The 459,054-nt window shown below is 66.3% G+C and carries 405 protein-coding genes, 8 tRNA genes, 1 pseudogene and 1 riboswitch (2 of these 415 running past the window's edge); of the genes and pseudogenes, 194 read left to right on the top strand and 220 right to left on the bottom strand.

The window, feature by feature from the left end; translation table 11 throughout:
• From SRU_RS05810 to SRU_RS05785, 6 genes are all read left to right on the top strand, one after another.
• On the top strand, positions 1–512 hold the 3' portion of the coding sequence (locus tag SRU_RS05810; protein ID WP_164923559.1) for a hypothetical protein. Its footprint begins 145 nt before the window's first position; only the last 512 of its 657 coding nucleotides appear in the window; its start codon lies off the left edge, out of view; its stop codon occupies positions 510–512.
• A 30-nt stretch (positions 513–542) separates the two neighbouring features.
• A complete protein-coding gene (locus SRU_RS05805) occupies positions 543–875 on the top strand; it encodes a hypothetical protein (protein WP_164923558.1) in 333 nt (110 codons plus the stop codon).
• A gap of 131 nt (positions 876–1,006) precedes the next feature.
• The gene (locus SRU_RS05800; RefSeq protein WP_011403853.1) at positions 1,007–1,582 is read left to right on the top strand and encodes an antirestriction protein ArdA; all 576 of its coding nucleotides are present in this window, start codon (positions 1,007–1,009) and stop codon (positions 1,580–1,582) included.
• 62 nt (positions 1,583–1,644) lie between these two features.
• Complete coding sequence (locus tag SRU_RS05795) at positions 1,645–2,055, top strand: hypothetical protein (protein WP_011403852.1); 411 nt, start codon at positions 1,645–1,647, stop codon at positions 2,053–2,055.
• Positions 2,056–2,179: 124 nt separating this feature from the next.
• A complete protein-coding gene (locus SRU_RS05790; protein ID WP_011403851.1) occupies positions 2,180–2,890 on the top strand; it encodes a hypothetical protein in 711 nt (236 codons plus the stop codon).
• A gap of 76 nt (positions 2,891–2,966) precedes the next feature.
• Positions 2,967–3,302 carry a hypothetical protein gene (locus tag SRU_RS05785; RefSeq protein WP_011403850.1) on the top strand — a complete coding sequence of 112 codons (336 nt, stop codon included), beginning with the start codon at positions 2,967–2,969 and terminating at the stop codon, positions 3,300–3,302.
• Positions 3,303–3,542: 240 nt separating this feature from the next.
• Here the strand turns inward: SRU_RS05785 and SRU_RS05780 are convergent, their stop codons facing one another.
• Positions 3,543–4,118, bottom strand: coding sequence for a transposase (locus SRU_RS05780; RefSeq protein WP_164923557.1), 576 nt, complete (start codon positions 4,116–4,118; stop codon positions 3,543–3,545).
• A gap of 501 nt (positions 4,119–4,619) precedes the next feature.
• Here SRU_RS05780 and SRU_RS05775 point away from each other — a divergent pair.
• Entirely contained in the window at positions 4,620–5,378 is a 759-nt protein-coding gene (locus SRU_RS05775) for a hypothetical protein (RefSeq protein WP_011403848.1), read from the top strand.
• A gap of 111 nt (positions 5,379–5,489) precedes the next feature.
• Complete coding sequence (locus tag SRU_RS15475) at positions 5,490–5,696, top strand: hypothetical protein (RefSeq protein ID WP_237701988.1); 207 nt, start codon at positions 5,490–5,492, stop codon at positions 5,694–5,696.
• Here SRU_RS15475 and SRU_RS05770 read toward each other — a convergent pair.
• Positions 5,651–6,055: a zinc ribbon domain-containing protein gene (locus tag SRU_RS05770; protein ID WP_164923556.1), complete on the bottom strand. Its 405-nt coding sequence runs from the start codon at positions 6,053–6,055 to the stop codon at positions 5,651–5,653. The two genes, SRU_RS15475 and SRU_RS05770, sit on opposite strands and share 46 nt — an antisense overlap.
• A 168-nt stretch (positions 6,056–6,223) precedes the next feature.
• The gene (locus SRU_RS05765; RefSeq protein WP_164923555.1) at positions 6,224–6,982 is read right to left on the bottom strand and encodes a hypothetical protein; all 759 of its coding nucleotides are present in this window, start codon (positions 6,980–6,982) and stop codon (positions 6,224–6,226) included.
• A 341-nt stretch (positions 6,983–7,323) separates the two neighbouring features.
• Here SRU_RS05765 and SRU_RS05760 point away from each other — a divergent pair, with 341 nt between their 5' ends.
• Positions 7,324–7,686 (top strand): DUF2513 domain-containing protein, encoded by a 363-nt coding sequence (locus SRU_RS05760; RefSeq protein WP_164923554.1) that lies wholly within the window; start codon positions 7,324–7,326, stop codon positions 7,684–7,686.
• Positions 7,687–7,741: 55 nt separating this feature from the next.
• Here SRU_RS05760 and SRU_RS05755 read toward each other — a convergent pair whose 3' ends face one another.
• From SRU_RS05755 to SRU_RS05730, 6 genes are all read right to left on the bottom strand, one after another.
• A complete protein-coding gene (locus tag SRU_RS05755) occupies positions 7,742–8,794 on the bottom strand; it encodes a hypothetical protein (RefSeq protein WP_164923553.1) in 1,053 nt (350 codons plus the stop codon).
• A 561-nt stretch (positions 8,795–9,355) separates the two neighbouring features.
• Positions 9,356–9,865, bottom strand: a complete 510-nt coding sequence (locus tag SRU_RS05750) for a zinc ribbon domain-containing protein (RefSeq protein WP_164923552.1) — start codon at positions 9,863–9,865, stop codon at positions 9,356–9,358.
• Positions 9,866–9,898: 33 nt separating this feature from the next.
• Entirely contained in the window at positions 9,899–10,492 is a 594-nt protein-coding gene (locus SRU_RS05745; protein ID WP_164923551.1) for a zinc ribbon domain-containing protein, read from the bottom strand.
• A 307-nt stretch (positions 10,493–10,799) separates the two neighbouring features.
• Positions 10,800–11,162, bottom strand: a complete 363-nt coding sequence (locus SRU_RS05740; RefSeq protein ID WP_164923550.1) for a hypothetical protein — start codon at positions 11,160–11,162, stop codon at positions 10,800–10,802.
• A gap of 788 nt (positions 11,163–11,950) precedes the next feature.
• Positions 11,951–13,126 carry a hypothetical protein gene (locus SRU_RS05735; protein WP_237701987.1) on the bottom strand — a complete coding sequence of 392 codons (1,176 nt, stop codon included), beginning with the start codon at positions 13,124–13,126 and terminating at the stop codon, positions 11,951–11,953.
• 923 nt (positions 13,127–14,049) lie between these two features.
• Positions 14,050–15,297 (bottom strand): site-specific integrase, encoded by a 1,248-nt coding sequence (locus SRU_RS05730; RefSeq protein ID WP_011403845.1) that lies wholly within the window; start codon positions 15,295–15,297, stop codon positions 14,050–14,052.
• 830 nt (positions 15,298–16,127) lie between these two features.
• Here SRU_RS05730 and SRU_RS15470 point away from each other — a divergent pair.
• Positions 16,128–16,643 (top strand): cupin domain-containing protein, encoded by a 516-nt coding sequence (locus SRU_RS15470; RefSeq protein ID WP_237701985.1) that lies wholly within the window; start codon positions 16,128–16,130, stop codon positions 16,641–16,643.
• Positions 16,644–17,341: 698 nt separating this feature from the next.
• Here SRU_RS15470 and SRU_RS05720 read toward each other — a convergent pair.
• On the bottom strand, positions 17,342–17,767 hold the full coding sequence (locus SRU_RS05720) for a hypothetical protein (protein WP_112903689.1): 426 nt from the start codon (positions 17,765–17,767) through the stop codon (positions 17,342–17,344).
• 100 nt (positions 17,768–17,867) lie between these two features.
• Positions 17,868–19,127: a PIN-like domain-containing protein gene (locus SRU_RS05715; protein WP_112903687.1), complete on the bottom strand. Its 1,260-nt coding sequence runs from the start codon at positions 19,125–19,127 to the stop codon at positions 17,868–17,870.
• Positions 19,128–19,380: 253 nt separating this feature from the next.
• Here SRU_RS05715 and SRU_RS05710 point away from each other — a divergent pair, with 253 nt between their 5' ends.
• Both SRU_RS05710 and SRU_RS05705 read left to right on the top strand, forming a co-directional pair.
• Positions 19,381–20,016 (top strand): hypothetical protein, encoded by a 636-nt coding sequence (locus SRU_RS05710; protein ID WP_162713376.1) that lies wholly within the window; start codon positions 19,381–19,383, stop codon positions 20,014–20,016.
• Between the two features lie 2,424 nt (positions 20,017–22,440).
• A complete protein-coding gene (locus tag SRU_RS05705) occupies positions 22,441–22,707 on the top strand; it encodes a hypothetical protein (RefSeq protein ID WP_043552152.1) in 267 nt (88 codons plus the stop codon).
• A 697-nt stretch (positions 22,708–23,404) separates the two neighbouring features.
• Here SRU_RS05705 and SRU_RS05700 read toward each other — a convergent pair.
• Together SRU_RS05700 and SRU_RS05695 are read right to left on the bottom strand one after the other, a co-directional pair.
• Complete coding sequence (locus tag SRU_RS05700) at positions 23,405–24,796, bottom strand: cryptochrome/photolyase family protein (RefSeq protein WP_011403840.1); 1,392 nt, start codon at positions 24,794–24,796, stop codon at positions 23,405–23,407.
• A 154-nt stretch (positions 24,797–24,950) separates the two neighbouring features.
• Positions 24,951–25,023: transfer RNA gene (locus tag SRU_RS05695), tRNA-Ala, on the bottom strand.
• A gap of 235 nt (positions 25,024–25,258) precedes the next feature.
• Between SRU_RS05695 and dapB the strand changes: the two genes are divergently transcribed.
• Both dapB and dapA read left to right on the top strand, forming a co-directional pair.
• Positions 25,259–25,999 (top strand): 4-hydroxy-tetrahydrodipicolinate reductase, encoded by a 741-nt coding sequence (gene dapB / locus SRU_RS05690; RefSeq protein ID WP_112903679.1) that lies wholly within the window; start codon positions 25,259–25,261, stop codon positions 25,997–25,999.
• Positions 26,000–26,055: 56 nt separating this feature from the next.
• Positions 26,056–26,964: a 4-hydroxy-tetrahydrodipicolinate synthase gene (gene dapA / locus SRU_RS05685; protein WP_011403838.1), complete on the top strand. Its 909-nt coding sequence runs from the start codon at positions 26,056–26,058 to the stop codon at positions 26,962–26,964.
• 42 nt (positions 26,965–27,006) lie between these two features.
• On the opposite strand, the gene mreD is transcribed toward dapA, so the two are convergent.
• Together mreD and dacB are read right to left on the bottom strand one after the other, a co-directional pair.
• Positions 27,007–27,474, bottom strand: a complete 468-nt coding sequence (mreD, locus tag SRU_RS05680; protein ID WP_011403837.1) for a rod shape-determining protein MreD — start codon at positions 27,472–27,474, stop codon at positions 27,007–27,009.
• 46 nt (positions 27,475–27,520) lie between these two features.
• Positions 27,521–28,954 (bottom strand): D-alanyl-D-alanine carboxypeptidase/D-alanyl-D-alanine endopeptidase, encoded by a 1,434-nt coding sequence (gene dacB / locus SRU_RS05675; protein WP_011403836.1) that lies wholly within the window; start codon positions 28,952–28,954, stop codon positions 27,521–27,523.
• A gap of 164 nt (positions 28,955–29,118) precedes the next feature.
• Between dacB and SRU_RS05670 the strand changes: the two genes are divergently transcribed.
• The gene (locus tag SRU_RS05670) at positions 29,119–29,364 is read left to right on the top strand and encodes a DUF3098 domain-containing protein (RefSeq protein ID WP_231847406.1); all 246 of its coding nucleotides are present in this window, start codon (positions 29,119–29,121) and stop codon (positions 29,362–29,364) included.
• On the opposite strand, the gene SRU_RS05665 is transcribed toward SRU_RS05670, so the two are convergent.
• Positions 29,365–30,615, bottom strand: a complete 1,251-nt coding sequence (locus SRU_RS05665; RefSeq protein WP_011403834.1) for an exo-beta-N-acetylmuramidase NamZ family protein — start codon at positions 30,613–30,615, stop codon at positions 29,365–29,367.
• 65 nt (positions 30,616–30,680) lie between these two features.
• On the bottom strand, positions 30,681–31,109 hold the full coding sequence (gene ndk / locus SRU_RS05660) for a nucleoside-diphosphate kinase (protein ID WP_011403833.1): 429 nt from the start codon (positions 31,107–31,109) through the stop codon (positions 30,681–30,683).
• Between the two features lie 271 nt (positions 31,110–31,380).
• Here ndk and msrA point away from each other — a divergent pair, with 271 nt between their 5' ends.
• Positions 31,381–31,941 carry a peptide-methionine (S)-S-oxide reductase MsrA gene (gene msrA, locus SRU_RS05655; protein ID WP_043552146.1) on the top strand — a complete coding sequence of 187 codons (561 nt, stop codon included), beginning with the start codon at positions 31,381–31,383 and terminating at the stop codon, positions 31,939–31,941.
• Positions 31,942–31,997: 56 nt separating this feature from the next.
• On the opposite strand, the gene SRU_RS05650 is transcribed toward msrA, so the two are convergent.
• Positions 31,998–32,675, bottom strand: coding sequence for a ComF family protein (locus tag SRU_RS05650; RefSeq protein WP_237701983.1), 678 nt, complete (start codon positions 32,673–32,675; stop codon positions 31,998–32,000).
• A gap of 206 nt (positions 32,676–32,881) precedes the next feature.
• Between SRU_RS05650 and SRU_RS05645 the strand changes: the two genes are divergently transcribed.
• Both SRU_RS05645 and SRU_RS05640 read left to right on the top strand, forming a co-directional pair.
• Positions 32,882–33,118, top strand: a complete 237-nt coding sequence (locus SRU_RS05645; protein WP_237701982.1) for a hypothetical protein — start codon at positions 32,882–32,884, stop codon at positions 33,116–33,118.
• 44 nt (positions 33,119–33,162) lie between these two features.
• Positions 33,163–34,314 carry a tRNA-queuosine alpha-mannosyltransferase domain-containing protein gene (locus tag SRU_RS05640; protein WP_011403829.1) on the top strand — a complete coding sequence of 384 codons (1,152 nt, stop codon included), beginning with the start codon at positions 33,163–33,165 and terminating at the stop codon, positions 34,312–34,314.
• Positions 34,315–34,377: 63 nt separating this feature from the next.
• Here SRU_RS05640 and SRU_RS05635 read toward each other — a convergent pair.
• The 4 genes from SRU_RS05635 to SRU_RS05620 all read right to left on the bottom strand — a co-directional run bounded on the left by SRU_RS05635 (position 34,378) and on the right by SRU_RS05620 (position 36,062).
• Positions 34,378–34,455 (bottom strand) — tRNA-Glu (locus SRU_RS05635).
• A 39-nt stretch (positions 34,456–34,494) separates the two neighbouring features.
• Positions 34,495–34,568 (bottom strand) — tRNA-His (locus SRU_RS05630).
• Between the two features lie 142 nt (positions 34,569–34,710).
• Positions 34,711–35,181 carry a 6,7-dimethyl-8-ribityllumazine synthase gene (ribH, locus tag SRU_RS05625; RefSeq protein ID WP_011403828.1) on the bottom strand — a complete coding sequence of 157 codons (471 nt, stop codon included), beginning with the start codon at positions 35,179–35,181 and terminating at the stop codon, positions 34,711–34,713.
• A gap of 47 nt (positions 35,182–35,228) precedes the next feature.
• Positions 35,229–36,062, bottom strand: a complete 834-nt coding sequence (locus tag SRU_RS05620; RefSeq protein ID WP_011403827.1) for a PHP domain-containing protein — start codon at positions 36,060–36,062, stop codon at positions 35,229–35,231.
• A gap of 163 nt (positions 36,063–36,225) precedes the next feature.
• On the opposite strand from SRU_RS05620, the gene SRU_RS05615 reads away from it, so the two are divergent.
• Together SRU_RS05615 and SRU_RS05610 are read left to right on the top strand one after the other, a co-directional pair.
• On the top strand, positions 36,226–36,765 hold the full coding sequence (locus SRU_RS05615; protein WP_011403826.1) for an HIT family protein: 540 nt from the start codon (positions 36,226–36,228) through the stop codon (positions 36,763–36,765).
• 25 nt (positions 36,766–36,790) lie between these two features.
• A complete protein-coding gene (locus SRU_RS05610) occupies positions 36,791–37,831 on the top strand; it encodes a DUF72 domain-containing protein (RefSeq protein WP_011403825.1) in 1,041 nt (346 codons plus the stop codon).
• 18 nt (positions 37,832–37,849) lie between these two features.
• On the opposite strand, the gene ruvX is transcribed toward SRU_RS05610, so the two are convergent.
• The 42 genes from ruvX to SRU_RS05400 form a co-directional block, all read right to left on the bottom strand.
• Positions 37,850–38,281, bottom strand: a complete 432-nt coding sequence (gene ruvX / locus SRU_RS05605) for a Holliday junction resolvase RuvX (protein WP_011403824.1) — start codon at positions 38,279–38,281, stop codon at positions 37,850–37,852.
• Between the two features lie 71 nt (positions 38,282–38,352).
• Entirely contained in the window at positions 38,353–38,733 is a 381-nt protein-coding gene (locus SRU_RS05600) for an HU family DNA-binding protein (protein ID WP_011403823.1), read from the bottom strand.
• A gap of 39 nt (positions 38,734–38,772) precedes the next feature.
• The gene (locus SRU_RS05595) at positions 38,773–41,013 is read right to left on the bottom strand and encodes a RelA/SpoT family protein (protein ID WP_011403822.1); all 2,241 of its coding nucleotides are present in this window, start codon (positions 41,011–41,013) and stop codon (positions 38,773–38,775) included.
• A 195-nt stretch (positions 41,014–41,208) separates the two neighbouring features.
• The gene (gene rplQ / locus SRU_RS05590) at positions 41,209–41,802 is read right to left on the bottom strand and encodes a 50S ribosomal protein L17 (RefSeq protein WP_011403821.1); all 594 of its coding nucleotides are present in this window, start codon (positions 41,800–41,802) and stop codon (positions 41,209–41,211) included.
• An 86-nt stretch (positions 41,803–41,888) separates the two neighbouring features.
• A complete protein-coding gene (locus SRU_RS05585) occupies positions 41,889–42,875 on the bottom strand; it encodes a DNA-directed RNA polymerase subunit alpha (protein ID WP_013061621.1) in 987 nt (328 codons plus the stop codon).
• Positions 42,876–42,971: 96 nt separating this feature from the next.
• The gene (gene rpsD / locus SRU_RS05580) at positions 42,972–43,574 is read right to left on the bottom strand and encodes a 30S ribosomal protein S4 (protein ID WP_011403819.1); all 603 of its coding nucleotides are present in this window, start codon (positions 43,572–43,574) and stop codon (positions 42,972–42,974) included.
• Positions 43,575–43,683: 109 nt separating this feature from the next.
• Positions 43,684–44,088: a 30S ribosomal protein S11 gene (gene rpsK / locus SRU_RS05575; RefSeq protein ID WP_164923548.1), complete on the bottom strand. Its 405-nt coding sequence runs from the start codon at positions 44,086–44,088 to the stop codon at positions 43,684–43,686.
• 87 nt (positions 44,089–44,175) lie between these two features.
• Positions 44,176–44,559, bottom strand: a complete 384-nt coding sequence (rpsM, locus tag SRU_RS05570) for a 30S ribosomal protein S13 (protein ID WP_011403817.1) — start codon at positions 44,557–44,559, stop codon at positions 44,176–44,178.
• 88 nt (positions 44,560–44,647) lie between these two features.
• Positions 44,648–44,869 (bottom strand): translation initiation factor IF-1, encoded by a 222-nt coding sequence (infA, locus tag SRU_RS05565; RefSeq protein WP_011403816.1) that lies wholly within the window; start codon positions 44,867–44,869, stop codon positions 44,648–44,650.
• On the bottom strand, positions 44,869–45,693 hold the full coding sequence (map, locus tag SRU_RS05560) for a type I methionyl aminopeptidase (RefSeq protein ID WP_011403815.1): 825 nt from the start codon (positions 45,691–45,693) through the stop codon (positions 44,869–44,871). The genes infA and map overlap by 1 nt, the downstream gene beginning before the upstream one ends.
• Before the next feature lie 72 nt (positions 45,694–45,765).
• Positions 45,766–47,097, bottom strand: coding sequence for a preprotein translocase subunit SecY (secY, locus tag SRU_RS05555; RefSeq protein WP_011403814.1), 1,332 nt, complete (start codon positions 47,095–47,097; stop codon positions 45,766–45,768).
• A 56-nt stretch (positions 47,098–47,153) separates the two neighbouring features.
• On the bottom strand, positions 47,154–47,624 hold the full coding sequence (gene rplO / locus SRU_RS05550) for a 50S ribosomal protein L15 (RefSeq protein ID WP_013061618.1): 471 nt from the start codon (positions 47,622–47,624) through the stop codon (positions 47,154–47,156).
• 129 nt (positions 47,625–47,753) lie between these two features.
• Positions 47,754–48,281, bottom strand: coding sequence for a 30S ribosomal protein S5 (gene rpsE, locus SRU_RS05545; protein WP_011403812.1), 528 nt, complete (start codon positions 48,279–48,281; stop codon positions 47,754–47,756).
• Positions 48,282–48,331: 50 nt separating this feature from the next.
• On the bottom strand, positions 48,332–48,691 hold the full coding sequence (rplR, locus tag SRU_RS05540) for a 50S ribosomal protein L18 (RefSeq protein ID WP_011403811.1): 360 nt from the start codon (positions 48,689–48,691) through the stop codon (positions 48,332–48,334).
• A 75-nt stretch (positions 48,692–48,766) separates the two neighbouring features.
• Positions 48,767–49,321 carry a 50S ribosomal protein L6 gene (gene rplF / locus SRU_RS05535; RefSeq protein WP_011403810.1) on the bottom strand — a complete coding sequence of 185 codons (555 nt, stop codon included), beginning with the start codon at positions 49,319–49,321 and terminating at the stop codon, positions 48,767–48,769.
• 67 nt (positions 49,322–49,388) lie between these two features.
• A complete protein-coding gene (gene rpsH / locus SRU_RS05530) occupies positions 49,389–49,790 on the bottom strand; it encodes a 30S ribosomal protein S8 (protein WP_011403809.1) in 402 nt (133 codons plus the stop codon).
• A 93-nt stretch (positions 49,791–49,883) separates the two neighbouring features.
• Positions 49,884–50,153, bottom strand: coding sequence for a 30S ribosomal protein S14 (gene rpsN / locus SRU_RS05525; protein ID WP_011403808.1), 270 nt, complete (start codon positions 50,151–50,153; stop codon positions 49,884–49,886).
• Positions 50,154–50,227: 74 nt separating this feature from the next.
• Positions 50,228–50,803: a 50S ribosomal protein L5 gene (gene rplE, locus SRU_RS05520; RefSeq protein WP_011403807.1), complete on the bottom strand. Its 576-nt coding sequence runs from the start codon at positions 50,801–50,803 to the stop codon at positions 50,228–50,230.
• 133 nt (positions 50,804–50,936) lie between these two features.
• A complete protein-coding gene (gene rplX, locus SRU_RS05515) occupies positions 50,937–51,308 on the bottom strand; it encodes a 50S ribosomal protein L24 (protein WP_013061616.1) in 372 nt (123 codons plus the stop codon).
• 53 nt (positions 51,309–51,361) lie between these two features.
• Positions 51,362–51,730, bottom strand: a complete 369-nt coding sequence (rplN, locus tag SRU_RS05510) for a 50S ribosomal protein L14 (protein WP_011403805.1) — start codon at positions 51,728–51,730, stop codon at positions 51,362–51,364.
• 84 nt (positions 51,731–51,814) lie between these two features.
• Positions 51,815–52,123: a 30S ribosomal protein S17 gene (gene rpsQ, locus SRU_RS05505; protein ID WP_011403804.1), complete on the bottom strand. Its 309-nt coding sequence runs from the start codon at positions 52,121–52,123 to the stop codon at positions 51,815–51,817.
• Between the two features lie 60 nt (positions 52,124–52,183).
• Positions 52,184–52,393, bottom strand: coding sequence for a 50S ribosomal protein L29 (gene rpmC / locus SRU_RS05500; protein WP_043552137.1), 210 nt, complete (start codon positions 52,391–52,393; stop codon positions 52,184–52,186).
• Between the two features lie 47 nt (positions 52,394–52,440).
• Positions 52,441–52,878, bottom strand: coding sequence for a 50S ribosomal protein L16 (gene rplP / locus SRU_RS05495; protein WP_011403802.1), 438 nt, complete (start codon positions 52,876–52,878; stop codon positions 52,441–52,443).
• A 60-nt stretch (positions 52,879–52,938) separates the two neighbouring features.
• Positions 52,939–53,649: a 30S ribosomal protein S3 gene (rpsC, locus tag SRU_RS05490; RefSeq protein WP_011403801.1), complete on the bottom strand. Its 711-nt coding sequence runs from the start codon at positions 53,647–53,649 to the stop codon at positions 52,939–52,941.
• 61 nt (positions 53,650–53,710) lie between these two features.
• Positions 53,711–54,076 carry a 50S ribosomal protein L22 gene (gene rplV / locus SRU_RS05485; RefSeq protein ID WP_011403800.1) on the bottom strand — a complete coding sequence of 122 codons (366 nt, stop codon included), beginning with the start codon at positions 54,074–54,076 and terminating at the stop codon, positions 53,711–53,713.
• An 88-nt stretch (positions 54,077–54,164) separates the two neighbouring features.
• Positions 54,165–54,458 (bottom strand): 30S ribosomal protein S19, encoded by a 294-nt coding sequence (rpsS, locus tag SRU_RS05480; protein ID WP_011403799.1) that lies wholly within the window; start codon positions 54,456–54,458, stop codon positions 54,165–54,167.
• 75 nt (positions 54,459–54,533) lie between these two features.
• Positions 54,534–55,385 carry a 50S ribosomal protein L2 gene (gene rplB, locus SRU_RS05475; RefSeq protein ID WP_011403798.1) on the bottom strand — a complete coding sequence of 284 codons (852 nt, stop codon included), beginning with the start codon at positions 55,383–55,385 and terminating at the stop codon, positions 54,534–54,536.
• A gap of 52 nt (positions 55,386–55,437) precedes the next feature.
• Positions 55,438–55,737, bottom strand: coding sequence for a 50S ribosomal protein L23 (gene rplW, locus SRU_RS05470; protein WP_011403797.1), 300 nt, complete (start codon positions 55,735–55,737; stop codon positions 55,438–55,440).
• 56 nt (positions 55,738–55,793) lie between these two features.
• A complete protein-coding gene (gene rplD, locus SRU_RS05465; protein ID WP_011403796.1) occupies positions 55,794–56,441 on the bottom strand; it encodes a 50S ribosomal protein L4 in 648 nt (215 codons plus the stop codon).
• 73 nt (positions 56,442–56,514) lie between these two features.
• Positions 56,515–57,141 carry a 50S ribosomal protein L3 gene (gene rplC / locus SRU_RS05460; protein WP_011403795.1) on the bottom strand — a complete coding sequence of 209 codons (627 nt, stop codon included), beginning with the start codon at positions 57,139–57,141 and terminating at the stop codon, positions 56,515–56,517.
• A gap of 532 nt (positions 57,142–57,673) precedes the next feature.
• Positions 57,674–57,985: a 30S ribosomal protein S10 gene (gene rpsJ / locus SRU_RS05455; RefSeq protein WP_011403794.1), complete on the bottom strand. Its 312-nt coding sequence runs from the start codon at positions 57,983–57,985 to the stop codon at positions 57,674–57,676.
• A gap of 82 nt (positions 57,986–58,067) precedes the next feature.
• Positions 58,068–59,258 (bottom strand): elongation factor Tu, encoded by a 1,191-nt coding sequence (gene tuf, locus SRU_RS05450; protein ID WP_011403793.1) that lies wholly within the window; start codon positions 59,256–59,258, stop codon positions 58,068–58,070.
• 87 nt (positions 59,259–59,345) lie between these two features.
• Positions 59,346–61,466, bottom strand: a complete 2,121-nt coding sequence (gene fusA, locus SRU_RS05445) for an elongation factor G (RefSeq protein ID WP_011403792.1) — start codon at positions 61,464–61,466, stop codon at positions 59,346–59,348.
• Between the two features lie 73 nt (positions 61,467–61,539).
• Positions 61,540–62,013, bottom strand: a complete 474-nt coding sequence (gene rpsG / locus SRU_RS05440) for a 30S ribosomal protein S7 (RefSeq protein WP_011403791.1) — start codon at positions 62,011–62,013, stop codon at positions 61,540–61,542.
• Between the two features lie 47 nt (positions 62,014–62,060).
• A complete protein-coding gene (rpsL, locus tag SRU_RS05435) occupies positions 62,061–62,435 on the bottom strand; it encodes a 30S ribosomal protein S12 (RefSeq protein ID WP_011403790.1) in 375 nt (124 codons plus the stop codon).
• A gap of 393 nt (positions 62,436–62,828) precedes the next feature.
• Entirely contained in the window at positions 62,829–64,856 is a 2,028-nt protein-coding gene (ftsH, locus tag SRU_RS05430; RefSeq protein ID WP_279303248.1) for an ATP-dependent zinc metalloprotease FtsH, read from the bottom strand.
• Between the two features lie 69 nt (positions 64,857–64,925).
• Entirely contained in the window at positions 64,926–67,898 is a 2,973-nt protein-coding gene (locus SRU_RS05425) for a tetratricopeptide repeat protein (protein ID WP_011403788.1), read from the bottom strand.
• Positions 67,899–68,023: 125 nt separating this feature from the next.
• Positions 68,024–69,454, bottom strand: coding sequence for a pyruvate kinase (gene pyk, locus SRU_RS05420; protein ID WP_011403787.1), 1,431 nt, complete (start codon positions 69,452–69,454; stop codon positions 68,024–68,026).
• Positions 69,455–69,599: 145 nt separating this feature from the next.
• Positions 69,600–70,775 (bottom strand): site-2 protease family protein, encoded by a 1,176-nt coding sequence (locus SRU_RS05415; protein WP_011403786.1) that lies wholly within the window; start codon positions 70,773–70,775, stop codon positions 69,600–69,602.
• A gap of 184 nt (positions 70,776–70,959) precedes the next feature.
• The gene (locus SRU_RS05410) at positions 70,960–71,889 is read right to left on the bottom strand and encodes a hypothetical protein (RefSeq protein WP_011403785.1); all 930 of its coding nucleotides are present in this window, start codon (positions 71,887–71,889) and stop codon (positions 70,960–70,962) included.
• Positions 71,890–71,958: 69 nt separating this feature from the next.
• The gene (locus SRU_RS05405) at positions 71,959–72,384 is read right to left on the bottom strand and encodes a hypothetical protein (RefSeq protein WP_231847403.1); all 426 of its coding nucleotides are present in this window, start codon (positions 72,382–72,384) and stop codon (positions 71,959–71,961) included.
• A 302-nt stretch (positions 72,385–72,686) separates the two neighbouring features.
• Positions 72,687–72,890, bottom strand: a complete 204-nt coding sequence (locus tag SRU_RS05400) for a hypothetical protein (RefSeq protein ID WP_043552131.1) — start codon at positions 72,888–72,890, stop codon at positions 72,687–72,689.
• Between the two features lie 237 nt (positions 72,891–73,127).
• On the opposite strand from SRU_RS05400, the gene SRU_RS05395 reads away from it, so the two are divergent.
• A complete protein-coding gene (locus SRU_RS05395) occupies positions 73,128–74,657 on the top strand; it encodes an SDR family oxidoreductase (protein ID WP_011403783.1) in 1,530 nt (509 codons plus the stop codon).
• Between the two features lie 20 nt (positions 74,658–74,677).
• Here the strand turns inward: SRU_RS05395 and SRU_RS05390 are convergent, their stop codons facing one another.
• Positions 74,678–75,172 (bottom strand): TspO/MBR family protein, encoded by a 495-nt coding sequence (locus tag SRU_RS05390; protein ID WP_011403782.1) that lies wholly within the window; start codon positions 75,170–75,172, stop codon positions 74,678–74,680.
• 265 nt (positions 75,173–75,437) lie between these two features.
• Here SRU_RS05390 and SRU_RS05385 point away from each other — a divergent pair, with 265 nt between their 5' ends.
• From SRU_RS05385 to SRU_RS05375, 3 genes are all read left to right on the top strand, one after another.
• Positions 75,438–76,799: an APC family permease gene (locus SRU_RS05385; RefSeq protein ID WP_011403781.1), complete on the top strand. Its 1,362-nt coding sequence runs from the start codon at positions 75,438–75,440 to the stop codon at positions 76,797–76,799.
• Positions 76,800–76,849: 50 nt separating this feature from the next.
• Positions 76,850–77,470 (top strand): SAM-dependent methyltransferase, encoded by a 621-nt coding sequence (locus SRU_RS05380; protein WP_112903665.1) that lies wholly within the window; start codon positions 76,850–76,852, stop codon positions 77,468–77,470.
• Positions 77,471–77,682: 212 nt separating this feature from the next.
• Positions 77,683–79,119, top strand: coding sequence for a sodium/proline symporter (locus tag SRU_RS05375; protein WP_011403779.1), 1,437 nt, complete (start codon positions 77,683–77,685; stop codon positions 79,117–79,119).
• Between the two features lie 2 nt (positions 79,120–79,121).
• Here SRU_RS05375 and hisI read toward each other — a convergent pair whose 3' ends face one another.
• Positions 79,122–79,505 (bottom strand): phosphoribosyl-AMP cyclohydrolase, encoded by a 384-nt coding sequence (gene hisI / locus SRU_RS05370; RefSeq protein ID WP_011403778.1) that lies wholly within the window; start codon positions 79,503–79,505, stop codon positions 79,122–79,124.
• Between the two features lie 86 nt (positions 79,506–79,591).
• On the opposite strand from hisI, the gene yidD reads away from it, so the two are divergent.
• The 6 genes from yidD to SRU_RS05340 all read left to right on the top strand — a co-directional run bounded on the left by yidD (position 79,592) and on the right by SRU_RS05340 (position 84,533).
• Positions 79,592–79,912: a membrane protein insertion efficiency factor YidD gene (gene yidD / locus SRU_RS05365; protein WP_013061596.1), complete on the top strand. Its 321-nt coding sequence runs from the start codon at positions 79,592–79,594 to the stop codon at positions 79,910–79,912.
• A 162-nt stretch (positions 79,913–80,074) separates the two neighbouring features.
• The gene (locus SRU_RS05360; RefSeq protein ID WP_231847402.1) at positions 80,075–80,746 is read left to right on the top strand and encodes a hypothetical protein; all 672 of its coding nucleotides are present in this window, start codon (positions 80,075–80,077) and stop codon (positions 80,744–80,746) included.
• Positions 80,739–81,095, top strand: a complete 357-nt coding sequence (locus SRU_RS05355; protein WP_011403775.1) for a transcriptional regulator — start codon at positions 80,739–80,741, stop codon at positions 81,093–81,095. The genes SRU_RS05360 and SRU_RS05355 overlap by 8 nt, the downstream gene beginning before the upstream one ends.
• A gap of 159 nt (positions 81,096–81,254) precedes the next feature.
• A complete protein-coding gene (gene cysS / locus SRU_RS05350) occupies positions 81,255–82,805 on the top strand; it encodes a cysteine--tRNA ligase (protein WP_237701980.1) in 1,551 nt (516 codons plus the stop codon).
• 92 nt (positions 82,806–82,897) lie between these two features.
• Entirely contained in the window at positions 82,898–83,920 is a 1,023-nt protein-coding gene (gene hemB, locus SRU_RS05345) for a porphobilinogen synthase (protein WP_011403773.1), read from the top strand.
• 94 nt (positions 83,921–84,014) lie between these two features.
• Entirely contained in the window at positions 84,015–84,533 is a 519-nt protein-coding gene (locus SRU_RS05340; RefSeq protein WP_011403772.1) for a hypothetical protein, read from the top strand.
• Positions 84,534–84,873: 340 nt separating this feature from the next.
• Here SRU_RS05340 and SRU_RS05335 read toward each other — a convergent pair whose 3' ends face one another.
• Together SRU_RS05335 and SRU_RS05330 are read right to left on the bottom strand one after the other, a co-directional pair.
• Positions 84,874–86,430 carry a S8 family serine peptidase gene (locus SRU_RS05335; protein ID WP_112903663.1) on the bottom strand — a complete coding sequence of 519 codons (1,557 nt, stop codon included), beginning with the start codon at positions 86,428–86,430 and terminating at the stop codon, positions 84,874–84,876.
• A gap of 63 nt (positions 86,431–86,493) precedes the next feature.
• Complete coding sequence (locus SRU_RS05330; RefSeq protein ID WP_013061592.1) at positions 86,494–86,871, bottom strand: hypothetical protein; 378 nt, start codon at positions 86,869–86,871, stop codon at positions 86,494–86,496.
• 655 nt (positions 86,872–87,526) lie between these two features.
• Here SRU_RS05330 and SRU_RS05325 point away from each other — a divergent pair.
• The gene (locus tag SRU_RS05325; RefSeq protein WP_237701978.1) at positions 87,527–88,006 is read left to right on the top strand and encodes a hypothetical protein; all 480 of its coding nucleotides are present in this window, start codon (positions 87,527–87,529) and stop codon (positions 88,004–88,006) included.
• A gap of 62 nt (positions 88,007–88,068) precedes the next feature.
• On the opposite strand, the gene SRU_RS05320 is transcribed toward SRU_RS05325, so the two are convergent.
• The 4 genes from SRU_RS05320 to SRU_RS05305 all read right to left on the bottom strand — a co-directional run bounded on the left by SRU_RS05320 (position 88,069) and on the right by SRU_RS05305 (position 92,388).
• Entirely contained in the window at positions 88,069–89,058 is a 990-nt protein-coding gene (locus SRU_RS05320; RefSeq protein ID WP_013061589.1) for a hypothetical protein, read from the bottom strand.
• A gap of 144 nt (positions 89,059–89,202) precedes the next feature.
• Positions 89,203–89,886, bottom strand: a complete 684-nt coding sequence (locus SRU_RS05315) for a cell division ATP-binding protein FtsE (protein ID WP_043553123.1) — start codon at positions 89,884–89,886, stop codon at positions 89,203–89,205.
• A 150-nt stretch (positions 89,887–90,036) separates the two neighbouring features.
• Entirely contained in the window at positions 90,037–91,107 is a 1,071-nt protein-coding gene (pdxA, locus tag SRU_RS05310; protein ID WP_231847399.1) for a 4-hydroxythreonine-4-phosphate dehydrogenase PdxA, read from the bottom strand.
• Positions 91,108–91,314: 207 nt separating this feature from the next.
• Positions 91,315–92,388 (bottom strand): DHH family phosphoesterase, encoded by a 1,074-nt coding sequence (locus tag SRU_RS05305; RefSeq protein ID WP_011403765.1) that lies wholly within the window; start codon positions 92,386–92,388, stop codon positions 91,315–91,317.
• An 893-nt stretch (positions 92,389–93,281) separates the two neighbouring features.
• Between SRU_RS05305 and SRU_RS05300 the strand changes: the two genes are divergently transcribed.
• A complete protein-coding gene (locus SRU_RS05300) occupies positions 93,282–94,274 on the top strand; it encodes a sulfotransferase family protein (protein WP_011403764.1) in 993 nt (330 codons plus the stop codon).
• A gap of 40 nt (positions 94,275–94,314) precedes the next feature.
• Positions 94,315–95,277 carry a sulfotransferase family protein gene (locus SRU_RS05295; RefSeq protein ID WP_011403763.1) on the top strand — a complete coding sequence of 321 codons (963 nt, stop codon included), beginning with the start codon at positions 94,315–94,317 and terminating at the stop codon, positions 95,275–95,277.
• On the opposite strand, the gene SRU_RS05290 is transcribed toward SRU_RS05295, so the two are convergent.
• The gene (locus SRU_RS05290) at positions 95,274–96,455 is read right to left on the bottom strand and encodes a glycosyltransferase (RefSeq protein WP_112903659.1); all 1,182 of its coding nucleotides are present in this window, start codon (positions 96,453–96,455) and stop codon (positions 95,274–95,276) included. The two genes, SRU_RS05295 and SRU_RS05290, sit on opposite strands and share 4 nt — an antisense overlap.
• Positions 96,456–96,665: 210 nt before the next feature.
• Between SRU_RS05290 and SRU_RS05285 the strand changes: the two genes are divergently transcribed.
• Positions 96,666–97,556, top strand: a complete 891-nt coding sequence (locus SRU_RS05285; protein ID WP_112903657.1) for a glycosyltransferase — start codon at positions 96,666–96,668, stop codon at positions 97,554–97,556.
• Positions 97,557–97,621: 65 nt separating this feature from the next.
• On the opposite strand, the gene SRU_RS05280 is transcribed toward SRU_RS05285, so the two are convergent.
• From SRU_RS05280 to SRU_RS05265, 4 genes are all read right to left on the bottom strand, one after another.
• On the bottom strand, positions 97,622–98,461 hold the full coding sequence (locus SRU_RS05280; protein ID WP_011403760.1) for a sulfotransferase family protein: 840 nt from the start codon (positions 98,459–98,461) through the stop codon (positions 97,622–97,624).
• Between the two features lie 45 nt (positions 98,462–98,506).
• Positions 98,507–100,309, bottom strand: coding sequence for an ABC transporter ATP-binding protein (locus SRU_RS05275; RefSeq protein ID WP_112903653.1), 1,803 nt, complete (start codon positions 100,307–100,309; stop codon positions 98,507–98,509).
• Positions 100,310–100,464: 155 nt separating this feature from the next.
• On the bottom strand, positions 100,465–101,781 hold the full coding sequence (locus SRU_RS05270) for a glycosyltransferase (protein ID WP_237701976.1): 1,317 nt from the start codon (positions 101,779–101,781) through the stop codon (positions 100,465–100,467).
• A gap of 44 nt (positions 101,782–101,825) precedes the next feature.
• Positions 101,826–104,378, bottom strand: coding sequence for a YfhO family protein (locus SRU_RS05265; protein WP_162713374.1), 2,553 nt, complete (start codon positions 104,376–104,378; stop codon positions 101,826–101,828).
• Positions 104,379–104,570: 192 nt separating this feature from the next.
• Between SRU_RS05265 and SRU_RS05260 the strand changes: the two genes are divergently transcribed.
• Positions 104,571–105,464, top strand: coding sequence for a class I SAM-dependent methyltransferase (locus SRU_RS05260; RefSeq protein ID WP_011403756.1), 894 nt, complete (start codon positions 104,571–104,573; stop codon positions 105,462–105,464).
• On the top strand, positions 105,461–106,312 hold the full coding sequence (locus tag SRU_RS05255) for a sulfotransferase family protein (protein WP_013061578.1): 852 nt from the start codon (positions 105,461–105,463) through the stop codon (positions 106,310–106,312). The genes SRU_RS05260 and SRU_RS05255 overlap by 4 nt, the downstream gene beginning before the upstream one ends.
• Here the strand turns inward: SRU_RS05255 and SRU_RS05250 are convergent.
• Together SRU_RS05250 and SRU_RS05245 are read right to left on the bottom strand one after the other, a co-directional pair.
• Positions 106,309–106,953, bottom strand: coding sequence for an SDR family oxidoreductase (locus SRU_RS05250; RefSeq protein WP_011403754.1), 645 nt, complete (start codon positions 106,951–106,953; stop codon positions 106,309–106,311). The two genes, SRU_RS05255 and SRU_RS05250, sit on opposite strands and share 4 nt — an antisense overlap.
• 268 nt (positions 106,954–107,221) lie before the next feature.
• Entirely contained in the window at positions 107,222–108,091 is an 870-nt protein-coding gene (locus SRU_RS05245) for a hypothetical protein (protein WP_013061577.1), read from the bottom strand.
• A 775-nt stretch (positions 108,092–108,866) separates the two neighbouring features.
• Between SRU_RS05245 and SRU_RS05240 the strand changes: the two genes are divergently transcribed.
• Positions 108,867–110,414 (top strand): hypothetical protein, encoded by a 1,548-nt coding sequence (locus SRU_RS05240; protein WP_237701975.1) that lies wholly within the window; start codon positions 108,867–108,869, stop codon positions 110,412–110,414.
• Positions 110,415–110,432: 18 nt separating this feature from the next.
• On the opposite strand, the gene SRU_RS05235 is transcribed toward SRU_RS05240, so the two are convergent.
• The 5 genes from SRU_RS05235 to SRU_RS05215 form a co-directional block, all read right to left on the bottom strand.
• Positions 110,433–111,779, bottom strand: coding sequence for a TRAP transporter large permease (locus SRU_RS05235; protein WP_011403751.1), 1,347 nt, complete (start codon positions 111,777–111,779; stop codon positions 110,433–110,435).
• Between the two features lie 186 nt (positions 111,780–111,965).
• Entirely contained in the window at positions 111,966–112,529 is a 564-nt protein-coding gene (locus tag SRU_RS05230) for a TRAP transporter small permease subunit (protein WP_011403750.1), read from the bottom strand.
• Positions 112,530–112,712: 183 nt separating this feature from the next.
• Positions 112,713–113,573 carry a sulfurtransferase gene (locus SRU_RS05225; protein WP_013061576.1) on the bottom strand — a complete coding sequence of 287 codons (861 nt, stop codon included), beginning with the start codon at positions 113,571–113,573 and terminating at the stop codon, positions 112,713–112,715.
• Positions 113,574–114,122: 549 nt separating this feature from the next.
• Positions 114,123–115,493 carry an AAA family ATPase gene (locus tag SRU_RS05220; RefSeq protein ID WP_011403748.1) on the bottom strand — a complete coding sequence of 457 codons (1,371 nt, stop codon included), beginning with the start codon at positions 115,491–115,493 and terminating at the stop codon, positions 114,123–114,125.
• An 84-nt stretch (positions 115,494–115,577) separates the two neighbouring features.
• Entirely contained in the window at positions 115,578–115,898 is a 321-nt protein-coding gene (locus tag SRU_RS05215) for a cupin domain-containing protein (RefSeq protein ID WP_011403747.1), read from the bottom strand.
• Positions 115,899–116,597: 699 nt separating this feature from the next.
• Here SRU_RS05215 and argS point away from each other — a divergent pair.
• On the top strand, positions 116,598–118,286 hold the full coding sequence (gene argS / locus SRU_RS05210) for an arginine--tRNA ligase (protein ID WP_011403746.1): 1,689 nt from the start codon (positions 116,598–116,600) through the stop codon (positions 118,284–118,286).
• Positions 118,287–118,345: 59 nt separating this feature from the next.
• On the opposite strand, the gene SRU_RS05205 is transcribed toward argS, so the two are convergent.
• Complete coding sequence (locus tag SRU_RS05205) at positions 118,346–118,693, bottom strand: citrate synthase (RefSeq protein WP_112905180.1); 348 nt, start codon at positions 118,691–118,693, stop codon at positions 118,346–118,348.
• A 172-nt stretch (positions 118,694–118,865) separates the two neighbouring features.
• On the opposite strand from SRU_RS05205, the gene lgt reads away from it, so the two are divergent.
• Positions 118,866–119,693 (top strand): prolipoprotein diacylglyceryl transferase, encoded by an 828-nt coding sequence (lgt, locus tag SRU_RS05200; RefSeq protein WP_011403744.1) that lies wholly within the window; start codon positions 118,866–118,868, stop codon positions 119,691–119,693.
• A 3-nt stretch (positions 119,694–119,696) separates the two neighbouring features.
• Here the strand turns inward: lgt and SRU_RS05195 are convergent, their stop codons facing one another.
• The gene (locus tag SRU_RS05195) at positions 119,697–121,727 is read right to left on the bottom strand and encodes a tetratricopeptide repeat protein (RefSeq protein ID WP_221231565.1); all 2,031 of its coding nucleotides are present in this window, start codon (positions 121,725–121,727) and stop codon (positions 119,697–119,699) included.
• Between the two features lie 466 nt (positions 121,728–122,193).
• Here SRU_RS05195 and SRU_RS05190 point away from each other — a divergent pair, with 466 nt between their 5' ends.
• The 4 genes from SRU_RS05190 (at position 122,194) to dnaE (ending at position 129,920) form a co-directional block, all read left to right on the top strand.
• Complete coding sequence (locus SRU_RS05190) at positions 122,194–123,390, top strand: DUF819 domain-containing protein (protein ID WP_162892274.1); 1,197 nt, start codon at positions 122,194–122,196, stop codon at positions 123,388–123,390.
• A gap of 110 nt (positions 123,391–123,500) precedes the next feature.
• Positions 123,501–125,003 carry a xylulokinase gene (locus tag SRU_RS05185; protein ID WP_231847394.1) on the top strand — a complete coding sequence of 501 codons (1,503 nt, stop codon included), beginning with the start codon at positions 123,501–123,503 and terminating at the stop codon, positions 125,001–125,003.
• A 2-nt stretch (positions 125,004–125,005) separates the two neighbouring features.
• On the top strand, positions 125,006–126,148 hold the full coding sequence (locus SRU_RS05180; protein ID WP_011403740.1) for a TIM barrel protein: 1,143 nt from the start codon (positions 125,006–125,008) through the stop codon (positions 126,146–126,148).
• Positions 126,149–126,419: 271 nt separating this feature from the next.
• Entirely contained in the window at positions 126,420–129,920 is a 3,501-nt protein-coding gene (gene dnaE, locus SRU_RS05175; protein ID WP_011403739.1) for a DNA polymerase III subunit alpha, read from the top strand.
• Positions 129,921–130,197: 277 nt separating this feature from the next.
• On the opposite strand, the gene SRU_RS05170 is transcribed toward dnaE, so the two are convergent.
• The 3 genes from SRU_RS05170 to SRU_RS05160 all read right to left on the bottom strand — a co-directional run bounded on the left by SRU_RS05170 (position 130,198) and on the right by SRU_RS05160 (position 133,710).
• A complete protein-coding gene (locus SRU_RS05170; protein WP_221231566.1) occupies positions 130,198–130,509 on the bottom strand; it encodes a hypothetical protein in 312 nt (103 codons plus the stop codon).
• Positions 130,510–130,633: 124 nt separating this feature from the next.
• A complete protein-coding gene (locus SRU_RS05165) occupies positions 130,634–132,154 on the bottom strand; it encodes a hypothetical protein (protein WP_237701973.1) in 1,521 nt (506 codons plus the stop codon).
• Positions 132,155–132,312: 158 nt separating this feature from the next.
• Positions 132,313–133,710, bottom strand: coding sequence for a BamA/TamA family outer membrane protein (locus SRU_RS05160; RefSeq protein WP_118828825.1), 1,398 nt, complete (start codon positions 133,708–133,710; stop codon positions 132,313–132,315).
• Between the two features lie 350 nt (positions 133,711–134,060).
• On the opposite strand from SRU_RS05160, the gene SRU_RS05155 reads away from it, so the two are divergent.
• The 5 genes from SRU_RS05155 (at position 134,061) to SRU_RS05135 (ending at position 138,753) form a co-directional block, all read left to right on the top strand.
• Positions 134,061–134,798, top strand: a complete 738-nt coding sequence (locus SRU_RS05155; protein WP_011403735.1) for a type 1 glutamine amidotransferase — start codon at positions 134,061–134,063, stop codon at positions 134,796–134,798.
• A gap of 22 nt (positions 134,799–134,820) precedes the next feature.
• Positions 134,821–135,282 (top strand): SWIM zinc finger family protein, encoded by a 462-nt coding sequence (locus SRU_RS05150; RefSeq protein WP_011403734.1) that lies wholly within the window; start codon positions 134,821–134,823, stop codon positions 135,280–135,282.
• A gap of 454 nt (positions 135,283–135,736) precedes the next feature.
• On the top strand, positions 135,737–136,066 hold the full coding sequence (locus SRU_RS05145) for a Smr/MutS family protein (RefSeq protein ID WP_162892273.1): 330 nt from the start codon (positions 135,737–135,739) through the stop codon (positions 136,064–136,066).
• A gap of 101 nt (positions 136,067–136,167) precedes the next feature.
• A complete protein-coding gene (locus SRU_RS05140) occupies positions 136,168–136,866 on the top strand; it encodes a gamma-glutamyl-gamma-aminobutyrate hydrolase (protein WP_011403732.1) in 699 nt (232 codons plus the stop codon).
• Positions 136,867–136,911: 45 nt separating this feature from the next.
• Complete coding sequence (locus tag SRU_RS05135) at positions 136,912–138,753, top strand: hypothetical protein (protein ID WP_011403731.1); 1,842 nt, start codon at positions 136,912–136,914, stop codon at positions 138,751–138,753.
• Positions 138,754–138,786: 33 nt separating this feature from the next.
• Here SRU_RS05135 and dnaG read toward each other — a convergent pair whose 3' ends face one another.
• Both dnaG and SRU_RS05125 read right to left on the bottom strand, forming a co-directional pair.
• Positions 138,787–140,754: a DNA primase gene (gene dnaG, locus SRU_RS05130; RefSeq protein WP_011403730.1), complete on the bottom strand. Its 1,968-nt coding sequence runs from the start codon at positions 140,752–140,754 to the stop codon at positions 138,787–138,789.
• 68 nt (positions 140,755–140,822) lie between these two features.
• The gene (locus SRU_RS05125) at positions 140,823–140,981 is read right to left on the bottom strand and encodes a hypothetical protein (protein WP_162890602.1); all 159 of its coding nucleotides are present in this window, start codon (positions 140,979–140,981) and stop codon (positions 140,823–140,825) included.
• Positions 140,982–141,170: 189 nt separating this feature from the next.
• Between SRU_RS05125 and SRU_RS05120 the strand changes: the two genes are divergently transcribed.
• Positions 141,171–142,013 carry a 2,3,4,5-tetrahydropyridine-2,6-dicarboxylate N-succinyltransferase gene (locus tag SRU_RS05120; RefSeq protein ID WP_011403729.1) on the top strand — a complete coding sequence of 281 codons (843 nt, stop codon included), beginning with the start codon at positions 141,171–141,173 and terminating at the stop codon, positions 142,011–142,013.
• Between the two features lie 151 nt (positions 142,014–142,164).
• Here the strand turns inward: SRU_RS05120 and SRU_RS05115 are convergent, their stop codons facing one another.
• Positions 142,165–142,365 carry a hypothetical protein gene (locus SRU_RS05115; RefSeq protein ID WP_011403728.1) on the bottom strand — a complete coding sequence of 67 codons (201 nt, stop codon included), beginning with the start codon at positions 142,363–142,365 and terminating at the stop codon, positions 142,165–142,167.
• Between the two features lie 189 nt (positions 142,366–142,554).
• Here SRU_RS05115 and SRU_RS05110 point away from each other — a divergent pair, with 189 nt between their 5' ends.
• The gene (locus tag SRU_RS05110) at positions 142,555–142,767 is read left to right on the top strand and encodes a hypothetical protein (protein ID WP_011403727.1); all 213 of its coding nucleotides are present in this window, start codon (positions 142,555–142,557) and stop codon (positions 142,765–142,767) included.
• A gap of 515 nt (positions 142,768–143,282) precedes the next feature.
• Here the strand turns inward: SRU_RS05110 and SRU_RS05105 are convergent.
• Positions 143,283–143,492, bottom strand: a complete 210-nt coding sequence (locus SRU_RS05105; RefSeq protein ID WP_011403726.1) for a cold-shock protein — start codon at positions 143,490–143,492, stop codon at positions 143,283–143,285.
• A gap of 283 nt (positions 143,493–143,775) precedes the next feature.
• On the opposite strand from SRU_RS05105, the gene SRU_RS05100 reads away from it, so the two are divergent.
• Positions 143,776–144,978 carry a PD40 domain-containing protein gene (locus SRU_RS05100; RefSeq protein ID WP_118828824.1) on the top strand — a complete coding sequence of 401 codons (1,203 nt, stop codon included), beginning with the start codon at positions 143,776–143,778 and terminating at the stop codon, positions 144,976–144,978.
• Positions 144,979–144,994: 16 nt separating this feature from the next.
• Here the strand turns inward: SRU_RS05100 and SRU_RS05095 are convergent, their stop codons facing one another.
• From SRU_RS05095 to carA, 7 genes are all read right to left on the bottom strand, one after another.
• A complete protein-coding gene (locus SRU_RS05095; RefSeq protein WP_013061555.1) occupies positions 144,995–145,333 on the bottom strand; it encodes an ATP-dependent Clp protease adaptor ClpS in 339 nt (112 codons plus the stop codon).
• Between the two features lie 83 nt (positions 145,334–145,416).
• Complete coding sequence (gene purS / locus SRU_RS05090) at positions 145,417–145,695, bottom strand: phosphoribosylformylglycinamidine synthase subunit PurS (protein WP_011403723.1); 279 nt, start codon at positions 145,693–145,695, stop codon at positions 145,417–145,419.
• Between the two features lie 55 nt (positions 145,696–145,750).
• Positions 145,751–146,626, bottom strand: coding sequence for a CDP-diacylglycerol--serine O-phosphatidyltransferase (pssA, locus tag SRU_RS05085; RefSeq protein WP_112903617.1), 876 nt, complete (start codon positions 146,624–146,626; stop codon positions 145,751–145,753).
• Between the two features lie 16 nt (positions 146,627–146,642).
• Complete coding sequence (locus SRU_RS05080; protein ID WP_118829498.1) at positions 146,643–147,380, bottom strand: phosphatidylserine decarboxylase family protein; 738 nt, start codon at positions 147,378–147,380, stop codon at positions 146,643–146,645.
• 135 nt (positions 147,381–147,515) lie between these two features.
• Positions 147,516–148,361, bottom strand: coding sequence for a hypothetical protein (locus tag SRU_RS05075; protein WP_164923547.1), 846 nt, complete (start codon positions 148,359–148,361; stop codon positions 147,516–147,518).
• Between the two features lie 218 nt (positions 148,362–148,579).
• Positions 148,580–151,408 (bottom strand): carbamoyl-phosphate synthase large subunit, encoded by a 2,829-nt coding sequence (gene carB / locus SRU_RS05070; protein WP_011403720.1) that lies wholly within the window; start codon positions 151,406–151,408, stop codon positions 148,580–148,582.
• 120 nt (positions 151,409–151,528) lie between these two features.
• Positions 151,529–152,689, bottom strand: coding sequence for a glutamine-hydrolyzing carbamoyl-phosphate synthase small subunit (carA, locus tag SRU_RS05065; RefSeq protein WP_011403719.1), 1,161 nt, complete (start codon positions 152,687–152,689; stop codon positions 151,529–151,531).
• 359 nt (positions 152,690–153,048) lie between these two features.
• On the opposite strand from carA, the gene SRU_RS05060 reads away from it, so the two are divergent.
• Positions 153,049–153,732: an energy transducer TonB gene (locus SRU_RS05060; RefSeq protein WP_237701972.1), complete on the top strand. Its 684-nt coding sequence runs from the start codon at positions 153,049–153,051 to the stop codon at positions 153,730–153,732.
• A 13-nt stretch (positions 153,733–153,745) separates the two neighbouring features.
• Here the strand turns inward: SRU_RS05060 and SRU_RS05055 are convergent, their stop codons facing one another.
• The 3 genes from SRU_RS05055 to folK form a co-directional block, all read right to left on the bottom strand.
• Positions 153,746–154,051: a hypothetical protein gene (locus SRU_RS05055; RefSeq protein WP_013061548.1), complete on the bottom strand. Its 306-nt coding sequence runs from the start codon at positions 154,049–154,051 to the stop codon at positions 153,746–153,748.
• Positions 154,052–154,060: 9 nt separating this feature from the next.
• Positions 154,061–154,714 (bottom strand): deoxynucleoside kinase, encoded by a 654-nt coding sequence (locus SRU_RS05050; RefSeq protein ID WP_103016590.1) that lies wholly within the window; start codon positions 154,712–154,714, stop codon positions 154,061–154,063.
• Between the two features lie 85 nt (positions 154,715–154,799).
• Positions 154,800–155,354: a 2-amino-4-hydroxy-6-hydroxymethyldihydropteridine diphosphokinase gene (gene folK / locus SRU_RS05045; protein ID WP_011403715.1), complete on the bottom strand. Its 555-nt coding sequence runs from the start codon at positions 155,352–155,354 to the stop codon at positions 154,800–154,802.
• Between the two features lie 125 nt (positions 155,355–155,479).
• Between folK and SRU_RS05040 the strand changes: the two genes are divergently transcribed.
• From SRU_RS05040 to SRU_RS05030, 3 genes are read left to right on the top strand one after another with little or no spacing between them, the layout of a single operon-like run.
• A complete protein-coding gene (locus SRU_RS05040; RefSeq protein ID WP_162892271.1) occupies positions 155,480–156,682 on the top strand; it encodes an endonuclease/exonuclease/phosphatase family protein in 1,203 nt (400 codons plus the stop codon).
• Between the two features lie 48 nt (positions 156,683–156,730).
• The gene (locus tag SRU_RS05035; protein WP_011403713.1) at positions 156,731–157,570 is read left to right on the top strand and encodes a ParA family protein; all 840 of its coding nucleotides are present in this window, start codon (positions 156,731–156,733) and stop codon (positions 157,568–157,570) included.
• A gap of 24 nt (positions 157,571–157,594) precedes the next feature.
• The gene (locus SRU_RS05030; protein WP_011403712.1) at positions 157,595–158,065 is read left to right on the top strand and encodes a hypothetical protein; all 471 of its coding nucleotides are present in this window, start codon (positions 157,595–157,597) and stop codon (positions 158,063–158,065) included.
• 86 nt (positions 158,066–158,151) lie between these two features.
• On the opposite strand, the gene SRU_RS05025 is transcribed toward SRU_RS05030, so the two are convergent.
• Entirely contained in the window at positions 158,152–159,537 is a 1,386-nt protein-coding gene (locus SRU_RS05025; RefSeq protein WP_162892270.1) for a serine hydrolase domain-containing protein, read from the bottom strand.
• 223 nt (positions 159,538–159,760) lie between these two features.
• Between SRU_RS05025 and SRU_RS05020 the strand changes: the two genes are divergently transcribed.
• On the top strand, positions 159,761–160,510 hold the full coding sequence (locus tag SRU_RS05020) for a 3'-5' exonuclease (protein WP_011403710.1): 750 nt from the start codon (positions 159,761–159,763) through the stop codon (positions 160,508–160,510).
• Between the two features lie 62 nt (positions 160,511–160,572).
• Here the strand turns inward: SRU_RS05020 and SRU_RS05015 are convergent, their stop codons facing one another.
• Together SRU_RS05015 and SRU_RS05010 are read right to left on the bottom strand one after the other, a co-directional pair.
• Positions 160,573–160,773, bottom strand: a complete 201-nt coding sequence (locus SRU_RS05015; protein ID WP_043552113.1) for a hypothetical protein — start codon at positions 160,771–160,773, stop codon at positions 160,573–160,575.
• 31 nt (positions 160,774–160,804) lie between these two features.
• Positions 160,805–160,877 (bottom strand) — tRNA-Arg (locus tag SRU_RS05010).
• Positions 160,878–161,004: 127 nt separating this feature from the next.
• Between SRU_RS05010 and SRU_RS05005 the strand changes: the two genes are divergently transcribed.
• Positions 161,005–162,009 carry an alpha/beta fold hydrolase gene (locus SRU_RS05005; protein WP_011403709.1) on the top strand — a complete coding sequence of 335 codons (1,005 nt, stop codon included), beginning with the start codon at positions 161,005–161,007 and terminating at the stop codon, positions 162,007–162,009.
• A 253-nt stretch (positions 162,010–162,262) separates the two neighbouring features.
• Here SRU_RS05005 and SRU_RS05000 read toward each other — a convergent pair whose 3' ends face one another.
• Complete coding sequence (locus SRU_RS05000; protein WP_011403708.1) at positions 162,263–163,066, bottom strand: SDR family oxidoreductase; 804 nt, start codon at positions 163,064–163,066, stop codon at positions 162,263–162,265.
• A 75-nt stretch (positions 163,067–163,141) separates the two neighbouring features.
• Entirely contained in the window at positions 163,142–163,918 is a 777-nt protein-coding gene (locus SRU_RS04995; protein ID WP_011403707.1) for an alpha/beta fold hydrolase, read from the bottom strand.
• A gap of 122 nt (positions 163,919–164,040) precedes the next feature.
• Here SRU_RS04995 and SRU_RS04990 point away from each other — a divergent pair, with 122 nt between their 5' ends.
• The 3 genes from SRU_RS04990 to SRU_RS04980 all read left to right on the top strand — a co-directional run bounded on the left by SRU_RS04990 (position 164,041) and on the right by SRU_RS04980 (position 168,262).
• Positions 164,041–164,718, top strand: coding sequence for an acyloxyacyl hydrolase (locus tag SRU_RS04990; protein WP_164923546.1), 678 nt, complete (start codon positions 164,041–164,043; stop codon positions 164,716–164,718).
• A complete protein-coding gene (locus SRU_RS04985; protein WP_164923545.1) occupies positions 164,678–167,374 on the top strand; it encodes a S9 family peptidase in 2,697 nt (898 codons plus the stop codon). Before SRU_RS04990 ends, SRU_RS04985 begins: the two co-directional genes overlap by 41 nt.
• A gap of 90 nt (positions 167,375–167,464) precedes the next feature.
• A complete protein-coding gene (locus SRU_RS04980; protein WP_011403704.1) occupies positions 167,465–168,262 on the top strand; it encodes a CPBP family intramembrane glutamic endopeptidase in 798 nt (265 codons plus the stop codon).
• A 33-nt stretch (positions 168,263–168,295) separates the two neighbouring features.
• On the opposite strand, the gene SRU_RS04975 is transcribed toward SRU_RS04980, so the two are convergent.
• From SRU_RS04975 to leuS, 10 genes are all read right to left on the bottom strand, one after another.
• Positions 168,296–169,363, bottom strand: a complete 1,068-nt coding sequence (locus SRU_RS04975) for a PorV/PorQ family protein (protein ID WP_237701970.1) — start codon at positions 169,361–169,363, stop codon at positions 168,296–168,298.
• 47 nt (positions 169,364–169,410) lie between these two features.
• On the bottom strand, positions 169,411–171,027 hold the full coding sequence (locus tag SRU_RS04970) for a FlgD immunoglobulin-like domain containing protein (RefSeq protein WP_164923544.1): 1,617 nt from the start codon (positions 171,025–171,027) through the stop codon (positions 169,411–169,413).
• The gene (locus SRU_RS04965; RefSeq protein WP_164923543.1) at positions 171,024–171,560 is read right to left on the bottom strand and encodes a hypothetical protein; all 537 of its coding nucleotides are present in this window, start codon (positions 171,558–171,560) and stop codon (positions 171,024–171,026) included. Before SRU_RS04965 ends, SRU_RS04970 begins: the two co-directional genes overlap by 4 nt.
• A gap of 83 nt (positions 171,561–171,643) precedes the next feature.
• Positions 171,644–172,891, bottom strand: coding sequence for a site-2 protease family protein (locus SRU_RS04960; RefSeq protein ID WP_011403700.1), 1,248 nt, complete (start codon positions 172,889–172,891; stop codon positions 171,644–171,646).
• Between the two features lie 63 nt (positions 172,892–172,954).
• Entirely contained in the window at positions 172,955–174,169 is a 1,215-nt protein-coding gene (locus SRU_RS04955) for a pyridoxal phosphate-dependent aminotransferase (RefSeq protein WP_011403699.1), read from the bottom strand.
• Positions 174,170–174,307: 138 nt separating this feature from the next.
• Entirely contained in the window at positions 174,308–175,675 is a 1,368-nt protein-coding gene (gene accC, locus SRU_RS04950) for an acetyl-CoA carboxylase biotin carboxylase subunit (RefSeq protein ID WP_164923542.1), read from the bottom strand.
• 264 nt (positions 175,676–175,939) lie between these two features.
• Complete coding sequence (gene accB, locus SRU_RS04945) at positions 175,940–176,569, bottom strand: acetyl-CoA carboxylase biotin carboxyl carrier protein (protein ID WP_011403697.1); 630 nt, start codon at positions 176,567–176,569, stop codon at positions 175,940–175,942.
• A 45-nt stretch (positions 176,570–176,614) separates the two neighbouring features.
• The gene (gene efp / locus SRU_RS04940; RefSeq protein WP_011403696.1) at positions 176,615–177,193 is read right to left on the bottom strand and encodes an elongation factor P; all 579 of its coding nucleotides are present in this window, start codon (positions 177,191–177,193) and stop codon (positions 176,615–176,617) included.
• A gap of 172 nt (positions 177,194–177,365) precedes the next feature.
• Entirely contained in the window at positions 177,366–178,124 is a 759-nt protein-coding gene (bshB1, locus tag SRU_RS04935; RefSeq protein ID WP_011403695.1) for a bacillithiol biosynthesis deacetylase BshB1, read from the bottom strand.
• 121 nt (positions 178,125–178,245) lie between these two features.
• Positions 178,246–180,837: a leucine--tRNA ligase gene (gene leuS / locus SRU_RS04930; RefSeq protein ID WP_011403694.1), complete on the bottom strand. Its 2,592-nt coding sequence runs from the start codon at positions 180,835–180,837 to the stop codon at positions 178,246–178,248.
• 187 nt (positions 180,838–181,024) lie between these two features.
• Between leuS and SRU_RS04925 the strand changes: the two genes are divergently transcribed.
• The 10 genes from SRU_RS04925 to SRU_RS04880 all read left to right on the top strand — a co-directional run bounded on the left by SRU_RS04925 (position 181,025) and on the right by SRU_RS04880 (position 196,524).
• Complete coding sequence (locus tag SRU_RS04925; protein ID WP_011403693.1) at positions 181,025–181,456, top strand: CoA-binding protein; 432 nt, start codon at positions 181,025–181,027, stop codon at positions 181,454–181,456.
• Between the two features lie 489 nt (positions 181,457–181,945).
• Positions 181,946–183,250: a rhodanese-like domain-containing protein gene (locus tag SRU_RS04920; protein WP_164923541.1), complete on the top strand. Its 1,305-nt coding sequence runs from the start codon at positions 181,946–181,948 to the stop codon at positions 183,248–183,250.
• Positions 183,251–183,429: 179 nt separating this feature from the next.
• Positions 183,430–184,068, top strand: a complete 639-nt coding sequence (locus tag SRU_RS04915; RefSeq protein ID WP_164923540.1) for a hypothetical protein — start codon at positions 183,430–183,432, stop codon at positions 184,066–184,068.
• Between the two features lie 155 nt (positions 184,069–184,223).
• The gene (locus tag SRU_RS04910; protein ID WP_103016681.1) at positions 184,224–185,567 is read left to right on the top strand and encodes an ABC1 kinase family protein; all 1,344 of its coding nucleotides are present in this window, start codon (positions 184,224–184,226) and stop codon (positions 185,565–185,567) included.
• A gap of 254 nt (positions 185,568–185,821) precedes the next feature.
• Entirely contained in the window at positions 185,822–186,523 is a 702-nt protein-coding gene (locus SRU_RS04905; protein ID WP_011403689.1) for a TetR/AcrR family transcriptional regulator, read from the top strand.
• A 37-nt stretch (positions 186,524–186,560) separates the two neighbouring features.
• Positions 186,561–188,243, top strand: a complete 1,683-nt coding sequence (locus SRU_RS04900) for a TolC family protein (RefSeq protein WP_164923539.1) — start codon at positions 186,561–186,563, stop codon at positions 188,241–188,243.
• A 104-nt stretch (positions 188,244–188,347) separates the two neighbouring features.
• The gene (locus SRU_RS04895) at positions 188,348–189,502 is read left to right on the top strand and encodes an efflux RND transporter periplasmic adaptor subunit (protein ID WP_237701968.1); all 1,155 of its coding nucleotides are present in this window, start codon (positions 188,348–188,350) and stop codon (positions 189,500–189,502) included.
• A gap of 85 nt (positions 189,503–189,587) precedes the next feature.
• Positions 189,588–193,514 (top strand): efflux RND transporter permease subunit, encoded by a 3,927-nt coding sequence (locus SRU_RS04890; RefSeq protein ID WP_011403686.1) that lies wholly within the window; start codon positions 189,588–189,590, stop codon positions 193,512–193,514.
• Between the two features lie 315 nt (positions 193,515–193,829).
• A complete protein-coding gene (locus tag SRU_RS04885) occupies positions 193,830–195,017 on the top strand; it encodes a CNNM domain-containing protein (RefSeq protein ID WP_011403685.1) in 1,188 nt (395 codons plus the stop codon).
• A 31-nt stretch (positions 195,018–195,048) separates the two neighbouring features.
• A complete protein-coding gene (locus tag SRU_RS04880) occupies positions 195,049–196,524 on the top strand; it encodes a UDP-N-acetylmuramate--L-alanine ligase (RefSeq protein WP_011403684.1) in 1,476 nt (491 codons plus the stop codon).
• A 1-nt stretch (position 196,525) separates the two neighbouring features.
• On the opposite strand, the gene SRU_RS04875 is transcribed toward SRU_RS04880, so the two are convergent.
• On the bottom strand, positions 196,526–197,596 hold the full coding sequence (locus SRU_RS04875) for a cobalamin-independent methionine synthase II family protein (RefSeq protein WP_011403683.1): 1,071 nt from the start codon (positions 197,594–197,596) through the stop codon (positions 196,526–196,528).
• 135 nt (positions 197,597–197,731) lie between these two features.
• Here SRU_RS04875 and SRU_RS04870 point away from each other — a divergent pair, with 135 nt between their 5' ends.
• Both SRU_RS04870 and SRU_RS04865 read left to right on the top strand, forming a co-directional pair.
• Positions 197,732–198,538 (top strand): helical backbone metal receptor, encoded by an 807-nt coding sequence (locus tag SRU_RS04870; RefSeq protein ID WP_011403682.1) that lies wholly within the window; start codon positions 197,732–197,734, stop codon positions 198,536–198,538.
• A 65-nt stretch (positions 198,539–198,603) separates the two neighbouring features.
• Entirely contained in the window at positions 198,604–199,824 is a 1,221-nt protein-coding gene (locus SRU_RS04865) for a dipeptidase (RefSeq protein WP_011403681.1), read from the top strand.
• 37 nt (positions 199,825–199,861) lie between these two features.
• Here the strand turns inward: SRU_RS04865 and SRU_RS04860 are convergent, their stop codons facing one another.
• The 13 genes from SRU_RS04860 to SRU_RS04800 all read right to left on the bottom strand — a co-directional run bounded on the left by SRU_RS04860 (position 199,862) and on the right by SRU_RS04800 (position 211,141).
• Positions 199,862–201,127, bottom strand: a complete 1,266-nt coding sequence (locus SRU_RS04860) for an ATP-dependent DNA helicase (protein ID WP_011403680.1) — start codon at positions 201,125–201,127, stop codon at positions 199,862–199,864.
• A 64-nt stretch (positions 201,128–201,191) separates the two neighbouring features.
• A complete protein-coding gene (locus tag SRU_RS04855) occupies positions 201,192–202,658 on the bottom strand; it encodes an NAD(P)H-binding protein (RefSeq protein ID WP_011403679.1) in 1,467 nt (488 codons plus the stop codon).
• A 108-nt stretch (positions 202,659–202,766) separates the two neighbouring features.
• Positions 202,767–202,856, bottom strand: a tRNA-Ser gene (locus SRU_RS04850).
• A 91-nt stretch (positions 202,857–202,947) separates the two neighbouring features.
• Positions 202,948–203,874, bottom strand: coding sequence for an ATP synthase F1 subunit gamma (atpG, locus tag SRU_RS04845; RefSeq protein ID WP_011403678.1), 927 nt, complete (start codon positions 203,872–203,874; stop codon positions 202,948–202,950).
• Positions 203,875–204,026: 152 nt separating this feature from the next.
• Positions 204,027–205,682 carry a F0F1 ATP synthase subunit alpha gene (gene atpA / locus SRU_RS04840; protein WP_011403677.1) on the bottom strand — a complete coding sequence of 552 codons (1,656 nt, stop codon included), beginning with the start codon at positions 205,680–205,682 and terminating at the stop codon, positions 204,027–204,029.
• 59 nt (positions 205,683–205,741) lie between these two features.
• Positions 205,742–206,314, bottom strand: a complete 573-nt coding sequence (gene atpH, locus SRU_RS04835) for an ATP synthase F1 subunit delta (RefSeq protein ID WP_011403676.1) — start codon at positions 206,312–206,314, stop codon at positions 205,742–205,744.
• A 57-nt stretch (positions 206,315–206,371) separates the two neighbouring features.
• The gene (gene atpF, locus SRU_RS04830; RefSeq protein WP_043552096.1) at positions 206,372–206,881 is read right to left on the bottom strand and encodes a F0F1 ATP synthase subunit B; all 510 of its coding nucleotides are present in this window, start codon (positions 206,879–206,881) and stop codon (positions 206,372–206,374) included.
• 305 nt (positions 206,882–207,186) lie between these two features.
• Positions 207,187–207,417, bottom strand: a complete 231-nt coding sequence (atpE, locus tag SRU_RS04825) for an ATP synthase F0 subunit C (protein ID WP_011403674.1) — start codon at positions 207,415–207,417, stop codon at positions 207,187–207,189.
• Positions 207,418–207,516: 99 nt separating this feature from the next.
• Positions 207,517–208,704, bottom strand: a complete 1,188-nt coding sequence (atpB, locus tag SRU_RS04820) for a F0F1 ATP synthase subunit A (protein ID WP_237701963.1) — start codon at positions 208,702–208,704, stop codon at positions 207,517–207,519.
• 102 nt (positions 208,705–208,806) lie between these two features.
• Positions 208,807–209,121: a hypothetical protein gene (locus SRU_RS04815; RefSeq protein WP_013061508.1), complete on the bottom strand. Its 315-nt coding sequence runs from the start codon at positions 209,119–209,121 to the stop codon at positions 208,807–208,809.
• Positions 209,122–209,330: 209 nt separating this feature from the next.
• Positions 209,331–209,642 carry an AtpZ/AtpI family protein gene (locus SRU_RS04810; protein WP_013061507.1) on the bottom strand — a complete coding sequence of 104 codons (312 nt, stop codon included), beginning with the start codon at positions 209,640–209,642 and terminating at the stop codon, positions 209,331–209,333.
• A 51-nt stretch (positions 209,643–209,693) separates the two neighbouring features.
• Complete coding sequence (locus tag SRU_RS04805) at positions 209,694–210,149, bottom strand: bactofilin family protein (protein ID WP_231847387.1); 456 nt, start codon at positions 210,147–210,149, stop codon at positions 209,694–209,696.
• Positions 210,150–210,244: 95 nt separating this feature from the next.
• Entirely contained in the window at positions 210,245–211,141 is an 897-nt protein-coding gene (locus tag SRU_RS04800; protein WP_112903563.1) for a M23 family metallopeptidase, read from the bottom strand.
• Between the two features lie 295 nt (positions 211,142–211,436).
• On the opposite strand from SRU_RS04800, the gene rpsT reads away from it, so the two are divergent.
• A complete protein-coding gene (gene rpsT, locus SRU_RS04795; RefSeq protein WP_013061505.1) occupies positions 211,437–211,691 on the top strand; it encodes a 30S ribosomal protein S20 in 255 nt (84 codons plus the stop codon).
• A gap of 327 nt (positions 211,692–212,018) precedes the next feature.
• Positions 212,019–212,993 (top strand): PKD domain-containing protein, encoded by a 975-nt coding sequence (locus SRU_RS04790; RefSeq protein WP_112903561.1) that lies wholly within the window; start codon positions 212,019–212,021, stop codon positions 212,991–212,993.
• A gap of 281 nt (positions 212,994–213,274) precedes the next feature.
• Here SRU_RS04790 and lysS read toward each other — a convergent pair whose 3' ends face one another.
• The 3 genes from lysS to SRU_RS04775 all read right to left on the bottom strand — a co-directional run bounded on the left by lysS (position 213,275) and on the right by SRU_RS04775 (position 216,684).
• A complete protein-coding gene (gene lysS, locus SRU_RS04785; RefSeq protein WP_011403667.1) occupies positions 213,275–214,819 on the bottom strand; it encodes a lysine--tRNA ligase in 1,545 nt (514 codons plus the stop codon).
• 135 nt (positions 214,820–214,954) lie between these two features.
• Complete coding sequence (locus SRU_RS04780; RefSeq protein WP_231847385.1) at positions 214,955–215,572, bottom strand: hypothetical protein; 618 nt, start codon at positions 215,570–215,572, stop codon at positions 214,955–214,957.
• A 191-nt stretch (positions 215,573–215,763) separates the two neighbouring features.
• On the bottom strand, positions 215,764–216,684 hold the full coding sequence (locus tag SRU_RS04775) for a Rossmann-like and DUF2520 domain-containing protein (protein ID WP_011403665.1): 921 nt from the start codon (positions 216,682–216,684) through the stop codon (positions 215,764–215,766).
• Between the two features lie 259 nt (positions 216,685–216,943).
• Here SRU_RS04775 and SRU_RS04770 point away from each other — a divergent pair, with 259 nt between their 5' ends.
• From SRU_RS04770 to purF, 6 genes are all read left to right on the top strand, one after another.
• Positions 216,944–218,167 (top strand): alanine dehydrogenase, encoded by a 1,224-nt coding sequence (locus SRU_RS04770; protein WP_011403664.1) that lies wholly within the window; start codon positions 216,944–216,946, stop codon positions 218,165–218,167.
• Positions 218,168–218,180: 13 nt separating this feature from the next.
• Positions 218,181–218,429 (top strand): hypothetical protein, encoded by a 249-nt coding sequence (locus SRU_RS04765; RefSeq protein ID WP_011403663.1) that lies wholly within the window; start codon positions 218,181–218,183, stop codon positions 218,427–218,429.
• Between the two features lie 189 nt (positions 218,430–218,618).
• On the top strand, positions 218,619–220,001 hold the full coding sequence (locus SRU_RS04760) for a sodium-dependent transporter (protein ID WP_164923537.1): 1,383 nt from the start codon (positions 218,619–218,621) through the stop codon (positions 219,999–220,001).
• Between the two features lie 159 nt (positions 220,002–220,160).
• Positions 220,161–221,531, top strand: a complete 1,371-nt coding sequence (locus tag SRU_RS04755; RefSeq protein WP_118838466.1) for a sodium-dependent transporter — start codon at positions 220,161–220,163, stop codon at positions 221,529–221,531.
• A gap of 198 nt (positions 221,532–221,729) precedes the next feature.
• Positions 221,730–222,026, top strand: a complete 297-nt coding sequence (locus tag SRU_RS04750) for a hypothetical protein (protein WP_011403660.1) — start codon at positions 221,730–221,732, stop codon at positions 222,024–222,026.
• A gap of 252 nt (positions 222,027–222,278) precedes the next feature.
• Positions 222,279–223,811 carry an amidophosphoribosyltransferase gene (gene purF / locus SRU_RS04745; RefSeq protein ID WP_103017824.1) on the top strand — a complete coding sequence of 511 codons (1,533 nt, stop codon included), beginning with the start codon at positions 222,279–222,281 and terminating at the stop codon, positions 223,809–223,811.
• Between the two features lie 53 nt (positions 223,812–223,864).
• Here the strand turns inward: purF and SRU_RS04740 are convergent, their stop codons facing one another.
• Together SRU_RS04740 and ggt are read right to left on the bottom strand one after the other, a co-directional pair.
• Positions 223,865–224,287 carry a hypothetical protein gene (locus tag SRU_RS04740; RefSeq protein WP_164923536.1) on the bottom strand — a complete coding sequence of 141 codons (423 nt, stop codon included), beginning with the start codon at positions 224,285–224,287 and terminating at the stop codon, positions 223,865–223,867.
• Positions 224,288–224,392: 105 nt separating this feature from the next.
• The gene (ggt, locus tag SRU_RS04735; protein ID WP_237701961.1) at positions 224,393–226,186 is read right to left on the bottom strand and encodes a gamma-glutamyltransferase; all 1,794 of its coding nucleotides are present in this window, start codon (positions 226,184–226,186) and stop codon (positions 224,393–224,395) included.
• A 483-nt stretch (positions 226,187–226,669) separates the two neighbouring features.
• Here ggt and SRU_RS04730 point away from each other — a divergent pair, with 483 nt between their 5' ends.
• Positions 226,670–227,818 carry a serine hydrolase domain-containing protein gene (locus SRU_RS04730; protein WP_011403656.1) on the top strand — a complete coding sequence of 383 codons (1,149 nt, stop codon included), beginning with the start codon at positions 226,670–226,672 and terminating at the stop codon, positions 227,816–227,818.
• A 33-nt stretch (positions 227,819–227,851) separates the two neighbouring features.
• Here the strand turns inward: SRU_RS04730 and SRU_RS04725 are convergent, their stop codons facing one another.
• Positions 227,852–230,842, bottom strand: coding sequence for an AsmA family protein (locus tag SRU_RS04725; protein ID WP_164923534.1), 2,991 nt, complete (start codon positions 230,840–230,842; stop codon positions 227,852–227,854).
• Positions 230,843–231,311: 469 nt separating this feature from the next.
• On the opposite strand from SRU_RS04725, the gene SRU_RS04720 reads away from it, so the two are divergent.
• Positions 231,312–233,030: a methyl-accepting chemotaxis protein gene (locus tag SRU_RS04720; protein WP_260156939.1), complete on the top strand. Its 1,719-nt coding sequence runs from the start codon at positions 231,312–231,314 to the stop codon at positions 233,028–233,030.
• Positions 233,031–233,160: 130 nt separating this feature from the next.
• On the opposite strand, the gene SRU_RS04715 is transcribed toward SRU_RS04720, so the two are convergent.
• From SRU_RS04715 to SRU_RS04705, 3 genes are all read right to left on the bottom strand, one after another.
• Positions 233,161–234,276 carry a mechanosensitive ion channel family protein gene (locus SRU_RS04715; protein ID WP_011403653.1) on the bottom strand — a complete coding sequence of 372 codons (1,116 nt, stop codon included), beginning with the start codon at positions 234,274–234,276 and terminating at the stop codon, positions 233,161–233,163.
• Between the two features lie 54 nt (positions 234,277–234,330).
• A complete protein-coding gene (smc, locus tag SRU_RS04710) occupies positions 234,331–237,891 on the bottom strand; it encodes a chromosome segregation protein SMC (RefSeq protein ID WP_011403652.1) in 3,561 nt (1,186 codons plus the stop codon).
• Between the two features lie 287 nt (positions 237,892–238,178).
• On the bottom strand, positions 238,179–238,820 hold the full coding sequence (locus SRU_RS04705; RefSeq protein ID WP_118840911.1) for an outer membrane beta-barrel protein: 642 nt from the start codon (positions 238,818–238,820) through the stop codon (positions 238,179–238,181).
• A gap of 458 nt (positions 238,821–239,278) precedes the next feature.
• Here SRU_RS04705 and ligA point away from each other — a divergent pair, with 458 nt between their 5' ends.
• Positions 239,279–241,351, top strand: coding sequence for an NAD-dependent DNA ligase LigA (gene ligA / locus SRU_RS04700; protein ID WP_011403650.1), 2,073 nt, complete (start codon positions 239,279–239,281; stop codon positions 241,349–241,351).
• Positions 241,352–241,473: 122 nt separating this feature from the next.
• On the opposite strand, the gene SRU_RS15240 is transcribed toward ligA, so the two are convergent.
• The gene (locus SRU_RS15240) at positions 241,474–242,139 is read right to left on the bottom strand and encodes a tyrosine-type recombinase/integrase (RefSeq protein ID WP_237701960.1); all 666 of its coding nucleotides are present in this window, start codon (positions 242,137–242,139) and stop codon (positions 241,474–241,476) included.
• Positions 242,140–242,147: 8 nt separating this feature from the next.
• Positions 242,148–242,405 carry a site-specific integrase gene (locus SRU_RS15750; protein ID WP_164923422.1) on the bottom strand — a complete coding sequence of 86 codons (258 nt, stop codon included), beginning with the start codon at positions 242,403–242,405 and terminating at the stop codon, positions 242,148–242,150.
• A 258-nt stretch (positions 242,406–242,663) separates the two neighbouring features.
• Between SRU_RS15750 and SRU_RS04685 the strand changes: the two genes are divergently transcribed.
• The 3 genes from SRU_RS04685 (at position 242,664) to SRU_RS04675 (ending at position 245,403) form a co-directional block, all read left to right on the top strand.
• Positions 242,664–243,086 (top strand): hypothetical protein, encoded by a 423-nt coding sequence (locus SRU_RS04685; protein WP_162892268.1) that lies wholly within the window; start codon positions 242,664–242,666, stop codon positions 243,084–243,086.
• Between the two features lie 908 nt (positions 243,087–243,994).
• Entirely contained in the window at positions 243,995–244,372 is a 378-nt protein-coding gene (locus SRU_RS04680) for a hypothetical protein (RefSeq protein ID WP_148278379.1), read from the top strand.
• A gap of 467 nt (positions 244,373–244,839) precedes the next feature.
• Positions 244,840–245,403 carry a DUF421 domain-containing protein gene (locus SRU_RS04675; protein ID WP_011403648.1) on the top strand — a complete coding sequence of 188 codons (564 nt, stop codon included), beginning with the start codon at positions 244,840–244,842 and terminating at the stop codon, positions 245,401–245,403.
• Positions 245,404–245,478: 75 nt separating this feature from the next.
• On the opposite strand, the gene SRU_RS04670 is transcribed toward SRU_RS04675, so the two are convergent.
• From SRU_RS04670 to SRU_RS04660, 3 genes are all read right to left on the bottom strand, one after another.
• A complete protein-coding gene (locus tag SRU_RS04670; protein ID WP_164923533.1) occupies positions 245,479–246,672 on the bottom strand; it encodes a PorV/PorQ family protein in 1,194 nt (397 codons plus the stop codon).
• A 44-nt stretch (positions 246,673–246,716) separates the two neighbouring features.
• Positions 246,717–248,063: a 16S rRNA (cytosine(967)-C(5))-methyltransferase RsmB gene (gene rsmB, locus SRU_RS04665; RefSeq protein WP_164923532.1), complete on the bottom strand. Its 1,347-nt coding sequence runs from the start codon at positions 248,061–248,063 to the stop codon at positions 246,717–246,719.
• 77 nt (positions 248,064–248,140) lie between these two features.
• The gene (locus SRU_RS04660; RefSeq protein WP_118826255.1) at positions 248,141–248,347 is read right to left on the bottom strand and encodes a hypothetical protein; all 207 of its coding nucleotides are present in this window, start codon (positions 248,345–248,347) and stop codon (positions 248,141–248,143) included.
• A gap of 335 nt (positions 248,348–248,682) precedes the next feature.
• Here SRU_RS04660 and SRU_RS15465 point away from each other — a divergent pair, with 335 nt between their 5' ends.
• Both SRU_RS15465 and SRU_RS04655 read left to right on the top strand, forming a co-directional pair.
• Positions 248,683–249,174, top strand: coding sequence for a hypothetical protein (locus tag SRU_RS15465; RefSeq protein WP_237701959.1), 492 nt, complete (start codon positions 248,683–248,685; stop codon positions 249,172–249,174).
• Positions 249,175–249,278: 104 nt separating this feature from the next.
• Positions 249,279–250,901: a hypothetical protein gene (locus tag SRU_RS04655; RefSeq protein WP_237701957.1), complete on the top strand. Its 1,623-nt coding sequence runs from the start codon at positions 249,279–249,281 to the stop codon at positions 250,899–250,901.
• A gap of 33 nt (positions 250,902–250,934) precedes the next feature.
• Here the strand turns inward: SRU_RS04655 and SRU_RS04650 are convergent, their stop codons facing one another.
• Complete coding sequence (locus SRU_RS04650; RefSeq protein WP_118826254.1) at positions 250,935–251,711, bottom strand: TrmH family RNA methyltransferase; 777 nt, start codon at positions 251,709–251,711, stop codon at positions 250,935–250,937.
• Between the two features lie 125 nt (positions 251,712–251,836).
• On the opposite strand from SRU_RS04650, the gene SRU_RS04645 reads away from it, so the two are divergent.
• The 8 genes from SRU_RS04645 (at position 251,837) to SRU_RS04610 (ending at position 259,363) form a co-directional block, all read left to right on the top strand.
• Positions 251,837–252,631, top strand: coding sequence for a hypothetical protein (locus SRU_RS04645; RefSeq protein WP_011403643.1), 795 nt, complete (start codon positions 251,837–251,839; stop codon positions 252,629–252,631).
• A gap of 209 nt (positions 252,632–252,840) precedes the next feature.
• Positions 252,841–253,566, top strand: a complete 726-nt coding sequence (locus SRU_RS04640; protein ID WP_011403642.1) for an SDR family oxidoreductase — start codon at positions 252,841–252,843, stop codon at positions 253,564–253,566.
• 196 nt (positions 253,567–253,762) lie between these two features.
• On the top strand, positions 253,763–254,899 hold the full coding sequence (locus tag SRU_RS04635; protein ID WP_011403641.1) for a TRAP transporter substrate-binding protein: 1,137 nt from the start codon (positions 253,763–253,765) through the stop codon (positions 254,897–254,899).
• A 110-nt stretch (positions 254,900–255,009) separates the two neighbouring features.
• The gene (locus SRU_RS04630) at positions 255,010–255,657 is read left to right on the top strand and encodes a uracil-DNA glycosylase (protein WP_164923531.1); all 648 of its coding nucleotides are present in this window, start codon (positions 255,010–255,012) and stop codon (positions 255,655–255,657) included.
• 165 nt (positions 255,658–255,822) lie between these two features.
• On the top strand, positions 255,823–256,524 hold the full coding sequence (locus SRU_RS04625; RefSeq protein ID WP_011403639.1) for a DUF2461 domain-containing protein: 702 nt from the start codon (positions 255,823–255,825) through the stop codon (positions 256,522–256,524).
• A gap of 239 nt (positions 256,525–256,763) precedes the next feature.
• Entirely contained in the window at positions 256,764–257,447 is a 684-nt protein-coding gene (locus SRU_RS04620; protein ID WP_221231568.1) for a hypothetical protein, read from the top strand.
• Between the two features lie 77 nt (positions 257,448–257,524).
• Positions 257,525–258,484 (top strand): helix-turn-helix transcriptional regulator, encoded by a 960-nt coding sequence (locus SRU_RS04615; RefSeq protein WP_011403637.1) that lies wholly within the window; start codon positions 257,525–257,527, stop codon positions 258,482–258,484.
• 30 nt (positions 258,485–258,514) lie between these two features.
• Positions 258,515–259,363, top strand: a complete 849-nt coding sequence (locus SRU_RS04610) for an alpha/beta fold hydrolase (RefSeq protein ID WP_011403636.1) — start codon at positions 258,515–258,517, stop codon at positions 259,361–259,363.
• Positions 259,364–259,390: 27 nt separating this feature from the next.
• On the opposite strand, the gene SRU_RS04605 is transcribed toward SRU_RS04610, so the two are convergent.
• The gene (locus SRU_RS04605; RefSeq protein WP_237701955.1) at positions 259,391–261,346 is read right to left on the bottom strand and encodes a sensor histidine kinase; all 1,956 of its coding nucleotides are present in this window, start codon (positions 261,344–261,346) and stop codon (positions 259,391–259,393) included.
• Positions 261,347–261,556: 210 nt separating this feature from the next.
• Here SRU_RS04605 and SRU_RS04600 point away from each other — a divergent pair, with 210 nt between their 5' ends.
• From SRU_RS04600 to SRU_RS04555, 10 genes are all read left to right on the top strand, one after another.
• On the top strand, positions 261,557–261,952 hold the full coding sequence (locus tag SRU_RS04600; protein ID WP_011403634.1) for a hypothetical protein: 396 nt from the start codon (positions 261,557–261,559) through the stop codon (positions 261,950–261,952).
• A gap of 98 nt (positions 261,953–262,050) precedes the next feature.
• Positions 262,051–262,401, top strand: a riboswitch (cobalamin riboswitch).
• 217 nt (positions 262,402–262,618) lie between these two features.
• Complete coding sequence (locus SRU_RS04595) at positions 262,619–264,595, top strand: TonB-dependent receptor plug domain-containing protein (protein WP_011403633.1); 1,977 nt, start codon at positions 262,619–262,621, stop codon at positions 264,593–264,595.
• A gap of 12 nt (positions 264,596–264,607) precedes the next feature.
• Entirely contained in the window at positions 264,608–265,804 is a 1,197-nt protein-coding gene (locus tag SRU_RS04590; RefSeq protein WP_011403632.1) for a YncE family protein, read from the top strand.
• Between the two features lie 55 nt (positions 265,805–265,859).
• A complete protein-coding gene (locus tag SRU_RS04585; RefSeq protein WP_011403631.1) occupies positions 265,860–266,402 on the top strand; it encodes a DUF6580 family putative transport protein in 543 nt (180 codons plus the stop codon).
• A 21-nt stretch (positions 266,403–266,423) separates the two neighbouring features.
• Positions 266,424–267,368, top strand: a complete 945-nt coding sequence (locus tag SRU_RS04580; RefSeq protein WP_011403630.1) for a cobalamin-binding protein — start codon at positions 266,424–266,426, stop codon at positions 267,366–267,368.
• Positions 267,369–267,395: 27 nt separating this feature from the next.
• Entirely contained in the window at positions 267,396–267,608 is a 213-nt protein-coding gene (locus SRU_RS04575; RefSeq protein ID WP_011403629.1) for a (2Fe-2S)-binding protein, read from the top strand.
• A gap of 107 nt (positions 267,609–267,715) precedes the next feature.
• Positions 267,716–268,462, top strand: coding sequence for a PIG-L deacetylase family protein (locus SRU_RS04570; protein WP_011403628.1), 747 nt, complete (start codon positions 267,716–267,718; stop codon positions 268,460–268,462).
• A 128-nt stretch (positions 268,463–268,590) separates the two neighbouring features.
• Positions 268,591–269,649: a sensor histidine kinase gene (locus SRU_RS04565; RefSeq protein WP_013061460.1), complete on the top strand. Its 1,059-nt coding sequence runs from the start codon at positions 268,591–268,593 to the stop codon at positions 269,647–269,649.
• Between the two features lie 96 nt (positions 269,650–269,745).
• Positions 269,746–270,495, top strand: coding sequence for a 6-phosphogluconolactonase (pgl, locus tag SRU_RS04560; protein WP_237701953.1), 750 nt, complete (start codon positions 269,746–269,748; stop codon positions 270,493–270,495).
• 459 nt (positions 270,496–270,954) lie between these two features.
• On the top strand, positions 270,955–271,371 hold the full coding sequence (locus SRU_RS04555) for a co-chaperone GroES (protein ID WP_103017888.1): 417 nt from the start codon (positions 270,955–270,957) through the stop codon (positions 271,369–271,371).
• A 30-nt stretch (positions 271,372–271,401) separates the two neighbouring features.
• On the opposite strand, the gene SRU_RS04550 is transcribed toward SRU_RS04555, so the two are convergent.
• The 5 genes from SRU_RS04550 to SRU_RS04530 form a co-directional block, all read right to left on the bottom strand.
• The gene (locus SRU_RS04550) at positions 271,402–273,231 is read right to left on the bottom strand and encodes a hypothetical protein (RefSeq protein WP_011403623.1); all 1,830 of its coding nucleotides are present in this window, start codon (positions 273,229–273,231) and stop codon (positions 271,402–271,404) included.
• A 17-nt stretch (positions 273,232–273,248) separates the two neighbouring features.
• Complete coding sequence (locus SRU_RS04545) at positions 273,249–274,052, bottom strand: protein phosphatase 2C domain-containing protein (protein ID WP_011403622.1); 804 nt, start codon at positions 274,050–274,052, stop codon at positions 273,249–273,251.
• Between the two features lie 45 nt (positions 274,053–274,097).
• Positions 274,098–274,964: a vWA domain-containing protein gene (locus SRU_RS04540; RefSeq protein WP_103016583.1), complete on the bottom strand. Its 867-nt coding sequence runs from the start codon at positions 274,962–274,964 to the stop codon at positions 274,098–274,100.
• 113 nt (positions 274,965–275,077) lie between these two features.
• A complete protein-coding gene (locus SRU_RS04535) occupies positions 275,078–275,899 on the bottom strand; it encodes a tetratricopeptide repeat protein (RefSeq protein ID WP_164923526.1) in 822 nt (273 codons plus the stop codon).
• Between the two features lie 61 nt (positions 275,900–275,960).
• On the bottom strand, positions 275,961–277,148 hold the full coding sequence (locus SRU_RS04530; RefSeq protein WP_011403619.1) for an ATP-binding protein: 1,188 nt from the start codon (positions 277,146–277,148) through the stop codon (positions 275,961–275,963).
• Positions 277,149–277,331: 183 nt separating this feature from the next.
• Between SRU_RS04530 and SRU_RS04525 the strand changes: the two genes are divergently transcribed.
• The 4 genes from SRU_RS04525 (at position 277,332) to SRU_RS04510 (ending at position 280,012) form a co-directional block, all read left to right on the top strand.
• Positions 277,332–277,550, top strand: a complete 219-nt coding sequence (locus tag SRU_RS04525; protein WP_043552080.1) for a hypothetical protein — start codon at positions 277,332–277,334, stop codon at positions 277,548–277,550.
• A gap of 87 nt (positions 277,551–277,637) precedes the next feature.
• A tRNA-Met gene (locus SRU_RS04520) sits at positions 277,638–277,711 on the top strand.
• 513 nt (positions 277,712–278,224) lie between these two features.
• Complete coding sequence (locus tag SRU_RS04515; RefSeq protein ID WP_011403618.1) at positions 278,225–278,902, top strand: potassium channel family protein; 678 nt, start codon at positions 278,225–278,227, stop codon at positions 278,900–278,902.
• A 726-nt stretch (positions 278,903–279,628) separates the two neighbouring features.
• The gene (locus SRU_RS04510; RefSeq protein ID WP_237701952.1) at positions 279,629–280,012 is read left to right on the top strand and encodes a response regulator; all 384 of its coding nucleotides are present in this window, start codon (positions 279,629–279,631) and stop codon (positions 280,010–280,012) included.
• Positions 280,013–280,139: 127 nt separating this feature from the next.
• On the opposite strand, the gene SRU_RS04505 is transcribed toward SRU_RS04510, so the two are convergent.
• From SRU_RS04505 to glgX, 5 genes and pseudogenes are all read right to left on the bottom strand, one after another.
• Positions 280,140–281,033: an IS982 family transposase gene (locus tag SRU_RS04505; protein WP_011403403.1), complete on the bottom strand. Its 894-nt coding sequence runs from the start codon at positions 281,031–281,033 to the stop codon at positions 280,140–280,142.
• The gene (locus SRU_RS04500; RefSeq protein ID WP_237701950.1) at positions 280,942–283,707 is read right to left on the bottom strand and encodes a M14 family zinc carboxypeptidase; all 2,766 of its coding nucleotides are present in this window, start codon (positions 283,705–283,707) and stop codon (positions 280,942–280,944) included. The genes SRU_RS04505 and SRU_RS04500 overlap by 92 nt, the downstream gene beginning before the upstream one ends.
• Positions 283,708–283,868: 161 nt before the next feature.
• On the bottom strand, positions 283,869–285,734 hold the full coding sequence (locus SRU_RS04495; RefSeq protein ID WP_237701949.1) for a carboxypeptidase-like regulatory domain-containing protein: 1,866 nt from the start codon (positions 285,732–285,734) through the stop codon (positions 283,869–283,871).
• Between the two features lie 363 nt (positions 285,735–286,097).
• Positions 286,098–287,196, bottom strand: a pseudogene (locus SRU_RS04490) (Gfo/Idh/MocA family protein).
• Between the two features lie 139 nt (positions 287,197–287,335).
• Positions 287,336–289,630, bottom strand: a complete 2,295-nt coding sequence (glgX, locus tag SRU_RS04485) for a glycogen debranching protein GlgX (protein ID WP_011403613.1) — start codon at positions 289,628–289,630, stop codon at positions 287,336–287,338.
• Between the two features lie 158 nt (positions 289,631–289,788).
• Here glgX and SRU_RS04480 point away from each other — a divergent pair, with 158 nt between their 5' ends.
• From SRU_RS04480 to SRU_RS04445, 8 genes are all read left to right on the top strand, one after another.
• Entirely contained in the window at positions 289,789–291,780 is a 1,992-nt protein-coding gene (locus SRU_RS04480; RefSeq protein WP_011403612.1) for an alpha-1,4-glucan--maltose-1-phosphate maltosyltransferase, read from the top strand.
• A gap of 91 nt (positions 291,781–291,871) precedes the next feature.
• Entirely contained in the window at positions 291,872–295,252 is a 3,381-nt protein-coding gene (gene treS, locus SRU_RS04475) for a maltose alpha-D-glucosyltransferase (protein ID WP_164923524.1), read from the top strand.
• 45 nt (positions 295,253–295,297) lie between these two features.
• Entirely contained in the window at positions 295,298–297,166 is a 1,869-nt protein-coding gene (gene glgB, locus SRU_RS04470; protein ID WP_011403610.1) for a 1,4-alpha-glucan branching protein GlgB, read from the top strand.
• A gap of 202 nt (positions 297,167–297,368) precedes the next feature.
• Entirely contained in the window at positions 297,369–297,578 is a 210-nt protein-coding gene (locus SRU_RS04465) for a hypothetical protein (protein WP_237701948.1), read from the top strand.
• A gap of 49 nt (positions 297,579–297,627) precedes the next feature.
• Complete coding sequence (locus SRU_RS04460; protein WP_011403608.1) at positions 297,628–300,189, top strand: TonB-dependent receptor; 2,562 nt, start codon at positions 297,628–297,630, stop codon at positions 300,187–300,189.
• Positions 300,190–300,285: 96 nt separating this feature from the next.
• The gene (locus tag SRU_RS04455; protein ID WP_164923523.1) at positions 300,286–301,527 is read left to right on the top strand and encodes a hypothetical protein; all 1,242 of its coding nucleotides are present in this window, start codon (positions 300,286–300,288) and stop codon (positions 301,525–301,527) included.
• A 120-nt stretch (positions 301,528–301,647) separates the two neighbouring features.
• Positions 301,648–303,162: a hypothetical protein gene (locus SRU_RS04450; RefSeq protein WP_237701946.1), complete on the top strand. Its 1,515-nt coding sequence runs from the start codon at positions 301,648–301,650 to the stop codon at positions 303,160–303,162.
• Positions 303,146–304,510 (top strand): protoporphyrinogen/coproporphyrinogen oxidase, encoded by a 1,365-nt coding sequence (locus SRU_RS04445; protein WP_011403605.1) that lies wholly within the window; start codon positions 303,146–303,148, stop codon positions 304,508–304,510. The genes SRU_RS04450 and SRU_RS04445 overlap by 17 nt, the downstream gene beginning before the upstream one ends.
• 16 nt (positions 304,511–304,526) lie before the next feature.
• On the opposite strand, the gene SRU_RS04440 is transcribed toward SRU_RS04445, so the two are convergent.
• The 4 genes from SRU_RS04440 to SRU_RS04425 all read right to left on the bottom strand — a co-directional run bounded on the left by SRU_RS04440 (position 304,527) and on the right by SRU_RS04425 (position 308,163).
• Positions 304,527–304,955: a secondary thiamine-phosphate synthase enzyme YjbQ gene (locus tag SRU_RS04440; RefSeq protein ID WP_164923522.1), complete on the bottom strand. Its 429-nt coding sequence runs from the start codon at positions 304,953–304,955 to the stop codon at positions 304,527–304,529.
• A gap of 53 nt (positions 304,956–305,008) precedes the next feature.
• Positions 305,009–306,139, bottom strand: coding sequence for an endonuclease/exonuclease/phosphatase family protein (locus SRU_RS04435; protein WP_237701944.1), 1,131 nt, complete (start codon positions 306,137–306,139; stop codon positions 305,009–305,011).
• A gap of 160 nt (positions 306,140–306,299) precedes the next feature.
• On the bottom strand, positions 306,300–307,607 hold the full coding sequence (hisS, locus tag SRU_RS04430) for a histidine--tRNA ligase (RefSeq protein WP_011403603.1): 1,308 nt from the start codon (positions 307,605–307,607) through the stop codon (positions 306,300–306,302).
• Between the two features lie 70 nt (positions 307,608–307,677).
• The gene (locus tag SRU_RS04425) at positions 307,678–308,163 is read right to left on the bottom strand and encodes a PTS sugar transporter subunit IIA (RefSeq protein WP_011403602.1); all 486 of its coding nucleotides are present in this window, start codon (positions 308,161–308,163) and stop codon (positions 307,678–307,680) included.
• Between the two features lie 285 nt (positions 308,164–308,448).
• Here SRU_RS04425 and SRU_RS04420 point away from each other — a divergent pair, with 285 nt between their 5' ends.
• Positions 308,449–310,923, top strand: a complete 2,475-nt coding sequence (locus SRU_RS04420) for a pyridoxal phosphate-dependent decarboxylase family protein (protein WP_164923519.1) — start codon at positions 308,449–308,451, stop codon at positions 310,921–310,923.
• Positions 310,924–311,014: 91 nt separating this feature from the next.
• On the opposite strand, the gene SRU_RS04415 is transcribed toward SRU_RS04420, so the two are convergent.
• Together SRU_RS04415 and SRU_RS04410 are read right to left on the bottom strand one after the other, a co-directional pair.
• Entirely contained in the window at positions 311,015–313,105 is a 2,091-nt protein-coding gene (locus tag SRU_RS04415) for an HDOD domain-containing protein (protein WP_011403600.1), read from the bottom strand.
• Positions 313,106–313,380: 275 nt separating this feature from the next.
• On the bottom strand, positions 313,381–316,206 hold the full coding sequence (locus SRU_RS04410) for a sensor histidine kinase (protein ID WP_237701942.1): 2,826 nt from the start codon (positions 316,204–316,206) through the stop codon (positions 313,381–313,383).
• Positions 316,207–317,310: 1,104 nt separating this feature from the next.
• Here SRU_RS04410 and SRU_RS04405 point away from each other — a divergent pair.
• Both SRU_RS04405 and SRU_RS04400 read left to right on the top strand, forming a co-directional pair.
• On the top strand, positions 317,311–320,469 hold the full coding sequence (locus tag SRU_RS04405) for a PAS domain S-box protein (RefSeq protein WP_164923518.1): 3,159 nt from the start codon (positions 317,311–317,313) through the stop codon (positions 320,467–320,469).
• 369 nt (positions 320,470–320,838) lie between these two features.
• On the top strand, positions 320,839–322,932 hold the full coding sequence (locus tag SRU_RS04400; protein WP_011403597.1) for a methyl-accepting chemotaxis protein: 2,094 nt from the start codon (positions 320,839–320,841) through the stop codon (positions 322,930–322,932).
• A 128-nt stretch (positions 322,933–323,060) separates the two neighbouring features.
• On the opposite strand, the gene SRU_RS04395 is transcribed toward SRU_RS04400, so the two are convergent.
• Positions 323,061–323,714 (bottom strand): class I SAM-dependent methyltransferase, encoded by a 654-nt coding sequence (locus SRU_RS04395; protein ID WP_011403596.1) that lies wholly within the window; start codon positions 323,712–323,714, stop codon positions 323,061–323,063.
• A 59-nt stretch (positions 323,715–323,773) separates the two neighbouring features.
• On the bottom strand, positions 323,774–324,199 hold the full coding sequence (locus tag SRU_RS04390) for a DUF4864 domain-containing protein (RefSeq protein WP_231847370.1): 426 nt from the start codon (positions 324,197–324,199) through the stop codon (positions 323,774–323,776).
• Between the two features lie 573 nt (positions 324,200–324,772).
• Between SRU_RS04390 and SRU_RS04385 the strand changes: the two genes are divergently transcribed.
• Complete coding sequence (locus SRU_RS04385; protein WP_011403594.1) at positions 324,773–325,024, top strand: hypothetical protein; 252 nt, start codon at positions 324,773–324,775, stop codon at positions 325,022–325,024.
• A gap of 123 nt (positions 325,025–325,147) precedes the next feature.
• The gene (locus SRU_RS04380) at positions 325,148–325,378 is read left to right on the top strand and encodes a hypothetical protein (RefSeq protein WP_118840879.1); all 231 of its coding nucleotides are present in this window, start codon (positions 325,148–325,150) and stop codon (positions 325,376–325,378) included.
• Between the two features lie 70 nt (positions 325,379–325,448).
• On the opposite strand, the gene SRU_RS04375 is transcribed toward SRU_RS04380, so the two are convergent.
• Both SRU_RS04375 and SRU_RS04370 read right to left on the bottom strand, forming a co-directional pair.
• Complete coding sequence (locus SRU_RS04375; protein ID WP_103017237.1) at positions 325,449–326,453, bottom strand: SDR family oxidoreductase; 1,005 nt, start codon at positions 326,451–326,453, stop codon at positions 325,449–325,451.
• A gap of 26 nt (positions 326,454–326,479) precedes the next feature.
• A complete protein-coding gene (locus SRU_RS04370) occupies positions 326,480–326,995 on the bottom strand; it encodes a biotin/lipoyl-containing protein (RefSeq protein WP_237701939.1) in 516 nt (171 codons plus the stop codon).
• Positions 326,996–327,131: 136 nt separating this feature from the next.
• On the opposite strand from SRU_RS04370, the gene aat reads away from it, so the two are divergent.
• The 8 genes from aat (at position 327,132) to SRU_RS04330 (ending at position 334,564) form a co-directional block, all read left to right on the top strand.
• Positions 327,132–327,812: a leucyl/phenylalanyl-tRNA--protein transferase gene (aat, locus tag SRU_RS04365; protein ID WP_011403591.1), complete on the top strand. Its 681-nt coding sequence runs from the start codon at positions 327,132–327,134 to the stop codon at positions 327,810–327,812.
• A 37-nt stretch (positions 327,813–327,849) separates the two neighbouring features.
• Positions 327,850–328,815: a DUF1460 domain-containing protein gene (locus SRU_RS04360; RefSeq protein WP_011403590.1), complete on the top strand. Its 966-nt coding sequence runs from the start codon at positions 327,850–327,852 to the stop codon at positions 328,813–328,815.
• A 70-nt stretch (positions 328,816–328,885) separates the two neighbouring features.
• On the top strand, positions 328,886–329,860 hold the full coding sequence (gene pfkA, locus SRU_RS04355; RefSeq protein WP_043553081.1) for a 6-phosphofructokinase: 975 nt from the start codon (positions 328,886–328,888) through the stop codon (positions 329,858–329,860).
• 309 nt (positions 329,861–330,169) lie between these two features.
• Entirely contained in the window at positions 330,170–330,904 is a 735-nt protein-coding gene (ubiE, locus tag SRU_RS04350) for a bifunctional demethylmenaquinone methyltransferase/2-methoxy-6-polyprenyl-1,4-benzoquinol methylase UbiE (protein WP_011403588.1), read from the top strand.
• 25 nt (positions 330,905–330,929) lie between these two features.
• Positions 330,930–331,772, top strand: a complete 843-nt coding sequence (gene prmA, locus SRU_RS04345) for a 50S ribosomal protein L11 methyltransferase (protein ID WP_011403587.1) — start codon at positions 330,930–330,932, stop codon at positions 331,770–331,772.
• Between the two features lie 5 nt (positions 331,773–331,777).
• Positions 331,778–332,740 (top strand): exopolyphosphatase, encoded by a 963-nt coding sequence (locus tag SRU_RS04340; protein ID WP_237701937.1) that lies wholly within the window; start codon positions 331,778–331,780, stop codon positions 332,738–332,740.
• A gap of 248 nt (positions 332,741–332,988) precedes the next feature.
• On the top strand, positions 332,989–334,113 hold the full coding sequence (locus tag SRU_RS04335; protein WP_011403585.1) for an Mrp/NBP35 family ATP-binding protein: 1,125 nt from the start codon (positions 332,989–332,991) through the stop codon (positions 334,111–334,113).
• Between the two features lie 145 nt (positions 334,114–334,258).
• Positions 334,259–334,564 (top strand): NifU family protein, encoded by a 306-nt coding sequence (locus tag SRU_RS04330; RefSeq protein WP_011403584.1) that lies wholly within the window; start codon positions 334,259–334,261, stop codon positions 334,562–334,564.
• Between the two features lie 70 nt (positions 334,565–334,634).
• Here the strand turns inward: SRU_RS04330 and SRU_RS04325 are convergent, their stop codons facing one another.
• Both SRU_RS04325 and SRU_RS04320 read right to left on the bottom strand, forming a co-directional pair.
• Complete coding sequence (locus SRU_RS04325) at positions 334,635–335,258, bottom strand: outer membrane beta-barrel protein (protein ID WP_011403583.1); 624 nt, start codon at positions 335,256–335,258, stop codon at positions 334,635–334,637.
• 171 nt (positions 335,259–335,429) lie between these two features.
• Positions 335,430–336,851, bottom strand: a complete 1,422-nt coding sequence (locus tag SRU_RS04320) for a tetratricopeptide repeat protein (RefSeq protein WP_164923515.1) — start codon at positions 336,849–336,851, stop codon at positions 335,430–335,432.
• A gap of 160 nt (positions 336,852–337,011) precedes the next feature.
• Here SRU_RS04320 and SRU_RS04315 point away from each other — a divergent pair, with 160 nt between their 5' ends.
• The 5 genes from SRU_RS04315 (at position 337,012) to pth (ending at position 341,097) form a co-directional block, all read left to right on the top strand.
• Complete coding sequence (locus SRU_RS04315; RefSeq protein ID WP_118830351.1) at positions 337,012–338,295, top strand: NUDIX domain-containing protein; 1,284 nt, start codon at positions 337,012–337,014, stop codon at positions 338,293–338,295.
• Between the two features lie 148 nt (positions 338,296–338,443).
• A tRNA-Gln gene (locus SRU_RS04310) sits at positions 338,444–338,517 on the top strand.
• Between the two features lie 46 nt (positions 338,518–338,563).
• On the top strand, positions 338,564–339,511 hold the full coding sequence (locus SRU_RS04305; protein ID WP_043553077.1) for a ribose-phosphate diphosphokinase: 948 nt from the start codon (positions 338,564–338,566) through the stop codon (positions 339,509–339,511).
• 223 nt (positions 339,512–339,734) lie between these two features.
• Complete coding sequence (locus SRU_RS04300; RefSeq protein ID WP_043552063.1) at positions 339,735–340,430, top strand: 50S ribosomal protein L25; 696 nt, start codon at positions 339,735–339,737, stop codon at positions 340,428–340,430.
• A 100-nt stretch (positions 340,431–340,530) separates the two neighbouring features.
• Complete coding sequence (gene pth, locus SRU_RS04295) at positions 340,531–341,097, top strand: aminoacyl-tRNA hydrolase (protein ID WP_011403578.1); 567 nt, start codon at positions 340,531–340,533, stop codon at positions 341,095–341,097.
• Positions 341,098–341,186: 89 nt separating this feature from the next.
• Here the strand turns inward: pth and SRU_RS04290 are convergent, their stop codons facing one another.
• The gene (locus tag SRU_RS04290) at positions 341,187–343,586 is read right to left on the bottom strand and encodes a sodium-translocating pyrophosphatase (protein WP_011403577.1); all 2,400 of its coding nucleotides are present in this window, start codon (positions 343,584–343,586) and stop codon (positions 341,187–341,189) included.
• 82 nt (positions 343,587–343,668) lie between these two features.
• On the opposite strand from SRU_RS04290, the gene sucB reads away from it, so the two are divergent.
• Positions 343,669–345,495 (top strand): 2-oxoglutarate dehydrogenase, E2 component, dihydrolipoamide succinyltransferase, encoded by a 1,827-nt coding sequence (gene sucB / locus SRU_RS04285; RefSeq protein WP_118830348.1) that lies wholly within the window; start codon positions 343,669–343,671, stop codon positions 345,493–345,495.
• Between the two features lie 203 nt (positions 345,496–345,698).
• On the opposite strand, the gene SRU_RS04280 is transcribed toward sucB, so the two are convergent.
• Positions 345,699–347,483: an SLC13 family permease gene (locus SRU_RS04280; protein WP_164923727.1), complete on the bottom strand. Its 1,785-nt coding sequence runs from the start codon at positions 347,481–347,483 to the stop codon at positions 345,699–345,701.
• Between the two features lie 360 nt (positions 347,484–347,843).
• Between SRU_RS04280 and SRU_RS04275 the strand changes: the two genes are divergently transcribed.
• The 3 genes from SRU_RS04275 to SRU_RS04265 are packed head-to-tail and all read left to right on the top strand — an operon-like array spanning position 347,844 to position 350,424.
• Complete coding sequence (locus tag SRU_RS04275) at positions 347,844–348,704, top strand: hypothetical protein (RefSeq protein ID WP_164923514.1); 861 nt, start codon at positions 347,844–347,846, stop codon at positions 348,702–348,704.
• 40 nt (positions 348,705–348,744) lie between these two features.
• A complete protein-coding gene (locus tag SRU_RS04270; RefSeq protein ID WP_011403573.1) occupies positions 348,745–349,623 on the top strand; it encodes a mechanosensitive ion channel family protein in 879 nt (292 codons plus the stop codon).
• A gap of 60 nt (positions 349,624–349,683) precedes the next feature.
• The gene (locus SRU_RS04265; RefSeq protein WP_011403572.1) at positions 349,684–350,424 is read left to right on the top strand and encodes a transporter; all 741 of its coding nucleotides are present in this window, start codon (positions 349,684–349,686) and stop codon (positions 350,422–350,424) included.
• Positions 350,425–350,518: 94 nt separating this feature from the next.
• Here SRU_RS04265 and SRU_RS04260 read toward each other — a convergent pair whose 3' ends face one another.
• The 4 genes from SRU_RS04260 to SRU_RS04245 all read right to left on the bottom strand — a co-directional run bounded on the left by SRU_RS04260 (position 350,519) and on the right by SRU_RS04245 (position 353,783).
• Positions 350,519–351,565, bottom strand: coding sequence for a porin (locus SRU_RS04260; RefSeq protein WP_011403571.1), 1,047 nt, complete (start codon positions 351,563–351,565; stop codon positions 350,519–350,521).
• A 179-nt stretch (positions 351,566–351,744) separates the two neighbouring features.
• Positions 351,745–352,317: a hypothetical protein gene (locus tag SRU_RS04255; RefSeq protein WP_011403570.1), complete on the bottom strand. Its 573-nt coding sequence runs from the start codon at positions 352,315–352,317 to the stop codon at positions 351,745–351,747.
• Between the two features lie 117 nt (positions 352,318–352,434).
• A complete protein-coding gene (gene corA / locus SRU_RS04250) occupies positions 352,435–353,517 on the bottom strand; it encodes a magnesium/cobalt transporter CorA (protein ID WP_164923513.1) in 1,083 nt (360 codons plus the stop codon).
• An 83-nt stretch (positions 353,518–353,600) separates the two neighbouring features.
• Positions 353,601–353,783, bottom strand: a complete 183-nt coding sequence (locus SRU_RS04245; RefSeq protein WP_193345380.1) for a hypothetical protein — start codon at positions 353,781–353,783, stop codon at positions 353,601–353,603.
• Between the two features lie 297 nt (positions 353,784–354,080).
• Here SRU_RS04245 and SRU_RS04240 point away from each other — a divergent pair, with 297 nt between their 5' ends.
• Positions 354,081–355,028: a tyrosine-type recombinase/integrase gene (locus tag SRU_RS04240; RefSeq protein WP_013061396.1), complete on the top strand. Its 948-nt coding sequence runs from the start codon at positions 354,081–354,083 to the stop codon at positions 355,026–355,028.
• Positions 355,029–355,102: 74 nt separating this feature from the next.
• On the opposite strand, the gene SRU_RS04235 is transcribed toward SRU_RS04240, so the two are convergent.
• A complete protein-coding gene (locus tag SRU_RS04235) occupies positions 355,103–356,005 on the bottom strand; it encodes a universal stress protein (RefSeq protein ID WP_237701932.1) in 903 nt (300 codons plus the stop codon).
• Positions 356,006–356,355: 350 nt separating this feature from the next.
• On the opposite strand from SRU_RS04235, the gene secA reads away from it, so the two are divergent.
• Complete coding sequence (gene secA / locus SRU_RS04230) at positions 356,356–359,838, top strand: preprotein translocase subunit SecA (RefSeq protein WP_011403566.1); 3,483 nt, start codon at positions 356,356–356,358, stop codon at positions 359,836–359,838.
• A gap of 139 nt (positions 359,839–359,977) precedes the next feature.
• Positions 359,978–361,696, top strand: a complete 1,719-nt coding sequence (gene recN / locus SRU_RS04225) for a DNA repair protein RecN (protein ID WP_011403565.1) — start codon at positions 359,978–359,980, stop codon at positions 361,694–361,696.
• A 70-nt stretch (positions 361,697–361,766) separates the two neighbouring features.
• On the opposite strand, the gene lat is transcribed toward recN, so the two are convergent.
• Together lat and SRU_RS04215 are read right to left on the bottom strand one after the other, a co-directional pair.
• Positions 361,767–363,155: an L-lysine 6-transaminase gene (gene lat / locus SRU_RS04220; RefSeq protein WP_011403564.1), complete on the bottom strand. Its 1,389-nt coding sequence runs from the start codon at positions 363,153–363,155 to the stop codon at positions 361,767–361,769.
• An 82-nt stretch (positions 363,156–363,237) separates the two neighbouring features.
• Complete coding sequence (locus tag SRU_RS04215; protein WP_011403563.1) at positions 363,238–364,953, bottom strand: amidohydrolase; 1,716 nt, start codon at positions 364,951–364,953, stop codon at positions 363,238–363,240.
• Between the two features lie 252 nt (positions 364,954–365,205).
• On the opposite strand from SRU_RS04215, the gene SRU_RS04210 reads away from it, so the two are divergent.
• From SRU_RS04210 to SRU_RS04195, 4 genes are all read left to right on the top strand, one after another.
• Positions 365,206–365,760: a GNAT family N-acetyltransferase gene (locus SRU_RS04210; protein WP_164923511.1), complete on the top strand. Its 555-nt coding sequence runs from the start codon at positions 365,206–365,208 to the stop codon at positions 365,758–365,760.
• 233 nt (positions 365,761–365,993) lie between these two features.
• Positions 365,994–366,992, top strand: a complete 999-nt coding sequence (gene lipA, locus SRU_RS04205) for a lipoyl synthase (protein WP_011403561.1) — start codon at positions 365,994–365,996, stop codon at positions 366,990–366,992.
• A 340-nt stretch (positions 366,993–367,332) separates the two neighbouring features.
• On the top strand, positions 367,333–368,307 hold the full coding sequence (locus SRU_RS04200) for a DUF4097 family beta strand repeat-containing protein (protein ID WP_237701931.1): 975 nt from the start codon (positions 367,333–367,335) through the stop codon (positions 368,305–368,307).
• A 99-nt stretch (positions 368,308–368,406) separates the two neighbouring features.
• Entirely contained in the window at positions 368,407–369,267 is an 861-nt protein-coding gene (locus tag SRU_RS04195; RefSeq protein WP_011403559.1) for a DUF4097 family beta strand repeat-containing protein, read from the top strand.
• Here the strand turns inward: SRU_RS04195 and SRU_RS04190 are convergent.
• Positions 369,264–369,638, bottom strand: coding sequence for a hypothetical protein (locus SRU_RS04190; RefSeq protein ID WP_011403558.1), 375 nt, complete (start codon positions 369,636–369,638; stop codon positions 369,264–369,266). The genes SRU_RS04195 and SRU_RS04190 overlap by 4 nt on opposite strands.
• Before the next feature lie 69 nt (positions 369,639–369,707).
• A complete protein-coding gene (locus SRU_RS04185; protein ID WP_043552054.1) occupies positions 369,708–370,334 on the bottom strand; it encodes an ABC transporter ATP-binding protein in 627 nt (208 codons plus the stop codon).
• 1,023 nt (positions 370,335–371,357) lie between these two features.
• On the opposite strand from SRU_RS04185, the gene SRU_RS04180 reads away from it, so the two are divergent.
• The 9 genes from SRU_RS04180 (at position 371,358) to SRU_RS04140 (ending at position 383,717) form a co-directional block, all read left to right on the top strand.
• Complete coding sequence (locus SRU_RS04180) at positions 371,358–372,143, top strand: glycogen/starch synthase (RefSeq protein ID WP_231847363.1); 786 nt, start codon at positions 371,358–371,360, stop codon at positions 372,141–372,143.
• A 204-nt stretch (positions 372,144–372,347) separates the two neighbouring features.
• Positions 372,348–373,730: a hypothetical protein gene (locus SRU_RS04175; RefSeq protein WP_237701929.1), complete on the top strand. Its 1,383-nt coding sequence runs from the start codon at positions 372,348–372,350 to the stop codon at positions 373,728–373,730.
• A 54-nt stretch (positions 373,731–373,784) separates the two neighbouring features.
• Positions 373,785–375,119, top strand: a complete 1,335-nt coding sequence (locus SRU_RS04170) for an outer membrane protein transport protein (protein WP_237701927.1) — start codon at positions 373,785–373,787, stop codon at positions 375,117–375,119.
• 133 nt (positions 375,120–375,252) lie between these two features.
• A complete protein-coding gene (locus tag SRU_RS04165) occupies positions 375,253–376,608 on the top strand; it encodes a tetratricopeptide repeat protein (protein ID WP_164923506.1) in 1,356 nt (451 codons plus the stop codon).
• 260 nt (positions 376,609–376,868) lie between these two features.
• Positions 376,869–378,158: a phosphopyruvate hydratase gene (eno, locus tag SRU_RS04160; RefSeq protein ID WP_011403552.1), complete on the top strand. Its 1,290-nt coding sequence runs from the start codon at positions 376,869–376,871 to the stop codon at positions 378,156–378,158.
• A 15-nt stretch (positions 378,159–378,173) separates the two neighbouring features.
• On the top strand, positions 378,174–378,470 hold the full coding sequence (locus SRU_RS04155; protein ID WP_011403551.1) for an FtsB family cell division protein: 297 nt from the start codon (positions 378,174–378,176) through the stop codon (positions 378,468–378,470).
• 84 nt (positions 378,471–378,554) lie between these two features.
• Entirely contained in the window at positions 378,555–379,538 is a 984-nt protein-coding gene (locus SRU_RS04150) for an ROK family protein (RefSeq protein WP_011403550.1), read from the top strand.
• A gap of 88 nt (positions 379,539–379,626) precedes the next feature.
• On the top strand, positions 379,627–382,515 hold the full coding sequence (locus SRU_RS04145; RefSeq protein ID WP_164923505.1) for a putative LPS assembly protein LptD: 2,889 nt from the start codon (positions 379,627–379,629) through the stop codon (positions 382,513–382,515).
• Between the two features lie 299 nt (positions 382,516–382,814).
• Positions 382,815–383,717, top strand: a complete 903-nt coding sequence (locus SRU_RS04140) for a universal stress protein (RefSeq protein ID WP_164923504.1) — start codon at positions 382,815–382,817, stop codon at positions 383,715–383,717.
• Between the two features lie 144 nt (positions 383,718–383,861).
• On the opposite strand, the gene SRU_RS04135 is transcribed toward SRU_RS04140, so the two are convergent.
• The 10 genes from SRU_RS04135 to SRU_RS04095 form a co-directional block, all read right to left on the bottom strand.
• Positions 383,862–383,936 (bottom strand) — tRNA-Arg (locus tag SRU_RS04135).
• A 149-nt stretch (positions 383,937–384,085) separates the two neighbouring features.
• Positions 384,086–384,523, bottom strand: a complete 438-nt coding sequence (locus tag SRU_RS04130) for an NUDIX domain-containing protein (protein ID WP_011403547.1) — start codon at positions 384,521–384,523, stop codon at positions 384,086–384,088.
• An 87-nt stretch (positions 384,524–384,610) separates the two neighbouring features.
• On the bottom strand, positions 384,611–385,222 hold the full coding sequence (locus tag SRU_RS04125; RefSeq protein WP_011403546.1) for a class I SAM-dependent methyltransferase: 612 nt from the start codon (positions 385,220–385,222) through the stop codon (positions 384,611–384,613).
• Between the two features lie 130 nt (positions 385,223–385,352).
• On the bottom strand, positions 385,353–385,544 hold the full coding sequence (locus SRU_RS15460; RefSeq protein ID WP_237701926.1) for a hypothetical protein: 192 nt from the start codon (positions 385,542–385,544) through the stop codon (positions 385,353–385,355).
• Between the two features lie 58 nt (positions 385,545–385,602).
• Positions 385,603–387,258: a S41 family peptidase gene (locus SRU_RS04120; protein WP_011403544.1), complete on the bottom strand. Its 1,656-nt coding sequence runs from the start codon at positions 387,256–387,258 to the stop codon at positions 385,603–385,605.
• A 39-nt stretch (positions 387,259–387,297) separates the two neighbouring features.
• A complete protein-coding gene (gene tatC / locus SRU_RS04115) occupies positions 387,298–388,158 on the bottom strand; it encodes a twin-arginine translocase subunit TatC (protein WP_013061374.1) in 861 nt (286 codons plus the stop codon).
• Positions 388,159–388,215: 57 nt separating this feature from the next.
• Positions 388,216–388,824 (bottom strand): orotate phosphoribosyltransferase, encoded by a 609-nt coding sequence (locus SRU_RS04110; protein ID WP_013061373.1) that lies wholly within the window; start codon positions 388,822–388,824, stop codon positions 388,216–388,218.
• A 98-nt stretch (positions 388,825–388,922) separates the two neighbouring features.
• Positions 388,923–390,221: a serine hydroxymethyltransferase gene (glyA, locus tag SRU_RS04105; protein ID WP_011403541.1), complete on the bottom strand. Its 1,299-nt coding sequence runs from the start codon at positions 390,219–390,221 to the stop codon at positions 388,923–388,925.
• Between the two features lie 162 nt (positions 390,222–390,383).
• Positions 390,384–390,710: a hypothetical protein gene (locus SRU_RS04100; protein WP_011403540.1), complete on the bottom strand. Its 327-nt coding sequence runs from the start codon at positions 390,708–390,710 to the stop codon at positions 390,384–390,386.
• 46 nt (positions 390,711–390,756) lie between these two features.
• Positions 390,757–391,458 carry a DUF4159 domain-containing protein gene (locus SRU_RS04095; RefSeq protein ID WP_011403539.1) on the bottom strand — a complete coding sequence of 234 codons (702 nt, stop codon included), beginning with the start codon at positions 391,456–391,458 and terminating at the stop codon, positions 390,757–390,759.
• Between the two features lie 134 nt (positions 391,459–391,592).
• Between SRU_RS04095 and SRU_RS04090 the strand changes: the two genes are divergently transcribed.
• The 6 genes from SRU_RS04090 to SRU_RS04065 all read left to right on the top strand — a co-directional run bounded on the left by SRU_RS04090 (position 391,593) and on the right by SRU_RS04065 (position 395,335).
• Entirely contained in the window at positions 391,593–391,781 is a 189-nt protein-coding gene (locus SRU_RS04090; protein ID WP_011403538.1) for a hypothetical protein, read from the top strand.
• Positions 391,782–391,822: 41 nt separating this feature from the next.
• Positions 391,823–392,011 carry a hypothetical protein gene (locus tag SRU_RS04085; protein ID WP_011403537.1) on the top strand — a complete coding sequence of 63 codons (189 nt, stop codon included), beginning with the start codon at positions 391,823–391,825 and terminating at the stop codon, positions 392,009–392,011.
• A gap of 164 nt (positions 392,012–392,175) precedes the next feature.
• Positions 392,176–393,360 carry a cupin domain-containing protein gene (locus tag SRU_RS04080; protein ID WP_011403536.1) on the top strand — a complete coding sequence of 395 codons (1,185 nt, stop codon included), beginning with the start codon at positions 392,176–392,178 and terminating at the stop codon, positions 393,358–393,360.
• A gap of 38 nt (positions 393,361–393,398) precedes the next feature.
• Entirely contained in the window at positions 393,399–393,959 is a 561-nt protein-coding gene (locus SRU_RS04075) for a DinB family protein (RefSeq protein ID WP_118826190.1), read from the top strand.
• A gap of 109 nt (positions 393,960–394,068) precedes the next feature.
• Positions 394,069–394,632 (top strand): TIGR00730 family Rossman fold protein, encoded by a 564-nt coding sequence (locus SRU_RS04070; protein WP_043553062.1) that lies wholly within the window; start codon positions 394,069–394,071, stop codon positions 394,630–394,632.
• 46 nt (positions 394,633–394,678) lie between these two features.
• Positions 394,679–395,335, top strand: a complete 657-nt coding sequence (locus SRU_RS04065) for an alpha/beta hydrolase (protein WP_011403534.1) — start codon at positions 394,679–394,681, stop codon at positions 395,333–395,335.
• 28 nt (positions 395,336–395,363) lie between these two features.
• Here the strand turns inward: SRU_RS04065 and SRU_RS04060 are convergent, their stop codons facing one another.
• Positions 395,364–396,554, bottom strand: a complete 1,191-nt coding sequence (locus tag SRU_RS04060) for a M20 metallopeptidase family protein (protein ID WP_011403533.1) — start codon at positions 396,552–396,554, stop codon at positions 395,364–395,366.
• 197 nt (positions 396,555–396,751) lie between these two features.
• Here SRU_RS04060 and SRU_RS04055 point away from each other — a divergent pair, with 197 nt between their 5' ends.
• On the top strand, positions 396,752–398,209 hold the full coding sequence (locus SRU_RS04055) for a sodium-dependent transporter (protein WP_011403532.1): 1,458 nt from the start codon (positions 396,752–396,754) through the stop codon (positions 398,207–398,209).
• Positions 398,210–398,261: 52 nt separating this feature from the next.
• Complete coding sequence (locus SRU_RS04050) at positions 398,262–398,588, top strand: hypothetical protein (RefSeq protein WP_011403531.1); 327 nt, start codon at positions 398,262–398,264, stop codon at positions 398,586–398,588.
• Positions 398,589–398,667: 79 nt separating this feature from the next.
• Here the strand turns inward: SRU_RS04050 and SRU_RS04045 are convergent, their stop codons facing one another.
• On the bottom strand, positions 398,668–399,525 hold the full coding sequence (locus SRU_RS04045; RefSeq protein WP_011403530.1) for a ParA family protein: 858 nt from the start codon (positions 399,523–399,525) through the stop codon (positions 398,668–398,670).
• A gap of 85 nt (positions 399,526–399,610) precedes the next feature.
• Here SRU_RS04045 and SRU_RS04040 point away from each other — a divergent pair, with 85 nt between their 5' ends.
• The gene (locus SRU_RS04040; protein WP_011403529.1) at positions 399,611–400,327 is read left to right on the top strand and encodes a Maf family protein; all 717 of its coding nucleotides are present in this window, start codon (positions 399,611–399,613) and stop codon (positions 400,325–400,327) included.
• A gap of 111 nt (positions 400,328–400,438) precedes the next feature.
• Entirely contained in the window at positions 400,439–401,293 is an 855-nt protein-coding gene (locus SRU_RS04035) for a type 1 glutamine amidotransferase (RefSeq protein ID WP_011403528.1), read from the top strand.
• Between the two features lie 7 nt (positions 401,294–401,300).
• Here SRU_RS04035 and folB read toward each other — a convergent pair whose 3' ends face one another.
• The 4 genes from folB to SRU_RS04015 all read right to left on the bottom strand — a co-directional run bounded on the left by folB (position 401,301) and on the right by SRU_RS04015 (position 405,837).
• Positions 401,301–401,729: a dihydroneopterin aldolase gene (gene folB, locus SRU_RS04030; RefSeq protein WP_011403527.1), complete on the bottom strand. Its 429-nt coding sequence runs from the start codon at positions 401,727–401,729 to the stop codon at positions 401,301–401,303.
• A gap of 59 nt (positions 401,730–401,788) precedes the next feature.
• A complete protein-coding gene (locus tag SRU_RS04025; protein ID WP_011403526.1) occupies positions 401,789–402,727 on the bottom strand; it encodes a PfkB family carbohydrate kinase in 939 nt (312 codons plus the stop codon).
• 208 nt (positions 402,728–402,935) lie between these two features.
• Positions 402,936–405,209: a sensor histidine kinase gene (locus SRU_RS04020; RefSeq protein WP_011403525.1), complete on the bottom strand. Its 2,274-nt coding sequence runs from the start codon at positions 405,207–405,209 to the stop codon at positions 402,936–402,938.
• Positions 405,210–405,438: 229 nt separating this feature from the next.
• On the bottom strand, positions 405,439–405,837 hold the full coding sequence (locus SRU_RS04015) for a hypothetical protein (RefSeq protein WP_231847358.1): 399 nt from the start codon (positions 405,835–405,837) through the stop codon (positions 405,439–405,441).
• 300 nt (positions 405,838–406,137) lie between these two features.
• Here SRU_RS04015 and SRU_RS04010 point away from each other — a divergent pair, with 300 nt between their 5' ends.
• Positions 406,138–406,797 carry a DUF3267 domain-containing protein gene (locus SRU_RS04010; RefSeq protein WP_162713365.1) on the top strand — a complete coding sequence of 220 codons (660 nt, stop codon included), beginning with the start codon at positions 406,138–406,140 and terminating at the stop codon, positions 406,795–406,797.
• A gap of 349 nt (positions 406,798–407,146) precedes the next feature.
• Complete coding sequence (gene bioB, locus SRU_RS04005; RefSeq protein ID WP_011403522.1) at positions 407,147–408,226, top strand: biotin synthase BioB; 1,080 nt, start codon at positions 407,147–407,149, stop codon at positions 408,224–408,226.
• Between the two features lie 70 nt (positions 408,227–408,296).
• Here bioB and SRU_RS04000 read toward each other — a convergent pair whose 3' ends face one another.
• Positions 408,297–408,605: a hypothetical protein gene (locus SRU_RS04000; protein ID WP_112903403.1), complete on the bottom strand. Its 309-nt coding sequence runs from the start codon at positions 408,603–408,605 to the stop codon at positions 408,297–408,299.
• Between the two features lie 276 nt (positions 408,606–408,881).
• Here SRU_RS04000 and SRU_RS03995 point away from each other — a divergent pair, with 276 nt between their 5' ends.
• The 7 genes from SRU_RS03995 (at position 408,882) to SRU_RS03965 (ending at position 416,263) form a co-directional block, all read left to right on the top strand.
• Positions 408,882–409,070 carry a hypothetical protein gene (locus tag SRU_RS03995; RefSeq protein WP_011403521.1) on the top strand — a complete coding sequence of 63 codons (189 nt, stop codon included), beginning with the start codon at positions 408,882–408,884 and terminating at the stop codon, positions 409,068–409,070.
• Positions 409,071–409,293: 223 nt separating this feature from the next.
• On the top strand, positions 409,294–411,504 hold the full coding sequence (locus SRU_RS03990) for a TonB-dependent receptor (protein ID WP_011403520.1): 2,211 nt from the start codon (positions 409,294–409,296) through the stop codon (positions 411,502–411,504).
• Between the two features lie 87 nt (positions 411,505–411,591).
• Complete coding sequence (locus SRU_RS03985) at positions 411,592–412,428, top strand: tetratricopeptide repeat protein (protein ID WP_221231616.1); 837 nt, start codon at positions 411,592–411,594, stop codon at positions 412,426–412,428.
• Between the two features lie 39 nt (positions 412,429–412,467).
• Entirely contained in the window at positions 412,468–413,436 is a 969-nt protein-coding gene (locus tag SRU_RS03980) for an ABC transporter ATP-binding protein (RefSeq protein ID WP_011403518.1), read from the top strand.
• Between the two features lie 117 nt (positions 413,437–413,553).
• Entirely contained in the window at positions 413,554–414,291 is a 738-nt protein-coding gene (locus SRU_RS03975) for an ABC transporter permease (protein WP_183956757.1), read from the top strand.
• Positions 414,292–414,334: 43 nt separating this feature from the next.
• Entirely contained in the window at positions 414,335–415,474 is a 1,140-nt protein-coding gene (locus SRU_RS03970) for a sensor histidine kinase (RefSeq protein ID WP_011403516.1), read from the top strand.
• A gap of 42 nt (positions 415,475–415,516) precedes the next feature.
• Complete coding sequence (locus SRU_RS03965) at positions 415,517–416,263, top strand: LytR/AlgR family response regulator transcription factor (protein WP_011403515.1); 747 nt, start codon at positions 415,517–415,519, stop codon at positions 416,261–416,263.
• Positions 416,264–416,294: 31 nt separating this feature from the next.
• On the opposite strand, the gene SRU_RS03960 is transcribed toward SRU_RS03965, so the two are convergent.
• The 4 genes from SRU_RS03960 to SRU_RS03945 all read right to left on the bottom strand — a co-directional run bounded on the left by SRU_RS03960 (position 416,295) and on the right by SRU_RS03945 (position 420,579).
• Complete coding sequence (locus SRU_RS03960) at positions 416,295–416,783, bottom strand: RrF2 family transcriptional regulator (RefSeq protein WP_164923502.1); 489 nt, start codon at positions 416,781–416,783, stop codon at positions 416,295–416,297.
• A 118-nt stretch (positions 416,784–416,901) separates the two neighbouring features.
• Complete coding sequence (locus tag SRU_RS03955; protein WP_011403513.1) at positions 416,902–418,395, bottom strand: nitronate monooxygenase; 1,494 nt, start codon at positions 418,393–418,395, stop codon at positions 416,902–416,904.
• 48 nt (positions 418,396–418,443) lie between these two features.
• Positions 418,444–419,826, bottom strand: a complete 1,383-nt coding sequence (gene hemN, locus SRU_RS03950; protein WP_011403512.1) for an oxygen-independent coproporphyrinogen III oxidase — start codon at positions 419,824–419,826, stop codon at positions 418,444–418,446.
• 48 nt (positions 419,827–419,874) lie between these two features.
• Entirely contained in the window at positions 419,875–420,579 is a 705-nt protein-coding gene (locus tag SRU_RS03945; RefSeq protein WP_118828702.1) for a hemerythrin domain-containing protein, read from the bottom strand.
• A 228-nt stretch (positions 420,580–420,807) separates the two neighbouring features.
• Here SRU_RS03945 and SRU_RS03940 point away from each other — a divergent pair, with 228 nt between their 5' ends.
• The 4 genes from SRU_RS03940 to SRU_RS03925 are packed head-to-tail and all read left to right on the top strand — an operon-like array spanning position 420,808 to position 424,004.
• On the top strand, positions 420,808–422,283 hold the full coding sequence (locus SRU_RS03940) for a phytoene desaturase family protein (RefSeq protein WP_011403510.1): 1,476 nt from the start codon (positions 420,808–420,810) through the stop codon (positions 422,281–422,283).
• A gap of 38 nt (positions 422,284–422,321) precedes the next feature.
• On the top strand, positions 422,322–423,371 hold the full coding sequence (locus tag SRU_RS03935; RefSeq protein WP_202795396.1) for a Brp/Blh family beta-carotene 15,15'-dioxygenase: 1,050 nt from the start codon (positions 422,322–422,324) through the stop codon (positions 423,369–423,371).
• Positions 423,372–423,427: 56 nt separating this feature from the next.
• Entirely contained in the window at positions 423,428–423,652 is a 225-nt protein-coding gene (locus SRU_RS03930; RefSeq protein ID WP_013061341.1) for a hypothetical protein, read from the top strand.
• A gap of 40 nt (positions 423,653–423,692) precedes the next feature.
• Complete coding sequence (locus SRU_RS03925; RefSeq protein WP_013061340.1) at positions 423,693–424,004, top strand: 2Fe-2S iron-sulfur cluster-binding protein; 312 nt, start codon at positions 423,693–423,695, stop codon at positions 424,002–424,004.
• Positions 424,005–424,024: 20 nt separating this feature from the next.
• Here the strand turns inward: SRU_RS03925 and SRU_RS03920 are convergent, their stop codons facing one another.
• Positions 424,025–424,897 (bottom strand): fructosamine kinase family protein, encoded by an 873-nt coding sequence (locus SRU_RS03920; protein WP_112903381.1) that lies wholly within the window; start codon positions 424,895–424,897, stop codon positions 424,025–424,027.
• 76 nt (positions 424,898–424,973) lie between these two features.
• Positions 424,974–425,513 (bottom strand): low molecular weight protein-tyrosine-phosphatase, encoded by a 540-nt coding sequence (locus tag SRU_RS03915; RefSeq protein ID WP_011403506.1) that lies wholly within the window; start codon positions 425,511–425,513, stop codon positions 424,974–424,976.
• Positions 425,514–425,754: 241 nt separating this feature from the next.
• Here SRU_RS03915 and xseA point away from each other — a divergent pair, with 241 nt between their 5' ends.
• Positions 425,755–426,984 (top strand): exodeoxyribonuclease VII large subunit, encoded by a 1,230-nt coding sequence (xseA, locus tag SRU_RS03910; RefSeq protein ID WP_164923501.1) that lies wholly within the window; start codon positions 425,755–425,757, stop codon positions 426,982–426,984.
• Between the two features lie 289 nt (positions 426,985–427,273).
• Entirely contained in the window at positions 427,274–428,350 is a 1,077-nt protein-coding gene (locus SRU_RS03905; RefSeq protein ID WP_237701923.1) for a hypothetical protein, read from the top strand.
• A gap of 9 nt (positions 428,351–428,359) precedes the next feature.
• Here the strand turns inward: SRU_RS03905 and SRU_RS03900 are convergent, their stop codons facing one another.
• Complete coding sequence (locus tag SRU_RS03900) at positions 428,360–429,133, bottom strand: SDR family NAD(P)-dependent oxidoreductase (protein WP_011403503.1); 774 nt, start codon at positions 429,131–429,133, stop codon at positions 428,360–428,362.
• A gap of 177 nt (positions 429,134–429,310) precedes the next feature.
• Here SRU_RS03900 and xseB point away from each other — a divergent pair, with 177 nt between their 5' ends.
• Positions 429,311–429,514, top strand: coding sequence for an exodeoxyribonuclease VII small subunit (gene xseB / locus SRU_RS03895; RefSeq protein ID WP_103015747.1), 204 nt, complete (start codon positions 429,311–429,313; stop codon positions 429,512–429,514).
• A gap of 104 nt (positions 429,515–429,618) precedes the next feature.
• Here the strand turns inward: xseB and SRU_RS03890 are convergent, their stop codons facing one another.
• Together SRU_RS03890 and SRU_RS15455 are read right to left on the bottom strand one after the other, a co-directional pair.
• Positions 429,619–430,065 (bottom strand): PEGA domain-containing protein, encoded by a 447-nt coding sequence (locus SRU_RS03890; protein ID WP_011403501.1) that lies wholly within the window; start codon positions 430,063–430,065, stop codon positions 429,619–429,621.
• A gap of 121 nt (positions 430,066–430,186) precedes the next feature.
• The gene (locus SRU_RS15455) at positions 430,187–430,549 is read right to left on the bottom strand and encodes a DsrE family protein (RefSeq protein WP_237701922.1); all 363 of its coding nucleotides are present in this window, start codon (positions 430,547–430,549) and stop codon (positions 430,187–430,189) included.
• A gap of 800 nt (positions 430,550–431,349) precedes the next feature.
• Between SRU_RS15455 and SRU_RS03880 the strand changes: the two genes are divergently transcribed.
• Both SRU_RS03880 and SRU_RS03875 read left to right on the top strand, forming a co-directional pair.
• A protein-coding gene (locus SRU_RS03880) for an IS1-like element ISSru3 family transposase (RefSeq protein ID WP_076611408.1) occupies positions 431,350–432,068 on the top strand; the annotation gives its coding sequence in 2 pieces (ribosomal slippage) (positions 431,350–431,598 and positions 431,601–432,068; 717 coding nt in all).
• Between the two features lie 209 nt (positions 432,069–432,277).
• Entirely contained in the window at positions 432,278–432,472 is a 195-nt protein-coding gene (locus SRU_RS03875; RefSeq protein WP_011403499.1) for a type II toxin-antitoxin system Phd/YefM family antitoxin, read from the top strand.
• 49 nt (positions 432,473–432,521) lie between these two features.
• Here SRU_RS03875 and SRU_RS03870 read toward each other — a convergent pair whose 3' ends face one another.
• The gene (locus SRU_RS03870) at positions 432,522–433,121 is read right to left on the bottom strand and encodes a biotin transporter BioY (protein WP_011403498.1); all 600 of its coding nucleotides are present in this window, start codon (positions 433,119–433,121) and stop codon (positions 432,522–432,524) included.
• Positions 433,122–433,399: 278 nt separating this feature from the next.
• On the opposite strand from SRU_RS03870, the gene SRU_RS03865 reads away from it, so the two are divergent.
• Together SRU_RS03865 and hisG are read left to right on the top strand one after the other, a co-directional pair.
• Entirely contained in the window at positions 433,400–433,663 is a 264-nt protein-coding gene (locus SRU_RS03865; protein WP_011403497.1) for a phosphoribosyl-ATP diphosphatase, read from the top strand.
• A gap of 124 nt (positions 433,664–433,787) precedes the next feature.
• Entirely contained in the window at positions 433,788–434,639 is an 852-nt protein-coding gene (gene hisG / locus SRU_RS03860) for an ATP phosphoribosyltransferase (RefSeq protein WP_011403496.1), read from the top strand.
• Between the two features lie 37 nt (positions 434,640–434,676).
• On the opposite strand, the gene SRU_RS03855 is transcribed toward hisG, so the two are convergent.
• From SRU_RS03855 to SRU_RS03845, 3 genes are all read right to left on the bottom strand, one after another.
• A complete protein-coding gene (locus tag SRU_RS03855) occupies positions 434,677–436,020 on the bottom strand; it encodes a TolC family protein (protein WP_221231675.1) in 1,344 nt (447 codons plus the stop codon).
• A gap of 127 nt (positions 436,021–436,147) precedes the next feature.
• Positions 436,148–439,294, bottom strand: coding sequence for an efflux RND transporter permease subunit (locus tag SRU_RS03850; RefSeq protein ID WP_164923499.1), 3,147 nt, complete (start codon positions 439,292–439,294; stop codon positions 436,148–436,150).
• Positions 439,295–439,440: 146 nt separating this feature from the next.
• Positions 439,441–440,553 carry an efflux RND transporter periplasmic adaptor subunit gene (locus SRU_RS03845; protein WP_011403493.1) on the bottom strand — a complete coding sequence of 371 codons (1,113 nt, stop codon included), beginning with the start codon at positions 440,551–440,553 and terminating at the stop codon, positions 439,441–439,443.
• 294 nt (positions 440,554–440,847) lie between these two features.
• Here SRU_RS03845 and SRU_RS03840 point away from each other — a divergent pair, with 294 nt between their 5' ends.
• Positions 440,848–442,230, top strand: coding sequence for a TIGR01777 family oxidoreductase (locus tag SRU_RS03840; protein WP_011403492.1), 1,383 nt, complete (start codon positions 440,848–440,850; stop codon positions 442,228–442,230).
• Positions 442,231–442,368: 138 nt separating this feature from the next.
• Here the strand turns inward: SRU_RS03840 and hutH are convergent, their stop codons facing one another.
• A complete protein-coding gene (gene hutH / locus SRU_RS03835) occupies positions 442,369–443,889 on the bottom strand; it encodes a histidine ammonia-lyase (protein ID WP_164923498.1) in 1,521 nt (506 codons plus the stop codon).
• A 137-nt stretch (positions 443,890–444,026) separates the two neighbouring features.
• On the opposite strand from hutH, the gene SRU_RS03830 reads away from it, so the two are divergent.
• From SRU_RS03830 to SRU_RS03815, 4 genes are all read left to right on the top strand, one after another.
• Entirely contained in the window at positions 444,027–445,280 is a 1,254-nt protein-coding gene (locus tag SRU_RS03830; protein WP_011403490.1) for a protoporphyrinogen/coproporphyrinogen oxidase, read from the top strand.
• A gap of 10 nt (positions 445,281–445,290) precedes the next feature.
• Positions 445,291–445,725 carry a hypothetical protein gene (locus SRU_RS03825; protein WP_011403489.1) on the top strand — a complete coding sequence of 145 codons (435 nt, stop codon included), beginning with the start codon at positions 445,291–445,293 and terminating at the stop codon, positions 445,723–445,725.
• Between the two features lie 265 nt (positions 445,726–445,990).
• The gene (locus tag SRU_RS03820) at positions 445,991–446,746 is read left to right on the top strand and encodes a hypothetical protein (protein ID WP_164923497.1); all 756 of its coding nucleotides are present in this window, start codon (positions 445,991–445,993) and stop codon (positions 446,744–446,746) included.
• Between the two features lie 80 nt (positions 446,747–446,826).
• A complete protein-coding gene (locus SRU_RS03815) occupies positions 446,827–447,345 on the top strand; it encodes a hypothetical protein (protein ID WP_011403488.1) in 519 nt (172 codons plus the stop codon).
• 160 nt (positions 447,346–447,505) lie between these two features.
• On the opposite strand, the gene SRU_RS03810 is transcribed toward SRU_RS03815, so the two are convergent.
• From SRU_RS03810 to SRU_RS03785, 6 genes are all read right to left on the bottom strand, one after another.
• On the bottom strand, positions 447,506–450,073 hold the full coding sequence (locus SRU_RS03810; protein WP_011403487.1) for an ATP-dependent helicase: 2,568 nt from the start codon (positions 450,071–450,073) through the stop codon (positions 447,506–447,508).
• A 64-nt stretch (positions 450,074–450,137) separates the two neighbouring features.
• The gene (locus tag SRU_RS03805; RefSeq protein ID WP_011403486.1) at positions 450,138–451,691 is read right to left on the bottom strand and encodes an HAL/PAL/TAL family ammonia-lyase; all 1,554 of its coding nucleotides are present in this window, start codon (positions 451,689–451,691) and stop codon (positions 450,138–450,140) included.
• 180 nt (positions 451,692–451,871) lie between these two features.
• A complete protein-coding gene (locus tag SRU_RS03800) occupies positions 451,872–452,384 on the bottom strand; it encodes a single-stranded DNA-binding protein (RefSeq protein WP_011403485.1) in 513 nt (170 codons plus the stop codon).
• Positions 452,385–452,548: 164 nt separating this feature from the next.
• Positions 452,549–453,067: a 3'-5' exonuclease gene (locus SRU_RS03795; protein WP_164923495.1), complete on the bottom strand. Its 519-nt coding sequence runs from the start codon at positions 453,065–453,067 to the stop codon at positions 452,549–452,551.
• 247 nt (positions 453,068–453,314) lie between these two features.
• Positions 453,315–454,136 (bottom strand): uS10/mL48 family ribosomal protein, encoded by an 822-nt coding sequence (locus tag SRU_RS03790; RefSeq protein WP_103017379.1) that lies wholly within the window; start codon positions 454,134–454,136, stop codon positions 453,315–453,317.
• A 25-nt stretch (positions 454,137–454,161) separates the two neighbouring features.
• Positions 454,162–454,880, bottom strand: a protein-coding gene (locus SRU_RS03785; protein WP_076611408.1) for an IS1-like element ISSru3 family transposase whose coding sequence is annotated in 2 segments (ribosomal slippage) — positions 454,162–454,629 and positions 454,632–454,880 — 717 coding nt in all. Because the reading frame shifts where the segments join, the coding sequence is not laid out codon by codon here.
• 471 nt (positions 454,881–455,351) lie between these two features.
• On the opposite strand from SRU_RS03785, the gene SRU_RS03780 reads away from it, so the two are divergent.
• Together SRU_RS03780 and SRU_RS03775 are read left to right on the top strand one after the other, a co-directional pair.
• Positions 455,352–455,825, top strand: coding sequence for an STAS/SEC14 domain-containing protein (locus tag SRU_RS03780; protein WP_011403482.1), 474 nt, complete (start codon positions 455,352–455,354; stop codon positions 455,823–455,825).
• Between the two features lie 166 nt (positions 455,826–455,991).
• Positions 455,992–457,059, top strand: coding sequence for a zinc-dependent alcohol dehydrogenase family protein (locus tag SRU_RS03775; RefSeq protein ID WP_011403481.1), 1,068 nt, complete (start codon positions 455,992–455,994; stop codon positions 457,057–457,059).
• A 40-nt stretch (positions 457,060–457,099) separates the two neighbouring features.
• Here SRU_RS03775 and SRU_RS03770 read toward each other — a convergent pair whose 3' ends face one another.
• Positions 457,100–458,140, bottom strand: coding sequence for a zinc-dependent alcohol dehydrogenase family protein (locus tag SRU_RS03770; protein WP_043552013.1), 1,041 nt, complete (start codon positions 458,138–458,140; stop codon positions 457,100–457,102).
• A gap of 577 nt (positions 458,141–458,717) precedes the next feature.
• Here SRU_RS03770 and SRU_RS03765 point away from each other — a divergent pair.
• Positions 458,718–458,966, top strand: a complete 249-nt coding sequence (locus SRU_RS03765; RefSeq protein ID WP_164923494.1) for a hypothetical protein — start codon at positions 458,718–458,720, stop codon at positions 458,964–458,966.
• Positions 458,967–458,983: 17 nt separating this feature from the next.
• Here the strand turns inward: SRU_RS03765 and SRU_RS03760 are convergent, their stop codons facing one another.
• Positions 458,984–459,054, bottom strand: partial view of a hypothetical protein gene (locus tag SRU_RS03760; protein WP_103017375.1) — the final stretch only. It continues 313 nt past the right edge of the window; the window shows 71 of its 384 coding nt (coding positions 314–384); the start codon falls outside the window, past its right edge — the gene reads right to left on this strand; it ends in the stop codon at positions 458,984–458,986.

Genomic DNA, 459,054 nt, shown 5'->3' with positions numbered 1-459,054 from the left:
CGCTTTCGCGGCTCATCACGGGACCGAATAGTTCCTGTAGTGCCCTCTACCTGTGGCGGTCCGAATATAGCCGTTCCTACGTCATCATCGCCCGATGCCAGCAAGCCGGACTGGATTGGCTTGCCGACCTGGGCGTGATGGACGGCCATCGGGTGCCTCCTGAAGACGAGAAAGAAGAGATGGCCGAATACGGCCATGTCCGCGACGCTATCCGCCTCGGAAACGCCAGCGAACCGTTCCGCCTGGACTATTGCCGCATCCGACGGGCGTATCTCTCGGATGTCGATTGCTTTCGAGAGCGACTCATGTTCGGCCATGACGGATGGATGCACGTATGGGAAAACAATCCGCACAATGGCAAAGCGCCGTACCGAGACGTGATTCTAAAGCTTGGAGAACGCTTTCAGGTTGAAGAGTCGTGGTCGCCCCAGGGCATGGGCCACCTCAGCGATGAGCGCCTTCAGGAGCTTGCTGAGCGGCGCGTGTGGCATCTTGTCGATAACCACTGCTAACGTCTTCACTTTCATGATCATCTTCCTTCCATGATTACCCCTTCTTCCCCCATGATTATCCCTCCTGAAGACGAGGAAGAACAACGACGGCTCTTTGCGTGGAGCGCACGGCAAGGCTTTGGGCCAAACAAATCAGGCATCCGTGAAGACATTTACGAAGCCTATCATCAGCGCGCGATCGAATCCATAAGCGTTCTCGCAGGGATCAGAGACCCCTCCTCCGGCTGGAACGGAAGCAGGCGCGAAGTTCGCGTCCGTGATGGCACGGTTCAGGCGAGCAGGCCCGGAAAGGGCAATCCCTGGCTTGATGTCATCGGCGCTCGCCTGTTTGCCCGCCATGGCCGCCGCGCAATCTACTACTGACTAGCTGCGGTACTGACATACTGCGGAAGACGCCTCCATTCTGAATTCCCTGTTGCCGCCACTCCTGCCAAAACGGAGGGCGGGTTTTTCTATGCCTGATCGCATTAACACGACTAAACAGCGTAACTCCTATGTCTGATTTCCCTGAGCCGAAGATCTACGTCGCGGACTTGGCGGCCTACAACGCCGGCCACCTGCGAGGCGAGTGGCTTTGCCTGAGCAGCTACCAAAACGCCGAACACCTTCGCCATGCTATATCGTCCCTCCTCGAAACCTGGGATGAGGAGCCCCTAAGCGGCGTCTGTGGACCGATAGAGGAGTTTCGAATCGACGACTACGAGGGCATTCCCTCTGCCCTCATTCCCCGTCACGGCGGAATTGACACCGAGAACGTCATGGCATACGTCCGGCTCCGTGACCTGGAAGATACAGGCGCGGCGAAGGCTTTCATCGAAGCCGAGTTCCACTGCGAAACGCCACCAGAAGAGTGGCCCCGTGCATTCCAGGAACGCTACCTCGGGACGTTCTCCAGCCTGGAAGAGTGGGCTCGTCGCTACCTCGAATCGACAGGTTTCTTCTCGGGTGTGCCTGAGGCGATGGCCAGGTATTTTGACTTCGAGGCCTACGCCCAAGACGCACGCCTCGGCGGCGACGTGGTCTTGGTCGACTCCGGCGTCGACACGAAGCACGTCTTCCTCGGCCACTAAATCGCGCCTTCAGTCTCAACAGACTTACCCATCCGAACCTCTCACGAAAGCACCTTTCCAGTATGATTCCCTACGAGTTCAACAAGCCGTCGGGCGAACGGAGGGACTGGCATTCGGTCTCTCCGGGGAAGCGCCCGCATACGCCAATCATCGACCTCCATCGGCTTTTGCACCGCGAGTTGGGAAAAAGGAACTGGCGGGCCGACGCCAGTGAGATTCTTTCCCGCACAGCGAAGTCGCGCCTCGTAAGGGCGCTCTGGCCCGGCGGCCCGGTCTACAGGCGGTCAGGATGGGCCTTCGACTTCCAACCAGCCTTCCGGCGGTTTGTCGTCCTGGCCGGCCCGGGAGGCGTTCATCTCGTCTACGCCCCGGATCCGCGCTCCATCAAAAAGCACTACTACCTCCACACGATCGAGAAGGTGCACCAGATCACAAACGAGGTGGCCGAGGAGTATCGGGCCGTCCGTGCCTGAGTGACCACGCCTGTATCTCCTCTACCCGAAAAGTGAGGTCGCACTGCCTCACGATTTTCTCCGCCTGGCTGCATGTCGGCAGCGAGGCCTCTCTCGCTCTACTCCGGTTAAACACACCCCAACTATGTCTACGCGACAGAAAACTTCCAATGAGCGTCTCTCCAGCGAAGAGCTTTCCGGCGAAGACCTGATCGCCAGCTACCCTCTTGCTGGTTTCGAGCCGCACGTGCATCAGACCTGGCTCTTCGGCTTCTGGGGCACGGAGGGACTTTTCGACCCGATGCCGTCTCTCGGAGATCGGTATGGCGATGACTTCGACCCGGATCGCTTCGACTTCCAGGCCCACGAACAGGCCGTTGCCAACGCCTGTCTGGAGGTGTCCCGCCGCCGATTGGAGACCGCTTTCCGGGAGGCTGCTCCCGAGGTGCGCCTCGAAGGGGTTGGCGGAAAACGTCGGGACGGCCTTTACATCCAGGTCGAGGTGACCCGGACCTTCTGCCGCTTCCTCCGGCGGCATATCTGCCGGGACGCTGGCTTCGAGCGGCAGGGCCAACACCTGCGGGACTTTGCCTCCTGGCTGGAAGACCGCTACACGAGCTACCCGGGCTTTCACCCGTGGCATTCCACAGGCCCAGAGGATTGGATCGAGGAGACCGCCGGCTTCACCGACTTCCGTCCGTGCCGGCAGGGCCACAAGCTCGGCGCCCTCCTCAAGTTCGTGACTACTCACTACGAGCGCCACTACGGCGAGGAGTGGTCGGAGATCGACATCTACTACGCCGCCAATGAGACCGGGCCGATCTCTCCGGAAATCTACTGCGAGGAATCCGGCTGAAGTAGCGGCGCAGCCTCCGTGATGGTTCTCCGCTTTCGATCACTTCCTAATAGATCTAATAGATCAGCCTGATATCATGCCCGATCCCAATGATTCTGAACCAGAGGGCTACGCGTACTTCCTCGATTATGACAAGGACACCGGCGCGGCAAACGTGTTCGCCGCCGTCACAAACCGAGGTCTATTCGGTGACAATACCGAGCGGTATACTGGCGCGCCCGACGAGGTCTTTCTCGACGACCGGCCCGTGGGCACCGCCGAACTGGAAGGCTTCGGCGCGGTGTTCTCCCGTGATAATAGCGGCATTTGCTGGACCGGAGCGGACCTAAACTGTCTCGGCCCGAGGACTCCGGAGGCCGTCGCCCGGCAGATTCATCCCCGGCTCTTTGAGCGGATCGAGCTTGGCCGGTAGTTCTAATAGACGAGAGCACTCCAGATCAGGGGCCTGCCGCAGAGTGGCGGGTTCCTTTTTTCAAAAGCTATGTTTTCGCGGATCTGATACAGAAATATTAGGGCGGCATGACCGAAGCTGGGAGATCGAGGCTAAGTGGAAAGTTACATCAGACGATGGACATCCGCACGCGGGCGTGTGACGTGAGAGGTTTCGAGCGGATTTTCAGTATAATGAATGCTCCAGTTGCTTCCTGACTTCCTATTGAACCCGATTGGATTCCCCTAATCGGCTCTCTCGATCAAGTCCCATTTTTTGTGTAAAGGTGCGCTGCATGAGGTTAGGTAGCCATCGCTGGTTGTCGTTCGGTTGACTCGTCGGGTTCAGATTCGGGCCTTTTGGCTTGCTCCTTCCAACTGCGGAACTCAGCCATATCGAGGTGCTTCCGGCCCGCTCGGGCCACTCCTCGTGTTTCTCAGCCAGCACGGCTCCGATCAGCCGCCAGGTCGAGTCGATGTTGGGGAAGATGCGGATGACTTTCTCCCGACGACGAACTTCCTCGGTCAGGCGCTGGGTCACACTTGTCGTCCGTAGTCGGCGACGGTACTTGCCGGGCAGCGCAAGGACTGCGGTGGCGTCTTCAAGGTTCTCTTTGAGGTTAGCCAAGGCAGGGAAGGCAGGGGCCGCCTCCTCCCGAAGCTTCCGATAGGCATCGATCTCTTCAGGTTGACCGTCCTTATCTGCAACGGTTACCATCTGTCGGCACTCCCCTCCGAGAATCTCCTCGAAGATCCGCCACGCCTCCGGCTGACTGGAAGCTTGAAGAACCTCATCCATCAGGTCCTTCGTCGAGTCTCGCCACTCGTTAGGCGACACGCTTGGGCACGTTCCGGCGAAGGTGTACACCGAGGGATTCCTCGGTATGGCAAGGCGCCTGGATCACGCCGGGTAGCTGCTGGCAGATTGCCTCCTTGAGACTACGATCTCGGTCGCTGGTGACGTGCTCTACGCCCGCAAGGCCCCTTCCGTCTCGCTAAGTGCCGTGTGCTACGACATCGAGAACGCCATTGGGCGGAGCTGTGTTAGGTGGTCGCTGACGACGGAAGGTGCTATTCGCTTTCTCCGAGAGCGGAAACCAGACCACTTCGTCGTCGCCCGTGAAGGAAAACCACTCTTCACGAGTCAGGAGTTTCTGGAAGAGTACGGCAGGAACGGACACGACGCCTGAACGACACGGACGCAGAGGAGTGAGCAGCGCAGCGTCGGCTTTCAAGCGGGTGTCTTGGACCGTAGGTTGGGCGCACACAACATTTACAAGTACGTCCGACGACGGATGAGATGGCTGGGTGGCTGAACCGCAAGTTATTCAAGGGCTGGTTTTGGAGGAAAATCGGAAGCAACTTACAGGAGTGGTTGAAGGACGCTCCTGTTGTCGTCAGAGCCGTTCTGGGGATTACGGTTTTGCTCTGCGGTTGGCTTTATCTCGTCGGGTATTTTCCGAAGCCGAAGCCCGTGGTTCGGGGCACCGGCGTCTTCCTCCAGCTCTTCGGTTTCATTTTTGCCGCCTACGGATTGGAACGGACGTTGGAGAAGTTTGAGCAGACGCCCTCCACCAGTCGCATTTTGCCTTGGATCTGCGAGTTTCCCAGCGTCTTTGATACGACGATCAGAGGTTCAGCGGAGATTGAGGACGAAGCCGAGGCGATAGATGCATTCGGCGGCACCTTAAAGAAGGAGCTCAAGTTGCCCAAGACCCTGTCGGAACGTGTTCGGGAGCTTGAGCAATCAATCGCAGACCTGAGAAATGAGGTGGAGGCTAATCGCCGTCACGTTGACAAGGAGATTGAATTTCTGGAGGGCAAGATTGGGGAAGAGATTGAGACGGTTCAAGAGAGAGTTCAAGGTGTGCAGGAGAAGGTCAAAGAGGTAAATGCTGGCGAGGGAGCACGGTGGTTGGAGTGGAGTGGCGTTTCCTTCTTCGTCTACGGTGTCCCGCTTGCCGGTTTTCCTTCTTCTTTCCTCCCAGCGTATCGGGTTCTCATCATTCCTGTCGTTGCTGGAACGCTTCTTGGCTCACTCCACTGGTATGCTGACTAGTTCGCTGTTAGCGGAAATCTCACTTCTGTTTCCTGACCACTCCCCGGCAGATTGCACGCAGCCCCCACACTCCGAAAAGAAAATCGGTCAATCAACCCTCCCCCGTCCTCAATGCCCGACGAGAAGCAGCCGAACAGCGAAGAGAAGCGAAAGGAGCCCAGCGGTCGCCCGCTCACCGAAGAGGAGTGGATCGAGCTGATGAACAAGCACGACCGTCTGAGCCAGTATGCGAAGAAGCGTCGGGAGAAGAGTGATGACGGCGAGCAAAAAGGTCAGGACACTGGAACTTCCTCAGCACAGTCCTCGCAAGCCCAATAGGGCGACTGGGCGTGGTTTTCCTCCGCCACGTCACCACAAAGGTGGCAGTATCTCTCATCAACTTCGTCTGACAGGGAGCGCCCAAGAAACTGCCTCCTCTCCTTTTCCACAGCGTTCTCTACCTCTTTCTCGGAGAACTCGTGTCCGCAGTGCTTACATCGTCGGGCTTCCAACTTGATATACTCAGCACACATCGGGCACTTCTTCTCGTGTTCGTCTGGGTCAAACTTCCGTGCCGTCGAGGTTTGTCTCTCAACTCGCTCGGAGCGTTGGGCTTCTTGGGGCTCTCCTTTTTTGAGCTCTGCTGACTCGACGACCAGTGCCGCAACGAAGCCGAATATACCGAAGAGGAAGCCCAAAGTGCTCCATTTAGTAGGGTCAAGGTTTTGTTGCTAGCAACGATGCCTGAGAGGACGGCGAACGCTACAGCTTGAAAGAGGAGAATACCGACTATCATCGGGCGTGAGAGGCTTCGTTAGAGAGAAATCGAGGCAGGTTGCAGGAAAGGTGGCGACGAGAGCGAAAGTTTAGCTCCGATGCTTCGAGAGCACGTTCAGGAAGTCATCAACCACATCGACAGGCTCGTTGTAGCACCGTTCAGCCGTGGCGTGCTCCACACATAGAATGCCAGCCTCCTTGAACCAAGTAGCCTTTTCGGCATCCTTCTCGTAGCGGTCGGGGTGATACGCCACCTCCAAGATTCCCCACGCCCCGTCCTGACACACAAGGAAATCAGGTTCACGGCGGTCTTTCCAGCGGTCGCCCGTTTCTGCTCGCACTCCCAACGGAAGCGGAAAGAATAGGAGGTCACGAACTTCCAACTCTTGAGCGATTCGGATTTCCGACTTCGACCCGAAGGTCATCTCGTTATAGGTGTGAGTATCTCTGCCCTCCCGCTTCGCTACCTTCTCTGAAATTGCGCCCTGATTTGAGCCCTTCGTCTCTGAGATAAGCCGACGCATCTCCTCCTGCCAGTCCTCGTCGACTTCAAGTAGTTTCATTCTCACCTCTATGTGCGGGTCCCTTTCCCCAATGCCGTCCTGATTGTATACATTACCCGCACACACGTCGTGAAGATAGTTCACCAAGTCGTTTCTGACATCCTCGCTCCCCTTCACGATTCCGTGGGCCGATGGAGGAAGTCCTAACACAATCGATTCGACTCCCCATTCACCCTCAGAAATCTCAACTTCCGATTCCACGGCAATCGAAGCGAGTTCTTGGTTTCCCCGTTCGAGTAGGAGTTCAGTCCACGTTCGATGCAGCTTTTCCTCTCTTTCTGTCATCGGGTTCTGGGTAGAGATTGGGGGAATAGGAGAACACTTTAAGACAGGCGAGCGCAGGGAAGGCTCCAACCGACCGAGCCCCCAATGGTAGCAGCCGGGAAAAGGTTTGAGAGGACACCCGTTTTTCCGAACTGAACGGGTGATATAAGCCCAAAATCGGGGTGGGTAGCAAGGTCTTTTACTACCGCACTTCTCCAGATCTGCCTCTCACGCCGTCTGAGTGGGATTTACGGAGGCGGGACAACGGATGAGTGGTCCGTTGGGTATTCATCCCGGTGGGCTCTCACTTTATGTAATTCGCAGCCTGAAAAGAGGGAAACAAACCAGCTATGGAGCGAGATATGGAATTGGTTAAGGAAATTCTCGCCCAGCTCAGAGATGGCAACTACCACGTGGAGGAAGAAATCGACGGACACTCCGAAGAGAAGATTATCTATCACCTCAAAATCATGGAGGAGAACGACCTCGTAGATGTCAATCTGAGTGAAGTAATAAACACCCGAACAGGAAAAGAGAAGGAGTGGATGGTTGGAGCCGTCGGTGGTTTGACGTGGAAGGGACACGAGTTTCTCGACGCCGCCGAACACTCCTCGGCGTGGCAGCAGGCGAAGGACTTCGTTCGGGAGCAGGGAAGCAATGTCCCGTTCGCTGTTCTACAGAAAATGATGATGGCTTACATCAAACAGGAAGCAGGACTCTCATAATTTTTCCCTTCAGAGCACTTAGAATGGCGATTATCAGCCCGAACGACTGGTGTTCTTATCGGTCGCTCAGCAACTCGTCTTCTGGCACGTCGAGATCGTCAGGAATTGGGACGCCTGTTGTATCGTCTGGAAATGCCGTTCGGTAGATGAGCTTTTCCCATTCCAGCTCTTCTCCCTCTTTCGCCAAGCCAATAGACGACTCCCATATCCTTCTAACTGTGGAGAGAGTGCGCTCATTTAGGGCATATCCCTTGTTCACCACGCCCCCGAGATTGTCGTTGCTGAGGTTGACCTCCTTCACTTCTCCACCCCCAACGGTCGTCTTCACCATCCAGTAGTATTGCTCTTCTTCGTCCCCGACTGACCGACTCGCCCGTGCGACGAGATAGTAGGGAACGCCGCCTTCCACAGTCAACTCGTAGTTTCCATCGGAGCCAGTTTCTGAAGAGGAGCTGGGAGAGGGCATATCACGATAGTAGTAGCTCCGAGAGACACACCTTTCTATCCTTCGAAATATATTTCCAAAGCTCTTTTCTATTTCCTTTATTTTCTCTTTTTTCTCTTCCACACCCTTTCTTCTCTCTTTAATTTCATTATAATCCGAAATACTTATTATTCTGTCTCTTTTAACCTGACCCTTATACTCACCGAAATTTATCTCGTAAAAACCGTATTCTAACTTCGATATTAATATTCCAGTCGTATTACTTGTGAGTTTTCTGTCTCTGCCTAAATCTATTTCTCCTATTGGCATCGCCACAACTCGATCTCCGACATCTGCGCTTCCCTGTGGTGTATCCAGCGTATATGCCTCATACGAAGGAACCAATAGACTATTTTTGGAAAGTTTGGCAAGGGAGTCGAGTAGCGTTTCAACTTCCGAAGCTCTGGCTTTCACTTCCTGTTGTGCCCGACCGTAACGCCCTTGAAGATAGTTTTTTACTGAGTCAGCCCTGATAGCCTTAACATCAACCAGTCCCATTTCAATGTTCTCTCGTCCCTCCGTCACGATGAACACCTCCCCAGTCAGCTTTCCTTCACTCTGGCACGCTCCCAGAACGAAGAAGACAGCGACTAACGGGAGGAGAAAAAACCTGTCTCTGAACATAGTGAAGCTTAAGATTCAAGAGATCTGCTCGGTGCAACGGTGGGAGAATCTCGTTGTGAGGCGGACACCCCACAAGCAAAAGAAGGTAAACGGCTGGCACGCAAAGGCGCAAGAAGAGGACAGAGATCGGAAGCCGAGGATTTGCCGCCAATGAAACGAGAGAGGGTGGGATTTTGCTCTAACCTGTCGGTCTTCAGTCTCAATACATTCTCCCCAATCCTGTATCCTGACAGTGGCTCCCTTCAACGGTGGATGGTGTGAGAGCTTGGAAAATTGAAATTCCAAAATTCAAAATTTCAAACTGGGAATCCACGGAAGGCTCACTACCATTGAGGAAGAGGCGGTAAAGCCCCCTCCTCTCAACTACCTCCCGATGCCCGACAAAGAGCAGTCAGAAAAGCGAAACGAGCACAGCGCACACCGGAGGGGAGCCCACTTGCGGAAAAGGAGTGGATTGAGCTGATGAACAAATATGACCGCCTGAACCGGTATGCGAAGAAGCGGCGAGGCAAGGAAAAAGGGTGACAGTTTTCCCTAAGCAATCAGCCAATAGGAAGTATCTCAGATAACCGCATTTGCGGAGCGACCACACTCAGGGCACAGGTCGTGCTCACTGCCATTCACTGACCCACATCGACATTCCCATCCACTTTTCTTCTCTACTGCCTTCCCCTTTGCCTCTTCAATCTGCTGTTCAACCTCCTCGTCGGAAAACTCGTGCCCACAGTAGCGGCACACCTGAGCTTCAAGCTTGATGTATTCAGCACAGTCGGGGCATTTCTTCTCGTGTTCGTCGGGGTCAAAACCCTGAGCACTCGATTGCTGGTTGTCTTCTTCGCTGGAGGGTTGCTTCTTTTCGGAGGAGCTGGATTTCTGCCGGGAAGACTGCCTTCCGGGCGACCGTATATCGCTTTCCGCTTCACCGACAGCGATTGCCGCAATAAAGCCAAAGATTCCGAATAGTAAACCGATTATTCCCCACCCAGCGGGGTCTCGGTTCTTGTTGCTGGCAACGATGCCTGAGAGAACGGCGAACGTCACCGCTTGAATCAGAAGGATGCCTGTAATCACAATAGGTGAGGGCGTCTATTCAACTCTGACGGATTAGCGCTCTGAGTAGCGGCATTTGTATTGATGTTTGACGACATACGACTTTGATACGCCACACTTTTCACATTCGTCGCTGTCCTCGCCGAAATCGTGAGTGTTCAGAATATATCTCATCCCTTTTGACAAGTCCTCAGTATCAATTCCCTTCGTTTCGCTGTCCTCCTCGGTCTGTTTTCCATCTTGTAGCTCGCTTTCCGTCTCTTCAATCTGCCGCTCTAGCTCCTCATCGGAGAACCTGTGCCCGCAGTGCTTACACACCTGAGCCTCCAGCTTTATGTATTCAGCGCAGTCAGGACACTTTTTCTCGTGATTGTCGGGGTCAAAGCCCTGAGCGGCTGATCGCTTCTCTTTGCTGCCTGGTGTCTGCTTCTTTTCTGAGGAATTGGGCTTCTGCTGGGAAGACTGCCTGCGAGATGAACGTGTGTCGTCTTCAGCTTCGCCGACAGCGATTGTTGCTATGAAGCCGAAGAGCCCAAATAGGAAACCAAGAGCCCCCCACCCACCAGCACTTCGGTTTTTGTTTGAGGCAATGATGGCAGAGAGGACGCCGAATGTGACAGCCTGAAGGAAGAGGATGCCGAAGACCACGGCAGACGATGAAGGCTATTCAGGGTAGGAGGTGAGCCACAGGGCTTTCCGTAGCGGTAGATTACGGGAGGCGACGGACGGTTTCAATCTTGATTTCCGAACGCTCGCAAGTCGCAGCAAGGACTCCCGGTTTTCGGCGTTGAACGGGTGATACACCCCCAAAATCGGGGGAGGAAGTCGGGCTCATTACTACCGCAGTTCTGAAAATCGGTATTTCAAGCGGTCTGACGGAGGTTTTCGGAGATGGAGAAACGGACGGCATACCCCTATAAGCCACGTGTCAACAGATAAGTGAAGAGAGCTACCTCTAACTTCTAACCACAGGATGCTTCCCGTTATCTACTGGTTTACGGCAGGCAGGACAGGTCTCGTAATCCGCAGGAAGGCGGACACCGTTTTTCTTCACGCACTTTCGCTTTTTGCCACCAGATCTGTTCGAGCCGTCGTCTGGCTTCTCCCAAGCCTTCGTTTTTCCTCTTCCGCTACTCCGTGTCTTACCCCCCTTCTCAGGGGTAGCATCACCAGCGGCGATCAGTGCCAGAAATCCGATTATAGGACTGAAGAGCATTGAGATGAACGCCCAGCCCAAGGGATTTCTATTTCGTTCACTGGCTACATATCCGACCAGCCCGGCGAGGGCGAGCCAGAATAAAAAACCGAGGACGTACATGGAAGAGATGATCTAAGAGGTGGGTGACCAGTCTAGCTTGAATTAGTACACCCCCAAGAAATATGCCTTTGGTCGGAGAGTAAACCTACCGTACCTCTCACTTTTCGGGCGCACATCATTTGGGTCTATCTCAGGTATTTAGCCGAAAACGTTCCAGCTCAACTCCAACAGCTGTCCACGCTGGGACAGAGTGCCCCCTTCTTTCACTGGTTCATTTTTTTATATGGTTCAGCTTTAGCACTTGCATTTGCAGTTCTAGCGGTGTTGGCCTCGAAAAACGTCCTCTGTCGCCGCTGAGGGGTAGATCCTACAGTCTCGAATGCGGATATTGTCGCAAGCCCCTGCCGGGCAGCTATCGATCAGAAACACGTCCTCACGAGCCGCAGCCCTGTGGACACGACTAAGCCAATCGAAGAGCGACTCCCGAAGCGGCTGGGTTCAATGCAGGCGCCAGTTGTACTGGCTCCAGCTAAGCCCATCGGTCAGGTAGCGCTGCTCGATGAGCATCGACTGAGCGGCTCGGAAGTTGCCGCCCAAAAAGCGGGCCGCCGTCAGGACGATGGTGATAATCTCTGCGTCGACGAGACTACGCCGGGAGCTTTCTTTTGGGAGCTTTCTTGATGCCGGCGGGCCTGGAGCCAATCATCCATAAGGCAGCACATTCCAATGATTGCGGTGTCCATGGTCGATCCGTTTGGGAGAAGGAAATGTGATGGTCAACTTCTCCAAGATCGGGCATGGGCACCGCTTTTTCTCGCTGCCCCAACATACCCCACAACTTGGGTTAGCTAATAGGTAAAGGCATCCACGTACCGTTTACACCGTTCCACCATCAGGCGTCCTAGATTTTCTTTGTCGCTTCCGGGATTTCCACGCCTACTCTGTTTGGGATAGAGGCTCCCCAGCGTCCTTTCCACTGTCCGGTACGTTTCTGCTGTTTCGTCGTCGCAAATAGTGGCAGCCTTCCTCGTAATTTCTCGCCGTCCCCATCCCATATCTGAGTCTTTGGACGCCCGCACCACAGCCCCCGCCACCTCTAATTTGCCTTCATTTACAAATTTGCGAATATCTTCTTCTACACGGCCAAAAAGTTCAAATCGGTAGAGCACGTTGTCGAGAACGGAGAGGCGAAAGTCAGCCATGTCTCTGGCTCGCCAAGCTGCCGTTCGCTGTTCCTTGAGAACTTCGTGGGTATCAATCAACTCAGTGAGGGTGCCCCCCCACGTTGCGTCTTCCCCATACTCCGGATCGAGTGGAAGTCGGCTGGGAATTAAGTCTTCGCGAGAAGTCTTTTCATACTTTACTCCCTGTCCAAGCGCAACGCGGGTACTGCGGAGATTCTTTGGCTCGATGCCTTCATCTCGAATCTCTTCATCAGAAATGATGATCTGAGGGGGATACAGCCTACTTTCTCCTGCGAACAGATCTGCGAGGATCCTCTCCTCGATCACTTCTTCGAAAACGTCCTCGACTGTTTTTTCGGTGAGACTCCATGCCCGTATGTCTTTCGGTTCAAACTCGGCGGCTCTCAATGCGAGATTCCACCTCGGTTTTGCTTCAACTTCTTCGACCAAATCGGTGACGAGCCTTTCAAAAACAAGTGCAACGTAATCAATCCGGTCTTCCGTGATGGCAATCCGTTCGGTAAGGGTCTCTAGCCGTAATTGAAGCTCCTCACGGAGTCGAGCCAGCCTCCGGTAGCCGGTCGCGGTTCCTTCCTTTCTGTTTTCCCCGTGGAGCAGATCAACAAACTGCGTCCAGTGCCGCTGAACGAACTGCCGCATGTCACCAATACCAGTGACGGACTCATCTTGGCTTTCCTTGGGGGAAAGGGCTTCGCGGCGTAGATCAGCTGGTAACGTGTTCTCTCCCACATCTTGGGGTGAGTCAAGGTACCAGACCCACATAGGCGGCTCCATTGGCCGCATCTCAGATTGCACATTCGCTGCGTCGTATACTCCCATAGCTCTAACGGTGATTATGTAGTGATCATTTTTGGAGTGCCAACGACGGAAATTAAGACTAAAATTGCACGTTGTAGGGTCTCAGATCCGAAAAGAGGAATGTACGCGAAAAGACAACCGTCCAGTGTTTTTTAGCACGGGCCGTGTTTTCTAAGGTGGGCTTGAACTCAAAGCTCAAAAATCTCGAGATCTGCTATGATGAGCACAAGCCGAATTGAATTGACCAGAGGCCAAGACCGGAGGCGAATCGAGGAGATTGTGGAAGAAACAGTGGAGCGCCTCAGCCGAGACCTCAATCCCAAGTTCGAGAAGTTGAAAATGGTTCTCAGGATTCGGGGCGGCAAATGTTACAAGTCTGACCTCGCGTGGCTCTTAGGACAGAGCGAGCGCACAATTGAGGCGTGGGGTATTGAACCGATGGAATCAAGTCCGGGAAGGAGGAATGTGTATGATTTGGAGGACGTATTTTCTCAGCTCGGTGGGTAATGAGTTCCTCTATCCGGGCAGAGCACTATTCGCCCCAAGCTTCCGAGAGACATGATATCGCCCCTCGATCGAGAATTGTACTGACCTTGAAGTTTCTGTACTGCTATGCCAAAAGACCCAATCTACCGACTGAGCGAATCCGAGTTGCAGCGCTTCGGAGAACGGTGTGCAAATCTAGGAGCGAAGCAAGCCGTCAGGGATCTAGGAAAGAAGATTGACAGTCTGAAAGGCCATTTGAAAACGCTCGCGGTTACACAGGACCTCGTTCCGGAGCACGTACTTCTTTCCTGGCTCGACGTGAGTCGGAAAACGTTGAAGCGGTGGAACGTACCCGTTGACTCAACTTGTGGGCAGACCCGCTTCTACCATATGCCAACGGTGATCGAACACCTGCGAGACGGCGAGAATGAGCAGCAGGAAGCACTGGAGTCTGCGACCTAAAAGACGTTCTCGTACTCTTCATCCATCTCGGTGTCCGGAAACCCGCGTAAGTATTCCTCCGTCACCTCGACGCGACTGTGGCCGAGGATGCGCTTCACCTTGTAGATGTCGCCCATCTCCCTGTACAGCTTCCACGCTGCAGAGTGACGCGACAGATGGAAAGTGAGATTCGTCTCGATCTCGGCCTTTTTCCGGACCTTCTTCAGTTGGCGATTTACATACGCATTTCGGCTCTCAATCGCCCGTTGCACGTCTTCCATTTCATCCAGATCGTACCCATCCAGAATCGGAAAAACTCGGGACTCGGGCTCTTGAGGTCGATTGTCATAGCGATCAAGGATAGCCTCGGCCTTGTCGACAATGGGCACCCCCGCCCCTTCCGAGGTCTTTTTCATTTTGTACTGAATCCGCCCCCCCTCCAGGTGCTTATGTTTTAGCGTGGCGACATCGCTGAACCGCATTCCACCTCCGTAGAGAGCGAATAAAAAGTAGTCAAGTGCCCGACGCTCACTACCTTCCTCCGGCAGATCGACCTCTTCAAGCGCCTCGATCTCCTCGAAGTCGAGCTTTTCTTTCTGGGACGGTGCCGAGTCGATTGTGATTTTCGGCCAAGGGTCGCGGTCTGCATGTCCTTCCTTCACTGCTGCATTCCACATCGTCTTGATCTGGGTCAGCGTCTTGCCAACAGTGTTTGGCGCATTTCCTCTCACCTCGTACATATGATTCCGAAATTCACGGATAAGCTGGACTGTTAGAGCATCGAACGAAAGGGTGATGTCCTCCTGGCTTTGTCCGCTTTCATCTTCGAGAAAACCCAGGAATTTGCGGATCCCGGTCCTGTAGTGTCGGAATGTTGTCATTTGGTCGCGCCGTCGATACGCCTCAACCTCATCCCACGCGAAAGCGATGAAATCGTCGTAGCCACTTTCTTCCTCTTCACCGAAGAGCTCTTCTTTGACCACCTGTTGGATGCGACTGGCCGTGATGACCTCTCCGGCTGACTGGAGACGCGAGACGGCTCGTTGCGCCACGGACTCGACCTCACTCAGTCGAGCGTTGATGCGAGAACTGTCGGGATGCGACCGAGTGACCCGCTGGCGATCGTCGTTCCACTTCGACGCGAGAACGTCAAGGTCCAGAGAGACGAACTTGCGCTTGCCAGAATGCGAAATGCGAAGCCGGACCGGAGCGTATCCGTTGCTCTCGGTGCGCTCCGTTCGGCACTGTATCGTGAGGGAGGCCATGGGCCTGAGGGCGTTTAAATGAAGTCGATTGGGTGCACTTATGGGTGCACTAAACGTCGGTCAACGCTCGGACAGAATCAATCCAAATCTGGACTCAGCGTCTATAGAGCCTTTTTTTGCCATTTTGGGCGGTAGTGTCCGTATGGTGATCAGGACCACATGGAACCGGCATCTCCACAACGTACGCCCCTGAATCGCCCCCATGGCGGCTCAGGGGCTTTCCTTTTGCCCTTTCGCGATGGCGTGCTGGGCGTGTGTCACCGTCATTCATGTGAGTGCCCGAACCTTCACCGGGGACTGGCTGACTCAGGTTCCCGCCGCCCCAATGAACCGCACAGGCTGTATGACAACGGCGGCGGCACCGCGTGCAGAGGCCTTCGGTAGCGGCCCGGCCGACGCCCGCACGGGTTCAATGCGGCCCCGGCTCACACCTCGGCGGGAGCATTCCGGGAGGCCAATTTCCCGTGGCGGTGGCGTTCCGACACCTCATTTCTCGAGGCCACGGCCGGAGGTGGGGCTTCCCTTGGGCCCCATCCAGAAAGAGACCGCTCTACCGATCAATCGGCGGTCACGCGCGGCGGCAGGACGATGCGGGGGATCGTGTCCGGGGCCAAAAGGGCCGCAACGGGTACCGGCGCAATCCCCAGGCCCCCATCGGCAACGAGGTGAAGAGGGACTGCTGTGAACCTTTCTGCTTCCGGCCCCTTTCCTTCTTGCCTCCGAGGTTGTCTCGCGGGGGACCCACTCCCTCCAGCCGAGGCACAGCGCGCTTCGGTGACCAACCGGCTCTGCCGGCCCCTGTCTATCCCCCTCCACGTTCCTCTCTCCTCATGGCCCGCAAACGCCGCCCTCTCTCCCCCGACGAAAAGCAGCGCCTCGACGCCCTGCTCGACGCGGTCATGGACACGACTGTACACCATTACGGCGCCGAGCCGCGGTCGGCCGTCCGCTACGACAAGCGGGAGGAAATGTACGGCGGCTCCGGCACCACGTACCTATTGCAGATGTTCGAGGACGGGGAGCTCGTCAACAACCGAATCGGGGCCTACATGGTGCTCCCCACCCGTGGAGACAGCGCCGGCTTCCATACGCACGGCGACCGCAACGAACAGGAGCTCTACGTCGTGATGCGGGGCGAGGGGACCTACCTCGAAAAGGATCACGCCGAGGCCGAGGCGCGCAGCGTTCCCATTGAGGAAGGCACGATCACGACAGTGCGCGGAAACGCGCTCCACGCGGTCCGCAACACGGGTCCCGAGCCCCTGATCATCTTCGTGATCACTACCTTCGAGCCAGGGAAGCCCCACAGTCGGGACCAAGAGCAGCACGGCCCCGGACAATCATGAGACGCCGCGGCCGTTGACGTGGTCGATGCGCGCCTCATTTCGGCGTCTCAGGACTCAGTCCTCCCCTCCTACTACACATCCAGGACCCAGAACGCCAAGGGCTCGACGAAAATCTCGGGACGGCACCGGCCTCACCCTGCGTGCTGCGATTCCGTCCACTCTCCAAAGGAGTGCATGCCTACGCCCCAAAGAACCGCCGTGCACGTTCTTTGGAAAAGCCCCCATCCCTCAAACCCAGGAACGACCACCGCGAGCAGAGGAGCAATCGGGAGGGACGCCAGAAAGAAGGCACCGGCAAGAAGCCCAATCCGCTCAAGGGCGGATGCGGTGGCCAGACGAGAGCGGAATCTGGAACGGAGGTCGAAGAAAGCCTCAATCATCGCGGGCCGGACGGGGTGCGGAAGGGCGAGAGATTCCAAAATATTGCTGCGGCGATCTACGGAAGACGGGTAGGACCCGTTCCGTCACTCATGAGAGGCCATGCGGCCGTCCAGCGTCGTCCGGCACGGGACGCTGCGGTTCCAGACGGGGCGTGTCGGGACTGACCTCACCCCTCGCGCAGGTCAAGCTTCGGGAGCGAGGCCCCGCAGCGGGAGTGTGGACTTCTCACCTCGGCCTGTCTCTGGGGGCCGCCCAGCACGTCCGCCCGCATGGGTCCGCGGACCACGCCGCCTGGGCAGGGCACCTCCGGTGGGTGTTCAGGACGTTGCGAAGCCAATGTCCCCGTCTCCGCCGCTGTCGTCCCTGAGCCGGTCGAGGAGCTGGTGCCCCTTCATGGTGAGGACATGGATATCGTGGCTGTCGGGGCTCTCAAGGGCCGGCAGGCCCCCGTAAAAGTCCTCCTGGGGGGTCAAACATTCGGCGTGGACCAGCAGTCCAACGTGGTGATAGACTGTCTGGAGCTCACGTTGTCGCACTTCTTCCGCTGCGGGCTGGTCCGAATCGGACTCGTCCACGCGTTCTTTCGCAATCCGGTCGGCGGGCCTCAGCTGCCCCGACGCGACGGGCGCGTCGCTGTCGTCGACAAGGACGCCGGGCGCCGCCGGAAAATCGGGAGCGTCGTGGGGGGCGAACTCCTCATAGGATTCGAGGAGGTCGGCGAGTAGGTCCAAGTCAACGTCCATGAGTTGGGGGCTTGTGGGGTGGGTTGTATCGCGTTTTGGAGTCGTCTTCGGGGTGTACCTGTGCCCGGCCCTACCGGGCGCCGTGCACGAGGGAGCGCTGCTACTCCGCCGGTCCTCCGCCGGCGGGGTCTTCTTCCGAGGCCTTGTTCTGCTGCCGCTCAAAGGCCCGGGCGACCCGGCCGTCGGCGTTGCGGGTCACGTCCAGATCGGCGTCGCGGGCGAGCTGCGCAACCGCGTCCGCCTCGTCCTCCCGCACCTGCAGACTGGTCGCCCGCCGGGTCCCGAGGCGCCCGTCCCCAGTCGACCGGGCATCGTGTGCGCCGGTGGCCACGGTGGCGACGGTCCGGACCCGCTCGGCCGGCCCCACGACCTCGATGGTTTCGGTCGACGGCGCCTCGCCGACCGCCTCCCGCACCCGCTGTACGTGGGTCGCCTCGACGTCCATCGTTTGGAGCAGGCCCGGCAGGGTCAGCAGGCCAAAGGATCGCCCCCCGGTCTGCTGGTCAAACTCGTGAATCAACTCCGTCCGGGGATAGAGGGCGGTGCCTTTGCCGCCTTGATGCCACCAGTCGGACTTCCGGTCCTGCGTCACCAGCACCGCGTCCCGGTCGCGGCGGGCGGCGACCGCCAGAAGGGTGTTCCAGATCAGCAGGTCCCCGGCGGCGTTCTGGTCCTTGCCGCTGTCGAGGTAGCCGGGGGGGCGGCTGATGTCATCCCGACGCTGGACCTCCGCCGTGACATCCCGGACAGTCGCATCCAGATCCTGAACGGCCTCGCCCTCGAAGAGCGCACTGTAGGCCTCACTGATAAAGTCGTCCCCCGCCCAGGCTTCGAGTTCCCCCATGAGCATTCGGGCTTCATGCTGGTATGCTTCCGTCAGCGCAGCGATCTGTTGACGGAGCTCATTGAGGCGGTCCGCATGCCCAAGGCTCTCGACGAGCGCCCGATTCGAGAACGCCCCCGCCCGCTTCGGGAGGGCCGGCGGCCCCACCTGCCGGGATAGGTCGTCGTACAGATCCGTGATCTTGTGGGAGCGCACAACGGCGTACTCCCGGGCTGCGTGCCCGGGCACGATCAGCCGAGTGTCCTCCCGCAGTCGACCGAACGCATTGAGGGCCGCCCGGGCCGCCGCCTCGGTCGCGTCGTACAGAAGAAGGAGCGCCGAGGTATCCAAGAACACCAGGGTCGAGGACGCCGCCGCGTCGGGCGGACTCAGGTCAAGCCCAAATGCAGACTGGGCGTCGGGAAAGCGCTCCTCGTACGCGAAGGATCGGGGGGACGTCGTGCCCTCGGCCTCGTGGTCTTCCGTACCCTCTTCGGTCGGACCGGACGGAGACGCTTCGGGAGAGGACTTCTGCACGAGAGCCTTGGGGGGAATGGGACATGCGTCGAGCGAGTCCTTCGAACAGAGTCGCAGAAAGCGAGATTCGGGCGACTTGTGTAAATCTAGTACCACACGGCTGGGCCGCGTCGCCCCCGGCCGGCAGTAGCAGGTGGGCGTTGTCCTCATCGGCCGCTGTCACCACTCCGACCACGCCCGGGGCGGGTGCTCCTGGAGTGCAAGCCCGCGGCGATCCGGGGCGCGGGTGCCGTACACTGCGAAGGTGTCCGGCGTGGTTTCAAATGACCCCTCTTCGGAGGTCGACCCGGAGACGACCCGTGCGCTTCAATCCGTGGTGGTCTCGATAGCGGATCAGGTCATGGAGTCGCAGAGCTTTCTCGTCGCCTCCTCCCTTCTGCTGGCGGGACTGCTCAGTCTCACGGTGTGGCGGCTTTTCCGGACCCGATTCGATCGGGGGGCGCAGGCGGTGGCCTTTTCAGTGGTCACGGTGGCCCACGCGGTGTTCTTGACAACGGCCCTCCGGTGCCTGTACGTACCCGCCGCCTACGCGGGCAGTGGGAAGGCGGTGGCGCCCCCGTCCCTCCTCGTTTACGGGACGACCGCCACATACACCAGCATTGCCGTGTCTCAGGCGCTCGGGGGCGGGCTGAAAGCCGCCGCGAAGGGGCTTTTGGCCCTCTTCTGGGCGGCCTCGGAGACCGGACTGCTTCTGGGAATAGCGATCGGGGCCTACTTCTTCTGTCGGGCCAGAACCCAAGTCTCAGAAGGCTCCTCAATCGAGAACCCAACGGTGTCGTTTGAAGCCAACGGCACGACCCTGGAGCTTGGGGCACTCGGTGCCTTGGGGACTCTGTTGCTCCCATTCCTGGTTTACGCCGGGATTGAAGCGTATTACCGCCTCCGATAGTCTCGCCTCATTCTGAGGAGGCTGCCCCCAAGTCTCAACGCGTCATCCGGTTCGATCGGCTGTACTCGCTGTTCCGACCGTCCGTTGCTCCTTCTCCTTTCTCATCGTTTTTCGTGCGGCCCGCACCCGCACCTTTCGTCCCACCAGGCCCGGCCCGGCGGATTGACTTTCTTTCGTTTTGTTTGTGTAGATTCAAACCGAAAAGCCCCCGCGCGGCAGGCCAGTGCCGGGCACCGGGTGCGTATGCGGCACAGGCGCGTCGACGGGAGAAAGCGGCCTGCGGTCTCCCTGCCCCACGACTGTCGGAGCGAATCGCTGCTGAGAGAGCCCGCGTGCACGTGCTGATGACATCCGTGAAGTCTGTTAGGGCTCCGTCGGTCGTTCTGTTCGTTGCCCTCGTCGTCCTGCCCCTGCAGCAACAAGAGGGCGTTCCCCTCACGGCCCCATTCCAACCGCCGCAGGGCGGCACGGAGCCCGCTGACGAGCCCCCCTTCGGAACGGCGGCGGCCTCCCCTCCGGAGATTAAGGTCGTCACGTTTAACCAGGGCAGGTTCGACCCGCGCATCCTTGAGCCGGTCCGCTTTTGGCCCCGGGGGCATACGGCCGTGATCATCGACGGGGCGGTGCACAGCTTCGAGACCGACTGGCAATGCGGCGAAACGGAGGCGGAATACAAGCGGGCAAATGAGTGGCGGGGCGCGTGGGTACAGGTTCTCGATCTCCCCGCATCAGACGCGAAACAGATCCGGAAGGACTTTGCCCGATCGTGCGGGACCGGGGCATTTTTGCTGACGGGAGTTTGTACGAGCAGCGCGGGCCGGCTTCTCCAAAACGCACTACCCGACCTAACGGTCACCTGGGCGCCGATGCGCCTCCGAGCGCAGTTGGGCAGACGAGGCTACGTGGACCGCACGTATCGGTGGCACCGCGAGGTCTGGGCGGATCATTTTGTCCGGTGCCTGCGGGGGGAGAACGGGGCTCAGCCCCCTCTCAAAGGCCCCCATCTATCGAGAGGAATGGCCAGGAAGGCGCATGGCAAATGCCTAAAACAACTGGGGCTACGCACAGAGGACGTTTCCCTTCCAGTCGAATCCTCCGCAGACCCGGCCAGGTCGTCTCCGCCGAAGCCCTCCCTCCACAATCGGGGCACGCCCAATCAATCCAGACACGCGGCCCCCACGAAGTCGAGCGCATCCCCCAAGCGATCACGCGCCAACGGAAGGGGGACCCACAGTCGAAGCCTGGATGGCGCGCAGGGACCGCCCCGGAAGCGCGAGCGGGAGACAAAACCGGGCCACCGGCCCCACTCTGTGAACACGGAGACGTCGGGCCCCGGCCGACGAGCGCTTTCAGTGCGGTCGGTGCACGTGCACAACCACGAACCTGCAGGGCAACGAGAACCGGGACCGGTCTCGATCTTCACCGTACCGGTCCCCCCTGTGGGCCTTCCGTCCGCGAGTATTTTTCGACACTCGGGAGACGCCACGGCCCGAGTTGTTGATTCCGTTACGGATGTCCCTTGACGATTCAGGGGGCAACGTTGTTAGATTGGTGTTGCTCCACCAGTTAAAAACACATGCCGCTTTGAAATTTTAATTTTTAAAAATTGTTTGGTGTAGGAGACGCCGAGTTTGCCCCGGCATCGAACAGGGCGCAGTGCCCCGCCAGCCCGATATCCCCACCGCCAGTTTTTCACGACCATGCCTGATGTTTCTTACCCTTCCACGTACGAGTGCTCCGGCTGTACCGATGGATTAACCGTGACTCGGGAAGATGCCCGCGGCCTCTATCCCGATCCCGATTCGCCGAACGCCCCGGAGGTTGTTCTTCAGGAACGGGGCTGGTTCAAGGGCCCAAACGGTGAGCTCTACTGTCCGGACTGCGGAAAGTCGGCAGGCCGCTAAAGGTCCACACGGGGGCGGATGGGTTCTCAAAAAGGGGACCCACGGGGTGTGCACGGACACAAATCACGTACATCCAGCGCCTGCAGGTGGCAGTCAGGCCTCCACGCTGGGGGCGTGGTATGCCCCCAGCCCCCAGTGGCCATTGATCCGCGGTGGTACAGTCCACGGGAGAAACCTCCGACGCACGATCTGCAGGGAGCATCCGGGCTCACTTGGAGGCGTGCACAGCCCTCATGCAGACCAAAACGCGGGTCGCCTCCGCGGACGACGCATATCTTAACGGGATTTCAGGGGCGGGCGACAACCGGACGATCGTGGGGCTCGATGCGACCTCGTGCACGTACTGAGTCATGGGGACTATCCCGGGGTTCTGCTCTTGCCCCCATTCACGCAGAACACGTCACTGTCCAGTGTGGGTAGGGAGGCGGCTTTTCCCGACACCGAACGGACTGTTTTCCGCAATCGTAAGTGCCTTCAGCATTTGTCTCTTGACGGGCCGCCCACAAACACATCATCCCCAATGCTCAACTACCTCTTCAACCTCCGCACCAAGCCCCCACTTCAGAAGGGGGCCGTACGCGCCGGGATCTTTTTCGTGCTTCTGCTTCCGATCACTGCGCTTTTCAACTACCTTGCGGGGACTCCTGCCGCGTGGTCGGTCGGAACGTTTGTTGAGATCAGTGTCGCATCGGTCCTCTATGCCCTATTCGTCCACTACTTCTGGGACGAGAAGGACTCCTCGGACCGCCAGGACCAGCCGCCCCCCACGACCCGGTCGCCCCGATGACCTCGCGCGGTCCAGCCGGTCGTCGTGCCCCTTGATGTGGCCTTTCGGGGGTCTCCGTCCCGCCCCCCACGAAGAATCCCAGCGCGGCGCCGGGAACGGAGGCCCCGTGTGGCCTCGTGCTTCAGCGTACCCCCCTAGATGGGTTGCGGACGGCGGGCAGCCCCCTCGTTGCCCCAAACAAAAAAAGCCTGCATCGACAGCTGGGCGGGGGAGGGCGCTGTCGAGCAGGCTTTAAGCGGCGTTCCGCAGAACGCGTAGCCGGACCGGTCGACCCGAAGGTCGACGGTCAGCTAGTTGTCATGCGCAACGCACAACCACACGATACGATGGCCCGGGCGAGGGTGCAAGGGCCTTCGACAAAGACTTCGCATAAGGAGCAAGGAGATTCAGCGGAGAGAGCACAGCCCGGGGCGGAGCAGCGTGGACGGCGAAGGCCCGCGCTGCAACAGCCCCCTCGCGGCAGAGGGCCCCGAACCAGCACTGGGCCCCTTCTCCGCTTCCGGAGCCCCCGCTCCGGGCACGCCTCGGGCCCTGCCCGGCCGGCAAGGAAGGACGTCTGGGGGCGCAAAGCAGGCCGCGTGCGCAGTGGAAGGGGACGGTGCGTTTGACGGGTGACCGTTCATCACTGGCCCTGCACTCATCGCTGGCCCTGCAAATGTCTCCTGCCACACGATGTGGCTAGCATTGGGACGCGGCCTCACTGGGCCTCTTCCAGTGCGCGACCGGCCTCCCGAAACGCGTCTTTTGCACGATGGTAGGCGTCGTTTCGGTCCACGATCGGAGCCGGATAGCCGGGGGCCGCGTCCGAGAAGTCCTCTTGCGTTCCGGAGGCGAGCCGGTCGGCATCGACGTCCCGCACCTCCGGCACCCAGCGCTTGATGTACTCGGCCTCCGGATCGTGCTTCTCGGCCTGGGAGTAGGGGTTGTAGATGCGGAGCCGGTAGTCGGTGCCCACCGAGGCGGCCCACTGCCAGTTGCCGGCGTTCACGGCGGGGTCGTAGTCGGTGAGCGTCCGCGCAAAATGCTGTGCGCCCCAGCGCCAGTCCACGAGCAGGTCTTTCGTGAGAAAGCTGGCGACGACCATTCGCACCCGGTTGTGCATGTAGCCGGTTTCGCGGAGCTCGCGCATGCCGGCATCGACGAAGGGCACGCCTGTGGCCCCCTCGTGCCACCGGTCGAACTCGCCCCGCTCGTTGCGCCAAGGGATGTGCCGGCCGATCGGGCGCAGTGAGGTGGTCAACTGCTCGGGGCGATGGAAGAGGAGGTGGGTATAGAAGTCCCGCCAGTAGAACTGGCTGATCAGCTTGTGGTAGTCCTCGAACGCCTTCTTCACCACGTACAGGGACTCCCGGATCGAAATGGTGCCAAACTTGTGGTGCGCCGAGAGGGCCGTCAGTGACTCTTTCGCCGGCTGGTGGCGGGCGTCCCGGTAGGCCCCCAGCGTCTCGATCTCCTCGAGGAACTCAATTCCCTCCGCCCGTCCGCCCTTCGCCCGAAGGTCGTCGGTGGGGTAGCGGTCGTACGTCTCCAACGGAGTCGTCTCGACTGAGAGTGCGCGGTCGCAGAACGGCCCCTCCACCTTGCCCCTCGGAGGGGGCGTGGATACGGATTGGGCGCGCCGCCGAAACGGGGTGAAGGTGTGGTAGGCGCCTCCCCCACTGGGCTGGACCTCCTCGGGCTCGGTCAGGAGAAGCGCGTTTGACGACTGAAACCGAGCCCCTTCCTCGCGGCACACCGAGCGCAGCTGGTCGTCCCGGCGCCGGGCAAACGGCGTGTAGTCCCTGTTGACGTGGACCGCCGAGATGTCCCCTGCGGAGACGAGCTCGGAAAGAATGGCGGCCGGGTCGCCCTCGAAGACGAAAAGCCGCCCCCCTCGCTCCCGCAAACGCCGCCGGAGTTCTTTCAGCGAGCGGACCAGAAAGGCGAACGCGTGCTCGCTGAAGAAGGCGTTGTTGTCGGGGTCGCACTGTCGGGGGTCAAAGATGAACGCCGGAACGACCTCGTCCGACGCCCGGCACGCCCGGGCCAGCCCTGTATTATCGGCCAGTCGAAGGTCCCGGCGGAAAAGGAAAAGACTGCGGTCTGGCACTGTACCGGGCCGGGCGTCTGAGGGCGTGCGACGACGAAGGCAGAACTCGGGGAGCAGTAGCCGGGCGGCCCCCAAAACGATGCGATTGGACAAAAAAATAGGTGCCCCAGAGCCGCGGGGCGGGGGGAGGGTCACGGCTCAGGGCACCCAAAAGTGGAGCCACGGGGATTCGAACCCCGGACCTCTTGCATGCCATGCAAGCGCTCTACCGACTGAGCTATGGCCCCGAAAGTAGGACGTCTGTTGTGGCGATGTCGGGCGTAGTGGCGTCACCGTCATTTGCGATTATGCCCTACTTTGAGCTTTTTCTCGCGTTCCGGAGCGGCGGAGTTTGGACGTTGTTTCATCGAATTTGCTCCGACCGACCACGGAGGCATCACGGGTGGGGTGGGGTGAGTAACAAGACGACTGAGCGGCACGTATGAATGCCGTCATACACTCGTTCACCATTCCTTTCTCTCTATGAAGCTTGCGCTCGTTGGCACCGGACAGATGGGAGGCGCCGTGGCGAGGGAGGCCGAAGCCGACTCCCACGAGGTTGTCGCCCGCTTTCATTCCGACCGGCCTTTCCTGGAGGCGTCCCGCTCGGCCGTGGGGGAGGCCGACATGGCCGTCGACTTTTCCCTCCCCGAGCTGGCCGTCCCGCATCTCCGGCGCTGTTGCGAGTGGCAGGTGCCCGTGGTCATGGGCACAACCGGGTGGTACGACGCGCTCGATGACGTCCGGACGCTCGTCCAGGAGCACGACGCCAGCGTGCTGTACGCCCCGAACTTTTCGATTGGGGTCGCGGTCCTGTCCCGGGCCCTCGGCCACGTCACCACGCTCATGGACGCGCTCGACGACTACGACGCGTTCGTCCAGGAGCTGCACCACACGAAGAAGGCGGACAGCCCCAGCGGAACGGCCCAGATGCTCGCCGAGCAGGTCGTAGATGGGCTCAGCCGCAAGGACCACGTCGAGCCGGAGACGCAACACCAACGGATCGATCCCTCGGCCGTGCACGTCAGTTCCACCCGTGCCGGCACGGCGTTCGGCGAGCACACGGTTGCGTTCGATAGTCCCTTCGACCGCGTCGCGCTCCGCCACCGCGCCAAGAACCGACGCGGGTTTGCCGCGGGCGTTCTGCGGGCCGCCGAGTGGCTCCGCGGGCGTCGCGGCCTTTTCACGCTGGACGACGTGCTGGACGACTGGCTTAACGCCTGACCCCACTTTGTCGACCGCACCCTCTCCTCCCACCGATCAACCCAATTCCTTCCCCCATGGCACACGACATGCTCTTCCGCGGCGTCGCCCCCGCCCTGGTCACCCCCTTCACGTCCGACGACGACATTGACGAGGCCGCGTTTCGGCGCCTGATCGACGCCCAAATCGAGGGTGGGGTCTCTGCCCTCGTCGTGCTGGGCACCACCGGCGAGAATCCGACGATTACCGAGGACGAACGCCGCCGCATCGTCGACGCCGCCCTGGACGCGGCGGACGGGCGGGTGCCCGTTATCGTCGGCACCGGGACGAACAACACCGACGAGAGCGTCGCCTTCTCCAAGGCAGCGGTGGACGCCGGGGCCGATGGCCTGCTCGTGGTGGGCCCCTATTACAACAAGCCCTCCCAGGCCGGCTTCGCGGCCCACGTCGAGACCATCGCGGCGGCCGCCGAGGCGCCGATTATTCTCTATAATGTGCCCGGCCGCACGAGCTTCAACATCGCCCCCGAAACCGCGCTGCACCTGGCCGAGGAGGTCCCCCATGTGGCCGGCATCAAGGAGGCCTCCGGCGACATCGAACAGATCGACGACCTGTTGGCCCACCGGCCGGACGGCTTCGGGGTCTACTCGGGCGACGACGAGATGACGCTCCCCCTGCTCGCCATGGGCGGGGACGGGGCGGTTTCCGTCATCAGCAACGCCCTGCCGGGGCCCTTCTGCGAACTCGTGGCGGCCGGGCTCGACGACGACCTGGCGACGGCCCGCGACCGGCACGCCGAGTTGCTCCCGGCCATGCGGGCCTGCTTCCTGGAGACGAACCCGGTGCCCATCAAGGACGTCTGCGCCGCGCTCGGCTGGATGGAGCCGCACGTGCGCCTGCCCCTCACGCCGATGGACGAGCGCTCCCCCGTCCGCCAGCGCGTGCTGTCGGCGTTCGACGACCTGATTGACGTCACGGTCGCCTGACGTGGCCCGGCCGCGCCCCACCGCCGCACGCCCGAGAGGCCCCTACCGGGCGAACAGTGCCACAATGCCGCCGACGGCGGCCGTGTAGCCGGCCGAGCCCAGCCACAGGCCGTACAGCAAAAAGCCCGTCGTGGCCTGGGTCTGCAGCGCGACGAGCGCAACGAACAGTCCGTTGTGCAACAGGGCCACCACGAGACTTCCGAGGAGGGCCTGCTGCGGCCGGATAATGAGGGGCGTGTGCTCCTCCACCGCAAACCGGCCCACCAGAAACCCAATCAGGGCCTTCACGAACATGTGGATCCCCCACGTGCCGTAGGCCACGTCCAGGGCCAGGCCCAGCCCCGCCCCCGCCAGCGTGCCGCGCCGGCGCCCCTCCCGCAGCGCGTACCACCCGAGGAAGAGGAGCACGGCGTCGGGGTAGGCGCCGTAGATCCGCAGGCGGCCCACGATGAGCCACTGCAGCCCAAACACCCCAACCGCGGCGAGAAGTCGACGGGCAGAACGCGACATACAGGAAGAGGGACGACAGACGCAACGTGCGGGGCCTGCAGGTCCGTTAGGATGGAGGGGCGGTGAGCAACCGGACGATGTCGTCCATGGTGTGGGTGATCTGATAGGACGGCCCGGTGTAGTTGTTGGCGAACAGGGCGAAGGCCACACGCCCTCCGTCCGGACGCTCGGCGTACCCGCTCAGTCCCCGCACGAAGGCGAGGGACCCGGTCTTGGCCCGCACCTGCGTGCGGCCCAGACGCGTGCGGAGGGTCGTGTTGCGCTCGCCCCCGCGCGGAATCGACGCCCGAAAGACATCGCCAGCCGCGTGGTCGTTCATGTGGGCGAGAAGCGCCTGGAGGGCCCGGGGCGTGACGAGGTTTTTGCGGGACAGCCCCGACCCGTCGTTGAGGGAGAGCGGCCGCGTGTTGATGCCGGCCCGCCGCAGAAACGACTCCGTGCGCTGAATGCCCCCCCGTGTGGAGCCCCCCCATCCATACGTCCGAAGGACCTGCTCCGCATAAAAGTTGTTGCTGCGCTTGTTAATCTCGGTGACGATCTCGGACAACAGGGGCGAGACGTACACGAACAGGGGCTTGCCCCCCCCGGACGGGGCATCGACCGCCTCCGCATTGACGAGCTCCAGATCCGTCTCGATGCCGGCATCCTGAAGACGCTCCCGGAAGATGCGGAGCGTAAAGGCCGTCGGGTCGCTGACCGGCACGTTGCGCACCCCACCGTAGGACCGCGCCACCGATCCGGTCAGCACGATCCTGTTCGTCGAAAAGGTGCGGTTGATGAGCAGCGTGCTCCCCCGCCACCGCTCGCTCGTGACGGCCTCGTTTTTCACCGAGAGCACCCCCTCGGGTTGAATGCGCACCTCGGGCGGCGTTCCCGGCGTCGTCGCCCGAACCGTGACGGGCACCGTGTTGTCCCGGTAGCTGAGTCCTCCGGCGCGGACGCCCATCTGCTGGCCCTTCTGCCGGGTCAGGTAGCTCACGCTCCAGCCGTCCGGATAGAACCCATTCAGGAACGCCTGGTCGTCCCCAATGAGGCGCCCCTCAATCCGACGGACCCCCATCTCGGCCAATCGCTCCGCCCAGTTGCGGAGGGGGTCCGTGCGCTCCAGGGCGGTGCTTCCGAACGTCGGGTCCCCGGATCCGACGAGCCGCAAATCGCCCCGCATCACCGAGTCCCGCGTCGTTCCGTCAAAAGAAAGCGTCGTCTCGTACCGGTGCTCTGGTCCCAGCAGATCGAGCGCCGCGGCCGTGGTGAACAGCTTCTGGTTGGACGCCGGTAGAAAGCCGCGGTCCCCGTTCCGCTCGTACAGGAGGCTGTCGCCCTCGAGGTCGTAAATACTGACCCCCCAGAACGCATGGGCGGCACGACGCTCCTGAAGCAGCGAATCGATGCGGGCCGGGAGGGGCTGCGCCAGGGCTTCTGTCGGTAGGGACACCACGGCGAGCAGGATTCCCGCGACGAGAACGCACCGGCGGTACATGGAGGAGAGGCACTTAAGGCTGCGAGAATGGACGACGGCTGGAACCTTCCTCAGTGATCCATGGTTTCTTGTGCTCGACGAAAAGCGCTCTTCCCCATCCCCTGGACGATCCTGCTTTCGTCACCGCCTCGGCGTGTCGCCTTGCATCTAGGCCCTTTCGCTTCATGCCCCAGTCCTCTCGGCGCCAGAATCGATCCGGGACGCTTGTCTTCGCGAACTGGAACTACGTCCTTCTTCTGATCGGCGTAGCGCTCATCGTGGTGGGCTTTACGGCCATGTACCTTGAGGGGCAGTACCTGGGCTTCATTTCCCTCTACGTCTCCCCGGTCCTCATCATCGGCGGATACGCCGAAATCATCTACGCGCTTCTGTGGGCTCCCGATGAGCAGTCCGCGGCGGAGGAGCAGTAGCTAGCGGGGTTCCGTCTCGGCCTCGTAGAGCAAAGCGGAGGCCCGGCGGTCACGGAAATCTTTCACGCCCTTCGCCCAGGACGCGATGATGGCCTCCGGGGACGCGCCGGCCCGGAGCTGCGTCACAAGCCGATCAGTGCCCGCCAGTCGCGTGAGGTGCTCGGGCCGACTCACAAACGCCGTATCTCCTCGCACCTGCGCGCGCTCATGCATGGCATGGAGGGCGTGAAGACCGACCTTGACCGGCTCCACGGCACGGCGGTCTGTCACCCGCACCTCGAAGCCGTACAGCTGTTCGCCTTCGAACCGAGGCGCCGGCGCCCCCGGCATGGAGCGAGGCGTGAAGGCCGCCGTGTCCACGGCCACGCCGGCTAGATCTCGGGCACGAAGCGTGTCGACCACCCGCTGGGCCGCTGCCGGCGGCCACGGCGCGCCGATCTGACGGAACGGCCGCTCCGTTCCCCGCCCCTCACCCACCCGGACGCCCTCGAAGAAGCACATTCCTGGGTACAACAACGCGGTCTCCCAGGTCGGCAGGTTGGGGCTCGGCGGCCTCCAGTCGCGCCCTGTGTCCGGCCACTGCGTATCGCGCGACCAGTTTTTCATTTCCACCACGGACAGATCCAGTGCCCCGACGCCCGCGAGCAGCTGCTCGGACTGAATGTAGCGGGCCAGCTCCCCAATCGTCAGGCCGTGGGTGATTGGGATCGGGTAGCGCCCCACGAACGAGGCGTGGGGGGGCTCCAGAACAAAGCCGTCGGTGTACGTCCCCCCCAGTGGATTTGGGCGGTCGAGCACCACGAACGGCAGGTCGGCCTCGGCGGCGGCCTGCATCGACAGGCCCATCGTGGTGATGTACGTGTAGAACCGCGCGCCCACGTCCTGCACGTCGAACACCAGAACGTCGAGCCCCTCGAGCATCTCCGGCGTCGGCCGCCGCGTGTCGCCGTAGAGGCTGTAGACCGGCGCCCCCGTGCGGGGATCGCGGGCGTTACCCACCTTCTCCCCCGCGCCGGCCGTCCCCCGAAAGCCGTGCTCCGGCGAAAAGAGGGCCCCGAGCTCCACCGTGGGGGCCGCGGCGAGGCGATCTGCCAGGTGCGAGGTGTCCACCCGCGTCGTGTGATTGGCAATCAGTCCGACCCGCTGGCCGGACAGGGACGCAAAGTCATTCTCGGCGAGCACCTCGGCCCCCACCCGTACCGGTGCGGACTCTTCTTCGTCCGGCGCACACCCCATCAGTCCCGCAGCCATGACTCCCAAGAGCAACAGCCCGCAGTAGGCCCTGCGCCGCGATCCAAAAAGGCCTGGGAGAACACTCACGTGTTGGCGACGATTTCGTGCTCGGGAAAGAAGTAGCCGGCCTCCTTTTGCCCGTTCGACGGGGAGTCGGAGCCGTGAACGATGTTTTCCTGGATGGACCCGGCAAAATCACTCCGGATGGTTCCCTCCGCCGCCTCGTCGGGGTCGGTCGCCCCAATCAGCTCACGGAAGTCCGCGATGGCGTTCTCTTTTTCCAAAACGACGGGCACGCACGGCCCGCTCGACATGAAGTCGGTCAGGTCGTCGAAGAACGGCTTGTCCTCGTGGACCGCATAGAAGCCTTCGGCCTCGGCCTTCGACATCGTAATCATTTTCATCGCGCAGAGTTGAAACCCGGCGTCTTGAATGCGGCGAAGGACCTCGCCGACCTTTTCCTTGCGGACACAGTCGGGCTTGAGAATGGCGAGGGTGCGTTCGGTGGCCATGGCTGCAGAAGAGGGAAAGAATGAGAGATGATGAGACGGCTCCGACTGTGGGCTCGCGGCGTTGACACGAGTTGCGGCCCACGCGTCGACATCCTCAAGGTATGGGATGCACGTCTCTTTGCAGTCCCCCTGGTGTTAGTCATCCGTGAATCCCAAAAGCCCGCTCGTAACGAGTGTGCCATCCACACTGCTCTGTGCGTCTTCGGGGCAACAGGGCTTCCCCGCGTGCATTGGAAAACCGCTGTCCTTCTCACAAGTCCCTACTCGACCCGTGTCGACCCTCAACCACGCAACCCTCGGTGGCGGCTGCTTCTGGTGCCTGGAAGCGGTGTACGAAGAAGTGGACGGCGTCACGGAGATTGTCTCCGGCTACGCCGGCGGCCACGTCCAAGCCCCTTCGTACCGGCAGGTCTGCAGCGGCACCACCGGCCACGCCGAGGTGGTACAGCTGACCTACGATCCGTCCGTGATCGCGTACCGTGACCTGCTGGAGATTTTCTTCACGATCCACAACCCGACCACCAAGGACCAGGAGGGCGCCGACGTGGGCCCGCAGTACCGATCCATCATTCTCCACCACGACGATGAGCAGCGGGAGATTGCCGAGGGCCTCATCGAGCGCCTGGAGGCCAACGGGGTCTTCGGGGACCCGATTGTGACCGAGGTGGAGCCCCTGGACACCTTTTACGAGGCCGAGGACAAGCACCAGGACTACTACGAGCGCAACCCGGCCCAGCCCTACTGCCAGTCCGTCATCTCTCCGAAGGTCGCCAAGCTCCGGAAGAAGCACGCCGACAAGCTGCAGGGGCAGAGCCCCCGTCCGACCTCCTGACGACGCAGGGATGAACTCGTGTCTCTTCGCCGATGCCCCCGAGCCTGGCCGCTGCATTACTGTCGGGCGAGGCCGAGGGTCATGAGATTGAGGGCGTCGGCGCCGGCCCCCGCCAGCGTCTGCCCGGCGGCCACGGCCGTAGCCCCTGTGGTGAGCACATCGTCCACCAGGAGCCAGTGCCCGTCGGCCGCTGCCGGATCGGCCGAGAAGGAGTCGCGCACGTTGCGCCAGCGCTCCTCCCGGGACAGTCCGGTCTGTGAACGGGTGGGATGCGGCCGCGCCAAGAGGTCAGGGCGACCGGGACAGCTCAACGCCTCCGCCACGCCTTCCGCGAGCACGGCGCTCTGGTTATACCCCCGCTCCAGTTGCCGCGTCCGGTGGAGCGGCACCGGCACTACGCCGTCGGGGGTCGGATGCCGCTCCGCGAAGGCCTCGCCCATGAGGCGCCCTAGCGGCACGCCGTACCGCGGGCGGTTCTGGTACTTGAGCGCATGCTGGACGGCCTGCAGGGTCCCCCCTTTGTCGAAGACCCACAGGGCCAGCGCCTCGTCGAAGATGCTCGTCCCGATCGGCAGCCGATCGAGCCGGGCGGTCACCTCCACCTCGGGCGCCCGCTCCAGCGACCGCACACACGTCGGGCACAGCGGGAGCTGTGGCGACTCGGCCCGCCCGCCGCACCCGAGACACCGCGGCGGGTAAGCGACGTCGAGCAGGCCCCGTGCACAATCGCGCACGAACCGGACGATGCTCGATGAAACGGACGGTCGATCGGACACTCTTTGGTCCCCCCCTCTCCGACCAGCGCTCCGGCCGACAGGACTGATTTTCAATAAAATGCCGTCGTCGGGATGCAACCCTACTCGGCAGTGTATAGGTTGCACGGTGTGGAGTCAACATGAAGAGGCACGGGCCTCCATCCCTCACGACCACATCGGGGCCAATGTCCGACCGGATTCGACGCGGCATGCTAATTAAGAACAACGGGTCCGAGGCCGTGGAGGTGTCTCTGTCGTCCCGCCAGCTTCGCCTCGCCCCCGACGAAGAGGCGTTTATCACCCCGGAGGAGGGGCGGAGCTCCCCCCTTCGGCGGGCGCTTCAGGAGCGGTCGATCGCAATCGTTCGTCCCGCGACCCCTGCCGAGGACGAGGCCCTAAGTGAGCGCCTTGACGCCCAGTAGTCGCTCCCCGCCGCTGGTCTTTTGTATCACCGCCCGCCTCCCCGATGAACGTTCTTGCCCTGGAGCCCTGGCACAGCGGGTCTCGGCGCCGCTTTCTGGATGGGCTTGCCGAGCACAGCACCCATGACATTCGCTCGGTCACCATGCCGGGGCGGTTCTGGCAGTGGCGGATGGAGGGCGGTGGGGTGACCCTGGCCCAGAAAGTACGATCGGTCGTGGACGACGGCTTCCGGCCCGACCTGCTCTTTGCCACGGACATGGTCAATCTGCCGGCCGTGCTGTCTCTCGCCCGCCCCCATCTCGACGACGTGCCGGCCGTCGTGTACTTCCACGAAAACCAACTCACCTATCCGGTGCCGCCCGACGAGGAGCGGGAGCGGGCCTACGCCATCACGAATTACCTCTCGGCCCTGGCCGCCGACCGGGTCGTCTTCAACACCCAGTCACACTTCGACGAGTTCACCGAGGCACTTCCCCAGCTCCTCCGCGACTTCCCCGACTTCACCAACATGCACACCGTGCGCGACATCCGCGACAAGAGCACGGTGCTGCACCCGGGCATCGACCTCGCGGCCCACGACGAGTACCGAAGCGCCGACACGGGCCGGACGCCGCGCGGCACCGCCCCGCCCGTCGTGCTCTGGAACCAGCGGTGGGAGTACGACAAGAACCCGTCGGGTTTTTTTCGGATGATGAACCGGCTCGACGACGCCGAGGTGCCGTTTCGTCTCATCCTGGCGGGAAAACACTTCCACGAGCAGCCGGAGGCGTTTGAGCGGGCCTTCGAACGCTACGCCGGGCGCATCCTCCACTACGGCTACGCGGAGGACTTCGACCAGTACAGCCGGCTGTTGCACCGGGCGGACGTGGTCGTGTCCACGGCCCGGCACGAGTTCTTCGGGGGGGCCATCCAGGAGGCCATCTACTGCGGCTGCCACCCGGTGCTGCCCAACCGCCTCAGCTATCCGGAGCTGATCCCCGAGACGCACCACCGCCCCCTCCTCCACGCCCCGATCTTCTACGACGACGCGGACCACCTTTTTGCGGTGCTCCGCTCCATTCTGCAACGGGAGGAGCGGCCCCTGCCGCCCGACACCCTGCGTCAGATGCCCGCCCCCCTCGACTGGGGCGCCCACGCGGCGGACTACGACGATTTGTTCAAAACCGTTGTGGAGCAGCCCCTCACCCCGGCGTAGGCCGCTGTGTCCAAACAGAAAAAGCCCCGGAAGCATACGTCCGGGGCCCTAGGACAAGCAGAATGGTACCGCGTACGGGATTTGAACCCGTGTTACCGGCGTGAAAAGCCGGCGTCCTAGACCAGGCTAGACGAACGCGGCATCAGCAGCGACGACCCCAGTTTTCAGGATCGCAGGCGGGGTGAGTGGTGGGATTTGAACCCACGGCCTCTAGGACCACAACCTAGCGCTCTAACCGACTGAGCTACACCCACCATCTTAAGCGGCAGGACTCGCCACTTTTTGTGTCCCTTGGGACGCATATTTGCGCCGATACGTTTCGTCCGAGGCCGGGCACGCCCCCGGTCCCGCCGTGAACTTTCCGTGACCCCTTCCGACTCGCTGGGACGCGCTCCGTTAGCCTTCGAGCTTGGGCATGAGCGTCGCCATCTCGATGGCGGCCTCGGCGGCCTCGCGCCCCTTGTTGCCGGCCTTCGATCCCGCCCGGGCGATCGCCTGGTCGACCGTGTCGGTCGTCAGAATTCCAAACAGCACCGGCACCTCCGTATCGAGCGACGTCTGCATCGTCCCGCTCGTGGCCCCCGAGCAGACATAGTCGAAGTGGGGCGTCTCGCCCCGAACGACGGCGCCGAGGCAGATCACCGCGTCGTAGTCGCCGGTGCGGGCGCACTTCTGGGCCGCGACGGGAATCTCCCACGAGCCCGGCACGTGGACCACCGTGACCTCGTCCAGATCGGCCCCGTGGCGCTCCAGTGTGTCCAGGGCGCCGCCGAGCAGGTCCTCGGTGACGTGCTCGTTGAAGCGCCCCACGACGAGGGCAAACCGGTGGCCGTCAACGACGAGATCGCCTTCGAGATGCGTGGGCATTGAGTAGGCGGGTGAAAGACAAAGGGTGGTGGATTCGAGCGACGCTGTTACAGGGCGGCGTCCCGGAATCGTTCCCACTGGCCCCGCGTGAGGCCCACGGTGCCGGGGGCATCGCCCTCCGCCTCCGGCCCACCGTGGTAGTCGGAGCCCCCAGTTATCAGTAGATCGTGGGCCCGGCAGATCTTCCGGTAGTAGTCGACGAGGTACGCGGGGTGGCTCGCGGCATGGCATTCGATGCCGTCCAGTCCCTGTTCACGAAGGGCCCGGCGCACAGGGCTCGGCGTCCACTGGCCGGGATGCGCCAGCACCGCGACGCCCCCCGCGGCGTGCACCGCATCGATGGCGTCCCCCGCAGGCCGTGTCGGCGCCGGCACGTACGCCGGTCGGTCCGTGCCTAAGTACTGCTCAAACGCCTCGCGGTAGTTCTCAACATGCCCCTCCGCCGCCAGGGCCCGGGCCAAATGGGGACGGCCCGGCGCTGCGCTCGTCCCGACGTGCTGTTCGACCGTATTGCTGGAGACATCGACGCCGCGGTCCGCGAGCCGCCGAACCATCTGCCGGAGACGTTCTCGGCGGCGCGAGGTGAAGGCCGTCAGGTAATCGGTGAGGGCCGAATGCTCCGGATCAAACCCGTAGCCGAGAAGGTGTACCCCCCGACCGTCCACCGCCGTGCTGAGCTCGACGCCGGGCACGAGCCGCAAGCCATGGGCCGCTGCCGCCTCACGGGCCGCCGGAAGGCCCGCTACAGTGTCGTGGTCCGTCACGGCGAACGCCTGAAGGCCCTGCTCGGCCGCCCGCGCTACGAGTGCCTCCGGCGCGAGATGCCCATCGGAGCACTGGGTGTGGGCGTGGAGGTCGGCGTAGACTGGTGCGTCGGGCATCGGGGCTGGGCGGGGGCTGCTGCACGCGCTGAAAGGGGCCGTTCGGCGGGGCTGCTCCGGAAAAAGCGGACAACTCTTCGGCGCCTATCGAACCGAACCCGTCCGGACGGGTTCGTAAAACCGATGGCATCTCGTCCTGCTTTTCACCCACCCGCTGTGGCTGATGGATCGCATGTGGAGCCCCTGGCGCTCGGCCTACGTGTCGGAGGCCAACGACCGCGAGCCCACCGACGACGAGTCGATTTTCACGGCCCTTCTGCGGGAGGAGCGGGACGAGGAAAACCTCATCCTCTGGCGGGGAGAGCACGTGTTCGTCATCATGAACCGGCATCCCTACAACAGCGGCCACCTCCTCATTCTCCCCTACCGCGAGGTGACGCAGTACGACGCCCTCAACGCCCCCGAGCAACAGGCCCTGACGGCCGCCCTGGACCGGTGCATGGGGTGGCTCCGGGAGGCGGTCTCCCCCGACGGCTTCAACGTCGGGATGAACCTGGGCCGCGCGGCCGGGGCCGGCATTCCGGACCATCTCCACGCCCACGTCGTGCCCCGCTGGGACGGGGACACCAACTTCATGGCCACGACCGCGAACACGAAGGTGCTCCCCGAGGACCTGCAAACCACCTACGGCAAGCTCCGCGCGGCCATGGCCCCCGACGCCCGCGACACGACGAAGCCCGCCGCACAGAAGCCCTCCGAGTGACCCACACGTTTCCCCACCCTGCTCCATGAGCACGGCTTCGATCGACGACCGCCGCACCACAGTCGACGCGTACGACTTTCGGGGCATACACCCGCACGTCCGCTTCGGCACGGCCAGCAACCGATACGGCGGCTGGATCGGCCAGATCTACCCCCCCGAGCGGTACGCCGATCAGGTGTCAACCCGGTCCCGCAAGATGGGCGGCGAGACCTTTACGGAACGACGCGTGCCCATCGAGTCGGTGCGCGACTACTTCGAGCACTTTGAGGTGCTCGAGCTCGACTTCACCTTTTACCGTCCGCTGCTGGAGGAAAACGACGAGCGAGGCTCCAACTACCACGTCCTCTCGAACTACGCCGAGCACGCCCCCGCCGACGCCTCGTTCCTGGTCAAGGCCCCCCAGAAGTTCTTTGCCCGTACCCTCCGCCGGGACGGACAGTTCGTCGACAATCCCAGCTTTCTCGACGCTGAGGGATACGTGAGCACCTTCCACGAGCCGGCCCTCGACATCCTGGGCGATCGGCTGGACGGAATCATTTTCCAGCAGGAATACCAGCGCGTGGCCGACAGTCCTCGCCCCGACGAGAACGTCCGCCAGCTCGACGACTTCTTTGCGGCCCTCCCCGATGCCCCGCAGCCCCACATCGAGCTGCGCTCGGAGCACCTCCTGCGCGGCCCCTACTTCGACTGGCTCGCCGAGCGCGGGCTGGGGCACGTCTTTAGCCACTGGACCTGGCTGCCGCCCCTGCGCCGGCAGTGGTCCATGAGCGGCGAGCGGCTGACCGCGGCCGACGGGCAGGTCGTGACCCGTCTGCTTACCCCGCGCGATACGAAATACGCGGAAGCCTACGCGACGGCCCATCCCTTCGAAGAGCCCGTCGCCGAGCTCAGCGAGACCGAGCAGGCCCACGACATGGTCCTCGACGTGACGGCGCTGGCGTTCCGGGCCAAGGCCCAAAACGCGACGCTCAACGTGATCGCGAACAACCGGGCCTGGGGCAACGCCCCCGATCTCAACCGGACCGTAGCGCACCGCATCCTGGACCACGTAGAGGGCAGCGAATGAAGCAGTTGGGTCTTTCTCCTACCCCGTGCGGTTCAGGAACCCCTGCAGAATGACCGCCGCGGCGGCCGCGTCGACGCGGCCCTTGTCGTACCGCCCCGGCTGGCTTACCCCCGCTTCTCGGAGGAGATCTTTCGCAATCTCGGAGGTGTAGCGCTCATCTTCCCGGGCGACCTCCACGGTGCCCAGGGCCTCGCGGATGCGCTCCACGTACGCCTCCACCATCTCCGTGGCCTCCTCTGCGGTGCCCTCTTCGGTGAGCGGCCAGCCCACGACAATGCGGGCGATGCCGTCCGCGTCCCGCAGCGCCTGGAGCACATCGAGGGCCTCGTCCGGCGCGTAGGTGCCGTGGGGCTGGGCGAAGAGGCGCAGGGGATCGGCCACGGCCACGCCGACGCGCTTCGTGCCGACGTCGATCCCTACGACGCGGGCCTCTGATGAGAGTGTGCTCACGATAGACGGGTGCTCACAATAGACTGGCGGGCACGGTGTATTGGAGAAACTGACGTTCTCGGGGGCGGATGCTACTCGTCGTCCGCCTCGCCGTCGTCTCGTTCCGCACTCCCCTCCGGCACCTCGTAGCCCAGCTCGCGGAGCGGCGTTTTCAGCACCTCCTCCACCCGCTTGCCGGGCCGAAACAGGGTCTTGCGCCGGCTGGGCACGAACATCGGCTCGTTGGTCTTGGGATTGCGGGCCGTCGGCTTGGCCTTCGTCTTCTTCACCTCAAACACCCCGAAGTTCCGAAGCTCAATCCGCCGCTCCGGGTCCGCCTCAATCATGAGATCGCCCAGGGCCGTGAGGACGGACCGGACCTGCTCTTTGGCTTCGTAGAGGGGACACTCCTGGATGTTGGCGACGCGGCGGGCCACGTCTTCCTTCGTTGCCGTATCGACTTGGTCTGCCATCGAGGGAGGAACGTGTGTCAGAGTGCAAGCGGGGCTCAGCTACTCTTTGAACCGGTACACCCCCTGAATGCCGTCGATGCGCTTGAGGCGCTCAATGAGGCGCTGCAGGTGCTCCAGGTCCGAGACGTGGAGCATGATCGTTCCTGAGAAAATGCCGTCCTCGGTGTCGATCGTGATGGACCGGATGTTCGTCTTCAGGTTTTTGGAGATGACCGTCGTAATGTCGTTTACCATCCCCACCCGGTCCTCGCCCATGAGGCGCAGCGCCGCGACAAACTGGACGTCCTTCTGGTGGCTCCAGTCGACGTCTAGGATGCGATCGGCCTTGTTGACGAGCAGGTCCGACGCGTTGCGGCAATTGGAGCGGTGAATGTTCACCGTGCCCGTCTTGCTGACGAAGCCGAACACCTCGTCTCCGGGGATCGGGTTGCAACAGGAGGCGTAGTTGACCGCCAGGTCTTTCTGCACCTCCCCGTCGATAACGAGGGCCTGTTTCTCGGTCTCCTGCGCCGCGTCGAGAAACTGCTCGTACTGCTCCCGGAGCGACTCTTCGTCGAACTCCTCGACGGTCTTCTCTTCCGTCTGGGTGTTGCCCTTTATGTAATCGACGAGCTCATCCGGGTCGTAAAGCCCCTTCCCAATCTCGTAAAACAACTGCTGGAGGTCGGGGAATTTGAGCTCGTGGGCCACCTCCTGCAGGTCCTGGTCGCTGATCTCGAGGTCCGCCTGGTCCTTCGTCTTGCCCCAGATCTCCTTGCCCAGCTCCACGGCCTTGCGCCGCTCCTCGTTCGTCCACTTCCGAATGCGGCTCCGTGCCTTGTGGGTCACGACGAAGTTGATCCAGTCCGGGCTGGGGTTCTGCTTCTCGGACGTGATCACCTCGACCTGGTCCCCACTCTCCAGTTCCTGCGAGAGCGGCACCATCTTCCCGTTCACCTTCGCGCCGAGGCACTGCATCCCCACCTCCGTGTGCACCTTGAACGCAAAGTCGACCGGCGTGGCCCCCTGCGGAAGCGTGAGCAGGTCGCCCTGCGGCGTAAAGACGTAAATCTCCTCGTCGTAGAGGTTGAGCCGAAACTCCTTGACAAACTCCGTGGCCTCTTCCGGCTCCGGGTTCTCGAGGAGGTCACGCACCCACTCCAGGAAGCGCTCCATCTCCTCGTCCACGTTTTCCGTCCCCTCCTTGTACTTCCAGTGCGCGGCCACCCCCCGCTCGGCCACCTCGTGCATCTCCTGCGTCCGAACCTGGACCTCCACCCGGCGCCCCCCCGGCCCGAAAACGGTCGTATGCAGGCTCTGGTATCCGTTCGACTTCGGCACCGAGATGAAGTCGCGGAAGCGTTCGGGGAGCGGCTTGTACAGGTCGGTCACCAGCGAGTAGACGCGCCAGCAATCCTCCTTTCCCTTCCGGCCGCCGCTCTGCAGGATCACCCGGATCGCGAAGATGTCATAGATCTCATCGATCGGCTTATTCTTCCGCTCCATCTTGCGGTGAATGGAGTAGACGTTCTTGACCCGCCCCTTGATGTCGAACTCAAACCCTTCCTCCTCCAGGTGCTCCGCGAGCGGTTCAATAAACCCGGCGATGTAGGCCTCCCGCTGCTCGGCCATCTCTTCGAGCCGGTCCACGATGTGGGTATACGCCTCGGGGTCCAGGACCTTAAAGCTGAGATCCTCCAGCTCGCTTTTGATCTTGAACAGCCCGAACCGGTGGGCGAGGGGCGCGAACAGCTCCTGCGTCTCACTGGCCTTTTGGAGCTGCTTCTTCTTCGGGAGCGCCTCGATGGTGCGCATGTTGTGGAGCCGGTCCGCAAACTTGACCAGGATGACGCGGAGGTCCGACGCCATCGAGAGCATCAGCTTGCGGACGTTTTCGGCCTGGCCGAGCTTCTGGCTGCTGAAGACGCCCTCGATCTTCGTGAGCCCGTCGATGATGGTCGCCATGGTGTCCCCAAACTCATCCCGAATGAGGTCCAGGGAGAGCTCGGTGTCCTCCACCACGTCGTGAAGCAGCGCGGCCGCCACGCTGGTGTCGTCGAGCCCAATGTCCCGGGCCACGATGGTTGCCACCCGAAGCGGATGGCTGACGTACTTCTCCCCCGACTCGCGCCAGTCGTTGCGGTGGGCCCAGTAGCTCAGCCGGAAGGCCCGGCGAATCATGTTTTCGTCGACGGTGGGAAGATGGGTCCGGCAGCACAACAGCAGCTCCTCGAGACGCTCCTCATACTTCGGATCGATCTCGATCTCGCTCTTCTGCGGGACGGCCGACGCCTGAATCATAGGCAGGGTGGAGAGGACATCTTGAGGATTATGCTCATGCTGCCTTTAAATTCCAGGGGGACCGTAGGTTTCCCTCATGCCCCGGTCGGGCCGCGGGTGCATCCGCCCCCCAACGCCCGCCCCACATGGCAAAAGGCGCCGTGATCGACTCACGACGCCCTGCGTTGTCCAGAAAAATGGGAGGCCGTCCAGTAGCTAGGTGTTGTCCTCTTCGGATTCCTCCTCTTCCTCGGCCTCACCCTGCTCGGCGTCGGCGGACGCCTCCTCCGCGGTGGCCTCGTCCTCCTCCACGGACTCCGATTCTTCATCGGACGAATCGCCCGACGAGGAGGCGTCGGCCTGCTCCTCCTCGGTTGACGTACGACGCCCCTTTCCACTTCCTCGGCGCGTCCCTCCGGATCCGCCCTGTCCGGTATCGGCCGGGGGAACGTCGTTGTAGTCGACGAGCTCGATCAGGGCGAGCTCGGCGCCGTCGCCGGAGCGCTGCCCGAGCTTGATGATTCGCGTGTACCCGCCGGGCCGGTCGCCCACGCGCTCGGACACCTCACCGAAGAGTTCGTCAATCGCGTCGTTGCTCTGGAGGTGCCGGAAGACCTCTCGGCGGTTGTGCTGCGTGTCCTCCTTGGCCCGCGTGATCAGCGGTTCCACGAACGGGCGCAGGGCCTTCGCCTTCGCCACGGTCGTGGTGATGCTCTTGTTCTCGATCAGCGCATTGGAGAGGGACTGCAGGGTGCGCTTGCGGTGGGACGCCGTGCGCCCGATCTTTTTTCCTTTCTTGCGGTGTCGCATTGGTAGTCTCTAACGGGTGACGAATCGCGATGCAGTGCGGACGGAACCGTCCGAGGGTAAAGCCCCGAGAACCTTCTCGGCGGACGCTAGGACGCTTTCTTCTCTTCGAGGTACTCCTCCACGTCCATGCCAAACTGAAGCCCGCGCTCATCGAGGACCTCCACGAGCTCCTGAAGGGACTTGCGCCCGAAGTTGCGGAACTTGAGCATCTCGTCCTCCTCGCGACGCACAAGGTCCCCGATGGTCTTGATGTTGGCTGCCTTGAGGCAGTTGTGCGAGCGCACCGACAGGTCGAGCTCGTCGACCGGCTGCGCGAGCAGCTCGCGGATGCGCTTGACCTCCTCGTCGACCTCCTGCTCCTCCACGACCGGCTCGGGCTCCTCCTCCAGCTGAATGAAGAAGCTAACGTGGTCCCGGAGGATCGAGGCCCCCTGTGTGATCGCCTCCTCCGGCGTAAGGGACCCGTCGGTCTCCACGTCCAGGAGCAGCTCCTCGTAGTCGATCTTCTGCCCCACACGGGTCGGCTTGACCTCGTAGTTGACGTTCTTGATCGGGGTAAAGATCGAGTCGATCGCAATGACGCCGATCGGGTCGTCCTCCCGCTTGTTCTCCTCGGACGGAACGTATCCACGGCCGTATCCGACCCGGAGATCCACGTTGACGACGGCGTCTTCGGCGAGGGTTGCGACGTGCTGATCGGGATTCAAAACATCATACTCCGCGGTGGCCTCGTCGATGTCGGCGGCCGTCCAATTGCCGGGCCCTTCGAGGTTCAGGTGGAGATGTCCCTCCTGCATCTCATCCGCCTTGAACCGCACTTCTTTCAGGTTCAAGATCAGGTCGGCCACGTCTTCGGTGACGCCCGGAATGGTCGAAAACTCGTGCTGGACGCCGTCGATCTTGACGGCCGTGATGGCGAGGCCGCGCAGGGACGACAGCAACACGCGACGGAGGGCGTTTCCGATGGTCACGCCGTAGCCGCGTTCGAGCGGCCCCATGACGAATTGACCTTCGGAATCGGAGACCTCCTCAACGTGGACGCCTTCCGGCATCTGAAGCCCGTGGTTACTCATACGCTCGGATCAGCAAGTTGTAAGGAATAATGTCGTGGTTTGGATCGAGCGCGTCGTGGTGCGCTCGGCGCGGTGGGCGCGGGACGCCGCCCGACTCTACTTCGAGTAGAGCTCGACGATGAGCTGCTCGTCGATGTTTTCGGGAATCTCTTCCCGGTTCGGATAGTCGATGAACTTCCCCTTCATCTCCTGACGGTCCATCTCCAGCCAGGAGAAGGTCCGTTGCCGATGCTCCACGTTCGTCTGGATCACCTCGAGGTCCTGACTGCTCGGCTTCACGGACACGACGTCGTCCGGGGACATCTCGTAGGACGGGATGTCCACGACCTCGTCGTTGACCATGATGTGGCGGTGCGCCACAAACTGGCGGGCCTGGCGACGCGTCCGGGCAATGCCCATCCGGAAGACCGTATTATCGAGGCGGGCCTCCAGCAGGATCAGAAGCTTTTCGCCCGTCACGCCCTGCATGCGGGACGCCTTGTCGAACAGGTTCTTGAATTGACGCTCAAGCAGCCCGTAGGTGTATTTCGTCTTCTGCTTCTCCTTCAGCTGCACGGCGTATTCGCTCTCCCGTCGCCGGCGCGACTGGCCGTGCTGCCCGGGCGGGTATGGCTTTCGCTCCAACGCCTTGGAGGGCCCAAAGATGGGCTCCTTGAAGCGTCGGGCGATTTTTTGCTTCGGACCTCTGTAGCGAGCCATAATATTCGGTGTCGGGTGTCAGGTGTTGTGTGCAAACAGGGCGAGGGGTGCGGAGCGGGGTTCGGGGCGTGTCGCCCCGCGGGGCCCGCGCGCCTCTCGCAGAGTCGGTTCAGACGCGGCGGCGCTTCGGAGGGCGGCAGCCGTTGTGGGGAAGCGGCGTCACGTCGCGGATGCTCGCCACTTCCAGCCCGGACTCGGACATGGCCCGGATTGCCCCCTCTCGTCCCGACCCCGGTCCTTTCACGTACACGTCCACGCGCCGGAGGCCCAGTTCGTAGGCTTCGTTGGCCGCAGACTCCCCGGCCTTCTGGGCGGCGTAGGGCGTGTTTTTGCGGCTTCCCTTGAAGCCCATCTTGCCGGCACTCGCCCACGAGATGGTGTTCCCGTACTGGTCGGTCAACGTCACGATGACGTTGTTGAACGTGGCCTTCACGTACGCCCGACCGTTGGATTCAACGACAACATTTTTCTTTTGGGGCGTGCGCTTGCCCCCTCGATCGTCTCCGTCAGCCATGAAACTATTCGGTGTTTGTCTTGGGAGAGAACCCGGCGTGCAGCATTGGCCCGTGCCGGGATGGAAATGCAAAGTGCCGAGGCCGACCTACTTCTTCTGGGTCGATTGGCTGCGGCCCGCCACAGTCTTCCGCTTGCCCTTCCGGGTCCGGGCGTTGGTCCGCGTGCGCTGGCCGTTGACGGGCAGCCCCTCGCGGTGCCGCTTGCCGCGGTAGCACCCGATTTCTTTCAGCCGTTTGATGTTCATCTGCACCTCAGTGCGGAGCTGGCCTTCGACGGTGTAATCTTCCTCAATAATGCGCCGCACACGCTTGGTCTCGCTCTCGGTCCACTCACGGGGGCGCTTGTCTACGCTAACCTCTGCTTTCTCCAGGATCTCACTGGCCCGCGACTGGCCCACCCCGTAGATGTCGGTGAGCGCGATTTCTCCACGCTTGTCGTCCGGCACGTCAACTCCTTCAATTCTCGGCATGACTTGTCAGTTGGGTTCGTTCTAGAGTCCGAGCAGCCACTACGCACGCTCCCCACCCCACAGCTTCTCCCGCCTTCCGGGGAGACAGCTAGTTCTTGTAGCGATACACAATCCGCCCCTTGGAAAGATCATACGGGGACATCTCGACCTTGACCCGATCCCCCGGCAAAATCTTGATATAGTTCATCCGCATCTTTCCGGAGAGAAGCCCGAGGATCTCGTGGCCGTTCTCCAGTCGAACGCGAAACTGCGCGTTGGGAAGTGCTTCGATGACTTCCCCGTCTTTCTCGATGGCTTCTTCTTTTGCCATTAGCGAGTGGTGGTTTCTGTAAGAGCGTCAGCTTCGTAAGGGGGGTCGATCACGTCTTCAATGTATCCGTAGTCGGAGAGAACCTCCGGCTCTCCGTCCCGCACGACCACCATGTGTTCGTAGTGGGCGGAGGGAAGCCCGTCGGCGGCGCGCACGGTCCATCCGTCGTCGTCGGTGACGACCCGGGCCGTGCCCCGGTTAATCATCGGTTCGATGCAAATTGAGAGGCCGGGCTTCAGCGAACGGCCGCGCCCCGGGTCCCCAAAGTTTGGCACCTGCGGATCTTCGTGCAGGTCCTGACCGACGCCGTGCCCCACAAGGTCGCGCACCACGCTAAACCCCTGGGACTCGCAATGCGACTGCACGGCGTGGCTGATGTCGCCCACCCGTTGGTCGGCAACCGCCTGCTCAATCCCCCTCAAAAGAGCCCGATGGGTTGCGCGACAGAGCGCGGCGTCCTCCTCTGCAATGTCCCCAATGGCAAACGTATATGCCCAGTCGCCGTAATAGCCGTTCAATTTTGCCCCACAGTCGATGGACAGTAGGTCGCCATCCTGAAGCGCATAATCGTCCGGGATGCCGTGTACGACCGCATCGTTGACGGACGTGCACAGCGTATTGGGAAAAACGTTGTCCCCCACCTGATAGCCCTTGAATGCAGGCTCCCCTCCCTGTGTTCGGATGTACTCCTCCGCGACGGCGTCGAGCTCCCGCAGCGTCGCGCCCACCTCAATGTGGCGGGCCACCTCGGCGAGCGTCTGCCCGACGAGATTGGCACTCTCGCGCAGGCAGTCAATTTCGCGTTGGCTTTTCAGATGCACCATAGAAGCTCCGAAGGTTCGGTTCCAGAGGCGGGATAACCACCGCATGAAAAAGCTCGTTCAGTCGCAAAGGGCCTAGAGGCCCCCGCCCTGCCGGGGGCTGCGCATCTTGCCACTCTTCATAAAGCCGTCGTAGTGGCGCATGAGCAGATGGCTTTCGATCTGTTGCAGGGTATCGAGGGTCACCTGCACGAGAATGAGCAAACTCGTTCCCCCGTAGAACATCGCGAATCCTTGCGATACCCCCGCCTGCATCGCAAAGGCCGGGAAAATGGCCACGAGGCCAAGGAATATAGAGCCCGGCAACGTGATCCGCGTCAGAACGGTGTCGATAAACTCACTGGTCTGCTTGCCGGGCCGGATGCCCGGAATAAACCCGCCCTGCCGCTTCATGGTGTCGGCCATCTCCTGCGGGTTCACCGTGATCGCGGTGTAGAAGTACGTGAAGAACACGACCACCACGAAGAAAACCGCCGAGTAGCTCATGCTGCTAATGTCCGAGAACCAGCCGCCGACCCGCTGCATCGTCGCATTGTTCGGGAAGAACGACGCGATCGTTGACGGGATGAACATGATCGACTGCGCGAAGATGATCGGCATCACGCCCGCCGCATTCACCCGGAGGGGAAGGTACTGGGTCGTTCCGCCCTGCACCTTCTTCCCCACCACGCGCTTGGCATACTGCACCGGTATCCGGCGCATGCCCTGAGACACCAGGACCACCGCCCCCGCCACGAGCACCCAGACCCCGATCTCAACGAGCAGGATGAAGAAGTTGTCGCCGATCAGGCCGATTTCGTTGTAGAGAGCCTGAGGCAGGAACGCGATGATGCCAATCGTGATGATCAACGAGATGCCGTTCCCGATGCCGTCCTCGCTGATGCGCTCCCCGAGCCACATCACGAACGCCGTCCCACTGGTCAACACCACGACCGTCGTGATGGTGAACAGGGTCGAGTTGATCACAACGGCCCGCCCGGTGGCCCCCGCCAAGAGGTTGATCGAGTATCCGATCGACTGCAATGCCGTGATGCCGATCGTCCCGTATCGGGTGAGCTGCGTAATCCGTCGTCGTCCCTCTTCGCCCTCCCGCTGTAGCTTTTGGAAGTACGGGACGACGGCCCCCATCAACTGAATGATGATGGACGCCGTGATGTAGGGCATGATGCCCAACGCAAAAATGCCAGCCTGCTTGAACGCGCCCCCGACGAACATATCGAGGAAGCCGAAGAGGCCCCCGCCTCCTTCCTGGGCCCGCACCTGCGCGAGGGCGGCCGCATCCACCCCGGGGAGGGTCACATGCGTGCCCAGCCGGTAGATGAGGAGGATGCCGAGCGTGTACAGAATGCGCTCCCGGAGCTCCTGTACACTCCAGATGTTGCGGATGCTTTCGGCAAAGCCAGCCATGAGTCAGCCTCGTTGATGCGTAAGCCACGGGGAAGAGGGGCCCGACGCCAACCAGCTCACTGGTCGACAACCGTTACTGAACCGCCCGCCTGCTTGATCTTTTGTCGGGCCGATTCGCTGAAGGCGTGCGCCTTGACCTCAAGCGCGTCGAACAGATCGCCGTCGCCCAGAATCTTGACCCGGTTGGCGGTTCGGACCACTCCAAGGTCCGCGAGCACCTCCGGCGTGACGGGCTCGTCCTCGTCCAGGACCTCCTCGTCCAACAGCCGTTGCAGGCGCTTGACGTTCGCAATGGCGTAGTCGGTGCGAAAAGGGGCGTTGTTGAACCCGTGCTTCGGAACCCGCTGAAAGAGCGGCGTCTGTCCCCCCTCAAACCAGATCGGGCGCGTCCCTGACCCCGATCGGCTGCTCTGTCCCTTCGTTCCGCGGGTCGAGCTGTGGCCGCCCCGCCCGGAGCCCTCGCCTCGTCCGAGGCGCTGTCCCGCTTGGGTCGCCCCTTCTGCCGGCTTCAGATTACTCAAATCCATGTCGATCCGTCCGTCCTTGTGGTAACTCAAATGACGTGCGCGTGCGGTACTCGTCTTCGGGCGCCGGGCCCACCGCGGTGCAAGTTAAGGCCGGCCGCCATCCCGAGGGTCGCTTCGGGCCCTCACCCACTACCCGTTGAACACCTTCTCGAGGGGGATGTCCCGGCGTCGGGCCACCTCCAGGGCATCCTCGGTCTCCGCGAGGGCGTTGATCGTCGCCTTGACCTGGTTGTGCGGGTTGGACGTGCCGAGCGATTTCGTAAGCACGTTTCGGTACCCGGCACACTCAAGCACGGCCCGGACGCCTCCGCCCGCGATCACTCCGGTTCCCGGCGAGGCCGGCTTCAGGAGGACCTTGCCGGCGTCCTGCTTCCCCACCACCTTGTGGGGAATCGTGCCGTCGCGCATCGGGACGCGGATGACATTTTTCTTTGCGTCGTCCGCCCCCTTCGAAATGGCACTTGAGACCTCGTTGGCCTTGCCCAGGCCCGTGCCGACGAGGCCGTCCTCGTTGCCGACGACCACGACGGTGTTGAAGGAAAATCGACGCCCGCCCTTCACGACCTTCGAGACCCGGTTGACCGACACGAGTCGGTCCACCCAGTTTTCCTGCCGCTTCTCGGCGTTGACGCGCTTCTGTTCTTTTCGATCCGCCATGTCTGTACGTGGTGCTCCGTGCGAGGATAGTTGCTACGATCGTCGGGGGACTACAGCTGAAGGCCGCCGTCACGGGCGCCCTCCGCCAAGGCCCGAACGCGTCCCTGATACTTGTACCCCCCTCGGTCGAAGACCGCCTTGTCGATGCCTGCATCTTCGGCCCGCTCGGCGAGCAGTTCGCCCACCGACCGGCTTTCCTCCGTCGGGGTCTCCCCCTCTACGTCGTCCGCCAGGGTCGACGCGGAGGTGAGCGTATGCCCCTCCATGTCGTCAACCAGCTGGGCGTAGATGTGCTCATTGGACCGGTATACCGACAGGCGGGGACGCACCGAGGTCCCAAACATGGACTCCCGAATGCTGTCGTGAATTCGCTGTCGGCGTTCGACCTTTTCTTTTTTACCCTTTGGCATAACCGCTGTGTCGTCGTGGTCGTTCGATGGAAGCAGGCCGGCCCCACAATGCGGGGCACGACCGAAGAGAAGGGACTAGCGAGCCGCCGTCTTGCCGGCCTTGAGGGGCACGTGCTCGTCCACGTACCGCACCCCTTTTCCTTTGTACGGCTCCGGGGGACGGAGGCTGCGAATTTTCGCCGCAACCTGTCCCACCAACTCCTTGTCGATGCCCTCCACGATGATGATGTCGTCCTGGCCCCGATCCGAATCCACCGACACCGCGACATCACTCGGCGGCAGGAAGTAGATCGGGTGCGAATAGCCGAGGGCGATCTCGAGGGTCTCGTCGGACATCTGGGCCCGGTAGCCAACCCCAATAATCTTCAGCTCTTTCTTGTAGCCCTCCGTAACCCCCTCGACCATGTTTACGATGAGGGACCGGCTGAGGCCGTGCAGCGAGCGGTGCCGCTTCTGGTTGGTCGGGCGCCGGACGACCACGTGGTCGTCGGCAATGTCTAGGGTCATCTCCGGGTCAATCTGCTCCGTGAGGGTCCCCTTCGGCCCTTCGATCGTCACTACGTTGTGATCGTCGACCGACACGGTGACCTCGTCACCGAACGGGATCGGGTTGTCTCCTATTCGAGCCATGGATTCAATCGTTCGTCTCGTGCAACGGAGTTGGCGGGCAGGCACGCCCGTGAGTACAGGGTCGTGGTTAAAAGACCTTGGCCAGCACTTCGCCGCCCACCCCAAACCGGCGGGCTTCCTTGTCGCTCATCACGCCCCGGGACGTCGACAAAATGACAATGCCGAGGCCGTTTTTCACTTCCGGCAGGTTGTCCGAGTCCGCATATTCACGGCGTCCCGGACGCGAGACCCGCTCCAGCATCCGGATGGCCGGCTGGTCGTACTCGTCGTACTTCAGGTAGACCCGGAGGAGGCCCTGCTTCTCATCGTCGATGTTGACGAAGTTCTTGATGTACCCCTTTTCGAGGAGAATCTGGGTCATGGCCCGCTTCAGCTTAGAGGCGGGGATGTCCACATAGGTCTGCTCCGCCTCCTGCGCATTGCGGAGTTGAGCCATGTAGTTCGAGACGGGGTCGGAAATACCACTCATTTCGGGCGTCGAATCGTCGGTTCGGAAGGGGACTCGGGGACCAAGAGGGCGAGGGCCGCTCTGGCTGTGCTCGCAACCGTCGGGGCGCAGCGGCTACCAGCTGGCTTTCCGGATGCCCGGAATCTTGCCTTCAAGGGCAAGCTCGCGGAAGCAGATTCGGCAGACGCCAAACTTGCGGAGATACCCGCGCTGCCGGCCGCACAGCTCGCACCGGTTGTTCTGGCGAACGGGACTGGAGTCTCGGGGAAGCTTCTGCAGCTCGACCCACTTTTCCTCCTCTTTGAGCCGCCGCCGCTCCTCCTTGTGTTTCTCGTAGAGTCGCTCCCGCTTCTCTTCACGGGCAATCCAGCTTTTCTTGGCCATATCGTCGGTGTGTAGAATCTGTCCTATATAGATCTAAGCGCGCACGGGAGGCGTCGCCAGAACGCCGGTCGCCACTACGCCTCGGCTGGCTCTTCGTCTCCACGCCGGACGAACGGCATGCCCAGCCCCTTGAGGAGGGCGTAGGACTCCTCGTCGGTTTCCGCGTCGGTCACAAACGTGATGTCCATGCCGTCAATGCGGTCGACGTTGTCCACGTCGATCTCGGGGAAGATGATCTGCTCGTCGATGCCGAGCGTGTAGTTGCCGCGGCCGTCGAAGCTGCGGTCGGGCACGCCCCTGAAGTCTCGAATGTTGGGCAGGGCGAGCGTGACGAGCCGGTCGAAAAACTCGTACATCCGGGCCTCCCGGAGGGTCACCTTCACGCCGACGGGCATGCCCTCCCGCACGTCGAAGCTCGCGATGCTTCGCTTCGCGCGCCGAATGGTCGGGTGCTGGCCCGTGATTTTCCGCATCTCCTCCACGGCCTGGTCGAGGGCCTTCTGGTTCTCCGACACCTCCCCGACCCCTCGGTTGACGCAGATTTTCTCGAGACGGGGCACCTCCATCGGGTTCTCGTACCCAAACTGGTCCGTCAGCGAGGGACGAACCTCGTCCTGGTATTGCTTCTGAAGTCGCGGAACGTCGGCCATAGCTCAAAGGGTCAAAGCTCGGAAGTTGCGCCGCGGCGTCCAGAGTAACTCGACGGCCGCAGACGTTGAAAATCGATGATGCACGAGCGGGGTTCCTGCTGCACGGGCGATTCATGCCGCGCGTTGCCTCGAACTAGTCGTCGAGTTCCTCCCCGGTCGTCTTGGCGTACCGCACCCAGCGGGATCGGCCGGTGTCCGGATCCTCCACCTTCTTTCGCCCAATCCGCGTGGACTCGCCGTTGCTGTCAATCGGGTTGACGTTGGAAACGTGAATGGGCGCCTCCCGCTCGGTTCGTCCCCCCTCCCGGTTGGAGCGGCTCGGCTTCTCGTGGAAGACGCGCACGTTAACGCCCTCCACAATCACGCGCTGCTCGTCGGGAAACACCTTCAAGACCTTTCCCACATACCCGGCCTCTCGGTCCTCGCCGGCGGATTTGGCGGACGTAATGGTCTTGTTGAGCATAACCATGTCGCCCTGCTTAACGTGTAACTTGTTCTGAGCCATGGGCTTCGCGGTAGATGTTGGTTCGCAAGTGCAACCGGGATGACCCGACGGAGCTACAGCACCTCGGGGGCAAGGGATACGATGCGCATGAACTGCTTCTCGCGGACCTCCCGCGCCACAGGCCCAAAGACGCGTGTCCCGACCGGCTCCTCCTCCTGGTTGATGAGCACGGCCGCATTCTCGTCGAAGCGGATGTAGGTGCCGTCCTCGCGGCGCGTCTCCTTGGCGGTCCGTACCACGACGGCCCGGCTCACGTCGCCCTTGTTGATCTCTCCGCTCGGAATGGCCGACTTGACGGAAACCACAATCTGATCCCCGATGCCGGCGTAGCGGCGTCCACTACTGCCGAGCACACGGATGCATTGGGCTTCCTTGGCCCCGCTGTTGTCGGCCACATTGAGTCGCGTCTCTTGTTGAATCATGGGTGTCGTCCAGGTTCAGTGTTCGAAGTGAAAAGGCCACATGGGGGCCGGAAGGGTCCGGGCCGCCGCTGAAGGATGCGTCCGTTACTTGGCCCGCTCAATGATCTCAACAAGTCGCCATCGCTTGTTCTTGCTAATGGGGCGCGTCTCCATAATCCGGACCGTGTCCCCTTCGTTGGCCTCGTCGCCTTCGTCGTGGGCCATGAACGTGGAGGACCGTTCCAGGTACTTCCCGTACATCGGATGCTTCATCTGGCGACGGACGGACACGGTAATGGTCTTGTCCATCTTGGCCGACTCGACGACCCCAATGCGTTCCTTGCGGTCGTTGCGGTCGACGGCTTCGTCCTGCTCGTCCGTGTGCGTGTCGGTATGCTCTTCAGTCTGCTCCATAATACCCTATCGGCAATGTGATCGTCTGAGTGGGTGCATCGGCGGGCGCGGCGGAAACGGCTACGCGGGCTCCTCCTCGACGGCCTGCTTCTCGTTGCGAATCGTTTTCAGGCGGGCGATGAGACGACGCTTGGTCCGAAGGAGCATCGGGTTCTCTAGGCGTCCCCGAATGGCGTGCTGGAATTGAAGCTCTTCCAGCTCTTCCTCCTCCTCGTCAATCCGCGTCTCAATTTCCGCGATGCTGAGGTCTCGAATCTGGTCGGCATCCATCAGTCTAAATGGCTTGGGTGAACGGTCCCGAACACGCACGCACGAACCTACTCCTCGGCCCGTGAGCCTGGACGGACCACAAATTTTGTTTTGAGCGGCAGCTTGTGCTTGCCCAGGCGCAGGGCCTCTCGTGCCGACTCCTCGTCGGCACCGCCGCCCACCTCAAAGATGACGTTGCCCGGCTGCACCGGCGCGACGAAGTGCTCGGGCTCCCCCTTGCCCTTCCCCATCCGCGTCTCTGCCGGGGTCTTGGTCTTGGGCTTGTCCGGAAACACGCGGATCCACACCTTTCCGTCCCGCTTCAGGTAGCGGTTGATCGCCACCCGGGCCGCCTCAAGTTGACGGCTGTTGACCTCGCCCTCCTCGAGGGACTTCAGGCCGTAGTCGCCAAAGCTGAGACGGGTGCCTTTCACGGCGTACTTGTTCCGCTTCAGGCCCTGATTGCGCTGGACCTTGCGGTGTTTTGTGTCTTTGGGCTCAAGCATGGGTCGTAAAAGCAGGTGCGTGTGATCGGTTCAAAGAGGGTGGGCCGCCGATGCAGGGGATCAGCCCCCGCGGCGCTGGCGACGCTGCTGGGGCGACTCCTTCATCTTGCGCTGTTGCGCCTGCACGTTCGGGCTCAGGTCCGGCTTGCCGAGGATCTCACCGCGGTGGATCCAGACCTTGACGCCGATTGTGCCGTAGATTGTAAGGGCGGTCTCCTGGGCGAAGTCAATGTCCGCACGAATCGTGTGGAGCGGCACCCGGCCCTCCATGTACTCCTCGGTGCGCCCCATCTCGGCCCCGCCCAGACGCCCGGCGGCACGGATGCGCACCCCTTCGGCCCCCATGCGCATGGCGGCCTGCATGGCCTGCTTCATGGCCCGCCGGAAGGAGATTCGTCCCTCCAGCTGCTGCACGATGTTTTTCGCCACGAGCGTGGCGTCGAGCTCCGGACGCTTGATCTCGCTGATGTTGATCTGAATGTCCTTGCCCGTAAGGGTCTCGAGCTCCCCCTTCAGCTTCTCAACCTCGGACCCGCCCCGGCCAATCACAACGCCCGGACGGCTCGTGTGGAGGGTCAGGATGACCCGTTCCGGCGTGCGCTCAATCACGGCCCGGCTCAGGCCGGCGCGCTTGAGGCGCGTGTGCAGGTAGCGGCGCAGTTCCTCGTCCTCGACGAGTTTGTCCTGGAAGTTGGTCTCGGAGTACCAGTTGGAGTCCCAACCACGGATGGCGCCGAGGCGAAAGCCTATGGGGTGTGTTTTCTGGCCCACGGGTGTGTACCTCGTGTATTAGTTCAGAGAGCAACGTGTGATGTCGAAAACGGCGTGCAGGCTACGCGGCCGCCTCTTCGGGGGCCTCCTCCTCGACCGCCACGACCACCTTCAGGTGGGTCGTGCGCTTGCGAATGGGCGCCGCACGGCCTCGGGCACGCGCCTGATGGCGCTGGAACGTCGGGCCCTCGTCGGCCCGAATCTCCTTCAGCTTCAAGGCCCCTTCGTCGAAGCGCTCGTCGTGCTGGTCCATCAGGTTGTAGACGGCGGAGCGGATCGTCTTCTCCACGACGCCGGTCACCTTCTGCGGCATGTAGTCCAGAATCGCAACGGCCTCGGGCACACTCCGATCGCGCACCAGATTGATGACGCGACGCATCTTGAGGGGAGAGCTCCGAATGTGCCTGCGGACGGCTCGTGCTTGCATGTCTCGTCGTGCGGTTTGCGGGGAAAATCAGGGTCGCGGAGCAGGGATGGGCGCTCACTGGGGTCCAGCCAGCGCCGTCAACCGGGCGCTACTGGCCCGGCTTGCGGATCCGTTGGTCCACCTTTGCCTGCGAGTGCTCCGTGAATGTGCGCGTCGGGGCGAACTCGCCGAGCTTGTGCCCCACCATGTTCTCCGTCACGTACACCGGGATGAACTGGTGTCCGTTGTGAACGGCAAACGTGTGGCCGACGAAGTCCGGCGTAATAATCGAGTCGCGGCTCCAGGTCTTGATGACCTTCTTTTCGTCGGACTCGTTGAGCGCGTCGACCTTGCGCTGCAGCTTGTAGTATACGTACGGGCCTTTGCGTAGAGAGCGAGGCATGTCGTCGGGGAAGTTTGAATCCGAAAGTGTAGGCGGCTCGCGGGTGGGGTCGAGGGCCCCAGCTGATCGGGACGATTACTGGCCCCCGGTTCCTTGTTTCGACTCCGTGCGGCGCCGGATGATGTACTTGTTTGATTCCTTGTTGCGCTTGCGGGTCTTGTACCCCTTCGCCGGCACGCCCTCTCGGGACCGGGGATGGCCGCCGGACTTCAGGCCCTCACCGCCGCCCATGGGGTGGTCGATCGGGTTCATCGCCACGCCGCGGGTGCGGGGCCGGCGACCGAGCCATCGCTTCCGTCCGGCCTTGCCGAGCACCACGTTCTCGTGCTCGACGTTGCTGGTCGTGCCGACGGTCGCCCGGCACTTCGAGGGCACGAGGCGCGTCTCTCCGCTCGGAAGTTCAAGCGTCGCGTAGTCGCCTTCGCGGGCGGTAAGCTGAGCGTGCGTGCCCGCGGCGCGGACCATCTGGGCCCCCTTCTCCGGCGTCATCTCGACGCAGTGAACCTTCGTTCCCAGCGGAATGCTGGTCAGCGGAAGGCAATTGCCCACCTCGGCCTGTGCCTGAGGGCCGTTCATCACCGTATCCCCCACCTCCAGCCCGTCGGGGGTGATGATGTACCGCTTCTCCCCGTCGGCGTAGGCGAGCAGCGAAATGCGGGCCGAACGGTTCGGGTCGTACTCAATCGTCTTCACCGTGGCCGGGATGCCGTCTTTGTCGCGCCGCTTGAAGTCAATCTTGCGGTAGCGGCGCTTGTGGCCGCCCCCCCGGTAGCGCATCGTCATGCGGCCCTGGTTGTTGCGGCCCCCACTGTTCGGGAGGGGCTCCAGCAGACTGCGCTCCGGATCGGTGGTGGTGATGTCCTCCTTGTCGTCCACCGAGTACTGGCGCTGGCTGTTTATGGTCGGCTTTCGCTTTTTAATCGACATGGCGCTGGGTTGTCAGCGGTTCAAAGGGTCGTATAGGCTCAGGAAAGGGCACCTAAATGCCCTCGAAGAAGTCAATCTGTTCTCCGTCCGGGTCCAGGTCCACGATGGCCTTCTTGAAGCCGGAGGTCCGGCCCTCAATCATGTTTCCGTCACGGAACTGGCGACGACGCTTCCCCGGGACGACCTGGGTCCGGACGTCCTCGACCTCAACGCCATCGTAGCGGTGTTCCACCGCCCTCCGAATTTCGGTCTTCGTGGCGTCGAGCCCGCACATGAAGGAGTACTTGCCCTCCTGCATCTGCTGGGTGGTCTTTTCGGTCACGTAGGGGCGAATCAGTACGCGTTTGCTCATGGGTCAACGGTGCTCGTTGGGGAGTGCAACAGGCAGATCGGAGCCGGGGACGGGCGCTACGCCGGCACGGCCTCGTCGGTTGAAAGGACGTCCGTGAGCCAGTCGAGCGCGCCCTCCTGGAGCAGAACGACGTCGGCGTCCAGGATGTCGACCGTGTTGATGCTTTGGACCTCCTGCACGTTCACGTCCGGGAGGTTCTGAGAGCTCAGGTAGACCTCACGCTCCACCTCGGCGGTTGCGAGCAGGATGTCCTGCCCCTCCACGCCCAGGAGCTCGAAGAGGTCCGTGAGCCCTCGGGTGTCGGGCCGGTCCAGCGAGAAGTTCTCGATCACCTGGATGTTGTCGTTCGCGGCCTTGTACGAAAGGGCGGATCGCCGGGCCAGGCGCTTCTCCTTCTGGTTGAGGTCGTGGGCGTAGTCGCGAGGCCGCGCCCCATGGGCCCGTCCTCCGCCCCGACGGATGGGCGACTGGGCGTCGCCGACCCGAGCGTTTCCGGTTCCCTTCTGGCGATAGAGCTTCCGGCCAGACCCCCGCACCTCGCCGCGCTCCTTGGTCTTGCTCGTGCCCTGTCGCTGATGGGCCTGAATGCGCTTCACGTCCAGCCAAATGATGTGGTCGTTCGGCTCAATGTCGAAGACCGTCGGGTCGAGCGCGGCGGTTTCCCCCGACTCTACCCCGTCTTCTTGGTAGATCTCAACGTCCATGGGTTCGTGGCCTCAACAGTTTGCAGTGCATCGATGCGGAAGCTGGGCGGACGCCCAGGCTTTCCCGGCTCCTCTATTTCTTGTGCAGCTCTACGTATTCGCTCTTCGGCCCCGGCACGGAGCCGTGGATAAGAATGGCGTTCTGATCCGCAAGGATTCGGACCACGCGGAGGTTCTGAATCTTGGTGCGCTCGCCGCCGGTCTGGCCCGCCATGCGGACGCCCTTGAAGACGCGCGACGGGTCCGCCGACGCGCCAATCGATCCGGGGTGCCGCTGGCGATCGGACTGGCCGTGGGTCATCATGCCGACGCCACTGAAGCCGTGGCGCTTCACCACGCCCTGAAAGCCTTTTCCTTTCGACACGCCGACCACGTCGATTCGCTCGTCCTCCTGGAAGAGGTCCTGAACGCGCACGACATCGCCGAGGTCTACATCGTCGCCGAAGTCGCGGAACTCGGAGAGCATGCGCTTGGGCGGGCACCCGGCCTTCTCGAAGTGGCCCAGCATGGCCTGCGTCACGTTTTTCTCCTTCACGTTGTCGAAGCCAAGCTGCACCGCGCTGTAGCCGTCACGGCCCTCCGACTTCACCTGCGTCACGACGTTGGGCCCCGCCTCCACGACCGTGCAGGCCACGTTGTTGCCCTCGTCGTCGAAGACGCTGGTCATTCCGACTTTCTTTCCAATCAGTCCGCTACTCATAAATCTGGTCTCCGTGCAATGGTATGTCCATCGTTGGCGAGCCCCCGCCAGTTCTATCTGTCAACAGGCGCAAGCCTCAATTTCATGTTTGGGCTGGAGGTCCCTTCCGAAGTCAAAGCATTTAGGAATGCAAGAGAACCTGACCGTACGGCAAGCAGTGCTTGGCTTCCCTGAAATTTGTAGTTCCAGATCACGACCCGGCGGAAGCCCGATGCCATTTGCAACTCATTACTGCGCGTCAATACAACGGCGCCCTCAATCGGAAGCTCTGCCGAACCGGAGGGAGGCGGCCCTGAGATTCGGTACCGTGGCCCGTTGTCATCTCGCCGGAACGCTAGCCGGACGCTGTCGAGCCGGGTCGGAGCAATCAGTGCCCCTTCCACGCGCTCAATTTTCCATTTTCCGGTCAGGCGCTCATAGAGCGAGGCCCGCTTGGAGCCCGCCCCGTCACAGCCGACGAGCAGGAGTCCTCCGGCGCAGAGCAGCGCTCCGGCCACTCCCAGAAACACTGGGCGAAAGAGGTCCACTGGCGTCACACCTTGATTTCTACGTCCACGCCGCTGGGCAGCTCAAGCTGCATGAGCGAGTCGACCGTGTCGCTGCTCGACGAAAGGATGTCGATGAGGCGCTTGTGGTGGCGCCGCTCGAACTGCTCGCGGCTCTTCTTGTCCACGTGCGGGCCTCGCAGAACGGTGTAGATTTTCTTCTCGGTTGGCAGCGGCACTGGGCCACTCACAACCGCACCGGTCGACTTGACCGTGCGGATGATCTTCTCCGCACTCTTGTCGATCAGCGTGTGGTCGTACGACTTGAGCTTGATCCGTATGTCCTGCTGCGCAGCCATGTATCCGTATCGGGTTTCGAATGCAGAGTGTTGGCGAACAGGAGGCGGCTGTCCTTGCCAGCCTCCTGAAGCCGCAAAAGTCCTAGTCCAGGATGTCGGTCACCACCCCGGCGCCGACCGTGTGCCCCCCCTCCCGAATCGCAAACCGCAAGCCCTCCTCCAGCGCCACCGGCTCAATCAAGCTCCCCTCAAACGTCGCGTTGTCCCCCGGCATCACCATCTCTACCCCCTCGGGCAGCTCAATCGACCCGGTCACATCGGTCGTCCGAAAGTAAAACTGCGGCTGGTACCCGTCGAAAAACGGCGTGTGACGACCCCCCTCCTCCTTGCTGAGCACGTACACCTCACACTCAAACTCCTTGTGCGGCGTCACCGTCCCCGGCTCCGCCAATACCATCCCCCGCTTGACCTCCTCCTTCTCAATCCCCCGAAGGAGAATCCCCGCGTTGTCCCCTGCCTCCCCCTCCTCCAAGGTCTTGTTGAACATCTCAATGCCGGTGACCACCGAGTCCATCTTCTCCTCCTGCATCCCGACAATCTCAATCTCGTCCTGCAGCTGCACCCGGCCCCGCTCAATCCGACCGGTCACCACCGTCCCCCGGCCCGTGATCGAAAAGATATCCTCCACCGGCATCAAAAACGGCTTCTCCACGTCCCGCTCCGGCGTCGGAATGTACTCGTCGACCGCCTCCATCAGCTCCATGATCTTCTCCTCGTGCTCCTCGCTGGACTCGAGGGCCTGCAGCGCCGACCCCCGCACCACCGGCACCTCGTCGCCCGGGAACTCGTACTCGGTCAAAAGCTCCCGGACCTCCATCTCCACCAGCTCCAACAGCTCCGCGTCGTCGACCAGGTCGGTCTTGTTCATGAACACCACCAGGTAGGGCACCCCCACCTGACGGGCCAAAAGAATGTGCTCTCGGGTCTGCGGCATCGGGCCGTCGTCCGACCCCACAACGAGAATGGCCCCGTCCATCTGCGCCGCCCCCGTCACCATGTTCTTGACGTAGTCCGCGTGCCCCGGGCAGTCGACGTGGGCGTAGTGACGGTTCTCCGTCTCGTACTCGACGTGGCTCGTCGCGATCGTAATGCCGCGCTCCCGCTCCTCCGGCGCGTTGTCGATCGCCTCAAAGGTCTGCTCCGCCGCCCCGCCGACGCGCTCGGCCAGTACCTTCGTGATCGCCGCCGTCAAGGTCGTCTTCCCGTGGTCGACGTGTCCGATCGTTCCTACGTTCACATGCGGCTTCTCCCGCGCAAACTCTTCCTTGGCCATGGTGATGTGTGGTCGGTGTGTGCGTGTGGATTCGAATATGGCTGAACGGAGGCAGACGCGAGACCTGTGTCCCGCGGCGCCGACGGGCTACGCCGTCGCGCTCATGGTCTGCTCGTCCATGATTTCGGAGGCGACCTCCTCGGGGACCGGCTCGTAGCTCCCGAACTGCATCGTGTAGATGGCCCGTCCCTGAGACAGGGAGCGAAGGTCCGTCGAGTAGCCGAACATCTCGGACAGCGGCACCTCGGCGTTGATGACCTGCGCGTCGTTCCGCTGCCCCATCTGGCCGATTTGGCCGCGCCGTCCGTTGAGGTCGCCGATGATGTCCCCCATGTAATCGTCCGGGGTCACCACCTCTACCTCCATCACCGGCTCCATTAGAACCGGGTTGGCGTGGCGGGCGGCCTCGCGGAAGCCAAGCCGACCGGCAATCTCAAAGGCGTTCTGGTCGGAGTCGACCTCGTGGTGGTCCCCGTCGTAGAGGCGCACCCACACCCCCTCGATTGGGTATCCGGCCAGTGGCCCGTCCTCCATGGCGCTCTCGATGCCGCGCTCAACGGACGGAATGAACTCCTTCGGGATGACCCCACCCTTAATCTCGTTCTCGAATACCAGGCCGCTCTCTTCTTCCTCCTCCTCCGGAATTGGGCCGACGTCCATGTAGACCTCGGCAAACTGGCCGCGCCCTCCAGACTGCTTCTTCAGAACGTAGTGCTCGTCGATCATGTCGGTGAGCGCCTCCCGGTAGGCGACCTGGGGCTGGCCGACGTTGGCCTCCACCTTGAACTCCTGCTTGAGCCGGTCGATAATAATCTCGAGGTGAAGCTCTCCCATTCCCGCAATGATCGTCTGCCCCGTTTCCTCGTCGGTACGGACGTTGAACGTCGGGTCCTCCTCGGCGAGCTTCGTAAGGCCGTTGGTCAGCTTGTCCCGGTCGGCCTTGGTTCTGGGCTCGACCGCAATCCGAATGACCGGCTCCGGGAAGTCCATGGACTCGAGCACGACCGGATGGTCCGGGTCACAGATCGTGTCTCCGGTCTTGAGGTTCTTCGGACCGACCACGGCGGCGATGTCCCCGGCGCGGATCACGTCCACGTCCTCCCGGCTATCGGCATGCATGAACATCATGCGCCCGATGCGCTCGTCCTCGTCCCGGGTGGGGCTGTAAACGCGGGACCCAGACTCCAGCGTGCCGCTGTAGACGCGGACGAACGTCAGCTTCCCGACGTACGGGTCCGTCGTGATCTTGAACGCGACCGCGCTGAAGGGCTCGTCCTCCCGCGGATGGCGGGTGATGTCCTCCTCCTTGTCCTGCGGGTGGTGGCCCGTAATGGCGGGCACGTCGTTCGGGCTCGGAAGGTAGTTCGTAACCCCGTCGAGCACGCGCTGCACGCCCGTGTTCTTGAGGGCAGAGCCACAGAACATCGGCGTCATGTCGCGGTTGAGCGTCGCCTTCCGGATCACCGTGTGCAGCTCCTCGGGCTCCACCTCCTGGTCCTCATCGAGGTACTTCATGAGCAGCTCGTCGTCGTACTCCGCGACGCTCTCCAGAAGGTTAATGCGCCAGTGCTCGGCCTTCGACTCCAGGTCGTCCGGAATCTCCCTAACGTCCCACTGCATGCCCTGGGACTCGTCGTCGTAGATAATGGCCTTGCCTTCAATGAGGTCGATGACCCCTCGAAACATGTCGCCCGCCCCGATGGGATACTGCACCGGAACCGGATTGGCGCTGAGGCGGTCCTCCATCATCTCGAGGACGTTTTCGAAGTCCGCCCCGGTTCGGTCCATCTTGTTCACGAACCCGATCCGCGGCACGTCGTACTTCTCGGCCTGGCGCCAGACCGTCTCCGACTGCGGCTCCACGCCCCCAACCGCACAGAACAGGGCAATCGCCCCGTCCAGCACGCGGAGGGACCGCTCCACCTCGACCGTAAAGTCGACGTGGCCCGGCGTGTCGATGATGTTGACCCGGTGGTCATCCCAGTAGCAGGTGGTGGCCGCCGAGGTGATGGTGATGCCCCGCTCCTTCTCCTGCTCCATGAAGTCCATGGTCGCGGCCCCCTCGTGCACCTCCCCCATCCGGTGCAACCGCCCGGTGTAAAAGAGAATGCGCTCCGTGAGGGTGGTCTTCCCGGCATCAATGTGGGCCATGATGCCGATATTTCGGGTCTTCTCCAGCGGGAAGCTCTCGTTTGTCTGCGTAGCCATGGGTATAAAGCTCAAAGTTGGGTACTTGAACGCTCAGCACAGACCGGGTGGCGGCCCGATCCGTCCAGCAAATCTAGAACTGGAAGTGAGCGAAGGCCTTGTTGGACTCGGCCATGCGGTGCGTGTCGTCCTTCTTCTTTACGGCACCGCCTTCGCCGCGAGCGGCATCGACCAGCTCACTCGCAAGGCGATTCACCATGCTTTTCTCGTTCCGGGCCCGGGCGTACTGAATGATCCAGCGGAAGGCCAGTGTGATGCGCCGTTCGGGGCGCACCTCAGTGGGCACCTGGTAGGTGGCCCCGCCCACGCGGCGGCTCCGCACCTCTACGAGAGGAGCGGCGTTGTTCACGGCCTTCTTGAAGACCTCCAGCCCTTCTTCCTCTCCCGTGCGCTCCTCAATCACGTCAAACGTGTCGTACACGATGCGCCGGGCGAGGCTCTTCTTTCCGTCCCGCATGATGGCGTTGACGAACCGGGAGACCATGTCGTCCCGGTAGACGGGATCCGGCTGGGTGGTGCGCTGCTCAGGGGCCTCGTTTCGTGACATAGGGAAAACTGGCTGTCGTCAAGAACAGGGTTCAGTGGAGCGGCGTGCTACTCACGCGGCTTCTTCGTGCCGTACTTCGAGCGGCCCTGCCGACGCTCTTCCACGCCGGCGGTATCGAGGGCGCCCCGCACGATGTGGTACTTCACGCCCGGCAGGTCCTTCACGCGCCCACCGCGAACGAGCACAATGGAGTGCTCCTGCAAGTTGTGCCCCTCGCCCGGGATGTACGCGGTGACCTCGTTGCCGTTGGTGAGCCGCACACGCGCCACCTTTCGGAGCGCCGAGTTCGGCTTCTTCGGGGTGGTCGTGTATACCCGCGTGCATACCCCGCGTCGCTGCGGGCTGCCTTCCAGCGCGGGGGCGTCGCTCGTTTCCTCTTCGGTCTTTCGCCCTTTTCGAATCAACTGCTGCGTCGTCGGCACGTCGGTGTTGGTCGTTTGTCGGGACGATGTCGGAGGGACGTCACGGGTGCGTACTTGACCGTTCTCAAGTATGCACACTTTCTAACTACCGTCCGTCCGGCAGTTAGGGTCCTAAATGCGGGGCAAAGAAGAAATGAAAACAACTCTTCCGGCCCGGGCCGCCGGCACAGGGGCCCGAAAGTCCGCCTATTTTGGTATACCGCTCTGTATCGGTTGACCAATCTTTTCTGCGAACCGAGGGCTAAGAAAAAGGCAAGCCGCAACTGTGCTTGCCTAACTGTTCCAAGGCGTACCCAAGCCGGGTGTCTTCTCTGCAGAAGGGGTCTACGAAACCATGATCGACGGGGTTTCCACGCGCCACGACACTTCGTCGGATTCAGACGAACTTCCATCTTATCCCTGTGAGGAGGGAGATGCCCCCTCTGCGGAGGCGGAGTTCCGAGAGGTCCCATCGCCCTCTTTGAGCCATGCGTACTCCCCATGCGGAGGGGAGCCGAGGAGCGCCACGAGCGCCTCGACCCCGAGCACCTCCTCCCGAAGAAGTCTCTCGGCCATCTCGTCCAGCAGCGGGCGCTTTTCTCGGAGAAGGTCGTTCGCCCGGGCCCGCGCCTCCCCGACAATGTCGGCCACCTCCTCGTCAATGGCCGCGGCCATGGCATCCGAGTAGGGCTTCTCGAACAGGGGGCCGTCGGCGCGGCGCTCGGCCCGGTTGTAGCTGAGGGGCCCGATGCGGTCGCTCATCCCGTAATCCACGACCATCGCGTAGGCCGTCTCCGTGACCCGTTCGAGGTCGTCTTTTGCCCCGGTCGTCGCCCGCCCAAAGACGATCTCTTCGGCCCCCCGTCCCCCAAGGGCCATCGTCATCCGGTCCATCAGCGCCTCCCTCGAATAGAGGTCTCGTTCCTTGGGGAGGTGCTGGGCGTGGCCGAGCGCGGACAGGCCCCGAGGCACGACCGAGACCTTCACGACCGGATCGGTGTGCTCGAGGAACCACCCGACGATGGCGTGTCCCGACTCGTGGTGGGCGATGACGCGCCGCTCCTCCGGTGAGATCAGCTTGTTGCTTCGCTCCAGTCCCGCCATGACGCGGTCGAGGGCCTGGTCGAAGTCGTCCATCTGCACCGCGTTTCTGCCCCGCCGCGCCGCCAGGAGGGCCGCCTCGTTGCAGACGTTCGCAATTTCGGCACCGGCGAAGCCGGGCGTCTGACGCGCCAGTGCCTCGGGATCGACCGACGCGTCCAGGCGAAGGTCCGCGACGTGGACCCGAAAGATGTCGGCCCGCTCAAGTCGATCGGGCTTGTGGATGGAAATCTGTCGGTCGAACCGCCCCGGACGCAGGAGGGCGGCGTCGAGCACGTCGGGCCGGTTGGTGGCCGCCATGATGACCACCCCCTCGTCGGAGTCAAACCCGTCCATCTCGACGAGCAGCTGATTCAGGGTGTTGTCCCGCTCCCCGGTGCCTGCACCTCCCGGTCCGCCCCGCGTCCGCCCGATGGCGTCCACCTCGTCGATGAAGATGATGCAGGGGGCCCGCTCTTTCGCCTGGTCGAAGAGGTCCCGAACCCGACTCGCCCCCACGCCCACGAACATCTCCATGAAGTCCGACCCGGAAATGGATGCGAAGGGCACTCCCGCCTCGCCGGCCACGGCCTTCGCCAGGAGGGTCTTTCCGGTGCCAGGCGGCCCCACCAGCAGGACGCCGGTGGGGAGGGCGCCCCCCAACCGCGTAAACTTCTGGGGGCGTCGTAGGAACTCAACGACCTCCGCCACCTCTTCCTTCGGCTCGGCGAGTCCGGCCACGTCGTCGAAGGTTACGCGCCGCCCGCCCGCCTCTTCGAAGAGCGCCGCCGTGTCACTCCCAATCTGCTCTTCACGTCCCCCCGTCGCCATCCGTCGCATAAAGAAGAGCCAGATGCCCACGATGAGCCCCAGGGGCAGCCCCCACAAGAGAAGGGTCCCGACCCAGTCGCTTTCCTGCGTGGCCGCAAACGTGACCGGGGCCGTGCCCGTCCCCGTCGCGGCCTCGTTGTGGCGTCGCAGGAACGCCGTCAACTCGTGGGCGGTGGGCTTGTGGGTGGCGAAGGCACGCCGCGAGCGGTCGACGACGGCCCCCATTGGGGCGGCCGGGGGCGGGCGGGTCTCGACCCGGTCGTTCTGTACCGCCGCGGCCGTGTAGGTCCCGTTAATGCGCTTGCCGTTGACGATCTCGACCCGCTCGACGTATCCCGACTCCACGTGCTCGAGAAACGTGCTGTACTCGATACGCACGGGGGCGCTCGCCTGCTGCCACTTGATCCCGAGATGAACGAGAAGAGCCAGGAGGATGGCGCCCCCGATCCAGAACACATATGGGGAGCGCAGGGTCGTCCACACCGGCTGCAGGCCGGGGCCGCTCGACGGTGAATCAGCATTGGAGTGCATGGCCTCGGGCGACGACACGATGCAGAAACACAAACCTAGGCGAGAGAGGTCGTTCGGATTATCCCTGGCTCAGGTCGGGGGGCGGCGCGACGCGTTCGCCTGCAGGGAAGAAGCACTCCGGGTCGGCGTTGCGGACGAATCACGACGCTGGGAGGGCGTGGCCCTCTCTCGTCCAGATTGGGACGGAGTGGTGGGCGCGGGCCGACGACGGGCAGCAGGGCCTGCTGCCTCGTCGGGGGGCCGCGGGCGGTCCTTGGTGGTGTCTACCTCCGGAGCAACGGTCCCCGATTCCCGGTTCGCTCCGGGGCCGTCCGGCGCTCCCGCACCGGTCGAATCCCGCGTGGTGCCCCCTTGTCCAGTGCGCCGCTCGCGCAGCTGGTCGAGAAGGGCCTGTGCTCGCTCCGCCTCGGCCGTTTCGGGATAGCGGGCCACAAGGTGGGACAGGAGAATCTCAAACGGATCGGCCGGCTCTCTCCGCGATTGGGGGGCAGCACTCGTGGAATCCGACCTCGCCGTCTCCCTCGCTACGGCGGACGTGGTCGTATCCGGTGGCTCGGATCGCCCCGAAGGACCCGTTGCTGTGTCCCGGACGACAGAAGGCGACGCCACCGCACTGTCCGACGGCGTGCCCGACGCCCCCTGGTTCGCTACGGCCGTTGAGTCAATCATCCGGCGCGGCGGCCCTTCGGGGGCACTGGCGTCCGTCGTGTCGGCGGGAGCCGGCCGCGCCGGGGCCGCGGCGTCCGACGAGGGGGGCGCGGGGGCTGTCGCGTCCGGGGACGAGCTGCCTGTCGGGTCGGGGCCGGGATCAGGGGCATCGGCCTGCGCCAGTGAATCCGCGTAGCGCGTGAAACGGGCCCGCCCCTGCCCACTCGAATCGTGGCGGGCGGTTCGATGGTACACGACCCCGGCGGCCAGCAGCGCACGCGGCGCCACGCTCGTTTCGCGATACGCGTCGGCCACCTTTAAGAACGCCCTGAGGGCCGCATCGTGGCGCCCGCTTCGCCACGCCTCGTAGGCCCTGGCGTACGCCGAATCCGCCCGGCTCACCGTCCGCTCCGGGTCCTCGTCGGTCGTCGCCAATCCCAGCTGTTCACGGGCCCGCTTCGCGATGGGCGTGTCGGGGTGCTCGTCGATGAGGCGCCGGTACACTTCGTCCCCGGCGGCCGTATCGCCCTGCGCCCGGTGCGCCTGGGCCAACCCGTAGAGGGCCTGGGGCGCCACCGGGTGATCCGGCGTCTCGTCGAGCACCCGACGAAACCAGGTCTGCGCCGAGTCGGGACGGCCTGCCGCCCGAAAGAGCGCGTTGGCCAACTCGTACTGCGCAACGGCCCGCTGGTCTTTCATCTCCGCCCGACTGATCGAGTCCCGCGGCACGGCCGACACGTCCACGACACTGGCCGTGGTGGACGCGCCCGCGGACGACTGCGGGCGGGCCTGGTCTTCGGTCTGGTCGGCACGCGGGCGGGCGTCCGGACGCCCCCGGATCGCCTCTGCACGGCGCCAGTCGTCCATGAGGGGCCGGTCGCCCCACGTCTGCTCGAACTGGCGGCGTCCCTGCTGCACGAGGGTCGGATCGCGGTGAAACAGGAAGCCGGCGTCGGCCCCCTGCGTCTGGACGGCGGGCTGTTCGGACGGGGCCGGGGAGGCGTCTCCCGCCGCCGGACGTCTCCCGCCCCGGAACTGCGGCTGCCGACGTGTGCGCTGGGCTCGCGCCTCCTGCTCTTCCAGTCGCCGCTGGCGAATCTTCTCCACGACGGCCCGGAACTCCGCGGGGGCCATGCGGCCGAGGCGCAGAAGGGAATCCATCCGGGCGACGGCCTGGGAGCGATCCGCCAGTTTTCGGAAGCGGTTTGCCTGGGCCCTCGCGTCCGATGGCGCCCGCGGAAGGACCTGGGCCGCCTCCTCCGCCCCCGTCCCCTCATCCGGGCCGGACGAGAGGGTCGCCGAGGCCGTGTCGAAATGCGCCGCGGCCCGGGTGAAGTCCTCGTACGCATCCCGGTACAGCGTCGCCAGCTCATAGTGAGTTTGCCCCTTCCCGCTCCCCCGTGGCGCCTGGTCGCCCCGCAGGACGGCCGTGAGCACCTGCTGGGCCCGGTCGGGCCGTCCCTGCGCGCGGTGCAGCCGGGCACGAACCCGGGCAATCTCCGCCCGCATCTCACGGGTGTTGTCGTCCCGTTCCAGCTCTGCCAGCCGCTCTAGGGCCCGCCCAGGGGTGCCGGTCTCCCCGCCCAGTTCGATGGCCGCCAGCTTGGCGGCGAACGCCAACGGGTACGGCGGGTCGTACCCCGATACCCGTCGGTAGGCCGCCCGGGCCCCCTCGGGATCGTCGAGCGTTTCGCGCACCTGCCCCAACAGAAAGGCAGCCCGGGCGCCCGTCTCGTCCGGCAGGTTGTCGTTCAGGCCCTGGGCCAGGGCCTGATCGGCCGCCTCCCAGTTCTCCTGCCGCACGAAGAGCTCTCCCTGTACCACTCGCATTCGGGCCGTCCAGCTGCCGTACTCCTCCCCCGAGTCGAGTCCCGTCCGGAGGGCGTCTGCGGCCTCCCGGTACCGGCCGGCCACCACCAGCGTCTGGGCAAGCCGGAAGCGGGCCTCTCCTTCCCGCTCCGCGTCGAGGGCAATCGCCTCCCGAAATTTCTGGACCGCCCCCACGTAGTTCTGCTGGTAGTACCGGGACCGTCCGATGAGGAGCAGCGCATCGTCGACCCACTCCGAGTTGGGGTGCTCGCGCAACACGGCTGCGCTCTTTTGAATCGCTTCCCCAAAGGACGACTGGCCGGCCCCTCCCTGGGGCGGCGGAAATACGGAGAGATAACGGGTCCGGTCGATGTCTCCCCCCGACTCGTTCACCGATTCGAGGCCGGCCTCGAAGGCTTGCGTGGCGTTGTGGAAGGTATTGTAGTAGGCCGTGAGGTCGTCGTACTGGCGGCCGATGAACGAGCCCCGCCCACAGCTCATCAGCAGTCCGGCCCCGACGAGGAGAAAGAGGAGGCCGCACACCGTACGGACCTGTGTCCGCCCCCGAGGAGAAAAGCGACCCATGTCGACACGCCAGTCGCGTCGGGAAAGAGGAAAAACCACATGCGGCTTCTACAATGGGAGCGCGCCGCCACGGGATCCGTCTGGGACGGCTCCACGCCCCAAATCCCTCCTACTGCGACTCCTTCCTACTGCACGGTGCTGACGTGGACGGTGTTGGTGCGCCCGCGGGCCGGCAGCGGCATTCCGACGGTCAGCACCACGTGGCCGCCCGACCTCACCAGGTCGTAGTCGTGCAGGACGCCGTGCACACGCGCAATGCCCTGGTCGGTGTCTTGCTGGAAGGGGATGTAGAAGGCCTCGGTGCCCCAGAGGCTTCCAAGCTGGGCCACCACCCGTTTGTTGTCGGTGAAGGCGTAGATGGGCATGCTGGGCCGGTGTCGGGCGATGGAGCGAGCGGTCGACCCCGAGTTGGTCAGGCAGCAGATGGCCTCCGCCCCCACCTGCTCGGCGAGGCGACAGGCCGTGAAGCTAACACTATTCGTTACGTTCGCCCCTTGCTCAAAGTGATCGGGCGTCATGGTAAGGGCCCGTCGTTCCTCGTGCCAGTAGGACTCGGCCTGACGGATGATCTGGTTCATCGCCTCCACGACCCGAACCGGATGATCCCCAACCGCCGTCTCGGCAGAAAGCATCACCGCGTCGCTGCCGTCGAGGACCGCGTTGGCCACGTCACTCGCCTCGGCGCGGGTCGGGCGCGGGTCCTCCACCATGCTCTCGAGCATCTGCGTGGCCGTGATGACGGGCTTGGCGGCCTCCATGCTCTTGCGGATGAGCCGCTTCTGGGTGCCGGGCACCTCTTCCATCGGCATCTCGATGCCGAGGTCGCCCCGCGCCACCATGATGCCGTCCACGACCTCCAGAATCTCGTCGATGTTGTGGACGGCCTGGGGCTTCTCGATCTTGGCCACGACGCTGGTCTTCTTCCCGGTCTCCTCGATGCGGTGGACCAGCGCCTCCACGTCGGACCGTTCCTGCACGAACGAGAGGGCTACGACGTCGACCTCCAATTCGAGCCCGAGCTCGAGGTCCTTCAGGTCCTTCTCCGTCATCGGGGGCGTGGAGGCCTGCAGGTCGGGCAGATTTACCCCCTTTCGAGACCGCAGCGGCCCCCCTTCCACAACCGTCGCCCGGAGCTGCGAGCCGTTCGTCTCGATGACCCGGAGTTCCAGCAGGCCATCGTCGATCAGAATGCGCTCCCCCTCTCGGGCGTCCCGGGCGAGGGCCTCGTAGTCGATGAAGATGTGCTCGTTCGTGCTCTCCCGCGGGGTGTCGGTGCTCACCCTCACTTCGTCGCCCTCCGCCAGCATGACCGAGTCGTTCTGTACCGCCCCCACTCGAATTTTGGGGCCCTGAAGGTCCTGCAACACCGTTATGCCCTTCCCTTCCGCCTCGGCCACCTCCCGAACGGTTTCCACGCGCTCCCGGTGCTCCTCGTGGGTGCCGTGTGAGAAGTTCATTCGGGCAACGTCCATTCCGGCCGCGACCAGACGACGGAGTGTTTCCGGGTCCGTCGTGGCCGGGCCCAGCGTGCAAACGATTTTTGTTCGGCGGTCCATGCTTTCGAAGCGGGTGGGGAGACAGTACGCGCAGGGAGGGGCCTGCGCTTCGAGGTGCGCTGCGGCGCAAGCCGCCCCAAATCTAGAAGAGCCCACGTGGAAATGCACGACGAGAGCCGCGTCCGCCGGATTTCCCCAGAAGTCTTCACGGGACGGGCGGCGCCCCGGAGGAGGCCGCCCCGTCCGGGCGCTCCCGCAGTGGCGCCTCGGAGAGCTGGTCGCGCGGGACCCGCGAGTGCGACCGCGTCTCCAGGGCACTCGACACCATGATGAGCTCCCCCACGTTCTCGAGGGTTAGAAGGCCGACGAGCTGCCCTCCGTCCACGACCGGCACGGTCGAACAACTCCGCGCGTTCATCTGCTGGAAGACCTCGTCGAGCGGGGCGCTCGGGGCCGTGGTGAAGCAGTCCGCGTCGGCCACCTCCGCGACCGGGGTGTCGCGGCCGTGCTCGGACAGGGCCTGGATGAGTTGCTTGCGCCGCAGCAGGCCCACGACGGTGCCCGCCTCCAGGACCGGAAAGTCGTGGTCGGTACCGGCCAGGAGCGCATCCACGGCGTCGTCGAGGGTGTCGTCGACCGTCAGGGTCGCGAACCGCGTCACCATCGCCTCCCGCACCGGCGTCCCCTCGGTGAAGGCGCGGTACATGGCCTGCTTCGACTCCTGCTGGGCCCCGACGTACACGAACAGGGCGATAAACAGGAGCACTGGATTCCACGTCATGATCCCGATCAGCCCGAACAGGACCGCCATGCCCTGCCCCACGTTGGCGGCCGTCTGGGTGGCCTGGGCATAGTCCCAGCGGAGCGCCAGAAGCGCCCGCAGCACGCGCCCCCCGTCCATCGGAAAGGCGGGCAGCATGTTGAAGACCGCCAGCACGGCGTTAATCCACATCAGGGACGCCAGGGCGTGGCTGCCCGGCGCCTCCAGCGCCACCGGGGCGAGGGTGCCCCCGGTTACCAGCAGCACGAGGGCGAGCGCGAAGGCAATCACCACGTTCACCGCCGGCCCGCCGATGGCAATCCAGAACTCCTTCATCGGCTCGGACGGGATGCGCTCCAGCCGCGCCAGTCCCCCGATCGGATAGAGCGTGATGCTCCGCGTGGGCACCCCGAAGCGACGAGCGGTTAGGGCGTGGCCCAGCTCGTGGAGAATTACGCACACGAACACCCCAAGGATGAGCCCCATCCCCGAAAGGGCCGCGCCCAGGCTCTGGCTCTGGACGTAATAGTAGGCGAAGATGGCCGCAACGAGCAGCAGGAAGGTCCAGTGCAGGAAAATTCCAATCCCCGCTACGGACCCGACACGGAGTGAACGCTTCATGCAGCTGTGTGAATTGCTCCTTGAGTTTGGCCTGTGCCAACGGCGACGCGCTGGGCCATGGTTCCCCCGGCCTCGACCGCTGACGAGGGGTGCCCGCCCCCGTTCGGCCGTCAGACGCAGGACCGGGGATGCAGACTAACCCCACCAACGGCCTCCCGCACGGTTCAGACGAACGGCCGACGCCTCAGGGACGGTCGTCGATGCGGTCCAGCTTCGGCCACAGGTTCTCCCGCCAATACGGGGTGCGGAGGTGCTCGACGAGCGTCATCTGGTATCGTCCGCCCTCCGCCTCCATCCGAACGAGACGCCGCTCCGCCCCGGTCCCGCGCCAATAGGTCTCGGTCGTATCGCTGGTCTCCCCGATCGGGGAGGGCACTGGCGTCTCGTAGTGGACGACAATGCGCTCGCTGTCGTGGGCGCCCGCCTCGGTCTCCACCGTCTCCGTTCCCGTACGAACCGCCCGGGCCGAGACGTACGCACTGCTGTCCGCGACGGGAACAGAAAAGGAAAGCGTGTCGGCCGCCCCGAAGTCCAATGCCCGAATCAACAAAGGAAGTTGAGCGGGCGGGTACGCCTTCGAGCGGTGGGCAAAGGAGGCGCGGCGGTTGCCGTAGTCGTCGCTCCGCATCCGCACCTCCACCGGCCCGTCCGGCGGAAAGGCCACTTCGCGGTAGCGATTCGAACACCAGTCGAAGCTGGTAAACGATTGCTTGAAGGGCCGGAGGTCGTTCTGCCGTGCGTTGACGACCCAGTTGCGTTTGTACTGGTACGAGCCGCTCTCAAGCTCGTAGAATGCGGCGTACTTGAACGACGAGACGCCCGTGCCGTCCGTCACTTTCGTCATGTCGGCCGGGCTGAACCGGTGCTTCACGAGGTACGTCCCCATGATAAACGCCTGCTCCTTCGCCCGGCCGTACTGGTCGCGGGTCCGCTCGACCCGATAGAACACCACCTCCGCCTGGCCGTCGTTCCAGACATCCGCCGTGAGGTACTGGCGGTCCGTAATGGGGTCTGCGTCGGGCTCCGACGAGGTGGGAGCGCGACTGCACCCGAGGGCGAGCCCGAAGAGAAGAAGGGAGCCCATTGAACAGAGCGCGAGGGCACGGGGCCACATGAGTTGGGACGGGTCGGTGGGCGATCACAGCGGGTGGTGTTGCCTTTCGTCGGCGCCCCGGGGCCTTCGTTACGTGTCCCCGCGCCGGAACAGCCACCATCCCAGCCCAGCGACCAGGCCAATCACGACGGCCGCCGTAAGGACGGGCCGGCGGCGCAGAACTGCCCGCAAGGGCTGCGTGGGGCGCACCTCAATGCCGTCGAGGTTCAGCAGGCGCCCGATCGTACCGGGCTGCGCCTCAGCCCCAAGGCGGGCCACAGGGTCGCCTCGAAGCCGCACCTCCACGGTGAGCCCCGCAATGTCGAGGGCTTCGTGAACGCGACCGGTCGTCCGCGCTCGTTGGGCCGACGCAAACGGCCCCGAGGCGAGAAGACGGCGCCCGGCCCGAAGGCTCGAGAGGTCCACGACAATTCGGTCTCCCGTCCCCCGAATGTCGATGTCCTCTCCGTCAACGGCCAACTGGAGATCAGCGAGAACTTCGAGGGGAAGGGCCATGTCGGTCGCGGGGGGGGTTGTCAGCACCTGCTCTCCAGGGACCGGATCAACTACCGGGTGAGACACAGGCTGGAGATGAAAAAGTGGAGGGCGCTTTTCGTGGGGGGCGCTACGGTTCAGCGTGCCCCCGGCGGTCCAGCCCCGTCGGACGTCGGGGCCCGCCGCGTCTTTCGGAACGACCACAAAGATGCCAGAGCGTCGACGTGCAAAGGTCGGCACCGGCGGGGGCTGATGACATCAGCAGAGGCGCATGCACGCCCCCGCCGCGCCGACACGGAAGTGGAAGCGCGTTGGGAACTGGTTTACGATTCGTTGTCTTTCGTCCGAATCTTTAGGGTCCCGTCCATATTCCAGTGAGCATGCCGGGCGTCGCCACCAACCTTGCTGGGCACCTGAAGGTCGAAGTCCTCAAACTCGTAGGTGATCTGGGCGCCTCGACCCGTGAGCTTGTCGTACAGACCGATGGCGAGCTCCGGCCATGTTTTGGTGTCATCTACTTCAGCCATAACTGCGTGCGGGTTCGTTTTTGGATGTGTATGGGAGAAACTGACCTCGGGGCTCGCACCTGTTCGAGGTTCACCCACATGGAAGTCCACAAGGGATCTCTGGTTTCCGTCTCGAGGTGAAACATTCTCGTAATGGGAAATCCGTTGTGACAATCCGGCCTCGCACGCATTCGCAATCTATTTTCCTCCTCGTCCGTGTACGGAGCCGCGCCACGGACCCCATACTTTGCTTCCTCCATGTCCCCCTCCTCCTCGACCGTACTTGTGACCGGCGCCACCGGATACGTGGGCGGCCGTCTCGTTCCCTGCCTGCTCCGTGAAGGATACGCGGTGCGGTGCTTCGTGCGAAGTGCCGAACGGCTTCAGGCCCAGCCCTGGAGCGACGACGTGGAGGTGGCGGTGGGCGACGCCCTGAAGGCCGACACCGTGCCCCCCGCCATGGAAGACGTGGACGCCGTGTACTATCTCATCCACTCGCTCGGGGCCGGTGAGGATGCGTTCGAAGACAAGGACCGACGCGCCGCCACCAACATCCGGCGTGCCGCCGAGGCGGCCGGCGTGCAACGGATCGTCTACCTCGGCGGCATGCGGCCGAAAGGGGAGCGACAGTCGAAGCACCTCCAGAGCCGCATCGAGACGGGCAAGGTGCTGCGGGACGGAGCGGTGCCCGTCACGGAGTTCCGGGCCGCCCAGATTGTCGGGTCGGGAAGCCTGTCGTTTGAGCTGGTGCGGTACCTGACCGAGCGGGTGCCCCTCATGATCTGCCCCCGGTGGGTGCACACCCCAACCCAGCCCATCGCCATCCGGAACGTGTTGCAGTATCTGGTGGCGGCGCTTCAGCAGCCGGACAGTGCGGGGGAGATCGTCGAGATTGGGGGCTCCGACGTGTTTACCTACGCCGAGATGTTCCAGATCTACGCCGAGGTGCGCGGCCTCAACCGGTGGGTCGTCAACGTGCCGTTCTTGACCCCTCGGCTTTCTTCGCACTGGATCGGGTTCGTCACCCCGGTTTCGAACAGCATTGCCCGTCCGCTCATCGAAGGCCTCGATAACGAGGTGGTCGTGGAGGACCCCGAAAAGGCGCACTCCCTCTTCCCGGACGTCGAGCCCATCTCGTTCGAGGCGGCGTTGCGGCTTGCCCTGCGGCGGGCGGAAACGGGGACCATCCCGACCGTCTGGAACAGCGCCGTCTCCTCGGTGCCCGACGAGGCGCCCTCGACCCGCCTGGAACTCAGCGAGGGCCTGTACCGCGAGGAGCGCGCCGTGGACGTGGACGCCCCGCCCGCCCTCGTCTTCGACACCATCGAACAACTGGGCGGCGACACCGGGTGGCTCTACGGGGACGCCCTCTGGCGCCTGCGTGGCTGGATCGATCAACTCGTCGGCGGGGTCGGCTTCCGCTACGGACGGCGAGACCCCGATACCCTCCGCGTCGGCGACACGGTCGACTTTTGGCGGGTCGAGACCCGCGAGGACAATCAGCTGCTCCGCCTGCGGGCCGAGATGCGGCTCCCGGGCCGTGCCTGGCTGCAGTTCAAGGTCTCCCCCCACGAGGACGCCGACGCCCGCAGCCGCATTACACAGACCCTTTTCTTCGAACCCAAGGGGCTAACCGGGACGCTGTACTGGTCCCTCGCCCGCTGGGTACACGGCCCCCTGTTTGCCGGCCAGCTTCGCGCCCTGGCCAACTGGGCCGAGGAGCGCACCGCTGACGGGGACGATTCGCCCCAGGCATCGACGGCACGGAGCGTGCCCACTTCTGCGTAGACGCCCTCGCCCCGTTCCCGTCAGTTCAGGCCCCAGATGGCCGCGTTGAGCGCAAGGGCGTACGTCACCCACGCGAGGTACGGCACGAGCAGCCACCCCGCCACCGGCCGGACGCGGAAGAACCGGTCCATCGTCCAGGCCAGCAGCCCCCACAGCCCCAGAATCACGACGAGCCCGAGGGCGGGCGACCGGGCCCCGAAGAAGGCGAACGACCATCCGGCGTTGGCGGCAAGCTGGAGCCCAAATGCCGTGAGGGCCGTCCGGACCCGGGTCCGATCCGGGCCGCAACGCCACACCAGAAACGCGGCGACGCCCATGAGGGCGTAGAGCGTCGTCCAGGCCGGGGCAAACACCCAGTTGGGCGGGGTAAAGCTCGGCTTGGTGAGGGTCGGGTACCAGGTCGTAACGGAGGTCTGGGTGACCCACGCGGCCAAAAGCCCCACCGCCTCACAGAACAGAATTGCCCCGAGGGCCTTTCCCGAAAGTGCAAGTACGCGGCGCCAGTCGTTAAACATCGTTCGGCTGGACAAGACAGGAGACTACTGGTGTGCAAGGTAAGCCCCCACGGACTTTTTCACCGCCGGCCGTCCGTTTGGAGCCCTCCCAAACCGAGACGCTCCTCACGGCGAACGTCCCTTGGCCGTATCCGTGTAGGGATCGCGAATTTTGCCCCAAGGCTCCCCAAGCCTCAAGGCCTTCGCTCCCGACCGGGCTCTACCACTCTTCATACGTTGCCCCGGGGCACAGCGGTTCTCTCAATTCCCATTCGGGCCTTTCCACATGAACGACCCCTCTCAGGCGCGACTGGCTTCTAGCCTCTCGACTGTGGACGTCGTGGCCCTGACCGTCGGGGTGGTCATTGGGGCCAGCGTCTTCGAGACCCCCGCTCTCGTGGCCGGAAATACCGGCAGCGGCTGGGCCGCCCTGCTTGCCTGGACGTTGGGCGGCGGCGTGTCGATTGTGGGGGCGCTCTGCTACGCTGAACTGACTACGGCGTACCCCCATGCTGGCGGGGACTATTTCTACTTCCAGCGCGCCTTCGGGGACTGGCTGGCGTTCCTGTTTGCGTGGGCCCGCCTCGTGGTGATCCAGACCGGCTCCATCGCCCTGCTGGCGTTCGTGTTTGGCGACTACGCCACGGAGCTGTGGCCGATCGGGGCGCAGTACTCGCCGTCCATTTACGCCGCCCTGGCCGTCGCCGGGCTCACCCTGCTCAACGCGCTTGGGGTGCGGCAGGGAAAACACGTGCAGCGGGGCCTTACCGTCGCCACGATCGTGGGCCTGCTCGTCCTCATCGGGGCGGGCCTCTTCCTCGTGCCCGAGTCGGCCGGGCAGGCTGCCGCCACGGGGGCCTCAGATGGCGGGGCCTCAGATGGCGGGGGCGGGAGCTTCGGCATGGCCATGGTCTTCGTGCTCCTCACATACGGCGGGTGGAACGAGGCAGCCTACCTCTCCGCCGAGGTGCGTGACCTCCCCCGCAACATGACGCGGGGGCTGCTCGGGAGCCTCGGCCTGATCGCCGGGCTCTACCTGCTGGTAAACTGGGCCTACCTGCAGGGGCTCGGCCTCGCCGGCATGGCGGGCTCGGAGGTCGTCGCGGCGGACCTGATGCGCGCGGCCTCTGGCGCTCCGGGGGCCAAGCTCATCAGCCTGCTGGTCGTGGCGGCGGCCCTCAGCTCCACAAATGCGACCATTTTCACCGGGGCCCGGACCAGCTTCGCACTCGGCCGGGACGTTCGCTTTTTTCGCTTCCTGGGCCGCTGGGACGCCGACACCGAGACCCCCGCCAACGCCCTCCTCGTCCAGGGGGCCGTCGCGCTCGGGCTGGTGGGCGTGGGCGCCTGGACTCGGCAGGGGTTCGAGGCAATGGTGGACTACACGGCGCCGGTGTTCTGGCTGTTTTTCGGGCTGGCCGGCGCGGCCCTCTTCGTTCTCCGCCGGATCGAGCCCGAGACGGATCGGCCCTTCCGGGTTCCACTGTACCCGGCCGTTCCGCTTCTCTTCTGCGCGGCCTGTCTGTATATGCTTTGGTCCAGCGTGGCCTACGCCGGCGCCGGCGCCCTGCTGGGCGTCGGGGTGCTGCTGGCCGGCATTCCCCTGCTGGCCCTGCGGACCGCCCGCTCCCAGGAGGCCTCCTCCTGACCGCCTCCACCCTCGTTCGCTTCCTGCTCCCCATTCACACTCGACGTCCCATGTCCCGTCTCCGATTCCTCTCGGTCGTTTTGCTCGCCCTCGGCCTCCTGCTGGGCCACGGGCCTCGGTCCGGATACGCCCAGCAGACGGACACCACCGCAGAGACAACGATTCCGGGCCTGAAGATGCCGCCCGAGCAGGAGTCGGACGTGCCCTACGTACCGACCCCCAAGCCGGTCGTCGACCGCATGCTGGAGCTGGCCGACGTGGACGAGACGGATGTCCTCTACGACCTCGGAAGCGGAGACGGGCGCATCGTGATCCGCGCGGCGCGGACGCATGGGGCGCGGGGCGTCGGCATTGAGATCGACCCCGATCTCGTGAAGAAGGCCCGCAAGAACGCCAAGGAGGCCGGCGTGGCCGATCTCGTCGAGTTCCGGCAGGGGGACCTCTTCGAGGCCGACATCAGCGAGGCGACGGTGGTGACGCTGTACCTGCTCCCCTCGGTCAACCAGAAACTTCGCCCCATTCTGTTTGAGCAGCTGTCCCCCGGCACGCCGGTGGTGTCCCACGACTTCGACATGGGACGGTGGGCCCCGGACCGGACGGTCGATCTGGAGGGGGATACCGTGTACCGCTGGACCATTCCGGAAGAGATCCCCGAAGACCTGGACGAGTAGCCCCTTTCGGACCTGCACGGCCCCTCTCACTCACGTCCCTGACGACCGCTCGTCGCATGACCCTGTTCGGCCTTCCACTGGGCACGGCCGCAGCCCTCGCGGTCGTTGGGACCCTTCCCCTTCTCGCCTACGCCCTATGCCGCGTCGATGCAAAGCGGGGGGATGGATACGTGACGATCCTTGGTCATCGCTCCTCAGCGTCCTAGCGTCCCATGTCAATCGGCCTCTCACTGACGTTCGGGCTCTACCTCCTCGTCCTCGTCGGGATCGGGGTCTACTTCTTCCTCCGCACCGAGACCCGGCGCCTCACCGACTACATGCTCGCGGGCCGTGACGTGGGCACCTGGCCCCTGGCCCTCTCGGAGGTGGCCTCGGTGGCGAGCGGCTGGACGTTTTTCGCGTGGGTCGGGGTCGGGTTCACCACGGGCCTCCACGGGCTCTGGTTCTCGATGGCGATGCTCGTGGTCGTTCTCTTCTTGTACCGCTACGTGGCCCCCACCTTTCGGCGACAGTCGGAGGCGCTCGACAGCCAGACGGTGGTCGACCACCTGGCGCTCGTCTTCCGCGACTCCCCCTGGGGCCCACGGATCCGGTGGACGGCCACGCTCGCGGTGGTGGTGTTCATGGCGTCGTACATCGGCGCGCAGATCATCGCGGTAGGGGAGGCCATGGAGACGGGCCTCGGCCTCAATTACGCGGTGTCGGTGGGGGCCGGGGGCCTGGCCGTCGCCCTCTACACGACGCTCGGCGGCTTCGACGCGTCGGTCTGGACCGACTTCGTGCAGGGGCTGCTCGTGATTCTGGCGGCGCTCGCGCTCCCGCTCGTCGCCATCGCAGAGATTGGCGGCTGGGGCGCGTTCGTGACGGCGGTGCGGGCCGCGGACCCGACGCTCCTGTCGATGACGGCGGGGCAGACCGGCACGGCCCTCGCGCTCTCGGTTGGCTCCTGGCTCGCGTTTGCCCTCGGCGCCCTCGGCCAGCCGCACGGACTCATGCGGTTCCAGGCCATCCGGTCCGAGCGCCTGCTGAGCCGCGCCTCGGTCATCGCACTGGCCTTTCAGGCCCTCCGCCTCACGGTCCCGCTCTTCATCGGAATGGCGGGCCGGGTGCTCTACGGCTCAATGAACGACCCCGAGTCGGCGGCGATGGAGATGATGGTACAACTCTTCCCCGACTGGTTCGCGGGCTTGCTGCTGGCCGGCATCATCGGGGCCGTCCTGTCCACCTCCGACTCGATGATGCTCGTCACCTCGGCGGACCTGACCCGCCTCTACGAGACGCAACTCGCCGGCGGCGTGCTCCCGGCCCGCATGATCCGTCTCGGACGTGGAATCGTGGGCGTGATGGCCCTGCTCGGGGTCGGCCTGGCCTACTGGCGGCCCGGGACGATCTTCGACATCATTGAGTTCGCCTTCGTGGGCCTCGGGGCGACGCTGGGGCTGCCCCTCGCCTTTCTGGTCCTGTGGCCCCGCACGACGGGGGCCGGCGTGTTCGCGGCCGTGGCGGCGGGCCTGGGGAGCGCCGTCGGGAACCTGTACCTCTCGCCCGCCACGTTTCCCATCCTGGTGTGGCCCATCACCCTGACGGCCTTTCTGGGCGCGAGCTACGCCACCGCCCCCTCGTCGCCCGTGACGGCTTCGTCGTCGTAGGCCTACTCGTACACCGCGTCCGGATCGAACACCTTCTCGCCGTCGGTCGTCCACCCGTCGTCGGCGGCGCGGCGGTGGAAGCACGAACGGAAGCCGGTGTGGCAGGCCCCGCCCTCCTGGTGCACCCGAAAAAGCAACGTGTCGCCGTCGCAGTCGAGACGGGCCTCTTCAACCGTCTGGGTGTGACCACTCGTCTGCCCCTTCACCCATCGCTCCTGTCGCGAGCGGCTCCAGTACACCATCCGGCCGGTGTCGAGGGTCTCCTGGAGGGTCTCCGCCGTCATGTACGCCATCATGAGCACCTGGTCGGTCTCGGCGTCCTGCACGATCGCGGGGATCAGGCCGTCGTCGGTGAAGTCGGCAGCGTCAAGAAGCGGGTCGCTCATTGCGAGAGACAGCAGGTTCGAGGCAGGAAAGAAGCATGGGGTTGATTGTTCGAACCTGTCTCCAGGCCTGCTGTTTTACCCGTGGCATGAACAACCTTTCTTTCTCAATGCGCCGCGCCCTTTCCCTTCTGGCCCGCCTCCCGCGCCTGCTCTTGATTGGGCTCGTGCGCCTGTACCAGCTCGTGCTCTCCCCGCACCTGGGGCGCACCTGCCGCTTTCACCCAACGTGCTCGGCCTATGCAATCCAGGCGTTTCGGGAGTACGGCGCACTCAAGGGCCTCGTGCTCACGGTCCACCGCCTGCTCCGCTGCCATCCGTGGGGCGGGCACGGCTACGACCCCCCGCGGTGGTTTGACGAAGAGCACCCGGCCGCGGACGGCCGACCACAGGCCGCAGAAGAGCAGTAATGAGGCTGCTCGCGTCTCTCATCCGGTCGGCCCCGCGGTGACCGTGCTGGGTTTGCGACGCAAACAGGTTTGCTCGGCACATCAACCGGCCCGAGCAAATTTCCCCAGCGATTGTTTGCAGTGCAAACAAGTCGGCGTTCCCAACAGGCCTCTCCTCGTCCGATGTCTTCCGCAAGAGCACGCGCGTCGGGCCCGCCTCGCTCTCCGGACCAGGTCCGGTTCTTTACTCAGTTCTATCACCAACTGAAGGGGCTCTGCTACGCGCCTGCAGGGGGGCTGCTTCTTCTCGGCGTGCTCGGAGGTCTGCTCGTGCGTCCACAGATGCTGATTCATGGGGCGCCCCTCGGAGCGCTTGCCCTCCTCGTTCTCACGTCCCCGTGGATATGGTACATGCACCGACGCTACGAGAGCGCGTACGGGCGGGTCCGAGGCCGCGAAGGACACGGAAGTTCCCTCGGGGATGTGTTGTCGGCATGGACTTTCGTCCCCCTCTTGACGGGAGCCCTCTGCTGGATTGCACTCGTCACGTTTTACATTCCGCAGCACACCCCCCTCGGCGACAACCATTTTCTCGTGTTTTTCCCGGGGTGGATGCTAATTGTTGCGAGCCTACTGGCGCCGCTCCCTGGCCTCCGCTGGACGTACGCGGCAACGGGCATTCTTCTCTTCCTGGTAACCCTCCTCCCTCTGGTGACACCCAATATGGTCCTGGTGCAGGCCGTGAACTACGGGCTTCTCGGAGCCGTCATCCTCGGGGTCGGGCTCTACAATCATCGCCTCCTCGTCGGCACCCTCGGCCCGATGGACGACACGGAGGTGAGCGCCGATGCGTGACCCGGACTCCGACGTGCCGTTTGAGCGTCTCGCCGAACTGGATAAGCTCATCCACGAGCCCGCGCGGCTGTCAATTCTCACGGCCCTCTCGTCGTGCGGACAGGCCGACTTCACGTTCCTACAGCGCCTGACGGGCCTCACGCGGGGCAACCTCTCGAGCCACCTGTCGCGGCTTGAAGAGGCGGAGCTGGTAGACGTGGACAAGTCGTTTGCGGACAAGACGCCCGTGACGACCGTGTCGCTGAGCGAGAATGGCCGTCGCACGATCGCCCGCTACTGGGACGACCTGCAGGCGCTCCGCGACGCAGCTGATCGGTGGGACGCCGACGATGTAGATGCCACGGAGTAATTGGAACGACCCTGTCCCCTCGTCCCACTCCCATACGTTCCCGTCCGGCTCGTCTTCGGTCCACGTGGAAGTCACGGCACAATCCACGAGGCACGAGGTACAGCCGAACGGTCTGCCCAGTCACAACCTCTTCTCACCCCGCCGCCCGTCCACTCGCACATGCCGTCGCCCACGTTCCGCCTCTACAACACGCTGACGCACGAGACCGAGCCGGTCGAGCCAATCGAGGAGGAGCACCTCCGCTTCTACAGTTGTGGGCCCACGGTGTACATGTACGCCCACATCGGCAACTTCCGGTCGTTTCTGACGGCCGACCTCATCCGGCGCACCGCCGAGGCGATCGGGTGGGACGTGACCAACGTGAGCAACATCACGGACGTCGGGCACCTCACGCAGGACGACCTCGTGGACCCGGGGGGCGAGGACAAGATGCAACGGGCCCTGGAGCGGGAGGGCGAGCGCTTCGCCAACATCTACGACCTGGCGCGCCACTACACGGAGGCGTTTCTGGAGGACTGGGGCGCACTGAACCTGCGCGAGCCGGAGGTGCGCCCCCGCGCCACCGAGCACGTCACGGACCAGTTGGAGGCCGTCATCGAGCTCGTCGAGAAGGAGCACGCCTACACGACCGACCAGGGCGTCTACTTTTCCGTCGAGAGCGTCGAGGACTACGGCCATCTCAGCGGCAACACGGAGGCCCAACAGCTACAGGCCACCGAGCGCGACGTGGTAGAGGACCCTGACAAGCGCGACCCGCGCGACTTTGCCCTGTGGAAGCATGACCCCCAGCACCTCATGCACTGGCACAGCCCCTGGGGCTGGGGCTACCCCGGTTGGCACATCGAGTGCTCGGTGATGGGCATGCAGTACCTCGGCGACCGCTTCGACCTCCACACCGGCGGCGAGGACCTGATCTTTCCGCACCACGAGTGTGAGATTGCCCAGAACCAATCCCTCGCCGGGCACCAGGTCGTCAACTACTGGGTGCACACCCGCTTCCTGCAGGTAGAGGGCGAGAAGATGTCGAAGTCGAAGGGCAATTTCTACACCGTTCGCGACCTCATCGCCCCCGGCCCGGACGACGACCACGTTCCGGATTCGGTTCGGGAGCAGGGGGGCGTCGACCCACTGGCCCTCCGCTACGCCCTGATGCAGGGCCAGTACCGCAAGCCGTTCAACTTCACGCTCGATACCCTCCACACGGCGGCCCGTCACGTTCGCCGGTACCAGGACGCAGCGGAGCGCGTCGACGCGGCCCTGGCGGCGGACGCCGACGGCCCCGACGAATTGGGCGGCCGGCTCCGCCCCATCTACGACCGCACCCTCGAGGCGATGTGCGACGACCTCAACACCCCCGCCGCCACGGCCGCCGCCCTGGATGGCGTGAAGGCCATCGAGCAGACGGACCGCCTAAATGGGGCGACGGCCCGGAGCGCCCGCAACTGGCTCGACCGCACGAATGCGCTCCTCGGCGTCGTCGAGCCCGAGCACGAGGCGGACCAGCGCACCGACGCGGGCTCCGAGAACGGATTGGCCCCCGCTCACCTCTCCGACTCCATCGATACCCTTCTGGAGGACCGGGAGGCCGCACGCGCCGACGGGGAATACGCCCGCGCCGACGCCATCCGCGACACGCTAGAGGCGCTGGGCATCGAGGTCATGGATACCCCCGACGGCACCGAATGGGAGCGGCGGGAGCAGGTGGGGTGAATGGTGCGTAATTCGTGACACACGGCGGGATGTCGTGGGCGTCCCCACCCGCATCAGATTTTCCGATTGTCAATCCATCCACTGAGGTCTCTATGGCTTCTTCCGACTACGACCTTCCCCTCCGCCCCCGTCGACTGCGCAAGACCCGCAACATCCGACGCATGGCGCGGGAGACACGGCTGTCGACGGACGACCTCATTGCGCCCCTGTTCGTGATGGCGGGGGACAATCAGCGGGAAGAAGTCCCGTCGATGCCGGACACGTACCGTCACACGATCGACCGGCTCGTCGACCACGCAGAGACGCTGCATGCCCTTGGCATTCCGGCGGTGGCCCTGTTCCCGGCCCTCCCCGATCACCTGAAGACGCCGGACGCCGAGCACGCCCTCGACCCTGATCACCTCTACCCAAACGCGATCCGGGTCCTCAAGGACGCCGTGCCGGAACTGATGATCATCACCGACACGGCCCTCGATCCCTACAACAGCGACGGGCACGACGGAATCGTGCGCGACGGCCGCATCGACAACGACGCGACCATTCAGGTGATGTGCGAAATGGCGGTGCTCCACGCCGAGGCCGGGGCCGACATCATCGCCCCATCCGACATGATGGACGGGCGCGTGGGCGCCCTCCGCGCTGCCCTCGACGACGCCGGGCACACCGACGCCGCAATCCTGTCTTACACCGCCAAGTACTCGTCAAACTACTACGGCCCGTTCCGCGACGCCCTCGACTCGGCGCCCGAGGACAAGGCGGAGGCCCCTGAGAAGGACATCCCCGCGAACAAGGACACCTACCAGATGGACCCGGCCAACGGCGAGGAGGCCATCCGCGAGCTCATGCTCGACCTGGACGAGGGCGCCGACATGGCAATGGTGAAGCCGGCGCTTCCCTACCTCGATGTCATCCACCGCGTGCAGCAGCACAGCGACGTGCCCGTCGCCGCGTACAACGTGAGCGGCGAGTACGCCATGATCAAGGCCGCCGCCCAAAACGGCTGGCTCGACGAGAAGGCCTGTGCACTGGAGGCCCTCACCGGCATTCGCCGCGCCGGGGCCGACGTCATTCTGACCTACTTCGCGGAGGACGCGGCCCGCTGGCTGGAAGAATGACGAATTTCAGGGGACACGCTTCGAATTCGCCGTTCCCCTGTGTACGTTCCCCCTACACCCGCATTCCCCCATCCTCGACCCCTACACCCTGAAAATGGCAGTTGAGATTACCCACATCGACTACAGCGACCTCTCCGGCGGCCTCGTCCGCATGATGGACCGGTTTAAGGAGAAAGGCACCCTCACCGGCGAGATCGAGGACGACGACCGTCTGCGCGACGACCCGAACGCCGCCCTCCTCGGCCTGCTCTACGACCAGCGCGTCCGCGCCGAGTCGGCCTTTACCGGCCCGCTCCGCCTCAAAGACCGCCTCGGCCACCTCGACATGGCGACGATCGCCGAGATGGACTTCGAGCCGTTCCAGGAGCACTTTTCCGAATCCCCCGCCGTCCACCGGTTCGTCAACAAGATGGCGGAGAACACCCAGAAGGTGGCCGCGCACATCGCGGACGAGTACGACGGCAACGCGGCAAACCTGTGGAGCGACGGCGCCGACCTGGACACAATCGAGAAGCGCCTGCAGGACCTGCCCGGCTTTGGCCCGGCGAAGGCGTCGAAGATCAAGTACGTCCTGCACTACTTCGGGCACCGCGACTTCTCGGACGAGGCGTAGGGAGCACCGTTCGAGACGAGTCCCCCACACTCGTACGGGAGAACGGCCCCCAATTTCTCCGCGGACGTGGATTCCCTCCTGCCTCCGGTATGCCGACACGCCGTCGGCCAGTCGGAAACCGAGCGTAGAAGCGCGGGAAGCGAGGGGCAGACACGCCGGAGGGGGGCCCTTGCCCACACAGGCAACGCAGCCAACCGACCGTTCTGGTCCTTACTTCCGTCGGTTGGCTGCCCGTTGTGCGGCACGGGCCCCCTCGGCCGGTACAGATGCACTGCGAGCAGCGGAGGCACGGAATCGGCCCCCACACTCGGCAGTGCCGGTGTCGAGCGGCGGCGGACCGCTACGACCGCGAACGGAGGGTCTGCATCATGTCCTCCACAAACTCCCCGTCAATTTCCGGAACGGCGTCTTCCTCGATGAGCCGTTCGCGCCGCTCCGGGGTCGCCTCGAAGAAGCGGGCCATCGTGTCGCCCATGGACACCACCCAGGCCCACTTGGCGTCCACCATGCCCGCGCCGGTTGCCGCGTCGTCGCCCGGCCCCGCCGAGTCGCCCATTGCGCTCTGGCCCTTGGTCACGTCCTTGGCGGCCTGGTTGACGAGTTTCTTCTTCACGTCGGAGGGGCTGAGGGAGTTGTTCTTCTCCAGCATCAGGGCCACCACCCCCGCCACCTGCGGGGCCGCGGCCGACGTTCCGCTGAAGAGGCCCCAACTGTCGTCTGCGGCCCCGGTCGACGAGGTGTCGAGCCGGCTTCCCGGCGGCACAGGAAGCATGAGGAGCGGGGCGGGCAGAGACGATACGTCGTCCCCGACCATCCCGCAGAGGTCCGGCACCTGCCGCCCCGAGTACAAACTGCTGTCGAAGCTGGCGGCGTAGCTGGAGGCCTCAAGGTCCAGGTCCGGGTAGTTCACGTGGACGCCCCCCACAGCAATAACGTCGGGGTGGCTCGCCGGAAACCCGTACCCACCTGGGCCATTTCCCGCGGAGAAGCACACGACAATGCCGTTGTTTACGGCGTTGGCGATCGCGGCCTCCATCGCCTTCAGCGTGTTGTACAGGGAACGGCTGCGGTTGCGGATGTCGCTCCACGACGTGCCTGGGCTGTCAACGGACCAGCCCCAACTGTTCGTGATGATGTCTGGACTCTGATTGCAGGCCTTGTTGAACGCCCCGACCGCGTCGTTCCCCATCTTTACCGGGATGAGCTGGGCGTCTGGGGCGGCCGCGAAGATGTTGGCCGCCTCTCCGGTGCCGTGCCCGTAGTTGTCCTGCGACGGGTTGCTGGCGCCGGGCCCGAGTATCGTCGAGCGCGTGCGGTAGCCCCGCCGCTCGTAAAATTCGTGCTCGTAGAATCCGGTGTCCGGCATCGCGACCTCCACCTTCGACCCGGTGATGCCGTTGCGGTGCACCCGCGTGGCGCGGAGAATCGTGGCAACCTCGTCGGGCACCGTGAAGTAGTGGTACGCGTCCGAGTGCGGTTCCGCGATGGGCGAGAGGGGACTCTCCGTGTGGAACTCGGGGGGAACGACCGGAGTGACGCCCTCCGCCCAGTCTCCCAGCGCCCCGGCCATTTCTTCGCCATCCTCCTCGACATCGAAGTACTCCGCTTCTTCTCCGTCAAACACTTCCTTTTTTTTGCCTTCGAGGGCCACCCCAAAAATATCCTGGAACTGCTCGGCCGAGCCCCCGACCGAGATGGTTGCTGGGCCCACGTCCAAAATGCGAAATCCCAATTCTCGGAGTTCACGCTCGGCCTCCTCCGTAACGTCCGGATCCGAGTTGTACTCGTCAACATTCGCTCCCGTGACGGGCTCTTCGGTTTCGAAAAGAGAACGTCCTCCCTTAGATGTGGTTGAGATGATGGTGACGATTTCCTGGTCTGCTTCGGCGTCAGACATGATCTTTCTGGTGTGTGATGAAAGAGCTCATCGAGGGTGAACGTCGGGTGTGCATCGAGCGAGCTAGTGAAACTCAGGGGGAACGGGGAAGGTGATCTCGTCCACGAAGGCCACAAGCGCGTCCGGCACCTGAACCGGCTCCGTTGCCTCGTACGCTTGGCGATCGCCCGGCTCCGCGTCGGCGGACTTGGAGCGCGCCTTCAGCGTGGTGTCAAACACCTCTTCGAATCGGTCCTTGTCCCCCGAGATGGAAAGCCCCACCTCACTGGCCTGAACAACGTCAAACCCGAGGCCGCGGAGCGCCTCCTTCGCGCCCTCAATCGCATTCGTTCCGGCCCGGTAGTCGTCTACATTGTCCGACGTGATGGGCTCGTCGGCGTCCAACACAGACGACCCCTCGGCGGACCGGAGACTCACTTGGGCAACCACGCGGTCGGACATGCCTCTGCTCTACCGATTCGATAGCCAACGCAGGGGGCGCGGACAAGCGGATCATGGGACACTGCGACCTCCGGATCGGGGACGACACGCGTCTTCCCCCGACAGATCGAGACGAGGGCCCCAACAGCCGTTGGACTGCGCTGCGGTGCCCCCAAGCCCTTCCCAGTCTCCGTTTTGAGGACATCGCCTTCCTGGCGGCCCCACCGTTGAATGAACTTAGCATGTTCTAAAATTAGAGGCGAGCGTGTGTTTGTCAACACTTCTCCTTAATTTAACATTTATTTAACAAACCTCCGTTCGTTTTTGGACCCGTCCGCCTGGTGGTCGCCCTCGTACCGCCGTCCACATGTGCACTCGCCTCTTGCACATCGGAGTAGCCCACCCCGCCTCCCCCTGGCCTGTTGTCTCAACGCCCACCGCAACACGCTTTGGCGGCCCTCGCCGAGTCAGCCCCCTTGTGGAATAGTCCTTGTGAGGGATTTGACCACATTCTAAACGGAAATTGAGGTTCTCGGCGCATCTGTTGTTCGTCTTTTTCTGGGTTCAGACGACAATCTGCGCGTGGCACGCTCGTCCCGAGCCGAGAGGGGACGAGTGGACGGGGGCTCCCGAACGCCGCGCGTTCTTCCAACGAACCGACCCGACACGCACCGACATGGAAACCTCCAAGACGCCGACGGCGCAGGACTGGCTGCGCGGTTGGACACTCACCTACATCCCAAACGAAAAGGAGGCGGAACGCCTGGCGCAACGCCTTCACACCCACCTGAAAACGAATGGGCTTCACGACCTTCAGCTGTCGGAGGAGGTGCGAGCGGAATTGGAGGCATTGATGGGCACGGCACAGGACCAGAACGCCCGCTCCCCGGCGACAGTGGTGCAGGAGATTTTATCCGATCATCTGCCCTCCGAGACCGCCACGGCGGCCGCGGCCCCGCTCGCCTTTCGCACCCTAAACCAAGGAGAGCGGACCCTCGAAGTCGATGTTGAGCAGAAGATGCCGCCTGCACTGGCCACAATGATCGAGAAAATTCTCCGTGCCAACATCACAGACGACGGCGTGGCCCGGATCCAGACGATGTACGACGAGCTGGGACCCGAAGGGCTTCGGCAATGGATGCTGAGTGCCAATTAGCGGACATCGGCCGCCCGTGCGGTCAAGACCTTGATCCTCCGAGCGAGTGGCACGACGGCCCCCTACACGCCCGGCGTGGATTCGGGCTCGGCGGGGTCCGCCGCGACGGGCTGGTCCTCGGTGTCGGCCGGGCTCGTCGGCGACGTGTCGTCGAAGGACGTCTGCTCTTGGTTGCGTTGGGCCGAGGCCTGCGCCGCCGGGGTCACGTAGTAGTAGGCCGCCGCAACCCCCAGGTTGAAGAGGGCCGCGCCCACGCCCAGTGCCGCCCCCAGGTAGCGGGGCCCCGACAGGGCGAGGCGAATCATGACCGTCGCCGCGGCGAATCCGGAATTGCGAAACACCACGTGGTACGTCACGCTGTGGCGCAGCGACATCAGGACAATGAGAATGTCGCTGAAGATAAGCACCGTGTAGAAGGTGTTGAAGAAGGGAATGGCCGCTCCGCCGAGGAGCGGGGCCGCCACGGCATACACCGAGAGGCCAGCCAGGATGAGGAGCAGCCCATTCGCCACCAGCTTCTTCTGTCGGACGAAGAATTCCTGCTCCCCCTCCGACTCGGTAATCGGCTGGTGCACCTGCACCTTGTAGAAGACGCCGAGGATGACGAAGATGGCCAGGGCCGCCGTGGCGTCCACGACGAGGTACTGCACCGCCTCCCGCCCCGCCTCCATGCTCCACCGAATGGGCTCCTGCTCGAACTTCACGAGCTCCTTGAAGGAGCGGCGGAGCAGAATGAGCGAAAACACCTCAAACTGCTTCCCCGCCGTGTCGGCCACGCTCGTGGCGAGGCCGACGACGAGCCCCACGAGCTCGACCACGAGGAAAAGGGTGAACGCAACGTCGATGGCCCTGAAGTGATTGGTGGACACCGAACGCCCCACCGAGTCGGGCAACAGGCCCATCCGGCTCAGCTCAATCGCCACCAGGGAGAGCAAAAACCCCCCGACGAGCACCCGGGCCACCACGCGGCGGGCCCCTTCGCCCTCCCACCACTCCTCGAAAGCATCAAAGACACGGCTGTTGAAGCGAAGAAGTGCAGAGACGACACTCATGGGAACGCACGCAACACCGTAAGGGGGAGCATCGGGTTGGATACACCATGCGCACGCCGGATCGGGAGTTGTGCGGCGCAGATGGGTACTGCAACGCCATTGCCTGTTCGTCGTTCTGACGCTCCGGTCCGTGCCTGGGACGAATTAGAGCGTCTCCGGGTCAATCTCCACCACCTGGCGGTTCATCATCGCGAGGGTTCGGGCCGAGTAGGACTTCACGAGCCGGTGGTCGTGGGTGGCCACGAAGAGGGTCATTCCCTGCTTGTGGAGGTCCAGCAACAGCTCGTGAATCTCGTCGGCCACGGACGGGTCCAAGTTTCCGGTCGGCTCGTCGGCCAAGAGGACCCACGGGTCATTGGCGATCGCCCGCGCGATGACGACGCGCTGCTGCTCGCCCCCCGACAGCTCGTGGGGATAGCTGCGGTGCTTGTGACTGAGGCCCACCCGCCCCAGCACCTTCGTTACCCGGCTCTGCACTTCTGAGGCGGACGTGCCGGTGGCGTGGAGGGCAAAGGCGACGTTCTCGTACGCCGTTCGGTCCGGGAGGAGTTGGAAGTCCTGAAAGACCACCCCGAGCGAGCGCCGGAGGTACGGAATGTCGTCCCGTTCAATCTGGTCGGACCGGTAGTCCCCGATCTGGACCACCCCGGAATCGGGAAACAGGTCCATATAGAGCAGGCGCAGAATTGTGCTCTTGCCGCTGCCCGTGGGGCCCACCAGGTAGGTCTTCTGCGACTGATCGATGTGGAAGGAGACCTCGTCTAGAACCGAACGTTGATCGCCGTTCGGGAGGGAGAACGAGATGGATACGTCGCGGAAGTCAATCACGGACAGGGAAATCAGGCCGGGCAGAGGAGCCAACAGGATCGGGGTCCAGGCGGGAAGGGTCAACCCCCTTCCTGTCCTGTCAGGCGGAGACGCCCCCGACGGACAGGACCCTCGGCGCACCACCGCAAGGGAGCCCCCACAGGCCTGGGGCTATGTCGCGGGCGTGGCCTGCTGGTGACGATGACGGGCAATGGCCACGGCCAACTCCATGGCGTTTCGCATGCTGCCCGGCAGGGCCATTCCCTTGCCCGCGATGCCGTAGGCCGTTCCGTGATCCGGGGAGGTTCGCACGATGGGCAGCCCCGCCGTGTAGTTGACGCCGTGATCGAACGCAAGGGCTTTGAATGGCACGAGGCCCTGGTCGTGGTACATCGCCAGCGCCGCGTCGTGGTCGGCGTCGAGCTGCGTCCCAAAGAACCCGTCCGCCGCCATGGGCCCCTCGACCCGAAACCCTTCCTGCCGCGCGGCCCGCAGGGCGGGGGCAATGACCTCTTCCTCTTCTTGACCGAAGGCGCCGGCCTCTCCCGCATGCGGATTCAGCCCGAAGACCGCAATCTTGGGCTGCTCGATCGCAAAGTCGTCGCGCAGGGACGCGTCGATGACGCGCAGCTTTTCGAGGATGGCCTCCTCGGTAACGGCCGACGGCACCTCCGACAGGGCAGTGTGACTCGTCACGAGCCCCACCCGTAGCCCCCCGGCCACCATCATCATCGTCGGCTGCGGGCTGTTCGTCTTGTCCGCCAAAAACTCGGTGTGGCCCGGCACGTCGTACCCGCCCTGTCGCACTGCGTCCTTAGAGATGGGCGCGGTCACCATCGCGTCGACGGTGCCGGCCTGGCAGGCCTCCACGGCCCGTTCCACCGCCCGCATCGCCAGGCGCCCCCCCTCCGCCGTGATGGACCCGAACATGACGGGGGGCTCCGGGTCCTCGGCCACGTCGAGCACCGCCACGTCCCCGTGGGGCACCTCCTCCGGCACCTCGTCCACGATGTGAATGTCGAGGTCCGAGAAGCCGAGCACGTCGGCGTGCACCCGCAGCACGTGCGCCGACCCAATCAGGACCGGGGTCATGGACGGCATCAGGCTGGGGTCGTGCAGGCTCTTCAGCACCACCTCGGGCCCGATTCCGTTCGGGTCGCCCAGGGTGATGGCGAGGCGCGTGGGGGCGCCGTTCGGCGCTGGCGGTTCGGGGCGTTGAAAGGTGGGGCGCTGAATGTGCATCGGGGCGTCGGGTCGGTTCGTAAGGACACGTTGAAGACAGCAGCGAACGGAGGCCGAGCCGGAGCGGGTGGGCCCGCGGTCTCGGTCTTGTCGGCGCCGGGCCATGCGGCGGCCGTCCGCCAACACGTTAATCGCCACGCACGGCCAACGTCAACCGTCAGGGCACAGGGGTCCGGTGCGATTCACAGCGCCAACGGCCCCGACGCGTCACGGCGAGTCGGAGGGGTCGTCCAGGAGGGTTTCCAGATAGGACTGATCCTCCGGGGAGAGGTCGTCGTCTGGGGCATGGCGGGCGTCGAAGGCAATGTAGTCCGACGCCGCGTCGATGACGGTCTCAATGGTTTTCTCGAAGGTCGGGCGTTTGACGTACGCCCCGGCCGCGTTGCGGTGGCCGCCCCCGCCGAAGTGACGGGCCCACTGGTCGACACGCACGTCGGCTTCCGATCGGAAGCTAATCTTGGCCCCGTCGTCCGTTTCCGAGAAGAGCAGTGCGGTTTTCACGTCCTCGATCGACAGGACGTAGTTGACGAAGCCCTGCTTGTCGTCCCAGCTCGCCCCCGTGTCCTCGACCATTCGCTGCGTGACTACCGAGTAGCCAAGCTGGCCGTTGTAGCGGAGGCGGATGCGGTTCAGCATGCGCCCGAGCAGACGAAGGCCCGGCATCGATTTTCGGTCGTAGATGGTTTCGTGGATCGGCGCAGGGCCGATGCCCCCCCGCTCCAGAATGTCCGCCACGCTCCGGTGCAGCGCCGGCGTCACGCTGCTGTAGCGGAAGGAGCCGGTGTCCGTCATGATGGCCGTGTAGAGGGCCGTGGCAATCCCCTCGTCGATCAGGTCCGGCGCGAGGCCGTCGATGATCTCGTAGACCAGTTCGCCGGTGGCAGCGGCCTCCTCCCGAACGAAGAACACGTCGAACCAGTGCTCCGGCTCCAGGTGATGGTCGACGAGGACCGTCGTCGCGGTGGCGTCCCGCACGAGGGACCCCACCTTGCCGATGCGCTCTTCGTCGTTGGTATCGAGCACGAAGGCCACCTCCGCCTCTGCCAGCGCCTCGTGCTGCCCCAGCGATCCATCGAAGACGGCGATGTCCCCGGCGCCGGGCATCCAGTCGAGGTTGTAGTCCACCTCGTCGGCATTGACCATCGCGACGGACTTCCCCATTTTCTCCAGAAAGCGCCCGAGGGCCAGCTGGGATCCAACGGCGTCCCCGTCCGGACCAAGATGAGTGGTGATGAAAAACCGATCGTGCTCTCGGATTAGCGCAAGTACGTCGTCGAGCATGCGGCGCCTCCAGGGCTCCCGTGGGCGAGATGGCGTAAATAGCCTACACCTAACGGAGGGCCCCCACGAAGGGTTCAGGCCACATGGGGACGTTCTCGTTTGCGTCCGCGACGAGGAGCACGGCGCAAACCACATTCCGGGGCAAACTCCATTCCGGGGAGGGCCCACACAGTCGGTTCACGTCGTCCCGGCGGTCCCTGCGCCCCTCTCGCCGTGCGGCGTGGGACGGGGTTGACCAGTCCCATTGGGCCCGGGACAACAGTGTGAAGTTGTTTGCTCGAATGAGCCTCACGTGATAGAACTTCAGAGAGTCCCCGATGGTCGCCCCCTGGCCTTCAGAAAATGACCGCCTGGAGACCCAGGTTCGCGGAACGCCCGAAATGTATCATGCCCGCGCCCTGAGCGAAGCGAGGAAGTAGTCTTGGGCTGAGCCGGACGAATGGAAGGGAAGTTCGATAAATTTCAGGGGCCTGAAGGGTCATCCCGCGCGGTGGAGCGAACGTGGGTCTCAGGTCATCTTCTGCCAGCCAGGCCTTTTTTACTTCGTGAGTCGCTTCGCTCGTCGCGTCCATTTTGGGGCCACCAAAATGGACATACGCCGGCGCAGAAGGCCTCCGCCCCCTGAGCATGACCTTGCCGCCGCGTCGAAGTAGGAGAAAGTCGACGGCACCTGTGACGGACAGCGTCTTCTGCAAGAACAACTTCACACCATTGGGCCCAGGAATGGTTGAGCAGGCGGCCGCCAAGAGGACGAAACCTCGTTCTGGAGGAACTCTGTAGGACAAAAGCGGTGGTCCACAGCTGTTCCCATCCTCTGGCTCCGCCCGTCGCGACGCAAGCGGCCAGCCGTCCCCTCAAACTACTCCCTCCTTCTGAAGCATCCCGCCTCCGGAATGCTCGACCCCGCCACTCGGACGCCTCCCTCCTTGCCGGACTTCATCATCGGAGGGGCTATGAAAAGCGCCACCTCTTCCCTGCACCATCTCTTGTCCAATCACGAGCAGGTATATCTCCCGGACGGGGAAACGCATTTCTTCTGCATGGACGACCCCGTCCAGCACTCGGGCTTCTTCTTCCCCGCTCGGGCTCCGTCTCAACGAGCGCCCGACTACGACCGACACGGCGAGACGAATCTCGACTGGTACAGGCAACTCTTTGAACCGGCCCATCCCGACCAGTGCGTCGGGGACTACTCGTCCACCTATCTGCCGGCCCCCGACGCTCCCCTCCGCATCAAGCGCCTGCTCCCGGACGTCAAGCTCCTCTTCATGCTACGAAATCCGGTGGACCGAACGTACTCGCACTACTGGCACCGTGTGAAGACGGGCCGGGCCGTTCACGGCTTCGAATACGAGCTTCAGCACGGCCCCAGCACCCTTCTCCTTCGTAGCTTTTACAAGCCCCAACTGGAACGCTACTTTGACTTTTTCCCTGAAGATCAAGTAAAAGTCATTCTCTTTGAGCGCTTCGTGGATCACACACAGGCCGTCGTCGACGAGGTCTGCTCGTTTCTCGGACTGGAAACCGCTGTGGACGTGGCAGGCGTGGACGCCCACCAAAATCGATCGCCCGTGCCCCGGTGGCCGGGCCTCCAACTCCTGCTCAACTACTGCACCACCGGGATCGAGACGCGCTCCGAAGGCCAGCTTCCGTATCCGGCACAACCCCAGTCGAGCTACGCCCTGCAAGGCCTCGTCCACCACCTTCGACAACTCAACCTGACGCCCCGTCGTCCGCCCCCGATGAACGACTCGGTCCGGGCGTGCCTGGAACAGATCTTCGCCCGCAAAAATCAAGACCTGGGCACCCTCCTCGGCGTCGATCTCACGAGCTATTGGCCCTTCCTCCGCAAACAGCACGACGAGCCTGCTGAAACAGCGGCCTGACGAAAGATCTCCTCGGCCCTGGTCTGCACACTACTTCCCCATGTCCCCGTCTGAACCGCCGGTCTTCATCGTTGGGTGCAGCCGCTCCGGCACCACGCTGCTCCGACTCATGCTCACGCAGCATCCCCATATGCACATTCCTCCCGAGTCGGAATTTCTGCTCTCACTTCATGAGAACACCGACCGCTACGGCGACTTCAGCGAACCTCATGAGCGGTGGTTCTTTATCCGCGACCTCCAGACGACAGAGGTCTCCATGGGCGCCTACGCATTTCCCATCTTCGACCTCAGCATCCACGAGGCCGAGACCGCTCTGTCCGACCGTGCGCCCACCGATTTCGCGGGCGCTGCGGACGCACTCTTTCACGCTTCTGCCCACAAGCACGGCAAGCAGCGATGGGGCGACAAAACGCCTCACTACGTGCGGCACATCGAGTGGCTGTCCGAGGCGTTCCCGGAGTCCCAATTCGTGCATATGATCCGTGACGGGCGGGATGTCGCCCGAAGCCGCGTCGAGGCTGGATTTACAGTGAGCATGCGACGATCGGCTCGGCACTGGAAAAAAGAGGTGCACACAGGACGCCAGGCCGGACGCCCTCTCCCCGCCCGTCGCTACCGGGAGCTCTTCTACGAAAACCTGGTTCGCAATCCCGAATCTGTCCTACGGGATCTGTGCGACTGGCTGGATCTGGAGTTCACCGAGGCCCTCTTCGCCTTCGACGAGAGCGGCGACGCGTCCGTCCCCGACGAGCACGCCCATCTCCACGAAAAGCTGAATGCTCCGGTCGATCCTTCTCGCGCCCAGGTCTGGAAACACTCCCTCAGTTCCCGCGAGACTGCCGATGTCGAAGAGGAAGCCGGCTCTCTGCTGCAGGCCCTTGGCTACGAGTTGACGGGGGCACGCGTCCCCCTCTGGCTTCGGGGCCTCCGCGGGCTTCACCGCAACACCCTCTCGTACACCAAATCGCTCGTCGAGACGCTCCGTCGGCTTGGGATCGCCTAGGAAGCAGTGGCGTGCTCCCGATCGTGGACCGCGCGCTCGTAGATCTTCCGCAATGCCCCTGCCTCCGACGACAGGCTAAACGAGGTCTCAATTATTTCCCGTCCGGCCGCCGACACCCCACGCAGCTCTTCGTCCGAGCACGCCCGCAGCCGTCGGAGGCGCTCCGCAATGGCGTCCACCTCCCCCTCCGGAGCCAAGAGCGAATGATTGGACTCCGGAAGCATCTCCGGAATGCCCGCATGGGTGGTCGACACACACGGAAGCCCCACCGCCTGGGCCTCGATCAGCACGGTCGGGGTGCCCTCCCGGTCTCCGCTCGCGGCCGTCTTGCTGCAGAGCAAAAAGGCATCGGCCTTCTGAAGGTGCCGCGCGACCTCTGCGTTCGGAACGGAGCCGAGAAGCTCAACGGACGACTGCAGGTTATGGGCCTGAATGTACTGCTCCAGGTCGTCCCGCTGCGGCCCGTCGCCCACGATGTACAGTTGCAGATCATCCCCCGCCTCAATTCGCTTCTGCACCGCCCGGATGGCGTCGAAGTGGCCCTTTTTCCCGGTAAGGCGCCCCACGCTAATGAACTCCGACACCGGAGCGCTCGGGGGACGGTAAGGAAAGTCGTCGAGGTCCCGCGCGAGATGGACGACCTGTACGGCGTCGGGGGGCGCCCCGAGACGGACGGCCGCTTCTTTCATCTCCTCCGAGAGCACAACGACCGCCTGGGCCGTACGCCAAATGGACTCGTAGGCCTCTCGCCAGCGTCGTTCACGCGGCAGCTTCGAAATGTCGTACCCGTAGAAGGTGACGACGAACGGTAGATCCAGTTGCCTAGCAATCGGCACGGCCTTGACCCCGGGCCGGCCGAAATGAGCATGCAACACGTCAGGAGCGACCCGCTCGATCGCCTCTTCAGCCCCCGGCCATAATTCTCGCCACGATGAATCGAGCGCCCCGTCGAGTCCCAGCTCCTCGAGAAGACGATGTCCCATCCGTCGTGGGTTCCAGAGTGCGGGCCAGGGCACGACGGTCACGTTCTCAAAGGGCCGCTCGTCGGGATTCACGCGCTCGTTGGCCACCACATGGTTGTCCACCCCCTGCCGCTCCAGCTCCGTCACGTAGTCGTAGATGAAGGTCTCCGACCGCTTCGAGAAGTCTTTGCAAAGGTGCGCGACGCGAATGCTCACGATAAGATGGGTGTTTTGGGCAGCGTGCCGGCCTATGGAGTGGGTCCCTAGAACTGTGCCTCACTCGAAACGAGAGGTCCAGGGCTGTGCCCCCGTCTTCTCTTCAGGATCTCGGGGGGCGTCCAACGTCAAAACGCACGACGGAGCAACCTTCCTATGCAGCCATTCCTTTTTTCGGATTCCTCCGCTTGCCTCCACGTCTCCCCCGCGATGAAGATATCCGTCATCATTCCCGTCTACAACGACCCGTCCGGCATCGACGCGACCCTTCGGTCCGTCATGGAGCAGGACCATTCGGACTACGAAGTGATTCCGGTCGACAACAACTCGACGGACAGGACCCCAGCGGTGATACGGGAGTGGGCCCACCAGTATCCGAACCGCATCCGTCCGGCATCCGAACACGATACTCAGTCCTCCTACGCCGCCCGGAATGCCGGCATTGAGGCCGCACAGGGCGAGATTCTCGTCTTCATCGACGCCGACATGGCCGCGCCGTCGTACTGGCTCACGGACGTCCACGAAGCGTTTTCCGCCTCGGAGGCGGACTACCTCGGGTACGAGGTGGACGTCTACGTTCCGGAGGACGAGGCAGGCTTCTGGGGCTGGTACGATACGGTCATGGGCCTGCCGTCCCGGTACCACTACGACGAGAAGCAGTTCGTCCCCACTTCGTGTCTTGCCGTCCGGCGCGCCGTCTTCGAGAAGGTCGGGCGCTTCGACGAAACGGCAGTCTCCGGGGGCGACAAGGAGTTTGGAGAACGCGTGCACCGCCACCCAGATTTGACCACCGCCTTCCGGGACGACATTGTGGTCTGCCACCCCGCCCGTACGACCTTCGAGGCGCACCGCGCAAAGGCCCTGCGCGTGGGACGCGGCCTGGCCCGCCTCTGCGACCCGTCAACCGCTTCCGGGGACACTACGTCGGTTCTCATCGAACTTCTGCTCCACGCCGTGCCTCCAGACCCGCGCCGTGTCGCAGAGCAAGCCCACGACGTTCCGGCCCATCAGTTTCTCCGCCTGTACATTGCCGACTGGATTCTCCGATACCTCCGGCTGTACGGGGCCCTGACGTACTGTCGGAAGGAAGCGCCCGAATAACGTCCACTCGCGTTCCACTCTGACCAAGTCGTACTCCAGGGCCTCAACCCGTTCTGTCCACGGCCTTACAGGGACCAGCCGGAAAACTCTTTCCCAGTCAGCGCCCGAAGCTGATCCACGTCGTTTTGGAGATGAGCCCGCACTCGCGCCCGCGTAGATTCGGAGAGGGACGGCCGCTTCACGTCGCTCCGAAACACCGACAGCCCGCGCTCACGAAGCGCCTGCGGGAGAAGTGCCTTCCCTACAGACGTCAGGAACTGTCCGAATTGAGTTTCTTGAAGGAACGTCGAGACACCGGGCTTCAGTTTTCCGGATGTGGTGTGGTATTCCTCTTCAAACGCAGAGGCCTCAACGGCCGGGTCGACCCCTAGAAACGAAAAAACCTCTCGGAGCACCGATTTCCGGTCGGCCCGCAGCCGCTCCGACTCGATCACCAGCACGCGCTCTCCGGGATAGTGCTCCAAGTACTGCGAGAGTTGGAAGTGATAGCGACTCGTCTGGAGGTAGTGGCTGCCATCGACGGGTCGGAAGGCCTCGTCGACAGACTGCGACTCGCGCCCGGCCACCCGGTTGTGGGCGTAGTGGGACACGGCGCGCTCAATGGGGTCGCGGACGAGATACAAGAGCTTCACGTCGGGGAGCAGCCGATGCATCCGCTCCGGCACGCCCCGAAACGCTGGGTACTTCGTGTAATTGGTGGAGGCCTCCCCGAACGCCTGGGCCGACTCTCGAAAACACTGTTTGTACCAGGCCAGGCCTTTTTCATTGCGCCGTAGGAAAAAGTCCGGCTCCTTCGGGTCCGACACGCAGACCTGCGGGTGCGCGCCGAGGTACCGGTGCAGGCTCGTCGTTCCGCACTTCATGGCCCCAATGAGGATAAACGTGGGAAGTGTACCGTCGCTCATGACGAGGCGAGGGTCCGGGTGAAACTGTCGGCACTGCATCCGCCACTACGAGAGGGCCATCGAGCGGAATTTGGCGTGCTGATCCAAGAGCTCGTCGTAGCTCCCCTCCCCTACTTTTCGCCCCTCCTCCAGCATGAAGATGTTGTCGGCCCGTTGAACGGTGCTCAAGCGGTGGGAAATGATCAGTATGGTCTGCTCCCCCTCCAGGTCGTAGATGGCCTCCATCACGCCCGCCTCCGTGGACTGGTCCAACGCACTGGTGGCCTCGTCGAAGACGAGGACCGAGGGGTCGTGGTAGAGGGCCCGCGCAATGCCGATGCGCTGCCGCTGTCCGCCGGACAGCTTGACCCCCCGCTCCCCCACGACCGTTTCCCACCGGTTCGGCAGGTCCTGCTCTACGTAGTCGAGGATGTGGGCCCGGCGGGCCGCCTCCCGGACCGTCTCCATGTCAATTTGGTCTCGGGGCACTCCGAAGGCGATGTTGCGCGCCACCGTGTCGTCCGACAGGTAGATGTGCTGGGGAACGTAGCCGAGGGTTTGCTGCCAGCGCCGCAGGTTGTTCGCCCGCAACGGGGTGCCGTCAATTGTGATCTCTCCCTCTTGAGGACGCAACAGTCCCAATGCAAGGTCGACGGCCGTCGTCTTTCCCGAGCCCGTTTTGCCGACAAACCCAACCATCGAACGGGCCGGAATGGCGAGTGAAAGGTTTTTGATTGCGGGTCGATCGGCATCTGGATAGGTGTAGCTCACCTCGCGGAGCGCGAGTTCTTCCTCCAGCAGGAGCGGCGGAGCGGCGGTCCCGTCCGCCCCTCCGGACGCGGAGGAATGGGCCTCCGCCAGGCCCTTCAGGTCCCGGTGCAGCTTGTTCAGCGCCGCGATGTTGAACCGGGCGCTGGCCAGCCCATGAAACGCTTCTTGAAGCGCCGGCAAGAGGCGATATCCCGCAAACGCATACAGCCCGAGGACCGGAATCACCTGCTGCAGGCTTTCCCGAACCGCGATGAGGTACACCGCGATCAGAATGATGCCCCCGAAGGCCACCATCTCAATGATGTATCGCGGTGCCTTCTTGATCACGCGATACAGCGCCTGATTTCGGGCGTAGCGCTCCGAAGGATCGTCGTAGAGATTGAGAAAGGCCTCCTCTTTGCCCTGAATCTTGACCTCTTTGATGCCCCCAAAGGCCTCCCCGACGAACTGGTATCGCTTCGTGTTGGCCTCGACGCGGGCCTCTCCCCGCTCGTCCAGTTGGCTCCGCACAACGAGGTAGATGGCCCCATACGCCGCGCCCAGTACAACGGTGACCATCAGGGCTACGACCGGATCGAAGTACACCAAGAAGCCGACAATAAAGAGCGCCACGACGGCCTTTGCCACCCCGCGGAGTGTGGGCTTCAGCATCTGATCGGTCACCTCCTTCACCTCCTCGAGAATGTTTTTCCCGAGCTCCGAGCTGTTTCGGGTCAAAAAATACTCGTACGGCCGGTACAGGTAGCTCCGGAGCAGCCGCCGCGAGAGGCTGTGGTTTCGCCCCCACGAGTAGCGCTCCATCGCCCAGCGGGTGAGAATGATAAAGACGTTGCTGACAACGAGAGCGAGAAGCGCCCCCAGGCCCAAGGCGATGAGGAACGATCGGTCGTCGTCGAACCCGAACGTGGCGTAGGCCCAGCGAAGGTACTCATTTTCCTGAATGATCGACGGATCGGAGGCCACCGAGAGGAAGGGCATGATGGAGGCCACGCTCGCCACCTGCAGGCTCGCCATCAGCAGAACGGCCACGAAGAGAATATACAAATTTCGCCGTTCTCGCCGCGTCAGGAGAGAAAAAAGCTTTCGGAGGACGTCCATGAGACAAAGGCAGTCGTGAGAAATGTTCTACGGCCGGAGACTCTTCAACCCGCCGATACACTCGCGGTGTTGGCACACCGGCCGCCGCACAGCGTTCCTTCGGTTTTTAGCCCTCAGTGCAAGAATTGGACGACGTGACGCGCTCTCCGGGAGCCTTACTCGTCGGAGCACACGCCGCTCAGAACCGCTCCCATTCGTTTCGTTTGTGCGCGGCGTCGGTAGGGATCGAGCGCTTCGGGAGAGGCTCCGCGCTGAGGCGTGTCCGCCGCCCAGGCCTCGTAGTGGTGCCGAATGTATTGCGCGAGCCCGGATACGTCGTCGCGACCAAACAGGCGGCCCCCTTCGGTCTTGCGAAGCAGCGCCGCCGCGTCGCCGCCCGGGGGCCCTACTCCCACAATGGGCCGTCCTGCGGCCAGGTATTCGTATATTTTGCCCGTCATCATCCCTTCGTCCTGCGGAAAGGATTCGATGGAAAGCAGCAGCAGTCCCGCCCGTCGCATGTACGCCACCGCCTCGTCGTGGGGCACGTACGGAATCAATTCGGTCACGTCCATCAGCCCCTGTGCGCGGAGGGCGTCTCGGACGTTCGCGTCCACCGTGCCCACCAGTCGAATGCGGAGCGCGGGCATCACACCCTCGTCGCGCAGCCGCCGGAGCGCACGCCAGAGCCCCGTGGGGTTCCGGGACGCGTAGAGCGAGCCCACGTGCGTCACCTCAAACGCCTCGGTCGACGGCACCGCCTCCCCCGGAGACAGATCGTCCACGTCGAAGCCGTTCTGCACAACCGTGATGGCCTCGCCCGCCGTCCGCCCCGTTTTTCCCGTCAGGAGGTCGCGCCAGGTCGGGCTGACCGTCGTCACCGCTCGGGCCTGCCGGAGCACCGTTCGTTCGAGGGCCGCGTCCAGGCGACGCGCCCACCGGGTGTGGGGCAGCTCGTCGTAGTAGTTGATGTCGGTCCACGGGTCGCGGAAGTCCGCCACCCAGGGCACGCCCGTGAGCGCCTGCAGCGCGGCGCCGGCGAGATGGGTAGAGTGCGGCGGTCCCGTCGTCAGGATGGCATCGACGTCCCCCTCTGCAACCAGTTGGCGTCCCCGCCACACGGAAAATGGGACCCACCCGACGCGGGCATCGGGCAGAAAAAGATTGGCCCGAATCCAGCGCGCGACCCTTTCCATCCCGGTTTCTTGCTGCCCTTCCACCGATCCCACATCTACCTCGTCGTCCGAGCGGCCCGCGAGGCGAGCATAGAACCAGTGCGGATCGAGGGACGGCGTGCGGTGGACCGAGGCCGCAGCCGGGACGTCGGCGGCCAGAGAGCGGTCGTGCGCCGGGAATGCCCCCTCACGGACCGTAAGCACTGTCGGCGCCCACCCGAACTCCGGCAGGTACTTTACAAACTTGAGCGCCCGCTGCACACCGGGGCCTCCGGCCGGCGGAAAGTAATACGACAGGAGCAGGACGCGTCGATCCATCCGGTTGGGGACGATATACGAGGGGTCGCAGAGTGCACGGGGCCTCAAGAGGCGTCCGCCTCGTCCGCGGCCTCTTCCTCAAACCAGCGGCGACGGACGCGGAGGCCCGCAAGCGTCAGGACACCGCCGTAGACCAGAATTGTGCTGGTCCACGCAATCCACCGGCCGTAGCGGTCGGCCGCCGGCTCAAATCGCATCTCCAGCGTGTGCTCGCCCTCCGGCACGTGCACGCCCCGGAGCAGATAATTGGTGCGATGAATCGGCACTCTCTCCCCATCCAGGTACGCGTTCCAGCCCGCCGGGTAGTGCACCTCGCTCGCTACGAAGAAGCGCGGCGCGTCCGTGCTGACCGTCCACCGGATCTCCTCGGGTTCGTACTGCTCCAGGGTCACGTCCGCCGTGCTGTTGCTGTCGATGGGCGCGACCGGCGCATCAAGGGGCTCCGGAAGAAGGGCCGTTCGGCGCGGCTCAAACGAGGAATCACGAAGCTGCTCCCAGGTGGCCTCAGCCCCGTCCACGACCTCCGTCTCCCCGACGAGAAATCCTCGTGGAACGGCATCCGGATTTTCGAGCACCAGCACGCCGGACTGTTCGCTGCGATACGCTACCTCGGTGCCCGGCAGCTGTTGCCGCGCCACAATGTAGCGCGTATTCATGAGGTCGAGGGCGTTCTCGTTCGGGCCGCCCCGTTCCGTCAGCCGCAGGATGTGGTCGAGGTAGTCCTGGTAGCGTTGCAGCTTGGCCCCATGGTACCCGCCGACGGACTCGTAGTGGTACGACGGACGGGCCGTACTCGTGGGATTGCCCTCCGCCAACGAAAGGACGCGAAAGCGCCCCAGCCCCCCGGCCTCCTGCTGCCGCTGCTTGATGAACTGATCAAACTGGTAGGTGGGGATGGTCTGCTCGGTCCCGCCCGGCGAGTAGCGATCCTCATTCATGTAGCGGGTGTCCACCCCCCAGAGGTCGATGGCCACCACCGCCACCACCGCTACCCCCGCCCCCCACGCCGGAAGGGTGCGGCGCCGGTACAGGACGAGAGCCCCAGCCGCCAGCGCCAAAAACAGCAGGGTGCGCTGCGCGTCCGTCGAGAAGGCCCCCCGGCGCTGCTCCTTCAGCTTTCGCACCTGTTGTCGCACCGCCTGCTGGACTTTGGGGTTTTGGGGCGACACATTTGGATTCTGGCGCAACAGGGCCTGCCGGATGCGCTGTTCTTCGTTCGGCTTCTCGAAGTCGAGAACCGTGTTGGGGGCCAGCCAGACCAGACCGACGACCGCGAACACGACCCCAAACGCAATCAAAATGGGTCGCTGTCGAGGGTCGGTCTGCTGCCGCTGCCGACGGCTCTGTGTCTCGTCGCGCCGCAGCGCGTAGTCGAGCCCAATTCCCGCGAGCACGATCAGGGTGAGGGCCGTGATGCTCAGCCACATCTCCGGCCCCCGGAAGGCGTCGAAGAAAGGGAAGTATTGGAAGAAGGGCCAGTTGATCCAGGCGGCGTACTTGCCCAGCGAGAACAGCGCGGTGCCGAGCGTGGCGAGCCCAAGCCCCCATACCAGCCAGGTTCGCACCTTCCACGCAGCGAGGCCCGCTAGGGACAGGACGACCCCCGTCAGGTAGTGCGGCCCCTCGGTGAAGGTCTTAGGCCCCCAGTAGGTCTGTCCCCCGCCGCCGAAGGCATCGGCCACCGCGAACGTGAAAAGCTCGCCCGGTCCCTGGCTCCAGCGCATCGCCGCCTCCCAGCCCATGCCACCGCCCCCCCCACCGTCGCCCCCGCCGGCCGTGGCGGCCGCCCCCCGCACCGAGAATTGCTTGTGCTCGTACCGGGCGAGGTAGGGATGCGCCGCCATACAGAGCCCCAGCACCGTCCCGAGGCCGAGCCAGCCAGTCGACGTGGCCAGTGCCGGCACCCGGTCTTCCCGCACCGCCCCAATGACCTCCACACCCCACCAGAGCAGGAGGAGCATTCCCGTATAAAAGACGATCTGCGGGTGCTTGGCCCGCAATTGGAGGGCCAGGGCGCCCGCAAACAGGAGGCTCCCCCATGCCGACGGGTTGCGCAGGGTGTACGCGAAGGCGAGCAGGACGTACGGGGCGTAGGCCAGCGCGATAAACTTCGTGTTGTGCCCCACTGCGATGATGATGGGGATGTAGGTCGTAAAGCCAAACGCCACCCCCGAGAGCAAGCCCGAGAATTGATTTCGGGTCAGATAGAAGACCAGGAAGTACACCCCCATCATTAGCACAAACAGATGCCCCACCGGCCAGGCCACACTGCGAGCCATGCTCACAACATCGTCGAGCTGCGTGACCGCCGTCTTGTAGTTGATGTAGGGCATCCCGCTGAATACATTTGGCGCCCAGCGAGGCCATTCCCCTGTCTGCTCGTGGTGCTCGATCGTCACCTGCGCGTTGGCACGAAAGGTCGTATTGTCGCCCCCCTGGAAGGTATTTCCTTCGAAGACGACGGGCGAGTAGAACGACAGCGCAAGGACCAGAAAGATGCCCAGACAGACCCCGTGCCGCGCAAGCGGAGGAAGACGCGTCCACATCGTGTCGGCGTGGGCGGCTCGCGGGGCAGGAGACCGGGCAGAAGAGGCCATGAAGACGGGACGTGCTGACGCACTCGACAGGAGAAGGGCGGGCCGAGCGGCCCACTCGATTCCACGAGCCTCTCGAAACGGTCGGGTATTTTCGCTGTTCCAGCGCGAGCACCTTCCGCCACTGGGCCCCATGGGAAAATCACTACACGCAAGCCCGGTGGCTCTTCCCTCACGCTCCTTCCCACCGAGCCGGTGATTCACCTCGACCACTGTCCCCTCTGCCGCAACGAATCGACCCGGCACGTCCTCACCTGCCAGGATCACACGGTCTCGGGGAAGACGTTCCCTATCGTCGAGTGTGAGCACTGCGGCTTTCGCTTCACCAACCCGCGCCCCCACCCGGACGATCTCGGGCAATACTACGAGAGCGAGGACTACACGCCCCACCAGGACACCGGTCAGAACGTCATCGACACCCTATACCGGTGGGTGCGCCACTACACCTTGCGGTCAAAATGTCGTCTCATCACCACCCTCGTCGATGATCCGCCCGGCCGGCTGCTCGATTTCGGGTGCGGCACAGGAGAATTTCTGGCCCATTGCCAGTCGCAAGGATGGGACGCCCGTGGCCTCGATCCGGACGAAACGGCCCGAACCGTGGCGGCCCGACAACACGGCCTCACCGTTGAGCCCCCCGGGCGCCTCCGAGACGTTCCGTCCGGGCACTTCGACGTCATCACGCTCTGGCACGTGCTGGAGCATGTGCCGGACCTGACCGGGACGATCAAGGCCCTCAAACGCACGCTGGCTCCTTCGGGCACGCTGGTTGTCGCCGTTCCGAACTGGTTGTCCCTCGACGCACAGTTTTACGGCGAAGACTGGGCCGCGTACGACGTGCCGCGCCACCTGTCCCACTTTCGCCCCCGCGACGTCCGGCGCTTGTTCGCTCGGTTCGACCTGGACGTCGCCGAGGTCCGCCCCATGCGCCTCGATGCGTTCTACGTGTCCCTGCTGAGCGAGCGCTACCAAGGCGGCTGGCTGCTCCGCGCCCCCTTCGTCGCCCTGTGTTCTGCCCTGTGGGCCGCGCAGTCCTCGCCCCGCCACTCCGCCCAGCTGTATCTCATTCGGGACCCCACTGCTCCATGAGCCGGGTCAACCTCTTTCTCATCGGCGTCAACAAGGCCGGAACGAGCTGGCTGTACACCCTGCTCAACCGGCACCCCGACATCTTCATGGCCGACGAAAAAGAGCTCTACTACTTCGGCGACACGGGCCGCGACGAAGAAGCGCCGTGTACCCTGGAGGACTACCACGCCCATTTCCCCTTCGACCAGGACCACCGCTACTTCGGGGACGCGACCGTGATGTACTACCGGCACGCCGCGACCGCGGACGCCATCCGGGCGTACAACCCGGACGCGAAACTGCTCGCCATCGTCCGGGACCCCATTGAGCGCCTGCTCTCCCAGTTTCAGTACCACAAGCAACTCGGAATCCTGGACGAGTCGACATCCCTGTCGGAGGCGCTTGACGGTCGCGATCCGGAGCTCCTCCGCGACAGCCACTACGAGGAGACCCTTCCGGCCTACACGGAGCGGTTCGGGCCCGAGCAGTTCACGGTCGTAAGCCTGGAGGCCGGCAAAGAGGCCCCGGACCGCTTCTGGAGAACCCTCCTCGATTTCTTGTCGCTCCCGGATGCCCCTCGTCCGACCGACGAGGGCCGCCCCGCCAACCCGACCGGCAGCGCCGCTTTCCGGGCCGTCTATCGAGCGACCGTGCGCCCCCTGCGCCGTTCCCTTCCTGGCGCGTATCGCTGGCTGCTCGGGCACCCGGCGGCCCGTACGGCCAAACGTGCCCTCCTCCGGGTGCTCGGCACGGCGGGAGCGAAGGCGGACATGCTCACGCCCGGCCTCGAAGAACGCCTTCTGGACGAATTTGCCCCTACCTACGCCTACCTACACGACCTCGGGATGGAGGTGTACGACCGTCCCTAACCAGAGGGGCGGAGCGCCTCTCCGATCGGCGTGTCGCCCCCGTACAGCGTGATGGCGTGCCCAACGGTGTTGTCGTCCGCGAGGCACTGAACGACGGCCTGCGCGACGTCGGCGCGCGGAATGGGATCGCCCGCATCGGGATCCGTGTCGACGTAGGCCGCGACGCGACCGGTGCCCTCCGCATCCGTAAGGCGCGTGGGCCGCAGGATCGTCTCGTCGAGCGACGAGCGCTGGAGCGTGCGGTCGGCGACATGCTTGGCCACGATGTAAGGCTTGATCGGCCCCTGTCGCGACTCCGGATCGCCGGCGCCGCGCGAGCTGACCATGACGAACCGGTCGATCTCCTTCTCTTCGCAGGCGTGGACCGCCCGCTCGGCCCCCCAGAGGTCGACCAGGATCGTCTTGTCCCACCCTGTGCTTCCCCCGGCCCCCGCCGTAAAGACGACTGCATCCGCCCCGTCGAGGGCTGAGGCAACTTCTCCCTCCAGATCCCCAAGCCGCGGCTCGGCCCCACGGTCCCGGATCGCCGCAAACTGGTCCTCAGAGCGAACGACGCCGATGGGATCGTGGCCCGCCTCGTTGAGGCGCGGAAGGAGGCGACGGCCGATGCCGCCGTGGGCACCGATGACTGCAACGGTCATTTTGAGACTGGGGAGGGGTGGAAAAACGGAGAGTACGACGCTCGCCGTACACGGTATTCAGGCTCCCCGGAGATTGTTGCACCCCCGGCCTGCCGTAGTGGGACGGCCTCGCACTCCGGTTCGGCCTGTCCCGCCCGCCACGGCCGCTCATTTTCCACAGCGTCGACCCCGTCACAATTTCGGGGCGCCCTACAGGACTGTCAGTGACCGCCCGGCCTCCGCAGCCCATTCCATGGTCCTTCGCCCCAGAACCGAAGAGGGCTGTTTTCTACCACGTGAGCCCCACTCGGATCATGTGCTGAACGTTCGTCTGGACGTAGCTTCCGCTCAGGGTCGCGGCATCGATCACGTCCCCGACACTCGACGGCTCTTCCCGGGACCGGCCGTACGCTCGAAACGTGTATCCGGCCATGATCCCTGTGTCCTCCCCGATCAGTTCAGTGAAGTGAGCCTCCAGATTAAGGTCGAGGGTCCGGCGCATCCGTGTTCGCGACGCGCTGATGGGCGTGTCATCCCCAATGGTTCGGGCGGTCTCGTCGTCACCGCCGTTCAGGGTCGTGGCCACCGCCGGAACGAGAAGGGCCGATCCCCGGACGTACAAATTGTCCTTGATGAAGTCCGGGCCGACGGGAAGCTGGAGTTGAGCGCCGCCACCGGCCCCGAGACCCGCGCCGCCGCGATGCAGGTTCGACTGATCCGGATTGCGGGGCTGGAGGTACCGGTAGTCGAGGTTGATCCGAATCGGGATGTACACGCTGATCGGCAGGCGGAGAAATTCGTCGAAGAGCGTTGCATTTCCGCCGAAGAGGGCCTCCGCACCGATGGTCCGCCGCGTGTCCCGGTCAAACTGCCCCGTTCCCAGCCCAGAGGCATAGTCGACCATCAACGAACCGTTTGGCCCGGAGACCATGAGGGCCCGAGCACTCCCGTCATAATTGTATCCCCCCGACCCACCGAAGGTAAAGTCCGATGACAAATTGCCGACAGATAGCGCCGTTGGTCCATCGTCGTCGTCGTCCTCGTCCGCGTCCGGACGCTGAGCGACCGCCGATGGAGGCACCGCAATGAGAATCAGACCGGCGAGAAGCCCCCCGAAAAGAACCCGCCACATCGTGGCATCCTGATGTCGCTGCTTCATCGTTCGTGTCGAAACGTTTTGCGTGTAACTGCGAGGTTAATAGTGGCCTTCAAACCAGTCGATTGCCTCTTCTTTAGCGACTCATTAATTCAGTTAATTGACCAACCAAAGTAAACCACAAAGTTGGACAAGATGTCGTAGTTGAATAGTTCACAAGGGGGCTTCTTCAAGGTAGCTCAACCCAGGTAGAAGTGGAGTGTTGGGTGCGATCCTTCAACAGATAATCTACCATAGAGTGAGCACACAGATTTAGACCAGGCTCTTCCAATGCTTCTGGTGTATCCCCCCCAACGCCACTCAATGAATTGGGATCGATTCGCCGGCTCGAAAGACACCGGCGCATTGATTTTGTCGTACGTGTTATTCTCGGCCGCCCTGTTGACGTCTCCGGCGGAATAAATTCTTTTTCATCTCGTCTTTTTTCCTTGAGACGTTTCGTCGCACAAGCCCGTTGACCAGTGGGGGCAATGGAGAAGACCCGACGGACCCAACGGTCCCCCATCCTCTTACCGGAGACAACCGTCTTCCGGCACGAATCTCCTTTCGAAAGTCCATCGTGCTGTCAACACTATCATGCTGGCAGTGGGAGTCTCTCTCGCCACTCTATTTCTCGTCAGGCTTGCGCATGAACAATCCACAGTGCTCCTATACCGTACGGTGCTTTTTTCTCGCCCTGCTGGTGAATCTCTTCCTGCCTAACATTCTCCCTCGGCAGCTCGCCAGCGCGCAGGATGTCCCCTCTGAGGCTTCCTCAGATGCCCCCGATCTCGGCGTTGTGTGGACTCCTTCTACAGCCCCCGACTCGGCCCTCGCCGCCCTCGACCGCATCGCAGCCACCGGCGCCACAGCCGTCCGGCTGACGCACCTCCCCGCCGATACAACAGCAACTACGATAGCCACCCGGGCCGACTCACTGGGCCTCCGCCTGTACGTCGACCTGCCGATGGCGGACGGGTCGGCGCCTCGGCCCGACGAGGCACGGCCCCAGGCCGACGCGTCGCTGGACCAACTGCGTTCGCTTGCCAATCGCCACGCCTCCATTACGCACGTCGGCCTCGCGCGGGGCGCCAGTACGACCGGGTCCCGACGCTGTGACCGGCTGCGTCGCTGGACGGAGCGGATCCACGACGCGTCCGCCTCCCTCCACACCTACTACGTGACGCCATTTGTGCCCTCCGCCGATCGGTGTGCGGATGCCGTGGACCAGCCCCTTCTCGACCTCCGCGGCCACCCGCGCCCCACAGACCGGTGGCGTGCGTGGCGTACGCGGACGGATTCGGTCGGGATCGGGGCGCTCGGAACGTGGACCCGTCCGGCGGCCGCCTCGGGCCTTCGGGTGCCCCACTCCGCGGAACGCCAGGCACGATACCTGGAAACCACCCTGTCTCGGCTTCTCGACCCCACCCGTGCCGCCCCGCCCGTCGTGTTCGTTGCCCGCTGGCAGGATGATGACGCGTCGCTCCTCCCCTCCCGGCGCTACGGCCTGCACGACGCCGCCGGGACGCCCCGCCCCGCGGCAACGGTGGTTCGGGGACTCTATTCGGGCACCCAGCGCACCTTCGCGTTCCCCGACGGATCGGCCCCGGCGGGGACGTCCGGCCTCGTTCTCGTGGGCTGGGGGCTCGTGGCCGTCCTCGGACTGCTGTACGCCAGGAGCCTCTTTGTTCGGGAGACGGCGGTTCGGTACTTTACGACCCCGGGCTTCTATCGGGAGGCGCTTCGGGACGGGCGGGAGGTGTCGTTCGGGGCCAACAGCCTGCTGCTGGGCCTCGTGGGGGGGAGTCTGGGCGTGGCGGCCGCCCGCATGGCCCGGCTGGCAACGGCCCAGCCCGAGACCGAGCGCGTGCTTGCCGCCCTGCCCCGTGTCGTGGGAACGGCGCTGGCGCCGGGCGTTGAGCACCCGACGCTGGCTGGAGTCGCCGTCGGCGGGGGGGCGCTCGTCCTGCTCCTGCTCTGGACGGGGGCGGGGGTGGCGATGGCCCGTCTCGGGACGCGCTTCACGGTGGCGCAGGGGCTGATGCTCGTGACATGGCCCTGCTGGCCGGTCCTACTGGCCCCGCCAGTCGCCCTCGCCGCCGGCCCCAACGCGCCACTGTCGCCGTCGCTCTCCACCCTCGTTCTACTCGGGGGCGGCACCCTGGTCCTTCTCTCGGTGACCCTCCGCGTGCTCTTCGACTACTGGCGGGTGACCGACGCCCCGGCCTGGACGCTTCTCCCCCTCGCCGCCCTAAGTCCACTCGCCCTCGTGGGCGCGTCCCTGCTCGTCGCGGCGCAGTACGGCGTGTCGTTCTCTCTTCTCTGGCGCCTCGCCGTCTACACCTAGCGCCTCAACAGGGGCCGATCACAGCGCCCAGGTGACCATTTCGGGGTAGAGCGTCAATGCCAGCAGCCCAAGCACCTGAATCACGATGAACGGGACCGCGCCCCGGTAGATCTGAGTGGTGGCCACCTCGTCGGGCGCCACGCCCCGGAGGTAGAAGAGCGCGAACCCGAACGGCGGCGTCAGAAACGAGGTCTGCAGGTTCATGCCCACCATCACCCCGAACCAGACGAGCGCGGCGTCTGCCGTGGCCCCAAACTCCGGCGGCAGCAGCCGAGCGGCCGGCGCCTGCAGCAGCGGAATGATGATGAACGCGATCTCGAAGAAGTCGATGAAGAACCCGAGCAGAAAGATGACCAGGTTGGCCACGAGTAGGAAGCCGATCACCCCGCCCGGAAGGTTCGTCAGCAGCCCCTCCACCCAGAAGTCGCCCCCCAGCCCCCGAAACACGAGCGAGAAGGCCGTGGAGCCCACGAGCAAGAACATGACCATGGAGGTGAGCCGCATCGTCTCGTCCATCGTCTCGTGGAGGGCATCCATCGACAGGCGCCCGTTGGCCGCGGCGAGGGCCATGGCCCCCACGGCCCCGAGCGCCCCGGCCTCGGTGGGCGTGGCCACCCCGGCGAAGATGCTGCCCAGCACGAGCAGAATGAGCACGAGCGGCGGCAGCATCACGAGAAGCACGCGTTGGGCGAGCCGCCCCGGCGAAATGTCACGGGTGTCGGCGGGCAGGGCCGGCGCCACGTCGGGCCAGAGGAGCGCCACCCCGCCCGCGTACAGGGCGTACAGGCTCGCCAGGGCAACGCCCGGCACGAGCGCCCCGATGAAGAGGTCCCCCACGCTGATGCCGAGCTGGTCGGCCAGCACGATCAGCACAATGCTCGGCGGGATGATTTGCCCGAGGGTGCCCGCCGCCGTAATGACACCGGAGGACAGCTCTTCGGAGTATCCGTAGCGCAGCATCACGGGCATCGAAATGAGCCCCATCGCCACGACCGACGCCCCCACGACGCCCGTGGCCGCGGCCAGCAGCGCCCCCACGAACACGACGGCGATCGCGAGCCCCCCGCGCACCACCCCGAACAGCTGCCCGATCGTCGTAAGCAGGTCCTCCGCCAGGCGCGACTTCTCCAGCATGGTGCCCATGAAGATGAAAAAGGGCACCGCCAGGAGGATGAAGTTCGACATCACCCCGAAGATGCGGGACGGCATCGCCCGCAGAAGGCCCCAACTGAGCAGCCCCGCCTGCTCGCCGATAAACACAAATGCGAGCGCCGTCCCGCCGAGGGAAAACGCGACGGGGTACCCGGAAAAGATCAGCAGAAGGGCCCCCGCAAACATCAGCGGCGCGAGAAGATCGGCACCCATGAGAATTTGCGTCGTTGTCTCGAAAATTCGCGTCAGTGTGCCGCGTGAGGTGTGACTCGTGACTCAGGACCCACTCGCAATGCCCCCTCCTCCCTCTTCACGCATCACGGGTCAACTTCTCGGAGATCGCAGTCACAACCAGGGACCGGCTTCAAGCACGAGCTCTGGCAGCGACGGAACGCGTCCTCACCCCGCACGCGGTCGGGACTCGCGGTCCACCGGGTCCGTCACCTCGTGTCCGCGGAGCACCGCCACCTTCCGAATAATGAGGGCCACGCCCTGCGCCATCACGAGCAGGAGCGCCAGCGGGATGACGGTCTTGATGGGGTAGCGGGGCAGGCCGCCGGGGTCGGGCGACCCCTCCAGGATGGCCCACGAATTGCTCACGAACGGAATCGACATCCACAGCACCAGCCCGCAGAACGGCAGGAGGAAGCACAGCGTGCCCAGGATGTCGACCCACGCCCGGCCCCTGCGTGAGAGCCGACTGTACAGCACGTCGACCCGCACGTGGTCGTCGTACTCCAGCGTGTAGGCCGCCCCTAGCAGAAAGACGAGGCTAAAGAGGTACCACTGCATCTCGATCCACATGTTGGAGCTCAGCCCAAGGCCCGTGTACTTGCCAAGGTAGCGGGCCAGGGCATTGAACGCACCGACCCCCACCATCGCGAGGGTCAGCCAGTAGAGCAGACGGCCGATCCGGTCGTTCAGGCGGTCGATGCGGCGGGCCCACCGAAGCCAGCGGTCCATGTGCCGGGTGGCGTTGGTCGTTCGCGGAGTGCGTTGGACACGGCAAGGGTACCGGTTGGCGGCCGCATCCGCAAGCGAACGGGCCCATTTCTGCCCCCAATAACACCCAACAACAAAAGCCGCCCCGATCCGTGACGGATCGGAGCGGCCCTTGACGGTTCTCGGAACGGGGGACCCGGCGCCTTAAGCGGCCACAGGGTCGGCCCCGGTCTCGATGGGTACGCCCACGAGGTTGCCCCACTCGGTCCACGAGCCGTCGTAGTTCCGGACGCGCGGGTGCCCGAGCAGCTGCGAGAGGACGAACCAGCTGTGGCTCGACCGCTCGCCAATGCGGCAGTAGGCAATGGTCTCTTTGTCGGGCGTGATGCCCCGCTCCTCGTAGATCTCTTTCAGCTCCTCGGCGCTCTTGAAGGTGCCGTCCTCGTTCACGGCCTCGCTCCAACTGATGTTGTGGGCGCCGGGAATGTGGCCGCCGCGCTGCGCGCCCTCGTTCAGGCCGTCCGGCCCCAGCTTCTCACCGCTAAACTCTTCCGGGGAGCGCACGTCGACCAGCTCCACGTCGTCGCGGTCGAGCGTCTGCTGGACGTACCCGGAGAAGGCACGGATGGAATTGTCGGGGGCCGAGGCCGACCAGTTGCCCGCCTCGTAGTCCGGGGCCTCGGTGCTCAGGGGGCGGTCCTCGGCCAGCCACTTCTTGCGGCCGCCGTCTAGGACTTTCGTGTCCTCGTGGCCGTAGTACGTGAGCTGCCAGAAGGCCCAGGCGGCAAACCAGTTGTCGTTGTCGCCATAGAGGACGATCGTCGTGTCGTCGTCGATGCCCGAGCTGCGCAGCAGCGACTGGAAGTCTTCTTTCGACGCCAGGTCACGCGTCTGCGTGTCGGCCAGCTGTGTTTCCCAGTTCCAGCCCACGGCGCCGGGCACGTGGCCCTCCTCGTAGGCGGAGGTGTCGACGTCCACCTCGACAAACCGCACCTCGGGATCGTCGAGGCGATCGGCGGCCCAGTCGGTGGAGACGAGAACATCGGGATTCGCGTAGGTACTCATGGTTGAAGGATGGTGTTGGGTTGTTGAACGAAAACAAAGGGGGATTCGACAGTCGGGATGAGCGCGGGGAGGACGGAGACACACAGGGCCCTTCGTACATGAGGAGACGGCCGCAGGGGACGCCACAGACACTCTCCGTGTCCAGGTGGGAGGCAGGAGCGCTGTACTCTCTCCCACTTCAGCCCCACCGGTCAATTCACGCGAGACACAGTCTTGTCCCGCTAGGAAGAAGATGCCCGGTGCGAAACGCCCGCATCAGGACCGGAAAAAGGCTCCGGGAGCCGACGTTATCCGCGACAGGACGCACTCATGCCACACAAACACGAACAGAGACACACCGGCGCAGTGAGGGTCCAGGCAATGGACAAGAGGTGAGAACTGCGCACGTCGGCGTGACGCATGTGCATGAACGCGGATGGTTCGAAAGACGACCAGTGCCGTCTTTACGGACGACTGCTGGCTAACTTCGAGATACGTAATTCAAACTCATACGACGGGTTCCGGCACCACCGGTTCACTCGCGGCCTCCCCGTCGGCTCCACGAAGACGTTACGCTTCGTCGTCGGCGTACTGGTGCGCCCGTTTCACCACGTCCTCGTCGAAGTCGCGCTCCCGCCACTGCGCCAGCCGGTTGGCGACCTGCTCCTCGTACCCCTCTCCGCTCGGATCATAGAAGTAGGTGCCCTGCATTTCGTTGGGCAGGTACTGCTGCGGCGTGTAGTGCTCGCGGTACGCGTGGGGATACTTGTAGCCCTCGCCGTGGCCCAGGCCGTCCTGGTCGCGGCTCGGGTCCTTTAGGTGCTGCGGGATGTCGTCGGTCTGCTCCTCGCGGACGTGGTCGAGCGCGTCGAAGTAGGCAAAAGTGCTGTTGCTCTTCGGGGCCGTGGCCAGGTAGAGACAGCACTCGGCGATCAGGAACTGCCCCTCCGGCATGCCCACGTAGTCAAACCCTTCCGCCGCACTCTGCGCCACCTGGAGCGCCTGGGGATCGGCCAGCCCCACGTCCTCGGCGGCGAAGATGAGCATCCGCCGCAGGATGAAGCGCGGCTCCTCCCCCGCGTACAGCATCCGGGCGAGCCAGTAGAGCGCCGCGTCGGGGTCGGACCCGCGCAGGCTCTTGATGAAGGCGCTGATGGTGTCGAAGTGCGCATCGCCCTCCTTGTCGTAGAGCACGGCCCGTTGCTGGATCGAGTCCTCCGCCACGTCGAGGTCGATGTAGACGGTCCCTTCGGCGTCCGGCGCGGTGGTTTCGACGGCCAGCTCCAGGGCGTTGAGCACCGAGCGGGCGTCGCCGTTGGCCGTGCCAATGAGGTGGTCGAGCGCCTCTTCGGTAATTTCCACATCGCGGTCGCCGTAGCCGCGCTCCGCGTCGGTCAGCGCCATGGCCGCCACCTGACGGAGGTGTTCTTCTTCAAGCGGCTCCAGCTCAAAGACGCGCGAGCGGCTCACCAGTGCGTCGTTGACCTCGAAGTAGGGGTTCTCGGTCGTGGCGCCGATGAAGGTGACGGTGCCGTCCTCCACGTGCGGCAGCAGCGCGTCCTGCTGGGCCGTATTGAAACGGTGCACCTCGTCGATGAAGAGGATGGTGCGCGTCTGGTGGTGCTTGAGGCGGTTCTTCGCCTTCTGGATCGCCTCCCGGAGGTCGGTGACGCCGCTCAGCACCGCGTTGAGCGAGGTGAAGTGCGCCTCGGTCGTCCGGGCAATGATGCGTGCAAGGGTCGTCTTGCCCGTGCCGGGCGGGCCGCAGAAGAGGACGGAGGTCACCCGATCCGCCTCGATGGCCCGGCGCAGCAGCTTCCCCTCCCCGATGAAGTGCTCCTGTCCCACGAACTCGTCGAGCGTGCGGGGGCGCATGCGGTCGGCCAAGGGGGCACGCTCCTGGCGGGCCTGCTCGGCCTGTTCGTCGAAGAGATCGGGCATGGGCGATCGACGGGGGGGGCATTCTGACACGAACAACGCGAGGGCAGGCCCAACCCACCGGGCCGGGCTGCGTTTTCCAGCGGCTTACTGGTAGTCCTCCCGGACGGGGCTGAACACGTCGAGGATCTCGCACGCGGTGACGGCGCGGCCCGAGTGGGGCGTGTCGGGCGGAATGACGGCGACGCGGCCCGGCGTTAGGGGTTCGGTCGTGCCGTCGATCGTAAGCTCGAACTCCCCCGCCACGACGATCGAGATCTGCTCGTGGGGGTGGCTGTGCTCGGGAAAGGATGCGCCGGCCTCGACCTCCCAGCTCGTCACGGTCATGTTCTCGCCGTGCAGAAACGCGCCCAGGTACCCGGGCATCTTCTCGGAGCGGTCGAGGGCGTCGAAGGAATGAACAGGCATGCCGGGGCGGCGTGTGAGACTCAGGAGTGCAATGCCTCATACCAACCGCCCGGCGCCTCAAATCGTTGCGTTCCGTCACGGCCTTGGACGCCAGATCATCTCAGGATCCACACTGTCCGGCGGGGTGAAGACGGGCATGTTCGTCCCCGGCGGCGGCTCCGTATACAGCAACATTCCCGGGTCGACTTCAGCCGCCTCGAATGCCTTCATCCTGGCCCCTTTGGCAGCAACGAGGGAATCAGGGCCCGACGGGAGCGAATCGACGAGGATCCGGCCCGGCTCCTCAAGACGAGTTGCGTGATCCGCCCCCTGCGTGGTCCCTGACGGAGACCCAGTTGGGGATTTTCTCTGGAGCCCCTGCGCACAGCCGAGCACGACAAGCACCAATCCAACGAAAAGAACGGCAAGCTGAACGATTTGGGACACGGATGCAGTCAAGGGGCAATGGGCAAGACCTGTTTCTGCGATGAAAACCACCACGTCGCCCAAATTATTACCTCCATGCGAAGAGCGTTGCTGAGCACAGAGGCACCTTTACCAAGAAACGCCTCGGAGCAGTTTTCCATGCCTCCAAACGGACAGCCTCGATCCGTTGCGTCCACAAAAACCCATCGAAACGGCGAGGCGGCCATTTCGGAGCATCCGCCGGTTCTATAGGTTGGGGTCGTATCACCGAAACCGTTCATCCATCATGCCCCCATGAAAGACTACCTCCGAACGCAGATCCGCCGTGTGCTCGACGCCCTGGGCGACGTGCCGGACGACTTCGAGATCGAGCTTGAGGCGCCGGACCGCCCGGAGCACGGCGACCTGGCCACGAACACGGCCCTCCGCCTCGCCAGCGTGCTCGGCGACAACCCGCGGTCCATCGCCGAAACCCTGGCGGAGCGGCTGCGGGAACGCGTCGACCCGGCTCGCATCAAGAGCGTGGAGGTGGCGGGGCCCGGCTTCGTCAATTTCCGCTTCGCGCAGGACTACCTCTTCGACGGGCTCGCCGACCTCCTGGCACAGGGCGACACGTTCGGGCAGACGGACGCCGGGGCCGGGGAGCGCGCACTGGTCGAGTACGTGAGCGCCAATCCCACCGGCCCCCTCAACGTGGGGCACGGCCGCAACGCGGTCCTCGGCGACACGATCGCCAACCTGTTGGCCTGGACCGGCTACGACGTCACGCGCGAGTACTACTACAACGACGCCGGGCGCCAGATGCGCGTGCTCGCCCAGTCGGTCCGGGCCCGCTACGAGGCACTGGCGGGCAACGTCCCCACCACGACCCTCACGCTCGACGACGACACGACCGTGGAGGTGCCCGAGACCTTCCCCGAGGACGGCTACCTCGGGCAGTATATCGTGGAGATTGCCCAGGCCCTCTACGACGAGCACGGGGACGCCCTCTGCGCCACCGACGACCTGGCGCCGTTCCGGGCGGCCGCGGAGACGGCCATTTTCGGCGACATCGAGGCCACCCTCCGCGCCCTCAACATCGACATGGACGGCTATGCCAACGAGCAGGCCCTCCACGACGAAGGGCGGGTCGACGCGGTGCTCGACGGCCTCGCCGACGCCGGCTACACCTACGAGGAAGACGGCGCGCTCTGGTTCAAAACCACCGAGTTCGGCACGGAGGACGACACGGTGCTCGTGAAGCAGACCGGCGAGCCCACGTACCGCACCCCCGACATCGCCTACCACACCGCCAAGTTCGAGCGCGGCTTCGACCTCATGGTCGATGTCTTTGGGGCCGACCACCACGCCGCCTACCCGGACGTGCTGAGCGCCCTGGACGTGCTCGGCTACGACACGGACCGGGTCGACGTGATTCTCTACCAGTTCGTCACGCTCGTGCGGGGCGACGAGCCCGTCAAGATGAGCACCCGCCGCGCCAACTACGTCACGCTCGACGACCTCATCGAACAGGTAGGGGCGGACGTGACGCGCTTTTTCTTCCTGATGCGCTCTCCCGATACGCACCTCAACTTTGACCTGGAGCTGGCGGAGGAGGAGAGCGAGAAGAATCCTGTTTTCTACCTGCAGTACGCCCACGCCCGCATCTGCTCGGTGCTCGACAAGGCCGAGGAGGTGGGCTTCTCCCACGACGAGGACGCCGACCTCGCCCTGCTGACCCACGAGGACGAGATTGCCCTCATCAAGGAGCTGCTCCGCTTTCCGCGGGAACTACAGAACGCCGCGGACGCGCGGGCGCCGCACTTCGTCCCCAACTACCTGCGGGACGTGGCGACCGCCTTCTCGCAGTTCTACGACAACTGTCGCATTATTGGGGAAGAGCAGGAACTGGCGTCGGCCCGCATGCGGCTTGCACTGGCCGCAAAGACGGTCCTCAAGAACGGGCTCACGGTGCTCGGCATCTCCGCCCCCCGACAGATGTGAGGACGCCGGACGACAGCGAAGAGAACTGAATCGGTCTTGTCGCCCCCCGCGTGTTCTTCCTACGCCACGACCGGCCGGGAAATGGACGCACCGTCCAGAATGGCGTCGAGCTCGAGCATCGTCACCGCCCCGTCGAGCAGGGCATCGAGCCGGAGCACCTCGTCGGAGTCCAGCACGACCGTGGGGTGTCCGTCCACCCGGAGCTGCCACCGACAGTCGCGCTCGCAGTGGTAGACTTCACTCGCCAGCGATCGCGTGGTGTCGCGCAGGCCCGGCACGTCCGACGATGCCAGAATCCAGCTCGTGCCCCCGAACCGCAGGCGGACGCGGCCCTGCGTCGTGCGCTCCACGGAGCCGTGATCGGTCGCAAAGAGAACGGACGTGTCGGACGGAACGGAAGAAGCCATGAGGGGGTGGATCAAGGGTCCTAAGGATGCAACTGGCTATTTAGATCGAATCTAAATCGCCGAGGTTTCTGAATCCGGCATCGGCGTGTGTAAAGGTTAGACGAAGCCCTGAACGCGACGGGGCGGAATCGCTTGGTACAGTGCCAATTTTTTCACTTCCCCCACCGCTCGCATGCTCCTGCAGATCCACTGGGATGTCGACCCGACGATTTTTCGTTGGGGCGTTCTCGCCCCGCGCTGGTACGGCCTTCTATTCGCGCTGGGCTTCCTGATCGGCTTCTACCTGATGCGGCACGTCTTCGAGCGGGAGGGCAAGCCGGAGGAAGACCTCGACTACCTGCTGTTTTATCTGCTGGGGGGGACGATCTTCGGGGCCCGCCTCGGACACATTCTGTTTTACGCGCCGGGGTACTACTTCAGCAATCCGCTCGAAATTCCCATGATCCAGCGGGGCGGGCTCGCCAGCCACGGGGGCCTCATCGGCGTCGTGCTGGCCATTTGGCTTTACTGCCGGCGCCGCGAGGACCAGCCATTCCTGTGGCTGCTCGACCGCCTGGCCGCCCCGGTCGCACTTACCGGCAGCCTCATCCGCCTCGGCAACTTCTTCAACTCCGAAATTCTGGGCGTGCCCACCGACCTGCCCTGGGGCGTGGTTTTCGAGCGCGCAGCCCGGGTGCGGCGGGGCATTGAGGCGGTCCCCCTCCATCCCGTGCAGCTCTACGAGTCGATCTGCTACTTCCTCGTCTTCGGGCTCCTGTGGCGCCTCTATCAGCAGCAGGGGGCCGAGACCCCACGGGGACAGCTGGTGGGGCTGTTCTTCACGCTGATCTTTGGCGTCCGCATCGTGCTGGAATTCTTTAAGATGCGGCAGATCCACTTCGAGGCGGCACTGCCGATGGGGCTTAGCATGGGCCAATTGCTCAGCGTGCCCGCCGTGGCGGTGGGCCTTTGGCTGTGGCAGCGGGCCTCCACTCCCTCCTCGTCCCCCGCTCGTGCCTGAGCCTCAGTCGTCCTGTGGTCGGTTTCGGTCTTGGGTCCGAATCCCCCGCGTCGTGTCGGCACGCCGGCGGAGCTCCTCGGCACTTATCGAGTCCCCTGCCGCCTTGGTGAGGGAGAGGCCCCGCTCGGTGGCCGTGGCGCGCACCGCCGACACCCGCTCCACAAACGCTGAGCGGCGCGGCCGTAGCGCTTCGGCCTGCTGCACGGCCCACCGGACCCCCTCCCAGACATCCATGCCGGCGTAGGCCTCCGCAAGAAGCGCGTACAGGGCATGGCTCTCGTCGTTGAGGGGCTCGCAGCGCCCCCGAAGCACCCGACGCGCCTCGGCGTGCCGATTCATCCCCAACAGGGCCCGCGCCTTCGGCAGATACAACAGCCAGTACGATTGCTCCTGTAGGAGCGAGTCGGCCCGCGTCAAGGCCCGCTCGTACTTCTGCTGCGCCAACAACTGACGGAGCATTTTTACCTCCGGCGGGGCGTACGCGCTGGCCAGGGCACGTGCCCGTCTGAAATCTTCCCGGGCCCTCAACGTGTCCCCCTGCGCCTGCTTGAGCTCTCCCAGCTCGTAGTACAGGGGGGCGTACGGCTCGGCCAGCCGTGCAGCCAGTTGGAGGCGGGCGTTTGCGGCGCCGAGTCGGCCGGCCCGCCGGTGGGAACGGGCCTCCTCTGCGAGCCGCAAGGCCCGCTCCGGGACGGTGCCCGGGGCGATCCGGCTGGCCAATCGCCATCGCTGCAAATCATTTAGGAGGGAAACGTCGGTCACCTTTTCCAGCGCTCGGCCCCACGCGTCGGCGAACCGCGTCTGGTCCTCGGCGAGGCGTGCATTCATCGCCGCAATGACTTCGAAGTAGGGCTGGGGCGCCGCCGGCCGTCGCAGTCGAAGGCTTTTCATAATTTCCGCCCCGAAGACCTCGTTCCGCTCCCGGATGTTCTCATTTACGAGGCGGACGACCTCCCGAAAGCCTGCGGCCCAGCCTTCGGACCGGAGTCGACGCTGCAACTCGGCGTGGCGCGGGCTGTCAAGCGCCGCTGGCTGAAGGGGATCGACCTGCGGGGTTGAGACCGCGAAGGCTGAGTCTGGAGTGACGAGCAGTTGTGTCAAGGCGGCGAGGTAGAGGCGGAGTCTCGGATTGTCGTACGTTCCGCGCAGGAAAATGCGCAGGGTTTCTCGGCGATAGGTGCTGCGGACGTCGGAGTAGAGTTGGTCGGCGGAGTGGACGAGGGTTTCGATTCGGTTCTGGACCGGCAGGTCCGTTTCCGCCCTCGCTTCGGCGTAGGAGACCAGAGCCGGCCGGATCGAATCGAGGCGCACGCGAAACGAGTCGAGGCGGGCGAGCCCCGCGGCGTCGGGCTCGGACACGAGGTCCCGCCGTAGCGTTCGAAACCGCGACCGGGCCTCGTCGAGAACCTGCGTGCTGGCGGTGTCGAGAAGCGCCTTTGCCTCGTCTACGAACGAAAACGACGGGGTTTCGGGGCCGTGGAACGGGCGGAGGGCCCTAATGGCACGGAGGGGCCTGCCGACGTTCAGGTGCCGTTGCCCCTCCTGATAGGCCCGCCGGAGGAACGGATACGCTGGGGCGTACTGCTCCCTCAGCGAAAGCCCGCTCGTCGTGTCGATCGTGTGGCGGAACGTGACCGGGGCGAACCAATCGATCCGTGACTTGGGCATCGACATGACCGCAGCACGCGCCCCCCCCTCTCCTCCGACTAGCGTCAGGGTCTCGGGGACGAGTGCCGAGGCGTCCTGCACCGGAGTGATATTCTGCAAGGTTTGTTTGTCGTCGGGGTCGAACGTCCAGTCCCCAGCCGGCCGGACTGCAAAATAGACCCGGTCTGACGCCCGGACGACGCTCGTATCTGGCGGGACCGTGCCCTTTTCGTCGGCGTGGCCGATGGTCACGCGCCGCGCGTCGCCGAACACACCGCCCTCCTCGTACAGGAGCTCTACAGTTTGGGCGTGGAGGGGACCGGCCCCCCCAATGATTCCCGTCATGCAGATCAGGAAAGCCCCGAAGAGTCGGTGGTAGGCAATCATAGGTGAGCGCGTGCCGGTGGCATCCGTCACTTAACAGAGAAAGGAGGAGGACTACAGGATCGGCGTGCCCGCCGAGATCGGCGACCGTGGAACCTGTGCCTTCGTCCGATCGGCCCGAACTCAGCCCGTGCGTTCACTGGGGCGTGTGCTGCAGCGACGGCCACGCTCCCGGGGCTTCCTCCACCGCCCTGCATTTCGACACGCTAAACTGTTTCTTGCGCACAAGCCGTTGCGGCTTCGTCCACGCATTAAGCAACTCCACCCCCCACCCCAAACGCAAATAATCGGCTCATCTTTAAGAGGGGGTTCCCTGTGGGGTGTCGCTAATTTTTCCTCGTCCATCCCGATGCCGCACGCATCGTGCTCGTCCCAAACGCTCTGCCTCCCTTCTGCAGTTGACCCTCTCCTCACGCTGTGCCAGATTGTGGGCGGTTTCGTCACGGTCTCTCCATGTCTCTCCTGCCTTGTGTTTGCCTCCCCCCTTGTCTCCGAGCCGATGGCGATCATCGCGCTCTTCAGTGCCATCCTCGGCATCGTCTTCTGGCTGGACTCGTTCGAGGTCTTCGAGCCCGCGTTCAAGTACCTCCCGCCGGTCATCTGGGCCTACTTCGTGCCCATGCTGTGCACCACCGTCGGCCTCACCCCGGCCGAGAGCCCGGTGTACGACTGGATGTCGGCCTACCTGCTGCCCTTCTCGCTTTTCCTCCTCATGGTCACGGTCGACCTGAAGGCCATCCTCCGCCTGGGGCCGATGGCGCTGTTCATGATGTGCGCGGGAACGCTCGGCATCATCGTGGGCGGGCCGGTCGTGTTCGCGCTGTTCGGCCCGTTCTTCGAGGACCCGGTGGCCTGGAAAGGGTTTGCCGCGCTCTCGGGAAGCTGGATCGGGGGCACGGCCAACATGGTGGCGATGAAGCAGAGCTTCGGCACCCCCGACAGCACGCTCGGGCCGCTCCTGGTGGTAGACGTGGTGGCCGGGTACGGCTGGATGGGCGTGCTCATCTTCCTGAGCGCCTACCAGGCCCACTTCGACGACTGGATCCAGGCGGACACGTCGGCGATGGACCGCCTGAACGAGAAGATGAAAAACATGGAGGACCAGCTGCGGCCCGTCACCCTGCGCGACCTCGCGTTGATGATCGGCCTCGCCCTCGCCGCTACAGTAGCGGCTAAGACCATCGGGGCTACGATGCCGGAAATCGGCACTGCGGACGCCACCGTCATCAGTACGGACACCTGGGCGATTCTCCTCGTGGTGACGGGCGGGCTTCTGCTCTCGTTCACTCCCCTCCAGGAGATGGAGAACGCGGGGGCGTCCCGGCTCGGCTACTTCGCGCTGTACCTGCTCCTCACGTCCATCGGCGCGAAGGCCGACCTCGCCGCCGTGCTGGACGTCCCCCTGTACCTGCTGGCGGGGGTCTTGTGGATCCTCATCCACATCGCCTTCCTGCTGGCCGCCGCCCGGATGGTGAAGGCTCCCCTCTTCTTCGTCGCCACCGGCAGCATGGCCAACGTGGGCGGGGCCGCCAGCGCCCCCATCGTGGCGGGCGTCTACCTGCCGGCAATGGCGCCTGTGGGCCTGCTCATGGGCGTGGCCGGCTACATTCTAGGCATCTACGCCGCGCTCGGCTGTGGCTGGCTGATCGGGCTCGTGGCGGTGTGATCCACGACGCGTACGACCGTGCCCCCATGCGCCGGTCTCCCATCGGTGGTGAGACCGAAGGCAGGACGGCCCCGAAACACACATTCTCGTTCACCTGCCGTCTTCCTTCCATGCTTCTCGGCTACGACATCGGCAGCTCGGCGATCAAGGCCGCCCTGCTGGATCCCGACACCGGCAACACGGTGGCCTCCGCCCGCGCCCCGTCGGACCACGAGATGAGCATGGACGCCCCGCGCCCCGGCTGGGCCGAGCAGCCGCCCGCCCGCTGGTGGCGCCACATGCAGGCCGCCACGGACGCGCTCCGATCGAGGCCCGACGCCGACCTTCAGGCCGTGCAGGCGATCGGGATCACCTACCAAATGCACGGGCTCGTGCTCGTCGATGAGAATCACGAGGCGCTCCGTCCGGCCATCATCTGGGCCGACAGTCGGGCGGTGGACATTGGGAGGGAGGCCTTCGGGGCGCTCGGCACGGACTGGTGCCTGCGCCACCTCCTCAACAGCCCCGGCAACTTTACGGCCGCCAAGCTGGCCTGGGTGCAGCGGAACGAGCCGGACGTGTACGACCGGGTTCACAAGGCCATGCTGCCCGGCGATTACCTCGCCCTTAGGCTGACCGGCACCGTCCGCACGACCCCGTCGGGCCTCTCCGAGGGCACGCTCTGGGACGTCCAGCGGCAGGGCCTGGCCGTCGACCTGCTCGACTACTTCGACCTCGACCCGGGCCTCTGGCCGGCTCCCGTCCCGACCTTTTCCGAGCAGGGCACCGTCACCTCCACCGCCGCCGCAACCGTGGGCGTGCCGAGCGGCATTCCCGTGGCCTACCGGGCGGGCGACCAGCCCAACAACGCGTTTTCGCTGAACGTGCTGGGGCCCGGCGAGCTGGCCGCCACCGCCGGCACGTCCGGGGTCATTTACGGCGTCGGCGACACGCCGGCCTACGACCCGCAGTCTCGCGTCAACACCTTCCTCCACGTCAACCACGAGCCCGAGGCGCGTCCCCGCTACGGCACCCTCATGTGCGTGAACGGGACCGGCATCCTGAACCGGTGGCTGCGCGGGACCCTCGCCGGCGCCAACGGCCTCTCCTACCAGGAGATGAACGCGGAGGCCGCCCAGGCCCCCATCGGGGCCGAGGGGCTCACCGTGCTCCCCTTCGGCAACGGGGCGGAGCGCACCTTGGGCAACCGCGACCTCGGGGCGTCGGTGCACGGGCTCAACTTCAACGTCCACGACCGGTCGCACCTGCTCCGCGCCGCGCAGGAGGGCATTGTCTTCGCCCTGCGCTACGGCCTCGACATCATGCGCGACATGGGCCTCTCCGCCGAGACGATTCGGGCCGGCCACGGCAACATGTTTCGCAGCCCGCTCTTCGCCACCGCCTTCGCCACCCTCACGGACACGACCGTCGAGCTGCTTCGCACCGACGGGGCCGAAGGGGCCGCCCGCGGGGCCGGGGTGGGGACCGGCCTCTATGCCGCCCCGAGCGATGCCTTCGGGGGCCTGGAGCCCGTGACGACGGTGCCCCCAAACCCCGAACAGGCCCCGGCCTACGCGGAGGCGTACGCCCGCTGGACCGACACGCTCGCTCACCAACTCAACCGCCCAACCTGACCATGTCCGACCCTTCGCTTCACAGCCTCTGCCGCTGGACCTTCCACGAGGGCACGGGCCGATTCGTCCCGAGCGGCGTCCGCCCAGCCTGGGGGCCGGACCAGTTCGACACCGTCGACTTCGTCCGTCTGGTACAAGATGAAGTGGCGCCGCGCCTGCCCGAGCACGTGGAGCTGGGCGTGGAGCTGCACTACGACAACGAGTATAACGAGGAGAATGCGGCGGACATCGCCGACGCCCTGGACGCAACGGGCCTGAGCCTGGCAATGGTGACACCGGGGGCCCACCTGCACTACGCCTACGGCGGGATCGCGTCGCTCGACCCCGACGAGCGCGAGGCGGCCGAGGCGTTTTCCAGGCGCAGCGTCGAGCTTGCCTACGGCCCCCTCCGCCCCGGCTGGAACGACGACCCGGCCAAGGCCCCCTCCCTCGTCGTGTGGAACGGCTCCTTCGGGTACGACCTCGCCACCCCCGAGCTGCGGCGGATGTACCAGAACCTGAAGGAAAGCCTGGCGACACTGTGCCAGTTTGAGGCGGAGCAGGGCGGGGCCCTCTTCATTGCCCTGGAGCCGAAGCCCAACGAAGGGCACCCGGCCCTGCTCCTTCCCACCGTGGCGAGCGCCATCGTCATGTGGTACCGTATCGCAGACGAGTTCGACGTGTCCCTGGACCGGAAAGGCATCAACAAGGAGATCGGCCACTCCGAGATGGTGGGCCTCGACCCCGTGCACGATACGATCGAGGAGCTCGACAACGGGATGATGCACCACACCCACCTCAACAGCCAGGGCTACAACGACGGCATCTCGATGGGCGGCCCCGGGCGGTTCGACATCGACCAGGCCGCCCGCATCAACGGACTGAACATCGCCATGGCCCGCCTCATGCAGGACGCCGGCTTCGACCGCTGGAAGGGCCATGACGTGCAGGCCCGTCCATACGACGACACCAGGCAGGCCCTGGGCCGCGCGGTGCGTAGCATTCTCAGCTGGGAGGCCTGCGAGCACGCCGCCCGAAAGCTCGATGCCGACCTGCTGCACGACTTCCTCGCCGGCCGGGAGACGGCCCAGGCCGAAGACCTGATGCGCGAGGCCGTCGTGTCGGCCCAGCACTGGTTCGACGACCACTTCGAGCCGATCGCGTAGCCCAGTGGGCCCCTGAATGGTCCCGCCCGATCTGCCGATTTGGCCGCTCCCACAGACGACCGCGCCCCGGCCGCACAGGGGACCGCTGCGTCGGCGGGCCCCACGGACAGTGTGCCCTCACCCCGGCTCGCGAAACGGAGCGGGCCGGCGACGCGCCCTGATGGGAAGACGCCGGGAATCCATTGATTCCCGAGCGGGCGTCGTTTTAGTTGGGCACTGGACCTGAAGCCTCTCCGCCCCGGAACCGTCCCCCCTGACGCCCCGCGCTCGTATGCCCAACTTTTCCCACCTCCACTGCCACACGCAGTACTCCCTGCTCGACGGCGCCGCCGGCATCGACCACCTCATCGAGAGCGCCGAGCGCCGCGACATTCCGGCCGTCGCCATTACTGACCACGGCAACCTCTACGGCGTTCCGGAGTTCTACACCACGGCCCAGAAGTCCGATGTCCAGCCAATCATTGGGTGCGAGTTTTACCTGACGCCGAGCGGCATTCAGGACCAATCCGACCCGACTCGCTATCACCAGGTTCTCCTGGCGAAAAACCAGACCGGCTACGAGAACCTGATGCAGCTCTCCTCCACCTCCTTCCTGGAGGGCTTCTACTACAAGCCGCGCATCGACCTTGACCTCCTCCGCAAGCACCACGAGGGGCTCGTGGCCACCACCTGCTGCCTGCAGGGCCAGGTGCCGCAGATGATTCTGAACCAGGGCGAGGAGGCGGCCCAGGAAAAGTTTGAGGAGTACCTGGACATCTTCGGGGACGACTACTACATCGAGATCCAGGACCACGACATCGACGACCAGCACACCGTCAACGAGGTGCTGCTGCAGTGGGCCCGGGCGTACGACGTGGAGGTGCTGGCCACCAACGACGTCCACTACGTCGACCAGCAGGACCACGAGGCACAGGACATCCTGCTCTGTTTGCAGACGGGGGACGACTACAACGACCCCGACCGGATGCGCTTCAGCAACGACCAGTTTTACCTGAAGGACTCGGCGGGCATGATGGAGGCCCTCACGGGCATCCCGGAGGAGTTTCAGCGCGAGGCGCTCGTCAACACCAACAAGGTGGCCGACAAGTGCTCGTTCGACCTTCCGATGGGGGACCTCCTGATGCCCCACTACCCCATTCCGGAGGGGTTCGAGGACATGGACGGGTACCTGCGCCACCTCACCTTCGAGCGGGCGAAGGAGCGCTACGGCGACCCGCTGCCGCAGACGGTCGTCGACCGGCTCAACCACGAGCTCGGCATTATTGCCGACGAGGGCTACTCCGGCTACTTCCTCATCGTCCAGGACTTCACGGACGCGGCCCGCGAACTCGACGTGCGCGTGGGGCCGGGGCGGGGCTCCGCCGCCGGCAGCTGCGTGAGCTACTGCCTCGGCATCACCAACGTGGACCCGCTCGAATACGACCTTCTCTTCGAGCGCTTCCTCAACCCGGAGCGTGTGTCGATGCCCGACATCGACATCGACTTCGACGACCGGGGCCGCGAAAAGGTGATCGACTACGTGGTGGAGAAATACGGGCAGGAGAATGTCTGCCAGATCGTCACCTTCGGCACCATGGGCGCGAAGACCGCGGTGCGCGACGTGTCGCGCGTGCTGGACATTCCGCTGGACCGCGCCGACGAGATTGCCAAGATGATCCCCGACGGGCCGGGCGTGGACCTCGAACAGGCCTTCGACGAGAACCCCGACTTCCGCGCGCTGAAGGACGCAAACAACCCGGAGGTCAGCAAGATGATGCAATACGCAGAGGTGCTGGAGGGGTCGGTGCGGCATACCGGGGTCCACGCCGCCGGCGTCATCATAGCCCCCGGTGAGATCAGCGACTACGTGCCCGTCTCCGTCGCCAAGAGCAAGGGCGAAGAGGTGGTCACGACCCAGTACGACGGCGACTGGGTGGAGGAGTTCGGGCTGCTGAAGATGGACTTCCTCGGCCTCAAGACGCTCACGCTCATCGAAGACGCCGTCGAGCTCGTCGAGGACACCCGCGACGTGGACCTCAACATCGACGACATTCCGCTCGACGACGAGGCCACGTTCGAGCTCTTTCAGCGCGGGGATACGGTCTCGATCTTCCAGTTCGAGTCGACCGGCATGCGGGAGCACCTCCGCAAGCTGAAGCCGACGGAGATCGGCGACCTGATCGCCATGAACGCGCTCTACCGGCCGGGGCCGATGGAGAACATCCCCACCTACGTGGCCCGTAAGCACGGGCAGGAGGAGGTGGAGTACCCCCATCCGCTGCTGGAGGACATTCTGGAGCCGACGTACGGCATCGCCGTGTTTCAGGAGCAGGTGATGCAGATGGCCCGCGAGCTGGCCGGCTTCTCCCTCGGCGAGGCGGACATCCTGCGCCGCGCGATGGGCAAGAAGAAGGAGAAGCTCATGCGCAAGCAGCGGGAGAAGTTCATCAAGGGGTGCCAGGCGGAGAATGACATCCCGGAAGACGAGGCGGACGAGCTCTTCGACATCATCAACGAGTTCGCCGGGTACGGCTTCAACAAGTCTCACTCGGCCGCCTACTCGCTGGTCGCCTACCGCACGGCCTACCTGAAGGCCCACTACCCGCCGGAGTTTATGGCGGCGGCGATGACCAACGAGATGGACAACACCGACAAGCTGTCGAAGGTGCTGGAGGAGGCGCGCAGCATGGGCCTGGAGGTGCTCCCGCCCTCCATCAACCGGAGCCAGTCGCGCTTCACGGTGGAGCAGGGCCCAGACGGCGCGTACCGCGTCCGCTTCGGCCTCGCGGCGATCAAAAACGCGGGCGAAAAGGCAATCAACGCCCTGATCGACGCCCGGGAGGAACACGGCCCCTTCGACTCCATCTTCGACCTCACGAAGAACGTGGACCTCGGCACGGTCAACAAGCGCACGCTGGAGGCGCTCGCCCAGGCCGGGGCCCTCGACGACCTGGAGGGCCACCGCGCGCAGCTCATGGAGATTATGGACAAGGCCGTGCGCTACGGCCAGAAGGTGCAGCACGACCGCATGGCCGGTCAGAACTCGCTCTTCGGCAACGGCGACGCGGGCACCGAGGCGATGCAGCCGGGCCTGCCGGACGTGGAAACCTGGGCCAAGTCGCAGCGCCTGAAGGAGGAGCACGAGGTGCTGGGCTTCTACGTCTCCGGCCACCCGCTCGACGAGTACCGCGCCGAGGCCGACGCCTTCGCCACCGCCCACTTCGGCGAGCCGGACCAGCTCGAACAGGTCATCGAACAGGCCGCCGGGGGCGACGGCCGCAACCGGGGGCCCGTCCGCACCTTCTGCGGGATCATTACCGAGGTGGACCGCAACACCACAAAGTCCGGCAAGCCGATCGCGTTCGCCACGATTGAGGACTTCACCGGCCAGGGCGAGATGGTCATCTTCTCCAGCATCCTCGACCGCGTTCAGCCCTACCTGGAGGTCGACAACGTCGTCCTCGCGAAAGGCAACGTGGAGGTCCGCGGCGGCACCGTGAAGGTGCTCGCGAAGGACCTCACCCCGATGTGGAAGGTTCGCGAGCAGATGGTGAGCGAGGTGATCCTGACGGTGGACCTCGACCAGGTGATGCCCGACGAGCTCCAGACCTTCCGGCAGCTCTGCGAGCGGACCGAAGGCAACTGCACGCTCTACTTCGACGTGGATGCCCCTGAGCTTCGGGGCCAGGAGCGCCTCCGGAGTCGCGCCTACGTCGTGGAGCCGACCGCCGAGTTCATGCGGGGGGCCCAGCGCATCTTCGGTCCCGACAACATCGCCCTGAAGGGGAACTGAGCGCCGTCTCCGCTTCCTACGGCGTTCGTCCGGGGCGTCGGCCGGTCGGTGGTGCCGAACACGCCCGCCGTACCCGCCCGGCGCCCCGGCCGTCCGCCCGATATGCCGGGTACGGAACGGTGAACCGGAGGGACACGGAGCCTCGGGGCCGTGAACTGCCGGAACGCATGGACGAAGCCGGGATCGGTGTTCAACTTCCCCGACTGCGCGTAGCACTGCTGCTTTCCGTCCTCCAACGCAGGGTCACACACAGTGCAGGGTCACACACAGTGCAGGGTCACTCAAGCAGCGTGACGGTCGTTGGGGTTGGCTGATCCTCGGTCTCCACAACCTCGACACGCACCTTTTGGTTGGGGCCCAGAGAGTCAAAGGGGACCTCCAAAAAGTTTTTCAGCACCTGCGTCGTGTCCGTGAAGGCAAGCTCCATGGTTCCTTCGTCCGGCACCTCAACGTGGACCATGCGCGCTTCGGCGTCCACCTCGGCAATCGTCCCGTTGTAGGCCTCAGTGTCCATTGGCGATTCCTCCGCACTTCCACATCCTACGACGACAAACAGGACGGGTACAATCCAGACCTTCGAGAATGACATAACATTGGGCACTTTTGCTTGGAGAGGAAAACCATCATTTAGTATGGCGTGACGTTAGGAGAAATTCAACTTTCACGTCCGTTCAAGGTCTTTTTCCTCCCAAATCTGCGTTTTGTAGGGCCGATTACGGCCTCTCCGCCGTGGAGGGGGCCGTGCGCTCGACCCCAACCACCCGGCGACGCAATTTCCCCCCCGGCGACGCCTGCCCCTGCTCGGTCTGGCGCACATAGACACGGGTGGTTCCCGCTCGGGGCGTCACCAGGGAGGCGCGAAGGTAGGACGGGGAGTAGTCGGGAAGCGGCACCGCCTCCCGGCTTGAGGTCATGCGAGTCAAAACGGGGCTCACCGCGTCCGCGCGGTTGTCGTAGGCCCGCCACGTGACCGTGCGCCGGAGAGTGTCGGGCGCTTGTCCGTGTGCGGCGCGCAGGTCCTCGAAGGTGAGCCGTCCGGACCGGACCGCAAATCGATCCAGGCCCCCTCCCCAGTCCAAAAACGCCTGCCCGATGGCATCCCGTCGGGCGAGGAGGGTGCGGACCATGTAGTCGGCCACCTCCGCCGACGAGTAGTTGGCCGTGGAGACGATGACACGCAGGTCCTCGCGGGAGAAATTCCGGATCTTCTTCGCGGCCCAGAACGCATCGGCGGGGGTGGTGCGCTGAAACGCGAGGTTGGGCCACTCGGGACGCCACGCCTGCGGATCAAACCCGCCGATGCCGAAGCGACCGAGGGCCGGGTCGTCGGGCGGCTCAACCTCCGCCCAGTCCCCACCGCTGAGCCCAAGCGTGCCGATGCGCTCGAAGATGCGGCCCAATTCGAGCACGTGCTCGTGCCCCGACCACTCCGACTTCGGCGTCGCGCCTGCACTGCCGAGCGTGAGGTGTAGGTCCGCCAGGTAGTGCCGCACAAAGCGGCGTCCCTCCACCTGCACCCCCACATCGAGGGTATGCCGGGGCCGAATCTTGCTGTGGTGAATCCAGGCCGCAACGATCCGAAGGCCCCGCAGCTCACGCCGGTCTTCGTGGGGAAACACGTCGTTCCCGTCGTCCGCACGGGTCCCCTTAAACTGAAACGGTCCGATGCGGCGCTCAACATCCGGGATTCGAGTTACGAGCGCCCGGTACGTGCCGTCCGGACGCTGGGCGGCCGACGCCAGAAGGCTGTCCACACGGGACTGCGTAACACCACTGTCCGGCTCCGGCACCAGCCGCCCCGCCCGAACGCGACGCAGCCAGTGCTGCGGCACGTTGTAGCCGAGCGCGTGCAGCAGGCGACTGCTGATCATGGCGGCGCCCGTCGCCATCTCCGGGTGCGCGGGCGCGTCGAAGAGAATCCGAAAGGGGCGTCCCGTGGTGTCCCGAATGATCGCACGGGGCAGCCCTCCCGGGGGGCCCAGCTCCACCACGCGCCACGGGGATCGCGCCGACGGCCCCGGCCCTTGGTTGGGGCCCTGTCGGAGGGCGGCCGGCGACATGGGGGACCGGTAGTGCCGATTGGTGTACCAGGACGAGTTGGGCACGCCCCCGACCGTGTTGACGTTCTTCGCCGGTACGGCGTACTCCCCCGGCACCCCAAAGCTCCGTTCAAAAAACTCCAGGGGCCCAATCCCACGGTCCGACGGGGTCGGCTCCGGGAAGGGCATGTCCATGCGATCGGGGTCGTGCCACAGCGGGTCATCGGAGAGAAACCGCTGCGCGGCTGCGGACGAGGGGCTCCCGCCGAGAAGCGCCAACAGGCACAGCAGCCCTCCGGCCCACCGGACCCGCAGCCCACGAGTTGAACCGAAAAACGCGGCGCACATGGTGATTAGAAGAGAGAGCCTAGGTCAAGGTGCAGCTCCCATCCCTCTCGTCCCCGGGCCACGTCGACGCGCCCCAGCGTTTTCCCGTCGTTCTTGACCCGAAACCCAAGGCCGTACCCGAGGTGCGGATCCGCAGCATCGACGTCGCGAACGTCGCGAAACACGTGCCCCACGTCGGCGAAGACCGCCATGTCGATCCAGTGCCAGACCTGGCACCGCACCTCTCCGTTCGCCAGCAGCACGTTTCGGTCGCGGAACCGCCCCGACGGGTATCCCCGGAGGGATCGGGCCCCCCCGATGGATTGCAATCGATAGAACGGCACACGCCCGCCCCCCGAGTGGGTGACCGACGCAAACTGGCGAAAGGAGAAGCCGTGGAGCAGCTCTTTTCCAATCGGCACGAACTCCCGAACATCGAGCGTGAAGCGGGTAAAGTCGACGTCTTGTCCGCGCATGCTCAAATTGTGTGTCACCTCGGAGGCCAGGTAGAATCCGCGCGATGCATCGAGCGACACCCCGCGCAGTCGGGGCTCCGTCGGGGCAAATCGGTGTCCGAAGGCGCGGGTGTACGGCGTGTCGCGGGCGTCAAGCTCGAAGAACGCCCCGAGCATGAGGTAGTCCACATCGTCCCCTATGCCGGGGAGGGTCGCCCCGAACTGATCCGCGACCGTCGGCCGGCCGCCCTGCCCGGTCCCGTACCGGTTCGCCTGGTACGAGACGTGTCCCCCAAGAAGTGCACTGGGGCGGGGCGACCATCCCAGAAGCCCCCCCACAACCCCCTGGTCCAACCGGAAGCCGGCTTCCGTGTCCACCTGGCTGTCGGGACCGACCCCGTAGAAGCTCTCGCGGGGGCGGTGCTGATACCGGGCGTACGCGTATCCCACGTAGGGCCCAAAGACGCCCCCAAAGCGCATCCCGGTTCCGTAGTACCCCCGGAGGCTCCCAAGAAGCTCCGCCTCGGCGAGGCGCTGCTCCCCCGCCCAGAACGTCGGGGCGTAGAGCACCCCTGCCGTCGTTCCGGCGTTGCCCTCAAGCCCCCCAAAGACCGGGTGGAAGTCGGCAATCTCCACCCGGGGCACATCGAGAATCAGGCGGTGGGGCACGACGGCGCCACCGAAGCTACTCACAAACGACACGGCCCGCTCTACGAAGGACGGCCTGTGCTCCTCCATCGACTGGGCCTTCTGGCGACGCACGCGGCGCCACCGGGCCGCCCGACTGGTATCGCGTACGCCCTCCTGGTTCCAGGAGGAGTCGGGGACTGTCCTCGACCGGTCCGGGCGGGACGTCGGCTGCGCCCGTGCTGTTCGCGGTGTTGACCATGCCCCAAGGATCAGGGTGGTCACGAGCGCGATCCCGAGGACGGTGACGCGACGAATGGGCCCGGGGCTGGGACCAGTCATTTGGGCGGAGACAATGGGGATCGTGAACGCAGCGGCGTCGGGAGTGCGAACACTGACACGAGGGGCCCTATAGAAAGTTTTCACGGTTCCCCGGGGCGGAGCGCCGAATGGGCAGGCCGTCACTCACTCCCCCCCTGCTTTCCGCGGGGTCGGAGAATGCCTTGCTCATCTGCGCCCGCCGGGGGACGACTTCTTGGACCTCCGTGGTATAGACGCTACGGACGAGCCGGCTTTCAGTCAAGGGCCCTCCGGGTTCGGCGCATCGCTTGTCCTCGTCCAAGGGCCGGAACGCACTTCGTTCTCGGCGGTGATCTACGTGAGAATCTGTTGAACCGAACGCACCTTTCGAGATGCATCTTGCCCTCATCGACGCATCGCTCGGCACCCCTCACGCCCAGCGCAACTTCGAGCGGGAAGTCGATGCGTCCCTCACCGTCTACAACGCGAACGAGGGAGAGATGCCCCCACCCATCGGTGAGCCCGCTCCCGTTCAGACGGACGGCGAGACGCCTCCGTCGTTTGACGGCGCCATCATCAGCGGCTCACAGTCCTCCGTTTATGACAGCCACCGGGCCTGGATACAAGAGCTGAGCCGGTGGGTAGAGGGGGCCATCTCCGACGGCCTGCCCCTTCTTGGCGTGTGCTGGGGCCACCAGCTTCTCGCCCAGATCCTAGGGGGGACCGTTCGCGGGGGCAGCTATGAGCTGGGCTACATCGAGGTTCAACAGGAGGCGGACGATCCGATCTGGAACGGGCTTCCGGATCCCTTTACCGTCTTCGCCACCCATTCCGACCACGTGGTGACGATGCCGCCCGACGCCCGCCTGCTGGCCTCCAACGAGACGGGCGTACAGGCGCTCCGCTACGAGCAGGTGTACGGCGTGCAGTTCCACCCCGAGTACGACCTAAAGACCGCCGAGGCCATGATTCACTCGAAGGACCTGTCCGGCCGCAAGATCCAGCGCGCCCTCGACACCTGTACGGACGCCAACGTGGAGGCGGCCGGGACCGCCACCCGCGTTTTTGAGAATTTCCTCGACCACGTGGCCTCCGCCCCCGAGACGTCCTCTTCTCCCCTGAACGCATAATTCTGGTTTCCCTTCAGCCATCATGACCACTCTTCCCGTCACCAGGGACCAGCTCCGGGAGCACACCGCGGGCGGGTCCTTCGAGCGCGGCCGGCAATACTTCCACGACGGGGCTGTGCAGTCCGTGGAGCGAACCGACGATCACACCTTGAAGGCGAAGGTACAGGGAAGCAACGTGCACCCGTACGTGGTGACCGTTCAGTTCGAGGCCGACCACATCGCGGCTGTTGAGTGCACGTGTCCGTATTACGAGGGCTCCTGGTGCAAGCACGTCGTCGCCACTGTACTGAAGGTGCTCGACAGCGACGAGGTGCTCAAATCGGACCCTGCCGCGGTCGCCGATCTTCTAGCGGACATGGATCGGGACCAGTTGAGCACCCTCATCGAGCGGCTCGTGGAGCACGCCCCCCGTCTCCTGGACCAGATCGAACGGGAGCGGGCCCGTCTGATTGGAGAGTCCGATCCGTCCGACGGCACTGCGTAGGCCCGTTTCCGTGCCCTCCGTGCGACGCCCGGGTGCAGGGCCGTTGATCAGTGCCAAGGCGGGCGCCTCCGTCGACTCAACGTCGCGTCTGCCGGCCTGGGCGGCGTGATGGTGTGTCCTTTCTCCGCGGGCACGGCCGCCCTGCCGCCTCCGCTGCCCCGCGTCGGCGCGGCACTCCCGGATCCGATTCACACCAACCGTTCTGCCCTTCGCCGACGTAGAAACGCACCGTGGGCGCCGCCTTACCATCGTGCCCCAACGACCGATGCCTCGTCCGGGCGGACGCGGCGAAGCGTTCACACACTTCCCGATGGCTGTTGCGGGGCCCCTTCCAGTGCTCCGTACACAGCACTGCCCCTCCACGGGGACCGTTTCGGACCGGGCTCCCCCCGAATCTCTTCTCGGCCGGGAAGGTACCACACACGCACTGCTTTTATGCCCCACCCCGAGGCCCATGGCGACGCCCACGCTTGACGACGACGGTTCCACGGTGACCCTCGACCTGCACGGCCTGTCGGTCGACGAGGCCCTCGACGTGACCTACACCACGCTTCGTCTCGCCGAGACCCGCGGGCGGAGCCAATTGAAAGTGATCCACGGCTCCTCCACCACGCAGGGCCAGCGCCGTACCATCAAGAGCGCCCTGCACGATCAACTCGATCGTGGATCCCTCGGCTCCCACGCGACGAACATCATCCGTTCCCGCGACACCCTCACCCTGGCCCTCGACCTGACGGCCCCCTCCGACCCGACCCCCATCACGCTGCGCGACGTGCGGCCTTGAGGGCCCCCTCGACTGGGGCCGCCTGCCGTCTTCCGGTCGGATGGCACGCAATTTGACCCTACCCTCCACCCGTCTTCCTGCACCGCTCTTCGCCGTCGCCCATGCCCGCTCACATTGGCATTACGACCGCCCACACGGACGGGACTCAGCGTCTGGACCGCCGGTACACGGCGGCCATCGAAAACGCCGGTGGGGTCCCCGTGGTGCTCCCCATCACCGCGTCCGACCGGACGGTCGAGGAGACGCTGGGCCGCATTGACGGGCTGGTGGTGCCGGGGGGGCCGGCCGTCTCCGAAGGCCTCACCGGCCCGCTCCCCGAAGAGCTCGACGCCCTCGGCCCGCAGCGGGCCGCGTCGGACCGCCGCTGGATTGAGGCCTGCTGGCAGGCCGGGCGGCCCATTCTGGGCATCTGCTACGGTATGCAGCGCCTCAACGCCCTCGCAGGGGGCACGATTTACGGAGACGTAGAGGCTGAACACGAGGGCGCGCAGACGCACAGCCAGAAACGTGGGGCCACGACGCACCCCGTAACCCTGCATTCGTCCTCCCACCTGCATCGGTGGCTCGACGTCGACACCCTACCCGTGAACACGCGCCACCTCCAGGCCATCGCGACGGTTGGGGAGGGATTTTCGGTGGTGGCCACGGCCCCGGACGGGGTGATCGAGGCGATCGAACACGAGAGTGGACGCCTGTTCGGCGTTCAGTTTCATCCCGAACGCATGGGGGACATCACCCGACCGCTCTTTCGGGCGTTTCTAGGGCACGCCCGGACGGCCTCTGTCCCTTCCTCGGCCTGACGGCCCGCGCCCTCGCTTCTCGTCGGTGTTCACGACTGCACTGTTATGCGCCTCCCCTTCTGGTCCGACCAATCCGACGACGGCGTCGACGCGTCCTCCCCCGAGGCCGCCCGGCTCATTCGTCGTCTCTCGGCCGTTATGCTCAGCGGGGTGACGTTGCTCGTCGTTTTGAGTGCAGTCGCGCCGTTCTCCCCGGGCCAGTCCCAGGTTCTCTCCGACCTTCCGTTCTTTCCCTCTCCCCTGTTTCAGGGCCCTGCCCCTTCGGACGCGAGCCCGGCTCCCGTCCTGGCAGACCGGTCTTCGCATCCGTCGACGAAACTCGCCCCCTACTTCACCCCGTCTGCCCCCCTCGCGACAAGCCGCAATCCGGAGATCCTCCGGCAGTTTCACGACCTGTTGGACCAGTACGTCCACCGGCAGGCCCACGACGACAACTTCACGATTCGGGTCATCGACCGCCGGACGGACGAGGTGCTGGAGCTGTTTGCGCTCACGGACCTCCGGGCCGCGTACGAAAACGGCGCCCCCGTAGACTGGAACACGGTCGATGAGCGGCGCCACGAGGAGATGGACCGGCTCGTGGACAAGTACGAGCGGCGTGGCGTTCCCCTCGACGACATCATCGTCCGCTGGGGACGGGCCAATCAGGTCGAAACCGCCCACGAGCGCGATCGGGCCTACCGGGCCTACGAGCGCCGACTCGCCGAGCACCTGGGACTGAGCCTGCTCGCGACAGAGATCGGAACCGTTGAGACGTTCAACCAGGATCACCTCGTGTCGACGGCGGGGGCCGTGAGCCGCTACCAGATGCTGCCCTGGATCCTGCGCCGGGGCGGCGTGACCGAGTACACGCTTCCGACGGAGGCCGACGCCTGGGTGCGCGTCCGGGAGGAGCGCAACCCCCTCCTCGTGCTGGAGCCCGCCTTCCTGTTGCTGCGCGGCTACGCCAACGCCGTGGGGCACGAACTGCCGGGCCTGTCCGCCTACCACGCCGGGCCCGGCAACATCTTTACGCTGTATCGCGCGTTTTACACCTCGGACCACTTTACCGCCTCCTCGACCGTGGCGGACGCCTACGCCTGGGCGGTGACGGAGGGCTTCGACACGGTGCGCGACGGATCCACCTTCGGCGGCGACTCCCGCGGCTACGTCCCCGCCGCGTACGGCGCCCTTACGGCCCGCGACGACCGCCCGGTGGACCAATCCCCCCCACTCCAGGCCGTCCGGTTGCAGGTGGAACCGGGCACCTCAGTGACGCTGCGCGATCTTCTCGCCCCCCTCGACACCACGGCCCGGTCGCTCGATTGGGGGCCGGCCGCCGACACCGCCCGGACGACATACGACCGCTTCCGCGCGCTGAACCCCCACATCGACCTGCCGGCCTCCCCTCGCAGGTCCATTCCGGAGGCCGGCAACGTACGGTTTGTCTCTACCATCGACGGCAAGGCCGTGCGCTTCTTCCTCCCGCTGGGAGCCCCCGATGTGCTCCGCGCCGCGGGGATTCGGGCCCTCGACTCGCCCGCGACCTTTCGGTACGACGCCTCGACCTACGCGGGGCCCAGCCCAAGTCAGGTAACCCGATGGGATCGGCAGTACGAGGCCCTGGTCGACGACATCGCCCACTTCGGCTTCACCAAGGACAACCGCGAGCGCCTGCTTCAGCTCCACGACCGCTTCGAGACCCTCGCCGAACAGCGACCGACCCGGTACCGCCGCCGCCAGCTTCGCATTATCAGCACGCACCGACGGCTCTGGATGTCCAGTCCCTGGCAGGACCTGGCCGACGCGACGACCCGCGCCACGGGCCGAATGAAGCTTGAGGGCCGTCCCCCCGACCTCTCGTCCACGGTCCCCGCCGTCCCCGATACGCTCCGGCGACGGCCATAGTCTCGCGGCGCGAAAGCGTCGCGCGGCGGCCTCTCAGTCCTCGAGAAACTCACCGCGCTTGATGCCCTTCCGGAGCTCCTGCAGCGACATCATCTTTTGCTGTAGGCGCTGGACCTCCTCGTCCGCCCCCTGCTGGCTCGCCTGATACATCCGCTCGCGGACCGCCTCGATGGCCTCGTCGACACGGTCCATCTTCAAAAACTTCATCGCGCTCCGGGCCGCCTCGTAGGGGCGGTCGTTGAGGTGGGGCACCGAGATGTCCTCCTTCTGGGCCCAGTGCTCGGAGGCCTCATGCTCGTCCATCATGACCGACGCGCCGAGTTGCTGAAGCGCCTCGCCGTGCTCGCCATTGAGAATCTGCTGGGGCCGCACCGTGCCGTCCTCGTACATCTCGGCGAAGGCGCGCGCAAAGTCACGGGGCGCCCCCTCCGAAAACTCGTCCAGCGCCATGTGCCCCAGCACGAGACTCACCATGCGACGCCCGTTCTCCAGCATGAGCCGAAACAGCACCCGCTCTTCCGGGAGCAGCGCGGGGCCGGACGCCGTCTTCCCGGTCGTGGAATTGGGAGGCGGGGGCGACGCGCCGTTCCGGTCGGGCGGGGCGGCCTGCTCCCCCGATGGCGACGCGCCCTCCTCCGCCTGTCTCTGCTGACGCTTTTGCTCTCGCTTTCGTTGCCGCTGGGCCCGGCGCTCCATCTGCTCCCGTTCCTCCTCCAGCATGCGGAACAGGTCCGAGTCCGGGACGCCCGTGACCTCGCTCGTGTGGGCCACGTACTCGCGCCGAAGATTCGGGTCCGGAATCCGGGCGACCGACTCGATAATCTCGCGTTGAACCTCCACCCGATCCTCTGGGGTTTCTAGGACCCCGTTGCGGCGGGCCCGCTGGTAGGCGAACGACGGAAGGTCCTGCCGGTGCTCCTGAACGTAGTCGGAAAAGGCATCGCCCCCGTGCTCCTGAACGTACTCGTCCGGGTCATTGCCCGCGGGAAGTTCTACGGCGTAGGCCCCCAGTCCCGCCTCCAGGACACGCTCCATCCCCCGCAGGGCCGCCCGCTCCCCCGCCTCGTCGGCGTCGTAGAGCATCACCGCCCGCTTGGCGTACCGGTCGAGCGTGCCGATCTGCTGCTCGGTGAGGGCCGTGCCGCTGGAGGCGACGACGTTTCCCACCCCGGCCTGCGACAGACTAATCACGTCCGTGTACCCCTCCACGAGCAGAACCTCGTCGGTTTTGCGGATGGCCTGCTTGGCCTGGTGCAGGCCGTAGAGCACCTCCTTCTTGTGGTAAACCTCCGTCTCCGGCGAGTTGATGTACTTCGGCTGGTCGCGCTCGTCGTCGGGATCGAGGATGCGCCCGGCAAAGGCCAGCACCTTGCCGATGTGGGAGAAAATGGGAAAGATGATCCGCCCGCGATACCGGTCGTAGTACCCGCTCCCGTCGTTGCGCTCGATAATGAGCCCCGCCTTTTCGAGCGTCTCCCGGTCGATCTGCTCCTCCTCCGCGACCGTCAACAGGGCGTCCCACTCGTCGGGGGCGTAGCCGAGCCCGAACTGTTTGATGGTCTGCGGGGTGAAGCCGCGCCGGCGGAGGTAGTCGAGCGCGGGCCGCCCCCGGTCGGACTGCGTGAGCTGGCGATAGAAGAAGCGGGCCGCGAAGCGCAGGGCGTGCAGAACGGCCTCGCGCTCGTTGGCCGCGTCGGGGTCGGTCTCCTCCTCCGGCAGCGGAACGCCGTACCGGTCGGCCAGCATCCGCACGCTTTCCAAGAACCCGACCCCCTCGATCTCCTGAACAAACTTGAAGGCATCCCCCCCATTCTGGCAGCCGAAGCAGTAGTAGAGGTTCTGGTCCGGGTCGACACTGAAGGAGGGGGTGTCCTCGTTGTGGAACGGGCAGAGCCCCATGTACCGCGACCCGCTCTGCTTCAGTTGGACGTAGTCTTCCGCCACCTCCACGAGATCAACCGCGGTGCGGACCTCTTCAATTTTTTCGTCCGGGATGGCCATGACTGGGGAAGCACCGTGCAGGAGACACGGCACACATGTGGATTAGAGGCGTGGCCGGAGGGTCTTTTCTACGCGATCCGGCCCCGGTCTGCCGCGGTCTCGGTCGGGATCCGATGGGCCTGCTCATCCTCGCCCTCCACCGGCCCCACGTCGGGCTGGTCGGCACACTGGCACGAGGTGAGGCTGGCACAGAGAAGAAGGGCCGCAAATACGAGCGATCGTTTCATGGACGACGGTGAACTTGGTGAGACGCGAGCGCATAACGCCCCTGTCACCAGGGGCCAAAAAGCGTTTTGCACAAAAAATGCTACGGGACACGGGTTTACAATGTGTCTATCGCTTCGGAGCTTCATGGTGAATGCGCGCAACGGGGACGATTTGCCCTCATCGTCTGTCCACACACTGGTTTCCGACGCATGACCGACCTACAAGATCGCATCGAATCGCTGGTGGCACAGTCCAAAGAGCCCTCAGGCGTGGACCGGGGGACCGCCGGCGATGCCGTGGCCGATCTCGTGCAGGCCCTCAACGCCGGCGAGGTGCGTGCCGCCACCCCCGCCGACGACGGCACCTGGCACGCCAACGAATGGGTGAAGGAAGGCATCCTCCTGGGCTTCCGAATCGGCCGCACCGTCGACTACTCGGGCGACCGGTTCCCGTTCTACGACAAGAACACGTTCCCGGTCAAGCCGCTCCGCAAGGCCGACAACGTGCGGCTCGTGCCGGGCGGCTCGGCGATCCGGACCGGGGCGTACGTGGCGCCCGGCGTGGTCTGCATGCCTCCGATGTATGTCAATGTGGGGGCGTACGTCGACGCGGAGACCATGATCGACTCCCACGCCCTGGTGGGAAGCTGCGCCCAGATCGGCAAGCGGGTGCACCTGTCCGCCTCCGCCCAGGTTGGGGGTGTGCTGGAGCCCGTGCACGCCACCCCGGTCATCGTGGAGGACGATGTCTTCGTTGGGGGCAACGCGGGCCTCTACGAGGGCTGCATCGTGCGGGCCGGGGCCGTGCTGGCCGCAGGCGTCACCCTCACCTCCTCCACCCGACTGTACGACCTCGCGGAGGAGACGGTACACACCGCCTCCGACGACGAGCCGCTGGTCGTGCCCGAGAATGCCGTGGTCGTGCCGGGCTCCCGGTCCGTCGACTCGGCGTTCGGAGAAGAGCACGGCCTCTCCCTCTCGACCCCCGTCATCGTCAAGTACCGCGACGCCGACACCGACGCCGCCACGGTTTTGGAGGACGCACTCCGGTAGCCCTGGGGAGCTTTCCCTTTTTCGGACCTTCGACTGTGCCTCCAGGCTTTGGCCGAAGGGCCTTCACTCGGCGGGCACACTCATCAGTCAGGACCGCCCCCGTCCGAGCCCCGACCACACGGACGGGGGGCACGCACCCGCCCCGCAACACTCACTCGCGCGCAAGCGAAAACCCGGCGTGGGTCATAACCTCACCCAGCTTCGCCTCGAGCTTGTCACTTTCCACGATCGTGAGCTCGGTGCCCCGCCGCACCTTTGAGAGCAACGTGTGCTTGTTGATGCCCTCAATCTCGTCGGCCAGCGCCGAGATCTTCAGGTACGGCTTCAGAGACTGCAGCTCGTTGATGGTCATATCAGGGTGAGCGATTTTGCACTCAAAACGGGGATCCTAAAGTCATTTGAGTTTTGCGTGTTTCAATTCAGTCACGAGTATGGCGCTGGGAATTTCAAAGTCCGGTGAGGAACATTAATAAGCCTATCGGATAAATTATTGTGCGAACGGACACAGGATACGTCACTACGACACCGATAGGCACTCTTTATGAAAAGCTCTTCTTCGCTCTTCCGATCCCCCTTCCGGCGCGACACGGAGACTCAGCGTTCCAACCCACCCGTCCACACGCACCACGTGCGCGACCTAGAGGCCGCCCTCGGCGCGTCGATTGGGCGCAACTTTGACGTTCTGAGTCGTCGGTTCCGGGACGTGCAGTCCCCTTCGTCCTCCCGGTCGCCCACGACGCGGGTGCGAGAGTAGAATCAAAACCGCGGACGGAAGTCCGGGCCCAGGCTCGTGACCAGCCGGACGGCTCACCGCGCAGAGCGGGAAGGAAGCGCTAGATTGGTTGATCGGCGGGGCTGTCGGGCACGCGCACACGGCGGCTGCGTCGCCCGTACGCCGATCGGCATGCGGGGACATTCGGCGCGCAGTCTGTGGCATGCGTCGCGGCCACATACGTCTGGAGAAGCCGGATTGGCATGCGTCGAGGCCCTTCTGCATCGTACGGGCGAGGCGCACTTGTCCCGGGATCGAAATCGAGAACAGTCAGGAGCCACGCCCCAACGCCCCTCGGGACCTTGACGCCACAAGATCGGGGGACACGGATCCTTTTCCCTGACGTTTCCCTGACGAAGGGGGCGCAGGCCCGAGGGATTCAGAGAAGACTCCTGGATGCTCCAGGCCTCTTGGTCCAGCCGCGCCTCACAGAGCCCCCAAACAAAAAATGCCCCTGAGCAGGACGCTCAGGGGCATTCGGGTGGACCGGGCCGAGCTTACCACTCGGGCTCGGTAAGGGCCTCAATGTTGACGGCGTTCAGCCCCTTCTCCGTCTCTTCGATTTCGAACTCGAGACGGTCGCCTTCTTCCAGGTCTTCGTCGGGCACCTCACTGTGGTGGAGGAAAACATCGTCCTCCCCGTTGTCGGGCTCAACGAATCCATATCCTTCGGCAGGGCTAAACCACTTGACGGTTCCTGTCTCCATAACTCAGTTAAGATCTTCTCATGTTCGCGTTCAGCGGACCTCCGACTCCCTCTCCACAGGGGAAAAGGACCCGGAATTTTATTTACATCGGTCTTTTATGCGACCTCTTCGCACTTGTTCTGCGGCCATGTGGAACGCTTTTGGAACGCCCTCCGTCCCGATTTCAGCGTTGACCTGATCGGAATGAGGCCGCCTGGAGGCTTCGTCTGACCTTCACGGCTCGTCCTGCTAGGTTTGTGCCGACCTTCCACCCGTTCCACGCTCTGTCGGTCTATTTCGATTTATGCATTTTCCCTCGTCGGCGCCCCGTAGCTTCGTTTTGTGCGCATTGATCGGGGTCTTGGGGCTCGGGGTCGCCTGTTCGTCCTCACAGCCGCCCGGCTCCACGACCGAGGCGAACGGACCAGCGGTGTCCTCGGGGCCGTCCCTCTTTCTGCTGCACACAACCCCGGCCGACGGCCTGGTGTTACACGATGCACGGACCGATGAAAGCCGGACCCTCGCCGCGGGCGCCACGGCCAAGCCGGCCCGGGCGGTATCGCCGTCCGGCCGGCACCTTGCCTTCAGCTACGCCACGGCGGACTCGTCCCACCTCACGCTGCTGGACCTGACGACACAACAGGCGCACCGCGTGCACGCCGCGGCCGGGACGTCGGTCGCCTACTCTCTGGCCTGGCACCCCAACCAGGAGCGCCTCGCCGTCGGGTACTACCGCCCCACCGACGACGGCGGGCGTGGGCCCGGCGGGCTCCAGGTGGTGACGCCCGACGGCACGACCCGAGACGTGGGATGCAGCAGCGTCCGCGAGGTCCTCCACTGGCTTCCGGACGGCTCGCTCGCCGCCCGAACCGACGACAACCTGTACGTGGTGGACGCGGGCGACTGTGCCACCCAGGCCTCCCTCGACATACGCCGCATGCACCACCTCCGCTACGCACCCACGGGCCAACAGATGGCCTACATCTACCGGGAGCTCGAGTACGACCGGGACCGCGGCGAGTACGTGCCCGACTCGTCGTTTGTCCTGAGTGGCCCCGACGGCACCAATCCCGAAACGCTGTTCGGCAACGAGCGCCACGCTCGCCACCACCGATGGGCCCCGGAGACGAACGAGGTGGCCCTCGATGTACGGGTCGAGGCGTCCGGCCACCGTCAGGTGGTGGTCTACGACGGCTCGCGCCCCACTTTCCTCGTCTCTCCCGACCAAACCACGGCCGACCAGGTGCATCCCCGATGGTCGCCGTCGGGCAACCGCATCGCCTTTACCCTGCGGAGCGACGCGTCCTCGCAGGCCGCCGTGCGGGTGAAGGGGCAGACCCGACGCCTCGGCCGGGTCGACGGGGCGGTGTGGGGCTGGCTCGACGATCGCTCGGTGGTGGTGCCGGGCCCGGATTCCGTGCGGGTGAAGGCCCTGAACGGAACGACCCGCTACGCCCATCCCACCCCTCAAACCCTCCTTCACGTGTGGCGCCGCTCCGCCTCGTAGGCCCCACCGGGACGGCCTACCCCTGAATTTCCGTCACGAGTTGAATCTCCTTCAGCACGCTCTGCACCTCGAAGCACTCCTCAAACGTGCCTTCGTAGACGGTTGCCTTGCCCTCATTGTGGACCGTCCAGGCCATGTCCTCGGCCTCGCTGCGGCTGCAGCCCGTGGCCTTCACCAACTGCCCAATGACCTCCTCGAAGGTGTGGACTTCGTCATTGAAGAGGATGACAAACCAGGGCTCATCGGTCCCCTCGTTTTCTTCCTCCTGGTCGGCTTCTTCCACCTCCGGCGGGGCCGGCTGAACGTCCGGCTCAGCCGGTGCCCCAAGCGTGCGTCGCGGAAAACCCTCAGTCATGACAAGCAAACGAGTCGAATTCGTGAACGGACCGTCGCAGGCAAACGCATCGAATGCCCAATGGGGTGAGGACGGCTGCGCCGTCAGGCCGTTCCCTCCCCGACCGCCTCGCGGGACGCAGATTCGATCTGGATCTCGAAGTTTTCGGTGACAGGGTTTGCGAGCAGCTTTTCGCAGGCCTCCGTGGCCACCTCACGGGCCTCCGCTTCGCTCGCCGCGTCGATCCATACCTCGGCCTGCTTGCCCATGCGCACCTGATCCACCGCGTCGTACCCGAGGTTGGTCAGGGCGTGCTGGATGGTTTTGCCTTCGGGGTCGAGGATAGACGGCCGGAGGGTGATCGAGATCGTAGCTTTGTACATGGGGGACGTTGGATGCGGATAACGGCAGAGAGTGACGAAGGGGCCGGCGGTGTTCTCAGGAGCCCAACCGCTCGTCCGGCACCGGGGCGACGAGCGCCCGCATGAGCTTGTAGAGGGCCCGTCCCACGCCGTGCAACAGGTACGCGGTCAGGACGATCAGAAGCCCTCGCTCCTGGAGCCCCACGATCAGCAGCCCCGCGAGTCCGTACGCGGCGATCTTTGAGGGGTGTGTGCGCACCGCTTCCAGGGAGGGCATGGGAATTGCGTCGAACCGGATGCTCGACACCATCAGCCCGGAGAGCACGATGACGACGGGCAACACGACGCGGAGGCTGTCGAGGGCGAAGCGCCCGTCCCAGGCTGAGTTCTCGGCGGCCAGGATGAGCGCCACGACGGCAATGGCCTGCCCCGGAATGGGAAGCCCCTCGAAGCCCTCTTTGTCGCTCTCGTCGGCGGTCATGTTGTAGCGGGCCAGCCGCACCGCCCCGCAGAGCGCCGGGAGGGCGGCAACGATCATCCCGAGTGGGTTGAAGGTGTCCAGCACGTAGCCGTACAGCAGGAAAGACGGCGCCACCCCGAACGACACGATGTCGCTGAGGGAGTCGAGTTGGACGCCGAAGGGGCTGTCGGCGCCCGTGAGGCGCGCCATCACCCCGTCGAGCAGGTCGAAGAAGCCGGCCAGCACAATGAGCCAGCAGGCCAGGACGAACGCAGCGTCCGCCACCTGCGTGAGGGCCATAAACCCGCAGAGCAGGTTCATCAGCGTGAAGAAAGAGGGCACCGCCACGCGGGGCGGCGGCCGGTCGCCCCGCTGCTCGCGGCGCGCGCTCCGGTAGGCCCGGAGGCGGCGTCGGACGCTCGCCGGCCGGGCGGAGCGGTCGTCCGCCCGGGCCGTACTGCCCGCACGGTCGGCCCCAAAGAGGTCGATCATCCCAGTCAGTCAGCAATTAAGAAGCAGACGAGCGGCGTGCGGACGAGGCGGACGGCGCGGCGGTTGCCTCGGCGGACGAGGACCGGCCGGACTCGGGCGTCGGGATGCGCCCCAAGACCGTCGTGCCCGCCCGCACGACCTGCCCCTCCTTCGCGTGAAGCTCAACCGACGGCGGCACGAGCAGGTCCATTCGGGACCCAAACTTGACGATGCCGAAGCGCGCCCCGGTTTCCACGGTGTCCCCCTCACGGAGGTCGTATTCGATGCGGCGCGCCACCGCCCCTGCGATTTGCTTAAACAGGAGCTTCGTGCCGGTGGGGTGACGCAGGCCAAACTCCGACCGTTCGTTCTTCTCGCTGGCCTTCGGGTGCCAGGCCACGAGGTAATCGCCCGGGCGGTACTCAGCGTGCTCGATGACCCCCCGCGCCGGCACCCGGTTCACATGCACGTCCAGCGGCGAGAGAAAGATGGAAATGCGCCGCGCCGGCCCCTCCAGGTACAGCGGGTCGTCCTCTTCGGCAATCTCCACGACCCGGCCGTCGGCCGGGGCCACGATGCCCGCTTCCAGGGCATCCGCCGGCGGCGTGCGCTCCGGATCCCGGAAGAAGTAGAGAACAAACGCGAGCCCCCCAACTGCAAGGGTGAGCATCGGCCCCCGCCAGAGCCACGCGTCCACCCAGAGCGCCCCCCCGGTCAGCATGAGCGCAAGGCCCGCCACGACGGCGATAATGGTGTATCCTTCGCGTGCAATCACGAGCAGGTCGGCGTTTGGAGAGAGGCCGGATCGCTGGGGGGAGGGCGGCACGAGCGATTCGTGGTTCGCTTTACCTTCGGGGTACAAAGAAGTTCACCCGTCTCCGTGAACGTTGTCCGGAAAACCACCCCGTTCCTACTGTTCGAGACTCACCGTAACGAGGGGGACGTGCGCAGCAATGGGGACATCGTGTCGGAAACTCGGCCAGATCGTGGCGTCGGGTACGCCAACCGACCAGGTCCCTCCCCGAAACGACAACGCCCCGCGTCCATCCTGGGCTGAAAGGGTTGCCCCCAGGGCGGCCCCAATGGCTGCTCCTACGCCCGCCCCGACGCTTGCCCCCACGCGCTGACCCGGGGGGCCGCCTCCCACAAGGGCCGCCCCTCCAATGCCCGCCAAGGCTCCCACTCCACCGACAACGAGTTCGCCGAGTCCCGCGGCGAAGAGGGCCTCTCCGGGCAGCCCGTCGTCCACGAGCCCCGACCCGAGTACGGCCCCAATCGGCGCACTTCCAACAATCAACAGCAGCGCGGCCCCTTGCGCCCGCAGCTCACCGTCGCCCCCGTACCGGCGCCGATCAGTACGATCGGAGAGGTCGGCGTCGGACAACACGTAAAGCATTCCTACACTGACCGTCACCCCGATTGCACTGCCCAGAAGGGCGTGCTGAAACCGAGGCGGGCCGTCCGGGGCGGGCGGTCGTGGAGAGAGCGGACTGCCACGCAGGCCGGAGCGCAGCCCCCGACCCACCGGAGTGGCGGGCATGCTCGGGCGTGTCCTGCGCTGCTCCACGGCACGCCGGGCGAGCTCGTCTACGGACGGGACATCGAAGGACAGGGGAGCGCGCACCGCCTGCCCCGAAACCGGGAGGGCCGCCCCCACCCAGACAATGACCAGAAGAACGAGCGCACGCGCTGGGGGGACGAGGGCCCAGAACCAGTGCTCTCGGCGACGTGGGGGAGCGACGCGGTCAAAGGACATAACCCGTGCGGCTTGAGGTCCGACGACCATGGCACCTCATACGCCGCAGGCTCCCGCCCATTCGTAACAGAAACGCACAGTTGCCAACCGTCCGGAATACTCCGCCCCAACGGCCTGCTACCGGGACAGGTACAGGTTCTTCATTTACTCCGCTTCGCTCCGTGAATTCCAGAAAGTCCCGCTCCTTCCACCGACAGCGCTAGCGAGAACGCCTGTGCTTACCGAGACAAATATAGGTCCTTCATTTCGTAGGGCTGTTCGAACTGCTCGGCGTCGAGGGACTCCACGAACGCGATCGACTCTCCGGTCGACTTCATCTCCGGCCCGAGCTCCTTCGGCACCTCCGGGAACTTGTCCCACGAGAAGACCGGCTCCTTGATCGCGTACTCCTCCAGGTCCGACTGCAGGTCGCCCCGCTCGCGGAAGGTCTCGAGCGTCTCGCCCAGCATGACCTTCGTGGCGATGGCGGGAATGGGAATGCCCGCCGCCTTGGCGATGAAGGGGACCGTGCGGGAGGCGCGCGGATTGGCCTCAATGACGTACACCGTTCCGTCCTTGACGATGAGCTGCACGTTCACGAGGCCGAGGACGTCCAGCTCGAAGGCGAGGGCCCGCACGTACTCCCGAATGGTATCGAGCACCTCGTCGGAGAGGCTAAACGGCGGCAGGACGGCGGTCGAGTCGCCGGAGTGGACCCCCGCCGGCTCGATGTGCTGCATCATGCCCGCAATCCACACCTCATCGCCATCGCAGATGGCATCCACGTCCAGCTCGACCGCGTCTTCGAGGAAGCGGTCGAGCAGGATCTCATTGTCCGGATATGTCTCCAGCACGTTGCCCACGTACTCGGCCACCTCGTCCTCATTGATGGCGATGCGCATGCCCTCCCCTCCGAGCACGTAGCTGGGCCGGATCAGGGTCGGATACCCGAGACGGCCGGCGGTCTCGAGGGCCTCCTCCACCGAATGGGCCACGCCGTAGGGGGGGAACGGAATGTCCAGCTTCTGCAGAATGGACGTGAACTTGCCCCGGTCCTCCACGAGGTCCATTTTCGAGTACGAGGTTCCCAGGACCTGGATGCCGTCCTCCTCGAACCGCTCGCCGAGCTTGATGGCCGTCTGCCCGCCAAGCTGGAGGATGACGCCCTCCGGCTGCTCCAGGTCGATGACGTCCTGCACCCGCTCCCAGAAGACCGGCTCGAAGTAGAGCTTGTCCGCCACGTCGAAGTCCGTGGACACCGTTTCGGGGTTGCAGTTCAGCATGAGGGCCTCGTAGCCCATCTCCTGGGCGGCCTTCACGCCGTGGACGCAGCAGTAGTCGAACTCGATGCCCTGCCCGATGCGGTTGGGGCCGGAGCCGAGAATCAGCACCTTCGGCCGGTCCGTGACCGTGCTCTCGTTGACGGTCTCGTAGCTGGAGTAGTAGTAGGGCGTCTCCGCCGGAAACTCGCCCGCACAGGTGTCGACGAGCTGGTAGGCCGGGGTCACGTCCTCGTCCGTCCGGTGGGCGCGCACCTCGCGGTCGGTCACGTCCTCGGGGACGAGGAAGGCAATCTGCTCGTCGGAAAAGCCCGCGCGCTTGATCTCTCGGAGGAAGCGGGCGTCCATCTCGCGGAGGGGGGTGGAGCGGACCGCCTCCTCAAGGGCGACGAGGTCCTTGATCTGGTAGAGGAACCACTTGTCGATCTGAGTGATGTCGTGTACCTCCTCCACGCTCGCCCCGTACCGGAAGGCGTGGCGGACGTGCAGCAGGTTGTCCCAGCGCGGGGCCGTCAGCCGCTCGCGCACCGTCTCGCGGTCGGCGTCCGGGCGGTCGGCCCCGAGCCCCGCGTACCCGATTTCGAGGCTCTGCCAGGCCTTCTGCAGGCTTTCGTTGAACGTGCGCCCGATCGACATGACCTCGCCGACCGCTTTCATCTGCGTGGTCAGCTCCTCGTCGACCCCCTCGAACTTGTCGAAGTTGAAGCGCGGAATCTTGGTGACCACGTAGTCGAGCGACGGCTCGAAGCAGGCGCTCGTATCGCCGGTCACCTCGTTCGGCAGCTCGTCGAGGGTGTAGCCGATCGCCAGCTTCGAGGCCACCTTCGCGATGGGGTAGCCGGTCGCCTTGGAGGCGAGGGCCGAGGAGCGGCTCACCCGCGGGTTGATCTCGATTACGATCATGCGCCCGGTCCCCGGCTCGAAGGCAAACTGGATGTTGCACCCGCCCGCAAAGGTGCCGATCGAGTTCATCGCCTTGATCGCCGCGTCGCGCATCCGCTGGAACTGCTTGTCCGTCAGCGTCTGCTGCGGCGCGACGGTTACCGAGTCGCCGGTGTGCACGCCCATCGGCGTCACGTTCTCGATGGAGGCGATGATGATGACGTTGTCGTTGGGGTCGCGGAGCAGCTCCAGTTCGTACTCCTTCCACCCGAACAGGCACTCGTCAATCAGCACCTGGTGGGCCGGGGAGAGCTCCAGGCCACGGGTGACCATTTCCTCGAATTCGTCCTCCTTCCAGACGATGCCGCCCCCCGAGCCCCCAAGCGTGTACGACGGCCGGATAACGACCGGCAGCCCTCCCAGCTCCTGGGTGATTTCTTTGGCCTCCAGCAGGCTCTTGGCCGTGTCGCTGCGGGACTGGTCGAGCCCGATGTCGTCCATCAGCGTTCGGAATTCCTGACGGTCCTCGGTGATCTGGACCGTGTCGATGTCGACGCCGATGACATCGATGCCCTCTTCATCCCAGAACCCGTCTTTCTTCAGGTCCTGCGCCACGTTGAGGCCGGTTTGGCCGCCCATCGTGGGCAGCACGGCGTCCGGCTCCTCCTCACGGGCAATCTGCGCAATGGACGACGGCGTGAGCGGTCGGAGGTACACCTCGTCGGCCATCAGCGGGTCGGTCATGATGGTGGCCGGGTTGGAGTTCACCAGAACCACCCGGTAGCCCTCATCCATCAGGGCCCGGGCCGACTGGCTGCCGCTGTAGTCAAACTCGCAGGCCTGCCCGATCACGATGGGGCCGGACCCGATGAGGAGAATGGTCTCGATGTCGGTGCGCTTGGGCATTTGGGGAGTGTGTGGTGCGTGGTGCGTGATGAGTGAGCGACGTCGGGGCCCTCCCCGACGCCGATGATTCTCGGGGGCCGGCGGTCGCCGTGCCGCCGGTGCCGGCCCCCTCCTGGTCGCCTACGCCGTCGCGACCGCCGGCTCGGTGGCGGCCGCCGGCAGCGTCACGTCCCGCTCCTCCGCCACCAGCTCCATGAACCGGTTGAAGTGGTAGTGGCTGTCGTGCGGGCCGGGGGAGGCCTCCGGGTGGTACTGCAGCGACATGCCGGCGAACGTCTTGAACTCAAGCCCCTCGATCGTGTCGTCGTTCAGGTTGACGTGCGTTACGCGGGCGGTTTCCGGCGCAATCGACTCGGGATCGACCGCGAAGCCGTGGTTCTGGGTCGTCACCTCGACCTGCCCGGTGTCAAGGTTCTTCACCGGATGGTTGGCCCCGCGGTGGCCGACATGCATCTTGTAGACCCCAATCCCTTCCGCCAGCGACATCAGCTGGTGCCCCAGGCAGATGCCGAAGATCGGGAGGCCCGTGTCGATGGCCTCGCCCACCGTCTCGATCGCGTCGGACATGGGACGCGGGTCGCCGGGGCCGTTCGAGAAGAAGAGCCCGTCGGGGTCCCAGGCACGGACCTCGCTCAGGTCCGTGTCGCCCGGCACCACCCTCACCGTACACCCCCGCCGGCGAAACGAGCGCAGGATGTTCTGCTTGACCCCGAAGTCGTACACCGCAATCCGCGGCCCGGGGCCCTCGCAGAACGTGTACGGGCCATCGGTGCTCACCTCCGAGGCCAGCTTCCGGCCCGCCATGCTGGGCCAGTCGCGCGCCTTCTGCAGGAGCGTCTCCTCCTCCAGGGCCTCGGACGAGATGACGGCATTCATGACGCCCTTGTCCCGCACGTGTCGCACGAGGGCCCGGGTGTCCACCCCCGCAATGCCCACGAGGCCGTGGCGCCGCATGAACGCCTCGAGCGTCTCGTCGGCCTGGGTGTTGGCGTGGCGGCGCGGGTAATCGCGGACGATGAAGCCCGCGACCATCGGGGTATCGGCCTCCATGTCTTCGGCCGAGGCGCCGTAGTTGCCGATGTGGGGCTGAGTCATCATCATGAGCTGGCCGTAGTACGACGGATCCGTCATGATTTCTTGGTACCCGGTCATGCTCGTGTTGAAGCACAGCTCCCCGCCGGTCAGCCCTCGCTGGCCAAGTGCCACGCCTCGGGCGACGGTGCCGTCGGACAGAACGAGCTTGGCAGGATCGCGGGTCGGGGAGGAGGATGCGTGGGTCATGGGACAGGAGGAGAGTCAGTGACAAACGGCGGCGCCAGGGGCCATAAAAAAACCTCCCCAAATGGGGAGGGCAGAGGAACTAATCCAACGGGGTCGGTGCCAATGAGCAGGGCCCGGGTTCGGGGGGAATGTCGGGAGACATGGCGCTTGGGATTGGTGGCGTTGGCAAAACCTGCCGATCAAAGTACAAGCAGGCCGAAAAGTTTCGCAACCGGATTTCTGGACTGCGGCCTCGTTTCGCTGGTTTTCAAACGCCCCCTCACGGTTGCATCACAAACCGGGGCCGCCCCCCGCTCAGAAACAGATGTTGGGCCCCGTTCTTAAAGATACGATGTTGTCCCCGACCGCCCGTCCGTTCGATGCGCCGAGCTGCTGCCTTCAGGTCCGACCACGCGTACCGACGCCGCCTTCTCGGGGCGCTGGCCGTCGTGCTGGCGCTCGGCGTTGCGCTCGTGCGCTGGTGGCCGGCGCCGTCCCCACGGGCCCCAGACGGTCCGTTTGGGGAGCGGAGTGCGGACCGCATCCAAATTAACGAGGTGCAGCCGACGGCACAGGCCCGCGAGCAGACGCCGCCCCCACCCGCCCCGGCGCCCCCCAAGGTCGTCCCCAACAACGTCGTGATCGAAGACAAGATCGAGTTCGGCACGTCCGCTCTGGCCGTCGACGTCCCCGGGGACGACGACCAGTTGCGGGACGGCACGACCGACACGCCCCGTGCGGCCCGCACGCCCGACACCAACGCCCGTCTGTTCCGCGCCGTACAGCCCGACTATCCGACCGCTGCCCGCGAGGCGAGCGTACAGGCCCGGGTTCGCGTCGCCGTGCAGGTGTCCGAGACGGGACGGGTGACGGGGGCAACTGTCCTCAAACGGTGGCGGCTCCCGGACGAGGGACGGGCTCGCCCCGTCGCGCGCCTCGACCACGGCCTGGAGGAGGCCGCTCTCGTTGCCGCCCGCCGGTCGCGCTTCCGCCCCGCGCAACAGAACGGACAGCCGGTTGCCAGCCAGACGACTCTCACCTTCGAGTTTGGCACGTCGGAGTAACGCCGACCGGGCGTCAGCGAGACGAGCCCTGGGGACTGGCCTCTCCGTTGACGTCCCGCCAGTTTGCGTCCTCCACGTCTTTTCCCCAGAACGTCGGTTCGTCGCGCGCCGTCCCCGTTCGCTTCCGGGGCGAGGGGCCTTTCCACTCGGTTTGACGGGATGGGGACTCGTGCGTCGGGCCCTTCCGGGAGGACGTCCCTTCCTCGCCCCCCATCAGACGGACGAGGTTCCCGGACGTCCGCAGGATGAAGTATAGAATGATGCCAAGAACGAGGTACTCCATGATGCGCGTCTGCGAAAGGCCGTGCTGTCGGGACAAGCCCCGCCGCTACGACGGGTGGACGTAGCGGGAACGCTCGTCGGACGGGGCAACGATGTGCCGCACCAGTGCCCGAAAGTCCGCCGGGTGCTCGACGAAGTCCATCTCCGCGACGTTCACCACGAGGAGCGGGGTGCGCTCGTACTGCCGAAAGTACTGGTCGTAGGCCTCGTGAAGGTCCGCAATGTAGCCTGGATCCATGTCGCGCTCGTACGGCCGGTCGCGCTTCTCAATGTTTTGCAGAAGCCGCTCGGGGGAGGAACGCAGGTACACCACGAGGTCGGGCGACGGGACGGTCGGCTCCATCAGGCGAAAGAGCGACTCGTAGAGCTGGAGTTCGTCGCCGCTCAGCGTCTGGCGGGCAAAGATGCGGTCCTTGTCGAACGTGTAGTCGCTGACCGCAAAGTCGCGGAAGAGGTCGCGCTCGGACAGCTCTTTCTGCTGCCGAAACCGGCTTGCCAGGAAGGCGAGCTGCGTCTGGAAGGCCCACCGCTCCCGGTCCTCATAGAAGCGCTCCAGAAACGGATTGTCCTCGAACCGTTCGAGTACGGGGTCGGCCTCGAAGCGGTCGGCCAGGAGCTCGGTGAGGGTGGTGGTGCCCGCCCCGATTGCGCCTTCAATGGCCACGTAGTCGAGAGCGTCCGGCGGGGTCGTCGGGGGCATTGGGCGTGGCAGTTTCGGGAGGAACGTCGGGGCGCATCCGGCGGAGTCGTCGGCTCGGGCCCTCCCCGCCGGGGTACTCGGAGACTTACGTCTCCGTACCGGGGGCTTCAGGGGAGGCTCGTCCCTCCCCAATCGTGTGATCCGTCCGTCGAATGGAAGCCGGATCCGTGCACTGATCGAGCAGTGATTGCACAGAGCGGTCGAACGGCGGCGGGACGACGAAGTTTGGCGCGAGGTCGGCCCAGGGGCGGAGCACGAACCGGCGCTCCGCAAGGCGCGGATGGGGAAGCGTGAGGGCCTCGGTGTCTCGGGTGAGGGGTCCGACCGCCAGTAGGTCGACGTCCAGCGGGCGGGGCCCCCACCGCTGCTCCGCGGTCCGGGTGCGCCCCTCCGCCTGCTCCACCGCGTGCGCCATTCGGAGGAGGGAACGCGGGTCGGCCTCGACGGTCAGCCGAAGCACGGCGTTCAAAAACGGAGGCTGCGTCTCGTCCGGCGAGGTCGTGTGGGCCTCGGTCTCGTACACGGGGGAGACGCCCACCACGGTGAGGGCGTCGCGCTGTTGCAGCCGCTCGGCCGCCCGCTGCAGGTGCTCCAGGCGGTCGCCCTCGTTGGACCCAAGCCCCAAATACGCAGAAGACACTGGACTCGATGGGTGTGTGGAAGAAAGTGGACCGGGTTTTAAACTTCAGCCTTCACGATGGTCCGCGCCAGGGCCTACGTTTCACACCCCTCCCGCCTCCGCCAATCGCACGCTGCATCCCATTCATGCGCTCCTTCCTTCCACTTCTCCTTACGGTTTGCCTCGTCACCGCCTGCGGGCCGGACGCCCCGTCTCCCGCTCCCACGACCGGAATGGCCCTTCCGGCCGACTACGCGTTTCCGGAAGCCGATACCATCCGGGTCGCGACCTGGAACCTAGAGCACTTCGTGGACGGGCACGACAACCCGTACATCGATGCCGGCACCGAAAACACCCCCGCACCGGACCTGAAGAACCGGAAGCGGCGCGTGGCCCGGGCCCTGCGCCGGCTCGACGCGGACCTCCTGGTGTTGCAGGAGGCCGAGAGCGAGGCCTTCCTCCAGTCCTTCGTCGAAGACCGCCTCGGAGACACAGGATACCGCTTCGCCACCTCCGTGGAGAGCCCCACCTGGTACATGAACGTGGTGCTCCTGAGCCGCTACCCGCTCGGCGTGGTGCGCAACTACGCGGACGTGGTGACCCCCATCGTGGGCCAGGAGGCCGACAACGGCGAGCCCGCGGCCCAGTCGCTCACCAACCACCGTCTGTGGACGGCCGACGTGCGGGTCGCGCCAAACCGAGTATGGACGCTGATCGGCGCCCACCTAAAGGCCGGGCGCAGCGCGGCGGATCGGGGCTGGCGCATCGGCCAGATTCGCTTCCTGCACGCGGAGCTGTCTCGCCTGCGCGACGACCGACCGGCGGCTAAGATGCTCGTGGCGGGCGACCTGAACTCGCTCCCCGACAGCCCCGAGCTGCGCCTTCTGCTCAACAACCCCGACCGGCCGGCGCCGGACTCGGTCCAGCCCGGACGCGTCCCGGGGGACATCCGGTTTACGGACCCGCTGTCCGACCGCCCCCCCCTACCCATCCCGCGGACAATCCCGTCCGTCAGCTCGACTACCTTCTGCCCAATCCCGCCCTCTCTGACCGGCTCGTGGACGGTTCGATCCGCGTGGCCCGCCCCCTGCCTGCCGACTCGATGGCCGCGACCAGCGACCACCTCCCCGTCGCCGCGTCCTTCCTCCGCAGTGCCGAGTAAACCGACGGGGCTCGTAAAGATCGTCAGGCAGGGCCGTCGATACGCGCCGCTCCTACGGCATCCTGGTGGGGCGTCGCCGACGGTGTACATATGCACCCATCGACGTGAGTACTTTCTCCATTCCCCTCGCGACACGTCCGTCACGTTGTGCCTTCGGCATCCCGGAATACTCTTTGCGGCGATTTAAAGAGCCAAACGCTACAGCTCTTGTTCCTCGTCGTTGCCCCAAAGTGTTATGTACACCATTGCCGTCATCAACCAGAAGGGCGGGGTTGGGAAGACCGTCACGAGCGTCAACCTGGCCACGGCCCTCAAACACAAGGGCCACGATCCCTTGGTCATTGACTACGACCCCCAAATGAACGCCACCGACTGGCTCATGGGGCGGGAGGCGACCGACGATGACGCAACCATTTTCGACTCCCTCGCCACCTGGGACGGAGACGCAACCGACGAGTGGTCATTCGCCAACGTGCTCCGCACGTCCGAGTCCGTCGGGATCGACTTCATCCCCTCCGACCGGCGCATGGCGGCGGCAAGCTTCGACTCGGTCATCGGCCGAAGCCCGGTCTTTCCCCAGCAGTTCCGGTGCCGCGTCCAGGAATTCCGCACGGCCGAGGTGCAGCGCAACTCCAGCTCCACCATGAAGCACGACTACTGCCTGGTGGACTGCCCGCCGTCCCTCGGCCGCAGCATCGCGACGGCCCTGGCCGGGGCCGACGGCATCATCGTGCCGATCCACGCCGACCGGTTTAGCATGCGGGGCGTCAGCCAGCTCCAAGATACCATCAAGCAAATCCGGAAGGTGCACAACGACAGCCTGCGGATCCTGGGCCTGCTGCCAAACGACCTCGACCTGCGCTCCGGCCTGGTGAGCGACATGCAGGAGAAGTTCGAGGACGTGTACTCCGACATCCTCTTCGAGACCGCCATCCCGTGGCGCTCAAAAGTCAATGAGGTGGCCACCCACGGCACAAACATCATGGAGTACGACGGGGCCGCCGACGCCGCCTCGTACTACCTCAACCTCGCCGACGAAGTCGTCGAGCGCTCCCGCGTTGCGACTGCCGCATGATTCCTGCCTGACCCCGACGTTCCCATGAGCAAGTCGTCCTCGTCGAACTCCCTCAATGGCGACGGCACGATCCCCGGCTGGATGAAGGCGGTGGATCAGGACATGGTGTACGACGCCCCTCCCCCCGACGCCACCGAGCAGGCCACCCAGTCCCCGCCGCCCGCGCCCGAGGTTCAATCGGACCGGCCCCGCGAGGCGGACTCGCACGCCGAAGCGTCGTCCCTGGAGCAGAAGCTGGCCCTCTCCATGGCGCCCCCGTCGGAGCTTCCTGAACCGGACCCGTCCCTCCAGCCGGTCTCCGTCGGGTCTGTGCGGGCGGACCTCTCCCGCCAGCTGGAGAAAGCCGTGTCGGTTCTCGGCTCCCGGTACGCCACGACCGTGTCACGAAGCCTCCTCTTGGAGTTTGCGCTCCAACGGGCCCTCTTGGAGCTACGCACTGAAGGCGACCAGAGCGCCCTCGTGCAGTGGCTCGACTCGGTGCTCCCGCAACATTAAGCCCACCACCATCCTGCATCCCTCCCGGCAGTTCAGGAGGCTTCGCCCCCGCCTCTCTTCGTTCTTCGCGGAGGCGCTCTTTGGAATCAACGCTGTTCTCGCCACGCCTTGTGCCAGCGATCGCGCTGCTCGTGACGGAAGGACCGATAGGCGTCTACCTGCTCGGCGGTAAGTTCGGCCTCAATAGCGCGGTCGGTTCGCCGCCGGAGCCTGCGAAGCGTTCGGAGCCGTCGGCGTCGCTCCTGGCGACGTAGCGAGTCGCTCTGTTCCCGCGCTCCTCGCATCTTGGCCAGCCCTCGAATCTGTTTCTCCACGATGGGATGAAGGGCCCTCTCCTGCGCCTCGGTCAGGCCCACCGCCGCGTCGAGCTGTCGCAGGTGGACGGTAGTGATCAGTTCTACGCGTTTGTCCAGTGGTCGCCGGCCCTGCGTAGAAGCCTCGTACGCTCGCCCGTCGAGCAGGCGCGCCAGGAACTCGGCGTCGTTCCAGGCGGCGTCCGCCCGGCCGAACCGCACGACGACCATCTCGCGTGAGGGAACGACGTACAGCCGCTGATTAAAGAGGCCCGCAGCCATGAAGAGATCGCTGGGGCCCTCGTCGTAGATCATGCCGTCCGGGCCGTCCGGCTGAAGGGTACGGGGCGCGTGCTCAAAGAATGGAGCCTCCGGACGGACAGCGGCATTGAGCCAGACGGTGAGGCCGTAGCCCGGACTCGCTGGCGTCGGAGCCATCAGCGCGTCGAGAAGCCCGGCTGGAAGCACCTGCTCGCCATTCCATCGCCCCTCGCTGAGGAGAAGCCGTCCGAATCGAAGCCAGTCCCTTGCCGTCAGCCGGGCACCGCCCGCAAGTTGCGGGTCTTCGCCGTCGACGCGCGCCCAGCCGCCCACCTCCACGCCGATGGGCTCGAACAAACGGCGCTCATAATAGTGCAGCGGGTCCTCGCCGTCGAGCTTGCGCTGCAGAAGTGCCCCAAACACCTGAAAGGCAGTCGGCCCGTACCGGAATGTCGTGCCGGGGGCGTCGAGCATCGGCGCCCGGAGCGCTTTGTCGAACGTCGGGGCGCCCCCCGCCTCGCCCGGATCGAGCCCGCTCGTGAGGTGCAGAAGTTGACGGACCGTAATCTCTGACTTTTTCGGATCATCCTGCCACGCGGAAATCGTCTCGCCCACCCGCTCGTCGAGCGATAAGAACCCGTCGGCCACGGCCGCAAGGGCGGCGACCCCGGCAAATGACTTCGTACCGCTGGCCAGGTAGTGTGGGTCGTCGAGGTCGTATCCGTTCTGCGCCCGTTCCAGTACGATGTCCCCCTCCTTCCACACAACCAGTGCATCGCCGGCGTGCACCTTAGCGTAGGCCGCCGCCATCTCGAATCGCTCAAGAGTATCACGGGGCAGATTATCTGAGGCCGACGGCGACTGCGACGAGCAGCCGCTGAACACGAGAAGCGCGAAGACCAAGAGCAGGCGGGCCATGGCCGTTCGGTGTCTGGGAAAGATCAGTGGAGTGTGCAGTCCCGGGATTCGACGACTGTGCCCGCAGCTACGCCCGTGTGTGGCCAGAGTTGCCGGCCAGCTAGGCAGAAAGGATCCGTCTCGGAACGCACACTCAGCAAGGCGCTGATCTTCTTTCTCGGTCGTGCATATAGCAGACAGTTCTCTCCTTCTCACCGTCCCCCTCCCCGTACTCCGTGTTGTCGTGCTCCACCTCGAACGCCCCCTCGTCTTCTTCGACCTTGAAGCCACCGGCACGGACCCCCAAGCGGCCCGCATCATCCAGATCGGGATGCAGCGGTTCGTGCCGAGCGGGGACGGGGCCGCGCTAGACGAGACCATCGATGTGCTCGTCGACCCGCAGGAGGAAATTCCGGCGGCCGTCACGGACCTGACGGGGCTCTCGCCCGACGCCGTCCGGCAGGCGCCCCCGCTCGGGGCTCACCTTGACCGCATCGCACCCCTTCTCGCCGACGCCGACCTGGCCGGCTACAACGCCCTCGCGTACGACATCCCCCTCCTCCAGGCCGAATTTGAACGGCACGGGCGGACGCTTCCGGGCCCCGACGACCGCGTCGTCCTCGACCCGTACCGCCTGGAGCAGGTGCTGCGTCCGCGTACCCTCTCGGCCCTGTACGAGCGGTACACCGGCGACGCGCTAGACGACGCCCACGACGCCCTCAGCGACGTGGAGGCGGCCGGGCGGGTCCTGCAGCGCCAACTGGCCGACCACGACATCGACGGTACGCCGGCCGACCTGGCCCAACAGATTCGGGGCGACTATCTCGACGACCAGCGCCGCCTCAAGCAGGACGGCGACGCGGTGGTGGTGTGCTTCGGCAAGCACGACGGGAAGACCCTCCGCGACATCCAGCGCGACCACCCCGGCTACTTCGACTGGATGTACGAAACCATCGACGACCTCCGCCCCCACATCGACGAGGCCCTGGAGTGACCCTCTGGTGACCCTCTGCCCGCCCTGTGCAAAGGGGGGCCTCCTGGATCCCCCGTTACTGCTTACGCCCCTAGGACGAACTGCAGAAGGAAGTGGGTCACGAGAATGACAGCGAGGGCACTGGCCAGCATCACCCCGAACCCGTGCTCGTCCGCCTCCGTGTCCGCACCGGCGTTCTGGTGCACGTGACAGTACGCACTGCCCGCCGCCGTGGAATTGCTGCACGGGGTTCCGTCCTTGTTGGTGGCCGCACAGGTGCTCATACGTCTACCAATGGTTGACTGAAATGCGCAGTACCCCTGCGCGGACTCGAACCGCGACTTGCGGCTTAGGAGGCCACCGCTCTCTCCAGTTGAGCTACAGGGGCATGCTCGGCCGTCCGGACGCGTCCACAAGGGCGTAGCCAATGGGGCGGGACGGGTTCCAGGCTGAACGTCGGTGCCGGAGCGGCGTTCGAGGATCCGATCTATTGTTTCTGCCCCCCTCCCGTTCCGATGTCCGATTCGTCTTCGTCCTCCTCGTTCGGGCGCGCCGTGCTGACCGCCGGGGCGACCCTGGCGGGCACCTACGCCAGCCTTGCCGCCGCCCGCTGGGCCTACCGACGCACGCTGCCGTCGCCGCTGTCTTTGCCCCCGGCGCTCGATCTGGAACCGCGTCCGGTCGAGACGCCGGACGGCCGTGCCCAATGCTACGTCCGCCCCGGCACCGGGCCGCCGGTCGTGCTGCTCCACAGCTTCAACGCCGTCGCGTCGAGCCGCGAGATGCAGCCCATCGCCGAGCATCTGGCAGCGACCACCGACCGGCCCGTCTACGCGCTCGACTGGCTCGGCTTCGGGCGGTCGGACCGGGGGCCCCGCACCTACGCCCCGGCGCTGTACGAACGACAGCTCTACCACTTCCTCGACGAGGTGCCCGGCGCCCCCGCCGACGTCGTCGCGTTGTCGTTGGGGGGCGAGTACGCCGCCCAGGTGGCCCTGCAGGCCGCCCCGCTCGTGCGCCGACTCGTGCTCGTGTCCCCGACCGGCTTCGCCCCCACGCAGGGCCCGTCCACGCCCGGCCGCCTGGGGCTCGCCCTGGCCGACCACACCGGCACGTTCGAACTGCTCTACCACCGCCTCACCCGCCGCGCGTCACTCCGAGACTACTACGCCCGGCAGATCTTCCTGAGCCCGGACGCCATCCCCGACGCGCTGCTCGACTACGCCGAACAGACTGCGCAGGTCCGTGGGGCCTACCGGGCCCCGCTCCGGTTCGTGGACGGCACCCTCTCGGTCCCAAACGTCTCAGACGACGTCTACGCACGCCTCTACCGCCCCACCCTTCTCCTTACCCCCACCACGCCCGGCTCCACCGTGCAGTCGTTCGAGCGACTCCCTGCGGTCCTCTCCCAAAACGCCCGCGACCTTTCCCACCAGGCCCTTCCCGGGGGCCTGCTCCCCCATTGGGAAGCCCCAGCACCCTTTTTCGATGCCCTGGACTCCTTCCTCGACCTCCACTGAGCCCCCCGGACGAAGGCGCCCCCGTCCCTTTCCGTGAGGGGCAGAAAATTTCGGTGAATCGGCCCGGTTCACCGAAAGTTAGCGGAGCAAAAAAATCTGCGTGTGCTTATGAACGGGTGAATTACGACAGGGCAGCAGCCACAGGCTGCCGTCCGCTCCAGGGTTTTTGCCCCGGGCCGCGCCCTCCCCCTCCCCGCCCCGCGGTCCGGGGCTTTTTTATTTTCTCCCCGACCGATGGGGAGCGCGCGGCGCCTCACAGGAGGTGCTTGCTGCGTCCCCCATCGACGGGGAACGCCACGCCGGTCACGTAGCCGGCACGCGCACTGGCGAGGAAGGCCACCGTCGCGGCAAACTCGTCCGGCTCGCCGATGCGTGGAAGCGCGTTGTCGTCCGCCCAGCCCGCCTCGATCTCCGTCCGCGACTGGCCGGTTCGCTCCTGTATCTCGTCGGCCAGGTCTTCGAGCCGTTGGGTGCGGGTGTAGCCGGGCAGCACGGTGTTGACCGTGATCCCGGTGGGCCCCAGGTCGTCGGCCAGGCTCTTGGCGTAGCCCTGCACACCCGCGCGGGCCGTGTTGGACAGCGCAAGGGTGGGGATGGGTTGCTTCGACGACACACTCGTTACCATGATGACGCGGGCATGGTCGTCCTCCGCCGCCGCCATGCGGAGGTGTGGAAGCGCGGCGTCGCAGAGCGAGATGGTGCTCATCAGATTCAGCTCCACCGCGTCGCGGTAGTCGGACGGGTCCAGCTCCGTGGCCGCTCCGGAGGGCGGGCCGCCGGCATTGGTGACGAGCACGTGGAGGCCGCCGAACGTATTGGCCGTCTGGGCGATGGCGCTTTCGACCTGCTCCGCATCGGTGACGTCACAGACGAGGGGCAACACCTCGGCGCCCGTATCGTCGCGGATGGCCTTCGCCGCCGTCCGGATGCGGTCTCCGTCCCGCGAACACAGGGCGACGCTGCACCCTTCCCGGGCGAGCTCGTGGGCGGTCGCCCGGCCCAGCCCCTTGCTCGCCCCGGCCACGAAAGCAGTCCGATTCGAAAGTCCTAGGTCCATGAGTACACGTGGGGAATTGTACGAGAACGGTGCGCCCGCAACCTACGAACTGGCGCGCCTCGTGTCGACCCCCGCTCACGGTGCCGCCTCGGTGAGGAAGTCGGTTACCACCTCGGCCAGTGCGTCGGGGGCGTCGGCGTGGACCCAGTGGCCCGCCCCGTCGATGGTCACGAGCTCGGCGTTGGGGAAGCGCGCCCGGATGCCCTCGCGGTCCTCGTCGGCCACGTAGTCCGAGGCCCCGCCCCGCACGAAGAGGGCTGGGCCCTCGTAGGTCGGCGTGCGGGGCAGGGCCGCCGTAATGTCGTCGTAGTGCGCACGAATGGCGTCCAAATTCATGCGCCAGGTGTAGGTCTCGCCGTCGTAGTCGAGATTTTTGAGCAGAAACTGGCGGATGGGCCAGGACGGCACGTCCTCGGCCAGTACGTCGTCAATCTCGTCGCGGCCGTCGTACGCCGTCGGGTCGATGCGGGCGAGTGCATCCAGCAGTTTGGTGTGGTGGGGCGGATACGCCTTCGGGGCCATGTCCACGACGATCAGCCGGTCAACCCGATCCGGATGCGAGAGCGCAGCTTGCATGGCGGTCTTCCCGCCCATCGAGTGGCCCAGCACGGCGGCCGGGGCGAGGTCGTGCCGATCGATGAACCGGCGCAGGTCCGTCGCGAGGGTTGGGTAGTCCATTGCGTCGGCGTGGGGCGACCGTCCGTGGTTGCGTTGATCCACGGCGTACACGCGGGCCACGTCTTGGAACGCCGTCCGGCTGAGGGTGTGCCAGTTGCCGTGCGCGCCCAGAAGCCCGTGGAGAAGGATGAACGGAGGCCCGGAGTCGCCGTACTGGTTGTGGAAAAGCTCCATGTAGGATGGGGTTGAGTGAGAGAATGAACTGCTCGCACGGCCCCGGACTCCGGAGCCGTGTGTTGCTGGACTGGATGCGCCCCCGCCCTCACGCGCTGCTACGGACGAACTTGCTCCCGATTTTGCACGCTCGCCTTATCGTCCTCACTGTACTTGTCAGCCTCGGTGTCGTTGTCCCCTGCGCGGGCCAGACGACGGACGGCCTCGCTCCCGCCCCCTCTACGAATGCCGTCGGCGTATGGGCCGCCGGTTCGTTCGCGACCGGACGCCTCATCGGAAACATCCGGCGCGCCCGAGTGGGACTGGTTGGGCTGCACTACCACCGCCTCCTGGCGCCGGCCTCCCCCTCTCCGAGTTTCGACGGCCCGACCCTCACGTACACGGCAGACCTGCTTCCCGTTCTCTTCCTGTCGATCCCGTCTGGCGCCCTTCCCTCCCTCCCATCCGACGAATCGAGTCCGGCGCGGATGTCCTCCTCTCGTCCCCAGGATCGAACCGCAGTCGGCGTTGGGGTCCGCCCGGCGGGCCTACGCCTCACCTACCGGCCCCACAAACGCGTCCAACCGTTCGTCGCGGGAAGCACCGGCCTCGCGTTTTTCGACCGCTCCGTCCCCAATGCGCTAGGACGGTCGCTGAACTTTATGTTCGATGTGGGGGCGGGCGTCCGTGTGGTCCTGACCCCCACCCTGACTCTCACTGCTGGCTACCGCTACCACCACCTGTCGAATGGCTTTCGTGGACAAATCAATCCTGGCGTTGATGCAAATCTGTTCCGGCTCGGCGTCACCGTATCCCCCTAGCGTCCGCCGCACGACCGTCCCTGTCCTTCTGGTGGGTCTCCTCACGGGCCTCCTCCTTCCCACGGCGGCATCTGCACAAGTCTCCTCGGACGAGGAGCGGCCCGTCCAGGCCCGGGACCTGTACCGGATACGGGAGGTGACGGAGGTCGCCCTGTCCCCCCGCGGGCGGTCCGTGGCCTACACGGTGCGTCGCCTCTCACCCGGCCAGGCCCCCGCGCCTCGTGCCCGGCTGTACGTGGCCCGGACGAGCGGACGGGACGATCCGCGCCTGCTGTTCCAAGACGAACACGACATCCGCGCGCCCGCCTGGCACCCCGACGGCACACACCTCGCCTTCGTCCGCCCCGTAAACGGCACGCCGCAGGTGTTCGTGATTCCTCTCAACGGAGGCGTTCCGTATCGGCTGACCGATACGCCACACGGGGCCCAGGCCCCCCAGTGGGGCCCGGATGGAGAGCGACTGCTCTTCGCGAGCCACGTCCCCGAGCCGGCCGTTCGGCGCCAGACAGCCCGCCGTCCCCCTACTGAACGCCCCGGCCGCACGGCGTCGGATACCATTCGCACCCCTCCGCCCGACACCCTTCTCGTCCTCCGACACGACCGGACGCTTCGTCCCGTCGATACCCTCGCGGTGGACGCGGACGGCCGGCCTCAGACGCCCACGGACACGACCGACACCCTCCACGTTCCGCGGCATTCGTCCCTCTCGGACACCCTCACCGCCCCGCCCGTGCGTCGCCTCGCGGGCCTCTCGCCCGATAGCCTACAGGCGGTGTTTGACCGGTTTCGGCTCCGTTCCGATACGACGACGGTTGCCGTGCGGCCCGACACCGCCGCCGCCCCGAACGGCACCCTCGCACAGGTCCGGCGATGGATGCACCAGAACCGCCGTTCCGGGACGGCCCTCGTCTCCTCCCGGCTCGAGATACAGGGCGAGCGGCAACTCCGGCCCACGCCGACCTACCGCCATCATTACGTGGTGGACCTTCCCGCGGGCATCCGTTCCGGGCGCCCGCCGCGCCCCACGCCTCGCCTCTTGACGGGCGGCTACCGCTCCTACGGCCAGGCCGACTGGCTCCCCGGGGGCGAGCAGGTCGTCGTAAGCGGGATGCCCGCCACGAACGAATCGCCCGACCGCGTCCGTCGGCGCAACCTGTACGTGGCCGATCTGAACACCCCTCGGCTCCGTCGCCTGCTCCGCATTGAGAACCATACCCTGACCTCCCCCTCCGTCACGACCGACGGCAGCACGGTGGCCTTCCGAGTCGAATCGCTCGCCCCTTCGAGCGACGCCCCCGCCGAGATCGGGCTTTTTGCACTGGATGGCCGCTCCCAGCCCCGCATTCTCACGAGCGCCCTCGACCGCGACGTGACGTCGGTCACATGGGCCCCCGATGGCTGGTACCTGTACACCACGGCCCCCTCGGAGGGCGGACGCCCCCTTTTCCGCTTCACCCCCTTCGCCCAGGACACGACCGACGGGGCTCCCCAGGCCCCAAGCCCAACCCTGCCCACGGACCGGGCCACATCGCGGAATACGTTCACGTTCGACTCGACCATGGTTCGGCCCGCCGAGGCTGAACAACTGACGTCGGCCGCACGGGCCATACACTCGTTCGACGTGACCGACGCGACCGCCGTATACGCCTCAACGGACCCAACCACGCCCTCGGCCCTCTACGCCAATACCGTCAGCTTCAACAACGAGCGGCCCCTTGCCACCCCCAACGCCGAGTGGTTGTCTCGCCGACAGGTGGCACCCCCCGACCGCATGACGGTCTCCCACGACAGCCTCGCCGTCACCGGATGGGTGACGCGGCCGGTCGCCTTCGCGGACTCGCTCCGGCATCCCCTGTTCGTGCAGGCGCGTGGCGGACCTCCGGCCTTGAGTGCCCCCTATACGCCGGAGGCGTGGTTCGAGCGGCAGTACCTCACGGGCCGCGGCCTGGGGCTCGTCGAGGGGTTTCCGCGGGGCTCGGCGGGCTTCGGAACGGCCTTCCGGCGCGCTAACGACAAAAACTGGGGCCCCGGTCCTGCCCGCGATATTCTCGCCCTTGCGGATTCTGCCGCGGCGCTGTCGTGGACGGACTCCACCCGGGTGGCCCTCGGCGGGACCGGGTACGGCGGCACCCTGACCGCCTGGATTCTCGGCCGAACGAACCGGTTCGCCGCGGCCGTTGCGCTCAACGGCGTGTACGACCTCCCGGCCCTGCTGGGGGGCGGCCGTGCGTGGCGTCTCGTGCCGGCGGAGTTTGGCGGATATCCCTGGGACGGCGTTCCGCCGCGTTCGCTCGGCGACCCCGTCCTCTCCTCCCGGCTTCCGTCTCCCGACTCGACCGCCCAGACGCCCTGGACCGCCCTTCACCGCAACTCGCCGCTCACGTACGCGCACCGGATCCGCACGCCGCTTTTGCTGATGCAGGGCGGGGCCGACCGGCGTGTGGGGCCGTCTCAGGGCGAGCGCCTGTACAAACGCCTCAAGATCCTGGATCGGCCCGTCGAGTACGTGCGGTACCCTGAGGTGGGACACGACATGTCGGCCTCGGCCTCTCCACGCCAGCGCCTGGATCGTCTCGTGCGGACCTACGAGTTCCTTGCGCGCTTCTTGGAGCCCCCTGCGCCCCCGACTGCCCCTCAATCGCCCCCTCGGCCCTGACCCCACCGGCCCCCGTGGGCGCGCAGGAGCACTGCCGCCTCCGCCCCGGTCTTCTCGGCACCGCGTTCGCTGCTCAACTTCCTGCCCCCCATGCTGCACGCACTGGCCGCCCGCCTCCGGACCGAGTGGCGTCGCCTCCGCCGGGCCGCCGCGTCCCTCGACGGGCAAACGACGTTCGTCCTCACGGCCGCGGCGGTGCTCGTCGTCCTCCAGGTCATTCTGGGAGACCGCGGGCTCTTCCGCACCCACCTTGCTGGATTCGTTCCTCGAAGCTGGCAGGGACTAGCGACCTGGGGCTGGTGGTTCGGGATGCAGGGCCTGCTCGGCTTCGTGGTGCCGGCGGTGGCCCTCCGGGCATTCTTTGCGTCCACCCTGGACGAGATCGGCCTGGGCCGGGGCGAATGGCGCTTTGCGAGCATCGTCGCTGCCCTCTACCTGCCGGTCGTGACGGTGGGAACGTGGGTGCTCTCCGACGGCGCGGCGTTCCAGGAGCAGTACCCGCACTACCAGCCGGCAACCCGAGACTGGACCGTGTTCTTCATCTACGAGGCCCTGTTTCTCTTCTACTGGGTCGGGTGGGAGTACCTGTGGCGCGGGTTCGTGCTCTTCGGCACCGCGCCGACCTTCGGCCTGTCGGCCATTTTTGTGCAGGCGCTTCCCTTCGCCGCCCTCCACGTCGCGAAGCCGTGGCCGGAGGCGCTGCTCTCCGTGGTGGGCGGCATCGCGCTGGGCGCCCTCGTCTGGCGCTGCCGCTCCTTCTGGATTGCCGTCCCCATCCACGCCGCCCAGATGATGCTGCTCGACCTGTGGTGCACCCTCCGCGTTCGGACGGGCGTGTCGGGGGTCGGCCTCGACGCCCTGTCGGGGCTCCTGTCCCGACTCGGGTGAGTGGCGCCGCCGACCGGTGCTTGCCGTTGGCCCTCACAGGAAGAGCTCTACGGTGCCGGTGTTCATGACAGTGCGGACGTAGGGCTCAAGCGTGGCCGCGTAGCTGACACGGAGGTCGAGGTCCCCGATGGACTGCCGCACGCCAAACCCGGCGCTGGGGCGGAGGCCGCTCGTGTCGTCCACCCCAAGGCGGTCGACCCCGGCCCGGAGCCGAAGAACCTTGAGGGGACGGTAGGCGACCCCGACCCGGGCCCGCAGGTCGTGCAGGAGGAACGACTCGGTGCGCGTCTGTGCCCGCGGGCCGCCCGACGTTACGAGCGTCTGTGGGTCGCGTCGGTCCCGCGTGGTGTATCGGGACTCCATCTCCGCCAAAAATTGAAGGCGCTCGTCGAGAAGTGAATAGCTCCCGCCCACCTGTACCCGCACCGGAAATCGGTCCGTGTGGCTGCCCCCGCCTGCCGGGGCGGCGTCCCACTCGTATTTGGCCAGCAGATCCTTGACAGTGGCGGCCAGGGACAGTCGCCCGGTGGGCTGCACCCGCACGCCCAGGTCGACGCCAAAGCCCCGGACGGGGTCCACCTCGGGCAGCAGGTCGGACTGGTAGAGCGTGAGGGTTGTGCCCACCGCCAGCCAGTCCGCGAAGCGGTTGCCGAACGCAAGCGAGAGCGCAAACTCGTCGGTTGACAGCGTTTCGGTGCGCACGCCGTCGGCGTTGCGGCCGTCGATGTCGTTGACGCCGGCGTGGGTGAGGCTCAGTCCAATCCCGGCGGTCGGGCCGAGGGGCGCCGTAAATTCGAGGAACTGCAGCTCCCGGTCGAACGACAACAGCGCGGCGGACGCCGAGACTCGCTGGCCAGAAGCGGACGGGAGCAGGGCGGGATTGTAGTGCGGGCTCACGTCCGCGGACGGGTCGGCCACCAGCGCGTTGCCCAGCGCCATGCCCCGGGCCCCAAACCCCAGTCGCGAGAACGCGCCCGTCCCCACGTCCTGACCGCTTGCCGGGACCGACATCCCGACCATGAGCCCGATCCCAAGCAGCATGCTCAGGCCCCCTTGTCGTCCCAGACGACGAATCAGTGATGTGAGACTCCAGCTGCGCATGGACGAACGAGCACGTGAGTGAAAATCGGCGGCGCCGGGCGGAACCCTCAATTTGACAGCAGGATCTTGCCCCGCACCGTTGTGCCCCCCACCTCCACCGTATATAGGTACGTGCCGGTGGGCAGACGGAGGCCCGAGGCGTCGGTCCCGTCCCAGACGATTTCCTGCTGGCCCGCAGGCTCTTGCTCTTCGAGCGTGCGCACCCGGTTCATCCCGAAGTCGTAGATGGACACCTTCACCGTCTGCGGCTCCGGAACGTCGTAGACGATCCGCACCGCATCGTCGCGGGACGGGACGAATGGGTTCGGGTAGGCGTACGTCTCGACGTCGGGGACCTGCTCGGTCGGCTCGTCGGGATTGACGGGCACCTCGGTTCGGAACAGCTGCCATTTAGGACGCGGCGCGTCGGGGGCATCGGGAAGCAGACGCGGCTCGTCCGCCCGGTCCAGGCGCAGCAGGCCCGCCGTCGTCCCCACCCAGAGCGCCGCGGGCGTGACCTCCACAGCGCGGGCCGTCAGCTCCCCCGGAAACGCCTGCTCCGGCTCGGCGAGCGCCACCTCTTCGACGGTGCGCCACGTGCGCCCCTGGGTTTCCGACACGAAGAGCCCGTTCTCCGTGGCGGCGTAGACGCGTGCCCGGCGGGCCGCCACGTCGTTCACCTGCTCCCCGACGAGGGGCTGCCGGAAGGTCTCCCCCCCGTCCGGCGTCACCGTCAGCCCACTGCGCTGGAGCACGCTGCCGCCGTCGGCCCGCAGGGTCGCGATCCAGACCGGGTTGCGCCCGTCAGGGCGCGGCTGCTCGGCCAACCCGAGCACGAGCTGGCCCGTCAGGCTGTTTGGGGTGCCGTCCGGCCGAAAGAGACGCCAGGCCCGATCCCCGGACGGCCCGACGTCCCCGGGGGTGGAGCGGTTGAGGCCCGCGGCGGTGCCGGCCCACACCGTGCCCGTCTCGTCCACCAGCACGCTCAGGGCCCGGTGGTTTTGGAAGCCGCGCCCGTCGTCGAGGGGCGGGGCCACGAGAAAGTCGGTCGGCGTGGTCGGCTCGATGCGGGTGCTCGTGTCGGGCGGCAGCACGGCCCGCGTCCAGGCCGAGTCCTGCGCCGTCCAGCGCCGAAGGCCGCTTCGCCCGCCGGCGGTCCACACGGTGTCGGCCTGCGGCTCGATTGCGAGGTCACGAGGGGGACTCCCGGCCGCCTGCGTGATCGGCACCGCCGGGAGCGTGTCCGCACCGTAGGCGACCGTCGTGTCCGCCGGATCGTCCAGCGGGACCGGCCGCGTCGAGAACGACGCCCCACCGTCGGTCGACACCAAAAACCCGCCCGCCCCGATCGCATTGCCGCCCGCATCGAACGCGAGCCCGGCCCACACGGTCGAAGCCGCCTGCACGCCGCCCTCGGCGGCCAGCGAGAGCACGACGTTGCTTCCGTCCTCCAGCCGACGTGCCACCACCGGGTCGTCCGGCGTGAACAGGCGCGCCTCCTCCTCCGCGTACACCGTGAGCAGGGGCCCTGCCCAGAGCGAGTCGCCCGCCGAGGCCAGCTCCTGGACCGTATTGCTCGCCAGGCCCGGCGTCGGACGCAACGCCTGCAGACGGGGCTGCCCCTGCCCCCACGCCGGCGCGGCCGCCAGCCCCAGCACGATAAGCCACGCGAGGATGCGGTTCACGAGTCGTCTGGGCGGCGATGTACCTGCATGCGAAGAGCATTCTCTCCCTCTCCGGCCCCCGACGTATCCGTCGGCACGAACCGAAACTGCCCCGTCACCTGGTTGCCCGATAGGCTGTCGTCGTCCACGGCAAAGACGCGGACCGTGTAGACCTCGTCAACGAGAGGAACGGAGAGCGGGAGCGTCCCCCCGTACACGGGTGGCTCCACGGCGGACAGGGTCCCCGAGATCGTACGCCGTGGGTTCGACGACGGCTCGAAGACGAACACGACCCGCTCCACCGTCCCGTCCGGGTCCGCCACTCGCGCCGACACATCGACCGCCACCTGGGCCAGCGAATCCACGATCTGCTCGTCGTCCAAATCCGACCCGTGGACGCTGTCCGGAGTCACCTGCAAGTCCGCCACCGACGGCCCCCGCTGAGTGCGCTCCGGGGCCGGCACCGTGTCGCACCCGCCCCACAAGGCCGGCCCCCCCACAATCAGCACGGCCCCCAGCAGACGGCCCAGAATGGGCAATGTCGAGTCCACCATGGCAGAGAAGCCCGGATCGAGTCGGGTGTCCCCAGGCGCCCCGCGCCGTTCGTACTGGCTATGTCTTCGAAGCGCCGGGGGGGCTACACCGTACTCAGGGGCTGTAGGCTGAAGCAAAGAATGAAGATGGCGATGGCCAGGTAGCCCAGGATCCGCCGGCCGGGCGTCAGTCGCTGCGGCCGCAGAACCGGAGGGTGCTTCACCCGGACGAGGAAGATAATGAGAAGACTCCAGACGAGCCAACCGGTCCACCCGAGGCCCGTCCACCCGAGCGCCATCGCGGCGCCCACCCCCGACAAAAGGCCCACCAGTCCGGCCCAGGTGCGCCGGTCGGTCCCCCCGAAGATTTTGTACAGGTAGCCGTAGTAGATCGCCGCGAGGATGAGCCACGACGCCCGCCCCAACCACGGACTCACGTCCTGAAGCGACTGCTGCATTCCATCCATGAACCCGATGCCCCCCGAGAACAGCAGCACGAAGACGAAGGCCTGCGCGAAGCGGCGGTGCCACGCGTCGCCCAGCAGCGCGTACAGCACGTGCCCGCCATCGAGCTGGCCCACCGGAAGCAGGTTGAGCGCCGTGAAGAACAGCCCGAGCCACCCCGCAAAGAGGACCGGGTAGTGGTACATCTCGTACATCGGGGGGACGTTCGCGAAAACCTGGGACAGGGCCCAGTAGAGCGGCGTGTACCCCACGATCAGGACCGGCATCCCGTTGCCCGAGGTGGGGCGCACGTCCGGGAACGTTCCGTGCTGGCGGATGTGCGCCTTCAGCGCCTCGTGGCCCGGCAGGTCGAGCAGGTACTCGGGGGGCGGAAGCGTGGCAAAGCCGTAGATCAGGGCGCCGAGCGCGACCACGAAGCCTGCCAGCGGCCCGGCCACGCCAATGTCGAAGAGCGAGCGCGTGCTCGGGATGCGCTGCCGAATGCTGATGACGGCCCCGAAGTTGCCGATGCCGTTGAACGGAAACGGGATGTAGTAGGGCAGCGACGTGCGCACGTCATGGTACCGCGCCGCGAAGTAATGCCCAAACTCGTGCACCGTGAGGAAGCCGACCAGCGGAATCGCGTAGCGCAGCCCGTCGACGAGCCAGGCCTGATTGAGGGTCAGGAAGAAAAGGGAGATCGTCTGGTCGTGCGCCTCGTAGTGGAGCAGTCGGTTCGCCCACCACGAGGCCCCCACGTACACCGTGGACGCCAGCGTGAGCACGAAGAGTAGGAGGTGCAACCAGTAGCGGTCGGCCGTCGGTTGGGGCGCGCCCGCCGCCGAGGCCGAGTCGGGATCACTGTTTACCTCAATCCGGGCGTCACCGGAGGACTGATTCGGTTCCACGAGCGAAAACGTGCGTCAGTAACAATCGTGATCGGGCCCCGGTGCCGCTCGGCATCGCCCCCGTCAGCGAAGCGCCGCGAGCCCGGCCTCAATGCGGTCGAGGCCCGTTTCGAGGTCCTCCATCGACGAGGCGTAGGACAGGCGAAGCCCGTCGGGCTCCCCGAACGCCGGCCCCGGGACGAGGGCGACGTCCTGCTCCTCCAGCAAGTAGAAGCACAGGTCGCCGCCGTCCTCAATCGTCGAGCCGTCCGGCGCCGTGGCCCCGAAGAAGGCCGACACGTCCGGGTACGCGTAGAAGGCTCCCTCGGGGGTGGGGCACTGCACCCCGTCGATGGCGCGGAGGCGCTCCAGGACCACATCGCGCCGGCGCCGAAAGGCCGACACCATCTCCTCCACCGGCTCCTTGTCCATCTCCAGGGCCGCTACGCCCGCCTTCTGCGTGATGCTGCTGGGCGCCGAGGTGAACTGCCCCTGGATCTTGCCCGCGGCCTCGGCAATCGGCCCCGGCGCGGCCATGTAGCCGAGCCGCCACCCCGTCATGGCGAAGCCCTTCGAGAACCCGTTCACCGTGACGGTCCGCTCTTTCATGTCCGGAAGCGACGCGAAGGCACGGTGTTCGGCGTCGTACAGCACGTATTCGTAAATTTCGTCGGACACGACGTAGATCCCGTCGTGGTCGCGTAGCACGTCGGCGAGCGCTGCCAGCTCGTCGGGCGAATACACGGTCCCGGTGGGGTTGGACGGGGTGCACAGGATGAGCAGCCGCGTCCGCTCGGTGATTGCCTTCTCCAGGGCCGCAGGCGTCAGGCGGTACCCGTTGTCTACGTCCGTGGGCACCGGTACCGGCTCGGCCCCACTGAAACGCGCCATCTCCGGGTAGCTCACCCAGTACGGCGCCGGAATGAGGACCTCATCGCCCTCGTCACAGAGGGCGTGGATGGCCAGGGCGAGGGACTGCTTCGCCCCGTTCGAGCACACGACCTGCTCCGGCGTGTACGACAGGTCATTGTCGCGGTCGAGCTTGCTGCAGATGGCCTCCCGGAGCTCCAGCGTGCCCGGGTTCTCGGTGTAGTTCGTGAACCCGTTCCGGATGGCCTGCACGCCCGCATCCGAGATGGGTTTGGGCGTCTCGAAGTCCGGTTCCCCGGCACTGAGGGCCACGACCGGGTGTCCCTGCCGCCGTCGCTCCTCGGCGCGCGACTTCATGGCGAGCGTGGCGGAGGGCTGCATCGCGGCCACGCGGTCGTTAAATCGAACGGAATGGGGTGAGGACGACATGGGGAGGCACCTGCGAACCAGCGAAAAGAAGAATGTCGGCGTGCCCGGCCCCAAGGAGACGGGCACGTTTTCCCCTGACTGCGTTTCGGGCGCGCCGGGCGTGTGTCACTCTCTTGGGCCGCGAACACGGTCTGCGCCCTACGCGACCTCCGCCGGGGCGGCGTGCATTTCGAAGTCATCGAGGAAGCGGGTGTCAAAGTTGCCCTGCTTGAACCGATCGTCGTTCATCAGCTGCCGGTGGAAGGGAATCGTGGTGTCGACCCCCTCCACGACGAACTCGGCGAGCGCCCGGCGCATCTTCCGGATCGCCTGCTCGCGGGTCTTGCCGTAGGCGATGAGCTTGGCGATCATCGAGTCGTAGGTGGGCGGGATGCGGTAGCCCGAGTAGGCCGCGGTATCGATCCGGATGCCATGGCCGCCGGGCTGGTGAAACGCCGTGATGTCACCCGGGGCGGGGCTGAAGTTCTGGAAGGGATTCTCGGCGTTGATGCGGCACTCGATGGCGTGGCCCTCCATGGGGGGGCGCTCCTCACTGTCCACGGTCTCGCCCATCGACACCCGGATCTGGTACTCCACCAGGTCGCAGTCCGTCACCTCTTCGGTCACCGGGTGCTCCACCTGGATGCGCGTGTTCATCTCCATGAAGTAGAAGTTGCGGTCGGCCCCCACCAGAAACTCGACCGTCCCGGCCCCTTCATAGTCGACGGCCTCCGCCCCCCGAATGGCGGCCGCACCCATCTCTTCGCGGAGCTCCTCGTCGACGACCGGCGAGGGGCACTCCTCAAGCAGCTTCTGGTGCCGGCGCTGAATGGAGCACTCCCGCTCCCCGAAGTGCATCACGTTGCCCTGCCCGTCGCCCAGGACCTGAATCTCGACGTGGCGCGGCTTCTCGACGAACTTCTCGATGTACACCTCGGGGTTTCCAAAGGCCGCGTCGGCCTCGGAGCGGGCCCCGTTGAAGGCCCGCTCAAACCCATCGGCCTCCCGCACCAGCCGCATGCCGGTGCCCCCGCCGCCCGCAACGGCCTTCACCATAACGGGGAATCCGATGTCGGAAGCGATCTCGTAGGCGGTGTCAAGGTCGCCGACCGTGCCGTCGGACCCCTCCACGATGGGCACGCCCGCCTTGTGCATCTCCTCCTTTGCCTTCGACTTCTCGCCCATGAGGGAGATTGTCTCGGCGGAAGGCCCGATGAACTCGATGTCGTTGTCGGCACAGATCTGGCTGAACTCGGCGTTCTCGGCGAGGAAGCCGTAGCCGGGATGAATGGCGTCGGCCCCGGTGACCTCCGCGGCGGCAATGAGGCGGTCGGGCCGCAGGTAGCTCTCACTGGACGCCGCCGGCCCGATGCATACGGCCTCGTCGGCGAATCGGACGTGCAACGCGTCGCGGTCGATCGTCGAGTACACCGCCACGGTGTTGATGCCCATCTCGTGGCAGGTCCGGATCACGCGCAGCGCAATTTCGCCGCGGTTGGCAATCAGAATTTTTTGGATGTCACTCATGTGGGGTCTGGGTCCTGCGAATGGAGGGGCTTCCTTTCCTGTCGTCGGTCTCGGGGGAGGAGGTCTGTGGGACGGGCGCTGTGGGCCCTGCGGCGTGGATGAGCGCACTGGACCTCGTCACGCATCGTGGTCCGCACACGGCACTGGCCCCAGAGCCCGTTCCGGCTCGACGGCGAAGGGTCGAAGAAAGAGGGTCGTCGGCGGCTCAACATGAAAACGGCCCCGGGCTTCCCGGAGCCATCAGCATGACAAGACGGCGATGCCTTACCCTTCGTCGAGCACGAACAGGGGCTGATCGAACTCGACCGGCTCGGCGTCTTCGACCAGGATCTCCTTGACGGTTCCCGAGGTTTCGCATTCGATCTCGTTCATCAGCTTCATCGCCTCGATGATGCAGAGCACATCGCCTTCCTGCACCTCGTCGCCCACCTCCACGAAGGGCGGGTCGTCGGGGGAGGGGGCACGGTAGAAGGTTCCCACAATCGGGGCCTTCACCACGTGCTCCTCCGCGGCGGCTTCCGTCTCCTCCGCCTCGGCCGTTCCGTTCTCGGTCGCATCCGGCGCCGTGGAGGTGTCGTCCTGGGCCGCCTCGTTGGCCGCCTGCGCCCCGCCGGAGGCCGGGGGGGGCGACGAGGCGGGCGCGTGGGACGGCTGCTGCTGGGGCTGAGGCGCCTGTTGGGGGGGCGCCTGCTGAGGCGGGGCCTGCGGCGGGTATTGCGGCTGCCGCGGGGGCCCGTACTGCATCTGGGCCGGCTGCGTCGCCGGCTGCATGAGAACCTGCTGCGGGCTGTCTTGCCGAATGGTGAGCTTGAAGTCGTCCTCCTCAATCTCAACCTCCGACACCCCGCTCTCGGCGACAAGTCGAAGCAGTTCTTGAATCTTCGAGAGCTCCATGCGTCTGGATACGTGTGTGCGAAAGAACGGCGGGCGCGCCCCGGGTTACACGGTGGAGGCGGCCGATACGCGGGTCTCGTACTCTTCGGTCTCGGTGTTGAGACGGACGACGTCCCCCTCGTTGATGAAGAGCGGCACGTCGATGGTCGCCCCGCTCTCCAACGTCGCGGGCTTGTCCCCGCCCTGCGCGGTGTCGCCCTTCACGCCGGGCGTGGTCTCCGTGACCTCAAGGTCCACCTTCTGCGGCACTTCGGTGCGGAGCGGCTCCTCGGTGTCGGCACGGAAGACAATGTCGACGTCGCCCCCCTCCTTCAAAAACTCGCGCCCCTCCACCTGCTCCGGCGGCATCGAGAATTGCTCGTAGGACTCCTGATCCATGAAGTGAAGGCCATAGTCGTCCTCGTAGAGGTACTGGTGCTCGCGGCGCTCGACCCGCACCTCGTCGACCTTCGCCCCCGCCCGGAACGTCTCCTCCACCTCGTGGCCGTCCTTCACGTTCTTGAGGGTGGTACGGACGAATGCCCCGCCCTTGCCCGGCTTGACGTGGAGGAAGTCGACGATCTCCCAGAGATCGTCCTTCCAGATGAACGTCATGCCGTTTCGAAAGTCACTCGTGTCCGCCATGGGGGGAGGAAGGTCGTTTCGTCGCAGTTGCAGTGGGGTAATATATTACGTCGCGGGGAGCGGTGTCAACTCCCAGCCGCCTTGGGCGGGTTTGATTGTAGCTAAAAACGTAGACCGGTCGTTTGTTGCGGGGTCTGGGCCCGTCCCGCCCGCAATTCACGTGGGATCCAGTTCACCGAAACTCCTTCTCCTTGCTGAGCACGCCGGGCAGGTCCGTGACGCCGAAGGGGCCGTGCCGGTACTTAAACGGCTCGCCGTAGGTGGCGCCCACCGTGTATCCGTAGGTGCGTGCCCGCGATTTTACCCATTCGAAGAATTCCGGGTTGGACACGAAGGTCTCCGGCTCGTCCGGGTCCGGCTCGTAGTCGGGGTTGTGGAACTGCGACGCGAAGGCCTGCAGCGCCTCGATGCGCTGGTCCCATACGTCGGTCACGTCCACGACCATCGTCGGCTCGAAGGAGACGGCCTGCATGTAATGAAGCACGTGGTGCGGCCGCCAGGGCGCCTGCGGAGTCCCGTCGGGGCCCGTCGTCTCAATCTCCTGGAGCCCACTGTAGTAGAGGGCATCAGTGGACAGGTCGGCGGCGTCGCTGTGGTCGGGGTGGCGCGACTCGGGGGCATTGAGGAGGACAATGTCGGGCCGGTACCGGCGCACCGCCTCGATGACCCGTCGCTGATTGGCCTTCGTGTTGCGAATGTCCCCGTCCATCAGCCCAAGGTTCTCGCGGGCGCTGAGGCCGATGATATCCGACGCGCGCTCGGCCTCCTCCATCCGCTGCTGGGGGGTGCCTCGCGACCCCAGTTGGCCCTTTGTGAAGTCGACGATGCCCACGTCGTATCCCTGCTGGGCAAGGAGGCACACGGTCCCCCCCGCGCAGAGCTCTACGTCGTCGGGGTGGGCGGCGAAGGCGAGGACGTCGAGGGTGGGCATGGGAAGTGCGATTTTCAAGGCTTGCAAATCGGAGAGAAAACTGCCCTGGACTGGAGGTCCGTATTGCGTATTTCGTATTGCGTGGGCGATACACAGATACGCAATACGCACAACGAAATACTCACCCGGTCACGAAGTTGACGATTTGCCCCGGCACGTAGATCTCGCGCTGGAGGTCCTCGTCGTCGAGGTGACGAGCCACATTCTCGGCCTCCTTCGCGGTGGCGAGCACGTCGGCCTCCTCCGCGTCGGCCGCCACCTCGATGGTGGCGCGGACGGTGCCGTCCACCTGTACGGGCATCTCCACGACCTCCCGCCGGATCAGCTCGTCGTCGTACGCCGGCCAGTCCGCGTAGGCCAGCGACTGGTCGTGGCCGAGGCGCGCCCACAGCTCCTCGGCGAGGTGCGGCGCGAACGGACTCAACAGCAGGACGAACGGCGTTGCAACCTGCCGCGGCAGTGCGTCCCACTTGTTCGCCGCGTTCACGAACTCCATCATCGCCGCGATGGCGGTGTTGAAGTCTCGCGCCTCAATGTCTTCCGTCACCGTCTTGATGGTGCGGTGCAGCGTGCGGAGCTGCTCGCGGTCCGGCTCCTCGTCGCTCACCGCAAGCCCGCCACTGTCCGCGTCGACGACCAGGCGCCAGATGCGGTTGAGGAACCGATGGACCCCCTCCATGTCGTCGGTGCTCCAGGGCTTGTCCTGCTCCAGCGGCCCCATGAACATTTCGTAGAGGCGGAGCGTGTCGGCCCCGTACTCGTCGACCACGTCGTCGGGGTTGATGACGTTGCCGCGGCTCTTGCTCATCTTGTGGCTGCGGGCGTCCACCCGCACCGCCGGCCGGTCCGCGAGGACGAACACGTCCCCGTCCTTCTTGACGTCCCCGTCGTCCACCGGTACGGGCGTGAGGTCGGCATCGTCGTCCACCTGCTCGGCGGAGACGAATTCGCCGGCGTCGTCCCGGTACGCCGTGTACTCCGTCTCGCCCAGGATCATGCCCTGATGCACCAGCGTCTGGAACGGCTCCTTCGTGGAGACCACGCCCGCGTCGTAGAGCACCTTGTGCCAGAAGCGGGCGTAGAGCAGGTGCAGCACGGCGTGCTCGGAGCCGCCCACGTACAGATCGACGGGCATCCAATACTCTTCTTTCTCCGGGTCGACGAGCTGCTCGTCGTTGTCCGGGTCGATGAAGCGGAGGTAGTACCAGCAGGACCCCGCCCATTGGGGCATCGTGTTCGTCTCGCGTTGGGCCGGCTCGCCGGTTTCCGGGTCGGTCGTCTCCCGCCAGTCCTCGATGGTGGCCAGCGGCCCTTCGGGCGTGCCGCTCGGCTCAAAGACATCGAGGTCGGGCAGCGTGACCGGCAGCTCCTCCTCCGGCACCGGCTTGTCCTCGCCGTCCTCCGTGAAGACGATGGGGAACGGCTCGCCCCAGTAGCGCTGGCGGCTGAAGAGCCAGTCCTGTAGCTGGTAGTTGACGGTGCGTTCCCCCTTCTCTTCCTCGTCGAGCCACTCGGTGATGGCCTCTTTCGCCTCCTCATTGCGGAGCCCGTTGAGGGAGACCGCCTCGTTGGCCGAATGGACGTGCGGCCCGTCGCCCGTGTACGCCTCCTCGTCGATGTCGCCCCCCTCCACGACCTCCCGGATCGGCAGGTCGTATTTGTTGGCGAACGCGTGGTCGCGCTCGTCATGGGCAGGGACGGCCATGATGGCCCCGGTGCCGTAGGAGACGAGCACGTAGTCGGCCACCCAGATCGGAATTTCCTCCCCGTTCACCGGGTTCACGGCGTAGCCGCCGGTAAACACGCCCGTCTTGTCGCCCTGTTGTTGGCGCTTTCGTTCGCTCTTCCGGAGGGCCTGTCGGCAATACTCGTCTACGTCTTCACGGTGCTCGTCGGTCGTAATCTCGTCGAGCAGCTCGTGCTCGGGCGCCAGCACCATGTAGGTGGCGCCGAAGAGGGTGTCGGGCCGCGTGGTGTAGACCTCCAGCGCGTCGTCCGCGCCCACAAGGTCGAAGTAGACGTTCGCCCCCTCCGACCGGCCGATCCAGTTGCGCTGCATCTCCTTCGTGCTCTCCGGCCAGTCCAGGTCCTCCAGCCCCTCCAGCAGCCGATCGGCGTACTCGGTGATCTTCAGTACCCACTGCCGCATCGGCACCCGCTCGCAGGGATAGCCGCCCCGCTCGCTCTTGCCGTCGATGACCTCCTCGTTCGCCAGCACGGTGCCCAGCTCCTCGCACCACCACACCGGCTCCTCGGACTGGTAGGCGAGTCCTTTTTCGTAGAGCTGCAGGAAGATCCACTGGGTCCACTTGTAGTAGTCCGGGTCCGTGGTGTTGATCTCCCGCTGCCAGTCGTACGAGAAGCCGAGGCGCTTCAGCTGCCGCTTGAACTGCGCGATGTTCTTCTCCGTCGTCTCGCGCGGATGGGTGTTCGTCTTCAGCGCGTACTGCTCGGCGGGGAGGCCGAACGCGTCCCACCCCATCGGGTGCAGCACGTTGAACCCCTGCTTGCGCTTGTAGCGGGCCACGATGTCGGTGGCCGTGTAGCCCTCCGGGTGGCCCACATGGAGGCCCGACCCGCTGGGGTACGGAAACATGTCGAGCACGTAGAACTCCTCCTGGTCGTCCGGCACCTCGTCGGGCGTGCGGAAGGTCTGGTGCTCCTCCCAGTACTGCTGCCACTTGGTTTCAATGTCGTGAAACGGATAGGCCATGACGGGCGGCGGCTGGACGGTCTAGTGAACTGTGGCGTCGAGGACGCTCCCCGCTTCGTGCTCGGCACAGGTCGTAACGAACACCGAATTGTACGGGACGGAGGGGAGAAGAGGATCCTGGAGTACGGCATAGGGTAAGCACCGCCCCTCCGCCTCTCCACTGCCCACGCACGAATTCAATCGTTCTATGCCCGACAATCCGTCCCTGGACCTGCTCACTGTGCTCGACACGGCCGACACGATTGCGGTGGTCGGCTGCTCGGCCACCCCGACGCGCACGAGCCACAAGATTGCCCGGTACCTGCAGGACCGCGGCTACCGCATCGTGCCGGTCAACCCGAACTACGACAAGGTGCTGGGCGAACCGTGCTATCCGGATTTGCCGAGCCTCCCGGCGGCGGTGAACCTCGACATCGTCGATATCTTCCGTGCCCCAGAGCACACGGCGGACATGGTCCGGTCGACAATTGAGCGCGTCGAGCAGACGGACGAGCATCCGGTGATCTGGACGCAGCTCGGGGTGTCGACCACGGAAGCAAAGGCCCAGGCCGAAGAGGCGGGGCTGCCCTACGTGCGCAACCGGTGCATCAAAATCGAGTACGACCGGCTCCTCGCGTGAGCACCACGTGCACGGGCGGCTGCTCGTCTGCCCCCCGACGGTGCCTTTTCTGTCACTTCGGTCTTTCCTCCTGTAGACTCGGCCCCACGCGAGACGGAGACAGCGAACCCCGTCGGCCAGCGCCGCCCTGCCGCGGGGAGCGGTCGCTCGACCGCCGGAACGTCCGAGGCCGAACGCATGCGATGGCGGTCGAGCCGGCTCGGGCGGGCACCGCTTCTGGGGGCACTCGCCATTCTCTGGTTTGCCGTCCTCCTCCCTCGGGGGGGGACTGCAGGCGCCGGGCCGGGCGCACGCGGCATCCGTCGATCCACCGGGGTCTGTGCCGGGTCTCGCCCACGTCCCGCCGCCTTGCTCCGACGCTCCGCTAAAGTTGTTGCGGGTTTTTCTGTATTCGGATGTCCAGCGACGGCCTTCGAGAGTTGCGTCTTATCGCCCGCTCCCTCAAATTCGTTGGCGAGCGTTTTTCTGTTATGCCTCCTCCCCGGACTGATGGAAGAAACGATCCACACCGTCTCCACCGAAGCGTTCGCCCTGCAGGCGGAAGACCCCGACCACACGATTCTCGACGTTCGCCCCATCGCGGCCTACAACGGCTGGCCCCTTCAAGACGAGTCCCGAAGCGGGCACGTGCCGGGCGCCAAGAGCCTGCCCCTGCAATGGACGCAGTACATGGACTGGGTGGAGGTGCTCGACGAGAAGGGACTGTCGCAGAATGCCCCCGTGACGGTGTACGGCTACACCGCCGATGCCGCGGCGGAAATGGCGGATAAGCTCTCGCGGCTCGGCTTTGAGGCGGTCGGCGTCTACGACGGCTTTTTGGAGGACTGGGCGCCCGACCCGGACCGGCCCCTCCAGCGCATGGAGCGGTACCAACAGCTCGTCTATCCGGAGTGGGTGCAGCGCCTCCGCACCGGCGAGACGCCCCCCGGCATGCGGGGCGACGATCATGTCCTGTGCCACGCGCACTTCGGCTACCGCCAAGATTACGAGGACGGCCACATCCCCGGCGCCATCCCCCTCAACACGAATGCCCTGGAGTCGCCAGAGACGTGGAATCGGCGCTCCCCGGAAGAGCTGAAGTCGGCCCTCGAGGACCACGGCATTCGCCACGACACCACCGTTGTGCTCTACGGGCGCTTCTCCTACCCGACGTACGACCAGGACGATCCCGCCCAGAGCGCCGGCCACCTGGGCGCGATGCGGTGTGCGGCGTTGATGCTGTACGCCGGGGTGGAGGACGTCAAGATCCTCAACGGTGGGATCAGCACGTGGGAGTCCGCCGGCTACGACGTTTCGACCGACGACGTGGAGCCGGCGCCGGTGGATGACTTCGGGGCCGAGGTGCCGGCCCATCCGGAGTACATGCTCACCCTCGACGAGGCGAAGGCCCTTCTGGAGGCCGACGACGGCGACCTCGTCAGCGTGCGCAGTTGGGCCGAGTTCATTGGGGAGCGGAGCGGCTACCACTACATCGACAAGACCGGCCGCATCCCGGGGGCGGTGTTCGGCAACTGTGGAAGCGACGCCTACCACATGGAGAACTACCGCAATTTCGACTACACGACGCGGGAGTTTTCGGAGATCGCCGGGAAGTGGGCCGAGATGGGCATCACGCCCGACAAGCACATCGCGTTTTACTGCGGTACGGGCTGGCGCGGCAGCGAGGCGTTTATGAACGCCTACCTGATGGGATGGCCCAACATTTCGGTCTACGACGGCGGGTGGTACGAATGGAGCAGCCACCCCGACACGGAGACGGCCACGGGGGTGCCCGAGAACGACGTCCCGGCGTAGGGCGCGAATGGATGCGTTTGGGAGTGGACGCGGCCCGATGGAGCCTGTTCGGCGTCCGGCACCGCGGCCCGTGGAAAATCCTACGGAATCGTGCGTAAGGGCCCTCTCAATGCCTGTCCATTTCTTTTTCTCTCTGCCCCATTCCCGACCCCGACGCGTTCGCCGAGAAAAAGCAGCTCGTGGAATCGGCCCTACGGCTCCGCAGAGAGCAGGAGGCGCCCCTGACCGTGCCGGCGGTCTGTGCCGACGCCGAGGTTGAACGGGCCGTGTTCGAGGCCCACTTCGAGACGGTCGACGAACTGCCCCCGGCCTTCTACGACCTTACGCTGGAGCAGTACCGGATGCTCACGGCGGCCACGACCGGCTACGAGGACTTCTCCTTCGAGGAGCGGCTGGCGTCGTTCTACTACATTCTGCTCGACGCGCTCGGGGAGCACCGCGCATTCGTCCAGGCCACCTTCGACGACCGGGCCCGCTACCAGTCCTCGTTCCGAACCGGGGTGCGGAGCGCCCTCCGCGGCCTCCTGACGGAGGATGGCCTCGTGCCGGGCACAAACCAGCTCGTCACGGGCCTGTGGCCGGTGCACGAAGTGCTGACCGAGGTCACGTTCGCCCTCATCCGCCACTGGATCCGGGACGAAACCGAGGACCAGGAGGCCACCACGGCGCTCGTCGACAAGCTCGTTGCGTTCGTCGCCGAACTGGTGACCTTCCGCGGCGTATCCAGTGGTCTGAATCTTGCCTGGCACATCGTACAGCACGATTCGCTGGGGATCGGGCGGCTCCCGATCGTGGGGCGGCTCTTTTCCGGAACGTAGTGTCCACGTCCAGACCGTGTTGCCCTGTTCGAGGGTTTCGTAGTGCGTGTTGCGTATCGGAGCTATTGCGCAATACGAAATACACCGTACGCAATACTTCTTCCGCTTCGGCCGTTTCCCTTTTCCGCAGCACCTTTCATGAACTTCGACGCAGCATGAGCACCGACGACGCCTCCGACGACTTTCCCGCCTCCAAGCTGGAGCGGAGCGGCCTGTTCGCCAAGACGGGGCTGAAGGTGGGCAAGAACTACGCCCAGTACCTCATGGACCGGGCCACCGGTGCGGAGGAGGAGGCGCGGAAGCGAGAGCTTAACGCACAGAACGCCCGCGATCTCTTCGAGGAGTTTACCCGCCTCCGCGGGACGGCCCTCAAGCTCGCCCAGTCGATGAGCATGGACACCGGGCTGCTGCCGGACGAGTTCATGGAGGTGATGGCGGAGGCGCAGTACAGCGTGCCGCCGATGAACAAGGCGCTGGTGCGCAAGCGGATTCGGGACGGGCTCGGGCGCTTTCCGGAGCTGCTCTTCGACGACTTCGAGCCGGAGGCGATGGCGGCCGCCTCGCTCGGGCAGGTCCACCGGGCGCGCCTGGACGACGGCCGGGACGTCGCGGTGAAGGTGCAGTATCCGAACGTGCGGGAGACCATCGAGTCCGACCTGTCGGTGGCCCGCACGCTGTTCGAGCGCCTGATTCAGGGCGACGGGGTGGACGCCCATTTTGAGGAGGTGAAGGCCCGGCTCCAGGAGGAAACAGACTACCTCAATGAGGCGCAGAACATCGACCACTTCGCGGACCAGTACGACGGGGAGAAGCTCGTCGTCCCCCGCCCGGTCCCCGACCGGACGGCCGAGACGGTCCTGACGATGACGCACGTCGACGGCCAGCACCTCGATGCCTTCCTCGATGCGGATCCGAGCCCAGGCGAGCGTGATCGATTTGGGCAGCTGCTGTGGGACTTTCTCCACGAGCAGGTGGCGGGCAATGCCCGTACCCTCCACGCCGACACCCATCCCGGCAACTTCCTCTTCCGCGACGACGGGCGGCTCGGGGTCATCGACTTCGGCTGCGTGAAGACCTTTCCCCAGCAGTTCCGCGACGACATGCTGCGCCTCTTCCGGGCCCGCATGGCCGGCGACGAGGACCAGATCACCGACCTTCTTTACACCCTCGACATCCTCCACGACGGCCTCCCGGCAGAGACCCAGGAGGAGCTGCGCCACTTCTTCGACGAGTACGGATCGCTTATCGTAGAGCCCTACCGCCAGTCGTCCTTCGACTTTGGCGACCCGGCCTTTCGGGACCGCCTGCAGGACTGCTTCGAGCAGGCCTCCCACCTCCGCGCCGCCACAGGGTCTCCGCACTTCATCTTTCTCAATAAGGCCCTGGTCGGCCTGCTCAACCTGCTGACCCGGCTTGAGGCCCGCGTGGACACCACCGAAAGCCTGTCGCTCCTGAACGAGTCGCTGGAGGGACTCGGCTGCGCCGCGGTGGAGCGCTAATGCGCGGCACGTGGCACTGCTCTCGGCCCCCAGGCCTCGCCTCCACGGAGGCCATCCCCATCTGGATCCAGGGGGTCGATACGGTCGCATCCTGTGGAGCCCCGACCACGGTCGCTCCTTCGCAGGATCCCCGCCCAATCTTCATGGCGCGTTTCCCAAACGCACCGAACGGATCGCCCGCGAAGTGACTATACGGTCACTCGGTGACTCAGTAGTCATATTCTGACCGTTCAGCCATCCGGGCACTTCGCTTCATGGCCAGTTCCCCCGATCCGTCTCTGTCCCGTCGCGAGCGTGAGCGCAAGCGACGACGACAGGCCATGCTCGATGCCGCACGGGCCGTCTTCGCGGAGGAGGGATACGCCGACGCTACGCTCGACGAAATTGCGGAGCGGGCAGAGTTCGGCAAGGGGACGCTGTACAACTACTTCGAAGGGGGAAAGGAAGAGCTCTTTCTCGCCGTTTTCGACGAGGCCTCCCAGGAGCTAGAAGGGCTCATCCGGACGGTCTTCCACGCGTCCCCCGGCGGCCGTCCGCTGCGGGACACGGTCCACGAGTTCGTGGTGCGCTACTTCGAGATGGTTCGCGACCAGCAGGACCTGTTTCTCGTTCTGGTGAAGGAGGTTCACACCATTGCGTTCAGCGACGAGACCGAGCGCGTCGAGTTTTTCGAGAAGCAGCAGGAGCGTGTGCTGGGCACCCTTGTGCCTGTGCTCCGTGAGGCAATGGACCAGGCGGAGATTCGACGCCTCTCCCCCACACTGGTGGCGAACGTCCTGTTCACGAGCCTCCGGAGCATGGGGACGCACCACATTCTTGAGGGCGACCACGCCCCCACCGACGGCCCCGCCGGCGCGGTTCGTCCCCTGAACAACCCCGACCGGGCGGCCGACGCCCTAACGACCATTCTGTTCGACGGCCTGGCGGTCGGGGATGCCTCCTCGGCCTCTGCGTGACGTGTTCGATCCTCCATCCGACGTGACGACGCCTCTCATGCGTACCTCCCATTCCTCGCTTTTGGCCGTCGGGCTGGCGGTGTGCGCCTGCGCGGTTCTTCTCGCGCCGTCGGCCGCACCGGCCCAGCCGATTGAGCCGATCCGCCACTCGGACACCACAGCCCACCCAGACACCTCACGGGACCGGGCATCCGCTCGTCGCCGGTCGGGCACCCTGCTCTCCGTCACCGACGCAATTCAGGTCGCTCTGGAGGAGAGCTATTCCCTGCGGGACGTGCAGCTCGACGTGCGCAACGCCGACGCCCGCATCCAGAGCGCGTGGGGGCGGTTGTACCCCCAGCTCGACGCCACCGGCAATTACACCCGCAATATCAGGACCGCCAATCCGTTCGCCGGCAGCGACGTCACGGGGCTCTTCTCGGGCGGCGGCGCGTCGGAGTGGGTCACGTTCAACGAACAGCTCCGGACGGATGGGAACCCGAATCCCGATCCCATCACCATCGAGGAGTTTCGGAGGCGCCAGCAGGCCGGGCGCCGGGAGGCCGGCATTACGCCGGGCAGTGGGGGAGGAAACCCATTCGGGGTGGCCAACCAGTTCACCGGGGCCCTCCGCCTCCGGCAGACGCTCTACAACGGCCAGGCCATCGCGGCGGTGCAGGGGGCCCAGACGCTCAAGGACCTCAACCAGACGGCCCTCGATCGGCAAAAGCGGGTGCTCGTCAACGAGGTGCGGCAGGCCTACCACGACGCCCTCCTGGCCCGTGCACAGATCGACGTGGCCCGGCAGGGCCTGCAGCGGGCGCAAGAAACATTTCGCGAGGTGTCCCAGCAGGTCTCGGCCGGCACCGTGCCGAAGTCCGAGCGCCTGAGCGCAGAGGTGGAGCGGGCCAACCGCGAGACGCAACTGGTGCAGGCCCGATCCGACTACGCCTCGGCCCTCGATGGGTTGAAGCAGACCATGGGCATCGACGCCGACGCCGCAATCCAACTCACCGGCGACTTAGAGGCCGACCAGCGCGACCAGTACGCCGAGGTCTCGGTCCAAAGTGCCGTAGATCGGGCCCTCCGAAACCGGTCAGATTTGGAGCGGGCCCGCCTCAACGCCGAGCTGCAAGAGGTGCGCAAGGACACGGAGCAGGCCCGCTACTTCCCCACCGTCGCGGCGGTGGCGAACCTGTCGATGTCCGGGCGCATCCCGAGCGACCGGACCTCCGTGATTTCGGACCCGACCGATCCGTTTGAGTTCGACACGCGGACACGGGGTGTCTTCGCGGACTCGTACTGGAATCCCTCGCTCAGCGTCGGCCTGGAGCTGAGCTGGAATCTTTTCGACGGCTTTCAGCGGCGGTCGAGCATCCAACAGCAGGAGGTGGCGGTGCAGCGCGCCGAGCTGCAGGTGTCCCAGCTCCGCCAGTCCGTCCGCATTCAGGTGCAGCGCGCCCTGCGGAATCTGGAGGCGGCGCGCCAGCGGATTCAATCCCAGTCCACGAACCTGGAGACCGCCCGTACCAACTACCGCTTCGCCCAGCAGCGGCTCGGGCAGGGCGTCTCCAGTCCGTTTCGGGTGCGCGAGGCCTCGCGGCAGCTCGACCAGAGCCGCCTCAACTACCTGCAGGCCGTCCGGGATTACATGAACGCCAAGAGCGCCTTCGAAACCGCCGTCGGACAGCCCGCCGGGGTGCCGGACGCCGCCTCCTTCGAGACCGCCCGCCTCGAATAACGCGGCGTCTCCGCCCAGCCCGGCGGCACGCTTCAGAACGGCTCCGTCTACGCGACATGCCTTTTGGCCCTTCTTCCTTTCCGACAACGTTTCCCCGCTTCCCGATGCATTGGCCCACGGTTTCTTTCCTCTCCTGGTCGCGCCCGGTCGCGGCCGCACTGCTCCTCAGCCTCCTGGCAGGAACGACTGCGTGTACCAACGGCGCCGCCTCGGAGGGGGCCGGCCAGGGGCGCACGCCCCAGGCCTCCCGGGTGGAAACCCTCGTCCTGTCCCCCAGCTCGTTCACCGATGTCGTTAGCCTGACCGGCAGCGTAGAGGCCCTCGACGACGCCACACTCTCGGCCCAGACCAGCGGGCCCGTGACGATGCTTCGGGACCTAGGCACGCGCGTAGAGGAGGACGAGATCGTGGCCGAGATCGACGCAGAAGAGGCCGAGGCGGCAGTCGAGCAGGCACGCGCCCAGTACGACCTGGCCCAGGATCGCTTCCAGCGCCAGCAGCCGCTTTACCGCGACTCCGTGATCAGCGCGTTGGAGTTTGAGCAGGTGCGCTCGGAGCGCAACCAGGCACGGGCCGCGCTCTCCCAGGCCCAAACCCGGCTCAACAACGCGCAGATACGAGCGCCCTTCGCCGGCAGCATCGAGGAGCGGTTTACCGAGGTGGGCGAGCAGGCCTCGCCGGGCACTCGAATCGCGCGCCTGGTGAACACCCGCCGGGTCAAGGTCACCGCCGGCGTTCCGGAGCGCTACGCCAACGACATTCAGGCGGGCACGCCCGTGCAGCTCGACTTTCGGCGCTACGGGGCGGGGGTCCGCACCGCCGAGGTCACATTCGTGGGAAGCACAATTGACCCTGAGAGCCGCACCTTCAGCATCGAAGCGACCGTGTCGAACGAGCGCGGCACACTGAAGCCCGAGATGGGCGTCAACCTCCGTGTCACCCGCGCCGTCATCGACAGCGCCATCACGATTCCCCGCTCGGCCGTCGTTCGGGACGAGTCCGGCACGCACGCCTACGTGGCGGAGCGAACCGACTCGACGGACGTGGCCCGGAAACGCACCCTCGCGCTCGGTCCCTCCAGCGGGGGACTCGTCGTCGTAGAGTCGGGCCTCTCCGCCACCGACGAGGTCATCGTTGTGGGACAGAACGACGTGTCCCCGGGCGCCCCGGTCAGCATTGCCCAGCAGTACGATAGCACCACGGCGGCGGGCACGCCGTACGAGGGCAGCTCGTCGCTTCCCACCCCGCCGACCGACTGACCAGGAACGCCTCACGGTGACGCGGGGCGGCGCGCGCCCCACGCCCCGATAGACACTCTGCCTCGTACCATCCGCCCTCTCCGCGATGAAGATCACCAACCTCTCGATCAAGTACCGCACGGCGATTGCCGTCTTCACACTGATCCTGGCGGTCGGCGGGCTGGCGAGCTACCTCACGATTCCGAAGGAGTCAAACCCGTCGATCGAGTTCCCGCAGATCGTCGTGACGTCGGTCTACCCGGGCGCCAGTCCGAGCGACGTGGAGTCGACCGTCTCTCAGGTGATTGAGCAGGAGATCAGTTCCATCAACGGCATCGACGAGATGCGCTCCACCTCCTCGGAGGGGGTCTCCACCATCGTCGTCGAGTTTACGCCGGACGTGAACACGGACAAGGCCTACCAGGAGGTGAACCGGGCCGTAGACCGCGCCCAGCCCGACCTGCCCGGGGCCGTGGAGGAGCCGCTGGTCGACGAGATCAACACCGACCAGTTCCCCATCATGACGGTCAACCTCTCGGGCACCTATTCGCTGGCGCGGCTGAAGACGGTGGCCGAGGACCTGCAGGACGACCTCGAAGGCATTTCCAGCGTGCTGGAGGCCAACCTGATTGGGGGGCTCACGCGCGAGGTGCAGGTGAACGTGGACCTGGCGGCCCTCAAAAACTACAACGTCTCCTACAACAGCCTGGTGAACACCATCCAGCAGGAGAACACGAACATTCCGGGGGGCTCCATCGACGTGAACCGACTGAACTACCTCGTTCGGGTCGACGGCCAGTTCGACCAGCCGGCCCAGCAGATCGAAGAACTGGTGGTCAAGACCACCGCGAACGGTCGCACCGTACAGGTGAAGGACGTCGCGGACGTGATTTTCGGCTTCAAGGACCGCACGTCCTATTCTCGCCTCCGCGTCCTGAAGCGAGAGCGCGCGGACGGCGAAACCGTATCCGTGCCCGCGTCGGAGCGCCGCACGGCTCAGGTCATCTCGCTAAACGTCACAAAGCGGCCCGGCGCCAACATTCTGGAGACCTCCGACGCGGTGAAGTCGACCCTCGATGCGTTCAGCTTTCCCAGCGGTACGGAGGTGCTGCTCACCGGGGATCAGAGTGAGAACGTACAGTCGCTGGTGACGGACCTGGAGAACAACATCATCAGCGGCCTGATCTTCGTGATCGCCGTGCTGCTGTTCTTCCTGGGGGTGCGCAACGCCACGCTCGTGGGCATCGCCATTCCGCTGTCCATGTTTACCAGCTTCCTCGTCTTTCAGGCGCTAGGGTACACCCTCAACTTCATTATCCTCTTCTCCCTCATCATCGCCCTGGGCATGCTGGTGGACAACGCGGTGGTGGTAATCGAAAACATCTACCGCTTCCGGGAGCAGGGCTATTCGCGGTGGGAGTCCGCCCGGCTGGGCACCGCCGAAGTGGGGGGGCCGGTGGTCGCCGCCACCGCCACGACGGTCTCGGCCTTCGCCCCGATGCTGCTCTGGCCCGGCATCATTGGGGAGTTTATGAGCTACATGCCCCTCACGCTCATCATTACGCTCACGAGTTCGCTGTTCGTGGCCCTCATCATCAACCCGGTCATTACGGGCTTCTTCGTGGAGGTGAAGGGCCGTTCAAACGGGGAGAAGGGCTCCTCGCGGTGGCCGGCCCTGGCGCGATACGGCGGCGTGGGGCTGATTCTGCTCCTGGGCGTGACCCTCGGCATCGCGAACTGGAAGACGCTGGTCGTGGTCGCGACGGCGGTTCCGGCACTCTACCTTCTGCACGTCTACGTGATGTCCCCCATCGGCGATCGCTTCGTCGAGAGCGGCCTGCCGCGCCTGATCCGCTGGTACCGCGGCTACCTGCAGCGGATGCTGGAGCGCGACTACTCGGTTCCGTACGCCTTCTTGCGCAACACGGGCGCGCTGACGGCCCTGGCCGCCGGCGCCCTGCTGGCCGCCGGGGGCGGCCTGATCACGACGGTGGCCGGCCAGACCGCCGGCCTGCTGCTGCTCGTGCCGGGCGGCGTGCTGGCGGCCCTCGGCGCCCTCGGCGTTCTGGTGCACACCCTCGAAAGCATCTACCTGGGCGGCTGGACGAGCGTGAAGGGGGGCGTTGGCCTGCTCGCCGTGATGCTCGCCGTGCTCGGGCTCAACTACCTTGCCGGCGGCATCGGCCCCGGCACCATGCTCCGCCTGGCGGCGGCCCCCGTGTTCGTCGTGGGGGTGGGCCTCATCGGGGCCCTCTTCAACACCCGCGACCGCCTTCTGCTGACGGACACCCGGGCGGCGCTCCTGAACGGCTCGCTCGGCGGCCTCGTGCTCATCGTCGGGCTCTACCTGGTCGCCCCCACCGGTCAGGCGTTCTTTCCCGACACGGACCCGAACCGGGTGCAAATTACCGCCGAGGCGCCGCTGGGCACCAACATCGAAGCCTCCAACCGCATCGCACAGACGGTGGGGGACCGCATCCTGAAGCTGCTGGACCAGAACCCGAACTCGGAGGCCAACATCGAAAACCTCCTGGTGAACGTGGGGGTGGGCGGGGACGCCCAGTTCGGCGGCGGGGCCCAACAGCCCGAGCGCTCCCGCGTCTCCCTTAACATGGTGGACTACGCCGAGCGGCCGGAGTCGTCCACCCGCACCCTGGAGAAGATGCGTGCCCAACTGCAGGGCATTCCGGGCACCGAGATTGAGTTTACGAAGCAGGAGCAGGGCCCCCCGACCGGCCCCCCGGTCAACATTGAACTCTCGGGGCCGGAGTTTGAGCGGATTGTCCAGATCTCGAACGAGGTCAAGCGCCGGCTCACGGACGCGGCCCAGAGCGGGCGCCTCCCCGGCCTCGTCGATGTCACGGACAACCTGAACACCGGACGGCCCGAGGTGCAGGTCGACGTGGACCGCGCCCAGGCGGCGGAGTACGGCCTCTCGACGAGCCAGATCGCCCAGACGGTGCGGACCGCCATCCAGGGCACGGAGGCCGACACCTACCGCAGCGGGGAGGACGAGTACGACATCACCGTGCGCCTCCAAAAGCAGGACCGAAAGAGCATCGAGAGCCTCGGGAGCCTGACCGTGACCAACCCCCGCGGCCAGCAGATTCCCCTCACCTCGGTGGCCGACATTGAGGAGGGAACCGGCTTCGGGTCCATCACCCGAATCGACCAGAACCGCGTGGTGACCGTCTCCGGCGGCGCCGCCCCCGGCTACAACGGCCCAGAGGTGCTAACCCGCGTGCAGGACGAGCTCTCCGAGTACCGGCAGGGCCTGCCCCCGGGCTACACGATGGAGTACACCGGGGGCAACGAGGACCAGCAAGAGTCCTTCGGCTTCCTCACGACGGCGCTCCTGATCGGGGCCTCCCTGATTCTGCTCATCCTCATCGTGGAGTTCAACTCGATCAGCGCCCCGTTCATCATCATGGTCGCCGTGGGCCTGAGCATGATCGGTGTCCTACTGGGCCTCATTCTCACGCGCACGCCCTTCAACCTCTTCACCTTCATCGGCATCATTGCCCTGGCCGGCATCGTGGTGAACAACAACATTGTGCTGGTCGACTACATCATGCAGCTCCGCGGGCGCGGCCAGGACAAACAGGAGGCCATCGTCGAGGGCGGCGCGACGCGCCTGCGGCCGGTCCTCCTCACCGCCCTCACGACCATTCTCGGCCTCGTTCCGCTTACCTTCGGCATCAACGTCGACTTTGTGGGCCTACTGGCCGACTTTGCCCCGAACTTCCAGTTCGGAAGTGAAAATACGCAGTTCTGGGGCCCCATGGGGACGGCCATCATCTCGGGGCTCACCTTTGCCACCTTTCTCACCCTCGTCATCGTCCCCGTCATGTACTCGGTATTTGATTCCGTGAGCCTGCGCCTGACGACGGCCTTCGGCGGCAGCTCGGACGACGCCTCGATCGTCAGCGAGACGGTCGTGACGGACAGCCTGCTCGATGACGGCTCCCCCGGCGACGGGGCCCCGGCGGGCGATGCCTCGACGCCACAGGCGGATCGTCCCTCCAAGACGTGAAGGCGGGGACGCCCCCTCTGTCTTTCCCGGACGCATCGGGGCCGGAAGACGACCGGCTCGACCCGGACGAACGCGTGAAAATCTCGTGTTGCATCCGCATTGCCGCCGGGCGGACCCGTCGCCCACCGGGGGCCTTCGGCCTCGAGTCCACCGCCTCGGCCCCGCCCAAGAAACCGAAAGAACCCATCCGCATTTATGAGGGGTCCGTTTGCAGCACGACCTGAAAAGCGTCCCGGGCACTCTGCGGGCGCCCGGATGGGTTCCCCCGTTCGGGCCTGTCCCCCTGACTGTTCTTGAGCTCTCCGCTGATCGCGAATGGGATTACTTCTCCTCTACGTTGCACTGGCGATCGGGGTCTCTTTCCTGTGCTCCGTGATGGAGGCCGTCTTGCTGAGCGTGACGCCCTCGTACGTGGCGGCACTGGAGCGCGAGGGGAGCACGGTCGGCAAGCGGCTGCACCAGTTCAAGGAGAACGTCGACCGCCCGCTGGCGGCCATCCTGAGCCTCAACACGATCGCCCATACCGTGGGCGCGGCCGGCGTGGGCGCGCAGGCGGCCGTCGTCTTTGGGGAGGCCTATACCGGCATCGTCGCGGGCGTCCTCACCCTTCTGATTCTCGTTCTCTCGGAAATCATTCCGAAGACCCTCGGGGCCGTCTATTGGAGAACGCTCACCCCGGCACTCGTTCGCCTCCTCACGGCGACGATCATCGTGATGTGGCCCCTCGTGAAGCTGTCGCAGGGGCTGACGTACCTGCTCTCGCAGGACGAGGACGAGGCGGCCTTCAGCCGCGAGGAGTTCACGGCGATGGCCGAGCTCGGGGAGGAGGAGGGCGTCTTTGAGGAAAAGGAGTCCCGCATCCTGCGGAACCTCTTCCGCTTCAACTCCCTGCGGGTAAAGGACGTGATGACCCCCCGCACCGTCATCTTCCAGATGCCGGAGCACAGGACGATCGGCGACGTGGTGGAGGAGCACGACGAGTTTCGGTTCTCCCGAATTCCGGTCTACGACGACGACCCGGACGACATTACCGGCTACGTGCTCAAGGACGAGATGCTCCTCCGGGCCGCCCAGGAGGAGTTCGACGTCTCCCTCTCGGAGATCTCTCGTGACATTCTGGTGGTGCACGAGACCCTGGCCCTGCCCGACCTGCTGGAGCGCCTGCTCGACCGCCTGGAGCACATTGCGCTCGTGGTGGACGAATACGGCGGCGTGGCGGGGGTTGTCACGATGGAGGACGTGGTCGAAACGCTCCTCGGGCTTGAGATCGTGGACGAGGCCGACTCCGTGGAGGACATGCAGGCCCTCGCCCGCAAGCAGTGGTTCAAGCGCGCCCGCGAGCTGGGAATGGTCTCCGACGAGGCGCTGGAGGCCCCCACCAACGCCGAGGCCGAGGCGTCCAGCGAGACCGTCCTGGAGTCCGATACCACCGCCGAGACGGAGTCGCAGGTGGCCGCCGAGATGGCGCGGCGGTCCTCGTCGGAGTCCCCATCGGACGAGTAGTTGCCCCAACCCGTCTACGATGTAGCGCCGTATGCCTCGTCCCATCGACGACCTGCCGGACGCGTCGCTCCGGCAGTTTTCGCGTCCCGACGTGCCGCCGCCCGCCCAGATCGAAGAGGTCCACCTCATTGGCATCTGTGGGACGGGCATGGGGGCCCTGGCCGGCCTCTTCCACCAGGCCGGGCTCGACGTTCGGGGGAGCGACGACGGGGTGTACCCGCCCATGAGCACCCATCTCGCCGAGCGGGGCATTCCGGTCCACGACGGCTATTCCACGTCGCACCTCGTGCCCCCTCCCGACCTGACGGTCGTCGGCAACGCCTGCACGCCGACCCATCCGGAGGCCGCGCACGCCCGCGAGGAGCGCCTTCCGCAGCAGTCGTTTCCGGAGGCCCTCGCCCATCATTTCCTTCGGGAGCGGCGCCCCCTCGTCGTGGCCGGCACGCACGGGAAAACCACCACCACGGGCCTGCTCGTGCACCTGCTCCGGCACGCCGGCGTCGACCCCGGGTTTCTTGTCGGCGGGGTCATGGAGGACACGGAGCAGAGCTACGCGCTGGGCTCGGATGCCCCCTTCGTGGTGGAGGGCGACGAGTACGACAGTGCGTACTTCGACAAGCAGCCCAAGTTTTTGCACTATCGCCCGCAGTCGGCCATCGTCACCTCCCTGGAGTTCGACCACGCGGACATCTTTGTCGACCGGGACGACTATCGAGGGGCCTTCGAGGAGTTCGTCGGCCGCCTGCCCCGCGACGGGCAACTGGCCCTTTGTGGCGACGCCCCCGCCGTGCGGGCCCTCGCCGACCACACCCGGGCCCCGGTCCGGACCTACGGGCTCGCCCCTTCAAACGACATTCGCGCCGAGGCCCTGACGCCCACGGGCAGCGGCCTGTCGTTCACCCTGCGCATGGGCCGGCACCGTGAGGAGGTACGCCTCCCCCTCCCGGGGCGGCACAACGTGCAAAACGCGCTGGCGGCCGCCCTGCTCGCCCGTCGAGAAGGCGTGTCCCCCTCCACCATTGCGGCGGGGCTCGCCTCGTTCGGGGGCATGAAGCGGCGCCAGCAGGTGCGCGGCCGCCCCAACGACGTGCTCGTGGTCGACGACTTTGCGCACCACCCCACCGCCGTGGCGGCCACCGTGGAGGCCCTCCGGGCGGCCCATCCGGACCGGCGGCTCGTCGCCATCTTCGAGCCCCGGTCCAACACGAGCCGGCGCACACGCTTTGAGGCCGCCTACGGGACCGCCTTTGACGCCGCCGACCGCGTGTTTTTGAAGGCCCCGCCGGTGCGCCACAACGACGACGCCGACGCGATGCTCGACCCGACGGCCGTGGCCCACACGATCCGCGACCGCGGCGTCCCCGCCGAGGTGTTCGAGGACGTCGACGCCGTGCTCCCCACTCTTACAGACACGCTGCAGCCCGGCGACGTGGCCCTCCTCATGAGCAACGGCCGCTTCGGCGGCCTGCCCGAGCGCCTGCCCGACGCGCTGGCGCAATCGGAATGAGCTATTCCGGAAGCCCGAGCGTCTGCCGTGCCCGCCTCGTCCCCTCCACCCGCGCCTCGATCTTGTCGAACGCGGTGCGTCGGGCCGTGGACCGGTCGTCCCCGAACGGCGAAAAGCCACAGTCATCGGTGGTCCCGAGCCGCTCCGGCGAAAGGTGCTCCGCCGCCCGTAAAATCGTGTCGCGCACCTCCTCGGGCGACTCCACACGAGGATCGTTCACGTCCGTCACGCCGAGGAAGATCGTCTGGTCGTCCGTGCTGTGCTCGCGCACAACGTCGAGCACGCGCGCCGGCTCGTCCTCGCTGGCGAACTGCATGTAGAAGCGGCCTACGTTTAGGTCGAAAAGCAGGGGCAGAAGCTCCGCGTAGTCCACGTCGGCGCTGTGGGTGGAGTCCTTGTCGCCCCCCGGACAGGTGTGCACGCCGATTCGCTGGCGCGCCTCGTCGGAGAAGCGGTCGAGGACGCGGTTGTTGAGCGCCACAAACTCGCGGAGCAATCCCTTCGAGGGATCGAGCTTCACCGCGAGCCGGCCCTCCGTAAAGTCCATCTGGACGGCGTGCGCCCCGGCGTCGAGGCACCGGCGAATGTCGGCCTCCACCTCGTCGACCAGGTCCTCCAGAAACGCCGCGCGCGCGTACCCGTCGAGGCCGTCGTCCGGGTAGAGGAAACTGAGCGCCGAGGCCGATATGACACTCTGCTTCACCGGCACACTCGCGTAGGCCTGGGCCCGCTCCAGGTACTCTGCTGCGTAGGTCTGGTAGCGGAAGGGGCCTGCGGTGAGGCGGGGCAGGGTGCGGGTGTGTCCCGCCTCGAACGGAATCTCGACCCCGCCGGGCTCGACGTTGTCGGCCCCCTCAATCGGGTAGGTCAGAAAGCTGGGCTTGGCCTGCTCCCCATCCGTGATGACGGGCGAGCCGGTGTCCTCGAACGCGCCGATGGTGGCCCGCAGGGCCCGGTCGGCAATCTGATTGAGGGCCTCTTGGCTCAGGTCGCCCCGTCGGTACGCCTTCAGGCCCTCGATGACCTCTTCGGGGCGGGGAATGCTGCCGATGGGCTCGGTGGGAAGGGACATGGGGGGTGCGATTTGAAAGGGAGGATGCGGGCCGACCACACGCCCCAGCCCCCGAAACGATTCTTCTCTGCAGGAATCAACCCGGCTCAGGCCGTCGTTTTACGGCATCCAGCCTTCTCATAGTCCAGTCTTCCAATGCCTACCGCCACCGACGCCCGCGGCCACACCGTCACACTCGACCACCGGCCCCGCCGGATCCTCTCCCTGGTGCCCAGCCAGACGGAACTGCTGGCGCATCTGGACCTGGCGGACGAGGTCGTCGGCATCACCCGCTTCTGTGAGCGGCCCGAACACTGGCGCTCGGAAAAGGCCATCGTCGGCGGCACGAAGCAGGTCGACTTCGACACCGTCCGCGACCTGGACCCGGACCTCGTTCTCGCCAACCACGAGGAGAACACGGCCGAGGACGTCGAGACGCTCGATGAAATTGCGCCGGTGTTCGTCACGGAGGTGAAGACCGTTGAGGACGCCCTCGGAATGATCCGCACGGTGGGCACACTCACGGAGACGTCCGACCAAACCTCCACCCTGGTCGGCAAGATTATTTCGCGCTTCGAGTCCCTGCCCGATTTTACGTCCCTCCGCGCCGCCTATCTCATCTGGCGCGACCCCTACATGACCATCGGGAATGATACGTTCATCCACGACGTGATGCACTGGGGCGGCCTCGAAAACGCCTACGGCGATCAGACCCGGTACCCGGACGTGACGATCGCCGACCTTGCCGAGCAGGACCTGGACGTCGTCCTCTGTTCCAGCGAGCCCTTTCCCTTCCACGAAAAGGACGCCTTCACGGCCGACCTCCGCGAGGCCCTCCCCGACACGTCGGTCGAGATCGTGGACGGCCAGCCGTTCTCGTGGTACGGCCCGCGGCTTCTCGACACCCCGTCGTACCTGAAAACCCTGCGCGAGCGCCTGCCTACCCCTGCGCCGCGCAGGTGACCCCCCGCTTCGGCCTGCCCCCGCCCTCTCTTTGGAGGATCTCTCTCCACCGCCCTGTCTTCGTTATGCCGGCCCCGACCTCTTCTTTGATCGTTGGCTCCTTCGTGCTTCTTCTGATGGGGAGCGGGGTCTCTCAGGCACAGCCCGCCGCGTCGATCGAGGCCCGGGCCGACAGCCTCGTCCAGGCCTCCCTCCTCGTGGACGGCCACGTCGACCTGCCCTACCGCCTGAATGACTTCTACGAAAACCCGGCCGACTCCACGGTGGGGGGCGACGTCGACTACCCGCGGGCCCGGGCCGGCGGCCTCGACGCGCCCTTCATGTCCATCTACATTCCCCCGTACCTGCAGAGCAACCCCGCCGCCGCGACGAACCGGGCCGACGCGCTCATCGACCTGGTAGAGAAGATCGCGACGGATCACCCGACCGAGTTTGCACTGGCGACCTCGCCGAACGAGGTGCGGCAGATTGCCACGACGGAGGCCGTGGCCCTCCCCCTGGGCATGGAAAACGGCGCCGGCCTCGGCGGCGAACTCGACAACGTGGAGCACTTCTACGACCGCGGCATCCGGTACATCACCCTCACGCACGGCGCACACAACCGACTCGGGGATTCGTCCTACGACGACGCCGAGCCGCGGTGGAATGGATTGAGTCCGTTCGGGGAGCAGGTGGTCGCGGAAATGAACCGGCTCGGCATCATGGTGGATGTCTCCCACGTCACCGACGCGACGGCCCTGGATGCCATCGAGCAGTCCGACGCGCCGGTCATCGCCTCCCACTCGTCCTGCCGCCACTTTACGCCCGGCTGGGAACGCAACGTGAGTGACGAACTCATCGAAGGGATCGCCGACACCGGCGGCGTCGTGATGATCACGTTCGGCTCCTCCTTCCTCCGCAACGCGTATCGGGACCGGGACGCCCCCATCCGCGACGCCATGAATGCGCACATCGACTCGATGGGCTGGGCGGAGGACTCGCGCGAGGCGGTCGTTTACGAACAACAGACGCGCCGCGAGCACCCGATCGGCACCGTGCAGGACGTGGCCGACCACATCGACCACGCCGTGGGCCTCGTGGGCACCGAGCACGTGGGCCTTGGCTCCGACTTTGACGGCGTCTTTGCGCTGCCGGAGGGCCTGCAGGACGCCTCGGGCTACCCGGCCCTCGTCGCGGAGCTCCTCCGGCGCGGCTACTCGGACCCAGCGATTCAGCAGATCCTCGGGGCGAACCTGCTCCGCGTCTGGACGGAGGTGGAGGCCACCGCGGAGCGGCGTTCCGAGTGAGGACGTATCGTTCCGGGCCCGAGGCCCCTCTGGCTTTTCACACCAGCAGTGCAAGCCGCCGGGACGGACGCGTGACGGCCACGTAGAGGAGGGCCCCCCGCTCCTCGCCCCGGCACACGCGCAGGTCGCGGTGGTCCACGAACACGGTGTCGTAGGTGGAGCCCTGCGCCCGGTGCACGGTCGTGGCGTACGCGTAGTCGACGCGGGCGAAGCGCTCGCGGAGTTCGAAAAACCGGTCCCACTTGGACGGGTCGTCCTCGGCCTTGCCGCGCCGGCGTTCCAGCGCATTCTCGTATCGCTCCCGCTCCTCCTCGTGCAACACGTGAATCGTGCGCGTGAGGCCGCGCCCCGGCGTGCGGATCTTCAGTTCCCAAACGGTCCACTCGCTCTGGTCGTCGGCCTCGAACGTTTCCACCTGGGCCTTCTTAACGCGCACCTCTTCGCTGTTGGTCAGCCGCTGTACGCCATCGTAGTACCAGGTTTCGGTGCCGACCAGCCACTCCCCCTCCACGAACCGATCCGCGTCGGCCCCGTACCGTTCGGCGCGGATCTCGCGGTTGTAGCGGCGCACCGTCTTGTTGCGGTAGGCGAGCACACGGGCATGGGTCGCGTCCTCCGCGAACGCGTCGGCGTCGAAGGCCCTCAGGATGCTGTCCAGAAATTCCTCCCGGTTGCGCGTGACGGCCACCCCCTTCCCGTCCTCGAAGGTGCTCCCGAAGCGGCCGTCGGCCCCGGTGCGGATCTTGGTCGCGAGCTCGAGGATCGGATTGTCGGCCGCCTGGCGGTGGATGGTTTCCAGGGTGGGGCCCGGCACGTCGAGCGCGGGCGACGGATCCTCGTTCACCGGGGGCAGCTGCGCCGGATCGCCCACGAAGAGCCACTGCACCCAGAAGGGCGCATCCTGAATGTGCGACCACTCTTCGCGGCCAATCATGGACGCCTCGTCGACGATCACGACCCCCTCGGCGAAGTTGCGTTCCTCCTCCGCCACCAGCTCATACTCCCCGTCCTGTTTCGGCTGCAGTCGGAGGCCCAGGAAGGAGTGGAGCGTCTGCATCTGCACGGGGGCGTCGCCGAGCTCGTCGCTCAGCACCTGTACTGCTTTGTGGGTCGGGGCGCAGACGGTCACTGTGCAGTCCTCGTCTAGGAGCTGCTCCACGAGGCGGCTCACGAGGTACGTTTTCCCGGTGCCTGCGTATCCGCGCAGTCCCGTAAACCGCTCGCCCTGCGCGAGGCGATCGTAGACGTGATCGTACGCCTCTTCCTGGTCCTCGGTAAACGGCGCGTCGGCAAAAGTAGACATCGAGGGGCAAAACGGCCCGACCGGATCGGGCGGAACAGGGTTCGTGAGGCAGAGCAGGCGCGACCTACGAGGAGGGGCCGTGGAGGGCGGACGAAACGGAGGGCGTTTCGGACTGTCGTTGCGTGAGGCGCTCCAGGTGTTGCCGGAAGCCCCACATCACCACGAGGTGGGCCAGGGCCTGCGTGCTGTTGTAGACGTACCACGGCAGCCGGGGCGAGAAGTCGTGGATGGCAGCCAGAACGGCCTCCCCCCCCAGCACCTGCCGAAATTCGAGCCGCCCGGACCGCTCGCCGTCGCCCTGTGCCAGCAGCCCGCCGGTCACGAAGAAGAGCTGTCGCCCTTCGGGGCTGCGGTCGGCCGCAAACCGGAGCTTGAGGAGGGTGCCGATGGGGCGCAGCTCGAAGTGCGCGACCCGCCCGTGCTCCACGTGCACCTGAAGCATCGGCCACCCCAGGCGGGGCAGCCATCGCAGGTACTCGTCGGCCACGTCCCGCGCCGTAAACTCCGGGGGGCACGGCATGCGCTGCACCGAACGGACCACACTCTGGTCGCGGATGACGGCGTCTTCTTGCTCCCGAAGATCATCTCGCGGATTGGGGAGCGGATGGCCGCGTGCGTCCACGGAGGCCTCCAGGGCCCCCTCAAACGACAGGGCGTCGTTCTGGAGCCACCGGTGCATCTCGTTCGGCTGCACGCGCGTCTGGAACCGCAGGCTGTCGATCACGGGCGTCACGAGGGCCCAGGGCACGCTTCCGAAGAGCCAGACCCAGAGCTTCGAGAGGCGGGGCGACTCCATCGGCACCGTCGTGGTTCGGCGCCGGAGCCCCAGCACGTCGGCGGTGCGCAGCAGCATCTCGCGGTAGCTCATTGCCTCAGGCCCTCCCACGTCGTAGGTGGCCTCGTACGTCTCCGGGTTGCCCAGGCTTTTTTCCAGCCCCCGCACCACGTCCCGGAGGGCAATGGGCTGGGTCTCGGCCCGGGTCCAAGACGGCAGGACCATGACGGGGAGGCGTCGGACCAGATTGAGCAGCATGCTCAGCCACGTGCCGCCCGCCCCTACGATCAGCCCGGCCCGGAGCGTCGTCAGCGGAACGGACGTGGAGCCGAGGACCTCCTCCATCTCGAGCCGGCGGCGGAGGGGCGACGGCAGGGGGCTTTTGTCCTCGGGGATGAGCGCCCCGAGGTACAGAATCTGGTCGACGCCTTCCGCTTCGGCCGCCCGTGCAAAGTTGTCGGCCTGCAGGAGATCGAGGTCGGCCACCTGGCCCTGCGTGAGCCGGGCCGACGGGAGCATGGAGTGGACGAGGTAGATGGCGTAGTCGGCCCCCTCCAGCCCGTCCTGCACCGCGTAGGGGTCGAAGAGGTCGGCGTGCCGCCACTCCTCGGCGGAGGCCGGGCCCGCGTTCGCCCGGGCCCGCACCGGCGACCGCGTGAGCCCCACCACGTCGTACGCGTCCCGCAGCGCGTCCCGCAACGCCGTGCCCACAAAGCCCGTGGCTCCGGCGATGGCGACGGTGGGACAGCTGGACATAGACTCGGCCATCAGGGAGAGTCGTCGTGAGGGGCAAGCCCACGCAGAACGCGGAAGGCCCGAAAAAGAAAAGGCCCGTCCCGACAGGATCGGGACCGGCGCGGACGGCGGAGAGGGGGGGATTCGAACCCCCGAAACGGCTCATCACCGTTTACTCCCTTAGCAGGGGAGCGCCTTCGACCGCTCGGCCACCTCTCCGTCTTCTGGTCTTGTGGTATGTTGCGCCGCGGACAGTGTTGCACGGGCGCGACGCCCCCGCCGCGGACGGGTGCTCTGCCCAATCTGGGTTCTACCCGGATTCTTCGAGGGCCTCCGCCCCACTGGTAATGTCCAGCAGCTCACGGGTAATGGCGCTCTGCCGGGCCCGGTTGTACTCAAGGGTCAGGTCCTCGATCAGCTCCTCGGCGTTGGAGGTCGCATTGTCCATCGCCACCATCCGCGCGCCCTGCTCGGCTGCGTTCGATTCGAGAAGCGCCCGCCACACCTGGTAGTACAGGTAGCGGGGCACGAGCTCATCGAGCAACGTAGGGGCCCCCGGCTCGAAGATGTAGTCGATGGCCCGGCCGTTCTCCGGGAGGGCAAAGCCATCGGCCTCTTCCTCCATCACCGGCGTCTCGAACCGCTCCTCCGGAATGGGTAGCAGGGGTTCTACGATCTGGTTCTGGACGATGGTGTTCTTGAACTCGTTGTAGACGAGTTTCACCTCGCCCCAGATGCCGCGTTCGAAGCCTTCCACCGCGTCCTCCACGACCTGTTGGGCCACGTCGAAGTTGAGGCCGTCAAAAACGCCTTTGTAATCACCGACGAGGCGGTAGTCCCGCTTCTGAAAGTGCTTGTGCCCCTTTTTTCCGACACACAGCATGAACAGGTCGTCCGCCGACTGCGTCTCCGCGTAGGTGGTCTCGATCAGGTGCTCCGCGGTGTTGATGGCGTCGCTGTTGAAGGACCCGCAGAGCCCACGGTCGGCCGTGATCACGATCACCAGGGCCCCGGAGGCCTCTTCGGGCGCCTGGAAGAAGGGGTGGGCCGTGGGGTCGAGCTCCTGCTTGAGGTGGTTGGTGAGCTCCCCAATCTTGTACGCGTAGGGCCGCGCCCGGAAGATCTTCTCTTGGGCCCGCCGCAGCTTCGCCGCCGCCACCATCTTCATGGCCCGGGTCACCTGCTTGGTGTTCTCGATCGAGTCGATCCGGTTCCGAATGTCGCGAAGGTTCGCCATGGATCAGGCAGGGGGGTCGTCGTACAGGAGTGGGAATGGGGACGGCCGACAGGCAGTGGAGGAAGCACGGACGCCTCGTTTGAGGCCGCCCCGATCGGTTCGCCGGGGGCTGATCGAGCCGCGCCGCCGCGCAGCGGGGCCTCGGTGAGGGGTTACGCCGTCGCGCCTTCGTCGGCGAGCACATCTTCCTCTTCCTCCTCTTCGTCCTCGGCGTAGACGTCGGCCATGTCCGCAGCGACCTCCTCGAAGACCTCTTCGGCCGCGTCGGTAAGCTCTTCGGTCTCGCGGATCTCGGTCAGCACATCTTCGTGGCGGAGGCGGAGGCGCTCCAGGTACTCCTCCTCGAAGTCCTCGATGTCGTCGACCGGCACATCGTCGAGGTGGCCGTTGATGGCCGCGTAGATGATGGCGACCTGCTCCTCCACCGGCACCGGCGAGAACTGGTCCTGGTTCAGAATCTCGACGAGCCGCTCCCCGCGGTTGAGCTGCTGCTGCGTGGAGGGGTCGAGGTCGGACCCAAACTTGGCGAAGGCCTCCAGTTCGCGGTACTGCGAAAGGTCGATCCGGAGCGTGCTTGCGACATCCTTCATGGCGTCGATCTGCGCCGAGCCGCCGACGCGCGAGACCGAGTTTCCCACGTCGATGGCCGGCCGGATGCCGGAGTTGAAGAGGTCGGTCTCCAGGTAAATCTGGCCGTCGGTAATCGAAATGACGTTCGTCGGGATGTAGGCGGACACGTCGCCGGCCTGTGTCTCAATGACCGGCAGCGCCGTGAGCGACCCCCCGCCTTGCACCTTGTCCTGGAGCGCGTCGGGGAGGCCGTTCATCTGCGTGGCCACCTCCTCGTCGCTGATGATTTTGGCGGCCCGCTCGAGCAGGCGGCTGTGGAGGTAGAAGATGTCGCCCGGGTAGGCCTCGCGGCCGGGCGGGCGACGCAGCAGGAGCGAGAGCTCCCGGTAGGCGACGGCCTGCTTCGAGAGGTCGTCGAAGCACACGAGCGAGTCCCGCCCCGTGTCGCGGAAGTACTCGCCGATGCAGGCCCCGGCAAACGGAGCGACGTACTGCAGGGGCGTCGGCATGGAGGCCGAGGCGTTGACGATCACCGTGTGCTCCAGCGCCCCGTTGCGCTCCAGGTCGCGCTGCACCTGCGCCACCGTCGAGTCCTTCTGCCCCACCGCCACGTAGACACAGTAGACGGGATCGCCGCTGTCCGTACCCTCCTGGTGGGTCTTCTTCTGGTTGATAATCGTGTCGGTCAGGACCGCCGTCTTTCCGGTCTGGCGGTCCCCGATGACCAGCTCACGCTGGCCGCGCCCGACCGGGATCATCGAGTCGATGGCCTTGATGCCCGTCTGCAGGGGCTCCTCGACCGGCTCCCGGTAAATGACGCCGGGCGCCTTTCGCTCCAGCGGGAGCACCGTCTTCTCGCCCTCGATGGGCCCCTTGCCGTCGAGCGGGCGCCCCAGCGGGTCGATGACACGACCCAGCATGTTCTCGTTCACGCCGACCGACGCGATGCGTCCGGTGCGACGCGCCTCGTCGCCCTCACTCACCGCGTCGACGTCGCCGAAGAGAATGACCCCCACGTTGTCCTCTTCGAGATTCAGGACCATGCCCTCCACGTCCTGCTCGGGAAACTCCACGAGCTCGCTGGCCTGGGCGTTGCTCAGGCCGTAAAGGGTTGCGATGCCGTCACCGGCCTCCAGCACGGTCCCGGCCTCGTACTCCTCCGCCTCGGTTTCAAAATCGCCAAGTTCGCGACGGAGAATGTCGGTGACCTCGTCGGGTCGGATACTACCGTTGGACATGGAAGGATCGAGAGATCAAGTCGTGAAGAACAAGTGGGACGGCGGCGGGCCGCGGAGGGCTACGCCCCGTCGTCGAGGGCATTTTCCGAAAGGGTCGCCTCACGGAGCCGATCGTGGAGGGCGCCGAGCTGGCTGCGCACGCTGGCGTCGAAGACACGGTCCCCAATTCGGACCACAAGCCCCCCGATCAGGTCCGCGTCCTCGTGCAGGTGGAGGCGAATCTCCTTGCCCGTTTTCTCCTCCAGGACCCCCACCAGCGTCGTGCGGGTCTCGTCCGCCAGGGGGCGGGCCACCGTGACCTCCGCGTCAACGATGCCGCGCTGTTCGTCGCGAAGGGTCTGGTACTGGTCGAGAATGGCCTCCGTCATCGTCTCGCGGTCCTTCCGGATCAGCAGCCGAAGGAACCGCACCGTCAGGTCTTCGACCCGATCGCCCAGGAGCTCACGGACGATGGAATCCTTCTTGTCCTGAGGGATCACGGGGCTTTCGAAGACCCGCACCAGCGGGCGGTTGGAGTCGAGACTCTCAAGAAGCATCCGGACGTCCTCATCGACGGCCTCAAGGACGCCGTTCGCGTTGGCTTCTTCGTATAACGCGGCGGCATACCGCCGGGTGACCGTGCGCTGGCTCATACGGCTGTCTGGAGTAAAGGATTGGGCGCGCGGACAGGGTCCATCCCATCCCGGGCGCTAATTCGTCGGGAAGTCGTCGAGGGCATCGTCCACGAGCTGCCGGTGCCGGTCGGCGTCCAGGTCGTTCTCGATGATTTTCTGAGCCGCCTCAATGGCGAGGTCGGCCACCTCGTCACGGAGCTCCTGGAGGGCCGCCTGCTTTTCACGCTCGATTTCGGCCTGGGCCTGCTCCTTCATCTCCTGGATCTCACGGCGCGTTTTGGCCTTCTCCTCCTCGCGGAGCTCTTCGGCCGAGTCGCGGGCCTCCCGGAGGATCTGCTGGGCCTTCTGCTCCGCCTCACGGCGGGCCTCTTCGTTCTCCGCCTGAATCGCCTTGGCCTCTTCGAGGGCCTCTTCGGCGCGCTGGATGGAGTGCTCAATCTCCTCCTCTCGTTCCTCCAGCGACTCGGTGATCGGCCCCCACCCGAATCGGTAGAGGATGTAGAGGAAGATGAGGAACGCGACGGTTTTCCAGAAAATGAGCCCCACCGATGGGGTGACGAGGCTTTGGGCAAACAGGGCGGTCATAGGCAAAGGACAAACCGGACGACGAAATTTAACTGCAGGGCGCGGGCGCTCGGGCAGCACGGTGGAGGCCGACAACGGGCCGCCACCCCGGGGGCCTTGGGACACCTCGTGGGCCTCGGCCGTGGCATCAGGAGACGTATCCCCGAACCATTGTGGCAGGACGAGTGCGGCGGACGGCCACGTTCTCCCGGGCGGGACGGGACGGCCGCAACGCTGCCCCCTCGCACCGTCGAGTCTCTAATCGTGCTCGCCCCGAGGCAACGTGGACTGCACGTGCGCCCTCTCGTTCCGTTTCGGCACGGCCGTTAGACGAAGAGGACGAGGAGGAGGCAAATAATGAGGGCAAACAGGGCCACACCCTCAATAAGACCGGCAGAGACAATCATGAGGCCTCGAATGTCTCCGGCGGCTTCGGGCTGGCGAGCCGCCCCGTCCATTGAGGAGCTGGCCAGCCGGCCAATTCCGATCGCGGCGCCAACGGCAGAAATGCCGGCTCCGAGACCGGCGGCGAGGTATGCAAGAGCAGCGGGGTCCATAGTGTTCTTCTCCGAGTGTGATGTGTACAGTATGCGAGTGGTCGTGCAGCGGTCGTGTGTTGCGCAGCCTGACGGCGTCCTCCGGACATCGCCCCGGCGTTAGGCCGTCGTCGGCTGCACGCGGTCCTCCATCTTGTCTTCCACGGCGTCGAGGCGGTCTTCAACCCGGCCGTCGAGGCCGACGTCGGGCTCAGCCGCCTCCTCACCGTCGGGGTGATGCTCCTCCACGGCCATTCCGATGAAGAGGGCCGAGAGAATGGTGAATACGTACGCCTGAATGAAGGCAACGAGCAGCTTGAGCAACAAGATGAAGACGGTGAATCCTATGCTAATGACGGTGGTCGACCAGGCCGCCGCCTCCCCCATGATCACGTTCATCATGAAGACCAGCCCGATGAGGCTGAAGATGATGAGCGATCCGCCCATCATGTTCGCAAACAGACGAATGGCGAGGGCAAGGTGCCGCATTACGAGACCGATGATCTCGATGGGCACCAGGATGATCCGAATGAGAACAGGGGCGTCCGGCGGCCCGGTCAGCAGCTCCTTGTAGTAGTCGGACGAGCCGTAGAGAAGCACGATGGAGAACGTCATGATGGCCATCACCCCCGTCACCGCGATGTTGGACGTGGCCGCCCCCGCAAACGGCACGAGCCCCAGAATATTGGCGACGAGGATGAAGAAGAAGGCCGTCAGCAGGTAGGGCAGAAACGTGCGCCACTTTCCGTCCGGAATGTTGGGCTTCGCGATTTCGTCGCGGACGAAAACGACCAGGACCTCCATCATATTCTGAAAGACGCCCTTGGGGGCCTCGGGTCGGTCGTGCTCCTTTTTGTAGCGCTGTGCCAGGGCAATGAAGACCCCCAGCACGATGAGCATCGCCAGCAGCCCGAAGATGAGATGCCGAGAAATGGAGAGGTCCGCGACGACCTCCCCACTGGTGCGGACCGCCGTGCTGTGGAGGTGCTCCTTCGCCTCAATGGCTTCTGCGAGCTCCGCCGACGCCGTAATCGGACCGGCATGCCCTTCCCCTTCGTCCCCGTGGGCGGCCAGGCCATACGGTCCGTTTTGCAGGAGCCCTTTCGTGCTTCCGTACGCTTCGAGGGTCAGTGCGCCGTCCGCCGTGCGGACGAGCATGATGCGCGGAAGCTCAACCTGCGCAAACGGCTTGAGGTTGAGGTAGTAGCCGTCCTCGGCGTGCCCGAGGATGGTGTTGTTGACGATGCCCTCAAGGGTCAGCTCTCCGTCCGCGGCCTTCGCAGGCGCCGCGGGCAGTGCCAGACTCATTCCCAGCACGAGGAGGGCAACAATTCGCAGAGGGCGAACCCGACCGATCATAAGGTCTGTATCTATGAAATAGCGATCATGTGCGCGACGGACTGAGCGCTTTCAATCTCGGGCCATGAGGCCGTCTTGTCTCATCCGTCGGACAATCATCCAAATCTCGAACGCGATGCTCACGAATAGCAGCCCGAGCAGGGTCCCTACGTACGTCGGCACGTGGACCGGAGCGTACAGGAGGACCACGATCATTACGACGAAGACAAGACCCATTCGTCCCCCGAGCCCGCCCAGCTCAATGATCAGGAATGTCTCTCGGTCCGATGCCCGCAGGGCCGCGTAGTGCGTCAGCATGCGGGCCAGGACGTGGAGCCCCACCGTTGCGACTCCCCCTCCGAGACCCAGCCACAACCCAGTTGTCATCGCGGTGCCGGCAGTTGGTCAGTGAGGGCAATGCGCGGCAATGAACGTGGGGCAAGCCCCTACGCTACGCACATCAATGCTCCCACACCGCCACTGAAGCTACGCATCGGGGCGGTGCAGGACTTATGAGAAGCGGTGAATCGTGCATGAAAGAATTTCGGAGGAGCGCCCCAGACCTAACGGGCTCGTTATGGCGGCCCGCCGCGGCGTCAAGAGCGGAATTCGTGCTGAAGCCGTCGGAGCTGGAGCCCGGACCCCACGAGCCCAATCGCCGCCCCGACGAACAACCCCCAGGGGGCGGTCTGGAGTTGCCAGTCAACGTACGCTCCAATGAGGGGCGGAAAGGCGGCCACCCCCATGAGGCGCCAGCCCAGGTCGAGATACGGGGCGATGTCACGAAGGGCACGCCTCCACGGTCCCCCCTCCTGCGCGGAGCCCTCGTCGTCGGCCCGGGAAGCGCCGGGGCGGTCGGTCGGCGCCTCGTCCGATTCAGCGTGAGCCCGGTCTTCTGAACGACTCATACCCAACGTGCACCGATGGCCTGTGCGGCACGGCCCTGGCCCGGCCCGTGTCTACGCCTCAGCTGCCTCGCCCGACGGCTCCGGGTCTTCGGCCTCAGATCGCTCGGAGCGAACGGAGTCGCGCTCCCAACTCGCCTCCCCAGAGGGCGCCTTGCTTTCAGAAAGGGTGGTGCCCATCTCGCACTCCCCCGTGAACTCCGCCCCCTCTTCCACGACCAAGCGATCCGTCTCGATCGTCCCGTCCACCTGGGCGGTGCTCTTGAGGACCAGACGCTCGTCCACGTAAATCTCGCCCTGTACCTGCCCGGCAATCTCGACGTTGGTCGCGATGATCTCCCCCTCTACCTCTCCCTCTTCGGCAATCATTGTTTTGCCATCGACCTCGAGGGTCCCCACGATGCGCCCACTGGCGCGGACGTCACTTTTCGCCCGCACGGTTCCCTCGAAGACCGTGCCTTCGCCGACGAGATTCACCTGATCCTGAACGGTGCGTGTCTGGTTAGCCATGGAGGATGAAGCGTCGTCCGTTTGCGAGTTGGCGAAGAGTCCCATCAGCGAAAAATGGAAGTCCAAAGGAGGTTCGGCAGTCGCCCTGACATCGGCTACCAGCCTGCGATATAGGCGTCCGGCCCCTGGGCAAGGCCATTCTGCCAGAGCTCAAAGTGTAGGTGAGGGCCGGTCGTCACGGCGCCCGTGTTTCCGGTTACCGCGACCGGCTCTTGGGCCGTCACCCGGTCGCCCAGCTGTTTGAGCAAGCGTTTGTTATGCTTGTAGACCGAAAGGTATCCACCGGCATGCTGAACCGCAATCGTGTAGCCGCCGTCCTGCGCCCAGTCGGCCCAGACGACGTACCCGTCCCCCACGGACCGGACGTAATCGCCCTCGGACACTGCGACGTCGATGCCGTAGTGCCCGGTTGCCACGTCGAAGCCTCGAGTCGGAAACCCGTTCGCGACCGGGGGCGAGAGGGGAAACGAAAGGCCCCCAGGGGCGCTCGCGGCGGCGCCCGAACGGGGACTCGGTGCGAAGGCCGGTTGCTGGTGGGCGTTCCGGGCGGATGCGCCGGACGGTCCCTCGCTCGCTGGGGGCCCCGCGTCCCCCGTTGCCACTGCCCCCCCTCCCGACCCAGATTCCGAACGGGCTCCGTCGGAGGGGGGCGCCGGCTCAACCCGACCGGTGATGAGTCGACGAAGGCGCTGGATGTAGTCCCGCTGGGCGGCGAGTGAATCCTGAAGGGCCCGCACACGAAGGGTATTGAGGCGGGCGCTCTCCTTCATTTCCTCCGTTCCATAGCCCGGAATCTGGGTACGCAGTGGTGTAAATGCGACCAGAAGGGCCGCGAGGAGACCGGCCGCCGCCAGGCTCCCCCCCCACATCGCGACCATGCGCGACGGGCGAACGTGATGGCGTCGCGTCTTGCCCACCCCCTCCGCGTCCATGACGACGATGGTTTGCTCGGTGCCCACCTTTTGGACGAGATCCGCGAAGAACGACCACATAACACCTTTCTTCTGCCAAGCACCAAATGAAGGATGGGACAGGCCGATTCGGCCGTGCCGCCGAGCAGCCCGCCCGTCCGGGGCGGAGGGAAAAATGTGTCTTGGCGGTGAGGAACGGACCGCGGTGTTTTCGGTTTCTAGGCCGCTTTCCGAAAAGAACGCCTATCCCCTTTGAGGCGACTCGCACAATCTTCGACGGGGAGACAGGAACCCGTCGCCGGCCCGCGCGATGCGTTCAGGGAGGCGTACCCAACACTACTCGCAACCCTCTCGTCACGTACCGACCCCCCAGACCATGCCCCGACACGAATCTGCAAAGAAGCGCATGCGGCAAAATGAAAAGCGCCAGAAGCGCAACAAGTCGCAGAAGAGCCGCGTCCGCACGAAAATTAAAACCCTCCGCTCCCTAGACGACAAGGAAGAAGCCGAAGAACTCCTCAACGACGTGAAGGGCGACCTGGACCGTCTGGCCGCCAAAGGCATCATCCACGAGAACAAAGCCGCCAACCGGAAGAGCAAGCTCGAAAAGCACGTGGATGCCCTGGAGTAGCATGTTCGGGGCCCCATTTTGCCCCGGCCAACGCAGTCTCCAGGGCGCGGATGGGCCGCAGGACGCGGACCTCCGCCCCCATCCGGAACGAGCTTGGCGCCCCACCTACGGCCCCCTTTTCCCTTGGGGGCCAATCGCTGCCCCGCCCCATAGGCGATTTCTTCTTGAAGACCCCGGATTTATTCTTGGGGAAGCAATTGCGTGTCCGAACCACGTTCTATACCTTCACATCGTGTAGAAACCCTGAACTCTCCAGTGGGGGTGGCCCTGGGGAGCCACCGTTTCTCTTCTCTCGGCCTCTACTTCCTTTAAAACACCATCAACCCTATGATGAACACCAATATCTCTTCGAACGCGCATTCTCTCTCTTCACTCTGGGCCCCTCTTCTCCTCATTGTCGGGGGACTGTTTCTCGCCGGGTGTGGAGCGACCGCCCCCGTCGTGCAGTCGGTAAGCGGCCCCGACACCCTCGAGACTGACGAGACCGGCACGTTCGAAGCCTCAATCAATGAGGCGGAGGCCGACGACCCCCTGACCTACACCTGGGAGTTCGGCGACGGCGCGACGGGCTCCGGACTGCTGACGAATCACAGCTACAGCTCCACCGGGCAGTACGCCATCCGGTTCCAGGCGAGCAACGAAGGAGGCTCCGACTCGGACACCATCTCCGTGCGCGTGGTCCCGCCGCCCCAGCCCGCCTCCATCACCTCGATCAACGCGACGCCTAACCCCGTCGACGAAGGCGAGACGGTGCGCTTCAGCAGCAACGTGCAGGGGGACACGCCCGTGTCACGGAGCTGGAGCTTCGGGGACGGCTCCTCGTCGATGAGCCAGTCGCCCACCCACACCTACGAGGAGCCGGGACAGTACACCGCGCGCCTGGAGGCGTCCAACGATGTGGGGGAGGACACCCGAACGGTGACCGTCCGCGTCAACCGCGTGCTCCCGGAGATCTGCACCACCGTGAGCGAGATGAACTCGGCCTTCTTCGATCGCAACTCCAGCACGCTGACCGAGGAAGGAGAGGAAAGTCTTCAGGAAAACGCCGACATCCTCTCCGACTGCCCGAACCTGAGCGTGCAGGTTGAAGGCTTCGCCGCGCCGGGCGAGCGCAACGTGCAGTCGCTCTCGGAGGATCGAGCCGAGGCCGTGTCCAGCTTCTACCAGAACAACGGCGTGCCCGGCTCCCGCATCATGACCAGTGGTCAGGGCCAGGTTGAAGGCATCACCTCGAAGAAGGGCGGCACGCGGCAGTACCGCCGCGCCGACTCGCTGCCGCAGCGTGAAGACGACGGCATGTAGTAGGCGTCCCTTACGCCCATTTGAGCCGCCTCTGCGGGCGGATCCCTTCGCGGGGGTCCGCCCGTTTTTTGATGGGGCCCGTCCAGGAGCGGGCTCGCCCCGGTCCCGGTGCGGCTCTTGGAGCCGGCCGCCTCGACGGACGGGCAGTGCTGTCGCCAACACCACACGTCCCCCGACAGACGAGCGCCTGGCCTTCTGGCAAAGGGGCGTCCGTGTCCCGGGCGATGCGCGGCACCCACCGGCAATTGGTGAACGCGGCGCCGCGTCGCCCAGGGGGCCGACTACTGCTCGGGGCGGAGCAGGGGGAAGAGAATGACGTCGCGGATCGACTCCTGCCCAGTAAGGATCATGGTGAGGCGGTCGATGCCGACGCCCAGCCCGGCCGCAGGCGGCATGCCGTACTCCAGGGCCCGGAGGTAATCCTCATCGATCAAGTCTTCCGGATCCACATCATCGTCCACCTCCGCGGCGCGTTGGCGCGCCTGCCGCTCAAACCGCTCGCGCTGATCCTGCGGGTCGTTGAGCTCGCTAAAGGCGTTGGCCACCTCACGCCCCGCCACCACGAGCTCGAACCGCTCCACGAGCCCCTCCTTCTCGCGGTGCTTTTTGGCGAGGGGGCTCAGCTCAATCGGATAATCGGTCACGAAGGTGGGTTGGACGAGCGTCGGCTCCACCGTTTCGCTGAAGATCTCGTCGAGGAGCCCGCCAAGGCCCATGTCGGCCTCGACCTCCTCCAGCCCCAGTTCGTTCGCCGCCACGTCGTAGACCCGATCGGCCCCGGCCCGGTACAGGTCGAAGCCGGTCGCCTCCTCGATGGCTTCGAAGAACGGAATTCGTGTCCATCCCCCCCCGAAGTCGATCTCGTGTCCCTCGAAGGCCACCGTGGGCGTGTCGTGCAGCGCAGTGGCGGCCGTGCGGAGAAGGTCCTCCGTCAGGTCCATCATCCACCGGTAGTCCTTGTAGGCCACGTAGCACTCCATCATGGTGAACTCCGGATTGTGGAACCGGCTCAGGCCCTCATTCCGAAAGTCCTTCCCGATCTCGTAGACCCCCTCAAAGCCCCCCACCAACAGCCGCTTCAGGTACAGCTCGTCCGCGATGCGGAGGTAGAGCGGCATGTCGAGCGCGTTGTGGTGCGTCTCGAACGGGGCGGCCGACGCCCCGCCGTATACAGGCTGAAGGACGGGCGTCTCCACCTCTAAACAGCCCTGCTCGTCCAGAAAGCCGCGCATCGTGGAGATGAGCTTGGACCGCTGCCGAAAGACGCCCCGCACGTCCTCGTTCACTGCGAGGTCGACGTACCGCTGCCGGTACCGGAATTCCTTGTCCGTCACCTCGTAATAGGTCTCCTCCTCGGTCTCCTTCACCACCGGCAACGGCCGCAGGGCCTTCGCCAGCAACTGAAATTCGTCGGCGGCCCGGACGGTCACCTCCCCCATCCCCGTCCGGAAGACGAACCCCTCGACGCCCACGATGTCGCCGATGTCGAACAGCTCCGTAAAGACCTCGTCGTAGAAGTCGTCGCCCAGGTCCTGCGAGCGCACGTAGACCTGAATCGTGCCCGTCTCGTCCCGGAGGTCAAAGAACGCCGAGCCCCCCATCACCCGAAGCCCCGTGATGCGGCCGGCAACGGAGACCTTGTACCCCCCGACCTCGCCATCCTCCGGCTGATGCAGGTCGTCGTCGAACGTATCGAGGATCTCGTCGGCGTGGGCATCCACGTCCCACGCGTAGGGGTAGGGGTCGATGCCGCGCCGTTCGAGCGCGTCGCGCTCCTCACGTCGGCGCTGTTCCTGTTCACTGAGCTCTGAGGATGCGGGGGACATTCGGGGACTAGATCGTCAATGGAAGAGAGCAAACGTACACGAGCGGTGGGCAAACGGCACTCGGCCGCAGGGGCCTTTCGCGTAGCAACGAGACGACGGCTTTCTCCGGAACGCCGAGCCGACCGCCGGGAGGCCCTATGAGATCCACTCCTCGGCCTCCAGCAGCAGCGCATCGTGGTGGCTTCGAAGAAGTTGGGCGGTAAGTTGGCTCAGCTCGCGGGCGGCACTGCCCGGCGACTGGCCCGTCGTGAGCGAGGTCATCTGGTCGGTGCCCTGTTCCAGCACCTCCAGCGCATTGGACAACGTGAACCACCAGGGCTGTCCCGCATCGTCGGCCGCCGACGCCGGCCCCACCGGGGACTTTTCGGTGCACAGATGCATCACCTTGTGCCCCTGCGCGGTGAGCGTGTCGCGCAGGACCGACACAGCCTGCTCCGCCGTCTCCACCATGGATCTCATCTTCTCCTGTTGCCCCAGCGAAAGGGCCGCGCTCGCCGCTTGCCGCTCGTAGCGAAGGGCCTTCTCTAGAATCTGCACGGCGGCCACCGCCACCGACTGGTACGGGGCACACTGGCAGTCGGCCTCGGCCACGAGGGCGCGGAGGGCCTCCACGTCCGGATTCGGGACCTCAGACGGCGCCTCGTCCTCGTCCGCCAGCAAGAGCGACCGGCCCGAAAACTGCTCCGGGTCGGCCTCTTGTTCGTCCTCGGCCGCCGTTGATCCGGTCTGGCGCTCGTGTGCCTCGGTACTCATGCAGGATGTCGCATTGTGAAACAACAGTGGAGGAGGGGGCCACGATGGCACCTGCGGCGTCTCCAATTGATGCTCCGAAGGCGCCTGAAAGCAGGCTCACACAAAATCACAGGGCCGGTGCGGGTTCCAAATTCCGCCGCACACTTGTCAAGAAAGAGGGAGTCTTACGTTCACTCAACGCGAAAGGGGGATTACCTTTCCGAGTCGGGGTCGGCGTCCGTGACCGTTCCCAGAGAGGAGCGGAGCGCCTCTGCCTGGTCGTCGGACAGGTGCCCGCCTCGCGCGGCCACACGCACCATCTCCCGGGAAAGGGCCGCGTAAACGGGCACAAGGTGCGGGGCTCCCCGCTCTAGCGCGTCGAGGTGTGCCCGAACAGTGCCCGTGTCGCCCCGCATTACGGGGCCGGTGAGCACCTCTTCCGGACGCCCCTCCTTAAGGTTGGCCCACGTGTGCTCCACGAGGGGCGCAACGAGGGCGGCGCCCGACGCCGAGCTGTCGTCCTCTTTCAAGCCCCCGAGCACCTCCTCCACGACGGCCAGAAGCGCGACGAGGCCGTTGGAGGCGAGGGCGGCGGCACAGTGGTACCGCGCCTTCTCGTCGGGCGTCAGCCGGAGGGGCTGCGCCCCGAGCACGCCGGCCAGGGCCTCCCCCACGGCAAGGGCCCGGTCGTCGCCTTCGATCCCCACGACGATCCCTTCGAACGCCTCGGGGGGCGTCTCCTCCGTAAACGTCTGCACCGGGTGGAAGCTCATGGGGGCGGCGCCCTGCCGGGCGAGGGGATCGAGGACCGCCGCCGTCCTCGCCCCGGACGTGTGGGCCACGACGGTGTCCCCCCACGGATGGTCGCAGTGCCCCAGGTCCTCCGCCACCTCCTCAATTGCGTCGTCCGGCACGCAGATCAGCACGAGCCGGACGGAGGCCGGCAGTGCCGTTCCCGTCGTCCCCGCCACGGAGGCCCCGACCCGATTGGCCAGCGCCCGGGCGTCTTCCTCGTTCCGGCTCACCACCGCCTCAACCTGGTGTCCGTTTGCGGAGAGGCCTCGCGCGAGAGCCGTGCCCAGAGCTCCGGCCCCTACGATGGCAGTCGGACCGATGGGGGCGCTACGGGACATCTCTAAACGGTCGGCTCGATGTGGGGACTCGGTGGAACGTCGAACATAGGGGCCGGGCCGGAAAAGGTCTACCCATTCCTCTCCTCCGGCGGTCGCTTGCTGAGAGCACGAAGGGAAGCGCCCCGTTCGTGCCTCCCCTACGGGCCTGAGTGTGCAAAAGCGATGTTGCTTTTATAGTTTAAATCGTTTGCAGACCCAATGCCCGATTATCGGGCGTTCGTCCCCCGAATGCACTGTACCTCGCGGCCCACCGATCTATATGGAGATTCCCTCTTTACAGCAGGGCTTTGAGCGTGAGCGCGGCCTCATGACGCAGGAGAAGCCCCTCAAGCAGGACGACGAGCAAGAGTCTCTCCGCATCGGCGTGCCCCGCGAGGTGGGCAACGAGGAGCAACGCGTGGCCCTGGCCCCGAGCGGGACGGGGGCCCTCGTCGCCAACGGGCACGAGGTGTACGTAGAGGAGGGCGCCGGGCACGAGGCCCATTTCCAGAACGACGAGTACGTCGACGCCGGGGCCGAACTCGTATCCGCCCCCGACGACCTCTACGAACGAAGCGATCTGATCGTGAAGGTGGGGCCGCCGGTAGAGGACGAAATGGAGCTTCTCCAGAAGGGCCAGATTCTCCTCTCGGCGCTCAATCTTGGGGGCACGACCGCCGAGTTTCTGCACCACTTGATGCGGCTGCAGATTACCGGCATCGGGTTCGAATTCATTCGCGACCCGGACGGGACATTCCCCCTCGTGCGAATGATGCACGAGATCACCGGGTCCGTGTCGATCCAGATTGCCGGGCGCTACCTGGAAAGCAACGAGGGGGGGAAGGGGGTCATGCTCGGGGGCATCTCGGGCGTCCCGCCCGCCACGGTGGTCATTCTGGGGGCCGACGTGATTGGCCAGTGGGCCGCCCGCACCGCCCTCGGCTACGGGGCGCACGTCATCGTGCTCGATACGGAACTCGGCTCCCTGCGCACCCTGGAAAACACGCTGGACCGCAGCGTCACCACGGCCGTCGCCAGCGAGCACTACCTCCGCCGGGCCGTCCGCTCGGCCGACGTGGTGGTGGGAGCCATGGTCACGGGCGGCGAGCGCTCGCCCCTCCTCGTCACGGAGGACATGGTACAGTCGATGGCCCCGGGCGGCGTCATCGTGGACGCGGTCATGGACCAGGGCGGCTGCATCGAGACGAGCCGCCCCACCACCCACTCCGACCCCACCTACCGGCGGCACGACATCGTCCACTACTGTGTGCCCAACATGCCCTCGAATGCGGCCCGGACTGCCTCGTACGCCCTCACGCACGTGCTCGTCCCCTACCTCCTCCGCATCGGCGAGGCCGGGTCCATCAACGAGGCCCTGTGGCGCGATGAGGGGCTGCGCAACGGCACGTACGTCTACCGGCAGCACCTCACGAAGCAGAACCTGGCCTCGATGTTCGGCATGAGCCACCGCGACATCGAGCTGCTCATCGCCTCGGGCATCTAGTCCGGCCCCACCCATGGCCCTTCCAGTCACCCTCCGGAAGGTGGACGAAACGCCGCGCTACTGCCTCTACGATCTCGGTGCCGAGGACACGGTGGCCGGCCGCGTGAAGCTATACAAGGCCTCCGGCGACGTGGAGGTGGTGCGCCTCTCGGGCGAGGGCGTGCCGGCCGGCCCGCCCTTCTACCTCGCGCAGGGCGTTCCTCGACTCCGGACGTACTGTGAGCGGGATCGGTACCCGGACGAGGACACGTGGACCGCGTAGCCCCCTCCGGCGGGTTTCTGTTTTCCATGATTTTCCGTGGGCAGGCGCCTCCCCCCGTCGTTCGTCGTTGTGTTCAGGGGAAGTACCCGTTATCTTCGCGGTCTGACTGTCCTCGTCCCACCGGGTCGTTCCGACCCGAACGGTCGCGCTCGGCGCGGCGAGTCCCTTTGCTCAACCGCCTGTCCCGAAATGGCATTTCCTTCTCCGGAACGGGAGCAGTGGAGCTCTCGGCTCGGCTTCGTCCTCGCCGCGGCGGGGTCGGCCATCGGCCTGGGCAACATCTGGCGGTTTCCCTTCAAGGCCGGCGACAATGGGGGCGGCGCCTTCGTGCTGATCTACCTCGCCTGCCTCCTGTTGCTCTGCGTTCCGTATCTCTTTGCGGAGCTGGCCCTCGGGCGCAACAGCAAACGGAATCCGGTCGGGGCCATCCGGGCCATTCGGGGGCACTCGCTGTGGTCGCTCGTCGGGGGGCTCTGCGTGGTGACGGGGCTCGCGATTTTCAGCTACTACGCGGTGGTGGCCGGCTGGGCCGTGGGGTACGTATTTCGGGACCTCACTGCCGCGGGGGCGTCGGGCGCCGCCTTTGCCCAATTCATCGCCGATCCGCTGTGGGTCGTTCCGCTGTTTGGCGGCTTTCTTGTCGCCACGGCCGGGGTGGTCGCCCAGGGGGTGCGTCGGGGCATCGAGCGGTGGGCAAAAATTTTGATGCCGGTGCTGTTCGTCCTCCTCTGCCTCATCGCCTTTCGGGCCGTCACCCTGCCCGGTGCGGGTGCCGGGCTCGAATTTTACCTGACGCCCGATTTTTCGCAGGTATCGGGCCTGATGGTCGTCGAGGCGCTCGGCCAGGCCTTCTTTTCCCTGAGCCTCGGCATGGGGACGATGATCACGTACGGCTCGTACCTGCCCGACGACGAGAACCTGGTCGTTGCCGGCGGCTACGTTGCGGTCTTCGACACCCTCATTGCCCTCATGGCGGGCCTGATGATCTTCCCCGCCGTGTTCGCGATGGGCCAGAACCCGGCGGAGGGCCCCTCGCTCGTGTTCGTGGTTCTGCCCGATGTGTTCGGGGCAATGCCGCTCGGGTCGTTCGTCGGGACGCTGTTTTTCCTCTTTCTCGCCATCGCCGCCTTTACGTCGGGCATTTCGCTGCTGGAGGTGTTCGTCTCGTACCTCGTTGACGAAACGGCCTGGTCCCGCCGCACAGCGGCCTGGGGCGCCGGGGGCGTCGCGTTTGTGATCGGCCTGCCGTCGGCCCTATCACAGGGGGCCGTGCCCGCCCTCAGCGACCTGTCGTGGCTCGTCGGGGACCGCCTCCTCGGGCCCGCCCCTGGGGTCCTGGACGTCGTGGACTTTCTTTGGGGAAGCGTGGCGCTCGTCCTCAGCGCCGCCCTCCTGAGTGTGTTCGTGGGGTGGGTGTGGGACGCCGACGACGCCCTGGACGAATTGCGGACCGGCGACGGACACGCGATGGGGCGATGGGTCGGCCCTGTCTGGCGGGCGGCAATCAAATACGCCTTCCCCGCTACGATCCTGACCGTGCTGGTCGTCGACCTGCTCTACGGCGTGCTGTGACGGGCATTGCGGGGCGTCCCCCCGCCTCTCGGCCCTCATCCGGCCCCCGATTGCGATCACGTTCGTCACCTTTTAACTTCGGGCGGTGACGAGCGCGCTGAGTCCGTTCTCGCGGGCTGTTTCTCTTCCCCCTTCTACGAGCCAACCCGACGACTCCCCATGAGCACGACCTCGACCGACCGAGAGCAGTGGTCGTCCCAGATCGGTTTTGTTCTCGCCGCCGCCGGGTCCGCCATCGGGCTGGGCAACATCTGGCGCTTTCCCTACCTCGCCGGAGAGGGCGGGGGCGGGGCCTTTGTCCTCATCTATTTGCTGTGCATCCTCTTCATCGGGATGCCCTACCTGTTCGGCGAGCTGTCGCTGGGGCGCAACAGCCAAAAGAACCCGGTCGGCGCCATCAAGTCCATCACCGGCGGCGGCTCCGCCTGGATCGTGGTGGGGGGCTTCTGCGTGCTCGCCGGGTTCGTGATTCTGAGCTACTACAGCGTGGTGGCCGGCTGGGCCGTGGGGTACGCAGTAAAAGACGTCCTCGCCCCCACCATGGGCTTCGAGGCGTTTGCGGCGTCCCCGTGGCTGAACGTCGGGCTGGTGGCCTTCTTTCTGCTGCTCACGCTTCTGGTGGTGGTGGGCGGGGTGGAGAAGGGCATCGAACGGTGGGCCAAGATCCTGCTCCCCGTTCTGTTCGTGCTGATTCTCCTCGTCATCGTCCGGGCCGTCACGCTCGACGGGGCCGCGGAGGGACTGCGCTTCTACCTCGTGCCCGACTTCTCAGAGATCACCTTCGACCTCGTCATCGCTGCCCTCGGGCAGGCCTTCTTTACCCTCAGCCTCGGCATGGGGGCCATGATCACCTACGGTTCGTACCTGCCCAAGCGCGAAGACATCGCCATGTCGGGCGGCTATGTGGTCCTGTTCAACACGATGATTGCCCTCATGGCCGGGTTCATGATCTTCCCTGCCCTGTTCGCGATGGGCGCCGATCCGGCCACCGGGCCCGCGCTCGTGTTCGTGGTCCTGCCCGAGGTGTTTGCCCAGATGCCCCTCGGGGGCATCGTCGAGTTCCTGTTCTTCCTCCTCCTGTCGATTGCGGCGCTCACCTCCAGCATCTCTCTGCTGGAGGTCGTGGTGTCCTACTTCGTCGACGAGAAGAACTGGTCCCGCCGCAAGTCGGTGCTCATTATCGGGGTCATCACGTTCCTCATGGCCCTTCCCTCCGCCCTCTCCTTCGGCGCGGTCGGGGCGTTCAGCGACCTGAGCTATCTCTTCGGCGAGGGCGGCCTGTTCGGCCAGAACAACGTGCTCGGCGTCCTCGATTATCTTATTGGAAGCGCTGGGCTGGCGGTCGGGGCGTTCTTTCTGAGCGTCTTCATCGGGTGGGTATGGGGCGCCGACCGGGCGGCCGACGAGCTCCGTCAGGGCAGCTCGACCCTGGCCGACGGCTTTCTGGGCGTCTGGATCTTCGGCATGCGGTACATCATTCCGGTTGTCGTCTTCGGCATCGTGATGGGCTACCTGACCGGCACGCTGTAAGCACGTTCGTTCGACGGATGCAACCAGTGCACGTCATTCCGGGTCGGCTGTGGGTCTGGGCGTGGGGGGGCGCTGCTGGTCGGCCTGCCAGCGGCCGGCGCCAACGCCTGGGCTGCCCCCCCGCCCGCCGCAGATTCTGTCGCCTCCACGCCCGCCCCCCTGCCGCCCACCCTCACCGGGCTTCGGGTCGAGCTTCTCGTGCCGCCGACGCGCCCGGCCCGGCGGCCGGTGCGCCGCGACCGGTGGTGGGCCCGCGACAAGGCCCGGCACCTCGTCTTCAGCGGGCTCTGGACGCTATCGGCCCAGTACGTGCTCGTGCACAAGGCCGGCTGGTCGGATGGCAATGCCCTGCCGGCCTCCGTCGCCAGCAGTGCCACCGTCGGCCTCGCCAAGGAGCTCTACGACGCGTCCCGCATCGGCGGGCGGGCGAGCGGAAAGGACCTCGTGGCCAACGCCGTGGGCATTGGGCTTGCCGTGGGGGTCATTGCCCTCTAGCCCTGCGTCGCCCTCCCCCCCACCGGCACCAGCAGGTCGCCGTTCTCCACGTCCCCGCGAACGGACCGTCCGGGGCGCCGACCCGTGCGCAAGAATTTTCCGCGGACGGCGGCCGCGGGCCCGAACGGATTGGGATCATCCGGCCGCGTCCCTAGTTTTGAATTGCGTGACCGCTGTTCCTGCCTTGGTCGCCGAAAAACTTCTGCTCAGCGCCCGTCCCACCAGTCTGCGGCCCGCCCTCGCCGCTGCCCCATGAGCGACGCCGTTCAAGAGCACTGCGGCATCTTTGGCATCTTCAACCACCCTGAGGCCGCCCGGCACACCTACTACGGCCTGCACGCACTGCAGCATCGGGGCCAGGAGGCCGCCGGCATCGTCACCTCCACCTACGACGAGCAGCAGGAGCAGCCCACGATGCCGGCCTACAAGGACTTCGGCCTCGTGCTGGACGTGTTCGACGACCCGGCCCTGTTCAACAAGCAGCTGCTGGGGGACGTGAGCATCGGGCACAATCGCTATTCCACGAGCGGGGCGTCCTCGAACCGGGACAACATCCAACCCCTGGTGGTGCACCACCGGAAGGGAAACCTTGCCCTGTCGCACAACGGCAACCTGTCGAACGCCAGGGAGCTCCGCGATAGCTTCCGCGAGCAGGGCACCCTCTTCCAGACCACCAGCGACAGCGAGCTCATCCTGCACCTCACGGCCCAAAGCCGCCGGCAGAATCACATCGACCAGATCATCGACGCCCTCATGCAGATTGAGGGCGCCTACTCGCTGCTCCTGATGACGGACGAGCACATGATTGCCGTCCGCGACCCGAATGGGTTCCGGCCGCTCGCCCTGGGCCGCCTGGAGACCCCGGAGCGCCACGAGGGGCCGGCCTACTGCGTCGCCAGCGAGACGTGCGCCTTCGACATGATCGACGCGGAGTACGTGCGCGACATCGAGCCGGGCGAGATCCTGGTGATCGACCGCGAGGGGTGCGTGAACGACGGCGACTTCGAGAGCCACGAGATCCCGACGAAGTACGGGGTCAGCCAGTGCGTCTTCGAGTACGTTTACTTCTCGCGCCCCGACTCGCAGATCTTTGGGGAGATGGTGGACAAGGTGCGGCGCCAGCTCGGCATCCAGCTGGCCCAGGAGGCGCCCATTCCCGAGGAGGCGGAGGACGACGAGAAGACCCCGATCGTGGTGCCGGTGCCGGACTCGGCCAACACCTCCACGCTCGGGTTTGCGGAGGAGTGTCAGGACATGGGACGGCGCTGCCGGTTCGACCTCGGCCTCATCCGCAACCACTACGTGGGCCGCACCTTCATCGCCCCCGGCCAGGACCGCCGCGAGATGAAGGTGCGCTGCAAGTTCAACACGGTGCAGGGCCTGCTGGAGGACCGGACCGTCGTGGTGCTCGACGACTCGATCGTGCGGGGGACCACGGCGCGCTACCTCGTGAAGATGCTGCGCGACTCCGGCGCCAAGAGCGTTCACTTCCGGGTGTCGTCCCCACCGGTCATCAGCCCGTGCTTCTACGGCATGGACTTCCCCGATGCCGACGAGCTACTGGCCAACAAATTTGACAGCATTGAGGAGATGCGCGACTATCTCGGCGTCGACTCCCTGGCGTACCTGTCGGTAGGGGGGCTCATGAAGGCCGTGAAGCGGGCCAACCACAGCGACCTCAGCTACTGCAATGCCTGCTTTACCGGCGACTACCCGGTGCCCGTCGACGAGGACATGAGCAAGGAGGAGTTCGACTGGCAGGCGCCCGCGCCCCGGACGCAGTAGGGGCCCAACCGGCGACCTTGTCCCCCCAGGCCCAGGGGCCCGGCGATCGGGCCTCAATCCGTCAATGCGGCGTTCCAGTCCGCTGTTTGGATGCCCAGGTACTGCCGCGCCGCCTCCAATGTCTGTACCACCTCGAATAGCTCTTCGGGGCGGCCGGCGCGGTGCTTGTAGAGCGTGGGGGTGAAGTGCAGATTCACGTCTTCCGTCCGGACGATGACGGACGCACTGCTGCTCGCTACCCGTCCCTCCGCCCGGTAGGTCGAGAACCGTTCGAGGATACACTCCATGTCCTCCACCCCGATTATCGCCTCCTGCACCGTTCGCAGGTCGTAGACCCAATCAAGGCCGGGTTCCATCCGCTCGTCCGACACGACCGCCCCCGCGCTGGCGAGAATGTCCTCCCCGGTCCACGTGTCTCCGGCATTTCGGATGAGAAGAATGCTAATTTCGGGATGGAGGTCATACGTATACGCCACGTCAACGCCGCGGTCCGGTCCTCATGTGCCGTTTTCGCTCGGCCCCTTGGGGCCTGAGTGACGGCAAAAAAACGCCCGCCATTCCGCGACGTTCTATATTGGGCGTCAAAATCCCACCGCTGCGCCGTTGGCCCGCGGGTCCGATCCGCCGTAGAACACCCGCCCCTCGTCGCCCGACTGTGTGACGCGGAGGCCCTGCGCGCGCCCCCATCGCGGGATGCCCCCGAAGACGCCCTCCGTTACCTCCCACCCACGCGCCCGGAGGTTTCGGACCGCATCCCTCGACAGGGCGAACTCTTCGTGGCTGAGGTGACGCGGCTTCCACTGGTGGTGGATGCGCCCGGCCGTCACGGCCTGCTCGATGTCCATCCCGTGGTCGATCACGTTCATGATGACCTGGAACGTGGTCGTAATGATGGTCGACCCGCCCGGCGCCCCGATCACCAGGGAAAGTTCGCCCTCCGGGGTTTCGACGATCGTGGGCGACATGGAGGACACCATGCGACGATCCGGCGCCACGAGGTTGCGCTTCGTCCCGGAAAGGCCAAACTGGTTGGGAACACCCGGCTTCAGCACGAAGTCGTTCATCTCGTTGTTCATGAAGAAGCCGGCCCCGTCGATCATCACCTTCGAGCCGTAGCCGCTGTTGAGGGTGGTGGTGACGCTTACGGCCATGCCGCTGCTGTCGGCGACCGAGTAGTGGCTCGTCTCCATCGACTCGCCCGCCAGCATGGGCTCCCCGGCCCGCACCGAGTCGGTGGGCGTAATGCGGCTGGAGTCGAAGGACGCCATCCGCTCGCGCATGTAGTCCTTCTGGATGAGTCCCTCCGTGGGCACTTCCACGTGGTCGGGATCCCCGAGCCACTTCGCCCGGTCGGCAAACACGCGGCGCATCGCCTCCCCGATGTAGTGGGCGGTCGCGCTGGAGTTGAAGCCCATCTGGTCGATGTCTCTCATCTCGGCCGCGTTGAGGAGCTGGGCAATGGCGACGCCCCCAGAGGAAGGCGGCCCCATCGAGTGCACCTCGTACCCCCGGTAGGTTGCCGTCACCGGATCCCGCTCCACCGCCTCGTACTCGGCCAGGTCCTGCGCGTCAATCAGCCCCCCGTTGGCCTGAAACTGCTCGGCGATGAGCGAGGCCGTTCGCCCTTCGTAGAACTCAGCCTTGCCCTTGTCCCGAATGCGCTTCAAGGTCCGGGCCAGGTCCGACTGCACGAACCGCTCGCCCGCCCGGTACTCCGCCGATGCACGGCCCTTCGTGAAGTACTTCTTGGTCGCCGAAAACTCGGCAAACGCCTCGTAGCGGTCGTTCAGGTCCTCCGCCATCGTGTGCGGCAGCGGAAAGCCCTCCTCGGCAAGCCGGATGGCAGGGGCCATGACCGTCGCGCGGTCGAGCGTGCCGTGCTCGTCGAGGGCCGTCAGCAGGCCCGCCACGGTGCCGGGCACCCCCGAGGCCAGGTAGCCCCGCCGGCTGCGCTGGCGGACGGCGTTGCCGTCGTCGTCGAGGTACACGTCCTGCGTGGCCCCGCTGGGCGCGTCTTCGCGGTGGTCGATGGTCGTCACCGACCCGTCAGGCATGCGAACGACCATAAACCCGCCGCCGCCCAGGTTGCCCGCGTAGGGGTGCACGACGGCCAGGGCGAAGCCCGTGGCCACGGCCGCGTCGACGGCGTTGCCGCCCTTCTTGAGCATCGACACCCCCGCCTGGGAGGCCCGCTTCTTCGCGGAGACGACCATTCCGTTCTCTGCGTATTCGGGGACCGGTGCGGGACCGGCCGTTCCGGACGACGAGCCGGGGCGCGACGCGTTCGGGGCGGACGTCCAGGCCGGGAGGGCAAAGACGCCAACGACGAGCAAAAGCGCGCAGCCGAGAATGCGAGCCGTCGGACGCATAGACATGGCACAAGGGGGTGGACGAGGAAAACCGAGCATTTCGAAAGTAGGGGTTCCCTCCTCGAATGGCAACCCTCACTCGCCGGGCGATCGCATCTGAAACGCTCGGTCGAGCGATGGCGGCTCCGCTGCCCCTGATTGTAGGAGAGAGGCCAGTAGGGCGCGGGCGAGTGGGGGCGCGGGAGTGTGGGGCCAATTTCTGCCCCGGCAGAAGGGGCAGAATAGCCTCCCCCTGTCCATGAGGCGAACGATGGCGCTTTCATTCACGATCACCGTGGAGGGGTCGGATGGCCTGCGTGATCACGGCGGCCGCCAGAGTGACGACGTGCGCCAGGGTCTCGCTGTTCACCGACCCGCACTTGGCAGAGACGCGTTCGAGGAGGTCAGGGTGGACGTCCATCGAATGGGACGCCCTTTGCGGATCCGAACACAATTTGGGCGTTGAAGTACGCACGGGCGGTTTGCCACGTTCTCAACTCGCTCGCGTCCATGTCTCTCCGTCCCGCGACACCTCGGAGCGCCCCCCGTCGCCCCTCCGCCCCCACGGCACTGGGCAGTCTGCTCCTCTTGTCCCTGCTGACGGCCCCCGCGCACGCGCAGCCCGGCCCCACGACGGAAACATGGCGGGCACACCCGCCCGGGTCGTACGGGTTCGACAGTTTTGCGCTCGCCGCGGCCGTAGACCGGGCCGCCGACCTTGCCCCGCCCCTCACCAGCCTGCTCGTGGCCCGCGACACGACGACGGTGGCCGAGGTCTACTTCAACGGACACAATCCTGATCAGGGAGCCAACCTCAAGTCTGCCAGCAAGAGCGTGCTCAGCGCCCTCGCCGGGATTGCCCTCGCGGACAGCATCCTCGGCGGCGTCGACCAGCCCATTGGCCCGTTTTTCCCAACCCTCCTCGCCGACGCCCCGCGCAAGCAGCGCATCACGGTCGATCACCTGCTCACGCAACAGACGGGCCTCGAATCGACGAGCTTCGGAAACTACGGCGCGTGGGTGTCCAGTCCGAACTGGGTGGCGAATGCATTGCGGCGCCCCCTGGTCGACCGGCCGGGGGGCGACATGATTTACAGCACCGGCACCACGCACATCCTAGGAGCCGTCCTCGCCGAGGCGAGCGGCCGGTCGCTCCGGGCCTTTGCGCAGGACCGCCTCTTCGACCCGCTCGGGGTGCGCATCCGCAGCTGGCAGCAGTCCCCGACGGGCCGCTACTTCGGCGGCAACAACATGGCCCTCACGCCCCGGGCGATGCTGCGGTTTGGCCAGTTGTACCTGAACGGCGGGCGCTACCGGGGCCGGCAGGTGCTGCCGTCGGACTGGGTTGACCTGTCCTGGCGGACCTACGTGCGCTCCACCTACCGCGACCACCAGTACGGACACCTCTGGTTCACGCACGAGCTTGGGGGCGAGCGTGTGGCGTTTGCCTGGGGCTACGGCGGGCAGTACGTCTTCGTGGTCCCCCGGCTCGACCTCGTCGTGGCCTGCACCTCGTCGCTCCGGGATCGCCCCCGCGGCAGCGACGACCACAACGAGCAGATCCTACGCCTGCTGGCAGAGCACGTCATCCCGGCCGCGCAGGGGCATCACGGATCCCCCGGGTGGCCCCCGCTCCCGCGGCCCGTGTTCGGGTGGTAGCTCCTGTCCCGCAGCCCGGTCCGGCCGGCGGCCCTACTCGCCCCCGTTCCCCCCAAACAGGTCTCGGAGGCGGTTGAGGCCCTCCTCTTTCGCCAGCGAGCGGATGGTCGACGTGATGGCGTCCTTGTTTAGGACCTCCACGGACGGGTCGCGCATCGTGCCCCCCAGGCGGACCGTCACCGGCACGGCCTGGGCGCCGGCGTCTCCCCCCACGAGCTTGCTGAGGAGGGCCCCGAGCTGGCCGTCCCCCCCGCCCAAACGGCCCGGCAGCCCGGAATTGTTGAGGATCGAGAGGGGCACCTGCAGCCTCATTTCGAGGTCCACGCCGCCGCCCAGGCCCAGCGCGCCGTCCAACTGCCCGTCCACCCGCGGGCCCCCGACGTCCCACGTGTTCAGCCGGAACTGGCCGTCCTCGATGGCGAACGGGCCGCCGAGGCGGTTGAACTCTTTCACGGAGGCCGCCGGCAGGTTCAGCGCGTCGACGAGGGCCTGGGCCGGCCCCACGTCGAGCGACAGGCCGCCATTGGCGACGAGCGACTGCCCAACGGCGGTGAAGGCCTCCGCCCGGGGCAAAAAGCCATCCGTCAGGGCGGTCTCCCCGTCGGCGTCAAGGGTCAGCGTGCCGGTTACGAGGCGCCCCAGTGTCGTCCAGTCCTCAAGGACGGCCCCGGCCTGTGCGTCCCGCAGCTCAAAATCGTACGTGAGTGCCGATGCCGGCGCAGGGGTCGTCGCTGAAGGAACCCGCCCCGGGGCCGCCGCGGCGAGCCAGACCGAGTTGGGCGCCGGCCTCACGGAGGCGGACGCCGATGTCCGCTGATCGAGCGTGAGCGAGCCGGCAAGGGTGCCCTCGTAGGTGGTCCCCGTCAGGTTCTGCACCCGCAGCCGCCGGTCGTCCATCTGGACGTCGAACGCCAGGTCGTCGAAGCGTTGGGGGTCGTTCAGCAGCGTGCCCACCTCGACGCGCCCCTCCACGGCGTACGCCGGCAGCTGGACGCCCCCGTACATCTCGTCGGCCACGGCCTCGGGCGACTGCCCATCCAGGGTCCCGCCCGACAGGTGCGCGGCGAAGAGCTGCGAGTAGGTCACGTCCGACGTGTCGGCCTCCGGATAGAGGGCCACGAGGTCGAGACGGTCGGCGGTGAGCGCAAAGGTTGCGGACAGCGCGGGATCGGCCTCCGCCAGTCCCTCCGAGAGGGGAAACAGGTCCTGCACGGTGGCCCGTAGCGACGCGGCCTGCTCGCCCGACCGGACCGCAAACCGGTCCATCGAGAGGCCCGTGCCGGTCAGCTGCACGGTGGCGTCGGGAATCTCGACCGGATTCCGAAACGACGCGTAGGGCACCCGGACATTGGCCAGGCGCACCGTCCCTCGGGGCCGGATCGCGTCGGGGACGCTCGTCGGGCCCTCAAACTGCACGTCGTAGTCGGCCTGCCCCGCAATCGACCCCGCCGTGACGTCGGCCCCCGCGAGGGATGCGAGGCGGGGCAGATCCGCCGTTCCGGCGAGCTGCCCTTTTATCTGCGGCTGGCCAAACAGATCGCGCACACGGATTCTCCCCGAGACCGGGCGGCCCAGAAGCTGTCCGTTCAGGTCCTGCACCGAGGCCGCCGTGCCCGAAAACCCGAGCCCCGCCCGCAGGTCGCGGAGGAGCGCCTCCCCTTCGTAGTCCGCGCCGCCGCCCGCAAGCCGCCCGGACCCGTCAATGGCGAGTTGCCGCATCGACGCCGCGTCCGACGGCACCGGGCCCCGGGCCGTCACGTCGAGTCGAAGCGTCCCCTGCGGATTATACGCACCGACCTCTTCCGGCGGAGCGAAGGCGGCGAGGTCCGCCAGATTCATCGCACCGGTCTTCAGCTGGAGGGCGAGGCGCGGGTCGTCCCCCAGATCGCGCACCGACAGGTCACCGGCAAGCGAGGCGCCCAGCAGACGCCCGTCCACGGACCGCGCGGCCACCGAGTCGAGCGTGAGCGACAGGTCGGCGCTCAGGTCGCGGAGCAGGGCCGTGCCCTCGTAGTCCACGCCCGCCTCGGCAAGCCGCCCCGTCGCCGACAGGGCGAGGCCCTCCGTCGTGTCGGCCAGCGGCCCCGCGACCGTGCCATCGAGCGCGAGCGTGCCCCGCGGATTGACGCCCGCCACCGCCGCAAACGCCGCAATCTCGGCGAGGTCCGTCCGCCCCGTTTCGAACGCGAGGTCGAGCGCGGGCTGCGCGTTCAACCCGGCAATCGTGCCGTCCGCCGCGATCGTAACCGGCGCCGTGTCGAGCTGGAGGGTCCGGACCTCGACCTCCCCCTCGGAGGGCGCCACGCGGACGTCGTACGTGGCCGCCGCCTCCTGGACCACGAGGGTGTCGGGCCCCACGCTGGGCAGCAGCGCCCGCACGGACCGCAGGTCGACGGTCCCTTCGCTCCTGATGGCCGCCCCATCGGGGCGCGCGCTCAGTTGCGCCTCGAAGTCCAGCCGGAGGGCCTGGCCGGTCGACCGGTCCGTGTAGTTCATCCGGGCCCCGGACACGCGAAAACTCGACACGGGGATGCCGGCGAGCGGCGACTCGTCGCCCGCCGCCGCAGTCGTGTCGGACGCCCCCAGATCATCAAAGTTGGTCGCCCCGTCCTTGCCCACCTCGTAGCGCACCACCGGTGCCTCCAGGGCCACGGCCGTCGGCCGAATGTCCAGCAAAAACAGGGGCCAGAGGGCCACGTCCACGGTCAACGCCCGGGCTTCCACGGCGGGCGCCGGCCCGTAGCCCTCGGCGTTGGCGAGGCGAAAGCCCGAGACGCGCACGGCAGGGGCCGGCAGCACGCGCAGTCCAATCGCGTCGATGTGTACCTGTCGCCCCGTTGCCTCCTCCAGGGGCGGGACGACGTATCCCTTCAACTGCTCGGAGGTGAAGAGACGGGGCAGGAGAAGGGCCGCGGCGAGAACCAGAACGAGGAGTCCGCCGAGGAGCCCCCCACCCCACTTCAGCAGAAGACGCGAGCGGTCCGGGTTGGAACGGGAGGATTCAGCAGGGGCTTCGTCGGGCATAGCGACCGAGACAGAGCGTTGGACGCAGGCGGAAGGGAAGTGCCAGAGCTATATAGACATCGTGTGTAACCTACGATTCAAGCATCCGATCCATCGGCCCGATCACCCGGTGTTTTCCGGATTCCATTTCCCCCGGCGAATGGTCGCGTGGCGTGGGCGTCCTCATCTCCTACGGCCCCATCACCCGTCGGACTTCCCCATTCTCCCCCGAAAGGCGCATCCGACGTAGCGAGCCGGCGTCGCCTCCCCTCTCGCCACGGAGGCGTACGCCCAGGCTGCCCGGGCACGCCTCACGGGGATCCGTCTAACAAACGGCCCGCACCGATGCTCGTCGGAGGCAGTCCGACTCGTCGGGCCCAGAAACAGGGCCGGCGGTTCCCCGTCTGGGGCAGCCCCCCAGTCGCTTCTCACGGACAGACCCCACGGGAAACGGATTTGCCAGCAGATTGCACCCAGGATAGACGCCGGCTTGGCCGGCTCGAACTACGACCTGGTCAAGAAGACCTTCGACTGGGCCACCAACGACTCGAAGGTGCGGTACGTCGCGATTCTCGACGAGGACGACGCGGTCCTGTTCGACCACAACCCCGACGGGCTCCAGGTCGATACGGGGGCGCTGCTTCAGGCCGGCTCGACGGTCCGCCAGGGGGGACTGCTGCGCACCTCCCACCCGATCGAGTACGACGGGGAGCGGTACGGAAACGTGGTGCTGGCGTACTCCCTGGATGAGGCCATGTCGGAGATCTGGTCGGAGACGATGCTGACGGTCTTCATCAATCTCCTGATTCTGGGCATGGGCATCGGGGCCATCCTCTGGCTGTCCGGTCGCATCGCCGGGCGCATTCGGCGCGTCCGGGACGGGGCCCAGGCCGTCAGCGACGGGAATCTGGACGTGGAGGTCCCGGTCCAGACCGACGACGAGATCGGGGAGCTGGCCGGCGGATTCAACGAGATGATCCGCGACATCCGCACCACCCAGGAGGCGCTCGAAGACGAGAAGGCCTCCGTCGAGCGCCGCGTGGAGGAGGCCGTCCGGAAGTCCGAACAGCAGAAGGAGCGCCTCCAGGAGAGCGTCGACACGATGCTGGAGGCGATCGGCCGCTTTGCCGACGGGGACCTGACCGTTCGCCTCCCCACCGGCCGGGAGGGCGCGATCGGTCGCTTGTTTGAGGGCTTCAACGAGGCGGTCGCCGGCCTCCGCTCCATCGTCGGGCGGGTCCGGGAGGCGGCCGGCTCGACCGCCTCGGCGACCGAGCAGATCAGTTCCTCCTCCGAGCAGATGGCCGCGTCTGCGGAGGAGCAGTCCGCCCAGGCCGAGGAGGTGGCCGCCGCCGTCGAAGAGCTCAACCAGACGATCGGGGAAAACGCCCGCAGCGTGCAGAAGACCGCAGAGGTTGCCCAGGCCGGTGGCGAGACCGCCCGTCAGGGGGGAGAGACGGTCCGCGAGGCCACCAGCCAGATGGAGGGCATCGCGTCCGCCATCGAGAACACAACCGAGACCATCGAGCGGCTCGGCACCTACGGGGACAAGATTGGCCAGGTGGTCGATCGCATCGACGAGATTGCCGATCAGACCAACCTACTGGCCCTCAACGCGGCGATCGAGGCCGCCCGGGCCGGGGAAGAAGGCAAGGGCTTTGCCGTCGTCGCCGAGGAGGTGCGGGAGCTGGCGGAGGAGGCCGACGCGGCGACCGACGAGATCGCAGGCATGATGGACGAGGTGCGCGAGGAGATCGACGGCGCGGTCGGCACCGCGCGCCAGAGCAGCCAGCGGGCGGAGAAGGGGCTTGAGTTGGCCGAGGAGGCCGGAGCGGCCATCGAAGAGATTGTGACGGCCATTTCGGAGGTCGAGGAGCGGGCCGAGGAGATTGCGGCGGCCTCCGAAGAGCAGTCCACCACCAGCGAGGAGATTGCCCGGAGCGTCCAGTCGATCTCGACGGCGGCCCAGGAGTCGGCGGCCGGGGTGACGGAGGTGTCCGACACCGCCGACCGGCTGGAGCGGCTCAGTACCGAGCTGGAGGAGACGGTCCAGCAGTTCCGGATCGAGCGTCCGGACGGCGAGGGGCGGACCCCGACGACGCAACCGGCCGGGCAGCCGCCCTCTGCCAGTGACGTTAGTGGGGACGGGTCGGCACTGGACGGGCACAGCTTCGGGGACGGCTCGCCGTCCAGCTCCTCCTCAGCGTGAGGTGGGGCCAGCGGGCGCGATCGGGCCGCGGGAAAGGGCCTCCCCTTGCGGCGCCAGCGAAGCAAATCAGACTTTGGGCGACGAAGTGGAGAGCGTCCCCGAAGCGTCGGCCCGTTTTGATGAGGGCAACCTATGCATCTCCGCCCCTGGCCGGGCGTTCGCCCTCCCCCGGCCCATCGAGCCGCGTGCGCAGCGCCGGCAGGGCGTCGGGATGGTGCTCGCGGATGTAGGCCACGAGCCGCTCGCGGATCTCGCAGCGCAGGCTCCACAGCGTGGACGCGTCCTTGGCGCTTGCGGTGGCCCGCAGCGTGACGGTGCGCTCGGAGGCGTCGGTCATCTGCAGCCCCACCACGTCCCCGTCCCAGTGCTCCGACGCCTCCACGATGCGCCGGAGCTCGTCGCGCAGCTCCTCCACCGGCACCGTGTAGTCGAGGTACAAAAAGACCGTCCCGATGAGGTCCGCCGAGGTGCGGGTCCAATTCTGAAAGGGCTGCTCCAAAAAGTGCGTAATGGGGAGGACGATGCGCCGCCGGTCCCACACCCGCACCACGACGTAGGTCAGCGTGATTTCTTCGATCCACCCAAACTCGCCCTCCACGATGACCACGTCCTCGACCCGGATGGGCTGGGTGAGTGCAATCTGAATGCCGGCAATGAGGTCGCTGAGCGTGCGCTGGGCCGCGACGCCGACGACGATGCCCACGATGCCCGCCGACGCCAGGATGCCGGTGCCCAGTTCCCGGAGGGGATCGTACTGCATGAGCACAATGCCACCCGCAATGACCACGATGGCCGTCGCGGCGATCCGGCGGAGGATGCGCGTCTGCGTGATGATCTTCCGGGCCTCCAGGTTGTCCGGCACGTCCGTTTTGTACCGCTCCGAGACCGCCTCCTCCACGGCGTACAGCACCGCGATTAGCGCCCAGGCCACCCCCACGACGAACAGGCCCTGCAGCCCGTTGTCGAGCACCGCCTGGGTCGTATCGGCGAAGGACGCGCGGACGGCAGGAAGCGCCAGGTAGACGCACGCCACGGGCGCCAGCACGCGGAGTGGCCCGCGGGTCCATCGGAGGAGCGCCCCGCGCAGGGGGAGCGTCCCCTCCAGCCCCCGCGTGAGGGCCCGGAGGCCGCGGTGCACCGCGCCGTAGACGAGCCCTCCCAGCACGGCGGCCCCCGCGAGGATCAGCACGGCGTCGAGACCGGTGCGGCGCAACACATTCAGCGCCTCCGTAAGCAACGCATCCATTCGATTCGGGCCTGTGGCATTCCAGCGTGCACGACGCGCCCCAGTGTTCCCGCCCTACTCGGTCAGCTCCGCGGCCTCGTCGAACTCCACCCCCACGAGCGTCGACACGCCCTGCTCCTCCATCGTCACCCCGTACATGCGGTCCGAGAGGTCCATCGTGCGCTGGTTGTGGGTCACGAGCACGAACTGGGTGTCGTCCTCGAAGCGACGGACGAGGTTCATGAAGCGCTCCACGTTGGCGTCGTCGAGCGGCGCGTCCACCTCGTCGAGGACGCAGAAGGGGCTCGGCTTCACGAGGTAGATGGAGAAGAGCAGCGCGGTGGCCGTGAGGGCCTTCTCGCCGCTGGACAGCTGGTCGAGCGTAACGGGCCGCTTGCCCCGTGGCTTGGCCACGATCTCGATCGCCGAGTCGATGGGGTCGTCCGGGTCCTCGAGCTGCAGCTCCGCGGAGGCGCCCTCCCCGAACAGCTCGGTGAAGATGGTGCCGAAGCTCTCCTTGATCTCGTCGAAGGTCTCCATGAAGCGCTCCGAGGCCTTCGTGTTGATCTCCTGAATGGTGTCGAGGAGCGTGTCCTCCGCCTCCTCCAGGTCCGTCTTCTGCTCCCGCAGAAAGTCGAGGCGCTCCTTTTCGTCCTCGTACTCCTCAAGCGCGAGGGGATTCACGTCGCCCAGGGCGTTGATCGTCCCGCGCAGGCTCTTGACCTCGGACTGCGCCTCGCTCTCGTCGAACGCCTCGGGCACCGACACCGGGTCGTCCGCCAGGTCCCGGTCGAAGTCCGCCGCCATGCTGTCGAGCAGGTCCTGGGTGCGGGTCTCCACCTTCGTCAGGGCCACGGCGGCCTCGTTTTTCTGCTCCAGGGCCGCCTCGCGCTCCTGCCGGATCGACCGGAGGCGAGACTCCACTTCCTCGATCTCTGCCTTCGTCTCCTGGAGCGCCGCTTCGGCCGCCTCCACGGACTCGTCCCGGTCCTCGCGCTCCTCGCGAAGGGCCTCGATCTGTTCGTCCAGCTCCGTCTGCTCGTCGAGGGCCGCCTCGATGGTCGCCTCCAGGTCCTCGATTTTGGCCGTGCGCTCGCCGGTCTGTTGGTCGATCTCGTCGATCTGGTCGCGGGTCCGCTCCAGGTCCTGCTCCAGGTTGTCCACCCGGTTCCGGGCCTCGACGGCCGCCACCTGCGCCTCGCTGAAGGCGTCGACGGCCGCCCGCTCGCGTTCCTCCGCCTCGGCGAGGGCCTCCTCCGCCTCGGCGCGCTCCTGGCGCCGGCGCTGCATCTCTTCCTCGGCGGCCTCCACCGCCTCCCGCAGCTCGTGGACGCGGTCCTCGTGCTCGGTGAGCTCCTCCTCAATCTCGTCGAGGCGCTCTTGCAGCTCGGCGCGCCGCTCCTCGGTCGACGTTCGCTCGTAGCGGAGCCGCTCCAGGCGCTGCTCGGCGTCGGCGAGGGTCGCCTCGGCCTCCTGTACCGCAGACTCGTGGCCCGCGAGGTCGATCTCGTTGAGGGCGGCCTCCGCCTCCGCCACGTCTTCGTCCTGCTCCTCGCAGGCCGCCTGCAGGTCGCCCAGTTGCTCGCGGGCGCGGGCCAACTGCTCGCGGCGCCCCAGGCGACTCGCGGCCGGCGACACGTCCTCCTGCCGGCTCCCCCCCCGAAGGACACCGGTCGAGTCGACCCACTCGCCCGTGCGGGCAAACACCCGCACCGACCGGGCCGCGTCCTGCGTCTGCTCGGCGAGGGCCTCCGCCGCCGCCAGCGTGTCGACGAGGAAGCAATCACGCAGCAGCGTGTCGGCCAGGGGCGCGTACGCCGGGTCCGTCGTGCGGACGACGTCTCGGAGGGGCACCGCGCCCTCGGGCGCCGACACGGACGGCGGCGCGTCGGGAAGGCGGTCGAGCACGAGGAACGAGGTCTGTCCCTTCTCGGCGTCGCGCAGCCGGGCCACGGCGGCCCGGGCGTCGTCGACGGTGGGCACGACCACGCAGGAGGCGAGGGCGCCCAGGGCTGCGTCGAGCGCCACGCGGACGTCGTCGTCGCACCCGAGCACGTCGGCCACGGTGTAGAGGTCGTCGAACAGCTCCTCGGCGGCCAGGAACTGCACGGCATCCGAAACCTCGTCGTAGCTGCCGACGAGGCCCTCGAGGAGTTCGACCTCCGCCTCGGCGGCGTCCCGGCGGCGTTCCAGCTCCCGAAGCTCGTCCTGCGCCGCTTCCAGGGCGGCCCGCCGCTCGTCGCGCTCCGTGGCGGCCTCCGCCCGGGCCGAGCGGGCCTCCTCGAGCGCCTCCTGGGCGGCGGCGCGGTCCGCCTCCGCCTCGTCGATGCGCGCGTCGAGCCCATCGATGGTCTCCGCCAGGTCGTCGTACTGGGTGCGGGCACGCGTCCGCTCGTCCTCCAGAAGCTCCTGCCGGTTCGTGCGCTGGTCGAGCGCCCGGCGCTGCTCGGCGTGCTCGGCCTCCGCCGCCTCGGCGGCCTCGCGGCGCTCCCGAACGTCTTCACGGCGGTCGGTTGCGGCCGCCTTCGCCGCGTCCCGCTCCTCGCGGGCGTCATCGAGGGCGGCCTCGGCGTCGTCGAGGGCGGGACGGGCCTGCTCCAGGGCGCTCTCCAGGCGCTCCACCTCGTCGGTCAGGGCCCTACGCCGCTCGCGGGCCTCCTCCTGGGCCTGTTGCGCCTCGTCGCGGTCGTTGCGGGCCCGGGTGAGACGCTCCCGCTGCAGCCGCTGCTCCGCCTCCAACTCCCGGACGCGCGCCCGGTGCTCCTGGAGCGCCTCCCGACGCTCCTGGAGGGTGGCCTCCCGGGTCGCGAGCGTCTCCCGCAGCTCCTGAAGGCGGGCCTCGGTCGCCTCCTCGTCCTCGGCCCGCGCCGCGGCCCGCTCGGCGTGCTCCGTCTCTTTCTGCTGGAGCGCGTCCTGGCGCTCCGTAAGCCGGTTGAACTCCACCTGCGCGAGCAGCAGTTCCAGGCGCCGCAGCTCCGCCTCCGCCTCCTGGTACCGCTGCGCCTTCTCGGCCTGCCGCTCCAGGCGCTCCACCTGCGTGCTCACCTCGTCGGTCAGGTCGCGGATGCGCTCCAGGTCCGACTGCGTGCCGTCGAGCTTGCGGAGGGCCTGGCGCCGGCGCATCTTGTAGCGTGTGATGCCGGCCGCCTCCTCAAACATGCGCCGGCGGTCCTCGGTGGAGCCGGACACCAGTTCGTCGACCATCTTCAGCTCGATCACCGAGTAGGCGTCCGCCGCCATCCCGGTGTCCATGAACAGGTCCGTGATGTCCTTGAGGCGGCACGTGGTCCCGTTCATCAAGTACTCGGACGTGCCGTCGCGGAAGAGGCGGCGGCCGATCGTGACTTCGGCGTACTCCGTGGGCAGCACCCCGTCGGTGTTTTCGATCGTCAGCTCCACCTCCGCCATGCCGAGCGGGCGCCGGTCGGCCGTGCCGTTAAAGATGAGGTTCTCCATCTTCTCCGACCGGAGCACGGTGGGACGCTGCTCGCCGATGACCCAGCGGATGGCGTCGACGATGTTCGACTTGCCGCACCCGTTCGGCCCGACGATGGTGGTCACGCCGGGGTCGAACGTGAGCGTGGTCTCATCCGCAAAGCTCTTGAAGCCCTGCAGTTCGAGTTTGCTGAGGTACATGTGCCCGAGGGGTCGTCGTCAAAAAACAAACATCGACCGCACGGCGGGGCGGCGCCTGGGGCGCGGTCCGCCGTGGGACAAAGGGGAACTGTGGGGGAGATTGGTTCAAGAAAAGAGGCCGACCGCCGTTTTGCAAACGCCCCACCGCCCCCGATTGTCCCTCCCAGCGTCGGCTGAGAGCCGATTGGGCCCTGCCTCGGCTGTTGATTCTGTTATTGATTCCACCTGGAGCGCTTCCCCGACGACGCGTTTTCACGGGCGGCCCCCGCCTCCACTACCCGCCTCCACTAAAGGCCGAGGCGCAGCATCAGCGACCACGCCCGCGTCTTCCCCTCCGCGGGAAAGGAGGCCTCGGGGAACGGCTGGTCCGTCACGTCGCGCGCCGCGTCCCGCAGCCCCCACACCCGGCGTACGGTCAGGTTGAGCCGCTGTCCCCCAATCGGGAGGGCGGCCCCCACGCCCGCCACGACCCCGGCGTCGAGGCGGCGGTAGAACGACCGGCCCGTGTCGAAGGGCAGGTTCACGTCGCCCCCCGGCGTCTGCCGCTCAAACAGCTTGACGGCCCCGAACCCACCGGCCTCCCCGTGCACCACGACCGACTGGACGGACGGCGCCTCCAGGTGCAGGAGGAGGGGCAGTTTGAGGTACCCGGCGCCGTAGTCGATGGCCCCGCCCTCCTCGCGATCGACCCGGGTGCCCTTCTGGCTGATCAGGAGTTCGGCCTGCGCCGACACGGGGCCGTACAGGGGCTGGCGCACCACGCCCCCGCCGACCGCGGCAAAATAGCTGCCCAGGTCGGACGCCGGGGACTGCAGGGTCACCCGGTTGACGCCGATCGTGAACCCGTACTGACGGGTGTCCTGGGCCTGACTCGCAGTGCCCCCCGCGAGCAGCCCCATGAGAACTAACGCGCAAACAACAGAACGCATGCAAGGATCGGCCCGAAGCGGCCCAACTCGTACCACAGAACGCGAACCGCCCCTCCAAACCGGCCGCCTGCCCGACGGATCCCCACTACCCCCTGCGCCACGCCGGTCCCTTGTCGTCCCGCTCCGTGCCCCGCACGCGATGGCCCGCCCTCCGATAATCCGACCGTTTTTCAACGTGGCCCCGCTCCGGCCTGGGTACATTTGGGGTCCCGTCAAAGACATGCGCGCCAGGGCGGAGGCGCCGCCCCCCACGCCGGGCACCGCGTTGCGGCGTTACGACAGCCCCGAACGCCGCTTCGAACAAATTCGTGACGACGCGTAATTCCAGCGCCCGCCCCGAACGTCCGCCCCCGGATCGAATTTGAGAAGGGGCCGGCGGAACACGGGCCGCCGATTGCCCCGGCACGCATTCTTCCACGCCCTCGCCCCTCTTTTCTCTCACCCCCGAAACGCCACGGATGCCCGACGTAGACCCGACGCCCGACCTCGACCTGGAGGCCATCGACTCCGAGCCGGCCGCGGCGGAGGCGGCCGAGCAGCTTCGCGCCGCGCTCCGGCACCACAACTACCGCTACTACGTCCTCGACGCCCCGGTCGTCTCCGACGCCGAGTACGACCGGCTCTTCCAACAGCTCCAGACCCTGGAGGCCGAGTACCCCGTGCTGCAGACGCCCGACTCCCCCACCCATCAGGTGGGCGGCCCGGTGCGCGACGAGCTGGGCACGGTGACCCACCCCGCGCCCATGCTCAGCCTAAAGGCCGTCTACGAGGAGGACGAGGTGCGCAACTTCGCCGAGACGTGCCGCGAGGAGCTGGGGCGCGAGACGGTCACCTACATCGCCGAGCCCAAGTTCGACGGGCTGGCCGTGGAGCTGATCTACGAGGACGGGCGCCTCGTGCAGGGCGCCACCCGCGGGGACGGCGAGACGGGCGAGGAGATTACGGCCAACGTGAAGACCATCAAAGGCGTCCCCCTCCGCCTCCGGGACGATGCCCGGCCCGTCCCCGACCGCCTCGTGGTGCGGGGCGAGGCGTACATGCGCAAGGACGAGTTCAACGCGTTCAACCGGCGGCGCGAGGAGGAGGGCAAAAAGGTGTTCGCCAACCCGCGCAACGCCGCCGCCGGCTCGCTCCGGCAGCTCGACTCCAATATCACCGCGCGTCGCCCCCTCCGCATCTACTTCTACGAAATTGCCCCCGTCGACGGGCGCGACTTTGCGACGCATGCCGAGGTGCTGGAGGCCCTGCCGGAGTGGGGCCTGCGCGTCTGTGAGGACCACATCCGCCGCTGCGACGGGATCGACGCGGCGCTGGCCCACCACGCCGCCCTCGTGGACCGGCGCGACGACCTCCCCTACGAGATCGACGGCCTCGTCATCAAGGTGAATGACTTCGACGGGCACGAGACGCTCGGCGTGCGCGACCGGGACCCGCGCTGGGCGGCGGCCTACAAGTTTCCACCGCGCCGCGCCACCACCTCGATCGAGGACCTCTTCGTGCAGGTGGGGCGCACCGGCCGCATCACGCCCGTCGCCGTGCTGGCGCCCGTAGAGGTGGGGGGCGTGGAGGTGACGCGGGCCTCCCTCCACAACCAGAACGAGATCGACCGCAAGGACATCCGCATCGGCGACACGGTGCTCATCGAGCGGGCCGGCGACGTGATCCCGCAGGTGGTGAAGGTGATCGAAGACGAGCGCGACGGCACCGAAGCCCCCTACCACATCCCCGACGCGTGCCCGGTCTGCGGGTCCGAGGTGGTCCTGAGCGACGACAAGAAGCAGGCGTTCTGCACGGGCGGCATGACGTGCCCCGCCCAGTTCCGCGAGCGGCTGAAGCACTACGCCTCCCGCGAGGCGACCGACATCGAGGGGCTGGGCGACAAGCGCGCCGAGCAGCTCATCGACGCGGGGCTGATTCAGACCATCTCGGACCTCTACGAGCTGGAGAAGGCCGACCTGCTGCAGCTGGAGCGCTACGCCGACAAGTCGGCCCAGAACCTGATCGACGAAATCGAGGCGAGCCTGGAGCAGGACCTCGACCGCTTCCTCTACGCCCTCGGCATCCCGCTGGTGGGGTCGGCCACGGCCCGCCTCCTCGCGCAGCACTTCGACACGCTCGACGCCCTCGTGGACGCCGACGAGGACGCCCTCACGACGATCGACGACATCGGCCCGGAGGTGGCCCACAGCATCGCCACCTTCTTCGCGGACGACGCCAACCGGGGCGTCATCGACGAGATGCGGGACGCGGGGCTGACCCTGACCAACCCGTACGCCGAGGACGCGGCGCGGCTGGAGGGCCTGACGTTCGTCTTTACCGGCAGCCTGGAGGGCTGGACGCGCAGCGCGGTGCAGCGGTTCGTGGAGCAGCACGGCGCGAACGCCACCTCCAGCGTCAGCGGCAACACCGACTACGTGGTGGCCGGGCCCGGGGCCGGCAGCAAGCGCGACGACGCCGACGACCGGGGCATTCCGGTGCTGGACGAGGACGCGTTCCACGCCCTGCTGCGGGAGCAGGGGATCGACGCGTAAAGTCCCTCCCGGCCCTGCGCCGGAGCCTACCTGGAGCGACGGTTTTTCTCAAAGCAGGCGAGCAGAGCCAGCGGGTACGTCGGACGCGGGACGTGGGGCACGCGTCGAGAAGGCGGGGAGCGCTATGCTGAGTCCTTGGGCAACGTGTCGAGGGGGCTGGTGACGCCGTCGCCGCTTTGCTCCAGGACGTGGACGTACTGCATGGTGGTGCGCAGCTGCTCGTGGCCCAGGAGCCGCTGAATGGTCCGGACATCGGTGCCGTCCTGCAGCAGGTGCGTGGCGAACGAGTGACGAAGGGTATGGCAGGTGGCCCGCTTCTCGATGTCGGTCGCGTCGGCGGCCTTCTTGACGGCCCGCTGCACGGCCGAGTCGGAGCGGTGGTGGCGGCGGGCCGCCCCGCTGCGCGGGTCTTCCGAGAGGGTCGTGGGGGGAAACACGTACTGCCAGCGCCACTCGGTTTTTGCATTCGGATACTTCTCTGCAATGGCATCCGGCAGGGAGACGCCGCCCACGCCGTCCCGGACGTGGAGGCGGCTGGTTCCAACGTCGAGTTCTTTAACCCGGAGGCGAAGGGCTTCGGACAGCCGGAGGCCGCTGCCGTAGAGAAGATGCGCGATCAGGCGATTCGGACCCGTCGACATGGCGTCGAACAGGCGATGGACCTCCTCGCGCGAGAGCACCGTGGGGAGGCGTTTGGGGCGGTCGGCGCGGTCGAGCGGTCCAATGTCGTCCAGCTCAATTTCAAGCACCTGTTCGTAGAGGAAGATCAGGGCGCGGTCTAAAACCACTTCCGCCCTCACGTTCGTTCGGTCAGGGCGTTGAGGGCCTGGTTCTGCGTGGAGGCGGCCACGTTGCGCTCCGACGCGAGGTGACCTAAGAAGGCGCGAATGTCGTCCTCGTTGAGGTGGCGGGGATGGGTGGTGTCGTGGAAGCAGGCGAAGCGTTCGGCCCAGCGGACGTACGCTTTTTCCGTGTGGTAGCCGTACTGGCGGCGCCGGCAGGTCTGCCGCACCTGATCGAGGAGTTTGGGCGACTGGTCTGGGGCATCGGGCATGGCGACCGGCAGTTGGCTCCGACACGACGTATGGCTTGAAAGTAAGATTGCCAATATCGAGTATGTCAAGCGGTAGGCGATATTCCGTGAATCGAACCTGCTTGACATATGAACAGTCCTGTTCGCCCAACTGCGTTGGTTCCACGGGGTTACGAAACGAGTGCGTGGATATGTTGAGTGCTCTGATATAATCAGGGGTTATGTGTGCGTCTCAGTGTCGATCCGGTGCTCCTAGTATTCATAGTATACTAACTTAATATGTCGAAAACACCCGACGCAATTCAAAAGTTGAGTAACCTCCAACAAGATGAAATACTCGAGGATGGAGCAGATTTCGGGCTTACTCCAACAAACATGACAAGGTTGAAGAAGATAGTCCAGCTATGCCAAAGGATGGACAACGAAGTAGACTTTCGTACAGTTAGTGGTAAGACAGGTAAACAGGTCAAAGATGGGGCCAAATCGATATATGATGCCCTAGAGAGCCTGAACAGGGGATCAGGCGACTTACCAAGAGGTCAAAGAAATCTGCAGGAGGGGATGGGAAAGGTGTTCGAGGCGTCAGGAATTATACTTGCGACAGCTGGAAGTGATACTGCACACCAGCACATAGAAAGAATAAAGAAGTTAGAGTCTGAAGCTAAAAATCTACTAGATAGCGTTTCTGACACAAAAAAATAAGTTGGCGAAATTGAGGAAAAGCTGAAGGAGTCAGCTCAGGCTGGTGCAGTTAATGAAAGGGCACAATATTTTTCAGACGAGGCAAATAAACACTGGTGGTATAGCGTATACGCTTTAGGTGTATCTATTACATTTGCTGTACTGGTAGTTGTTTACGCACTATTCTTAATTTTTGGATACACGGGTATAGCAGAAGCAAGCTCTACGATACAAGAGCGTCCTATGTGGATAGTCGCCAGGCTTGCGATTACTCGGATCGCAATATTCTCCCTACTTTTCTTTGGGCTCGTTACTTCTGCGAGGACATATCGGTCTGAACGCCATAATTATGTTGTAAACCGGCACAGGTATAATGCTCTAATGACATTTGAGGTATTCACCAAAACAACCGACGAGCCAGCAGTAAAGAACGCGGTGCTCCTCAGAACCACCGAGTCAATATTCTCTCCACAACAGACTGGCTTCAAGCCAGATAATAGCGGCCAACAGTCTTCATTCTCGACCAACGTTGCGGATATTATCAAAAATGTATCGAAGAGAACCCCCTAACCAAACCCTCAATCCAGGCACATAACACGTCCGCTACACCTTCGGGCTGCTGCCGCTTTTTTGCGGCTCAGGTAAGCCACTTCGGCTTCGCTAACCGATAGTGATGACGCGATCGGATGAGTATTTCGTCGTACGTTTCAGTTCGAAGGGCACCGGTTTCGACCGAACGATACCTCGCCCGGGTCAGGTGAGTTTTCTCGTTATGTCCACTCGATCATTACCCCATGATACGGATATCCATTTCCATTTCGCTTTTGACTGTATTACTCTCGACATGCGTACCGACTCTGGAGGCTCAATCCACATGGGATAGATATCGACCCGCTCGGTTGGATACAGTGATTCAGAACCACAGTCATTTGCCCAACAAGCTTCCGGACACCTCCGGAAGCACGAAGCTCCTGACTATTTCCAGGCGGTTTCCCCTCCGCACGAAGTTAGAATACGGGGGAGAGATTCGCTCTATATCATCGACTACCGAACGCCTAATACAGAGTTGGGCGGAGGCCCGTAGCATTGATGCGCCGGTAAAGGAGCTTTTCGACAATGAGGTTCTCTTCATTGGGGAAGAAGGATCGTACTGGTTGCCCGTTCAGAGCAAACTGGTGCCGTTTCTGAAGAACAAATGGCCGAAAGGGGGACTTTTGGAGCTATACGTACAGTTCGTGGGGGCTTCGGCAAAAAACGGCGATTCCAATTGGGTATTCGTCGTGAATGGTTACGAAGAGCTTGATTGAGGCGGGAAGGACCATAACCCTTGCTCTCATTACACCAAGGTCTCGGAGGAGAGCACATAACACGCCTTGCATCTGAACCCGGGCTGCTGCCGTTTTCAATCGGCACAGGTAGTCCGGTTTGCTTCTGCCGTGCGGAAGCGACGACGAGAAAGAGCGGAAATTCTGCCGATCGAAGTCATTCAGACTCTATGAGTTCGGCTGATCGATATGCTCGCCCGGGTCAGGTGAAGAGTCCGTTATCGCGACCGAACGCCCGCAGGCTCGCATCCCCCAATGTCCCGTCGGATCCCTTACGTCTGCTGTGATTTTCCCTCCTCGGGATCGGTGCGCCCGCCAACGAATGGCACCTCCCGGACGGCACCGATGACGGGTCCCTGCAGGCGCGGGACGGGGCCCCACGTCGCCGCGGTTGAAACTGCGGCCGCCCCTGCTCCGCCCACTCCCCATTCCTTGAGTGCGCCCGTACAATGATTGACTGGACGTGGATGACCGGCAGTGATCCCTCCCTCCCGATGATCCTGCTCACAGGGATCGGCATCTACGCGGCGTTGCTCGTCCTGACGCGCCTGACGGGGCTGCGGAGCTTCTCAAAGATGTCGAGCTTCGACTTCGCGATCACCGTGGCCATCGGCTCCGTCGTGGCCTCCACGTTGCTCGCGGAGCAGCCGTCGCTGTTGGTCGGGGCCGCCGGCCTCGCCGTGCTCTACGGCATGCAGTGGATCGTCTCGACCCTCCGCCGGGCCGCCGCCCCGGTCGAGCGGCTCGTCGACAACGAGCCCCTCCTCATCATGGCCGGGGACGAGGTGCTGTCCGACCACCTCGACGCCGCACGCGTGACGGAGGACGACCTCCGGTCGAAGCTGCGCCAGCACGGCATCGCCCACCCGGCGCAGGTGCTGGCCGTGGTGCTCGAGACGACGGGCGATGTCTCCGTCATCCCCCGGGACGAGCCGGTCTCCGCGTGGGCCTTCGAGGACGTTCGGGGGGCCGAGCGCCTGACCCCCTTGATCGATGCGGAGCCGACGGGCTGACGCTCCTTCTTCGTCCCTCAGGACCGCTTCCGTTCCCGGGCGGCTCTCCGTCGGAAAGCGGCGATCGGGGCAGCATCACTCCGCCGGCCGCTCCAGGCCGGGCTGTTCGAGGCGGAGCTGGGCCGAGATGCGGTAGGAGTAGCCCAGGTCGTCCGCCACGATCCCCGCAAAGTCGCCGAAGCTGAAGTCGACCGACACCTGCTCCAGGTCGAGCCCGGCGCCGACGGACGGCGTGAGGTCCACGCCGATGGGAGTGCCCACCTGGAGGCGCTGCACGCCGCCCCGCAGCTCCACCACCCCGGCGTAGCGGAACGCCAGTCCCAGCCGCGGCCGGAACGACACGTCGCCAACGTTGGGCACGAAGGCCCGCCGCCCGTCCACCGCCACGTCCACGTCGAGCCCCACGGTGAGCGTGTGCCCGTCCCCCACCGGCCACACGGCCCCGGAGCCGAGGCGCGCCACCGGCAGCACGAGCGCCGTGCCCCCCTGTGGGATGCGCTGGTCGAAGACGGCCTGGTAGCGCGTCGCGTTGTTCTCGATGAGGGTCCCGTCCTCGTTCAGGCAGGCGTCGAAGGGCTGCTCGTCGATCGGGTTGATGCAGTTGACCTCGAAGGCCGAGGGGTTGACGCTCCAGCTCTGCAGCATGGTCGTCACGTCGCGGACCACGACCCCGAGCCGGTACGGCCCCGCCCGGTAGCGCGCCGCCACGTCCATGCTATAGCCCCAGGCGTTCGCGAAGTCGCCGATCGAGCGGTGGATCCCTTTGAAGTTGACGCCCACGGACAGGCGGTCGCTCACCGCCCGGCTGTAGCTCACGAAGAGGGCCCAGTCGGCCGCCGAGAAGCGCGTGATGCGGCTCTCGTAGTCGGGCAGCGGCTGGCCCCGGTCCGGGTTCCAGGCCGCGAGCGTGTTCACGATGTCGTTTACCCCGCTCCGAAAGACCGACACGCCGACCGTGGAGCGGTCCGTCACCGGCATCGCGACGCCGCCGTAGTCGAACGACACGGCCCCCGCGAAGCGCTCCACGTGCATGTAGCCAATTTCCGGATAGGACAGGCCGTGCAGGCCCGCCGGGTTCCAGTACCCCGCGCTCACCTCGTCCGCCAGTCCCACGTACGCGCCGCCCATCCCGAGGGCCCGCGCGTCCACGCCGCCCGCCAGAAACTCGGCCCCGTACTTGGCGAGGCGCTGCCCGTGGGCGGGCCCCGCCCCGAGGGCCGCGAGCAGCAACAGGCCCAGCACCGATCGCCCGAGGCGCCGAAGAGGCATGACGAAGCGCGTGGGTGTGCGAGAGAGCCGACGGAGCGCCGCGACTAGGCCTCGTCCCGTCGCAGGCGGGCCGCAAACGCCCCGTCCATCCGGTGGCGGTGCGGAAAGGTCGCGAGGAAGCCCGCGTCCGAGACCATCTCGTCCGGCACGTGGCCCTCCGCGGACTCGACCGCGAACCCGTCGTGGCGGGCCAGGAAGGCCTCGACGCGCCGCTCGTTTTCTTCGGGCTCGGTGGTGCAGGTGCTATAGACCAGGAGCCCGCCCGGCCGCACGAGTTGGGCCGCCGCGTCGAGGAGCTCGTCCTGCAGCTCCGCCATCTCCTCCAGGTCCTCCATTGACCGCCGCCACCGCAGGCCGGCCCGCTTCGCGAGCACGCCCATTCCCGTGCACGGCACGTCTAGCAGCACCCGGTCGCCCTGCGGCGGCTCCGGCCGGGCGGCCCAGGCGCGCAGGTCGGCCGTCTCCGCCTCCACCATCTCGGACGCGCCCTGTGCCTCCGCCGCCGTCTCGACCCGCTCCAGGCGCTGCTCGTCGCGGTCGACCGCGTAGATCGTCCCAGTCCCCTCCATGCGGGCCGCCGCGTGCATCGCCTTGCCGCCCGGCGCCGCGCAGCCGTCGATCAGGGTCTCGCCGGGCTGGGGGTCGAGCAGCTGCACCACGAGGCCGGCGCTCTCGTCCTGCACCGCCACGTGCCCGTCGTCGAGCAGGTCGCCCGCGATGAGGGCCTGGAGGCGCTTCAGGCGCAGGTACCGGTCGAGGTACGGCGAGTCCACGTTCACCACGTCGTGCTCGTCGAGCCACGCCGCCACGTCGGCCTCGCTCGTGCGCAGCGGGTTGATGCGCACGCTGTACATGGGCCGCCGGTTGTTGGCGCGGAGGAGCTCGGTCGTCTCGTCGAGCCCGAAGCGGTCCAGCCAGCGCTGCACCATCCAGGTGGGGTGGGAGTAGCGAAGGGCGAGGTCGTTCGCGTCGTCGCCCGTGTCGGGCGTGGGGATGTGCTCGCGGTCGCGGTCGATGGTGCGGAGCACGCCGTTGACGAGGTTGCCCGCACCGGGGCGGAGCGCCTGCTTGGCGAGCTCCACGTACTCGTCGACGGCCGCGTGGGTCGGGGTGGACTGGAACAGCAGCTCGTAGAGCCCGAGCCGCAGGATCTCCTGGAGCCGGTGCTCCATCGAGTCGTAGTCCCCGTGGTACGCCTCGCCCAGCACAAAGTCGAGCCACCGGCGCTGCCGCGTGACCCCCGCCACCAGTTCGCGGGCCTGCCGGCGGGTGCGGGCGTCGGCATCCTCAATCGTCAGCTTGTCGACGAAGGCGTCGTCCGTGCGCACCCGTTCGAGGTGGTCGAGGGCGTGAACGCGGGCGGGCGAGACGGTATCGATCGTGACGTCCATAGACAGTCGGGGGTCTGAAGGCGAGTGAAAAAGGGAAAGGCTCTAACGCACGACCTCGCCGGCCGTTTTCCGGGGCGTCAGCCGTCGCCCTGTAGGTCCGCGGCACGCTCCGCAATCGCATCCAGGTACGCGTCGTAGATGGCGCTGCTGCCGAGGGCCTTGCCGACGGCCGCCTCGGCCTTCTCAATCGGAAACGGCCGCCGTTCGAGCGCTTCGAGGGCGGCCTGAAAGACCTGTTCGTAAGCCCTCGCAATGTCCCGGTCGGTCGCCCCGGGTGGAGGCAACCCCCCCCGCAAGGAGCAGTACCGACGCGAGGCCGACGAGCCGGCGCAGTGCGACTGGACGGAGCCCCATGACGAACTGCTGGGGGCGTGCAAAAGACAGCGTCCATCCCCGTGAGCCGTCCGGCCCGGGCCAAACGTCACACGCCTGGAAAACGGACCGAGACGCCCCCGCATGCTGAACCCCGAGCGACCGCAGCGGTACCGCCAAACGTCTCGGCACTCCGGTCCGGACGGACGTTGCACCCATCGACGGCCCCCGGGCAACGGCCGGCACGGCGGCGATTGGGGCCGGCCCTATGGGTGCCCGGTGCTCTTTTTCTTCTACGCCCCTGCCGATGCGCCACCTCCGCCGCAAATTGACGCTGCGTGCCCACGACGAACAGATTGTGCTCGTCAAGCGCAAGCAGGAGCGCATCGAGCACGTCTGGATGAAGGCGTTCCTGTGGGCCCTGCACCTGCCCCACTATCCGGACCTGGACGTCGAGGTCGCGGTCGACGACAAGTACAAGCCCGACGTGGTGGCGATGGACCGGCGGCGGGGGCGGCCGCAGTTTTGGGGCGAGGCCGGGGCCGTGGGCCCGGACAAGACCGAGTACCTCGTGACCGCCTACCCCGACACGCACCTCGCCTTCAGCAAGTGGGACCGGTCCCTGGACGCGGTGCGGGATCCCGTGGACCGGGCCGCCCAAACAGCCGACCGGACGGCCCCGATCGACCTCTTCCGGGTCCCCGCCGACGGCGCCGAGCGGTTCGTGGACGCGAAGGGCCGGATTGCCGTCTCGCGCGACGACCTGACATGGGTCCGGGTGGGCCCCGCCGACGGATAGAGCCCGCTCCTACCGTCCGGCGCGCCACTCGCCCCCTCGAACCTTTACGGAGGGCGGATGTAGGCAGTGCATGCATCATTTTTCTCCCTTTCGCCGCCCGTGCGATGCGCCGTCTCGCCCGCAGTGCCGCCCTCTTTCTCGCCTTCGGCCTCCTCGCCGGTCCGGCCCTTGCCCAGCCGGCCGAGTACGGCACCACTGAGTTTGCCAACTCGGGCGCCGAGGCGGCCCAGGAGCCGTTCCTGCGCGGCCTCCTGATGCTCCACAGCTTCGAGTACGACGACGCCCGCGCGGCCTTCCAGGAGGCGCAGGCAATCGACCCCGACTTCGCCATGGCGCACTGGGGCGAGGCGATGACGCACAACCATCCGATCTGGATGGAGCAGGACCGCAAGGCGGCGCTCCAGGCCCTCCGCGACCTGGCCCCCACGCCCGATGCCCAGCTGGACGCGGCCGCCACCGAGCGCGAGGCGGCCTACCTCCGCACGCTGCACGTGCTCTACGGCGCCGGGAACGAGGCCCCGATGGACAAAGAGGCCCGCGACGACGCCTACGAGGACGCAATGGCGGACCTCGCCGCGCAGTACCCCGACGACCTCGATGCGCAGGCCTTCCACGCCCTGTCCATCCTGGGCACCGCCCACGAGGGGCGCGACTTCGCTACGTACATGCGCGCCGCGTCGATCGTGGAGGAGGTGTTCGACGCAAACCCGCAGCACCCCGGGGCGGCCCACTACCTGATCCACGCCTACGACGACCCGGTGCACGCCCCGCTCGGCCTGCGCCCCGCCCGCGTGTACGCCGACATTGCTCCGGCGGCCCCCCACGCCCTGCACATGCCGTCCCACATCTTCTTCGCCCTCGGGCAGTGGGCCCGCGGCGCCTCGTCGAACGTCGACTCGTACCGGGCGGCAAAAAACAAGAGCACGGCGGCCGATGAGGGCCTGAGCGGCGGCGGCTTTCACGCCCTGCACTGGCTCCACTACGCGCGCCTCCAGCAGGGCCGCCACGCGGACGCCCGGGCCATCCTCGACACGACCCGGACGCACGCCACCGACTCGCGGGTGCAAACCGGCTACGCGGACTACATGCGCTGGTACATGCCGGTCGCCTACGTCGTGGAGACGGAGCACTGGGACCGGTACGACGCCCTCGCCGAGGCGATGGCCGTGGACGCCGCTGCCCTCGACGCGCGGGGCGCCGTCACCCTGCACGCGGGCCGGGGCCTCGCCGCCGCGCAGCAGGGCACTCTGTCGGCCGCCCGCTCGGCGTTGGAGAAGGCCCAGTCGGCCCTGGGCGAGGACCCGTCGGAGGCGCTTCGGATTCAGGTGCTCGAGCTGGAGGGGCTGATCGCGCTAAAGGCCGGCGACGACGAACAGGCCCTCTCGCACCTCAAGGAGGCCACGGCCCTCGAAACGGACCGGCCGCTGAACTTCGGGCCGCCCTTCCCCGCGAAGCCCGCCCCCGAGCTGTACGGCGAGGCGCTCCTCGCGCTCGACCGGCCGGCCGACGCCCTCACGCAGTTTGAGACGACGCTGGAGCGGTATCCGGCCCGGGCCCGCTCGCTTTGGGGCAAGGCCCGTGCGGCCGCCCGGGCCGATCGGCCGGAGGCGGCTCAGGCAGCCCGATCGGCCCTCGCCTCGCAGTGGCAGGGCGCCGACGCCTCCGTCCGGCGCCAGCTCCAGTCGCTCGCCGGCTCGGCCGAGGCAGAGACGGCGCAGTCCAGGTAGCCGCGTTGCCCGTCCGGGGCGGGGTCCCACCGCCTACGACCGCCCCTCGTCCCCGAGCTTCCGCTCGATGATCTGCTCGGCGTTGTTGACGCTGCGGAGGCAGAAGCGGGCCTCGAGGCGGGCCCGCGCCTCGTCGCTGAGGTCGGCGTGGTGCCCTTGGCGGTCGAGGCGATCCTGCTGGGCGTGGTAGAGGGCCACGGCCGCCGCCACGGACACGTTGAAGCTTTCGGTGAAGCCCGGGAGCGGCACCTCGCACGCCGCGTCCGAGGCCTCGAGCATCGTGTCGGTCACCCCCGCGTCCTCGTTGCCGAAGACGAGCGCCGTGGGCTGCGTAAAGTCGAGGTCCCGAATCGGCACCGTGTCCGCGTGCAGGTGCATGGCCACGACGCGATAGCCGGCGTCCTGGAGGTGCGTCGCGCAGGCGGTCGGCGCGTCCCAGTGCCACACGTCGAGCCAGTGCTGCGCCCCCTGGGCCGTGCGTTGGGAGTGCTTGTACCGGTCGTGCTCGCCGCTCACCACGTGCATGTCCTGGTGCCCCAGCGCCTCCGCCGAGCGCATGACGGCACTCACGTTGCCGGTGTTCACGAGCCCCTCCACCACCGGCACCACGCTGCGCGTCCGGTTGGCCACGACGGTCTGGATGCGGTCCAGCCGCCGCTCCCGCATGTGGGGCCGGAGCAGCCCGACGATGCGTTCGGGCGACAGGCGCACGTCGCCGATCGTAAAGGGATCGGTCTGGACCGGCGGCGTCCCTCCCGCCGCCAGCAGCCGATTCATCTCTTTCTCCGCGTCCACGTCGTGGTGACTCATGAATCCTGGAATGCGACCGGGCGTATTGAGATCGTGTTGAGGAGTTCTCCCCGCACCCTACCCGCCAACGTTCGTCGGGCAGACCAACCTGCGACACACATCCCCTGACTCACTTCCACGCCGCCATGTTGCGCCGCCGTTCGTTCCCCGTCGCCCTTTCGCTCGTTTTTTCTCTCCTCCTCGGTGCCGGTCCGGCGTCGGCCCAGTCCGTCGCGTCGGTCGTCGACGACATGCAGGCCGCCTACGACCGGCAGCTCGAGACGGTCGACACGTACATCGTAGAGACCAACCTCTACACCGCCTACAACCAGAAGGTCACCCAGGACGGCCGCCCGACCTACCGGACCCAGACGCAGATGAAGGGCAGTGGGACCTCCTCGTTCGCCGCCAACACCACGCCGTCGGCGGCCTACGGCATGCAGTTTAACCGACTCCGGCAGCACGCGACCTACGCGGGCACCGAAACGATCGACGGCCTGCGCTGCCACGTCCTGCGGGTGGACACCCCCTCGGCGGTCGACCCTGACATGAGCGGGAACGCGACGCGCATGACCTACTACGTCGACGCCGAGCGGCACGTGCCCGCCCGGATGGTCATGGAAACCGCCGCGTCCGGGCAGCAGGGCCCCAATCCGTCGTCCGTCGCCATTCGCTTCAAGAACTACCAGACGACCGACGGCCTCACCCTGCCGCACCGGATGGAGATCCAGCTCAACGCGAACCTCTCCGCCGAGCAGCGCCAGCAGATGCGCCAGGCGATGGAGAAGATGAAGCAGCTGCCGGAGCAGCAGCGCAAGCAGATGGAAGAGATGATGGGCGGCCAGATGGAGATGATGAAGCAAATGATGTCCGGCAACCCGATTGCCATCGAGGTGCAGAGCGTGCAGGTGAACGTGGACATGCCGGAGGACATGTTCTAGCGGCGGCGCGGCACGGGACGACCGGTCGGTTGGGCCCGTCTCGTGCCCTGCAGGCCGCGAGGCCGCTTTCGGCGGGGTGCCTCCGCGCCCCAGGTGTGCAGCCCACCCCTCCATTCCCGAAGTAATCACGCCCCAAGCGGCAACCCCGCCCGGAGCCGACCGATAGAAGAAGACTGCATCACCAACTGTCTCCCAATCCTTCCTCTCCCATGGATCTGACCGACGCCGTCGCCGTCGTCACCGGCGCCAGCAAGGGCCTCGGTGCCCACATCGCCCGCACCCTCGTACACCAGGGCGCCACCGTCTGCGGCCTCGCCCGGAGCACCGACGCGCTCCAGGCGCTGCACGATGACCTTGGCTCCGCCTTCGTCCCCGTCTCGTGCGACGTTCGGAACGAGGACGCGATCGAATCGGCCTTCGAGACCGTCGACGACGAGGCCGGGCGGCTGGACGTGCTCGTCAACAACGCCGGGCTCGGGCAATTCGGCCCGGTCGACGACCTCGACACCGACGCCTTCGACGTGCAGATGGACACCAACGTGCGGGGCGTCTACCTCTGCACCCGCGAGGCGGTCCCCCGCATGCGGGAGCAGAACGAGGCGACCGGTTTCGGCGGCCACATCGTCAACATCGCCTCCATCGCGGGCCTCCTGGGCAACCCCAACATCAGCGCCTACAACGCCAGCAAGTTCGCCGTGCGCGGCTTTAGCGAGGCGGTGATGAAGGAGGTGCGCGAGGACGGCATCCGCGTGACGTGCCTCTACCCCGGCTCCGTCGAGACCAACTTCTTCGACGTGGCAGGGGTCGACATGACCGAAAACCCCCTCGACCCCGACGACGTCGCCGCAACGGTCCAGCACGTGCTGGAGGCCCCGGCGAATCACCTCATCTCGGAGGTCGTGATGCGCCCGCTCCGCCCGCACCGCGAGGAGTGAGACGGGATGCAGGAATCGTGGCCCCTGAGAACGCCCATCACGCATCACGTTTCCATGCATCGCGCCGTCCTGCTGTAGCTCCGGCTCCCCAGCCCTTGTGGGAGGCCTGACGCAGACATGTGGTTGCGAGGGGGTGAATTGGCTCCTATACTAAACGGCCCCGTTCACACGCCCTGTGCATTGACCTCGCCCCCTCATGGAACGGCGCGACTTTACCCGAAAAGCCCTGCTCGGCGCCGCCGGGGCCGGCCTCCTGACCGGCTGCGGCGACGGCGAATCGTCGGCGAGCGACGGCGCCCCCAACGTGCAGACCAACAAGCAAGTCCGGTGGCGGCTCGCCTCCAGCTTCAGCCGCTCCCTCGACACCATCTACGGCGCGGCCGAGGTGCTCTCCGAGCGCCTGAAGGCGCTCACCGGGGGGAACTTCGAGATTCTTCCCTATCCCGGGGGCGAGCTGGTGCCGCCGCTCGAGGTGCTGGGCAGCGTCCAGAACCGCACTGTGGAGATGGGGCACTCGGCCAGCTACTACTTCATTGGGAAAAACCCCGCGCTGGCGTTCGACTGCACCGTCCCGTTCGGCCTCACGGCCCGCCAGTACAACGCCTGGGTCTACTCCGGCGGCGGCATGGACCTGCTGCGCGACCTGTTCGCCGACTTCAACATCTTGAACCTGCCCGGCGGCAACACGGGGACGCAGATGGGCGGCTGGTTTAACGTGGAGGTAAACGCCCTCGACGACATGAACGGCCTCAAGATGCGCATCCCTGGAATGGGCGGCAGCGTGATGAGCGAGATGGGTGTCAACGCGCAGGTGCTGCCGAGCGGCGAGATCTACCCGTCGCTGGAGCGGGGCGCAATCGACGCGGCCGAGTGGGTAGGGCCCTACGACGACGAGAAGCTCGGCTTCCACGAGGTGGCCCAGTACTACTACTACCCCGGCTGGTGGGAGCCCGGGCCGGCCCTCACGTTCTACGTGAACCGGGACGCCTACGACAGCCTTCCGACACAGTACCAGGAGGCCCTCAAAACGGCCGCCGCCGAGGCGAACGTCCGGATGATGGCCGAATACGACCACCGAAACCCCGCGGCCCTGGACCGCCTGCTCGACGAAGGCACCACGCTCCGCCGCTTTCCCGATGGCGTTATGGAGCGCGCCCAGACGGTGACGACCCAGCTTCTGGAGGACAACGCCGCCGGCAATCCGCAGTACCGCAAGATCTACGAGGCCTACAAAGACGCCCGCGAGGACGCGTACCGCTGGTTCGGCACCGCCGAGATGGGCTACGCCGACTTTGCTTTTCCCCGCGTCGACGCCTCCTCTAGTTCTGCGTAGCACGGGCACGCCCGACGGGCATCCAGAAGGGCGACCTGAGGCAGTCGCTTCCCGGGCGTCTCGCCCTCTCATTGCCCTTCCCTGTTTCCCCTCACGCCCCCTTTCCCTGTATGCTCCCCGCCGTCTGGGACCTCTTCGAGACGCACGTCTTTCCGGCCGCTTCCACCGACGAGCTGTTCAACCCGTACCGCGACCGCCGGGACGACCTCGACGTGCCCGAGGCCCCCACCCATCGCCGCGACAACCTGCGGCGGTACCTGTCGTGCTTCGACGTGCCGCCGCGGCTCTTCCTCCTGCTCGAAGCCCCCGGCCCCTGGGGCTGCCGCTTCTCCGGGGTGCCCGTCACGAGCGAAGCGCAGCTCACCGATCCGGACTTTCCGATCGGCGGGACGGCCACGAGCCAGAAGGACGTGCCGATCACCGAGTACAGCGCGTCCATCTTCTGGCGCGTCCTGCAGCCGCACTTCCCCCACTTCTTCGTCTGGAACAGCCTCCCCCTCCACCCGCACGACGCCGACGATCCGCTCTCGATCCGCACGCCCCGCCGCTCGGAGGTGCGGGACTGGCACGACCTGCTGCGCGGGGTGCTGGATGCGCTCGATCCCGACCGCACAGTCGGCGTGGGCCGCAAGGGCGAACGCGCACTCGACGAGGTCGGTGCCGATCCCACCTACGTGCGCCATCCCTCCCAGGGCGGCGCTAACAAATTCGAGGCGGGAATGAAGTCCATCGTGGCGGAGATGGACCTCGGGACGTAATCCCTCCGGGGGAGCAGCGACAATCTCGAAGGACGCGCGCACCGCGAGGTCCCACGCCTTCGCTTCCACGGGGAGAGGGGACTGGAGAACGGTCCCGCCCGACTCGTTGGTGATTTGTGGACCGTTCTGCGTTCTCGTTTCCACATTTCCCGGCAACTCCCCTCGATGGCTGAGCTCCTATCTCGTCCCCCATTCCCGGGCTTCCGCCCCGAGGCATTCGCGTTTCTCCGCGCCCTGGCCGACCATAACGACCGCGGCTGGTTCAAGGCGCGCAAGGAGACCTACGAGGCGGAACTGAAGGATCCGCTGGAGCTGTTGCTGATCGACGACGCGCGGCGCCTCGCCGAGACGGATCTTCCGCTGACCGCCCATCCCAAGAAGTCTCGGTTCCGGATCTACCGGGACATGCGCTTCACCGACGACAAGACGCCGTACAAGACGCACGTCAGCGGCGTGTTCGACCGCTCGGGGCAGCGCGACGAGAACGGGGTCGTCTACGTGCACGTGGAGCCGGACTACTGCTTTCTGGGAGCGGGCTTTTATCAGCCGAGCGTCTCGTACCTCCGCCCCGTCCGGGAGCGCATCGCGGCGGAGCCGGAGCGGTTCTTCGAGCTGCTCGACGAGATGAAAGGCCGGGGGCTCCCCGTCCACAGCATGGAGGACACCCTCACGGGCATGCCGAAGGGCTTCAGCGACTACCGGGACACCCCGATTGCCCCGTACTTGAAGTGGAAAAACTACGTGGTCAAGCGGGACTACCCGGAGGAGGCCCTCCAGTCCCCGGACTTTGCGGGGGAGGTCGTCCGCATGGCCCGGGATGTGCGGCCGCTCCTTACGTTTGTCTGGGCGGTAGAGCCGTCGTCTTAGGTCGCCCGCCAGGCTCGACGACGTTCGGTCCCCAATGCCCTTCATGGACGCCCGGCCGTGCATCTTCAATCAGAAGCGCTTCCCTGCACATATCCTTCACAGTACCCACTTGACACCTTGAGCAAAACTTTTTTGTGCGTTTGACCAGTCTGGCGGCACAAATTTGGAAACATTCGCCATTTTGGGCATATTTTTCGTGTTACGATCACAATAGCACCGACAGCTCCGTGACGGCATTGATGGCAGTGTCGGGGCCTCTCGTGGGGGTCCTGATTGGATGGATGTTGCACAGGCACGCCGATCACGCGCCCGCCCCGACGGCCCTTCAGCAACGAATCGAACACGTCTGTGCGATCGACCAATGCATTTCGTCGGCCCTGGCGTCGCTCCGTGCCTACGAAACGCGCCTTCTGGTGGGGACGCAGCTCTCGGAGAACGGCTCGGCCTCGACCAAACCGTCCTCGATGAGTCCGGGAAAGGGGAACGCCCCCGGGCTGGAGTGCGGGCGGGCGCCGCTGCGCGAACCACTCGACGGGAAGACGCTGCTCGACGTCAAGCAGGAGGCCGACGAGCACCTCTGGGACTGCACAAGTGCCCTCACCCAGGCAACCGCTGTGCTGGAGGAGGACACGATTCGTCGCGCGCAGGAACTGGTCGACGCGCTGCTGGACGCTCGGGAAACGCTCGAGGCCCAGGAGGCCAGCGGGGAGGCCTCGTCGGAGGCGGTGAGGGGGTGCGTGTCGGCCCTGCACGAGGCTCGCGCCCAATTCCTTCGCACGGCCCGGACGCGGCTGGGATTGGATGCGCTCAGCGAGGAGACGGACGATCGAATCGCGGCCCTGACGCAGCAGGCTTCTTCTCCGTCGTCCCTGCCGCGCCCGTACGTGGCGGCGGGCGTCCGGCTGCCCGAAGAACGCCGATAGCCGGAGGATGAAAGTCCGGCGTCAATTTGGTTATCTTGGCGGGTCCACGTAGCCGTTGCGACGCCGCCCCCTCGCCCATGACGCCCTCCGAACGCTGGCCCGCCATTCTGCTGCAACTAGAGCCTGACGCCTGGACGCGCGCGACCGACCTGGCCCGCGCCCTCGGCGTCAGCGAGCGAACCGTGTACCGCGACGTGCAGGCGATGGTGGAGGCCGGCGTGCCGCTGCAGGGGGTGCCAGGCAAGGGCTACCGGCTGCCGGACGACTACCTGCTCGCCCCCATCCGACTGACGCGCGACGAGGCGGTGATGCTCGTCCTGGGCAGTGCCTACGCCGCCCGCAACTTCAGCGGGCGCTACCAGGCCGCGGCCCGAGCGGCCCGGCACAAGATTGAGGACGTGCTCCCGCCCGACGACCGAGAACGTGTGCTCTCCCTGCGGGGAAGCGTGTCCCTGATCCCGTCCAACGTCTTTGGCGACTCGACCGAGGACGGCCTACTGCGACAGGCGCGCCACGCGCTGGTGGAGGAGCGGACCCTGCTGGCCACGCTGGCGGGCGCGTCCGACAATGGCCCCAGTACGCGGCGCATCGACCCGTACGGCCTGGTGCGACAGGGCAGCGCGTGGCACCTCGTGGGGTACGGCCACGACCGCGAGCATGTGGTTCACCTGCGCCTGGAGCGCATCCGCGGCCTCGACATGACGGACGCCACGTTCGAGCGCCCGGCCAGCTACGGGGCGCGCTCGCAGGGCCCGGCGGCCCCGTCCCAACGGCGCGTCCGGGTCGTCTTCGCCGACGAGGCGGCTGCGGCCGTGCAGGTCCCGTCGTCCGTCGCTGTGGAGTCCCGCGAGCATCTGTCCGACGACCGCCTGCTGCTGACCCTGAACGTCGATCACGTGCTCGAGGTGATGCCGTGGCTCCTGAGTTGGGGGCGCCACGCCCAGGTGCTGGAGCCGCGCGCGCTCCGGGAGCGGATGGCCACGGAGGCCCGCGCCGTGGCCGACCAGTACGAGTCGGCCCCCACGCTGCTCGACTAAGCCCGCCGCCGGCCCAATCCCCTTCGTCCCATGCCTTCGGCCCCGACCGCCCCGGACGCCACGCGGACCGTTCAGACCCCGGCCGGCCCGCTCGCCTACACCGACGCGGGCAGCGGGCCGCCCGTCGTCTTCCTCCACGGCAACCCCACGAGCGCCCGCCTCTACCGCCACCTCCTCCGCGACCTGGCGCGGGACCACCGGTGCATCGCGCCCGATTATCTCGGGTTTGGCCGCTCGGCCGCCCCACCAGGCTTCTCGTACCGCCCTCCCGCACACGCCGTGCTGGTGGAGCGCCTGCTGTGCGCACTGGACCTTTCGGATCTCACCCTCGTGCTGCACGACTGGGGCGGCCCGATCGGCATGGCCTACGCCCTCCGCCACCCCGACACCGTCCGGCGCCTCGTGCTGATGAACACCTGGGCGTGGCCGCTCACGCACCGCCCACTGCTGCAGGGGGCAAGCCGACTGCTTGCCACCCCGGCGGGCCGCCTCGCCGTCGAGCACGGCAATGCGTTCGCGCGCATCGTCATGCCGATGACCACCGGCGGCGGCCCCCAACACGACTGGATTACGGACTACGCCGCCGCCCTGGACTCCCGGCCGCGCCGACACGCCTGCTGGGCCTTCGCCCGGGCCCTCCGCACCGAGGCCGACTGGCTCCGGGCCCTGTGGACGCGGCGACACCGGCTGCGGGACTGCCCGGCCCTCCTGTGCTGGGGCATGGCCGATCCGGCGTTCGGCACTGAGGCGTGCCTGCGGCGCTGGCAGAACGTCGTTTCGGGGACCGCCGTGCGCCGCTACCCCTCGGTCGGCCACTACGTGCCGGAGGAGTTGGGGCCGGCGCTCGTCGACCCTGTGCGGCGGTTTCTCGCCCCCTAGCTCTTTTGCGCCGGATCGACGCCCCAGTCAGTTCATCGGCCCCTCGGCGACGGCCGGGGCGGACGCCTCCGCCTCCGTCAACGACGGCAGTTCGACCGTGAACGCACTGCCCTCCCCCTTGGCGCTGTCCACCTCGATGGCGCCCCCGAGCAGGTCCACCAGGCGCTTCGTGAGGGCGAGGCCCAACCCGGTCCCTTCGTACTCCCGCGCCACCCCCTCGGACTCCTGCTTAAACGGCTCGAAGAGATGCGGCCGAAACGCGGGGTCGATGCCGACACCCGTGTCCCGCACGTGAATGCGAACCCCAAACGCGACGGGCTCAACCCAGACTTGACATCTCCCCTTCTCCGTGAACTTGACGGCGTTCTGGACCAGGTTGTTGAGGATGCGGTACAGGAGCGCGCGATCCGTCGCCACGACACAGTCCTCCGGCACGTCGAGCTCCGCGGTGAGGGCCTTGTCCTCGATCGCCTGCGCATGCCGGTCGACGACGTCGCGGACCACCCCCGGAACCGACACCTCCTGCACCGTCACCTCGAGCGTGCCGGACTCAATCTGCGCCATGTCCAGCACCGACTGGAGCGTGTCCGAAAGGCGCCGTCCGCTCTCCCGAATCTGAAGGGCAAACGACCGGTGCGGCTCCTCGGCCTCCTCCATGATCACTTCCGCGTAGCCCGTGATGGTGGTAATGGGCGTGCGGAGTTCGTGGCTCATGTTGTGGATCAAGGTTGACTTGAGCCGAGCCGCCTGCTCGGCCTCCTGTTTCGCACGGAGCATCTCGTCCTCCCACTCCTTCCGTTCGGAGAGGTCCCGCACGGCGCACACGTGAACGGGCTCGTCGCCGGTCGTCACGGTCCGCGTTTCGACCTCGACCGGGGTCGTCGTGCCGCCCGCATGGACCAGTTCGGTCTCGACCGGGGCGTCGGTCCTCCCCTCGGCCCGGTCCCAATGAACCGACGGGGCCGACGCGAGGAGGGCGGTGATGTCCTTCCCGATCAGGGCCTCCCGGTCCGTGTCCATCATCTGGGCCAGGGATGCATTCGCGTCGACGATCGTTCCGTCGGTCTCGTGGAGGGCGATGCCCTCAAGCGTGGCCTCCGCCAGCCGACGAAAGCGGGCCCGGCTTTCCTCCAGCTCCTGCGTGCGGCGCTGGACGGCCGCCCGAAGCCCAATCACGACAATCGCGCCCACGAGCCCTCCGCCCGCAAGAATCAGGAGTGCTGCTCGGAGATAGGTTGAGGGCCACCCGACCTGGGCAAGATCGTCCCGGCCTCGGGGCTCGATTTGGTAGTACTCGTCGTACGGCGCCTCAAAGTCGTATTGGCCCACCACCCCTGTCACCTCGATCGCGTCGCCCTCTGCGAAGCGATCCAGCCCGAACCGGTCTCCGTGCCGCTCCGCCACGAACACTTCAATCTGCGCCGGCGACGCGGTCCCCTGGGCCTGAAGGCGCAGGTAGTCGCCCCCCCGGTTGGTCCCCTTTCCGGCGATGCGCCCTCGAACGCGGGCGAGCCGGCCCTCGTGCTGCTCCCCCGCCGCTGTGTTCACGGTGAGTGGAAGCGGGGCCGGCGTGCGGGCCCCGGCCTCCACAACCCGCCCCTCGGCCCCCCGCAGTCGGGTCAGCCCGTAGGCGTGCGTCACCACTCCCCGAACGCGAAGGCTGTCGCCCCGCTCCACGACCAGGCTGTCGGGCAGACGCACGTGGATCCCGGCCGTACGGTCCTGAACCGCAACCAGTCGGGGCCGGGACACGGCCAGGCGCCCTCGCCCCGCCGTGACCCGCCCCGCCACCGTCACGGTCTCTCCCCTCCGGTCCGGAACGTGGTCCGCATTCGCATCCACTCGGACCTCGGCAATGGACGCCGCCGGTCCAAGCCGAAGGCTGTCGTCGGGGGTCGGACGGGCAGCCCCCCATGCCGGACCGGCGATCCATAGAAGTCCCGCTCCGATAAACGAAAGGTGCCAGGCAATGGCTCGAGACACAACGAGGAACGCAGTTGGTGGGGGGGCGGATGTGCCCGTTTTGTTTTCCATTCCCAAAAGTGAAGCGGGCACTCCTCGAAATCAAGTGTCCGCCCCTTCGGTCCCCAGGCACGTTCGTTCGGCGCCCCTCCTCGCCTACTGCCCTCTGTGCAACAGGAATGAAGGCGTCGGCGTATGATTATGCTATTTCAACGATTCAAACCCGGCGCCATGCCCATGTCTCTCATTCCCCTGGTTGCGGTCGTCATGGTCTTCGCCACCCCCATTTTGGGCATTGCCCTCGCCGGGTACAAGGAGTGGCTTAAATTCAAGACCAAGCACCGGGAACTGGGCAGCTCCACGCGTGAGGTTGAGGACCGGATCGACGGACTACAGGACCGCCTCGCTCGCCTGGAGGCGGAACGGGATGCCCTGCAGGAGCGGGTGCAGAACCTGGAAACAATCGTCACCAGCGAGGCCTGGATCGCGGATCACGACGAGTCCAGCGGGCTCTCCCCACTGGACGGCACAGCCCCTGGCCCCCTTGAGGCCCCCGACGACGACGCCTCCCTCCCGAACGATGCGGCACGCACCGCGAAACTGGCCCGCCGCCTCCGCGGTCAGTGACGCCTTTCGCGCCCTGGGCGCGTACACGAAAGATCCCATGAAGGGATTGTGCTTTGCCGCGCCGAGCGTCTACATTGGGATTGTATTTGAGACCCGTTCTTTCACACACGTCACAGGTTCTCGCCCGGCGCCCGCCGGGCGGGATGAAAAGGGAACACCAGTGCCGCCCTGGCGCACGCCGAAGCGCTCAGTTCGTCTTGACGACTGCGCTTCCGTCCTCCGCCACGGCCAGTCTGGGGCTGTACCCGCAACTGTGAATCGAACGACGGACGCGCGCTGGAGGCGGTTCGCCACTGCCCGACCGAGTGACCCCGACAACCATCGTCGGGACGGCTCGTCGTGGCGGGAAGGGGAGCCGCCGAGCGCTTCCGTCGACCGTGGGCCGCCGATCGCTTGGACGGCCCGTGGGTTCGACGAGCCAGGAGACCTGCCTGTGTGCGTGACGAGGATCCCGACCGCCATCGCGGATTCTCTCACCGCCAACAACCTCCGGGACCAGAGGCTTGTGGCGCGCTTGCCCCGATCATGGCCCCGTTCTTCCGTGCGTCCCCTCCGTAGCGGACGCCGATCCTGCCCCGTCCGTCCCTCCTGTCGCGGACGTGGGGGCGTCCTTCGTGGGCCCCGTGCAGCCGCCCGCGCCTCTGTACTGAGGTGAGGGCTTTTTCTATGGCTGCACTCGTCTTGCTTATCGCTTCGGCGTTCCTGCTGCCCGTCCCCGGATGGGCCCAGGCACCCGCGCCCGTCGACACGACGCGGCGCCCCCCGGTCGTCTCGGAACCGCCGGACTCGTCCATCGCAATGTCCGTGATCCTCCCCGAGGTGACGGTGGAAGGGGTTCTGGACCGCGCCGCCTCCATCCCGGCGGCCGCCCACGTCACGACCCTCGACGCGGACGCCGTGGCCGCGAGCGGCGCGCAGTCGGTGGCCGACCTCCTGTCGATGCGCTCCGGGGCGTTTGTCAAGCAGTACGGGAGCACGGGCCTCGCCACCCTCTCGATGCGGGGCATGGGCGGCACGCAGACACAGGTCCTGCTCGACGGCCTGCGCGTTGCGAACCCGCAGACGGGCCAGGTGGACCTGTCGCTGCTTCCCACCCTGCTGATCGAGTCGGTGGAGGTGCAGCACGGAGCCGGGTCGGCCCGGCACGGCTCCGGGAGCCTGGGCGGCACCGTTCACCTTCGCACGTTGCGCCCACAGACCGATCCGCTCTTCCGCGTGGCGGGCGGCGGCGGCGCGTACGACGAGCGGCACGTGTCGGCCCTCGCGTCGGGCGGGCGGGGCGCCTGGTCCGGACTGGTGGCGGGGCGCTACTACCGCACGGACGGCGACTTTCAGTACCGCAACTCGTTTCTGGTGCCCACGCAGACGCTGCGGCGGAACGGAGCCGGCGCCCGCACGATGACCCTCTTCGGACGGGGAACGTGGCGGGGGGACGCGCAGCGGTGGCGCCTGTCCGGGTGGTGGACGAAGGCGCGGCGGGGCCTTCCGGGACCGGCTAGCGCACGCAGCGGGGGGGCTCGTCAGTGGGACGAGCTGGGGCGGGTGTGGACGGAGGGCACCCTGCCCCTCGGGGCGGGCACCCTCGAGCTCTCGGCACAGGGACAGCGCTCCCGCCTGCGCTACCGCAACCCCCCGACCCAGACCGACCGCACGACCCTCACGACGGCCACGGACGCGGACGCCGAGCTGCGCTATCCCCTCTCGTCCCTCGGGTCGATCACGGCAGGCACCACGGTCGGCTACGATCACGCCTCGCTGGACGGAGGGGTTGACCGGGTGTCCGGAGCCACGTTCGTGGACGCGACCCTCTCCCTCGCTCCGTTTGAGCTTCAGCCGGCGGTGCGGCTCGACGCCATCGGGGCGAACGGCGAGCCCACGGTCGTGCCGAGTCCTCGTCTGGGCGTCCGCCTGCGCCCGTTCGACGATGTCGGCCTTACGCTCCGCGGCCTCGTGGGACGCGCCTTCCGCTACCCTACCTTCAACGAGCGCTACTACGAGCCGGGGGGGACCCCTGGGCTTCAGCCCGAAGACGGCTGGACCACGGAGGGCGGCGTGTCCTTCCGTCTCGCGCGCCCCGACGCCCTCCTCACGGTGGAGGCCACCGCCTTTGCCACGCGCCTGACCGACAAGATTGTGTGGCGGCCCAGCTACGTGTCGAACGGCGTGCAGGTGTGGAGCCCGTCCAACGTGTCCCACGTCCACAGCCGGGGGCTGGAGCTGAGCGTGCGGGGACGGCAACAACTGCGTTCGAATTTGTCCCTGTCCGGCGGCAGCCACTTCACCCACACCGAAGCCGAAAACCGGGCAAACCCCGACTCGCCGGCCTACGGGGCGCAACTGCCCTACGTCCCCCGACAGACGTGGAAATTGTGGGGCCGTGCGGAATGGCGAGGACTGTCCGTCTCCGCGACGGGCCGGCTCGTAGGCCCTCGCTTCTACTCTGCCGACGAATCAAGGTCGCTCGCACCGTACCAGACGGTTGACGTCCGGGCCGCCTACGAGTGGGCCTTCGATGCGGGCCGACTCGCCCTGGAGGCGCAGGTCAAAAATGTGCTCGACCGCCGCTACGAAATCGTGCGGCTCTACCCCATGCCCCCCCGCCACGCCACCCTTCGACTTCGCTTTTCCTTTCCCTCTTCCTGACCTCTATCGACGATGCGTTCTTCTTCCTCGTCTTCCGTTCTCCCGTCCCTTCCGAATGCGCGGCTGCGCCGCCCCGCCGTCTGGATCGCATTCCTGGCCGTCGCTGCCCTGTCGCTCACGGGCTGCGACCTCTTTGGCTCGAATGACGACGAGGGCCGCCGCGTGACGACGGACGTGGTGATCGCCAATTCGGGCAACTTCAGTGCCCAGGACGGCTCCCTTACGCTTTACAACCCCACCGCCTCTACGGCCACCCTCAAGGACATCGAAGTGGCCTTTATCAACAGCCTGGCTCAGCACAACGGTCGTCTCTTCGTCGTCGACAATACAACCTCCGATAATGCAGGCAAGATTACGACGTTCGATACTGAGCAGCTCGGTCCAGTGGATCAGATCACAAATCTGCAGCGCTCACCGCGACGGATTGCCTTCCCCGAAGAGAATAAGGGTTATGTCACCAACCTAAGTCGCGATCTGGATGACGCTCCATCGAACTTCGTCCCTGATACGAGCACCGTATCGGTGGTGGACCTGGAAGCCGACTCGGTCACGAAACGGGTTGACGTTGGTCGGTCGCCGGAGGGAATTGCCGCGGTTGCCAGGAAGGCGTTTGTAGCCAACTCTGCGGACGGGACTCTCTCTGTCCTCGATGCGGGCGCCGACACCGTAAACACCACGCTGTCTCTCCCCGACTGCGCCAATCCGAAGAGTGTATTCGTGGACGATGAGAACGAGGTGGCGGTGGTCTGTCAGGGTGGAGGCGAACAGGCTTCCGAAGTGCTGTTCTTGAGCCCGATCGAGGAAACGATCAAAGACCGCGTGGAGCTTGGTGCCCCCATTGGTTCGGCGAACGGGTCGCAGTCAGCGTATTACTCGGAGGGGGCCGAAGAGCTGTACACCATTAGCGGGAGCCAGGCATTCGGAGGGAACGGAACGGGAGAGATCTTCCGGATCGATACCAACGCCAATGCGCTCGACGCGACCCTCGAGATCCCGCAGGACGATGGGCTGATCGGTATCACTGCGGTTGGGTACGACGACGTGACTCAGGACCTGTACGTGACCCGTCTGCCCGTTGGTGCAGGTGGGTTTCCACTTTTCAGTGCGAATGGTACGGCGCTCGTTCTGGATCGACAAGGGAACGAAGTCACACGCTTCGAGACCGGGAACTCTCCGGGACACATCACCTTCCTCGGCGACCGGCAGTAGGGCCTCTGCGCGTTCTCGTGCGCCTCCGTTTCTACCGGCAAACATCTAGGCTCCTATGACGTCTCGCGATCGTCTCATCCGCTTCGCCGTTCTCACCGGCATCGTCCTGCTCGCTGCGGCCGCCCGCATCGCCCCGCACCCGCACAACGTCACGCCCATCGCCGCGCTGGCGCTCTTTGGCGGGGCGCACTTTGCGAACCGGTGGGTGGGCCTCCGCGTGTCGCTCGGGGCCCTGCTGCTGGGCGACCTCGTGATCGGCTTCCACGCGCTCGTGCCGTTTGTCTACGGCGGCTTCGCGGCCATCGGCGTGCTCGGCTTCGGGCTTCGGTCGGAGCGGAGCGTGGGGCGCGTCGTCGGGGCTACCGTGGCCGGGTCGCTGCTGTTCTTCCTGGTCACCAATTTCGGAATGTGGTGGCTGTTCGACACCTACCCGCCGACGGCCGCCGGCCTCTGGGCCTGCTACGTCGCCGGCCTCCCGTACCTCGCCAACAGCCTCGCGGGCAATGCCGCGTACGTGGGCCTCTTGTTTGGCGGAGTGGCCCTGCTGAAGCGGGTGGTGCCGGCCCTCCGGGTGGACCCGGCCCCCGCCTCGGCGTAATCCTCACTACTCCTCTTCCCCATGCCCCGCATTGTGTCCCTCATTCCCAGCGCCACCGAGATCGTGGCCGCCCTCGGCCACGGGGACGACCTGGTGGGCCGCTCGCACGAGTGCGACCACCCGCCCGGGGTAGAGGCGCTGCCCGCCCTCACCGCCCCAAAGGTGCCGCTGGAAGGGTCGAGCCGGGAGATTGACGATCAGGTGCGCGCCCTGCTGGACGAGGCGATGTCGGTCTACGACGTGGACGTGGAGCGGCTGAACGCCCTGCGCCCGGACCTCATCCTCACCCAGTCACAGTGCGAGGTGTGCGCCGTGTCCCTCCCAACGGTCGAGCAGGCGGTGGCCGACCGCATCGAGGGCAGCCCGACGGTCGTCGCCCTGGAGCCCCGGTCCCTGGCGGACGTGCGCGACGACATCCGACGCGTGGCCGGGGCGCTCGGCTGCCCGGCCCGCGGCGACCGGCTCGTGCGCCGGATGCGCGACCGGATGCAGGCGACCTCGAACGCAGTGGCGCCCGCCGACGCGACCGACCGCCCTACGGTCGCGGCCCTGGAGTGGATCGATCCGCTGATGGGGGCCGGGGGCTGGGTCCCGACGCTTCTAGAGGCGGCGGGCGGGACGCCGGTCTTTGCCCGTCGCCGCGGCGACCTCGACGCCCTGCACAAGGCCGACCCGGACCGCATCGTCGTAATGGCGTGTGGGTTCGGCCTGTCCCGGACCGATGCGGAGATGGACGTTCTCCGAAACGACAACCGGTGGGCCGCCCTCCGCGCCGTGCAGGCGGGCCACGTGTACCGTGCCGATGGCAACCACTTTTTCAATCGGCCCGGCCCCCGGCTGGCGGCCTCCCTGGACATTCTGGCCGAGATCCTCCACCCGGACCGCTTCCACGCCGCGATCGATCGCTCTCATCGAGAGACGGCCTGGCGGCGCGAGCCGGCCCCGACTCCCTCGGCAACCCGGTAGTTCTTTCTCATTCGCGTCCCCTCCACAATGACCATCGACCGCTGCTACTGCTACGAGCAGACGTTCGCGGCCCTGAAGGCCGTGGCGGAGGACACAGGGGCGGACTCCATCGGCGAGCTGCAGGCCCACGTCACCTTCGGCGAAAACTGCCAGCTCTGTCACCCCTACGCGCGCCGGATGCTGGAGACGGGCCAGACCGTGTTCCACGAGGTCATTGAGGAGGATGGGGACGCCGATTAAGAGGCCTCCCCCTTCCTGGTACAATCCGCGCGGCCCTCGCGGCGACCACGCGGGCGGCTCGTGCATAGGAGGACGTGTATTGCCTTTCGAAACGCCTCCGCCCCCCGATGGCCTCTCTGCTGTACGTCTTCCCCCACCCCGACGACGAGTGTTTTGGCCCGGTGCCCGCCCTCGCCCAGCAGCGCCGCACGGGGCACGAGGTGCACCTGCTCACCCTCACGCGGGGCGAGGCCACGTCGCAACGGGAGCGCCTCGGGTACTCGAAGGCGGACATGGCGGCGGCACGCTACGAGGAGATGCAGGGCGTGGCGGCCACCCTGGACCTTAGCTCCCTGACCGTCCTGGAATACCCGGACGGAGGGCTCGCCGAGCTCAATCCGCTGGTGCTGGAGGACGAGGTGACCGCCCACATCCACGCCCACGAACCGGACGTGGTCGTCACGTACCCCGTCCACGGGATTAGTGGACACCCCGACCATCTCGTGGCCCACGCCGTCGTGAAGCGCGCGGTGTGCGCCCTTCGCCGCGACGGGGCCACCGCCCCTCGCCGGCTTGCGTTTTACACCCTCTCCCCCGCCGACGACGCAGACCGACCGCCCCACCTCACGCACTCCCCCCCAACGCTCATTGACTGCCAGGTACCCATTCGGGACGAGGACCTGGAAACGGGGCGCGAGGCCCTCCACTGCTACGAGACCTACCGCCCCGTTATCGAGGAGCATCGGCCCCTCGACACCATCGGTGATCGCGTGTCGTTCGAGCTATTTGCAGAGACGCACGATCCGCCCCTCTCCTCGCTCCTCGACCGCCTGCCCGCCCTCGACGACGAGGCGGGCCTCCCCAGCGCCCCGTAGCGCCTCGCCGGGGACGGTTTTCGGTTTGTTAACGCCTCCGCCCCCTGGACAGTGGAACGCGCGGCTGGGGCAAGAAAGTATGACCCGATCCAATCGCATGTTGAGTTTCTGATAACCCCGCAGAGCCCGTGTCATTTGTTCCCCGGCTCCCCCCGTTCGTGAGCCGCCTGGGCCTGAAGCTTGGAGCCACGGCGGGCCTCATCGCCGGGCTGGGAGCAGTGGCCGTGTCGAGCGCCTCCGGCGGGAGCGCCGCCCTGCTCGGACTGGGCACTGCCGTCCTCGTCTACGCCGCGAGTCACGTCTGGCTCCACCGCCGCCTCCGCCACCTCCAGGGGGTCCTGCACGAGATCCGCACCCACGAGTTTGCCGCCGAGACGCCGCCCTCCGGCCCCCACGGCGACGAGCTGAGCACGCTTCTCTGGGAGGTCTACCGCACCGGCCAGAGCCTGGAAACCGAAATCCAGGAGCTCAAGGAGATGGAAAGCTACCGGCGCGAGTTTATCGGAAACGTGTCCCACGAGCTCAAAACACCGATCTTTTCCGTCCAGGGCTTCGCTGAGACATTGCTGGACGGCGCCCTCGACGACGAGTCGGTGAACCGCACGTTCCTCAAAAAAATCCTCCACCACGCCAACCGCCTCGACAGCCTCGCCCGCGACCTCTCGACCATTACCAAGATCGAGACGGACGAGCTCGACATGTCAAACGAGGCGTTCAACGTGGCGGAGCTGTTCGACGCCGCGATCGAGTCGGTCGAAATTCGGGCCGAGGAGAAGGGCATTATGCCCCGGCAACGAGTCGCACCGGACCTTCCCCAGATCTACGGCGACTTCGACCGTCTCCGTCGGGTCCTCGTGAACCTGGTGGACAACGCCATCAAGTACAACCAGGACGGCGGTACCGTCCAGCTGGAGGCCGAGAGCCAGAACGACGAGGTCGTGATCCGGGTCGTGGACGACGGCATCGGCATCTCACCGGACCACCTTCCCCGCCTCACCGAGCGCTTCTACCGCGTGGACAAGAGCCGGTCTCGCAACCAGGGGGGCACCGGACTGGGACTCGCCATCGTAAAGCACATCCTCGCCGCCCACGATCGCGAACTTCACGTCGAGAGCGCTCCCGAGGAGGGCTCCACGTTTTATTTCACCCTGCCGACCTCGCCCCAGCCCAGCCTGCAGCCGGCGTAGGCCGGTCCCAATGCCATGCTCGTCCGGGCCGACGGCGGCCTACCACCGCCACGCCACCGCACGGATCCGGCCCTTGTTCCAAACCCACGTGCCCGCATGCCCCCATCGCCCTCGTCTGCCATTCGCCGGTTTCCCGACCTCGAAGCCCTGAGCCGGGCGGCGGCCCGGGACCTGACGGCCGACATCCAGGAGACCCTCCGTGCACAAGACCACTACGCCCTCGCCCTGGCGGGCGGGAGCACGCCGCGGCGCCTCTACGAACTGCTTGCGGCGGAGGCCGAGGGGGCGCTGCCCTGGTCCCAAATCCATCTGTTCTGGGGCGACGAGCGGTTCGTCCCGCTCGACCATCCGGACAGCAACGCCCGCATGGCGAATGATGCACTTGTTGAGGCCGTCCCCATCCCGCCCGACCAGGTGCACCCGATGCCAACCCACCTGGACTCCCCCGACGCGGCCGCCGCGGCCTACGCGGAGACGCTCCGGCACCAGTTCTCCGACCGCTCCACGACATTCGACACGGTCCTTCTCGGCCTCGGGGGCGACGGGCACACGGCCTCCCTCTTCCCCGAAACCGGCACGCCCGAGCAGCGCCGCACCGACGAGGCGTGGGTCCGCCCCGTGACCGCTCCGCCCCGCCACGAGATTCCCCGCCGCCTCACGTGCACCCTGCCGGCGCTCAACGGCGCCCGGCGGGCCGTTTTTCTCGTGGCCGGCGCGAGGAAGGAAGACGCTCTCGCCCGCGTGCTCGACCAAGAGGATTCGTCGCTGCCGGCCGCCCAGGTGGCCCCCCGGGCCGCGCTGCTCTGGTACGTGGACGCGGCGGCACGCCCCCATCCTTCGGAATAAGGGGCACCGTGCAGTCATGCCCACTTTAACGCCCTGTAGGCGCCTCCACCGCCCTCCACACCCTACCAGGGTCGTCCTGCGAGCCGCAACGGCCTTCAAAAGAAGCCATGAACTTCCAGTGCACCCAGTTTGAATAAACGAGACGATCTTGTACGTTTGGATCCGCTGAACATATTTTTTTCACCACTTCTGGTCCCTCCACCCCCACCATGGAGAACCCGATTGACCGCACGATCCGGCTGATGGCCATTGCTGCGGGCGTCGTGAGTCTTCTCGTCTACGCTGTATTTCAGTTCGTTTAGTCCAGGGCGCCTGAGTTCGTCCGGGCCCGGCACCAAGGATGCGTATGGTTTTTGTGCAAACCGAGCGGGAGCATGAACCTGCGGTCGACGGCCACGTTAGGCCTGCCGTCTTTTTTGCTCCGTTCCCCGTTCTCTCTACGAGTTCACGCTCATGTTTATGGCGGACCTGATTGTCGTCGGCGATCGCGTTCTCATCGAGCCACAGACTGGCGAAGACAAAACGGACACCGGTCTTGTGCTGCCCGCGTCGGTATCCCAACAGGGAGAAGTGGTGAGCGGACGGGTCGTCAAAACCGGCCCGGGCTATCTCACCCAGAATCCCGAGTACAGCGAGAGCGAAACCTGGAAGGAGTCCGAAACGCCCGTCCGGTACCTGCCGCTCCAGGCCGACCCGGGCGACTACGCCTTCTTTATGGGCAATGAGGCGATCGACCTGCGCTACGAGGAGACGAACTACATGATCGTCCAACACAACGCCATCCTCGCCCTCGTGCGCGGCGACGACACCCCCGAGGAGGAACCGTCGGATACGACGATCGACGACCTGGAAGACCTCTGGGACGAGGATGAGTAGTCTCGGGGAACTGCCCTCTTAACGAGCCCCTCACGCACGCTCCCACCACGAGCGGTCCTCGTCAACCGGCTCTGGGACCGGCACACGATCGGTGGACGACTCGGGACCGGGGCGCGGCGCGGGCGCGGGGGGCTCCTCCGTCCGGTCCGGCAGCGTGTCGATCCGAAGCAGGTAGCGCACGTAGCGCCCGATGCTCAGGTCCGGCATCTCGTCGAGCCGATCCTCGATGCGCTCGCGCTCTGTCCGCTGCGTCTGTATCTTCTCGCGGGTGCGGCCGATCTGGTCGTCGAGATCATCGATCCGGTGCTCGATGTAGCGTTGCAGGCGTCGCTCCTGGGCCGGGGACAGGGCATCCGGAATCTCGTCGGCGTACTTTTCCTCCAGCGCCGCCCGCCACATCTTAAGCCGGGCGCGGGCCCGGTCGCTGATGCGGCGCACGTCCTCGACTGCCTCGGGCGTGACCTCCGAGGCGGTACGGAGGTTGGCGGCCTTCAGCCGCACGACGTGCTTGTGGGTGAGCCCGTCGATGTCCCGCACCTCCCTGACAAAGTGGTGCTTCAGGCGGTCGTGGAGCGCCTTCGCCTGAATCTCCCGCAGGCGCTCCTGCCGCCGCTCGTCCATCGACGTGCGCAACTCCGCGCGCTTCTTCTGGAGGCTCTCGAGCTCCCGGTCGAGCTCCCGGATCGTGGACGCGAAGCGGTCGGCCTCCTGCTCCAGTCGGCGCCGGCGCCGGACGAGGGAGAGACGCCGGTACCGCGTCGCGACGATCCCCGCCCCCACGCCGATGCCGACCAGCAGCACCGCGGCGGCAGTGAGGCCCCCCCCCGCTGCGGCCAGCCCAAGAGCGACCCCTCCGCCCCCGATCGTCGCGGGCAGGAAGGCGCGGGCCACCGTGCTCCGCTCCGCCGCGTCGCGCCCCTGCCGCGCCCGGGACCGGGAGACCGAGACCTGACTTGGCTCCAGCCGCCCCTCCCGTACGTCCGCCAGGGGCGGCACGTCGGCGGGCTCCACGTAGCAGGCCGTCCGCAGCGCGTCCGTCAGCGCCCGGAGGGACTCGGTCTCGGCCAGGGCGTCGAAGAGGGGCGACTCTTCGGGGGCGTAGAAGTCGGCGTCGCGGAAGAGCAGGTTCTCCCCCGTGTCGTACTCATCCCACAGCTCGGGCCGGACGGCGCAGGCCCGCAGGGCGGCGTAGACGACGAGCCCGGAAAACCGGTCCAGGGCGGGCCCAAAGTCGGCGTCGGTGCGGTCGGGATGCTGGTAATTGCGGTGCCCCACCTCCGCGCTCGCCCGCCCCTCCAGCGCCGGCACATACATGGTATCGTAGTCGACGAGGCGAAGGCGCAGTGCCTCGCCCGCCGTTTCCACCAGTACATTCCCGTGCTGAAGGTCGCCGTGGGCCAGATCCATGTCTTCCAGGTCTGCCATCAGGCGGGCCCAGGCCTCCACCAAGCGATCGACCACATCGGGCCGGTCGAGGTGGTCCTCCACGAACCGGTTCAGGGTGGTGCCCCCGGTCCACTCCATTTTGAGCAATGGATACGCGTCCCCTCGCACCGAGATGCCCTCCGGCTGATACGCAAACTCGACGAACGCATCGTGGTCGACCGCGTCCAGGGCCTCGGCAACGGCCTCGTACCGGGCGTGCTGGGCGGGCCTCTCCGACAAAAAGCACTTGACCGCGTACCGCCCCCCTGGGTCCGTCGTCACCGGGAAGACGGCGGCGAACGACCCGGTGATGGGCTGCGGCAGGCCGAGCGCGTTGGTGCGGGGCGTACTGTCCTGGAGCTCAGGGTCCGCAAACGCCACGGCGGGGGCCTGGAGGGCCTCCTGGTACTCGCTCGGGGTGGGATAGCTGGACATGACGGGGCGTCTCGTCCCTACGATTGGTTCATGGGCGGTGCCGCCGTCTCCGGGCCTGGAGACGGTGGTTCGGTCACGTGTGCGACGAGGAGCGTGGCGTCGTCGTTGCGGAGCGTGTTCTCGGTACGCCCCTGCTCTACGGCCCGCCGAAACTGCTCCTCGTTCCACGCCCCGACCGTCGCGGGCCCGACGGGGGCCTCCGAATTCAGGAGCCAGGCGGCGACGGCGTCGGTGGCCAGCACAAAGGTATCGCCCGCGCGCCATTCTCCCGAGGCGGCCTCGGGCGTGGGCGGCGTTTGACTCGGACGGCTGGGGACGAGGGCGGGACGATTCGTGAAGGTCTCGCCCGCGTCGAAGGGCCAGCTCCGCACGAGGGCTTCGTCTCGCACCCGAAAGAGGCAGCAGTCCCCGACGCCCACGGCCCGCCACTGCCCCCCGGCCCGCAGCGACAGGCCCAGCAGCGTGGCGAAGGCGCCCTCCTCCGCCTTGGCCTCCACATACCAGGGGCGCCCTGCGGCGCGCTCACGGACCGCGTCCCGCCACGCCGCCTGCCACGCCGGGACGGCCCGGCGCAGGGCCTCGGGGGTGGTTGCGTCCTCCTCCACCACGCCGCACGCCAGGCGCTCGGCCCACGCCCCGGCGAAGGCCGATTCCGTCGCCCCATCGGCCACAGCGGCCCGGACCGGCCACGCCTCGGCCCGGACATGCGCCGCGTCCTCGTACGCGTCTGCGCTCGCATCGCCCTTCGACACGGCCCAGATACGGGCGTCCACCGCAGACGCGTCTCCCCCCGACGAATCGGGCCCTGCGGTCGCGCTCATGGACGCTCCTCATCGATGCATGGACTGGACGAAACCGTGCCTCCCTTACCGCAAGTTGCTCGGCCGCGTGCCGATTTCCAGGAATGTGACGAGCGAGACCGGGTCGGCGTTGAAGACGAACCCGCGCGTGTCGAGCGTCACGCTGTAGCCCTCCTGCTCGGCGGCGGACCGCATGGAGAACGGCAGGCGGCTCGACATCTGAAACAGCACCTCGGCGTACTCGTCGTCCGTTGGCACCTCGTCGGCGGCCGAGGGCAGCTCCACCGGCGCCTCCTCCGAGGCGGACAGGTGGATATTGAAGAGCAGCACCTCCCCGTCGTCGGTCGCGAACGAGCGGAGCTCCTGGGCGTAGCGGAGCGGATCGCCATCGGTCGCCTCCCCGTCGGTCACGTTCAGCACGATGGGCGGGAAGCTGTGCGGGTGCTGGTCGATCCAGTCGCGCACGGACTGGGCCGCCAGGTCGAGCGCCTGGCACATCGGCGTTCCGTTCTTGGCCTGCGGATCGAACCAGATCGGCGTTTTGACCCGCGTCTCCGTCGTGCCGCCGTCCCCGTCATCCACCTCCTTCACCCGCTGCTCCATGCGCTGGGGGCGGTCGGCAAGGTGACTGATGGGGACGAGCCCGGTGCCGGGGTCGTACTCCTCGGTCGGCTGGACCAGGCGCCGGACGCGCTGCCCGTAGCCGATGACGCCGACGTGGAAGTAGTCGCGCACCCCTTCCTCCTTAGCGCACCGCAGCACCAGATTCTGCAGGAGGTCGTTCACCGTATCGGCCAGCACGCGGGCCCGGCTGGGGGCGGCGTCGCCGGTCTTCTCCGCCCCGCCGAACGGCTCCTGCATCGACGCCGACTGGTCGAGCAGGAACAGGATTGCGGTGGGCTGCTGACGGCTAATTTCGGCGGAGTACGGCATGCAGGCGGGCGATTGGGCGACGCAGGCAACGGCTCAGAAGTGGCATCGACCGCCCCTGCCGACGTTCCGGACGCACTGTTAAAAACGCTCGATGTAAAAACGCCCGATGGCCTCTAGTCGAGGTCGTCGAGCAGCCGGCGGGCCTCGTCCTTGTACCGCGGGTCGAAGGGCTCCTCGGCCGGCATGTCGAGGACCGCCCGCAGCTCGCGCCGCGCCGCGTCCGGCCGGTCCATCTGCAGGTAGGTCTTGCCGAGCTCCAGGTGGTGGAAAATCCGGTCCCGGAGCTCCAGGGCGCGCCGAAAGTCCCGCACGGCCTGGTCGATCGAGGACTCGGGCAGCCCGCCGTACACGGTCTTGACGATGGCCCGCTGGACGAACCCGATGTCTTCCACCTCGCGGTGCCAGCGGCCCCGCGTGTGGTAGGCCCCGTCGAGCGTCGAGTCGATGGCGAGGGCCCGGTCCGCGTGGCGCTTGACCGCGCGGGACCGTTCGATGCGCTCGCGGGTGCCGGCATCCAGGGCCGCCCGCCCCTGGGCCACCGCCATTGCGAGGTGGGCCCGGGCGCTGGTCGAGTCCGCCGCCAGGCCGGCCTTCGCCACGTTGAGCGCATTGTTGTAGTACTGCGCCCGCACGTTCTCCTCGTCGGTGGACTGTCCGAGGTCGGCGTAGGTGTAGACGAGGCGCCACAGCACCGGGACCCGTTCGGGGTGCTGCTCGCGCAGCGACTGCAGGCGCTCCTGCGCGGCCGGGAAGGCGCCCGCTCTACGGAGGCTGTCAACCACTGCGAGGGCGTCCTCAAGCTCCGGCTTGGCCGCGTCGGAAGACTGGGCCCGCGCCGACGACGCAAGCGCGCTCCCCAGCAGTAGCCCCGCTAGGGCCATCGCAAACGCCGGCCCCCAGCGCACCGGCACAGAAATACGGAACGAACGGCCCATGACAACAAGAAGCCAATTGGCGAGTGGATCAACGGGCCCGCCCTGTCGGTGGACTCGGACTCTAGGCGGGTGCTAGGCGTTCGGCCTCGGAGAGCGGCACGTACAACGACTCAACCTCCTGCCCACGCATCGCCCGGGCCAGTCCCTGGGCAAGGGCCGTGAGGACCAGCGCGACGCGCACGTTGCGCTCGGCCAGTTCCATCGCCTCCTCCACGAGCGTCACCATGCCCTCCAGGTCGGCGTCGGGCAGGTTGTTGCAGAAGCGGGCCACGGCCTCCTTTTGGTCCACATTCACCAGAGGGGCCTCCTCCCCCATCGTGCGGTACAAGAGCAGATCGCGCATCCAGCGCAGCATAAGCCGAAGCACACTCTTCACGCGCTCGCGGCCCTGGCTCTTCAGTTCTTGAATGCACGAGTCGAGCGACTCCACCTTTTGCGTGTAGGCCGCCCGGAAGTAGTCGAGCACCAGCTCGCGGCTGGTCATCAGGGCGTCGTTCTCCGCCAGCTCAAGGGCCCGGCTGTAGGACCCGTCCGCCATGCGTGAGAGCATCGAGGCCTCGTCCGGCGCCATGTTCTCACGGTCGACGAGGGCCTGCTCGATCGTCTCCGGCAGGAGCGGGTCGAACCGCAGCTGCTGGCACCGCGACAAAATCGTGGGCAGCAGCTGCTCGGGTCGGTTCGTCGTGAGCAAAAAGACGGTCTGCGGGGGCGGCTCCTCCAGCAGCTTCAGAAACGTGTTGGCCGCCTCCTCCCGCATTTTCTCGGCGTCGATGAGGACGTTGACCTTGTACGCCCCTTCCCCCCGCGCCAGGCTCATGGGCTGGATGATGTCCTGCCGCACCTGGTCGATGCGGTAGTAGACCTGCTGGTTCGACGTCTCGGACGGGTCGGCGAGCGAGGGGCGGCGCACATAGTCAATCGCCGCGTACGGGTTGTCGCCGAGGCGGCGGATCCGCTTTCCCATGTCTTCTTCGTCACGGTCCTTCTCCTGGCTCCAGGGGTGCGGCAGGTTGACGTGCACGTCCGGGTGGACCATGCGCCGGGTCTTGCGGCAGGTCGGGCACGCGTCGCAGGCCTCGTCGGCCTGTTCGGGACACTGCAGGGCCCGGGCCATCTCGTAGGCGACGGCCCGCTTGCCCACCCCGTCGGGCCCGTGCAACAGATAGGCGTGGGCCACCCGCTCCTGGGTGAGGGCCCGGCGCAGCGTTTGAACAACCCGCTCCTGGTCGAGAACAGAACTCCAGGCCATCGGACGTGCGTGTGGCGTCTGTGTGGGGATGACTGGAACACACAACGTACGACCCAGGGGCTACGAGGACAACCCCAGACCGGCCCCCCGCCCATGGACAGGGCCCCGAACACAGCCGCATGGCCCCCGTGGAACGAGGCGGCATCCTCACACACGCAATGGTGCACCCGTCCCCTCCGCCCCGTGGACTCTCATCGTGGTTTCCAATTTCACGCGTACCGGCCCAACGCCCCCCACACCGACAAGCATGCCCTCCGGGCCACGCGGGGACGCATCACGCTGTTCGTGGAGGTCTCGGACGGCGAGCTGCCCAGCGGCTGGCACCTGCGCGACGTGCTGCGCCACGAGATCAACCGCCTCATGGACCCGGCGACGCTCCGCCACGTCGACCACCTCAACTAAACAGGGACGCGGTGCCGTCCACTTCTTTTTCACCGCACGCCGGAAACACCCGACGCGCAGTCGGGCATACAAACCAGTGGTCTTAGCGGCGTGGTAGCTCAGTTGGTTAGAGCGTCGGATTCATAACCCGGAGGTCGAGGGTTCAAATCCCTCCCACGCTACCGGTACTGTCCCTTCCGAATCCCGCCTTGGTCGCTCCCGAGGCGGGTTTTTCTATTCCCACGGGGACATTGGAATCGACAGAGATTCCCTTCCCGAATTGCATACGGCTGCTGTGTCTCTTCCCGTCCTCCTCATATCCAACAGCGGAGTTCGCGGGAGACGGCACAGTTAGCGGTCCGTGCGTCCTCTCTTGCCCCGGTCAGGGTGCCGCCGTGATCCAGCCACACGCGACGCGTATCTTGCGGTGCGGGTTACGTCTGCGGCGGGGCGGAACGGACGGCCTCAATTCTTTTTCTTCTTGTCTGCGTTCGGTTAAGTCTATCTGTGTTTTCGAGACAAGCGTGGACTGGACGCACGACCGCCCCAGGCGCTAGAAGCGGGTCCCCAATCTCGTCCAGTCAAGCCTGACGGCAACGAGAGCAGCCCCCGCAAAGGCCCCACACGGGAAAGAAGGGGATGGAGACGGGGCAAGCACAACTCATTGGCCGCTCACGTCCACATACCGACCTGCCATGGGCGTATCGCACTACCGGGAGCACACCCTCAATGTGATCATCGCAGGCGGGGGGCGAGTGGGGCGGGAGACGGCCACGCTCATGACCGCGTACGGCCACCGGGTCACGATTATCGAACAGGACCCGCGCATCACCCGGGTGCACTCGGGGCGGCGCGAGGACGTCACGTTCGTACAGGGGGACGCGACAGAGGCAGAGACTCTCACTTCTGTCAACATCCGGGAAGCGGACGTCTTCCTCGCCCTGACCGACGACGAAACGACGAATGTTGCCATCTGCCAGCAGGCGGCAAATTTTGCGCCGGATACCCGCTGCGTGGCCCGGAGCCACCGCCCCCCCGCTGCCACTGGCAATCCCGACGGCGTGGAGGCGTTCGTCTTTCCCGAGCGTGCTGGGGCGCGCGTCGCGGTCGGCCGGGTGTTCGGGGCCCCGGTTCAGCCCATTACCGATCTCTCAACCCGGTTTGAACTTGTCGAGATTGAGGCGAAGCCCGGCGCCCCGGCCGTCGGCAGATCGCTCGAGGAACTCGACCTGCCCACGAAGGCCACCGTCATCACGGACCTCGGGACCGAAGACCTGGCCGATGGGGACATGGTGATCGAGGCCGGCCGCCAGTACATGATCGCCACCCGTCCCGACGCCGTGGACGACCTAAAAGAGCTATTCTGGGAGTGAGGTCGGGGCCCCGCTACCGACGCAATGGCGTGGCCCGAGGCGGCTGCCGAATCCACGAACGGCCCCCGACACGGCCCCGGACGTGGACGAGGACCTCGAGTATTGCGTCCCGGACACACGGTCGGAGATTCTGCCCCCCCTCGGGCAGTGCGTCGAGGACCGGGCCGGAGAGGCCAGCTCAAGCCCGCCATGCTCGCGACCGTGCGTCCTGCGGAACGCACGCGCCAGGCACGCCGGTGTGGGGCCATTGAAACGGAGATGACCTGCACCGCATCCGTCGCAGTTTACTGGACAGTGCAATCAAGCCTCCCTGAGGGGCCCGCATCGAGGTTCGCGGGACACACAATCAGGATGCGGTGCCGGGAGCCGCGCCCACCGGCATCGGCACGGGCCCGGAGCGAGTGCCAGCCCTCTTCAAGGCGTTCAAGCAGGTGTCCGCAAGCACGAATCGGGGTATCGGACTGGGCCCATCGGTACGATCGAGGTGAATGCCCAGAGGGCAAAACCGTGCTTCCCCCTCCGGTTTTCCGACGCCTCTTCTTCGGCCTAGCGGCTTTCCCCCTGCGGATGCGACGCCCCTTCTTTCAGTTCTCATTTTGTTCAGGGGATTATTTTCCCAGACCGACCCCCAACGTTATGAGCATATGAGGGATGGAACGATTCCCGTAGATCATATATTGCGTCCTATAGATTTTACATTTCATAAGGTTGGGCCGCAGTCATTTCATGAACACATCCGATCCCCCGCGGATCTTGTCGGTCGAGGACAACCCGGACACCCGTCTCCTTTTGGAGCACACGCTACAAGGCGAATACGACGTTACCGTCGTCCCGAACGTGGAGGAGGCGCTCGACCACATCGCGACGAACTCGTTCGATCTTCTCCTCCTGGACATCAACCTCAGCGAGAAAGACGGGGGGGTAGAGCTCCTCCACACGATCCGGAGCCGGGAACACATCGACGACATTCCGGCCGTCGCGGTCACGGCCTTCGCCATGCCTGGGGACCGGGACGACTTTCTCCAGGAGGGGTTCGACGAGTATGTCGGCAGGCCCTTCACTCGGGACCGGCTGGTGGACACCATCGAGGACGCCTTGCCGGCCGGGTAGGCCGGCCCTCAGGGGCCATCCCGGCCCCTCCATGCCCTTTCAGTCCACCAGTCCCGGCACGAGCATCACGGCGTTCTGCATCATGCGGCTCGGGCCGCGCCAGAACATGCGGTACTGCGTATGCGAATCAGGGGTTGAGAGCGAGAAGGAGCATCGCGGCGGCGAGCCGACCAAACGCGTGAACCAACAGTCCCCGGTAAGAACGCACCTTCGAGGCCCGCTGAATGCCGGTTTTCTCGTTGATCCAGTTGAAAAGCGACTCGATCGGCTGCCGAAGCCGACTTACAGCCTCGGAAAACAGCTTATCTGCCGCTGGAAGGGTCTTCTGGCCTTTTTCCCTCTTGACCGGAGTCAGTAGATCGAGGTTCTGGTCTTCGGCAAGTCGCTCTTTGAGCGGCCCGTCGCAGTAGGCCTTATCTCCGCAAAGGACTCCATCTTCGATGAACGGCAATACCCGCCGGAGAGCGCGAAGGTCGTTTTCGCTTCCAGGCGTCAGCCCGGCCCGCTCCGGGACTGGAAGCTCCTCAGATCTGCGTTCCACGACAAGATGGAGTTTCACGCCGTGATAGAAGGTATCCTTCGAGGAGCAGTAACCGACCGATGCGAGTCGATCGGAGGCCACCATTGCCTGAGAGGCCCGCTGCCCTTTCGCCAGCATAATCGGCATCGAATCGGCGATGCGAATCCTCCCGTCGCGGATCTTTTCGCAACCAACTTCTGAGAGGGCTTCTTCAACCAACGGAGCAAAAACGGCGCTCAGCCGATTCAGGCGTCGGTTGTAGCTCTGATAGGAAGGCAGTTCGGGAAACCATTCCGAAAAGTGGTCCTCGACGTACTTGTGAATCTCGCTGATGGTCGTCCGCTTTTTGATGAGTCCGAAGACGTAAATTGTCAGCACCTCCTCGTCGGTAAAATCCGGCTGGTCGTTGTTACTCTGCCGCTGGGCCGCTTCGGCGAGCCGTCCCCGGTAGCGCTGACAGATGAACAGGTAGATCCGAATGAGCGTAGAGGTAGTGTCCATGTCGCCAAGGGCGGCTTATCAGAAAGATGTTGGTTGCACCTTTCTTCAAGCCGCTTGCGGCGACGTGGTTTATCTCAACCCCTGATTGGCATTGCGTATTGTCGACGAGGAAGACGACCCGCCCGTCCCCCATCGCGACCGTGCCGGCAAAGGACTTGCCCGCCATCTGTTGCAGGTTCGCCTGCGAAGCGTAGCCGCTCACGAGCAGCTCCTCGGTGTCCCTCGCGTAGTGGCCGGCCGTCTGGAGGTCTGGGCTCGGCTCCAGGCCAGAGACGCCGTATTTCAGCGTGTAGACCGCGTCCCCAATCCCGTAGGTGAGCGGATGGGTGGCGTCGAGGCGGCCGGTGAGGGCCGCGCCGGGCACATAGTCGAGCCCGCTTGAATCGTCCCGCGCCGCGTACGAGGTGTACGGCCCGATGGGACTATCGGTCGTGTCCGGCAGTGCCTCCACGCCCGTAAGGCCGGATCCGTCCGCCGTCAGGAACCGGGCACTCTCTTCGGTGCCGACGAGCGTACCGCCGTCGCGCACCCACTCACGCAGGGCGTCGACGCGGGTGGAGTCGAAGACCGCGTCGAGCCCGTAGCCGCCGGGCAGGATGAGCACGTCGAGCGCGTCGAGGGAGGCCTTCCCGTAGCGGGCGTACCGCCCCTCCCCGGTGGCCGACTCCTCCAGGTTGGACGTTCGGATGCGGGTGATGGGCAGCTCGGTCTCCTGGTCGAACAGGTACCAGATCTGTCCGCTCGTGTAGGTGGAGAAGGGCTGGTCGACGAGCATGCCCACCTCGGGGGGCTTCACCGGGGCATTGTCGGCCGACCCCAGGTCGGGTCCCTCCGCCATGCGACCGGTATCCAGCCCGACGATCTCAACGCCGGCCTCCGACGCGATGCGCCGCATGTCGGCCGCCGGGTCGTCGTGGTCCGGATTGCGCCCCAAAAGAACGACGAGGGAGCCGGCCCCGAACGATCGGGGCCCGGTGCTGAACGGCTCGTGGGCCGCCCGCACCCGGTACCCGGCCTCCCAGAGCGCCGACAGGGCGCGCGGGGCATGCCGTTGGTTCCACTCCACGACGAATGCGTACCGCGCATCGGGATTCGTGACGCCGCTGTCCGGCGTGGGGGCCGTCTCTACGACCTCCGTTTCGGCCCCGACCGACTCGCGCGTGCTGTACGCCTCCAGGTTGTAGGCCAGCGGGGCCGACCACGTGGACATGTCGTACATGACCGAGTCCTGAAACGCCACCTGGCGCTGCAGGAGCGTGTTCACGAAAAGGTGGCGCGGCTGGTCGGTGGGCACGACGTACGCCCCGGCCTCCACCCGACGATCCGCTCGCTCGCCGGTGCGGTAGTCGAGCGCATTGTCGAGGCGGGTGGCTTCCGTCGTCCGCGCCACCTCGACGCCGTGGTGGCGGAGCATGTCGAGCACGTCGTAGAGGTAGCCGGTTCCCCGGTCGTCGGGAAAGACGTAGGCGGCGGTCTCGATCGTGTTGCTTGCCTGCGAGTGGGCATTGAGGTCATATTCTAGAAGTGCCCGCCGGTTCTGGACGGACGCCTCGATCGTCGCCAGCGAGGTGGCGTAGTGGTCGTGCACGCGCTGGCGGAAGGTGAGCGTGTAGCCGTCGTTGTTCTCGACGGCCCGCCCCGCCCCGATGCCGGCCTGCTCGGTCAGCATGCCGATGCCCCCCATCACGCTAGGGTAGGACGATCCGTAGCTGGGGTAGAAGAAGTCGAACGCCTCGCGGGTGAAGTAGGCGACCTGGTTCTGGTCGAACGCCTCAATGTTGGCGCGCCCGAAGGTGTCGGCCCAGGCCACGTAGCGGTCCGGCAGGATCGGGTTGCGCGGCGTGGTGCCGGGCATGGTGAAGTAGTGGTCGTTGTATCCCTGCTCGTGGTAGTCGGCGTGCACCTGCGGCATGAACTCCTGGTACACGCCGGTCAGGCCCTCCATCTCGGGGTGCACGTTCCACACCCAGTCGCGGTTGAGGTCGAACCAGTAGTGATTGGTCCGCCCCTGCGGCCACGGCTCGTCGTGGACGATGTCGGCCGGCTCGGTGGCCACCTGCGCCCGTTGCATCGAGCGGGCCCAGTAGACGTAGCGGTCGCGGCCGTCGGGGTTGACGGTCGGGTACATGATCACGACCGCGTCTTGCAGGAGCGCCCGGGTGCGGTCGTCCCGCGCCGCGGCGAGGCGATAGGCCACCTGCAGGGCCGCCTCGGTCGAGGCCGGCTCGTTGCCGTGGATGTTGTAGCTGTAGGAGACGAACACCGGCTGGTTCTGGAGAAGCCGGTCTCGGGCCGACGCCGACAGGCTCGCCGGGTCCGAAAGGCGCCGGCTGTTGCGCTTGAGCTGATCGAGACGCCCCTGGTTTTGTGCGCTCGTAACGACAAGATAGGGCAGCGTGCGGTCCTCGTAGGTCTCGCCGTAGGTGCCCATCCGAACCCGGTCGGACGCGCCGGCCAGCGTGCGCAGGTAGTCCACCGCGTCGGCGTGGAGGGTAAACTGCGTGCCCATTTCGTAGCCGAGCGCGTCCTCGGGCGCGGGGATGCTGCTGTCGTAGGCGAGGTCCGGGTCAAACGAGAAGCGCTCCGGCGTCAGGTCGGTGGGCTGGGCCCCGGCGGGGCCCGCCACGAACAGGACGGCGAGCACGATCGAGAGGCGGCGGAGCGGGAACGGCATGGGGTGGGGACGCTCATCGAAAATGATAACAACCGGACACAAGGTGAGAACGAGCGTCCCCAGTCGCAAGGGACCGGTGCCGGCCGCCCCGCTTCCATCCCGTCCGATTCGCCCCTGAACGGGCCACCGTCCGCCCGGGACTCCGCCCCCTCTCTGAAGCCCTACCCTTTGCAAAAGGCGATCTGGTCGTGTCGGTTGCTCGGAACGCGATCGCCGTTTGTGAGCAACACCCCCACCGATAGGGTCACGACGTACGCGCAGTTTTTCAGCTCCTCGACTTTTTTGCCCCCGGAGATGTTTTGGAAATCGATCGATCCGTACAGGTTTTCGTCCCGACTCCCGTTCACATTCGGGTCACTGGGCGTGGGAGACGTGCGGTACGGGCCGCCGGGCCCCTCCACCGTGATCCCGACGTTTCCCAGGTTCGGATGCGCCGCGGTGAAGCGTACATTGAGGGCGTCCTCGATGCCCTCGCACCCGCCGCTTCCCAGCTCTTTGAGATTGACCATCGCCACGGCAAGCCCGTCGTCGACCGGCTCCCCCATCCAGTTGGGGTGACGGACATAGTCGTAGAGCCGATTGTTGATCGCAATGTTTTCGAGGTGACCCACCTCCGTGGACGCGCTGGGACTCGAGTTGGGCGGGTTTTCTCGGACGAGCATCTTGATCTCGAAATGCTTGTTCTGCACGAGGGAGACCCCAGAGGGGGCCTCGGCACTCTCCCCCGCGTCGATGCCGGTTAGGTCGACCGCGGGCGTAAACGTCGCCAGCGTCCGGGAGTCCAGTTGGATCTGGTTGTGATTCGGCACGAACGACCCATCCCCACTAAAAATCCCCGACTTTTGGGGCATCGGGATCCAGTTCCCGTTGAAAGTGACACCCACTTCATCGGAATCAGGTGTTCCCCCCACGACGTAATCTTTGGTGCGGATGCGCGGGGGCGAGACGGAAGTTTCCACCTTCTCGAGCGTCCCAATCTTCATCTTGCGGAGCTGAGAGGGCGTCACGTTCTTCCAGGACGACGCCCCCCGCTCTCGGTACTGAAACTTGTACTCCAGGGGGTTTCCGTTTAGGGTCTTCGACATGATCCCATTCAGTCGGAGGGTGCGATGGAAGGCCCGTCCGCCGCGTACGGTCTCCCCCGTGCCTGCCGGGCCGCTGTCGATGTCCGTCTGAAAGTCGTACCCGCCCACTTGGGTGAAGGCCGGGTAGACTTCAGGATCCGGGTCGTCGGGCTCCTCGTCGAGGCAGAGGTCCACACAGAAGCAGGGCCCGGCATTCTCCCGGCTGCTCCTTCGTCCCGCAGACGGGTCTTCGGAGAGGAGCGGCTGCCCGGCGGGCGTCTCCACCCGAAAATACAGGTCGGGGCCGCCCACCAGTTCAACGTCGATGACGGTGCCGGGCTCGAAGTCCTGCTGCAAATAGTCGATGCGAAAGCGGCCATTTCCGTCGGTGGTCGCAATCCCGACCTCATCGTCCTGAATCCAGTCCCGATCGAACGCAATGACCGTCACGCCCTCCACGGGGGCGCCCGTCTCGCAGAGGGTTACGTCCCCGCAGATCGTCCAGGCCCCGAACTGCCCACGAACCTGGCACCAGAACCGTTCGGGAATGCAGTACTCCCAGCCAAATCGAGCGCCCTCTTCGCCCTTGCGCCACTGGGGCTGGAGGGTGGTGATACTCACCTGCAGCGGGCCTGCCTCCGTGCCCTCCGGCATCCCGGGGACCGATTCGAGGTACACGTCTACCTCGATGGCGTCCCCGTCGTAGTCGACCTCTTCGTCGAGCACAACGTTGAAGCGGCCCTCCGAATCGAGGTCCGCCTCGACCAAGAGACGATCCGCCTTTTGTTCTGCCTCCGCCGCATCGAGAATCTGATGCGTGTGTTTGGTGTCCGCGGTCGCACGGGCGACGACTTGATCGTCCCCGTCTTTGGGTCGGTAGAGCCGAAGGGTAGCGTGTGCCAGGTCCTCCTGACAGTCCGAACAGAGTTGTCCGCAGAGGTGTCCGAAAAACGTGTATCGCATGGCTCGTAGTAGACGACGATTGAAGTGCATGTCCGGCGAGAAGTGCGGCCCAACCACTCATGAGCCGTTTGTGTGTTAGGCACGTGAAGATGTTGTTTATAACTTGCCGCCGTTTGGTTCTTCAAATCTTCACTATTTGGCGACACCAGAAGCGTTTCGCCGGATCCGGCCGGGTGCAGCGCTTTCAGCGCGGAATCGACAACGGGCCCTCGACGATTCGATCCGGCCTGCTCCGGCCAGAAAGAGATGTGGGTCGGACCGAAGAGAAGAGCCAGGCGCAACGGCGCCGGACGGGGGCAGACGCGTTTTCCGGACGCGATGGATTCCGGACGCGATGGACCGGCCGGCCCATCGCATCGTGCCTTAAAGCTCCATTCTTGCTCCGTCGTTCGCGGAGGATTCCATGATGGCCCGCACAACCCGAACGTCGGCGAGCCCCTCCCTGCCCGGGACCAAGGGGGCATTGTCGTTTTTGATGGCTCGGGCGTCGTTGTCCATCTGCCGGGCCTGCTGGTCGGTCGGGTCGGGGGGCAACCGGGTCCCGTCGCTGGTCGTCCCCTGCACGCCGGAGTAGGCCTGAAAGGGGCGCAGCTGATACCCCCCCCTCCGTGCACTCCACCTTGAGGTAGTTCATCGACGCGCCGAAGCTGGCCGTTCCCGTCGCCGTCACTCCCCCCGGAAACTCCAGGGTAAACTCCGCAAACTCGGGCACCTCGCTGTAGATCTCGTCGCGCTCGGACCAGGTACGCCCCGTCACGGCAACCGGCTCCATGCCGGTGGCGTAGCGGGCCGCGTTGATGGGGTAGACGCCCATGTCGTAGAGCGCACCGCCCCCACGCTCGGCGTCCCGACGCCAGTCGTCCGGATCGGGGGGCGCTCCGTCGTAGCCCGCGGCGGTCGCGACGGAGGTGACCGCGCCGTACGTCTCGTCTTCGCCGTACCGGATGATGGTTTGGGTGTTGGGCTCGTGCTGCATCCGGTAGCCGACGGTGAGCTGGACCCCATTCTTCTCGGCGGCATCGATCACGGCGCGACACTCGCTCGCGGTCATGGCCATCGGCTTCTCGCACCAGACGTGCTTCCCGGCCTCGGCGGCCTTGATGGCGTCCCGCGCATGGAAGCCCGGCGGGGTCACGACATACACCACGTCGAGGGCGGCGTTGTTGGAAATCTCGGGCAGCGTGTCGTAGCTGTAGACGTTCGAGTCCGGAATGTCGTACCGCCGCTGCCACCTCGGAATCTTCTCCGGAGAGCCGGTGACAATGCCGCGCAGCGCGCAGTGCTCGGTCTTCTGGAGCCCGGGGGCCAGTTGGGTCTTGGCGTAGTTGCCGAGGCCACAGAGGGCCACCCCGAGGACCTCGTCTCGATCAGGAAGGAGAACGGACGGAACGCCCACCGTCGACGCGGCCACGGTGGTGCCCGCACGCTCAAGAAACTCTCGGCGGGAGAGGGAGTCGGACATGCCGTGCGGAGACCGGTTGGGGAGCGCAGCGAAGTCCGTCGGACCCGGGGCGGCGGCGCCCGGCCGCGCATGAACAAGAAGGCGCGCGGTCGGGGTGTGTTCTGTGGAGCGGAACGACACGAGGGGGCGCCGGCGCGCACTACGGCTCCGCCCGAAGGACCAGGAGTCGATGGGGACGCAGCGTCAGGACGCCCCCCGGCTCAACGGGGCCCGGATCGTCCAGAAACTCGGCCAGCTCCGGCACCACGTGCCAGGCCGCGCAGTGCACATCGTCGAGTTCGTTGGTTTCCGCCGGCACCTCAACCTCGACCGGCGCCCCGCCCTGGTTCATGAGCACCAGGAACGAGTCGTCGGTCCGGGGCCGGCCCTGCGAGTCGGGCGCCAGGTTCTGCCCACGGAGCAGGTACCCGAAGGCGTGCAGGCCCTCGTCGTGCCAGTCTCCGTCCGTGATCTCACGGCCGTCGGGGTGCCACCAGAGCACGTCGCCGGAGCCGTCCGACTCGTCGACCGGGTCCAGAAAATGCCGTCGCCGGAAGCTCGGATGCTCCTGCCGGAACGCCGTGAGTCGCTGGACGAACTCGAGGAACTTCTGCTCGCGTTCGTCGAGGTCCCAGTCGTACCAGCTGATCTCGTTGTCCTGGCAGTAGGGATTGTTGTTGCCCCGACGGGTGTGGGACAGCTCATCCCCGCCCAAGATCATGGGCACGCCCTGTGACAGCAGGAGCGTGGCCATGATGCTGCGCTTGCGCCGCTCCCGGCGCTCGATCACCTCCGGATCGTTGGTGGGGCCTTCCACCCCGCAGTTCGTCGAGTGGTTGTCGTCGTGGCCGTCCTCGTTGCCCTCCTTGTTCTCCTCGTTGTGCTTCCGCTCGTAGCTCACGAGGTCCTGCAGCGTGAAGCCGTCGTGGGCCGTCACGAAGTTGATGGACGCGAACGGGCGGCGGCCCGACCGCTCGTAGAGGTCGCTGGAGCCGGTGACCCGGGTGGCCACGTCCCCGTTCATCCCGCGGTCGCCCCGCCAAAAGCGGCGGATGGTGTCGCGGTAGCGGCCGTTCCACTCGGCCCACTGCCACGGGAACGACCCGACCTGGTAGCCGCCGGGCCCCACGTCCCAGGGTTCCGCAATGAGCTTGACCTGGCTCAGCACCGGGTCCTGCTGCACCACCTTGAAGAAGGAGCCGAGCATGTCCACGTCGTACAGCTCGCGCGCCAGGGCCGAGGCCAGGTCGAACCGGAAGCCGTCGACGTGCATCTCCGTCACCCAGTAGCGCAGGCTGTCCATGATCATCTGCAGGACGTACGAGTCGCCGGGGTCGAGCGTATTGCCCGTCCCGGTGTAGTCCATGTAGTAGCGCTCGTCGTCGGGGTTGAGCTTGTAGTAGGTCCGGTTGTCAACGCCCCGCCACGAGAGCGTGGGGCCCATCTGGTTGCCCTCGCAGGTGTGGTTGTAAACGACGTCGATGATGACCTCAAGCCCCGCGTCGTGCAGGGCACGGACCATCATCTTGAAGTCACGCACCGCGCTCGTCGGGCCGTTGGCGGCGTACTCCGGCTCCGGCGCGAAGTAGGAAAGGGTGTTGTAGCCCCAATATTCCCGCAGGCCCTTCCGGAGCAACTCCCGGCGATGCAGCTTGGCGTGCACCGGCAGGAGCTGCACCGTGGTGACGCCGAGGGTCTTGAGGTGATCGAGCACCGGCTCGGACGCCATGCCCAGGTACGTGCCCCGCAGCCGTTCGGGCACGTCCGGGTGCTTCTGCGTCATCCCTTTCACGTGCGTCTCGTAGATGAGGGTGTCCTGCCACGGAATCTCGGGGGACTGGTCGTTGCCCCAGGCGAAGGTCTCCTCCACCACCGCCGCGAGGGGGGCGTGGGGGGCACTGTCCTGCGTGTTGAACGAACGGTCGTCCTCCTCGGCGTCCACGTCGTAGCCGAAGAGGCTGTCGTCCCAGCGGAGGGGGCGCCCGATGGCCTTCGCGTAGGGGTCGAGCAGGACCTTGTTGGGGTTGAACCGGTGCCCGTTCGCCGGGTCGTAGGGGCCGTAGACGCGATATCCATAGAGCTGTCCGGGACGCACGTTCGTGACGTAGCCGTGCCAGATGGGGCCGGTGTGCTCCGGCAGCTCGAACGTGACGGCCGGCTCGCGGTCGTCCGCGTCCTCGAAGAGAAGGAGTTCAACCCGGTCGGCGTGGGCGCTGTGCAGGGCAAAGTTGACGCCGATGCCGTCCCACGTGGCCCCCCGTGGATAGGGCTTGCCGGGTTGAATGTGACGGTCGCCCCGATTCTGCGGGCTCGTGTCGATCGATGAGGGAGAAGACGCGTCCATACAGCACAAGGACAACTCAAAAGCGCAGAGCAGTCTGCAGCGCTCAACGTGAACCACAAAAATCAGGCCGCAGACCTCGGATACAATGAGCCCAACCGGCCACAGTTGCATCTACGGCTTCGGCGCCTGTGGCCCTCATGTTGGGATTTCTGTCCCCCAATGCGTAGCGTGTATATCCGCCGTCGCCCCCTGCTCCCCGCATCTCGCTCCTGCCCCACGCCAGCATGGCCTCTTCTGCCACGTCGCCGCCCGCGTCGCCCGATCCGACCATGCCCAAGTCTTGGTCCCGGGTCGTCATTTCATCGGTGGCCCCCGCCATTGACGGCGGGCAGTGGCCCATCAAGCGGGCCGTGGGGGAGCAGGTAGAGGTAACCGCCGGCGTCCTGGTGGACAGCCACGACGCCCTCGCCGTAGAGCTCGTGGTCCGCCACGCGAGCGAGGAGACGGAGCACGTCACCCGCATGCCCCACGTCGAAAACGACGAGTACGCCGGCGCCTTCGAGGTGTCGGCCCCCGGCCGCTACCTGTACCGCGTGCGGGCCTGGATCAACCGCTTCGCCACGTGGCAGGATCAATTTCGACGCCGGGTGGAGGGCGGCGAGCCGCCGTCCGAGATCGAGAGCGAGCTGACCGCCGGGGCGTCGCTGCTCGACGAGGCCGCCGAACACGCCCCCGAGGACGACCGGGAGATGCTGACGGCCCACATCGAGGCCTTCGAGAACGGCAACGCGGAGGCGGCCCTCGGGGACGAGATCGCCGAGCTCGCGCGCCGCCACGCGCCCCACCACCAGCAGACGAGCAGCGCGACCTACGAGGTATTCGTGGACCCGGAGCGCGCACGCACCGGCGCATGGTACGAGTTCTTCCCGCGCTCCGTCCGGGACGACGACGAGCACGCCACGCTCGACGAGGCCGCCGAGCGGCTGCCGCGCATCCAAGAGATGGGCTTCGACATCGTCTACCTTCCCCCGATCCACCCCATCGGCGAAACGAACCGGAAGGGCCCGGACGATGCCCCCGAGGCCGGCCCCGACGATCCGGGCAGCCCGTGGGCCATTGGCGGCTTTCTGGCGGACGGCTCGAAGGGGGGGCACAAGAGCGTCCACCCCAAGCTGGGCGGCATCGAGGCGTTCGACCGGTTCGTCGAGACGGCCCACGACCTGGGCCTGGAGGTCGCCCTCGACGTCGCGTTCCAGTGCTCCCCCGACCACCCCTACGTCGAAGAGCACCCCGAGTGGTTCTACCACCGACCGGACGGCTCCCTCCGCTACGCCGAAAACCCGCCCAAGAAGTACAAGGACGTCCACCCCATCAACTTCGAAACGGAGGCGTGGCCCGCGCTCTGGGCGGAGCTGAAGAGCGTCTTCGAGTACTGGATTGACCACGGCGTCACGACCTTTCGCGTGGACAACCCCCACACCAAGCCGTTCGCCTTCTGGCAGTGGTGCCTGCGCGAACTCCGCGAGGACACCCCCGAGCTCGTCGTCCTATCGGAGGCCTTCACCCGGCCCAAGACGATGTACCACCTCGCCAAGCTCGGCTTCAACAACTCCTACACCTACTTCACCTGGCGCAACACGCCCGACGCGCTCGAAGCATACGGCGAGGAGCTGTTCCACACCGAGGCGGCCGAGTACTTCCGCCCCAACTTCTGGCCCAACACGCCCGACATCCTACACGACGAGCTGGTCGACGGGGGGCGCCCCGCCCACAAGAGTCGGTTCGTCCTCGCGGCGACGATGTCCAGCACCTACGGCGTCTACGGCCCGCCCTTCGAGCACGTCGACACCCAGCAGCGCGACCACAAGGAGGAGTACGCCCGGAACGAAAAGTACGAAATCCGCACCTGGGACTGGAACGACCCCACGTCGCTCCAGCCATTTATGGCGCGGGTGAACCGCCTCCGCAACGAAAACCCCGCCCTGCAGCAGACGCGGTCGATTCGGTTCCTCGACACGCAGCACCCGGACCTGATTGCCTACAGCAAGGCCGCCGGGGACAACCTGATCGTCGTGGTCGTAAGCCTAGATCCCCACAGCGAGTGCGAGGGCCAGCTCGTGCTGCCCATCCACGACCTCGGCCTGCCGGCCGACGAGGCCTTCTCCGCCCACGACCTCCTGCACGACGCCCACTACACCTGGCAGGGGACTCATCACTACCTCCGCCTTTCCCCCGACCGCCCCGCACACATTTTCCGGCTCGAACCGGCCGGCACGAGCGAGCAGACGCACGCCGCCTACGATCGCCTCGTGCACGCATAGCGGCGTTCGAACGTTGGCAGGTGGACCGTTTTCACGTTCGGCCGTCAACGTACCAACCTTCAACGTTCCAACCTTCCAACGCAGTACCCGAATGCCCGACGACTTCCTCGACGACCCCCTCTGGTACAAGGACGCCGTCATCTACGAGCTGCACGTCCGCAGCTTCTACGACTCGAACAACGACGGCTACGGGGACTTTCAAGGGCTTCGCGAAAAGCTGCCCTACCTCGAATCACTGGGCGTCAACACCCTCTGGCTGCTCCCCTTCCTGGAGAGCCCGCTCCGGGACGACGGCTACGACACCGCCGACTACTTCAAGGTCCTTCCGATCCACGGCGACCTCGACGACTTCCGGGCCTTTCTCGACGACGCCCACGCCCGCGGCATGCGGGTCATCACAGAACTGGTGCTGAACCACACCTCCGACCAGCACCCCTGGTTTCAGGAGGCGCGCGACCCGGACTCCGACAAGCACGACTGGTACGTCTGGAGCGACACGGACGAACGGTACGACGATGTCCGTGTCATCTTTACCGACACGGAGGATTCGAACTGGGCGTGGGACCCGAAGGCGGAGAAGTACTACTGGCACCGCTTCTTCTCCCACCAGCCCGACCTCAATTTCGACAACCCTGAGGTCCGGGAGAAGATGAAGGAGGTCATGTTCTTCTGGCTCGACATGGGCGTGGACGGCCTCCGGCTCGACGCGGTACCCTACCTCTTCGAACGGGAGGGCACCAGCAGTGAAAACCTGCCCGAGACGATCGCCTACGTGAAGGAGTTGCGCGCCGCCGTGGAGGAGCGGTACGGCCCCGGCAAGGTGCTCCTGGCGGAGGCGAACCAGTGGCCCGAGGACACGCTTCCCTACTTCGGCGAGGACGCGGAGGGGGAGAGCACCGGCGTGCAGATGGCCTTCAACTTTCCCGTCATGCCGCGGCTCTACATGGCACTGCGGCGCGAGAACCGACGGCCGGTCGTGGAGATGCTCGACCTGACCAGCGGCATCCCCGACGACGCGCAGTGGGCCCTCTTCCTCCGCAACCACGACGAGCTCACCCTCGAAATGGTGACCGACGAGGAGCGGGACTACATGTACCACGAGTACGGCGCCGACGACCGCTTCCGCATCAACGTGGGCATTCGGCGCCGCCTGACGCCCCTGCTCGGGGGCGAGCGCCGCCGCATCGAGCTCATGAACGCGTTGCTGCTGAGCCTCAAGGGAAGCCCCATCATCTACTACGGCGACGAGATCGGAATGGGCGACGACCCCTTCCTCGGCGACCGCAACGGGGTGCGCACGCCCATGCAGTGGAGCCCCGACAAGAACGGCGGCTTCTCGCGGGCGCCGCACCACAAGCTGTTCATGCCGCCCATCAACCGGGGCAAGTACAGCTACGAGTTCGTAAACGTGGAGGACGCGGAGGCGGACCCGTACTCGCTGCTCCACTTCATGCGCCGCCTTATTGCCCTCCGGCAGCAACACAAAAACATCTTCGGCCGGGGCAGTCTCGAACTCCTGCCCGTGGAGAACCAGTCCATCCTCGCGTTTCTCCGCGAGTACGAGGGCGAGCGCATTCTGGTGGTGAACAACCTGTCCCGCTTCACGCAGTCGGTCCACATTCCGGCCCGGGAGGACCTGCAGGGCCTGGCGCCGGTCGAGCTGTCCGGCCAGTCCGCGTTCCCGCCCATCGAAGACGACGACTATCACCTGACCGTTGGCCCCCACCACTTCTACTGGTTCAAGCTCGTGCCCAAAGAGGACGTACAGCGCGACGACACCCGCCGCAGCGGCCTTCAGCCCCTCGAGGACAAGAACGGCCGCACCCGTCCGGTGCTGCCGGTCGCCGAGGGCCTGCAGAACGTCCTCGTGCCCACGATGGCGCAGCGCCGCGGCCCCGAACAGATCGAGGCGCTCCTCCCCGAGTTTATCAACGAGCAGCGCTGGTTCGGCGGCAAGGGCGAGGGCATCGAAGGGGTCGAGGTCGAGGACGCGGTGCGCCTCCAGAGCGACCCCGTGGTCTACCTGTCGGTGCTCCGGGTCGACCTGCCGGAGGACACGTCGTTCTACACCCTGCCCCTGATGGCGGCCCCCGAGCCGGAGGCCTCCGACATTCTCGACGAGCACCCGAACGCCACCCTGGCGTGGCTGGAGGTGGAGGACACCGAGGAGCGACGGCTCGTCTACGACGCCACGGTCAACCCTCGGTTCTGGGCCACCCTCTTCCGCTGGTGGCAGCGGGGCGGCACCGGGCGCTCGCTGAAGGGGCTCTACACGGCCGAGCCGTCCGAGGCGATGGGCGATGCCCCTCCCGACGACGTGCGCCTCCTGACCGGCGAGCAGAGCAACACCTCGGCCATCGTCAACAACGACTATTTCCTCAAGCTCTACCGCCGCCTGGAGGAGGGCCCCAACCCCGAGAAAGAGCTCCTGGAGCACCTCACGGACATCGACTTTACGTTTTCGCCGCGGCTTCACGGCACGCTCAACTTCCGGCGTCGCCACCGCCAGTACACCCTTGGGGTGCTTCAGGAAGCCCTGGCGGTGGATGCCGACGCGTGGAGCTACACGCTCTCCTGCACGACCACCTTTCTCGACCGCGTCGAAAATTCGCCGTTCCCGCACGAGCAGGCCAAGAACACGGGCCCGTCGGCGGATGGCCCGCAATGGACGGCGGACCGCTTCTCGGACGCGACGGTGCCGGTGTGGCTCGAAGAGCTCGCCCCCGAGTTGATCTCGTTCGCGCGGACGCTCGGGGTGCGCACCGCCGAGATGCACCACGCGCTGGCCCAGGCCGGGGGCGACGAGATGCGCCCCGTTGAGGCGCCGACGGATGCGGGGGCGGAGCTGGGCACGCGCATCCGGACCGAGATGGAAGAGACCCGCGCACTTCTGGATCGGCAGCCGGACCGGGTCTCCGGGCACGTGCCGTCCGACCCGGCGTGGAGTGCGGCCCGCGATCGCCTCGCCCCCCTCGACGACGTGCCCGGAACCCACGACCGCATCCGAATCCACGGCGACTATCATCTCGGCCAGCTTCTCCGGGCCGAGGGCGACATTTATGTCCTCGACTTCGAAGGCGAACCGACCCGCCCCCTCGACGAGCGGCGGCGGCGCAAGAATGCACTGCGCGACGTCGCGGGCATGCTTCGGTCCCTGGAGTACGCCGTTCTCGCGTCCTGGCAGGACCACGCCGACGTGGACCCGGACTACGAGCCGTGGATCGACGCGCTGCTCTACTGGACGGAGACCACCTTCCTCGACGCCTACGCCGACACGACCGGCGACGCCGCCTTCCTTCCGGCCGCCCCCGCCCGCTACTCGTTCCTCTGGGCCTTCCTGCTCGACAAGGCCCTCTACGAGGTCCGCTACGAGCTCAACCACCGTCCCGACTGGGCCTGGCTTCCGCTGCACGGCCTCCACCGCCTGCTCGCCCCTCGGGACGCGACCGCTTCCGACCCCCTCGACGCCTGATTCCTCCCTGCCCGAGTGTCCCGCTCCACCCATTCTTCTCCCCCCATGCCCCATCTCACCGACGACGACATCTACTACTGGCGGCAAGGCACCCATACCCACAGCTACGAACGGATGGGGGCGCACCCCAACCAGCGGGGCACCTGGTTTGGCGTCTGGGCCCCCAACGCCGACCGGGTGGAAGTGACGGGCGACTTTAACGACTGGCGCTTCGGGGCCGACGTGCTGGACCGACGCGAGGGCGGGCTCTGGGAGGGCTACGTCCGCGGCGCCCAGCCGGGCGACAAGTACAAGTACCACCTCCGGGCCGGCGGCGAGTGGTTCGACCGCACCGACCCCTACGCCTTCCGCATGGAGCCGCCCGCCCAGAACACCTACGAGGGCCTCTCGGCCCTCATCACCGACCTCGACACCTACACGTGGGGCGATGACGCCTGGATGACCACCCGTGAGGGCCCCAGCGGGATCGACGGGCCGCTTTCCATCTACGAGGTGCACCTCGGCTCCTGGCGCCACGAGGAGCACGGCGCGTCGCTCAGCTACCGGGAGGTCGCCGAGCCGCTGGCCGACCACGTGCAGAACCTCGGCTTCACCCACGTCGAGTTTCTGCCCCTCGCCGAGCACCCGTACTACGGGTCGTGGGGCTACCAAATTCTCGGGTACTACGCCCCCACCTTCCGCTACGGCGACCCCGAAGGCCTCATGCACCTCATCGACACGCTGCACCAGCGTGGCATCGGGGTCATCATGGACTGGGTGCCCGGCCACTTCGCCACCGACCCGCAGGGGCTCACCTACTTCGACGGGTCCCACCTCTTCGAATACGAGGACCCGCTCATGCGGGAGCATCCGGACTGGGGCACGCGCGTGTTCGACTTCGGCAAGAACGGCGTGCGCAACTTCCTGCTCTCCAACGCCCTCTTCTGGATGGACAAGTACCACGTGGACGGCCTGCGGGTCGACGCGGTCGCCTCCATGCTCTACCGCGACTACTCCCGGGAGGGCGACTGGTCGCCCAACGTGCACGGCGGCCGCGAAAACCTGGGCGCCATCAGCCTCCTCCAAGACACCAACGAGCACGTCTACGACGAGTACCCCGAGGCGATCATGCTGGCCGAGGAGTCGACCGCCTGGCCCGGCGTCACCACCCCCACCGAGCACGGCGGCCTCGGCTTCCTCTACAAGTGGAACATGGGCTGGATGCACGACACGCTCGAGTACGCGAGCAAGGAGCCGGTCCACCGCAAGCACCACCACGGCGACCTGACCTGGACCCTCAGCTGGGCGTTCTCCGAAAACTACACGCTCCCCCTCTCCCACGACGAGGTGGTGCACGGCAAAAACTCCCTGTGGAGCAAAATGCCGGGCGACGACTGGCAGAAGGCGGCCAACCTGCGGCTGCTCTACGCCCACATGTTCGGCCACCCCGGCAAGAAGTTGCTCTTCATGGGCGGCGAGTTCGGACAGCACCGCGAGTGGGACCACGACCGGGCGCTGGAATGGGACCTCGCCGACGAGCCGCTGCACGAGGGCCTGATGGAGTGGCTCGGCGACCTCAACCACCTCTACCAGAACGCACCGGCCCTCTGGAACGACCAGGAGGACGGCTTCGAATGGATCGCGTACGACGACCGCGAGAACAGCGTCCTCACCTACCGCCGCCTCAACGGGGACCGGTCGCTCGTCTTTGTGCTCAACTTTACCCCGGTCGTCCGCGAGGACTACCGCATCGGGGCCACGGGGGACGGCCGGTGGCACGAGCGGCTCAATAGCGACAGCGACGTGTACGGCGGGAGCAACGTGGGCAATCGGGGCGCCGTCCACAGCGATCCGGTCGAGAAACACGGGCACTCTCACTCTCTGTCGTTGACCCTTCCCCCGCTGGGAGCATTGGTCTTGGAACCGGCCGAGTAGTCCGTCCGGGCCTGGCCCGCCTCCGAGGGACGAAGACGAAGGCCCTGGGGCCCCGGCTGTACGCGCCCCCCTCTTCTCAATTTTACAGCTTCTGTATGATCCGCGGTTGATCGTCGAGAAAGCCCCTCTTATCTATAAGTGGTCTAAATAGTCAGTCATTGCTCTTGCGTTCTGCATGGACCACTCGTTCACACGTCGCTCTATGGGAATAGGGCTTGGGGTCCTGCTTCTTCTGCTCGTCGTTCTGCCGGCGTGTTCGGACGATCCCATCCTGGGCCCATCGGACGGAGCCCCCGAGGAAGGGGGGAGCTACAGTGCCCTCGACCGCCTGTCCCCGCCCGCCACCGCCGTGGATTCCACCCAGTCCTCGTCGAAGACTAATAGCACGACGACGAACCCGGCCCGCTTCTAGTCTCGGCGGTGGGCGCCTCGCACACGGATACAGAATTGGATCTCGCAGTATGCGCGTCGGCTACGTTCTCGCCCTCTCTTTTCTTGTATTTGGTCTAAATAACGGGCTGGCGGTAGGTCAGGACGGGCCGACGGGCCGTGTAGAAGGGCGCGTCGTTGCCGCAGAAACAGGGGGGGCGCTTGCCGACGCAACGGTGGGGGTCAACGGGAGCAACCGGCCCCAAGGCACCGTCACCGACGCGGACGGTCGCTTTGTGCTCACCAACCTGCCGCCCGGGCGCACGACCCTGCACGTCCGCCACGTGGGCTACGTCACGACCACGCGCACGGTCCAGGTCCGGGCCGGCCAGGCGGCGCGCCTGACCATAGAACTGGCAAGCGCCACCGTAGAGCTGTCAGGCCTCGAGATTACCGGCGCCACGCGCGGCACCCGGACGGCCCTTCCGGGGGCGGCCACGAAGGTGGACGCCGCCGCCCTGGACCAGATGGACCCCATCGGCACCCAGGCCGCCCTCAAGCACGTGCCCGGCGTCTACGGCCTGGCCGACGACGGCATGTCGCAAACCCGCATGTCGGTGGGCATCCGCGGCCTGCAGCCCCGCCGGACCCAGCGTGTTCTCGTCATGGAGGACGGAATGCCCATCCAACCCGCCCCGTACGTCTTCTCGCCGCTCTACTACAACCCGCCCATCGAGCGCATCGAGGAGATCGAGGTCATCAAGGGCAGCTCCACGATCCGGCACGGCCCGCAGACGATGGCCGGCGTGATCAACTACGTCACCAGCCGCCCACAGCGCCGCTCGCCGGGGGGCACCGTCGAACTGACCCCCGGTACGAACGGCTATGTCAGCGCCTTCGGGGAGGTCGGCGGCTTTGGGACCGACGACGTGCGCCCGCAGGTCCAGCTGCTCTTCAAGCGGGGAAGCGGCTTTCGACAGCACAACGACTTCCGCCAGTTTAACGGCACCGCCAAGCTGCAGGCCGACCTCGGCGCCAATCGATCGCTGTACGTCAAGACCAATGCCAACTATGAGCGGCTGAACGCCACCTATACCGGCCTCACGCCGTACTCCTTCCGCACCGACCCGGATTTCAACCCCAAGGACGACGACCTCTACCAGATCTATCGGGCGTCGCTGGGAACGATCTACAACCGCCGCTACAGCGACGCCGTGCAGGGCACCACGCGGCTTTACGCCAACGTCTTTCACCGCCCGTGGTGGCGAGAGAAGGATGTGTTCGTGGACGCGGAGGCCTACCAGGCCCCAGACAGGGACGCCGAGCCGGTCGCCCCGAACGAGCCGGGGCCGCTCATGCGGGTCGGCATCAGCGACGTGAGAACCCAGGAAAACATCACGCTGGATGACAAGCCGTACTTCGGCAACGTGCGCACCTTCTACGTTACCGGCGTCGAGCACTCGCTGGGCATCCAGCACAGCCTGCTCGGGCAGGAGGCGGACCTGGAAGTGGGCGGCCGCCTGCACTGGGAACGCTTCAAGGACAACCGCAAGATCAGCGACGAGGTGGGCGTGCGGGAAGGCGTTTTCTATCAGGGCGACGTGTCCGATTCCGACCCCGTCACGATCATCGGCGGCAGCTCGGTCTACGAGACGCGGGCGCTCTCCCTCTACGCGCTGGAGGATGTGCAGTGGGGCCCGCTCCGCCTCTCACCGGGGTTTCGGCTAGAGGCCTTCAAGCAATCTCAGATCAACCGCCTCAACGGCAGCCAGTACCGCGACCAGACGAGCGTCGTCCCCCTGCCCCGGCTCGGCTTTAACTGGAACCTGGGGACCGCCGACCTGGGCCCGCTGCTCGGGCCGGGCAACGCCCGCCTCTTCGGCGGGGTCCACCGCGGCTACACGCCGCCCTCCAGCGCCACCTTCGCCATCGTGGGCTTCGATCCGCCCAGCGCCACCGGCGCAGGCGACGGCGGATTCGACCTGAAGGCCGAGAAGAGCTGGAACACGGAGCTGGGCGTGCGGGGCCGCTCCGACGCCGGCCAGTTCGAGGTTACCGGCTTCTACCTCTACGTGGAGGACCTGGTGGGCGGCCGCACGAGCTTCCAGCAAAACCTGGGGGTGGTGGAGAGCTACGGCCTGGAGGCCCGAACCCGGGTGAAAGGCGGGCTCTTTGCCGCCCCCCTCCCCACGCTGGACGTCTCGTATACCTACCTGCAGTCGTCGGTCGTGCAGGGCGTCATTTCAAGCGCGATCGACGGCCTGCCGGAAGACATCACCGGCAACGAGCTGCCGGCAGCCCCCCGTCACACCGCCACGGTGGGCCTGTCGAAGGCCTTCTCGGACATCGGACTCACCCTGTCGACCGACCTCAGCTACACCGGCCGCTTCTACACCGACCTCGAAAACCTGGAGGCCACCAACAACCGGGGCGAGCGGGGGCCCGTGCCGGCCCATACGGTGATCGACGCCGGAGCGACTTACGAGTACTCCGACGCCCTCAGCATCCAGCTTACCGCCAAGAACGTGACGGACAACGTGTACATCGGCTCGCGGCTGCACTCCAACCCCAGCCAGCCGAGTGCCAACCTGAGTACGGGCATCATCCCCGGTGCCCGCCGCCAGGTCAATCTCTCGATTCAGTACGACTTCTAACCCCACACAGAAAAATGCTCCGCCCCCCGGATCCTGATCCTGGGAGGCGGAGCGCCTTCTTCACACAGATACACTCTTATGAACGCATCGACTCCTATGCAACGTTCCCTTTCTCGCTACACGACCGCATTCTTGCTTCCCCTCCTTGCCTTGGGGCTGGTGCTCACGGGCTGCGATAGCACCGGCTCAAATGGAGGCGGTGGCGACGAGACCGCTACGTTTGAGTATCCGTCCAACACCTACGGAACGGAGGCAGTGACGAATCTTCTGGCGTTTGACCTCGGCGTCCGGGTCGGAAACGCCTCCAACAACTCCGAGACCGTGCTCGACGAACTGTACACGGGCACCATCAACGGCAAGACGCTCCCAACCTCCGGCATTTCCGCCGAGCAGAGTACCTACGGCGACATCGCAAGCGGGGTGGATATTTCTTCCCTGACGGACGATGCGCCCCTCTCCCTGAGCCAGAATCTGGAAAGTGGAGACTCCCCCAATCCCGGGTCGCGGATCACGACGGACCAGATGCTTAAGTACTACTTCGAGCGAGCCGGGTCGGAGAACATTACCCGGACCGACAATGGAATCGTCCTGAGCCAGTTCGCCGAGAAGATGCTACTGGGCACGCCCCTCTACGGCCAGGGCGCCGCGATTTTGAGCAACTTCGCCAACGAGAATGTCTCCTCGAACCGGGCCGAGCAGTGGGACGCCGCCTTCGGCTACTTCGGCTTCCCCCGCACGCTTGAGCCATACCTCGACTACGAAAACGGGGAAGAGGGACTGGCCGACGGGAACGTGTCGCGCGACATTGACGGCAACGGCTCGGTCGACCTCACGAGCGAGTACGTGTACACCTGGGCCGCGTACGCCATCGAGCGGTCCGCCGCAGCCTCGAGCACCGACGGACCGTCTCCCGACTTCGCTCGCGATGCGTTTAACGCGCTCGTCGAAGGACGCGAAGACATCGAAAACGGCGAGGATCCCTCTGGTCACGCTCAGACGGCCCTCGACGCCTGGGAGAAGGTCGTCGCGGTCAACGTAATTCACTACATCAACTCGATGGAGGGGTCGCTGAGCGGCCTCGACGATGGGAAAACCGTCGCGCAGGGAGACATCGACGAGGGCGCCTGGGGGGAAGCCAAAGCCTTTGCCTGGAGCCTCCAGTTTTACAACAGTGAGCTGAGCGATTCGCAGCTCACCAACATCCTTGAGGACATCGGCAATGATCCGCCGTATAACGAAAATTTGGAGGTGTCGGACTACGAGAGCGATCTCGCAGACGCGACGCAGATCCTCGCGGACGCCTACGGCTTCAGCGACAGCAACGTGGCGGCCTGGTAGTCTGCACGCCATACGGATCACACGGGGTTGTGCCCGGTGATGCATGACCGATCGCCCCTCTTCCGCCCCGGCGGGGGAGGGGCGTCGGTGTCTGATTCCCCAACTTGTCCGTTCGACCTCGTGAGCACGCGCGACACAGCCTCGCCGGTGACCGCCGCCGATGCGTCGCCCTGGCGCCGGATGCTCCGGCGGTACTGGAGGGCGCCCGGCATGGCGTGGGGCGCGCTGGCCGTGGTCTGCATTGCCAGCCGCCTCGCCACCACGATCACATACATCGAGGACCCGGACAGCCTGCGCTTCGCCCTCAGCGTGGCCGACGAGTACGACATCGCAGCGCTGCAGCCGCACTTTCCGGGATACCCTCTCTTCTGGGCCGCGGCGGAGCTGTTCTACCTGCCCACCGGATCGTTTAGCACCAGCTTTGCGCTGGTCGGCGGGCTTGCCACCCTCGGCCTCGTCTGGGCGCTCCTGCGCCTGTGGGGCCGACCGCTGCGCTCCGTAGAGGGAACCGCGCTGGCCGGGGTCGTCGCCCTGAATCCTCTGCTGTGGCTGATGGGGAATCGCTACATGCCCGACCTCCTGGGCACGGCGTGGGCCGTGGCGACACTGGCAATGCTGATGCGGGCGTGGAACGGCGACGGGCCGGGGCGGCGACGGGCTGCGCTCGTGGGCGTGCTCCTGGCCGGGCTGCTGGCCGGGCTGCGGCTCTCGTACCTGCCCCTCGTGGTGATTCCGGTCCTGCTCGTGCTGGCACGCTCCGCCCGACCGGTCCGCCTCATCACGGCGGGGGGGGCCGGCGTGGGGGTATGGCTCGTGCCGATGGTCCTAGACACAGGCCTGTGGACCCTGATCGACGTGGCGTGGGGCCAGACCACCGGTCACTTCACGGACTTCGGCGGCACGGTGCAGACGGAGTCGGACCTCGGGCGCCGCCTCGCCGGGACCGTGCAGGGCTTGTGGGCCGATGGACTCGGGGGCTGGTGGCCGGGGCGTCACTGGAGCACGGCTTTCGTGGGGGCAGGGGTGGCGGCAACCGGTGGGGCCGGGACCTGGCGGCTGTGGCGGTCCGGGACCCTCCACGGCCGATATGCCCGGATGATTGCGGCCGGGGCCGTCCCCTACGCCCTCTGGATGTTCTTCTTCCAGAACGTCGTGCACAAGAGCCGGCACGTGCTGCCCCTCTTGGCACTGCTGCTCCCGGTGCTGGCGGCGGGCGCAGCGGCCCTGTGGCGGGCCCGCGCGTGGCCCGTCCGCGGGGGGATCCTGGCGGCCGCCGGGGCCTACGCCGCGGTCACGCTCGTGCTCGTGGCCCAGCACCGCACCCCATCGGCCATCGCCCAGGCCAAGGCGTTTGTCGAGACCACGGCCCAGACGGATTCCGGGCCGACGCGCGTCGCGTCCGTCCCGCTCGTCAACACATACCTCCGAACCCAGCAGGTGGGGGCCCGGTTTTTCTCAATTGAAGACTCGTCCGACGTTCACCGCCTGCGGGAGGCGGAAACGGGACGCACCCTGGTGGTGGGCACCTACGCACCGCTGCTCGACGAGGCCCCGACCCGCACCCGCACGTTCTACCACAACCCGCACGTCAATCGCATGTGGCCCAAGGTGACCGTTTATGTCTACGACCATTGACCCGCAGGAGTCCCCTCTGACCGTACTGGGGGCAGGCCCCGCCGGGCTCGCGACCGGGTTCTACGCCCGGAAGCAGGGGCTCGACGTGCGCCTCTTCGAGGCCGCGGACGCCGTGGGCGGCAACGCGCGGACGCTCCAGATGGGCCCGTTCCGCTACGACACCGGCGCGCACCGCTTCCACGACAAGAACGACGCGGTGACCGCCGACGTGCGGGCCCTCCTGGGCGACGACCTCCGCCGCGTGGACGCCCCCAGCCAAATCTGCTGGCGCGGGCGGCGCATCGACTTTCCCCTTGCCCCTTACGACCTCCTGCAAAAACTTTCGCCCTCCCTCCTCGCCCAAATCGCGTGGGAGCAGCTGTCCATTCCTCGCGTCTCGGAAGACGCCGAGCATTTCGAGGAGATGGCCCTGCAGAGCTACGGCCCCACCCTCGCCAGACACTTCCTGCTCAACTACACCGAGAAGCTGTGGGGCGCCGACGCCACCACGCTCTCGCCCCGCGTGGCGGGGGATCGCCTGGAGGGCCTCGACCTCAAGACGTTTTTACTTGAGGCCTTTGGCGGCCCAACCCAGAAGGCGCGCCACCTCGACGGCTCCTTCTACTACCCCAAGCACGGCTACGGCCAGATCGCCGAGGCCACCGCCGACGCCATCGGCCGCGACCGGATCCGTACCGGGGCCCGCATCACCCGGCTGTCGCACGACGACCGTGAGATCCGTCAGGTCACGGTCAACGACGATGCCCGCGTCGGCGTGGACTCAATCGTGAGCACCCTGCCCCTGACGCGCGTGCTTCATCTGCTCGACCCGCCGCCGCCCGAGGCGGTGCGGTCGGTGGCCGAGTCGATGCGGTTTCGCCACCTTCGTCTCGTGGTGCTGGGGCTGGACCGCCCCCGCCTTACCGCAAACGCCTCCCTCTACTTTCCCGAACGGTCGGTCCCGTTCACCCGCCTCTACGAACCGAAGAACCGCAGCCCCCACATGGCCCCCGACGACCAGACCGTCGTCGTCCTGGAACGCCCCTGCCATCCGCACACCGAGGCGTGGGAGCAGTCGGACGACACCCTTCGGAACAGCGCGGTGGACCTGCTGGCAACCCAGGGCTTCATCGAGGGGGACGGAGATGTCGTCGCGGTCGACCACCGGGCCCTCCCTTTCGCGTACCCCATCCTGGAGGTCGGTGCCCACGACAAAGCCAACCGCCTGAAGACGTACCTGGACCACTTCAACAATCTTCACCTGTTGGGCCGGAGCGCCCGCTTCACCTACACCCACGTGCACAACCTCTACGCCCGGGCCCGACGCCTCACCGAACGAATCGCGCCACGGGCCAAGTCGGTCGCTTAACCTGCCCTCTGCGGCACTACGCCGTCTCCCCATAGGCCGTCACCACCACCGAGCGCGCGCCGCCGTTGTCGCGGTGCTCGTTCAGGTAGATGCCCTGCCAGGTGCCAAAGGCCGGCTGCCCATCCTGGAGGGGAACGGAGAGGCTCGTGTCGAGCAGCGACGCCTTGATGTGGGCGGGCATGTCGTCGGGGCCCTCCACGGTGTGCTGGTAGTAGGGCTGGTTCTCGGGCACCATCTCGTTGAAGTGACGCTCCATGTCGCCGCGCACCGCCGGGGCGGCATTCTCGTTAATCGTGAGGGAGGCAGAGGTGTGCTGAATGAAGACGTGCAGGAGGCCCGTCTGAAAGTCGTCCAGGCGGGGTCCACGCTCCAGGATCTGATCGGTGACGAGGTGAAACCCGCGGGGCTTCGGGGCGAGGCGGACGGTGTCCTGTCTCCACTCCATAACAAGCAACGAAGAGAAGATTGGGAATTGTCGTGACGGTGAGGGGGCGCGGTCTACGGGCCGACGCGCACGTCCACCCAGACCGGAAAGTGGTCGCTCACGGGCACGTCGGGGACGCGGGCGGGAGCGGGCCGCCACACCCCGGCGTCGTCGACAGCCACGGTGGCGGCCGGCAGCACGTAGTCGATGCGGGCCCCCCAGCGCGACGTGTCGTCGGGGTCGAGGTCCGGATAGTCCGCCTGCCGCGCCGGCGAGGCCTCGGGCACCACGCCCCCGTCGACGCGCTCGTGGCCGATCAGGTGCCGGATGGCGTTCCGGAAGATCGACGCGTCGTCCGGATCGGCGTTCAGGTCCCCCATGACGAGGAACGGGGCGTCGTCGTGCAGGCCGCCCCCCCGTCCCGAATCGTCCTCGACGTAGGCGGCCTGGTTCAGGTAGTCGCTCCAGAACTGCACCTCGTCGTGGTTGCGGTGATTGTTGCGTCGGGCCACCCCGTCGAACCCGGGCGGCGTGGGGTGGCTCGCCAACACGTGCAGGACCTCTCCGTTGGGCAGTCGCACCGGCACGTCCCAGTGGCTTTTGGACGAGAGGCGCACCGCGGCCCACTCTGCCGGGCTGTACCAGGGCTCAAACGAGGTGGTGTCGAGGGGCACCGACGCGTTCGGCTTCTCGTGCCACGGCAGGAGCCGAAACGTGCGGATCGAGTCGCGGAGCACCGTCAAATCGTCACGGACGAGGAGGGCCATGCCGTACTGCCCGGGAAAGGTGCCGAAGCCCCATGCGTCGTTGCCGTAGGTGCGCCCCGCGTCGGTCTGTGGGGGCACGCTGCCGTCCTCGGGCGCGCCGGGGATCTCCGGGACGGCCGGCGCGACCTGCCCGTCATTGTTGAGATCGAGCCCGCTGTGCAGCCCCGTATTGACGGGGAGCATCACCGTCCGGTACGAGAGGCCGTCGAGGGAGTCGGCCTGCGGCGTGGAGAGGTAATGGTGGACGAACCGCTGGGCGTTGCGGCCTTCCGGGTCGCCCGCCCGGTAGCCGGGGTCGCCCGGCTGGTCGTAGGTCATCTCGTTGACGAGCAGCACATCGGGGGCGAGGTGCTGAATGCGCGCCGCCGCCCGCTGGAGTCGGGGGTGGTCGGTCCGGCGCAGGTCGGCGGTGCGCACGTCCTCAATGTTGTAGGTCATGGCCCGCACGGACGTCCCCTCCCCATTCATGGCCTGCCTGCGGGACCGACACCCTAGTACCAGCCCCACGCACAAGAGAAAAAGCACCCACACCTTCTTCGGCATTGAGACGAGAGACAATTGTCGACAGTCAGCAAACATTCCCCAGTGCGGATCCCCGCTAAGCGGATTCGGCGGGACTGGTGAGGTACTCGACCAGGTCGTCAAACGGAACGTCCTCCTGCTCCCCACTCTCCATCTCTTTGACGGTCGCGGCCCCGGCCTCCAACTCGTTGCCCCCAATGATCATCGCGTACGGGGCGTTCTGCCGGTTGGCCTCCTTCATCTGCGCCTTGAGCGACCGGCCCATGAGGTCGTGGGCCACGTGGAGCCCCCCCGCGCGCAGCTCCTGGGCCGTGCGGAAGCACCACGCCTCCGCCTCGTCGCCGAGGGCCGCGATGAAAACATCGGGCGTGTCCGCCCCGGGCCGGTCCGCCTCCGCCGCATCGAGCGCGAGGAAAAGGCGCTCCATCCCCGCCGCGAAGCCGACCGCGGGCACCGGATCGTCGCTGCCCAACACCTCCGCGAGCCGGTCGTAGCGCCCCCCACCCGCGAGTGCGCTCTGCGCCCCAAGGCCCGGGTGTTCGAGCTCGAAGGTCGTCTCGGTGTAGTAATCCAGTCCCCGTACGAGGTGAGGGTCTTCGTCGTACTCAACGCCCAGGTCGCCGAGCAGCCTCTTGACCTCATCGTAGTGGGCGAGACTTTCGTCGCTGACAAAGTCGATGAGCGTGGGCGCGTCGCGCAGGAGCGCCTGCTCGTGCTCCACCTTCGTATCGAGGATGCGCAGCGGGTTTTGCTCCAGGCGACGGCGGCTCGTCTCCGACAGCTCGTCGGCGTGCGGCGCCAGGTAGTCCTGCAGGGCGGCGACGTACTCCTCGCGGCGCTCCGGCGTCCCGAGCGTGTTGAGGCGGAGGCGCAGGTCGGACAGGCCGAGCGCCTCGCACACGGCCATCAGCACGGCGATGGTTTCGGCATCGGCCCGGGGCTGATCCGCGCCCAGGACCTCGATGCCGAACTGGTGAAACTGCCGGTAGCGCCCCTTCTGCGGCTGCTCGGCGCGGAAGCACGGGCCGATGTAAAACAACTTCTGCACCCCGCCGCGCTGGTCGAGGTGGTGCTGGAGGAAGGAGCGCACGACCGGCGCCGTAATTTCGGGCCGCAGGACGTACTGCGTGTCGCTCCGCTCGAAGGCGAACATCTCCTTCTGCACGATGTCGGTCGACTCGCCCACCCCGCGCGCCACCAGCTCGGTGGGCTCCAGCACGGGCGTCCGGATCTCCTCGAAGTTGTGGCGACGCATCACGTCGCGGACCGTGGCCTCCACGTGGCGCCACTCGGCACTGGCGGCTACCCGCGTCCCCCCGTCGTCGGTGTAGGCGTCCGGCAGGATGTCGAAGGTGCCCTTGATGTTTTGGAACGAAGTGCTCACTGGCAACAGGAATCGCTCAAGAAGATCAGAGAAGTGGGTCCCCGCCCTCTACTGCGCGCCGCCCCCGGCCTCAGCTCCGGAGCGCGGCCTCCCCCTCGCGGAGGGTTTTGATCACCGCCTCCGGCGTCTCGGCGTCCAGAAGGCGCTCCCGCAGCGGCTCCCGGCTTACGAGCCGCGAGATGCGGCCCAGGATTTTGACGTGCTGCGACTTGTGCTCCTCCGGCCCCACGAGCAGCAGGAGAATCTGCACGGGCACGTCGTCGACCGCCCCGAAGTCGACCGGCTCGTCGGTGGTCGCGAAGGCCGCGACCGTATTGGAGGCCGCCGGGGTCTTGGCGTGGGGGAGGCCGAGTCCCTTCCCCACCCCGGTCGACATCTTCTCCTCCCGCGCAAAGATCGCCGCCCGCACGTCGTCGAGGCGACTGATGGCCCCGTGGCCGGTGAGCACGTCGACGAGCGCATCGATCACCGCGGTCTTCGAGGGCTCAGCCAGCCCGATGCGGACGTGCTCCGGGTCCAGCAGCTGGTTGATCTTGGTGGTTTGGGTCGTCGGCATGCGCGCGACCGGGTCGGTGAGGCAGACAGAACGCAGGCCGACTGGGCAGCCGGCACGCCACAGGATAGAACAGGGCACGGTCGATTTCAGGTATTCGCCCAAGCCCCCTCCGGGTTCCGCTCCACAGCACGGGTGCCCCCCCGTCCGCGACGAAGAATTCACGATCTCGTTGGCCAGGGGCCGGCCAAGCCCCCGCCCCCTCCGTGAAAATCCGCCACACCGAAAAGATTCTTGCCCCGTCCCGTAGGGCTCACTCCTGCTTCTCGCCAACAACTTCCGCCCGCCATGTCCACCCCCCCGTCCTCTGACGCACTCCACAAGGCCGCCTTTCTCGGCCCGAAGGGCGAGAACGCCGACGAGCTGGAGCGCCTGCTCCTCGAAGTGCTCCGCGACCACGTCTTCTGGCGCCGCAACTTTCACCCGCGGGACCCCCGCCTGATCGATGAGCGGGACAAGCGGACCGAGGCGTTCGACGACATGTCGGCCCGGCTTCGGGACGAGCTTTCAAAAATTTTGGCGGAGTTGAAGCGCGCGGCCCCGCTCTACTCGCCGCGGCAGGTGGCCCACATCGTGAGCGACCCGTCGCTGCCCGCCTTCGTGGGCTACTTTGCCGGGCTCCTCTACAACCAAAACAACGTGGTGGCGGAGGTGTCCCCGGAGACGGTGCGGGAGGAGCGGGCCTACTTCAAGGCCCTTGCCGAGATGGTGGGCTACCCCACGTTTCTTCCCGAGACGCTGCCCCGCGACGCCCACGCGCGGCGCTCGGCCTACAGCTGGGGGCACCTCTGCAGCGGCGGGACGGTGGCAAACCTGGAAACGCTCTGGATCGCCCGCAACATTCGGCTCTACCCGTTGGCCGTCCGCCTCGTCGCCCACCAGACCGACGCGTTAGCGTCGTTCGCCGACCTGGAGGTGACGACCGCCACCGGCGAGCGCGCAGCCCTCGACGCCCTGTCCACGTGGCGCCTCTCCAACCTCCCGATCGACGCCATCACCGACCTGCACCTGCGCATCAAGGCGACCCTGCAGGAGGGGCCGCCGGCACGGGCGCAGGCGTTTCAGGAGGCGCTCCCCAGCGTGCGGCGGGCCGGGCTCGCCTCGTTTCTGCTCCAGTACAACCGCGCATTTCCCGACGACCCGGCCCGTCTGCCGAAGGTGTTCATCTCGCAGGCGACCCACTACTGCTGGCAGAAAAACATGGACGTGGTGGGCCTCGGGGCCGACGCGCTGGAGACCGTTCCCGTGGACGACCGCATCCGCCTCGACACCGACGCGCTGCGCGAGCGGCTCCACGCGTGCATCGAGAACCGGCAGCCGGTGCTTGGGGTCGTCTCCATCGTGGGCACCACGGAGGAGGGCGCCATCGACCCGCTGCACGAGATTGAGGCCGTGCGCCAGGAGGTCGGCGACGCCGGCCTCACGTTCTGGCACCACTGCGACGCCGCCTTCGGGGGCTTCTTTGCCTCCCTTCTCCCGAAGACGGAAGACGGGAACTTCGTCCCGCCCGCCCAGCTCGACGACGACCTCGCGGGCCCCGACGGCCTCCTGCCCGCCGACGACGCGGAGGCCCTCGCGACGCTCCCCGCGACGGACTCCATCACGATCGACCCTCACAAGTTCGGCTACGTGCCCTACCCCGCGGGCGCCGTTCTCTTCCGGGACTACCACGTCCGCGACGCCATCGCCTACAAGGCGCCGTACCTCGCCGACGAGGACCAGTCCGGGTTCGGCGGCTTCCTGGGGCAGTGGACGCTGGAGGGCTCCCGCCCCGGCGCCGTGGCCGTCAGCTGCTACCTGTCGCAGGCGATGGTGCCCCTCACGCCCGACGGGCACGGGCGCTTCATGGAAAACTGCATCCGGGCCAACCAGCAGCTCTTTGAGGCGCTGACGGAGCGCTTTTCCGCCGCCGAGGGGGAGCTGAACCTGCGCCCGTTCCACCACCCGGAGACGGTCGCGTTCTGCTTTGTCATCGCCCCGGCCCCGGGCGTCGAAAGCGTCGCCTCCCTGAACGACTACACGAACCGGATCTGGCAGCAGATGACCGTCGACGGGCGGGAGGACATCAACCAGTACGCCTTCCTGCTCTCCCGCACCGAGGTCGACGTGGCCGGCTACGCGCACATCCTGGAGGACCTGCTGCCCACGGACGTGGTGCAGGAGGCCGCGGAGAACGGGGCGTCGCTGACCCTCCTCCGCACCTGCCTCATGAACCCGTTTCAGTCCGACTGGAACACCGACGAGGGGGCCTTCCCCGACCAGGTGGCGGACTTTCTCTACGACGTGGCGCTGGAGGAGTCCGTAGCCCACACGTTCCCGCCCGCCCCGCGCCCCAGTGCCGACCGCCATCCCATCCTAGTCGTCGAGCAGACGCCCCGGGCCCAGGAGGGCCTCGCCCGCTACCTGGAGCACGACGAGAAGGTGGTTGCCCACTTCGACGTTCGCTCCTGCAGCGCCGCTACCCTGAAGGACCGTCGGGACCGCATGGGAGAGGTGCGCGACCTCGTCCTCCACGTCGACCCCTCCGCCCCGTCGCAGGCCCTCCGCATCACGCGCTGGCTCGTAGACGAGGCCCAGATCGACCCCGAGCATCTGCTCGCCGTGACGACCCAGCACAGCAACGGCACCGACGTAACGGCCCGCCTCGGCGCGTTGGGCCTTCCGGCCCGCAACGTCATCCTCGAGTCCGACCTCCTCACCAGCACGCGACGGCTGGTGCTACAGCTCAGTGCCCGCCGGTCCGCCACTGCCGGGCCCTCCTAATCGCCTGTGCGTCCCGTTGTCCCCTGAGGCAGGGAGGTGGGGGCGTGCCGGGCAATCAGAAGCGGCTGCGCAGACGCCTCCGGGGGCGGGGCTAGGCCGCATCCAGAACCTCGTCGACGAACTCGATGGCATCCCCGACGATGTCCACGACCAGCGCGATCAGCTTCCGCTCGGAAAGGGGCTGCCCCTCGACTACGTGACGGGTCACCTGGAACCCCTGAAGGTCGCGGGCGAGGGCCTCCTCGCCGTCCCACGGATTCTCGTCTTCGAGGTCGTCGGCGTGGTGGGCCACCTTGAAGGCCACCGCGACGAGCGGGACGAGCGGGCGGAACGCCGTACGGGCCCGGGCGGGACGGTGGTGGGCCCGGAGGACAGCCTGCAATTTGTCGGAGACGCCGCACGCCTTCCCCACCGCAAGGCCGTTCTGCACGTAGTCCTCTTCGAAGTGCAGAATCTCTTGTCCCTGCGGGGGCGGGCCCCGAAAGGACGCCGACCGGTCCTGCTCCTCAAACCAAAGGTCGACGTAGGTCTCGCCCTCGTCTTCGAGCAGGGCCAGCCGGCCGATTTGGGCAAAAATGCCGCCGGTATAGGCCACGCCGGGCTCCTCGAAGCCGATCTCCTTCGACAGCTCGCGGGCCACGTAGGCCGCCAGCACACTGGTTTTCATGATGTACTGCTGGACCTGCTCCCCTTCCGGCTCCTCGGCACCGGAAAAGCTCTCCCCAATCACTTTCGTCAGGATGAGGTTGCACACCGGCTGAAAGCCGAGGTACCGCACGGCCCGCTCGACGGTATCGATGGACTCCCGCATGCTGTAGTACGCCGAGTTGATGTGGCGAATGAGCCACTGCGACACCACCGCGTCCTTCTGCAACGCCTCCGTGAGCGCCTCCACGTCGGGGGACTCGGGGCTGGACGCGAGACTTGCGACCTCGATGAGTGTGGTCGGGATTGGGGGGAGTTCAATCCCCGACAATGATATTTCCGGGGCCTCCACCTCCGACGAAGTAGGCTCTTCGAGCCGCTGATCGACGACATCGAGAATTTCGCGCTTGGTGACCGGCTTCGCCACGACGTCGTCGAATCCGGCCCGGAGAAAATGCTCGCGGTGGTCGTCCAGGGCGTACGCCGTGCAGGCGACCGCAGGGGTGGACCCGTACCCCTCCATCCTGCGCACTGCCTGAAGCACCTCTACACCGGTGCGGCGGTCTTTCAGGTTCACGTCCAGAATGAACACGTCGTAGGCCTCCTCTTCGGCCTGCTGGATCGCCTCCCCGGCCTCCTCGGCCATGTCGACCTGGTAGGCGTCCTCGAGCATTCGGCGGAGCAGCCGGCGGGTGACGTCGTTGTCCTCCACAACCAGCAGACGAATTGCTTCTCGGTCCTCCCCCGTGTCGGTTTCCTCCTGGGTGGCCCCCACAATGTCACGGGGCACGCGTAGCGTAACCCCCCGTCTGTCCTCGGGACCGCTCTCAACGTCAAGGGCTCCCCCCAGATAATCGGAAAAGGCGTTGGCGAGCGGCAGGCCGAGCCCGAGCCCTTTCGGCGATGCCCCCTGTTCCGGCTCTCGCTGCCCAAAAGGCTCAAACAGCGACGAAAGATCCCCGTCGGGCTCCCCAGGCCCCCCGGTACCGGTGCTCTCGACGCGAAAGGCGATCCCGGCGTCCTCTTCGTCGACGCGAAGGGTCACCGCTCCCTGGGCGGTGGACGTGATCGCATTTGCGAGAAGGTGGCGCAGCGCCTGGCGCAGCGTCGCCCCGTTCGTCGTGATCTCGACGGGGGACGACGGCGCCTCAAGAGCAAGTTCGAGTCCCGTGCCGCGGGCGGCCGAATCGAGCTCATCGAGGCATTCTTGGGCCAGGGCAACGGCATCGACCTCTTCGGAATCGGGGGCGCCGTCCTCGTCGGACAGACGCGCAAGGTGCCTCAGAGACCGAAAGGTTCTTCGAAGGGTTTCGCCACGCCCCTGGATTTTCGTCGTCACCGCGTCGATGTCGGAGGAAGCGTCCCGCAGTCGCCCCGCCAGGTCGAGAATAGACCCGAGGGCCGTCTCCGCCTCGCGGCCCAGGCGTGCGATGAAGGAGGGCGTGTTCTGTCCGGTCAGGACGGCCCCCAGATCCTGCTCGACACCTGCGGCCCCTTCGGTCGTCTGACTATTTTCGGTAGGATGCTCCGAAGCCATAAGAATAAACGCCTTGAGTAACGGCCTGCTAGAGTAGCACTTAGCTTAATTTGTGCACTTAAAAACAGCACATTGGGGGCGAAAAAGTCTACGATAGATGTGCGCGCACCTCGTCTTCACTTTTATGTAACACAAAGTGACATCCTAGCGTTTGGGCGCTCTCCGGAACGCGTATGGGGCGCCAACCGCCGGGGCGCATCGGCCGTGCCCTGGGTCCGCACACCCGACGCCTGCACGTGCACAACACAGATCTTGGCGCGCTTTGGGCCGCCGGCCTATCGGGGAAGCCGTACGGCAAACCGGGTCCCGGTGCCCTTCTCGCTCTCGACCTCAATGGTCCCGCCTAGCATGGTCGTCAGCCGGTCGACAATCGACAGGCCAAGCCCACTCCCCTCGTATTCCCGACCCAGCCCCTCGGACTCCTGCTTGAACGCGTCGAAGATGTCCTCTCGGGCCTCCTCCGCGATCCCGACGCCCGTGTCCTCGACCGCCAGCAGGGCCGTTTCCTCGTCTTCGGGCTCGACCCGCACCTGCACCTTGCCCCCCTCCGGCGTGAACTTGATGGCGTTCTCGACGAGGTTCCTCACAATCCGGCGCACGGCCGTCTCGTCCAGCCCCGCCTCGACCGACGCCCCCGGGCTGCCGACCTCCAGCTGAATCCCCTTCTCGTGGGCCCTCAGGTTCAGCTCCTGGGCCACTTCCCGGACGACCACGTCCAGGTAGGCGGAGTCGTCGTCAAGGGTGTAGGCCCCGCTTTCAAGCCGGGAGAGCTCAAGCACCGAGTCGAGCGTTTCCCGCAGGCGCTGCCCACTCCGGAAGATTTGCTCGGCCATGTCGGCGGGCTCCCCCTCCAGGCCCGCCTCCTCCAGGTCTTCCCGGAGCAGGTCCGCCGACCCGATCATCGACATGAGGGGGGTGCGGACCTCGTGGCTCATGTTGGCGAGCATTGCCGACTTGAGCTGGGCGGCCTCCTCGGCCTCCTCGCGGGCCTGGACGAGCCGTTCTTCCCGTTCGAGCCGGCCGAGCACCAGTGTCCCATAGCCCCCGAGCACCTCCAGAAGGCGCAGGTCCAGCGCGTCGAAGGTGCCGGCCTCCTTCCCGACGACCACCGCCCCGTGCCCCCCGATCGGTATGCCCGCCAGGGTGGAGAGCGTGCCGTAGTCAAGATCGTTTTCCAGGCCGCCGGTCGATTCGACCACGACGGCCTCTCCCGCCTGAATCGCCCGGGTCGCCACGAGGTCTTCGCTCAGGGGCTGGGCCTTCGGCTCCGGCATGCGTGAGAGGTCCTCCCCCACCGTCTCCTTGGGAACGAGCATCTCGCCCTCAACCAGGCCAACGTGCCGGAGCGGAAAGTCGAACACCTCCTGCAAAACCTCGGCGATGCGGCCCGGAACGGCATCCCGGGTCTCAACGGAAAGGAGCCCGCTGGTCGCCCGGTAGAGCGCCTCAATTTTTCGCCGGCGACTCTTGAGCATCTGCTCCCGCCGCTTGCGCTGGGTGATGTCGCGAGGGGTTCCCACGATCTGCTTCACCTCCCCGTCGACGATCACGGGTGCAAGACGGGTTCTGAAGTATGCCATCCCCTCCTCCAGTGGAATCTTCTCCTCGTAGTCGAGCGGCTCGCGCCGACGCTTGCACGCCTGGAGCCTTTCTTCTAGAAATTCGGCGGTTTCTGCCCCGAACACCTCTTCCGGAGAGCGCCCTCGAACGTCCTCTTCGGTATACCCAAATTTTCTCTCGTACACGGGATTGACTCGACGGTACGTGAATGACGCCGCCGAGTCTTTTTGTCGTACGTCGATGAGAAAAAGGGCGTCCTGGGCGTTCTGGAACAGCGTCTCGGTCTGTTCGAGCCGTCGCTCTCGGCCCTTGCGTTCGGTGATGTCGGTGACGGCACCGTCGTTGTACACCTGGTTTCCGTCCGGCGCATCGACCTGTTGAGTACTGAGCAGGCCCGTGAATGTCGACCCGTCGTTCCGCTGGAACTGCACTTCGACCCCGTCGAGCCCGCCCTGCTCGTCCTCCTGTCGATAGAGCGCCTCCCGTTCGGCGGGATCGGCGTAGAACGTTGACGGGTCGGCCGCCCGTAGCTCGTCGCGACTCTCGTACCCAAACATCTCGACGAAGGCGGAATTGGCGTATACGATTCCCTCCTCCGGAGTCGACCGGTAGATGCCCTCCGAGACGTTTTCGGTGATCGACCGGAGCAATTCCTCCCGCTCCCGAAGCTGTTCTTCCCGTTCTTTCCGCTTCGTGACGTCGTCGAAGTAGAAGGCCAGGCCCCCGTCCGGATTTGGATAGACCTGAATGTCGAACCATGTGCCCATTCCCCCAAAGCGCTCTTCGAACCGAACGGGCTCACGGGACCGCATCACCCGCCGGTATTCCTCCTCGAAACGGGTCCCTTTCGTCCGGGGAAATACGTCCCAGAGGGTCCTCCCGAGTAGGTGTTCTTCCTTCATTCCGTAGAGCGCTTCGGCCTGGTCATTGACGAGCGTGAAGCACCACTCGGCATCCACCTCGACGATCGCGTCGGTGACACGTCGGATGACTTGCTCGCGGCGACGCTCCTCTTCGATCCGCTCCGTGATGTTGAGGAGAAGTCCCCGAAACAACGCTCCTTTCTCCTGGGGATCCGGTTCTGCGGAGCCGAGGAGCCAGATGCGCTCCCCATCGGGCCGATCAAACGGAACCTCGTGTCGCCAGTGCGAACGCGTCGTGACCGCCTCCTCCACCGACCGAAGAAACGCCCCCCGGTGGCTCTCCGGAATGTGCTCCACAAATCGTTCGTAGAACCCATCCGACTCGGGGGCGAGCCCCAGAAGCTCGGTGGCCCCGTCTCCGATGAATGCAATGGACTGCTCGCCGTCCGGCCCGACCCGAAATTCGTAGGGCACGCCGGGCATGGTTTCGGTGAGGGCCTCCAGGCGGGCATTCCGCGCCGCTTGCGGTCCGTCCGAGGCCGCCTCACGCCGCCGGGTCTCTGCCGGGCGTCCCAGGAATCCGAAGGCCATGAGGCCGAGTAGTCCCCCTACTGCTCCAGCTCCAAAGACAAGTAGGTATGTCACGTGCGTCGGATCGAGGGCGTGAAACAGATTCATGAACTGGGAAGCGTCTTTCAGAAACAGTGGCTTCGCGCACTGCCACGGAGGATCTGAACGCGGCCGTCGAATGCAATCCTCAGAGCGCAGCGGGCCGAGGGGGCCGTCCACGGACGATCGGGTCGGGATGCCGACGGACGATCCGCACCGACAGCAACACCTGTTGACTGCGCTCGTCGGTGGAACCCACCCAGAGATCTACGCCTGCACTGGTCTCTGTATAGGCGTCAAACCCTATGCCATCGGGGACGCTGACGGGGCCCCACCCGCGGCAAGATGCCCGGCCCTCTTCCCTGTCGCACGGCGCATTGTCGCAGAACGGCCCCCTGTACGCAACCATTGCGTGCCTCGCGCTCAGGACCGTTCCGGGAGGACTCATTCCAAATCACCGGGCCTCCGATTACGCCACTACGACGCTTTCTGGGCATCGGGGCCGGTGCATCCACACGTCTGGAGGACACCGATCCGGTCCCCCAGACGATCTCTCAGACGAGTCGTTGCGTCGGGGAACGAACCGAAGCGGCCGGAAACGACGACAGACGTCCCGCAGTCACAGCGACGCGCATGGTATTTGCTGCATACAACGAGAAGATTGTCCCTTGGGACTGCCCCCAGGCCGACGGGCCCACCGGCCCGGGCATTGGCGGAGGCGAAGATTGCCATCGGGGCGTGTTCGAGTGGATTCTATCCGTAGTTATAGGAAAACATTTTTCCGATCTGATTGTCTAAAAGATAAGTACGAGCGGCTTACCCTGCGCCGATCGTTCGCGATGACGCAGGGCGCGCCGCGACGACTGTGTATCTCTTGGGGGATGCACACGGCCTGAACAGATGCCCTGTACGCACTCTCCGCTTATCTGCTCACACGGGCCCATGAGTCACGCACGGGACCCTACCCCTTCCACCCACCGGTTCTCACCTGTCCCCTGGAGGGCTTCTCCGGATTCCTTCCTACCCACAGGTCCTTCCTTGCTTCGGTCGCTGACTGCGGTCTCATCGGACGGAGACGCAGGGAAGACCACCACCGAGGGCTCTTTTCCAGAGAACATCCCCCCATCTGCCGGTCAATTCGCCTCCTCGTTTCGAAGGCGGATTCGTCAGGCGATGGGCACCGACGGCCTGTCGTCGAGGCAACGGGTTCGGGCTCTCCTGCAGGCAGGGGTCGACCGGTTTGGGGTCGAGGTCGGCTTTCTTGCCCAAATTGACCTGGCGGAGTCGACCCACCGGACCGTCGCGGCGGTCGGGGCGCATCCGAAGCTCCAGAGGGGCGCAGAGGCCGACCTGCCGGACACCTACTGCCGAGAGTTGATCACCCAAAGCGAGGCCCTCTCGATCGAGAATGCAGAGGAGCAGGGCTGGACGACGGACCCGGCCTACCAAACGTACGACCTGTCCTGCTATCTCGGCACCAAAATCATCGTCGAGGGCCGGGTCTACGGCACGGTGTGCTTTGGGAGCCGGGAGCCGCGCTCCGCGCCGCTGGGGCCAGGCGATGAGGCGGCCCTGGAGCTGCTTGCCCAGTCGATCGGGCGCGTTTTGGAGCAGGACCGCCGGGAGCAGAAGACCGACGCGATCCGGGACAAATACGAGCTGCTCCTGGAGGCGGCGCCCGATCCGGTAATTCTGGCCGACATCGACACGGGCCGTCTCGTCGAAGTCAACCAGAAGGCCGCCGAGCTTATCGGGGCCAGTGAGGAGAAGATCGCCGGACGGCACCAGACGGACCTGCATCCCGACGGGGAGGCCGGTCGGTACCGGCGTCTGTTTCAGGCGTGCTGCCGGTCGGGCGCAGAGGAGACCGTCCGGCATTTCGAGGACGGCTCTTCCATTTACGTCCAGACCGACGACGGTGAAAACGTGCCGGTCGAGATCAGCGCGGCAACCGTGGAGGTCGGGGGGCGGCAGATCGCAGTGGGCATCTTCCGGGACATCACCGAGCAGGAGAAACGCCGACGCACAATCGAGTCGTCGCTGCGAGCGATCGAGGAAGCCGCCGACGGCATTGCGGTTCTGGAAGACGGCCGGTACGTCTACGTCGACGAGACCCACGCGGACATGTACGGGTTCGAAAGCGCGGAGGTGCTGCTCGGGGCATCCTGGCGACGGCTCTACGCCGACGACGAGGTGGCCCGCCTTGAAGAAGAGGTCTTCCCCATCCTGGAGGAGGAGGGCCAGTGGCAGGGAGAGGTCACCGGCAGCCGTCCCGACGGGACGACCTTCCCCGCGGCCCTGTCCCTAACGGTCGTGAGCGAGGGCCGGCTCGTGTGCACGGTTCGGGACATGACCGACCGCCGGCAGAAGGAGCGGGCCCTCCGGCATCGGTCCAGTGCCATGGAGGTCGCGAGCGACGGAATCGCAATCCTCGACGAGGCGGGCACCTACCAGTACGTCAACCAGGCCCACGCGAGCATCTACGGATACGACACGCCGGGGGCTCTCGTGGGACGGTCCTGGACGGCCTGCTACGAGGAGGCGGAGCAGCAGCGCCTGGAAGCGGAGGCGATGGCGGCATTGGAGGAGACCGGAGACTGGCGGGGAGAGGCCCGGGGGGTGCGGGAGGACGGGTCGTCGTTTCCGCAGGAGCTGACCCTAACGGTCCTCGAAGACGGGAGCATCGTCTGCGTCGTCCGTGACATCACCGCCCGCAAAGAAGACGAGCGGGAGCTGCGGAGCACAAAGCAATACTACGAGCAGATCCTGGAGAAGGCCGTAAAGGACCTCGCGGTGTTCAAGCCCGATGGCCGGTACGAATTTGTCAACAAGCAGAGCATCGCGGATCCAGAGCTGAGGGAGTGGATCATCGGCCATACGAACCTGGAGTACTGCCGGAAACGAGGCATGGACCCGGAGCTTGGGCGCCGCCGAGATCAAGCGATCCGGACGGCCGCCGAGGAGCAGCGAACCACTCAGTTCGAGGAGCGGATGGACACGCCGGATGGGGTTCGGCACTTCCTACGGACGCACAAGCCCATCACCGACGTTGAGGGGGAAGTGACCCATGTCGCAGCCTTCGGAATCGATATCACCGAGCGGAAGAAGCGGGAGCAGGCCCTCCACGAACGACAGGACAAGATCGAGGCCCTGTACAGGGCCACGCGCCGGGTGCTCACGACCGAAGGCCCCGACGAGGTCTCCGATCGCATCCACGAGCTTCTTGGGAGCATCTTCGACTACCCGCTCCGCAACACGGGATTCGTAGACGGCGACACCATCCATCCGGCGCGGACGACGATCGCAGGCCCTTCCGTCCCCTCCCCCGAGCCACAACCGAAAAGCGGAGACAGCCTTTCGGCACGGGCCCTCCAGACCGGGGACACGGTCATCGTCGAAGACGTAGGCGGGCTCGACAACGACATCGAGTACGGGAGGCTGCGCTCCGCGGCGGCCGTGCCGATCGGGGACCGTGGCGTCGTGGTCGTCGGCAAGACGGAGGGCGGAGGCTTCGATCCCTTCAACCTTCGCCTGCTGGAGATTTTGAGCAGCTACGCGGCCCTCGTTCTGGGCCGCCTGGACCGGGAGGGCGCGCTCCGCGAGGCAAAAGAGGAGGCCGAGACGGCCCGGGCGGAGGCGGAGGCCGCCAGCCGGGCCAAGTCCGCCATGCTCGCGAACATGAGCCACGAGATCCGCACGCCACTGACGTCGATTATCGGCTTCGCCGACGCCATTGGGGAGGAGACGCAGGACGCGGAGGGGGCCGCCCTCCGTTTCGCGAACCTCATCGGAAAAAGCGGCCGCCGGCTTTTGAACACGCTCGATGGGGTCCTCAACCTGTCCAAACTGGAGGCGGGGCAGATGCAGCTGGAGAGCACGGCGGTGGACGTTGCCGCGCAGGCGGAAACCATTGCCGAGGAGCTTCGCCCGAAAGCCAAGGGCAAGGGACTGCGCCTGCGGGTGGACGCCGGAGAGGCCCCCGTGTGGGCCGAGGCGGATGAGGGGGGCGTGCAGATCGTGCTGCAAAATCTCGTCTCCAATGCGATCAAGTACACCGATGCCGGGGAGGTGCGGATTCGGGTCGCCCGCGAGGGGAAAGCCGCCGTCCTCGACGTCGAAGACACCGGCATTGGCATGGATCCGGGGGTGGTCGAGACCCTCTTCGATCCGTTCCGTCAGGAGTCGGAGGGCCTGGCACGGGAGTACGAGGGCACCGGGCTCGGCCTGACCGTCACCAAGAAGGCCGTCGACCAGATGGGCGGGTCCATCGACGTGGACACCGAGAAGGGCGAGGGAAGCCACTTCACAGTGCGGCTCCCCGGGCCGACGTAGCGCATCGCCGCAGGGCCCCGGCACCGAGCGGCCTTCTTCGCCCGCACGACGCTCTTCCGGGGCCCTCTCCAGTTACCGCTTGTCTTCTGGCCCGCCGGATCCGCCTGGACGCCCCGTCTCGTCTGTGGTCTCCAGCGGGCCTTCGTGTCCCCGGCGTCCCTAAGCGCATCGCTTTTGGAGGCACCGTCCTGTGCGCGACTGGCCCTAGACTGAGCCAAACAGGCCTGGGGTCCCTGCTCTTCTCGACCCGCCCGGGCTTAGACCCATGGCCCCGTCGATTACTCCCTAACGGAGTCTACGGAAAGACCGCCTTAAAAGGCAGCCTTGAGTGCGCGATAACTCGAACAACTGAATCGTGCACACTCAAGAATGCATCTTTCCCGGACGTCCATGCAGCTTTCCAAGATCACCCGCCGGGCCGCGGTCACCCTCACGATACTCCTGCTCGTTCTCGGCGCGGGACTTTACGTCAACTCCCGCTCCGCCGAGGCCCTCAAGTCGTCGTACGAACGACAATACGACTTTCAGAATCTTGGCCAGCAGGTCGCGAATGCCTCCGACTACCTAACCCGTCAGGCTCGCTTGTTTGCGGTGACCGGCGACCCGAAGCATCTCGATAAGTACTGGACGGAGGTCCAGGAGACCCAGCGCCGCAAGATGGCCGTCAACGAGTTGGAGTTGAAGGGAGCATCGGACGAGGCGCTTCAGTTCCTAAAAGAGGCAAAGAAAGCGTCCGATGCACTCGTGAAAACCGAGATGCAGGCGATGCGCCTCGTCCTGGAGGCCAAAGGCGTACCGGAATCGGAGATGCCCAGTGCGGTCGCGGAGGCCACTCTGACCGCGGCAGATCAGGCCCTTACCGCCGAGGAGAAGCGCGACAAGGCCCAGCAGCTGATGTTTGGCGAAGAATACGCGGCGGCGAAGGAGACGATTATGAAACCGACGCAGCAGTTTCGACGAACCATCGAGGAGCAGGCCGCGCAGAGGGTCGCGTCGAACCAAAGCTGGTCGGCAACCGTCCGGTGGGCCATGGTCGGCATCTTCATCCTCCTGGCGGCGGGGATCGCGGCGATCCTCTACGTCCTGCGCAGCCGGGTCACCAACCCGCTCCGGTCCTTCGCCCGCCAGCTGACCGACAGCGAGGAGGAGAACGTGACCGTCTCGGTCGAGGGGGCCCGCGAGATTACCGCGGTCGCCGAGGCGTTCAACCAGCAGCAGCGCCAGATCGCCGAGGCCATGGAGGCACTCGAAGACGAGAAGGCCTCCGTCGAGCGCCGCGTGGAGGAGGCCGTCCGGGAGTCCGAGCAGCAGAAGGAGCGCCTCCAGGAGAGCGTCGACACGATGCTGGAGGCGATCGGCCGCTTTGCCGACGGGGACCTGACCGTTCGCCTCCCCACCGGCCGGGAGGGCGCGATCGGTCGCTTGTTTGAGGGCTTCAACGAGGCGGTCGCCGGCCTCCGCTCCATCGTCGGGCGGGTCCGGGAGGCGGCCGGCTCGACCGCCTCGGCGACCGAGCAGATCAGTGCCTCCTCCGAGCAGATGGCCGCGTCTGCGGAGGAGCAGTCCGCCCAGGCCGAGGAGGTGGCCGCCGCCGTCGAAGAGCTCAACCAGACGATCGGGGAAAACGCCCGCAGCGTCCAGCAGGTCGCCGAGGCCGCCGGGGACGGCAGCCAGCAGGCCCAGGAGGGCCAACAGGTCGTCGCCGAGGCGACCGGCAAGATGGAGGAGATCGCCGCGGAGGTCCAGGGCACCGCCGAGACCATCGAGCGCCTCCAGGCCTCCAGCGAGGAGATCAGCCAGGTCGTCGAGACGATCGACGACATCGCCGGCCAGACCAACCTGCTGGCCCTCAACGCGGCGATCGAGGCCTCCCGGGCCGGCAGCGAGTCCGGATCGGGCGACACCGGCCAGGGCTTCGGGGTCGTGGCCGAGGAGGTGCGCCAGCTGGCGGAGGAGACCGACCAGGCCACCACCGAGATTGCCGAGATCATCGGCGAGGTCCAGACCGAAATCCAGGAGGCGGTGGAGGCGGCCCGCCAAAGCAGCGCCAACGCGGAGGAGGGGATCGAGCTCTCCCGCGAGGCCAGCGCCGTGCTGGACGAGATTGTCGGCTCGATCAGCCGGGTCGAGCAGATGACCGACGAGATTGCGGCGGCCTCCGAAGAGCAGTCCACCACCAGCGAGGAGATTGCCCGGAGCGTCCAGTCGATCTCGACGGCGGCCCAGGAGTCGGCGGCCGGGGTGACGGAGGTGTCCGACACCGCCGACCGGCTGGAGCGGCTCAGCACCGAGCTGGAGGAGACGGTTCAGCAGTTCCGGATCGAGGCGGGGGCAGGCTCGTCGCCTTCAACAGGCCAGCCCGCCCCGTCAGGCCAGTCGGCCTCCGCAGGCCACTCCGCGCCGGAGGAGGTGCCACAGGAGTACAGCGGGGACGGGCATCCGTCGGAGGAGGCGACGCTGTAGAGCCGCCGACCGACCGGAACGCCGCCCCCCTGGGCCGAGGCCCCTCGAAGGGCTGGGGCGGAGACGGCCTGCCCCTACCGTGACCGCTTCCCGGCCCCTTCCGGCGCACGCGCCTGAGCACCGGCACCTCAGTCTTGTGTTCGGGCGTGAGCGGCGTAAAAGGGGTCCGGCGCCCCTCCCAGGAACCGGCGCGTGGGCGGCACGAAGGGATTCTCGGTGATCGTCGTGGGGTCCCGAAAGGCCTCGACGGCCTCAAAATACTGCTTCACGAGTTGCAGGCGTCCGGGCCCGGAGGCCGTCCGCCAGGCGCGGATGGCCTTCTGGGCAAACATTCGGTTCGAGAAGCTCACGACGAAAATTCCGCCCGGCCGCAGGACGCGGGCCACTTCGGCGAAGACCTGCTCGGGGTGGCGCAGATACTGTACCGATACCGCACAGAGGGCCGCGTCGAAGGCCCCCGTTTCCAGCGGAAGGCCCTGCGTCTCGTTCAGGTCCTGAACGAAGCACTTGGTCAGGCGCTCGTTGGCCGCCAGCTCCTCCTCGTTCATACCGTGCCCGGCCACGCGCCCCAGGTCCAGGTCGTCGGGCAGGTGGGACACCCAGCTGCTCATCAGGTCGAGGACGTCATCGCCCGTCCCGAGCTGCCGACGGTAGAGGTCGGTCAGGCGCTCCCGGAACTGCTCGTCGACGTGCTGCACGAGGCGCGGCTCCCGGTAAAACGCCCGGTCGGGCCGATCGTCTTGTTGGGCGCGCTCTTCGTCGGTAAGCACAGCGTCGGGCATGCGTCTAGACTCGTCTCTTCGTCAACAATGGCGGCAGTCGGGGACGGCCTCGGGACGGGTTAGATTTCCTGGGTGTCGACCTGATCGACCGGCACACGCTGAACGGCGTCGGTCATCCAGCAGTCCGTGTGCGCCCCGCCGTCCTGTTTCGAAAGGCGGAACAGGTACCCCACGCGGTCGCCCTGCGCGGTGGTGAGGATCACGCCCATCCGGGCCACGGCCCCCTCGACCTGGGGTGTGCTGTAGGTCGCGTTCTCGTGGTCAATCATGGGCCCGTAGGCGGGCGTCTCGAACAGCCGTCGAAATCGACGGAGCGGGCCGGTGGCGCGTTTGTTGGCGGGGGAGGCAAAGTTGAAGGCCGCCTCGATGCCGGCATCCTCGTACGGCGTGTCGTTGCTGCCGAGCGCCTCCACCTGCAGGCGAATCACCTCCATCGGGGACAGGTCGGGGGACGGCTCGGGAAGGGAGTCGGCAGCAGTGGTCATGGTCAGAGGACTCGAATGAAGCAGAGCGCTGGGGAGGGCCCGTCGGCGTTCTTCTCCGTCCCCCATCCACGAGGCGGCGAACATGAGTAGAGACAGGCAAAACGGAACGGCGACACGCATGGCGAACGCACCTGAGCAAGAGGACACGGGCCCGATGCCGTCGTCGGCATTGGGGTTCAACAGCCGGGCTTCCTTCCGATTCTGCGTGGGGCCCATCGTCCGGTCGCTTCTCCGGACGCTGGACTCAAACGCCGAGGACGGCGCGATGGAACTGCTCTATCTTGTTGGGACCGTATCAACATGTCTCGTGGAAAGTCCTTTCGTGGTCGACGGGGCAAAGCGCAAGAATCGGAGAACCGTAACATCCGGGCCGTTCCTGTGACGCCCCCTGCGCGTCCGAACACCCAATCGACGACTGCCGAAGGCGGGGACGTAGCTTGACTTTCAGGTTCTGGGCGCTGAGGCCTCGAACGTATTTTTCCAGCGGACGTGGGAGAGACATGAAGCACCACAGGTCCCGACCGTGAAGACTCTTCTCGTCCCCACGCACTTCCGGCTCTCGTTAGCGCCCCCGTGACGTCTCCCTCCGTGTACGTAGAACGACTCTCTCGCTTTGCCCTCGTGGTCGGCGCCGCGGTGGCCGCGGGCGGTCTCGTGATTGACGCAATGCCCGCAGACCTCCCAATTCGATTGGGGGACGCGACCGGTGGAATTGCGATGGCGTACGTTGGCGGGGGACTGACCATGGTCGCCGGCACGGCACTGGCCGGGCGTCGCGTCTTCGCCGATGCGTCCCGGCCCAACCGTACCCCGGACGGGACGTGACCCTGTCCGGAACGCCTCGGCACACCCGCCTTCATGCCACGATCGGCGGCACGCCGCGTCCGGTCGGTGCCTGGGCTGCCCGTTCCGTTCGTCCTCCCTTTTCCACCGACTACGTCCCCCGCCATGTCTTCCAGCGACTCCTCATCGTCGATTCTGTCGTGGGCAGGATGGGCGGTCCGCACCCTCTGTTGGACGCTCTCGATCCTTTGCTCGGTGGGGGCCGGAATCTTCGTCACGACCCACTTCTACGCCGTGCGGGGCGGACAGCAACAGATTGCCGTGGCGGTGCTGGGCCTGGTCATCGCGCTCGTCCCGTACACGATCGCACGGGCCGTCTCCGAACTCGGAGGTTGACGAGGGCCCCGGGCACGAGGGGAAGAGACGCGTCGGTGTCCCCACGCGCGATGTCCCCGAGCGCATTCGGCTACGGCGTCGGGGCGTCCCCGGACAGCACGGCAGCGACGCGTCGGGCCGTCTCCGCAAAGGGCCGAAACGTGCACCCAAGCTCGGCGCGGGCACGGCTGTTGTCGTAGCGGTAGGTGCGGGCGGCGGTTCGGGCCGTGGTGCGTGCGAGGACCGGCTGCGTGCGGGTGAGGGCGGCGACGCCCTCGGCCAGCATGCCCCCGACTCGTAGAAGCGACGGCGGAATCGTGTAGCGGGGCGGCGCCACCCCAAATTCGTCCGCGAGCGTCGTGGCGAGCGTCCTCCACGACAGGTTCTCTCCCCCTAGGAAGTAGCGACGGCCCGTCTCGCCCTTCTGCATCGCCGCCCGCAGGCCCGCCGCCACGTCACGCACGTCCACCACGTTGGTCCCGCCCGGCGGCACGGCGAGCAGCCAGCCGCTGCGCACCGCGTCGACGATGCGGCGCGTGTTGGTCTCGGGCCCGCCCACCCCGAAGACGAGCGAAGGGTTGACGAGGGTCGCGTCGAGCCCTTCGGCGATGCCGCGGTGCACCTCCAACTCGGCCCGGCGCTTGGACCGGGCGTAGGCGGAGCGGTGGGGCAGGCCCTGCCACTCGGTCGTCTCGTCAATCGCCCCGTCCGGCTCCGGCGGGCGGCCCAGGGCCGCGATGCTGGAGGTGTGCACGAGCCGGTCGACCCCGGCCTTCAGGGCGGCGTTGACGACGTGGGCCGTGCCGTCCGCGTTGACGCGCCGGACGGCCGCCCGGTCGCCCCGCGCAAAACTCACCTTGGCCGCCACGTGGTAGACCCGGTCGACCCCCTGCATTGCTTCGTACAGGCTTCGGGCCCGCCGGAGGTCGCCCACCGCGTGGTCGACCCGCTCGGCGTACGTGCCCAAGAGGTCGAGGGACGAGGTGTCGCGCCGGAAGATGCGCACGTCGGTCCCGGCATCGACGAGCTGGCGGGTGAGGACGGAGCCGACGAAGCCGGTGGCGCCGGTGACGAGAACAGAATGGGAAGAAGCCATGGATCGACGACGGTCTTCGGTGGGGGTCACGCGGCCTCAATCTTAATTAGCAGCGCGTCTTTGTCCACCGCGTCGCCGCTCGCGGCGTAGATGGCCTGTACGACGCCGCCGGACGGGGCCTTCAGTTCGTTCTCCATCTTCATCGCCTCCAGCACCAGAAGGCCCTCGTCGACCGCCACCTCGTCGCCCACCTCCACGAGCAGGTCGAGCACGAGGCCCGGCATGGGCGCCCGCACCTCGCCCCCCGCTACGGCCTCCTCCCCAAGCCCAAATTCTTCCACGAGCAGGTCGCGTTCATCCTTCACCTGGACCTCCGTGCGCCGCCCGTCGATGGTCACGCGCAGCGTGTCCTTCCCCGTCGGTTCCACCGACACGGGCACGCTCGCACCGTCCACGATCATCGACACGTAGCCCTCCCGTAGCACTTCGAAGGTGTAGTCTTTCGCCTCGCCGTCCACGACGAGTTGGTCGTCCTGAATCGCAATATCGAACGCCCGATCGTCGACGAGCGCGCGGTAGACCTGGCCATCCGAAGCGTCCATGAGGGAAGCATCTGTTTGGGGCAAAACGACGCGATCACCCGACACAAACTCACACCCGTAGGCATAGTTTTACTCCAAAATGAGCACCCGAACGCGTCGGCTTTCTCCGCTCGCCCCCATCCTTCTTCTGCCGTCTATGCCCGATGACCTCACGCCCGATCTCCTGATCCGCGCCTACGCCAACGGCGTCTTTCCGATGGGGGACGACGACACCGGCATCGTGCGGTGGCACGCGCCGGACCCGCGGGCATATCTTCCGCTCGATGCGTTCCACATCCCCCACAACCTCCGTCGGCGGGTGCGGCGGCGGGAGTTTTCGGTGACCGCCGATCGCGCCTTCGCGTCCGTCATCGAGGCCTGTGCGGACCGGGCCCGCACCTGGATCACCCCGCGCATCATTCGGGTCTACACTGAACTGCACGAGCGCGGGTACGCCCACAGCGTGGAATGCTGGCAGGAGGGGGACCTGGCAGGCGGGCTCTACGGGGTGGGCCTCAAAGGGGCGTTCTTCGGCGAATCGATGTTCTATCGGGTCAGCAATGCCTCGAAGGTGGCGCTCGTCCATCTCGTGCGGCAGCTGCGGGCGGGCGGCTTTACGCTGCTCGACACGCAGTACTCGACCGAGCACCTCGAACGCTTCGGGGTAACGACCGTCCCCCGGCCCGCGTTCGAGCAAAAGCTCATCCGGGCACTCGACGTCAGCCCCGACTGGTGGCCCCTCGCCGACGCCGAGGCGGCGGATCTCGACACCCCCGTGTCCGAGTTCTCCGCCGCGGCCCCCACCCTGCGCGGAAACGAGTCGCCCCCAAATGGGTGAAACCGGACTCGACGTGTCCACTCCAGCCCCGCCCACCATGCCCGCATATCGCCGAAGCCTGCTCGTCACACTGCCGGGGCTGCTCATCGGCCTTGCGCTGCTGGGCGGCTGCCGGCCCAACCCCGACGGCTCCACCGAGGCGGCCGCCCCTCCACAATCCAGCGGGTCCCTTGCCCTGCCGGACAGCGTGCTCTCCCCGCCGGACACGACCGCCGATCGCTTCGAGGCGGCCCTGCAGACGGCCCTGTCGCACTCGGAGGCCACCGACTCAATCGGGCCGGTGGTGCAGGCCGTGGGACGTCACTTCCGCGGGCGTCCCTACCGCACCGGCACGCTCAACGCCCCCACGACCGAGACGCTCGTCGCTCGCTTTGATGGGTTCGACTGCGTGACGTTTGTCGAGACCGCCCTCGCCCTGGCCCGCGGCGCCCAGGCATCCGACACGACGTACGCGGGCTTCGCACGACGCCTCGCGGAGCAGCGGTACCGCGGCGGCGGGCCGGTGGGCTACTGCGGGCGGCTGCACTACTTCACGGAGTGGATCACCAACAACGCGACGCGGGGCCATGTGCGGCGGCTGGGCGCGCAGCTGGAAGGGCGTCCCCTGCGCGACACGCTCGACTTCATGAGCACCCACCGGTCGGCGTACGACCGATTCGCCACCGACGACAGCCTCTTCGCCTGCGTGCAGGAGATGGAGGCGCGCCTGCGTGCGCAGCAGCGGCGCGATCCGGTGCGGTACGTGCCGCAGGACTCGGTCCGTGCCGTCTACGATCAGCTCCAGGCCGGGGACATCGTGGCGCTCGTTTCTTCGATCGACGGGCTCGACGTGGCCCACACCGGGCTCGTCTACGTCCCCCCCGACAGCGGACCGAACACGATCGGCCTCCTGCACGCCTCCCTCACCGACGGCGTGACGGTTTCGCCCGATCTTCAACGGTACGTTCGGACGATCGATCGTCAGATTGGTATGGTGGTGGCGCGCCCTCGGCCCGTCCGGTGAGGGCCAGCCCGGGCCGCTGCCTTCTTCTCTTTTCCCCGTCATCGACCCCTCTCGACCGACCATGCAGGACATCGAGTGCCTCGGCGTGTACACCAGTGGCGGCGACGCCCCGGGCATGAACGCGTGCCTCCGGGCCGTCGTCCGCACGGCCATCGCCAACGACATTGCGGTGATGGGCATCCGTCGGGGGTACGAGGGCATGATCGAGGCCGACTTCGTGGAGATGGAGCGGCGCTCGGTCTCCAACATCCTCCAGTCGGGCGGCACGATCCTCAAGAGTGCCCGGTCGGAGGCCTTTCGCACCGAGGAGGGACGCCGGGCGGCGGCCAACAGCCTCCGCGAGAACGGCATCGACGCCCTCGTGGCCATTGGGGGGGACGGCACGTTTCGGGGGGCCTCGAAGCTCTACGACGAACACGGGCTCGGGGTGGTGGGCTGCCCGGGAACCATCGACAACGACCTGTACGGCACCGACCAAACGATCGGGTACGACACGGCCCTCAATACGGCCATCGACAACATCGACCGCATCCGCGATACGGCCGACGCCCACAACCGGCTGTTCCTCGTGGAAGTGATGGGGCGGGACGCCGGGTTTATTGCCCTCAACTCCGGCATCGGGGGCGGGGCGGAGCTGATCCTGATCCCCGAAACCATCACGGAGATGGACATGGTAAAGGAGCGCATCTTGTCCCTCATGACGGCCCAGCGGCGCTCCACCATCGTGGTCGTGGCCGAGGGGGACGAGCTGGGCGGGGCCCAGGGCATCGAGCGCGCGCTGCGGGACGACGCGGCCTTCTCGGACATCGAGCTCCGCTCCACCATTCTCGGCCACACGCAGCGGGGCGGGGCCCCGACGGCCAGCGACCGGGTCCTGGCGAGCCGCCTCGGCGTAGCCGCCGTCGAGTCCTTGATGGACGGCCATTCGGATGTGATGGTGGGCATGACCAACAACGAGATCAAGCTCACGCCCCTCCGCAACGTCTACGGCCGGCGCAAGTCGATCGACTACGACCTGCTGAAGCTGACGCAGATTCTGAGCTAACCCCATCCCAATGGCCCCAGGGGGGCCCCTCGGGATCTCAGTAGGAGCCGAGCGGGGTCATTGCGTCAGTGCCGTACTCCACTGGGACACAGACGAAATGTGAGGACCAAGTAGAAGTGCCGGCGAGACGGTCCTCAGTGGCAGACGCCGGTTTGGGCATATGTCGGACCCTTTTCGTACTCCGCGCTGTTCATTAATTGCTTCACGTTGCTCATTAATGAGGCGCTTTTCCGAGCAACAAGGACGACCCGAAGGAGCGCGGTGCTCGGGTGGGCGCATCCCTCGTTGTGTTTCATATCTTCAATTCTGATGCCCGACCCCTCTCATCCCCCCATCGGCGAGGCCGACGGCAAGGCAGAGGCCGTGGAGTCCATGTTCGACGCCGTGGCGCCCCGCTACGACCTCCTGAACCGGGTCCTCAGTGCCGGCATTGACCGGTACTGGCGGTCCCGGGCCGTCCGGACGCTGCGGGCCGAGCAGCCGCGGCGGGTGCTGGACGTGGCGACCGGCACCGCCGACCTGGCCCTCAAGGCCCAGCGCACCCTTCATCCCCGCGAGACCATCGGCATCGACCTCTCCGCAGAAATGCTGGACCGGGGGCGGGAGAAGATCGAGCGGGCGAACCTCGCCTCCCGGATCGTGCTCCAGAAGGCGGACGCTGCCGACCTGCCGTTCGACGACGGCACATTCGACGCGGCCTTCGTGGCGTTCGGCGTGCGCAACTTCGAGGACCTCGACGCCGGCCTCGACGACATTCGGCGCGTGCTGCGGCCCGGCGGCGCCCTCGTCGTGCTGGAGTTTAGCACGCCCCGCACGACGCCCATCAAGCAGCTCTACGCGTGGTACAGCCGCCACGTCCTGCCCCGCATCGGCGGCCTGCTGAGCCCCGACCAGGGGGCCTACGAGTACCTGCCCAGTTCGGTCGCGGCGTTTCCGGACGGCGTGGACTTTCTCCGACGAATGGAAGGGACCGGCTTCGTCGACCTGACGTGGACGCCCCTCACGTTCGGCATCGCCTCCCTGTACACGGGTCGGGTGCGATGAAGCACAACGACGCCTGCATAATGAGATGGATACGATCGAGCTCACTCTCACCATTCCGCCCGTGGAGCACGCCCCGTTTCTGGCGGAGCTGGAAGAGCCCGCCACCGGCTTCGTGCAGAACGACACCGAACTCCGCGCTTACGTGCCGGCCGAGCGCTGGGCCGCCGTCGATCAGAAGCAGTTGAAAGCCCGCCTGGCCGCCGACGGGCACCCCGATGCGCTGTCGATTCGGCCCCTGGAATCGAAGAACTGGAACGCCGTCTGGGAGGACACCCTCTCGCCCGTACGGGCCGGGCCGTTTCTCGTCTGTCCCACCTCGGTGGCCCCACCGTCCGCCCGGGACGACGCCACGGTGCTCCGCATCGATCCGGAAATGAGTTTCGGCACGGGACACCACGCCACCACACGACTGGCCCTGCGGCTTTTGGCCGAGGCCCTCGCCCCCGGCGATCGCGTGCTCGACGTGGGCACCGGGACCGGCGTGCTCGCCATTGCGGCCTGTCGCATCGGTGCCGACGCGGCACGGGGGGTGGACACCAACCCCGACGCGGTGCGCAACGCCCGCGAAAACGTACGCCGGAATGAGGAGACCGACTGTGTCACCGTACAGGAGGGGTCCGTGGACGTCGCATCGGACACCCAGTACGACCTCGTGGCCGCAAACATCACGCGACGCGTCCTGCTGGAGTTGATGCCGGCCCTCGTCGCCCGCCTCGCCCCGGGCGCCTCTCTTCTTCTCTCCGGCCTCCTCCGGCCGCAGCGCGACGACATCCGCGATGCGGTTGCGTCCCACGGCCTTGCCCTCGACGCAGAGGCTGCGGAGGAGGGATGGTGGGCCGGTCGATTCGCTCGTTCCCCATCCCCCTGACGCCCATGCGCCTCGCCACCATCGACATCGGCACGAACACGGCTCAGCTCCTCGTCGCCGAGCGGGACGGGACCGAGCTGCGCCGCCTCCACACGGCCGAGCGGTTCGTGCGGCTCGGGGAGGGGGTGGATGCCCGGGGCCGCATTGGCCGGGAGGCGCAGGGGCGCCTCCTCGATGCACTGCGCGACCACCTCCAGGAGGCCCGGACGTACGACGTGGATCGGGTCTCGGCCGCCGGCACGAGTGCCCTCCGCGACGCGGCGAACCGGGACGCCGTTCTCGCGTCGGTGCGGGACGCCCTGGGACTGTCCGTCGATCTTCTCTCCGGCACCGAGGAGGCGACGTGGAGCTTTGCGGCGGCCCGCGCGGCATTCGACGACCGTTCGGGAGCATGCCTGGTCGTTGACGTAGGCGGCGGGTCCACGGAACTCATCGCCGGCGCGGCCCCAGGCCAGACGCGCTCGTCGCCCGCCGAGGCCATCCGGGATCACGCCAGCCTCGATGTCGGGTGCGTGCGCCTGACCGAGCGCTGCTTCGCGTCGCAGCCCCCGTCCCCCGGTGCCGTCACGACGGCCGCGCAGGTGGTCGACGAGGCCCTTGCGGCCCGCGCGCCGGCGGTCGGGGACGCCCCTGTGCTCATCGGCACGGCCGGCACCGCCGCCGCCCTGGCGCTCGTCCACGCGGGCCCCGCCAGCACCTGGGACGCGCTACACGACAACGGCCTCGTCCTGTCTCGGAAGGACGTACGCGACTGGCGCGAGCGTCTCCTCGGTCGGTCCGTCGACGGCATCCTTGAGCTGCACCCGGAGGCGATGGCGGGCCGGGCCGACGTGTTCCCGATGGGCGTGATTCTCCTCGACCGCACTCTGGCCCACTACGACCTGGATGATCTTCGCGTGAGTCCCTACGAACTGCGGCACGGCCTGGCCCTCCGCCTCCTGGCCTCGGCGCCGGCCTCCCCGTCCTGATCAGGGCCCCCGAGTGCCGCCCCGTTCAGGGCCCGCCGGACTCTGTCCCCTGCCAGTTCTCCTCCCCCCGTCCCGGGTGCCTTCACGTTTCCGATCGCCCCCTCCTTCCCGACGCTGCTGCCCCGGCAACCCGGCGTTGCGGGATGCGGGAATTCGGCGGAAATCTCCGCCGCTGAGAGGAACATCCACCCGTTCCTGTGGTGGGGTGTATCGCTTCAGTATTCTGCCGCACCAGCTCTCCTGCTCCTATGTCCGTCCCCCGCGAAGACATCCTGGATGTCCTCCGACAGATCAAGCACCCAAAGGAGGAGAAGGACATCATCCGGCTCGACATGGTGAAGGACCTCACGATCGAGGACGGGCACGTCTCATTCACCGTCGTCGTGAAGGACCCGGACGGGCCCTTCGCCAGTCAGGTCGAAGAGGCCTGCCAGCGCCTGCTGCACGAAGAAGTGAGCCGTGAACTGACGGTGGACGTGGAGGTGGACAGCGAGATGATTCCGCTGGGGGACGACGTGATGGTGGGCGATCAGGGGGGCGAGAAGCAGCAGACGAGCGGCGAGGACGGCGTGCAGAACACCATTGCCGTGGCCAGCGGCAAGGGCGGGGTGGGCAAGAGCACCGTCGCCGTCAACCTGGCGATGTCCCTCTCCGAGCAGGGCTACGAGGTGGCGCTCGTGGACACCGACATCTACGGCCCCTCGATTCCAAAGATGATGGGGATGGAGGGGGAGAAGCCGCGCGTCAACGACGAGCGCAAGATGGTGCCGCTCGAGAAGCACGGCGTCAAAACCCTGTCGATGGGCTTCATGGTCGACCCCGATCAGGCGGTCGTCTGGCGCGGGCCGATGGTCACGAAGGCCGTGCGCCAGTTTCTCGGCGACGTGGACTGGGGCGACATCGAGTACATGATCCTCGACCTGCCCCCCGGAACGGGCGACGTCCAGCTCACCATCGTCCAGACCATCCCCCTCACCGGGGCCGTCATCGTCTCGACGCCGCAGGACCTCGCTCTCGCCGACGCGCGGAAGGGCAAGGCGATGTTCGACAACGTAAACGTGCCCGTGGTGGGCATGGTCGAGAACATGGCCTACTTCTCCCCACCCGACCAGCCGGACCGCAAATACTACCTCTTCGGCCGGGCGGGCGCCCAGGAGCTGGCCCAGGAGCTCGACGTGCCGTTTCTCGGGGAGGTGCCAATTCAGCAGGAGATCCGCAAGAGCAGCGACCAGGGCACCCCCATCGTGCGGTCCGCCCCGGACAGCGCCTCGACCCAGGCGTTTGCCGAGATCGCCGATCAGCTCACCGAGCAGGTCGCCCTCCGCAACGCCGAGGACGACCCGACGCAGAAGATCGAGATCCTCTACGAATAAGGGCCGCCCGGCTGCCGGCCCGGAATGGCACCGAACAGGGCCGCGCCCCGCACATTTTCCGAACGCGCCCGCGTCCCGTCCGTTAGGGATTGAAGAAGTACGACGTCCGGGTTCACGCCGCCTCACGCAATCGCCTCGACGCCTTATGTCCGACGACGTGCCTTCCTCCCCCGACACCGAAGACGGGTCGTCCCCACACATCGACCCGGAACTGCGCGACAACATCGAGGAGGCCCTCGACACGATCCGCCCCTACCTCATGGCGGACGGCGGGTCGGTCCGGCTGCTGAACGTGACCGCCGACTACGTCGTGGAGCTCGAGCTGTTGGGGGCCTGTGGATCGTGCCCCATGAGCACCATGACGCTGCGCGCGGGCATCGAGCAGGCCCTCAAGCGGTCCGTGCCGAAAGTGAAGCGGGTCGAGGCGGTCAACGCCACGGCGGCCGCGTAGGTCTGGACGGACCTCGTGTCCTCTGCGTGTCTCCGTCAACCTTCATGTGTCGCTGGAAGTCCCTGGCGGGTCAAAACTGCACCTCCACTCCCAGCCGGACGGTGACGTAGCGGGTCGAATCCCCCGTCTGAAGATCCGAGCCGCCCGTGTCGACGACGACGTACCGCGGCTCGAAAAAGACCCCGTAGGTCTCGTCGACCCGAAAGTTAGACCCGATCGCGAGGTGAAAGCCCCTTCCTCTCGTGGATCGCTCCGGAAGCACGTTTTCACCCTGGCGCACCCGTGCCTCCGCGAGCTCGGTCCGGTACAGCCCGATGCCCCCCGCCACGTACGGATGGGCATCGCTCTGATTCTTGAGGGTGTAGCGCAGCCCGACGGTCCCGTTTATAAGGTTCAGCGCACCGCCCTCCACCGACGTCCCGACCGATAGGTTGTCGTCCAGAAGCGCAACATTGTCGCTGTTCAGGGTAAACCGGTCGTAGCTCCCCTGCAGGACGACCTCCAACCCATCGTACACCTCGAGTCCTGCCTCAAGCCCCAGGTCCACCCCGGAGTTCAGGATGTTGTTCAGGCCTTCGGGCGACTGAAAGAACGCCGCCCCTACATTTCCGCGGACCGAGACCGCCGGCTGGGCCGACACGCGGGTGCTAAAAATGAGGCCGAGGACGATGAGAAGCGCGGCGGTCCGTCGCATGGAGCCAAAGGATCGATTGTGTGGGGGAGGGCCCCTCTGAAGAATCGAAGGGAGGGAGTCGGGCCGCCCGAGCAGGCGTGCTTCGAAACAGTCGCGCCCTCCTGCCCCGCCCGATGGTTGCCCGCTTTGCACAGTCTTCTAACAGGGCCCGCCCCGGCTGGATCCCTACCCCTACTCACTCGACGCGGGCCCCTGTTGCATGTGGAGGGTGGGGCGAAGGGCCTTCAGACGAGACATCGCGTATCGGCGCAGCTCGGGAAGTCCCCCCTCGTGTGCCTGGAGAAATCGGCGGTAGTAGCGGGCGGCGGGGGCCTTGTCCCGGTAGTGCTCGTCGTAGACCGTCGCGAGGCGGAAGTCAAGCTCCGCCCGCCCCGGACGCAGCCGACGGGCCGTTTTGTAGGCCTCAAGCGCGGCGGACACGTTCCCGCGTCGACTGTACGTGGCCCCCTGGTGCGCCAAGGCGTCCGTGATCGGCCCGCTCGCCTCCTGGTCGATGGTGTTCTGAAGGTACCTGCTCGCCCGGCGCAGGCTATCGAGCCGCAGGTATGTGACGCCCAGATAGAGGGTGGTACGGGCGTGACTGGAATCGCGTTGCAGGGACCGCCGGAGGAAGGGCAGGGCCCGGGCATACTGCTGGCGGCGCACGTCGGCGAGGCCAATCCGCCGGTACACCGTCGCCGACGAGTCGCCTGTGGCTAGCGTCCGGACGTACGCACGGCGCGCCCTCTTGAGATTCTCTCGCTCGAATGCGAGGTCGGCCCGACGGCGCCACAGTCGGGGGTCCCCCGACTGGTGGGTCAGGGTGGTGTCCACCACGCGCCGGGCTGCGTCGAGATGTCCTGCCGCGCGGTGCAGTCGACTGAGCGACAGCGCGACCTCCGCGGACTGCGGCACGCGCCGGTGGGCCTTCCCGAAGTGGCGCCGCGCCCGCTCTGTTTGATTGAGCCCAAGGTTGCACTGCCCGAGGCGCGCCCACCACCGTCCGTTCGAGGCGTCGGCACGCACCAGTCGTGCGTACTGGGCCCGCGCCTTCGACCACCTTCGAGCGCGCCGGTACACCTCCGCGAGCGCCTGCCGGGCCGCCCGGTCGTCGGGACGCGCGCCGAGCACACGCTCGAACGCCGACGCCGCCTCCGGCCACCGATACAGCGCGGCGTGGCTGTCCCCGAGGGCCCGATCGATCGCCGTCGTGGCCCGCCCTTCGCCCTCGGCAATGCGTCGGGCCGTGTTCAGAGCGTCAATGGCGGCCGCATGGCGTCCCCGGGCCTGTTCCGCTCGCCCAAGCAGGACGTGGAGCGCCTGCGATGCGGAGCTGTGGAGCGAGTCGTCGCGTCGTCGGCTGCGGATGCGACGGACCACCGCGTCGTACGCGCCCTCCCTGTAGGCGGCCCGTAGGGCCTGCACCGGTCCGGCATCACCGGATGGACGGCGCGTCGTGTCCCGATCAACCGGTACCGATCGAGTCGAGTCGGGCCTCGCGTCGACCGGCCCCGGCCGGGCCTCTCGAGTAGGGTCGGGGGATGTCGCAACACACCCGGCGCAGACCCACGCGCAGGCCAGCAGGAGCCAAAGAAAATCGTGAAGGGTCGACATGGCGGCAGGTGCCTCTGTTTTTTTTACTACTTCTATAGTAGTAATCGGACGCAAAATTTCCAACCGCCCGCCCTTGCGGCCGGATCGCTGAGCGGCGGGGCGCGTGCGAGGCAGTCCCTTCGTCGCCTTGCTTCCCTGCACGTGTTCTGGTCTTTCTCTCATGCCCGACGCCGACCCGACGCCCGTCGTCACCGTGTTTCTCCGACACCGAGGCGAAGTGTTGCTGCTTCGCCGCAGCGACGCGGTGGACTCTTATCCCGGTCGGTGGGGCGCCGTTGCCGGGCACGTCGAGGACGGCGATCCCGCGGCGTCCGCGCTGCGGGAGGTGGAGGAGGAGACAGGCCTGCGTGGCGCCGACGTGCATCCCCGGCGGCAGGGCTCGGCGTTCACGGTCGAGGACGACGACCACGGGGCGCACTGGCGGGTGCACCCGTTCCTCTTCGACGTCGACAGCCGGTCGATCCAGACGAACTGGGAAACCGAGGCGGTCGAGTGGGCCTCCCCTACCGTACTGTTGCGGCGCGACACAGTACCGGACCTTTGGACCTCGTACCGCCGCGTGGCGCCGTCCATCCTCGGCCTCACGAACGACACGACGCACGGGTCGGCCTATCTCTCCATTCGGGCCCTGGAGGTACTGCGCGACCGGGCCGGCATGCTCGCCCATTCCGAGGCCGCCACGATTGAGGATGCCCGGGGCCGCCTAATCGGCACCGCGCATCGCCTGCTGGACGCCCGGCCGTCGATGGCGGCGCTGGCGAACCGGCTGCACCGCGCCATGCACGCGAGCCTCCCGGAGCTCCCCCCTGATGCGGTCGAGACCAACGCCCACGAGGCCATCCAGAACGCCCTGGCGGCCGACGCGGCGGCGGCCGAGACCGCAGCCACTCAGCTAAGCGGGACCCACGTGCTCACCCTGTCCCGCTCCGGCACCGTGTTGTCGGCCCTGCAGGCGGCCGACCCGTCCCCCACCGTCAGCGTGGCCGTCTCGGCGCCCGGGGACGAGGGCGTGGCCGTCGCCGAGCGCCTCACCGAAGCGGGCCTCGACGTGACGCTCCTCCCCGACGCCGCCGTCGCGCGTCGCCTGCAGGGGGGCAGCGTCGACGCCGTGCTCGTGGGGGCGGACACGGTGCAGCCTTCGGGGGCGGTGGTCAATAAGGCCGGAACGTACGGGGCCGCCCTCGCGGCGCATCGGGCCGATGTGCCCGTGTACGCTGCGTGCGCCGTCGACAAGATCGCAGTGGACGACGGTGCGTCCGACGAGTCCGCCGCGGACCGGGCCGTGTACGACGGCTCTCGGGACGTGGAGGTATGGGCCCCTCGGTTTGACACCACCCCCGCCGCCCTCGTCACCGGGGGCCTGCTTACCGATCGGGGCAGGCTGGCGGCCGACGCGATCGACACCGTAACGGAGGAGCTCACCGAACTCCGCGCCTGGACCTGACGGCTGGGCCTGGGAGGGCCGTCCCGTCTGTAACCCGGTACTTCTCAGCCCCTCTTCACGAACTGATCCCCCGTTGGCTCGTTGACTCAGTCCCTGTTCTTTTCTACTCTACAGGAGGAGCACGAAGAGGAGACCGTGCGCCCCGCATTGCCCGGTGGTCTAATGGCAGGACAGCGGCCTTTGGAGCCGTTAGTGGTGGTTCGAATCCACCCCGGGCAACCAGCTCTCTATCCCCCTGACCGCTGCCGCCCCGGTGCCCCGCCCACTCATGCGTGCGTCGAGCAATGAACACCGCGTCGCCATCTTCGGGGGCCGCTCCAACCCGGCCCTCGCCAACAAGATTGCCGAGGCCTACGGCACGACCCTCGGGGACCTCAGCATCCGCGACTTTGCGGACGGCGAGATCTACGTGCGGTTCGAGGAGTCCATTCGGGGAGCGGACCTGTTTATCATTCAGAGCACCCATCCGAAGGCGGACAACTGGATGGAGCTGCTCCTCCTGATCGACGCCGCCAAGCGGGCCTCGGCCGAACGCGTAACGGCCGTGATCCCCTACTTCGGCTACGCCCGACAGGAGCGCAAGGACCAGCCGCGCGTCTCCATCGCGGCGAAGCTCATGGCCAACATGCTCACCTCCGCCGGCGTGGACCGCATCCTGACCATGGAGCTTCACGCCGCCCAGATCCAGGGCTTTTTCGACGTCCCGGTGGACCACCTGTACGGCTCCACCGTCCTGACCGACCACGTTCGCCAGTTCGACCTCGACGACTTCGTCGTGCTGGCCCCGGACGTGGGCGGCCTCAAGATGGCCCGCGCCTACGCCCAGCGCCTGGGCGTGGACCTGGCCCTCATCGACAAGCGCCGCCCCCGTCAAAACGAAGCACGGGTGATGAACGTGATCGGGGACGTGGAGGGGAAGGATGTCCTCATCATCGACGACATCGTCGATACGGCCGGCACCCTAACCCGCGCCGCGAAGGCACTCAAGGACCACGGCGCCCTGAAAATCATGGCGGCCTGCACGCACGGCCTCCTCTCCGGCCCGGCCTACGACCGCATCGAGAACTCCCCCCTTGAGCGACTCATGATCACCGACACGGTGCCCCTCAAGCGCCCGTCCGACTGCATCGAGGTGGTCAGCGTGTCGAACCTGTTCGCCAAGGCCATCCGCCACATTTACACCGACCGGTCGGTCTCCACGCTCTTCACCGACTAGCGGGGGCCGCTGTCCCGTGCGGCAGGAACCAGGAGGCGTTGGGGCGAGGCGTCCGGGCGGCCCGGATGGGCCCCACCAGCCCGTCGGCGTCTATTTTGCTTGAATCGGTCCCGCCCCCCTGGAACCAAACGGAGGGGTGGACTTAGCATGCATTCTGCATAGAGAGGTGACCGGTCATCTGCCCCGGTTGCTGTCACCCTTTTCACCGGACCGTCTTCCCGTCATGGACGCCCCCGTCATCGAAGCCCAGCCGCGCGAGACCGGCTCGAAGGCCGCCCGCGAAATCCGCAACAACGATCGCGTTCCGTGCGTGCTGTACGGGCGCACCGTGGAGTCGACGCCGCTGCAGATTCCGATCGCCGCCCTCAACAAGCTGATCTATCGGCGCTCGGCCCCGGTGGCTGAGGTTGAGATGAACGGGGACACGTGGAACTGCATCCTGAAGGACTACGACCTGCACCCACTCACGGACCGGCCCCTGCACGCCGACTTCCAGGCGCTCGAAGAGGGCGACGAGGTTACGCTGACGGTGCCGCTGAACTACACCGGGATTCCGGTGGGCCAGCAGAACGGCGGCGACACGCAGCAGATCGCCCGTGAGCTCACGATCTCGGTGCTGCCCGAGAACATTCCCGCCCAGATCGAGGTCGACATCGGCGAGCTCGTCATCGGCGACTCGTTGCACGTCTACGACCTCGAGACCGACTACGAGATCAAAACGTCGAGGGACCAGACGCTCGTCACGGTCGTGGCGCCGCAGATCGAGACCGCACCCACGACCGAGGCTGAAGAAGAAGAGGAGGAGCTCACAGAGGAGGAGATTGCCGAAGAGGGCGAGGCCGTCGACACGGAAGAAGGCGAGCCCGCCGAGGGCGAAGAGGCAGCCGGCGAGGGCGGCGCGGACGAGGAGTATCAGTAAGCACAGTCGGCCGCGCGCCGACGCCCCTCCATTTGACCCCCAGAAGGGCGGCCGACCCCGGTCGCCCTTTTCTATTTCTCCCCCCACTCCCTGAGACCGCATGTCCACCCCCTCCCTGCTCGCCATTGGCCTCGGCAACCCGGGCGCCGAGTACGAAGACACGCGCCACAACGTCGGCCATCAGGTCATCGACGGGCTCTCCGGGCGCCTCGACATCTCGCTCCAGCACCAGTCCGACGCGCTCGTCGGCTGGGGACGGTACGTCGATCAGAAAATCGGGCTGGCCGTGCCGCTCACCTACATGAACCGGAGCGGCGACGCCGTCGCGGGCCTTCGGGCCCACTACGACCTTCCGATCGACCGGCTGCTCGTCATCGTCGACGACCTGCACCTTCCCGTCGGCACCATCCGGCTCCGCCCCACGGGCAGCAGCGGCGGGCACAACGGCCTCGCCCACGTGGCCCAGCGGCTCGGCACCACCGAATTCTCCCGCCTCCGCGTCGGCATCGGCAACGACTTTCCCGAGGGACGCCAGTCCGACTACGTCCTCTCCCCCTTCACCGACGAGCAGCGGCCGGCGGCCCGGTCGGCCCGCGAGGACGCCGAGGACGCCGTCCTCACGATGGCCCGGGACGACATAGACGCGGCGATGAATCGCTTCAACTGACGCGCCTCCGCTGGCGTGGGCCTCAAAACAAAACCCCCGACCGGGGCGCCCGGCCGGGGGGACAGGAAGACACAGAATGTGAGGGCGCGCTAGCCCAGCAGGTAGGCGAAGAGGGGCAGGAAGATGACCGCCACCTTCCCCATCAGCTTGATGAGGACGTTGAGCGAGGGCCCTGCCGTGTCCTTCAGCGGGTCGCCCACGGTGTCGCCCACCACGGAGGCCTTGTGCGCCTCGCTGCCCTTGCCGCCGTGCACGCCGGACTCGATGTACTTCTTGGCGTTGTCCCAGGCGCCCCCGGCGTTGGACATGAAGATGGCCGTCAGGAAGCCGCTCATCAGCACGCCGGCGAGCAGGCCCGCCAGCGCCTCGACCCCGAGGCCCGGCAGGGCGCCCACCACGACCGGCGCCACCAGCACCACGACACCGGGCAGCATCATCTCGCGCAGCGCCGCGCCCGTCGTGATGTCCACGCACCGGGCGTAGTCCGGCTTCGTGTCCCCGCTGCGCACGCCGTCGATCTCGTCGAACTGGCGCCGCACCTCGTTGACGACGGCCGCCCCGCCGCGGCTAATGGCGTGGATGCCGACCGAGGAGAGGTAGAACGTCAGCATGGCGCCCAGCAGCAGGCCCACCAGGACGGCGGGGTTCATGAGGTTGACGCCCGCCTCCAGCGACAGCAGGTTCTGCGCCGCCGCCTCCGAGAAGTAGGTGGCCAGCCACGCGAGCGCCGCCAGCGCCGCGGAGCCGATGGCGAAGCCCTTCCCGATCGCGGCGGTCGTGTTGCCGGCCGAGTCGAGCGCCTCACAGCGCTCCCGCACGTCCTGACCGAGGTTGGCCATCTCGGAGATGCCCTGCGCGTTGTCGGTGATCGGCCCGTAGGCGTCGGTCGACAGCACCACGCCGAGCGTGAGCAGCATGCCGAGCGCAGCCAGCGCGATGCCGAAGAGGCCGCCCAGGTAGTACGCCAGAAGTGTCGCGACGGACACCGCCAGGGCGGGCACTACCGTGCTCAACATGCCAGTGCCGAGCCCCTCAATGATGGTCGTCGCGGCCCCTGTCTCGGCCGACTCCGCAATCTGCTTTACCGGCGCGTACTCGGAGGTGTAGTACTCGGTCGCCTTCCCGATTACGACGCCCGTGATGAGGCCGGACAGGATGGTCAGGAAGAGGGCCCAGCGCACGTCCATCGAGGCCGCTGCGTCGTCGATCACCGCCGCGGCCGACTCCCCGGCCGGCACGAGCCAGAAGATGAGCCCCAGGGCGAGGAGGCTCGTCAGCACGTTGGCGACCGTGGTGCCCCGGTTCAGCGCCGACCGGGCGTTGGCCGCCTGCTGCTCGTAGGAGACGTCGGTCCCCTCCCCCGCGTTCACGAAGAAGTACCCGATGATGGACGACACGATGCCGAGCACCCCAAAGAGAAAGGCAATCATGAGCCCCAGGTCCTCGAACCCGAGGTTCGGGAAGGCCGCCGCGAAGTCCACCTCCGCGCCGAGGAACATGGTCGCCGCAACCGCCGAGACGTACGACTCGTAGAGGTCCGAGCCCATCCCGGCCACGTCGCCCACATTGTCGCCCACGTTGTCGGCGATGACGCCGGGGTTGCGGGGGTCGTCTTCCGGAATGCCAGCCTCCACCTTCCCCACCACGTCGGCCCCCACGTCGGCGGACTTGGTGTAGATGCCGCCGCCCACCCGCAGAAACAGCGCCACGCAGGAGGACCCGAAGGCGTAGCCGAGCCAGGCGTGACTGTGCTCCGGAAACAGGGCGTAGATGACGGCCAGGCCCAGAAGCCCGAGCCCCACCACCGAGAAGCCCATCGTGGAGCCGCCCGAGTAGGCAATGTTCAGCGCCTTGGCGAAGCTGGTCTGCGCGGCGTGGGCCGTGCGCCCGTTGGACTTGGTCGCGATCCACATGCCGATCCATCCGGCCAGCCCCGAGGCCACCGTCCCGACGAGAAACCCAACCGTCGTCGGGAGCCCGGTCTCCGGCATGGAGTACAACACCACCGCCACGACGACGGCGAAGATGGCCAGGTACCGGAACTCACGGGTCATGAACGTTTTCGCCCCGGCCTGAATGTCCCGGGACAATTCCTGCACGCGCTCGTTGCCGGCATCCTGGCGTAGGATGTACCGGACGAGGTAAAAGGCGAAGGCGAGCGCAAGGAGCGAGGCAATGCCCGCAACGAGCGGGGCGTTGGCGACGACAAACTGCTTCACGACAGAAGAGAGACTGTGATCGGTTCTCGAACGAGACGGAAAGACGGGCTTCTGGATTAGAAGCCCCGTGACAGGCGCGGAAGCGCAGTGTCCGCGGCTCAAAGACGTTAGCAATGCTGCGCTGTGCGAAGGTTCTTTAGGATCTTTGCTGGCGACGAAGAACGCAACCGCCAGCACTGATTCTTCCGTTTTTTGCCATCGTTTCTTGCCGCACCCTCCGATTTTCCACATGCGCCAGAACCGTCCCACTATTTGATTCGTGGGCGTCATTCCCTACATTGGAAGTCCTTCCACACGGCGTCTCCCCGGATCGCCACCACGCATTCTCACTGCACGGCACACGACCGAAATCATGGCACAAGTTGACGTTGAAATGCCCAAGATGGGCGAGAGCATTACCGAAGGCACCGTCATTGCCTGGCACAAGCAGCCCGGCGACGAGGTGGAGCAGGACGAGATTCTGCTCGAAATCGGGACCGACAAGGTCGATACGGAAGTGCCCTCCCCCAAGGGCGGCGTGCTCACGGAGACGCTCGTCGAGGAGGGCGACACGGTGGAGGTGGGAACCATCATCGCAACGCTAGACACCGACACAGCAGCCGCGGAGGTGGACGCCGACGACGAGCCCCCCGCCGAGGCGCCGTCCGACGACGAAGCGGCCGCGGACGAGGCGAAAGAGGCCGCTCCGGACGCGGACGCCGAGGATGAGGCGGAGGCGACGCCCCCAGAGACGGATTCAGAAGAAGCTGCGTCTCCGGCCCCCTCCGGCGACGAGGTGGAGGTCGTGATGCCCAAGATGGGCGAGAGCATTACCGAGGGCACCGTCGTCGCCTGGTACAAGGACATCGGCGAGGCGGTCGCCATCGACGAGACCATTCTGGAGATTGGCACCGACAAGGTGGACACGGAGGTGCCCTCCCCCGCCGAGGGCGTGCTTACCGAGAAGCTCGTCGAGGAGGGCGAAACCGTCGAGGTCGGCACGGTCGTGGCCCTCTTGGCCTCGGAGGCGGAGGCCGGATCGGTGGAGCCCCCCGCGTCCGACGAGCCCGACACCACGCAGGAGACGGCCCCCGAGGCCGACGAGGCGGAGCTGCCCTCCACGCCCCCCTCCGGCGACGGGGCGGTGCCCGACGCCGACGAGCCGCAGCGCGCCCCCGAGGAGACGATTACGCGCCGCGGCGACGACGGGCGCTTCTACTCGCCCCTCGTGCGCTCGATCGCGAAGGAGGAAGGGCTTCGCATGAGCGAGCTGGAGTCGCTTGAGGGCTCCGGCCGGGGCGGTCGCGTGACGAAGGAGGACGTGCTCGCCTACCTCGACGAACGCGAGGAGGCCCCCGCGGCCCCTGCATCCGCCCCCGAGCGGCCGCCGCGCCCCGGTCGTTCGGACGAGGCCCCCCCCGCCCGCGGCGACTACACGGTCGACGAGGGCCCGAGCGACGAGGAGCTGCGCCAGCAGTACGGCGACCGCATCGAGGTGCAGCCCATGGACCGGATGCGCAAGATGACCGCCGAGCACATGGTGCGGTCGAAAGCCACGTCCGCTCACGTCACCTCCTTCGCCGAGGCCGACGTGACGGGCCTGGTTCAGCTCCGGGAGGCCAACAAGGAGGCCTTTCGGGAGCGCGAGGGCGTGAAGCTGACGTACACGCCCTTCTTCGTGAAGGCCGCGGTGGAGGCGCTCCGCGAACATCCCCTGCTCAACGCGAGCGTGGAGGGCGACAAGATTGTCATCAAGCACGACTTCCACGTCGGCATCGCCGTGGCCATCGGCAACAAGGGCCTCCTCGCCCCGGTCATTCGCAACGCGGGGGACTACAACGTGTCGGGGCTGGCCCGCAAGGCGGCGAACGTGGCCGAACGGGCCCGCAACAAGGAGCTCCAGCCCGATGAGCTGCAGGGCGGCACCTTCACGGTCACCAACATCGGCTCGCTCGGCTCCCTGATGGGCACGCCCATCATCAACCAGCCGCAAGTGGGCATCCTCGCCACCGGGGCCATTCAGAAGCGGCCGGTCGTCGTGGAAAACGACGGCCTCGGCGACGCCATCTCCGTGCGCCACATGATGTACCTTTCCCTCAGCTACGACCACCGCATTATCGACGGCGCCATGGGGTCCAGCTTCCTGCAGCGCGTGGTGACGGAGCTGGAGTCCTTTTCCGCGGACGCGGACCTGTTCTAATCCCAACGCCCCCCACTCAGATCGGTCGCGTGGCCCCGTCCCTGTAGCCCGCCGTCCCAAAGAGGACCAAGAGGGGCCCGGGCTGCGCCTCCGACGGAATCGGACCTGGGGCGCCCGCCGCGCGAGGACGCCGGCCCCATTGTCGGATGGGCCCCACATCGAGTGGGAGCGGCGGTGCGGGAGACGGAAGGTCGGCCCCGCCCCTACACGCCCCACAGCAGCCAGATGCCCCCGCACGTGACGAGGGCGAGCAGCACCTGCAGCGGCGCCCCCATCCGTAGGAAGTCGGTAAAGCGGTACCCGCCCGGCCCGTACACCATCAGGTTCGTCTGGTACCCGATCGGGGTGAGCAGGGCCCCGCTCGCGGCGAAGGTGACCGCGAGCACGAACGAAAAGGGATCCGCCCCCGTCAGCTGGGCCGCCTCCACGGCCATCGGAATCATCAGGATGACGCTGGCATTGTTGCTGATGAGTTGGGTGACGAGGCTGGTGAAGACGTAGAAGACGAGCAGGAGCGCGACGGCGGGGATCCCCTCCGACACCGCCGTCACCCCGTGGGCCAGGTACGCCGCGGTGCCGGACCGCTCCATGGCCATCCCCAGCGGAATGAGGCCCGCCAGGAGCACGATCACACTCCAGTCCACCGCCTCATACACCTCGGTGGGCCGCACGCAGCCGGTGGCCACCATGGCCACGACCCCGCCCAGGGCCGAAACGAGGATCGGCATCACCTCCAGCGCCGCAAGCCCGACCACCCCTCCCACAATGCTGAGGGCAAGCGGGAGCTTTTCGCTCCGAAAGGACGTCTCCTCGTCGTCCTGCACGACCACGAAGGTCCGGTTCCGCTCGAATTGTTCAACGGCGGGGGCCGACGCCTGGACCAGCAGCGTGTCGCCCCCGCGCAGCGGCATCGCGTCGATCTCGTCGTAGAGCAGCTTCCCGTGCCGCCGAATCGCGAGCACCAACGCGTCGTACTGCTGCGCAAACCGGATCGACCGCAGCGTCTCCCCGAGGAGCGGATTGTCCGACAGCAGCACCACCTCCGTAAGCACCTCCTTCTCCCGCTCGATCTCGACGTCATCCTGCGTGATCTTCGTGTGCACCACCGGCTCCAGCTTCTGGGTTTGCATCAGCTCCATTAGCGAATCGCGGCTCGTTCGCAGCAGAAGCACGTCGCCCGCGCGAAACTGCTTGGGCCCGAGCGGAGCGGCGAACGCCTCCCCGTCGCGGCGCATCTGCATGACATCGATGTCCAGGTCCAGCGCGGTCAGCGCCTGCCGCACCGCCACCCCGACGAGGGGCGAGGCCTCGGTCACCACGACCTCCGTCAGGTAGCCGCTCATCTCAAACTCGTCGGTCAGGTCTTCCTCCGGCTTGATGCGCTCCGGCAGCAGCCGGTGCCCCACCGCCATCAGGTACACGACGCCCGTCGTCAGCACGAGCGCCCCCAGCGCCGTAAACTCGAACATCGAAAACGGATGCCCGATCAAGCGCGCGCTCACGTCGCTCGCCAGGATGGAGGTGGAGGTCCCAATCACCGTAAGCATCCCCCCCAGCATCGACGCGAACGAAATCGGCATCAGCAGCTTCGACGGCGACATCTTCGTCTTGCGTGCAATGTTGATCGCCATCGGAATCATCATCGCCACCACGGGGGTGTTGTTGATGACGCCCGCCGTGGTGCCGGAGAGCCCCACCAGCGCCCCGTACTGCTTGTAGAAGCTTCCCTTCGCCCAGTCCACGATCCAATTTCCGATCCGCCGAAGCACCCCGGTCCGCCGGACGCCCTCACTGAGCACGAACATCGCCAGCACCGTGATGGTGGCCGGGCTCGCGAAGCCCGCCACGCCGTCCGTCGGCCCCACGCCCGTCCACGGCTCCAGCAGCACAACCGCCACGATGACCCCAAGAGCGGTCATGTCGATCGGGATGACCTCCGTGATGAACAGGACAAGCACGACGGCGATGAGCCCCAACACGACGAACATGTCGAGGGTAAAGACGGGCGCCGTCTGGGCCAAAAGAAGCGAAGCCACGGGTGGAGAGGCGGGAGCGAGGCGAAGGACGAGGAATGGGTACGCACATGGTGAAGAGCCGGCCTCGGAGACACAACCACCAGGGCCGCGCCGCCCGAAATCCTTCCGATCTTATGAAAATGTCGGGGCGTGCACTCGACCGGCTCGGGGGCATCGTACGGGTGCCCCGCACACGCGGTCTCTTCCGGTTGCCCACGGACACCTCTGCCTTTATTTTTGGATGGCGATTGCTTGGATGGCGATTGCCGAGATTGCGCTTTATTTTCGAGCGGTTCCCCCCTCGCCCTCTTCTTCCAATTCCTCAGCCGGACCATGGAGCCCTCCACGCCCAACGGGGACCCGACGCCGTGGTGGGGCACGGTCTCCCTCGACGTGCGGACCGGCGGCCGGTGGGCCGTCGGCCCGTCGACGCTCTGGCTCTACCGCACGGACCGCGAGTGGCGGATCGTTCATCGGCCGTCCCCCGACGCCGGGGCCGCAGATCCCCTGTCCAACCGAAGCGACGTCACGATGCCCCTCTCGGAGGCGGACATGGCGCCTGTTCTCGACACGGACGATCCGGCCGTTCACACCAGCCGCTACAGCTTCGGCGACACCGAGCCGCGCATTGCGCTGCGGCCGGCCCTGGCCGACCGGCCGGTCGTCTCGCGGCCGGAGCATCCGCTGTACGTGCCCCCGGAGGAATCGGTGACGCTCTACCTGAGCACGGCCCTCTGGATTCAGATCACGCTTCCGGACTCGGAGCGGAAACTGCAGGAGGTGCCGTCGTTCCGCATGTCCGACACGTGGTTCGGCCCCTCCACCGTCGACGGGGAACTCTGCTACGCCACCCGCACCGCCGGCCGGCTCCGCCTCGACGCCCTTCCGCGCCGCGACCACCGGGCCGTGACGCCGCTCCGGATCCGAAACACCGCTGCGGACCCGCTGGCCCTGGAGCGGGTCCAACTGCCGACCCAGCACCTGGCCCTGTACACGGCCTCCGGCGGTCGGCTCTGGACCCAGGCCGTGACGATGACGCACTCGGCCGGCCGGGAGGGGGCCGACGTGCAGGTCCGAAGCGGCCCCCCGGCCGACGCGAAGGCGGCCGAGCGTCTCCAAGAGCCCCGCGAGACGACCAAGAAGAGCCTCTTCACGAGCACGTTCAGCGCCGTGAGCACGCTCTTCGCCCCGTAGCGCCTCCCCGCAACGTTCTCTTTTCCAACCGAACCGTCTCATGGAGCAGTGGTGGACCCTTGCCGTCGACTACCTGACGAGCCCGCAGGCCGTAAGCGCGCTCAAGGCCCTGCTAAAAATCCTCGTCGGCCTTGCGCTCGGCCGCCTGGCCGGAAACGGACTGGCCCGGCTGTTTGCAGAGGACGACGCGCAACGAGCCATGATCCTCCGGCGGGGCGCGCTCTACGGCATCGCCGGGCTGTTCACGGCCTCGGCCCTCATGGAGCTTGGGTTCGACCTGAGCGTGCTGCTCGGGGCGGCCGGCATCCTGACCGTCGCGATCGGGTTTGCCTCCCAAACCTCGGCCTCCAACGTCATCAGTGGCCTCTTCCTGCTGGGCGAGCGGCCCTTCGCCGTCGGCGACGTGATCCGCGTGAACGGCACCACCGGCGAGGTGCTTTCGGTCGACCTGCTCTCGGTCAAGCTCCGCACCTTCGACAACCTGTTCGTCCGCATTCCGAACGAGACGATGATCAAGTCGGAGGTGACCAACCTGCGCCGGTTTCCCATCCGGCGGATTGACCTGCAGGTGGGGGTGGCCTACAAAGAAGACCTGCGGGAGGTGCGCGAGGTGCTGATGGAGGTGGCGGACCGCAACCCCCTGTGCCTCGAAGAACCGACCCCTCTTATCATTTTTCAGGGCTACGGGGACTCGTCCATCAATCACCAGTTCTCGGTGTGGGCCAAGACCGAACACTTCCTCGACCTCCGCAACAGCATTCCCGTGGAAATTAAGGAAGCCTTCGACGAGCACGATATCGAAATTCCCTTCCCCCACCGGACCCTCTACACCGGCAGCGAGACGACGCCGTTTCCGGTGCAGCAGGCGGGCGAAACGGACGATCCGTTCCCCTCCGCCCCGAACCCGGAACCGACCTAGCCCCTTCGGCCCTCACTCGTCTCTCCCTCATTCCCTCTCGTAAACGCCTCTTTCCGACGCATGAACCTCTCTTCGACCCGCCTTGCCCTCGCTCTTGTCCTCCCGTTCGCCGTTGTATTGCTGGCCCCCTCGTCCGCGACGGGACAGATCTCTGCGGATCGTCCCGGGTTTGGGGACGGCCCGGCGACGGTCGCGCCCGGCACCGTTCAGGCTGAACTCGGGGCCGCCGCGGCCAACGACGACTTCGGCACGAACGCCGAGCTCGGGCAGCTCCTGCTCCGCTACGGCGTGGCCGACTTCCTCGAACTTCGGGGCGGTGTCGGCTCCTTCGCCCTCGACGCCCCCGACACCGAGTACACCGGCACGAGCGTCGGCGGCAAGCTCCGCCTCGCCCAGTCGTCCCTGTCCACACTCAGCGTGGTCAGCACCTGGGCCCTCCCGACCGGAACGGGCGCCTTCGAGAACGAGCGCGTGTCCCAAACCCTGGCGCTCGCCTTCAACGGCGCCCTCGGGGAGGGCCTCGGCCTCTCGGCAAATGCCGGGACCTCCGTTCCGTACGGCGGCGACGCGGACCCCTCATACCTCTTCATCCCGACGCTGAGCTTCGGCGTTACCGACCGTGTGGGCGCGTACGTCGGCTACGCCGGGTTCTACACCACCGGCCTCAATCGGAACTACGTGGAGGCGGGCCTCACCCTCCTGTCGAGCCCGAACACGCAGCTGGACGTGAATACCGGGCTTCAGGTCGACGAGAACCGGGGCGCGTTCTTCGCCGGCCTCGGCCTGGCCCACCGCTTCTAGCAAATAGCAAACACGACGGGGACGCCCCCCGAATACATTCGCGCCCGCTCCGCAAAAATAACTGATGGGTACGGGGCGTTCGGATTCGTGTCTCCTAAAAGGCCACCTGCAGTCGCCCCGTGAAGAAGCCGTCGGCCACGTCCTTGGTCGACGCCTTGTAGTTGACCACCACCCGCAAGACCGACGAGGCGTCGTAGTTGTATCCCAGGACGAGCTGGTCGTCGGGGGACGAACCGGGCGTGTCGGGGTCGTAGCCCTCCAGCCGCGCGAGCACCTGATGCCGGTCGTCGACGTTCAGCCCGGCCGTCGCGTAGTAGCCGACGGGCGACTGGGCCTCTGTTTCGGGGACGGTGGGCCCGTCATGCTCCAGGTCGGCCGCGTGCAGGGCCCCGGCCACGAGCCACCGCTCCGTCTCGTACTGGGCGTCGGCCTGCACGAGGAGGCGCGTCCCCGTAAACGAGGACGCGGTATTCGGAATGGTTGCCTGGTCGTCGATGCTGTAGCCCCCACTCGCGCCCACGTCGAGCGTGCCGGGGCCGAGGGGCACGGCGCCGATCAGTCGCCCCAGGTACAGGAGGTGGTCGTTGTCGTTCGTGCTGAGGCCCCGCGTCCCGTTGAAGGCCCCCAGGGTGGCGGTGACCTGCGCGTCCCTCGCCTCCGCCGTCAGGTCGCCCGACAGCTGAACCCCAGCCTGTCGGTTCGGGGCGAGGGCATTGACCACGCGGGCCCGCTCGGCGAATCGAATGCGCGGACGCGACGTGAGAAATTCGGCGCTATACGGCGTTTTGAACAGCCCCCCACGGAGCCGGACCCGGTTGGCAAGGGGGAGCTGCACGTACGCGTCGAGGAGGGGACTCGACGACGTGAAGTCGGTCTGTACGACGTAGGAGAGCCCCTCGGCCTGCCCCCCGAGCCGCAGCCGCGCACTTCGGGCCCGGAAGCCATCGTTGGGGCCGCCGGTCCGCCCCAGGTAGGCATCCGCCTGCACGAGGCCGCCCACGCGGAGGGCATCGCCGGCCCCCACCGTACCCCCCGCTTCACCAGGCGACTGGGCGACTGCCGGGAGCGCCCCCGCACACAGCCCGACGAGCAGCACGGCGAATCCCAGGGCAGAGTGTCTCAAGACGGCAGCAAACGACATCGTGGGGTGTCACCAGTCACAAAACAAAATGAGCGAGGGGCCGCCCGTCTTTCGAAGAGACGGCGCTCGGCGCCACGGCCATTCAAAACCAGGGTCAACACGAGGAGAACATCCAGGGGTCCCCTCCCCGATCACCGGCCCGGATGGTCACGATCAACCGCCTCGTCGGGGCCGCGCCGCTACCGGAACTCCAACCAGAACAGGATGGTGACGACGAGGATGGTCAGGCTAATCAGGAGGTTGGTGGCCGTGACCCAGCCGTCACTGATGCGGTCCAGTTTGTAGAGGCACAGGTCGTAGGCGCGGTCGTACGTTCGTTTGATGCTCGACAGGACGAGTTCAGCGTTGTCTGCCCCACCGGTCTCGACCGTGTCGGCCCTCGCGAAGACGAATGAGAGCTGCTCCACGTCCTGCTCGAACGCCCGTACGGAGGTGCGCACCTCGTGAAGCTGACGGAGGCGCTCCTGGAGCGCTCGCCGCCCGTTCCGGCTGTAGAAGGCCGGCTCCAGGTCGTATACGTCCTCGAGAATGTCGTCCAGATGCTCATCAAGCTCGCTTCCCTCCTGGATCAGCGTCGCAAGCCAGTTCCAGTACTCCTGCTCCGAAAGGTCGTAGATTCCTGCGTCTGCGGCCCACTCCTCCGTCGAGCGTGCGGCGGAGGGCCCCCTCCCGGTCAACTCGGGCGGCAGAACCTCGTCGAGGGCGTCGCCGCGCTGATAGACGGCCGGGTCGGCGGAGTCGGAAGAAGGCATCAGGGAGAAGGGGGGAGGTAGGGATGGTGCGGAAAAACGTGTTGTTCTGGGGACCCGTGTCGCGCGAGGGGCAGTCCCGACGTTCGCATGGCGAGACGAGGGGCGTGAAGCGTCCCCTCAAATCCATTCGCGGCGCCGGAAGTACACCAGGAGCGCCCCGGCCGTGACGATCATCAGGCCCCATACGGCGGGGTAGGCCCATTGCCATGTCAGCTCGGGCATGTATTCGAAATTCATGCCGTAGATCCCGGCCACGAACGTGAGCGGGATGAAGATCGTCCCGATGATCGTCAGCACCTTCATGATCTCGTTCATGCGGTTGCTGATGGACGTCATGTGCAGGTCGTGCAGCCCGCTCGCCGTGTCGCGGAGCGCCTCCACGAGGTCGAGCACCTGCACCACATGGTCGTACGTGTCGCGCACGTAGGGCCGGTTGTCATCCGCCCAGAAGGACGAGTCGAGTCGTTCGAGCTGGTGAAGGAGCTCCCGCATCGGCCACGTCATCCGGCGCATGAAGATCAGATCGCGGCGCAGGTCGTGGATGTCGTCCTCCACGTCGTGACCGTCCGCCCCCATAATCTCGTCTTCGAGGTCTTCGGTGCGGGTCCCCAGTTCGTCCAACACCATGAAGTAGTGGTCGACGATTACATCGAGGAGGGCGTAGGCAAGGTAATCCGGGCCCCGGTCGCGGATGTGCCCCCGCCTGTTGCGGATGCGCTTGCGGACGGGATCGAACACGTCGCCGGGGTCTTCCTGAAACGAGATGAGATTGCGTTCCCCCACCAGAAAGCTTACCTGCTCGGCCCGGAGGGCGCCGCCCAGATCCTCGTCGAAGTAGAGCATCTTGACGACGAGGTAGAGATAGTCGGCCTGGGGGTCCAGCTTGGGCCGCTGGCCCGTGTGGGCGATGTCCTCCTGAATGAGCGGGTGGACGTGGAAGTGGTCCCCAACGGTTCGGATTACGGACTCGTCGTGAACCCCCGTGACGTTGATCCACGTGACCGGCGCCGTGTCCCGGTACGTGAGCACCTCGTCGAGGCCTTCGTCGTCGGTCTCAACAAGATGGTCGGGCCCGTATTCCAGAACCCGAAACTGGACGGGCGCGGTGCGATCCTCTCCCACAAACACGACGGAGCCGGGGGGCAGCCCCACCTTTTGCTCCGGGGACAAGGAGGCCAGGTCGCGGTCGTCAAAAGACATGCAGGCACTGGCTGACAAAGGCAAAACATCTTTGGGAGTCAACGGGGGGACTGCCCGAAGGATTCTCGTGCGTGGCAGCCCGTCTAATGGCCTTCGCCCCACCACTCCCGGATGGACGCCCCGAGCAGGGTGAGCACCGTCAGGGGAATGACAACTGTCCACATGGCCGTGCTGAATGTGGGAAGCGCGTCGCGTTGCGTCGCGGCGAGAAAAAGATACCCCACGTACGCCCCGTAATAATAGCCGAGGAAGAGGCCCCCTCCCACCGGGCCACCACCTGTCCGGTGAAGAAAATCGGCAGGCAGGCCACGGCGGCCCCGATCACCAGTAATGCGATTCCCGCGACGAGAAAAAGGGCAGCCATCGAAGGACGAGACGGACGGTGCGGGCGGTTTTGGGGCGGGGGAATTGGGGCCGGTCCTTGAAGGTCGCGCCCGGGAGAAGGTTCGTACACGGTGCAGGCCCTCAGGACAGGGGACCCGTCGGATTCCGTTATTGACACCGTCCAGCGTGGGCCGTTGATTAAACGATGACGGTTTCTCTTCCTCTCTGCTCCCCATCCCATGCCCGACGACACGTCCTCGCCCGACCCGGAGCTGGAGCTCTCCCTCCGGGAATTGCGCGACCACCTGCAGGCCTTTCAAGACGACTACCTGGAGGACAAAAGCGACGAGACGGTGGGCACGTACCGCCGCTCCCTGAACTCGTTTGAGAAGTGGTTCGTCCAGCAGAACACCTTCCGGTTCACCGAGGACGGGGTGCGCGAGTACAAGCGCTACCTGATGGAGGACCGCGACCTGAGCCAGGTCTCCGTGTCCACCTACCTGACGGCCCTGCGGCGCTTCTGCCAGTACCTGACCGACGTCGGCGAGCTGACCGAAAACCCGGCCACGGGCGTGAAGGGCAACCGTCGGCCCGAGACGCACTCCCGCTCCGTGCTCACGGAGTCCGACATCGAGAAGCTGGAGGCAGTCGTGGACGACGCGACCCAGATCGACAAGCGCGACCACGCCATCATCTCGCTCATGCTCTACGCGGGCCTTAGCGAGATCGAGATCGTGCGGGCCGACGTGGAGGACCTGGAGCACACCCTCATGGGCCCGGTGCTACGCGTGCAGGGCAAGGGGCGCGAGGTCAAGGACCAGGAGGCGCCGCTCGATCCGCCCGTGCTGGAGGCCGTGGAGGCGTACCTCGACACCCGCGACGATGTGCACCCCGAGGATCCGCTGTTTGTCTCGCACGGCCACCGGTCGAAGGGAAAGCGGCTCCAAACCCGGTCGGTGCGAAGCCGCATCAACGGCTACCTCAAGGAGGCCGGCATCAAGCGCAAGGGGGTCACGCCGCACAGCCTCACCCACACGGCCGCCCTCCTCTGGCTCAACGACGGCATGCCGCTCGAAGAGGTGAAGGAGCGCATGCGCCACGGCACCCTGGACACGACGATGATCTACTACAAGAAGCAGGGCCTCCTCAAACGCGACCCGGAGGACCTGGAAGAGCTGGACGTATAGAGAGCCAAACGCACTGAGGGGGGCGGCGCGAGGCGGCGCCGGCCCTCAATAGGCCCCCCGATGCACCGGGCCGCTCAGTCCGCGAGCGCCCGGATGGACCGGCCGTACGTCCGCACCGTGAGCACGGGACAGGGCACGTGCCGGATCACGGCCTCCGCCACGCTGCCGAGCAGGAACCGCTCCAGCCCCGTCCGCCCCCGAGTCGACATGACGATGGCGTCCGTCTCCTCGGCCTCGGCGAATGCAGCGATCGTGGACGCGGCCGCGCCGGTTCGGACGTGCACCGCCACCGGAACGCCCAGGGCCCCCAGCCCGCGGCCCATCGTCGCCAGTGCCCGTCGGGCCTTTTTCTCAGGGCCAACGTGCTCCTCGTCCGAAACGGACGGCGCCGGTTCAGGGGGCGACGCCGAACTGCCCGTCACGACGTGCAGGAGGTCTACCTGTGCGTCGAAGACGCGGGCCCACTCCGCCGCCACCCGTGCGGCCTCCCGCGCATTCTCCGAAAAATCCACGGGCACGAGGATGCGGTCCAGCATTCCGGGCACGGGCGGAGCGCCAACCCCCTTTCCACGCAGGGCGAGCACCGGGCGTTTGGCGCGGCGGATCACCGTCTCGCCCACGCTCCCCAACAGAAGCCGGCGGGCCCCCTGGCGGCCCCGCGTGCCGAGGGCAATTAGGTCGATCTCTTCCTCGTCGGCGAAGCGGTGGATGGTCTCAGCCACGCCGCCGTCGCTGCGGGACACGCCCTCGATGTGCACCGCGCGCAGGGCCTCTTCCGAGACCGCCCCGGTCCGTTGAAGCGTCTCTCGGACGGCCGGCAGGTCCCGGGCCGGGTAGGGGGCGTCGGACCGATCGGTCACGTGAAGCACGTAAAATCGCGCCTTCATTTTCGCGGCGAGGGCGAGGCCGTGGGGCAGCACCCGGGCCGAGGCGGGCGTAAAGTCGTGGGGCACCAGAATTCTATTGACAACGAGCATGGCCCGGTGGATGCAGGAAATGAGATTGGGACGGGCTCCCCTCGACGCCCGAGCGCCGCCCCCACTTCGAAGAGACGGGCTCTGCCCGCCCGCATTTGCAGAAACTACATGGGCCCCGTTGGGTTCGGGGCCCCGCTGCGTCCCCTCAGCGGCCTTCTGCCCCCCAGGCCACTCCGGAGCCCACGGACGCCTGTGCCAGGCCGAGCGGGAACGCAACCCGGCGCCTTCCGTGACAACCGTGATGTATTTCGCCGCCGCCCCTCGTTTGGGCGGCGTCGATACGGCGGACGCCGCCGCTGGAGCATGCGACTCGTCGTCTCTCTTCCCAGGCACGCGCCCTCTTCGCACATATGTTTGAATGGATCAAGAATCTGTTCGGCGACCCGAATGAGCGGGAGCTCAATAAGCTCTGGCCCATCGTCGAGGAGATCAACGACCATTACGAGGAGCTTCAGGACCTCACGGACGACGAGCTCCGCGCCAAGACCGACGCGTTTCGGGCAGAGATTCGGGAGGCCGTGGCCGACATCGAAGCGCGGCAGAATGAGATTCGGGAGAAGCTGAAGCGAGCCCCCGGCCTGGAGGGCCCCGTCGGCGGGGACGGACAGGTAACCGAGATGGAGGGCGAGGCCCTCTCCCTCGACGAGCGGGACGCCCTGTACGACGAGTTTGACGAGCTCGAGGAGGAGTGGCAGGACGTCGTGGAGGACACGCTGTGGGAGCTGCTCCCCGAGGCGTTTGCCGTCGTGAAGGAGACGTGCCGCCGCATGCTCGGCGAGACGTGGATGGCCGGCGGCTCGAAGATTGAATGGGACATGGTGCCCTACGACGTGCAGATCCTGGGCGCCATCGTGCTCCACCAGGGCCGCATCGCGGAGATGAAAACCGGCGAGGGGAAGACGCTGGCCGCCGTGATGCCCCTCTACCTCAACGCCCTCACGGGCCGGGGCTGCCAGCTCGTGACGGTCAACGACTACCTCGCCGAACGGGACACCGAGTGGATGGGGCCCATCTACGAGTTTCACGGCCTCACGGTCGACTGCGTCAACCGCTACGACCCGCACACGGAGGGCCGCAAGGAGGCGTACGAGGCCGACATCACGTACGGCACCAACAACGAGATTGGCTTCGACTACCTGCGGGACAACTCGTTCGTCGTGCGCCCCGAGCAGTTGATGCAGCGGGGCCACCACTACGCCATCATCGACGAGATCGACTCGGTCCTGATCGACGAGGCCCGCACGCCGCTTATCATCAGCGGCCCGGTGCCCGACCAGGAGAACGACGAGTACCGGGAGCTGCGCGACCCGGTGGAGCAGCTCGTGGAGGCCCAGCGCCGCCTCGTGCGGTCGTTCGTGAAGGAGACGCGCGAGCTGCTGGAGGAGAAAGAAGAGGCCGAGGAAGAAGGCGACTCGCGACGCGCCCAGGAGCTGGAGGACGAGGCAGGCCTGTCCCTCTTCCGGGCCTCCCGTGGCTACCCCAAGAACCGCCAGCTCCAGAAGCTCCTCAACGAGCCCGGCATGGAGCGCCTGCGGCAGAAGACCGAGAACTTCTACCTGCAGGAGAACGCCAAGCGCATGCCGTTTGTCGACCAGGAGCTCTACTTCTCGGTCGACGAGAAGAAGCAGACCGTGGAGATGACGGAGAAGGGCCAGGAGTACATCGCCAAGATCATGGACGAGTCGGAGGACCTGTTCGTCCTCCCCGTCGTCGGCGACAAGATTGCCGAGGTCGAGGACGAGTACCAGGAGAAGGTCGACGAGCTGGAGGAGGCGCTCCAGGAGGAAGACCTGTCCCAGGAGAAGCGCGAGAACAAGTACATGAACGACAAGCGGGAGCTGGAGAAGGAGCTCCAGGAGACGAAGCGCGAGATCTACAACACCTATTCGGAGCGGGCCGAGCGCGTCCACGCCATCGAGCAGCTCCTAAAGGCGTTCACCCTGTACGAGCGCGACACCGAGTACATCGTGCAGGAGGGCAAGGTACAGATCGTCGACGAGCACACCGGACGCGTCATGGAGGGGCGCCGCTACTCGGAGGGCCTCCACGAGGCGCTGGAGGCGAAGGAGGAGGTCGAGATTCAGAACGCCACGCAGACCTACGCCTCCGTCACGCTCCAGAACTACTTCCGCATGTACGACAAGCTGTCCGGCATGACCGGCACGGCGGAGACGGAGGCGGAGGAGTTCAACGAGATCTACGACCTGGACGTGGTGGTCGTCCCCACCCACGAGCCGGTGCGGCGGGACGACAAGGACGACCTCGTCTTCCAGACGAAGCGGGAGAAGTACAACGCCATCGTCGAGAAGGTCAAGGAGTACAACAAGCGCGGCCAGCCGGTGCTCGTGGGCTCGGCCTCGGTGGAGGTGTCCGAGACGATCAGCCGAACCCTTGAGCGGGAAGGCATTCCCCACAACGTGCTCAACGCCAAGCAGGACCGGGCCAAGGAGGAGGCCCAGATCGTGGCCGAGGCCGGGCAGAAGGGCTCCGTCACGATCGCGACGAACATGGCGGGGCGCGGGACCGACATCCAGATTACCGACGAGGTGCGCGAGCTCGGCGGGCTGGCGATCCTGGGCTCGGAGCGCCACGAAAGCCGCCGCATCGACCTTCAGTTGCGCGGCCGTGCCGGGCGCCAGGGCGACCCGGGCGAGAGCCAGTTCTACGTCTCCCTCGAGGACGACCTGATGCGCCTCTTCGGCTCGGACCGGGTGGCGAAGGTCATGGACAGCATGGGCATCGAGGAGGGCGAGGTCATCACGCACCCCTGGATCAACAAGAGCATCAAGCGGGCGCAGTCGAAGGTGGAGCAGAACAACTTCGCCATCCGGAAGCGCCAGTTGGAGTACGACGACGTGCTCAACTCGCAGCGCGAGGTCATCTACAAGCGCCGCCGCGAGGCCCTTACCGGCGAGCGGTTCCACGGCCAGGTGCTCAACATGCTCTACGAGTACATCGAGGCGCTCGTGGAGCGGCACTACGGGCAGGGCAACATCGCGGGCCTGCGGGAGGACCTCCTCCGCACCCTCGCCTTCGACCTGGAGATGGACCGCGAGGAGTTCGTGCAGCTCGGGGAGGATGGCGTCGTGGACCACGTCTACGACGTGGCGACCGACTACTACCGGCAGAAGCGCGCCAACATTGCCCAGCCGTTCCACCAGACGCTGCGCGACCTGAAGCAGGAGCGCGGCGACGACATGATCGAGCAGGTGTTCGTCGACTTCACCGACGGCCAGGACGCGATCCGGGCCGTGGCGGACGTCGACGAGGCCCTCGAGACGAACGGGGAGGAGATCAACGAGGCGCTGGAGCGCACCGCCATGCTCCAGACGATCGACGAGAAGTGGACCGACCACCTGCGCGAGCTCGACGAGCTGAAGGAGGGCATCGGCCTCCGCTCGTTCGGGCGCAAGGACCCGGTCGTGGAGTACAAGATGGAGGCGTTCGACCTCTTCTCCGACATGATGGCCGAGATTGGCCAGGAGGTCGTCTCCCTCGTCTTCCGCGCCGGGCCGGTGGTCGACGACGAGGTGCAGACGGAGGGCCAGGGCCCGCGCCGCCGCCTCAGCCAGCGCAACGCCCAGACCCAGCACGACTCCGCCCAGCCCGACTACAGCATCGACGCCGACGGCGACGGGGGCGGCGGCCAGGAGGGCGAGGCCGCCGAGCGCGACCCCACCGTCGAGGAGAAGCAGCCGGTGACCGTGGCCGACGAGCCGGGCCGCAACGAGTACGTCACCGTCCGCAACAACGCCAACGGCGAGACCACGGAGATGAAGTGGAAGTACGCCAAGAAGAAGATCAATCAGGGCGGCTGGTCCCTGGTGTCTTGATCCGGCCGTGCCGCCGCGCACGATGGCCTTGCGTCGGCCGGGCGACCCCTCTTCCACTGACGATTACAGATTGAGGATGGGCGTTCGGGCCTTGCCCCCGCACAGTCTTCAATCCGTAATTTGAAAGCCCCATTCTGCCATGCTGCAGTCGTTGTCCGTTCAGGACTATGCCCTGATCAAGGAGCTGGAGATGGAGTTCGAGAGCGGGCTGAACATCATCACGGGCGCCACGGGGGCCGGCAAGTCGATCCTGATCGGGGCGCTGCGCATGATTCTGGGCGAGCGGGCCAACACCGACGTGGTGCGGGAGGGCACCTCGAAGGCGGTCGTGGAGGGCATCTTCGACGACGCGGACACCGAGCGCATCCGGGCCGTCCTCCGGGAAAACGAGATTCCCACCGATCCCCTCCCCCGCGTCATCCTGCGCCGCCGCATCACGGAGCGGGGCAGCCGCGGCTTCGTGAACGACACCCCGGCCACGCTCGACGTGATGCGGGCGGTGGCCGGCGAGCTGATCGACCTGCACGGGCAGCACGAGCACCAGAGCCTCCTCCACACCGAAACCCACCTTCGGCTGCTCGACAGCTTCGGCGGGCTGAGCGGGCTCGTCGAAAGCTACCGGGACCAGCGGAGCCGGGTGGCCGAGCTCGTGGAGGAGCGCGAGGCGCTGGCCGCCCGCGAGCGGGAGCTGCGGCAGCAGAAGGAGCTGTACGAGTTTCAGATCGAGGAGATTGACGCCGTCGACCCCCAGCCCGGCGAGGAGGACGAGCTGCGGGCCGAGCAGCGCGTGCTCGAAAACGCCGAGCACCTCTACGCCTCCACGAAGGAGCTGTACGAGCGCCTCTTCGAGAGCGAAAACGCGCTGCACGATCAGCTCGTGATCTCACGCAACGACCTGCAGGACCTTGCCCGCATCGACGACGCGTTCGAGGAGCACGTCGACGAGATCGAGTCGGCCCGCATCATCGTCAGCGAGCTGGCCAACTTCCTGCAGGACTACAACGCCCACGTCGAGTTCGACCCGGAGCGCCTGCAGGACATTCGGGAGCGCACCACGGAGATCGAGAAGCTGAAGCGGAAGTACGGGGGCAGCCTGGAGGCCGTCCTGGAGCACCGGCGCGAGATCGGCGAGAAGTACGAGCTGGCCCAGGATTTTGAGGGCAACCTGGAGCGCCTCGACGCGCAGATCGACGAGGCGAAGGCGGACCTGACGGACGTGGCGCAGCGCCTCTCCCAGAAGCGCCGCGAGGTGGCCACCCGGATCGAAGACGCCATCCTCGAGGAGCTGGGCACGCTCGGGATGCCCAACAGCCAGTTCGAGGTGCGCTTCACTCGACAGGAGGACCCCGACGGGTGGATCCAACCCGACGACGCGGACGCCCACTACCGGGCGTTTCAGAAGGGGATGGACCAGGTCGAGTTCTTTATTTCCACCAACGTCGGCGTCTCCCCCATGCCCCTCGCCGAGGTGGCGTCCGGCGGCGAGATCAGCCGCATCATGCTCGCGCTCAAGACGATCCTCGCCAAGAGCGAGCGGCTCCCCATCCTCGTGTTCGACGAGATCGACGTGGGCATCTCCGGCAACATGGCCCGCCGCGTGGGCGAGAGCATGCACGACCTCGCCCGCTACCACCAGATCATCACGATCACGCACCTCCCCCAGATCGCCGCCCTCGGGGACTGCCACTTCAAGGTGGAAAAGATCGTGGAGGACGGCACCACGAAGACCACGATCCACCGGCTCGACGAGGACGAGCAGGCCACGCAGGTCGCCTCCCTCATCAGCGGCGAGGACATCACCGACGCGGCCCTCGCGAGCGCCCGCGAGCTGATGGCGGCGGGGGAGCGCGACGAATAGCGGCGTCGGGGCCCCGTCGGGACGCCCGGCCCGGAACGGTGCGCTCCGGCCCGCTCAACGCCAAGGTGCCCTACTGGGCGTGGGCCCGGGTCTCGTCGGCGTGTGGGCCGTGCTCACTCGCCATCGTCTTCAGCGCGCGGCGGATGCAGCCCATGCCCTCGTCCACCTCGTCCTCCGTAATTGTGAGCGGCGTGCGGAAGCGGATGGACCGGTCGCCGCACCCGAGAATGATGGCCCCCTCCTCGTACGTCTGCTGGGCCACGTGGTCGCGGTACTCGGTGCTCGGAAGCGTAAAGGCCGTCATGAGGCCCTCGCCCCGTACGTTGGACACGGCCGGGAACTCCTCCGCCAGTTCGTGCAGCCGGTGCTGGAGGTGCGTCCCCACCCGTCCCGCGTGGTCTACGAGCTGCTCCTCCTCCATGATTTCGAGGATGCGGTCGAAGCGTACCATGTCCACGATGTTGCCGCCCCACGTGGAGTTGATGCGGCTGGGCGTCTCGAAGACATGATCGTCCACCTCGTCGAGCTTGCGCCCGGCCAGGATGCCGCACACCTGGGACTTCTTGCCGAACGCCATGATGTCGGGCTTTACGCCCAGGGCCTGGTGCGCCCAGAACTCGCCCGTGATGCCGACGCCACTCTGCACCTCGTCAAACACGAGCAGGGTGTCGTTCTCGTGGGCCAGGGCCTTCAGCTCTCGCAGGAAGGCGGGCCGGAAGTGGTTGTCGCCCCCCTCCCCTTGAATCGGCTCCAGGATGACGGCGGCAATCTGGTCCTCGCGCTCGTGGAAGTGGCGCTTGGCCTGTCGGAGGGCCTCCTCCTCGTGGGCCCGCACGCGCTCCTTCTCGTCGGCATCGAGCGGAAAGTGGACCTTCGGGTTCGTGATGCGCGGCCAGTCGAACTTCGGGAAGTACATCGTCTTCCGCGGGTCGGCCGTGTTCGTGAGCGACATGGTATAGCCCGTGCGCCCGTGGAAGGCCTGGTCCAGGTGCAGCACCTGGTGCCCCACCTCGCGGCGGTATCCCTTCTGATGGTTCTTGCGCACCTTCCAGTCGAACGCCGTCTTCAGCGCGTTCTCCACGGCCAGGGCCCCGCCGGAGATGAAGAACGTGTACGGCAGGTAGTCCGGAATGCCCACCCGATCGAAGGTGTCCACAAACCGCGCCATGTGCCCGGTCATGACGTCGGAGTTGGTCACCTTGTTGAGGGCCGCGTCTACCAGCCGCTCCATGAACGCCTCGTCCCCACTCATCTTCGGGTGGTTCATCCCGAGGGGGTTCGAGGCGTAGAAGCCGAACAGGTCAATGAGTGAGCGGCCGCTTTTCTGGTCGTGCAGCCGAACGCCCTGACTCGCCTCCATGTCGAGCACCATGGGCATCATGCCCTTCGTCAGCATGTGCTCGGACAGAAGCTCTTTGACCTCAGCAGGACGAACCGAGTTTGGGGAAACCGCTTCCATAAAGGGGACGGGCTCGTGAAAATGACCGAGTGGAATATAGAAATTCGCCAGCCGCGGGGACGTTTCCCTCCATTCGGAATCGTCACTCGTTGGCGTAGGCCACCTCTCCCCCCACGATCGTATAGTCGACCGTCGCCTCCCGGAGCCGCTCCGGCGGGCCCGTCAGGATGTTTTCGGAGAGCACCGTCACGTCGGCCAGCTTGCCGGGGGTGAGGGTGCCCTTCACGTCCTCCTCGAACGCCATCCGGGCGTTGTTGATCGTGTAGGACTGGAGCGCCCGGCGACGCGTGAGGGTCTCGTCGGGGGTGAACGTCGTGTCGGTGCCGGGCACCTGCCGCGTCGCCGTGCAATGGAGGCTGGCGAGCGGATCGATCTTCTCGACGGGCACGTCGGTGCCGTTGCCCACCACGGCCCCGTCCGCCCACAGCGTATTCCAGAGGTAGGCCCCCTGGTCCACCCGCTGGGCCCCGAGGCGCTGGTAATTGTACGGGGCATCGGAGCAGGCGTGGATGGCCTGCATGGAGGCCATAACGCCCAGGTCCGCGAAGCGGGAAATGTCGTCCGGGTGGAGGTGCTGGGCGTGCTCGACGCGCCAGCGCCGCTCCGCCCCGCGCCCGTCGGCCGCCTCAAACAGCGACGCGTACAGGTCGAGCGTCTCTCGGTTCGCCCGGTCCCCGATGGCGTGGACCGCGATTTGGTAGTCCTCGTCGAGCCCAATCTCGGCGATTTCTCGCACGCGCTCCATCGGTGTCACGTTGATGCCCGTGTCATTCGGGGCGTCGTCGTACGGCTCCAGCATCCAGGCGCTGCGCGAGCCAAGGGCCCCATCGACCGTCACCTCCCCGATGGCCCGCACGGTGAGGTGCTGGTCGGCAGCGCCCACGGTGCGTATTTCCGCGAGGCGCTCCTGGGTTTCGGGCGTGACCTCCCCCTGCGCCACCATCGCGTACATCCGAATGTCGAGGGCCCCGCGCTCGGCCATCTCGCGGTACAGGCGGATGGTCTCGAAGGACGCCCCCTGGTCCTGGAAGCTCGTCACGCCGTTCGCGAGCGCCTCCTCGGCGGCCAGCCGTACCTGTCTCTCACGCCGGGCGCGGCGGTCCGCCGCGCTCATGCCACTCCGCGACGCGTCGAGGGCCTCCTGCACCAGCCCCGCCGCCGTTTCGAGAAGCACGCCGGTCACCCGCTCCTGCGCGTCCCGCACGATGGTGCCCCCCTCCGGATCGGGCGTGTTCGGCCCGATCCCCGCCGCCTCCAGGGCCGCGTCGTTGGCGATGGCCGCGTGGCCGCTGGCGTGGGTCAGGTACACCGGGGTGTCGGGCGCGGCCTCGTTCAACCGCGCGTTCGTCGGGAAGCCGCGCACCATGCGCTCGGGCGTCGAGGTCCACTTTTCCTGATGCCAGCCGCGCCCCTCCACCCATGCGCCGGAGGCCGTCTCGTCGGCGGACGAGTCTACCTTCGCCACCACCCGCCCCCACGACGAGGTGCCCAGGAGGTCGAGTTGCATCTGTGCCTGCCCCATGCCCATGTAGTGGCCGTGTCCCTCGATGAAGCCCGGGACGGCAAGCCGTCCCTGAAGGTCGATGACGCGCGTGTCGCCCCCGACGTAGGCGTCGATCGCGTCGGCGCTGCCGACGGCCAGGAGGGTATCGTCCGCGGCCGCCAGGGCCTCCACCTGTTCGTGGTCGTCGTCGAGCGTAGCGACGGTTCCGTTCGTCAGCACGAGGTCGGCCGTCGGGGACGACGAACAGCCCACCAGGGCAAGGGCCGCGAAAAGGACAAGCGATCGGAGGGCCATGACGTAGCGTCGGATCGGTCAATGAGATTAGAACCGTCTCCTTCTTGATCTCGGAACGGCCCACACAGTCTCGCGACTCCGGGACGCCTTGTCAAGGCGTGCGGGCCTCACGCGCCGACTGCGACGCCGCTACGACGCTCCACCGGCCCCGTCCAACCCGATGGCCTACCCATCCGGCATGGACGCGACGGAGCACGCCCTTTCTGCGCTCGTTTTTTGAGCACGCTGTCTATCTGTGGAACGCATCCCCTCATGAACGAACGGCACCTCGACGACGGATTCCGTCTCTCCGGCGTGGAGCGGCGGGACAAAGCAGCGGTGGTCGAACACCTGCAGGAGAAAGAGATCTGGGAGAACACCCTCGACATCCCGTGGCCCTACACCGAGGACGACGCCGCCGCCTGGATTGAGGGCCGGATCCAGCACCGGTCCGAGCAGCCCAAAGAGACGACCTTCGCCCTCCGTCGGGCCGACGGGCGACTCGTCGGCGTGGTGGGGGCCGACGACCTCGACGTCGGCGCCTCCCACCGTGCCCGGATCGGCTACTGGCTCGCAAAGCCCTACTGGGGGCGGGGCCTGATGACCAAGGCGGTCACCCGGTACGCCGAGTACGCCGTTACGGAGTTGGACGTGGTGCGGCTCACGGCAGAGGTCTTCGCCTGGAATGAGGCGTCGGCCCGGGTTCTGCAAAAGGCCGGATTCACCCAGGAGGGCCGCCTGCGCAAGCACCGCGAAAAAGACGGGGCCCTGGTAGACGTTCGCTACTTTGGCCTGCTGCGTGCGGACCTCGACGGGGCCCGTGACTGATCGGGGGTCCTCATTCCGCCCCGTCGATCGGCCTCCTCCGTCGTTCCGCCTTTTTGGTAAAGCCTACGTCCCTGTTACCTGTCTGCTGGGGACCGGCGCGAACCGGCCGGCCGGCCCAGAGAGAGGAACGGGCATCGCGGGCCCACGTATTTCCTCTTCCGTGTTTTCGTGCCGACCCCGGCGGGCCGTTCGTCCGCCCCGATGGTCGGCTGATTGACACTTCCCTTTTGCGTATGTCCACCACCGAGACCCGCGACCCGGACACCTCCGAGAACGAGCCCACGATGCCCGGCGACACGGACCTGGGCGCCGTAGAGCCCGATCCCATTGGCCCCTCGGGCGACGGCGATCCTGGATTCGTTGAACTGCCCGTCGTCGAGAACACCAACAAGAACAAACGCGGCGAGCGCCCGGAGTGGCTCCGCGTCTCCCTTCCCCAAGGCGAATCGTACACCGAGGTCCGCCAGACCGTGGAGGACCACGACCTCCACACGGTCTGTGAGAGCGCCAACTGTCCGAACATGGGGGAGTGCTGGAGCCGTGGCACGGCGACGTTTATGATTCTGGGCGACGTGTGCACCCGCTCCTGCGGCTTCTGCGCCGTCAAGACGGGGCAGCCCCAGGACGGCCTCGACTGGGATGAGCCGCGCCGCGTGGCCGACGCCGTCGACAAGATGGACCTCGACCACGCCGTCATTACCAGCGTGAACCGGGACGAGCGAGAGGATGGGGGCGCGCCCATCTTTGCGGAGGTCATCGAGCGCATCCACGACCTGGGCGCGACCTGCGAGGTGCTCACGCCCGACTTTCGGGGCATGCGGGACCCCTGCGAGACGGTCTTTGAGGCGGAGCCGGACATCTTTAATCACAACGTGGAAACGGTGCCCAGCCTCTACCGTCGCGTCCGTCCCCAGGCCGATTACGAGCGGTCCCTCAGGGTCCTCCGGTGGGCGAAGGAGGAAGGCCTGCGCACGAAGAGCGGCATCATGGTGGGCCTCGGCGAGTCGAAAGAAGAGGTTCTGGAGATCATGGAGGACTTCGTCGAGATTGGGCTCGACGTGATGACGATCGGCCAGTACATGCAACCGACCGACCACCACCTCCCCGTCGAGGAGTGGGTCGAACCCGAGGTGTTCGACTGGTACAAGGAGGTCGGAGAGGAAAAGGGCATCGACCACGTCGAGAGCAGTCCGCTCACGCGTTCGTCCTACCACGCCGAGGAGCACGTGTAATTCGCGGCCCAGTCCGCGGTCGCTTCAGGAACGAGATGCCCCGTCCCCCTCCTTTCGGGCGGCAGGTGGGCATTGACCGGTGAACGCGGCTGGTCCCTCGCACGGAAAGGGCCCGTGGGCAGCCCGGCAGGGCATCGCTTGCGCAGACGCGCGGTCGGGGCGAACGCTATTCCCTCTCGTGGGGACGGCCGGGACCCGAAAACACGGCCGCGCTCCGGCTCGCTGCGGATTTATTTCGGCGACGAGTGTAACGGATTGGCGAGTGTTCTCGTTTGATGGGATGCCCCTGCGGGTTCCCGCGGGCCCTTCCATCGTCTGTTGCGCAGTCACTTCGTCCCTCATGCCTCGATCCGTCCCCTCGCTCTGTGCCCTGCTCGCCGCCGCTGTCCTCGGCCTGGGCGTCGCCCCCTCCGTCGCCGCGCAGGATCCGGCCCGCACCGTGGAGGATACGGTGCCCCTTGCCGCCGACGGGGCGGTCGCCGTCGACACCCACGAGGGCACCATCACCGTCACCACCTGGGAGCGGGACCGCGTGCGGTACGAAGCCGAGATCATGCCGACCGATGAGGACCCCGACGCCGAGAAGGTGACGATCCAAGCTCGCACCAACGACGAGCGGCTCCGACTCGCGACGGACCACGAGGACGGGGATGACGAATCGACGGTCTTCGGCTTCGACGAAGACGGGTTCCGGTGGGGCGGCATCGACATCCCGGCGGTCCACTACACAATCAGAATGCCACGGTCCGCCGCCCTCCGCCTCGACGACCACGAATCGGCCATCGAGGTGACCGGCCTGGCCGGGGCGCTCCGCATCGACACGCACGAGGGACCAGTCACCGTCACCGACCAGCGCGGCGCGGTCACCATCGACAGCCACGAGAGTTCGCTCTCCATCACGAACCAGGACGGCGACGTGACGCTCGACACCCACGAGGGGCGCATGGACCTCCGCAACATCGCGGGCCGCCTGTCGGTGGACACTCACGAGGGAACCCTTTCCGTCGAGGAACTGGAGGGCAGCCTTCGGTTCGACGCGCACGACGGGACGGTCTCCGCGTCGTTTGCAACGGTGACCGACGACGTACACGTCAGTACCCACGACGGCGATGCGACCCTCACCCTCCCCCCCACTTCGGGGATCGACCTCAACACCGACTTCGACGACGACGTGGACCTGCGCTCCGACTTCGACCTCTCCGCGATCCGGATTGGGGACGAGGACGAGCCCAACTACCGGGGCGACATCAATGGGGGCGGCCCTGAACTGTACCTCGAGGCTGACGACGGAGACGTCGCCCTCCGCACCCGGTAGGCTGGTCCGGGGGCCACGGCGGGCGGTTCCGGGCCGGTTGCATCGGTGCTTCTCATTGGGTAGGTAGGGAAAAAGCCAATCCATTCCTCTCGGCTTCCCATGTCCGACCCCACCGCTTTGTGGAACGCTGCCATCGGGCTTGTGCTCAGCCTTGGCGTTGCTACAGGGGCTGCTGGACAGCCCGCTCCCCCCGACACCGTGGAGGACACGGTCCGTCTCGCCCCCGAGGGGGCTGTTGACCTTAGCGACACCCACGAGGGCACCATCACCGTCACGACGTGGGAGCGGGACCGGCTTGCCTACAGGATCGCCCCGGTGAGCGCCAAAGACTCCATGGTGGCGTCCAACGCCATCGTCCGCCGGACCGATCAGGGCTTCTTGATCGACCAGGACGGAGCCTCCTGGTCACTTCGCATTCCGGGCCTCCTCCGCATTTCTCCGAGCGCGGGCGGCAACCTGGCCGCCCACTACCACGTCACGATGCCAGAGACGGCAACGCTCGAGATCAAGGACTACACCTCCACCATCGATGTCTCTGGGGTAGAGGGCGACGTGGAGATCGACACCCACGCGGGCACCGTGGCCGTCGACTCGGTCGACGGGATGCTCGACCTGGGCGCCCACTCCGGACGGATCACGGCGACCGGCATCCGGGGAGGGATCGCGCTCGATGTCTTTTCCGGGGACGCGTCCGTCGCCTTCGAGACCCTTTCCGCGCCGAGCACGGCGGAGACCCATTCGGGCACGCTGCGCTTCTTTCTGCCCGCGGAGGCCGGATTTACGCTCCAGACGGACCTGGATAGTACCGGCCTCGTCGTTGACGAGGCCTTTGGCCCCCCTTCAACCAACGACGAGGGCCGCGCCTTCAATGGCGGCGGGCCCACGCTTGCCCTCGACGCCCCGCCCGGTGCAGTCACGGTACGCCCCCTGGAGGCGCACGAGGCCGCCGGTCCGCATTAAAAGTCTTCCAGGGTGCGTTCGTCGACCCGCTCCATCTCGCCCGCTTCCATCCGCAGCATGCGCCACGGCTCCTTGGGTTGATTCAGGTAGCAGAGCACCTCGGCCCCGAGTGCGTCGTGCGCGGCCCGGGCACACTCCCGGATACTCTCCCACGGCAGCCGGGGCGCGTTGAACCAGATGCTGGTGTACGGCCCGTTTTTTACCTGCTCGGTAATCTGTACCGGAACAGCCTCTCCGTCGTACCGCCCCTCGTAGGTCACGATCGGGGCCTCTTGCACCTGTTCGAGGCCCTCAAAGACGCCCTGCAGCCAGTCGGCAGCGGCGTCTTCGGAAAGGTCCCGTACGTATATTTCGGTCGTGTCGTGGGCCATGGGCGGAAGAAATGCACACTTGAGGAAACAGAAATCGAGGGGGGACGCCCCCACCGGACACCTCAGGCGCTATCGGTGGTTCTCGATGCGCAGCTGTCGGTCGTGCCGCTCTGCCTCATCGGGTCGGTTCGTCGCCACGACGAGGAGGCGCTCCTGGGCCCGCCACGCTTCCGTAATCGACGCGACCATCTCCCGCCCGGCCGCATCGAGGTTCGCAGCGGGCTCGTCGAGAAGCAGGAGCGGTGGGGCGGCGAGCAGCGCGGCTGCATACTTCACCCGCTGCCGCATGCCTGAGGAATACGTCCCCACCCGGTCGTTGGCCCGACCGGCGAGCCCGACCCGAGCGAGCACCTCGTCGATCCGGGCCGCGGGGTCCGCCACCCTCCGTGCACGGGCCAGAAAGCGAAGGGTCTCTCGCGCCGTAAGCTCTTCGTAGACGCCGACGGCCGGGGCCACGAGCCCGGCCCGGAGCGGATGCTCCTCGTCCGGCACGGGGGCCCCGCTTACGGTAAGCACCACGCGACCGGTGCGGGGCGTGAGCAGGCCGGCCAGGATCCGGAGAAGGGTCGACTTGCCGGCCCCGTTGGCCCCCGTCACTGCCAGCGTCTCCCCCGCGTGCAGGGTCACCGACAGCTCTCGGAAGAGCAACAGTCGTCCAAAGTAGTGCCCGACGTGCTCGGCCGTAAGGGTCGGCATGCGGCGGCAAAACGGATCGTCGCGAGGAGTCGTTCGTGGCACGGAAAATACAGCCTTCTCCGACCAACCCCAAAGAAATTGCCGGCCAATCCGGAGACGTCGTGCCGGTCGCCCGGACCGCCATACCGCTGTGCGCATCGACGAACGAGGCCTCTTTTCCCGTACGCCCGTCGGGGCCCCCCACTGTTTCCCCGTCACCCGACCGTTCTACCTCCCCTGCACTCGGGTTCCCCAGTCGCACATGCATTGTACGGGCTTCACTTTCTTCAAGCCCCTCAACTGGACGCGTTCTCGGTCCACGGGTCGATGGACTTCTGTCTGGCATGCACTTTGTTCTGAAAATTGGGTAAACCAGCATAAATTAGGGGAGGCTCCGTTCGGCCCCTCGGCGCCCCCTCCCCCTGGACTACAGGGCCAGGGGACCACAGGGGTGTTGGCATGACGCCGAAGGGCCGGACGGTGCCCCTCCAGAAGGATGGGTTCAGCCAACCAGCATCTCTCTTCCCCGTGGGCCCCTCGATAAGGACCCTTTCGTCACTCACGCGTCGCCCCGACATCGTCCTTGTTCCCGGCTGGAAGACTTCGTTAACGGGGGCTGAGCGCAGACGGGCGTCGTACCCTCCCGAGGGGGGAATCAGCCCCCGACCAATTTCAAATTTTCACGGTTTTGACGCGACTTCTTCGGGGCAGTGGTTTTTGAAGTTGATTTCCGAGGCAAATAGCGATACCTTTGTTTTTATGAAAAGTACACCAGTGGATCATCGCATCCGCTGACACAGAACCTTCAGAATCAACGCTGAGGCACGGAGCCGTTATGGCCTGGTTGCCGCAGTTTTCGGGCCAGTCTCCGTTTCCGACCCGGGATCTTTCTCCTGAGGGGGCACTCCTGCCTCGTGCGCTCCCTCAGCGACAGCCCGGCCGCACGTCGCCCCACCGATTGGACGAGGGCCACCCGGGCATTTCGTCCGGGCAGGACGCCCTTCGTCCGCACCCACCGTTGTCTTCCCAAATCCATCGATGCACATGGCCTCCTCCTATCGTCTTCTGTACGTCGCCGAAGCACTTGCACCGTTCACCGAGCAGTCTCCACTCGCCACCCTCACCCGGTCGCTCCCCGAACAGGTACAAGAAGCCGGGGACTTCGAAGTACGAATCATGATGCCCTGCTACGGGGACATCAACGAGCGAAAGCACAGCCTCCACGAGGTCATCCGGCTCTCGGACACAGACGTCCCGATGGGGGCGAACACCGAGTCGGTTTCCGTGAAGGTGGCCTCGGTGCCGGACGTGCAGCTGCAGGTCTACTTCATGGATCATGAGGGATACTTCGGCCGGTCGGGCCGCGCAACCGATGGCGACGGCAGCGCGTTCGACGACAACGCGGACCGGGCTCTGTTTTTCAACCGCTCCGTGCTGGAGACGCTTCGGGAGCTGCGCTGGGGCCCGGACCTGATCCACGGCTTCGGGTGGATCAGTGGCCTCCTTCCGACCCTTCTCTCCACCACCTACGCGGACGACGACCTGCTGGGCGCCACGAAGTCGGTCTTCACGCCCGGGGGACAGGCGCCGGCAACGACCCTTGAGGCCTCGTTTGCCGACACGATGAACCTTCCGATCGACGGCAATGCCGGGGCGACGCTCTCGGAGGTCGGCCGCACCCACGCGGACGCCACAATTCTCCCCCCGAACGGGACGTCGGCCAATGGCGCACAGGCCGAGGACGTGTCGAGATTTCAGGCCGATCCCCAGCCGCGCACCGAGCAAACGGTGGCGCTGTACGATCAAATGCTCGGTGAAGTCCCTGCGTAGGGTTCGCCCGCCGAGAAACACCCTGCTTCCAGGTGGCATTCAGGGACCCGATTCCGGGATGGGCCCGTGCCGTTGGCGTAGACCCGTCGGGCCCCCACGGCACCGCACCCGCTCGGATGTCCTGCGTCAATGCGTCGTGCATTCGGGGGACCCTCCTCGCCTTTTGTACCGAACCGGCGTTCGCCGCTCGCAATGCCGATGTCTATGAGGTCTTCCTGGCTCCCTGGACTTCTCGTTGGGGGCGCTTTGCTCGTCTCGCTCACCGCCTGCAGCGACTCGTCGGACGTCGGGCTGGGGGTGGGCTCTGGGCTGCAGGGCGGCAATCCTTCCACGCTCGACGTGACGCCTGACGTCCGCGACACGACGGTGGCCCCCATCACAGGGATCACGAGGGATAGTGCTCAGGGGCGCCCTCCGGCCCAGTCTCAGAACCAAAGTGCGTGGCGATTCCTGGTTGGGAGCGTCGACGACCCGACGCCGGGCACAGGCGTTGTGACGACGGACGGATATGTCGACTTTGCGGGGCGAGACGACCTCCCTGAAGACCTTCAAAATGCAAGCCCGGATGCCCTCACCGCCGAGCTGCGCCTGACGACAGACTACCTACACGGGCATTCGTCCGGGACGATGGACGTAGAGGTGTACGATCTGACGTCGGAGGCCGACATGGACTCCGCCCGGGCGACGGCGAGCTTCGACGCCGCCTCCTCCCCGGTGTCCGTAAACGGGGCCCAGATCAACCCGTCCGACTCGCCGGTCACCATTCGGCTCAAGGCATCCTGGGTCATCGACAACATAGGGACGTTGCGCAGCACGGGGAGTGATTTTGAGGACGCGTTCTTCGGCTTCAAGATCGTCGCGCCGAACAGCGAGGCCGTCGTGGGCTTCTCCTCGTCGACCGCCGCTCTGCGCCTCCGGACGGTTTCATCAAGCAATGACACCACCACCGCCGACTACCCGAGCCTGAAAACCTTCACCCATATCGAGCGGACGGGCGCCGGCGACCCACCGGACGGCTACCGGCTGATGCAGGGCGGCATCGGGAAGGGGCTAGCGATGGAATGGGCTTACGGGGAGAAGGAGTTTGTGAACGAGACAGAAATTGACAGTTTGCCCGCTGACTCCGGACGAACTCTTCCGCTGAATCGGGCTGAGATCTTTGTACCGAACGACACGAGCGCGCTGGAGACCCCGTCCGGCTTTGAGCGGCCCCAGCCGCAGGGCTACCGCATCATCGCCACTCGATCTTCGGGGACCCCCTCCTGCCCCGTGGTGGGGTCCGTGACGCTTTCCGATGCGAACGAGGCCTGCGTCCTCCCGCTCGTTCCGTCGGCAGCCCCCGCGTCGGCCCTCGTTCCGGACGATGTAGCACGCCCCACCTTTCGGCAGTCGTTCCAGCGCGTCCGCGACGACCAGTCTCCGGTCTTCACGACATTTCGGGTCCACATCGCCGACCGGGAGAACACAGCCGTCAACGAGGCCGCCACCGTTCGGCCCGGCCTGCCCACCACACTGCCCGTTCTCGTCCCGGTCGACGGGACCGAGCCGGGTCCGCCCCGCGCCACTCTGACCGTAACGCCGCTCTAGACGATGATTGCCGTTCGGCACCTTCTCTGCACACTGCGCAACGGTCTCGTGCGAATGCCAGGCTTTTCGCGCTTGCTCTTCCTGGGGACTTGCGCCGCCGTCATTCTCTTGGCCGCCCCCTCCCCCGCACAGGCCCAGTCCAACGGCGAGGGCACGATCTACTCCCGGTTCGGGATGGGGAGTCTGCTTGAGTTCTCCTCGTCTCAGAGCGACGCGATGGGGGGCGGCGGCTACGCGCTTCGGTCCCTCAACTACAACCCCGACGCCAATCCGGCCCTCTGGAGCGACCAGGTGTTCACCCGCCTGTCCGGAAGCGCCGCCTACCGCTCCACCAGCGTGGAGGACGACCAGGGCAACTCCGGGCGCCTCAGTTCCGGCAACGTGCAGGCCCTCCAGTTCAACTTCCCGCTCTACGAGCGCTCTCTGGGCGTCGGCATCTCCTTTCAGCCATATTCCCGCTCGAACTACAGCGCCACCCGCACGGGACAGGAGTCAATTGGCCCTCGTCAGGACGCAGAGGCGAGATACGAGACCACCTTCTCCGGATCCGGCGGCCTTCATCGGTTGCGGGGCGGGCTGGGATACCGGGTCAACGACATGCTGAGCGTCGGGGCCACCGCCGACCTCCTGTTCGGCACCCTCGAGCGTCGGCGGCGCACGACGTGGGCAGCCCCCCAGCTCCGCAACACCATCGTCTCCGATGGCGTGCAGCTCTCCGGACTGACCAGCACGCTCGGCGGCCACCTCGCCCTCGCCGATGTATTCGCCGAGGACGATGCCTTCTCCATCGGGGCCTCCGTGACCCTTCCCGCAAACTTGTCGGGCGAACAGTACCGAACCCTCGACGAGGACCTTGCCCGCGACACCCTGTCCACCGAGCGGGGGGACGTCACGCTGCCCTGGAAGGGCCGCCTGGGGCTGTCCTACCAGCCCAATGCCCGATGGACGGTTGTCCTCGACGGGGCCTTCGAGCCGTGGAGCACCTTTTCGAGCGACTTCTCCACCGGCGCCTCCGAAACCGTCCCGTCCCGCTTTCCGGCCGGCGGCCCGGGCACCCTCGCGGATCGATGGCGCCTCTCCACCGGAGCCGAGGTGGTGCCCGCCGGCGACGATCAGCTGGCCGGGTACTTTGCCCAGGCGGCCTACCGCTTCGGGGGATACGCGGAGCGGATGTACGTGCGCCCGGACCAGGAGACGACCCTCTACGAATTTGCCCTCACCGCGGGCATCAGCCTCCCCACCTCTCTCTCTGGCACGCGAATTGACCTGAATACAACTGCCGGAACGCGAGGGACGACCACCAACTCCCTCGTCCGCGACCGGTTCTTCGGGGTCTCCCTTCACGTGAACTTCGGCGAACGGTGGTTCCAGCGGCGCAAGCTCCGGTAGCGTTCTCAGGGATCCGCGGGTCATCCCTTCGCCGAGCAGGTCCCGCCACGGGCCCTCTTGACTGAAACTCAACGATGAGCGTCCAGTCTAAGGCCCTAGCCTGTTCAAAATATCGGACAGAACTGCCCCCAATATGCCTCAATCTGCCCCCCTCCTCCGGTTTCAGTCTCTCGTCGCCGGTGCCCTCTGCGCAGGGCTCGCCTTCCTCGTGGCGGTTCCGCCGGCCTCCGCTCAGGACAGCGAGCCGAGCAAGCGGGAGAAGCTGATGCACTACAGCCTCTACTACGAGAATTACAAGAACGATAACTTCGAAAGCGCGCGGAGCGATCTGCTCTGGATACTCGAAAATGCCCCCGGCACCCCCGACGGGGACGACGACAACTACCGCCGCGTGATCAGTCTCTACGAGGGGCTCGCCGAGCAGGCCACGAAGGAGGACGTCCGGAAGGCATACCTGGACACCGCGGCGACCTACCTGGCGTCCGCCTCGGAAAACCTTGAGAAGCACGGCCTGGAGTACACGCCGTACAAGTGGGAGCGCCGCAAAGGCCGGTTCCTCGAAAAGCATCAGGGCTCGCTCCCGGACGGTGTGGAGGGGCTTGAGACCCCGACGGCCCACTACCGACGGGCCTTTGAGATGGCCCCGAAGGAGCTGGACCCCTACTACATTCAGCAGGTGCTGCAGTCGCACCTCGAGAACAACGACCTGCAAAAGGCCCTCGACTTCGCCAACACGGTCGAGTCGAAGCGGGGCGACGACGAGGAGGTGGCCGGGATGATCAGCTCGGTCCGTGAGGACATCTTCGGCAAAAACCCGCAGGCCCAGATCGCGTATTTGGAGAAGCAGGTGGAGCAGAGCCCGGACAGCACCCAGTTGCTCACGGAGCTCTTCGACGCGTACAACCAGCAGGGCAACATCAAGAAGGCCTCGGAGCTTTCGAAGCGCCTCATCAAGATGGAACCGTCGGCCGAGACGGTCCGGGAGATTGCACAGATGCGTCTCGAGGACGGCCGCCCGGAGGCTGCACTTCGGGCGTACAAGCGGGCCAAGAAGCAGGGCGCCGAGCTCAAGGCCGAGGATCACTTCAACCGGGGCACGGCCTACCAGAAGATGAAGCAGCTCGCCCAGGCCCGCCAGGCCTTCCAGAAGGCCATCGACATGAAGGACAGCTTTGGACGGGCGTACATTGCCATCGGGGACCTGTACGCGCGTGCCGTGAACCAGTGCAGCGGAGGCGAAATGGCCCGGAACGACAAGGCCGTGTACTGGGCCGCCGTGGACAAGTACCGGCAGGCCAAGGAAGTCGACTCTTCACTCTCCTCGGTCGCGGACAGCAAGATTCGAACTTACCGAAAGGTGTTTCCGACCAAGGAAGACATCTTCTACCGGGAGGATTGGGAGAGCGGCGCGTCGTTTACCATCGACTACGGCTGCTACTCCTGGATCGGCGAGTCGACCTCCGTCCGGTCGGCTCCTTCCTCCGGGTGACTCGGACGTTTTCGGTAGAGCAGAGGGGCCGGCGTGCCGTTGAGGCCGTCGGCCCTTTTCGTTGTCACGGAGGAAGGCCGGGCCTCATCCGTGTGCCGGCCGTCTGCGAGCACGGCCGATCATTTTTGAACGCCCTTGCTGACTCGGTCTTGTGGTTCTGGACGCCGACCACGTAGTTAACAAGCAGGCCGTGTCCCCACCTCGTTGCGGGGCGCGGTCTTCGTCACCGCCTGTCTCAGCACTCCGCGCTTCCGTCCCGTATGGCTTCGATTCAACGTGTCACCGCCCGCCAGATTCTCGACAGCCGCGGCACCCCTACGGTCGAGGTCGACGTGACCACCGGGGAGGGGGTGCTGGGCCGGGCCGCCGTTCCGAGCGGGGCGTCGACCGGCGCGTACGAGGCCGTCGAGCTCCGCGACGGGGACGCCGATCGCTATCACGGGCAGGGCGTGCTCCGGGCGGTCGGCCACGTCAACGACGCGGTGGCCGATGCACTGCACGGCATGAGCGTGCTCGAGCAGGTGGCGATCGACGACACGCTCCGCGCCCTCGACGGCACGGAGGACAAGTCGAACCTGGGAGCAAATGCCATCCTCGGGGCCTCCCTCGCCGCCGCGAAAGCCGGCGCCGCCACCCTGGGCGTGCCGCTATACCGCCACCTGGGACGGGCCACCGCGCGCACCCTTCCAGTGCCGCTCATGAACATCCTCAACGGGGGCGAGCACGCCGACAACAACGTCGACATGCAGGAATTCATGATCGCGCCGGCGGGGGCCGACTCCTTCTCCGAAGCCCTCCGCACCGGCGCGGAGGTCTTCCATACCCTCGCGTCGGTGCTTCAGGACCGCGACTACAGCACCGCCGTGGGGGACGAGGGCGGCTTTGCGCCCGACCTCGGCTCGAACGAAGAGGCCGTGGAGCTCATTCTCGACGCCATCGAGAAGGCGGGGTACACCGCCGGCTCGGACGTCTTCGTGGCCCTCGACCCCGCCGCCGCCGAAATGGTTGAGGACGAGGCCTACGTCTTCTGGAAGAGCGACCCGGACACTGAACGATCCTCTGAAGACATGGTCGAGTACTGGGCCGAGTGGGTCGACCGGTACCCCATCCTGTCGATCGAAGACGCCATGGACGAGGACGACTGGGACGGCTGGGCCATGCTGACCGACGCGATCGGGGACGAGGTGCAGCTCGTGGGCGACGACCTGTTCGTCACGAACACGAAGCGCCTCACGCGGGGCGTCGAAGAGGGATGTGGCAATTCCATCCTGATCAAGCCCAACCAGATTGGTACGCTGACCGAGACGCTCAACGCCATCGAGACGGCCCACACGCACGGGTTCACGGCAATTATCAGCCACCGGTCCGGCGAGACCGAGGACACGACGATTGCCGACCTGGCCGTGGCGACCGGGACGGGCCAGATCAAGACCGGCTCGGCCAGCCGGAGCGACCGGGTGGCCAAGTACAACCAGTTGCTCCGCATCGAGGAGCAGCTGGGGGCGACGGCCCACTACCCTCGCCTCGACGCCTTCCCCCTCACGAACTAATCGGCCCCGTCCACCATGCCCGACTCTACGCTCTCCGGTCGCCACGTGCGGTGGGGACTCGGCCTTCTGCTGGGCGGTGTGCTGGTCTGGGTTGCGTTCTTCGACAGCCACAGCCTCTGGCAGCGATACCGCTGGCACCAGGAACTGGAGGCGACCGCTCGGGAGAACGCCGACCTCCGCGCGGAAATTGAACGCCTTCGTTCTCAGCTCGATCGCCCCCTGTCGGATAGCCTCGTCGAACGGATCGCCCGTGAGGAGTACGGCATGAAACGACCCGGCGAAACCATCTACCGCGTCGAGCCCGCCGAATGAGACGGGGCACTCCGGCGCCCCACGACCGGGGCCTCCCGGTCCCCTCCCCCACCTCTCTGCCCATCACCCGCTCCACGGACTAGCATGAGTTCGTACGCCATTGGGGTTGACATTGGCGGGACGAACCTGAAGGCCGCCCTCGTGGCCCGCGAGGACGGCCTGCTCGAACAAACCCAACGTCCCACGGAGGCCCGGAAGGGGCCCGAGCACGTCACGTCCCAGATCACGGGCCTCGTCGCGGACCTGATCGATCTCGCCCCGTCGGATGCCGTGATGGGCGTTGGGATTGGGGCCCCCGGCGCCGTGAACTGGGAGCGCACAACGGTATCCCACCCGCCCAATATCGACGACTGGGAATCCGTCAACCTGCGCGCATCCCTTCAGTCGCGGCTCGGCCGGTCCCTCCCCATCATCGTGGAGAACGACGCGAACGTGGCCGCCCTCGGATCCGCCTTCCACGGGGCCGGCCGGCACGTCGACTCTTTTATCATGGTCACCCTTGGCACCGGCGTGGGCGGGGGCATCATATACCAGAACAAAATCTTTCGGGGTAGCACGGGCGGGGCCGGCGAGATTGGACACATGACGGTCGACTACGAAGGGCCGTTCGCCAATACGGGCGTGGGCGGGGCCATCGAAGGCTACCTCGGCCAGAGATTCCTGACCCGTCACGCCCGCGACCGGATCGTCAACTACCCCGACAGCACCGTCCGGGACCTCGTGGAGGGCGATCTGGAGCAGATGTCGCCCCGCACGCTGTACGACGCGGCCACGCAGGGCGACGAGTTTGCGCAGGCCATGCTGGCCTGGGCCGGCCACAAGCTCGGGTGCGTGCTCGGCTCCGCCGTAAATCTTCTGGACATTCGAACCATTGTGGTGGGCGGGGGCGTTTCTGCGGCCGGAGACTATATCCTCGATCCTGCCCGCGACGTCCTCCCCCGCTTCGTCACGCCGGGCCTTCGGGACGACCTCCAAATTCACCGGGAAGACCTCGGGAACGAGGCCAGTCTTCTCGGGGCGGCCCGCCTCGCCTTTGAAGGCAAGGATGCCCAGGTTGGAACCCGATAGTCGTCGGCCCGCCCATCCGCCGCCACACGCGATCTGCGCACGGGGCCCGGGGCGGGACGGTTCGTGCCTATCCCACCGCCTGGTGACTGTGCTTCGCTCCCCCCGACCGGACCGATTGACCGTTGGGCTCGGCGCCCTACTCGTGTTCGCCCTCCTGGCCCCTCCGGGCGCCGCCCAGGACCGCCGCGCCATCCCCGACTCGGCCCGCCCGTCTCAGCAACCGTCCGCATCGGGGGCGCCGAACGCCGACGCCGCCGGCGTGGAGTTCGCGGCGTCGGACTCGCTGGTCATCGTTACCCCTCCGGACTCGGCGGACCACGGGACCCTCCACGGCCAGGCGCAGATGTCGTACCAGGGCGCAACCCTGAAGGCCGGCACCATCGAGATGAATCTCAAAACGAGCGTCCTGGAAGCGTTCGGCTCCCCCTCCGACACCGCACAAACCCGCCCGACGTTCGAGCGGGGCGGGGGGCAACAGGGCGGCGGCCAGTCGTTCACCGGAGAGACCCTCTCCTACAGCCTCCGCACCAAACGGGGCCGGGTCGTGACGGCCCGCACCCAGCAACAGGACGGCTACGTGCAGGGCGATGCCGTAAAGGCGTTCGAGGACAGCACCCTGTTTGTGCAGGAGGGCAGGTACACGACCTGTGACTGCCCCCCCGGCGAGACCCCCTCCTACTCGCTGCGCTCCAACCAGATGAAGGTCGACGGGGAATGGGTCTACACCGGCCCCATTCACCTGTACCTGTTCGACATCCCCACCCCCCTGTGGCTCCCGTTCGGGTTTTTGCCCAACGTGTCGGGCCGCCGGAGCGGCCCCCTGGCGCCGAACTACGGCCAAGACCGGGAGAAGGGCCTCTTCCTCCGCAACTGGGGCTGGTACTTCGCGATGAACGCCTACACGGACCTACAGCTCCAGGCCAGCGTCTGGTCGAAGGGCAGCTTCGAGATTAACCCCATATTCCGGTACAGCAAGCGATACAACTACGACGGGAGCGTGGACCTCACCTACCGGCGCACCCAAATTGGGGAGGAGGAGGACCCCGACTTCACCAACCGACACCGGGGGCAGCTCCAGTGGCAACACAGCCAGGACCTCTCCCCCACCGCATCCATCCGCGGCGACATCAACCTGGCCACCTCGACGGACTTCGCACGCCGCAACAGCAACAACTACGACGACGCCGTCAGCCAGGAGATTTCGTCGAACCTGCGCTACAGCAAAAGCTGGCCCGGAAGCGGCAAAAACCTGAACCTCAGCGCCAACCAGCGGCAGCAGCTTCAAAGCGGGGAGGTGTCCATGACCCTTCCCAGCCTGAGTTTCTCGCAGCGCTCGTTTAAGCCCTTCGAGGTGGAGCAGGCGGTGGGCGACGACCGGTGGTTCGAGAAGATCACGACCTCCTACGACCTGTCGGTCGACAACAGCTACTCCTTCTCCCCGCGGGACGTCGAGCAACTCCGCGAGCAGGGCGACTCCCTGGAGGCGGACCGGGTCGCCGACATCGCCTGGTACGAGGCACTCGTGGACCGGGAGAAGTATCGGACCGCCACCGGCGACGACGAGCAGTTCGACTTCAGCGCGACGCACCAGATCCCGGTGAGCGCCTCTTTCCGGGTCAACCGCTACAACCTCAGCCTCAGCCCCAATTTTCGGTACAACTCGGACTGGCGCATCAGCACCCTCCGCCGGGTCGTTGACCGCGACACGACCGCGGAGGACACCACCCGTACAACCGAGGAACGGCGGGTCCAGGGCTTCTACGCCCGGCGGGACTTCTCGACGGGCATCTCGGCCAACACGGAGCTGTACGGCCTCTTCCCAATCCGGGTCGGCCCCTTCCAGGGCCTCCGCCACCGGGTCTCGCCCTCCCTCTCGTTCAGCTACAGTCCCAACTTCAACGCCCCCTTCTGGGGACGGACGCGCCCGCTCCGCTACGCGAACGGAGACCCTGTGCTCAACGACGAGGGCGACCCGGTCCGGTACGACATTCTCAACGGAAACCGAGTGCGCGGGAGCAACGAGCAGCGCACCCTAAGCTTCCGGCTCGACAACGAGCTCGAAACGAAACGGGTACGCGTCGACTCGACCGGGGAGACGGACGAGGAGACGATTAAGCTGCTGGACTTCGACCTGGATACCTCCTACAACTTCACGGCCGATGCCTTCAAACTCAGTGACATTGGCCTCCGGGCCCGCACCTCGATCCGCGACTTTAGCGTCCGGTCGTCCATGACCTTCTCCCCCTACGCACTCCGCCCTACTGGGGACGGCGACGGGCGCCGCCTCCGACGCGTCGACCGTTATATGTTTTCGGAAAGCCCCCTCACGCCGGTCCGGCTCACACGCTTTAGCCTCAACCTCAGCAGTTCGTTCGAGGGCGGCGGCGGGGGCAGCGGGGTCGGCACCCGGCCCGGCATACCGTCGGGCGCAGGGGGGGGCACAGGCCGCCCCGGGCAACAGCGCCCCGAGCAAGGCCGCTCGTCGGGGGGCTCCGGGGCGCAACAAGGAGGGCGGGCGTCTGGGACGCGTTCCCAGCAGGGCTACCTCGGCACGGATATTCCCTGGACGCTGAGTTTTGACTTCAACTACAGCTTCCGCAAGCCGCGGAAGCAGATTGAGGGCCAGACCACAACACTCAACACCCGGTTCAGCTTCGACGTAACGCCACGATGGTCCCTGGAAGGCCGCACGGGCTACGATTTTGTTCAGAACGAGCTGGCCACCACGAGCATCAACCTCAACCGGGACATCGGGCGCTGCCGGTGTTGGGTGATGTCTTTCAGTTGGGTTCCCTTCGGGGCGCGCCAGTCGTACAGCTTCAGCCTCCAGGTCAAGAGCGGGCAGCTGTCCCAGTTGCTCCGGCTCCAGATTCCAAACTCGGGCCGGGGCGGCCCCCTGGGCGGCTTCGGAAACCGCCTCCGCAACACGGCGAGCAGCGTGGCCGGCGGGGGAGGGCCCGGCAGCTCCATTCCGTGAGTCATCGTGGCCGCACCCGGTGCAACGGCGGCCCGGCCGTCTGGAGGCCCGGGCACCGGTCCGTACACACGGGCTCCATACGCCAGATGGACCTCACCCCTGGGCCTTCCGTTTGCGCGTGGAGCACATCCGAAAGGCCGCCTGTCGTCTTTCTTGTTCCCCTGCTGTCCGAGCCGTTGCGGCCCGGAACGCCAATCGTCCCTCACGGCTTCGATACGAGCGAGTGGGGCCGGACGCCCCCGCCTCGACCGTTCACTTCAATGCCCTGAAAACCGATACGTTAACCTCTCCCCCATCTCATGTTCGAACTCAACGACCTTCTGCTCGCCTTCGACTTCTCCCCCTCTTCGAAGCGGGCCTTCGCCTACGGCGCCGATCTTCTCCAACGAACCGACGCCCGGCTGCACCTGATGCACGTTCAGGAGGTGCCGCAGGGCCCCTTCCAGCGGGAGCCGCGCTCGCCCGTCCCGACTTACAAGCTTGAAGAAGAGTTTGAGGAGCGTTGCCAAGACGCCCTCTCGGCCCACGGCCTCGACGCAGACGACGACCGCCTCACATTCAACGCCGAGCGGGCAGACGCCGTCGCCCCCGCCCTCGTACGGTACGCCGAGAGCAAGGACGTCGGCATGATCGCGATGGGGACCCATGGGCGTCGGGGCGTCGAGCGGGCCTTCTACGGCAGCGTGGCGGAGGAGACCCTACGGACGGCCCCCACTCCGGTCTTTACCGTCCAGTCCCCCGACGACGAAGAGGCGGCCGCCTCCATCGAGCGGATCGTGGCGCCGGTTGACTTCTCGAATCCGTCCCGGGGCGCTCTGCAGCAGGCCGGTCGTCTCGCAACGATCTACGAGGCCCCCCTGAAGCTGGTGCACGTCGTCGAAACGCCCGATACCCCTTCGGTCTACGGCCCGGAGTCCCCGACGGTCACGAGCCACAAGACGAAGGAGAAGGCCGAAACGGCCCTCGAAGACTGGGGCAGCGATCTGGCAGGCGGAGACCTGACGGTGTCCTACGTTGTGCACCGGGGCGAGCCGGCGCCGAGCATTCTTCGCAGTGCCCCACACGAGACCGATCTGATCGTCATGGCCACCCGTGGCCTTCGGGGCGTCCGGCGCGCGATGCTGGGCAGTGTCACCGAGGAGGTGCTTCGGGAGGCGAGCGGGCCCGTGCTCGCGGCCCGCGACTTCCCGACATCGGATTAAAACCAGGGTTCCCCCTTCCCCGGATGGATGCGTGCGCCCTGCAACCGGACCGCGCGCCTCACGGACCAGGGAGCGATGCACCGTGGACGCCCACACAAAAACCCGCCTCCAGCGACACGGGAGGCGGGCTCAGGGCACCAAGGGCGGGCCCGGGAGGATTCGAACCCCCGACACTCGGCTCCGAAGGCCGATGCTCTATCCAGGCTGAGCTACAGGCCCTTCTTCTAAAGCACGGTCTATACACGCGTCGTCGGGGCGGGATCCTGGATCCCAGCCGGTCCCCCTCTAAAGAAATGAGGAATGCGCGACGACGCCCCAGAAGCCCCCTGGGTCCTACGGGGCCGGAGTGGGCTGGCGGTCCGCGGCGGTCAACGAACCGTAGACCCCCACCACGCAGCGTCCGCCGCGTCCGTCCCCGCCAGCAGGGCACGTAGGGGCGGCGGCTGCAGGGACACCCGATCGAGCTGGTCGACGGGCGCCCAGGCAAACGATAGGTAGTCCTCTTGGGCCTGCGGGGGCGTGTCGGCCGTAAGCGCGGGACTCGTGGTCGCGTAGCAGTGGTTGATCTCGTACTGACGCTCCCCCTCCCGCCTCCACTGGTGCTCCACGGCCCCCAGGTAGCGGCCCACCTCGGCACGGACGCCCAGCTCCTCGTCGAGCTCGCGACGCAGGCATCCTTCCAGGCCCTCCCCGGGCTCCCGATGGCCGCCCGGCAGAAACGTGTGGGGCTGCCCCTCGGCCCGAACGACGAGCACATGATTGGCCTCCCGCACGACGGCGCGCGCAAGAAGATGGACCGTAGGCATCGACACAACACGGAGTCTATGGACAAACACTGAGCATCCCCCGCACTCACACGCCGGTTTTCCTCCCGCCACGGGCCCCTTTTGGACTCATTTCGTCGCCGTCCCCACGATGTGGGGGGACACCGGCGGGACCCCAATGTCGAACCGCTCCATCTCGACCGTCGAGAACCCCGCCCGCCGGAGCTGAGCGCCGGTGTCGCGATCCGGACGGCACCCGTCGGCCACGGCCCGCCACACGGGCCGAATCCCGTGTTGAAACCAACAGAGGGGCGTGTGCCGCTCCGCCGCGACGTGCTCGATAAACAGGAGACGCCCACCGGGCCGCAGGACGCGCCGCAGTTCGGCCAGCGTGTCCCTCACGTCGGAGACGGAGCAGAGGACGAGCGTGCTGACGACGGCGTCTACGCTCTCGTCCGGTAGGCCGGTGTCCTGTGCCGGGGCGGTGCGGATCTCGGCGTCGAGGGCGCGTCCGTCCAGCCGCTCCCGGATGTACCCGTGCATGTGCGGATTGGGCTCCAGCCCGATCCACCGGAGGCCGTCGGGCAGGTGCGGCAGGTTGACGCCCGTCCCCGGCCCGATCTCGACCACGGTGCCCTCCAGGCCCGCGAAGAGCCGGCGCTTGTGGTCGCCGTAGAGGCGGTCCTGGGCGTCGTCGCCCCACGCCAGGGTGTACGCAAAGAAGCGTTGGTAGAGGGACATGTACGGTCGATGAGAAAGGAGGCATTGACAAATTCAGGATCCGGCCGTCCCATCCGTGGCACGGAGGAATTTTCCAAACGGGACGGTCAGGAGGCCGTCGTGGTTGCCCCCTCCAGGCGCGCTTCGATCTCTAGACGCACCCCACCAACCGCCTGACCTCTTCCCTCCCGAGGACGACGTGCGCCATCGCACCGCGTCCCGAGATCAGGACGAGGGTCGCGCTGGACGTGCCCACCGACCGGTGCACCGAAGGCCCCACCCGGCAATGGCAGGCCGGGACGAGCACCACGCCCCCCAGCAGTACGGCCTGAAAGATGGTCACCGATGGTTGCCCGTGCGTGCCGGTCGTCCTCCTTTCCGTTCACCTTCATGTTCGTCCGTCAGCGCCTCCCCTCCGGGGTCAAGAGCCGCTCGTAGCGGTCCGGAGTCTGGAGGAGATCCGTCGCCGCCGTCACCTGCCCGTCCGCCGGAAGCAGGGCCTCGATGCGGCGACTCGCGCTGACGTACCGGGCCAGGATTTCGCGCCTGAGGTGGCGCATCAGGGCCGGGGCGTGTCGGTCGAACGCCGCTGCCTTCGCCTCGTCCAACGCCGCGTCCAGCGCCGCCGTCTCGTCCCGGAGGCCCTCGTAGTTGTGTGCCTCCGCCTGTGCACGGAGGGAGTCGAGGGTCCGTTCCGCCCGGAGGGAATACGCCACGTCCTCGCGGTCAAGCCACGTCCGGAAGGCCCCCAGGTCGGACTCGTCGACCGAAAAGTCAGCGGCGAGTGTGTCGTGGGTGGCGGCGTAGTGGTTGGCGTAGCGGAAGAACGCGCCCCGCCGCGTCAGGGCCTGCTCCAGTGGACTCGGGGACGGGGACGCCACCCGCACGTCCGGGCGGATGCCGTGTCCGTCGCGCACGGTTCGGCCTCCCGTCGTCTCGTGCACCCGGGATGGGGGGGCCGTGGTGTCCGTCGGGTTCGCATCGAGGCGCTGAATGGTGCGGCCACTCGGGGTGTAGTACTGGGCCGTCGTGAGCTTGAGGGCGGTGTTGTGGGGCAGGGACCGGACGTTCTGCACGAGGCCCTTTCCGTAGGTGGTCGTGCCCATCACCACGCCCCGGTCGTGGTCCTGCAGGGCGCCCGCCACAATCTCACTCGCCGAGGCGCTCTGGCCGTTCACGAGGACCACGACCGGCGTCTCGGGCAGCAGGGGCACACGGTCGGTCGTGTACGACTCGGTCTCATCGTCGTCGCGCCCCCGCGTAGAGACCACTTCGGTGCCCTGCGGCACGAAGAGCGCCGTGATCCGGACGGCCGCCCGCAAGAGCCCCCCCGGGTTGTCCCGCAGGTCGAGCACAACTCCCTGAAGGGGCCCCGTGTCCCGAAGGTCGTCGAGCGCCGCCTCCACCGCCCCCGGTGCGTCGCGAGTAAAGCGCTCCAGCTTCACGTACCCGAGCTCCCGCTCCGCGCCCACGCGCCCCTGATACGTCACGTCCGGGAGCTCCACGCGCTCGCGGGTCAGGGTCAACGTCAAGGGCGAGGGCCGTCCCGCCCGCTCCACCGTCACGGGGACGGTAGTGCCGGGCTGCCCGCGGAGCAGGGCCTCCACGTCCTCCACCGACAGCGAGGCCGCAGGCTGGTCCGCCACCTCGGTGATCACGTCCCCCGTGCGCACCCCTTGCTGGTACGCGTCGCCCCCGGCAACGGGCGCCACCACCGTCAGGGCGCCGTTTCGGCGCCCGATGTCGAGCCCCACGCCCCCGTACTGCCCTTCCGTGATGATGGCGATCCGCGCATTCTCCGACTCGTCGACGTACGTGGTGTAGGGGTCCAGCTCCTCCAGCATGGCATCGACCCCCACGCGCACGAGGTGCCCCGGGTCCACCGGCTCCACGTACCCGGTCACCACCTCCTCGTAGACGGCCCCGAAGATCCGAAGGCCCTTGCGGAGCTCGAACAGGTCGTCATCCGGCGCCCAGAATCCGACGAGCACCCCCATGCCCATCGACACGGCGAGGGCCATTCCCAGTAGCGACACGTTTGCACGGGATCGACGCATGGGCCCGGTGGGGACTGATGCGGGGGAACGCGACAGCGCCTACTCGTCCGTCATGCCGAGCGCCTGGGCCCGGCGCCGCGCAACCCATTTGGCCACGTAGATCGACAGCTCGTACAGGCCCAGCAGGGGCACGGCGACGATGATCTGCGAGATCGGATCCGGCGGGGTCAGGAACGCCGCCACGCCGAGCACCGCGATGAGCGCATACTTCCGGTACGCCCGCATCGCCTCCGGGGTCAGGATGCCCACCTTCGCCAGGAAGTACACGACCACCGGCAGCTCGAAGAGCAGCCCCGTGCCCATCGTCCAGAACGTCACCATGCTGAAGTAGGTCATGATGTCGAACTGGTTGACGATCTGCTCGGAGAGGGTGTACTGGGCGAAAAACTGAAGGGCCAGTGGGGTCAGGATGAGGTACCCGAAGGCCGCGCCGAGCAGGAAGAAGAAGGTGGCCGAGACCGCCGAGAAGCGCATGCCCTTCTTCTCGCTGGGATAGAGGGCCGGCTCGATAAACCGCCAGAGGTAGAAGACCACGACCGGCGACCCGGCGATGAGTCCCACGACGATGATGGTCCCGATGTCCGCGAAGAACTGGCCGGTGATCGTCCGGTTGAGCAGCTCCAGGCTCTCCGGCTCCAGGGCCAGCACGTCGTACATGAAAAAATCCGGCCGCGTGGGCCCGATCAGGACCTGGTCGACAATCCATTCGCTGAAGAAGGAGCACACCGCGATGGCGACGAGCACGCCGGCCCCAGCTTTGATGAGGGTCCAACGCAGCTCCTCAAGGTGGTCTAGAAACGACATGACCCCCTTCTCGTCCGGGGGCGCCTCGTTGCCCGGGGCGCCGTCTCCCTGCACCCCGGCGGGCGTGTCCGTCTGTGAAGATGGGACCTCGGGCATACGACCGTGACTGCGATCCGGCGAAAGCGTTCGTCCTGAGCGGTTTCGATTTCGTCCCTACGCGCTGTCGGACCCGCTGCCCGTCCCCTCCTGCAGGTTGAGGTCGAGGAGGGAGTCCACCCACAGGCCCTCCGCCTCGATGCGGTCCTGGCCGTTGCTCCAGGTGAAGTTGAAGAGCGTCAGGAGCCCGTCAACCGCAAACCCGGCACTGCGCACGAGGCGAAGGGCCTCGGAGGCACTGCGGCCGCTGTTGATGATGTCGTCCACCATCACGACGGGCTGGTCGGCGTCGATGGGCCCCTCCACGAGCCGGCGCCGCCCGTGCTCCTTCCGCTCTTCTCGGATGAGCCCCCCCTTAAACTCGTCGCCCTCACTCACGGCCAACACGCTGCAGACGAGGGGATGGGCCCCGAACCCGTACCCTACCACCTGGCGGGCGCCCCGCTCTCGGAGCCGCTCGGCAATCACCGACCCGACTTCCGTGAACAGTTCCCCGTCGAGTGTGGGCACGCGTGTGTCCAGGAGCCACCCGATCGGCTGGCCCCGCGGATCGGTGATCAACTCGTCCTCCCGGCGCACCAGGGCTTCTTCGTAGAGCTTGCGGCCGATCTCAATGAGTTCGGCCCGGGAGGAAGAGCTAAATGTACCGCGATCCATCGACGGCATGGGGACACACGCAGGTCGTCCAGTGAACAGGGTGGGCGAACGCGAGCAGAGATTTCGTACTGGATCTCGAACCGTCCGACGCGCAGGGTCGTTCCCGCCTACGCCATAGCGACATCGTACAGCGGGTGCTGGTCGCAGAGGGCCTTCACCTCCCGTTCCACCGCTGCCTGCGTGTCCTCATCCTCGGGATCCTGAAGGACCCGGTCGATCATCTCCGCCACGTGGGCAAACTCATCCGGCCCGAACCCGCGGGTGGTCATTGCGGGCGTTCCCAGGCGCAGCCCGCTCGTGACGAACGGGCTCTTGTCGTCGAACGGCACCATGTTCTTGTTGGCCGTAATGCCGGCCGCTTCGAGGGCCTGCTCGGCCTCCTTGCCGGTGAGCCCCTTGTTGCGCAGGTCGATGAGGACGAGGTGGTTGTCCGTCCCGTCGGAGACGAGGTCGTAGCCCCGCTCGCGGAGCTCGGCGCCCATTGCCTGCGCGTTATCGACGACCTGCTGGGTGTACTCGGCGAACGAGGGCTTGAGGGCCTCCTTGAAGCCGACGGCCTTCGCGGCGATCACGTGCATCAACGGGCCGCCCTGCGTGCCGGGAAAGACGGCCGAGTCGAGCAGCTCGCTCATCATCTTCGTGCGCCCGCTCTTGCGGGCCGTCTTGCCCATCGGGTTCTCGTAGTCGTCGCCCAGAAGAATCATGCCGCCACGGGGGCCCCGGAGCGTCTTGTGGGTGGTGGTGGTCACCACGTGGGTGTGCGGCATCGGGTCGTTCAGGACCCCGCCCGCAATGAGCCCCGCCGTGTGCGCCATGTCCATCCACAGGAACGCGCCGACCTCGTCGGCGATCTCGCGGAAGGCCTCGTAGTCGAAGTCGCGCGGGTAGGCACTGGCCCCGATCGAGATCATCTTCGGCTGCACCTCCTTCGCCCGGTCGCGCACCCTGTTCATGTCGATGCGGCCGGTCTCCTCCTCCACCCCGTAGTACTCGGCCTCGTAAAGAATGCCGGAGAAGTTGACGGGCGATCCGTGCGTGAGGTGGCCGCCGTGCGACAGGTCGAGCCCGAGGAAGGTGTCGCCGGGGTCCAGGAGGGTCAGATACACCGCGGAGTTGGCCTGGGCCCCCGCGTGCGGCTGCACGTTCACCCAGTCGCAGTCGTAGAGCTCTTTCGCCCGCTCGCGGGCCAGTTCCTCGGCCCGGTCGACCACCTCGCATCCGCCGTAGTAGCGCTTGCCCGGCAGGCCCTCCGCGTACTTGTTCGTAAGGGCCGTGCCCATCGCCTCCATGACGGCCCGGGAGGCGAAGTTTTCGGACGCAATGAGCTCCAGCCCGTCGTTCTGGCGCTGGACCTCCTTCTGGATGACGTCGTGGATTTCGGGATCTTGGTTGCGGAGCGCACTCATCGGAACAGAAAACACTGTGAAAGCAACGGTGCAGGGCGGCCCCGACGGTCGGTCGCCGAGGCCCCCCAACGTGTGGAAGCACAAATGGACGTGCAGACAGAACGTGAATGCGGAAGATGGGGTTCGCCCCCGACCCCCCTGTTCTCAGACGCGGCCCCCCATTCAGTCGTCCCCCTCCAATTCGTCGATCACGATGAACTGACGGGCCACCCCGAGGACCCGGCCGTCGGCGTCTCCGTCCCCTTCCGGCTCCACCGTGTAGACGCTGGCGGCCAGGTACGACCGCCGCTCCGTGAACGCCGATGCGTTGTCCGCGAGGAGCTTCCCGCCCGCCTCGCCCAGGAGGGCCCCCAGTGCCCCTGCCTCCACCTCCCGCTCGATGCGATCCGCCGCCTGGGTCCGAACGAACGCCTGAACGGCCTCCATGCCTGGGGTTGTGGCAACCAACCCGCCCGCTACCAGCACGAGGGCCACGAAAAGGGGTTTCATCGCAACCGGGAGGGACGAGTGGAGAGGCGTGGCACTGCCTCTGTGTTCAGTGCGTCATGGCGTACACGAGAATGTTCGTGCCCATCCGGAGGGCCGCCCGTCGCTTCTCCGGGGGGTTGCTGTGCACCGGGGCCGGCTCCCATCCGTCCCCCAGGTCCGTCTCGACGGTGTAGAACACCATGAGCCGGCCGTGGTCGTCGAAGTAGCCGTACCCCTTCGGCGCCTCGCCGTCGTGCTCGTGGATTTTAGGGAGCCCGTCCGAAAAGTCGTAGGGCGTCGTGTAGATGGAATGATCGAAGGGCACTTCCACGAGCTTCTTGTCCGGAAAGACCTTCTCCAATTCAGGACGGATGTGCTCGTCGAGGCCATAGTTGTCGTCAATGTGGAGGAAGCCGCCCTGGCGCAGGTACCGGCGCAGGCGGTCGGCCTCCGTTTCGGAGAAGGTGACGTTTCCGTGGCCGGTGAGGTACAGGTACGGAAACGTGAAGAGCTTGTCCGTGGTGAGCTCGACGGCCTCCTCCTGCGGCGTTACGTCAAGGAGCGTATGCTGGCGCGCAAACGCGAAGAGCTCCCGCAACGACTCCTCGTCGCTGTACCAGTCGCCTCCCCCATCATACTTCACGCGGGCCACGGGGGTGGAGGCGTCGTCCTGCGCCCGCGCCTCGGCCGCACTCGCAACGAGCCCCACGAGACCGAGCCCAACCACAATCGGGAGGCGAACCAGAAGGGAACGCAGCACGGGCGCCATGGGGGGATGGGAGATTAGGCTGTGCACTGCTATGAACCTGCATGCCCCAATTAGGTTCGGACGGACTGGAGAACTCCCCCTCCCTCTTCCCGTTGATGTGACTCGATTGTTTCTCGCCCTGTCTGCCGACCGCCATGACCAAGTTCACGAAGGCCCTCCTCTTCTCCGCCGCGGCCGCCGGAGCAGCCGCCCTGGTCCTCAACCAGCTTGACCTCGACGCCGCCCCGGCGGCGCCGGACCCCGGGTTTCCCGGCCCCAACCCCGACGACATCGCCGAGGAGGATGTGGAAATGATGCTGAATGAGCTGGCCTCGCAGCTCTAGCCCACCGCCGATCGACGTCCCGAACCCGAACGCCCCCCACCATGCCGTCCCGCCGGGAGTGTCCCGCCTGCGCCCTCGAATTCGAAGACACCGGGGACGTGGAAGAGTGCCCCTACTGCGGCTACGAGTTTCCGCAGCGCAGTGCCAGCGTGCGATGGGTCGCGTGGATTCTCGCCCTGCTCCTCCTCTGGCCCGCCATTGAGGGGCTGATGTACCTGCTGGGGGCGTGACGCGTGAGATGTCGTGACGCGTGAGATGTGATGCGTGACAACAGGAAGCGTGAGGGCCCAAGTTGAATGCGCAGGTCCCGTTTCACCCTGTACGCATCACCGATTCCCCAGACCGAGGCTCGTTGCCCTGACCTGTCCTTTCTTCGTTTGCACCCTCTCTCCCCATGCAGCCCGCCACGCCCACGTCGTCCGTCCTGGGCGACCGCTCGCCCGCCGACTTTCTCGACACCTACTGGCAGGAACGGCCCCTCGTGGTCCGCGACGCGCTGCCGGACTTCCGGTCGCCCCTGTCCCCGGAGGAGCTGGCCGGCCTGGCCTGCGAGGACGGCGTCGAAAGCCGACTGATCCTCGAAGAGGGGGGCGAGCACCCGTGGGAGCTTCGGCACGGCCCGTTTGCCTCAGAGGAGTTTCTCCACCTGCCCGAGACGCACTGGACGCTTCTCGTGCAGGAGGTGGACCGCCTGATTCCCGAGGTCGGCGCCCTGCTGGACCGCTTCCGCTTCCTGCCCGACTGGCGGCTCGACGACGTGATGGTGAGCTACGCCCCCACGCACGGCACCGTCGGCCCCCACATCGACAACTACGACGTCTTTCTGCTGCAGGGAGCGGGGCACCGACGCTGGCAAATTGGGACCGAGCCGGTAGACGACGAGGAGATCGTGCCGGACCTCGACGTGCGCATTCTCGCCGATTTCGAGGCGGAGGAGGAGTTCGTGCTCGGCCCCGGCGACCTGCTGTACCTGCCGCCGCGGGTGGCCCACTACGGGGTCGCCACCGACGACCAGTGCATGACCTACTCGGTCGGCTTCCGGGCCCCGCGGCACCAGGACCTCGTGGGGAACTTTCTGCAGCAGGCCATGGACACGGTCGGCCCGGACGCGCGCTACAGCGACCCGGATCTGTCACCGGTCGACCACCCCGGTGAAATCCACGACGACGCCCGCCAGACGGTACGCCGCCTCCTCCGCGACCTCGTGCGCGACGACGACGCCATCGATCAGTGGTTCGGACAGTACCTGACGCGTCCCGGTCGGGACCGCGAGGCGGTGCCCCCGGAGACGCCGGTGACGGACGACGAACTTACCGACATGCTCCGGGCCGGCCACGGGCTGCGGCCAGGACCGGTATCCCGGCTCGCCTTCATCGAACACGACGACGGGTCGGTCACCCTCTTCGCGAACGGATCGCCCATCGACCTGTCCCCCGACCGGGCCTACGCGGCCCGCCTCGTGACGGGGCGCCAGCAGATCCCGAGCGACGCCCTCACCCCTCACCTCGAGGACGACGCGTTCGTGGACCTGCTCGTGGCCCTGATCAACGATGGCCTTCTGGAGTGGGACGCGGCGTAGGCGCCCGCCGATCGATCCTCTCGTCTTTGCCCCCGCCGATGCACCCACAGCTCGACGAGTACCGCACCGGATTCGTCGACCTCAAGGACGAGGCGACCGCACTCGTGACCGACGCGGACGCCGCCACGATGCGACGCCGACCGGACCCGGACGCGTGGTCCGTCGTCCAGTGCATCGATCACCTAAACACGGCCGGGTGGCTGCTGTTGCGGGCGATGGAGGACGAGATCCGGCGGGGACGCGCCGAGGGGCCGTACGGCACACCGCCCTTCGAGTACGGCGTCGTCAGTCGCTGGTTTGCGCACGTTCTGGAGCCGTCTTCGGGCTGGACCTTCGACGCGCCCTCTCTATTCGAGCCGGACGCCCCGAATACGCTCTACCCCAACGAGGCGGTGGACGAGTTTTTGGGCCTGCAGGATCGGTTCGCGGACTGCGTGGGGGACGCGGAGGGCCTGGACCTGCGCCGGATACGATTCGGGTCCCCTGCCATTCCCCTCCTGCGCATCAGCCTGGGAGCCTGGTTTGAGGCCACCCTGGCCCACGAGCGGCGGCACCTGGACCAGGCCCGACGAACCCTGCGCGCCCTCCATTCGTCTTAACGTGGCGGTTGGGCCCGCCTGGTTCTTGCTCCAGGCCCACCACGGGCCTGCCGCGCCGCCCCGGCCCGAGCACACGTCTTTCTTCCCTCATCCTCCCCTCCTGCCGATTATGTCCGCCATCTGCGTCTATTGCTCCTCGAGCAACGCCATCGCCGAGACCTACCCGCCGGTGGCCGAGGCGCTCGGGCGGGAGATGGGACGCCGGGGCCACGAGCTGATCTACGGCGGCGGCGCGGTGGGCCTAATGGGCGTGCTGGCCGAGGCAACCCACGAGGCCGGGGGGACGGTAACGGGCGTCATCCCCTCGAAACTGCAGGACCGGGAGGGCATCGCCTACGACGCCGACGAGCTGATCGTAACCGAGACGATGCGCGAGCGCAAGCGGATCATGTACGAGAACGCGGATGCGTTCGCCGCGTTGCCCGGCGGCTACGGCACCCTGGAGGAGTTCATGGAGGTGCTCACCCTGAGGCAGCTCGGCTACCACGACCGTCCCATCGCCATTCTGAATGCGGACGGCTTCTACGACACGCTCCTCTCGTTCTTCGACGAGCTGCGGGACGGCCGGTTTGCGCGGGCCGCCGTGACCGACCTGGTCGAGGTCGTGTCGTCCGCCGAGGCGGTGCTGGACCGAATCGAAAGGATGACGGCCGCCGACGGCCGGATGGCCTGAACCCACTTCGGCCCTCAACGCATCGTTTATCGAAGCCAAGCCGTCCATGTCCGCCGAACCCCGCCTCCACACGCTCCGGGTCGCCCGCACGGCCCGCGTGGCCACCCTCGGGACGCCCGCCACGGCCGGGTCCTGGTGGGTGGTGCTGCACGGCTACGGCCAGCTCGCCGCCGACTTCGTGTCGGCGTTCCACCCCCTCGTGGCCCCCGACCGCTGCGTCGTTGCGCCGGAGGGATTGTCCCGGTTTTACGTGGACGGGATGGCCCAGCATGAGCAGGTGGGCGCCTCCTGGATGACCCGTGAGGCACGCGAGGCCGAGGTGTCCGACTACGTCGACGCCCTCGACGCGACGGTCCGTCACCTTGCCGACGACACGCCCCCCTCCCTGCACGTGCTGGGCTTCTCGCAGGGGGCCGTCACCGCCAGCCGGTGGGCACTGTGGGGCGACACGGCCGTCGACCGGCTGGTGTTGTGGGGCGGGGCCCCGGCCCACGACCTCGACCTCGCCGAGCACGCCGCCTCCCTACGTGCCCTGGACCTGACCCTCGTGGCCGGGACGGAGGACCCATACGTGACCGACGACCGATGGGCCGCCATCCGGCGCCGCCTCCAGGCCCACGACATTCCCGTGACGACGCGTACCTTCGAGGGCGGGCACCGAATCGACCCGGCCCCGTTGCGGGCGCTAGTTGCGCCGGCCTGACGCCCTGTGCACCTCCGGGGGCGTGTCCCTAGTCCCGTGCGTGCTCGCGGCCGTAGCGCCACGCCAGGTACGCCATAAACCCCGTGCCGGTGCGGAGTGCCTCCTCGTCCGGGTTGAACCGGGACGTGTGGAGGCCGTGCTCGCTGCCCACCCCGAGTTGGTAGAAGGTGCCCGGACACTCGCGCAGGAAATAGGCAAAGTCTTCGCCCGCGAACCACCGATCCGCCTCCACGGTCCGCTCCGGCCCCACGTATTCGCGGGCGGCCTCCTGCACGAGCGTCGTCGGCGTCTCGTGGTTGTGGAGCGCCGGGTATCCTTCGCGCACCTCCACCTCGGCCGTCGCCCCGTGCGCCTCGGCGGTCCGGTGCACAAGTTGACGGAAGAGGGCGTGCGCCCGGAAGCGCCACTCCTCGTCCATCGCCCGGAAGGTGCCCTCCAGGCGGGCCGTCTCGGGAATCACGTTCGTAGCCCCGTCCGCCACCAGGCGCCCAATGGTGAGCACCGACGGCACGCCCGGCGGGCACCGGCGGCTGATGAGCGACTGAAGCCCGCCGACGATTTCGCTGGCGACGTAGGTCGGGTCCACCGCCTCGTGCGGGTTCGCCGCGTGTCCGCCCTCGCCCTCAACCGTCACGAACACCTCGTCGGCCGAGGCCATGAAGCCGCCGGCGCGGATGCCCAGGGTCCCGGGGGGGAGGCTCGGCTTCACGTGCTGCCCAAAGGCGGCCTCGGGGGCCGGCGTGTCGCCCGTTTCGTCGAGCACGCCCTCGTCGATCATGAACTTGGCCCCACCGGGAATCCGCTCCTCGTGGGGCTGGAAGCAGAATCGCACCTGCCCGTGCACCTCGTCGCGGTGGCGTGCCAGAATCATGGCCGTGCCCAACAGCGAGGACGTGTGGAGGTCGTGCCCGCACGCGTGCATCACCCCCTCGTGCTCCGAGGCACAGTCGAGGCCCGTCTCTTCCTGAATGGGGAGGGCGTCCATGTCCGCCCGCAGCAGCAGGGTCGGCCCCGGCCGCCCCCCGTGCAGGGTGCCCACCACGCCCGTGTCGTGCACCCCTGTGCGGACATCGAGGCCGAGGGCCGTCAGCCGCTCCGCCACGCGCCGCGCGGTCTCGTGCTCCTCGCCCGACAGCTCGGGCCGCCGGTGCAACGTGCGGCGAAATGCGACGATCTCCGAGTACAGGTCGTCGGCGTCAGACTTAACGGCATCGAGCATCGGATGGGTAGAGGGGAGGGGGCGGAGAAATTCGCTTCTGATCTGCGACGTGTCCGACAACCAACGTTTCTCTCGGAAGATTCGTCTTCAACAGCCGGACGACCGCCTCTTTCCTGCTCCCGACGGGCGTTCGAAATTTCGATTCGTTGTTCCTACCTTAGGGCTGCTCGCGCTCCTTACACAGCGACACCGCGTTGATGCCCGACCAAGACGTTGAACTCTCGCGCGCCCAGTGGGGCTCGCGCTTCGGGTTTTTGATGGCGATGCTCGGGGCCATGGTGGGGGCCGGCAACATCTGGCGCTTCCCCTACGTGACCGGCGAGAACGGGGGCGGGGCCTTTCTCCTCGCGTACTTCGTGCTCCTGCTCGTGCTCGCCATTCCCGGCCTCATCGCCGAGGTCGCGTTCGGGCGCTACGCCGGCAAGGGCGTGATTGGGGCCTTCCGCGAGGTGGCCTCCTCGCGGGGGATGGTGGGACTGGGCGTGGTGGTGCTGGTCGTGAACGTCGCCCTGATGTCGTATTACGCCCCCGTCGTGGGATGGACGCTCTACTACGCCGTGCACTCGCTGCTCTTCACCTTCACGTCGGCGGGCTTCGCGCCGGAGGCGTTTTGGGAGGGCTTTCGCGCGAGCGGCGTTTGGTCCATCGGCAGCCACACGGCCGTGATGGCCCTGGTCGCGGCCATTCTGTACCTCGGCATCCGGCGGGGCGTGGAGCGGCTCGTGATCTACGCAGTGCCGGGGCTCGTGCTCGCTCTCGTCGCGATCATGATCCGCGCCCTCACGCTGCCCGGGGCCGCTGAGGGCCTCGCCTTCACGTTCGGCATCGAGTGGGGCAAGCTCGGGCTCGGCCAGACCTGGATCACCGCCCTCGGACAGGTTCTCTTCTCGACCGGCCTCGGGTGGGGCATTGCCCTCACCGTCGGCAGCTACCTGCCGGACTACGACGACATCCCAATCGGCGGGGGCGTATTCACCGTCATCGGGAACTCGAGCATCGGCATCCTGGCGGCCTTCGCCATTTTCCCGATCGTCTTCGCGTTCGACTTGGACCCGGGGTCGGGGGCGAGCCTCACGTTCGTGTCCCTGCCGCAGGTCTTCCCGCAGATGGCGGGGGGCGCGCTGTGGGCCATCCTGTTCTTCCTCGGCTTCTTTCTGGCCGCCTTCACCTCGGCCATCCTCATCACGGAGGTGAGCGTGACGACCCTCAGCGAAGAAACGCGCTTGACCCGGGAGCAGACGGTGATCGGCGTGTGCGGGGTCATCTGGCTTCTGGGGCTCGGGAGCGCGTACTCGCCGGGCGTGCTGAATTTCCTCGACTTCGTGTTTGGCAACTTCGGCCTGCCCCTCTCCACACTCGCCATCATCGGCGCCATCGGCTGGTCCATGGGGCACCTCGGCCCCGAGAAGCTCCGGGTGCTCGAGATCAACCGCAACGCCGGGCTGTACGTAGGCTCAATCTGGGGGCCGGTGGTGCAGTATGTGATTCCGCTCGTGATGCTTCTGATCGTCGCGAACTACGCCTGGGCGAATTTCGGCACGCCGGAGATGATTGGGGGCATCGCCGTCTTCTTCGGAATTCCCGTCCTCGGCTACGCGCTCATGGCGTCCCTGGAGGGCCGCCGCGACCCCATCGCGAGAGACGAGACCCGATAAGCCGGTTCTCCAACGTTCAACGTGTAACGTTCAAACGTCCCAACGCCTTATCATGCTTGGACTGCCCGTGGACGTATGGGCCACGATGGCCTTCTGCATCCTGGCCTTCTTCGGCGTCTCGATCTGGACGCTCGTCTACACGCTCCGCCAGGAGGAGCGGAAGATGGCCCTGCTCAAGACCGAAAGCGACCTCGACACCTATTCGCCTCGCGCGCTGGACGACCTCAGACACTGGATCGAGACCCACCCGGACCCGACCCATCCGGACGTGGAGGCGGCCCGGGCGGCCTACAACGACTGCGTGGACACCCTCCAGTCCACGGATCGCCACTTCTACGGATGGTCGAGGGCCGAGGTCGGCCGCCTCGATCCGCTTTAGGGGAGTCGTGAAACGGCCCCCTGGATCGGAGCATGTCCCCCGCGGGAATTCTGCCCCGGGGGAGGCGGGCGTCGCGGAATCACGAGTTCAGCATCTCACTGACCTCCGGGGCGGCCTCCGCCGAGAGGTCGTTCGGGGCGGCAGCGGCCGGAGCCTCCTCCGAACTCGCATCTTCGGACGCCGACTGCAGACGCGCCACCAGTTCATCGGTGGCGTTGGCGTAGTCGAGCGCCCCGCGAGAACTGGAGTCGTGGTCGAAAACCGTGGTCGCTCCGTCCCGCGTCTTTGCCAGCGACGTGCTAGTGCGGACGATGGTGTCCAGCACCTTCTCCCCGTACTTTTCCCGAATGTACTCGCGGTAGGTTTTGTGTATGCGCTTGCGCGCGTCGACCTGCGTAAACAAGAACTGCCGGGTGTTGAGGCGCGGATTGAGCTTGTTCTCAACGAGCTGCGTGGTCTGGTAGGTCTGCTCCCCCCCCACCACGGACTGGTACTCCGGCAGGACAGGGATCAGCACGTGCTGGCTCGCAACGAGCGCGTTGAGGCTGTAGACCGTCACGGCGGCGGCCGTGTCGAAGAGCAAAAGGTCGTATTCCAGGTCGAGCCGCTGGAGTGCCTCCCGCACCCAGAGCACATCGGTCGGTTTGTTGAGATCCCGCATCCGGCGGGTCAGGGTACTGGAGGAGGGGATCAGATCGAACCCCGCGGCCTCCTGGATTGGAATGCGCCCCGGGTCCGCGTCGGCGTCGAAGAAGGCCGCCACCGACTGGTCGGAGGGGGGCTCCTCAATGCCCATCGTGTGCGTGAGGAAGCCCTGCGGGTCGAGGTCGATGACGAGCGTCCGCCAGCCCGACAATCCCAGCGCCGCCGCGACATGGATGGTCGTGGTGGTTTTTCCGGTGCCCCCCTTGTGGTTGCAGACAGACAGGACGGTCATAGCGTAGACAGCCGGTGGAGGTAGAGGAGAAAAAGGTAGGCGCTTTCCGGACCGGTGTCAACCCCGACGCGGGGCCCCGCCCAACGTGGTGAGAGCAACGCGTAACTTTTGCGCCCCCCTCCCGTTTCTCTCGGCGCATATGCCGTTTCTCTCGGCGCACATGTCCGGCACGGGCTCGACACATCCGATGAACCCACTTCTGCAACTTTCCTGCCCACTTCTTCTGGCCTCCCAGTCGCCGCGGCGGCGTGCCCTGCTCGACCGCATCGACGTTCCCTTCGAGGCGCGGGTGAGCCCCGCGGACGAGACGCTGGCGCCCTCGGTGGCGCCCGCTGAGGCGGTCCGCACCCTTGCGCGCCGAAAGGCCCGTCCGGTGGCGGCCGACCGGCCCTCGGCCCTCGTCCTGGCCGCCGACACGGTGGTCGCCCACGATGGGGAAATTCTCAATAAGCCCGAAGATTCCTCCCATGCTCGGGCCATGCTTCGCCGTCTCCAGGACACATCCCACGCCGTCTACACCGGCGTGTCCCTCGTGCATGCCGGGTCGGATCGGACGGCCACCGCCGTGGAGACGACCGCCGTGGTGCTCGGGCCCCTCTCGGACGCGGAGATTCGGGCCTACGTCGCCTCCGGGTCGCCGCTGGACAAGGCCGGGGGCTACGGGATTCAGGACCATACCGCCCCGTTCTTCGTCGAGCGGATCGAGGGCGATTACTACAACGTCGTGGGCCTCCCCCTCCGCCGGCTCTACCGCACGCTGCGCGCGTCTTTTGCCGACCTCCTGGAGGCGTCGTCCGCCTAGCGGTTCCCGTGTCGTCAACCTTTTCCGGGGACCAGCGTATGGACGGACGCCACGGCGTCTCACATTCTTGCTCATCCAGGGCCCTCCCACCGCACGGGGCCTCCCTGATTTATGGTGGACTCGCCCCTCACGTCGTCGTCCCTTCGCGCCCTGCTCGTCCAGTGCCGAAGCGCCCCCCGGATGGAAGCGCAGGAGCAGACCTGCTTCCTGGAGCGGACGCGCCTCCGTCCCGATCAGTTCCAGACCGTCAACGTCGCCCGCGGCGACGACCCCACCTCCGTCTCGCTCGACGAGGTCGACGCTCTGCTCATCGGCGGCGCCGGCAAGTACTCCGCCACCCAGACCTACCCCTGGACCGACGGGCTGCACGACCTCATTCGTCGCGCCGTCGACCGGGCGCTGCCCACGCTCGGCTCGTGCTGGGGGCACCAGGTGCTGGCCCGCGCGCTCGGGGGGCAGGTGGTGCACGACCCCGACCATTCCGAACTGGGCTGTGGGTGGGTGGAACGGACCGATGCGGGGGCCGCCGACCCCCTCTTCTGCCAGTTCTCGTCCCGCTTTCAGGCGAACATGGGCCACCACGACCGGGTGGTCGAGCTTCCCCCCGACAGCACAGAGCTCGCCCGCAACGACCAGCCCCACCAGGCCTTCCGCCTGAACGGCGCGCCGGTCTACGGCACGCAGTTTCACAGCGAGCTCGACGCGAAGCGGGAGCGGGAGCGCATCCTCGTGTACCGCGAGTACTACCGCTCGGCACTCCCCGACGCGGAAACCGTGCAGCGCGTGCTCGACACCCTGGCGGACACCACGGAGGTGGACAACCTGCTCTACGACTTTCTCGTGACCTTCGTGGCCCGTCCTCATCCGTCGGTCGTCCCCGCCACCCTTCATCCGGCGGACAGGACGGGGGCGCTCGGCCTTGCCTCCCCCGACGACCGGCGCCGGTCGTCCCCGCGTCCGGCATGACCCCGCGTCACGTGCCGGGATCGTCGATGGTATAGGTCGCCTCGGCCCGGTCGCACGTCCCCCCGACCGGGGGATCCGGCTTCCGGACCGTCACCTCTACCCCCTCCAGGTCCGGATAGGTATCCAGCACCTTGTGCGCGATGCGGTACGCCAGCTTTTCAATGAGGTAGAAGTTGTTCTCCGTCACCAGCTGCCGGACGAACTCGTAGACCTGCTCGTAGTTGACCGTGCGGTCTAGGTCGTCGTGCAGGGCTGCGTCCTCGAAATCAAGCCCCACGCTCACGTCGACCTCGTACCGGCCGCCGATGCGATGCTCCTCCTCCATGACGCCGTGGTGGCCGTAGAAGACGGCGTTGACGAGACGGACCGTCCCGGTGGTGGTGTAGTCGGTCGAGGAGGACGCCTCGGGCTTGGTGTCGGGGACAGACTCAGACATGGAAGGCAGAATGCGACGGAGTGACGAGAAGAGGACGGGCCGTCTCGTCCGGCCCCGTGCTACGCCAGTTGCTTGTCGAGCGGCACCAGCGTGGGGATGGCGGCAAGCTCGCGGAACGAGCGGGCCCGCTCGGTGATGTCGGTCCGGGTAAGGTCGAGCAGCTTGTCGGGGCCGTAGCGCTGCACGACGAAGGATGCCATCACGCTTCCGTAGATCACCCCGCGGCGGAGGGCCTCCGGGTCGAGGCCGCCCGACTGGTACAGGTGCCCGGCAAGTCCGCCCGCAAACGCGTCGCCGGCCCCCGTAGGGTCCTGAATGTCGTCCAGCGGGTAGGCGGGCGCGCTGAAGACGGAGTGGTCGGTGAACAGAAGCGCGCCGTGCTCGCCCTTCTTGATGATGAGCGTCTCGGGGCCCATGTCGCGGATCAGGGACGCCGCGCGGACCAGGTTGGGCTCATCCGCCAGCTCGCGGGCCTCGGCGTCGTTGATGACGAAGCAGTCGACCTGCGAGAGGGTCGTCCGGAGGCTGTCTGGGGTGTTCTCGATCCAGTAGTTCATCGTGTCGGCCATCACGAATTCGGGATCGTCCACCTGGTCCAGCACATCGCGCTGGATGCCCGGCTCCAGGTTGCCGAGGCACACGATGTCGCTGTCGAGGTAGCTCCCCGGGAGGTCCGGCTCGAACGAAGCGAGGACGTTGAGCTGCGTGTCGAGCGTGTCCCGCTCGTTCATGTCGTAGTGGTACTCGCCGTGCCAGAAGAACGTCTCGCCGTCCTCCTCGACCTCAAGGCCCTCAAGGTCGACCCCCCCATCGGCCAGCGTCCGGCGGTACTCATCGGGAAAGTCGCCCCCGACGACGCCCACGAGGCGGACGTCTTCGCAAAAGTGGCGGGCGGCGAGCGTCAGGTAGGACGCACTGCCCCCCAGCACTCGGTCAGCGGATCCGAACGGAGTATCGATGGAATCAAAGGCAACAGTCCCTACGGCAAGGATGCTCACGGGCGGTTAAGCTCCTTCTGTGCGGCTTGTGAACAGGGCGAAATGTAACCACGCGGGCGCACACTCGACACGTCCCGCGTGCGAATTCTATGACAAGGCGGCCCGTTCTCTGTGCTCCGGGACGGAGGGCCCTGATCGACTGGGGCGGACGTTGTCATCGACGTGGTGCCGGACGGGTTCCTCCACGTGTGTGAGGGAGGCGGAACGTTCAGGAGGGTGTGTCTGCGTTCCCAAGCGAAGCGGACGCGCTCGGGTCGCCAACCTTCTCGGGCGCCTCCGCCTCCGGAAGCCGCACGGTAAAGCGGGAGCCTGCTCCCTTCTCCGTTTCTACCTCGATGGCGCCGCCCATCTGCTCGACGGCCTCCTTCGTCACCGCGAGCCCGAGCCCGGTGCCCTCATATTCACGGCCCATGCCCTCTGATTCTTGTCGGAAGGGCTCAAACAACGTTTCGGTCTGCGCCGGGTCCATGCCCACCCCTGTGTCTTCAACTTCCAGAACCGCAGCCTCGTCGCCCGTTCGGACGCGGATCCACACGTCGCCGCCGGGCTCCGTGTATTTGACCGCGTTGGAGATCAGGTTCTGCAGGGCAATCCGGAGCCCCTCGGGGTCGGCCCGCGTCCAGACCGGCGTCCCGTTCGCCTCCGTGCGCAGCGCAATGTCCGCCTCCACGGCCTCGGGATAGAATTGGTCGGCGGCCTCTTCGGCGACGGTGGTCATGTCGGTGGGCTCCGACGGGCGTCTCAGGGTCCCCCCCTGCAGGCGCGACAGGTTCAAAATTGCGTCGAGGGTGCCGAGCAGACGACGCCCGCTGTTCTCGATGTGGTCGGCGAACCGGCCAATCGGGGCGTCGTCGTCCTCGGCCATGGTCGCGATTTCCTCCGCAAACCCGATGATGGACGTCAGGGGCGTGCGGAATTCGTGGCTCGTGTTGGCCAGGAGGGCCGACTTCATCTGGCTCGCTTCCTCGGCCTCCTGCTTTGCCGTTCGGAGCGCCTCTTCCTGATCCAGCCGGTCGAGCACCACGGCGGCGTGGGCCGCAAGCACCTCGATGAGACCGCCGTCGAACGAATCGATCGCCCCCCGTTCCACGTCCCCGACCGCGATGGTGCCGTGTGTCCCCATCGGGAAACAGGCCGCCGCGCGGGCCGCCCCGTAGTCGAGTTGCGTATCAACGGCGTGTAGGTCGTCGATCACGAAAGGCTCTTCGTTCCGGTACACGTCTGCCAGAAGGCTTTCTCCCTCGATGTCGACGGGGGGACGCTGGGGCGGCATGTGCTCCGCGATCTGTGGGGACCCCTGTACCGGCACGAGCCGGCCGTCCTCGACGAACCGGATGCTCACCAGCGGGTACCCGAACACCTCGTTTACGAGCCGAAGCATGACGTCCCCCACCTCCGTTCTGTTCTCCGCCCGCAGCAGCCGGCTAATGGCCGCGTAGAGGGCCTCCACCTTTTCCTGCCGGTCGCGCAGGGCCCGCTCGCGCCGTTCCCGCTCGGTGACATCGGAAAGCACCACCACGTCGCTCCCGCCGGTCGCCCCCAGGCTCGTCTCGACGATTCGGTAGTATCGCGGGGCGGACCCGTCGGTGGTTTCCAGTAGGGACCGGTCCTCTTCGAGCTTCTGTGCCAGTTCCGGCAGGGCCGCCCCCAGGGGCTTGCCGATTGCGGATCGGTCCTCCAGCTTCGGAAACAGGTCGATGATCCGCCGCCCGTAGTCCTTAATGCGCCCGTCGGCACTGAGCATGATGGTGGGGGCCGACAGGCTCCCGGCCAGGCGGACGGCCTGAAACTGGTAGCTGTATACGAACAGGACGCCGATGGCGAACACCGCCACGCCCAGCGGCTCGTGGGTAATGTCCTGTAGGGTCGGATTGACGTGCCCCGTAATGTTGAGCACCGCCGGAAACGCCGTGAGCGCCGTGAGCGCCGCCAGCGGCCCCGTCCGGGTCTCCGTCTTCCAGAACATCTCGAACAGCATCAGGTAGCCGGCCGTCGCCAACGCGTAGGCCACGCCCATCACGACCCAGTAGAAGAGCCCATGGCGAATGACGAGGTCGAAGACCCCTCCCTGTCCCGGCTCCAGGGTGTAGTAGAGGTGATGGAAGGGATTCGTCACCTTCAGCAGGGTCACCCCCCCGTACACCACGATCGCAAACCACTGGGCCGAGGCGTTGCGATGGATTGCCCGTCCGGTGTACGCGGAGCAGAACCACAGCCACGCCCACACGGTGCCAAACCCCACGACCAGACTGATCTGATAGAAAACGTGTTTGGCAAGGGGGGACACCGGCAGAAGAAATCCGATGTACGCCCCCGCCCACGCGGCGCTGGTCAGGAAAAACGCGAGAAGGCTGTGCCGCGTGCCGGCATACGGGATGGACCAGGCCCGCCAGGCGGCCCCCAGACACGCGAGGCTTGCGGCGACGAACGCCAACAGATATCCCCAGAACACAGGCCCCCCTGACGGAACGGACAAAGACATAGCCGGGATTTACGACAGCGTGGAGCGGAACAAATTTCTCCTTGCGTGGGGAATCTACACGTCCCGATTTGCGGCACGAGAGAACCGATCCCCAAACGAGAATACGCCGGCAGATCGTCCTCGGGGGGAACGACCGACGGAAAACCCCCTGCGGGTGGACGGATAGCGGGAGCAAGTCCCGTTCCATCCCCTGGCCCCATCGCCTCCACCGGCCGTCGCCCCCCTAATGTCACGACCGGTCTTCCGTCCACTCCAGTTGTAGCTGTAGGGTCAGGTCCCCATCGCTCAGCCGAACGGCGCGGGCCGGCGTAGAGGCCGGGCGTCCGTCGCGAATTCGATCCGGCGCGAAGTCCACGCACCCCACGACTTCGTCTTCAATCAGATCCGCGTCCAATAGCCGCAGGACGTGCCACCCAGCTTCTTGCAGGACGACCTCGGCGTCCAGCGTTACGGGGAGATCACGGGGGCCTACGTCGTCAACCACCGCGCTGGTGTAAAGGCACGCCCCGTCCGGATCGTACACCTCGTAGTAGAGATCCGGGCCCGAGAACAGGTCCCACCGGTCGTCCTGTTCGCCGGAGCCGAAGGGAACGACCTGGACGTCAACTTGCGTCAGGGTCACGCGCATCAGACAGGCAAGCGTGTGGGAGGAAGAAAGGAGAAACGAGCGCGTCCGGGCCCGGCGATCGCCGGGCAAATGCGGACCACACTCCTCATCGAAATTCCCGGCGACACGGTCGTTCCAACCCTGGAACCGAAGGAGAACAGGATGCCGATCCGGCGTATTTTTTGCGCGATTGCTTTTTGGATGTCCGGCTGCGGGGCACCACGATTCGCCCGTTACCGCTCACGCAACCCGCCCGTCCACATCAGCGACTCCGGTCCGCCCTCCGCCCCCGACGTTCCGCGTCGGCCGCGCCGTGCCGTATTGCCCCCAGCCGAGGCGCAAGCTCGGGGCGCAGCCCTCCTCGCCCCCATCGCCCTCCTCGCCCTCGGGCCGTACCTTGCGCTTTGGGGCCTGCCCGATCCGCCGTTTCCCACCGACCCGGGCGGCATTCTGCTGTTCCTCTCGGCCTTCACGGTCGGCGTGGTGCTCCACGAGGCCCTGCATGGCCTCGGGCATGTGTGGGGCGGGGCGTCGTGGCCGGACGTCCGGTTCGGGGTGCACTGGGCGGCCCTTACCCCCTTCGCGGAGTGCACCGTCCCCACCCAAGCCCGCTCGTACCGGCGCACCCTCGCCCTGCCCGGCCTGGTACTGGGCGCGGGCCCACTGGGCGTCGGACTGGTGACGGGCAGCTGGCCCCCGACGTTCTACGGGTTTCTGATGCTGGTGGCCGCGGCCGGGGACCTCCTCATTCTCTGGATTCTCGTGGGGGTCCCCGCCGACGCGTGGGTGCAGGACCACCCTCGGCAGGTCGGCTGCCTCGTCGTGGACGACGCCGGGCCCGACCCGCCCCCGCCCGTTTCGGACGACGACCTGCCGGACGCCACGGCGGGCGACAGTTCGCCTTCGTTCCTCCAGCTCCTGCTTCTCGCGGCTCTCTCCGCCGTCGCGGCAGCCGTCGGGTTTGTGATTGCCCTCGGGTAACTTCCGAGGCACTCCGGCTCCCCCGTAGACCTCGTCGCTCTCCCGGTGCGTCGGGGGAAATCGCTCCGCCCCCATCCGGATTCGGACGGTCTGCGCAGCACGACGTCCGGGCCCCCGGCCGGCCCAGTGGGGACCGAGACTTCAACGGGAAATTGTCGTCTCGCCCGTGCGCTCTGTTGTATTTTTCGGAAACAGCCCCAAAGATAGAGGGCGCAGGTTTTCCTGAAACGCAACCTGTCGTGCAGGAAGACCTCGGCCGTAGCCCCAATGCCGATCCGGCGGAGCACGAGAGGGAGGGCTGCCTTCCGCTGAACCTCCGCACGCTACCCCAACCACCGTCCCGGTGCCCATGACAGCCTGGCGAACCCTGGCGACCCAAGTATTGAACGGCACGCCCCTTTCTTCATCGCAGGCGCTCGACGTCGTGCACGCCGACGACGATGAGGTGCTCGCCCTCCTCGACGCCGCCTTTCGCGTCCGACGGCATCATCACGGGCGGCGCGTGCGCATCCACGTCCTTCAAAACGCCAAGAGCGGGGTGTGTCCGGAGGACTGCGCGTTCTGCAGCCAGTCCCTCAAGTTCGACAGCGACCCCGAGCAGTACGGGATGCAGCAGGTGGATCAGATCGTCGAGGGCGCCAAGGCCGCCTGGGACAAGGGGGCAGTGACCTACTGCATCGTGACGGCCACCCGGGGCCCGCACTCCAGCGAGGTCGACGTTGTCTGTGAGGCCACACGCCGCATCAAAGAGACGTATCCGATGGACGTGTGCGCCTCCCTTGGGCTGCTGGACGCGAAACAGGCCAGAAAGCTTGCCGATGCGGGCGTGGACCGGTACAACCACAACCTCGAGACGTCCTGCGACCACTTCGGAAACGTGGTGACGACCCACGAGTGGAGCGATCGGGTCGAGACTGTAAAGCAGGCCAAGGCCGCCGGCATGGAGGCGTGCTGCGGAGGGATCATCGGGCTCGGCGAAGCCCGCGCGGACTGGGTCGACCTGGCCCTGGCACTCCGCGAGATCGGGGTCGAGTCGGTCCCGGTGAACTTCCTCAATCCCCGCTCCGGCACCCCGCTGGAGGACGTAGATACGGTGCGCCCCCAAGACTGCCTGAAGGCCCTCGCCATGTTCCGGCTCGTCCACCCGGAAGCGGACCTCCGCATGGCCGGCGGACGCGAGGTCGTGCTCGACCAGATGCAGCCCTTGGCCCTGTACGCCGCCAATTCGTTCTTCACCGACGGATACTTGACCACCGGGGGACAGGGCGAATCCAAAGACTACCGGATGATCCAGCAGGCCGGGTTCGAGCCCGTAATCGTCGAGGACGGCCCGGAACGGCAGACGCCCGCAACGGCCGACGACACGCCGTCCGGGGACCCCGAGGCTGCCGACCGGAGGCGCCAGCCCTCGGCCGGTCCTGCCGGTTGATTGCTCGTGCGACCGCCCAAAGCGAAGGGCCCGGCGCGTTTGTCGTCCCCGCCACCACCGGCGACCGGACTCACCCGCCCTGCGCGGACGACGACGCAGGCACCGCATCGGGCGGTTCCGGCTCTGGCTCCCACCACCCGTCTTCTACGAGGCGGGCAACCGTTCGCTTCGGCCATGCCTTGTAGCGGAGCTCGGGCCGGTAGGGGACCGCCTGCCCGTTCTCGGTCAGCCACTCGAAGCAGACGCAGGTTGAGGTCTCGAAAAGCACCCCCAGGGTGCACCCTTTCCCCCGCAGGCAGTACTTGTAGCAGGCCTGGCCGGGGCGGTCACACACCGAAAAGTCGACGGGGGCTTCGCGCTCAATGTCTTCCAGTTGCATGGCCGACGTCGGCTTGAAAAGTTTACTTGTTTGTACAGAGTCTAAATAAATCGGCGGCGCCGAAACGTACAACCGTCCTTCGTGAAATTTCGGGCGAGACCGGCCCTTCCCCCCGCCGTAGACGGCGTACTGGCCGGTCGGGACTGGATTTAGATCGACTCTAAATTTTGCCCGCAGTGGATCTTCCCGGAATCGAGGGTGTTCAGATTTGTGAAGTTTCTCGATAGATCCGCATAAAACCAGGGAGCGGCAGCCATGGCCCACGACATCGAATCAATGTGCAAGTCTTGTACGCATCTCGACCGGGACCGCGACGACGAGGCGGTCTGCGACGCCTTTCCGGAGGGCATCCCGGAGGAGATCTGGCGCAACCAGCACGACCACCACGAACCGTATCCGGGGGACCAGGGCGTGCGGTTCGACGCCATGCCGGTCCCCGAGGAGCAGGCGGAGGTCGTCGCCTGAGGAGGCCCTCATTCAACTTGTTTCGGGTCGGCTCGCCAGTTGGCGGGTCGGCCTTTCTTTTTGATGGCGCGTCTCGGGACCCAGCCCCGCTCACTCACCGGCGCGACGCACGGTCCGGCGAGGGCAGACGCGACTCGTCGACATCCCCTAAACGCGAGGCCCAGACGGCGAATATGCGAGGATGCCATTGCGGACGATCTGATTCTCGCCCCCCATCCTCGCCATGTGTCGCCGCTTCGTTGGAGGCCTTGTCCTCGTGCTCGCGCTCATTCCCGGCGTGGCCCCGGCCCAGCCCGCCGTCGTGGAAGGCCAGGTGCGCGACGCGCAGGGCGCGCCGGTCCCCTACGCGAACGTGCAGATTGACGGGGCGGCCGTCGGCACCGCGGCCGGAGAAGACGGCCGGTTCCGCTTCGAAACGACGCGCACCGGGTCGGTCGTCCTGCGGGCCTCGGCCGTCGGCTACCCCCCCGTCGAACAGTCCCTCCGCCTCCGCGCTGGCGACACGAGCACCGTGCGGCTCACGCTTCGGGCCGAGAGCATCGAGCTCGGCGAGGCGGTCGTCACCGGCGAGACGTTCTCGACCGGCTCGCCCTCCGAGGCAACGTTGGGCTCGACCGAAGCCGTGACGACCCCGGGCGCCGCCGGCGATCTGTTCCGCGCCCTGCAGTCGTTTCCAGGCGTGGCCGCGCCGGGGGACGGAGCCGGCCTGTTCGTGCGCGGCGGGGACGTGACCGAGACGAAGACCCTGCTCGACCAGGCGACGGTCTACCATCCGTACCGCTACGAGTCCCCGGCGGGGGGCTCGTTCGGTGCTGTGCGCCCCTTCCTCGTCGGCGGCACCACCTTTGCTACGGGCGGTTTCTCGGCACAGTACGGCAACGCGCTCTCGGGCGTCCTCGCGATGGAATCGAAGGATCGCCCGGAGGAATCCAGCCGGTACGTAAACCTCGGGCTCGCCGCCGCGTCGGTCTCCCTCGACCAGCCGCTCGTGGGGGACGAGTTCGGCCTCCGGCTCTCCGGCAACCGGTCATTCACCGGGGTGCTCTTCCGCGTCAACGGCCAGCGCGGGGACTACGCCACCGTGCCGCAGGGCATGGACGGCACCCTGGGCCTGACCTGGGACTACGGCCCCACCGGGCAGTTGAAGCTCCTTGCCTTTGCCCGCCGCAACCGCATCGGCGTGGAGACGACCGAAGGCACCTACACCGGCGTCTACCGGGACCGGACGACGAATCAGCTCTACAACCTGCAGTGGACGGCCCAGGCGAAGGGGTGGACCGTGGAGTCGAGCGCCTCCTGGAACGCGTATACGTCGCAAAAGACGCTGGGCGCCCTCGACCTGTCGCCCGCCGACCGGGCCGCCAAGCTACGCGTCGACGCTACGCGCGGGGGCGGGGACTGGACCGTTCGCACCGGCGGCACGGTGGAGCGTCGGCACTACCGATTCGACGGCACGGTTCCCACACAGCCGGACGTGGTGGCGCCCGATGCCCCCACCCGATCGGTCGACGAATCCGTGCGGGCCACACGCGCCGGGGGGTACGTCGAGGTCGAATCGAGCCTGCTCTCGTCGGTCGTCGCGCGGGCCGGGCTGCGCACCGATGTCCACAGCCGGGCGGGCCGTCCGGTCGTCGATCCGCGGGTGGGGCTCGCCTGGTCGTTTGCGCCGAACACGCAGCTGCGGGCCGCCTGGGGCCTCTACCACCAGTTTCCGGAGCTCAGCACCTACGGCGAGCACGTCGGCAAAAACACGCTCGGCGCCCAACGCGCCCAGCACGTCGTGCTCGGCCTGCGCCACGAGCGGGAACACCTGTTGCTCCGCGCGGAGGCCTATCACAAGCCGTACCGCGACCTGGTCGTCCGCACCGGGTCCTCGCGCTACGCCAACGACGGCACGGGCGTCGCACGGGGCATCGACCTGTTCGCCAAGTACGGATCGTTCCTCGGCACGCGCGTCAACGGATGGGCCTCCTACAGCCTCCTCCGCTCCCACCGCACCCAGCCCCGCGACCGGGGGACGGACGTGAAGTTGGACGACGGGCCGGCCCCCTACGACCTGACGCATCAGATCACGGCGGTTGGGAAGGTGCGCGTGATCGACCAGTTCCGGGTCGGCGGCACCTACAGCTACGTCACCGGCCGGCCCTTCACGCCCGTCGTGGGCACCGAGCGGCTGGAGTCCGGCGCCCTCCTGCCGGTCGACGGGCCCGTGGGCGGCGAGCGGCTTCCGGCCTACCACCGCCTCGACCTGCAGGTGAGCTACTTCTGGCCCTTCAACCGCCAGCAGAACGTGGTCGTCTACGCGGCGCTCAACAACGTCCTCGACCGGGCCAACGCCGTCGACGTGACCTACTCGCCCGACTATTCGACCCGCCGGTACCGGCGGACGGACTTCCGCCGGTCGGTCTACTTCGGCCTTACGCTCACGCTCTGAGACGGGTCCTGTTGCCCCCATGCATGCCCCCGCGGTCGCCAACCGCAACGCATCAACGTGCTCTTTCCCCTCATCCTCCAACGCCCCATGCTCTCGACCCCGACGCTCCCTCGAAAGACATTCGCTTTCCTCCTCGGCGGCGTTCTTCTGGTCGGACTCGTGGCCTGCGGGTCGAGCACGCCGATGGCCCCTGCCTCATCGGCGTCGTCCGCCCTCGAAAGTGCAGCGGCCGACTCGCTTCTCCGGCAGGTCAAAACCCAGATTCGGGAGGCCACCGACGAGGGATCCCTCGACTCCTTGAAGCAGGCCCGCGCCTGGGCCAAGCAGGCCACCGGGGGCGACCGCGCGGCGCTGGCCCACTACTACGCCGCCCTCGCCGACTACCGCATGTCGAACCGGCTCCCCGAAGAGGACGAGGCCCGGCGCGGGCGCGTGATCGAAGACGCCATCGGCCACCTCAAGCGCGCCACGGAGATCAACGGAACGATGGCGGACGCCTGGGCTCTGTTGTCGGGGTACTACGGGCAAATGATGGGCATGAACCCGATGCAGGGCATGTCGCTGGGCCCAAAGGCCAACGAGGCCATGAAACGGGCGAAGGAGCACGGGCCCAACAACCCGCGGGTGTGGATCATCGACGGCACGTCGGACTTCTACACGCCCGGCATGTTTGGCGGGGACAAAGAGAAGGCCCTGACGAAGTTCGAGAAGGCCGCGCGGCTCGCGGAGCAGGGCTCGCCCGACGACCCGCTGATGCCCGGTTGGGGCCACGCCGAGGCGCACGCCTGGGTCGGCGTCGCCCACATGGAGGCCGAGCGGTACGACCCGGCCCGCACGGCCTTCGAGGCGGCCCTCGACCTCAATCCCGACTACGGATGGGTGCGATCCGTCCTCCTACCCCGGCTTGAACAGCAAGCCGGGTAGCCTCTCGTCTCTCCCTTCCGGTCTCGCCTTATCCCCACCATGGACACTGCTCTCGCCCTCGATGGCCTTCGAAAAGCATACGGCTCCACGGTCGCCGTGGACGACCTGTCTCTGGAGGTAGAGACGGGCGAGATCTTCGGGCTCATCGGTCCCAACGGCGCGGGCAAGACGACCGCCGTCGAGTGTGCCCTTGGGCTCCGGAAGCCAGACGAAGGCACTGTGCGCGTGCTCGGCATGGACCCGCAGCAGGCGGCACGCGACCCGTTCTACCGTCGGGTTGGCGCCCAGTTGCAGGCGGCCGCCCTGCCCGACCGCATCACGGTCCGCGAGGCCCTCGACCTGTTCGCCTCCTTTTATCCCGAGACGACCGACCGCGACGCGCTCCTCGACCGGTGGGGCCTGGCGGACAAGCGGAATGCGTCGTTCGGCGCCCTCTCCGGCGGCCAGAAGCAACGGCTCTTCGTGGCCCTCGCGCTGGTGCACGATCCCGACCTCGTGGTGCTCGACGAGATCTCGACGGGGCTCGACCCGGAGGCCCGTCGCGGCACGCAGGAGCTGCTCCGCGAGGTCCGGGCGTCCGGCACCACCGTCCTTCTCGTCACGCACTTCATGGACGAGGCCCAGGCGCTCTGCGACCGGGTCGCCATGATGGACGACGGGCAGTGTGTGGCCCTCGATACGCCTCAGGCCCTCATCGATCGGCTCGACGCTTCGTATCGGGTCTGGTTCGACGCGCCGCCCGATTTTGACCCTAGTCCCCTGCGCACGGCGGACGGCATACAGGATGTCGCGATCGTGGACGGTCACGTGCAGACGCGAGGCGGGGAGGACCTCCTCACGACCGTCGTGCACCGCCTCGCCAACGCAGGCGTCACGCCAAACGACCTGCACGCCGAGCGCGCTACCCTGGAGGATGTGTTCCTCGCCCTTACCGATGAGTCCCACGATCCCGCTTCGTCTTCTCACGTCACGAATGCAGAACCACAGTCCAGCAAAGCGCCCTCATGACTCGTGCCCCATGACTCGTGACTCATGACTCGTGACGCAGCAACTCATGCCCCCAGTCAGGCTGGACGCAGCCCCCTTTCCCTTGCTCAGCATCCCCGCCCAAGCCACGTCCGACCGATGAAGGCCTTCCTCACGCTCACCTGGACCGAGTCGAAGCTCTTCCTGCGGGAGCCGTCCGCCACGTTCTTCACACTGGGCTTTCCCCTCCTTCTCCTCTTCGCCTTCGGTGCCATCTTCGGCAACGGCCCGGCCTCTGCGCCCGGCGACGTCGGCTACACCACGCGCGCTGTGCCCGGCTACGTGGCCCTCACGATCGGCTCCCTCGGTCTCCTGAGCCTGCCCATCACGCTGGCGACGCAGCGCGACCAGGGCATCCTGCGCCGGTTTCGCGCGACCCCGCTCCGCCCCACAATCGTGCTGGGCACACAGGCCGCCGTAAACCTCGTGATGCTCCTCGTGAGCACGGCCCTGCTTCTCGTCGCCGCCCCCATCGCGTACGCCGTGCCCCTGCCCCCGTCTTCCCTGCTGGCCCTCGGCGCGCTGCTGTTCGCCGGGATCGCCTTTCTGAGCCTCGGCTTCCTGCTCGGCGCCCTGATGCCCACGGCCCGCGCGGCCCAGTCGGTCGGGATGGCGCTCTTCTTTCCCATGCTGTTCCTCTCGGGCGCCGCCATTCCGCAGTTTCTCTTTCCCGACTGGCTGACGACCGCGAGCCTCGCCCTGCCGCTTACCCACGTCACCCGCCTCCTGCAGGACGCCTGGCTGCACGGCCAGTGGAACGGAACGGCGGCGCTCGTCCTTGCAGCCACGGGCGTCGTGAGCGCCGTCGTGGCGGCGTGGGCCTTCCGGTGGTCGTAACCCGCCCCGGCAAACCGACTCCTGCGCAACGAACCGAGCAGACATGTCGTCGGTGCCCTCCTCAACCGACCTCGACGCGTCCCTGGACGACATCCAGACCCAGGCCCCACCGAAACCGACGATCACGGCCAAAGGCGTTGGGCTGGCCGTGGCGGGCTGGACGCTCTACGCGTTTCTCTACGCGTTTTTTATCGCCCAGCAGGAGCCCAACGCCCCCTTCGTCGGCCTCCTCGCCGGGCAGCTTATCTTCGTTCTCGTGCTCGGCCTCTACAGCGTGCCGGTCTGGTGGGTCGCGGTGCGCGAGATGGATCGCTCGCACTGGGGGTGGACCCTCGGCGCGCACCTGTGTCTCGGCCCCCTCTACGCCTGGGGCGGGCTCGAGTCGTACCTGTTCGTCGTTCGGGCCGTGTTTGCCCCCAGCATCGCCGCGGAGATCGGGGCGCAGTACCAGTGGATCCTGTTCGCCAACCTCACGGTCTACATCATCCAGTTTGCCCTCTACCACCTGGTCCGGAACGTCCAGCGCCTCCGGCAGAAGGAGCGGCAGGCCACCGAGTTCTTGGCCATGGCCCGGGAGCAACAGCTCGCCGCCCTCAAGGCCCAGGTCAATCCGCACTTTCTGTTCAACACCCTGAATTCGATTAGCGCGACGCTCCGTCAGGACCCGGAGCGGGCCCGGGAGATGATCGCGAAGCTGTCCGACATGATGCGATACGCCCTGGAGGGCCCGGATCGGGAGTTCGTTCCGCTGCGGGAAGAAATTGCCTTTACTCGTCGGTACCTCGACCTGGAGCGGCACCGCTTTTCGGATCGGCTGCGGGCCCGGATGGACGTCGACGCCGACACCGACGCGCTGGACACGCCGGTGCCGCCAATGGTGCTGCAGCCGCTCGTGGAGAACGCCCTCCGCCACGGCATCGCCCCGAGCGAGGACGGCGGCTCGGTCACCGTGGCGGTGACCGCCGAGCACGACACACTCGACGTGCACGTGGAAGATACCGGCGTGGGCCCCGACGCCGACGACCCGCTCTCGGGCTCGACGGACGGCACCGGCCTCGCCACCACGAGCACACGACTGGAACGCACCTACGGCCCCGACGCCGCCCTCCACACCGCCCGGAACGACCCGACCGGCTTTAAGGTCTGGTTTTCCATCCCTCGGAACGGCACCGCCGATTCCTAACGCCCCGCACCGCTGCTCTCCTCCCAATCCCGCCCCAATCCTGTGCGTGCCCTCATTGTCGACGACGAACCGCCCGCCCGCAGCCTGATCCAGGAGTACCTGGAGGAGATCGGCCGCATCGAGGTGACCGGCGAGTGCGGCACGGGACGGGCGGCCATTGAGGCCATCAACGAGACGGCCCCTGACCTCGTCTTCCTCGACGTGCAGATGCCCGGCCTCGACGGCTTCGACGTGCTGGAGCGGATCGACACGCTGCCGGACATCATCTTCTCCACCGCCTACGACGAGTACGCGATTGAGGCCTTCGAGGCGGGGGCGGTCGACTATCTTCTGAAGCCGTACACGAGGGCCCGCTTCCAGACCGCCGTGGAGCGGGCGCTGGAGCGTCACGACCGGGACGACGACGCCTACGCCGACCAGCTTGCGACGCTGCTGCAGGAGGCCAAGGCCGAGACCGACGACTCGCCGGAGCGGCTCTACGTGCGCCACGGCGACAAAATTATCCCCGTCGACCCCGACGACATTCGATGGGTGGAGGCGGCGGGCGACTACTCGAAGCTCCATACCGACGAGACGACCTACCTGTCGTCGATGGGCATCGGCGCGCTGGAGGACCGCCTCGCCCCGACGCGGTTTATGCGGGTCCATCGCTCCCACATTCTCGCCTTCCCGGCCATCGACTACCTCTACAGCGACGGCTCGGGCGGCTACAAGGCCGTGCTCGACGACGGCACCACCGTCCGGGTGAGTCGCTCCTACGCCCCCGAGATCCGCGACCGGCTCGTGTGAGCCGCCGGCCCTGCCGAGGCGCGAGGCAGGCCTACACCGAGGCCCCGTCGGCCTCCGCCAGGTCGTCGACAAACGGCGTGAGGCGCACGTCCGGCACCTCGTTCAGGGCCGTCCGCTGGAAGGTCGCCTTCATGCGGTCGCGCTCCTCGGTCCAGTGCTCGTGGAGGGGACACGGCTCGGCCTCGCCACAGCCCGGCAGGCCCAGCACACACTCCTCAAACAGGTCGTTCCCGTCGATGGCCACCACGATTTCGTACAGGCTGATGGCGTCCGGCGCGCGGGTCAGGGCCACCCCGCCGCCCGGCCCCCGCTTCGAGGTCAGAAGCCCCGCGTCGTTGAGTTGCTGAAACACCTTCGTCAGGAACGAGAAGCCGATCTCCAGATCGTCGCTGATGGTCTGGATCGAGACGTACTCGCGGGTGGGGCCGGCGTCCTCGTCCTCCGCCGCCTCGTCGTCCTCGAGGGTGCCCAGGTACAGCATCGCGCGCAGTCCGTACTCGCAGCTTTTTGAGAGCAGCATCTGGACATTGGGGCCGTGAGGGAAGGGTGCCGCAGGGTCGACACAGAGCGTGTGCGTGCCACAATGTGCACCGGTCCGTTCTGGCAGCGTTCCCCACCCGGGACGCCCGCGCCCCTCGTCAATCGGCCGGCTGCGGCCGTCGTAACGGGCTCGACACACGCGGGGGCCGAACGTCCTGGTACAGGTAGTTGAGCACGTCGTCCGCGTCGTACTGCGGGTCCTCGGCCGACCCGAGCGGAAGGTCTTCGAGCGCATCGCCCCCGGTAAACAGGGGCGGCTCGGCGCGGGCCCCTCGCTGCTGGCCGAGCCCGATGTTGGCCATCAGCGCGTTGCACAGACAGGCCCGGCCCTCCGTCTCTTCGGGGGCGCCCCCGCGGCTCACGTAGGTCTTGACGGGCTCCGCCGGGCACCGACCCATCAGGCGTCCCTCCTCGTCGAGGTACGGCTCGCGCAGGTAGCCGAGGTCACAGATGCGGGCCCGCCGCTCGTACACCTCCGCGTCGGCCAGCGTGCCGTCGGCGGTGAGCACCTTGAACGGGAAGCCGGTGGACGAGACCCGCCCCTCCGTGCTGACCTCAATCTCCCCGGTGTGCAGCCCCCGAATGAGGCGGCGCGTGGTGCTGGGGGGATAGCCCGACTCGTCGGTGAGGGAGAAGAGCGACCCCACCTGAATGCCGGCGGCGCCCGCCTCGTGGGCGGCCCGGAGGCCCTCGGGCGAGCCGTGCCCGCCCGCCAGGTAGAACGGCTTCCCGAGAGATCGGATCGCCTCCAGGTCCGCCTCGTCGCGCTCGTCGTACAGCGGCGTGCCGTCGTCCGCGTAGTTCTTGTTTCGGGGCGGGGCGTTGTGCCCCCCCGCAACGGGCCCTTCCACCACCCATCCATCCACGCGCCGGTCTGGCAGTTTGGCGTCCATGATGCGGGCCAGCGCGTCGGACGAGATGATGGGCAGAAACAGTGGACGGTCGAGGGTCGGAGGCGCGTCGAGCACGTCGGCCGGGTCGAACCGGTACGCGTAGGAGTCGTCGGCGTCCGGCGCCTGGCTCGTGTCCACGTCCAGCCGCAGGGCGGCCGGCTCGCCCGCCGCCAGCTTCGGAATTTGGCGGGCCTCCTCCAGGGGAATGCCCGCGCCGATGGAGACGATGTCGATGTCCGACAGCAGCGCGCCGTAGATGCAGGGCAGCGTGTAGCGCTTCAGCTTCGCCAGGAGGTTCATCCCGATCATCCCCTCGTGCCCCGCCGCCGCGAGCCGGACCTCCGTGTAGGTGGCCGCCGCGAGAATGCGCTGCGAGCGAACCGACGGCTCGAAGGGATGCATGTTCAGCAGGTCATAGGGCTCGTCCGCCGGCAGCCCGTCCGGCCGATAGAACCGCTCAACCAGGTGGTCGGCAATCTCTTCGTCGGGGTAGTCGGCCAGCATTTGGCGTCGGTCGTGAGGGTCGCCCTCCTGGAGCTCGCGCACGACCACGGAGTCGATGCCGGTGCCGGATACGATGCCGATTTCGCCCCGTCGGGCCACATGGCGGGCGAGGCGCCAACTGGAGACCCCGATGCCCATGCCGCCCTGGATGATGTTGGGGGCGGTGGACGGGGCAAGTGCGGTAGAAGAGCTCATTGGAAAGCAGGTCGGTGTGAAAGAAGAGGCATGAATGAACCGTGGGCGTCAAACGCTTTCGGAGTAGGCGGGCTGCGCATCCGGGGCGGCGTCGTGCAGGTACGCGTCGAAGGCCGCGGCCACGTTGCGGACCAGCAGGCGCCCCGGCGGACGCACGGTGATCGCGTCTGGGCGCAGCGCGACGAGCCCGTCCTGCTCCAGTGGGCGCAGGCGGTCGAGGGCCGCGCTGAAATGGGCGTCGAAGTCGACGTTGAACCGCGCCTCGACCGCCCCCTTCTGCACCTCGGCGTTGCACATGAGCTGCATGATGACGTGACGCCGCAGCCGATCCTCCTGAGTCGGTCGATATCCCCGATAGACGGTCAGCTCGTCCTGATCGATCTGGTCGTAGTACGTGCGCAGGTTCTTCGTATTCTGGGCGTAGAGCCCCGAGAGCTGGTGAATGCCGGAGAGGCCGAAGGCGTAGACATCGGCCCCCGCACGGGTCGAGTAGCCCTGAAAATTCCGGCGGAGCGTGCCGTTGTCCTGCGCAAGCGCGAGCTCGTCGTCCGGCTTCGCGAAGTGGTCTAGCCCAATGAACCGGTAGCCGGCCGTGGTCGTCAGCCTCTCGAGCGCCTGCTTGAAGAGCCGTAGCCGCTCGGTCGGGGCCGGCAGCGCCTCCTCCGGGATGAGGCGCTGGTGCTCCAGCACGGACGGGACGTGCGCGTAGCTGTACAGCGCAATCCGGTCCGGGGCAAGGTCCACGACCCCGCCGAGCGTGTCGGCCATCGTGTCGGGCGTCTGGTGGGGAAGGCCGTACACCAGGTCGAGGTTGACGCTCTCAATGCCGTAGTCTCGTGCCCACTGCACGGCGGTTCGCGTGAGCCGCTCCGGCTGTACCCGGTTGATGGCCTCCTGCACCGTGGGGTCGAACGACTGCACCCCGAGGCTCAGACGATTCATCCCGATCTCGCGGGCCGCGGCGATGTGGTCCTCCGTCAGCCCCCGAGGGTCGGCCTCGATGCTCATCTCGGCGTCGGGCGCCATCCGGAAGCGGTCGCGAAGATGCTCACCCAGCTCCCGAATCTGCTCCGGGGACAGCAGGGTGGGCGTGCCGCCGCCCCAGTGCACCTGGGTCACGGGCCGGTCCGACGACAGCATCGGGGCCAGCAAATCGATCTCGCGCTTCAGGTAGCGGAGGTACTTCGCGATGCGCGCCGGGTCGTGCGTTACCTTCATGTGGCACCCGCAGTAGTAGCAGAGCTGCCGGCAGAAGGGCAGGTGCAGGTACAGCGAGAGCGGCGCCTCGGGCGCGGCCGTGTTGGCGCGCCACACCTCTGCCCGAAAGGTCTCCCGCCCCACGGCCTCCCCGAAGTGTGGGGCGGTCGGGTAGCTCGTATAGCGGGGAAGCGACTGGTTGTACTGGCGGAGGAGGTCAAGGTCAACGTTCATGGCAGGGCACACAATCTACAGGAGGAGACGGCGCACGGGCGGCGGCGATCAGAGGAGCGATTCCGCGCGGGGGAAGAGGATGTGGAGCTCCTCGTGGAGGTGGCGGCGCAGGTCCACCTCCAGCTCGTGCAGTCGATTCATCACGTCCTGGAGCCCCCGATCCGCCCCCTCCGGCGCCTGGTACCCGTCCGTCAGCGACCGGAGACGCTCCAGCTTCGTCTTCGTATCGTCGTGCTGGTCCGCCATGTGCCGGAGCGTCTCCCGGCTCGGCGTCGACCCGTCGGGCAGCACCCGTCCCTCGGCGACGGTCCGGAGGGCGGGAAATACGTACTCTTCCTCCCGCCGGAGGTCCGTCATCAGGTCCGACTTCAAGGCCTGAAAGGCCCCGCGGACCCGCTCGAACCACCGGGACGTCTCCGCGTCCGGGTTCCGGCTTGCCCTCTTCAGGCGCTTCGAGAGGCGGGGCAGCGCCCGTCGCAGGTAGTCGTGGTGCGTGGACTGGATGTGGTCCATCAGGTCCGGCAGGGATACGGACAGCCATTCGGGATTGCCCTCGGTGGGCACGGTCTCGACCGCCACGTCGAGCATCCGGGCGACCGTCTCGGGATCGAGCCCCTGCGCCTCGCAGGCCTCCGCGAGGGAGCGGTCGCCCCTCCGCCCCCAGTCGATGCCGAGTCGGTCGAGAATGCGGGCACGGGTGGGCCGTTCGTCTATGAGGTCGACGAGAAGCGTGTCGGGGGAGAGAGCAGGCATGGGCGAACGGAGACTGGTGAGGACGGTCACGTGCGAGACTCAGAAGCAATGTCGGCCGGAGCAGCCTCCGGCACCACAGTCCCCAGGGTAAGGAAGGGATCCGGCGTTCCCCAGCGCAGAACGTTACTTTAGAGAAAAGAACATGTTTTTATCTGAAATAGGGAATCTTCTTTCTCCGCGCACGAATAGAGGTAGTGCTACGTTGACGCACCCAGTGCCACGGCATTCATGACGGTTCCGGACTCTGTATCCATCGTGGGCGGCGGCATCGGCGGACTCTCGGCGGCGTGTCACCTCGCCGACGCCGGGGCCGACGTCACCCTGTTCGAACAACACGACGACCTCGGGGGGGTGGCCGGCTCGTTCAAGTCCGATGGGTTTCGCTTCGACTCGGGGCCCTCCTGGTACCTGATGCCGGAGGTGTTCGAACGCTTCTTCGAGTCGTTCGGGACGTCTGTCGACGCGGCATACGAGCTGGAGCGCCTCGACCCGAGCTACCGCGTTTTCTGGAAGGATGGCGACCGGCTCGACGTGCCGGCCGACCCGGACGCCCTCGCGCCGAAGCTTGAAGCCTACGAGGATGGGGCGGCCGACGCGTTTCATGAGTACCTCGACCACGCCGAGGCCGTCTACGAGCTCGCAATGGATCGGTTTGTCTATCCCCGGCGGGCTCGGCTCCGGGATTGGCTCGACGGCGACCTGTTGCGCGCGGCATGGGCCCTGCCCTTGCTTCGGTCGATGGACCGCCACGTGGGGGGATACGTGGAGCACCCGAAGCTGCGCCAGCTTCTGGAGTACAAACTGGTCTTCCTCGGGGGCTCGCCCTACAACACCCCCGCCCTGTACACGCTGATGAGCCACGTCGACTTCAACCAGGGCGTCTTTCACCCGGTGGGCGGCATGCAGGTGCTCGTCGACGCCCTCGTGGACCTGGCCGATCGCCTCGGGGTCACCCTTGAGCGCAACACCCCCGTTTCCAGAATCCAGCCGAACGGAGACGGCATGCGGGTGCGCACGAACGGCGACACGCAGGCGTCCGATTGTGTCGTGGCCAATGCCAGCCCGGCCCATGTGGAGCGGACGCTCCTTCCGCCCGACCAGCGGGACCACGACGACGCGCACTGGGACGGGCAGACCTACGGCCCGTCCGCCTACCTGCTCTACCTGGGCGTGGAGGGCGACGTGGATCCGCTCCGCGACCACTCCCTCGTGCTTCCCGTGGACTGGGACGCACACTTCGAGACGATTTTTGACGAACCCGGGTGGCCCACCGATCCGGCCTACTACATTCACGTTCCCTCCAAGACCGACCGCTCCTACGCCCCCGATGGGCACCACTCGGTGTTTATTCTGGTGCCCATTGCACCGGGGCTCAACGACGGGCCGGCCCGTCGCGCCTGGATGCGCGAGCGGGTGCTGGAGGATCTGGCCGAGCACGCAGTCGACCTTCGGGGCCGCATCACGGTGGAGCACGAGGCCTGCGTCTCGGACTTCGCGAACCACTTCGGGCAGCCGAAGGGCAACGCCCTCGGCCTCGCCCACACGCTGTGGCAAACCGGCCCGCTGCGCCCCGCCCACCGGGCCGACACGGCCCCGGGGCTCTACTACACCGGCGCGGACACGCAGCCAGGCGTCGGACTGCCGATGTGCCTGATTAGCGGCAAGCAGACCGCCCAGGCCATCGCCGCCGACACCCCCGCGTAGATGTCTCACCCATTCTGTCAAGTGACTTTTTCGATCCCATGGCGATGTCCACTACTTCGTCGGTCTCTGCTCCCCTACGCCAGGCCCCGGCGCAGTCCCCCACGGCCCTCGCCGTCTGGGGCTCGCGCATCACCCTCGGGGCCCTGGCGGTCGGGGGGATCCTTGCCGCGCTGCTCGACGTGTCGCTCTCGATGGAGGCGCAGATGGTGGGGTACCTCATCGGAATGGTGGCCCTCAACCTGCCCCACGGCGGCTACGAACACTTTGCGAACCTGCGCCACCGCCGCGTCTCCTTCAGTCTGCGGTACATCGTGTTGTACCTCGCCTTCCTCGTCGGCTTCGTGGGCTTCTTCTTCGTGGCGCCCGTCGTGGCGCTCGGCCTAGCCTTCTCCACGGCGGTCATCAAGGGTGGGCACGGCGGGCTGAAGGTGATGGACGCCCTGTGCGGGACCGAGCACCTGCAGTCGTCGTGGCAGCGCGGCCTGGCGGCCTTCGTGCGGGGCGGTGCCGTCATGCTGGTGCCACTGCTGGCCTGGCCCGGCGTCTACGTGACGTTCTCCACCTACATGGTGCACATCTTCGGCGCGGCAGGCCCCCTGCCGCTGGCCACGCGCCTCGCGGACGTTCAGGTGGCGGTGGGTACGGTCTACGGCCTCGCCCTCGTGGCCCACCTCGGTGGGGGGCTGTACGCCGGGGGGCTGTCGAGGGCGTGGCTCACGGATGCGGCCGAGACCACGCTCCTGGTCGTCTACTTCACGTTCGTCCCCATGATGCTGGCGGTGGGCCTCTACTTCCCGCTCTGGTACACCCTGCGCCAGACCGCCCGCACCACGGCCGTCGCGTCCGACGCCCCGGCGCCGGACCGGTTGTCGCTTCCCCTCACCTGGGCGGCGATGGTCCTGGGGGCGCTCGTCACGTTCGGGCTCATGGCCGGCTTCTACGTGCTCGTCCCGAATCCGCTGGGCGGCGCCGGACTGCTCGGCGGGGCGGTGGCCTTCTACACCATTTTCGTCTGTCTTCTGGCGCTGCCCCACATCGTCGTGGGCGAGTGGCTGGACCCGGCGCGGGGCATCTGGTACGTGCCGTAGCCCCACCCCGTTGTGTGCTTTCCGAATCGACTGCCCACTCAACCTCCCGTACGCCTATGTCCATGGATGCCGACCAGGTCATCGTCCGCGACTCCATCATTTTCGCCGTGGCCCTCGTGTTTGTGGCCGCGGGCCTCGCCGACGCCGTGCACATTCTCACCGGCCTTTCGTGGTGGGGCGCCGCGCCCCTCGGCGTGGCCCTGTGGGGAACCGCCGCTACCCTGCTGTATCGTCGCGTCCAGTACCAGCTGGCGGACCCGCCCAACGAGACGGCGGCCTAACGCCCCCCCTTCACTGTTCCGGTCTACCCGCCCCACTGTCATGAGCACGACCGCTCCCACGACCGACACGCACACAATTACGGTCCAAACCGAGGCCGACCAACACAAGATCGAGGTCGAGCCGGGCATCACGCTGCGACAGGCCCTGCGCCGCCACGGGCACTCGCCCCACAATGCCGTTACGGACATCGCCAACTGCGGGGGGCGGGGCCACTGCGGCCTGTGCGTAGTCGAGATCGTGGAGGGCGCCCCTCCCCCCACGCAGGCCCTCGACAGCACGCTCAGCGGCATGGGCGTGGGGCGCCTCTCCTGCCTCGTGACGGTCGATCACGACATGACCGTCCGCCTGTAGCGTCCCGTCAATTGCCTCAATTACTTGAAGGGACGAAGGGTGTCCTCCACCTGCGCGGCGTAGCCGCCCCCGAAGAGATTGAGGTGGTTGATGAGGTGGTAGAGGTTGTAGACGTCGCGGCGCGTCCCGTATTCCGGCGCCAGCCCCCACGCCGACCGGTAGGCGTCGTAGAAGCGGTCGTCGTAGCCGCCAAAGAGCTCAGTCATGGCCAGGTCTGCCTCGCGATGGCCGTAGTACGTAGCGGGGTCGACGAGCGCCGGGTCGCCGACGGCGGTCACCAGGTAGTTGCCCTTCCAGAGGTCGCCGTGCAGGACGGACGGCTCGGGCGACCTGGGGAGGATGTCCGGCAGGCGCCGGTAGAGGGTGGTGAGCGCCGTCCCCCAGCCGTCGCGCCACCGGCCGCGCTCCCGCGCCATGTCCACCTGCGGCGCCAGCCGCTGCTCCCGAAAGAACGTCGGCCAGTCGTCGGTCCACGCGTTCGACTGCGGCAGTCGGCCGATGAAGTTGTCCTGGCCAAACCCGTACGCGTCGGCGGTGTGGCGGTGCAGGGCCGCAAGCCCTTCCCCGAACCGGTCCCAGAAGCGCCGGCCCTCGCGCCCCGGGTTGACCCACTCCATGACGAGAAACCCCGGGCGGTCATCGGTGGCGGGCGCGGTGTCGTGGACCGACGGCACCACGAGGGGGCTGTCGGCTGCGCCGAGGGCCTCCAGGCCCGCCGCCTCGCCGGGAAAGGTGCGCGCCACCTCGTCGGGGCCGTGCTTCAGAAAAAACGGCGCGGCGTCGGTTTCGAGGCGGCACGCGTTTGCAATGCATCCGCCCCGGACGGACGCCACCGACTCGATCGTTGCGTCGAGCCGCTCCTCCAGGGTGTCACGGAGCGCATCCGGCAACATACGATGGAGTGTGGGACTGGGCGCGGGCACGAAAAGAGCACGACGGGCGTCGCCGCCCACTCGGGATGGGGCCGGATCAGTGGCCGTGCTCCTGCTCTTCGGCTCCCTCCTGCTCGTCCTCGACGTCGATCAGGTCGTACTCGTCGGCGAGGCGATGGAGGAGCATGTCCGCGGTCCGCTCGACGATCTCGTAGACCCGTTCGAACCCCTTGCGCCCGCCCTGGTAGGGATCCGGGACCTGGTAGTCGTCCGGCTCCGGATCGAACTCGCGGAAGAGCCGCACCTTGCCGCCGTACTGGTCGTCCTCGTCGAGGTGGAGGACGTCGTTCAGGTTACTCTTGTCCATCACGAAGATGTGGTCGAACCGCTCCAGGTCTTCGGCCTCGAACTGCGACGCACGGTGCTCCTCCAGCGAGAGGTCATTGCGCTGGGCGGTCCGGCGCATCCGGTCGTCCGCCGTATCGCCGACGTGCCAGCTGCCGGTGCCCGAGGATGAGATCTCGAAGTGCTCCGCCAGGCCGGCCTGCGTTGCCTTGTCGCGGAAGACCGCTTTCGCGAGGGGGCTCCGGCAGATGTTGCCGAGGCACACGAACTGGATGCGGATGGGATCGGACATGACGCCTGCACAATGTATCGAAGAGTGAGCGGTCGAAATCAGTATGCCGTACGGAGCGGCGCACACGGTGTGCCGGGGGTGGGCCCCTGCAGGGTCCGGCGTTCAAAAACCTCTCACGTAACATTTCCTGAAGCCGGGCGACCGGACGGAATCTCTCCGCCCCGTCCCCCATTCGTCCATGGGCCGTCGCGTTCCGGCCTCTACGATATGCGTCACTTTCCCGCAGCCGCTCCTGTAGCAGATGCCCCCCACGAACAACACTGCCGACGACCCCGTGCTCAGCGTCGCCGAACTGACCCGGGGGCTGAGCGACCTGGTCGAGGACCGTTACGACGACGTGTGGGTGGAGGGGGAGCTGTCCGACTTTACGCGGGCCGCGTCCGGCCACTGCTACTTTAGCCTCAAGGACGAGGACGCGCAGATCCGCTGTGTGATGTGGAAGCACCTCACGCAGTACGTCTACTTCGAGCCCGAGGAGGGCATGCAGGTCCGCGTGAACGGCCACGCCTCCGTCTACGAGCGGCGGGGCGACCTGCAGATTCAGGCGCAGGCGATGCGGCAGGCGGGCAAGGGGGCCCAGCAGAAGGCGTTCGAGGAGCTCAAGCAGACGCTGCAGGCGGAAGGGCTCTTCGCCCCCGAGCGCAAGCAGGCGCTGCCCGCGTTTCCCGACACCATTGGCGTCGTCACGTCGGGCCAGGGGGCGGCGATCCACGACATCCAGTCGGGCCTGGCGCGCCGGTTTCCGCCGGCCGAGGTGGTGCTGTGTCCGGTGAAGGTACAGGGCCTCGACGCCCCCCGGGCCGTCGCCGACGCGGTGGCGGCCTTCAACGACCTGCCCGCCGACGATGCCCAGCGGCCCGACCTGTTGATCGTAGGCCGGGGCGGCGGCTCCACCGAGGACCTGTGGGCGTTTAACGAGGAGGTGGTGGCGCGGGCGCTCGACGCGTCCAATCTGCCGGTCGTGAGTGCCGTCGGGCACGAGTCGGACGTGACGATTGCCGACCTCGTGGCCGACGAGCGGGCCGCCACGCCGTCCGCGGCGGCCGAACGCGTGGTGCCGGACCGACGAGATGTGGCCGACCGCGTGCGCGCCCTGCACGACCGCCTCCGCTCCCGGGTCACGGGCCGCCTCCAGGATGCCCGCCAGCGCGTCGACGCGCTCGTGGCGTCGCGGGCCTTCCACGCCCCGGCCCGTCGCCTGGAGCAGCACCGACAGCACCTCGACGCCCTCGTGGACCGACTGGGGCGGGGCGGCGCCCGGGCCGTCGACCGGGCCCGCACGCGCCTTGCACATCTCCGCGACCGCCTGCACGCCCTCGACCCCGAGCAGCCCCTGCGCCGGGGCTACGTGCACCTTACTCAAGACGGCACGTCCGTCCAATCCGCCGAGTCGCTTCAGGACGGCGACCGGGTGCGGCTCCATTTCCAGGACGGGCGCCGCGACGCCGAGGTGCTTCCGGACGATGGATGACCGTGGCGGTCCCCCTCTCCAAGCGCCCAGCCGGTTGTCCCCTATGCCCATTTCCCCTGCCGAAGATGTCACGGCATCGTAAAGTCGGCGCCTCGCCCCCCTCCTGCGCAAGGTGCACACGGGCAGGGAGCGCAAGGCCTTGACCAGGAACCGCCCTGTTTGTAGGCTGTACATCCGACCGTTCTTTGCCAGGTGCCGTTATCCCCTTTTCCCATGACGGCCCGGCATGCCCACCGCCTTTTCGCCTCTCTGCCCCACGGCCGGCCCGACTGTCAACGTCCCGCGATCTATGGCTTCGGACCCGACCCAACTTACGATTCAGTTTCAGCCGGAGCAGCGCGTGGACGTCATCGACGTAAATCAACACGTGGAGCAGGAAGCCGAAGGGTTCTTGCGCAACCACGAACAGGCCCTTTACTGTTCGTACCACACGACGGCCGGCTACCTGGAGGAAACCATCTGCAACCGGCTCGACCAGTGCCAGGACCAGGTCCACGAGTTTCTGGATCCCTTTCGGGAGCTCTTTCCCTACGGGGCGGACTACCAGCACGACCAGCTCCACCTTCGGAAAGAGCTGAGTCCCAAGCAGCGCCGCACTGAGCCCCGCAACGCCGACTCCCACCTCACATTCATCGGCTCGGGGCTCGAAAACTGCGTCACGTACCCCAGCACCCCGGCCCGGCCGGTCTTTTTCATTGACCTTGACGGAATCAACAAGGACAACCAGGACCGCCGCGAGCGCCGTACGACCGTCATCGGGTACGACAACGAACGGATCGTCGACCAGACAGAACTCGAGGTGCCGGTCTCCGACCACTCCATCGACTCGGTGAGCCTGCGGGACCCGCGGCTCGGCATCTTCAAGACGCTGCACGAGCGGCTGGCCGCACGCGGGATCACCACGGGCCGTGTGCACCTCGAACTCGTCCCCGAGGAGAAGCACGTGGGCCTCACGGTCAACGAGTACGAGACCCTCCTGATGAAGCACGACCTGGTGGAGGTTCTTCAGGACCCGCTGCAGTTCATGGCGCGGAAGGGCCGCAACATGCTCCGCGACCCCGGTGCCATTCCCGACAAGGCCAAGAACTACGCGAAGTACGACCTCGTCCGGCTCGTCAACAAGGTCGTCGATACCCTGGGACTAAGCGAGTCCTTGATCGAGCGCATCATCGACAAGTGCCTCGCGGTGCCGGCCGAGCGGTTCCTGCGGATGAAGCGGTCGGTCAGCCTGCTCGTGACCGAGGACGAGGCCAACGGCGAAGGGACGATTGAACAGGGCCGCTACCAGAGCCCCATTCTCGTGCAGTGGCGCCCCTCCGAGCCGCAGACCCGCCGCGTCCGGGCCACCTTCACCCGCTTCGAGTAGCCGCCGCGCCTAGATCAGCGACTGGCTCTGGCCGCCGTCCACGTTGATGCAGGCCCCGGTGATGAGGCTGGCCCGCTCGGAGCAGAGAAACGTGACGGCGTCGGCCACTTCTGTGGCCCGCCCGAAGCGCTCGATCGCAATGTTTTCCTCGACGAACTGCTCCATCTCTTCCGGGTTCTCCTTCACGCGCCGGTCCCAGCTGCCGCCCGGAAATCGGATGGAGCCCGGCGCCACGCTGTTGACGCGGATCTCGGGGGCAAGGTCCTGGGCCATTACCTTGCTTACACTGATGAGGGCCGATTTGGTGGTGTTGTAGAGAGACAGCCCCGCGCCGCCGAGCTCCCGCCCAAAGATGGACGAGATGTAGCAGATGGAGGCGCCCTCCACCTCCCGCATGTGCGGGACGGCCGCCCGGCTCACGCGGACGTGCGACATGAAGTTCAGGTCCATCAGGTCCTCCCAGTCTTCGTCGGACAGCTCTTCGAAGCTCCCCCGTCGGTTGCCGCCCACATTGCCGACATAGGTGTCGATGCGCCCAAATCGGTCGTAGGTCTCCTCGACGAGGCGCTCCGGCTCTCCCGCCTCCGTCACGTCCATGGGGAGGGCGAGCACCTCCGCCCCCTCCTCCCGCACCTCCGCCGCGGCTTCGTCGAGGTCCGAGGCGGTGCGTGCACAGATGGCCACGTCACACCCCTCGCGGGCGAGGGCCTGTGCAATGTACTTGCCGATGCCGCGGCTCGCGCCGGTGACGATAGCGGTCCGATCCTGAAGTCCGAGGTCCATGGCGGGAAGGGAGCGTGGTGAGGGAAACGAGCTGTATCCACCGCACAGGATAGACACCGCCACGGTCCCCGTCCATCCCTTCTTCCCGAACCGACCCGGCTTTCAACGCATTTGAACAAGGGTTTTTTCGAACCCTTTCGTCTCCTCGTTCGCCCGACTGCCTCCTTTCAGCCCCCCATGCCCGACGCATCCGACGCCGCCGACCGCACGTTTGAAGACACCCTGGAGCGCCTCGAAGACATCGTCGACACCCTCGAAGACGATCCCCCTTCGCTGGATGAGGCCCTCGACGCCTACGAGGAAGGCGTGGCCCTGGCCAACGAATGCCTCGACCGGCTGGAGGAGGCCGAGCAGCGCGTGAGTGAGCTATCGATCGACTAGCCCTGCAGGTGCCGTTCCGTTCCGGAGGCACCCGGGCACGAGCGTCGGGCCGGGCACACCGTCGCCGCCCGTGTTCTCACCGTAGGGGCGCCCCGGTTCCGGCGCTACGGCGCCCCGCCCTCCTCGTCGGACGGGGGCGGGTCGACCGCGGTTGAGTCTACGGGTTGCAGTTCGGGGGCCACGGTGCCGGGGTCGAGGGAATACAACGCCCCGGTGGAGGCGTCCACGAGCAGGCCCGGGACGAAAAAGTTCAGCAGATTGACCGTGGCCCAGAGGCTGCGCCCCGGACGAAGGGTGGTGTGGTGGGGCTCATACCCCTCCTGGTAGATGCTGATGGAGTACTCGCGGTTCCGTTTCAGAACCGTCGTCGTGGGCGTCTCCCCCACGGGACGGCCGTTCACCTCGACCTGCGCCTCGGAGGGAGTGGACTCCACCACAATCTCCTGCGAGGACCCGTGAATGAGGGTGGCACATCCCACCATCCCCACGGATGCAACGAGCACGAGAAGGCTCCGCAGGGCACTGGGAGCAGGCGGGATCGACTGGGGCATGAGGAGGCGGTTTCTTCGGAGAAGGGTTCTCCGACATTACCAGACAAATACCATGCCCGCTTCGGGGCGGCCGGGTATTTGCCGAGCGCCCCAGCGGTCGGCCGCGCCGCCCGGCCCCTACTCAGAACGTCATCGTCGTGTCGTGCCCGGCCGCCTGCCGCGCCAGGTCGTCGGCCCCACCGAACGTGGCCCACGGCGCAAGGTCCGCTGCCTGAATGCCCCGGGCCTCGGCACAGGGCTTGCAGACCACAAATTCGTCGAGGGCGTCCTCCGCACGGAGCGTTTCGAGAACGGCCTGTACGGTCGGCAGGCCCGGCGCCTTGAGCTCTGTGAGGTCGACGTGGCTGGGGGCGCCGAGGTAGGTGGCCTCCTGCATCGCAAAAAGCGCCACGCTCCCTCCGCGGCTAAGGGCCCCCTTGCCCGCAATGAACGGCAAGACGGCCTTCGTGCTGTTATCCGGTCCGATCGTGGTAAGGACGTGCATGGGACGGAAGGTTTTGTTTGTGGGATACGGAACGACGCAAGGTCGGGACCCAGGTCGACAGTCACAACCCGGGTGCCACACCCTCCCACACCTCTTCACGTCCCGTCGCCGCTCTGAGCATACACGACCAGCCGCCAAAGGGCACTCCGGGACGACCCGCCGGGGCGTCATTGGACCAGTCCCCTCACGCCGTCCGGTCGACAGGCGCAGCGAGAGACACCCGCCGTCGCACGAAATGGAGCCGGTTCTCATTGCTCAGCTCGTACCCTTCATACCGGCCGAGCGCCGTCCATGCCTGCGGGTCTCGAAGACGGAGAAGCGCTCCGTGCACGACGCCGTCTCTCGGGAAGCGACCGATGTCCTCAGTAGACACGCAAGAGACCCTTGCCGATGCGTCCCGAAATCAGCATCCTCGCTGAGCCAGAGCGATTCCCAGAGGATGACCCTGCGGGCCCCTTCGACTCCCGCCTCCCTTCGATCGTCGGTCGCTCAGAATGACGCTCGAACAAACGTATTTCTTCGTGTCTACCCAGAGGATGAATCAACACGCGCCCACAACCGAAACGCGATTTGCCACGCCGAGGCACTCCAGCTCCTCGCCGCCCGCATGAGGGCGCCACACGTGGCAAGAGGGACCGACGACGCAGACGTGGATGACGGAGGTCATGTGCGACACATCCCGCCGCAAACTACCCAGCACGTTCGTGGTCCCCAGTATACTTTTTGGGTAGCGGCTCAACAAGTAGTGAGTCTTTCTGTTTGAACTGCGTCGCGTCTGGCCCACCAGCCTGGTCTATCCGATGATCAAAGAGACTTACGAGTGTAGAGAGTGTGGCTCCTCGAACATCGTCAAAAACGGACACAGCGCTAGCGGCTCTCAGCAGTATCACTGCAAGGACTGTGGAGCGCACAAGGTTCTCGATCCAGAGCCGCGAGGCTACTCCGAGGAGGAGAAAGAGAAAATCCTCCGTGCTTACCGCGAGCGCGGGTCAAAGCGGGCAATCAGCCGGATATTCGGCATCAGCCGCAATACATTGACCCGGTGGCTCAAAAAAAGGGACGAGAATCCGATTCAGTAGCCGAAGGGCTCCGGCCTGCTGAGGAAGGCGATGTCCTTGAACTCGATGAATGCTGGACGTATGTCCGAGAGCGGGCGAATAAACGGTGGCTGTGGGTTGCTCTGTGCCGGAGAACCCGGCAGGTCGTGGCATTTGTGATCGGAGACCGTTCGGCCAGAACCTGTGCTCGGCTCTGGAGCCGGATTCCGGAGGAATACCGTCAGGGCAGAAGCTTCAGCGACTTCTGGAAGTCCTATCGCCCAGTGTTTGCGGGCGACCCCAGCCACCGGCAGGTCGGAAAGTCCAGTGGTGAGATGGCCCACGTGGAAAGATTCTTCGGGCGACTGCGCCAGAAGCTGGCCCGGTATGTCCGCCGGACGCGAGCGGCCTCCGAGTCAGAACGGATGCTCCATCTGACGACGAAACTGTTCGTGGAGTGGTACAACGAAGCCATCACTTAACATCTATCCGCTACCACTTTTTGTATTCCTCTCGCCCACCTTATTTTTTGCCGTCCTTGGCTCGGGATCTTTCCCAAAAGAATGAAGTAGTTTCTTTGGAAATAGCGGGATAGACTTCACGAACTCCAAGGACAGAAATCACGGTCGCTCGTGATTATGCGTCCGCCCAATGAATCGTCACCTTCTGCACGAGTCTCTTACACCCACCAATGTACAATACCGAAGGCGTAGACGCCGTCGCAACCATCACCGAACTCCGGTCGGAGACCTCCGATCTCATCGAGCAGGTCCAATCGACGAACAACGGCGTACTTATTCAGAAGAACAATGAACCGCACGCCGTGCTCATCTCATGGGAGGCCTACAAGGCCATCAAGGAGGAGGTCGACCTCAACGATCTGTAGGGAGGACGGGTGCCCCCCACCACACCCGCCGTCCCCACGCCCCCGGCCGCTACGCATCGTCGCGGGCCAGGTACCGCGTCCCACTGTAGAGAAGACCGACGCCGAGCACCTTCACCAGGTCGATCACCGCGAAGCGGAGGAAGCCCTTGTCGATCGACTCCATCCAGGTGCCGTGCCCGGCCGCGTAGTGCAGCCACACGACGCCGCACACGAAGACAATCCCGGCCCCGACCATCGAGGCGAGCGTGCTCCCGGAAAACGCGTTCCACCGCTTCGAGAGGGCCCCGATGACCGCCGCCGCGAGCGGATAGGAAAGCAGGTAGCCGGACGAGACCACGCCGAAGAGGTAGCTCGTGCCGTACCCGTCTCCTACAAACACCGGCAGGAAGAGGCCGAGCCCCAGGTACAGCGCCTGCGCGAGCAGTCCATTGCGCCAGCCGAGGTACAACCCACTGGCGTAAACGGCCGCCGTCTGCAGGGTAATGGGGACCTCCCACAGGTACACCCGGAAACTCACCTGCGCCGCAATGGCCGTCAGCAGGGCAAAGCCAACCACGCCAACCGCCTGGAGCAGCGCGGACGCCCGTTCCTCACGGAGCGCATCGACGAGGGCCGTGTGCGACGACCGGAGCGAGAGCAAATTGGACATGGGCGTGGGTGTGTCGATCTGTTAGTATGAGACTGTACACTGGATTCAGAACATACTAAAGCAGACCGCCAACCTGCAAGTCCGCCGAACGCCCCTTCCCGAATTTTTACGGTCCCCACACGCCGCCGGCCGTTCCACGACTCGGATTCTGGAGACTTCGTCGACGGTCCGAGGGGCAGGCAGCCCTGAATTCTTCGCCAATCGTCCGTCGGGTCGTTTTCGAGAGCGGGCCCGTCCCGTATTCTATCGTTGACTCTCTTCCCCGACCTTCCCGTGCCATGAAACGCTTCGAAGAACTGTTCGCCGAACTTGCCGACAAGGTCGACCGGCAGGACCCGGACTCCGGAACCGTCCAGGCCGTACAGGAGGGGCGCCACGCCATTGGCAAGAAGGTGATCGAGGAGGCCGGAGAGGTGTGGATGGCCGCCGAGCACGAGGGCCCGGACCGCACCGCCGAAGAGATTTCTCAGCTTCTCTACCACCTGCAGGTTCTCATGATCGCGTGCGACCTCGACCTCGAAGACGTCTACGAGCACTTGTGAGGCGGCGGGCGCGTGGGGGCGACGGACATGCCGGCCCCTGAACGCCGGTACCCGGTTCCCCCCTACGTCCCCACCGCGCAGGCCCGGGCGACAAACCATCTTCATCCACCAAGCGACCCCCCTCATGCTACAAATCGCTCTCCCCAACAAAGGCGCCCTCGCAGACGGCGCCGTGACCCTGGCCGACGAGGCCGGTTACAACTGCCGCCGCCGCGGCCGTGAGCTGTCCGTGCGCGACCCCGATTACGGCGTCGAGTTCGTCTTTCTGCGCCCCCGCGACATCGCGACGTACGTGAGCAAGGGCATCATCGACCTGGGCGTGACGGGCCTCGACCTTACCTACGACAGCGGGGCCGACGTGACCCATGTGCTGGATCTCGGCTTCGGGGCGGCCCGCTTCTGCTACGCCGCGCCCAAGTCCAGTGACCTGACGCCCGACGCCTTTACCGCCGATACGCGCATCGCCACGTCCTACGATACGCTCGTGCGCCGCGACCTGGAGCAGCGGGGCGTAGACGCGCGTGTGATTTCGCTGGACGGGGCCGTCGAGATCTCGATCCAGCTTGGCGTGGCCGACGTCATCGCCGACGTGGTCCAGACCGGCCGCACCATCGACGAGGCCGGGCTCGCGACAATCGGCGCCCCCATCCTGAATACCGAAGCGGTGCTGGTGGCCCAAAACGGACACACGATGGAGAAGGATGCCGCCCAGCACTTCGCGGAGCGGGTGAAGGGCATCATCGTGGCCCGCGAGTACGTGGTCGTGGAGTACGACCTGCCAGAGGAACACCTTCCCGAGGCCCGCAAGATCACCCCCGGCATCGAGTCCCCCACCGTGTCGCCCCTCAACAAGGACGGATGGGTGGCCGTGAAGGCTATGATTGAGCGGGAGTCCGTCAACGCAGTCATGGACGACCTCACCGAGCTGGACGCCCGCGGCATCATCGTCACCGACATCCGCACCTGCCGGATGTAGCCTCGGGCCTTCCCCCGTTTGGGACTCCGGTACGCTTTTAGTATCGGTCGAGCAGCTGGCCGCTGAGGCGCAGCAGCTCGACCTCCGCCTGCTTCGCCTCGAACTGCACCGTGAGGAGGCGGCTCTCGGCCTGAACGAACTGCTCTTGCACCTCACGGAGCTCGACGCTCGTGATGGTGCCCTGCTCAAACTGCTCCAGGGCCACGTCCACGTTCGCCCGCACGGCTTTTAGGGTCTGCCGCCCGAGGTCCACGAGGCGGAGGCGGTTTCGGTACCGCTCGTAGGCGTTCGTGAGCTCGGTCACGAGCCGGGCCCGGACGTCCTCCACCGCGAGGCGCGCGTTGGTCGTTCGGATGTCCGCGTTCTGGGTGCGACGCCACCGGTTGAGTCCATCGAAGAGGTCGAGCGTGAGCGACACCCCGTAGGTCACCTCCGTGCTCGTGTTTTCCTGCACAAAGCCGCTTTCCGCGTTGAGCTGCGAGTAGTTGAGGCCCGCCGTCAAGTCGACCGTGGGGAAGAAGTCGGCCCGCAGCTCCCGCTGCTCGGCCTGGGCCACCCGCAGGGCCTCGCGGGCCTGCGTCAGGGCGGGGCTCTCCTGCAGGGCCGTCTGCTGAGTGGACGCGTACTGCAGGCTCGTGTCCACCTCAATCGCGGAGGCGACCGCGTACCGGGTGGAAGCGTCTTCGGGGCGGGCCAGCAGCCGGTTGAGCTGGTTCTTCGCGTTGGTGAGGGCCGCCGCCTGCCGCAGGGCCTCCGTCGAGTCGGCGTTCAGGTCCACGCGCACCTGCCGCACCTCCAGGTCGGAGGCCGACCCAAGCTCCCGCCGGAGCTCTGCGATGCGCAGCCGCTCGCGGGAGATGGCCACCGCCTCCTGCAGCACCTCGAGCTGTTGCTGCTGCCGCGCCACGTCGTAGTAGCCCTCAATCACGTCGGCCACCAGGGTTTCGACCTGCTCGTCGGTCGCGGCCGCCTGCCGGTCGCGCTCCGCCCCGAGGCGGTCGTAGGTCGCGAAGGGCCGCAGGCCGTCGAACACGGTCCACCGGAGGTCCGCCCCGGCCCCGGACTGGGTCGACGTCGCCCCGTCCGTGCTTTGCGTCTCACCGGACAGGAAGACCTGCTCCGAGTTGGAGCGGGTCTGCGAGTAGTTGGCCTGTCCCGAGAGGGTGGGGAGAAAGCCGGCGTTCCCGAGCGAGACGTCGTTCTCGGCGATGTCCGTCTCGCGGCGCGCGATGCGGGCCTGCCGATTGTCGTCGAGCGCCCGCTGGACGGCGGCGTCGAGGCGGAGGGTGTCTCGGGGAGCCGGCTGCTGGGCCTGGACGAGCGACGGCGCGAGCATGGCCCCGACGAGAAGGACCGGGACGAGACGAAGAATTGGAATCATGTACAGGACGCGGGAGAGGTGATTCGTGATGCGCGATCCACAAGTCGGAAGCCGCCTCACGTATCACGTTTCGCGTATCAGATGGGCAGTACGAAACACGCGATACGCAATACCGGCAGCGGCGCTTCTACCCGGAGGGCGCTCCCTGTTGTTGGGGGGCCATTCCCTCCTCCGGCAGCCCATCCCCACCGGCCCCGCCGTCGCCCACCAGTGCGGGCCCGGCGTCCTCACTCGTGAGGTAGGTGTACGTGGCGGGAATCACGTAGAGCGAGAGAACGGTGCCCACGAGGAGCCCGCCAATGACGGCCACCCCCATCGGGACACGGCTCTGCGCCCCTGCCCCCAGCGCCAGCGCAATGGGCAGCACGCCGAGGATCGTGGAGAGGGCGGTCATGAGGATGGGCCGGAAGCGCACCGCCGCCGCCTCCTCGATGGCCTCCCGGATTGACAGGCCCGCGGCCTTGCGCTGGTTCGCAAACTCGACGATGAGAATGCCATTCTTCGCCACCAGCCCGATCAGCATCACCATGCCGATCTGACTGAAGATGTTGATCGTCTGGTTGAAGTACCAGAGGAACAGCATTGCCCCCGCCAGGGCCAGCGGCACGGTGAAGAGGATGACGAGCGGGTCGCGGAAGCTCTCGAACTGGGCCGCGAGGACCAGGTAGATCAGGACGAGCGCCAGCCCGAAGACGTAGAGCAGCTGGTTCGACGTCTCCTGGAAGTCGCGCGACTGGCCGGTGAGGGTGGTCGAGAACGCCGGGCCGAGCACGTCGTCCGCCACGCGGTCCATCGCCCCGATGCCGTCCTCGATCGTGTTGCCGGGCGCCGGGCGCGCGCTCACGGTGGCGGACATGTAGCGGTTGAAGCGGAAAATTTGGGGCGGCGTGGCCTGCTCGCTCACCGACACGAGGTTGTCGAGCGGCACCGGCTCTCCGCTCGCGGACCGGACGTACAGGCTCGTCAGGTCGACCGGCGCGTCGCGGTCCTCCTCGTCGACCGTCGCGAGAATCTGGCGCTGCTCCCCGTCCCGCACGAAGTAGCCCACCCGCTGCTCCGCGAGGGCCAGCTGCAGCGTCTGCGCCACGTCGAGCGGGGAGACGCCGATGTTGTTGGCCCGGTCGCGGTCGATCTCCACCTGCAGCTCCGGCTTGTTGAACTTTAGGTTCACGTCCACGACGCCCAGCTCCTCCTGCTGGCGCGCCCGCTCCAGGAAGGTGGGCAGTGCCTCGCGGAGGTTCTCGACGCTGGAGGTCTGCAGCACGTACTGGACGGGCAGCCCCCCGCCCCCGCCCCCCACCGAGATCGTCGGCTCCTGGGAGACGAAGGTGCGCGCCCCCTCCAGCTCCCCGAGCGCCGCCTGCAGGCTGTCGGCGTACTGCATCTGCGAGACGTCCCGCTCCCCGGGCGGCACGAGGCGCGTAAACATGAACGCCGAGTTGACCGAGCTGGCCGCTCCGAAGCCCGGCGAGGTGACCGAGATGGTGGACCGCTGGTGCTCGGCCGGGATGGTCTCGTCCAGGGCCTCGTACATCCGGTCGACGTACCCGCTCATGTAGTCGTAGGTCGCCCCCTCCCGAGCCGTCGCGTTCATGCGCACGAGGCTCCGGTCCTCCAACGGGGCCAGCTCCTGCGGCAGCGTAAAGTGGAAGGTGGTAATGACGACGATACACCCGGCCATGATGACGAACGCCGCCCAGCGGTACTCCATGAACGCCTCCAGCGAGCGGCGGTAGGCGTCGGTCAAGGACTCGAAGACCGGCTCCGTCTTGCGGTAGATCCAGGGCTTCTCGTCCCGCTGTTTGAGCAGGCGCGTCGACAGCATCGGCGTGAGCGTGAGCGCCACGAAGGAGGAGAAGGCCACCGCCCCGGCGATCACCATCCCAAACTCCTGAAAGAGCTGGCCGGTGAGCCCGCCCATGAAGATGATGGGCGCGAAGATAATCACCAGCGACACGGAGGTGGCCACGACCGCGAAGAAGATCTCGCGCGTGCCCTCCAGGCCCGCCACCATCGTGTCCTTCCCCTCCTCGATTTTCGCGTAGATGTTCTCCAGCACCACGATCGCGTCGTCCACCACCAGCCCGATCGCCAGCACGAGCGCGAGCAGCGTGAGCACGTTGATCGAGAAGCCCATCGCGTACATCACGAAGAACGACCCGGTCAGCGCGATCGGCACCACGATGAGGGGAATGATCGTGGAGCGCCAGTCGCGGAGGAAGAGGAAGATGATCAGCACCACGAGGAGGAACGCGATGAAGATCGTCTGCTGCACCTCGCTGATGCTGTCGCGGATGGGCTCGGTGTTGTCGAAGCCGATGCCGAGCTCCAGGTCGCTCGGGAGCTCCGCCTTGATGTCGTCGACCCGGCGGTAAAACTCGTCCACGATGTCGATGTAGTTGGCCCCCGGGAGGGGCCGCAGCACGACCCCTACCATCGGCACGTTGTCGCGCTGCAGGAGCGTCCGCTCGTTGAGGGGCGCAATGTCGGCCTTGCCCACGTCCTCCAGCCGAACGGTCTGCCCGTCGGGGCTCTGCTTGAGGAGGAGCGAGTTGAAGTCCTCGACGGTCTCGAGGCGACTCTTCGTCCGCACCGTCAGCTCGATCGTCTCCCCTTCAATGCGGCCCGACGGCAACTCGACGTTTGACTGGTCCAGCGCCTGGCGCACGTCGAGCGGCGTCAGGTCGTAAGCCGCCAACTTCTGCGGATCGAGCTCCAGACGCATCGAATAGGTCTTCTCGCCCCAGATGTCGACCCGGCTCACCCCTTCGATCGTCTGGAGGCGTTCTTTGAACCGTTTGTCCGCAATCTCGGTCAGCTCCATCAGGCTCCGCGTCTCCGACTCGATGTTCAGAAACACGATCGGCGGCGCACTGGCGTCGGACTTCGACACGCTGGGGGGCTCGGCGTCGGGCGGGAGCTGTTGCTGAGCCCGGCTCACGCGGTCGCGGACGTCGTTGGCGGCCCGTTCGAGGTCGGCCCCCAGGTCGAACTCGACGGTGACGGTGGACTGCCCCTCGCGGCTGACGGATTCGATGGTGCGGATGCCGTCGATGCCGTTGATCTGCTCCTCCAGCGGCTCGGTAATCTGCGAGTCGATGACGTCGGCGTTGGCGCCCCGGTACTGGGTGCTCACGCTGATGATGGGCGGGTCGACCGCCGGGTACTCGCGGACGCCCAGAAAGTAGAATCCCACCGCCCCGAAGATCATGATGAGCAGCGCGAACACCGTCGAGAGGACGGGCCGCCGGATGCTGAGGGAGTAGAGGCTCATTTTCGCTTTTGCGTCTGGGCGTTTGGGCGTAGGGGCGTTGAGGCGTGATCCGTGAAGGGTCCGATCGAACGGCGTCACGCTTCACGTTTCACGCACCGCGGGCGGTGTGGGGGTCCGGGGACTCAGCGCCCCGGCGCATGCGATTCTTACTCGAGGGATTCGATCCGAATGGGGAGGCCGGTGCGCAGGCCCTGAATGCCGGACGTGATGACCGTGTCGCGGAGCGAAAGGCCGTCGGTGACCTGGACGGTCGAGTCGGTGCGGACCCCGAGCGTCACGTTCCGGGGCTGGGCGACGCCGTTCTCGGCCACGAAGACGCGCTGGCCGTCGAGGGTGGGCACCACCGCGAAGGACGGCACGACGATCGCGTCCGTCATCTGCCCGAGCGGAACGGTCACGTCGGCGAACATGCCGGGCCGGAGCGCCCCGTCGGGGTTGGGGGCGCGGGCCCGCAGCCGAAGCGTACGGGTGTCGGTGCTGACCTGCGTGTTGCTGGCGTAGACGGTTCCCTCCAGCGTCCGCTCCAGGCCGCGCACACGGAACGTGACGGACTGGCCCGTCTGCACGCGGGCGGCGTACTGCGCGGAGACCGAGAAATCGAGCTTGATCGGGTCGGTCCGTTGCAGGGTCGCAATGGTCGTCTGCGGCGACACGTAGGCCCCCGTGCTCACCTCCCGCAGCCCCACGACGCCACTGAAGGGGGCCCGGATTTGGGTCTTCCCGATGCGGGCTTCCACCAGGTCCAGCTCCGCCCGGAGCACCTCCACCTCGTTCACTGTGGCATCGTACTCCTCCTGGCTCACGCCGCCCTCGTCGAGCAGCTCCTTCTGGCGCTGCGCCCGGTCGGTGGCCAGCGACAGGCGGTGCTCCAGGCGGTCCTTCTCGGCCTGCAGCTCCGCGTCGTTGATCCGCACGAGGAGTGCGCCTTCGTCCACCCGGTCGCCCTCGTCGAAGCGAATGTCCGTGACCTTGCCCGCCGTCTCTGCAGTCAGCTCCACCGACTCGTCCGCGCGCAGGGTGCCGCTCGTGCGGATCCGCTCGGTCACGGTCCCGGGCTGGAGCGCAGTCGCGTCCACGCGCATCGGCGCGTCGTCCCCGCCGCCGTCGGACGACTCGGACCCGCCCATCTTCGGTAGCGCCAGCCCGACGACCACGAGCACGACGACCCCGAGCGCCACGCCGCGCTTGGTTCGGGGCGTCCATCCGGACTCGGTCCCGGACTCCGACGAGGAACCAAAGGAGGAGGGGAGGTCGCTCATAGCAGGCAGAAAGGATCTGGAGGGGCCCACGTCGCCACGGGCGCCGGGCACACAATGGGACGGGCGTCGGATAGGAGAGAAAATCCTACCCGGCGAGCGATTCTTGGTTCGACGGGCGGTGTGCTTTGTGGACGAATCACGCCCTCGCGTTGCGAATCGCTCGGATTCCGGAACCGCCGGCGCGCGGAGCGAGAAAGAGCCGCACCGTCTCGCGGCGGCCCGAAACCGCCCCCACCACCCACGAGTCCGTTACGTGCACTCTGTTCTCTTCTTCGTCGACGCCGCTCCGCCGCGATGCACACGTTCACCGCCTCCAGTTCGCTCGGCGCGTCCGCCGACGCCCTGTTCACCTGGCACAGCCGCCCCGGGGCCTTCGAGCGCCTGACGCCCCCGTGGGCCCCGGTGCGGCTCCAATCGTTCGAGGGGATCGAGGCAGGCGACCGGGCCGTGCTGCGCATCGGGCCGGGCCCGCTGGCGGTGCGATGGGTGGCCGAGCACTACGGCGTAGAGCCCGGCCGGCAGTTCTGCGACCGACAGGTGCAGGGCCCCTTCTCCCACTGGGAGCACACGCACCGGTTCACGCCCGCGGACGACGACACGGGGGGCGCCACCCTGACGGATCGGATCGAGTACGAGCCGCCGGGCGGGGCGCTGGGCCGACAGGCGGCGCCGTGGCTGGAGGCCGAGCTGCGCCGCCAGTTTGCGTACCGCCACCGCATCACGCGCCGCGACCTGTCGCTGCACCAGCAGTACAATCCCGACGACCGGTCCCTGACGATCGCCGTGAGCGGGGCCTCCGGCCTCGTGGGGTCGAGCCTCGTGCCCTTCCTCACCACGGGCGGGCACACCGTGAAGCGCCTCACCCGCTCCGGCCCCACCGGTGCCGACGAGATTCTGTGGGACCCGCGCACCGACCGGGTCGAGGCCGACAAGCTGGAGGGCATCGACGCGGTGATTCACCTGGCGGGGGAAAACGTATTCGGACCCTGGACGCCCGCGAAGAAGCAGCGCATCTACTCCAGCCGGGCGGACGGAACCCGGCTGCTGGCCGAGGCGCTCGCCGGGCTCGACGACCCGCCCGAGGTGCTCGTCTCCTCCTCCGCCGTCGGCTACTACGGCGACCACGGGGCCGACCGCATCACTGAAGAAAGCGCGCCGCGCGACGCGGGCTTTCTGGGCGAGGTCTGCGAGGCCTGGGAGGCGGCCGCCGAGCCCGCCGCGGCCGCCGGCATCCGCACCGTGCAGATGCGCACCGGGATCGTCCTGACGCCCGCCGGCGGGGCACTCCGCCTCATGCTCCCGGCCTTCTGGCTCGGCCTCGGGGGGCGCGTGGGGGGGCGCCACCAGTACTTCCCCTGGATCACACTCGACGACGTGATCGGCGGGATCTACCACGCCCTGTGGACCGACGCCCTGGAGGGGCCCGTCAACCTCACCGCGCCGCGTCCGGTGACGATGCAGGCGTACACGGACACCCTGGCCGACGTCCTGCATCGCCCGGCGTTCCTGAACGTCCCCTCCTCCGTCGTGCGCACCGTCGGCGGCGAGATGGCGGACGAGATGCTCCTCACCAGCGCCCGCGCCGTGCCGCAGCGCCTGCAGGATACCGGCTACGACTTCGGGGCCTCGGCGCTGGAGGACGGCCTGCGGCACGTGTTGGGGAGAACAGCAGACTAGTCCGAGCAGGAACGCCCCGATCGGGCCGGTTTGTCGCCCGCTCGTATTGCGTGTTGCGCATTGCCTGCGTGTTGCGTATTGCGTGAACAGAGCTGTTTGCACACCGACACGTACGCAATACGAGATACGCAATGCGCACTATCCCAGCGGCTCCAATTCGTCCGCCACGGGCCCGAGCAGTTCCTCCCCCCGCACGAACGCGAGGCTCTGATCGATGTCGTCCTCCAGCAGGTAGTCCGCCTCCCGATGTGCAATCGTCTCGCGGACCGTCTCGTGGGCCCGCTCGACGCCCCGCCCCGGGCGCAGCGGCCGGCGGTAGTCGAGGGCCTGTGCCGCGGTGAGCAGCTCGATGGCGAGCACGCGCTCCACGTTTTCTAAGATGTCGAGCAGCTGCACGGCCCCCACGCTGCCCATGCTCACGTGGTCCTCCTGCCCGAGGCTCGTGGGGATGGAGTCGACGGACGCCGGGTGGGCGAGGCTCTTGTTCTCCGACACGAGCGCGGCGGCGGTATACTGCGGCATCATGTAGCCGGAGTTGAGGCCCGTGTCCTCCATCAGGAGCTCCGGAAGGCCGTCGTGCCCCTCCAGCAGCAGGTAGATGCGGCGCTCGGAGATGCTGGCGAGCTCGGCCAGGGCGACCCCCGCATAATCGAGCGCCAGGGCGAGCGGCTGGCCGTGGAAGTTGCCGGCACTGATCACGTCGCCGTCCTCAAAGACGAGCGGGTTGTCCGTCACGCTATTGACTTCGCGCTCCACCATGTCGGTCGCGTGACGGAGCGCATCGCGGCTTGCGCCGTGTACCTGCGGCACGCAGCGGAGGCAGTACGGGTCCTGCACTTTGCCGCAGTTGCGATGCGACTCCAGGATTTCGCTGTCCGTGAGCAGGGTGCGCACGTTGGCGGCCACCTGCTGGGCCCCAGGGTGCGGCCGGACGTCGTGCACCCGCTCGTCGAACGGCTTGATGCTGCCCTGCAGCGCCTCCAGGCTCATGGCCGACAGCAGGTCGGCGATTTTGACGAGCCGATGGGCCTCGTGGAGCACGTGGGCCCCGTACCCGCTCATTTGCTGGGTGCCGTTGATGAGGGCAAGCCCGTCTTTCGGCCGCAGCGTGATCGGCGCGAGGTCGTGCTCGTCGAGGACGGCCCCCGCCGGGCGCACGTCGCTCCCGTCCTCCGTCCAGAAGCGCCCCTCGCCCAGCAGCGGCAGCGCCAGGTGGGCCAGCGGCGCGAGGTCCCCCGACGCCCCGACGCTGCCCCGGCTCGGGATCGCCGGGACGAGATCCCGCTCCGCAAACAGGAGCAGCCGGTCGAACGTCTCACGGGAGACGCCGGAGTGGCCCAGGCCCAGCGCGTGGATCTTGAGGTGGAGGATGAGGCGGCTGAGGGCCTTCGGCACGAGGTCGCCCACCCCCACGGCGTGGCTGAAGACGAGGTTGCGCTGGAGCGTCTCCAGGTCGTCCTCCGGCACGCGCTTCTGCGCGAGCGCCCCGAAGCCGGTGTTGATGCCGTAGTGCGCCTCCCCGTCGCCCAGCGCATCTTCCACCCGGTCTCGCGACCGGTCGACGGGGGTCGGGTCCTCCCGGAGCGCCGAGAGGCGGGCGTCGAGGTCGGCGTGGAGGGAGTCGATCTGCACCGGGGCGTCGGGACAGGCGGCAGGCATAAGAGACGAGAGCTTGTTCGGAGAGATGTGGAAAGACCAGGTGGATCGCCATATTTATTCTGGGATCCTGTTCGAACGGAAGGGCCGGCGAGACGTTGCTTGTTTTCCGTATTCACCTCACGCACTTTTGCTTCCTCATGGCACCCCCCGACGTTCTCGTGATCGGGGCCGGGCTGGCCGGCCTGAACTGTGCGCGCCACCTCCACGAGCGCGGCCTCAGCGTGCAGGTGGTGGAGGCCACCGACCGGGTGGGCGGGCGCGTCCGAACCGACACGGTCGACGGCTTTCGGCTCGACCGCGGATTTCAGGTGCTCCTCACGGCCTACCCCGAGACGCAGCGCGAGCTGGACTACGACGCGCTCGACCTCCACCCCTTCCACGACGGCGCCCTGGTGCGCTACAACGGCCGCTTCCAGCGGGTCGCGGACCCCCGCCGGCACCCGTGGGACGCCCCGCGCACCGTCCTGGCGCGCATCGGCACGCTGGCCGACAAGCTGCGGGTGCTGCGCCTGCGCCAGGCCCTCGCCGACCGGTCAATCCCGCAGATCATGGAGCAGGAGGAGCGCCCCACGATCGAGGTTCTCCGAGAACGCTGGGGCTTCTCCTCCGTCATGATCGACCGCTTCTTCCGACCCTTCCTCGGCGGCATCTTCTTCGACCGGGCCCTGCAGGCGTCGAGCCGCATGTTCGAGTTCGTCTTCAAGATGTTCGCGGAGGGCCGGACGGTGCTGCCCGCCGGCGGCATCGACCGCATTCCGGCGCAGATGCGCCGCGACCTGCCGGACGAGGCCGTTCGGTTGAACACGCGCGTCGAAGCAATCGACGAGCAGACCGTGACGCTCGCGACCGGCGGTGCCCTGGAGGCGCCCCACGTGGTGGTTGCGACGGAGGCGCCGGCGGCGAACCGGCTCGTGGGCGATGTGTCCCCGACCGAGGGCCGCTCGACCGTCTGCCTCTACTACGATGCCCCCCGGTCCCCGCTCGACGATCCGTTTCTCGTCCTCAACGGCGAGGGCGTCGGCCCCATCAACAACCTCGCCGTGCCCTCGGACGTGGCGCCCGGCTACGCACCGGACGACCGCGCCCTCGTGTCCGTCGTGGTGGTGGGCAGGCCCGCAGAGGACGAGGCGGCACTCCAGCGGTCGGTGCGGGCCCAGCTGATCGACTGGTTCGGGCTGGAGGCGGGCGGCTGGACCCACCTTCAAACACAGCATCTCCCCTACGCCCTGCCCGAACAGGCCCCGCCATTCCTGTCCCCTTACGAGCGGCCGGTGCGCCGGCGCCGCGGGCTGTACGTGTGCGGCGACCACCGCCGCACCGCGTCCCTCAACGGCGCCCTCGCCGCGGGCCGGGCCGCCGCCGATGCCGTCTGGGCGGACCACACGGACTGAGCTCCCTGTCATGATCCTCCTTCCCCTCCACGCCGCGGCCACCCTGGTCATGTTCGGGGTGATCCTCATCGTCCAGCGCGTCCACTATCCTCTTTTTCGCTACGTTCGAACGGCCGACTACGAGGCGTTTCAGGCGATCCACATGCGGCGCATTACCTGGATCGTGGGGCCCGCCATGGCGGTGGAACTCGCCACGGCGGGGTGGATCGCCTGGGCCCCGCCGCCCGGCCTGCCCGCGTGGATGGGCTGGACGGGCCTGGCGCTCGTGCTCGCCATTTGGGCCACCACCGGCCTCGTGCAGGTGCCCCTCCACGCGCGGCTCACGCAGGGCTTCGACGCCGCCGCCCACCGCCGCCTCGTCGCGACCAACTGGGTCCGCACGGCCGCCTGGGCGCTCCGGGCCGGGCTCGTGTGCTGGATGCTCGGGCGGGGCCTGGGGGGCTGAGGGGCGATGGGGCCCTCCCTGGCTGCTTCTGTTCCCCCCCTTCCTCAACCATGCAGATTCAATTCTGTAGGGATGCACCGCTGAGTCCTGAATATGTCAAGCGGGTTGATATATTCCACCCGCCCAATCAACTTGACGTACCCGTTATTTTGGTTCCCAAAACCTTTACTTCTTTAGAAGGTTGTCCAGATGGGTGTGTGTTTACCCTGATTCTTTTCGCATAGCTAAACAGGTCGTCCTGCAGCTAAAAAGTGAGCTGTGATGTATGATCGAACCTGAAGGCAAGGGCTCGGCCGCGCAGGAAATTGCCAATACTGGAGCCGATACTGCAGGTGCAACTACTGGAGCCACTTTGGGAATGTTGTTGGGGGGTCCAGGCGGTGCAGTCTTTGGAGCAGCGGTGGGTCCCCCTTTGTCACACGCTTTTAGGAAAATCGGAGCTGAGATCAATAATCGATACATCAGTCCAAGGGAGGATAAGCGGGTTGCTTCAGCACTCCAACATGCCATTGAGCGAACTGGAGAAAAGCTGGAGGAGGGAAAAGAGATTCGCAATGATGGCTTCTTCGATGAGGAAACAGACAGTCGAAGTACAGCTGATGAGATCATAGAGGGGGCTCTAATCGCAGCTCAACGAGAGCATGAGGAGCGTAAGATTGAGTACATTGGGTCCCTGATTGCAAATATCTGCTTCGACGAGTCGTTGGACAGCTCTCAGTCCAACGCCTTGATCAGCACCGCTGAACGCATGAGTTGGAGGCAGATCCGGATCTTATCTTACATCTCGCGCCTACAGGAATTCACCGGACGAAACAGGGAAGCTCACACTTTCGATTTCGTTAGTATACGAGGATTAGAGCTGCCCCCAGACGATTTTTTGCATGAGTTCTCGGAATTACAGCAAATGAGACTCCTGATGGATCTAGAGGCATTTATGGATTTTCCTCTCGACCCCGAAAAGTACGTTGTATCAAAATTCGGCAGGCAGTTGTATTCACTAATGGAGCTTGATAGTGTATAAATTTCGGTGCTTCAAGAGATTCATGATTTGTGCAAGTTTGGGCGCTACAATGTGTGATAATGCAGTCTAACAACAGCGCGATGACGCGACTCGCTCCAATCGCACTTCTCCTGATTGCCCCAATGCTGGGAGGCGGGTGTGCCGGAAGCCGTCTGCCGGAGGACCCTCCCCAAACGCTGCAGCAGGTCAACGAGCAGCTGGACGGGCGCTGGGCGCGCATCCGGCAGGCCAACGGAGACCTGATCGAACACGTCGAGGATGTGACGGTGGGCCCGGACACCACGACGTTCTACCACCGGATGGACCAGGAGGAACGATTTCTCCCCACGCGGCGCGTCCGTGCGGTGCAAGTCCAGAAACGCAGCAGGTCTCGAAGGGGCTTCATCGCAGGTGCGGTCCCGGGCTTGTTTCTCGTAGCCCTGGGGGTGAGGGAACGTATCGACCGTTCATCGGACTCCTGGAATGCTCTCTCCGTACTGACGATCGGAGGTGGGCTGATGATCGCGGCAATCGGCGGGGTACTTCTTGGCACGGTCGGCAGCGCCCTCGGCACGGACGAGTGGACCACGGTCTATCACGGACCTGCCGAGGGTGATTGAAGAGCACCGCGGAAAGCAGAGCCCGAACAGTCGGTGGAGATCGGCAGGACAGGCCCATCTGGGCCGGTGAGTGGGTCAAGACCGTAGATCTATCTCGGCCTCACCGGGCTGTTCTAAACAGGGATGGGAACCGCCCGCATCACAAGAGCCTAGGCGCCTCTCATTCCGCCACGGTGCCGCCCACGGCGTCGTCTTCCGGGACGCCCTCGGGCTTCTCGGCAGGAGCATTGGCAGGATCGGCCTCGTCGGGGCCGAGCCCGAGGGCGTCCTCGACGACCTCACGACCGTCCTCGAACGCCGTCCGCAACTGCTGGGCCGTCGCCTCGTCCACCGGTGCCTCCGTAGGAACGCCCGCGTCTTGTTCGGCCGTCTGACCAGCGTGCCCGTTCGTCTCGGAGGCATCGCTTCCCTCCTCCATCGGGCTGGAGGCGTCGTGCGCTCCCTTCTCTTCGGCACCGGGGTCGCGGGCGTACGCCGCAATCTCGGCGTCTGCCGCCTCCCGAAGCGCCTCTTCACGACCGAGGTGGGCCGCCAGGGCGCGCCGCTGTGCCTCTGTGGGATCCCACCACGTCGTTAGGTAGCGGCGGAGCCGCAACGCCCCGGCCCCGATGCAGAGCCAGGCCACGTCCGCGGCCGCCCAGTCGTCGGCCGGGCGGTGGAAAACCGGTCGCACCCGGTCGCACAGGGCAAGCCGGTGCTCAGCGTCGGCCTCCGCCAGGAAGGGCGACGGCGGCTCGGTGCGGTCGTAGGACAGGTGCAGTTGCTCCTGCGCCCGCGTGAGGGCGACGTAAAACAGGCGACGCTCCTCCTCCCGGCGGGCGGCCGGGGCGTCGTCTGTGTCGGAGTCCTCGGACCCGGAATCATCGGATGCCCCCGCCGAATCGTCCTCGTCGGGAGGGGGCATTGTGCTGTCGTCGCGCGACGTGGGGATCGTGCCGTCGTTGCAGCCCGGCACAAACACGACGGGCCACTCGCGGCCCTTGGCCCGGTGGATGCTCCGGATTTCCAGCACGTCCGCCTGGGCCCCACGATCGGGGCGGTCCACGGAAATCTCCTTGATTCGACGGAGGACCGACGCGACGTCGGGGTGTCCCCGCGCGAAGTCGATGAGCGACCGGGCCGTCCGGATGCGCCGGTCGGCCAGCTCCTCGAAGGCGCTGTAGCGCCGGAGGTAGTCCTCGTAGTCGAGGGCCTTGATGAGCCAGTCGACGGTCCTGTGGGCCGGCTCGTCGAGCCGGTCCACGAGCTGGTCGGCCGTGTCCAGGAAGCGCTCCACCCGCTCGGCGGTCCGGTCGTGCATCGCCCCCATCGAGGCGGCGAGAAGGTCCGTGATCGACGTCTCGTCGCCGACCGCCTCCCGACAGAGGCGCGTGATGAGGTCCGTGCTGACGTACCGGTTCGGCTCCCGCATGAGCTTTTGGAACCGGTCGACGTAGCGCTGCGCGTTGCGCCGGTGGTCGAACCAACCCGCCGTGCGGACCGTCGCTTCGAGGGTGCCCCAGAACAGGTGCCGGAGCAGCACCTGGACCGGGCGGCGGCGGTAGAAGGGCACGTTTCCCACGATCCGGTAGGGCAGATCGCGGTCGATGAAGACCTGCTCGAGGGACGGCGTCTGCGCGTACTGGCGGACGAGCACCACCATTTCGGGCAGGGTGCGGCCCGTGTCGAGCTGAGACTCGATGGCACCGGCTACATGGGTCGCCTCGGCGTCGGCCCCGTCGGCGGCGTGGACCTGCGTGCTGCCGCCGAAGCCGCGGGTCAGGTTGAGGTGCTTCTCGCGCCGGTGGTCGTTGTGGGCGATGACCGCGTTGGCGAGAACCGTGTGCGGGGCCTGCGACCGAAACGTGTCCCGGATGAGGTACTCGTCGGCCTCGTACTCTTCCCGAAAGTCCAGAATGAACGACGGGTTTGCCCCGCGCCACTCGTAGATGCACTGGTCGTCGTCGCCCACGGCCATGTAGTTGCGGTGCGGCTCGGTGAGCACGTCCAGCATCTGGTACTGGACGCGGCTGATGTCTTGGAATTCGTCGATCAGGACGTGCTCGTAGGCCTGCTGGGCCCGTGCCCGCAGGTCGTCGAACCGGAGGAGGGCCTCCCACCCTTCCAGCAGCATGTCGTCGAACGTGACCCACCCCTCCCGCCGCCGCTCTTCTTCGTAGTACTGGTAGAGGGTGACGAAGTCCTCGTTGTCGTGCTCGGCCTGGCGGGCCTCCTCGCGGGCCGCGGGCGGGAGGGCCGCCTCGTCCAGGTCGGGGTAGCAAAGCTGAGCCTTCCAGGCGCTGACCTGGTCCTCCAGCTCGCCGCGATCGATGTCCAGCTCGTGGTCGTCGACGTCCCGCTCGCGGGCGAGGCGCGTGAGGGCGCGGCCGGCCAGGACCGGGCCGAGGCGGGACGGGTTCAGATCCTCGTCCCCGAGCCGACGCGACCAGTGGTGCTCCGCCTCGGCCCACTTTAGGAACTGCCGGCCCAGCGAGTGCAGCGTGCGGCAGTTTACGTCCGGCAGCCCGAGCTCCGTCAGCCCCGCCTCCAGGTCCTGCGCCGTGGCCCGACTGAACGAACTGGCCAGGATGTTGCCCGGGGCCACGCCCCCCTGCGTCACGAGACGCGCGATGCGGTGGACCAGCGACGTGGTCTTCCCCGCGCCCGCCACGGCAAACACGAGGGCCGGCCCGCGGCCGTGCTGGACGATCCGGGTCTGCTCGTCGGTAAGCTGCTCGCGGTCAATCATGAGACACGGACATGAGACAAGGGGCACGTACCGCCACGCTGCTCGCCGCGGTACGAAATGGACGCTACGCGGTGGGCGGGGTCACCCAACGGTCGGTCAGGTCGTCGATCTCAGCCCGAAGGGCCCGGTCTTCACGGACGGGGTCGACCGCCGGCATCCACCCGGGCAGGTCGGGCGCGGCCCCCTCGGCCCGGCCCTCCGCACGGAGGTGGGTCAGTTGCGTCAGGGCCAGCCCCAGGATCGACAGAATCGTCGCGAGATGGCGCGTCTGGCCGTGTGCCCGTCGGGCCGAAAGGGCGCCCATGGAGACGACGTCCTGGTTGTCTCCGTTCGTCGGGATCGAAGACGTGGCCGCCATCTGCGCGTCGTTGCGCATCTCGGCCACCAGGGCCGTCGCGGTAAGCTGCGTGCCGCCGAATCCGCTGTTAGGGCCCGGCTCCCAGGCAAGCAGCGGCGGGGCCCCGCCGTTCTGGTCCGGGGACAGGAGCACGTCCAGCTGCCGCTCGGCCAGCACACCCGCCTGGGTGAGGGCCTCGTTCAGGGCGTCGGCGGCGAACGCAACCTGTTGGCCCTGGAAGTTTCCCCCGTGGAGCACATCCGCCCCGTCCGTGTCGAACACCGGATTGTCCGTGGCCCCGTTCAGCTCCGTCTCGACGAGGTCACGGGCGTGCCGGAGCTGCTCACGAACCGCCCCCAAGATTTGGGGGGCACAGCGGAGCGAGTACACCTCCTGAAGGGGACGTTCTTCCGAGGGACGCGCCCCCTCCCGCGTCGCCACGTCCCGAATTGCGGCGGCACTTTGGACTTGTCCGGAGTGGCCGCGGGCCCGATGCAGGTCCGCGTCCAGCGCCTCCCGCGAGCACCCCAGAAGTCGGTAGATCAGACCTGTGAGGGCCTCGGCCCGCTCCAACAGACGCCGCCCGCGGGCCACGGCATGCGCCGCGTAGGCCGTCATGAAGGCCGTGCCGTTGACCAGCCCCAATGCGTCGCGGCGGCCCAGCCGCAACGGAGCACACCCGACCGCCTCCAAGGCCTCGGCGGCGTCCAGCAGCTCGCCGTCGCTCGTCACCACGGCCCCGTCCCCGGTGCAGACCCGAGCAATGTGCGCAAGCGGTGTGAGGTCGCCACTCGCCCCCAGGGACCCGACTTCGGGGACCGCTGGGATCAGGCCGGACTCGAACACCTCGATCACCTCGTCCACGAGGGCGGGCCGCACGGCCGAGTGCCCCTGCACCAGGGTCTGGAGCCGCGCGATCATCGTGGCGCGAACGAGCGGCGGCGGCGCGAACGATCCGGCCCCGGCCCCGAGATGAGCAATCAATTTTCGTCCACGGTCGCCTTCGGGGGACGGCCCGTGGGCCGACGCCGATTCTTCGTCGGACTCCACGGCCTCGTCCACGAGCGGCCCGAGGCCGGTCGTCACGCCGTAGACGGGGCGTCCGGCGTCCCGGGCGCGCTCCAAGGCGGCACGCGAGGACGCGAGGGCTTCTGTGGCCGCATCGGTCGTTCGGAGCCTCGTGTGCTCGTCCCGGGCCGCCGCTTCGATGTCCTCACAGGCAAGTGCGACATCCGGACCGATCCGCAATGCGGGCGTATCCGGTGCGGAGGGGGTGGACATGGGCGGGCGTCAACTGAGGGGATTCCGACAAGCGAAACACCGGACGGCGCGGCCGGACGAACACATGCGGTCGGGACAGGGACGGGTAGCGCGCGCCCGAAGCAGATCGATGCGCCAACCGAGGGCCCAAGAGGCCGGTCTCTCGCAGCGCCAACGCGTCCCTAAACCGGTTCGTACCGCCTAAAACGGGAGGTCATCGTCGGGCTCGAAGGTCTCGTCGCTACCGGGCTGCCCATCTCCGCCGGACTGGCTCGGCGGCCCTCCGCCCGAGGCGCCCCCCTGGCCGCCGGCGCGTCGCTGGCTGGGGGCAGGACTCTGGCCTTGCGCCGGCTGTCCGCCTCCGGGAACGGCCCCGTCCGGCCCCTCCCCAAGAAATGTCGCCTCCAGGGCTTTCACTTCCGTCGAGTAGCGGGTGTTGCCGTCCTGGTCCTCCCACTGGTTGGTCTCGATCTTCCCTTCGAAGTACACCTGCGAGCCCCTCTCGAGGTACTCGTTGCACACTTCTCCGAGACGCCCCCAGGCCACCACGTCGTGCCACTCGGTCTGCTGGACCTCCTCCCCGTCGCTGTTGGTGTAGGACTCGTTGGTGGCGAGACTCATGTTGCAGACGGCCGTCCCGCTGCCGGTATATCGGAGCTCCGGATCGTCCCCGAGGTTCCCGATCAGGACGACTTTGTTTACGCTTCGAGCCATGGCGTTCAGTGGGGTTGTTGAGGACAGTGTCGAGGTCGTAAGGGCGTCGGTGCCAAACCGCTGCCGGAGCGCGAAGAGGCCTCCGCGTCGTACAATTGTTCAAGCGATTGGGGCCGCTCTGGTTGCACGCCTCAAACCGCGCCGACGGGAGCCGCAGACCGCCCTCAACCAGAGGCGGGGCGGCGGACGCTCGTCCAAACCCGGCGCGCAAGCTTGGCGTCGTAGAGGGCGCGGTGGTGATGTCCCTCCGTCGGAATTGATACGTCTAGGCGCTTCGCCGCGTCAGTGAGCGCGACCCGCTCCGCGTCCCCGAGGACGCGGGTGGCGTCGGGCTGCAGATCCCGCCACGTGCTGTCCTGAATCCGGCGGTGGGTCTCGGGGCACTCGGCCAGGGCAGCGGTCTGAAGGAGCATCCGCCTGTCGTAGGTGGGCCCGAAGGTCCACACACACTCGGCATCGGCCAGGACCGTGTCCAGCCGGTCGGCAACCGTCGGGAACGGGGGGGCATCCGCCAGCTCCTCATCCGTGATGCCGTGCACCCGCCGGGCGCCACGGGTCACGGGCGCCAGGGGCGCCACGAGGGTGTGAATCAGCACCTCCCCCTGGGCCGCGACGACGCCAAGCTCGATCACGGCATCCTGGGGCCCCGAGCCGGTGGTCTCTGTATCGAGAAAAACGTCCATTGCCGAGCAGGGGTGGTTGATCGGGGCGTTCGATCGAGGCGGCTTCTGAAGCGCGCGTGCTTCCTTCTTCCCGTGGCCGGCCTCTTTTTCGGTCTTGACCGGGGGACTGGGCGCAAGGCGCGTCCATCCTTCTCTGCGCAACGGGAGACGTACCGGGTGCCTCTTCCGGGCCGGGCATCCAGGTCCACACACGGTAACTTTTTGCGGACCGGGCGTGTTGAGGCGAGGTGGGATCGTTTCCCGCAGATCAACTTTTGGCCTGCCGGACGGTGACGTCTACGGCCTCCGGCAGCTGCACCTGGCCGAGCTGAGCGACCAGCTTGGGGCCCGCCGTCCACATCTCAATCGCGCGGTGGTGGATGTGCTGGCTGAAGGACTCGTCGCGGCTCGGCGGTCCGTTTGTCCTGCCCTGGCGCTCGTCCGCGGCGGCTTTCTTGCCGACCGGAAGGGGCACCGCGACCGGCGCCCGGGGCTGGCGGTCGGATACGAACTGGGTGATCTGCCGGACGGCCCGGTCCACCATCTGGTGATCCGTACTCGAGAGGCGAATCTGGAGCACCGGCGGGTTCTTGCGGCCCTTCGGGGGAATTGCGTCCGGAATGGAGGAGGGCGCGAGGTTGACCAAGCGGCCCTGCCCCTGGTACCCACCGGCCCGAAGATCGCTCTCGAGCTTCAAGAGAGCCCGGTCTCGCTCGTCACGCTGCTGATGCCAGCAGTCGTGGGTCGGCCACGGCCAGCTCAGGTTGTCGAAGAGCGTGAAGGGGCCGCTGCCGTCGGTGTGCAGGTACACTTCTTCCCCGCACCACCAGCAGTCGAGCCGGCAGGTGAGTGGGTGATTCAGGTCCTGAAGGCTCCAGTCCTGGCTGATCCTGGGGACGGACCCGCATTCGTGGGTGTGCTGGGACGAGGCGCCCTCTGCCGCCGGCTCCAGGGAACGCCAGGTCCCATCGTCGGACCGGGCCATCCGGACCAGCTGCCCACACCGGCTGCACGTTTTGAGGTACGTCGCCCCCTCCGCCTCGGCGGAGTTGGGAGCGTCTTGAGCGGAGTACACAGGCGAGTCGGTCATACAAAAAATCGGTAGCGGATAGATGTTAAGTGATGGCTTCGTTGTACCACTCCACGAACAGTTTCGTCGTCAGATGGAGCATCCGTTCTGACTCGGAGGCCGCTCGCGTCCGGCGGACATACCGGGCCAGCTTCTGGCGCAGTCGCCCGAAGAATCTTTCCACGTGGGCCATCTCACCACTGGACTTTCCGACCTGCCGGTGGCTGGGGTCGCCCGCAAACACTGGGCGATAGGACTTCCAGAAGTCGCTGAAGCTTCTGCCCTGACGGTATTCCTCCGGAATCCGGCTCCAGAGCCGAGCACAGGTTCTGGCCGAACGGTCTCCGATCACAAATGCCACGACCTGCCGGGTTCTCCGGCACAGAGCAACCCACAGCCACCGTTTATTCGCCCGCTCTCGGACATACGTCCAGCATTCATCGAGTTCAAGGACATCGCCTTCCTCAGCAGGCCGGAGCCCTTCGGCTACTGAATCGGATTCTCGTCCCTTTTTTTGAGCCACCGGGTCAATGTATTGCGGCTGATGCCGAATATCCGGCTGATTGCCCGCTTTGACCCGCGCTCGCGGTAAGCACGGAGGATTTTCTCTTTCTCCTCCTCGGAGTAGCCTCGCGGCTCTGGATCGAGAACCTTGTGCGCTCCACAGTCCTTGCAGTGATACTGCTGAGAGCCGCTAGCGCTGTGTCCGTTTTTGACGATGTTCGAGGAGCCACACTCTCTACACTCGTAAGTCTCTTTGATCATCGGATAGACCAGGCTGGTGGGCCAGACGCGACGCAGTTCAAACAGAAAGACTCACTACTTGTTGAGCCGCTACCAAAAAATCAATCTGTGAGGCAGGACCCTACGCGGACACCATCGGTGCCTCCGCCCCCTGATGCCAGGGTTCGGACCGGCCCCGCAGGCCGGGCGCTGTCCAGTAACGGGACCCAGCGGGGTAGGGTCTCCACGTCATGTGTCTGTTTCGGAGTTTTTCACGTCCACCGCCGGGACCGGGGCTGTCCTCCGTTCTCCCCCCGATGCCCGGAAAACCGAGTTTAAAACTCCCGCGTCGTGCCCGATAACTCTAGTGTTGAAGTATATCAAATCTATTTTCGTTGTGCCTGCCCCCTTTGTGTCGGCACTGCGAGGGGCGCATTTTGTCGTCCCTGCCCCGTTGCTCCAACGGAAGAGGCCGTCCACACTGGCATCTGAACAGATTGACCCCGATCGGCCATGCCTTCACCCCACGGCACATCCCGCCTGTACTCAATGGAGGTTGATGCTGAAATCAACGCGGTCCGGTTTCGCTGGACGGGACAGCCCACAGGGGAGGAGTTTCGATACGGCGCCAACCAGCTTCTCGAGTTTGTTCGGTCGCGTGCGGTGGCTGGACTGATCGTCGATGCACGGAATGTGACGGCCCATCAACGCTCTAGCATAGAGTGGCTGGTCCGGGAGTGGATGCCAGAGGTGGCGGCGGCCGGCGTCGAATACGTCGCGGTCGTCCACGAGGATGATCTGATTGCCCGAACCGAGATGGAGGCCCTCAACGAGCGGTTTCGGCAGGCCGAGACCGCTCCGCTTTTCTTTCCCACCGATGCCCCAGCGGACGCCCGGAAGTGGATTGCGGAACGGGACCGGAGCACCACCTCCCTGTACCACATCGGCCAGTACCTCTCGTCCCTGCAGCTGTTTTCGTTTTCCTAGGCGGTCGGCCGGGCCCCGTATCCCGTCCCGTCCCAGCCCACTGGCCCAGGCGCGTCTCGGGGTTCGCTGTCCCTCCCCTCCCCCAACGGTCGTTCCCCGCCTGCATCACGGCTCCGGCGCTCTCGTATAGGGGATCGCCCGTTTTCTGCCGTGTCCCACTGTTTTCATGAACGCCCTCGTCTACGACGATTTTGACGCGCCCCTGACGCTCCGGACGGTTTCACGGCCCACCCCTACGCCGCGGGGCGTCGTGCTGCAGGTGCTTGCGTGTGGGGTGTGCCGGAGCGACTGGCACGGCTGGAAGGGGCACGACCCGATGATCACCCCGCCGAACGTGCCGGGGCACGAGGTCGTGGGGATCGTGACGGCGGTCGGGGACCGTGTAGAGGAGTGGTCTGGGGGGGAGCGCGTGACGGTGCCGTTCGTGGGCGGCTGCGGCACATGCGCCCAGTGCCGCGCCGGCCAGCATCAGGTGTGCCCCCATCAGTTTCAACCCGGCTTTTCGGCCCCGGGGGCCTTCGCCGAGTACGTGGGCATCGACTACGCCGACGAGAACCTGGTCCGCCTTCCGGGGTCGATCGACGCAGTCACCGGGGCGAGCCTCGGCTGCCGCTTCGCCACCGCCTTCCGGGCCGTGGTCGACCAGGGAGCGGTGCGCAGCGGCGAGTGGGTGGCCGTCCACGGGTGCGGCGGCGTGGGCCTGTCGGCCGTCATGATTGCCCAAGCCGCCGGCGCCCGGGTCGTCGCGGTGGACGTTGCCGATCCGGCCCTCGCGCTCGCCGACGAGGTGGGGGCCAGCCGCACGATCAACGCCGACGACACCGAGAACGTGGCCGCCGCCGTCCGCGAGGCCACCAGGGGCGGCGCCCACCTCTCCCTCGACGCCCTGGGCAGCCCGGACACGTGCCGCAACTCCGTAGCGAACCTGCGAACGCACGGCCGGCACGTCCAGGTCGGCCTCCTGATGGGCGAGCACGCACGCACCGCCATTCCCTTCGACCGCGTGGTGGCCGACGAGCTGGAGGTGCGCGGCGCACACGGCCTGCAGGCCCACCGCTATCCGGCCCTCTTCAACATGATCGAGACGGGCCGCCTCCATCCCCGTCAGCTCGTCCGGCAGACGATCTCGCTTCCGGAGGCGGCCGATCGCCTGCGGCAGATGGGCGACTTCGCCGGCACGGGCATCGCCGTGATTGATGACTTCGGGGGAGGCAGGACGCAGGCAGAGGTGTGACCCCAGGCTCCCCGAGAGGAACCGGCGCGTCGGGGCCCCGCTACAGCTCCACCATCACTTTGATGGATTCCCGCTCGTCCATCGCGGCGTAGCCGTCGGGCACCTCCTCCAGGCCGATGGTCGTGTCGAAGACGGGCGACGGGTCGAGCGTCCCGTCGAGGACGTCGTCCATCAGCTCGGGGATGTACGCCCGCACCGGCGCGATGCCGCCCTGAAGCGTGATGTTCTCCCGAAAGAGCCGGAACATGTCCAGCCCTCCGTCCTCGGCCCCGAACGGAACCCCGACGTAGCCGATCGTCCCTCCCGGCCGGCATACGCTGATCGCCGTTTCGATCGCCGAGGCCGCGCCAACACACTCCATGACGTGACGTGCGCCCCCACGCGTCATTTCTCGAACCTCCTCGACCGCCTCTTCCCCGCGGCTAGAGACAATGTCCGTTGCGCCGAAGCCGCGGGCCTTCTCGAGCCGCTCCTCGTGGTGGCCCATCGCAATGATGCGCTCGGCCCCGAGCCGCTGGGCGGCCAGCACGGCACAGAGCCCCACGGCCCCGTCGCCAACGACCACACAGGTCGAGCCGGCCTCCACGCCCGCCGACACGGCCGCGTGGTGCCCCGTGCCCATCACATCGGTCAGTGGGAACAGCGCCCGGAGCAGCGACGCGTCCCCCTCTGCGCGTTCAGGGATTTTGACGAGCGTTCCGTCGGCCTGCGGGGCGCGGACGGCCTCCCCCTGGGCGCCGTCATGTTCTGCGGCCCAGACGTTGCCGTGCACGCAGGAGGTGTGCAGCCCCTGCCGGCAAAACTCACAGGTGCCGTCGCTGATCGCGAAGGGCGCGAGCACGCGGTCTCCGGGCTCCAGAGAGCGCACCTCGCTCCCCACGTCCTCAACCACCCCCATCGGCTCGTGGCCCGTGCGCCAGCCGGCCTCGTAGTCCCGGTGCCCACGGTAGAACCACAGGTCCGACCCGCAGATCGCCGTGCGGGTGATGCGCAGGATGGCGTCGGTGGGCGCTTCGATGCTGGGGTCGGGCACATCCTCGACGCGGATGTCGCCCGGCTCGTGGAAGACGGCGGCTCTCATCGGTTGGAGGAGCGTCAGGTTCGGAACGGAGAATTCGGCACGAATCCACGGCGGCCCCGTGGCTCTACGCCACCGCGATAGGTGGGGCCGCCGGGTCAAATTCTCTTTCATTCACGGGGGCATGCCTCCTACGTTTCTGAGGAAGGAGGGGGCAAGGCCGGGTTGAACGGTTCGTCCCCCTCTGACAAGCGCGTAAACGCAGCCGGAAGGGACGGAGGCGGGTTTGTTACAAGTCTGTACCGCTTTCCACACCTGCTGAAGGGAGCTCAGCATTTTCAGCCCTCGCGCCGCCCCCACGGAATCTGAGCCGGCCCCAGGGGACAGAGCGGCACGAAAACGGACTGCGGGCGGGTCTCTTTTCCCCGGATGGTGACAGTCGCCCCGTGTAGCTGTGCCCCAGGCGGGGAACCTCCCGGGCGCCTCAGAACTGAGATTCCTTGCGCATCCTCCTGAGACCGTGGTCTCGACGATGACGAGGCATCAGAGCGGGCCCGGGGCACGCAGGGTCCCGGCAAACGTGCCCGCCCCGCCGCACCGCGCTCAGCTCCTTTCCTTCCTTGACCGTCTTCCAGCAACCATGCAGCGACTCATTCAGTCGGAGCTTGCCCGCCACCTGAACGTGCGCCGGGCCGCCGTGGCGCGGGCGACGCGCCGGGGGGAGTCCTGCGAGGGCCACCCCGTAGCCGCCTGGGCACTGCGACGCGGCCGGCAGGTGATCTACGAAGTGCCCGACGAGGCGATGTCAAAAATCACAGAGACGGACACGACGTACCTCAAGAGGCAGAGCCGGGTCCTGAGGGCCTTCATGCGGGGCGGACAGGAATGACCCCTCCGGACTGGGTGTTACGGCCCCCACCCCGGATCGGGGCCCCACTCCAGAATGCCGTTCCACACCCGGCCGATCCGCCACAGCA

It is taken from the genome of Salinibacter ruber DSM 13855, from assembly GCF_000013045.1.
In the GTDB taxonomy this organism is placed as follows: Bacteria; Bacteroidota; Rhodothermia; order Rhodothermales; family Salinibacteraceae; genus Salinibacter; species Salinibacter ruber.
This window is presented reverse-complemented; position numbering and strand designations above follow the sequence as displayed.

What these genes read in the sequence shown, in the direction of transcription:
- SRU_RS05180 (WP_011403740.1), top strand. Translation starts at nt 125,006, where the DNA reads ATGTCCGACCCTTCGCTTCACAGCCTCTGCCGCTGGACCTTCCACGAG.
- SRU_RS04190 (WP_011403558.1), bottom strand. Translation starts at nt 369,638, where the DNA reads ATGGCCCACGACACGACCGAAATATACGTACGGGACCTTTCCGAAGAC.
- SRU_RS03850 (WP_164923499.1), bottom strand. Translation starts at nt 439,294, where the DNA reads ATGAGCCTCTACTCCCTCAGCATCCGGCGGCCCGTCCTCTCGACGGTG.
- SRU_RS05095 (WP_013061555.1), bottom strand. Translation starts at nt 145,333, where the DNA reads ATGACTGAGGGTTTTCCGCGACGCACGCTTGGGGCACCGGCTGAGCCG.
- rpsE (WP_011403812.1), bottom strand. Translation starts at nt 48,281, where the DNA reads ATGGCGGATCGAAAAGAACAGAAGCGCGTCAACGCCGAGAAGCGGCAG.
- rpsJ (WP_011403794.1), bottom strand. Translation starts at nt 57,985, where the DNA reads ATGGCTGCGCAGCAGGACATACGGATCAAGCTCAAGTCGTACGACCAC.
- SRU_RS03825 (WP_011403489.1), top strand. Translation starts at nt 445,291, where the DNA reads ATGATCCTCCTTCCCCTCCACGCCGCGGCCACCCTGGTCATGTTCGGG.
- SRU_RS05100 (WP_118828824.1), top strand. Translation starts at nt 143,776, where the DNA reads ATGCATTTTCCCTCGTCGGCGCCCCGTAGCTTCGTTTTGTGCGCATTG.
- SRU_RS04150 (WP_011403550.1), top strand. Translation starts at nt 378,555, where the DNA reads ATGAGTTCGTACGCCATTGGGGTTGACATTGGCGGGACGAACCTGAAG.
- SRU_RS05400 (WP_043552131.1), bottom strand. Translation starts at nt 72,890, where the DNA reads ATGGCTGAAGTAGATGACACCAAAACATGGCCGGAGCTCGCCATCGGT.
- rplQ (WP_011403821.1), bottom strand. Translation starts at nt 41,802, where the DNA reads ATGCGACACCGCAAGAAAGGAAAAAAGATCGGGCGCACGGCGTCCCAC.
- SRU_RS05265 (WP_162713374.1), bottom strand. Translation starts at nt 104,378, where the DNA reads ATGGCCTCTTCTGCCCGGTCTCCTGCCCCGCGAGCCGCCCACGCCGAC.
- accC (WP_164923542.1), bottom strand. Translation starts at nt 175,675, where the DNA reads ATGAGTGACATCCAAAAAATTCTGATTGCCAACCGCGGCGAAATTGCG.
- SRU_RS05780 (WP_164923557.1), bottom strand. Translation starts at nt 4,118, where the DNA reads ATGGATGAGGTTCTTCAAGCTTCCAGTCAGCCGGAGGCGTGGCGGATC.
- SRU_RS03925 (WP_013061340.1), top strand. Translation starts at nt 423,693, where the DNA reads ATGAGCACGACCGCTCCCACGACCGACACGCACACAATTACGGTCCAA.
- SRU_RS04335 (WP_011403585.1), top strand. Translation starts at nt 332,989, where the DNA reads ATGTCCGTCCCCCGCGAAGACATCCTGGATGTCCTCCGACAGATCAAG.
- SRU_RS05615 (WP_011403826.1), top strand. Translation starts at nt 36,226, where the DNA reads ATGGATCGCATGTGGAGCCCCTGGCGCTCGGCCTACGTGTCGGAGGCC.
- SRU_RS04905 (WP_011403689.1), top strand. Translation starts at nt 185,822, where the DNA reads ATGGCCAGTTCCCCCGATCCGTCTCTGTCCCGTCGCGAGCGTGAGCGC.
- SRU_RS04590 (WP_011403632.1), top strand. Translation starts at nt 264,608, where the DNA reads ATGCGTTCTTCTTCCTCGTCTTCCGTTCTCCCGTCCCTTCCGAATGCG.
- SRU_RS04185 (WP_043552054.1), bottom strand. Translation starts at nt 370,334, where the DNA reads ATGCCGACCCTTACGGCCGAGCACGTCGGGCACTACTTTGGACGACTG.
- SRU_RS03780 (WP_011403482.1), top strand. Translation starts at nt 455,352, where the DNA reads ATGCCTTCACCCCACGGCACATCCCGCCTGTACTCAATGGAGGTTGAT.
- SRU_RS05205 (WP_112905180.1), bottom strand. Translation starts at nt 118,693, where the DNA reads ATGGCTTCTTCCGTTCCGTCCGACACGTCCGTTCTCTTTGCGACCGAT.
- SRU_RS05235 (WP_011403751.1), bottom strand. Translation starts at nt 111,779, where the DNA reads ATGGGTGCCGATCTTCTCGCGCCGCTGATGTTTGCGGGGGCCCTTCTG.
- rpsG (WP_011403791.1), bottom strand. Translation starts at nt 62,013, where the DNA reads ATGTCACGAAACGAGGCCCCTGAGCAGCGCACCACCCAGCCGGATCCC.
- SRU_RS05620 (WP_011403827.1), bottom strand. Translation starts at nt 36,062, where the DNA reads ATGCCCGACGCACCAGTCTACGCCGACCTCCACGCCCACACCCAGTGC.
- SRU_RS05220 (WP_011403748.1), bottom strand. Translation starts at nt 115,493, where the DNA reads ATGCCCGATCTCTTCGACGAACAGGCCGAGCAGGCCCGCCAGGAGCGT.
- rplR (WP_011403811.1), bottom strand. Translation starts at nt 48,691, where the DNA reads ATGCCAAAGGGTAAAAAAGAAAAGGTCGAACGCCGACAGCGAATTCAC.
- atpF (WP_043552096.1), bottom strand. Translation starts at nt 206,881, where the DNA reads ATGACCGCCCTGTTTGCCCAAAGCCTCGTCACCCCATCGGTGGGGCTC.
- SRU_RS05215 (WP_011403747.1), bottom strand. Translation starts at nt 115,898, where the DNA reads ATGCCTGTTCATTCCTTCGACGCCCTCGACCGCTCCGAGAAGATGCCC.
- SRU_RS03855 (WP_221231675.1), bottom strand. Translation starts at nt 436,020, where the DNA reads ATGATTCCAATTCTTCGTCTCGTCCCGGTCCTTCTCGTCGGGGCCATG.
- SRU_RS03795 (WP_164923495.1), bottom strand. Translation starts at nt 453,067, where the DNA reads ATGGACGTTTTTCTCGATACAGAGACCACCGGCTCGGGGCCCCAGGAT.
- SRU_RS05645 (WP_237701982.1), top strand. Translation starts at nt 32,882, where the DNA reads ATGTCCGACCGGATTCGACGCGGCATGCTAATTAAGAACAACGGGTCC.
- SRU_RS04165 (WP_164923506.1), top strand. Translation starts at nt 375,253, where the DNA reads ATGCCTCAATCTGCCCCCCTCCTCCGGTTTCAGTCTCTCGTCGCCGGT.
- SRU_RS04755 (WP_118838466.1), top strand. Translation starts at nt 220,161, where the DNA reads ATGAGCACGACCTCGACCGACCGAGAGCAGTGGTCGTCCCAGATCGGT.
- SRU_RS05785 (WP_011403850.1), top strand. Translation starts at nt 2,967, where the DNA reads ATGCCCGATCCCAATGATTCTGAACCAGAGGGCTACGCGTACTTCCTC.
- SRU_RS04925 (WP_011403693.1), top strand. Translation starts at nt 181,025, where the DNA reads ATGCCCGACAATCCGTCCCTGGACCTGCTCACTGTGCTCGACACGGCC.
- SRU_RS04890 (WP_011403686.1), top strand. Translation starts at nt 189,588, where the DNA reads ATGAAGATCACCAACCTCTCGATCAAGTACCGCACGGCGATTGCCGTC.
- SRU_RS03865 (WP_011403497.1), top strand. Translation starts at nt 433,400, where the DNA reads ATGAAACGCTTCGAAGAACTGTTCGCCGAACTTGCCGACAAGGTCGAC.
- lipA (WP_011403561.1), top strand. Translation starts at nt 365,994, where the DNA reads ATGTCCACCACCGAGACCCGCGACCCGGACACCTCCGAGAACGAGCCC.
- SRU_RS05305 (WP_011403765.1), bottom strand. Translation starts at nt 92,388, where the DNA reads ATGCTCGACGACGTACTTGCGCTAATCCGAGAGCACGATCGGTTTTTC.
- SRU_RS05105 (WP_011403726.1), bottom strand. Translation starts at nt 143,492, where the DNA reads ATGGAGACAGGAACCGTCAAGTGGTTTAGCCCTGCCGAAGGATATGGA.
- SRU_RS04730 (WP_011403656.1), top strand. Translation starts at nt 226,670, where the DNA reads ATGTCTCTCCGTCCCGCGACACCTCGGAGCGCCCCCCGTCGCCCCTCC.
- rpmC (WP_043552137.1), bottom strand. Translation starts at nt 52,393, where the DNA reads ATGGATGCCGACCAGATTCGAGACCTCAGCATCGCGGAAATTGAGACG.
- rsmB (WP_164923532.1), bottom strand. Translation starts at nt 248,063, where the DNA reads ATGGACGTCACGATCGATACCGTCTCGCCCGCCCGCGTTCACGCCCTC.
- SRU_RS04575 (WP_011403629.1), top strand. Translation starts at nt 267,396, where the DNA reads ATGACCATCGACCGCTGCTACTGCTACGAGCAGACGTTCGCGGCCCTG.
- glgB (WP_011403610.1), top strand. Translation starts at nt 295,298, where the DNA reads ATGCCCCATCTCACCGACGACGACATCTACTACTGGCGGCAAGGCACC.
- SRU_RS03800 (WP_011403485.1), bottom strand. Translation starts at nt 452,384, where the DNA reads ATGGCTCGAAGCGTAAACAAAGTCGTCCTGATCGGGAACCTCGGGGAC.
- SRU_RS04585 (WP_011403631.1), top strand. Translation starts at nt 265,860, where the DNA reads ATGACGTCTCGCGATCGTCTCATCCGCTTCGCCGTTCTCACCGGCATC.
- SRU_RS03775 (WP_011403481.1), top strand. Translation starts at nt 455,992, where the DNA reads ATGAACGCCCTCGTCTACGACGATTTTGACGCGCCCCTGACGCTCCGG.
- SRU_RS04670 (WP_164923533.1), bottom strand. Translation starts at nt 246,672, where the DNA reads ATGCCTCTTCGGCGCCTCGGGCGATCGGTGCTGGGCCTGTTGCTGCTC.
- SRU_RS05110 (WP_011403727.1), top strand. Translation starts at nt 142,555, where the DNA reads ATGAAAAGCTCTTCTTCGCTCTTCCGATCCCCCTTCCGGCGCGACACG.
- SRU_RS05145 (WP_162892273.1), top strand. Translation starts at nt 135,737, where the DNA reads ATGGCGACGCCCACGCTTGACGACGACGGTTCCACGGTGACCCTCGAC.
- SRU_RS04390 (WP_231847370.1), bottom strand. Translation starts at nt 324,199, where the DNA reads ATGACCACTGCTGCCGACTCCCTTCCCGAGCCGTCCCCCGACCTGTCC.
- SRU_RS04255 (WP_011403570.1), bottom strand. Translation starts at nt 352,317, where the DNA reads ATGCCTTCTTCCGACTCCGCCGACCCGGCCGTCTATCAGCGCGGCGAC.
- rplO (WP_013061618.1), bottom strand. Translation starts at nt 47,624, where the DNA reads ATGGATTTGAGTAATCTGAAGCCGGCAGAAGGGGCGACCCAAGCGGGA.
- SRU_RS04810 (WP_013061507.1), bottom strand. Translation starts at nt 209,642, where the DNA reads ATGAGTCGTTCAGAAGACCGGGCTCACGCTGAATCGGACGAGGCGCCG.
- SRU_RS04075 (WP_118826190.1), top strand. Translation starts at nt 393,399, where the DNA reads ATGCACCCACAGCTCGACGAGTACCGCACCGGATTCGTCGACCTCAAG.
- rplV (WP_011403800.1), bottom strand. Translation starts at nt 54,076, where the DNA reads ATGCAAGCACGAGCCGTCCGCAGGCACATTCGGAGCTCTCCCCTCAAG.
- SRU_RS04880 (WP_011403684.1), top strand. Translation starts at nt 195,049, where the DNA reads ATGCCTCGTCCCATCGACGACCTGCCGGACGCGTCGCTCCGGCAGTTT.
- pgl (WP_237701953.1), top strand. Translation starts at nt 269,746, where the DNA reads ATGCCCCCATCGCCCTCGTCTGCCATTCGCCGGTTTCCCGACCTCGAA.
- rpsN (WP_011403808.1), bottom strand. Translation starts at nt 50,153, where the DNA reads ATGGCCAAGAAAAGCTGGATTGCCCGTGAAGAGAAGCGGGAGCGACTC.
- SRU_RS05300 (WP_011403764.1), top strand. Translation starts at nt 93,282, where the DNA reads ATGCTCGACCCCGCCACTCGGACGCCTCCCTCCTTGCCGGACTTCATC.
- SRU_RS03770 (WP_043552013.1), bottom strand. Translation starts at nt 458,140, where the DNA reads ATGAGAGCCGCCGTCTTCCACGAGCCGGGCGACATCCGCGTCGAGGAT.
- SRU_RS04300 (WP_043552063.1), top strand. Translation starts at nt 339,735, where the DNA reads ATGGACGCCCCCGTCATCGAAGCCCAGCCGCGCGAGACCGGCTCGAAG.
- SRU_RS05610 (WP_011403825.1), top strand. Translation starts at nt 36,791, where the DNA reads ATGAGCACGGCTTCGATCGACGACCGCCGCACCACAGTCGACGCGTAC.
- SRU_RS04340 (WP_237701937.1), top strand. Translation starts at nt 331,778, where the DNA reads ATGCGCCTCGCCACCATCGACATCGGCACGAACACGGCTCAGCTCCTC.
- SRU_RS05230 (WP_011403750.1), bottom strand. Translation starts at nt 112,529, where the DNA reads ATGGACCGCTGGCTTCGGTGGGCCCGCCGCATCGACCGCCTGAACGAC.
- SRU_RS04180 (WP_231847363.1), top strand. Translation starts at nt 371,358, where the DNA reads ATGGCCTCCTCCTATCGTCTTCTGTACGTCGCCGAAGCACTTGCACCG.
- rplE (WP_011403807.1), bottom strand. Translation starts at nt 50,803, where the DNA reads ATGGCCGACGTTCCGCGACTTCAGAAGCAATACCAGGACGAGGTTCGT.
- SRU_RS04020 (WP_011403525.1), bottom strand. Translation starts at nt 405,209, where the DNA reads ATGTCTTTGTCCGTTCCGTCAGGGGGGCCTGTGTTCTGGGGATATCTG.
- ligA (WP_011403650.1), top strand. Translation starts at nt 239,279, where the DNA reads ATGCCCGACGTAGACCCGACGCCCGACCTCGACCTGGAGGCCATCGAC.
- SRU_RS04635 (WP_011403641.1), top strand. Translation starts at nt 253,763, where the DNA reads ATGGAACGGCGCGACTTTACCCGAAAAGCCCTGCTCGGCGCCGCCGGG.
- xseA (WP_164923501.1), top strand. Translation starts at nt 425,755, where the DNA reads ATGCCCCCCACGAACAACACTGCCGACGACCCCGTGCTCAGCGTCGCC.
- SRU_RS05410 (WP_011403785.1), bottom strand. Translation starts at nt 71,889, where the DNA reads ATGTGGCCCCGTGCCCTCGCGCTCTGTTCAATGGGCTCCCTTCTTCTC.
- SRU_RS04655 (WP_237701957.1), top strand. Translation starts at nt 249,279, where the DNA reads ATGCGCCGTCTCGCCCGCAGTGCCGCCCTCTTTCTCGCCTTCGGCCTC.
- SRU_RS04055 (WP_011403532.1), top strand. Translation starts at nt 396,752, where the DNA reads ATGCCCGACCAAGACGTTGAACTCTCGCGCGCCCAGTGGGGCTCGCGC.
- SRU_RS05765 (WP_164923555.1), bottom strand. Translation starts at nt 6,982, where the DNA reads ATGACAGAAAGAGAGGAAAAGCTGCATCGAACGTGGACTGAACTCCTA.
- SRU_RS05195 (WP_221231565.1), bottom strand. Translation starts at nt 121,727, where the DNA reads ATGATTGCCTACCACCGACTCTTCGGGGCTTTCCTGATCTGCATGACG.
- SRU_RS04460 (WP_011403608.1), top strand. Translation starts at nt 297,628, where the DNA reads ATGCGCGTCGGCTACGTTCTCGCCCTCTCTTTTCTTGTATTTGGTCTA.
- SRU_RS04760 (WP_164923537.1), top strand. Translation starts at nt 218,619, where the DNA reads ATGGCATTTCCTTCTCCGGAACGGGAGCAGTGGAGCTCTCGGCTCGGC.
- rpsH (WP_011403809.1), bottom strand. Translation starts at nt 49,790, where the DNA reads ATGAGTGGTATTTCCGACCCCGTCTCGAACTACATGGCTCAACTCCGC.
- SRU_RS03945 (WP_118828702.1), bottom strand. Translation starts at nt 420,579, where the DNA reads ATGCCTGCTCTCTCCCCCGACACGCTTCTCGTCGACCTCATAGACGAA.
- SRU_RS04090 (WP_011403538.1), top strand. Translation starts at nt 391,593, where the DNA reads ATGACCAAGTTCACGAAGGCCCTCCTCTTCTCCGCCGCGGCCGCCGGA.
- SRU_RS03815 (WP_011403488.1), top strand. Translation starts at nt 446,827, where the DNA reads ATGACGCGACTCGCTCCAATCGCACTTCTCCTGATTGCCCCAATGCTG.
- rpsK (WP_164923548.1), bottom strand. Translation starts at nt 44,088, where the DNA reads ATGGCTGACGGAGACGATCGAGGGGGCAAGCGCACGCCCCAAAAGAAA.
- SRU_RS04175 (WP_237701929.1), top strand. Translation starts at nt 372,348, where the DNA reads ATGAGGTCTTCCTGGCTCCCTGGACTTCTCGTTGGGGGCGCTTTGCTC.
- SRU_RS05395 (WP_011403783.1), top strand. Translation starts at nt 73,128, where the DNA reads ATGTCCCCCTCCTCCTCGACCGTACTTGTGACCGGCGCCACCGGATAC.
- SRU_RS05035 (WP_011403713.1), top strand. Translation starts at nt 156,731, where the DNA reads ATGTACACCATTGCCGTCATCAACCAGAAGGGCGGGGTTGGGAAGACC.
- fusA (WP_011403792.1), bottom strand. Translation starts at nt 61,466, where the DNA reads ATGGCTACGCAGACAAACGAGAGCTTCCCGCTGGAGAAGACCCGAAAT.
- SRU_RS04080 (WP_011403536.1), top strand. Translation starts at nt 392,176, where the DNA reads ATGCAGCCCGCCACGCCCACGTCGTCCGTCCTGGGCGACCGCTCGCCC.
- pdxA (WP_231847399.1), bottom strand. Translation starts at nt 91,107, where the DNA reads ATGCACATTCAGCGCCCCACCTTTCAACGCCCCGAACCGCCAGCGCCG.
- bshB1 (WP_011403695.1), bottom strand. Translation starts at nt 178,124, where the DNA reads ATGCCCACCCTCGACGTCCTCGCCTTCGCCGCCCACCCCGACGACGTA.
- SRU_RS04000 (WP_112903403.1), bottom strand. Translation starts at nt 408,605, where the DNA reads ATGCAACTGGAAGACATTGAGCGCGAAGCCCCCGTCGACTTTTCGGTG.
- SRU_RS04900 (WP_164923539.1), top strand. Translation starts at nt 186,561, where the DNA reads ATGCGTACCTCCCATTCCTCGCTTTTGGCCGTCGGGCTGGCGGTGTGC.
- SRU_RS04495 (WP_237701949.1), bottom strand. Translation starts at nt 285,734, where the DNA reads ATGCGATACACGTTTTTCGGACACCTCTGCGGACAACTCTGTTCGGAC.
- SRU_RS04420 (WP_164923519.1), top strand. Translation starts at nt 308,449, where the DNA reads ATGTCCACCCCCCCGTCCTCTGACGCACTCCACAAGGCCGCCTTTCTC.
- SRU_RS03970 (WP_011403516.1), top strand. Translation starts at nt 414,335, where the DNA reads ATGTCGTCGGTGCCCTCCTCAACCGACCTCGACGCGTCCCTGGACGAC.
- SRU_RS04155 (WP_011403551.1), top strand. Translation starts at nt 378,174, where the DNA reads ATGCCCGACTCTACGCTCTCCGGTCGCCACGTGCGGTGGGGACTCGGC.
- ggt (WP_237701961.1), bottom strand. Translation starts at nt 226,186, where the DNA reads ATGTCTATGCGTCCGACGGCTCGCATTCTCGGCTGCGCGCTTTTGCTC.
- dacB (WP_011403836.1), bottom strand. Translation starts at nt 28,954, where the DNA reads ATGTACCGCCGGTGCGTTCTCGTCGCGGGAATCCTGCTCGCCGTGGTG.
- SRU_RS05340 (WP_011403772.1), top strand. Translation starts at nt 84,015, where the DNA reads ATGGCAGTTGAGATTACCCACATCGACTACAGCGACCTCTCCGGCGGC.
- SRU_RS04515 (WP_011403618.1), top strand. Translation starts at nt 278,225, where the DNA reads ATGGGCGTATCGCACTACCGGGAGCACACCCTCAATGTGATCATCGCA.
- accB (WP_011403697.1), bottom strand. Translation starts at nt 176,569, where the DNA reads ATGGAGCTCTCGAAGATTCAAGAACTGCTTCGACTTGTCGCCGAGAGC.
- SRU_RS05025 (WP_162892270.1), bottom strand. Translation starts at nt 159,537, where the DNA reads ATGGCCCGCCTGCTCTTGGTCTTCGCGCTTCTCGTGTTCAGCGGCTGC.
- SRU_RS04800 (WP_112903563.1), bottom strand. Translation starts at nt 211,141, where the DNA reads ATGTGGTCGTTCTTCGCGGATCTCGTCCAAAAGGTGGGCACCGAGCAA.
- SRU_RS04275 (WP_164923514.1), top strand. Translation starts at nt 347,844, where the DNA reads ATGGAGCCCTCCACGCCCAACGGGGACCCGACGCCGTGGTGGGGCACG.
- SRU_RS05795 (WP_011403852.1), top strand. Translation starts at nt 1,645, where the DNA reads ATGATTCCCTACGAGTTCAACAAGCCGTCGGGCGAACGGAGGGACTGG.
- rpsD (WP_011403819.1), bottom strand. Translation starts at nt 43,574, where the DNA reads ATGGCTCGCTACAGAGGTCCGAAGCAAAAAATCGCCCGACGCTTCAAG.
- rplX (WP_013061616.1), bottom strand. Translation starts at nt 51,308, where the DNA reads ATGGCTCAGAACAAGTTACACGTTAAGCAGGGCGACATGGTTATGCTC.
- SRU_RS05285 (WP_112903657.1), top strand. Translation starts at nt 96,666, where the DNA reads ATGAAGATATCCGTCATCATTCCCGTCTACAACGACCCGTCCGGCATC.
- SRU_RS04860 (WP_011403680.1), bottom strand. Translation starts at nt 201,127, where the DNA reads ATGTCTACTTTTGCCGACGCGCCGTTTACCGAGGACCAGGAAGAGGCG.
- SRU_RS05295 (WP_011403763.1), top strand. Translation starts at nt 94,315, where the DNA reads ATGTCCCCGTCTGAACCGCCGGTCTTCATCGTTGGGTGCAGCCGCTCC.
- SRU_RS05030 (WP_011403712.1), top strand. Translation starts at nt 157,595, where the DNA reads ATGAGCAAGTCGTCCTCGTCGAACTCCCTCAATGGCGACGGCACGATC.
- SRU_RS03995 (WP_011403521.1), top strand. Translation starts at nt 408,882, where the DNA reads ATGTGCAAGTCTTGTACGCATCTCGACCGGGACCGCGACGACGAGGCG.
- SRU_RS03830 (WP_011403490.1), top strand. Translation starts at nt 444,027, where the DNA reads ATGGCACCCCCCGACGTTCTCGTGATCGGGGCCGGGCTGGCCGGCCTG.
- SRU_RS05120 (WP_011403729.1), top strand. Translation starts at nt 141,171, where the DNA reads ATGACCGACCTACAAGATCGCATCGAATCGCTGGTGGCACAGTCCAAA.
- SRU_RS05805 (WP_164923558.1), top strand. Translation starts at nt 543, where the DNA reads ATGATTACCCCTTCTTCCCCCATGATTATCCCTCCTGAAGACGAGGAA.
- SRU_RS05245 (WP_013061577.1), bottom strand. Translation starts at nt 108,091, where the DNA reads ATGAAGCAGCGACATCAGGATGCCACGATGTGGCGGGTTCTTTTCGGG.
- SRU_RS04715 (WP_011403653.1), bottom strand. Translation starts at nt 234,276, where the DNA reads ATGGATGCGTTGCTTACGGAGGCGCTGAATGTGTTGCGCCGCACCGGT.
- folB (WP_011403527.1), bottom strand. Translation starts at nt 401,729, where the DNA reads ATGTCTGAGTCTGTCCCCGACACCAAGCCCGAGGCGTCCTCCTCGACC.
- rplF (WP_011403810.1), bottom strand. Translation starts at nt 49,321, where the DNA reads ATGGCTCGAATAGGAGACAACCCGATCCCGTTCGGTGACGAGGTCACC.
- SRU_RS04270 (WP_011403573.1), top strand. Translation starts at nt 348,745, where the DNA reads ATGGAGCAGTGGTGGACCCTTGCCGTCGACTACCTGACGAGCCCGCAG.
- ribH (WP_011403828.1), bottom strand. Translation starts at nt 35,181, where the DNA reads ATGCCCACGCATCTCGAAGGCGATCTCGTCGTTGACGGCCACCGGTTT.
- SRU_RS05185 (WP_231847394.1), top strand. Translation starts at nt 123,501, where the DNA reads ATGCTTCTCGGCTACGACATCGGCAGCTCGGCGATCAAGGCCGCCCTG.
- SRU_RS04975 (WP_237701970.1), bottom strand. Translation starts at nt 169,363, where the DNA reads ATGCGCAGCTGGAGTCTCACATCACTGATTCGTCGTCTGGGACGACAA.
- SRU_RS04815 (WP_013061508.1), bottom strand. Translation starts at nt 209,121, where the DNA reads ATGACAACTGGGTTGTGGCTGGGTCTCGGAGGGGGAGTCGCAACGGTG.
- SRU_RS04380 (WP_118840879.1), top strand. Translation starts at nt 325,148, where the DNA reads ATGTCTTCCAGCGACTCCTCATCGTCGATTCTGTCGTGGGCAGGATGG.
- rplD (WP_011403796.1), bottom strand. Translation starts at nt 56,441, where the DNA reads ATGGACGTTGAGATCTACCAAGAAGACGGGGTAGAGTCGGGGGAAACC.
- SRU_RS03990 (WP_011403520.1), top strand. Translation starts at nt 409,294, where the DNA reads ATGTGTCGCCGCTTCGTTGGAGGCCTTGTCCTCGTGCTCGCGCTCATT.
- SRU_RS04325 (WP_011403583.1), bottom strand. Translation starts at nt 335,258, where the DNA reads ATGCGACGGACCGCCGCGCTTCTCATCGTCCTCGGCCTCATTTTTAGC.
- SRU_RS05125 (WP_162890602.1), bottom strand. Translation starts at nt 140,981, where the DNA reads ATGAAACGATCGCTCGTATTTGCGGCCCTTCTTCTCTGTGCCAGCCTC.
- SRU_RS04045 (WP_011403530.1), bottom strand. Translation starts at nt 399,525, where the DNA reads ATGACCGTCCTGTCTGTCTGCAACCACAAGGGGGGCACCGGAAAAACC.
- SRU_RS04140 (WP_164923504.1), top strand. Translation starts at nt 382,815, where the DNA reads ATGTTCGAACTCAACGACCTTCTGCTCGCCTTCGACTTCTCCCCCTCT.
- SRU_RS04315 (WP_118830351.1), top strand. Translation starts at nt 337,012, where the DNA reads ATGCCCGACGCCGACCCGACGCCCGTCGTCACCGTGTTTCTCCGACAC.
- SRU_RS04775 (WP_011403665.1), bottom strand. Translation starts at nt 216,684, where the DNA reads ATGTCCCGTAGCGCCCCCATCGGTCCGACTGCCATCGTAGGGGCCGGA.
- SRU_RS04650 (WP_118826254.1), bottom strand. Translation starts at nt 251,711, where the DNA reads ATGAGTCACCACGACGTGGACGCGGAGAAAGAGATGAATCGGCTGCTG.
- efp (WP_011403696.1), bottom strand. Translation starts at nt 177,193, where the DNA reads ATGGCGGACACGAGTGACTTTCGAAACGGCATGACGTTCATCTGGAAG.
- SRU_RS03765 (WP_164923494.1), top strand. Translation starts at nt 458,718, where the DNA reads ATGCAGCGACTCATTCAGTCGGAGCTTGCCCGCCACCTGAACGTGCGC.
- SRU_RS04455 (WP_164923523.1), top strand. Translation starts at nt 300,286, where the DNA reads ATGCAACGTTCCCTTTCTCGCTACACGACCGCATTCTTGCTTCCCCTC.
- SRU_RS04615 (WP_011403637.1), top strand. Translation starts at nt 257,525, where the DNA reads ATGACGCCCTCCGAACGCTGGCCCGCCATTCTGCTGCAACTAGAGCCT.
- SRU_RS04875 (WP_011403683.1), bottom strand. Translation starts at nt 197,596, where the DNA reads ATGTCCCTTCCCACCGAGCCCATCGGCAGCATTCCCCGCCCCGAAGAG.
- SRU_RS05375 (WP_011403779.1), top strand. Translation starts at nt 77,683, where the DNA reads ATGTCAATCGGCCTCTCACTGACGTTCGGGCTCTACCTCCTCGTCCTC.
- pyk (WP_011403787.1), bottom strand. Translation starts at nt 69,454, where the DNA reads ATGGACCGCCGAACAAAAATCGTTTGCACGCTGGGCCCGGCCACGACG.
- SRU_RS05275 (WP_112903653.1), bottom strand. Translation starts at nt 100,309, where the DNA reads ATGGACGTCCTCCGAAAGCTTTTTTCTCTCCTGACGCGGCGAGAACGG.
- SRU_RS04035 (WP_011403528.1), top strand. Translation starts at nt 400,439, where the DNA reads ATGGTGGACTCGCCCCTCACGTCGTCGTCCCTTCGCGCCCTGCTCGTC.
- SRU_RS05425 (WP_011403788.1), bottom strand. Translation starts at nt 67,898, where the DNA reads ATGGGTCGCTTTTCTCCTCGGGGGCGGACACAGGTCCGTACGGTGTGC.
- SRU_RS04855 (WP_011403679.1), bottom strand. Translation starts at nt 202,658, where the DNA reads ATGTCCAGCTGTCCCACCGTCGCCATCGCCGGAGCCACGGGCTTTGTG.
- SRU_RS04415 (WP_011403600.1), bottom strand. Translation starts at nt 313,105, where the DNA reads ATGGCTTCGGAGCATCCTACCGAAAATAGTCAGACGACCGAAGGGGCC.
- SRU_RS05800 (WP_011403853.1), top strand. Translation starts at nt 1,007, where the DNA reads ATGTCTGATTTCCCTGAGCCGAAGATCTACGTCGCGGACTTGGCGGCC.
- SRU_RS04790 (WP_112903561.1), top strand. Translation starts at nt 212,019, where the DNA reads ATGATGAACACCAATATCTCTTCGAACGCGCATTCTCTCTCTTCACTC.
- SRU_RS04705 (WP_118840911.1), bottom strand. Translation starts at nt 238,820, where the DNA reads ATGCGTTCTGTTGTTTGCGCGTTAGTTCTCATGGGGCTGCTCGCGGGG.
- SRU_RS04260 (WP_011403571.1), bottom strand. Translation starts at nt 351,565, where the DNA reads ATGTCGTTTGCTGCCGTCTTGAGACACTCTGCCCTGGGATTCGCCGTG.
- lat (WP_011403564.1), bottom strand. Translation starts at nt 363,155, where the DNA reads ATGGAAGCGGTTTCCCCAAACTCGGTTCGTCCTGCTGAGGTCAAAGAG.
- SRU_RS04885 (WP_011403685.1), top strand. Translation starts at nt 193,830, where the DNA reads ATGGGATTACTTCTCCTCTACGTTGCACTGGCGATCGGGGTCTCTTTC.
- SRU_RS05150 (WP_011403734.1), top strand. Translation starts at nt 134,821, where the DNA reads ATGACCACTCTTCCCGTCACCAGGGACCAGCTCCGGGAGCACACCGCG.
- SRU_RS05790 (WP_011403851.1), top strand. Translation starts at nt 2,180, where the DNA reads ATGTCTACGCGACAGAAAACTTCCAATGAGCGTCTCTCCAGCGAAGAG.
- SRU_RS04235 (WP_237701932.1), bottom strand. Translation starts at nt 356,005, where the DNA reads ATGCTCGTTGTCAATAGAATTCTGGTGCCCCACGACTTTACGCCCGCC.
- SRU_RS03890 (WP_011403501.1), bottom strand. Translation starts at nt 430,065, where the DNA reads ATGCCCCAGTCGATCCCGCCTGCTCCCAGTGCCCTGCGGAGCCTTCTC.
- SRU_RS04095 (WP_011403539.1), bottom strand. Translation starts at nt 391,458, where the DNA reads ATGGCGCCCGTGCTGCGTTCCCTTCTGGTTCGCCTCCCGATTGTGGTT.
- SRU_RS05320 (WP_013061589.1), bottom strand. Translation starts at nt 89,058, where the DNA reads ATGAGTGTCGTCTCTGCACTTCTTCGCTTCAACAGCCGTGTCTTTGAT.
- SRU_RS05165 (WP_237701973.1), bottom strand. Translation starts at nt 132,154, where the DNA reads ATGGACATGCCCTTCCCGGAGCCGACCCCGTCGGACCGTGGGATTGGG.
- atpE (WP_011403674.1), bottom strand. Translation starts at nt 207,417, where the DNA reads ATGGACCCCGCTGCTCTTGCATACCTCGCCGCCGGTCTCGGAGCCGGC.
- SRU_RS04170 (WP_237701927.1), top strand. Translation starts at nt 373,785, where the DNA reads ATGCCAGGCTTTTCGCGCTTGCTCTTCCTGGGGACTTGCGCCGCCGTC.
- smc (WP_011403652.1), bottom strand. Translation starts at nt 237,891, where the DNA reads ATGTACCTCAGCAAACTCGAACTGCAGGGCTTCAAGAGCTTTGCGGAT.
- SRU_RS03955 (WP_011403513.1), bottom strand. Translation starts at nt 418,395, where the DNA reads ATGAGCTCTTCTACCGCACTTGCCCCGTCCACCGCCCCCAACATCATC.
- hisG (WP_011403496.1), top strand. Translation starts at nt 433,788, where the DNA reads ATGCTACAAATCGCTCTCCCCAACAAAGGCGCCCTCGCAGACGGCGCC.
- lysS (WP_011403667.1), bottom strand. Translation starts at nt 214,819, where the DNA reads ATGTCCCCCGCATCCTCAGAGCTCAGTGAACAGGAACAGCGCCGACGT.
- secA (WP_011403566.1), top strand. Translation starts at nt 356,356, where the DNA reads ATGTTTGAATGGATCAAGAATCTGTTCGGCGACCCGAATGAGCGGGAG.
- recN (WP_011403565.1), top strand. Translation starts at nt 359,978, where the DNA reads ATGCTGCAGTCGTTGTCCGTTCAGGACTATGCCCTGATCAAGGAGCTG.
- SRU_RS04510 (WP_237701952.1), top strand. Translation starts at nt 279,629, where the DNA reads ATGAACACATCCGATCCCCCGCGGATCTTGTCGGTCGAGGACAACCCG.
- SRU_RS04570 (WP_011403628.1), top strand. Translation starts at nt 267,716, where the DNA reads ATGGCCTCTCTGCTGTACGTCTTCCCCCACCCCGACGACGAGTGTTTT.
- SRU_RS05155 (WP_011403735.1), top strand. Translation starts at nt 134,061, where the DNA reads ATGCATCTTGCCCTCATCGACGCATCGCTCGGCACCCCTCACGCCCAG.
- rplP (WP_011403802.1), bottom strand. Translation starts at nt 52,878, where the DNA reads ATGCTTGAGCCCAAAGACACAAAACACCGCAAGGTCCAGCGCAATCAG.
- SRU_RS04330 (WP_011403584.1), top strand. Translation starts at nt 334,259, where the DNA reads ATGTCCGACGACGTGCCTTCCTCCCCCGACACCGAAGACGGGTCGTCC.
- SRU_RS04580 (WP_011403630.1), top strand. Translation starts at nt 266,424, where the DNA reads ATGCCCCGCATTGTGTCCCTCATTCCCAGCGCCACCGAGATCGTGGCC.
- SRU_RS05170 (WP_221231566.1), bottom strand. Translation starts at nt 130,509, where the DNA reads ATGTCATTCTCGAAGGTCTGGATTGTACCCGTCCTGTTTGTCGTCGTA.
- SRU_RS03915 (WP_011403506.1), bottom strand. Translation starts at nt 425,513, where the DNA reads ATGTCCGATCCCATCCGCATCCAGTTCGTGTGCCTCGGCAACATCTGC.
- SRU_RS04210 (WP_164923511.1), top strand. Translation starts at nt 365,206, where the DNA reads ATGAACGAACGGCACCTCGACGACGGATTCCGTCTCTCCGGCGTGGAG.
- SRU_RS04500 (WP_237701950.1), bottom strand. Translation starts at nt 283,707, where the DNA reads ATGCCGTTCCCGCTCCGCCGCCTCTCGATCGTGCTCGCCGTCCTGTTC.
- SRU_RS04630 (WP_164923531.1), top strand. Translation starts at nt 255,010, where the DNA reads ATGCTCCCCGCCGTCTGGGACCTCTTCGAGACGCACGTCTTTCCGGCC.
- SRU_RS03805 (WP_011403486.1), bottom strand. Translation starts at nt 451,691, where the DNA reads ATGTCCACCCCCTCCGCACCGGATACGCCCGCATTGCGGATCGGTCCG.
- dnaE (WP_011403739.1), top strand. Translation starts at nt 126,420, where the DNA reads ATGCCCAACTTTTCCCACCTCCACTGCCACACGCAGTACTCCCTGCTC.
- SRU_RS05140 (WP_011403732.1), top strand. Translation starts at nt 136,168, where the DNA reads ATGCCCGCTCACATTGGCATTACGACCGCCCACACGGACGGGACTCAG.
- SRU_RS04445 (WP_011403605.1), top strand. Translation starts at nt 303,146, where the DNA reads ATGTCTACGACCATTGACCCGCAGGAGTCCCCTCTGACCGTACTGGGG.
- ubiE (WP_011403588.1), top strand. Translation starts at nt 330,170, where the DNA reads ATGCCCGACCCCTCTCATCCCCCCATCGGCGAGGCCGACGGCAAGGCA.
- SRU_RS04280 (WP_164923727.1), bottom strand. Translation starts at nt 347,483, where the DNA reads ATGTTCGTCGTGTTGGGGCTCATCGCCGTCGTGCTTGTCCTGTTCATC.
- SRU_RS04405 (WP_164923518.1), top strand. Translation starts at nt 317,311, where the DNA reads ATGGGCACCGACGGCCTGTCGTCGAGGCAACGGGTTCGGGCTCTCCTG.
- infA (WP_011403816.1), bottom strand. Translation starts at nt 44,869, where the DNA reads ATGGCAAAAGAAGAAGCCATCGAGAAAGACGGGGAAGTCATCGAAGCA.
- SRU_RS15470 (WP_237701985.1), top strand. Translation starts at nt 16,128, where the DNA reads ATGGCCCGCAAACGCCGCCCTCTCTCCCCCGACGAAAAGCAGCGCCTC.
- SRU_RS04645 (WP_011403643.1), top strand. Translation starts at nt 251,837, where the DNA reads ATGTTGCGCCGCCGTTCGTTCCCCGTCGCCCTTTCGCTCGTTTTTTCT.
- SRU_RS05665 (WP_011403834.1), bottom strand. Translation starts at nt 30,615, where the DNA reads ATGGCTGCGGGACTGATGGGGTGTGCGCCGGACGAAGAAGAGTCCGCA.
- dapA (WP_011403838.1), top strand. Translation starts at nt 26,056, where the DNA reads ATGGCACACGACATGCTCTTCCGCGGCGTCGCCCCCGCCCTGGTCACC.
- SRU_RS04995 (WP_011403707.1), bottom strand. Translation starts at nt 163,918, where the DNA reads ATGGAGCTTTTCCACAACCAGTACGGCGACTCCGGGCCTCCGTTCATC.
- dapB (WP_112903679.1), top strand. Translation starts at nt 25,259, where the DNA reads ATGAAGCTTGCGCTCGTTGGCACCGGACAGATGGGAGGCGCCGTGGCG.
- SRU_RS04400 (WP_011403597.1), top strand. Translation starts at nt 320,839, where the DNA reads ATGCATCTTTCCCGGACGTCCATGCAGCTTTCCAAGATCACCCGCCGG.
- SRU_RS15465 (WP_237701959.1), top strand. Translation starts at nt 248,683, where the DNA reads ATGCGCCACCTCCGCCGCAAATTGACGCTGCGTGCCCACGACGAACAG.
- SRU_RS05000 (WP_011403708.1), bottom strand. Translation starts at nt 163,066, where the DNA reads ATGGACCTAGGACTTTCGAATCGGACTGCTTTCGTGGCCGGGGCGAGC.
- SRU_RS04060 (WP_011403533.1), bottom strand. Translation starts at nt 396,554, where the DNA reads ATGCTCGATGCCGTTAAGTCTGACGCCGACGACCTGTACTCGGAGATC.
- SRU_RS05040 (WP_162892271.1), top strand. Translation starts at nt 155,480, where the DNA reads ATGCGCTCCTTCCTTCCACTTCTCCTTACGGTTTGCCTCGTCACCGCC.
- SRU_RS04985 (WP_164923545.1), top strand. Translation starts at nt 164,678, where the DNA reads ATGCAAATCTGTTCCGGCTCGGCGTCACCGTATCCCCCTAGCGTCCGC.
- SRU_RS03930 (WP_013061341.1), top strand. Translation starts at nt 423,428, where the DNA reads ATGTCCATGGATGCCGACCAGGTCATCGTCCGCGACTCCATCATTTTC.
- SRU_RS05115 (WP_011403728.1), bottom strand. Translation starts at nt 142,365, where the DNA reads ATGACCATCAACGAGCTGCAGTCTCTGAAGCCGTACCTGAAGATCTCG.
- SRU_RS04440 (WP_164923522.1), bottom strand. Translation starts at nt 304,955, where the DNA reads ATGGAGTGGAGACAGGACACCGTCCGCCTCGCCCCGAAGCCCCGCGGG.
- SRU_RS04200 (WP_237701931.1), top strand. Translation starts at nt 367,333, where the DNA reads ATGCCTCGATCCGTCCCCTCGCTCTGTGCCCTGCTCGCCGCCGCTGTC.
- SRU_RS05355 (WP_011403775.1), top strand. Translation starts at nt 80,739, where the DNA reads ATGCGTGACCCGGACTCCGACGTGCCGTTTGAGCGTCTCGCCGAACTG.
- SRU_RS05705 (WP_043552152.1), top strand. Translation starts at nt 22,441, where the DNA reads ATGCTCAACTACCTCTTCAACCTCCGCACCAAGCCCCCACTTCAGAAG.
- SRU_RS04780 (WP_231847385.1), bottom strand. Translation starts at nt 215,572, where the DNA reads ATGAGTACCGAGGCACACGAGCGCCAGACCGGATCAACGGCGGCCGAG.
- hemN (WP_011403512.1), bottom strand. Translation starts at nt 419,826, where the DNA reads ATGAACGTTGACCTTGACCTCCTCCGCCAGTACAACCAGTCGCTTCCC.
- SRU_RS04465 (WP_237701948.1), top strand. Translation starts at nt 297,369, where the DNA reads ATGGGAATAGGGCTTGGGGTCCTGCTTCTTCTGCTCGTCGTTCTGCCG.
- SRU_RS04130 (WP_011403547.1), bottom strand. Translation starts at nt 384,523, where the DNA reads ATGCCTACGGTCCATCTTCTTGCGCGCGCCGTCGTGCGGGAGGCCAAT.
- rplC (WP_011403795.1), bottom strand. Translation starts at nt 57,141, where the DNA reads ATGAGTAGCGGACTGATTGGAAAGAAAGTCGGAATGACCAGCGTCTTC.
- rpsQ (WP_011403804.1), bottom strand. Translation starts at nt 52,123, where the DNA reads ATGGAGCAGACTGAAGAGCATACCGACACGCACACGGACGAGCAGGAC.
- SRU_RS03810 (WP_011403487.1), bottom strand. Translation starts at nt 450,073, where the DNA reads ATGATTGACCGCGAGCAGCTTACCGACGAGCAGACCCGGATCGTCCAG.
- rplW (WP_011403797.1), bottom strand. Translation starts at nt 55,737, where the DNA reads ATGAGCAAACGCGTACTGATTCGCCCCTACGTGACCGAAAAGACCACC.
- SRU_RS04675 (WP_011403648.1), top strand. Translation starts at nt 244,840, where the DNA reads ATGATTGACTGGACGTGGATGACCGGCAGTGATCCCTCCCTCCCGATG.
- SRU_RS05050 (WP_103016590.1), bottom strand. Translation starts at nt 154,714, where the DNA reads ATGCCCCCGACGACCCCGCCGGACGCTCTCGACTACGTGGCCATTGAA.
- prmA (WP_011403587.1), top strand. Translation starts at nt 330,930, where the DNA reads ATGGATACGATCGAGCTCACTCTCACCATTCCGCCCGTGGAGCACGCC.
- SRU_RS04865 (WP_011403681.1), top strand. Translation starts at nt 198,604, where the DNA reads ATGCCGGCCCCGACCTCTTCTTTGATCGTTGGCTCCTTCGTGCTTCTT.
- SRU_RS05015 (WP_043552113.1), bottom strand. Translation starts at nt 160,773, where the DNA reads ATGAGCACCTGTGCGGCCACCAACAAGGACGGAACCCCGTGCAGCAAT.
- glgX (WP_011403613.1), bottom strand. Translation starts at nt 289,630, where the DNA reads ATGCAACTGTGGCCGGTTGGGCTCATTGTATCCGAGGTCTGCGGCCTG.
- rpsS (WP_011403799.1), bottom strand. Translation starts at nt 54,458, where the DNA reads ATGCCTCGCTCTCTACGCAAAGGCCCGTACGTATACTACAAGCTGCAG.
- map (WP_011403815.1), bottom strand. Translation starts at nt 45,693, where the DNA reads ATGGTGCATCTGAAAAGCCAACGCGAAATTGACTGCCTGCGCGAGAGT.
- SRU_RS05760 (WP_164923554.1), top strand. Translation starts at nt 7,324, where the DNA reads ATGGAATTGGTTAAGGAAATTCTCGCCCAGCTCAGAGATGGCAACTAC.
- SRU_RS05405 (WP_231847403.1), bottom strand. Translation starts at nt 72,384, where the DNA reads ATGGCCCTTCCCCTCGAAGTTCTCGCTGATCTCCAGTTGGCCGTTGAC.
- SRU_RS04480 (WP_011403612.1), top strand. Translation starts at nt 289,789, where the DNA reads ATGCCCAAGTCTTGGTCCCGGGTCGTCATTTCATCGGTGGCCCCCGCC.
- hutH (WP_164923498.1), bottom strand. Translation starts at nt 443,889, where the DNA reads ATGCCTGCCGCCTGTCCCGACGCCCCGGTGCAGATCGACTCCCTCCAC.
- SRU_RS04425 (WP_011403602.1), bottom strand. Translation starts at nt 308,163, where the DNA reads ATGCCGACGACCCAAACCACCAAGATCAACCAGCTGCTGGACCCGGAG.
- SRU_RS05060 (WP_237701972.1), top strand. Translation starts at nt 153,049, where the DNA reads ATGCGCCGAGCTGCTGCCTTCAGGTCCGACCACGCGTACCGACGCCGC.
- SRU_RS04435 (WP_237701944.1), bottom strand. Translation starts at nt 306,139, where the DNA reads ATGACCTACAACATTGAGGACGTGCGCACCGCCGACCTGCGCCGGACC.
- SRU_RS04595 (WP_011403633.1), top strand. Translation starts at nt 262,619, where the DNA reads ATGGCTGCACTCGTCTTGCTTATCGCTTCGGCGTTCCTGCTGCCCGTC.
- atpG (WP_011403678.1), bottom strand. Translation starts at nt 203,874, where the DNA reads ATGGCGAACCTTCGCGACATTCGGAACCGGATCGACTCGATCGAGAAC.
- SRU_RS04550 (WP_011403623.1), bottom strand. Translation starts at nt 273,231, where the DNA reads ATGTCCAGCTATCCCACCCCGAGCGAGTACCAGGAGGCCCTCCAGGCC.
- SRU_RS05720 (WP_112903689.1), bottom strand. Translation starts at nt 17,767, where the DNA reads ATGGACGTTGACTTGGACCTACTCGCCGACCTCCTCGAATCCTATGAG.
- pth (WP_011403578.1), top strand. Translation starts at nt 340,531, where the DNA reads ATGTCCACCCCCTCCCTGCTCGCCATTGGCCTCGGCAACCCGGGCGCC.
- SRU_RS04320 (WP_164923515.1), bottom strand. Translation starts at nt 336,851, where the DNA reads ATGTCGACCCTTCACGATTTTCTTTGGCTCCTGCTGGCCTGCGCGTGG.
- SRU_RS04530 (WP_011403619.1), bottom strand. Translation starts at nt 277,148, where the DNA reads ATGGCCTGGAGTTCTGTTCTCGACCAGGAGCGGGTTGTTCAAACGCTG.
- treS (WP_164923524.1), top strand. Translation starts at nt 291,872, where the DNA reads ATGCCCGACGACTTCCTCGACGACCCCCTCTGGTACAAGGACGCCGTC.
- SRU_RS05360 (WP_231847402.1), top strand. Translation starts at nt 80,075, where the DNA reads ATGTCTTCCGCAAGAGCACGCGCGTCGGGCCCGCCTCGCTCTCCGGAC.
- SRU_RS04600 (WP_011403634.1), top strand. Translation starts at nt 261,557, where the DNA reads ATGCCCATGTCTCTCATTCCCCTGGTTGCGGTCGTCATGGTCTTCGCC.
- sucB (WP_118830348.1), top strand. Translation starts at nt 343,669, where the DNA reads ATGGCACAAGTTGACGTTGAAATGCCCAAGATGGGCGAGAGCATTACC.
- SRU_RS04620 (WP_221231568.1), top strand. Translation starts at nt 256,764, where the DNA reads ATGGCAGTGTCGGGGCCTCTCGTGGGGGTCCTGATTGGATGGATGTTG.
- SRU_RS05640 (WP_011403829.1), top strand. Translation starts at nt 33,163, where the DNA reads ATGAACGTTCTTGCCCTGGAGCCCTGGCACAGCGGGTCTCGGCGCCGC.
- SRU_RS04505 (WP_011403403.1), bottom strand. Translation starts at nt 281,033, where the DNA reads ATGGACACTACCTCTACGCTCATTCGGATCTACCTGTTCATCTGTCAG.
- SRU_RS04955 (WP_011403699.1), bottom strand. Translation starts at nt 174,169, where the DNA reads ATGTCGTCCTCACCCCATTCCGTTCGATTTAACGACCGCGTGGCCGCG.
- SRU_RS05075 (WP_164923547.1), bottom strand. Translation starts at nt 148,361, where the DNA reads ATGTCCTTTGACCGCGTCGCTCCCCCACGTCGCCGAGAGCACTGGTTC.
- SRU_RS04770 (WP_011403664.1), top strand. Translation starts at nt 216,944, where the DNA reads ATGGAGATTCCCTCTTTACAGCAGGGCTTTGAGCGTGAGCGCGGCCTC.
- SRU_RS04920 (WP_164923541.1), top strand. Translation starts at nt 181,946, where the DNA reads ATGGAAGAAACGATCCACACCGTCTCCACCGAAGCGTTCGCCCTGCAG.
- xseB (WP_103015747.1), top strand. Translation starts at nt 429,311, where the DNA reads ATGCCCGACGCATCCGACGCCGCCGACCGCACGTTTGAAGACACCCTG.
- SRU_RS05670 (WP_231847406.1), top strand. Translation starts at nt 29,119, where the DNA reads ATGCCCCAGTCCTCTCGGCGCCAGAATCGATCCGGGACGCTTGTCTTC.
- SRU_RS05385 (WP_011403781.1), top strand. Translation starts at nt 75,438, where the DNA reads ATGAACGACCCCTCTCAGGCGCGACTGGCTTCTAGCCTCTCGACTGTG.
- SRU_RS04015 (WP_231847358.1), bottom strand. Translation starts at nt 405,837, where the DNA reads ATGCGCGTGACCCTGACGCAAGTTGACGTCCAGGTCGTTCCCTTCGGC.
- SRU_RS03960 (WP_164923502.1), bottom strand. Translation starts at nt 416,783, where the DNA reads ATGCTGCTCTCAAAAAGCTGCGAGTACGGACTGCGCGCGATGCTGTAC.
- SRU_RS03845 (WP_011403493.1), bottom strand. Translation starts at nt 440,553, where the DNA reads ATGAGCGACCTCCCCTCCTCCTTTGGTTCCTCGTCGGAGTCCGGGACC.
- SRU_RS04240 (WP_013061396.1), top strand. Translation starts at nt 354,081, where the DNA reads ATGCCCGACGACACGTCCTCGCCCGACCCGGAGCTGGAGCTCTCCCTC.
- SRU_RS05755 (WP_164923553.1), bottom strand. Translation starts at nt 8,794, where the DNA reads ATGTTCAGAGACAGGTTTTTTCTCCTCCCGTTAGTCGCTGTCTTCTTC.
- SRU_RS05595 (WP_011403822.1), bottom strand. Translation starts at nt 41,013, where the DNA reads ATGATTCAGGCGTCGGCCGTCCCGCAGAAGAGCGAGATCGAGATCGAT.
- SRU_RS03935 (WP_202795396.1), top strand. Translation starts at nt 422,322, where the DNA reads ATGGCGATGTCCACTACTTCGTCGGTCTCTGCTCCCCTACGCCAGGCC.
- purF (WP_103017824.1), top strand. Translation starts at nt 222,279, where the DNA reads ATGAGCGACGCCGTTCAAGAGCACTGCGGCATCTTTGGCATCTTCAAC.
- SRU_RS03820 (WP_164923497.1), top strand. Translation starts at nt 445,991, where the DNA reads ATGATCGAACCTGAAGGCAAGGGCTCGGCCGCGCAGGAAATTGCCAAT.
- SRU_RS04290 (WP_011403577.1), bottom strand. Translation starts at nt 343,586, where the DNA reads ATGACGCCCACGAATCAAATAGTGGGACGGTTCTGGCGCATGTGGAAA.
- SRU_RS05415 (WP_011403786.1), bottom strand. Translation starts at nt 70,775, where the DNA reads ATGAAGCGTTCACTCCGTGTCGGGTCCGTAGCGGGGATTGGAATTTTC.
- SRU_RS04050 (WP_011403531.1), top strand. Translation starts at nt 398,262, where the DNA reads ATGCTTGGACTGCCCGTGGACGTATGGGCCACGATGGCCTTCTGCATC.
- SRU_RS05775 (WP_011403848.1), top strand. Translation starts at nt 4,620, where the DNA reads ATGGCTGGGTGGCTGAACCGCAAGTTATTCAAGGGCTGGTTTTGGAGG.
- rpsT (WP_013061505.1), top strand. Translation starts at nt 211,437, where the DNA reads ATGCCCCGACACGAATCTGCAAAGAAGCGCATGCGGCAAAATGAAAAG.
- pssA (WP_112903617.1), bottom strand. Translation starts at nt 146,626, where the DNA reads ATGATCGACCTCTTTGGGGCCGACCGTGCGGGCAGTACGGCCCGGGCG.
- SRU_RS04540 (WP_103016583.1), bottom strand. Translation starts at nt 274,964, where the DNA reads ATGCCGTACTCCGCCGAAATTAGCCGTCAGCAGCCCACCGCAATCCTG.
- SRU_RS04805 (WP_231847387.1), bottom strand. Translation starts at nt 210,149, where the DNA reads ATGGCTAACCAGACACGCACCGTTCAGGATCAGGTGAATCTCGTCGGC.
- SRU_RS15750 (WP_164923422.1), bottom strand. Translation starts at nt 242,405, where the DNA reads ATGCCCGATGCCCCAGACCAGTCGCCCAAACTCCTCGATCAGGTGCGG.
- SRU_RS03790 (WP_103017379.1), bottom strand. Translation starts at nt 454,136, where the DNA reads ATGACCGACTCGCCTGTGTACTCCGCTCAAGACGCTCCCAACTCCGCC.
- SRU_RS03840 (WP_011403492.1), top strand. Translation starts at nt 440,848, where the DNA reads ATGCACACGTTCACCGCCTCCAGTTCGCTCGGCGCGTCCGCCGACGCC.
- SRU_RS03985 (WP_221231616.1), top strand. Translation starts at nt 411,592, where the DNA reads ATGCTCTCGACCCCGACGCTCCCTCGAAAGACATTCGCTTTCCTCCTC.
- SRU_RS04725 (WP_164923534.1), bottom strand. Translation starts at nt 230,842, where the DNA reads ATGCCCGACGAAGCCCCTGCTGAATCCTCCCGTTCCAACCCGGACCGC.
- SRU_RS05330 (WP_013061592.1), bottom strand. Translation starts at nt 86,871, where the DNA reads ATGTCCGACCGCGTGGTTGCCCAAGTGAGTCTCCGGTCCGCCGAGGGG.
- aat (WP_011403591.1), top strand. Translation starts at nt 327,132, where the DNA reads ATGCCCGATGACCTCACGCCCGATCTCCTGATCCGCGCCTACGCCAAC.
- SRU_RS03900 (WP_011403503.1), bottom strand. Translation starts at nt 429,133, where the DNA reads ATGGACCTCGGACTTCAGGATCGGACCGCTATCGTCACCGGCGCGAGC.
- SRU_RS05335 (WP_112903663.1), bottom strand. Translation starts at nt 86,430, where the DNA reads ATGTCTGACGCCGAAGCAGACCAGGAAATCGTCACCATCATCTCAACC.
- SRU_RS04370 (WP_237701939.1), bottom strand. Translation starts at nt 326,995, where the DNA reads ATGGACGCTTCGGATGGCCAGGTCTACCGCGCGCTCGTCGACGATCGG.
- SRU_RS04195 (WP_011403559.1), top strand. Translation starts at nt 368,407, where the DNA reads ATGTCCGACCCCACCGCTTTGTGGAACGCTGCCATCGGGCTTGTGCTC.
- rplN (WP_011403805.1), bottom strand. Translation starts at nt 51,730, where the DNA reads ATGATTCAACAAGAGACGCGACTCAATGTGGCCGACAACAGCGGGGCC.
- purS (WP_011403723.1), bottom strand. Translation starts at nt 145,695, where the DNA reads ATGTACAAAGCTACGATCTCGATCACCCTCCGGCCGTCTATCCTCGAC.
- SRU_RS04685 (WP_162892268.1), top strand. Translation starts at nt 242,664, where the DNA reads ATGTCGAAAACACCCGACGCAATTCAAAAGTTGAGTAACCTCCAACAA.
- hemB (WP_011403773.1), top strand. Translation starts at nt 82,898, where the DNA reads ATGGCTTCTTCCGACTACGACCTTCCCCTCCGCCCCCGTCGACTGCGC.
- atpH (WP_011403676.1), bottom strand. Translation starts at nt 206,314, where the DNA reads ATGAGCCAGCGCACGGTCACCCGGCGGTATGCCGCCGCGTTATACGAA.
- SRU_RS04360 (WP_011403590.1), top strand. Translation starts at nt 327,850, where the DNA reads ATGCCCGCATATCGCCGAAGCCTGCTCGTCACACTGCCGGGGCTGCTC.
- SRU_RS15475 (WP_237701988.1), top strand. Translation starts at nt 5,490, where the DNA reads ATGCCCGACGAGAAGCAGCCGAACAGCGAAGAGAAGCGAAAGGAGCCC.
- SRU_RS03940 (WP_011403510.1), top strand. Translation starts at nt 420,808, where the DNA reads ATGACGGTTCCGGACTCTGTATCCATCGTGGGCGGCGGCATCGGCGGA.
- SRU_RS05730 (WP_011403845.1), bottom strand. Translation starts at nt 15,297, where the DNA reads ATGGCCTCCCTCACGATACAGTGCCGAACGGAGCGCACCGAGAGCAAC.
- SRU_RS04910 (WP_103016681.1), top strand. Translation starts at nt 184,224, where the DNA reads ATGAGCACCGACGACGCCTCCGACGACTTTCCCGCCTCCAAGCTGGAG.
- bioB (WP_011403522.1), top strand. Translation starts at nt 407,147, where the DNA reads ATGACAGCCTGGCGAACCCTGGCGACCCAAGTATTGAACGGCACGCCC.
- SRU_RS04870 (WP_011403682.1), top strand. Translation starts at nt 197,732, where the DNA reads ATGCCTACCGCCACCGACGCCCGCGGCCACACCGTCACACTCGACCAC.
- SRU_RS03980 (WP_011403518.1), top strand. Translation starts at nt 412,468, where the DNA reads ATGGACACTGCTCTCGCCCTCGATGGCCTTCGAAAAGCATACGGCTCC.
- SRU_RS05600 (WP_011403823.1), bottom strand. Translation starts at nt 38,733, where the DNA reads ATGGCAGACCAAGTCGATACGGCAACGAAGGAAGACGTGGCCCGCCGC.
- tatC (WP_013061374.1), bottom strand. Translation starts at nt 388,158, where the DNA reads ATGCCCGAGGTCCCATCTTCACAGACGGACACGCCCGCCGGGGTGCAG.
- hisI (WP_011403778.1), bottom strand. Translation starts at nt 79,505, where the DNA reads ATGAGCGACCCGCTTCTTGACGCTGCCGACTTCACCGACGACGGCCTG.
- argS (WP_011403746.1), top strand. Translation starts at nt 116,598, where the DNA reads ATGAAAGACTACCTCCGAACGCAGATCCGCCGTGTGCTCGACGCCCTG.
- SRU_RS05740 (WP_164923550.1), bottom strand. Translation starts at nt 11,162, where the DNA reads ATGTACGTCCTCGGTTTTTTATTCTGGCTCGCCCTCGCCGGGCTGGTC.
- SRU_RS05135 (WP_011403731.1), top strand. Translation starts at nt 136,912, where the DNA reads ATGCGCCTCCCCTTCTGGTCCGACCAATCCGACGACGGCGTCGACGCG.
- SRU_RS04120 (WP_011403544.1), bottom strand. Translation starts at nt 387,258, where the DNA reads ATGCGTCGATCCCGTGCAAACGTGTCGCTACTGGGAATGGCCCTCGCC.
- glyA (WP_011403541.1), bottom strand. Translation starts at nt 390,221, where the DNA reads ATGAGTGCGCTCCGCAACCAAGATCCCGAAATCCACGACGTCATCCAG.
- SRU_RS03975 (WP_183956757.1), top strand. Translation starts at nt 413,554, where the DNA reads ATGAAGGCCTTCCTCACGCTCACCTGGACCGAGTCGAAGCTCTTCCTG.
- SRU_RS05005 (WP_011403709.1), top strand. Translation starts at nt 161,005, where the DNA reads ATGTCCGATTCGTCTTCGTCCTCCTCGTTCGGGCGCGCCGTGCTGACC.
- SRU_RS04070 (WP_043553062.1), top strand. Translation starts at nt 394,069, where the DNA reads ATGTCCGCCATCTGCGTCTATTGCTCCTCGAGCAACGCCATCGCCGAG.
- SRU_RS03870 (WP_011403498.1), bottom strand. Translation starts at nt 433,121, where the DNA reads ATGTCCAATTTGCTCTCGCTCCGGTCGTCGCACACGGCCCTCGTCGAT.
- SRU_RS03875 (WP_011403499.1), top strand. Translation starts at nt 432,278, where the DNA reads ATGTACAATACCGAAGGCGTAGACGCCGTCGCAACCATCACCGAACTC.
- carA (WP_011403719.1), bottom strand. Translation starts at nt 152,689, where the DNA reads ATGACCCACGCATCCTCCTCCCCGACCCGCGATCCTGCCAAGCTCGTT.
- SRU_RS05380 (WP_112903665.1), top strand. Translation starts at nt 76,850, where the DNA reads ATGTCCCGTCTCCGATTCCTCTCGGTCGTTTTGCTCGCCCTCGGCCTC.
- corA (WP_164923513.1), bottom strand. Translation starts at nt 353,517, where the DNA reads ATGTCTTTTGACGACCGCGACCTGGCCTCCTTGTCCCCGGAGCAAAAG.
- SRU_RS04980 (WP_011403704.1), top strand. Translation starts at nt 167,465, where the DNA reads ATGCTGCACGCACTGGCCGCCCGCCTCCGGACCGAGTGGCGTCGCCTC.
- SRU_RS04100 (WP_011403540.1), bottom strand. Translation starts at nt 390,710, where the DNA reads ATGAAACCCCTTTTCGTGGCCCTCGTGCTGGTAGCGGGCGGGTTGGTT.
- cysS (WP_237701980.1), top strand. Translation starts at nt 81,255, where the DNA reads ATGCCGTCGCCCACGTTCCGCCTCTACAACACGCTGACGCACGAGACC.
- secY (WP_011403814.1), bottom strand. Translation starts at nt 47,097, where the DNA reads ATGGCTGGCTTTGCCGAAAGCATCCGCAACATCTGGAGTGTACAGGAG.
- eno (WP_011403552.1), top strand. Translation starts at nt 376,869, where the DNA reads ATGGCTTCGATTCAACGTGTCACCGCCCGCCAGATTCTCGACAGCCGC.
- SRU_RS04555 (WP_103017888.1), top strand. Translation starts at nt 270,955, where the DNA reads ATGGCGGACCTGATTGTCGTCGGCGATCGCGTTCTCATCGAGCCACAG.
- SRU_RS03920 (WP_112903381.1), bottom strand. Translation starts at nt 424,897, where the DNA reads ATGTTGCCGGATGCGCTCCGTGACACCCTGGAGGAGCGGCTCGACGCA.
- SRU_RS05280 (WP_011403760.1), bottom strand. Translation starts at nt 98,461, where the DNA reads ATGAGCGACGGTACACTTCCCACGTTTATCCTCATTGGGGCCATGAAG.
- SRU_RS04610 (WP_011403636.1), top strand. Translation starts at nt 258,515, where the DNA reads ATGCCTTCGGCCCCGACCGCCCCGGACGCCACGCGGACCGTTCAGACC.
- leuS (WP_011403694.1), bottom strand. Translation starts at nt 180,837, where the DNA reads ATGGCCTATCCGTTTCACGACATTGAAACCAAGTGGCAGCAGTACTGG.
- SRU_RS04640 (WP_011403642.1), top strand. Translation starts at nt 252,841, where the DNA reads ATGGATCTGACCGACGCCGTCGCCGTCGTCACCGGCGCCAGCAAGGGC.
- SRU_RS04965 (WP_164923543.1), bottom strand. Translation starts at nt 171,560, where the DNA reads ATGGTGGACTCGACATTGCCCATTCTGGGCCGTCTGCTGGGGGCCGTG.
- SRU_RS05585 (WP_013061621.1), bottom strand. Translation starts at nt 42,875, where the DNA reads ATGAGTAACCACGGGCTTCAGATGCCGGAAGGCGTCCACGTTGAGGAG.
- SRU_RS04305 (WP_043553077.1), top strand. Translation starts at nt 338,564, where the DNA reads ATGCGTGCGTCGAGCAATGAACACCGCGTCGCCATCTTCGGGGGCCGC.
- SRU_RS04895 (WP_237701968.1), top strand. Translation starts at nt 188,348, where the DNA reads ATGCATTGGCCCACGGTTTCTTTCCTCTCCTGGTCGCGCCCGGTCGCG.
- atpB (WP_237701963.1), bottom strand. Translation starts at nt 208,704, where the DNA reads ATGAGTCTGGCACTGCCCGCGGCGCCTGCGAAGGCCGCGGACGGAGAG.
- SRU_RS04085 (WP_011403537.1), top strand. Translation starts at nt 391,823, where the DNA reads ATGCCGTCCCGCCGGGAGTGTCCCGCCTGCGCCCTCGAATTCGAAGAC.
- SRU_RS04125 (WP_011403546.1), bottom strand. Translation starts at nt 385,222, where the DNA reads ATGTCCCTCTACCAACGCTTCTTTGCGTACACCCTGGCGTGGGGCGAC.
- SRU_RS05225 (WP_013061576.1), bottom strand. Translation starts at nt 113,573, where the DNA reads ATGAGTACCTACGCGAATCCCGATGTTCTCGTCTCCACCGACTGGGCC.
- SRU_RS05255 (WP_013061578.1), top strand. Translation starts at nt 105,461, where the DNA reads ATGAGCCGGGTCAACCTCTTTCTCATCGGCGTCAACAAGGCCGGAACG.
- SRU_RS04065 (WP_011403534.1), top strand. Translation starts at nt 394,679, where the DNA reads ATGTCCGCCGAACCCCGCCTCCACACGCTCCGGGTCGCCCGCACGGCC.
- SRU_RS05250 (WP_011403754.1), bottom strand. Translation starts at nt 106,953, where the DNA reads ATGACCGTTGCAGTCATCGGTGCCCACGGCGGCATCGGCCGTCGCCTC.
- SRU_RS04535 (WP_164923526.1), bottom strand. Translation starts at nt 275,899, where the DNA reads ATGGGCCGTTCGTTCCGTATTTCTGTGCCGGTGCGCTGGGGGCCGGCG.
- atpA (WP_011403677.1), bottom strand. Translation starts at nt 205,682, where the DNA reads ATGTCCAACGGTAGTATCCGACCCGACGAGGTCACCGACATTCTCCGT.
- SRU_RS04765 (WP_011403663.1), top strand. Translation starts at nt 218,181, where the DNA reads ATGGCCCTTCCAGTCACCCTCCGGAAGGTGGACGAAACGCCGCGCTAC.
- lgt (WP_011403744.1), top strand. Translation starts at nt 118,866, where the DNA reads ATGCTCCTGCAGATCCACTGGGATGTCGACCCGACGATTTTTCGTTGG.
- dnaG (WP_011403730.1), bottom strand. Translation starts at nt 140,754, where the DNA reads ATGGCCATCCCGGACGAAAAAATTGAAGAGGTCCGCACCGCGGTTGAT.
- SRU_RS04625 (WP_011403639.1), top strand. Translation starts at nt 255,823, where the DNA reads ATGGCTGAGCTCCTATCTCGTCCCCCATTCCCGGGCTTCCGCCCCGAG.
- SRU_RS04410 (WP_237701942.1), bottom strand. Translation starts at nt 316,206, where the DNA reads ATGAATCTGTTTCACGCCCTCGATCCGACGCACGTGACATACCTACTT.
- SRU_RS05325 (WP_237701978.1), top strand. Translation starts at nt 87,527, where the DNA reads ATGGAAACCTCCAAGACGCCGACGGCGCAGGACTGGCTGCGCGGTTGG.
- SRU_RS04395 (WP_011403596.1), bottom strand. Translation starts at nt 323,714, where the DNA reads ATGCCCGACGCTGTGCTTACCGACGAAGAGCGCGCCCAACAAGACGAT.
- yidD (WP_013061596.1), top strand. Translation starts at nt 79,592, where the DNA reads ATGAACAACCTTTCTTTCTCAATGCGCCGCGCCCTTTCCCTTCTGGCC.
- SRU_RS04215 (WP_011403563.1), bottom strand. Translation starts at nt 364,953, where the DNA reads ATGGCCCTCCGATCGCTTGTCCTTTTCGCGGCCCTTGCCCTGGTGGGC.
- SRU_RS04110 (WP_013061373.1), bottom strand. Translation starts at nt 388,824, where the DNA reads ATGCCGTCGATGGATCGCGGTACATTTAGCTCTTCCTCCCGGGCCGAA.
- SRU_RS04545 (WP_011403622.1), bottom strand. Translation starts at nt 274,052, where the DNA reads ATGAGCGCGACCGCAGGGCCCGATTCGTCGGGGGGAGACGCGTCTGCG.
- SRU_RS04375 (WP_103017237.1), bottom strand. Translation starts at nt 326,453, where the DNA reads ATGGCTTCTTCCCATTCTGTTCTCGTCACCGGCGCCACCGGCTTCGTC.
- SRU_RS05270 (WP_237701976.1), bottom strand. Translation starts at nt 101,781, where the DNA reads ATGGATCGACGCGTCCTGCTCCTGTCGTATTACTTTCCGCCGGCCGGA.
- SRU_RS03905 (WP_237701923.1), top strand. Translation starts at nt 427,274, where the DNA reads ATGGCTTCGGACCCGACCCAACTTACGATTCAGTTTCAGCCGGAGCAG.
- ftsH (WP_279303248.1), bottom strand. Translation starts at nt 64,856, where the DNA reads ATGCACTCCAATGCTGATTCACCGTCGAGCGGCCCCGGCCTGCAGCCG.
- carB (WP_011403720.1), bottom strand. Translation starts at nt 151,408, where the DNA reads ATGCCCAAGCGCACCGACATCGAGACCATTCTCCTCATCGGGTCCGGC.
- ndk (WP_011403833.1), bottom strand. Translation starts at nt 31,109, where the DNA reads ATGGCCACCGAACGCACCCTCGCCATTCTCAAGCCCGACTGTGTCCGC.
- rpsM (WP_011403817.1), bottom strand. Translation starts at nt 44,559, where the DNA reads ATGCCGAGAATTGAAGGAGTTGACGTGCCGGACGACAAGCGTGGAGAA.
- rplB (WP_011403798.1), bottom strand. Translation starts at nt 55,385, where the DNA reads ATGTCGATTAAAAAGCGAAAGCCGACCATAAACAGCCAGCGCCAGTAC.
- SRU_RS05735 (WP_237701987.1), bottom strand. Translation starts at nt 13,126, where the DNA reads ATGGGAGTATACGACGCAGCGAATGTGCAATCTGAGATGCGGCCAATG.
- SRU_RS05160 (WP_118828825.1), bottom strand. Translation starts at nt 133,710, where the DNA reads ATGACTGGTCCCAGCCCCGGGCCCATTCGTCGCGTCACCGTCCTCGGG.
- SRU_RS04265 (WP_011403572.1), top strand. Translation starts at nt 349,684, where the DNA reads ATGAACCTCTCTTCGACCCGCCTTGCCCTCGCTCTTGTCCTCCCGTTC.
- SRU_RS05390 (WP_011403782.1), bottom strand. Translation starts at nt 75,172, where the DNA reads ATGTTTAACGACTGGCGCCGCGTACTTGCACTTTCGGGAAAGGCCCTC.
- mreD (WP_011403837.1), bottom strand. Translation starts at nt 27,474, where the DNA reads ATGTCGCGTTCTGCCCGTCGACTTCTCGCCGCGGTTGGGGTGTTTGGG.
- SRU_RS15455 (WP_237701922.1), bottom strand. Translation starts at nt 430,549, where the DNA reads ATGCACGTCCTTACCACGATCGGACCGGATAACAGCACGAAGGCCGTC.
- tuf (WP_011403793.1), bottom strand. Translation starts at nt 59,258, where the DNA reads ATGGCCAAGGAAGAGTTTGCGCGGGAGAAGCCGCATGTGAACGTAGGA.